Here is a 456325-nt window from a genome sequence, read left to right as displayed (position 1 = left end):
ACTTCGGCCGACACCGATCTGCGCGCCTGGGCCGCGCCTTCGGCCATCAACGAATGCATCGCCTGGGCGGTGCTGCCGCGCGAACGCGTGCTGCGCGACTACGCCCTGGAACTGGTGCACGTGCTGGCGCCGCAGGTTGATCGCCGCGATCTGCGTCGCGTGCTGGACGGCAATCAGGCGGCGGACTGGCCGGTGCCGCCGACCTGGGAATCGTTGACGCAGACGATCACCAGCTGAGTTGCGTCATCCATCTGCCGTTCTTCAAGGCGACGGCTTCCACTGCACGTCCTGCAACTTCGACCATGCTTTGCGCTCGCCTGTCCAAGCCATGCCCATCAGATTGCCATCGGCAATGCAGCTGACTCGTGCGAACAGATTCTTCCCTGCGGTCGTCGAGCAGCCATAGCCTTTGCTGCGGCTGTTGCTTGCATCGCAAATACTTTCGGTGACTGCATCGGTCGGAAGGTCCGGCGCAATGCTGCGTACGTGGGCCAGAAATTGGTCGCGCGCTGCGGCGACCAGCGTATTCATGTCGCCAGGACGGGTTTCGGTCCAGACCGGCGAATACCAGGCATCGCGTTTCGTATTGACCTCTGCAAAGCAATACATGGGTTCGGCGGACGTCGTTGGCATTGCGGCGTCGGTTGCGGCAGGTTGCGTCACGGCGGCGGCGACGGCCGACGGAATCGCCGTATCGGCTGCGGATCCGATTTCTACCGATAGCTCCAGCATCTTGCGCTCGCGCCACACCCGCAGCGGAGCTTTGAAACCAGGACGCAGCCGCGCGACGATGGCTGGCAGATCGGAAGCCTTTTCAACCGATTGCCCGGCAACCTCAAGTACCACGTCGAGCGGCTTCAGCCCCGACTTTTCCGCTGCGCCGCCTGGGATCACCTGCACCACCATCGCTCCCCGTGCGGATTGCAGGCCCAGGGCCAGCGCCAACGTGTCGGTGACGGTGTCTATCGCCACGCCAAGTCTGCCTTGAGCCGCAGGCGGTGTATCCGTCGCCACCGCCGCCGCAACTGTCGGCGGCGCGGGCTGCGGCGGTCCCGTTCCGGAAGGGCTCCATGGCAGATCGACGAAGCGCAGATTGAAACCGCTGAAGAGCCTGCGATATTCCTTGCGGCTCTTTTCGGCCTCGGCCAGCGTGTCCTTGAACACGCACATCGTTCCCTCATCCGACACGCCGTGACCGGGCAGGGCGGTGCGTTTGAATTCGTCGGTGTAGGCGTTTGTCTGGTTGTAGATGGCCATGGGGTCATCGCCACGCACCGGTTTCTCGAAGACCAGGCTGGCGACCGTTTTGCGTACGTCCGGCTCGACATCGGTGACATAGCAATAGAAATATTTGCTGGTGGAGGCGGCTTTCGCTACCACGGCTACGGGATTCCATGGCTTGGGCGTCCACGCGACTTCCTGCCATTTCGAGGCCCAGAGCATGATCCGCTTGGTCCAGTCTTTGCGCTGCTGAGCGCGGAGCGCCTCCAGTTCGGCGCGGCTTTCGGTGGCGGGAAAGCAACTCTTGTCGCCGGAACCGCCCATACCGCCGACCAATGTATGGAATTCGGTCGCCAGTTCCGCCGTGCGCGACATGCCGCCTCCATCATCGGCCCGATAACTGAATTCGAACACCGGTGACGCCCAGATCTTGGCCGTGCCCATGCCGCCGCCGGACATGTCGGTGACGGTGCAGAACGTAAAGGCGGTTCGTGCCTGCGCTGCTTGCGCAAAGGCATGCGCTGGCATCAGCGATGCGAGCGCACAGAAGACAACGGTTGCGATGCGCGTCATGGATCGGTTCCCCCAGGATGTGATGTTGCGTGTGATGTAGGCATGCCGCGATCGCGTACCTATTTGCGGACGTCCCCACGCCGCTTCCGCACACTAACCGGTATCGACAAGGCATGCCACCGGTTGGAAACCACCGGTTCGCGATAGTTGTGATGCCGAATCCGGCTCCCCCCCGGAGCGGATCGAAACTTTGGCCTCAGCGCATGGGCAGCGGAGGGCTGCCCGCTGGAAGTCGTGGTTTCATGGGCACGATTTGCGTCGTGTTCCGGGCGACAATCAGACGGCGGACTGACCGGTACCGCCGACGTGGGAATCGCCGACGCAGACGATCACCCGCTGATCGATCGTCTAATCCTTAATGTGCGCAGTCTCTTATTAGTTGGCGGGGACGGAGCGCGATAGAGGTGGGTGCAATTTTCTGAGATTGTAAACCCAAGCAACATCGGTTCGAATAAGTTCATTCATGAAATGGCGCGACTCACTCACGTCGGTAAGGAGGGAACAGCAATGGAAATTGCAAAGCGAACCGGCGCTCTGCTGGCGTGTGCGGCTGGATTGGATATTTCACTTTCCGTCTTGGCTCTATTCCACGCCAACACGCTTATTCAGCAGACAGCGGTTCAATGCGCTGCCCAGACCTCCGATATCTGCCGTCAATTTGTTCCTTGGTTATGGACTGGAATTGCGTTTGCCCTGATTGCGGCGGTCGCATCAATTGCGTGGTTTGCTCGGCGAAAGCGATTCGCGAGCTGGCTGGCACCGATTGTGTTTGCTGCTTCGCTGCTGCCGGTGGGGTATTCGACATGGTTATGGCTCCAACCCTCTGAGCAAGCTTCAACTCAGAAAGATGTCGGTCGCGCCAGACAAAGAGATGACGATCTTGCGAAACGGATTGAACAGGCAAGAGCGCAAGTCGAGCCAGAGTCTTTGCGACCGCGTGGGCACCATCCATTTCCCGATCTTCCTTTAAGTCGAGATGGTCTGCAGCTGGCTGATGATCCATTCATGGCAACAAGCAAGGCTGAGCAGTCATGGCTCGATAGAAACGGGTATCCAAACGCGAAGCAATGGGCTGCCTACGCACAGGCTTCTGATCAGCAGCTGCGAGAAGCCGCCGAACAGGGCGACAGAGGCGCGAAAGCGATACTTGATCATCGCCGTTTGATGGCCGGAGACGACGCCGCAGTTACTGATTTATTGACGGAGGGTGCAAAAGGATCTGGATTTGCACTAGATATGTTGGCCTCCTACCTGGCCAGTAATAGGGGAGGTGATAGACAAACCGCATATGCCGTCAGCCGTGTTTCAGAAATGCGCGGAAATTTTAGGATCGCTGCCGCACGCGATCTCATGTTTGATGTTCCGTTGACAAACTCCGAGCGCATGCAGGGGGATCTAGAAGCAATGGATATCTACAACAAGCTGTATGAGCTTCAGCGAAAGATCCGTGGACCGAGCTCACCACCCGTCGACCCGCGCCCAATCGACGGGTGAAAACAAGGGCATATATACCAACAAGGAGTGTTTATGAAGAGAAAATCCAGGGTCTTTCTGGCTGGTGGTTCCTTGGTGATTAGCGGTATTGCGATCGCCTGTGCGATGAAAGCAATGCCTTACCTCGGTCTTATAGAAGTTTCTGCATGGAATATCGCTGTAGCTGGGGCGCAGGGCTATCAGAATCCGGCCCGAGCAGCGGCAATGAAAAAGCTCGATGAGAAGGCCGTCGAGCTGCTTGGAGAGGCTGAGTGGAGGTCAAATAATTATCTTGGCCCGGTGTCGTATAAATTCGTTAACTCTGCAACGATAGTTACCGAAGACAAGCCGTGCAACAAATTGATGAAAGAAACGGCTCCTAAGTCGGGGAGCAATACTTCCGGCTCTAGTGGCGGCGGTGGTTCGGGCTCGTATTATTGGTCCGGCGGCCGTGTCTATGGGTCGGGTGGGTCATGTTTGTATGGATGCGGAGGAACAGTCACGGTAGGAGAATTGAAGGAGGCTTAGTCGCTGATTGTTGTACTTTCAGCACGGGGAGTAGTAGTTGCAGCGAATTCCTTGAAACGTTGAAGGCCTGGCAACGATCGGAAACTCAGGTCAAGGAACTTAAGGAAGAACTTATGTTTGGAAAGTTTGGTATTACCGTAATCGGGATGGCATTGCTGGCGGTTTCTGGAACTGCTCTTGCGTTCGGAAAGCCTGTCTCCAAGGAGAAGCTTCAGGACCGCACGGCATTCGCGCTTGGATTGGAGAACGATGACTTCACCCTTTCCGACATCAAGAAAGAAGGCTTCGAAACACGATATGTAGTCAAAACAAAGTCAGGCGCCGAGTATCGTTGCTACGTGGGGTCGTCCTTTTTATCAGGCGTTTCCGATGCGATTTGCAGCAAGAAGGGCGAGCCTGCCAAGAATCCTCTCCTTGAAGCTGCCGAGAGGCGGAAGAAGAAGTAGCCAGAACGATATTGGAGCGGACTTTCGAACTCCAGCACGAGTGCTGCCGAGGCCCCGCATGCGCGGGGCTTCGGTGTTTTGGCGTGAGTATTACCGATCCCGCTCGTAAGGCATAGACTCGCGGCCTGACCGATACGGCGCCGGAGGATAGCCATGCTTCAACTACGCCCCAGTTGCGAATGCTGCAACGTCGATCTTCCGCCCGATTCCACCGAGGCGCGGATCTGTTCCTTCGAATGCACGTTCTGCGCGTCGTGCGTCGATTCGGTGCTGCACGGAAAGTGTCCGAACTGCGGCGGCGATTTCACCGCGCGGCCAACACGGGCAACGCATCTGTTGGCGAAATATCCGGCATCGACCGAACGGGTATTCAAGCCAGAAGGTTGCGGGAAACCGGCGTAGGGTGACTCTAGCCCGCCCTTCTGAAAGCTCCGGCAGCCCCCGAGCTACGGAGACTTCGGCGAAAGCGTCCGCAACACGGATTTGTCCAGCTTGGCGGCCAGGCCGACGCTTCGCCCGGCCAGGTTGGCCACCACGTAATGCACCGAACTGCCCATCACCTGCGCGCATTCGGACACGGTGAGGCCGTAATCCTGCTGCAGCCACTGCACCATGCCCATCGTCGCCGAGCGCAACGCATCGTCCAGCGAGCCGGCCTGGCCCAGCACCATGATCTGCGTATCCGATTCCACGCGCGGTGCGAAGATGTTTTTCTTGTGCAGCACATCCACGCTGAATTCCACGTCCATCGACGTTTCCAACCCGTATTGCGACGTCTCCCCGTCGCCCTGCAAAGCATGTGCGTCGCCCAGGTACAGCAGCGCGCCGGGTTGCGATACCGGCAGGTAGACCGTGGCGCCTTCGCGGATCTCGTTGAAATCCATGTTGCCGCCGAACCGGCCGGTGTCGCCGGTCGAGATCGGTGCCGAACCGAATCCTGGCGCCACCGCCAAACCACCCAACATCGGGCGTAGCGGCACCGACAAATCCCGCAGCTGCGGCGACGGTGATTCCGGGCGCGCCACGCCGCGCTCGCGATCCAGTTTCCACCGCACCGGTTTGCCCAGCTCCGTCGCCTTTGCGGCAAGCGCGGGCGAAAGCGCACGGCCCACCACGCTGTCCAGACTGTCGGCATAGTCGCGATTCAAGCGCAGGCGCTTGATGCGGATAGCCAGCACATCGCCGGGCCCGGCGCCCATGACATAGAACGGGCCCGTTTGCGGGTTGCCGAAAAGCGCCTGCGTCTTGCCATGCTGGTCCACGCCGCCGGAGTCGAGCGTGGTCGTGTGGACGGTATCGCCCGGCCAGATCGTCAGCACAGGAGCGCGGTGGGGAGAAAATTCGTTCGAATAGTCGCTAGGAACGAACTCGTGCCGCTGCGGTGAGTCGTCCTTGCGCTGCGGAAGACGACGCGCGGAAAAAGCGTGCGCCGCGCGCTGGTCTTTGTTGTTGGTGTCCGGGTAGTCGGCGGTGCCGGCGATCCGCTCTTGCGTTTGCGTCCCGCTGAAACGGTAAACGGCGCCGTCGCTGCCGGTCACCGCGAATTCCAGGGTTTGGCCCTGGCGGGTTCCTTTCAGCGGATCGCCATCGAAGACGCCGGTCAACGGACCTTCGCCATCGGGAAGCTCCAGCAACTGGTAGGTGGCATTGCCCCACAGATCGGTAGTGACCAGCCATTGGCCTGTGGATTCGGCTGCCTTGCCGGTCGTCCACGCAGTCAAAAGGAAAAGCAGGAGGACGAGACGTTTCTTCATGGCAACCCAGTCTGACTACAATTGTAGTCACATTGTTGGGCCTAAGCTTCCGACGGTCAATCCCAGGCACGCAACTCAATTGCCGGGCCGCTGCTCCGGCTTGGGCTCGGTCACTTCCTTGCCCGGCTCCGCTTTGCCCGACATTTCCGCGCCCGCATCGGGCGCCAGCCGCAGCATCATCCACACCGAGCTGGCCGAGATCAGTCCCACGGTGAGGAAGGCGAAGCTGAAATTGATCACCGCCGTCATCGGTTCGCCGGTGGCAATGCTGGCCACGCTCAGCGCATAGCCGCCGATGGTGATGCCCATGGCCAGCGACACCTGCTGGGCCATCGCCGCAAGGCTGCTGGCCTGGGCCATGCGGGCGGGTTCCACGTCGGCGTAGACGATGGCGTTGAGACTGGTGAACTGTAGCGAGCGGAAGCAGCCGCTGACCAGCAGCACGCCGATGATCAGCGGGTAGGGCGTTTGCGCACGGAACAGGCCGAAGCAGCAAAGCAGCAACGAGGCGATCATCGCGTTGGTGATCATCACCTTGCGGAATCCCCAGCGGCGCAGGATGCGCCCGGCCAGGGTCTTCATGAACATGGCGCCGGCCGCGGAAGTGAAAGTGATCAATCCCGACTGCAGCGGATTGAGGCCGAAACCCAGCTGCAGCATCAGCGGCAGCAGGAACGGCGTGGCGCCGATACCGATGCGGAACAGCGAACCGCCCAGCACGCCGATGCGGAAGGTCGGCAGCTTCATCAGCCCCAGATCGATCAACGGGTGCGGATGGCGGTGCGAATGCATCACGTAAACCCCAAGCAATCCCGCGCCGGTGAACAGGCAGGCGGCGGCGATCGGCGTGCTGACCAGGTGCCGGCCCATGCTGGCGAATCCGAACATGGTCAGCGCCAGGCCCGTAGCCGACAGCGCGAATCCGCGCCAGTCCAGCGGACGCGCCCCGCCGCGCAGCATCGGGATATGCCGCCACGCGAGATAGATGCCCAGCAAGCCCATCGGCAAGTTGATCAGGAAGATCAGGCGCCAATTGCTGTAGGTGGTGATCAGGCCGCCGAGCGGCGGCCCCAGCATCGGCCCGAGCAGGGCGGGAATGGTCAGCCAACTGAGCGCCTGCACCAGCTGCGCCTTGGGCACGGTGCGCAACAACACCAGGCGGCCGACCGGCACCATCATCGCCCCGCCCATGCCTTGCAGGAATCGCGCGGCCACCAGCGCGCCCAGCGAATCGGACGCGGCGCAGCCGACGGAACCGAGCAGGAACACGCCGATGGCGGCCATGAAGGTAGGTCTGGCGCCGAAGCGGTCGGCGACCCAGCCGCTAATGGGAATGAACACCGCCAGCGCCAGCATGTAGGTGGTGAGGGCCAGCTTCAGCGCCACCGGCTCCACGCCCAGGTCGCCTGCGATCATCGGCAGCGAGGTCGTGATCGCGGTGGAATCCATGTTCTCGATGAACAGTGCGGTCGCGACGATGAGCGGGAGAAGACGTTCCTTTCTCACGAAGGCGAAGCGATCCGTTGGACAGTGTCGCTATTGTCGCTTACGCACGGTGAAGATGCCGAGGTAGGTCGGGGCTACGCCCCCGACGTACGGATCAGCGAGCGTCGGGGGCGTAGCCCCGACCTACCTGCCTAACCCTTCTCCCCTTGTGACAGAAGAGCCTGTCCCGTAGGGCGGATGAGGGGTGGAGCGAAGCAGAGGTCAATCAGAAGTAGGGAGCGTTGCAACGGCCGGCGTGAAGAATGTGGAGGGGGCATGATTCGCAGGATCATGCGACTCCGCTCGCCCCTCTCCCGCCGCGCGATGCGCGTCGACCTCTCCCACGAGGGGAGAGGTGGGTAGATCCGTGCGTCGGGGACGTAGCCCCGACCTACTCAGACCTCGACGTGTATCCCGCACTCCCGCTTCAACCCGAAGTAGCGTGTGTCTTCCGCGCTCATTCCCGGCTCCCAGCGCGAAGTGGTGTGGAAGTCGCCAATGGACACATAGCCCTCTTCCCACAGCGGGTGGTAGGGCAGGTCGTGCTTCTTCATGTAGACCCAGATGTCGCGGTCGGTCCAGTCGACGATGGGATTCACCTTCAGGCGTCCATCGCGTTGCTGCAGCACCGGGGTCTGGCTGCGGCTGCTGGACTGGCTGCGGCGCAGGCCGGTGAACCAGGTGCCCACCCCCAATTCCTTCAGCGCGCGCTTCATCGGTTCCACCTTGCGCAGACCGTTGTACTGGTCGATGCCGACCACGCCCTGTTCCCACAGACGGCCGTGGCGCGCTTCCATCCAGGCGCGGCTGACCAGCGGGCGGAATACCTGCAGGTTGAGCTTCAGCCGTTCCTGCAATTCGTCGGCGAACCGATAGGTCTCGGGGAACAGGTAGCCGGTGTCGATCAGGATCACCGGGATATCCGGCTTCTGCACGCTGAGCATGTGCAGCATCACCGAGGCCTGCGCGCCGAAGCTGGAGGAAAGCGCGGCATTGGCCGGGCCGTTCTCCAGCGCCCACGCCACGCGCTGTTCGGCGGTGCGCGTTTCCAACGACGCGTTGAGTTCTTCCAGCGACTCGGGTTCGTTGGCGGCGATATCGATGTTCAGGGCACTCATGCGTGCAGCTCCAGCGGAATCTGTCGGTGTGTGGGGTAAGGGGGCAGGGCGACCACGCCGCTGCGATGCAGGAAATCGCCGAAGCCTTCGTCCGTTTCGCGTTCGCCCGCATAGCGCGCGAACAGCGGATCCAGAGCGTCGAGGATTTCGCCTTCGGCGATGTTTTCGCGGTACAGCGTGTTGAGGCGCTGGCCGCGATGGTCGGCGCCCAGCATCAGGTTGTAGCGGCCGGGCGCTTTGCCTACCAGCGCGATCTCGCCCAGGTACGGGCGCGAGCAACCGTTCGGGCAACCGGAGATGCGTAACAGGATCGGCGCGTCACGTAGGCCGTGTTTGTCCAACAGCGGCTCCAGTTTGCCGGTGAAGTCGGGCAGGTAGCGTTCGGCTTCGGCCATCGCCAGTCCGCAGGTGGGCAAGGCCACGCAGGCCAGCGCCGCACGCGCCAGGGCGGTGCCGTTGCGCAGGCCGGCATCCAGCGCGTGGGAGTGCACCAGCGCGTCGATGCGCTTGCGTTCGCTATCAGGTACGCCGGCAATCACCAGGTTCTGGTTCGGCGTCATGCGGAAATGTTGATTTGAATCAGCGCCGCTCAACACGTTGGCGATCTCGCGCAGCCCAGTCAGGTGCGGCGCATTGGGACGGTCGGCGATGCGGCCGGCGGAAAGATTCAAGGTCAGGTGCCAGCGGCTGTCTTCCCCCTGCACCCAGCCATAGCGGTCGCCACTGTGCTCGAAGCGGAAAGCGCGCGCCGGGGCCAGCGCGAATCCGGCGCGGCCTTCGATCTCGGCGACGATGGCATCCAACCCATGGTCGTCGATGGTGTACTTGAAGCGCGCGCGCTTGCGCACCACGCGGTTGCCGCGGTCGCGCTGGGTGGTGACCACGGCGGTGGCGATGGCGATCACCTGGTCGGGAGTGATGAAGCCGATCACGTTGGCCACGCGCGGGTAGGTTTCCGCATCGCCGTGGGTGGCGCCCATGCCGCCGCCGATGCTGACGTTGAAGCCCGCCAGCGCTCCGTCCTCGATCACAGCGATGAAGCCAAGATCGTTGGCGAACACGTCCACGTCGTTGACCGGCGGCACGGCGAAAGCGACCTTGAACTTGCGCGGCAGATAGGTGCTGCCGTAGATCGGTTCTTCTTCCTCGCCGCTGCCGGCTACCAATTCCTCGTCCAGCCAGATCTCGTAATAGGCGCGCGAGTTGGGCAGGAAATGCTTGGACAGTTTCGCCGCCCAGTCCTGCACTTCGGCATGCGCCGCCGATTCCAGCGGATTGGCCGCGACCATCACATTGCGGTTGACGTCGCCGCAGGCGGCCAGGGTGTCGATCAGCGTTGCGTTGATCGCCTGCATGGTCGCTTTCAGTTCGCGCTTGATCACGCCGTGGAACTGGAACGCCTGACGGGTGGTGATGCGCAGCGAATGGTTGGAGTAGCGCGTGGCGATGGCATCCAGCTTCAGCCATTGCTGCGGGGTGACCACGCCGCCCGGAGTGCGCGTGCGGATCATGAACTGGTAGGCGGGTTCGAGCTTCTGCCGGCGGCGCTCGTCGCGCAGGTCGCGGTCGTCCTGCTGGTAGCTGCCGTGGTATTTGATGACGGTGGTGTCGTCCTCGCGCAGCGCGCCGGTCAGCGGATCGGCAAGGCTGTCCAGCAAGGCGCCGCGCAGGCGCTTGCTTTCGGATTTGATGTCTTCGACGGAATGGGCGGTCATGTTCGTATGTGCGTAGGAGCGACGTGAGTCGCGAAGGGTTTCGATCGAAGCGTCAAGTCGCGACTCACGTCGCTCCTACCAACGCCTGTTCAATACACGTCGCGGCTGTAGCGGCCCTCCGCTTGCAGTTTGCTCAGATATTCGGCGGCGGCTTCGGCATCGACGTCAGCCTGTTCGGCAACGATCTGCAGCAGCGCCGCGTGCACATCCTTACCCATGCCGATGGCGCCGCAGACATAGAAATGCGCGCCGTTTTGCAGCCAGTCGTAGACCTCGCGCCCGCGCTCGCGCAGCCGCTGCTGCACATAGATCTTCTCGGCCTGGTCGCGGGAGAACGCCACGTCCAGACGATGCAGTTCGCCGGTGCGCAGCGCGTCCTGCCACTCGGTCTGGTAGAGGAAATCGGTGTTGAAGTGGCGCGCGCCGAACAGCAGCCAGTTGCGGCCGCTGGCTCCGGTTTCTGCCCGCTCCTGCACGAAGCCGCGGAACGGCGCCACGCCAGTGCCGGGGCCGACCATGATGATGTCGCGGCTGGCATCGGTGGGAACGCGGAAGCGCTCGTTGGCCTCGATGTAGACCGGCGCATGGTCGCCTTCGCTCAGCGACGAAAGAAAACCGCTGGCCGCGCCGACATGCGCGTGGCCGAAGGCCTGGTAATCCAGCACGTCGACGGTGAGATGCACTTCCTCGCCCACCCGCTTGCGGCTGGAGGCAATGGAATACAGGCGCGGGGTCAGCGGACGCAACGCGGCGACCAGCTCCTGCGGCTCCCAATGCGCGGGCCAGCGGCGCAGTACATCGGCCAACTGGTGGGTGTTGAGCAGGGCGGCGAAGTCGGCGTTGCGCGCGGGGGCGAGCAGATCGTTGAGCTCTTCCGAACGCGACTGCGCAGCGTGGCTGGCCAGGAATGGACGGCTGAGCTTGGTCAGTTCGCGGCGTTCCGCCAGCCACTCGCGCAGCGGCAGCGATTCATCCTTGTCCTGCACCAGCGCGTCGCCATCCAGCTCCAGTGCCTGCAACACGCCATCCACCAATAGCGACGGATTGCGATGGCGGATGCCCAACGCATCGCCGGGTTCGTAATGAAGTCCCGAGCCCTGCAGCGAAAGCTCCAGATGGCGAACGTCCTTGCCGACGCCGCCGTACTTGAGGAAACCGACACCCTTGAATTCGCGTCCGCTGATGCGCTGATTGAGCAGCAGTTCGGCGGCGAAGGGCTTGTCGTGGGTCCAGACCGGTGCGCTGGGTGCCGGGCGCAATGGCGTGATAGTGGCCGAAGGCGCGGTCGTGGTCTTCAACAACGTCTTGGCGTGGCCCAGGGCCTGTTCGCGCCAGGGCAGGGCGACGGTGTCGATGTCCAGGTCGGCTTCGCCGGCGGGGAACAGACGGCTGGCGCCGAGTTCGGCCAGGCGCGCATCCAGGCGGCGGCCGATGCCGCAGAAATCGGCATAGCTGGAATCGCCCAGGCCGAGTACCGCGTATTTCAGTTCCGGCAATTTCGGCGCGCGCTTGCCGGCGATGAATTCCACCAGGCCGATGGCGTCGTCCGGCGGATCGCCTTCGCCCTGGGTGCTGATGACCACATAGAGTAGGCGTTCGTTGGCTAGTTCGCGCTGCGGGTAGGCGTCGGCACGGAGCAGGCGCACGTTCAGGCCGGCGGCTTCGGCTTCGCCCGCAAGGGCTTCAGCTACGCGCCGGGCGTTGCCGGTCTGGCTGCCGTAGACGATGGTCAGCCGCTGGCTGGCCTGGGCGGCACCGCCGGGAAGCACGGCCAGATGCGGGGCCGGATTGCCCTGGGCCAGGCCGGCGGCATAGCCGGACAGCCACCACAGGCTGGGTTGATCGAGTCCTTCCACGACTCGCGCCAGCAGCGCCTTGCGCTCCTCGGGCAAAGGGCTGGGGGTCAGCGCGGGCGGTGCAGCGGTCATGCTTTGACTCGCGGGGTATAGCGGTTAGGACTACCGATGTTAGGGACGGGTTAACCCATGCAGAAACGACATCTGGTTATGGGGTTATGCCCTGCGCTTATTTCTGCCGCGCCGGCTGCAAGCCGAATACTCGCCGGCCTCCTGTGGGGACATGCCTGCCTTCCGGGGCAGCTGATACTCTGCCGAACCGGTTCCCGCCCCTTCCACGTCCGCGAAATCCTTGATGAGTTCCGTTCCTTCCCTGTCCCACCTCGACCGCCTGGAAGCGGAGAGCATCCATATCCTCAGGGAGGTCGCGGCCGAATTCCGCAACCCGGTGCTGCTGTACTCGGTGGGCAAGGACAGCTCGGTGCTGCTGCACCTGCTGCTCAAGGCCTTCGCCCCCGCGCCGCCGCCGATCCCGCTGCTGCACGTGGACACGCGCTGGAAATTCCGCGAGATGATCGCTTTCCGCGACCGCCGCGTGGCCGAGACCGGCACCGAACTGCGCGTGCACATCAATCCCGACGGCATCGCCCAGGGCATCGGCCCCATCAGCCACGGCGCCACCGTGCACACTGACGTGATGAAGACCCAGGGCCTGAAGCAGGCGTTGGACCAGTACCGCTTCGACGCCGCCATAGGCGGCGCGCGGCGCGACGAAGAGAAGTCGCGGGCCAAGGAGCGCGTGTTCTCGTTCCGCAACGACAAGCATCGCTGGGATCCCAAGCGGCAGCGGCCCGAACTGTGGAATGTCTACAACGCGCGCATTGACAAGGGCGAGAGCGTGCGTGCGTTTCCGTTGTCCAACTGGACCGAACTGGATATCTGGCTCTACATCTATCGCGAGGGCATTCCGGTGGTGCCGCTCTATTTCGCTGCCGAGCGCCCGGTGGTGGAACGCGACGGTGCGCTGATCCTGGTGGACGACGAACGTCTGCCCTTGCGCGAAGGCGAAACGCCGCAGTGGAAGAAGGTGCGTTTCCGCACCCTGGGCTGCTATCCGCTGACCGGGGCGATCGAATCGGAAGCCGATACGCTGGAAGCGATCATCCAGGAGATGCTGGTGACCACCAGTTCCGAGCGACAGGGGCGGGTGATCGACCAGGATCCTACGGCTTCGATGGAGAAGAAGAAGCTGGAGGGGTATTTCTGATGGCGCTCTGCTCACTGACAAGCGTTTCGCGCTTTCGCGCGAGTCACTTTTCTTTGCTTGTGCAAAGAAAAGTAACCAAAAGAAAGCACACCCGGGCGGCGCGCCCTCCGCTGCGCTGCGGGTGCGCAAGCGCAACGGGAATTTCCGGAAGCAGCATCCTGCTGCTCCGGAAACGGCGCACATCCCTGTGCGCCGCCCTGCGGGTTTATCCCGTTGCGCTTGCCGCGCCTCACGGGACCCATAGAGCGCGGAGCAACAGCAGAATCAAAAGCACCGAGGCGGCGAGATGAACAACCCCACCGACATCGCCGGCTACCTCAAGCAACATGAAGAAAAGCCCCTGCTGCGCTTCATCACCTGCGGCAGCGTGGACGACGGCAAGAGCACCCTGATCGGCCGCTTGCTGTACGACAGCAAGCGCCTGTTCGACGACCAGCTGGCTGCGCTCAGTGCCGACAGCAAGCGCCATGGCACCCAGGGCGAGAATATCGACTATGCGCTGCTGCTCGACGGCCTGGCCGCAGAACGCGAGCAGGGCATCACCATCGACGTGGCCTACCGCTATTTCGACACCGAGCGCCGCAAGTTCATCGTCGCCGACTGCCCGGGCCACGAGCAGTACACCCGCAACATGGCCACCGGCGCTTCCACCGCCGATCTGGCGGTGGTGCTGGTGGATGCGCGCAAGGGTCTGCTGACGCAAACGCGCCGCCACAGCTACATCGTGTCGCTGCTGGGCATCCGTCACGTGGTGCTGGCCGTGAACAAAATGGATCTGGTGGGTTACGACCAGGCCGTGTTCGATGACATCGTCGCCGGTTACCGCGCCCTGGCGGCGCAGCTGGGCATCGAACGGGTCACTTTCATTCCGTTGTCGGCCTTGAATGGCGACAACCTGTCCACCCATTCCGATGCGATGCAGTGGTACCAGGGGCCGAGCCTGCTCGAGCATCTGGAAACCGTCGAGGTGCCGACCCACGAGGCGCACGGAAGCCTGCGCCTGCCGGTGCAGTTCGTCAGCCGCCCCCACCAGAACTTCCGCGGCTTCGCCGGCACCATCGCCGCGGGCGTCGCCAACCCCGGCGACGAAGTGGTGGCGCTGCCTTCCGGCCGCCGCTCGCGAATAGCCAGGATTTTCGTGGGCGACAGCGAAACTGGCAACGCGCGCGCCGGACAGGCGGTGACGTTGACGCTGGCCGACGAGATAGACATCAGCCGCGGTGACGTGATCGCCGCGGCCGGCGATCCGCCGCAAGTGGCCGACCAGTTCGCCGCGCACCTGTTGTGGATGGACGATGCCGCCTTGTTGCCGGGTCGTCCGTACTGGTTGAAGATCGGCGCACGCACCGTCGCGGCGACGGTCAGTGAGATCAAGCACCGCATTGACGTCAACACGCAGGAGCATTTGGCGGCCAAGCGGCTGGAATTGAACGAGGTCGCCTACGTCAACCTGAGCCTGGACGAACCGGTCGCCTTCGCGCCGTACGCCGAAAACCGCGCACTGGGCGGTTTCATCCTGATCGACCGCCATAGCAACGACACCGTCGCCGCCGGCACGCTGGATTTCGCCCTGCGCCGCGCCGGCAACGTGCACTGGCAGCACATGGACGTGGACAAGGCCGCGCGCGCGCGCATCAAGGGCCAGTCGCCGCGCGTGCTGTGGTTCACCGGTTTGTCCGGCGCGGGCAAGTCCACCATCGCCAACCTGGTGGACAAGCGCCTGCACGCGCTGGGTTACCACACGTTTCTGCTGGACGGCGACAACGTGCGCCATGGCCTGAACCGCGACCTGGGCTTCACCGACGAAGACCGCGTGGAGAACATCCGCCGCGTGGCGGAAGTGGCCAAGCTGATGACCGAAGCCGGCCTGATCGTGCTGGTCAGCTTCATCTCTCCGTTCCGCGCCGAACGCCAGATGGCGCGCGCGCGGTTCGAGGACGGCGAGTTCATCGAGATCTTCGTCGACGTGCCGCTGGCGCTGGCCGAACAGCGCGACGTGAAAGGCCTGTACCGCAAGGCGCGTGCGGGGCAGATTCCCAACTTCACCGGCATCGATTCGCCCTACGAAGTCCCCGAGCATGCCGAGCTGCGTCTGGATGCGGGCAGCGACAGCCCGGAAAAGCTCGCGGCGCAGGTGCTGGAGAAGCTGGGTTTGCAGTGACGCCGCCGCGCCGTGCCTGGCCGCAAGGGTCTTTAGTCATACCCCGGTCAACCCTTTATTGCCACAAGCGTTAACCGTGGACCGGTAAACTCCGGAAATAACCACGATTACGGAAAAGACATGCCGATCCGACCGGGCGCGCGCATTGTGCTGCTGCTGGCCATGATGGTTCCGCTGCTCGCTGCCTGCGGCAAGGACAAAGCCGCCGCGCGCGGCGACGCAGGAGCTTCCGCGCCGGTCCCGGTCACCACGGTGGTGCTGCAGCCCTCGGCCTGGACCGACACCCTGCAGGCCATCGGCACGATCAAGGCGCGTGAATCGGTCACGCTCACTTCCAAGGTCAGCGAAGCGGTGCAGGCGGTGCATTTCGAAAGCGGCCAGGAAGTGAAAGCCGGCGCGCCGCTGATCACCCTGCGCGGCGATTCGCAGCAGGCCGCGCTGGTCGCGGCGCAGGCGACTTTCGCCGAAGCCGACCAGCTGTACAAGCGGCAGGTTTCGCTGGCCAACCAGCAACTGGTGGCGCGCGCTTCGCTGGATACGCAGAAATCGATCCGCGACGCCGCCCTGGCCCGCGTGCAGCAGATGCGCTCGGACATCGGCGACCGCAATGTGCGTGCGCCATTCTCCGGCGTGCTGGGCATCCGCCAGGTCAGCCCCGGCGCCCTGATCACTCCGACCACGGTGATCGCCACGCTCGACGACATCTCGCGCGTCTACGTGGATTTCCCGGTGCCCGAAGCGCAACTGGCTACTTTGGCCATCGGCCAGTCGATCCGCGCGCGCAGCAACTCCTATCCGGACCGCGACTTCGAAGGAACGGTGAGCACCATCGATGCGCGCATCGACGCCGCTACCCGGGCGGTGACCGTGCGCGGCGACTTTCCCAATCCCGACCGCATGCTGCGTCCGGGCATGTTGATGCAGGTGCAACTGTCGCGGCCGCAACGCCAGGCGCTGGTGCTGCCGGAAATCGCCCTGGTGCAGGTGGGCCGCGATACTTTCGTGTTCCGGGTCAGGGCGGACGGCAGCGTCGAACAACCCAAGGTTGAAGTGGGCGCGCGTAGTTCGGGTAAGGCCGAGGTGCTGTCGGGACTCAAGGCGGGCGACCGCATCGTGATCGACGGAACCGGCAAGCTGCGGCCCGGCAGCAAGGTAGCGGAGGGCAAGGCCGACGCCGTCCCCGCAGCCGAAGCGCCGGCCCGCGCGCAAGGCTGATACGCCGATGAAGCTTTCCGATCTTTCGATCAAGCGCCCGGTGTTGGCCGTGGTGATGAGCCTGTTGCTGATCGTGCTGGGCGCGATGTCCTTCACCCGCCTGACCCTGCGCGAACTGCCGGCGATCGATCCGCCCATCGTGTCGGTGTCGGTGGACTACCGCGGCGCTTCGGCGGCAGTGGTGGAAACGCGCATCACCCAGGTGCTTGAGGACGCGCTGTCGGGCATCGAAGGCGTCAACACCATCGAATCGCGCAGCGCCAACGGCCGTTCCAACATCAGCATCGAATTCAACCTGTCGCGCGACATCGAGGCCGCCGCCAACGACGTGCGCGATGCGGTCAGCCGCGTTATCAGCCGCATGCCCGAGGAGGCCGAGCAGCCTGAGATCGCCAAGGTGGAAAGCGACGCCGATCCCATCATCTGGCTCAACATGAGCTCCAGCACGATGGACACGCTGCAGCTGAGCGATTACGCCGAGCGCTACATCACCGACCGGCTGTCCAGCATCGATGGCGTGGCGCAGGTGCGCATCGGCGGCCAGCAGCGCTACGCCATGCGCATCTGGCTGGACCGCGACCAGCTGGCCGCGCGCGGTCTGGCGGTCAGCGATGTGGAAGACGCGCTGGCGCGCGAAAACGTGGAGCCGCCGGCTGGCCGCATAGAATCGGCCGACCGCGACTTCACCCTGCGGGTGACGCGCAACTACCAGAAGCCCGAGGATTTCGCCCAGATCCCGCTCGGCAAGGGCGCCGACGGTTACGTGGTGCGGCTGGGCGATGTGGCCAAGGTGGAACTGGGTTCGGAAGAAAGGCGCGCCTATTTCCGCAGCAACGGCGTGCCCAATGTCGGTCTGGGCGTGGTCAAGACTTCCACCGCCAACAGTCTGGATGTCGCCCACGCGGTGCGCGAAGAAGCCGACAAGATCCGCACTTCGCTGCCCAAGGGCACCCAGATCTTCGTCGCCTTCGATACCACCACCTTCATCGATGCGGCGGTGGACCGCGTCTACGAAACCCTGCTGGAAGGCATCGTGCTGGTGTTGCTGGTGATCTGGCTATTCCTGGGCAGCGTGCGCGCGGCGCTGATTCCGGCGGTCACGGTGCCGGTGTGCCTGATCGCCGCCTTCATCGCGCTGTACGCCTTCGGCTTCTCGATCAATCTGCTGACCCTCCTGGCGCTGGTGCTCTGCATCGGCCTGGTGGTGGACGACGCCATCGTGGTGGTGGAGAACATCCAGCGCCGCGTGGACCTGGGCGAACCGCCGCTGGTGGCGGCCAAGCGCGGCACCGCGCAGGTGGCGTTCGCGGTGCTGGCCACTACGGCCGTGCTGATCGCGGTGTTCCTGCCGGTGGGTTTCCTGGAAGGCAATACCGGCCGACTGTTCCGTGAGCTGTCGGTGGCGCTGGCCGCGGCGGTGGCAATCTCCGCATTCGTGGCCCTGTCGCTGACGCCGATGATGTCGTCCAAGCTGCTCAAGCCACATGCGAAGGAGAAACCAAATCGCGTACACAGCTGGGTCAACCGCCAGTTCGACAAACTCAGCCGCGGCTACGGCCATGTGCTGCAGAAGACCGTGCACCGCAGCTGGATGTTCGGCGGCCTGATGGTCGTGGCGATGGTCTGCGCCGTGGTCCTGTTCCGTTTCATTCCTTCGGAACTGGCGCCCGCCGAAGACCGTGGCTCCTTCCAGGTCATGATCGATGGGCCGGAAGGCGCCGGTTTCGACTACACCGTCGGGCAGATGCAGCAGGTGGAGAAGATCCTGGCGCCAATGATCGGCGGTGACCAGCCCATCCAGCGCGCCAACCCGCGCGTGCCGGGAAGCTTCGGCGCCAGCGAGGAAATGCACACCGGTCGCGCCACCATCTTCCTGCAGGATTGGGACAAGCGCAGCGAGAGCACCGCCGAGGTGGCCGCCGACGTGCAGAAAAAACTGTCGGTGCTGACCGGCGTGCGCGCGCGTACCCAGGTCAGCGGCGGTCTGGTGCGCTCGCGCGGCCAGCCTTTCAACATCGTGCTGGGCGGGCCCGACTATGCGGAGATCGCGCAATGGCGCGACCTGTTGCTGCAACGCATGCAGGACAACCCGGGTTTCGTCGGTCCGGATTCGGATTACAAGGAAACGCGCCCGCAGATGCGGGTGAACATCGACCGCGCGCGCGCCTCCGACCTGGGCGTGTCGGTGACCGATATCGGCCGTGCGCTGGAAACCATGATGGGTTCGCGCCAGGTCACCACCTTCGTCGACAGCGGCGAGGAATACGACGTGCTGGTGCAGGCCGACCGCGCCGGCCGCGCCAGTCCCGCCGATCTGCAGGCGATCCAGGTGCGTTCGAGCAGCGGCGAACTGGTGCCGCTATCCAATCTGGTGACCTTGAGCGAACTGGCCGAACCCGGCACGCTCAACCGCTTCAACCGCCTGCGTGCGATCACCATTTCGGCCGGCCTGGCACCGGGCTATCCGCTGGGCGAGGCGATCGCCTGGACCCAGCAGGTCGTGGCCGAAGAACTGCCCGAGCATGCGCAGATCGACTGGAAAGGCGAGTCGCGTGAATTCCAGGAAGCCGGCGGCGCGGTGCTGTTCACTTTCGCGCTGGCGCTGCTGATCGTGTACCTGGCGCTGGCCGCGCAGTTCGAGAGTTTCATCCATCCGCTCGGCATCATGCTCACGGTGCCCTTGGGCGTACTGGGCGCGTTGCTGGGCCTGTGGATCACCGGCGGCACCATGAACCTGTTCAGCCAGATCGGCATCGTCATGCTGGTCGGGTTGGCGGCCAAGAACGGCATCCTGATCGTGGAATTCGCCAACCAGCTGCGCGACGAAGGACGCAGCGTGCACGACGCGATCCTGGAGTCGTGCTCGGTGCGCCTGCGGCCCATCCTGATGACTTCCATCGCCACCATCATGGGCGCCGTGCCGCTGGTGCTGGCCGGCGGGCCGGGCTCGGCCAGCCGCGCGACCATCGGCGTGGTGGTGATCTTCGGCGTCGCCTTCTCCACCGTTCTATCGCTGCTGGTGGTGCCGGCGGCCTATACGCTGCTGGCGCCGTTCACCAAGTCGCCCGAAGCCGTGGCGCATGAATTGGAGAAACTCGAGGGTCAGACTCCATCGGTGGGCGGGCATGGCTGAGACGATGCTGCGAGGGGAAGGTTTCGTCCTGCGTCCTTGGCGCGGTTCCGATCTGGACAGCCTGGTGCGGCATGCCGACGATGCGCAGGTATCGCGCGGCGTGAGCGACCGGTTTCCTTCGCCGTATACGCGCGAGGATGGCGAGGCGTTCCTGTCCGGGCGCGTGATCGACCTGGACGATCCGGTATTCGCCATCGAGATCGACGGCGAAGCCTGCGGCGGCATAGGCGCGCATCCCGGCAAGGGCGAACGCGTGCATTCGGCGGAGTTCGGCTATTGGCTGGGCCGCGCGCACTGGGGCAAGGGCACCATGACCCGCGTGGTCTCCGTATTCGCCCCCTGGGCGATGCGGGAATTGCAGCTGTACCGGCTGTACGCGACCGTGCTGGCGTTCAACATCGGTTCGGCGCAGGTGCTGCGCAGGAACGGGTTTCTGGAGGAAGGCGTGCAACGCGCAGCTGTATTCAAGCGCGGAGTGCTGCATGATCTGCGCGTGTTCGCCAAAGTGCGCAGGAATCTGGACGATGACCACTAAACCGCCTTCCCCCTGGGACAAGGCTTCCATCCGCACCGACGACGTGCGCAAACGCGAGAACACCGGCAGGCGCCAGGAAGCGACGCCGCCGCGCGAGCCACGTCCGGCGGTCAGGCACGAGGGCGGCAATAAGCAGGAGCTGCGCTACTACGGGCTCAATGCCGTGCAAGCGGTGTTCGCGCAACGTCCCGAAGCCATCCGCAAGCTCTATCTTTCCGAAGCGCGCATTCCGCAGCTGCAACCGCTGCTGTCCTGGTGCGTCAAGAACCGCATCGGCTATCGCGTGGTCGAGGAAACGGACCTGGGCAAGCTGGCCGCCAGTTCGCACCACGAGGGCGTGGTGGCCGATGTGCTGCGCGTCGAACCGTTGGCTCTGTCGACTTGGCTGCAAACCTTGCCGCAAGGTCCTGTCCTGGCACTGTGGCTGGACGGCGTGGGCAACCCGCACAACTTCGGCGCGATCCTGCGTTCGGCAGCGCATTTCGGCGTGGCTGCGATCCTGCAATCGCAGGATTCGACGCTTGCTGTTTCCGGCGCCGCCGCGCGGGTAGCCGAAGGCGGTGCGGAGCGAGTGCCCCTGGTGCGCATGCAGGATCGCCATGAGGCGCTGGCCGCGCTGCGTGCGGCCGGCTTCAAGCTGGCGGCCACGGTCGTGCGGGGCGGCGCCGATCTGTTCGCCGCCCAATTGCCGCAGCGACTTGTCTATGTAATGGGCGCGGAAGGCGAGGGCATGGACGACACTCTCGCCAGGGCCTGCGACTTGCAGCTGTCCATTCCCGGCACCGGTGCTGTGGAAAGCCTCAATGTCGCGGCGGCCACCGCGGTGTTTCTGGCGCAATGGCGGCGTTGACGTTGTAGAGCCGAGCTTGCTCGGCTGCTTTACCGTCCGAAGCACATTGCAACGAAAACTTGCAGGAACCAAAAAAGTCCGTCGTCATCCCAGCGAAAGCTGGGATCCATCTTGATCTTGCTTTGGCTCCTTGAAAGTCAAAAAGCAAAGTCAAAATGGATCCCAGCTTTCGCTGGGATGACGATAGAACGGTGATGCCTTACTCGTGGGAAGGCTCCGCGGCCTTCACCGCACTCCCAAAATCACCGTCCGCCTCCGCCGCCAAATAAGCAAACACCGCATAAGCCGCTACGTTCTGCGCCAACGCCTTCGGATCTATCTTGTCCAGCGTGTCGTCGGCGTTGTGGTGCAAATCGAAATAATCGCTGCCGTCCTGCGCCAACCAGGCCCAGGTAGCGCCTTTCTCCGCGATGGGGCCGATATCCGGGCCCGCGCCGCCCTTGTCCGGCGCGTATTCGATGCCCAGCGGCTTCAGCGCCTCGGCGATCTGGCGGGTCGCTGCCTTGGCGTGCTCCGGCGCACCGGTGTTGAAGGCATAGATGCGGCCTGCGCCGAAATCGCTCTCCGCGCCCAGCTGATGCTTGGCCGCATCCGCAGCATATTTGACCGCGTAGGCCTTGCCGCCATACAGCCCTTGTTCTTCGTTGGCGAAAGCGACCACGCGGATGGTGCGCTTGGGCGCCTGCTTCAGCTGGCCGATCAGGTGCCCGGCCGCCATGGTGATGGCCACGCCCGCGCCATCGTCGATCGCGCCGGTGCCCAGGTCCCACGAATCCAGGTGTCCGCCGATCAACACCACTTCCTGCGGCTTGCTGCGCCCGGTGATCTCGCCGATGACGTTGTACGAAGTCGCTTCTCCGTTCCAACCGCAATCCAGTGCGACGGACACGCGCACCGGACCCAGCGCCAGCAGCCGGGCCAGCTGGTTGGCGTCGGGAATGGCGAGCGCAGCCGATGGCACCGGAGTCAGTCCCTCATCGAAACGGGTGATGCCGGTGTGGGCGACGCGGTGGTGGTCGGTACCAGCCGAGCGCATCAGAAAGCCGATGGCGCCTTTGCGGATGGCCGCCGAAGGGCCCTTGGAACGGATCGCCCCGCCATTACGGTAGTCGCTGCCGTCGCGCGCCGACTGCATCTGGTAGTCGACGAAGGCGATCTTGCCGGCCAACGATCCTTCGGGCGCGGCTTCCAGCGCGGCCAGATCGCCGAAGCGGACCACCTCGGCCTGCAGTTTCCCGCCCGGGCTGCCGCCCAGCGCGGTGACCGTGAGCGGCTGCGTGTGCGTACCCAGAATCGCGGCGGTTTCGCTGCGGCGTTCCCATTTGGGGAAGGTCACCGCTTCGGTCCAGACCTTGTCGAAACCCAAGGCCTTGAACTTGGCCTGCGCCCAGGCCACTGCGCGCGCATCGGCTTCGCTGCCGGCCAGGCGCGGGCCCACTTCGGTGGTCAGCGATTCGACGGTCTTCCAGCCGGTGCCGTCGGCCAGTGCCTGCTCGCGCAAGGTCGCGGCCGTGGCCAGTGCGGATTCGGGAATGCGCGTTTCGCGTTCTGCGGCGGACGAGGTTGCTGAAATCAGGCTGATGGAAATGGAAAGGGCAAGCAGCAGGGGCACCAAGCGCATATCGTGGTCCGGAAAACCAAGGAAGCCGCGAGCTTAACAGCCCGCGGCTTCGGTGCACCGTGACGCAAGTTGGGTCGCTACTTTTTCAGCGAATCGCGGATCTCGCGCAGCAACAGCACGTCTTCGGGAGTCGCAGCGGGCGGCGCTTCCACCGGTTTGCGGACGCGGTTGTAGGCCTTCAGGATCAGGAAGATCACCAGCGCGATCAGCAGGAAATCGATCATGGTCTGGATGAAGGCGCCGTATCGGATCGCGACTTCGGCTACCTCTTTGCCCGCCGCGTCCACGGTCGCCGGGCTGAGTACGTATTTCCAGTCGCTGACGCTGACGCCGCCGGTCAGGAAGCCGATCACCGGCATGACGATGCCATCGACCATCGCGGTGACGATCTTGCCGAACGCCGCACCGATCACGACGGCCGTCGCAAGGTCCACGACGTTCCCGCGCGAAATGAATTCCTTGAATTCGCTGATCATGCCCATGGCTTCTCCTTGTGGATATAGGCGCCAACACGCCCGTGCGGGGGACTATAACGCGGCCGCCTTCACGCGGCGACGATGCGCCCGCGCAGTTCGGCGACGCCGTCCAGCGTAGCCACGAACGCGTCGCCCACCACCATCGGGCCGACCCCGGCCGGCGTGCCCATGAACACCAGGTCGCCCGCCTTCAGCGCGAACAATTTCGACAACTCGTGCAGGATGTCCGGCACGTCCCAGATCAGATCGGTCAAGGCGCCGTGCTGGCGCGTTTGGCCATTGATCTGCAGGTTAAGGCTGCGGGTTTCCAAAGCGGCGACTTCGCCGGCCGGCACCAGTTCGCTGATCGGCGCCGAATGATCGAAGCCCTTGCCGATATCCCAGGGCAGGCCCTTGGCCTTGGCCGCGCCTTGCAGATCGCGGCGGGTGAGGTCCAATCCCACGCCGTAAGCGAAGATCAGCGCGTCGGCGTCTTCGGCGGCCAGGACGCCCGCGGGCGCATCCTTGCCCAGCGCCACCACCAGTTCCACTTCGTGATGCAGATCCTGGGTGCCGGACGGATAGGGCACGTCGGCGCCGCCGGTCACCACGGCGTCGGCAGGCTTGAGGAAAAATACCGGCTGGCCACGCTCGGCTTTGGAAGCCGGCGCCACCGCGCCCATTTCACGGGCGTGATCGGCGAAATTGCGCCCCACGCAGTAGATGCGACGCACGGGAAAGGTGCCGCCGCCGCGGACGGGAACGCGCGCCTGCGCGGGCGTGGGGATAAGGTCGGTCATGAAGTTCGCGCCAAGGTTTTCGGACGCGACAGTTTAAGCGGAGCGCGTTGGGCGCGGAGCGTGCCGATCGCGGCACCTCAATGCGACAGCGGCAACACCGGTTTGCGGACCACGCGGAATTCGCCATCGACCACGTTCGCGTCGCGCACGGCGACGGGCTTGCCGCGCTGGCTCAACAGCTTCCAGGCTACGCCCGCCACGATCATCGCCGCGCCCACGAACACGCTGAAGAAGATCAGCAGACAAAGCAGGCCCAGCCCGACGATGCCGAACGCCAGGCGCAGCAAAGGATGGCGCGGCTTGCGCGGAGCGAAAGCGAAACGCAGGCGGGAGCTGTCGAAACGGAAACTCTTGGCGAACATCGGCGGTAGTCGTGACAGAATGCGGCGCAAGCCGGTGGCGCAGTATCGGATGACCGAAACATGACAGTGTGAGAACTTCGTTAAACCCATGCCTCTGATCGCACTGGATTCAATCGAGGACGGCGGATTCGCCGAAGTCGAAGCGTTGGTCGGCGGCGATGCCGAATCGCTGATCGTGCATCGTGTTGGTGCAAACGCGCGCGCGTGGCTTAACGTTTGTCCGCACGCGGGTCGGCGGCTGGACTGGGCGCCCGGTAAGTTCTTGAAAAGCAAGGAAGGACATCTGGTCTGCGCGGCGCACGGCGCTTCCTTCGAACTTGAACGCGGCGACTGCGTCGCTGGCCCCTGCCGTGGGGATTCCCTGCGTAGCGTCGCCGTGGAGGTGCGCGACGGTGAGGTGGTGTTGGGCGCGCCGCCCTTGTAGGTCGGGGTTACACCCCCGACACGCGTGGTGTCGGGGCTCTATGGCGCAAGCCGTAGGTCGGGGCTACGCCCCCGACGCGCGCGGTGCCGGGGGGCGTAGCCCCGACCCACCATCAGCGCGAGAGTTCGGTGTCGGGGGCATAGCCCCGACCTACCGTCAACCCACTTGCTACCAACGCCTGCAAGGTCGCTTCGAACGCGTGCTCCTTGACCAATACGTAATCGGTATCGAAAGTCGACAGCGCGAAGATGCCGATCTTCGCCTCGGCCAGCGGCTGCAATACCTGCAGCAGTATGCCCGTCTGGTCGAAGGCGAACGGTCCCTGCAGCATCAGGCAGCGCCAGCCGCGCTCGCATTGCACGGTTTCGGGTACCTGCGAATCGTGGCAGAGAATCGAGAGCTCATCGTCGGTCCAGGAAACCGTGGCGAACGGCCCCGGACGAAACCATTCCGGCAGCGCCGAACCGGCCGCCAGCCTGCACACCGCAAACGATCCGTCCACCGGTTTCAAACTCAACGGCATGCTCGATCAGCCTCCACGCGCACCCCACCAGAACATCAGATTGATCGTCAGCACCACCACGCAGGTGTAGATCAGCGACAGCGGGCCGCCGACGCGCCACAGCTGCCGGCTGGTGTAGTTGGCCGGTCCGGTGATCATCGAAATGACCGGGTTGGAGGCCGTCATCAGATTGTTGGAAGCCGACAGCGCCACGATCAGCGCGAACGCGGTGGGGTTGCCGCCCGCGGCCAGCGCCAGGTTGATCGCCAGCGGCACCATCACGATGGTCGCGCCGACATGGCTGATCACCAGCGAGAACGCCGTGGTCAATAGCGCGATCGCGATTTCCAGCATCCAGACCGGAATGCCTTCGGGCAGCCTTTCCACTGTATGCCCGGCCACCCACGCCGCCGCGCCGCTGCTGTCCATGGCCCAACCCAGCGGAATCAGGCCGGCCATCAGGAACACGGTCTTCCAGTTGATCGACGCGTAAGCCTCGTCCATGCGCAGCACGCCGGTGACCAGCATGCCGGCCACGCCGGTCATCAGGGTCAGGGAAACCGGCAGTTTCGACGTCAATGCGATCAGGATGGTGATGGCGAAGATGGTCATCGCGATCTTGAACTTGTGCGGACGCTGCTCGCCCTTGGGGTAGTCGGTCACCACCACGAAGTCGCGGCTTTCGGCGGCCACCGCCAGATCCTGCCAGATGCTGTGGAAGACCAGCAGATCGCCAGCGCGCAGGGCGACCTTGCGCACGTCCTCGCGCATGACCTTCTTGTCGCGGTTGATGGCCAGCAGGCTGATGCCCGATTGTTTGCGCAGACGCAGCTCGGCGGCGGTCTTGCCGATGTAGCGTGAAGTGGGCGGGATCACCGCTTCGGAAATGCCGGCGCGGCTGGGATTGAAAAGATCGCCGAAGTGGCGCAGCCGCGAGGACAGGCGCAGGAAATGGTTCTGCGCGAAATCGTGCACCGCCTGGCGCGCGCCCATCACGCCCAGCACGCTGCCCACCCAGATGCGCATGTCGGCCGGCGGCGAAAGGCGGGTGTCGCTGCCGGTCTGCAGGGCCAGCATGAGCGGTGCGTCATGCATCGCTTCGGCTTCGCCCAGCGACATGCCCACCAGCGGGCTTTCGGCGGTGACGGTCATTTCGAACACATCGCCCTCGATGCCGTAGGTGCTGGCGAAATAGCTTTCCGTGCGCGCCGGCGCCACGTTGGTTTCGGTTTCTTCGCGCAGCTTCTTGTCGCCGTAGAAACGGAAATACAGCAGGGAAGCGGCGATCAGGGCCACGCCGACCGGCAGCGGCGCGAACATGCGCAGCGGCTCCAGTGTGGCCATGCCCGAAGGCAGATTGTTGTTGGCCGACACCAGCAGGTCGTTGAGCAGGATCAGCGGCGAGTTGCCGACCATGGTCAGCGCACCACCCATCACGATGGCCGCGGCGATGGGCAGTAGCAGGCGCTGCAGCGACAGTCCGCTGCGCGAGGCCAGGCGCGAGGCGACCGGCAGGTACAGCGCCATCACCGAAGGGTTCTGCATGAAGGAAGAGTTGAGGCCGGCGATGCCGGTGGTCATCAGCAGCAACCGTTGCTCGATGCCGTGGCCGCGCCGCAGCAGCCATGAAGCGAGGCGGTTGAGCGCGCCGGTGCGGTCCAGGCCGGCACCCAGGATGGTGGTGGCGATGATGCTCATCACCGCGTTGCCGGAGAAGCCGCCGAACAGTTCTTCAGGCGCCACCAGCCCGGTCAGGCCCAGGATGACCAGCACGATCAGGGCGACCACATCGGCGCGGATGCGTTCGAACAGGAACATCGCCATGGTGAAGCCGACCAGCCCAAGCACGAGCTTCATGTCGTTGGTCAGCGTCAGGGCGGTGTCCATTACGGCCGGGATTCGGGATTAGGGATTCGGGATTCGCAAGAGCGCGCGTGCGGCGGGTGTGCATTGCTTGTCGCACCGGCAAGAAATTCAGGGTGGGCTTGGTTTGCGTTCAATCTCGAATCCCGAATCCCTAATCCCTGTCGTACACAAGATCCCACACCCCGTGACCGAGCTTCTGGCCGCGGGTCTCGAAATGGGTCTGCGGGCGCCAGTCCGGTCGCGGTACGTGCCCGCGCGGGCCGGCGCGGTTCTGCAGTCCTTCGGCGGCGTCCAGCACGTCCCACATCTGTTCGGCATAGTCCTGCCAGTCGGTGGCGGCATGCAAGCGGCCGCCCACGCGCAGGCGGGAAACCAGCAGGGCGGCGAATTCGGGCTGGATCAGGCGGCGCTTGTTGTGGCGCTTCTTGTGCCAGGGATCGGGGAAATAGATGCGTACTTCGTCCAGCGAAGCTTCCGCGACTTCGTTGCGCAACACTTCCACCGCATCGTGGTGGTACAGGCGCACGTGGGTCGCCGCGTCCGTGTCCAGCGCATTGAGCAGGCGGCCGACGCCGGGTGCGTGCACTTCGATGCCGATGTAGTCGCGCTCCGGGTCGCGGGCGGCGGCGAAGCGCAGCGCATCGCCATTGCCGAAGCCGATCTCCAGTACGCGCGGCGCCTGCCGCCCGAAGATCTGGTCGAAATCGCGCGGTGTGCCGGCGTAGTCCAACCCGAACCGCGGCCACAGTTCATCGAATGCGCGTTGCTGCGCCGGCGTGAAGCGGCCCTGGCGCAGCACGAAGCTGCGTACGGCGCGATGCCCGGTAGTGACCGTATAGGGTTTGGGAGGATTGGGCGCGGTGCCGGTCATCTCAGCCGATCAATCCGTCGACCGGTGAAGAAGCGCTGGCGTAGCGTTTGCGCGGGATGCGCCCGGCCAGAAACGCTTCGCGTCCGGCTTCGACCGCCTTTTTCATCGCGCCGGCCATCAGGATGGGGTCGCGCGCGCCGGCAATGGCGGTGTTCATCAGCACGCCGTCGCAGCCCAGTTCCATTGCGATGGCCGCGTCGGACGCGGTGCCCACGCCGGCATCGACCAGCACCGGTACTTTGGCGTTCTCGATGATTTCCAGCAGGTTGTACTTGTTCTGGATGCCCAGGCCCGAGCCGATCGGCGCGGCCAGCGGCATCACCGCCACGCAGCCGATTTCCTCCAGGCGCTTGGCCAGGATCGGATCGTCGCTGGTGTAGACCATCACCTGGAAACCGTCGGCCACCAATTGCTCGGCCGCCTTCAGCGTGCCGATCACGTCCGGAAACAGGGTGCGCTGGTCGCCCAGCACTTCCAGTTTGACCAGGGTATGGCCGTCCAGCAGCTCGCGCGCTAGCCGGCAGGTGCGCACGGCGTCTTCGGCGGTGTAGCAGCCGGCGGTGTTGGGCAGCAGGGTGTAGCGGTCAGGCGGCAGCACGTCGAGCAGGTTGGGCTCGTTGGGCGACTGGCCCAGGTTGGTGCGGCGGATCGCTACGGTGACGATCTCGGCGCCGGCGGCTTCCGTGGCGCGGCGGGTTTCGTCGAAATCCTTGAACTTGCCGGTGCCGGTGAGCAGGCGCGAACGATAGGTCTTGCCCGCGATGACGAGCGGGTCGTGAAGGCTGGGAGAATTCATCGAAAGATTATCGCCGATGTTGGCGGGTGCAGGGCGAGATTGTCGTCAGCTGCGCGCTGTCGGCTGCGTGCACCCCCTGCGACGAGACTACTCCAGTTGAATTCGCGGGAGCGGCGAATCCGTGGGAGCGGCGTCCCGCCGCGAGCTTCTGACTTTGCTCTACTAGTAGGAGCTCGCGGCGGGACGCCGCTCCCACTCCCACGCTCTGGCGCTCTACCCGCCTCCCAGCGCGTGCACGATCTCGATCCGGTCGCCTGCCTGCAGACGCTGCGAGGGGTGCAGTCCGCGGGGCACGATTTCGCCGTTCACTTCCACGGCTACCCGGCGTTCGGCCAGGCCTTCGGAGCGCAGCAGATCCGACAGGCTGCTGCCTGCCTCGATGGTCCTGTGCTGGCCGTTCAATTGGATTTCCATGCGCGCATTTTGCCGCAACGGCCGGTCTATGACGCAACGCAGCGTGAGCGACGGCGGGCGAAATGAAACCATGCGTGTCTGTACGCACCCGTACGTTCCGCCGTGCCCGCTGGGGTTGCGGATGAATTTGGCCTCCTGGAGAAACTAGATGCAGCCCTTCGCCCGTCCCGTCCGTTCCGTCCTTGCCGTGGCATTGGCCGTCGCCGCCTTGCCGGCACTCGCCCAGAACCATCCTTATTCGCAGACGGTGTTCATCGGCGACAGCCTCACCGATTCGGGCCATTTCCGCCCGGCGCTGATCCAGGCGGTGGGACCCAACGGAGCGCTGATCGGGCGCTTCACCACCAATCCGGGTCTGGTCTGGTCCGAGTACGTGGCCGACTTCTACGGGACCAGTGCGGTCAGCGACAACCAGGGCGGTACCAACTACGCCGTCGGCGGCGCCCGTAGCGGCACCAACACCAGCGGCGCGCTCGGCCCCATTCCTTCGCTGGCCACCCAGACCGCCAATTACCTGGCGAGCGCCGGCGGCCGCGCAGACCCCAATGCCCTCTACACCGTGTGGGGCGGGGCCAACGATCTGTTCGCCGTCGCGGGCGGCGCACCGGCCCAGGCCACCATCACCGCCGCGGTGACCGCGCAGGTGGGCGTGGTGGGGTCGCTGCAGACCGCCGGCGCCCGCTACATCCTGGTGCCTACCATTCCGGACCTGGGCGTGACTCCGCAGTTCCGTGCGGGCGGCGCTGCGCAACAGGCAGCCGGCACGCAGCTGTCCACGGCCTACAACACAGCCTTGTTCGGTGGCCTGTCGGCGGCGGGACTGCGAGTCATTCCACTCGACACCTTCCACCTGCTGCAGGAAATCGTCGCCAACCCGGCTCCCTACGGCATATCCAACGTCACCGGCACCGCGTGCAATCCCCAGATCACCGCTTCTTCGCTGACCTGCGGTCCGGCCAACTACGCCAGTGCCGATGCGCCCTATACCTATGCGTTCGCCGATGGCGTGCATCCTTCTTTGCGGGCGCACGAAATCCTCGCCGACTATGCGGTGTCCGTGCTTGAGGGCCCGCGCCAGATCGCGCTGCTGCCTTACACCGCTTCGGTGATCGGCCGCGCCCGCGCCGACCGCGTCGGCTTGCATGTCAACGGTAAGCCCGAAGCCGACGGCGTAAGCTGGTGGGGCGATCTGCGCGGCGATTCGCTGCGTTACGACCACGGCCATCTGTACGACGGCATCGGCCCGGCCGGCCTGTTCGGCGTGGACTGGGCACGCGGTTCCCTGGTGTTCGGCGCCTTCGGCGGTTACGGCCGCAGCGACTTCGATTTCGGCAGCCGCGCCGGCAGCTTCGACGAGTCCGACGCCACTTTGGGCGGCTTCGTCGGCTGGTATGGCGACCAGGCCTGGGTCAATGCGCAGCTCAGCTATACCTGGATCTCCTACGACGTGGACCGCACCGTGCAACTCGGCCCGGCCACGCGCACGCATAGCGGTTCGCCCGACGGCACCAACCTCAGCCTGGGCGTGCACGCCGGTTACGAATTCGGCCAGGACGTGTTCCGCCATGGTCCTGTGCTGAGCGTGCTGGCGCAGCGTATCGAACGCGATGGCTATGCTGAAAGCGATGCCAGTTCCACCGCACTGGCTTACCCGGACCAGGATTTCGATTCGCTGATCGGCAGCGCGGGCTGGCAGGTCAGCTACGCCATCAACGAGAACGTGCGCCCGTACGCGCGGCTGACTTACGACCGCGAATTCGAATCGCCCGACGAAGAGGCCTTCGCTTCGCTGCAGTCCATGCCGGGTCTGGCGCCTTATGCGGTGCCGGGCCTCAGCATGGATCGCGATTACGGCACGCTGACCTTCGGCGCGCGCAGCACGGTGTTCGGCCTGGCCGCCGACATCGGCCTGACCACTACGGTGGGACAGAAGGGCGGCACCAACGCAGGCGCGTTCGCGACGCTCAGCGGCAGCTTTTGATTCTTGATCCGACGCTGTCGATGCTCGGGCGCCCTGATCGGGCGCCCGTTTGCATGGGCGAGGCGCCGGAGCATAAACTCGCGGCCTTGCGGGTGTAGCTCAATGGTAGAGCTGTAGCTTCCCAAGCTACTGACGAGGGTTCGATTCCCTTCACCCGCTCCAGTTATTCGCAATAGAGCCGAGGCCACTCCGAGGGTTGGGCTTATCTGGCAGAGCCGGGACCATGTAGGGCGGGGTAATCGGTATAGCCGCGCTCACCACCCTGGTAAAAGGTAGAAGGATCCGGAGTGTTGAGTGGATCACCCTGACGGAATCGCTCGACCAAGTCAGGGTTGGCCAGAAAGCGGGTGCCAAAGGCGACCAAGTCTGCTCGCCCCGTCTCGATCGCGATTTCCGCGCGCTCGGCATCAAACCCGCCGTTCGCGATGTAGCTGCCACCAAAGCGACGCTTGAGCTCTTCGAAATCAAACGGCACCTCGCCCAGCTCCACCACGTGCAAATAGGCCAGGCCATATTGGCTAAGCACGTCCGCGGCGTGGCCGAACGTGGTTTGCGGTGTGCTGTCGCTCATGGAGAAGATATTGAGCGCTGGGGCCAGACGAACGCCCACACGATCAGCGCCGAACACCGGAATGACGGCCTCAACGATTTCTTTGAGGAAGCGGACGCGGTTCTCAACCGATCCGCCATAGGCATCGGTTCGGGTATTGGATCCATCGCGCAGGAACTGATCGATCAGATAGCCATTGGCACCGTGGAGCTCCACGCCGTCAAAACCTGCGGCCTTTGCGTTTTCGGCGCCTTGACGGAAATCCTCAATGACCCCTGGGATTTCGCCCAACTCCAACGCGCGGGGCACAACATAGGGCTGGGGCCCTTCAACGGTATAAATCTGTCCGTCCGCTTTGATTGCAGAAGGGGCCACCGGCAGCTGGCCATTGGGCTGCATGGACGGGTGAGACAAGCGCCCTACATGCCAAAGCTGCAAGAAGATGCGTCCGCCGGCAGCGTGCACGGCATCCGTTGTGGTCTTCCAGCCTGCAATTTGCTCCCTGGTGAAGATACCCGGAGTGCCTGGATAGCCTTTGCCTTGGGCAGAGATTTGCGAACCTTCGGAAATAATGAGCCCAGCGTCGGCACGCTGTTGGTAGTAACGAGCGGTCAACTCATTGGCCGCGTCGCCCACGCCTGCACGGCTGCGGGTCATCGGCGCCATGATCATCCGATTGGGTAGCTTCCATGGACCCAATTGGAAGGAAGACAGGAGTTGCTTGCGCGAGGGAATAGTCATTTGAAATTCTCTTTGAATTGGGGGGGATTTGAAAACGTGATTTAGCGGAGCCTGCCTTCACTGCGTAGCACTTCGCCGATCCGGCGGATCTCCGCTTCGCCTTGTGCCAGCGTTTCTTTGCTCGTGTGCACCGAGTAATAGCCGGTGACAAGTTCATGCGGATGCTTGGCGGCAGAGCCCAGCATGAAGATCGTGTCGCCATGCGCCACGACGTCGATTGCTTGGCCCGACTCATCGAAGATTGCCAATTCACCGGTGTCCACCAAACCACCGGCATCGACCATGCCTACGCCCACCGAAATCCAAGCGACGTCGTGGCTGGCCGGTGGCGTGTAGCGCCATTGCTCTCCATCTTTGAGCTCGACCACCAGGTAGTTCATGTTCCCGGGCGCTGGGATGGCACTCTGGGCTTGGCCGTATTTGCCAACCAACACGCGCGCCGGGCCGTCTTGCGGAATGTCCGAAGGCGCCAAATAGATGCTCTCGGCCGGCGCGTTTTCCTCGAAGGCCGGCAAGGCCACCCAGAGTTGAAAGCCCAAGCCCGGTTTAGCGGCAACGGGCACGCCCGTATGCCACACACCATTGCCCGCACGCATCCATTCAAAGCCACCACAAGGCAGGACACCTTGTTTGCCCGTGGTGTCTTCGTAGGTGGTCTCGCCTTGGATCAGGTAGGTGAGGGTTGCAATACCCGAATGCGGGTGCATGCCAAAGGCCGGTCCACCGGAGGGCGGGATCTTGAAAAAGTCCAGAAACACAAAGGGCTTGAGATATTCGCCCAAGTCGCCCGGGCTCACCAAGCGGGTAATCGGGCCGTGTGTGCTGCCGCGGGTGCGGTGGGCGATAGCGCGCACTTGGCTTGCCGCCGCCGCGGGCGCGTCTATCTCTAGACGCCCTGCAGACGAGATTGAAGATTGCAGGCTCATGGGAGTGTCCTCTTAGAACGCGCTGACGAGAGATTGGCGAACCGGACGCAACCGCCAGGCCACGAACGCCGAGAGCAGGCCCAAGACCAGCGCTGGCACCGGGCTGCCTCCAATAAGAAAGAGATGGGTGATGACTGCGCCAACCATCGTGGCGCTGAGCAGCAAACCGCCCCAGAAGCCCTTGGAGGGGATCAGGACCAGCACGGCGCCCATGACCTCGATAGCGCCGGTGACGTAGCGGAACCATTGGCCAAAGCCGATGGCATCGAAGATCTGGATCATCTGCGGCACGCCGGCCAGCTTGGCAGCGCCGGCCGCGCCGAAGGCCAGGGCAATGAGGATGCGAACGCCCCAGAGGATGCGGCGCTGGGCGGTGGACAGGGTGGTTGAAGTGGTCATGGTCAGAGCTCCTAAGGGTTTGGTGGGATGGGTTGAATGGCGCCTTGCGATGCCATGGAGGTAAGACTAGGATTGCCCCCATTGCGCCGGTAGTAGGCGCAATCGGATTAAACCCATCCATTTTTGTAAGGAATAGGGCAGATGCTGGATCTCAATGACGTAGCCCTGTTCGTCCAGGTCGCGCGAAGCGGCAGCTTTGCCGAGGCGGCGCGGCGCTTGGATATGCCCTCCAATACGGTCAGCCGCCGCGTCCAGCAGCTGGAGGAGCAGGTGGGGACGCGACTGCTACAGCGCTCTACGCGCAAGCTCACCTTGACCAGTGCAGGAGAGGCCTTCCACGAGCGGTGTGCGAGCTCTGTGGATGGGCTTATCGATGCCGGCCAGGAGCTGATGAGTGACACCAATGAAGCCAGCGGATTGGTCCGCGTGGCCGCGCCGGCCGACTTCTTCGACTTTTTCCAGATGGCGTGGCTAGCAAAGTTCCTCACCCAACATCCGCGCGTGCGCTTTGACTTTGTGCTCAGTGATGCAAGCACCGACCTGATCGCAGAGCGGATTGACGTAGCGTTTCGCGGCGGACCATTGCGGGACTCGGGCTATGTAGGCAGGCAGCTTCTTAGCGCGGGCAGCAATGGTCTGGTCGCTAGTCCTGCCTACCTGGAAATGCATGGGATGCCCGAACAGTTGGCTGATCTGGCTCACCATCACTGCATCGGTTTTGCCCATGCCGGGGGCTATGTAAAGTGGCGCCTTAAGGGACCGGATGGGCTTGAAGAAGAAGTGCGAGTCCAAGCCCGTATGAGTGCCAACACCGCCATATCGTTGCGAAAGGCGACCGCAGCGGGGCTGGGCATTGCCCTGCTGCCAAGCACCTTCGCCAGGATGGATCTGCGTGCCGGCCTGCTGGTGCCGGTGCTACCGCATTACACATGCGAAGGGCACGGCCTGAATGTGCTGTATCCCAGCCGACGCCACCTGCCTATGGCGGTGTCGGCTTTTATCGACTTGGTAATGGAGAACATCGTCGAGATAGGCGCCTCACCGGCCGTGGTGGAGTTCGGGAGAGCGAAATAAATCAACCGTTTATGCGCTTCATTGGAGAGCGCACTCGGTAGTCGTGTCCAACTCTCCGAATTCCTTCATCTCCATGTTGTGATAGCCACGCAGTCAGACACATTTGGACCTCGCTGGGATCATCCTTGATCCCGTAAGGCAGCGGATTATCGATATCCGAGGATGGGCACCAGTTTCTGGCCATTGGGGCTGGTCCAGTCGACCGCCAGTTCGGACACAATCATGTCAACCGTGGTGATGATGGCGCCTGCCTTTTCCATGCGTCGCAGGGCTAGGTCGTCGCCATACTTGGTGTATGACGCCGAGGCGTCCGCCGACACCTGCACCTCGTAGCCTTCTTCGAGCATCTGCAGCACGGGAAAGGTGATGCAGATCTCCGTGGTAACGCCGGCGACGAACAGCTTCTTGCGACCAAGAGCCTTCACCGCCTTGTTAAAACCTTCGTGGTGCATCGCATTGACGATGCCGGGCCGCTTGACGCGGTTGGCGAATACCTGCGGCAGGATCTCCTGCAGCTCGGAGATGATCGGCCCCTGCACCATGTCCTCCATGCTCGAGGTAATCACCGTAGGGATCTCAAGCGCCGCGGCGATGCGGGCAAGCTTCAGGGCATTGGCCTTAACCAGGTTGATGTCGTGCGAGTGGGTCCAGGCCATGGTGCCGACCTGATGGTCGATGAGAATCATGGCGGAGTTCTCAGGAGTAAAGACTGCTTTGTGCATAGTGCTTCTTCTCTTGGTTGTGGATAGGATGAAAGACGGACTAACTCAACGCATCTACGTAGGGATAGCGAAGCGGGCCGGAGCGCAGGTCGGGGGGAGAGACGACAACCTGCCGCGAGCCGTCCTGGAACTGTCCAAGTTCGTTTCCTGTGATGCCTTGGAACTGGACTTGCAATACGCGAGGCGCCGACCATTCACCGTTGGCGCCAAAGGTGATGTTTCCCATGACCGTGTTGAAAGTGGCCTGCCGCGCGTAGGCGGCGAGCTTGGCGTCATCCAAGCTGCCCGTGGCCTCCACCGCCTGGGTTAGAACCTGCAGCTGTGCATAGGCCAAGGGGGCCGTGTAGTGGCCAAGTAGATCCACGCCAGCCTCAGCAGCCTGTGCCTGGTAGTTCGCCAGGAACACATGCACGCCGGGAAACTTCATGGTGGGAACCGGCGCCCAGTAGTCATAGTTCACAACGCCGTTGAGCAACGGGCCTAGCGTGGTCTTTATCGCCGTGTTCTGCGGGCCAATCATTGCAGCGCCCACCATCTTGGGGCGGAAGGTGTGAGCGCGCAGCGCCCGCACCAAGCCCATTGAGTCTTCAAGATAGGAACATAGGAAGAGCAAGTCGCATTCGCTGCGAGCAATGGCCTCGATGACAGGGCTGAAGTCTGTTGTCGATAGGGGATAGGTGGCCTCGTGAACGATCTGAAACCCATACTTGGCGGCGTTGTCTTTTGCGCCCAGGATCGGATTGCGGGAGAACACTGCATCAGCGGAGAGGAGCGCTACGGTGGTAGGGCGGGGCTGTTGCTCGGAGGCCAGTGCGAAGAAGCCCTCGGTGAGCGCAGCGCTCGGATCGGGCCCGGTAGGGATCATCGCGAAATAGTTCGGGTAGCCCAGGGTAGTGTTAACGCCCAAGCCTTGAAGTCCTACAAAGAAACGCTGACGCTCCATGATCAGAGGCATTGCCGGCAGCAAGCTATTGGTTCCGTAGCCGCCGATCACCAGATCGACCTTGTCCTCATCTATGAGATGTCTATACAAGTCAGCGACCTTTGATGCATCGGCTTGGTCGTCATAGCAGATCAGTTCGACGGGCCGGCCCAAGAGGCCGCCCCGACGATTTACATCCTGCTGCCAAATGCGATGAGCAAGCCGGGCAGACTGTGTGTTTCCCGCCACTGGGCCTGTCAGCGACAGACAGTAGCCAATGCGAATAGGCGTGGTGGCGGTGGACACGCTTAGTGGCCCGATCCCGCGGCGGTGCCAAGAAGTTGGAGCTCCCAGGCCAAGGCAACCGCACCGCCGCCCCCATGCTCGAGCACGATGCCGGCTACGCCCGCCGCAGTGTCCAGGCGGGCCCAGTCGCGCTGCCATTCGCCCAGGACCGCCGTGGTGGTAATGGGGACGCAACCGGCCTGCACCATCCGGCGCACTGCCATGTCGTGCGCTTCAGCTGACACGCCGCCAGACGCATCCGTGACCACGAATACGTCATAGCCTTCCTCCAGCGCCTGGATGGCCGGCATGGCCAGACAGATCTCGGTGTAGAGCCCTGCCATCACCAGTTGCTTGCGGCCACTTTTCTTGACGATGTCGGTGACGCGTGGATCTTCCCAGGTATTGATGAAGGTCCGATCAATGGGCTTTTGTTCCGGGAATACCTCTTGGAGCCCTTTGATGATGTGCCCGCCACGATCCTCGACGACTGTCGTCAGCACCGTAGGCACATCGAACACCTTTGCCGTCTTGGCCAAAGCCACCACGTTGTTGATGATTAAGGTGGGCTCATGGCTGTGCAGATTGGCGAACTGGAAGGGCTGATGGTCAATCAGCACGAGAATGCTATCGGCCGGACGAAGTAATGCGTTAAGGCCAATCTTGGCGGAGCGGGCAGTGGTGGGCATTGAAAACTCCTTGGTAGGAATCGCGGATAGTTCAGGGGGAGGGTGGGTCAAGGAAAACAAAGAGGGAGTGGATGCGCCCCTGTCGGAAATGGACGACATCCATGCCCGTCACGGCCGGTGGTTGCCCTGGCGGACCCGCACTCCATCTCAAACGGCCGATACCGTGGTGGCCGATCGCGGGGCCCAAGGGGGCGAAAGAAAATTCGGGCGGGAGGCTGCTAAGCAATTCGGTGACGGCCTGACTGATCGCGGCACGTCCCCTGACCGAGGAGTGCGGCTCATTGAGCACTGCGTCCTCGGCATACAACTCGCCGATCACTTTGAGTCGACGCTCGGCATCTCGCTCGCCAAACACACTCGTCAGGTTGGCCTGCATCAACGCGTCATAGTTGATAGCCGCGCCGGTTTCTGAAATCGCCGTCTCATTGGTCGTCGCTTGCACCGAGGCTTCGTCGGGCGAGAACATAGCCACCCCGGATTTGCTGCCCTTCGGTAGAATCTCGTCTTGCAGAACGTCCCAATGCTCGGCGAGCTTGCCGTTCTCCACCCGGAAGATGTCGACCACCACTTGTGGATTGGGAGACCAGCCCTTGATGCGTCCATGGATCGCTACATAGGCTCCTTCGGCAATGATCAGGCCAGGCTCGTAGAACACGCCAGCCGGCAGCTGCGCAACCAGTTTGGCCAGTGCCTCGCGTCCTTGTGCAATGCCGGGATTGTGCTGGATATAGTCCGGGGTATACAGCCGTTCGACAGCGAGAGGATCTTTGCGCTGGAACAGCGTGGTCATAGCTTCGAGCACTAAGGCTCGATTGGCAGCGGTATCGATGCTCATGGAAACTTCTCCGAGTCAATGACGTGAATGGGCGCTTGCATGCGCAAGAAGGTTCCGTCCGGTAGCGTGGCGTGGGAGTAGATCACCGACGCAGCGAAGTCTTCGAGATGCACGACGGTCGCACCGCCCGCTTCTACCCAACTGACAAGGAAGAGACCAGGGCGGATTACGCTTGACGTAATCTTGACGGTCTCGGTGCGGGCGTAAGGTCCCTCTGCGATATCGAATCGCAGCTCACTATCAGAAAGGGTCGTCAGCCTGACTGAAAAGGCTTCGAAGGCCACATCAAAGCTGATACCAATCGGATACTCAGTCGCCTTGCCAATGGCTTCACCCACCGATGAATCGGATGCGCTCATGAAGATCCTTTTGGGGTTGGAGAAGCCGAAAAGGAGAAGGTGAGAGCGCATCCAATCCGCTCCACATGCCTATCCGGTAAAGCCAATATGATTGGCGAACAGGCAGAACACACTGTTCAAATTTGCGATTGCCCGTCTGTTTTTGCGTTGCGTCCTGCGGTTTCAGCCGAACACCCGCGGGCAAAGACCAGGCATCGAATACCGAACGGCGACTGTCTAATTAAGCTCTGTAATAGCGCTTACTCAGCCGGCGCAGGTTGTGCCTTGACGGGGCAGGCCGCCCCCCATTCAAGAAGAGAATTGAGTGTCGGGCACATCGCAAGACCCCACGCGGTGAGCGTGTATTCCACCTTCGGTGGCACCTCGGGATAGATGGTTCTATGCACTATCCCATCGCGTTCAAGCTCTCGCAGTTGCTGGATCAACATCTTCTGCGACACCTCGGGAATTGATCGATCGAGTTCGGAGAAACGCAGCACGCCTTGTCCAAACAGGTTAAAGACAATCAACAATTTCCATCTGCCTTCGATCAGTTGAATTGCCGCTCTGGCGCCGGCCGCCGCCATGGCGGGTGTGACATCTTCGAGCTTACCTGTAGGTGAGTAACTCACTTTTTTGTGTGTTCTAGACATGGCCCTAGCATAGACATATTTTGACTTGGATCAATGCAGATAGGACAAAAGACATGGCACTTAACCTTCCCCCCGCGGTTTACGAATACTTTTCCGCTGCCAACACCAATGACGCGGATCGCATCGCGGCTTGTTTTGCAACTGATGCCAAGGTCAACGATGAGAAGCGGGACTTCGTAGGCCGCGATGAGATCCGCCGATGGGCGAGTGATAGTCGCAAGAAATACAGCTTCCAGTCCGAACCGTTCGAGGTAGAGGGCCCAAGCCAGGCGCCAGTGGTGCGCGCACATGTGACAGGCGACTTTCCGGGCAATCCGGTCGATCTGACCTACCGGTTTACGCTAGTCAAAGATGAGATCGCGACGCTATCCATCGGTTGACCTAACTATTCGAACAGACAAGAGCCTCTGAGCTACGGAGGCAATGAAAGCCAGTTTGCAACACAAACCAAGATTGACATGATTGAAGAAAACGTAGGGAAACATATTCTCGTCACCGGCGGAACCAAGAGCATGGGCACTGCAGTAGTCAAGCGACTGCGAAGCGCCGGGGCTATGGTTTTCACAACCGCACGTTCCAAACCGGATGATCTGCAGGATGAGGAAGATTTCATCGCTGCCGACCTGGCCACCATGGCTGGAATAGAAACCGTTGCCGAAGCGGCGACGAGGCGATTGGGCAAGATCGATGCGATCGTCCATGTGGTAGGCGCGTCTACCACTCCTGCTGGTGGATTCGTGGCGGCTTCCCATCAAGACTGGGAAGATGCGTTTGCGGTCAATCTTTATCCGGCCGTCGGACTTGATCGCCTCTTGGTCCCAGCCATGATTGAGCGAGGTTCGGGCGTTGTCTTGCACATCACCTCCATACAACGCGCACTGCCGCTCCATGATGCGACCTTGCCCTACGCATCTGCCAAGGCCGCGCTCAGCACTTACAGCAAGGGTCTGTCGAAAGAGTTGGGACCCAAGGGCATACGGGTGGTTAGCGTTGCACCTGGCTTCGTTCGGACTGAATCAGCGGAAGGGCTGATCATGCGGATCGCCGCGACCTTGGGCGGCGATCGTGATGCGGCGCTGAAACAACTCATGGATTCACTGGGTGGGATCCCGCTTGGGCGCCCGGCAGAGCCGGAGGAGGTGGCTGAGCTGGTGTCCTTCCTCATCTCTGATCGCGCATCTTCGATCACAGGCACTGAGTTTGTGATCGATGGTGGCACTATTCCAACCACCTGAGAAACAAGTGGTCGGAATACTAGTTTTTCTTGGCCTTTCGCCAGGCCGCTGGGGTCGTTCCGACAATCTTTCGGAACGTTTTCCCAAAGTGCACCGCGTCAGCAAAGCCTAGGGCTTCAGCGACCTGTTCGAGCGTGGCTCGCGTGTCCAGGAGCAGCGATTGTGACCGCTTGATGCGCGCTTCAAGCTGCCATTGATAAGGTGCCAATCCAGTCGATGCTTTGAACGCCCGGCTGAAGTGCCATTGGGATAATCCTGACAAAGCCGCCAAGTCTGCGAGCGCCACGTGATCTGGCAGGCTTTGCTCCAGGTATTCCAGGACGCGCCGCAGCTGCCACGGCGCCAACTTCCCAGCCTCGGGTCCAACCTCCTTGGTTGCCATCACTAGGCGCGCGACAATAGCCGCGGTCAAACCGTCTCCGTAAAGACGCGCTGTCGGATCTTCGGATCCGACAGCATCGGCCAGCAGCTTGACCAGCCCCCAAAGCGGATCGTTGGAGAAGCGCAATCTAGGGGTATTCAGGCAGTCCAGCTGGACACCAAAGCGCTCTTCCAAGCGAGGTATGTCGAAGATCAGGGTAACGTCCTTGGCATACCGAATGTCCGCACAATACCCCCACAACTCCATGCCAGCGGGCGCCATATACAGGTGTCGGGGAGTGTAGCCCGTAGCACAGGGCAGGTGCTCGCGGTAGCGTGGTTCGCAGGGAGAATTGCTAACTTCCTCGAGCAGGACATTCAAACGAGTTTGGTCCTCATAGCAAAGCGGGTGGAGAACACGCCCCGCGCAGTGGGCCTCGGTGATGTCAACGCCAATGTCGTTCCATCTGCCCTGCCGGACCGAGAACGACAGTATGTTGTCGGGGAGGGGAACCAGTCGCTCTTGTCGAGTCATCATCTTCCATCTCTTCTCGGCATGCCCTACTTGGACATGCGTCTACCGGCCACCGTCGCCGCGAGGGCGCCAGGTGGTATACATTTGTGCCCTGAATTAAGGTAGTCCTGCTAGGCAGGGTGCGCAAGTAGGCACATCTCTGTAACCGGAGCCTTACCATGTCCATCCAGTTTCCTGACCCGAACGACCCCGAGTGCCGCGTCATCAGTTCGGTATTAGCCCGTGTGGGGGACAAATGGAGCATCCTGATCGTGGTGCTGCTGGCGCAAGGGTCCAAGCGCTTTAGCGACATCAAGCGATCTGTAGGCGGCATTTCACAACGCATGCTCACCCTGACGCTACGAGGCTTAGAACGAGACGGGCTGGTGAATAGGAAGGAGGTTTCTACTCTCCCGCTGCGCGTCGACTACAAGCTCACGCCGCTTGGGCACTCCTTAGGGGAGGCCGTCGAACCTCTTGCCACGTGGGCGCAAAACCATCTGCGTCAGATCTCCAAAGCACGCGATAAATTCGACGCGCGGGCGGACCAGTAGATCGCAATGGATGGCCATGGTTTCCAAGCCATAACACCGGCGCCTCAGCTCGCCAAGGTTGCTTATGCTGGATCGTAGTTTCGCAGCATTTCTGTTTGACATGGATGGAACCCTCTTAGACAGCATTACCGTGGCCAATCGCATCTGGACCCGGTGGGCCATCAGCCATGCATTGGATCCTGCCGAGGTGCTGGCCGCCATGCACGGGGTGCAGGTCGTCCAGACGATGCGGCGATTTGCACCTGTTGGGACGGATATCGATCGCGAAGCGCTTGCCCTGACACAAGCAGAAGTAGACGATGTTGAGGGCATCGTGGAAATTGCGGGTGCTCGCCGCTTTCTCGACTCACTGCCATCTCAGCGATGGGCCATCGTGACCTCCGCACCGCGCCGCCTGGCGATTGCTCGGCTTAATGCCGTAGGACTACCGCTGCCCGAAGTGCTAATCACTGCCGAAGATGTTGAGCTTGGTAAGCCGGCACCTGATTGCTATATCGCCGCGGCCCAGGCCCTGGGTGTAGAGATTTCAGACTGCCTGGTCTGGGAGGACGCGCCCGCCGGTATTCAGGCAGCAGAGGCCGCTGGCGCCACCGTGGTGATCGTGGCGGCCACTCATTCCAAACCTATCCAAAGCGACCATTTTCTGATCCAAAGCTATGAGGGCTTGTGCGCTGGTACAGAGACAGACGGTCAACTCAGCTTGGCAGGGCTGGCTTTTGCGGTCCGCTGCTGACGGGAATTCCCCGTCCCGCAGCTGTTAACTTTTGCTGTCGACAGTCCAATCCTGCGCTTCCGATGCGCCACATCGTTCCATCTGGTCTATCGGTTGGTCATCATGCCGCCTCACGAAGATATTTCTCCGTGTTAATCCATTCTTGTGGAGCGCCAATGTCAACTGCAGCAAGAGCAGCCGTGTTGCGTCAAGCCGGTGGGATATTTGAGATTAGCGACATAACCGTCGAAGATCCGCGTGAGAACGAGGTGCTCGTCCGCTTGGCTGCCACTGGTATTTGCGCGACCGACTCGCACGTTGTGCACCGGAAATTTCCCACGCCATTGCCCGTGGTGCTGGGACACGAAGGGGCCGGCGTGGTGGAGCGTGTGGGGAGCGCGGTCTCCGGCCTTGTTGTTGGGGACCATGTGGTGCTCTCGTATCATTCCTGCGGTGTCTGCAAGCCATGTCTTTCTGCCCATGCCGCCTACTGTGAGCGCATGTGGGACGCGAACTTTGCCGGGGCACGCCTAGACGGATCCAGTGCGATTAGCCTCCCTCATGGGGGTGCTCTGCATGGCCACTTCTTCGGTCAATCGTCTTTCTCGACCTTTGCACTCACGCATCAGCGCAACACCATCAAGATTCCCAAAGACGTCCCGTTAGAACTGATGGGGCCCTTGGGATGCGGTTTTCAAACCGGCGCAGGCGCAGTGCTCAAGGCACTTGAAGTGAAACCGGGCTCGGTGTTTGCCGTCTTTGGTGTAGGTGCAGTTGGGCTTGCAGCGGTAATGGCGGCCGCTGCCACCGGCGTGGGCGCAATCATTGCGGTAGATGTGGACCCGGCCAGGCTGGATGTGGCGAAGTCATTGGGTGCAACTCATGTGATCAATGCCAAAGACAGTGCGGATCTCGTGGCAGACCTGCGCGCTGTTTCTGCCAGGGGCGTTGATTACGTTCTAGATACCAGCGGGCGTAAAGAAAATCTTGAAGCCGGGGTAGGTGCACTGGCTGCGTTGGGGACTTTCGGTTTCGTTGCCTTTGTCAAAGGCGCTGGCGCAGTGATAGATGCTTCGCAACTGGCATTGGGTCAGTCGCTGAAAGGAATTATCCAAGGAGATGCCATCTCCCCATTATTCATCAAGGAGCTCATCGAGCTCTACCGCGCCGGCAAGTTTCCCATAGATCGATTGGTATCGTTCTACGAATTTTCCGATATCAATGAAGCGTTCGCCGACGTGACTGCGGGTAGGGCAGTGAAAGCCGTCCTGCGCTTCGATCAAGGACCACCTAAGGTCCTCTAGCGGCCGCACTGTCCTATTTCAGGGCTGGTCGCCTTACCGCTTTGCGTGGTGATTCAGGCCGAAATCCGCTGCCCTGTAGCTCACGGCTTTCAGCAAGGGTAGGATGTGGGTATCACTTCTAGTATCAATTGCCAGACGGGCCTTGGGGCCAGCACCCTTGCTTGATGGGCGGGGGGGAGGGTTCGATTCCCTTCACCCGCTCCAGTATTCGGATCCGGTCGTGATTTGCGCGACCCGCTTCAACGGGAAGCTTTCCTGCTCCTGGCCCCGGGCCGCTTGGCCGCCGCTTCGCCTTGCGCGCGCTGGGCTATCGTTTCTTCACCATGCAGCGTCATCAACGATTCCATCAGCTGCTCGTCCGAGCTTGAGCACACGCCCAGTAGAAGCACTTCGTCGCAGCCTTCGGCGGCAATGTAGGCGTGGCCCATATTGGAATCGATATATACCGATTGGCCGGCTTCCAGAACGATGGGATCGTAGAACTCGGTATGCACTTCCATCCGTCCCTCGAGGACGTGGATGTATTCCTCGCCGGAGTGGTGCACGAGTTCGCCGAATTCCTCGATGGTCTTGGCGCGCACGCGGGTCAGCACCGGGATCATGCGCTTGCGGCGCAGCTCCGGGCACAAGTAGTAATAGTCGTAGTTGGGCGTGTTGACGCGGATCGCGTCCTCGATGCGGCCGATGCTGCGGCGTGCGGTCACCGCCGGCTCGGGCGCATCGTCCTGCTCTGCGAACAGTTCGGACATGCGCAGGTTCAAGCGCTGGCTGAGCTGGAGCAGCTTGTCGTAGGTAAGAGTAAGGCGGTCGTGTTCCACCTTGGAAAGGGTGGACAGCGGAATGCCAGAATGCTGGCTCATCTGCTTGAGCGTCCAGCCCTTGCGCGCGCGCAGCGAGCGCAGCAGGCCGCCGATGGTGGGGTGTTGCGATGTCATCCTTGCCTGGTCTCCCGAGTGATATGCCCAACAATGGATGTCCTGGGCAGGATCATCATCGCCTCAGTAGGCGCTCTAGGGAAATAGCGGCAGTTGCTGGGCATACAAGGGTGAAAGGGTACTTCCGGCATGTTGACAATTCTCTGATTAGGATCATTATTGCCGAATCAGGATAAAGTCAATCCCATAGCCAAGCTGTTCGAGCTCCCCGAAACCTGGCTTGCCCTCTACCTCCGGAGACTATGCGATGCGCGTAATTCCGTTCACGTTGTGCGGCTGCCTGTTGGCCATGGGCTTGATCTCGACACTGACGGCGCAAGAGGCCGCCCTGACACCGGTCGCGATCCCACCCGCTACGGTGCCGGTGGACCCCTCCGCTTCCCAATTGCCCAAGATCCCCTCGCCCAGTGGTGCGCCCGAGCTGACCCGCGCTGATGCCGAGGCCTGGCTGGACGGCTACCTGCCCTACGCGCTGGATAACGGCGACATCGCCGGCGCGGTGGTGGTGGTGGTCAAGGATGGCCAGGTGCTGCTGCAAAAGGGCTATGGCTATTCGGATATCGAAAAGCGCACCCCGGTCGATCCCGCGGGAACGCTGTTCCGTCCCGGCTCGGTGTCCAAGCTGTTCACCTGGACCGCGGTCATGCAGCTGGTCGAGCAGGGCAAGCTGGATCTGGATGCGGACGTAAACCAGTACCTCGATTTCAAGATCCCGTCGCCCGACGGCAAGCCGATGACGTTGCGGCAGGTGATGACCCATACCACCGGTCTGGAAGAACAGATCCGCGGCCTGATCACATCGCGCAAGGAAGAAATCGTACCGCTGGGAGAGGCACTGAAGCGCTGGGTGCCCGAACGCATCCATGCGCCGGGCGCGACGCCCGCCTATTCCAACTACGCCACGGCATTGGCCGGCTATATCGTCCAGCGCGTGTCGGGCGAACCGTTCGACGCATACATCCAGCGCCATATCTTCCAGCCGTTGGGGATGGCCCATTCGAGCTTCAGCCAACCGCTGCCACCCGCCTTGCTGGCGAAGATGTCGAAGGGTTACACGAAGGCTTCCGACGGCAAGGCGAAGGATTACGAGTTCATCAGCCTGGCGCCGGCGGGCAGTCTTGCCTCCACGGGTGCGGACATGGGCCGCTTCATGTTGGCGCACCTGCAGGATGGCGCCTACGGCGATGCGCGCATCCTCAGCGCCGCAACCGCGCAGAAGATGCATGCCACGGGCCAGACTTCGGTCGGTCCGTTGAACCGGATGATGCTCGGTTTCTACGAAACCACCGTCAACGGCCATCGTGCGATCGCGCACGGCGGCGACACGATGTATTTCCACAGCGACCTGGAACTGTTTCTCGACGATGGCATCGGCATCTTCGTCTCCATGAACAGCAGCGGACGGGACGGCGCGACCGGGGTGATCCGCGGCGCCTTGGTTCGCGGTTTCGCCGATCGCTATCTGCCAGGTCCCAGAACACGCACGCCTGGCATCGACGCCGCACAGGCCAAGCTCCATGCGCAGCAGATGGTGGGCCACTACGACAGCAGCCGGCGTCCTCAAAGCAACCTGCTGTCGCTGGTGAACATGCTGGGCCAAGTCAAGGTGGTGGCGAACGAGGACGGCACCATCAGCGTGCCGCTGGCGATGGGCGCCAACGGCGTGCCGAAGAAGTGGCGCGAGATTTCGCCCTACCTTTGGCAGGACGTCGCCGGCAGCGATCGCCTGGCCGCCGATGTCGTCGATGGCAAGGTCATCCGTTTCAGCATGGAGCCCTACGCGCCGATCATGGTGTTCGAACGCCTCTCCACCTGGCGCGCGCTTTCGCTGCCGCTACTGGCGGCCAGTCTGGCGGTGTTGCTGTTGACCGTACTCGCATGGCCGGTGTCTGCGCTGATTCGCCGCTATTACGGTGTGCCGTACGCGTTGTCCGGAACCGATGCGCGTGCGCACCGTCTGGTCAGGCTCGCTGCGCTGGCCGTGCTGCTGTCGGTGGGCGGCGCGTTGGGCTTCGTGGTCGCGATGCTGGGCGATCTGGAGATGACCGGAGCCAGTTCCGATGTGTGGATCAACTTGCTGCGCCTGTTGGCAACGGTAGTGCTGCCTGTGGGCGCGGCAGTCGCCGTGTGGAACGCCTGGCACGTGCTGCGCGGACGCCGCCGCTGGCTGGCCAAGCTGTGGGCCTTGCTACTGGCGCTGTCCTGCCTGTTCCTGCTCTGGGTAGGCTTCGCCAACCATCTGATCGGTTACGGCGCGTACTACTGACCGAGGCCGGCCGGCTGCGTTTGCCGCCGGCCGCTTCCCCGATTCCCGACTGTTGAGGTGCGCGTGGCCGAAGCCGTGTCCGTCGAACTGGAACTGCACAACGAACCGCTGCCGATGTCGGCCCCGTTCCGTATCGCAGGACATGTGTTCGAAGCTATGCCCGCTACCGTGGTGACCCTGCGCGATGGTGCGCATGTCGGTCGTGGCGAAGCGGCGGGCGTGTATTACAACGACGATCATCCCGACAAGATGATCGCCACGCTCGAAGCGCTGCGTGCGCGCATAGAAGCAGGAATCGATCGGGATACTTTGCGCACGTTGTTGCCGGCAGGCGGTGCGCGCAACGCGCTCGATTGCGCCCTGTGGGAACTGGAATCGCAACGCAAAGGCGTCCCGGTCTGGAAACTGGCGGGCCTGGAGAAGGTAGACAGGCTGTTGACCACTTTCACCGTGGGCGCCGACGATCCGTCGGTAATGGCGGACCGCGCAGCGGGTTATCCGCAGGCGCGGGCATTGAAGCTGAAGCTGACCGGAGATCCGGAGCTGGACGGTGCGCGGGTACGCGCAGTGCGCGCACGTTGCCCGCAAGCGTGGATTGGCGTCGATGCCAACCAGGGCTACAACGCGGCTACCCTGCCGTCGCTGCTGCCGGTGTTGATCGAGGCGGGAGTGTCGCTGCTCGAGCAACCATGCGTGCGTGGGCGCGAACATATCCTGGATGGAATCGAGCGCCCCTTGCCGTTCGCAGCGGACGAAAGCATCCTGGATCTCGCCGAGCTGGAGGCGCGCCACCACCGGTTCGATGTCATCAACATCAAGCTCGACAAATGCGGCGGCCTTACCGAGGGTCTGCTCATGGCCAGGCGCGCGCGCGAACTGGGTAAGAAGGTCATGGTCGGCAACATGTGCGGCACCAGCCTGGCGGCCGCACCGGCGTTCGTGCTGGGCCAGTTCTGCGATATCGTCGATCTGGATGGGCCGATCTTCCTGGTGAAAGACCGCACGCCATCGGTCCGCTACGAAGACGGTTACATCACCTGCGGCGATGAAGTCTGGGGCCCGAAGACCCTCGCATGAGCGCAATGGCCGACAAGACCTGGTTCGGCCAGCCGCGCGGCCTCACGATCCTGTTCCTCACCAACATGTGGGAACTGTTCTCCTACTATGGAATGCGCACGCTGCTGGTCTATTACATGACCAAGGAGCTGCTGTTCGCGCAGGAGAAATCCTCCTTCATCTACGGCACCTATACGGCGATGGCGTACTTCACGCCGATCCTGGGCGGCGCCATCGCCGACCGCTGGCTGGGCAAGCGCAACGCGGTGGTCATCGGCGGCAGCGTGATGGCGCTGGGGCATTTCATGATGACTTTCGAACCACTGTTCTACATCGCGCTGGCCACCATCGCGCTGGGCAACGGCCTGTTCCTGCCCAGCCTTCCCAGCCAGATCAACGACCTGTACCACGCCGACGATCCGCGCCGCGGGCGCGCCTACAACGTGTACTACGTGGGCCTGAACATCGGCGGCTTCATGGCGCCGCTGATCTGCGGCACGCTGGGTGAAGTCTACGGTTGGCATTACGGTTTCGGGGCCGCCGGTATCGGCATGTTCGTCGGCCTGATCGTCTATGTGCTGGGCCGCGACTACCTTCCGCCGGAGAACCGCACGCGCGTGGCGCGAACGCCGTCCGCGGCAGGCGAGCGCGCAAGCGATCAGAGCCGGATCTGGCTGCTGCTGTTGGGCGTCGGACTTGCAGCGACGATCTTCCGCGGCGCTTACGAGCAGATCGGCAATACGCTGCCGTTGTGGACCGACATCGGCGTGGACCGCGCGTGGGGCGGGATGGTGATTCCGATGACCTGGTTCCAGGCCTTGAATCCGTTGCTGGTGATCAGCATGACGCCGCTGCTGCTGCTCCACTGGCGACGTCGCGCCGATGCGGGCCGCGAGACTTCGCCGGCTCGCAAGATGGCCATCGGCGCGATCATCGTTGCGCTGGCGTATCTGCTGCTGGCGGCGCTGGACCATTTCGCGGGCGGCGAGCGCGTCGGTTGGCCCTGGCTGCTGGCGTTCTTCGTCATCCTCACGCTGGGCGAGCTTTACATTCTGCCGACCGGGCTGGGCCTGTTCGCACGCCTGGCGCCACCGCGACTTGGCGCGACCACCGTGGCTGCCTGGTTCTTCGCGATCTTCACCGGCAGCCTGCTTGCCGGTGCGGTGGGCGCTTTGTGGTCGCGGACCAGCCACGCCGGATTCTTCGTATTGCTGTCGGGGCTGGCATTGTCGGCCGCGTGCGTTCTGTGGATGTTGGATCGTCCCATTCGCAATGTGGAGTCGGCCCGGCGTTCCCTGTCTGTCGAAACAAACGCTTCCGCCGATGCCGGCGGTCCGTTGGAAGAAGTCCGTAGTTGAAGCTTGCCGGTCACGGTGTTCTGCCGTGATCTCTGCCACCGTTGCGATATCCATGAGGAGCACACCGATGTATCGACTGAGCCTTTCCCTGCTGGCCTTGGCGCTCGCCGGCTGCGCGTCGGCGTCCGGCGCGCGCGCCGGCAGCGAACCGTACGACCTGCTGATACGCAATGGCGTGGTCTACGACGGCAGCGGCGCCGCTGGCCGGCGGGTCGACGTGGCGGTGCGCGGCGACCGCATCGCCGCACTGTTGCCCGCGGGAGGCGACGCGGTGGCTACCCATACTGTGGATGCGCACGGCCAAGCCGTCGCCCCGGGTTTCATCAATATGTTGAGCTGGGCACCCGAATCGCTGATCGCCGACGGGCGCGGCGTCAGCGATACCAAGCAGGGCGTGACCCTGGAGGTGTTCGGTGAAGGCTGGTCGATGGGGCCTTACAACGAAAAGATGAAGGCCGACGCGCTGAAGCAGCAAGGCGACATCCGTTACCCGATCGAATGGACCACGCTGGGCGAGTACCTGGAATATCTGGAGAAGCGCGGCGTCACTCCGAATGTCGCCTCCTTCGTCGGCGCCACGACTGTGCGCATCCATGAATTGGGGGAGGGCGACGTGAAGCCGGATGCCGCGCAGTTGGCGCGGATGCAGGATCTGGTGCGGCAAGCGATGGCCGAAGGCGCACTGGGCGTGGGCGGTTCGCTGATCTATCCGCCGGCCGCCTTCGCCGACAGCAGCGAACTGATCGCGCTTGCGCAGGCCGTGGCCGAATCCGGCGGCGGCTATGTCGCGCATATGCGCAGCGAAGCGGACCGGTTCCTGGAAGCGCTGGACGAAACCATCGGCATCGCCCGCGCCACCGGGCAGCGTGCCGAGGTTTACCACCTCAAAGCAGCGGGGGAAAGGAACTGGTCGAAGATGGCCCAGGCGATCGCCAACATAGAATCAGCCCGAAAGCAGGGCGCGTTGGTCAGCGCCAACATGTACACCTACACCGCCGGCGCCACCGGCCTGACCGCGGGTCTGCCGCCCTGGGTGCAGGCCGACGGTCATGAAGCCATGATCGCCCGGCTCAAGGATCCGGCTATCCGCAAGCGCGTGATCGCCGAGATGAAAGACCCCAATGTCGAGTGGGAAAACATCCGTCTGCTCTCCGGGTCGGATGATCGCGTGCTGCTGTTCGATTTCAAGAACGAAAAGCTGAAGCCGTTGATCGGAAAGACGCTGGCGGAAGTGGCCAGGGAGCGCGGGAAATCCGGCGAGGAAACCCTGATCGATCTGGTCGTCGAGGACGATTCGCGCGTGGTCGCCGCGTATTTCCTTATGAGCGAGGAAAACGTAGAGCTGGGTTTGAAGCAGCCTTGGACCAGCCTGGGGTCGGATGCGGAATCGTCGGCGCCGGAAGGCGTCTTCCTCAAGTCCAGCACGCATCCCCGCGCTTACGGAAACTTCGCCAAGTTCCTGGGCCATTACGTGCGCGACCGAAAACTGATGTCGTTGGAAGAAGGCATCCACCGTTTGACGGGCCTGCCGGCGACGAACTGGAAACTGCGCGACCGCGGTTGCCTCAATCCAGGTTGCTTTGCCGATGTCGTGGTGTTCGACCCGGCCCGGATCGCCGACCACGCCACCTACAAGTCGCCGCAGCAGTACGCCACCGGCGTCAGCGATGTTTTCGTCAATGGCGTGCAGGTGTTGCGCGACGGCGAACACACCGGGGCCAAGCCGGGACGGGTGGTGCGCGGGCCTGGCTGGCAGGCGCCCAAAAGCGACTGATCAGGGCCGCGACGAAAACCCGGAGGTCATTTTCCAAATATATTGACAATTCTCTGATTAGGATCATTATCCCTGATCAGGATACCGGCACATGTCGCCTTTGGCGCATCCAGCCCGGGCCGATCATCCGCACCACCCATTCGCCGTCCGGGGAGATCCAGAGATGAACGCGTTCCAGTCCAGCCGCCCGTGGTATCGCTCGCCCTTGTCCCTCGCCATCACCAGCGCTCTGGCGTGGGCGATCGCGGCTCCCGTTTCGGCGCAGGAGAGCTCCGAAGCCCAGGCACAGTCGGATACCAGCTCCGCAGAGCGCGCAGCCACGCTCGACCGGGTGGTGGTCACCGCCAACAAGCGCGTAGAGAACATTCGCGATGTCGCCGCGTCGATCAGCGTCATCGGCGAGCGCCAGCTCGAGAACCTCGGAGCCAGTTCGCTGGCCGACTACGCTTCCCTGATTCCCGGCATGCAGGTGCAGGACAACGGAAGCCCGGGACAGACCTCGGTGTCGCTGCGCGGCATCGCGGCGCTGTCCTCCGGCGCTTCGGTGGCGACTTACATCGACGAGGTGCCGGTAGGATCCAGCGGAATCTATCAAGGCGCCAATACCTTGATGCTGGACGTGCTGCCCTACGACATCAGCCGTGTGGAAGTGCTGCGCGGACCGCAAGGCACGCTCTACGGCGCCGGCGCCATCGGCGGACTGCTCAAATACGTGACGCGCGCGCCCGACGTAAGCGGGGATGAGTTCCGCCTCGGTTTCGGAATGCGCACGGTGAACGACGGCGGCGACGCCTGGAACACCCGCTTTGGCGCGAGCGTGCCGTTGAAAGAGGACCGTCTTGGCTTGCGCATGAGTTTCGCGCGCAACGGGTTGCCGGGTTACACCGACAACGTCGTCGATGGGCGCGAGGACATCAACGACAGCGAGCAAATGGGCGCGCGCGCGGCATTGTTCTGGGATGGCGACGCATTCGACCTCAATCTCTCTGTGCTGCAGCAACGCATCAGCGCCGACGACCGCGGCGGCACCGCGCTGGACCCCGAGACCATGGAGCCGCTGTTCGGCGATCTGGTCGACAGGACCTGGCAGCACCAGCCCTTTTCCAAAGAACTGACGCTGACGTCACTGAGCCTGGATTGGGACATGGGATGGGCCGACTTCGTGTCCGCCACCGGTTGGTCGCAGACCGACACGATGACCCAGATCGACTCGACCATCCAGTTCGGGGAAGTGGCCAACGCGCTGCTCGGCCTGCCCGAACCCGGCAGTTCCTTCGTGCGTTACGAGTTCGACCTGGACAAAGTCACCCAGGAATTCCGCCTGAGCTCGAAAAGCGGCGGCCGGTTCGAGTGGCTGGTGGGCATTTTCTACACCAAGGAAGATGCGCTGCAGACGCAGCTCGCATGGCTGGGCCAGTTGGATGGTTCTCCGCTGCCAGCGCCCTACGACGAGATGTTTTCGACGCTGACCTTCCTCGGCCTGCCCAGTACCTACAAAGAGCTTGCGGTTTTCGCCAACGGTTCCTGGCGCATCGGCGAGCGCTTCAAGCTAGACGCCGGTGTGCGCCAGGCGCGTAACGAACAACGGTTCAGCCAGAACGTGAGCGAGGGCATTCTGGTGCCGATCGGCAATACGCCAGGCGAGTCCGAGGAAGACGTCTTCACCTGGAGCATCAGTCCGCAGTTCAAGCTGGGCGAAGACGCCATGCTGTATGCACGCGCCGCGACCGGCTATCAACCCGGCGGGCCGAACGTGGCGATTGTCGGCATACCTCCCAAGGTGGATTCGTCGATGCTCTCCAGCTACGAGCTTGGGCTCAAAGCGCAGTTCGCCGAGCAGCGCGTGCAGTTGGATCTGGCTGTGTTCCGCATCGACTGGGAAGACATCCAAGTGGCCTCTTCGTTCAACGGCATCGGCGGTCTGGTCAATGGCGGCGAGGCGACCAGCGAAGGCGCCGAACTGTCCACCCTGTTCCGGGCCACTGATGCGCTGACCGTCGGTTTCAACGTCGCTTATACGAAAGCCGACATCAAGAACGATTTTGAGCCCACGGTGATCCCGCAGGACGGTTTCGACGTCATCCTCAACACCGGACTGGCAGGCGACCGGATGCCTTATGTGCCCAAGTTGTCGTGGGCGTTGACCGCCGAATATGCCTTCGCGGTAGGCGGTTTCAACGGCCAGGCGGGCGCCGCATTGCGTGGCGTGGGCAAGCGGTTGAACGATACGACCGAGCGCCAGCGGATAACCGCTCCGGGGGATCCCTCGACCGTGCTGGACGAGGAAATAACCGCACCTTTGGAACTGGATAGCTACCGTGCGCTCGATCTGTATGCGGGCATCGGCAAGGGCAATTGGGAACTGCGTATCTATGCCAACAACATAACCGATGAAGGCGCATGGTCCTCGCTCACGCCTATCAACAGCGCGATAACCGGCACCCACGTGCAAGTGGCGGCGGTGCCGATCCGCCCGCGTACCTTCGGCATCGAGTTCGATTACCGGTTCTAAAGCGCCGCCATCGCCATCGTCCGCTGCCGGTGTTCCGTACCGGCGGAACGTGACGCCTCTCGAACCTGTCTGGTGAAGAACCTCCAATGCTCCAACCCCGCCCGTTAGGTCCACAAGCATTGGAGGCGCTGCCGGGCCCCTATCTGCTGTTCCTTGGAGACACCACCGAGGCCGGCTACGCCAAGACCGCCTACGGTCTGCGCGATTGGGCGCCCAATCGTTGTCTTGGGGAGTTCGCTTGCGAAGGCGCGACAGTCACCACCGGGCTTCGCTTCATGACGCCTGCCGAGGCCGCCGCAAAAGGCGCGCGTTCCATGGTGATCGGAGTGGCCAATGCCGGCGGCGTCATTCCCGAAGCGTGGCTGGGTTCGCTGCTGCAAGCGATGGAAGCCGGCCTGGACATCATCAGCGGCATGCACGTGCGTCTTGGGGAAATCGCACGGCTGCGCAATGCCGCCGCCGGGTTGGGCCGCAGGCTGATCGACGTGCGCCAACCGCCGGCCGGCATCACCGTAGCCACGGGTCATGCCCGCAGCGGGAAACGCCTGCTGACCGTGGGCACCGACTGTGCTTTGGGGAAGAAGTACACGGCGCTCGCGCTGGCCCGCGCTTTCAGCCAGCATGGAGTGGATGCGCATTTCCGCGCCACGGGCCAGACAGGAATCATGATCGCAGGCAGCGGCATTCCCATGGACGCGGTGGTCGCCGATTTCGCCGCGGGCGCGGCCGAGATCCTTTCGCCCGACGCCGCGGACGAACACTGGGATGTGATCGAAGGGCAAGGTTCCCTGTTCCATCCGGCTTATGCCGGGGTGTCGCTGGCGTTGCTGCATGGCAGCCAGCCGAATGTCGTCGTGGTCTGCCATCACCCGGGACGCCAGCGCATGCTCGGTCACCCGGGCTATGCGCTCCCCAGCATCGAGGAAACCATCGCCTTGGCCCTGCAACTGGGAAGCCGCACGCAACCGGCCATCCGCTGCGGCGGCGTCAGCCTCAACACTGCGCATTTGGACGAAACCGCGGCCCTACGTTTGCTGGCTTCGGAAAGCGATCGGCTGGGTTGCGCGGTTGCCGATCCGATGCGCGGTGGCCCGGCCTTCGACCGCTTGGTGGAGGATTGCCTGGCATGAAACCCGATGGCCACTGCGCCGCCCTGGGTCGTGTCGCTGTGCGATCGTGCGCGCCATGACTGCGCGATCCACATGGTTCCAGCGCTACCTGCTGCCGGGGTTCGTCTTCCAGGCGGCGGTGATAGCGGGCGGCTACGCTACCGGGCGCGAGCTGGTGGAGTTCTTTCTGCCGGCAGGCCCGTGGGGCGGCTTGTTGGGCATGGCGGTCAGCATGCTGGTGTGGAGCATGGTGTTGATGGTCAGTTTCGAACTGGCCCGGGTCGCGCGCGCCTACGACTACCGTTCGTTCTTCAAGGTGTTGCTGGGCCGCGGCTGGTTCCTGTTCGAAATCGGCTACTTCGCGCTGATGATCGTCATCCTGGCGGTGATGGGCGCGGCAGCTGGCGAGATCGCGCACAGCCTGTTCGGACTGCCGAAGCTGGCCGGTTCGTTGGGGATGATCGCCGCCACCGGTCTGATGCTGGCCTACAGCAGCGCTGTGATCGAAAAGTTCCTGGCCTTGTCGGTGGCCTATCTCTACCTGGTCTACCTGGTGTTCCTGGTCTGGAGCGTGTTCGCCTTCGGCGACCGCATCGAGGCCAACTTCGCAGCCGTGCCGGCTGCCGACGGTTGGTTCACTGCTGGCATCACCTACGCCGGATACAACGTCGCCACCATTCCCGCGGTGCTGTTCTGCATCCGCCACCTGGGCAGCCGCCGCGAGGCGCTTGCCGCCGGCGCGCTCGCCGGACCGCTCGGCATGCTGCCTGGGGTGGTGTTCTACATCGCCATGATGGGCTACTACAACGAGATCGGCGCTGAAGCGCTGCCTTCGGCTTTTCTGCTGGGCAAGTTGCAGGCGCCGTGGTTCGAATGGGCGTTCCAGATCGCGGTGCTGCTGACCCTGGTGGACACCGGCGTGGCGCTGCTGCACGCCATCAACGAGCGGGTGGCCAAAGCCTTCGAAGAACGGCGGAAGCCGATGCCGCAGGCCTTGCGCCCGGCGCTCGCAGTCGGCGCGATGCTGCTGGCCGTGTACGCCGCCAGCGCCGTCGGTCTGGTCGATCTGATCGCCAAGGGCTACGGCACGCTGACCTGGTTGTTCCTGGCGGTGTACGTGCTGCCGCTGATGAGCTGGGGCGTCTGGCTGCTGTGGCGCCGTCCGCAACGCACCGATGCCGATTTCCGCTAGCAAACGTATCCGGGAGTTGATGATGTCCGTCATTTCGAAATGTCTGCGGGTCCTGATCATTGCCACGGGCCTTTCGTTGTCCGCTGCCGTATCGGCCGCGCCGCCGGCAGGCCTGGACGCGCGTATAGAGAAGGCGATCAAGGAACACGGCGTTCCCGGCATGGCCGTCGCCATCGTAGAGCAGGGTAAGATCGTGCATGCCAAGGGTTATGGCGTACGCAGGCTGGGCGGAAACGAAGCCGTCGATGCCGACACCATCTTCCCCACCGGTTCCACCGGCAAGGCCTTCACTGCCGCGGCGCTTGCGATCCTGGTGGACGAAGGCAAGCTGGGCTGGGACGACAGGGTCATCGACCACCTGCCCGACTTCCGCATGTACGACGCCTGGGTGACGCGCGAGATGACCGTTCGCGATCTGCTGGTTCATCGCAGCGGTTTGGGGCTCGGAGCGGGCGACCTGCTTTTCATTCCGCGCAGCTCGCGCAGCCGCGCCGACATCGTCCGCGCGCTGCGCAACCTGAAACCGGCCACCAGCTTCCGCAGCAACTACGCCTACGACAACATCCTCTACATCGTGGCCGGTGAGGTGATCGCCGCGGCCAGCGGACAGGACTGGGAAAGCTTCATGCGCGAACGGGTGTTCAAGCCTGCAGGCATGACCAGCTCGGTCAGCGACGAGAAAGACCGCTTCGCCAACCCGAACCGGATACAACCGCACGCGCGGCTCGATCCGCGCGTGCGCGGACTTGGTCCGCAGCAGGTGCTACCCGAGCGCGAGGGCCTGGGCCAGGTGGGGGCACCGGCCGGCGGCCTGTCGTCGAGCGCCAACGATCTCGCCCGCTGGCTGCAAATACAGCTGGCGCATGGCGTGCTGCCTGGCGACGACGGCAAGCGTCTTTACGGCGAAGCCTCCGCCCAGGCGATGTGGACACCGCAGGTGCCGGTGCCGATAACCGCGTATCCGGCGCCCATCGCCGACATCACGCCGCAGTTCTCCGGCTATGCGCTGGGGTGGAATGTGCAGGACTACCGCGGCGTCAAAGTAGTGCAGCATGGCGGCGCTGTTTTTGGCGTTCTGACCTTCATCGTGCTGGTGCCCGAGCGGAACCTGGGCATTTCGCTGCAGATAAATTCCGAGGACGTGGACGTAATGCGCGGTCTGGGCTACGAACTGCTGGACCACTACCTGGGTTTCAAGCCACGCGATTGGGTGGCGGACTTCGACAGCTGGTACAAGCAGCGCCTCGATGGCGGTTTGGCGGCGTTGCAGGCTGCCAGCAAGAACGCCCGCAAAGCGTCGCGCCCTTCGCTGCCCGCCAGCGGCTACACAGGCCGCTATGCCGATGCATGGTATGGGCCCATCGAAATCACCGAGCGCTCGGGCAAATTGCGCATCGACTTCCAACAGACTCCGAACATGGCCGGAATGCTCAGCCATTGGCAATACGACACCTTCCGCACGCAATGGGACGACAGTTCGATCGAGCCCGCGTACGTCACCTTCGCGTTGGACGCAGAAGGCAAGGTCGCGCGCATCAGCATGAAGCCGGTTTCGCCGCTGGCCGATTTCAGCTACGACTACCAGGACCTTATGTTCACTCCTTCGGCGGATGGACGGGTTGTTGCGCCTTAGCCCGTTCGCACGCAGGGGACGGCGTGCGCAGAGGAGCAGGGCGGGCCTGGTGATCACTCGTGCTGCGATCCACCGGCATGGTGGAACGGTCGTGATCAATAACCGGGCATCGGGTTCGGGCCTTGAAGCACGGTTGCAGTTGCCGAACAGTCTTCACAGGTCTTCTGTCCAAGCGTGATCGCGTGGGTCACGCGTGGTTCGAACGCCGGGACAGCTTGGCCGCATACAGCGCCGCCCCGTAGTGCGGCTCGTGTATCGGAGACCGCAGCTCGAATGTAGGACAGGCCAGGTGCAGCGCCTGCTTGAACGGGGCCAGCAGTAGTTCGCCGGCGCTGAAAGCGCCGCCCGAGTAGGAAAGCGGAACGGTTTCGCCGGCACCGAAGTCCAGCGCGCGACGCAGGGAGTCGGCGATCTGGGCCAGTTCGTCTCCGGCCTGCGTGTAGATGTTCATCGCGTTCGCGTCGCCCAGGTGCGCAGCCTTGGCCACCAGCAAGGAAAGTTTGGCGAAATCGCCGCGGCTCAGGGCCTGCTCGCCGTACACGCGGGCGCAGATATCCAGATCGTTGCCCAGGCCGAGTTCTTCGTTGAACACCGCATGCAACGGCCCTTTCGGCAGGCGGCCGTCGCTCATGCGCGAATAGGCGTTGAGGCCCTGCGCGGCGATCCAGTACGCCGAGCCCTCGTCCGAAAACGCCTCGCCCCAACCGCCCGCGCGCGCGGCGTAGCCCTGGCGCTGTCCGTAGCCGATGGAGCCGGTGCCGGCGACGATGTTGATGCCGTCCGCACAGGCCAGCGATCCTGCCCAGCCGCAGACCATGTCGTTGTCGCAGGCGTAGCGGTCGTGGCCAAGTAGGTCGCGCGGAATGGCCTGCAGCTTCGCCGTCGCCTCGCTGTCTTCGCCATAGGCGGGCAGGCCGAAGAACGCATAGCGGATGGCGTCGCCTTGCGCGCCCGCCCCCAGCAACACCTGTTCCATGCCCGAGCGGAGGATTTCGCGAACGCCGTCCAGTCCTATTTGTGGATGGTAAGTGGTGCCGTGCTGCGCCTGGGCAAGCAATCGGCCTTCACCGTCGATCAGCGCGAAGCGCGTCTTGGTGCCGCCGCCATCCACGCCAAGGAAGCAATCGGATGCGCTCATGGCGTGATCGAATGGATCCTGACGCCCTGCACGACGCGATTCACCGTGCCCTGCTTGTTGGGGCTGTCCGGCGACAGGCCCAGCGCGCGCGAGGCGTTGAAGGCGTAGATCTGCGCGACGGCCACATACGGCCACAGCAGGTCGATGTCGCTCGCTGCGGACATGCCGGGAACCAGCAGCGTGTCCGGCGCTTGCGGCTCGCGTCGTTGCGCGGCGACTTCGATGATCCGCGCTGCGCAGCCGTCCTGGCGGAGTTCCTCCAGCAGGTCGTGGTCGTACTGGCGCGTGAGCGGGTTATTGGAGACGAACACCATCACCAGGGTCTTGTCGGTGATGAAGGTCTTGGGCCCGTGCCGGAAGCCCAGCGGCGAATCGAAACAGGTGGCGACTGCGCCATTGGTCAGCTCGCCCAGCTTCAGCGCCGCTTCGCGGGCCAAACCCTGGAACAGACCGCTGCCCAGATAGACCACGCGGTCGAAGCCGTGCAGAGCAAGCTCCTGCAGCGACAGTCGAAACTCGTTGATCACCCGCTCGGTCGCCAATGCGATCGGTCCGATCCTGTCGTCCAGCGCCTGCGCACCGCTGAAGGCGAGCAGCGTGGCGTACAGCATGCAGCTGAAACTGGAGGTCATGGCGAAACTGGTGTCGTGCGTTTCTTCCGGCAGTAGCAGGGTCATCGACTCGCGCGCCGGAACGGTGTTGAGCGCGCCTTCGGCATTGCAGGTCACCACCAGATGCCGCACGTCCCGGACCAGCGACTCGGCCAGTTCCACCGCCGCCAGGCTTTCGGGGCTGTTGCCGGAGCGGCCGAACGACACCAGCAGCAAGGGTTGCGCGGGATCGAGATAGAGATAGGGAGCGCTGACCAGATCGGTGGTCGGTACCGCATCCACGCGTGCGGCCAGTTGGCGGTCGAGCAGCGGCGCCAGGCATTGGCCGATGTAGGACGAAGTGCCGGCACCGGTAAGGACGATACGGGCGGCGGGGTTGCCGGCGATGGGCGCGACGAAGGCTTGGATCCGGTCGCGCATGGCCGAGAGCAGCTCGTGAGTCTGCTGCAGCATGCGCGGCTGCTGTTCTATCTCGCGCGCGGTCCAGATCGCACCCGAGGCGATCAGGTCCGCCTCCGGCACGCCCAGATGTTCAGTGGTCTTGTTGGTCATGGCATGCATGGTAATAGTCGTCGAGTACGGCACCGATATGCGCCATGGTCAGGGACAGCGGATCGTTGCTGGCGGTCCCGGTACGTAGCGCGTGCAGTGCGTGGGGAAGGAACTGGCTGATCAGCGAGATCGGCGGCGGATTGGCCTGCAGGTTGGCGAACAGTCGCTGGCGCGCCTGTTCGATGGCCGGGTCGGGCCAGTAGTAGCGGATGCGGTCGCTCAGGCTGTACTGCAGATCGATGGACAGCGCATCGCCCTGGCTGTGGTAGTAGCGCCGCCAGTGGCCGGGTTGTTCGCGCATGCGTTCGATGGCGACCTGGCGCAGGTTGGCGCGTTGCGACGCATCAACCCATTCGCGTTCGATCGCATCCAATGCCCACAACGCCTCGCGCAAGGCGAAGGTCAGCCCGGGACCGACCTTGAGGATGGCGAAGTGGTCGCGTACGAGTGCGCTCAGCGCTTCGCGGGTCTGGTAGTCGGTCGAATGCGCTTCGAACACCGTGTTGGGCACGTCTTCGATGGCTTGACTCAGCGTGTGCGCGGCGTCGGACTGGTAATCGATCACGCTGTGATGGTCGAATTCCACGCCGGGCTGTACGACCGAGGCGATCACGCGTTGCCACGCCGCAGCCAATCCGGCGGCGGCGAAAGCTTCGCGATGCGCATCGATGGTGGCCAGCGCAGCCCGCGGCGTGGTGACCGCAAGGCCTTCTATCGATTCGGTCGCACCGCCCGGCACCGGTACTTCGGTGCCGATTACATACACCGGCGCTTCGCCGCCGACTTGCGCATGCGCGGTTTCGGCTGCGCGGCACAGGCGCACTGCGCGCCGCACGATCTCCGCTTCCTGCAGCGGCTCCGGATCGCCGCTGCAGGACATCGAACAATCCAGGTGGATTTTGCGGAAGCCGGCGGCGACATACGCAGCCACCATCGCTTCGGCCTTGTCCATCGCTGCCGCGGCATCCAATGCGGTCCACGGATTCGGGCCCAGGTGATCGCCGCCCAGCGCGATGCGCGTGCGGTCGAAGCCGACGCGGTCGGCGATGCCATGCACGAAGCGCACGAAATCCGCCGGAGTCATGCCGGTGTAGCCGCCGTCCTGGTTGACCTGGTTGCAGGTGGCTTCGAACAGTAAAAATTCCTGACCGGTGCGCTGCGCGTGGAACAAGCTGGCCTCGATGACGATGGGATGCGCCGAGCACAGCGAAGTCACGCCGATGGCGCTTCCCTGTTTGTGGCGGGCGATGAGGTCGAGCAGGACGTGCATGCGAAGGGAGATCCGGTCAGGTAAGGGGTGCGGCTGCGTCACGCTCTGGTTCGAGCACCAGCAGCAGCGAAGCGACAAGGGCCAGGACCAGGCCGACGATCTTCAACGGGCCCGGCACGACGCTGGCGAAGATCAGCGAGAGCACGGCGGTCACCAGCGGTGCGCCCGCATTGGTCAACGGCGCCACCACGATCGCCTTGCCGTGACGGAAGGCGTAGACCAGGGTCAGCGCGCCGATGGCGTTGAGCAGCTGTATTCCTGCAGTCACCCACGGCCCGTCCAGGCCCAGGTTGATGGGTTGGCTGAAGTCGGTCATCGCCCACGCTACCGGCGCCAGCAGCAGCGCGCCCACGGTCATGTAGAAGAAGATGCTTTCGGCGCTGACCGTATGGTTGGCCAGGCGCATGAAATAGGCCTGCACGCCCCAGGCCAGCATGATCAGCAGCGATTGCAGGAACCAGCCCAGGCCTTCGGTCGCGCTGCGGCCGAAGGACAGGTCCAGCAGCGGCAACGCCACCAGCGCCAGCACGATGCCCAGTGTGCCCAGCCAGCCCGTGCGTTCGCGCAGCAACAGAAACGACAGCGCGATGGTGACTACCGGCGACAGCGAGATGATCGGAAAAACGAAGTATGCAGGCCCGATGGTCAGCGTGTGGAACAGCAGCATCTGCCCACCCGCGCCAAGCAGGCCGATGGTCATGCCGTAGGCGACCGCACGCGGCGAACGCTCCAGCTTCCAGCCGTTGCGCCACAAGATGTACAACGCTGGCGGAATCATGGTCAGCGACCACACGCAGTACACCAGCGTGTCGGGAAATCCGTGCTGGGCCGACAGTCCGGCCAATGCGCCCCACACGCCCCACAAAACGACGGTGGCCAGGGCGAACACAAGCCAGGGGCGCTTGTGCGACAAGGAGGCGGTGCCGATCGAAGGGCCGCTCATGCGCGGGTTTCCATCGGCGTGGCCTGAAGCAGGATGAAGCGTTTGAACGTCACTTCCAGCGTATTGCTGCCCGCATCGACTTCGCCGACATCGGCTTCGTTGAACAGATCGCGCACGCGGTAGCGGCCTTGGCCCAGACCGCGCAGCTGTACCGGTCCGTTCCAATCGGCGGCATAGAAGCTGTAGTACATCGAGCCGTCCTTGCTGATGGCATGCGCCTCCGGCTTGTCGAAACCGATGTCGTACAACGCACCCAGGTATTCGCCCTTGGGCAGCATGTGCCGCTTGTACAGATCCACCCATTTGCGCCACAGCGCTTCTTTTTCCGCATTGAGCACGTACCCGCCCGGCGGCAGCGGAGCGGTGGGATGGTCGGTGTCCTTGGGCCAGGTGAATTTGGAAGAAATCACCGCGCCGATACCGACGCTGGAAGCGAAATCTTCGCGGCCGTCCGACAGTTCCACGTGATCGCCCGCATAGCTGCTGCGGTCGCCCATCAATGCCTTGACCGACTTGCCCTTGCTGCGCACCTGCCAGGAAGACAGCGGATCGGAAGACGGGTATTGATCGGTGGCCGGCAGGTTGTGGAAGGCGAACGCGGTGCCGCACGGGCACAACTCGACGACCGCTTCGGGGTTGGCCTGGTGGGCGGCGTCGTAGATCGCCTGCCAGAACTTGGCCAGGCCTTCGACCGAGTCGGTCGGATGCGCGTGCTTGTGCGCCGGGTTGTAGCAGGGCGCCACCGCATTCAAATGCTGGCCGTCCAGCTTGAGCCCTTCGAAGCCCCAGTCGCCAATGATCTTCTTCACCAGCGCCACGTAGAAATCGATGGTCGGCTGGTACGCCGGACACTGGGTAAGCGCGTTCCACCAGGTCACGGTCTGGAAGGCGCCGTACTGATCCAGCAGCAGCATGTCCGCATGCTCGTGCAGCACGTCGCTGCCGGGATCGGCCGCCAGTGGCGCCAGCCAAAGGCGCGGGCGCATGCCTTGCGCGCGGATCTTCTTCACGAAGTCGCGCATGTCCGCTTCCCCGCGCGGGAACTTGCGCTTGTCGATGCGCCAATCGCCTTCGTTGGTCTGCCAGCCGTCGTCCAGTACCGCCCATTCGAAACCCAGCTCGCGCGCCTTGGGCAGCGTGGCCAGGATCTGCTCGACATTGAAGTCGCGCTCATAACCCCATGCGCACCAGATCGGCGCGAAGGCGGACTCCGGCGGCTTTGGGCCCTGCAGACCCTCGGCCTGCATGAACTGCCGGTACTGCTGCAGCGGCGCGAAATGATCGCCGGTGTGCACGGCCAGCAAGGTGCGCTCGGTGACCAGCGTCTGTCCCGGTTCCAGCACCGAAGCCTGCGTCGATTCGACCGCGATACTGCCGCCGCGCGCAGTCTTGCGCACCGGCAGGTCCAGCATGCGCGCAACAGGTTCCACATGGCCCACGGCCAGACCGATATCGCGGCGCCACAGGTTGGCCACCGGAGTGCCGCCGCCGTAGTCGGAGGAATCCATGGACAAGGTGTTGCGCTGGTCGAAGCCTGCCTTCAGCGGCTGCACCCAGTCGCGGCGATCGGTGTGGGTGGCTCCGGAAAAACTCCAGAAGCCGCCGGGCGCCTCGGCCAGTTCATGGGCGCCGTTGCGCCAGCCAGCCACCTCGAGTTTGGCTACGCCATCGTTGCGGTAGCGGGTCTGCAGCACGGCCATGCCGGGCAGGCGGTCGAAGAAGGTCACTGCGACCCGTTTCTCGATGCCGCGCGAGGATCGGCCAGTGACGATGAGCTGGTGGCCAGCTCCGTGACGCGGGTCGTCCAGGGCAAGTTCATGCTGACCGGTCAGCGCGAAGTCTTCCACTGCACCGTCGGCCAGTAGCAGGCTCTCGCTGGCCTGGAAAGGAGTGAGGGATTTGCCGGCCGAGGCGAGCGACGTATGCAGGCGCGCATCGAAGGAAAGCGTCAGCGCCCGATCCTGCACGGTTGCCGCGGGGCGCTTGCCGCCAGCAATGGCCGCAGACTGGGCCCAGGGCAGGGTGGCCCAGGCGACTCCGCCGGCCACGCCGCCGGCCACGAACTTCAAGACGGTGCGTCGTCCAACAGGGGGCATGGCGGCATTCCGGTTGAGGTGGAGCGATTGTCCGTCATAGCTTCGGGTTGATGCAAGCGTTTTGTTGCGATATGGTGCTAATAAGTTTCGTTATATTACTTGAGGCGATGCAATGACCGCACTTCTGCGCAACGTGGCCTGGTTCCTGACTGCCTGTCTTGCCTCCTTATCGACTGCCGCGGCGGACCAGGCCATTGCCGGCGATGCCTATTCGATGGCCGACTTCGCAAAAGTGCGCAAGTACGACGCGCATGTGCATTCCAATTCGAAGAGTGAGGCCTTTCTCGAGCAGGCCCGCGCCGACGGCTTCGAGCTGATGTCGATCAATGTCGATTACCCGGCGTTCCCCAGTGTGGCCCTGCAGCGCGAAGCCGCGCTGGCGCTGCTCAAGGCCGATCCGCAGCGCTTCCACTGGGCCACCACCTTTTCCATGCGCGGGTTCGGCACGCCTGGCTGGACGCAGCAGGTGAACGCGGGGCTTGCCCGCGACGCCAAACTAGGCGCCCGCGCGGTCAAGATCTGGAAGAACGTGGGCATGGTGGAGAAGGACGTCGACGGCAAGCTGATCATGCTCGACGCGCCGGGTCTGTCGCCTGTGGCCGACAAGATCGGTGCGCTCGGCCTGGCCCTGATCGGCCACCAGGGCGAGCCTCACAACTGCTGGTTGCCGCTGGAGCAGATGACCACCGACAACGACCGCGAGTACTTCCGCAACCATCCCGAGTACCACATGTACCTGCATCCGGACCAGCCCGGCTACGAGGACCAGATCGCCGCGCGCGACCGTTTCGTCGCCGCGCATCCGCAGCTGCGTTTCGTCGGTGCGCACATGGGCAGCCTTGAATACGACGTGGATCGGCTGGCCGCGTTCCTGGACCGTTACCCCAACGCCAATGTGGACCTGGCCGCGCGCATGAGCCAGGTGCAATACCAGTCGATGCGCGATCGAGAAAAGGTCCGCGACTTCTTCATCCGCTACCAGGACCGCCTGTTGTACGGCACCGATCTGACCTTCGGCCCGGACGCCGATCCAGCTGAATTCAAGCGCGAAGCGCACGCGGTGTGGACCGCGGACTGGCGCTATCTGGCCACGGGCGAGCCCCAGCGGGTGGAAGTCCTGCACGCGGAAGTGCCGGGTTTGGCGCTGCCACGCGCAGTGATCGACAAGATCTACTATGCCAATGCGGTGCGCGAATTCGTGCCGGCGAAGGCGGGCGGCTAGACGAGCCGGGAACGCCGTCGTAGGAGCGACGTAAGTCGCGAAACCCCGCAAGATTGTTCGCGACTTACGTCGCTCCTACGTCCTGCGGGCCGTAGATAAAGGGAGCGCCCGGCCGCTCATGAGCTGGTTTTCAGGCCAGCAGCAGCTCGAAACCGAGTTGATGGCTGGCCTGGCGGATTTCTTCCGGCGCATTGGTGTCGGTGATCAGCACGTTGAGGTCGCTGACAGGAATGATCCGGTGCAGGCATATCTTGCCGAACTTGGAACTGTCGGAAATCGCGACCACCATGCGCGCGGCCTCGACCATCTTGCGGTTGAGCATGGCTTCGGGTTCGTAGTGGGTAGTGATGCCGCGCTCCAGGTCGAAGCCGTCCACGCCCAGGAACAGCATGTCCACGTGCAGCGCGCCCAGCGCTTCCACGGTCAGTCCGCCATAGAAAGCCATGTTCTTGCGCCGCAGTTCGCCGCCCAGCATGACGATGTTGATGTTGCTCTTCGAAGTCAGCGCGGTCAGCACGCCGAAATCGTTGGTGACCACCGTCACCTCGATGTTGGGCATCGCTTCGGCCAGCTGGATGGCGGTGGTGCCCGAATCGATGGCGATGGTATCGCCGGCCTTGACCAGGGCCGCGGCGCGCTGGCCGATGCGGCGCTTCTCGTCCAGGAACACCGTGCGTTTGGCTTCGTAGGGCGGCTCGGTTGGCGTGCCGCCGACCACGCCGCTGTCGATCGCCCCGCCATAGGCGCGGGCCATGACCCCGCGTTCGGTCAGGTAGCGCAGGTCCTTGCGCACGGTTTGCATGCTTACCCCGAAGCGCTGGGCCAGCGCAGCGACCTGCACGCTGCCATGCTGGCGCACCAGCTCGCTGATCTGCAAACGCCTCTGGCTGGTATCGCGGGTGGCGATCATGGGGAGCTCCTTGGGGGTGAATGGAATTATCTGATATTTCGTTACATTTCGCTATTGATGCGAAACGAAATATGCGCTAGGCTCGGTTTCGTTTTGTTGCGTATGCCACGCCGTCCCCATCCTGAGGAGAACCCAGTGAAGCTTATTCAACCGCATCGGAACACGCTCTTTTGTGGCATCGCGCTGGCCTTGCTGATGCCCCGGGTCGGCCTGGCGCAGGACAGCGCGGCCAGCGCCACCGATGCGCAACAAAGCACGGCGCCCAGCGCCGAAGAGGTCGACACACTGGAAACCGTGGTCGTCACCGGCGTGCGCGGCAGCCTGGCGCGCTCGGTCGAACTCAAGCGCGAATCCGGCACGGTCCAGGACTCGATCACCGCGCTGGAACTGGGCAAGTTCCCGGACGACAACGTGGCCGATTCGCTCAGCCACATCACCGGCGTGGCCATCTCCCGCACCGCCGGCGGCGAAGGCCAGAAGGTCAGCGTGCGCGGCCTGGGTCCGGAATACACGCTCACCACCTTCAACGGCCGCATCCTGGCCACCGACGGCGCCGGCCGCGATTTCGCCTACGACGTGTTGCCGGCCGATGTCATCAGCGGCGCCGACGTGATCAAGGGCGCGCAGGCCGCGCTGACCGAAGGTGGCGTCGGCGGACTGATCAATCTGCGTTCGGCCAGTCCTTTCGACGATCCAGGCCAACATGCGATCGTGCGCCTGGAAGGCGACCGCAACCAGATGTCGGAGCTGGACGGACAGAAATTTTCCGCCGCTTACAGCAACACCTTCGCCGACAACACTTTCGGCCTGCTGCTGGGCGTGGTCTACGCCAAACGCAAGGACCGCACCGACATCGCCGGCAACGACGGCGGCTGGACCCGCAACCCTGATCCCAGCGATGCTTCGTGGTGGGGCAACGCCTGGGGCGGCAATATCGATCTCGACGATGACGGCGTGCTGGATCCGGACGAAGAGGGCCTGATCGCACCGGGACAGTTCCGGGTCGGTTCCATCCTGGAAGAGAAGAAGCGCAAGGCGTTTTCGGCCAAGCTCGAATGGCGTCCCAGCGACAACGTGCGCGTCGTGGTGGACGGATTGAAGACGCGTCTGGATTCGCCGCAGGTTTCCTACCAGCAGTCCTACTATCCGTTGTTCGCGCCGGGCCGCTGGTCGGACATCGAAGTGCAGAACGGCATCGTCACCGGCTTCACCATGGACAACACGGACCCGGAACTGCGGCTCAACCCGGAACTGCTCAACCAGACCGAACACCGTGTGGTCGATACCGACCTGTACGGCGTCAACGGCGAATGGAAAGCCACCGACGACCTGACCCTCACCGCCGATCTGTACCGCTCCACTTCAAAGCGATATTCCGGTGGGCAAGACACTTACGTGGTCCTGCGTATGAACCAGCCCAATACTGCGCGCATCACCCTGGGCCCGAACGCGGTACCCAACGTCGCCGTCACCTTCGACGACGGCCGGGACCTGATCACCGGCCTGGCCAACGGCGAGTTCGGCGGTTCGGACTTCAACACCCATTACATGGAACTGCGCGGCGACAACATCGTGGACAAGATCACCGGCGGCACGCTGGCCGGCAAGCTGTTCGTGGGCAAATGGAACCTGGACGACCTGCACTTCGGCGTCACCCGCACCGAGCGCAGCAAATCGCGCGACCTGATCAACAACACTCTCAATGGCGGCGCCGATTACTATTCCGGCGACAACGCCATCAATGTGGGCGAACTGGGCAACGGGGTGATCTCCAGCACCTTGCACTTCCCGCACTTCATGGACGGCGTCGGAAGCAGCTTCCCACGCAGCTTCCTGGGCTTCGACGTGCCCAACTACCTGGCCCAGCTGGAGGCCTACAACGGCCATCTGCGTCCCGACGGCAGCGCCTACGACTTCTCCAATGCCGCGCCCGCATGGAATCCGCTGGAAAGCTATCGTGTCAGCGAGGACACCAACGCCTTCTACGTGCAGGCGGACTTCTCCGGAGACCGTTGGAGCGGCGACGTCGGTGTGCGGCTGGTCAAGACCCGTACCCATGCGCAGGCCTGGGACGCGGAGATCCTGAGCATCACCGAGAACGGCGCATTCAACTACACCGCCGACTACGCAGAGCCCACGCCCATCGTGCAGGACTCCGACTACACCTTTGCGCTGCCGTCGGCCAACTTCATCTGGCGCTTCACCGACGACCTGCAACTGCGCCTGGGCGCGGCCAAGACCATGGCGCGTCCGCCGGTGGACAAGCTGGCGCCGACCAACACCACCGCCAGCGTCTCGTGGGGCGAGTTCACCCAGATCTACGGCGGCAACGCCAATCTGAAACCGTACAGCGCCAAGCAGGGCGACGTTTCGCTGGAGTGGTATTTCTCCGAGCAGTCCATCATCAACATCGCCGCCTTCTACAAGCGCATCGAGAACCAGATCACCACCAGCTGGGAGCCGGGCCAGGATATTGGCGTCGGTCCCATCGTCGACGCCGACGGCAATCCGATCACTACCGGCCCGACCCTGTTCAACGTGATGCGCCCCATCAACGGCGACTACGCCAAGGTGCACGGACTGGAATTCGGCCTGCAGCACTTCTGGGACAACGGCTTCGGCGTACGCGCGCAGTACACCCGCAACTGGTCCAACAGCTGGGTGGGAGATGAGAAGCGTCCGCTGGAAGGCATTGCGCCGGCCACTTATTCGCTGGGCCTGATGTACGAAAAAGGCAAGTGGTCGCTGGGCGCCAATGCGGACCACACCGACGGCTTCGTCACCGCCATCAACGTACTGGGCGCCGGCTACAACGAACAGGCCGATGCCATCACCTGGCTCACTGCGCATGTGTCGTACAAGTTCAACGACAGGTTCAGCATCAGCGTGGAAGGCCAGAACCTGCTGGACGACGAACAGACCTACAGCATCAACGGCAATCCGCTGCTGTCGCAGGGTTATTACCGTTATGGCCGCTCGGTCAACCTGGGCGTCAGCTATCGGTTCTAGGCTGCGCTCGAAGGTGGCAGCCCAGCGCAACGACACGAAGGCTCCCTGCCAGGGGAGCCTTCATTTTTTCCGGATTCCTGCAGAGGCCAGAAAATGTTCCGAAAGATGCTGTCCGCAGCGATGGTGGCCGCGATCTCCGCGTCGTTCTCCGTCCACGCGCAAACCGCCCAGCTACAGCCCAGCGGAAAGTTCTCCGTGTACGGCGGCGAGGCGGCGGCCACTCCGCCGATGGGATGGAACCCATGGAACGCCTTCCGTACCGAAGTGGACGAGGGCAAGATCATGGCCAACGCCGACAAGATCAAGCGCTCCGGTCTGGCCGCCGCCGGTTACCGCTACATCAACCTAGACGATGGCTGGTGGCTGAAGCGCGGCGCCGATGGACGGATGATCATCCGCACTTCGATCTTTCCCAGCGCCGCCGTCGGCCCCGACGGCCAGACCAGCTTCCGGCCGTTGACCGATCGGCTGCATGCGATGGGTTTCAAGGCGGGCATCTATACCGATTCGGGCAAGAACAGCTGCTCGCAGCGCTGGGATCCGCAGAGCCCCAACCTGCCCGAGGGATCGGTGCCGGAGCGCGAGATCGGACTCGATGGCTACGAATACCAGGACCTGCGCCTGTACTTCCAGGAGTGGGGCTTCGACTACGCGAAGGTGGATGCCTGCGGACTGGCCGACTACGGACGCGACAACGAAACCGTGGCCGCCGGGCAGTACGAGGAATTCAAGCCGCAGTTCACCCGCGGGCAACCCGGCAGCTCCGACCTGGACGGCGTGGAAACGCGCTATGCCAGGATCGGCCGGCTGTTGAAGAAACTCAATCCGCACGCCGACCCGGTATTGGCCATCTGCGTTTGGGGCGAGGCCGATTCGCGCCGCTGGGGCGGCTTGCACGGCAATCTCTGGCGTACCAGCGCCGATATCGAGCCGAAGTGGGAAAGCCTGCTGCACAACTTCGACAGCGCCGCCAAACGCGAAATGTACGCGGGCCCCGGACGCTGGAACGATCCCGACATGCTGGCCATCGGCCTGGGCGAGTTCGACGGCAATCACCTGACCGAGGCGAAGACGCATTTCTCGCTGTGGTCGATCCTGTCGGCGCCGCTGCTGATGGGCTTCGATCTGAACAAGGCGCCGCAACCGATCCTCGAAATCCTGCTCAACCAGGAAGTGATCGCGGTCAATCAGGATCGTGCCGGCAATCAGGGCGCGATCGTGCACGACGACGGCAAAGTGCAGGTGCTGGTGAAAACCCTGGCCGGAAGCGGAGAACGGGCCGTGGCCGTTTTCAACCGGGGCACGAAAAAATCCGAAGTCGCGGTGACCTGGCGGCAATTGAAACTGGAGCCCGGGAGCCATGCCAGCGTGCGCGACCTATGGGCGCATGGCGATCTTGCGCCAGCAGTGGACGCGCTGCGGGTTTCCGTCGCTCCGCGCGAAACGCGCATGTTCAAGCTCGTCGGCAGGCCACTGGCGGGCAAAGGCGTTTTCCTTAGCGAGATGACCGGGCGCATCAACGCCGCCATCGACGGTACCCGCGCGGTCAACCCGGACGTGACTGCGGCCTCAGGCGGTCCACGCGCCGATCTCACGCCGCAAGGCAAGGCCATCAGCCTGGCGGGACAGCCGCAGCTTTACGGCATCGGCATCCAGGCGAACTCGCGGCTGGAGATCCTGGCACGGCGGCAGTTCACTCGCTTCACGGCGGTGGTGGGGGTGGACGATAGTTCTGCCGACGCCAACGGCGAGGTGGTGTTCCGCGTCTATGGAGACCGCAGGTTGCTGTTCGAAAGCGCGCCGCTGAAGCGTGGCGTTGCGCCGGCCGTTATCGATGTGGAGGTATCGGGCGTGGATATCCTGGAGCTGACCGCCGAAAGCGGCAAAAGCCAGGAGGGTTCCCTGGTGACGGCATGGGGCAGCGCGCGGTTCGATTGATGCCAGGACGTCGCCGACGGAGTTCGCAATCCGCATACGCGGCATTTCCGGGAAAACGTTTTCGGCGAGCTTCGCGGAAGTGACGGCCGTCATGTATTTCCGGACGTAATGGGGATTCCGTTCGTCGGTTGAAAGATGCCGATTATCTATTGTGAAACTAATAACAAATCAGCTGGGCCAGCCCTCACTCATGCGGCAACTTCACCTGGCTGAATGCTATAACCCATTGACATAGCTGGTTTTTCTTGAAAATTGCGAACTGCCGTCGGTATGGCGAGCATGCGTTTTCGTCTCACACTATGACGCAATGCGTCACTTTTATTGTGTGAGTCAGCAAACACCAAAACTGTGACCCAACTACCATTAACGCAAGCGCTACTTGCTGCAACCCCCGTGCCGTGCCGACAGGCGATGCCCCGCATCACCGGTCTTGGCTTTGGCCGATGGGGGCGAAAACCAGCTAGCGACCGAGATTGATTTCCGGGGGGTGGGGCACTGCGGTGTCCGGCGGCCGGCGATCAGAAACACAATGGATTAGGGGATTCACGTGGCTGACGCGTCTCGTTGCAATGCGCCTGGTTTCCGGCGCTCGTTCACTTTGTGCGTTTTCATGCTGGCAGGCGCGCTTCTTGGCGCTTCTCCGGCTTGGGCGCAGACGGTTACCAACACGGCCACGGTTACGCCGCCGAGCGGCGTGAGCTGCTCCGATGCGGCGACCAATCCGACCTGCGTGCGCAGCGCGAGCGATACCGACGATGTAGTCGAGCCGCTGATCAACGTCGCCAAGTCCGCCGTCGGGGTGTCGGGTCCGAACGCCCTGGGCGTCTACACGGTTTCCTACACGATCACGGTGACCAATTCCGGCGGCGCGGCCGGCACTTACGGCGCATTGACCGATACCCCGGTTTTTCCCGCCAACACCAACATCACCGGCATCGCCTGGACCACTTCCGGTGTCGGCGCTCCCGCCGGCGGCTCGTCGACGATCGACGGCCCTAACCAGTTGACCGGAACCGGCATAGCGATCGGCGCAGGCGTCACCCATACCTTCAACGTCAGCATCACCTACGTCTACACCAACGCTTCGGCCCCCACGACTTGCGCGGCCACTCCCACCCCGGGTAGCGGTCTGTACAACAACGCATCGCTGCCCACCGGTCAGGAAACGGACACCAGCGACAACGCCACGTGCGTGAATCCGCCCGCCGTGCCCACAGCCTCGCTGACCATCGACAAGACTGCCGGCACTCCTTCGGGCAGCACCGCGGGCAGCACCATCGCCTATACCTTCGTGATCACCAACACCGGCGCGGTGACGTTGAACGGAATCGCGGTGGTCGATGCGCAACTGGATGCGCCCGCTACCTGCGGCAGCACCACGCTGACTCCGTCCGCGCCCGGCAACACGACCACTTGCACCGGCGTCCACACCATCACCGCAGCGGAAGCCGCCACCAGATCGGTGAGCAACAGTGCGACCGCCACTGGTTCGACCAGTGGAGGAATCGTGGTGACCAGTCCGCCCGACACCACGCTCACCACGCTGGTGCCCAGCGTCAATTTCTGCGCCGTCGATTCTGTTTTCAACGTTACCCAGGTCTCCGGCCGCGGCGAGTTCTATCGCTACACGGTCGGCAGCGGGACGCCCGATGTCCTGGTGCCGGAGCTGACCTTGAATGTCGCCCCCAACCTCAATGCGATGATGGTGGATCCGGTGAACAACCGGTTGCTGTTCATCAGCTATAGCGGTGGCCAGTCGACGCTGTACGCCTACGATGCTGCGAACGGCGGTTGGTACGCCGCTGCCGGTCCGATCACTACGCCCGATTTCCCCCGCGCCGGCATGACCCAGGCGGGCGTGGGTTACCTGGTGGCCGGCAACGGGACCAATCCCGCGGTCTGGCGAGTGACGCCCTCGGGCGCCTTCAATTACACGCTGACTTCGTACGGCACCCTGACCTACGACTTCCAGCCCACCAATGCCAGCTCGGGCGATATCGCATTCGACAGCGCAGGCTATGGCTGGCTGACCGCTGGCGTGGATCTCTACAGGATAGATTTCAGCACGACCGCGGTATCGGCCACCCGTCAGCAGCGGCCGCTGCTCAACGGCGCGCCCAGCACCCTGCAATGGGCTGGCGTGGCCTATGGCAACGACGGTCTGCTGTACGTCGCCACCAACACGGCGCCAAGCAGTTATTACCGCATCGATCTGGGCACCGGCACGCTGGCGCCGGTAGCGGCTACTGCTGCGAACCAGGCGCGCGACCTTGCTTCGTGTTCGTTCCCCGCTGCGCCCACACCGGCACAGCTGCAGGTCGAAAAGACCTTGGCCCAGGTGAACGGTTCGGCCTACGTGGCAGGTGCGGCGGTTGCTGCCGGCGACACGCTCGCCTATCAGATCGAAGTCACGCATGTCGGCGGCAGCCTCGCGGCGACTCTGTTCGCGGGCGATGTGGTCGAAACCCTGCCGGCCAACACCACGGCGGTAGCCGCGGGCAACAACTTCACCTGCGCCGCGAGCAACTGCACCAACACCAATGCGGTGAACATTCCGGTCGGCGGCAGCGCCACGTTGAACTTCGTGGTGCAGGTCGTTGCTCCGTTCCCGACCGGCGCCACCGCTTCCATCGTCAACACGGTCGCCGTGGACGGGGTGAACTGCGCGGCTGTCGGTAACGACTGCGGCGAAACCACGCCGGTTGGATTGCCCGAGTTGACCATCGCCAAGACGGCCGGTACGGCGACTACGGCGCTGGGCGCCAGTCCGACGCTGACCGATGCCGGCGACACCATCGCCTACAGTTTCCTGGTGACCAACACCGGCAACACGCCGCTGACGGCAGTGCTGGTAAACGATGCGCAGCTCGACGCTGCGGCCACCTGCCCAGCGACGACGCTGGCGGTGGGTGCAAATATGACCTGCACCGGCACCCATACCATCACCCAGGCCGAAGTGAATGCCGGCGCGGTGAACAACAGCGCCACGGCGACCGGTACGCCGCCCTCGGGTCCGCCAGTGACCTCGCCGCCGTCTACCACGACGACGCCGATCACCACGACCTCGGCCCTGACTATCGCCAAGACGGCCGGTACGCCCACCACGGCGCTGGGTGCGAGCTCGACGTTGACCGACGCTGGCGACACGATCGCTTACAGCTTCCTGGTCAGCAACACTGGCAACACGCCGCTGACCGCGGTGGCGGTGATCGACGCGCAGCTCGACGCGGCAGCTACTTGTCCGTCGACCACGCTGGCGGTCGGCGCGAACATGACTTGCACCGGCACGCACACCATCACTCAGGCCGAAGTGAATGCCGGTACGGTGAACAACAGCGCCACGGCGACCGGTACGCCACCTTCGGGTCCGCCGGTGACTTCGCCGCCATCGACCACGACGACGCCGATCACCATGACCTCGGCCCTGACTATCGTCAAGACGGCGGGTACGCCCACCACGGCGCTGGGCGCGAGCCCGACGCTGACCGACGCCGGCGACACGATCGCTTACAGCTTCCTGGTGACCAACACCGGCAACACGCCGCTGACGGCGGTGCTGGTGAACGATGCGCAGCTCGATGCTGCGGCCACTTGTCCGGCAACGACGCTGGCGGTCGGCGCGAACATGACCTGCACTGGCATCCACACGATTACGCAGGCCGAAGTGAACGCGGGCGCGGTGAACAACAGCGCCACGGCGACCGGTACGCCGCCTTCGGGTCCACCGGTGACTTCGCCGCCATCCACCACGACGACGCCGATTACCACGGCGCCTGCGCTGACCATCGCCAAGACCGCGGGTACGGCGACCACGGCACAGGGTGCGAGCCCGACGCTGACCGATGCTGGCGATACCATCGCCTACAGCTTCGTGGTGACCAACACCGGCAACGTGACCTTGACCGGTATCACTGTGACCGATGCGATGCTTGATGCGTCTGCGGTATGCGACGTAACCACGTTGCTGCCCGGCGCTATCGCCAACTGCACCGGTACCCACACCATCACCCAGGCCGAGGTGAACGCAGGTACGGTGAACAACAGCGCCACGGCCACCGGTACGCCGCCCGTAGGTCCGCCAGTGACTTCACCACCGTCCACTACGACGACGCCGATCACCACCGCCTCGACCCTGACCATCGCCAAGACGGCGGGTACGCCCACCACGGCGCTGGGCGTGAGCCCGACGCTGACCGACGCCGGCGACACCATCGCTTACAGCTTCCTGGTGACCAACACCGGCAACACGCCGCTGACGGCGGTGCTGGTGAACGATGCACAGCTCGATGCTGCGGCCACTTGTCCGGCGACGACGTTGGCGGTCGGCGCGAACATGACCTGCACCGGCACGCACACCATTACGCAGGCCGAAGTGAACGCGGGCGTGGTGAACAACAGCGCCACGGCCACCGGGACTCCGCCCTCGGGTCCGCCGGTGACCTCGCCGCCGTCGACCACGACGACGCCGATCACTACGGCGCCTGCGCTAACCATCGTCAAGACTGCGGGCACGCTCTCGGGCAACACGGCCGGCAGCACGCTGGGCTACACCTTTGTCGTAACCAATACCGGCAATGTCACCCTCAGCGGCATCGTGATCAACGATGCGCAGCTGGATGCGCCGGCGGTATGCGACGTAACCACGCTGCTGCCGGGTGCTATCGCCACTTGCACCGGCACGCACACCATTACCCAGGCCGAAGTGAATGCCGGCACGGTGAACAACAGTGCCACGGCTACCGGGACTCCGCCTTCGGGTCCGCCGGTGACTTCGCCGCCATCGACAACGACGACGCCGATCACCACGGCGCCTGCGCTGACTATCGTCAAGACTGCAGGCCCGCCGTCGGGCAACACGGCCGGCAGCACGATCGGTTACAGCTTTGTGGTGACCAACACCGGCAACGTGACCTTGACCGGCATCGCCGTGACCGATGCAATGCTGGATGCTCCCGCGGTATGCGACGTAACCACGTTGCTGCCCGGCGCCATCGCCACCTGCACCGGCACGCATACCATCACCCAGGCCGAAGTTAATAACGGCGCGGTGAACAACAGCGCCACGGCTACCGGCACGCCGCCGGTGGGTCCGCCGGTGACCTCGCCGCCTTCGATCACCACGACGCCGATCACCCCGGCGCCTGCGTTGACCATCGTCAAGACTGCGGGCACGCCCTCGGGCAACACGGCTGGCAACACCCTCGGTTACACCTTCGTGGTGACCAACACCGGCAATGTCACTCTCAGTGGCATCGTGATCAACGATGCAATGTTGGATGCACCTGCAGTGTGCGACGTGACCACGTTGCTGCCGAACGCCATCGCCAACTGTACCGGCACCCACACCATCACCCAGGCCGAGGTGAACGCCGGTGCGGTGAACAACAGCGCCACGACTACCGGCACGCCGCCGGTGGGTCCGCCGGTGACTTCGCCGCCGTCCACCACGACCACTCCCATCGCCGCCAACCCGGCGCTGAGCCTGCTCAAGACTGCCGGTACGCCCTCCGGCAATACGGCCGGCAGCACGATCGGTTACACCTTCGTGGCGACCAATACCGGCAATGTCACTCTCAGCAGCATCGTAATCAACGATGCAATGCTGGATACGCCTGCGGTGTGTGACGTGACCACGTTGCTGCCGGGCGCCATCGCCACCTGCACCGGCACGCACACCATCACCCAGGCCGAAGTGAACGCGGGCGCAGCGAACAACAGCGCGACCGCCACCGGCACACCGCCGGTGGGTCCGCCGGTGACCTCGCCGCCGTCCACCACGACCACGCCTATCGCCGCCAACCCGGCGCTGAGCCTGCTCAAGACTGCCGGTGCGCCCTCGGGCAACATCGCCGGCAGCACGATCGGCTACACCTTAGTGGCGACCAACACCGGTAACGTGACCTTGACCGGCATCGTGATCGACGACGCACTGCTGGACGCGCCTGCGGTGTGCGACGTAACCACGTTGCTGCCGGGCGCCATCGCCACCTGCACCGGCACCCACACCATCACCCAGGCCGAAGTGGCCGCCGGTGTGGTGAACAACACCGCGACCGCCACTGGCACTCCGCCTGTGGGTCCGGCCGTGCCCAGCAATCCGTCTACCACCAGCACGCCATTGCTGGCAGTCACCGTTTCCAAGATCTCCAATCCGGCCAGCGGCGAAACCGTGCGACCGGGCGACACCATCAGCTACACGCTGGCGGTAGTCGTGGCCAACGCCGCCACTACCTCGACACTGACGTTGACCGACACCTTGAGTGGCGACCAGACGCTCACCGGTCCGCTTCCGGCGAACTGCGCCAGCGGCGCTGGCGGACTGGTGTGCACCCTGGCCGCCGGCACACAGCCGGGCAGCTATAGCTTCACCTACAGCACCACGGTGGATGCCGATGCGACCGGCAGGTTGGGCAACAACGTGGTGCCCACCGGTAACGACAACCCCACCTGCACCAACTGCAGCACCGAGCATCCGATTGCCGCTTCGGTGGTGACCGTGGCCAAGACGTCCAACCCCGCATCGGGTACGGAAGTGGCGCCTGGCGACATCGTGGCCTACACGCTGACCGTGACCGTGGCCAACTCCATCACCACCGGCGCGGTCACCTTGACCGACACGATCAGCGGCGACCAGACGCTTACCGGCGCACTGCCCGCCGGTTGCGCGGCCGGTGGCGGCGGACTGGTGTGCACGCTGGCGGCCGGTACGTTGCCGGGAAGCTACAGCTTCTCGTATTCCACGCTTGTCGCCGCAGATGCCACCGGCACCCTCGGCAATGTGGTTGTGCCCAGCGGCGACGACGGCCCGACCTGCGTCAGCTGCAGCACCACCCATCGGGTCGTGGCGACTGCGGTCACGGTGTCCAAGACGTCCAATCCGGCGTCGGGCACTTCGGTGTCGGCAGGCGACACGCTGGCTTACACGCTGACGGTGACCGTGGCCAATTCGGTCACCACCGATGCGGTGACCTTGACCGACACGATCAGCGGCGACCAGGCCCTCACCGGCGCGTTGCCGGCGGGTTGCGCGGCAACCGCGAACGGCCTGCTATGCACGCTGCCGGCCGGCACGCTGCCCGGCACCTACACCTTTGCCTACACCGCGCTGGTGGATACCGACGCGACCGGCACGGTCGGCAACGTAGTGGTGCCCACCGGTGCCGATTCGCCGACCTGCGCGCTGGCCTGCAGCACCGAGCATCCGGTGTTGTCCGATTACCAGTTGCGCATCCTCAAGACCACCGCTGTTCGCGAAGTGAAGATCGGCGATCTGGTTCGCTACACGCTGAGCGTGGAGAACGTGGGCAACGGCAGGTTGATCAACGGCAGCATCGTGGACACGCCGCCGCTCGGTTTCAGCTACGTGGAAGGTTCGCTGAGCGTGACCGACGGCGACAACCAGGCCACGGCCGTAGGCCAGAGCCCGCTGCGCTTCGAAGGCCTGGATATCGAACCCGGCCAGACCGCGACGCTGATGTATGCGATGCGCGTGGGCGCGGGCGTACGCCCGGGCGTGCAACGCAACCTGGCGCAGGCCTTCACCCAGAGCGGCGCGCCGATCTCCAACACCAGCACCGCCGCAGTCACCCTGGTGGCCGATGCGCTGGTCGACGACAGTCTGTTGATCGGCACCGTGTTCGACGATCGCGACGGCGATACCTGGCAGGACAGCGCGGCTCTGAGCGGTGTGCGCGTGCAGGGCGGTTTTGCGCCCGGCGCCTACGTGGCCAACTCGACCACCGTGGATCGCGGCACGGGTGCGCAACCGGAAGCCGACGCCAGTTCGCCGTTGCTGCACGGCATCGACGTGGGCGCCATCGCTGCGCGCCAGTCGATCGCCGATCCGGTCCAACACCACCAGGTCGTGATCCGCCAGCGTCTGAACCAGCCGGCCTTCACCAACGACTTCGTGCTGACCAGCGTGCAGGGCGTCACCGTGCGTATGGACGCCGCCGGCAACACCACCGTGGAGAAGAGCGGCGAAGCGGCCAAGGGCCTCAACGCGGCCGAGCCGAAAGTGGAACGCCGCGTCGCGCAGGGCGAGGGCGGTTACGTGGTGGATTACGTGATCAGCAACCTCGGTATCGACGAACGCGGCATTCCGGGCGTGCGTATCGCTTCGGTGGAAGGCCTGCTGATCGAGACCGACCAGTTCGGGCGCTACCACCTTGAAGGCATCGCCGGTGGCGACAGCGGCCGCGGCCGCAACTTCATCCTCAAGGTCGATCCATCGACATTGCCGGCCGGAACGGCGTTCACCACCGACAACCCGCTGGTCCGCCGCATCACTCCCGGACTTCCGGTGCGTTTCGACTTCGGCGTCAAGCTGCCGGTCGAGGAAGTGCAGGGCGGCGAACAGCAGGTGGAACTGGAATTGGGCGAAGTCATCTTCGCTCCGGGCAGCGCCAAGCTGCGCGACCAATACCTGCCGGTGATCGAACAAATCGCCGCCAAGGTGGTCGAGTATCGCGGCGGCGAAGTGCTGGTCAGCGCCAATGGCGATACCGAAAGCCTGGCCTTCGATCGTGCCACGGCGGTGAAGAGCGCACTGATGAGCCATGTGCCCGCCGACATCGCCAAGGCATTGACGGTCAGCGTGCGCACCGAGCTGGACGATCCGTCGTCTTTGCTCATCGGCATCGCCGAAGGCGGCCCGCTGCTGGGCACGGTGCTGTTCGATACCGACAAATCGACGGTCAAGCCGCAGTTCCTGCCGCTCCTGGACAAGGTGGCTGCCTATCTGGACGAAAAAGGGGGAGGAGCGATAGCGATCGTCGGCCATGCCGATCCGCGCGGTTCCGACGCCTACAACGTGGCGCTGGGCATGCGTCGCGCCAAGGCGGTCTACGAAGCGGTTGCGGCCAAGTTGAGTCCTGCAGTGCGCGCCAAGGTGCGTGTGGAGTCCAGTAACGATCCGGCAGCCCCTGCCGGTACCGGCAAGTAAGGGGGCTGGATCATGAAGATGAAGATGAAACTACTCGACTACACCCTGATCAGCTTGCTGGCGGGCATGACGCCGCTGGCGGTTGCGCAGCAGACTGCTCCGGCCGCGGCCGGCAAAACGGAAGGCGCCACGCAGACGCCGGAAGTCGATTGCACCGACGCCGGTTGCAGTTCGCAGGACGGCCTGCTGTTCCGGCTGCGCACGCGCGGCGAACGCAAGCCGGTGGTCGCCGCCGGCGACAATGCGTCGTCGGAAGCGCTGCAGCCCGATCGCCGCGTGACCGTGGCCATGGAACAACCCGGCAAGGCCGTGGCCAAGGGCAAGTTCTCCATCCAGCTGGCCAATGGCGGTGCGATCTGGGCCACCGAGGATCCCGCGCTTGGCCAGCCCGAGCTCTCGATCTCCGCACCGGGCATCGTGCCGTTCGACGGCACCGCCATCACCAAGCCGGTGCAGTTCTACACGCGCAGCAACTACTCCACGTTCGTGAAGCGCTACGAACTGACCATCTACCGCGCCAGCGACGCCGACCTGATCGATCCCCTGGTCACGCTGCCGATGGACGTGGGCAACATCGTATCGGCCGAATGGGACGGCGCATTGCCGTCGAAGTACCGTTTCCGCGCCGGCGACGAACTGGTCTACGTGCTGCGCGCCTTCGATGCCGAGGGAAATTTCGACGAAACCTATCCAAGCAAGCTGCAATTGGTCTCGCCGGAAGAAGCCGAGCGCGGCGGACAGGCCCTGCGCGATACCACCGAGAAGTATCTGGGCACCGCGCTGAGCATCGACCAGGCCCAGACCCAGAGCCTGATCGACGACGCGTTCGCCCAGAACGGGCTGCGCCAGCAGAACATCCCCATCTACGGTTCGCGCATCCGCATCCAGGGCCGCAACCTGCCCCAGGGCTATGCGCTGAAGATCAACGGCGACAACTATCCGGTCGATATGGAACGCAAGTTCACGGCCGAGTATCTGGTACCGGTCGGGCAGCATGCGTTCGACATCGAGATCCAGGGCGGCGCGCCGCGCCTGGATGGAGCGCCGGCGACCACATCGCAGAATTCGACCGCCCACCACACGCTCAACGTGGATGTCACCGGGCGCTATTTCTTCGGCGTCGGCCTGGCCGATGTGACCATCTCCCAGAACAAGATCGGCGGTTCGGCCGATCCGTCGCTGGTGGATCCGCGCTACGACGACGATGTGATCAGCGATGGCCGCCTGGCGTTCTACGGCAAGGCCAAGTTCAAGGGCAAGTACCTGCTGACCGCGCAGGCCGACACCACCGAACGCGACCTTGAACATCTGTTCGACGGTTTCACCAACGCCGACCCGCAGGACGTCTTCCGCCGCCTCGATCCGGATCTTTATTACCCGGTCTACGGCGACGACTCCACGACCTATCGCGACGTGGACACCATGGGTCGTTTCTACCTGCGCATGGATTGGGACAAGAACCAGGCGTTGTGGGGCAATTTCTATACCGGCTTCACCGGTACCGAATACGCGCAGTACGTGCGTTCGCTGTACGGCGCGGCGCTCAACTGGCGTTCGCGGGCGACCAATGCCTGGGGCGATCCGGGCACCGAAGTACGCGCGTTCGGCTCCGAGGCGCAGACCGCGCCGGGCCACAGTGAATTCATCGGCACCGGCGGCAGTCTGTACTACCTGAAGCATCAGGACGTGCTGCCGGGTTCGGACGTGGTGGTGCTGGAAATACGCGACCTGACCACCGGCCGCGTCGAGAACCGCATTCCCATGACCCGCGGCGCCGATTATGAAATCGACGAAATGCAGGGCCGTCTGCTGCTGACGCGCCCGCTGTTGCAGATCACCCGCGACAACATCCCCACCTTGACCCGCGACACGCCGCTGGATGGCTTCGAGCAGCGCCTGGTGGTGGATTACGAATGGGTGCCGTCGGGTTTCGATCCGGACGATGTCACCGCCGGCGTGCGCGCCAAGCACTGGTTCGGCGATCACCTTGGCGTGGGCGCCACTTACGTGGACGAAAACCGCGCGGGCGAGGACTACACCCTGGCCAGCGGCGACATCACCTTGCAAGCGGGCAAAGGCACCTACCTCAAGGCCGAGTACACCCAGACCGAATCGTTCAGCGCACCGGTGTTCTTCTCCGACAACGGCGGTTTCACCTTCACCCAGCTCAATCCGGTCGGGCCGCGCGAAGGCCAGGCCAAGTCGGTCGAAGCGCGCGTCAACTTCAAGGAACTCGGCTGGACCGAGCAGGATTGGAGCGCGGGCGCCTGGTGGCGCGATGTCGGCGCCGGCTATTCCATCAGCCGCTACGACAACGGCCTGGACATCACCGAAGTCGGCGCCGAAGTGCTGGGCCAGTTCACGCCAAATATCGGCCTCTACGCGCGCTTCAGCAAGGCAGAACGCGGCGATGAGACCCTGACCCAGGCGCAAGTCACCGCGGAATGGCGCATCAGCGACCACAGCACGCTGAGCGGTGAGGTCCGCCGGGTCGAGGAAGACCGCTTGCTCGGCGAGGTGGCCGGTACGCTCGGCGCGGTGAAGTACACCCATCGTTTCGGCACGTCGCTGGATGTCTATGGCACCGCGCAGGTGACGCTGGACGACGATGGCGGCCAGTATGCGGACAACGATGCCTTCACTTTGGGCGGCAAATATCTGTTCGGCGATCTGTCGTCGGTCGGCGCGGAAGTCAGCACCGGCGACCGCGGCGATGCGGCCACGGTCAATGCCGAGTACCGTCTGGCGCCGGAACATACGATCTACGGCGGCTACACCTATTCGACCGACACCACCGCCTACGACTCGCTGTTCAATCCGAACCGGCAGAACGGCTGGACGCTGGGCCAGCGCTGGCGCCTGTCGAACCAGGTCAATCTGTTCAACGAAAGCCAGTTCCTGAAAACCCCGAGCGAATCCGGCCTGGCCCACACCTTCGGCATGGATTTCTATCCGTCGCAGGGTTGGACCACCGGCTTCACCCTGCAGTCCGGCGAACTGACCGGCGCGCAAGGCGTGGTCGACCGTCGCGCGGTCAGCATCAACGGCGGACGCACTTCGCCGGACACCGACTGGAACAGCAAACTGGAATGGCGCAAGGACACCGGCGCCGAACAGCGCGAGCAGTGGGTCAGCACCAACCGCTTCACCCACAAGTTCAACGAAAGCTGGCGCATCGCCGCACGCCTGAACTATTCGGACACCGACGACGAATTGAACCCGCAAGCCGGCGCCAAGTTCATCGAAGGCAACGTGGGCTTCGCCTGGCGTCCGTGGAACAGCACGCGCTGGGGCGTGTTCGGCCGTTACACCTACCTCTACGATCTGTCCACGCTGGACCAGATCAACGGCGTCGATTACGACCAGCGCTCGCAGGTGTTCTCGCTGGAAGGCGTGTACAAGCTGGATACGCACTGGGAGTTCGCCGGCAAACTGGCGCGGCGCGAGGGTGAAGTGCGTTTCGGGCGCGGTGTCGGCGTATGGACAGACTCGGCCACCACCTTCGCCTCCGGGCAGATCCGTTACGAGCTGCGCACGCAGTGGCACGCGTTGGCCGAGTACCGCTGGCTGGACGTGAAAGACGGCGGCACGCGCAGCGGCTACCTGGTCGGCGTGGACCGCGACATCAACAAGAACTTCCGCGTGGGCGTGGGCTACAACTTCACCGACTTCAGCGATGACCTCACTGATTTCGATTACGACCACAAGGGTTTCTTCATCAACATCGTGGGTAGCTACTGATGAACCGGAATTCCGACAGCCGAACCGCCCGTCTGCGCAACGGACCGAAATCACACGGCCCGCTGTTCTGTGGGTTGTTGGGTCTCGTTCTGTTCTTCTCTGCGCCAGCCGATGCGCAGAATCTGATCGGAAATCCGGGTTTCGAAGCCAATCCGCCTCCGGCTTTCGGCAACAACATCGGCTACCCGATCACTCCGTGGACCCTTGGTGCGGGAAACAGCTCGAATGTGGTCAAGGTGGACGGAGGGTCTACCTTCAACTACGGCACCAGCGGCCCCAGGCTGGACGCGGACCCTGCGACCGGCGTTGGTGTGCGGCAGCACTATCTGGATATCGCCAGCGGGTCCAATGACTTCTATCAGTCTTTCACCGTGCCGGCCTGCGGAGGAACGCAGCCGGGCGTGACCAGGCAGGCGACTTTTTCCGGCTGGTTCTCCACCCGCGACAATCTGTCCGCGGCAACGGCCAGTATTTCCATCAGGCAGGGCGTGGGTACCGCCGGCGCGGTGCTGGCGACCGCAAGCGCGAGCCTGCCGGCACCGGTTTCACCGGTGACATCGGCCACCGCTCCCTGGGTGCAGGTATCGGGTGTCGTCAATATTCCTGCCGGAACCACGGTCTCTTATGTGGTGTCCATGGACAACAACGCGAACTTCGATGAGGCAGCCTTGAGCTTTTCGACCAACCAGTGCGTTCCTGCACAGTTGACGCTGGTAAAAACGTGGTCGAACGCATCGGCGGGCGACGACGCCACGGTGACCATTTCGCGCGCCGGCACCGTGATCGATACGCTGGTTTCCGATGCGGGCGCGGCGAACGAAACCGATACCGACAGCACTCCGGTAACGGTTTATGGCGGAGAAACGCTGGTTCTCGCCGAGACTTTGGCCGGTTCCAATACCGGTCTGTATAACGGTGTGCTGACCTGCACGGGCGACGGAGTGTTGAGCGGCAACACCTTGACGGTGGGTAGCAGCGGTGCCGCTGTCGTCTGCAGGTATACCAATACCCGCAGGCTTTCGGGCCTGCAGATCACCAAGACGAACACCCCGGGCGTGAACGGCGATATCGACCAGGCCTCGGACACGGTGACACGGGGCATATCCACCACCTACAGCATCGTTGCGGCCAACACCGGCCCCGACGCGGCCGATGGCGCCAGGTTGCGGGATCCCGCATCGACCGGCCTGACTTGCACCACAGCGACCTGCGCGGTGACTACGGGAACCGCGACCTGTCCTGCGGCAACCGGCGCGGCGCTGGTGACGGCATTGCAATCGGCAACCGGTGTGGCGATTCCCGCTTTGTCGGCCAACAGTTCGATCACGGTGACTCTGACCTGCACGGTGCAATAGCCGGGCCGGCCGGAAGACCGATGCGCCGAGCGCATCGCGTCTGCTCGCGCCCAGGTTGAGCAGTGCCCGGATCGGCAACCTTTGGCCTGGTGTGCACGGTCCGGCCGAGGGCTGCGCATTATCCCGCGACTGCGCATGTCGATGCGATAAACCGCCGGTTCCACCGTCATACACAGGTGCGGCCGGCGTGGCATGCTGTGGCCCCGATCGCCAGGCAGGCCGTGGATGAAACTCGCCATCCTCTCGCGCAACAGCAAGCTTTATTCCACCAGGCGTCTGGTGGAAGCGGCGCGCGCACGCGGCCACACCGTGCGCGTCCTCGATCCTCTTCGCTGTTACATGCGCATTGCCAGCGATGGTTTCAGCATGCATTACAAGGGCAAACCGATCGCCGGCTACGACGCGGTGATCCCGCGCATCGGCGCCTCCATCACACGCTACGGCACCGCCGTGTTGCGTCAGCTGGAGCTGATGGGCAGTTACACGCCCAATCCCTCCGATGCGATCCTGCGCGCGCGCGACAAGCTGCGCGCGCACCAGTTGCTGGCGGCCCAAGGCATCGGTATGCCGATCACCGTGTTCGGCGACAACCCGGACGACACCGTGGACCTGCTGTCCATGCTGGGTCCTCCGCCGCATGTCATCAAGCTCAACGAAGGCACCCAAGGGGCGGGGGTGATGCTGACCGAGAAACCCTCCGCCTCGCGCAGCGTGATCGAGGCGCTGCGTGGGCTGTACGCCAATTTCGTGGTCCAGGAATTCATAGGGGAAGCCCAGGGCGCCGATGTGCGTTGTTTCGTGGTGGGCGACCGGGTGGTGGCTTCGATGCGGCGGCAGGCGCCGGAAGGCGACTTCCGTTCCAACCTGCATCGGGGCGGCACCGCCGAGCCGGTCGAAGCGAGCCAGGCCGAAAAGGATGTTGCAGTCCGCGCGGCGCGCAGTCTGGGACTCAACGTGGCCGGTGTGGACCTGATCCGGGCGCAGCGCGGCCCGCTGGTGCTGGAGGTCAACTCGACCCCGGGGTTGGAGGGCATAGAGCAGGTATGCGGCCAGGACATTGCGGGCTTCATCATCGACCAAGTAAGGGTCGGCGCACGTAAAAAATAGATATAGATCAATATCTTATTTTAAATAGAATGCTCATGCGCGGTAGCCCTGGCAAGGCTTTAACAGGGCTTTAATCAGCCCCGGCGTAGCTTTGCCCGACCGCAGCTCTGTGCTTTCCGGGGACGTCAGCCCTGGGGGCCGAATTACGGTAATCGGGTAACCCTTTGGCCCAGCCGGACGCTGTCCGGCCGGGCCTTTTTACTGGTGGGTGCGACGAGGACAGGCTCCATTCCCTATGCCAGAATCAACCCGCTTCCGCGGGGGCGCGGGAGTCCTTCGGCCTGTCGAGACCGGGCATGAAAGGCTTAAGGAATTTCATCTAATTGTTGTTGGAGCGCACTCATGTTCAGATTGGCGTTTATATCCTTACTGCTGGCCATGGTCAGTGGCCCGGCATTCGCAGCGACGACGAGGGCGTCGGTGGACGTCGCCGAAGGCGCATTCGCAGAACAAAGGAAGGCCATTGAGGCCGACCTGGCGGATGGCGAAACGTATAGTGAGATCAGTACGGAAGACCGTGCTACCGTGAATCAGGCACTGGATCGGATCGCCGGTCTTTTTCAAACCTACGGCAGCGTCGAACGCCTTTCCTGGGAAGACAGGACCCAGATGTTCAACGACCAGGAGCAGATCAACAACATCCTGACCAAGGCCGGCGAGGACAGCAGACTGGTCTGCAGGCGCGAAAAGAAGGTCGGCTCGCACCGCGTCACGACCCAGTGCAGCACGGTCGCCAATCGCAGGCGCGCAATGGAAGACTCGCAGAATGTACTACGGGATAACCGCAGGATCATTCTACCCGCCGGCAATTGATTTGCTATTCGCCGGCAATTGATTTGGAGTAATTGATGCGAATTCTGGTTATCGAAGACAACAGCGACATCGCGGCGAACCTCGGGGATTACCTCGAGGACCGCGGCCACACCGTGGATTTCGCGGCCGACGGCGTGACCGGCCTGCACTTGGCGGTCGTGCATGACTTCGATGCGATCGTACTGGACCTCAATCTTCCGGGCATGGACGGCCTGGAAGTTTGCCGCAAGCTGCGCAACGAAGCACGCAAGCAGACGCCTATCCTCATGCTCACCGCGCGCGACACGCTGGACAACAAGCTGGCTGGTTTCGATTCGGGCGCCGACGACTATCTGATCAAGCCGTTCGCATTGCAGGAAGTCGAGGTCCGCCTGAATGCGCTATCGCGCCGCGGCAAGGGCGTGCAGACGCGGGTGCTGGAAGTGGGCGAGCTGGAGTACAACCTGGACACGCTGGAAGTGCGCCGCCAGGGCAAGCTGCTGCAGCTCAATCCGACCGCGCTGAAGATCCTGCAGGCGTTGATGGAAGCCTCGCCTGCGGTGGTCACCCGCCAGGAACTGGAAACCCGTGTGTGGGGCGAAGAGCTGCCCGATTCGGATTCGCTGCGCGTGCATATCCATGGGCTGCGCGCGGTGGTAGACAAGCCGTTCGATACGCCGTTTATTCAGACCCGTCATGGCATTGGTTACCGGATAGCTGCTCCGGATGCCTGAAACCGATAGCCCTCGGCGTAATCGGCGGCAGTTGCGTTTTCGGCGAAGACTCCGAACCCGAATCATCCTGTCGTTCTTTCTGCTCGGTACCGGGCTTACGGCGCTTTTCGCCTATCTGACCGATTACACCCGTCAACGGGTGGAGAATCAGCTCGTCGAAGACGTGATGAATCGCAATATCGACGAGTATGCAAGACGCTTCTACGCTAATCCTGCAAAAAACCCTGATTTGCCGGTACAGCAAATCAGGGCGTATGTCTTTACGCCGGACAAGTTCGATCGCGTCCGGGAGGAGCGTCCGGAATGGGTCAAACTGCCGAACGGAAACCACAATATTTCCGATGTTGACGAGAGTGGTGATCCACTTGTCTACAAACTGGCGGTACGCAAGACGCCAGAGGCATGGTTCTTCCTGGCCTACGACATTTCCGGGACGGCTTCAGGCCAGCGCCAATTCATGCGCGCCATTTACCTGTCCGTCCTGATTTTCAGTGCACTATCGTTGGTAGTCGGCTGGTGGGCAGCATCACGCGTGATGAGTCCGGTGTCGGAATTGGCGGCCCGGTTGCGTTCCTATCGCGGCAGTAGCAATCCCAAACCGTTGGCGACCCATTTCCCCGAAGATGAGGTGGGCGAACTGGCAAAGGCGTTGGACGACTATGCCGCCCGCCTTACAGAGGTGGTGCAGCGCGACCGTGAGTTCAACGCCGACGTCAGCCATGAGTTACGTACTCCGCTTGCTGTCATCAGAGGAGCGACCGAGTTGCTATTGGCCCGACCTGGGTTGGATGAAAAAGTCGAGCAGCGTCTTTTCCGAATCCAGCGTGCGGAACAACAATGCACCGACTTGATCGGATCGTTGCTGCTGCTGTCGCGCAACGAGCGTGGACAAGGCAACACGCTGGTGGCGCGGGTCGCAGAGCAATTGCTGGACGCTCATCGCGCGCAATTGGGAAACAAGCCCTTGATCCTGCGCATGGAAGGCGAAAGCGGGTTGACTGTGGATGCGCCGGAATCAGCGGTTTCGGTGGCGCTGGGCAACCTGATCGGCAATGCGGTGAAGTACACGCTGGAAGGCGATGTGGTCGTGCGATTGATGGCCGACAGTGTGGAGGTGATCGACTCGGGCCCAGGGCTCAGTCCTGAAGACGCCGCACGCTTGTTCGAACGTGGGTATCGCGGTACCCATGCCGGTCATTCGCAAGGCGGCGGCATCGGCCTCTCCATCGTCAGCCGCCTGTGCGAACTCTACGGTTGGCAAGTGGGCGTGCGGCCCGGCGAGACGCGCGGCGTCATCGCCACGCTGAAGTTCACCATCGACTAAGCAGATCGTAGAGCCGAGCTTGCTCGGCTGCTCTTTGCGGGACATGCAAAGCAGCCGATCAAACTGACGTACGGCCCGGCGGGCAAACCGATTCCACCAGCAAGAGATGCTGCTCGAAGTCGTGGGAGCGGCGTCCCGCCGCGAGCTTTGCTTTTGCGCAACCAAGGCAACGAGGCAAAAAGCTCGCGGCGGGACGCCGCTCCCACGAGGGCATTGTCCCGCGCTACCGCGGAGCGATCACAGGTAATCGAGCCAACCGTGCTTGTCCTCGGTCCGCCCCTCGAACAAACCGAAGAACAGGTCCTGAATCTTCTTGGTGACCGGCCCAGGCTTGCCGTCGCCCACCGGCTTGCCGTCGACCGAACGCAGCGGCGTGATTTCGGCCGCGGTGCCGCACATCAGCAGCTCGTCGCACAGGTACAGGTACTCGCGCGGGATGTCGCGTTCGATCACCTCGATGCCGTTGTCGCGCGCCAGGCGGATGATCGAATTGCGGGTGATACCCGCAAGCAAAGAAGCGCTGGCGGGCGTGGTGTGCAGCGCGCCTTCGAACACCAGGAACAGATTCTCACCCGCGCCCTCGCTGAGCAGACCGGTGGAAGCCAGCGCAATCCCTTCGCCATAACCATGCCGACGCGCCTCGCGCGTGACCAGCTGGCCGGAAAGATAATTGCCGCCGGCCTTCGCGCCCGCCGGCAGGGTGTTCGGCGCGAAGCGCTGCCAGCTGGAGACGCAGGCGTCGATGCCTTTCTCCATGCCGTCTTCGCCCAGGTAACGGCCGAACTCCATCGCCGCGATGGCCATGTCGATCGGTGTATCGGCCGCGATGCCCACGCCACCGTAACCGCGGAACACGATAGGACGCAGGTAGGCCTTGCTCAGGCCGTTGACGCGGATGATTTCCTTGCACGCCGCATTGATCTCATCGAGCGTGTAGGGAATCACAATGTCGTAGATCTTGGCCGACTGGAACAGCCGCTTGTTGTGGTCGTTGAGGCGGAACACCGCCGTGCCTTTCGGCGTCTCGTAGGCGCGGATGCCTTCGAATACCGAGGAACCGTAATGGATGGCATGCGCCATCACATGCGTGGTGGCTTCCGCCCAGGGCTTGATGACGCCGTTGTGCCAGATTTTGTCGGGGAATTTCATGGGGGGCTCCTGTTGACCCCTCCTATTCTGCCAGTTGCAGCCGCCCTTGTAGGAGCGGGCCCCGCCCGCGACGCTTTTGGGCATACATGGCATTGCGTCAAAAGCGTCGCGGGCAGGGCCCGCTCCTACAGGCTGATCCAGAAGCAGTTGTAGCTGCGGTGCAGGCCGAATACCGTGCGCGAGGGGGTGCTGCCGTTCTTCAAGGTCTGTTCCAGGCGCAGTCCAATCGGGCGCTGCGGCGCCGCCGTCTGCGGGTAGTAGCCATCGCTGTTGTCGTCGATCACTACTCCGTCTGCATCGACGATGGGTGGCGGTTGGGGGCGCACCGGTACGATGTCCACCAGCGGACGGTCGACGACGGCCTGCAGCTTGTCGAGAATGCTGTTGGCCGCCGCATTGGAAACGCCCGTCCATTGGTACACGCTGGCCAGGCGATTGACGTCCTTGTTCTCCACTGCCGAGGTGATCTGATAGACCAGATCGCTCAGCGTCCGTGAACAACCCGCACGGTAGATGCCTCCCGACCCGCTTGAGCTGCCAGGCGTGACCTGCGGCAACCGGTCCATGGCCCCGATGTCTTCGCAGCGCTTGTCGGTATAGACGGTTTCGCCGCTCATCGTGGTGCAGCGCTGTACTTTCTGCGCGAACGCCGGCGCCGCCGCGCCGTATAGGGCGGCGCTGGACAATAGGACCGTGAGCAAGAGCGGACGCATCATCGTGCAGCCTAACCCGTCGCCATCAGGCGAGGGAAGGACCGCGCTGCGCCGGTTCAGTCAAGCCGGCTCAATACCGATTGCGTGGGCTTGGCCAGGTTGAGCGTATAGAAATGCAGCGCCGGGGCGCCGCCTGCAATCAGGCGCTGGCACAGGCCGGCCACCACATCGGCGCCGAACTCGCGGATGCCGTCCGCATCGTCGCCCAACGCCTGCATGCGCTTGCCGATCCAGCGCGGGATCTCGGCGCCGCAGGCCTCGGAAAAGCGCTTGAGCTGGGTGTAGTTGGAGATGGGCATGATCCCGGGAATGATCGGAATCCGCACGCCCAGCTTGCGTACGGCATCGACGAAGTGGAAATACGCGTCGGCGTTGTAGAAATACTGGGTGATGGCGCCATCGGCGCCGGCATCGACCTTGGCCTTGAAGTGCTTCAGATCGGTCAGCGCGTCGTCGGACTGGGGGTGGGTTTCCGGATAGGCGCCCACTTCGATATGGAAAGCGTCGCCATGCTCGGCACGAATGAATTCGATGAGTTCGGAGGCGTAGCGCAAGTCGCCCGGATGGCCCATGCCCGAGGGCAGATCGCCACGCAGCGCGACGATGCGCTTGCAGCCCAGGGCGCGGTAGAGACGCAGCAGTTCGCGGATTTCCTCGCGGCTGCCGCCGACGCAGGAAAGATGCGGCGCAGCATCGAAACCGTGGGTCTGGTTGAGATGGCGGACGGTTTCCGAGGTGTAGCTGAGGGTCGAACCACCGGCGCCGAAGGTGCAGGAAACGTATTCCGGCGAATGCGCTTTGAGTTTTTCCGCAGTACGGTCCAGCTGTGAACGTTGTTCGTCGGTCTTGGGCGGATAGAACTCGAAGGAAACGGGTGTGCGCATTGGCTAGGTCCGCGTGCGTGCAGTCGGGAGTCGCTCCCAGAACGAATCGTCATCCCCGCGAAGGCGGGGACCCAGCGACTTTCGCATTTCGCCGAAGAGCAAAGTCCCTGGGTTCCCGCCTTCGCGGGAATGACGGCCGAAAAATTACGCTTGAACAAAAAGACGGCAAAAACAGGGCGGCGAACCGAAGAACGCCGCCCCTTCGATCAGTAGCGGTAATGCTCCGGCTTGTACGGTCCGTCCACATTCACGCCCAGATACGCGGCCTGTTCGGCGGTCAGCGTGGTCAGCTTCACGCCGATCTTCTCCAGGTGCAGGCGCGCCACTTCCTCGTCCAGCTTTTTGGGCAGGATGTACACGGTCGGCTCGTACTTGTCCTTGTTCGCCCACAGGTCGATCTGCGCCAGGGTCTGGTTGGAGAACGAGTTGGACATGACGAAGCTCGGGTGGCCGGTGGCGCAGCCCAGGTTGACCAGGCGGCCTTCGGCCAGCAGGAAGATCGCGCGGCCGTCGGGGAAGGTGTACTTGTCCACCTGCGGCTTGATGTTGAGCTTGACCACGTTCGGGAACTCATTCAGCGCATCGACCTGGATCTCGTTGTCGAAGTGGCCGATGTTGCAGACGATGGCCTGGTCCTTCATGTGGCTCAGGTGCTCGATGGTCAGCACGTCCTTGTTGCCGGTGGTGGTGACGTAGATGTCGCCGCGGCCCAGGGTGCTTTCCACGGTGTTGACTTCGAAGCCTTCCATCGACGCCTGCAGGGCGTTGATCGGATCGATCTCGGTGACCACCACACGGGCGCCGTAGGCACGCAGCGAGTGCGCCGAACCCTTGCCCACGTCGCCGTAACCGCAGACCACGGCGACCTTGCCGGCCAGCATCACGTCCATGGCGCGCTTGAGGCCGTCGGCCAGCGATTCGCGGCAGCCGTACAGGTTGTCGAACTTGGACTTGGTCACCGAGTCGTTGACGTTGATGGCCGGGACCAGCAGCGACTTGTTCTCGACCATCTGGTACAGACGGTGCACGCCGGTGGTGGTTTCTTCGGAAACGCCCTTCCAGTCCTTGACCACGGTATGCCAGAAGCCGGGACGCTCCTTGGCCACGCGCTTCAGCAGGTTCTTGATGACGCCCTCCTCGTGCGAAGAGGCGGGTTCGTCGACCCACTTGGAGCCGTTTTCCAGCTCATAGCCCTTGTGGATCAGCAGGGTGACGTCGCCGCCGTCATCGACCACCAGCTCCGGACCCTTGCCGCCGGGAAAGGTCAGCGCGTCGAGCGTGCAGTCCCAGTATTCCTCCAGCGACTCGCCCTTCCATGCGAACACCGGCGTGCCGGTGGCGGCGATGGCTGCGGCGGCGTGGTCCTGGGTGGAGAAGATGTTGCACGAGGCCCAGCGCACGTCGGCGCCGATGTCCTTCAGTGTTTCGATCAGCACCGCGGTCTGGATGGTCATGTGCAGCGAGCCGGTCACGCGCACGCCGGCCAGCGGCTTGCTGGACGAATACTTCTTGCGGATCGACATCAGGCCCGGCATCTCGTGCTCGGCGATATCCAGTTCCTTGCGGCCCCAATCGGCCAGGGTGATGTCGGCGACCTTGTAGTCGCCGTCGGTCGAGAATTTGCGTACTGCGTTCATGGCATTGCTCCGGGTAGCGCGGTCGAGGACCGCATGTTATCCGGGCGCCGTTGCAGGAACTGTTCACCGAGCCTGGCCGGACTCCAGTGGTCTCGGTCGCAGCGCCCCTCGGCGAAGGCTAGGCATTATATCTCTTATTCGCGATGAAAGGATATACGGGTGATGCGGCTGTGTCCGGCCACGACCCAGGGCGGTCGGCCCGGTCAGGTCAGCCCGGCGGACACGGTCACCGAATGGCAGGCTTCCGTAGAGACATTCGGGTGACTCGGAAGAGGCGCGCAAGCGCTCGTTCTGCTGTCTTGGGACAAGCGGCCGTCCCCGATGCCGCATTGCACAAAACGACCGCAGCTTCGGTTAGGCTTCGGCCTCCCACCTGCCTTGCGAGACGCAACTGCTGATGAACGATCCACGCAGCCTCGAATTCGCCGCTCCCGACCTGCCGCTGCGCGACGACGTGCGGCGCCTGGGCGCGCTGGTGGGCGGCATGCTGGCCGAACAGGTGTCTCCGGAATTCCTGCAGGAGGTGGAGAAGGTCCGTACTACCGCCATCGCCCGGCGTCAGGGCGACGAGCCGCCGGCTTCGCTGGCCGGCCTGCTGGCCGGGCTGGAACCGCATCGCGCCGAGTCGCTGATTCGCGCCTTCAGCGCCTATTTCCAGGTGGTCAACATCGCCGAGCGCGTGCATCGTATCCGCCGCCGCCGCGATTACCAGCGCGCCGGCAGCGCGCCGCAGCCCGATGGTCTGCACGATGCGCTGATCAAACTGAAAGCGCAGGGCGTGACCCTGGAGGAACTGGCCGAATGGCTGCCGCGCATCGATATCGAGCCGGTGTTCACCGCCCACCCGACCGAAGCCGTGCGCCGCGCGCTCTTGGAAAAAGAGCAGCTGATGGTGGCCAGTCTGGTCAACGATCTGGATGGTCAGCGCACGCCGGGCGAGCGCGCCACCGATATCGCGCGTTTCCGCATGGCGTTGACTTCGTCGTGGCAGACCGCCGATTCCTCGCCGGTGCGCCCGGGCGTGGAAGACGAGCGCGAACATGTCGGCTTCTATGTCACCAATGTTCTGTACCGGGTCATGCCGGTGCTGTACGAAACCCTGGAAACTTCGCTGGTCGAAACTTTCGGCAAAGCCATCGACGTGCCGCGATTGCTGCGCTTCGGTACCTGGGTGGGCGGAGACATGGATGGCAATCCCAATGTCGATGGGGGCACCATCGCCGCGACCCTGCGCGCGCAGCGTCGTTCCGTGCTGCAGCTGTACCTGAAGGAGCTGCGCCAGCTGACTACGCTCCTGAGCCAGTCCAAGGACATGGTCGGCGTATCGCCGGAAGTCGAGGCCCAGGTCGCGCGATATCGCGCGTTGCTGCCGCAAGCCGCGTCGCGTTCCAAGCCACGCCACGCCGACCAGCCTTACCGCCTGCTCAACGACCTGATGCGCGCGCGCCTGCAGGCGACCCTGGAGGATGCGCCCGAGGGTTATTCCACGCCGCGCGAGTTCGCAGACGACGTCGATCTGATCCTGCATAGCCTGGAACAGAACCGCGGCGTGCATGCGGGCTGGTTCGCGGTGCGCCGGCTGGCATGGCGGGTGCGCAGTTTCGGCTTCCACCTGGCGCGGCTGGACGTGCGCCAGGAATCCAGCGTGCATGCGCGCGCGGTCGCCGCCGCGTTGAAGGACGAAGGCTGGGAATCGCGCGACGCAGTGGAAAGAGGAACCCTGCTGGGACCGTATGCGAGCGGCGAAACGCCGTTGCCGCACAACGACGACGAGATCGGCCTGCGCATGGATGCGGTGTTCGCCGCGCTCGCCGAAGCGCGGCGGCTGCACGGCACCGATGCGCTGGGCGCCTATATCATCAGCATGGCCCACAACCGCGCCGACGTGCTGACGGTGCTCGCATTGGCGCGGCGCGGCGGGCTGGTGGACGAAAACGGGAACGTTCCGCTCGATATCGCTCCGCTGTTCGAAACGATCGACGACCTTCAGCATGGCCCGGATACGCTGCGCGACCTGCTTGCCGACCCGGTCTACCGCACCCACCTGGAAGCGCGCGACAACGTGCAGATGGTGATGCTGGGCTATTCCGACAGCGGCAAGGACGGCGGTATCGCCGCTTCGCGCTGGGGACTGCAGCGCGGACAGGTGGAGCTGCTGCAGGCGGCCAAAGAATTGGGCATCAAGCTGACCTTCTTCCACGGCCGCGGCGGTTCCATCAGCCGCGGCGGCGGCAAGACCACGCGCGCCGTGGACGCCTCGCCGCGCGGCAGCGTGGACGGCCGTTTGCGGGTGACCGAGCAGGGCGAAGTGATCCACCGCAAGTACGGCATCCGCGCGCTGGCGCTGCGCTCGCTGGAACAGGCGACCGGCGCGGTGCTGGTGTCCAGCCTGCGTCCGCGTCCGCTGGAACCGCGCGAAGGGAAGTGGCGCGAAGCGATGGATACGGTGGCCAGGGAAAGCACGCGCGCGTACCGCGGTTTCGTGGATGCGCCGAAGTTCATGGACTATTTCCGCAACGCCACGCCGATCGACGTGATCGAACGCATGACGCTTGGGTCGCGCCCTTCCCGGCGTCTGGGCGAAGACGCGGCGTTGACCAACCTGAGAGCGATTCCCTGGGTGTTCGCTTGGAGCCAGTCGCGCGCAGTGATTCCGGGCTGGTTCGGGGTAGGCAGCGGCTTGCAGGCGGTGATCAAGGCCGGCGGCGAGGAGACGCTGCGCGAGATGGCGCGCGACTGGCCGTTCTTCAAGACGTTCCTGGACGACATTTCCATGGTGCTGGCCAAGGGCGATCTGAGCATCGCGGCGATGTTCTCGCGCATGGCGGGGCCGTTGCACGACGAGTTTTTCCCTTTGATCGAACGCGAACTCGCGCTGACCAAGAAGTGGGTGCTGCGGCTCAACGACAACGAGTGGCTGCTGCAGAACGACCAGCGTCTGGCGCTGTCGATCCGTCTGCGCAATCCTTATGTCGATCCGATCAGCGTGCTGCAGGTCGACCTGCTGAAGCGCTGGCGCGAAAGCGGTCGCAACGACGATGCGTTGCTGCGCGTGCTGGTGGCCAGCGTGAATGGCGTGTCGCAGGGCGTGCAGAACACGGGGTAGTGCCGCTAGCTGGCATACGTCGCGTTCTGCCGTGCAGAACAGTATCGAGATACTTTCAGTCGTCATCCAAGCGCAGGCTGGAAGCGCTTTTCAACAGCCGAATGGCTGGTCATCCATCTTGCTCTTGCTCTTGCTCTTGCTTCTGCTTCTGCTTCTGTCTCCTCCCTCGCGCGCAGCGCAGGGGAGGATTGAGGAGGGGTGCTCTTGATCTTGCTTTTGCTCTTTACTCTTGCTTAGAAGCAAAAGCGTTGACCAGCCGTTCGGCTGTTGAAAGCCGCGCGTTGCGCGAGTCACTTTTCTTTGAGCGGCAAAGAAAAGTAACCAAAAGAAAGCCGCCCCCGTATCAAGTACGGGGCAGGCTCTACCGTCACGCCCGGCGATGAAGCCGCCGGGTCCGCAAGCCCGTCGGGAATTTCCGTAAGACACATCCCTGTATCAAGTACAGGGCAGGCTCTGTGTCTACGGAAGCGGCGCACATCCCTGTGCGCCGCCCCTGCGGGGTTTGCCCGACGGGCTTGCCGCGACTCACGGGGCTGAATGGCAAAGGCGAAGTCAAAACCAAGCAGAAGCAAAAAAAGCGGAAGCACGCTTCACTGTTCACCCGGTCTGTTTGTGGAGCCAAGTCACCATGTCTGCGACCACATTGCTGCGCGCAGGCTCCGCTTCGTTATAGATCTCGTGATACAGCTCCGCATAGTCATGGCTTTCTACTACGCCGGGTGGCGCGACCCTGGTGAACTCGCGGGCGCCGGAGGGATCGACCAGGCGGTCGCTGCCTGCGATCTGCAACAGGGTCGGGACCGGCCAGCGCGCGGCCGCCGCGATGACTTCCGGGCCTGCTTCGAAAATATATCGCGCCAGCCGCGCGCTGATCCGGTTGTGGTTGGCGGGATCGTCCAGGTAGGCGCGTTCGATGCCCGGCGCATGCGAAAGTTTGTCCGCCGGCAGGCCGTTGGCCACGGTGAAGTCGGGCGCGAGTCGCATCAGGGTCTTGCTGAGCAGGCGGTCGAACCCACCCGCATGCGATGCCAATGCGGGTGAAGAAGCGATCAGGCCACGCGGCCGCAAGCCGAGCTTGCCCACCGCATGCATGGCGACCAGCTCACCCATGCTGTGGCCGAACAGAAAGGGCGGGTCGCTGCCTTCTTCGGCATACGCCTGGAAGATTTCAACTACGTCGCTCGACAAGCAGTCAGACCTTTTCCCGACCACGCCGCGCCTGCCTTGCGACCGGCCATGCCCGCGATGGTCGAAGACGCGGACCGAGATGCCTTGCGCAGTGAGATCACGCGCCAGCGCTGCATAACGGCCGCCGTGTTCGCCCAGGCCATGTACCACCAACACGCGTGCCCGTGGTTGCGCGGTGGGCCAGTCGTTGACATGCAATGCAACGCCGTCGCTGGTCTGGAAAAGGGCGACGGAGGTTTGCATACGGTTCACCGGCGTAGGAGCGACGTAAGTCGCGAAGGATATACGACTCAAAGCGAGCTACGGTTTCGCGACTTACGTCGCTCCTACGGCGTCCGAGCGCCTAGCTGTATTCAGGCGTCCAGCTCGTTCCAGCGCTGGTAGGCGTGTTCCAGCTCGGCCTGCAACTTTGCGGAGGCTTCGTTGTAGGCGAGGATGGTAGCGCTGTCCTGTTGGTAGAACTTGGGTTCGTTCATGGCGTCGGCGCGCGCTGCGATCTCCGCTTCGAGCTTCTCGATACGCTCCGGCAACAGCTCCAACTCGCGCGCATCCTTGTAGCTCAATTTGCGCTTGGGCGCGGCGGCTGTGGCCGCCGCGGCGGTCTGCACCGGGCTGGGCGAGGCCTTCACTGGTGCGGCGGATTCGGCGTTGAATAGCGCGCTAGGACGCTGGCGCACCCAGTCGGTGTAGCCGCCCACGTAATCGGCCAGGCGGCCCTGGCCTTCCAGCACCAGCGTGCTGGTGACCACGTTGTCGATGAACTCGCGGTCGTGGCTGACCAGCAGCAGGGTGCCCTTGTATTCGCCCAGCAGCTCTTCCAGCAGCTCCAGCGTTTCCACGTCCAGGTCGTTGGTGGGTTCGTCCATCACCAGCAGGTTGGAGGGCTGGGCGAACAATTTGGCCAACAGCAGGCGGTTGCGCTCGCCGCCGGACAGGCGGGTGATCGGCGCACGCGCGCGTTCGGGTGAGAACAGGAAATCCTGCAGGTAGCCGATGATGTGCTTGCGGGTGCCGTTGATCTCGATGAAATCGCGGCCCTCGGCCACGTTCTCCAGCGCGTTGAGGCTGTCGTTGAGCTGGCTGCGGTGCTGGTCGAAGTAGGCGACCTGCAGACCGGTGCCCAATCGCACCTCGCCCTGCTGCGGCTGCAGTTCGCCCAGCATGATCTTCAGCAGCGTGGACTTGCCGGCGCCGTTGGGACCGATGATGCCCACGCGGTCGCCGCGCATGATGGTGGCCGAGACGTCGTTGAGCAGTACGCGGCCGTCGTAGGCCTGGGTGACGTGTTCAAACTCGATGACCTTCTTGCCGGAATTCTGCGCCGCCGAAACCTCCATCCGCACGTTGCCGCTGAGGTCGCGACGCTGCGAACGCTCGCGGCGTAACGCCTTCAGCGCGGTGACGCGGCCTTCGTTGCGGGTGCGGCGGGCCTTGATGCCCTGGCGGATCCAGATTTCTTCCTGCGCCAGCAGTTTGTCGAAACGCGCGTTCTCCTGCGCTTCGGCATGCAGGCGTTCTTCGCGGCGGCGCAGGTAGTTTTCGTAGTCGCCGGGCCAGCTGGTGACCTGGCCGCGGTCGATTTCCACGATGCGCGTGGCCAGCGCACGCAGGAAACTGCGGTCGTGGGTGACGAAGACGATGCTGCCTTCGAACTGCTTCAGGAACCCTTCCAGCCAGGCGATCGCATCGATGTCCAGATGGTTGGTGGGCTCGTCCAGCAACAGGATGTCGGGCTTGCGCACCAGCGCCTGGGCCAGCAGCACGCGGCGCTTCATGCCGCCGGAGAGCGCGGCGAAATCGGCGTCCTCGGGCAATTCCAGTTTGGTCAGCACCTGCTGCACGCGCAGGTCCAGGTCCCAGCCGTGCTGGGCCTCTATCTTTTCCTGCGCATCGCCCATCGCTTCCATGTCGCCGTCGTGCAGCGCATGGTGGTACAGCGCCAGCAGGTGGCCCAGATCGCCCAGGCCTTCCGCCACCACGTCGAACACGGTGCCGCTGGTGTCCTGCGGTACTTCCTGGGCCATGCGCGCGACCACCACGCCGTTCTGCAGGCGCACTTCGCCGTCGTCGGGAGTGATCTCGCCGGCCAGCAGCCGCATCAGGGTGGATTTGCCCGCGCCGTTGCGCCCCACGATGCAGACGCGCTCGTTGGGTTCCAGGGTAAGGTCGACGTGTTCGAGTAGGAGCGGTCCGCCGATGCTGAAATCGACGCGCTGCAGTTGCATTAGGGACATGGCGCCATTGTACAGCCCAGCTTATGCGCGAACTGTAGGAGCGGGCCCTGCCCGCGACGCCTTTTCCGTCCGAAGAGCGGTCGCGGGCGGGGCCCGCTCCTACAAAGAGGACAGCAGATCGCCAATACCTATTGGTAGAGGTAGCGCACCACGTGGAAGAACACCGGCGCGGCGTAGACCACCGAATCCAGCCGATCCAGGATGCCGCCGTGTCCTTCGATCATCTCGCCCCAGTCCTTGGCGCCCAGGCTGCGCTTGACCGCCGACAGCGCCAGCCCGCCCAGGAAACCGCACGCCACGATCAGCAGCGACAGCAACGCCGATTGCAGTGGCGTGAACGGGGTGATCCACCACAACGCCGCGCCCACGCCCGCCGCGGAAAGGCCGCCACCCACCAGCCCTTCCACCGTCTTGGAAGGACTCACCAGTGGGGCCAGCAGGTGCTTGCCGAACAGCTTGCCGAAGACGTACTGCAGCACATCGCTCAGCTGCACCACCAGCAGCAGATAGAACAGCAGCAACAGGTTCTGGCCCTCGTAGCCCGGGATGCGCAGCAGCATCAGCGCCGGCGCATGACTGAGGCAGTACACGGTCAGCATCAGGCCCCATTGGACCTTGGTGTTGCGTTCCAGGAAGTTCTCGGTGTCGCCGGACAACGCCGAAACCGCCGGCAGCAGCAGGAACCCGAACACGGGGATGCACATCACGAACAACCCGTACCAGTCGATGCCGATCAGCCAGTACTGTAGGGGGATGGCGACGTAGAAGCACAGGCACAGCGACCAGTGGTCGCCGCGCCGCGTCGGCGTGAGGGTCAGGAACTCGCGCAGCGCGAAGAACGAAAGCAGGGCGTACAGAACCAATGTGGCGGTTTTGCCCAATAGGAAGCAGGCCGCCAGCACGCCGACCATGACCCACCATGCGCGTACCCGCGCGTTGAGGTTGTCCACCACCGGTCCGGGCTTGCGTTTGGCCAGAATCCAGCCGACCAGGCTGGCCAGCAGCAGCACGCCGACTACGCCTGCGATCACCCACCAGAATTTCTGCGGTGCGCGGGCCAGAGCGGTTTGCAGGAAGCCGTCTAGGGACAGGTTTCCGGACGAAAGATCCGTAATCATGCCAGCGCCTCCACCGCGTTGCGTGCGCGCTGCAGGAAATCTTCCTTGCCCTCATCCGCCTTCAGCTGCGTCGCCGGGCCGAAGCGCACGGTGCAGATCAGCGGCACCGGCAACAGGCTGCCCTTGGGCATGCTGCGGCGGGCGTTGTCCAGATGGACCGGAATCAGTTCCACCTCGGGAAAGCGCGTGGCCAGATGGAATAGCCCCGACTTGAACGGCAGCAGCCGGGTTTCGCTGTTGCGGGTTCCCTCGGGAAACAGGATCAGCGATTCTCCGGCGGCCAGCGCGTCGTACAGCGGCTGCAGCGGGTCGCCTTCGCAGTGTTCGCGGTTGCGTTCGATCAGCACCGCGTTGAACCCGTTGCGGGCGACGAAATTCCGCAGGCCGCTGCCCCAGTAGTCGCGCGCGGCGACCGGGCGCGTACGTTTGCGCAGCCGTGGCGGCAGCGCGGACCACAACGCCACCGTGTCCACATGGCTGGAATGGTTGGCGAAGTAGATGCGTTGCTTGCGCGTGGGCTTGGAGCCGGCCCAGCGCGGATAGGCGCCGAGGAATATATGCACGAAGTAGACCAGTAGGCGGGAGAACACCGCCTCAGCCCTTCTGATGCAATTGGCCGGCGATCGCGCGGATGCGGGTGTAGCAGGTCAGCGCCGATCCGGCGGCGATGATGGCCGACGCCAGCAGCAAGCAATGGTGGGTTCCATTCCAGCGCCACTCCGCCGCGCCGGCCAGGCAGGCCACGGTCAGCACCGCCATACGGTGCGGCTTTGCCATCGGTCCGCGGAAATCCTGGGCCAGGCCCGAACTGCCGCCGAATACGCGGACATAAGCGGTGAGCGCGGCCAGCAGGGCGCCCAGCCAGCCCAGCCACGGCTGCAGTGCGGCGTAACCCAGCGCCACGATCAACAGGGAATCGGCGATGCGATCGGGGAATTCGTTGTAGAGCGCGCCCGTCGGCGACTGCTTGCCGCCTTCCACCGCGACCATGCCGTCCAGCAGGTTGCACAGCAGGCGCAGCTGCACGCAAACCGCTGCAAGCAACAGACCCGCCGGCGAAATTCCCCAGGTCAGCATCATCGCGCCGACGCATGCGAAGAAAATGCTGAGTATGGAGATCTGGTTCGGAGTGATGGAAGAGCGCGCCAGGGACGCACTAAGCGCACGCGCCCAGCTACTGGTTCGCGCGGCTATCGGCCTGCGGTTGTCGTCGTTCCCCATGCGCCTATGGTAGTGCAGAACCCGGGCGTGGACAGTCCTCGGGATCAGCGAACTGCACGCACCGTCACCAGACAGTCGGCCGGTAGACGTAGGTCGGGGCTACGCCACCGACCTCGGAGAGGCGGACGCATTCGGAAGCGCGCATCGATGCCATCGCTGCGCGCGTCGGCCACGTAGGGCCTGCCCGCACTTGATACGGGGACCGACCTAGGGCGGTGGTCAATGGGGGCACGCCAATGAAAAAGCCGCATCGACTTCATTACCGTGCGGGTCGGGGGCGTAGCCCCGACCTACGGCAAGCCATTTTTCTTGAGGAAGGCAGGCGGTGGAGCTACCAATCCGTCGGCCGGTAGTCCTTGAGGAACTGTCCCCAGACGTGTTCGCCGGTATTGATGCCATGGATGATCGGGTCGACGATGCGGGCAGCCCCATCGACGATGTCCAGCGGCGGGTGGAAGCGTTCCTGCACGGTCTTGCGGGCGGCCAGTTCCACCGGATCCTCGTCGGTCACCCAGCCGGTGTCGACGCTGTTCATGTGGATGCCGTCGCCGTGGTAATCGGCGGCGGCGGTGCGCGTCATCATGTTGAGCGCGGCCTTGGCCATGTTGGTGTGCGGGTGGCGGGTGGTCTTGAAGTTGCGGTAGAACTGGCCTTCGACGGCGGACACGTTGACGATGTGTTTGTCGCGCTCGGGTGTGCGCAGCATCAGCGGCTTGAGGCGCGCATTGATGAGGAAGGGGGCGATGGCGTTGACCAGCTGCACCTCCAGCAACTCGACCGACGGCACCTCGGCCATTTGCAGGCGCCACGAATTGCGGCCGCGTAGGTCCACTTGCTGCAAGTCCTGATCCAGCCGGCCCTCGGGGAACAGGTGCTTCTGCCCCAGCAGTTCTTCGGCCAGCAGCGGCACCTGCGAAAGTTCCGCGGCGTGGGTGAGGCCGGCGACTTCCGGAAAGCCTTGCTTGATCGCAACCTGCAAAGCCGAAGCTTCCGGCAGCAGGTCGTGACTGCGCAGGCCCTCGTAGCTGCCCAGCAGTTTGCGCACGTGTTCGGGCGTGTCGCGCAACGCGGCGGTCTCGGCTTCCATCATGTGCGCATAGAACTCGGGCGGGCGGCGCACGGTCTGGCAGGCGTTGTTGATGATGAAGTCCAGGCGCGGATACTTGGCCGACAGTTCGCGGCAGAACGCCTCCACGCTGGGCGTATGGCGCAGGTCCAGGCCGAACACTTCCAGCCTGTGGCCCCACTGTTCGAAATCCGGCTCCTGCGCGTACCGCGCCGCCGAATCGCGCGCGAAACGCGTGGTGACGATCAGATGCGCGCCGGCGCGCAGCAGCTTCAGCCCGGCCTGATAGCCGATCTTCACCCGTCCGCCGGTCAGCAGCGCCACGCGCCCGCTCAGGTCGGCCAGTTCGGTGCGCTTGGCGAAATTGAACTCCGCGCATTCGGGGCACATCTGGTCGTAGAAGTGATGCACCTGCGTGTACTTCTTCTTGCACACGTAGCAGTGCCGCAACTCGGGCGATTCCAATGGCTCGGGCCGCTCTTCCACGTTGTCTTGGGCGACGAAGCCGGCCGGCGGGAAGTAGTTGGGTGTGGTGAATACCGGTGCGCGGCGCAGGGCGCGGATGCCGGTCTGGTCCAGCAAGGCGTCGGCGCGGCGCAGCTTCTCGGCGTGGCGTTCGCGTTCCAGCTCTTTGGTTTTTTTCCTGCGCAGCTTGGGCTCGGGGTGGTAGATGGAAGCGATGGCCTTGTGCAGGCGCACGCGTTCTTCCTCCGGCCACATATCCAGCACGGTGCGGTCGGCAGCGATGGCCTCCAGCAGCTGTAGTGTCTGGTCCAGGTTGGGGTCGGCGGTCACGGGTATTCCAGTCGAGCGGTGATAGGCAGGGTTGCAAAAAGAATACGGGCCTTTGCAGGCCCGTATTCTCCAACCTTTGTCATCCCGAGCGTAGCGAGGGATCTGCTGTGCCGCTTGCTGCCAGCAGATCCCTTACTTGGTCCGGGGTGACATTGATTTTTACTTCAGGCCAGCAGCCTTGCGCAGCTCATCGGCCTTGTCGGCCTTCTCCCACGAGAACGAAGTGGCGGTGTGCTTCTTGCCCGTGCCGTCGGTGTAGGTGAATTCCTTGGGCTTGCGGCCGAAGTGGCCGTAGGCGGCGGTCTGCTGGTACATCGGGTGGATCAGGTCCAGCATCTGCAGGATGCCGTACGGACGCAGGTCGAAATACTTGCGGATCAGCTTCTCGATCTTCTCGTCGGAGATCTTGCCGGTGCCGAAAGTAGTGACCGAGATCGAAGTCGGGTGGGCCACGCCGATGGCGTAGCTGACCTGTACTTCGCAACGGTCGGCCAGGCCGGCCGCGACCACGTTCTTGGCGACATAGCGTGCAGCGTAGGCAGCGGAACGGTCGACCTTGGACGGGTCCTTGCCGGAGAACGCGCCGCCGCCGTGACGGGCCCAGCCGCCGTAGGTGTCGACGATGATCTTGCGGCCGGTCAGGCCGCAGTCGCCCACGGGGCCGCCGATCACGAACTTGCCGGTCGGGTTGATGTGGAACTGGGTGCCCTTGTGCAGCCACTTGGCCGGCAGCACCGGCTTGAGGATTTCCTCGCGCACGGCTTCCACCAGGTCCTTCTGCTTCACGTCCGGATCGTGCTGGGTGGACAGCACCACCGCATCGATGGCCACGGCCTTGCCGTTTTCGTAGCGCAGGGTGACCTGCGACTTGGCGTCCGGGCGCAGCCACGGCAACTTGGAATTCTTCTGCTTGCGGATCTTGGCCTGCTGCTCGACCAGGCGGTGCGACAAGTGGATCGCGGCCGGCATGTAGCTGTCGGTTTCGTTGGTGGCGTAGCCGAACATCAGGCCCTGGTCGCCAGCGCCTTGTTCTTCGGGCTTCTTGCGGTCCACGCCCTGGTTGATGTCCGGCGACTGTTTGCCGATCAGGTTCAGCACGCCGCAGGTGGCGCCGTCGAAGCCGACTTCGGAGCTGTCGTAGCCGATGTCCACGATCACCTTGCGGGTCAGCGCTTCCAGGTCGATCCAGGCGCTGGTGGTGATTTCGCCGGCGACGATGGCAACACCGGTCTTGACCATGGTTTCGCAGGCCACGCGCGCGCGCTTGTCCTGGGCCAGGATGGCGTCGAGCACGGCATCGGAAATCTGGTCGGCGACCTTGTCCGGATGGCCTTCGGAGACCGATTCGGAGGTGAAGAGGTAGTTGGACATTCGGCTTATATCCCTTGATCGAGATGAAAAGATGGGTGCGCATGATACACGCACCGGGTAGAACGCGCATTGTGCCGGGTTCAGGACGCGATTGGCGTTAAGGAATCCGGGCCGCCAGCCGCGTCGCCTGTCATCTGGCTGCCGCAAAACCGCAACCAGCCTGACGCCCGCCACGGGCAGGCTGCCGGCGAAACCCGCCGAGGGCGGGCTGCGGGACGAGGCTCATGAACACCCTGGAACGGCAACTGGCCGAACGCTATCCGCGCTGGTTCCGCGGTCGTCGCGCCGCCGTCGTGCGGCCATTGCTGCGCGGATTGGCGCAATGGTCGCGGCTGGAGCACGTCTACGGATTCCTGGAAAGCCACGCGCATCTGACCGGCTTCGCCCTGATCGAGGCCGCGCTCGGATTCCTCAATCTGCGCTACACCGTCGACCAGGTGGAACGCAGCCGCATCCCCGCTGCGGGGAGGCTGCTGATCGTCGCCAACCATCCTTCCGGCGCGCTGGATGCGCTGGCGCTGCTGCATCTGGTGGGCAGCGTGCGCACCGATGTGAAGATCGTGGCCAACGATCTGCTCAGCCAGGTGGAAGGCTTGCGCGAGCTGTTGCTGCCGGTGCGGATCCTGGGCGGAAAACCCGGCGCACAAAGCCTGGCGGCGATCGACGAAGCCCTGCGCGACGAGCAATGCGTGATCGTGTTTCCCGCCGGCGAAGTGTCGCGCCTGGGCGCCCGCGGCATCACCGACACGCGCTGGCGCCGGGGCTTCCTGCGTTTCGCCATGGACAACGACGCGCCGGTGTTGCCGGTGCGCATACAGGCGCGCAACTCGGCTTTGTTCTACGGCGCTTCGGCATTGTCCAAACCCATGGGGACGGCGCTGTTGGCGCGCGAGATGTTCAAGCGCAGCGGGCGGCGCATCGTCTTGCGCGTGGGTTCGGTAATGCGTATGGACCGCGCCGCCGAACCGGAAGCGGCCTTGGCGCAGGTGCGCCGCACGCTGTATGCGCTGGGCAGGAAAACCGAAGAGAACGCACCGCCGCCGCAACAGCCGCTCATAGCGCCTGTCGATCCGCACCTGCTGGCCCATGCCCTGCAGGCGCTGGAGATCCTGGGCGAAACCACCGACGGCAAGCGCATCCTGGTGGGTCGCCTGCAAACCGGTTCGCCGCTGCTGCGCGAAATCGGCCGCCTGCGCGAGACGACTTTCCGGGCGGTGGGCGAGGGTACCGGCAACGCCCTGGATGTCGATGCGTACGACGGCTACTACGAACACATCGTGCTATGGGACGCCGCCGCCATGAAGATCGCAGGTGCGTACCGCATAGCGCGCGGGGCGTCGATGCTGGCCGCGCATGGTTTGAAGAGCCTGTATACCGCTTCGCTGTTCCACTACGCGGACGATGTCGTGCCGCATCTGGCCCAAGGCATGGAACTGGGCCGCAGCTTCGTGGCGCCGGAGTACTGGGGAAGCCGCAGTATCGATTACCTGTGGCAGGGCATAGGCGCTTACCTGTGCCGGCACCCTAACGTGCGCTATCTGTTCGGCGCGGTGTCCCTCAGCGCCGCGTTGCCGCTGGCCGCGCGCGAGCAGATCGTCGCCTACTATGCCCGCTATCACGGCGATGCCGAAGGAAGGGCGGTGTCGCGGCATCCCTTCCAGTACCGCGATGCGCCGCCTTCGTTCGGCGAACTCGACGCCGAGACCGCATTCGGCGTGCTGAAATCGAACCTGGACAGCCTGGGCGCCACCATTCCCATGCTCTACAAACAGTACACCGAGCTGTGCGAACCGGGCGGCGCGCGTTTCCTGGCCTTCGGCGTGGATCCTGCTTTCAGCGATTCCATCGACGGCCTGATCGAGGTCGACCTGCAGCGCATCCGCCCGAAAAAACGCGCCCGCTACCTCGAACGGGCCGCACGGCAGGCGGAGGCGGCCGCATGAAGGCGGTGGCTACACCGCCGGTACGGCGCGCGGTGTTCGTTTCCGATGTGCACCTGGGTTCCAAGCACTGCCATGCGGCGGAATTCGCCGATTTCCTGGAAAACCTGCATTGCCGCCAGCTCTACCTGGTAGGCGACATCGTCGATCTGTGGTGGATGGCGCAGAAGCGCGCCGCCTGGAACCAGGCGCACAACCGCGTAGTCGAGGCGCTGCATGCGTTGCGCCGCCGCGGCACCGAGCTGATCTACATACCGGGTAACCACGACCGGCCCATACGCAGGTTCTGCGGGCTGGTGCTGCCGGCCATGCAGGTCCGCCGACGCGCCATCCACGTCACCGCCGACGGCCGCCGCCTGCTGGTCACCCATGGCGACGACTACGATGCGGTCACCCACTTCGGCGGCCTGCAGGAGCGCTTCGGCGACTGGCTGTATTACCGCATTCTGACCGGCAACAAGATCGTCAATGGGTTGCGCCGACGTTTCGGCCTGCGCTATTGGTCGCTGTCCGAATATCTGAAACGGCAGAGCGTCGCCGCCGAACGCTACATCAACCGCTTCGTGCAGGCGGGGCTGGACGATGCGCGCCGGCGCGGCCTGGACGGCATCATCTGCGGACACATCCACCGCGCAGCGCTGGTCCAGCGCGACGGGCTGATCTACGCCAACGATGGCGACTGGGTGGAAAGCCTGACTGCATTGAGCGAGGAAGCCGATGGCAGCCTGTGCCTGCTTTCGCACACCGGCGAGACCCTGGCGGCATTGCCGGCGCGGTTGCGGCTGGTGATGCAGGATCTGCCAAAAGCGGCGTGATATTTTTTCTCTCTGTAGGAGCTGCGTAAGCTGCGACCTTGGATTCAGCGGCTTACGGAAATCGGTTGGAAGTTTCGGTCGCAGCTTACGCAGCTCCTACAAGGGCGAGCTGTTAGCATCTGTGCATGGATTCCATTACCCACCTGTTCCTTGGCGGCGCCATCGCCGCTGCCATCGCTCCCGCCCAACACCGCCGCGCCGCGCTGCTGGCGGGCGCCGCGCTGAACACCTTGCCCGATCTCGATTCGCTGTTCATCGTTTTGTTTACCGACGACCCCGTATCGCTGATGACGGTGCACCGCAGCTTCAGCCATTCGCTGTTCGTGCTGCCGGTGCTGGGCTGGCTGATCTGGTGGCTGTGCGGGAAGCGGGGAAAGCGCGTGGCGGAATCGCCGTCCAGATGGTTCTGGGCCATCCAGCTGGCGTTGGTCACGCATCCGTTGCTGGATGCCTTCACCGTCTACGGCACGCAGTTGCTGTGGCCCCTGCACACGCCGCCGGTGATGGGCTCCAGCCTGTTCATCATCGATCCGCTGTATACGGTATGGCTGTTCGGGGGGTGCGTAGTCGCCTGGTTCGCGCGCGAGAAAGCGCAGGCGCAGCGCGCACTGCTTGCCGGCTTGGCACTGAGCACGGCATATCTGGGTTGGTCGCTGCTGGCCAAGGCGCGGATCGACGACGAAGCCGATCGGGCGCTGGCTGCCATGGGCCTGCAAGGCGCGCCGCGTTTTTCCGTGCCGATGCCGTTCAACACCCTGTTGTGGCGGGTGGTGGCCATGACCCCCGATGGCTACGTGATCGGCGATCGCTCGCTGGTGGCCGACCGTGGCGCCATGCGCTTCAAGGGCTACAAGTCGAACGCACAGGCGCTGGCCGAAGCCAAGGACATCCAGGCAGTGCAGGAGCTGGCCTGGTTCAACCACGGATTCATGCGCGCGCAGGTCCGCGGCGATGAGCTGGTGCTCAGCGACCTGCGCATGGGCCTGGAGCCGGACTACAACTTCAACTTCGCCGTCGCCGTTCGCGAAGGCGGGCAATGGCGTGCGATGCCGCCGCGGCAGCTGCAGGCGGCGTACCGCGCGCCGGTGGCGTCGGGCAAGTTGAAGGATGCGCTGGCCCAGCTGTGGCGCAGAATCTGGCATCAGCCGGAAGCGTGAGCCGCGCCTGCGGCCACGCAATCCAGTTCATCCGCTGCCGAGGCCGGCAGCGCGCTCCAATTCGATTTCTCTTGCCGGGTTACGGCCGCTGGATAGCGGAAGGCGCCCGGACACTGGCAACGCGGGCCGTACTCTGGTTGTACAGCTCGATCCTGCGACCGGCCATCAGATCGTTGTAGCGCTCCTCGCCCAGTGCGTTCCTGAATTGCTTCTGCACGCGGTCGAAGTTGACGCGGTATTCGCCGTAGCCGCTGCGCGCGCCGACTACCATGCGGACGCGTTGCGGGGTCAGGCCGGTTTCATCCGCCAGTTGCCTTACGGTGACCTGCTGCGTGTCGTCGGACGCGGCGGGAATGGGTGCCAGGGTCACGGTGGAATCCTGCGCAGCCGCAGGGGCGGCGATCGCAGCGAGCAGAGTCAGTGCCAGCAGATTTATTTTCATGATGTTCTCCTGAAACTTGGTTCGTCCGTGGAGAGGGGGAGTCCATGTCCGGTGGGGAGTCCGGCAGGATCATTTATGCGCCGGGGGCGCTGGAAAAACGAGTGCCGGAAAGCACCGTTACCTATGCCACGGTTGTCGTTTCGCGATGTCGTTCAATCGCATCGAACACCATAAAACAAGGCGTTTTTTTTTGCGCCCGCTTGCGGCGATATATTAACCATGTCCGGACAACTCTCTCGCCAAGCTCGGCAAAGCCGCTCAGTACACGGTCGCGCGCGCCTGCACGAACGAATAGAAGAACACCGCATCGGGATCGTTCTGCACCTGATGCATTTCACGGCGCACGCCCTCCACCACCTCCTCGGTGACCTTGCCTTCGGCCAGCAATTGATCGGCGGCCGAAAGCAGCAGCTCCTCCCAGAACGCGATCATGGTCTTGCGCCGGGCCGGCTCGCGATTGTCGAAGTGGAAGGTCTTGATCTGCGTGGTCACGTCGCGATAGCCGCCTGCCAGCAGCAGATTGCCCAGCTTGGCGCCCACGAACGGGTCGCCGCCGCTGTCGATCTGGAAATCGTTGAACGCCATCCAGTAGCGCCACACATTGGGCGAATACGGATCGAGCAGGAAGGAGGCGTTCATGACTTCGGTGATGTACACCGGCGAGCCCGGCGACAGCACACGGCGCACTTCGTTGAGCACGCGCGCCGGCGAGGGCACGTGTTCCAGCACCCAGCACAGGAAGGCGCAATCGAAGCTGCGCGGCGCGAACGGTAGATCGGTGGCGTCGGCCTGTTGCAACGCATAACGTCCTTCCAGCCAGGGCATCGCCGACAGCCGCCGGGAGGCGGCGCCCAGCTGCGCGGGGCTCAGATCCACACAGGTCGCATGCAGCGCGGGAAAGCGCCGCAGCAGGATCTCGGTCTGTGCGCCGACGCCGCTGCCCACTTCCAGCAGGCGGCTGGCGCCGGCGTAATCGATGTCGTGGAAGATGGTCGATTCGGCGATCTGGGCCTGCTTCACCAGGCGCGCCTGTTCCACTTCTGAAAAGCCGTGCAGGTATGGGAATTCGGTACTGCTGGATGGATCGCTCATGATGGTTCTCCGGGAAGCACCAGACAAACAAGGAGGCTCCAAGTAAATAATCCCGTTCGTGGTGAGCCTGTCGAACCACGCCCTTGGCGGATTCCTTCAAATGTTACTTATAGATCTTCTCGTGAACAGCGTGGTTCGACAGGCTCACCACGAGCGGAGTTCTTTATAGGACCGGTCCCGGCTTAATCCAGAGCCAGTCATGGTCGGGTTTTCTTCACGCCGCCACCGACAACTCGGGAACGACGCCGGCGATCAGCGCATCGAAGTAATCGCTGGTCAGGCGTATCTGCGCGTCTGCGCTTTCGGCCCGATTGACTACCGCACGGAAGGCCGCGTTCTCCGGCCGGTCTTTGGCGTACCAGCCCAGATGCTTGCGCGCGATGCGCACGCCTTGATGTTCGCCATAGAAATCGTGCAGCGCATGCAGATGGCCCAGCAGGATCTGGCGCACTTCGGGCAGGGTCGGCGCCGGCAACAGATCGCCGGTCCCCAGGAAATGGGCGATTTCGCGGAAGATCCACGGCCGGCCTTGCGCGGCGCGGCCGATCAACAACCCGTCGGCCCCCGTGGCTTGCAGCACGAAAGCCGCCTTGTGCGGGGAATCGATGTCGCCGTTGGCCATCACCGGAATGCGCAACGCGGATTTGATCTGGGCGATCGTGTCGTACTCCGCGACGCCTGTGTACTGCTGGTCGCGCGTGCGGCCGTGCACCGCCAGCGCGGCGATGCCGGCGCCCTCGGCGATGCGGGCGATGCGCAGGCCGTTGCGGTTGTCGGCGTTCCAGCCGGTGCGGATCTTCAAAGTGACCGGCACTTCCACCGCGCGCACCACTGCCTCCAGGATGCGCGCAACCAGCGCTTCGTCGCGCATCAACGCCGAACCGGCCCAGGCATTGCACACCTTCTTGGCGGGGCAGCCCATGTTGATGTCGATGATCTGCGCACCGTGATCGACATTGTGGCGCGCCGCATCGGCCAGCACCTGCGGCTCGGTGCCGGCGATCTGCACGCTGACCGGCGCCGGTTCGCCGATATGGTCCATGCGGTGCAGCGATTTGCGCGTATGCCAGAGCCGGGGGTTGCCGGTGGTCATTTCCGAGACCGCAAGCCCCGCGCCCAACCGCTTGCACAGCTGCCGGAACGGCTTGTCGGTGACCCCGGCCATGGGGGCCAGGATCAGTGCGGGAGTTATCGGATGCGGGCCGATGTGCATACCGGCATTGTAACGGGGCGCTTAAGGGCCGGAGTCGGCAATATCGAAGCGGGCCGCTACTTCGGCCAGGCGCGGCATGGACAGTGCGGCGCCGGCGCGCTCAGTGGACACCGCCGCATAGCGGTTGGCGAAACGCACGTGTTCGGCGAACGCCAGCCCCGCATCACCCGCCAGTGAAGCGGCGAGCGCTCCGTTGAAGGCGTCTCCGGCGCCGGTGGTGTCGACCACTTCGGCGGCCTCGGCGGCAAGGCGGTAATGGGGTTTGGCGTCCCCGCGCAGAGCGTCCTCGGGATGCGACACGAACACGCCTGCCGAACCCAGCGTCACCACCATCGTGCCGTGCGCCAGCAGCTCGCGGCAGAGCGCGTGCAGGCTGACGCCATCGGTGATGCCGACATCGTCCGGCTCGATCTTCTCGCCGATGTGGCGGGCGACCAGGGCGGCGAATTCGGTTTCGTTGGGGGTGAGGATGTCGGTGAGCGCCAGCAGTTCGATGCTGGTCGCAGAGTTGGCGGGTGCGGGATTCAACAGGGTCGCGACGCCATGCGCGCGCGCCAGTTCCAGCGCCGCGACGATGCTTTCGCCCGGCGATTCCAGCTGCACCAGCACCGCGCCCGCAGCGGCGATGGCATCGCCTTGCGAGCGCACGAACGCGGGCGTCAGTGACGCATTGGCGCCCGCGCCGATCACGATGCTGTTGCGCCCATGCGCATCCACATAGATGCCGGCGGTGCCGGTGGGCTGGTCCGATAGCAGATCGCGCAGGTCGACGCCGTCCGCGGTGGCCAGCGAACGCGCCAGCACACCGCCGGGGTCGTCGCCGAGCGCGCAGAGAAAGAGGGTGTCCGCACCTGCCCGTCTGGCGGCGATGGCCTGGTTGAAACCCTTGCCGCCCGGGCCGCTGGCATAACTGCCCGCAATGGTGGCGCCCGGCGCGGGCAATGCTTCGCATTGCCAGACGTGGTCGACATTGAAGGAACCCACTACCACTACCGAAGCCATACGTTTACCCGAAATGCGACAGAACGCCGGCGATGGTCGCAGTCATCAAAGTGGCGATGGTGCCGCCCAGCACTGCGCGCAGGCCGAAGCGCGCCAGGTCCGAACGCCGCTCGGGCGCCAGCCCGCCGATGCCGCCGATCTGGATGGCGATCGAGCTGAAATTGGCGAAACCGCACAGCGCATAGGTGGCGATCAGCTTGCCTTCCGCCGACAGGCTCACCCCTGCGACCTTACCGTTGACTATGTCGGCCAGCTGCAGATAAGCGACGAATTCGTTGATCACGATCTTCTGGCCGATCAGCGAACCCACGGTGGTGGCGTCCTGCCACGGCACGCCGATGACCCAGGCGATGGGCGCCAGTACGTAACCGAAAATCATCGCCAGGTCGGTGGGCTTGCCCAGCATCGCCTGCAGCCCGGTGACTTCGCCGATCCAGGTCAGCGGCCAGTTCACCAGCGCGATCAACGCGATGAAAGCCAGCAGCATCGCGCCGATGTTCAGGGCGAGCCTCAGGCCGTCGCCCGCACCGGCTGCGGCCGCATCGATGATGTTGCTGGAGGTCTTTTCCACTTCCATCTTCACCGTACCGCGGGTCAGCGGCGTGCCGGTTTCCGGGATCAGCAGCTTGGCCACCACCAGCGTCGCCGGTGCAGCCATGATCGAGGCGGCCAGCAGGTGCTTGGCATAGAACGCCTGCTGCGCAGGATCGCCGCCGCCCAGCATGCCGACGTAGGCGGCCAGCACGCCGCCGGCGATGTGGGCCATGCCGCCGATCATCATGGTGATCAGCTCCGATTCGGTCATCTTGGGGATGTACGGGCGCACGGTCAGTGGCGCCTCGGTCTGGCCGATGAACACACTGGCACAGACGCTGGTGGTTTCCGCCCCGGAAACGCGCATGACCTTGGTGATGGCCCAGGCCATCGCGCGCACCACCGCCTGCATCACGTTCAGGTGATACAGCACGCCCATCAGCGCGGCGAAGAAGATGATGGTCGGCAACACCTGGAAGGCGAAGATGAAGCCGTAGGTCTTCACGTCCATCAGGCTGCCGAAGATGAACGACGAGCCGGCATTGACGAAGCTGAGGATCTTGACGAACACCTGGCCCAGCCAGTCGAACACTTCGCGTCCCCCCGGCACCAGCAACACCAGTGCCGCGAACCCTATCTGCAGGGTGATGCCGGTGATCACCAGCTTCCAGTCCACGGCCTTCCGGTTGTTGGAAAACAGGAACACGATGCCGATCAGCACCGCCAACCCGAACAACCCGAATCCGATTCGCCCCAAACCTTCCAGCATGTGCAGCCCCGCCTAGTCCCCGAATCGAAGCAGACTAGAGCAGGGCAGCAGGCTGGGCAAGGCAAATAAGTCCGCGCTTCAGCTTATTCCGCGCACAGCTACCCACACGGCCAGGGCCAGGAACACCATTGCGGCCACGCTGCGGGCGAGTTTCAGCGGGAGGCGGTCGGCAAACCGATGGCCCAGCCAGACCACGGGCAGATTGGCGATCAGCATGCCCAGCGTAGTGCCGGCGATGACCTCCCAAAGGGGCGAATATTTGGTCGCCAACAGCACGGTCGCCACCTGGGTCTTGTCGCCGATTTCGGCCAGGAAGAAAGCGATGGTGGTGGCGATGAACGCACCGTGCGCCGGCAGCCGCTCGCCTTCGTCCAGCTTGTCGGGCTTGAGCGTCCACAAGGCCACGGCCAGGAAGCTGCCAGCGACGATCCAACGCAAGACTTCAGGCGACAGCCATTGCGACAACTCGGCGCCCAGCCAGGCCGAAATCGCGTGATTGATGAGCGTGGCCGCCAGGATGCCGAAGGCGATCGGCCACGGCTTGCGGAAGCGGGCCGCCAGCAGCAGCGCCAGCAACTGCGTCTTGTCGCCGATTTCGGCCAGCGCCACCGTTCCGGTGGAAACCAGCAGGGCTTGCAGGGTGGACATTCATGGACTCCGGGACCGGGCATTCGCGAAGGACGCGAAGGCAAACGCCGCGCAGCCCGGTCCGGGTGAGCGCAACGCCTGCCTACGGTCTTGCCCGACGACGAAGCGGAAGCTTCGGCCCTGCGCACCATGGCGAGGATTCCATCGGGAGATTCCCTCAAGAACACGGCCAAGTATGTTGATGCGCAGACCCCGCACGCGGCGGGTGGGCTACTCCCCGGAGGAGGAAAGTGCGGCGATTGTACAGATGCCTCGCTTGGCATGGGTAAACTCTTCTCATTCGCCAGAACGCTTTGGGAGCAACACGCATGCAATACCGACGCCTCGGTTCCTCCGGCCTGCAGCTTTCGGCGCTGTCCTTCGGCGCCTGGGTCACTTTCGGCGGCCAGATCGGACGCAGCGAAGCGCGCAACCTGATCGCGGCTGCGTACGACAACGGCATCAACTTCTTCGACAATGCCGAGGTCTACGCGAAAGGTGAAGCGGAGAAGGTCATGGGCGATGTGATCGCCGATCTGCGCCTGCCGCGCGATGGCTATTGCGTGTCCAGTAAAGTTTTTTTCGGTGCGGTGGAAGATCCGGGGCCGACCCAGCGCGGGTTGTCGCGCAAGCACGTATTCGAGGCTTGCCATGCGGCATTGCAGCGCCTGCGCGTGGATCATCTGGATCTGTATTTCTGCCATCGCCCCGATCCGGACACGCCGATCGAGGAAACCGTCTGGGCCATGGACGCGCTGATCCGACAGGGCAAGGTGATGTACTGGGGAACCTCGGAGTGGTCCGCCGCGCAGATCAAGGAAGCCGCGCGCATCGCGCGCGCCCATCACCTGCATGCGCCGACCATGGAGCAGCCGCAGTACAACCTGCTGCACCGCACGCGCGTGGAGCTCGAATACGCGCCGCTGTATTCCGAACTCGGACTGGGCACCACCATCTGGTCGCCGCTGGCCTCGGGCCTGCTGACTGGCAAGTACAACGAAGGGGTGGCAGCCGAATCCCGGCTGGGCCAGAAAGACAATGCATGGTTGCAGCGCATGGTGATCGGCGATGAAGGGAGCAGGCGCATCGACCGCGTCCGCCGCTTCACCGCCGTGGCGGCGGAGCTGGGCGAGAAGCCTTCGCAGCTGGCCATCGCCTGGTGCCTGCGCAATCCGCACGTGTCCACGGTGATGCTGGGCGCCAGCCGCACCTCGCAATTGCTGGAAAACCTGGGCGCACTGGAGCTGGCCGGCCGTTACGACGATGCGGTGTGGGCGCGGCTGGAAGTCGCCACGGCCGAATGAACCAAGGCGGCGGGGGTCTTGACGTAGTAATGAGAATCATTATCATCTAATCCTGTTCCCACAGGAGCTACCCCAGATGAGCGCCCAACCGGTCTTCTTTTCCCGCCCCGGACATTCCCATCCGGAAACCGGGGTTCCGCATGAACGCATCGTCTCCCAGCCGGTACGCGTGGAAGAAACCCTCAGCAGCGAACTTCTGCTGAACGGGCGGCGCGAAATCCTGATCAGCCATGGCGATCGCGTCTACCGCCTGCGCCACACCAGCAACGACAAGCTGATCCTGACCAAATAATCCTGCCTGACCCGATTCGCAGGACGTGCCACGCGGGGATCGTGGCGCGTGCCCCTGCACCACAAAACTAAAGCCTCTCTCCACCCGAGCGCCAGCCATCGGTTCGCCAGCTCACCGGGTCACACCTTGCACAGGACCCGTAGAACCGATGAACCGTCCCACCTTGCTTGTTTCCGCGCTATGGCTGGCGCTCGCCGCTACCGCGCATGCGGAAACCGCCGCTGACGCTTCCGCCGATGCAAACGCCGAGGCCAACGAACTCGAACGCATCCAGGTCACCGCCACGCGCAGCGAGCGCGCCATCGGCGACGTTCCCAATACCGTCGATGTGATCGACCGCGAACGCATGGAGACGCTGTTGGTGCGCGATCTGAAGGACCTGTTCCGCTACGAGCCCGGTATCAGCGTAGGCAGCAGTTTCGGCCGCTTCGGCCTGGGCGACATCCGCGTCCGTGGCCTGGGCGGCAACCGCGTGCGCATCCAGACCGACGGCATTCCCGTGTCGGATGCGTTTTCCATCGGCAGCTTTTCCAACGCCAACCGCAACTTCGTCGACCTGGACACCTTGAAGCGTGTGGAAGTCGTGCGCGGTCCCACCAGCTCCCTGTACGGCTCCGATGCGCTGGGCGGCGTGGTCTCTTTCATCACCAAGGATCCTTCGGATTATCTGGAGGAGGGCAAGGACGCCTACTTCGGTTTCAAGATCGGCTACGACAGCAGTTGGGACGGCCTGTTCGGCGGCGCTACCGCGGCGTTCGGCGGCGAGCGCTGGTCGGGCCTGGTGGCGGTGAGTCATCGCCAGGGCCAGGAAACCGAAAACCAGGGCGAAGTGGGCGGTACCGGCAGCGCGCGCACGCAGCCCAACCCGCAGGATCTGGACGGCCGCAGCGTGCTGGCCAAGCTTGTGCTGGAAACGAGCGAGAACCAGCGCTTCAAGCTGACCGTCGAAGGCAACGAAGACGACACCGACACCGACATGTTGACTTCGCGCGGCCGCCAGGCGCTCACCGGCGCGATCAACGATTCGGTCATCGCCCGCGACCACCAATCGCGCGCCCGTGTGTCCTTCGGTCACGAAATGGACGCGATCGACGCCGGCTTCGCCGACCGGCTGGATTGGCAGGTGTATCGACAGGACAGCCAGACCACCCAGTACACACGCGAGATCCGCAGCGGCCTTGCGCCGCCGACGCTGCGCGACATGCGCGAGCGCGAGTTCGATTTCGACCAGCGCGCTTACGGCTTGCAGGCCAATTTCGGCAAAGACTTCAGCACCGGCTCGGCACAGCACGCGTTGTCCTACGGACTGGACGTGTCGCGCACCGAAACCCGACAGAAGCGCGATGGCCTGCGCACCTTCCTGGTCACCGGCGCCACCACCCCGGTGATGTCGCCCGACGTATTTCCGGTACGCGATTTTCCGATCAGCAAGACCACCACGGCGGCGCTTTACGTGCAGGACGAAATAAGCTTCGCCGACGGCGCTTTCCGCCTGATTCCGGCGGTGCGCGTGGATCGTTACGAGCTCAAGCCCCAGGCCGACAACATCTTCACCGAGGACAATCCCGGCGTGGCGCTCAGCGACATCAGCGAAACCAGCGTGTCGCCCAAGCTGGGCGCGGTGTGGCATTTCAACGAAGACTGGTCGCTATTCGGCGGTTACTCCCGCGGGTTCCGCTCGCCGCCTTACAACGACGTGAACATCGGTTTCACCAACGCCGCCTTCGGCTACACCGCCATCGCCAATCCCGACCTGAAACCGGAAACCAGCGACGGCCTGGAAGCCGGACTGCGCTTCTCCAGCGCGGCCGCCTACGCCAGCCTGTCCGCGTACTACAACCGCTACGATGATTTCATCGAGTCGATGCGCTTCATCGGTTTCAACGACGACGGTCTGATGGTGTACCAGTCGCAGAACATCGCCGAAGCGAAAATCTACGGCCTGGAATGGAAGGCCGGGCTTGAGCTGGGCGCACTCTCGGACAAGTGGAACGGCTGGTCGTTGCGTGGCGCCGCAGCGTGGTCGCGCGGCGAGGGTCGTGGTCCGGAAGAAGTGGAGGTTTCGCCGGGCGTAGTCGAGGAGCGGCAGGTCACCCGCAACCTGGACACCGTGGATCCGCTGACCGCGACGCTGGGAATCGCCTACGACCGCGAGAACTGGGGCGCCGAGCTTGCGGGACGTTTCGTAGGCCGCAAGGATCGCGTCTCCGATTCCTCTCTGTACCAGCAAGCCGGTTATGGCGTGCTCGACCTGTATGCGCATTGGGCCTTCGCCCCCGGGGCCACCGTCAACATGGGCGTGTTCAATCTTGCCGACCGCAAGTATTCCGAAGCCGGCGACGTTCCCCTGGTCAACGGCACCAGCACGCTGCTCGACCGCTACACCAGCCCGGGCCGCAACTTCGCGGTCAGCCTGTCGGTGAACTGGTAGTCCATGGCGGCCGCGCTGCCCGGTTTGGCTTTGAGGCATGAAGCGGCCCCGGGTCTGCCGCGCGCCCAGCAACTGGCCGCGCTGGGCACGGTGCTATGCCTGTACCGTCCACAGCAGGGCGGCGAACTGTCGGGCTGGGCGCAAGCGGCGCGGGTGGAATCGCGTACCGGCGTGGACAGCGACGGCCTGCGCGAAAGCCTGCTGTTCTTCGATGCGGAAGGCCGTTGCTGTTGGCGCCTTTACTTGCTGCCCGACAGCGACTTCCTGGCCTGGGACCGACTGCTGGCGTCGCTGCCCTGCCGCGACGAAACCGAAGCGGCGATCGGAGTGGGCGAGCGTCTTTGGCGACGGTTGGCCGGGCGCCTGCGCGGCGAGCACTGGCAGGCGCGCATCCTGACGTTGCACGCCGTGCCCGCCGCGGTCGCCCCGCCCGTGCTGGCCGCCAGTCTGGCGGCAGTGTCGCCTTTGGGGGCGGCCACCGCCCAGCGCATCGCCCAGGCCGAAGGTGCCGACGGCGGCATCCATGCCGATGACTGCTGCTGCGCGCAGTCCTCGCAGGCGGCCATGCAAGGGGCCGCGAAATTCGAGTCGCAGGACGCCCATGCCCTGCCATTGGTCAGGTTCACTTCCAGGAAGACAACATGAAACACCTTCTCAGCATTGCCGCCGTGCTGCTTGCGGCGAACTCCTTCACTGCCGCGGCTCAGGATGCGCCGGCCGACCCGCGCGACCGCCAGTCGATCCTGGCCATGCAGGGCGAATACATCGTCGATTTCGCCTTCGACGAAACCGTATTGCTGCAGCCCGGCTACGAACGCGCCGCGGCGATGCGCAGCGGCGGCAACGAGACGGTGATCGTGGTCGAAGACACTCCCACCAAGATCGTGTTGCAACACATCCTGGTGGATGGCAAGAGCGGCCATGTGACCAAGCACTGGCGGCAGGACTGGGTCTACCAGGCGCCCAGCCGCTTCGAATTCAGCGCCGACCAGACCTGGCAGGTGCGCGCGATTCCCGCCGACAGGAACAAGGGCGCCTGGACCCAGTGCGTGTTCGAGGTCAGCGACGCGCCGCGCTATTGCGGCACGGGACGCTGGGACTACAGCAACGGCATCGCCACCTGGACCAGCGACCTGAGCTGGCGTCCGCTGCCGCGCCGCGAGTACACCAAGCGCAGCGATTACAACGCGGTGTCGGCAATCAACCGGCATACGATCACCCCGGGCGGCTGGACCCACGAACAGTTCAACACCAAGGTGCTGCGCAAGCCCGACGGCACCCAGGTGGAACTGGCGCGCGAGTTCGGCTTCAACGATTACCAGAAGACTACCGAGGTCGACTTCAAACCCGCTTACAAATACTGGAAAGCGACCGCGGATTTCTGGGGCAAGGTACGGATGCGCTGGGACGCGTTCCTGGCCAAGCCGCCGGGCGTGCACTTGAAGACCAAGATCGACGGCATGGCCATGATCATTCCCTTGTTCACCCAGGCTGGCGAGCTTGAGGAAGGCAAGCAGGTCGCCGACCAGGACATCGACAAGGTGTTCGCCGAGTGGGTGGAGCCCGCGCCGGTGAAGTAGGTCGGGGCTACGCCCCCGACGCACGGAACCCGTCGAAGGCGCCGCCCCGACCTACCGTCTATACTTCTCCCCTATCTAAGGAAAGGGGAGAAACGCATGTTCGAGACAGGTTTTCTGGCCATCGTGCTGCTGGTCGCTGGCGTCATCGTGCTGTTCAAGACGGTGCGCATGGTGCCGCAGGGCTTCGAATGGACGGTCGAGCGCTTCGGCAAGTACACCAGCACCATGTCGCCCGGGCTGCACTTCCTGGTTCCGGTGATGTACGGCGTCGGCCGCAAGGTCAACATGATGGAGCAGGTGTTCGAAGTTCCCTCCCAGGACGTCATCACCAAGGACAACGCCGTGGTGCGCGTGGACGGCGTGGTGTTTTTCCAGGTGCTGGACGCGGCCAAGGCCGCCTATGAAGTGTCCAACCTGGACCAGGCGATGATCGCCCTGGTGCAGACCAACATCCGCACCGTCATCGGTTCGATGGACCTGGACGAGTCGCTGAGCCAGCGCGAGACTATCAACGCCAAGTTGCTGGGCGTGGTCGACCACGCCACCAGCCCGTGGGGCGTGAAGGTCAACCGCATCGAGATCAAGGATATCCAGCCGCCGCAGAACCTGATCCAGTCCATGCAGCAGCAGAAGATGGCCGAACAGAACAAGCGCGCCGCCATTCTGGAAGCCGAAGGCGTGCGCCAGTCCGAGATCCTGCGCGCCGAAGGCGAGAAGCAGGGCGCCATCCTGCAGGCAGAAGGCAAGCGCGAAGCCGCCTACCGCGAAGCCGAGGCCCGCGAGCGTCTGGCCGAAGCCGAAGCCAAGGCGACGCAGATGGTCAGCGACGCGATCGCCAAGGGCGATGTGCAGGCGATCAATTACTTCGTCGCCCAGAAATACGTCGAGGCGTTCCGCGAACTGGCCACCGCACCCAATGCGAAGTTCGTAATGATGCCGATGGAGACCAGCGGCATCATCGGGTCGATAGCGGGCATCGCCGAGCTGGCGAAGGAGTCGCTTGAAAAGCAGCAGGCCAAGATCGCCGGCAAGCCGCCGGCCCTGCGCTGAGCCATCCGGGCCAAGGAGAACGCCATGCGTTGGGACGTAGTTAGCTGGGCAGCCATCGCGCTGCTGTTGTTCGCCGCCGAGGCGATGGCGCCGGGCGCGTTCATGCTGTGGATGGGCTTCGCTGCCACGGTGGTGTTCGTGGGCGTGCTGCTGATCCCGGGTGTGCCGGTGCTGGCGCAGGTGGCGGCCTTCGTCGTGCTGAGTTTCGTTTCCATCCAGATCTACCGCCGCTGGTTCCGCAAGAACGAGCCGCAGAGCGACCGGCCGCACCTCAACCAGCGCGCCAACACGCTGGTCGGGCATGTGGCCAAACTGGACCAGGCCATCGTCAACGGCCGCGGGCGGGTGCAGATCGCCGACGCGTTCTGGGTGGTGGAAGGCTCCGATCTTCCCGCCGGCACTCCCGTGCGGGTCGTCGCGGTGGACGGCATGGTTCTGAAGGTGCAGGAGGCCTGAGCCATGCCTGTCCGGGTCGCCTCGCTGGTGCTTGCGATGCTGCCGATGGCCGCCGGTGCGGTCGAGCTGATCGGCAAGACCATGCCGCCATATCCGCCGGGCTTGCGGGATATCGGTGGCTCATGTCTTTCCGATTCGGCCGATCCGGCGCACGTGTGCGATTTTTCCATCGGTCTGCTGGCCGACGCGGATACCGACCCCGACGCCGAACCCGTGCCGCGCTACGTTGTTGCCGGCCGCATGGCCGGCCGCGAAGGCCCACTGGCGTTATGGAAGATCACCGATGCGCAGACCTATCCCAAGGTGGAGAAGGGATATTTCTGGCAAGCCGGCAGCTGCCGCGTGGACAAGGTGGACGACGCCAAGATCATTGCGGTGGTCCGGCAGGGCACCGAAGAGGAATACCTGACCGACGTCGCCTGGGCCAGGCGCCTGGATCTGAAAAGCGGAAAGTTCTCCGTACTCGACCCCGCGCACGTCGATTGCGTCAACGAAGGCTACGGCGAGCCGTAATCGCGACGCAATGGTGGAGCGGCAGTGGGAGCAGTGGTGGGAGTGGCGGTGGCGGTGGGAGCGGCGTCGCGCCGCGAGCTCTTCGTTCCTGCGCTCTCTGCTTCGATGCCCCCAAGAGCAAAAGCTCGCGGCGGGACGCCGCTCCCACCGCCGCTCCCACTTGCCGCTCCCGTCGCCGCTTCGGTGCACCGCTCCTCGTGCCTGCCTCTTCTGGGATAATGGCGATCTTTCGCAAGGCGCCGGCCATGACCCAGAAGACCATCCTCAACGACACCCATCGCGCGCTCGGCGCCAAGATGGTCGACTTCGGCGGCTGGGACATGCCGATCCACTACGGTTCGCAGATCGACGAACACCACCTGGTGCGCAACGACGCCGGCATGTTCGACGTCAGCCACATGACCGTGGTCGATCTGCGCGGGCCGCGCACCCGGGAGTTCCTGCGCTACCTGGTCGCCAATTCGGTAGACAAGCTGAAGAAGCCGGGCAAGGCGCTGTATACCGCGATGCTGGACGAACGGGCCGGCGTCATCGACGACCTGATCGTCTATTTCATGGCCGAGGATTTCTTCCGCCTGGTGGTCAACGCCGCCACCCGCGACAAGGATCTGGCCTGGATCCAGAAGCAGGCCCAGGCCTTCCAGGTGCAAGTGCAGGAGCGCCCGGAGTTCGCCATGATCGCCGTGCAGGGACCGACCGCGCGTGCGCGCGTGATCGGCCTGCTGCGCGAGGCGGACCGTGCCGCCGCCGACAAGCTGGCCCGCTTCGCGGCGGTCGAGGCGCACACCACCGACGGCGTGCCGTTGTTCGTCGCACGCACCGGCTACACCGGCGAGGACGGGTACGAGATCGTGCTGCCGCAGGAACATGCGGTCGCCTTCTGGAATGCCCTGCTGGCTGCAGGAGTGAAACCGGCCGGCCTGGGCGCACGCGACACCTTGCGTCTGGAAGCGGGCATGAACCTGTATGGACAGGACATGGACGAGACCACCACGCCTTACGAAGCAGCGCTTGCATGGACCGTCGCGCTGGACCAGGGCGACGATTCGAAGCCGCGCGATTTCATCGGCCGTGCCGCGCTGGAGTCGCAAGCCGCCGCCGGCGCGCCACGCCAGCTGATCGGCCTGGTGATGGACGAGAAAGGCGTGCTGCGCCATGGCCAGAAAGTGCTGACCGCCGGCGGCGAAGGCGAAATCCTGTCGGGCACTTTCTCGCCGACGCTGGGCAAGGCCATCGCCTTCGCGCGCGTGCCGGCCGGCGACATTCCGCTGGGAGTGGGGGGCGCCGTGCGCGTGGACATCCGCGGCCGCGAGGTGCCGGTGCGGGTGGTGAAATTCCCGTTCGTCCGCGAAGGCCAGGCGCAACCCGGCGTGCTGGAATGAAGGCACGCGCTTGTTGTCCACTGACCGAATTCCTTCGCTAAACTAGCGCCACCCGCCCACCCTCAACCCGATCCCCCGGAGCAGCAACATGAGCGAGATCCCAGGCGACCTCAAATTCCTCAAGTCCCACGAGTGGGCACGCGTTGAAGGCAGCGGCCGCGTCACCGTTGGTATTTCGGACCATGCGCAAGGACTGCTCGGCGACCTGGTCTATGTCGAACTGCCGAACGTCGGCGACCGCGTAGAAGCCGGCAACGCCGCTGCGGTGGTGGAGTCGGTGAAGGCGGCCTCGGACGTCTACAGCCCGCTTACCGGTACGGTGGTCGAAGTGAATTCGGACCTGGCCGACAAGCCGGAGACGATCAATGAAGATGCCTACGGCGAAGGCTGGATCTACGTGCTGGAGATCGAAGAGCCCGACCAGTTGAACGACCTGTTGGCGCCCGACGACTACGCCGAACTGCTGGAGGACGAGGATCACTGATCCGGTCCCGCCCGCTTCCAGCACCCGCTACTGGCCGCCATGTGCGGCCGGTTTGCTTTTGGGGGATCCGTTATTTGCCGGGAGCGGAGACCCTCCATCGCGTGCCGACGAATGGCGTACGAGCGGTCGGCCGAGTTGTTCGTCACTCCGTTGCGGAACCGGAAGCGGGAGTTTTCCTGCGCTGGCAGGAATCGGAATCCGGCGATCGCGATGCGGATGCACGAACGTCGCCGGTCGTCTTCGAGGTCGCGGCCGCGACCTTCGACAGCCGAAAAAGTTTGCGCAAATCCGCGCATTTGGACTTCTGCGAGGCCCGAACGAGCGGTTCGCCGCAATGCCGCAGGCGCTTCCGTTTATTCCTCAGCAGGCGTCGCATCGACGCAATGGCGCGGCGTGGATCGCGAGCGCGTATCCGACGACGCGAAAGCGCTGCTGCAAAAAAACCGCATTAAACGCGGCGTTTTTGAATGCAGCGCGCTTGCGATGCGAAAGCCGGCGTGCTCGCGTCGGCGCGATGCGCGCAAGCTCTCGGTCCGGGCGGCGGGATCGCGGTCGGGGCGGGGGCGAAAATATTTTTGCAAAACTGTTGACACATCGAAAAAGCGTGATTAGGTTTCGCCCCAGCAGACGTTTCCTGCGGAAGCAAGTGAGCCGATCATCGCGACAATAAGCAAAACAAAACGGCCCCCCACCCGCGCCCTCGGCATGACGGACGCAGGCTTCGCTTCCCCGACGAAAACGCAGACCCCTTCCCGATACCGCACCCGCGCCGTATGCGACGCGGGTGTTTTTTCATCCGCGCCGACCGGCGCGAACAGGCACGGCCGTTCCCTGGCCGGGCTTGCCACCATCCGTTCCGACGCGCCTGGCGCGACGGCGGCTGCCTGCGGGTCCGACTCCCGCGGCGTTCCATTGCAACTGGGCTTTGTAAACGGATTCACCAATCCATAGTTCACTGACGAGGAGCCATAACATGGCAACGAAGAAAGCTGCTAAGAAAAAACCCGCCAAGAAAGCCGCCAAGAAATCGGCAGCCAAGAAGGCCGTGAAGAAGACCGTAAAGAAGGCCGCCAAGAAAGTAGCCAAGAAGCGTCCGGCTAAGAAGGCTGCCAAGAAAGTAGCGAAGAAGGCCGCCAAGAAAGTAGCCAAGAAGAAGCCGGCTAAGAAGGCAGCCAAGAAGACCGCTAAGAAAGCCGCCAAGAAAGTAGCCAAGAAAGTAGCCAAGAAAAAGCCAGCCAAAAAGGCCGCTAAAAAGGCTGCCAAGAAAGTAGCCAAGAAGCCAGCCAAAAAGGCCGCCAAGAAAGCTACCAAGAAGGCTGCCAAGAAGAAGCCTGCTAAGAAAGCCGCCAAGAAGCCTGCCAAAAAGGCAAAGAAAAAGGCTCCGGTAGCGCTGCCGCCAACCCCGGCTCCGCTGATCTAAAAAAAGAAATCCCGATTACCTGTAAACCATAGAACTCTCTCCCCGGCGCCCAGCGGGGAGGGAGTTTTTTTATGCGCCAGGGTGTAGCCTTCCTCTGAACCGAGGAGAGCGTGCATGAAAATCCTGAAGTGGCTTTTGTGGGCGGTGGTGGTGCTGGCGGTGCTGATCGGCGGAGGCGGGCTGCTCTTTCCGGCCACTTCCCACCTGGAGCGGTCGACCTTCATCCAGCGTCCTCCCGCAGAGGTATTCGCCACCCTCAATTCCTTTGGCCGCTTCAACGAGTGGTCGCCCTGGTTCGAAATCGACCCCACCGCCAAGTACACCTATAGCGGTCCGGCATCGGGCGTCGGCGCCAAGATGGCCTGGGTGGGAAACAGTTCGGTCGGCAGCGGCAGCCAGGAAATCATCGAGAGCGTGCCGGACGGCAGGATCGTCAATGCGCTGGACTTCGGCGGCAGCAAAGCCAAGGCGACCTTTCAGCTGACTCCGGACGGCAATGGAACCCAGGTGACCTGGTCGCTGGACAGCGAACATGGCTACAACCCGATCAATCGCCTGTTTGGCGCATTGCTGCTCGACCGCATGGTCGGCAAGGATTACGAAAAGGGACTGGCCAAACTGAAGGGCGTGCTGGAAAGCGGTCCGCGTTGAGGGGGGAGCCTTGTCCGCATCCGGCGATGCATGCCGGAGAGCGGATACCCGCTTACTGATGCCGCTTACTTGGGCGAAGCCGAAGCCTTGGTCGAAGAGCTGCCGCTTTCGTTGGCGGGGGTATCGGCCGATTCGGCCATCAGCAGGTCGTTGCCGATCGGCATATCCAGCCATTGCTGCGCAGGCAAACCCATCGCACGGTCCAGGATGGTGGGCAACAGTCCTGAGGGCACGCTGCTGTCGCTGTTCCACAGGATGGCGATGCCCAGGTCGCGTTCCGGCACCAACGCCACCAGGCCCCGGTAGCCCTGCACGGCGCCGGCATGGAATACCACCTGATGCCCGGCATAGTCGAACACGCGCCACCCCAGCGCATAGCTGGCCGAGTACACCCGTTCGCGACGCCAGCCGGCGCGCATTTCGCCCGGTGTGCTGATCAGCGGCGCATGCAAGGTCGCCAGCAACGGCGCGGGCAACACGTCGGGACGATGTCCCGTCTGCGCGATCAGCCATTGCGCCATGTCGCTTGCGCTGGCATTGACGCCGGCCGCCGGCGGAAGCTTGTAGTAAGTCGGCTTGGGCATAAGCGACACCCAGCCGTTGCGGCTGCGCACGTGCGGACGCGCCCAGCGCGGGCTGCTTTCGATCCCGGTCAGGCCGATGCTGGCGTCGTTCATACCTAGCGGTTTGAAGATGCGCCGATCCACCGCCTGGTCGTAGAAGCTGCCGGTAGCTGCGAACACCACATCGCCGATCAGGCTGAAGGCGACGTTCTGATAGGCATAGCATTGCCCCGGCGCGCAATCGAGCGGCGCGGAGGCCAGCTTGCGGGAGACGCCGTAATAGTCGGCGTTGGATTCGATGTCGCGGTCGAAGGCATTGTGGGCGTGCAGGCCGACGCGATGGCTGAGCAGGTCGGCCACGGTGACGCGCTGCGTCGCCAGCGGATCGCTGAGTTGGAAGTCGGGTACGTAATCGGTGACTTTGCTGTCCCAGCGCAGAGAGCCGTCGTTGACCAGCAGGCCGGTCATGGTGCCGGCGAAGGCCTTTGACAATGAGGCCAAGCGGAAAACGGTATGGCCATCCACTAGTTGCGGCTCGGTCACATCGGTCACACCATAGCCGCGCGCACTGAGCACGCGTCCGTTCTGCACGATGGCCATGGCAAGGCCGGGGACACGCTCGCCCACGGTCAGTGAGTTGGCCATGTTTTCGAATGCCGCCACATCGAAGCCCTGTGCCAGCGGCATCAAGCGCTGGCTGGCCAGGCTGGTGCGGTACGCCTGCGGTTGCGCGGGCGATCGATACTGCGGGGCGGCGACGGGGCTGGGGGTAGTGCTGGCAGTCTGGTTCCAGCGGAGCGGAGTCTGCGCGGTGGAGGAAAGCGTCAACGGCAGCAGCAGGCCCAGCAGTCCGATGCGGATGGACCTTGCAGGCCGCGAATTGCTGTTGTCTTTCATCGTGTGTCGCGCCTGCGTAAGCTGTCTCTGTCCCGGATAATAGCGCCGGTTTTTGCAATTGCACAAACGGGGAGAAGTTCGATGACCATCTTGTTCATATTGTTGGTGATTGTAGGCCTGGCAGTGGTGGTCGGCTTGTGGGGCGTTGGCATTTACAACGGGTTGGTCACTGCCCGCAACGCGTTCAAGAACGCGTTCGCGCAGATCGACGTTCAGCTTCAGCGCCGCTTCGATCTGATTCCCAACCTGGTGGAGACGGCCAAGGGCTATATGAGCCATGAGCGCGAGACGCTGGAAGCGGTCGTTGCCGCACGCTCCGCCGCGCAATCGGGTCTTTCGGCGGCCAAGGCCAATCCCGGCGATCCGGCGGCGATGGCGCAGTTGGCCGCGGCGCAGGGGCAGCTGAATGCGGGGCTGGGGCGGTTGCTGGCGGTGGCCGAGGCCTATCCGGATCTGAAGGCCAATCAGAACATGATGCAGCTCACCGAGGAGCTGACCACTACCGAGAACAAGGTGGCGTTCGCGCGACAGGCGTACAACGATTCTGTGATGGCGTTCAACAATAAGCGCGAGGTGTTTCCGTCCAGCTTGCTGGCGGGGATGTTCAATTTCGCGCCGGCGGCGCTGCTGGATATCCCGGCGGACAAGGCCGAAGTGCGCGAAGCGCCGAAGGTGCAGTTCTGAGTTCTTCGCGCTGACTTTAGTTTGCCAACCCTTCCCCCGTTTACGGGGGAAGGTGCCGAAGGCGGATGGGGGCGCTCTTGGCGCGGCGCATCCGATCAAAGGGAAAGCGTTTCGCGCCCAGGCGCAACCGTAGGAAATAAAGCAGTAGCCCTTCCCCTGCTTGCGGGGGAAGAGCCTGCCCCGTACTTGATACGGGGTGCCGAAGGCGGATGGGGGCGCTTTTGGCGCGGGCCATCCGATCAGAGCAAAAGCGTTTCGCGCGTTGCGCGAGTCACTTTTCTTTGAACGGCAAAGAAAAGTAACCAAAAGAAAGCCGCCCTAACGCCGCGCCCGGCGATGAAGCCGCCGGGTCCGCAAGTGGCGCAGGAATTTCCGTAAGGCGCATCCTGCGCCTCCGGAAACGGCGCACATCCTTGTGCGCCGCCCCTGCGGGGTTTACCTGCGCCACTTGCCGCTGCTCACGGGGATTGGGTCCAAAGCAAAGCAAAAAAGCGGAAAGCGGAAAGCGGAAAGCGGAAAGCCGAAAGCCGAAAGCGAAATCCGGCACCAATCGCGAACCAACAGGGCATCATTCCCTCTATGAACTTCTTCGAGCACCAGGCCAAGGCACGCAGCAGTTCCACCCGTATGGTGGTTCTGTTCGCGCTGGCGGCGGGCGGGATCGTGTTGGCGGTGGATCTGGCGGTGCTGGTGTTGTTGGGGACGCAAGTGGAGGGCGTTGGCGGCATTGCGGTGTTGTTGTTCATCGCCACGGTCGGTACGTTGCTGGTGATCGGTCTGGGTTCGATGTACCGCATGGCTTCGCTGCGCGGCGGTGGCGAATCGGTCGCGCTGCAGATGGGCGCCACCGAGGTGCCCGCCAACACCGCGGACTTCCAGCTGCGACGCCTGCGTAACGTAGTGGAGGAGATCGCCATCGCTTCCGGCGTGCCCGTGCCCAAGCTCTATGTGATGGAGCACGAGGCCGCCATCAATGCGTTCGCCGCCGGCTATTCGCCTTCGGACGCCGCCATCGCGGTCACCCGCGGTGCGTTGGATCGGCTCAACCGCAATGAGCTGCAGGGCGTGATCGCGCACGAGTTCAGCCACATCCTCAACGGCGACATGCGTCTCAACATCCGCCTGATGGGGACCTTGTTCGGCATCATGATGCTGAGCATCATCGGCCAGCGCGTGCTCATCTATGGCCGTGGCGGCGGCAAGAACGGCGGCGCGATCCTGGGCGTGGCGCTGGTCGCGCTGATCGTCGGCAGCATCGGCGCGTTCTTCGGGCGCATGATCAAGGCCGGGGTCAGCCGCCAGCGCGAATTGCTGGCCGACGCCTCGGCGGTGCAGTTCACGCGCCAGACCGAGGGGCTGGCGGGCGCGTTGAAGAAGATCGGCGGTCTGCACGAGGGTTCGCAACTCACCGACAAGGCCAAGGCCGAGGAAGTCAGCCACATGCTGTTCGGCGAGGGGCTGTCGATGTCCGGCCTGTTCGCCACCCATCCGCCGCTGGTGGAGCGCATCCGCCTGCTGGATCCGTCTTTCAACGAACAGCAATTGCAACAACTCGCGACGCGCTGGATGGCCGCGCCGCCCGACGGCATGCAGGAGGACCTGGCACTGGGTCTGGCCGCCGCCCCGCCGCCGCTGCCGCCGCTGGCACGGGAAATCAGCGTCACCCCGCCGATGATCGTCGCGCAGGTGGGCCTGCCTGCCGAGGATGACTACCGCCGCGCGGACAGCATCGCGCAATCGTTGGCGCCGGAGCTGCGCCAGTTGGCGGCGCAGCGCGAAGGCGTCATGCCGTTGCTGCTGGGCCTGTTGGTCGACGACAACCCCGCCATCGCCGCCAACCAGCGCATCGAGGTAGCCGCGCGGCTGGGCGAAGCGATCGCCACGCAAGCCTGGTCGCTGCGCACCCAGCAGCTAGCGTCCCTGCACCCGATGCTGCGGCTGCCGCTGGCGTCGCTGGCTTTTCCGGTCCTGCGTCTGCGCCCGCGGCTGGAACTCGACGCCTTCCTCGCCGCCGTTCATGCCATGGTGCATGCGGACGGCAAGGTCTCCTTGTTCGAATACTGCCTGGGCAAGCTGCTGGAAGTGCAGGTACGCGAATCGCTGGATCCCGCGCGTTATGCGCGCTTCGGCCGGCGCAAGCCCGGCAACGTAAAGCAGGAATTCGCGACCTTGCTGGCGGTGGTCGCGCAGTCCGGTAACGACGATCCCACCACTGCGCAACACGCTTACCTGAGCGGGCTGCAGCGGGTACTGCCGCGCGATCATCTTCCTTATGCGCCGCCACCCGAAGGCGTGCTGGCGCTGGAGAGCGTGTGGGAAGGACTGGATGCGCTGGACCCGCTGGCCAAACAAGTGATGGTGGAAGCCATCACCGCCGCGATCAGTCACGACGGCCGGGTCAGCGTGACCGAATCGGAACTGCTGCGCACGATCTGCGGCGTGCTGCATTGCCCGTTGCCGGCGATGCTCGAACGCGGATGAGACCAAACTCCGCGACCGACCAAAGTCGTGATGACTCGATGGCCGATGCGAACGATGATGCGCATCGGCGCATAGCGGATATCCAATGAGCAATTCCCCATCGGCCACCCGGAGCAGCAGCGGCCTGTCCGTGCTCGGAGTGGCGTTCGTCGTCGTCTGGTGCACCGGTTATATCGCCGGCAAGTTGATGCTGGACCATGCGGCACCCTTCACCGCACTGATATGGCGTTTCGGATTGGCCGGACTGGTGTTCGCCGTGTTCGCGCTCGTGGCGGGAGCTCGCGGCGGCGGTCGCGATGTGCTGCACAGCATGGTCGCCGGTATGCTGATGCTGTCCATGCAGTTCGGCGGCGTCTACCTGGCCATGGGCTGGGGCGCGAGCGCCGGGGTGACGGCACTGGTGATCGGCATCATGCCGCTGCTGGTGGCGTTCCTGGCCATGCTTGCGGGCAGCGAGCGGTTGGGTCCTGCGCAGTGGTGCGGCTTGCTGCTGGGCTTTGCCGGCGTGTTGCTGGTAGTGGCCGACCGCGTGGATGGCGTGACCCCTGTGCGGGCCTGGATCGCATTGGCGGTGGGCCTGGTGGGCATCAGCATGGGAACGCTGTACCAGAAGCGCTATTCGTCGAAGATCGATCTGCGCCTGGGCCTGGCTATACAGAACGGCGTGGCCACGCTGGCGTTGCTGCCCTTGGCCCTGGCCGAAGGGTTCCGCTACGAAGCCAGCATGGCGTTCTACCAACCATTGGCCTGGACGGTGCTGGTCAACTCGGTCGGCGGATTCGCATTGCTGTTCCTGCTGATCCGCCGCGATGCGGCGACCGGGGTGGCCGCATTGTTCTTCCTGATGCCGCCGGTCACCGCGGTGTTCGGGCATCTGCTGCTCGGAGAGCATCTGACGCTGCTGAAGATCGGCGGCTTCTTGTTGGCGACGGTGGGCGTGTGGCTGGCTACCCGGACTTCCAGCCCGGTGCCTTCGACCGGGTGAACCGGCCAAATGGGATCAACCCAGCACGGTTTTGCCCAGAATCAGATCCGAAGCACGCTCGGCGATCATGATGGTCGGCGCGTTGGTATTGCCGCCGATCAGCGACGGCATCACCGAGGCATCGACCACGCGCAGGCCTTCCACGCCGTTGACCCGCAACTGACTGTCGACCACGGCGGTCTCGTCGCTGCCCATGCGGCAGGTGCCGATCGGGTGGTAGACGGTTTCGGCCTTGGCGCGGATGAATGCCACCAGTTCGCTGTCGGTCAGGTCGTTGCGCGGCGGCTGGATCGGCGCGCCGCGGTAGGCGTCGAAGGCCTTCTGGGCGAACAGTTCGCGCGACAGCTTGGCGCACTCCAGCATCATCTTCAGGTCGAAGCCTTCCTCATCGCTCAGGTAATTCGCTTCGATGCGCGCGTCGGCACGTGGATCGGAGCTGTTGAGCGCGATGCGGCCGCGGCTGCGCGGACGCAGGAAACAGGCGTGCAGGGTGTAGCCGTCGCCCTTGAGGCGGTTGCGGCCGTGGTCGTCCAGCATCGCCGGGACGAAATGCAGCTGGATGTCGGCGCGGGCGTCTGGCGCCAGCGACGAACGCAGGAAGCCGCCGGCTTCGGCGATATTGCTGCTGCCCGGACCGCTGTGGTGCTTCAGGTAGTAGTGGTAGGCGATCGCCAGGTCACCCACGCGGTCGTAGGTCACGCGCTGGGTGGAATGTTGCAGCGTGCAGATGTCCAGGTGATCCTGCAGGTTGCGGCCGACGTAAGGCGAGTCCACGGCCACGGCGATGCCGTGTTGCTGCAGATGATCGGCCGGGCCGATGCCCGACAGCATCAGCAGTTGCGGCGAATTGATCGCGCCGCCGCTCAGCAGCACTTCGCGTTCGGCGCGCGCCTGGATTTCCTGACCGCCGCTGGCATAAGCCACGCCGACGGCGCGGCCGTTCTCCAGCAGGATGCGCCGCACCAGCGCGCCGGTCATCACGTCCAGGTTGGATCGGGACTTGGCCGGTTGCAGATACGCCACGGCCGACGAGCAGCGCGCGCCGTCCTTCTGGGTGACCTGGTACAGGCCCACGCCGGATTGCTCTGGGCCGTTGAAGTCGTGGTTGTGGCGGAAGCCCGCCTGCTGCCCTGCTTCGATGAACACTGACGATAGTGGGTTCGTATAGCGCAGGTCCGAAACGTACAACGGGCCGTCGCTGCCGTGCAGCGTGTCGCCGCCGCGCGAGTTGCGTTCGGAGCGCTTGAAGTAGGGCAGCGCGCTGTTCCAGTCCCAGCCTTCGGCGCCGCCGTTGGCCCAGTCGTCGTAGTCGCCGGCCACGCCGCGGATGTAGCACATGGCGTTGATCGAGCTGGAGCCGCCCAGCACCTTGCCGCGCGGCCACCACAGGCGGCGGTTGTCCAGGTACGGCTCGGGCGCGGTGTCGTAATTCCAGTTCACGCCTTTCTGCCCGACCAGCTTGGCCAAGCCGGCGGGCATGTGGATGAAGGGGTGCCAGTCGCGGGGGCCGGCTTCCAGCAGCAGCACTTTGACGGCGGGGTCTTCGGAAAGGCGGTTGGCCAGCACGCAGCCGGCGGAGCCGGCGCCAATGATGATGTAGTCGTACACGCGCAAGCCTGCTGCAGAAGTCCGGCGAAGCTAGCCGCCGGAGGTAGAGCAAATGCTCTGCGCGCGGCCATGGCGCCTAAGCGACTGAAAGCTGGTGGGGATAGGGCTTTCCAACGCTGGCGATGTTGCAGTGCATCGGATACCGTGCGCGCTGGCGTGGCGGTAAAGGACAGGAACGGGGTCATGCAGCCGAACCAGGGGCGCATCCACATGGGCGAATGGCGCGGCGTCGCTATTTCGTTCGTCTATTTCTTCTGCGTGCTGGCCGCCTATTACATGATCCGCCCGGTGCGGGAACAGCTGTCGTCCGCGGTCGGTTCGACCCAGTTGCCCTGGTTCTACGCCGCGACCTTCATCGCCACGCTGGTGTTGACGCCGGTGTTCGCCGCGCTGGCTTCGCGCTGGCCGCGCCGGGTGCTGGTGCCAGTGGTGTACGTATTCTTCATTGCCTGCCTGCTGGCCTTCATGCCGGCCTTCACCCACACCGGCCTGCTCAGCCCGCGCGTGCTGGGCATGGTGTTCTTCGTCTGGGTCAGCGTGTTCAACCTGATCGTGGTATCGGTGTTCTGGATTTTCATGTCCGACATCTGGAGCCTGGACCAGTCCAAGCGCCTGTTTCCCATCATCGCCGTCGCCGGCACGCTGGGTGCGCTCGCCGGGCCGGCGCTGACCCGCTCGCTGGTCAGCGTGATCGGCGTGGCGCCGTTGCTGCTGATATCGGCCAGCCTGCTGGGCATCGCCACGGTCTGCGTGATGCTGCTGAACCGCTGGGCGCGCGTGCACGGCGCGCGCCGGCATGAAGCCGGTCACGAGGACGCGGTAGGCGGCGGCATGTGGGATGGTCTGAAGCAGATCTTCGCCGACCCGTTCATACGCGGCATGGCCGTTCTGCTGCTGCTGGCCGACGGCATCGGCACGGTCAACTACGCGCTAATGATCGATTACTCCGGCGCGACCTTCGCCGACGCGGCGGCGCGCACGCGCTTCCACGCCGACGTGGATCTGGTCGCGAACCTGCTGACCGTGATCGTGCAGGTCACCTTGACCCGCTGGCTGTTGCCGTTGCGCGGTCCGGGCGCGGTGATCATGCTCTGGGCGCTGGTCAGCATCGCCGTGCTGCTGGTGGTGGTGTTCTCGCCGGATCCGCATGCGCCGCTGTTCACCCTGCCGTTGCTGCTCGGACCGGTGGCGCCGACCGTGCTGGCCCTGATCGTCAGTCGCGGCCTGGCCTACGGCATGGCCGAGCCGGCGCGGCACAGCCTGTACACCCGTGTGCCGCGCAACGTGCGCTACAAGGGCCAGGACGCGGTCGACACCGCGGTCTGGCGTTTCGGCGACTTGGCCATCGCGACCGGCATGAACGGTCTGAAGTCGCTGGGCATGACGGTCGGCGGCTTCGCGGGGCTGAGCGCGCTGGCTGCATTCGCCGCGGCGGGAGTCGGTTGGCGCTTGTGGAAGCGGGTGGAAAAGGTGGGGGAAACAGTGCCCGTGCAGGCAGAAGCTGGCAAATGATCCGTTCGTGGTGAGCCCCGGACCTGATCCGGAACTCACCACGAACTGGAATTTCTCCCGCGCAGTCTTCCGGTATGCTGGCCTGAACCGAATCACCAGGGGCCGACATGCTGATGCTTGCGCAAATCCTGACCGCGCTGGTCGCCTTGCTGCATGTGTATTTCCTGGTGCTGGAAATGTTCCTGTGGACCAAGCCGCTGGGCCTGAAGACGTTCCGCAACTCACCCGAGAAGGCCGAGACCACCCGCGTACTGGCCGCCAACCAGGGGCTCTACAACGGTTTCCTTGCCGCGGGTTTGCTCTGGTTCCTGTGCGCCGCGCAGTGGAACGTGGTGCTGTTCTTCCTGGGCTGCGTGCTGGTCGCCGCGCTGTACGGCGCCTACAGCGTCAGCAAGCGCATCTTTTTCGTCCAGGGTGTGCCAGCCATCGCCGCCATCATCGCCGTGTGGTGCCTGACCCGCGGTGTCTGATGCACGCGCACCGTGGGAGCGGCGTCCCGCCGCGAGCTCTTGATCCTGGCCATTCACTCATGCGCAAAAGCTCGCGGCGGGACGCCGCTCCCACGGTCGGTTCTAGCTGCGCGCGGGTTTGGGAGAAACCCACATCGAGATGCGCGCCTTGAATACCACATCGCTCTGCGGATCGGTCACCACGACGTTAACCGGCAACTCGTAACCTTCGGCTGACTCGTACGGCGGGAATTCCGGCGTAGCCACGCCGCGCTGTGCGCCGACGGCCTTCTTCAGGTATTCCACAGTCATCCCTTTCGGGATCCAGCGCATCGATGCGGGAATGCTGACGTCGGTCATCAGTCCGCCGGTGAATTCGGCCAGGTTGCACAAGGCGATGGCGTGCACGGTGCCCAGATGGTTGGTCACGCTGCGGCGATGGGCGATGGTGGCCTCGGCGCGGTTGGGCTCAAGCACGGTCATGCGCGGCTTGATGCTGCCGAAGTAGGGCGCCTTGAAACAGATCAGACGCGAGAACAGCCAGTGGCCGAATGGCTTGCGGGTGATGCGGTTGTACAGCTGAAGTACGGAAGCGCTCATGGCAAAGGCTCTGCTTGGCCCCCTCCCTTGCGCAGCCCCCCAAGGGGACTTCCTTCGGGGCGCAGGGGAGGGTTGGGGAGGGGTTGCTCTTGATCTTGCTGTTGCTTCCGGCGGCAATCTGAAAGTCAGCGCGAAGAGCACCCCCTCCCAGCCTCCCCCTGCGCCCCGAAGGAAGTCCCCTTGGGGGACTTCGCAAGGGGAGGGGCTAAGAGCTCAAGCCGCTTCGCGCGACTGCCGCGTCCCAGCGCCGTGCTTGTCGTAATAACCGGCCGACCGCAATTCATGCGCATCGAAATCGTCCACCGTGATGGTCTCCAGCGTGATCTCGCGCAGCTCTTCCAACTGCTTGCGTTCATCGGCCGTGATCCAGCCCTCGCGCACGCCTTCGTCCAGCTGCGAAGCGAAATCCAGCGCTTCGATGTCGCTGTTTTTCAGCGCCTTGATGAACTTGCGTTCCACCGGCTCGGCCAGGATGGCCTTGGCCAGGTAGCTGTTGATGCGGCCGCCGGGATTGTTCTCGCAGGGGGTGAGGAACACGCCCTCGCCCAAGCGGTCGCGCGCTTCGTTGGGCGTCATCAGCAACGCGGCTACGCGGTGGCCCAGGCGGTCGCTGGGAGCGACGGCGCGGCGGCCCCACGGAAAGATCAGCGGCCACAGCAGCCACACCACCGGGCGGATCGGGAAGTTGCGCAGCGCGGCCGACAGGGCGTGTTCGATCTTGTGCACGCTGTCGTGGAAGGCCCAGGCCAGCAGCGGCTGGTCGGTCACCGGTGCGCCTTCGTCGTGGTAACGCTTCAGCATGGCGCTGGTCATGTAGACATGGCTCAGCACATCGCCCAGCCGGCCGGACAGCGATTCCTTGAACTTCAGCTTGCCGCCCAGCAACAGCATCGACACATCGGCCATCAGCGCCAGGTTGGCGGAATAGCGGTCCAGCTTGCGGAAATAGCGTCGCGTGTAGTCGTCGCCCGGGGCCGAGCCGATCTTGGCGCCGGTCAGGCCGAACCAGAACGAGCGCACTGCGTTGGAAATGGCGAAGCCGATGTGGCCGAACAGATTGCGGTCGAACTCTTCCAGGCCGGCCTGATGATCCGGATTGCCGGCGGCCTTCATTTCCTTCATCACCCACGGATGGCACAGGATCGCGCCCTGGCCGAAGATCAGCAGGCTGCGGGTCATGATGTTGGCGCCTTCCACGGTGATGGCGATGGGCGATGCTTGCCACGCGCGGCCGGCGAAATTCCGCGGCCCCAGGATGATGCCCTTGCCGCCGATCACGTCCATCACGTCCTTGGACACTTCGCGGCCCATTTCCGTGCAGTGGTACTTGGCGATGGCCGACGGCACCGACGGCACGTCGCCGCGATCGACCGCAGCCGCGGTGGCCTGCGAAAGCGCGCTGATCGCATACGCCTTGCCGCCGATGCGCGCCAGCGCTTCTTCCACGCCTTCGAAACGGCCGACCGACAGGCCGAACTGCTTGCGGATGCGCGCATAGGCGCCAGTCACCAGCGCGCCGGCCTTGGCGCCACCGCTGCCGGTGGAAGGCAGGGTGATGGAACGGCCCACTGCCAGACATTCGTTGAGCATGTTCCAGCCCAGGCCGGCCTTGTCCACGCCGCCGATCAGCTGGCTGAGCGGGATGAAGACTTCCTTGCCGTGGATCGGGCCGTTCTGGAACGGCGAGTTGAGCGGGAAATGGCGACGGCCGATTTCCACGCCCTGGGTATCGCGCGGCAGCAGCGCCAGAGTGATGCCGATATCGCGCGTGTCGCCGATGAGTTTGTCAGGGTCGTACATGCGGAACGCAAGGCCGATCAGCGTGGCCACCGGTGCGAGCGTGATGTAGCGCTTGTCGAAGGTCAGCTTTACCCCCAGCACATTGGCGCCGTTCCACTCGCCTTTGCAGACGATGCCGAAGTCGGGAATGGAAGTGGCGTCGGAACCAGCGAACGGACCAGTCAGGCCGAAGCAGGGCACTTCCTCGCCCGCCGCCAGACGCGGCAGGTAGTAGTCCTTCTGTTCCTGGGTGCCGTAATGGTTAAGCAGCTCGCCCGGGCCCAGCGAATTGGGCACGCCGACGGTGGAACTGACCACGCTGGAGACCGAGGCGATCTTCTGGATGACCTTATGGTGGGCCAGCGCCGAGAAACCCAGGCCGCCGTATTCCTTGGGAATGATCATGCCGAAGAACTTGTTCTTCTTGATGAAAGCCCACAGTTCCGGCGGCAGGTCGGCGTAGACGTGGGTGATTTCCCAGTCGTTGGTCATCCGGCACAGCTCTTCCACCGGGCCGTCGAGGAAAGCCTGTTCTTCGGCCGACAGCTGCGGCTTGGGATAGTTGAGCAATTTGTTCCAGTCGGGATCGCCGGTGAACAGTTCGCCTTCGAAACCCACCGAACCGGTTTCCAGCGCGATGCGTTCGGTCTGCGACAGCGGCGGCAGCACCTTGCGGAAGAACTTCAGCAGCGGTGCGGTCACCAGCGGCTTGCGGATGCCAGGAATCAGCAGCGGCACCGCGATCAGCGCCACCAGCACGGCGGCGACGATGGTTGCGGTATGGTTGGCGCCCAGCAGCCAGCACGCCACCAGCAGAGTCGCAGTGATCGCGGCCCAGTAGGCCAGCCGGATACGGTGGTAGGCGGCGAACGCGCCAACCAGCAGGAAGGCGAGGAAGGGGGCGACGATGCTCATGGGACGGCTCCGGATACGGCGTTGGTGACGGCGGATTCGCCGGTGGCGTTGAATGCTGTTGCGTCTGCGCGGGCCGCGGGCAGGTCGGCCAAGTATTCCAGCACGGTGCTGGTAAACGCGTCGTTGTCGTCGCCGGCCAGCATGTGCGTGGCCTGCGGCAGATGCGCGTGGCGCGCATGCGGAACCAGCGTCTGGAATTCTTCCACGGTCTTGGCCGAAACCAGATCGCTGCGGCCGCCGCTGATCAGCAGCACCGGACAGCGGATCGTGCGCGCGGCATCGACGATATCGTCCTGGTGCTGCGCGCAATCGCGTACCAGATCGTCGATCAAACGCGCATCCCAGTGCCAGCGCCAGCGGCCGTCGCTGCCTTCGCGCAGGACTTCGCGCAGCTCCTGCGGCGTCTTGCGCGCACGGCGATGCGGCAGGTACGCGGCGATGATGTCGGCGGCATGATCCAGTGAATCGAAACCCTGCGGGAAAGCGGTGACGAAACCGAGGATGCGCTGCAGCCCGGCTTCTTCCCAGCGCGGGGTAATGTCGACCAGCACCATGGCGCGGAACAGGCCCGGCCAGCGCGCTTCGGAAATCATGCCGAACAGGCCGCCCATCGAAGCGCCGATCAGCACCGGCGGCTGCACGTGTTCGCCGGCGACGATGATCAGGTCGTCGGCCAATTGTTCGCCGGCGTAGGGCAGGTCGGCGGGATTGCGGGCCGACTCGCCATGGCCGCGCGCATCATAGGAAAGCCCGGCATAGCCTTCCGCGGCCAGCGCCGTGCCGCTGCGTTGCCAGGCTCCGCGGGTCTGGCCGAAGCCGTGCGCAAAAAGCAGCGTGTCGGAAGCCTGCAGGGACGAAGCGGTGGGGAAGGCGGTTGCGGCCAAGGCAAGACCGCCTGCGCCGGTCAGCGTCCGCAACTGCGCAGGCAGCTGATCAAGAGGAGGCTTGGAGGAAGTAGATACCATACGGGCTAGTATGGATCTCACAATTTAGAGTAGTCAATCGGTTTCGGCGCCGGCCGCTCGGATCCGTTGCTGCTGCAAGCCGCTGATTCCAGGGCGCTTCGACGCGATGCCGCAAAACGTACCGCAACAAACCTCGGCGTATGGTTAAATGTGAAATATGACTGCAAACACGTCCGAACCGGCTTCGGCCAACACCTCCCGACCCGCTCGCCTCAGCGCCGAGGATTGGGCGCAGGCAGCGCTGGATCTGGTCGCCGAGCAAGGGGTCGCCGCCGTGGCGGTGGAACCGCTCGCACGCCGCTTGGGCGTCACCAAGGGCAGCTTCTATTGGCATTTCCCCTCGCGCGATGCGCTTCTGCAGGCGGCACTGGAGCGTTGGGAGGCGATCGAGCAGGAAAGCGTGTTCGGCAGTCTGGAAGCCGTGCCGGATCCCCGGGCACGCCTACGCGAGCTGTTCCTGCTGGTCGCCCATGAGGTCAAACCACACGTTATCTATAGCGAGCTGCTGAAGGCGCTGGACCACCCGGCGGTGCAGCCGGTGATCAACCGGGTTTCGCAGCGGCGCCTGGAATACCTGGTTGCTTCCTTCCGCCAGGCCGGCCTGGGTCGCACCGAGGCCCAGCACCGTGCGCGCTTGGCGTATTCGGCCTATCTGGGCTTCCTGCAGCTGGCCCTGCAGCTGCAGCAGCCGCGCTTGCATCACGAGGAATTCGAGGCTTACGTCGAGCACGTGATCAGTACATTGATCCCTAACTGAGTTCGCTGCTCGTCATCCCCGCGAAGGCGGGGGCCCAGCGACTTTGGCTTCTTGCATTTGATCGTGGAGCAAGAGCGCTGACCAGCCGTTCGGCTGTTGAAAGCCGCGCGTTGCGCGAGTCACTTTCTTTGCTTGTGCAAAGAAAGTAACCAAAGAAACGCACCCTAACGCCGCGCCCAACGATGAAGCCCTTGGGTCCGCAAGCGGGCCGGGAATTTCCGTAAGGCGCCTCCTGCGCCTCCGGAAACGGCGCACATCCCTGTGCGCCGCCCCTGCGGGGTTGATCCCGGCCCGTTTGCCCCGCCTCACGGGGCCGCTAGAGCAGAGCCAAAGCAGGTCCAGAACCGTGAATACTAGTTTTCATTGATGGATCGTCTTAAACCTTACTGCCCATTGCCGCATCCCAATGTCTATGCTGACCGCTGCCATGAGCGAATCGATGACCGACACGACCACCGCCGAGGTGGCCGCCGCTACCGATGCCGCGCTGGCGCGATCGGCCGCGGCAGGCGATGCGGGCGCGTTCGAATCGATCTACCGCCGTCATGCCGGACGCGTGCATGGCGTCATCGTCAGGCTGGTCGGCGCGCATGGGGTGCGAGCCGAGGATCTGACCCAGGAGGCTTTCGTCCGCGCCTGGCAGGCATTGCCGAAATTCCGTTTCGAAAGCGCTGTCTCCACCTGGTTGCATCGGCTGGCGGTCACCACCGCACTGATGGAACTGCGCAGTCGGCGCGGCGGCCCGCGTTTCGACGAGGATGAAGACGCGCTCGATGGTTTGGGCGTCGCCGATTCGGCCGGCAACGGCACCGCGCTTTCGATGGATCTGGAACGCGCGGTCGCCACGTTGCCTCCGCGTGCCCGAGCGGTGTTGGTGCTGCACGATGTGGAAGGCTGGAAACACGAAGAAATCGCCAACGAACTGGGCATGGCGGTAGGCAGTTCGAAGGCGCAGTTGCACCGCGCGCGGCAGTTGCTGCGCGGACGTTTAGGAGGTGAGGCATGAACACACATAATGATGACGTGTACGACGATGGTGCGCAGACTGACGAAGCACTGCGTTGGCAACTGCGCGGGCTGCGCCGCGATCTGGAACCGCAGGCCGACCTGTGGCCGGGCATCGCCGCGCGTATCGCTGCCGTGCCCCGGCAAGCGGCGGCGACCGGCAAACCGCGGGCGCGTCGTTTCGCTCCCTGGGCCATGGCCGCTTCGGTGCTGCTGGCCGTCGGCGTGGTCTGGCAGATGATGCCTGCCGTAAAACCGCAAGCGCCGGCAGGCAATCCGATGATCCGCCAGCAGGCCGTCTCCATGGCGCTGGATTACGAGCGCGCGTTCGCCCGCTTGCAGCAGCAGGCCAATACCCACCCCGAGATGCATGGAGCCTTCGGCGAACTCGACCGTAGCGCCGCGCAGATACTCAGCGCGATCGACGACGACCCCAACGCGACGTTCCTGCTCGAACAACTTCGCCGCACCTACGCACGACGCCTGCAGTTGACGCAGCGCGCGGTCATGACCTGAGGATATTCCCATGCGCAACTTCGCTTCCGCCGCTTCATTGTTCTTCGTTCCGCTGCTGGCGCTTTCCGCAGCCGCCGGCGCCGCCACGCCCATCGACCAGACCCGCGCGCTGGATGCGCGGGGCCGCGTCGATATCGAAAACCTCAAGGGACGCATCCAGGTGCGCGCCTGGGAGCGCAACGAGGTGAAGATCTCCGGCACGCTCGGCGATGGGGTCGAGAAGCTAGTGGTGGAGGGCGACTCCGAGCATCTGATAGTCAAGGTGCAATACCCCAATAGCGGCGGCTGGGGCGGCAACAAATCCGGGCCTACCGATTTGCAGCTGATGGTTCCGGTGCGCGCGGACCTGGACATCGATGCGGTTTCCGCGGATGTGGATGTGTCTGGCGTCGCCTCTTCCAAACTATCCATCGACAATGTCAGCGGAGACGTGTTGCTTGCGGCAGCGCCCCGGGAAGTCGATGTGGAAAGCGTCAGCGGCAACCTGCGGCTGACCGTCAACAGCGGCGATGTCCAGGCGCAGACCGTCAGCGGCGGCATCGTCCTGCGCGGCCGCATGAATGGACAGATCAAGACCGAAACCGTATCGGGCGACATCGACGTCGCAGTCAACGGCGAACGCGTAAGCGAATTCTCGTCCAGCACCGTCAGCGGCAATGCCCAGGTGCGCACCGCGCTGGCGGCCAAGGGCGAGATCGGTATGGAAAGCGTCAGCGGCGATCTGCTCCTGGTGCTGCCCAAGAATTTGTCCGCGCAGGTCAGCGGGGAGAGTTTCAGCGGCGATCTCAAGGCGCCGGGCGCGAAGATCCAGAAGCCCGAACACGGCCCCGGTTCCAGCTTCAATACCCGTTACGGCACGGGCGAAGGCGAGATCAGGCTGGAGACATTCTCCGGCAATGCGGAGTTGAGGCTGGAATGAGGCCCGTCCGCGCTACGGTTTGTGCACGTCGCGATACAGCAGCATTTCGCGCAGGCGCAATTCGTTGGCCTCGTCGAAGCCGCAGGTCGCCTTGAATTCCTTCGGGTTCTCGTACGTGCCGAACAGCATGTCCCACCACACGATGTCGCCGTAGTTGTTCTTGTGCCTGCCGTATTGATGATGCACGCGGTGCATCTCCGGGCGCTGGAAGAAATAACCTATCCAGCGCGGCGTTCTGATATTGGTGTGGTAGAAGAACTCGCCTAGCGCGGTACAAGCGGTATAGGCCATGCCGCCCTCCATCGACAGGCCCAGCACGGTATAGACCAGCAGGCTGCCGATCAGGGAATTGACCACCATCTCGCCTGGATGTTTGTAGAACGAAGTGATCACCTCGATCCGCTGCGGACTGTGATGGATCTGGTGGAAGAACCGCCACAACGCATCCACTTCGTGGCGCCAGCGATGCCACCAGTAAAAGACGAAGGTTGCGATGAAGTAAGCGATGAGGCCGCCGGCAATGGGTGGAACATGCGCCGAAAGGTCGAAAAGAGAAAGGGAGGAGAACCATTTCTCCCAGGTCACGCCAGCCAGCAACACAACGCCCAACTGCAGGATGTTGATTGCGATCACCCGGACCGGCCATGTTCTTACCTTCGGCAAGCGCCAGCCAGGAAACAATCGCTCGAAAAGAAAGCAGAGTGCGGCGATGGCGAAGAGGGCGGGCAACATGCGGGGCTCCTTGGTGATCCTATCCGCGAGAGCTTCAGGCCGGCCCAATTACGGTCTGCAGCCACCCGTTGCGCCATTCGGTCTGGCGCAGGACATGGCCGGATTCTTCGAGGTAGCGGAAGATCGAGCGCACGGTGACGACCGGGTAGTCGCCCGACAAGCGGGTGCCAACGGAGTGGTCGGTGAAAATGATGTTGACGCCAAGTAATCCGCCCAGCACGCGCTTCGCGTAGGCGATATGGACGATGTCCGGCCTGAAGCCATCGCGTTGCGCCCACGCGTACGCAGCATGCCGGTCGTCCAGCTCTGGCATGGACGCAACCGCTGCGAGGGTTTCCAGCACCCAGGCGGTGGAGTTCTGGTATTCGCGACTTCCAGGACGCGCGATCAGGTTGTAGGCCTGTTCGTGCAAAGCATTGCGCGGAAGGGAGCGCAGGTGATCGGCAAGACGTTGCGCCAGAGCCGGCTGCAGCCAGACGATGCGGGCGTCCTGATTCACCAGATCGTCGGCGAAGAAATTCACCAGTCCCTGCGCATGCAGGGCCGACCGTGCGGTGCCGCATTCGTTGAGAAGGTGCAGCACCGTCCAGCGGCCATCGCTGTGATCGCGCAGCGCGAAACCGATATGGCTATAGACCAGGCCTTGCTTGGAAAGATCGGTGCCGACGCGCGCCACCAACACGACGGGCGCATCGATTTCTTCCAGTGCGGCCACTACGCGCATCGCGGTGACAGTCGCGTCGGCGAGCTTTTGCGGCGTAGCCGGCCGGATTTCGCACTGGTTCCCGGCAATGGCAGCCAGCGGCGAGGCAAGGCAGAGCGCCAGGAACCAAGCGGAAAGCTTCATGGATGGATCCGCCGGCTATGGATATGCGGTCGCGCGCTTGGGTCGGGGATGAAGGCGATCACCGCGCTGCCCACCATCAACAACAAACCTCCCGAGACCACCAATGCCGTTCCCACGCTGGTCTTGGGCGAGCCGGAAAGCAGGTTGTAATCGGGTTCGACCAAACCTGCCAGCAGAATGGAACCGAATGCAGGCGCCACCGAGATCGTCACCAGTGTCCCGCGTGCGCTGGCCTGTACTCCGGTGACGGTGAAGTGGGCGCCGGCCTTCAGTGCGTCGTAGAGCGCGATGGGAACTTCGACAGAGGCCTCCAGGCTGGCGGCCGAGGCATCGCTGAGATGATTGGATTGCGCACGGGCCGGGGCGTGGAAGGCGCCCAGCGACAAACCCAACGCCAGGATCGGGGAATAGCGGTGGAGACGCGGCATGGTCGATTCCGGATTCGGTTTGACCGGAGCTTGCGCATCCTTCGCACGAACTCAACATATTTCTACCAGGTGGCCGGATGTTGTGGGTTGGGTATACGATTCCTAAACCATGGCCCTATCAATCGAACTCGTCGACTCCCTGAAACGCTGCCTGCGCGCGCAAGGTCTGACCTATCGCGACCTGGCCGCGCGCTTGAAGCTGAGCGAGGCGGCGATCAAGCGGATGTTTTCGCAACGTGCCATGAGCCTGCAGCGGCTGGAGCAGATCTGCGATGCGCTGGATGTGGGTCTGGCCGAGCTCAGCGCCGAATCCGCGCGCGGGCGTCCCGCCATGGCCAACCTCAGCGAATCGCAGGAACAGGCGCTGGTGAGCGAGCCGGCGTTATTGCTCGCGCTGTTCCTGACCATCAACCGCTGGCGCCAGGAGGACGTGCTGGCGCAGTTCGACTTCAACATCGCGCAATGGACCGGGCTGCTGGTGAAGCTGGATCGCCTGGGCATCATCGAATTGATGCCGGGCAACCGCGGACGCCCGCTCACCGCGCGCAATTTCCGCTGGCGCGCCAATGGACCGATGGAGCGCTATTTCCGTCTGAACCTGCTCGGCGATTTCTTCGCCGATCCCTTCGACGGCGAACAGGACGCGCTGTTGCTGCTGAGCGGAAGCCTGAGCATCGAAGGCGTCAAGCAACTGCGCCTTCGATTGGAGGAACTGGCGCGCGAGTTCGATGCGCTGCTGGCCCGCGATGCGACCTTGAGCGCGCAGGAGCGGGTAGGCGTCAGTCTGGTGCTGGCGCAGAAGCCGTGGCTGCTGCAGTTGTTCCAACCGTACAGGCGTGCGCAGAACGGCTGATAACGTTTTCACAACCGTTTTCATGGGGATAGGGTCTGCGCTGCAGCAAGACCCCGCCTGCCGGCGCGAGTACCATTTAGTTGCATTCGCAACGATATGGTTGGCCTGGGAGGGCGCGCATGAACGCAGCGATTTCGTATTTCGACGACAAGAATCCGGCCGGCAGCCGGCTCGATGATTTGAATCGCTGGGTCGCCGAGACCGCCGCGCTGACCCAACCGGATTCGATCCACTGGTGCGACGGCAGCGACGACGAATACGCCGCGCTGCTGCGATTGATGCAGGAAGACGGCACGCTGCTGCCGCTCAATCCCGACACGCATCCGGGCAGCTGGCTGCACCGCTCCGACCCCAGCGATGTCGCGCGCGTCGAGCATCTGACCTTCGTCTGCAGCCGCGACCGCGACGATGCCGGCCCCAACAACCATTGGATGCCGCCGGCCGAGGGCCATCGGCGGATGGACGCCTTGTTCGCCGGCTGCATGCGCGGCCGCACGCTCTATGTGATTCCCTATTGCATGGGCCCGATCGATTCGCCGCTGGCGCGTTGCGGCGTCGAGATCACCGACTCGCCCTACGTGGTCGCCAATATGCGCCTGATGACCCGCATGGGCGCGCCGGCGCTGGCGCGCATCGAACGCGAGGGTTCGCTTGGGGATGGCACCTACGTCAAAGGCCTGCATTCCACCGGCGAGTTGGATCCGGATCGCCGCTTCATCATGCATTTCCCGGAAGAGCTGAGCATCAAGAGCTATGGTTCGGGCTATGGCGGCAATGCGCTGCTGGGCAAGAAATGTCACGCCCTGCGCATCGCTTCCTGGCAGGCGCGGCGGGAAGGCTGGCTGGCCGAGCACATGCTCATCGTCGGCATAGAGAATCCGCGCGGCGAGACCCACTACATCGCCGCGGCCTTTCCGTCTGCCTGCGGCAAGACCAACCTGGCCATGCTGATCCCACCGGAAAGCTATCGCCAAGCCGGCTGGAAGGTGTGGACGGTGGGCGACGACATCTGCTGGATGCGTCCCGGCGCCGACGGCCGTCTGTACGCCATCAATCCCGAAGCCGGTTTCTTCGGTGTTGCGCCGGGGACCTCGGAAAAATCCAATCCCAACGCGCTGGCCACCATCGGGCACGACACCATCTTCACCAATGTCGCGACGACCGCCGACGATCAGCCTTGGTGGGAAGGTCTGGACGCCCGGGTGCCGTCGAAGGATTGGCAAGGCCGCGATTTCGACCCGGCCAACGGTCCGGCCGCGCATCCCAACTCGCGTTTCACGGTTTCGGCCCGTCAGTGCCCCAGCTATTCGGCGCGCGCCGAAGATCCGCAGGGCGTGCCGATCTCGGCCATCGTCTTCGGTGGCCGCCGTGCCTCGCTGGTGCCGCTGGTGTTCGAAGCCCGCGACTGGACCCACGGCGTGCTGGTCGGCGCCAGCATGGGCTCGGAAACCACCGCCGCCGCTACCGGCGACGTCGGCGTGATGCGCCGCGATCCCATGGCCATGAAGCCGTTCTGCGGCTACAACTTCGCCGACTACTTCGCGCATTGGCTGTCGTTCGATGTGCCTGGCGCCCGCCTGCCCAAGATCTTCCACGTCAACTGGTTCCGGAAGGACGGGGATGGGAAGTTCCTGTGGCCCGGCTTCGGCGAGAACTTGCGGGTGCTGGAATGGATGATCGAACGGGTGGAAGGCCGGGTAGGGGCGATGGAGCTTCCGATAGGTCTGCAGCCGCAGCCGGCGGATCTCAACCTGCAAGGGGCCGGTGTTTCGTCCGAACAGCTAACTGAGCTCTTCTCCTTCGATAATTCGGCCTGGCAGGCTGAATTCGAACAGATCTGCGCTTATCTTGACGAATACGGCAAGAAAACCCCCGCTTCATTGGTCGCCGAGGCACATAGCGTACTTAGCACTTTGCAATGACCTCGGTGGGCGTCAGGGTTTAGCGGGTTTGGCATGCCATTCAGCTGAAATTGTGACTTGAAGTTTTTGAACAGGGGAAATGGAACTCGCATCACGAATTCATAACAATGTAAATTATTGTTTTACAACAATATTTGCACTGAATCGTGAGTTTTGGTTGCAGTTGTACCCATCGCCGTAAAAATTACGTTATCCTTCGGCCACCAGGCGTAGTCCCATTTGGCGTCTGTTTATTTGGCTTGGGTCCTTGCGACCTGGTCTTCAACTCGACCTTGAGAGAGAGCATCAAATGACCAACCTTAAGAAGCTGCCAGGCGCGATTAAGTTCGCGTTGTTCGCCAGCGCGGCGACGCTGGTTTCCGGCAACGTAGTTGCGCAGGAAGCTGCAACCGACGACGCCAAGACCCTTGACCGCATCGAAGTGACCGGCTCGCGCCTGAAGCGCGCCGATATCGAAGGCGCCGTTCCCGTAGTCGTTATCGACCGCGCACAGATCGACGCCAGCGGCGACGTGTCCGTGGCCGACGTGTTGCGCGATTCGACCTTTTCCTCGTTCGGTAACTTCCGTCCGCAGTCCGGCAGCTCCGCACAGGCTCTGGCCGACATCGACCTGCGTGGCCTGGGTTCAAGCCGTACCCTGGTGCTGATCGACGGTCGTCGTGCACCGAAGGCCCCGTTCTCCGGCCAGTCCGCCGACTTGAACGCGGTGCCGATCGCTGCCGTTGAGCGTATCGAAATCCTGTCCGACGGCGCTTCGGCCGTGTACGGCTCCGACGCCATCGGCGGCGTGGTCAACATCATCCTGCGCAAGGACTTCAACGGCGCCGAACTCCGCATCGGTACGGGCCAGACCAAGATCCAGGGCGGCGATACGCAAGAAGGTTCCGCGATCATGGGCGTCTCGAGCGACCGCGGCAGCTTGATCGCCGGCCTCTCGTACTCCAAGCGCGGCATGGTGTTCACCAAGGACCAGATTGGTGGCGGCACCCTGGGCGTTTCGTCCTTCGGCAACAACTACCGCACCGTCGTTCCGAATCCGGATCGTGCCGATCCGACCACGCCGCCGCGTCCGGACTTCGCTGCCGACTGGCGGGCTACGGGCGCCTTCATCCGTATGCCTGGCTTTGCTTGCGACACCAATGGTTTCTGGGTGACGCCGGGCAACACCTGCTCCTTCGACTTCAACTCCGTCGCGGCTAACGAAGCTTCGATCGAGAACAAGTCGCTGTTCGCCCGTGGCGACTACCAGATCAACGACGACTGGACCCTGTACATGACCGCCACGGCCAGCCGCGTGAACAGCTTCGGCCGTTACGCGCCGACGCCGGGCGAAGTGTTCATCCCGTCGGGCAGCCCGAACGATCCGACCCCGGCCGATGGCCTGCCGGCGTTCGTGCGCCATCGCTTCGCCGCGGCCGGCAATCGCGACACCAGCACCGATGCGACCGTTACCGACCTGTTGATCGGCTCGACCGGTCAGCTGACCGACAAGGTGTCGGTGGACTTCGGCCTGCGCCGTAACGAGTACCACTACAACGAGCTGGGCCGTGGCTTCATCGTCCGTCCGCTGGCCGAACAGGCCATCGCCAACGGTAGCTACAACCTGCTCGACCCGTTCGGCTCCGATCCCGCCGTGGTCAAGGGCTTCACTGCTACGATCGCCCGCGAGTCGACCTGGAAGACCGAAGAGCTGTACGGCACGGTGAACTTCGACCTGTTCGAGATGGGCGGTGGCGTTTCCAACGCCGTCGTCGGCGCCGAATACCGCAAGGAAGAGTACGCCGATATCTTCGATCCGCTCTCCGAAGCCGGCGTCATCGAAGGCTCGGCCGGCAACTCCGCCGGCGGCAGCCGCGACGTCTACTCGGCGTTCTTCGAGTGGCTGTTCCCGTTCACCAGCACCTTCGACGTCACCATCGCTGGCCGTTACGACAAATACAGCGACTACGGCAATGACTTCTCGCCGAAGATCGCCGCTCGCTGGCAGCCGCTGGACAACCTGACCTTCCGCGCTTCCTACGGCGAAGGCTTCCGCGCTCCGACGTTGGACATCCTGACCCAGCAGGCTGCGTTCTCGGCCGACCCGGTCACCGACTTCGACACCTGCGTCGTCTTCGGCGGCAATCCGGCCACCTGCGCGAACACCGAGATCCAGGTCGACGCAACGGTGATCGCCAACGGCGCGCTCAAGTCCGAGCAGTCCAAGCAGTACAGCATCGGCGTCGCCTACGATCCGTTCGACTGGTTGAACGTCACCCTCGACTACTACAACATCAAGGTCGAGGATCGCATCAACCAGTTCACCTCGCAGGAGCTGATCGACCGCTCCATCGACCCGAGCCTCGGTCCGATTCCGGCCGGTCTGGGCGTGCTGCGTGACCCGATCACCAATGCGATCATCCGCGTGACCCGCGGTTCGGCGAACGAAGGAACGCTGGAAACCGACGGCTTCGACTTCAACCTGCGCACCAATTTCGATCTCGGCGGCGCCGGCAAGTTGGAGAACGCCCTGCAGGTTTCGTACATCAACAAGTACGACATCATCTCGGTCGTTGGCGATGTGAGCAACCAGGCTGGAATCGTCGGTCAGCCCGACCTCCGCGCCGCGCTGCGCAACACCTGGTCGCTGGGCGACTTCACCGTGGGCTTCAGCACGAACTACATCGATGGCCAGTCGGACTCCACCGGCAATGTCGGCGGCTACGCGACCAACGATGTGTACGTGAACTACAAGACCCCGTGGAAGGCCGCCATCACCATCGGTGCCAACAACGTCGGCGATCGTTACCCGGAGCTGGTCGGTTTCAACGGCCGTCCGTGGAACTTCAGCCTGTACGATGCGTACGGCCGTACCGTGTACTTCCGTTACACGCAGTCGTTCTAAGCGGTTAAGCAGTCGAGCTGTACCGAAGGGCCCCGGAAACGGGGCCCTTTTTTTGGTCGGTTTTAAGTGGACAATACGGCGATGGATAACAGCGGACACGCGCGCAGCGAGGCTTGGTCGAACTACTGGAAGAGCGGTGCGCTGCACTCTTGCGTAGGCAGCTATGCAGGCAATTACGGTGGCGCGATCGCGGAGTTCTGGAATGCCGTTTTCGGCCGGCTGCACAAAGGCGACAATGTCCTGGACATCGCGACAGGCAATGGGGCCTTGCCCAAACTCCTTTTGGATGGTTTCCCGGCCAAGTTCGGGCGCGTGGATGCGGTCGACTATTCGACGGTAGCGCCCGCGTGGTACGACCCGGAGAGGATGGGGAAGATAGCGTTCCATCCGAACGTGGCGATGGAGCGGCTTCCTTTCGAGGATCGCAGATTCGATGCGGTCATCAGCCAGTACGGCCTGGAGTACGGCCGCAGGCAGGAATCCCTGGAGGAATGCCTGAGGGTCGCGAAGGAGTCGGCGATTTTCGCCTTCATCCTGCACCACGCCGATGGCGTCCTGGTGCGGGTGGCCGAGCAGGAAGTTGCGCACATCGACAGGCTGCTCGCCAGCGACGGTCTTGTGTCGGCCGCCATAGGGATCGTCCCATGGCTGGAGGCGACTCGAAAAGATCCATCGGTCGGTTCGGATGCCGAAGCGTTGAAATGCCGCGCTTTGTACAACGCATCGATGTCGCAGCTGGCGGAGGCGATCGGTGCCAGCGACGTGCCCGACCTGCTGCTGGAGAGCAGGGAGTGCGTGCATAAGCTGGTTGCATCGGCCGGCACCATCGAAGTGGAGACGGTGCTGGAAAAGCTGCGCGCGTACAGGGAAGCATTAGTGGGCGCCCGTTTGCGAAGCGCTGAGATGGTGAGCAGCGCACTGGACACCCAGCAAGCGCATGCTATCGAGGCTTATTTCAAGCGGGCGCGACCGGCGCTGCATACGCGGCTGGAGCCCATCAGCCACGGTGCCGAAGGCACGATCGGGTGGGGGTTCGTGGCTGCCGTGGGGCTGGAATGAAGCTGCAGTCCGACCAGCGGTCAGGGTTGGAATGAATGGGAATGAAAAAGAGACGATGCCTGCGCGGGACCAGCGCCCACTGATGCGCGTCCGTTAGAGGTCTTGCTCGTACCGCACGTAGGGCACAGTACCTTCGTCGCCGCTCTCGTCGCTTGGCGAGAAGGGGTTCTTGCCGCGGGTGATGACGTTTTCCGCGCCCACGGTCAGCTGGCCGCTCCATGGGGTACGCCAGGTCAGGCCCAGGCCAAGACCTTCCCATTTTCCCGGTTGGCCGGGGACATCGACCACGCGGCCGACGATATTGGCGCTGAAGGCGCCGTATCCGCCGCCGACGCTGAGGCTCTTGGTGTTCCAGCGGTCGGCGATGGTCGGTACGTCGGCGATCGGCACCAGGCGGGCGCGGGCTACCGCACCGCCGATCCGCACGTAGCCTTCGCGGCCGATGTTCTTCTGGCCGAATATGGCCAGATCGTTCTCTTCGACGCGTGCGCCGGCATTGGAGGACAGCCAGGCGGGGAGGGTGTCGCGGCCGCTGCCGGCGGACAATCCCAGCTTGCCGCCAGGACGGGTCAGGGAGGCGCCGGCGCTGAGGCGCTGGCTGCCGCCGTCATTGCCGTCGGTCAGTTCGGCAACCGCGCAATTGCTGATCAGGCTGCCGATGCTGCTGGCGCTCTGGCGGTTGCAGACCAGGCCAAGGGAGTCGCCGGCTTCCAGGCCGAAGGCCGCTCCCAGCGTGTTGCTGCCCAGGCGCCAGCTGGCGCCGGCGGAGGCTTCGCCCGTGGGCTCCAGCAGAAGCACGGCTTCGACCTTGCCGCTGGTGTTGTTCCAGACCGGAAGGACGGTGGCATCGCGTTTGGAGGCTTGCGGCTTCTTGGATTGCGCCTGCGCGCCAGCAGCCACGCCAAAGGCGAGCAACAGGGCAAACGGCAGGTGCAGAAGACGCGGGTTCATAGCTCGCTTAAGACTCCCAACTCCGCGGTGGAGTTCCCCTCCCAAGGGCATTGGATGCTATTCGATTTATGTTTCTTTAACAAGTCCCCAACAGGCCCCAGGGCTACTGAAGCCGTTCAGGGGCCTGTATTCCGACCGGCGGCAGGGCGAAAAGTTCGTCGATTTCGGGGGCGCTGAAAATATAGCGCTGGCCACAGAATTCGCAACGCACTTCGGCCAGGCCGTCGGCCAGGGCGGCATGGGCCTCTTCGGCGCCCAGGGATTGCAGCATGGTGGCCACCCGCTGCTGGGAGCACGAGCAGGCGAAGCGCAGAGGGTGTTCGGCCAGGACCACCGGCTCTTCCTGGTGGAACAGGCGGCGCAAAAGCTCCTCTGCGGGGAGGGCCAGCAGCTCGTCGGACTGCAAGGTGTCGAATAAAGCCCCTGCGCGGTTCCAGCCATCGTCGTCGCCCTCGTCGCTCGGCAACTTCTGCAGCATCAGCCCGGCAACCGCCCGGCCGTCGGCGGCCAGCAGCAGGCGGGTCGGCAATTGCTCGGATTGATGGAAGTAGTTCTCGAACGCCTCGGAAAGGTTGGGAGCTTGCAGGGAAACCAGGCTCTGGTAGCGCTGCGGCTCGCTCGGATCGAGGCCGGGGTTTTCGATGGTAATGGCCAGCAGCGCTTCCTGGCCTAGTTCGCGCAGGTCGTGCGGCGAGTCCTGGCCATCGGCCACCTTGGCGATACCGCGCAAGGTTCCTTGCGCGGTGCATTCGGCGAACAGCGTGCGCAACGCGTGTGGGCTGCGCAGTTGCAGGGACAGGCGGCCGTTGACCTTGGCGTGGCCGGTGAACAATGCAGAGGCGGCGCAGGCCTGACCCAGCAGATCGCGCGCCCGGTCGGGATAGGAAGCGTGGGACAGGATTTCCTGCCAGGTGTTTTCCAGGCGCACGCAGACGCCGCGCACGCCGGCTCTGGGCAGGAGGAAGCGTGTCTGGTTGTCGCCGGTGCTCACAGTTCTCCGAGATCGGCGTTGTCGCCGTAAAAAGTCATGATGCTCTCAACGGTATGGGCGACCAACTGCCGTTCAAGTGGCGTAAGCATGGGATGCCAGACGTCGAAGATCAGCACGACGCGAAGGCGGTCGCTGTAGTTCCATGCCTCATGGGTGATGGTGTCGTCGAACGCGACCACCTTCCCGGGCTGCCAGACATGGGTTTCGCCGCCCACGCGCAGGCCGCAGTCGGGCGGAACGATCAAGGGCAAATGCACCGTCAGGCGGGTATTGGTCGCCCCGTTGTGCGGGGGGATATGCGTGCCCGGCTGGAGCGCCGAAAAAAAAGCGACCGGCGCCCGGTTGGGAATGATGTTCTGCGGCGTCCGGCTTATGGCCGCTTCGGTGCGTGGGCATAGATCGGCGTTGGAATCGATGCGCGCGCCGTTCTTCCACAGGAAAAGCGCACCCCAGTCCAGGTTGCGATCGAGCGCGTCGAACTGCCCGGTAGGACTGCCGGCCTGCGTTTGCACGTACGGTACGAAAAGATCGGGCCGCTGCAGCAGCGACTCCAGTTCGCTCAGAATGTCGGGGAAAGCCGCTTCCATGGCCGGCACCCAATCGAAAGTGGAGGTGTCGAAAAAAGGAATGGCGGGAAGTCTTGGATAAGGCAACATCAGCGGCCGCGCCGTGACGAATTCACGACGTCCGGTCACGATGTCCAGGCAGTTCTCGAAGCGTTCCAGTTCGGGATGGCTTCCTTTGCCCATCAGGCCGTGCATGCGGTCCTGCAGGAATTCGCGCAGAGAATTCTGGTTGTCGCTTACGGCTTTTCTTGCTTGCGCGACGAGTTGCTGCAATTGCGCCGACTGCGCGGCCGATTCCGGCATGTAAGCCAGCGCTCTTCCCCATGAGGCCGCCGCTTCCCTGGGCCGACTCTTGGCTTCGAGCAACCGCGCCCGTTCCATGTGGGCGCCCCATGCCGTGGGATCGGCGATGATAGCCTGGTTGATCGAAGCCAGGGCGGCGTCGGTGTCGCCTTGCGCGCTGTGCAGTCGCGATAGGTTGGCATGCGCCATGGCGAATTTGGGGGCCGCGGCTACGGCCCGCAGCAGATAGTCGCGGGCCAGCGCGAAATCGCCCCGTGCCATGCTGTAGACGCCAATGAGATTGAGCGCCGGCGGGTAGTCGGGCTCTATGTCCAGGACCTGCTTCCACCGGCTGACGGCCGCCTCGGACTGGCCGCGCATAGACATTTGGTCGGCTTCCGTCATCAGGGCGGCTATCCGGTCTTGTTCTTGCATAGCCACCCTTCGATGCAGTCATCACGATGAGCGAAAGGTTAACATTGCGGCAAGAGTTCAAACCGCCAGGAACCTACGCCATCGACCCTCCTTTTCCCGGACGAACCCGATCCCGTCGCTGGCTGCGCTGGCTGCTGGCGTTGCCGTTCCTGTTCGCCGCGGCCAGCATCCTGCAAGTGGCCGTGCTGCGCTTCGTCGATCCGCCTTTCTCCGCATTCATGATGGCCCGCCAGTTCGAGGCGTGGGGCGCGGGCGAGATGGGCTTTCGGGTGGCCTACGATTGGCGCGATATCGATCGGATCTCACCCAGCCTGCCGGTCGCCATGGTGGCCGCGGAGGATCAGAATTTCGCCACCCACCGCGGTTTCGATTTCAAGGCGATAGAGAAAGCCCGCGCCAACAACGCCAAAGGTCGCAAGGTGCGCGGCGCGAGCACGGTCAGCCAGCAGGTCGCCAAGAACCTGTTCCTGTGGCAGGGCCGCAGCTGGGTGCGCAAAGGCATCGAAGCCTGGTACACGCTGCTGATCGAGCTGATGTGGCCGAAGACCCGCATCCTGGAGGTCTACGCCAACATCGCCGAGTTCGGCGACGGCATCTATGGCGCGCAAGCGGCGTCGCGCAGCTATTGGCGCAAGGACGCGAGCCGCTTGTCCCCGGCCGAAAGCGCCCGGCTGGCCGCGGTGCTGCCTGCCCCGAGACGCTACAGTGTTGCCCGCCCCGGACCCTTCGTGCAGCGACGCGCAAACTGGATCCAGCGGCAGGCGCGGCAAATCGGCGGCCCGGGCTACCTGCAGTCACTGGATTGAGAATGTCCCACGATCAGGATCGCCTCACCGTAGTGGTGGCCGCGCGCAACGAGGCCGAGGCGCTGCCTGTGCTGCACCCACGCATCGCCGCGGTGCTGCAACAGCTGGATGGCGTGGAGGGTCGGGTGCTGTACGTGGACGACGGCAGCACCGATGGCACCTGGGAAGCGATGCAGCGCCTGGCCTGGCACGATCCAAGCGTTTCCTTGTTGCGTCTGTCGCGGAATTTCGGCAAGGAACTGGCGCTGACCGCGGCCCTGGACCAGGTCGAAACTGGCGCGGTGCTCATCCTCGACGCTGACGGGCAGGATCCGCCGGAGCTGATTCCGCAGTTCGTTTCGAAGTGGCGCGAGGGTTACGATGATGTGCACGGTACGCGTATCCAGCGCGAGGGCGAGGGCTGGTTGAAGCGTGCCACCGCGGCCGGTTTCTACCGGGTGATCGGGCGCCTGTCCAAGACTCCCATTCCGGCCGATACCGGCGATTTCCGCCTGCTTTCGCCGCGGGCGCTGGCCGCCTTGCGGCAATTGCGCGAACGGCACCGTTTCATGAAGGGGCTGTTCGGCTGGGTGGGCTTCAACCAGATCGCCATTCCCTATCGCCGCGACGCGCGCCTTGCGGGACGCAGCAATTTCGGCCTCTGGAAATTGTGGAACTTCGCGCTGGAAGGAATCACCAGTTTCTCCACCGCGCCGTTGCGCGTAGCCACCTATTTCGGTCTGCTGACCGCGGCTTTCTCTTTCGTATTCGCGGTCTGGATCATGGTCAAGGCCGCCTTGTACGGCGACCGTGTGGCGGGTTGGCCCACGATGATGGTGGTGATCCTGTTCCTGGGCGGCATCCAGCTGATGGCGCTGGGATTGATAGGCGAATACCTGGGCCGGCTGTACGACGAAGCCAAGCAGCGGCCACTGTATCTGGTGGACATCTGGCAACCGGGCGCAGGAGGAGTATTCTCATCGCAGCAACCCGACACCAAAGGAGAGCTCGATGCACACGCTACGCCAACTGTTGGGAAACAAGACTCCTGAGGTCTTCGCGGTCGCGCCGGGCGATGCGGTGATCGACGCCATCCGCCTGATGGCCGAGAAGAGCGTGGGGGCGGTGCTGGTGATGGACGGCGCAAGACTGGCCGGCATCGTCTCCGAGCGTGACTACGCGCGCAAAGTGGTGCTGCACGGCCGTTCGTCGGCCGATACCTCGGTGCGCGACATCATGACCGCGGGCGTGATCACGGTCGGACCCAACCATACGGTCGAACACTGCATGCAGTTGGTGACCGATCACCGCATCCGCCATCTGCCCGTAATGGAGGACGGCGAGGTGATCGGGGTGATCTCGATCGGCGATCTGGTCAAGGCGGTGATCGAGGATCAGAAGGTTCAATTGGATCAGTTGCAGCGGTATATCGCTAGTTAGGCGCTTCTGGGCATGCCGATGATGGAGGGAGAGGCAAAATATGTTGCAGGGCTCTTCGTTTTGGGGTTGGCGCTGGGTATTGGCGCATACCTCTTTGGTGATGGCCTCTATTTCATAGTGGTTCTGGTACTTCTGCTCGCGGTGCTGGTTGAGTTGCTCCGTGTTGTAATCTTTGGCAAGGATCGCAAAAAGCTGCGCAAGTTTTGGACTGAGCTAAAAGATGCGTTCTGGAGCTTCTGATGAGCGTGTACACGGTTTGGTGCTGGCATGCGCCTAACAGTTCATTGGAGCCGAACCCGCATCAGCGGCGGCGTCTACGTGCGCGCCTTCGGTTATATCCACGCTCAGTTGTCGTCCTGACGCAAGTTGGCTTAGTTCAAGCGTTGAGCAGCGCCAGTTAGCACATTCTACTTGGCATACCTGCCGCCACAACTGCTGTCTTTCCCCGGCCCCAATTCCAACGTCGCCAGTAGAGCGGCCGGCGGGGCGATGCTGCCCAGCGTCACGGCCAGCGCGCCGCGTAGTCCCAGGCGTTTGAAATCCGGGCGGAACGACGGATCCTTGAACGTACCGCCGACTACCAGCGGCGAGCGCAGCGCCAGGATGCTGCGGTCCTTGGGTCGCGGCCGCAGTTCCAGGTCCAGCGTTTCGTCTTTCAAGCTGATATTGCCCTGGCCCACGATGATGGTGTCTTCGGTGTCGAAGGCCAGCGCCCGCGATTGCATCAGCCCGTCCTTCACCGCGAAATCGCCGAATGCGCAGCGAATGGGCACCAAGCGGTCCTTGGTGACCAGAAACTTGAGCGCTTCGGCGATATCGAGGCCGGCCAGTTCCATCAGCAGGTTGCTGATCTGTCCGTGGCCCATACCCAGCGCTATATCGCCGTCGGCGCTTCCGAGCATCGCGGCGATGGAATTGCCGGTGCCGGCGATGACGATATCGCCGCCTATCAGGCCCACCGCGTCTTGGGTCAACTTCGCATCGGGAAAGAGTTTGGACAATTTCAAGCGCCGCGCCGACACCTGCGCGCGCGTGCGTATCAGCGCTTCGCGCGCGTCCATGCGGATGTTGGAGCGGATATCGCCGCCGGCAACGCCGAAATTAAGAGGCGCTAGTTCCAGGATGCCGTCATTGAGCTTGAGATGCGCGTCCATGTCGTCCAGCGGCAGGCTGGGCGCGTTGATGCGGTGGGCGTTCAGGCGCACGTCCGCATCCATCGAACGCAGCTTGCCCAGATCGTACGGCTTGTCGGGCAGTACGCGGGTGTCGGCGGCAAGCTGCAGCGCTTGCGCCTCCAACTCCGGATTGGTGGTTTCATTGCCGCCGGCCTGTGGCGGAGCGCCCAGGAAGCCGGCCAGATCGTCCAGGTCCAATCGCTTGGAGATCAGGTCCGCTTCCAGCAACGGGCGCTTGCGGCCCAAGGTCACGTTGGCGGTGCCGCTCAGATCGCTGTCGCCTACCACGCCGGTGAAATCCTGGTAGCGCCAGTGGTCGGCCTTGCGTATCAGGCGGCCATCCAGCTTGTAGGGAGGAGTGGAGGGAGTGGCGATGCCGATCAGCGGATACAGATCTTCCATGTCGCGTCCGGCGAGGGTGAATTGCAGATTGAAGTAGCGAAGCTCGAATGGATTGAGCAGATTGCCGCGAGCGTGCGCCCGGGTCGGCCCGGCGTCCGCGCGCAGATCGATGCGATAAGGCTGCTCGCTGTTGCTCAGCTCCAGCGGCGATTCGGCGCGACCGGAAACAGTGAACGCGTTGCCGGTCCAGCGGCCCTTGCCCTTGATCTCGATGGGCGGCGCCGTGTTCTTTCCCTGTGCGCTCTTGCCCTGCGCTTGCACGCTGTTGACGGCGATATCGATGTCGGTTTTCTTTGGAGTATCGAAGAATTGCAAGCGGCCGTCTTCGATCCAGATGCGGCGGAACTGGACCGGTTTGCCATCGGGGTCTCCGCCGAACATCCAGTTGCCGATGCCTTGCGGGCCTGTCTCCAGGCGTAGCTTGGGCGCGGCAAGGCGTATCTCCGGAATTCGCGCCTCGCGTTTGAACAATAGCGGCCAGATTTCGAAGCCGACCTCCACGCGATCCGCGCTGGCCATGATCGGCTCCTTCGACCATTCCGCGTTGGCGAAGCTGATGCGGTCGGCCATCAGCCTGGTCACCCTGCCCAGATCCACGTCCAGGTCGCCGTCGATACGCAGTTGCCGTCCGGTGCTGGCTTGCACCGCCATTTCCAGAGGGCGCTTGAACCAGTTCCAGTCGAACAACACGATCAACAACACCAGCGTGGCGAGCAGCACGCCCAGTACGATCTGCGCACGACGCGACGGTCTGCGCTTGAAGAACGGACGCTTGAAGAACGGAGTTCGCTCGCGGACGGCGTTATCCATGTTTCCAATATAGGAAACGCTTGTTCAGATTCCGCGAAAACATGCGGTAATCGTTCATGTTGCGGCAGGCTAGAGCCGGGGCAGCAAGACCTGTGCGGTGACCGCCACGAAATGGCAGACGCTGCCGGCGATCACGAACATGTGCCAGATCGCATGCGAAAAGCGGATCGATTCGCGGTGGTAGAAGTAGGTGCCCAAGGTGTAGAAAAGACCGCCGGCAAGCAGCCAAGCCAAGGTCCAGCCGTCCAGCGCGGTGAGCATCGGCTTGATCGCCACCACGACCAGCCAGCCCATGGCGATATAGATCGCTGTAGACAGCAGCTTGAATCGGCCGGTGTAGAAAAGCTTGAACACCACGCCGGACACCGCCAGCGTCCATATAGCGATGAACAGACCCCAACCCCACGGACCGCGCAGGCCGATGAGCGTGAACGGCGTATAGGTGCCGGCGATCAGCAGATAGATCGCGCAATGGTCGAACACCTTCAATCGCGCCTTGGCGACCGGATGCTGGATGGAGTGGTACAGGGTGGAAGCTATGTAGAGCAGCAACAAGGTCGCGCCGAATACGATGGACGCGCCCAGTTGCCAAGCGTCTCCGTACAGCGCCGCCATCGTGATCAATACCGATCCGCCCGCCAATGCCGCGACCGCGCCCAGGCCATGGGTCAGGGCGCTGACGAGTTCGTCGCGCAGATCGATCTTTTCCTCGAACGGTGGCTTGCTCATGCGGTGCAAATTACCGCAACGCAGCAATCCTTGCATCCGTACGCCGTTCACGTTTCCAGAATGGCGCGATGGCGCTGCCGGTACGCAGCACATGTCGGAGCAGAAGCAAACTGACGATGCCGCAGGTCAGCACGGTCAGCACCGAGGCTTCAGCGCCGAAACCGCCGCCATCCAGCCAGTCCGGCCCTTGCAGCTGCGAATCGAGCAGACCATCGACCTTGATGCCTGAGACCGGGATTCCGAATACCGCGCCCTGTACGAAGTTCCAGCCGGCGTGCAGGCCTATGCACCACCAGAGCGAGCGCGTGACGTGGTACAGCAGGCCGAACAACAGGCCGGCTTCGATCGAGATGGCCACCGAACTCCATACGGTCGCACCGGGATTGAACGCATGCATGAAGCCGAAGAACAGCGCCGATACCGCCAATGCGATCCACGTCCCCAGCCCTTCTTCGGTGAGTCGGAACAGAACGCCGCGGCTGACGATCTCCTCGGTGATGCCGGGCGCTACTGCAGTGAGCAGGAACAAGACCCATAGCGGCGCATCGCCGTAACCGGTGATGCGATAAACGCCGGCCGCCCACAGTTGCGTGGTCAACAGGGCGAACAAGGCCAACGCGCCGAGCACGCCCCACAGCAACTGCGGCGATTTTCGCCACGACAGTTCGTCCACCTTGCGGTGCTCGATAAGACGCGCCAACACCCAGTAGGCCAGCACGCAGGGCAGCACAGTGAGCGCGGTGGAAGCCAGGTTGGCGTCCATGGTCTTTAGGCTGTTGGAAGGAATATGCAACGCGCTGCTCATGGCGCCGGCCAGCATCGAGAACGCAAGCAGCAGCACCGCGAAATGGACCATGCGCGCGAACGGCGTGCGCCACAGCCAGCCCGCGAACCGCTTGAACTTCCCCGTGTCCGCCGCCGGCATGTTCAATCCAGGCTCACGCTGTGCGCGTGCTCGCGCGTGGCCATGAACTGCACATCCGGCGCGCGCTCCTGCGCCAATTGCAGATTGACGCGCGTGGGCGCCAGGTAGACCAGTTCGCCTGCCGCATCCAGCGCCAGGTTCATCGCATTCTTGTCGCGGAACTCCTCTAGCTTCTTCGCATTGTCGCAGCGCACCCAGCGGGCGGTCACCACGCCGATCGGCTCGAAGCTGGCATCCACGCTGTATTCGTCCTTCAACCGGTAGGCGACCACATCGAACTGCAGCGTGCCCACCGCGCCCAGGATCAGGTCGTTGCTCATCAGCGGACGGAAGAACTGGGTGGCGCCTTCCTCGCTCAATTGCGCCAGGCCCTTCTGCAACTGCTTCAGTTTCAATGGGTCGCGCAAGCGTGCGCGCCGGAACAGTTCCGGAGCGAAGTTGGGTATGCCGGTGAAGCTGATCGCTTCGCCTTCGGTGAAGGTGTCGCCGATGGAAATGGTGCCGTGGTTGTGGATGCCGATCACATCGCCCGGCCACGCCTCCACCGCGATCTCGCGGTCGCTGGCCATGAACGTCAGCGCGTTGGCCAGTTTCATTTCCTTGCCGGTGCGCACGTGGAAGCTCTTCATGCCGGCGGTGAAGCGGCCCGAGCACACGCGCATGAACGCCACCCGGTCGCGATGCATCGGATCCATGTTGGCCTGGATCTTGAACACGAAGCCGCTGAGCTTGGTTTCGTCCGGCTTCACTTCGCGCGTGGTCGTCGCGTGCGCCTGCGGCGCGGGGGCGTGGTCGACGAAGAAGTCGAGGAGCGGTTGTACGCCGAAGTTGTTGACCGCCGAGCCGAAGAACACCGGGGTCTGCTTGCCGGCCCGGTAGGCGTCCAGGTCGAAGGCATGCGATGCGCCCTGCACCAGCTCCAACTCGTCGCGAAGCTCGGCCAGCAGGTTCTCGCCCAGCCGTGCGGCCAGTTGCGGGTCGTCCAGCGAGGCGAAGATGGTGGAATCCTGGCGGGTGAAGTTGCGGCCCTGTTCGTACAGATGCACTTCGCCGCTGACCAGGTGCACCACGCCCTTGAGGCGCGAGCCCATGCCGATCGGCCAGGTTACCGGCGCGCACTGGATGCCGAGCACGCTTTCCACTTCGTCCAGCAGTTCGATCGGGTCGCGGCCCTCGCGGTCGAGCTTGTTGATGAAGGTCATGATGGGCGTGTCGCGCAGGCGGCAGACTTCCATCAGTTTGATGGTGCGCTCTTCCACGCCCTTGGCCACGTCGATCACCATCAGCGCCGAGTCCACCGCGGTGAGCACACGGTAGGTGTCCTCGCCGAAATCGGCGTGTCCGGGCGTATCCAGCAGGTTGACCATGCGGCCTTCGTACGGGAACTGCATCACCGATGAGGTGACCGAGATGCCGCGTTCCTTCTCCAGCGCCATCCAGTCCGAGGTCGCATGGCGCGCGGCCTTGCGGCCCTTGACCGATCCGGCCATCTGGATGGCGCCGCCGAACAGCAGCAGCTTTTCCGTCAGCGTGGTCTTGCCCGCGTCGGGATGGGAAATGATGGCGAAGGTGCGGCGGCGCGCGGCTTCGGTTGCTACATCTGACATGAGGGAAGCGGACATGGCGATAGCGCCCGCGCGGGCGCGTTCATAAGGACAGGAAGGCGCGAATTATAGCGCCTGCGGCCCGCATCCTCGGGCGGGCTTACCGGCTGCTGGGGAATTTCAGCTCGCCCAATGGTCCGAACATGCGGAAGGGGATCGATTCCAGACGCATGCCGCGGTTGACCTGCAGCACGAAATGCAGGTGCGGCGCGGTGCTGAAGCCGGTGTTGCCGGACAGGCCGATGCGCTGGCCCAGGCGCACGCGCTGGCCTGTGCGCACCTGCACGCCTTCGGGCTGCAGGTGCGCATAGACGGCCATGCTGCCGTCGTCGTGCAGGATGCGGATGAAGTTGGCGCGGCCGCCGTACTTTTCGCGATTCAGGCCGGCCTTTTCGAAATCGGACTCCACCTGCATCACCACCCCTTCGCGCACCGCGACTATCGGCGTGCCCTCGGCCAGTGCGAAATCGATGGCGTAGCGGTTCTGCGGGTCGTTGTGGCTGAAACCGCCTCCCGGGCCCTGGTCCACGCGAACGCGGGCGTAATCGAAGGGCAGGCGGTAGTCGTAATCGACGGGCTTCGCTGCCGGGTTGCCGGGAAGACCGTCGAGCAACAGTTCGAAATCGCCTCCGCGGATCGGATCGGTGATGGTCAGCGTGGCGACCATCACGCTGCTGCGCGCCGGCACGGTGGCTTCGGCAGGCAGGGCAGGGCTGCCGACGACATTGTGGTCGTGCTTGAAGCGCAACATCACCTGCACGGGCCCGTGCAATAGGTTGTCCGCCCAGGCCTCGTAACGGCCGCGTTTGTTTTCCAGGCGCAGCCGCACCAGCGCGCCGGGCGGATTGCGGAAACGGGTCACATTGATGTCGCTGGCCGGAAGTTCGTCGGCTTCCGGCGGCTGGTCGCCGTATTGGGTCACGCCGTTGCGGTCCTTCCAGCGGTACAGGCGCGCGGCGTCGGCGTCGCCCGAGCTCACCAGCATCAGCGCCAATCCCAAGCTCCAGGCTGCGGTGACGCCTGCCGCTTTCATTGCATGCAGCGTTCCGACAACCCCAGCGCGTGCGCCACATCGCGCAGATCGAACGCGGCCACCGCCTTGTCGTCGTGCAGCGCGAACAGCGCGCCGGCCGGGAAGCGGGGCGTGCCGGCGGCATAAAGCACCTGGCCGTCGGTATTGGCGACCACCCGGCCGGAGAACGTCTTCAGAGGCTGCAGGCTGGTGCGGTCGAAGACGCGGAAGACGGTGGGCCGCACCTGATCCACGGCGATCCAGTAGCCTTCTCCGGAATCGCAGGCCCATAGCGCCACGCCTTCGGCATCGGCATCGAACAGCGGCAGGCTGTGGGCGCGGTACAGGCCTTCCAGGGTGTACTCGCGCAAGGTCGAACCCACCCGCCGATCCTCATCGGCGATCAACAGACGGTCGTTGACCGAGTCGCCGGCGATCGATTCCACCATGCGCAAGGCACCGGCTTCGCTGGTATCGCCGAACGCGCCCAGGTACTTCGATTGCAACTTGCCCTGGCCGTCCACCTGCACCTCGAAGCGCTTCACGCGCTGGTCCAGTTCGCCCATGGGCGGCAATTTGCCGGTCTTGAAATCGGCCATGAAACTGTCGGTGACGAACAGCTCCAGATCGTCCGGCCCTTTCTCGCGTACCCACAGGCCGTAGGGAACGCGCAGCACGTCCTGGCCGACGATGCCCAGCGGCGCGAAATCGGGCAGCTTGAACACCTGCACGCGGTGGTTGTCGCGTTCGGCCACGAACAGCAGGTCGCCGTAGACCGCAATGCCGTTGGGACGATTGAATTGGGAAATGCCTTCTCCGGGTTCGCCGACGCTGCGCAGGCGCTGGCCGGTTTCGGCGTCGTAGACCACCAAGCGGTGGCTGGACTTGGCAGTGGCGATCAGCCAGAGATGGCCGTCCTCGGTGGGCCAGACCGCCAGCGAATCGAGTTCGTCCTCCGGACTTTCCGTGGAAACCCAAGCCTCGGCAATCGTCGCATCCACCGCGGTCGTGGGTTTCGGAACCTGGGGCGCGGAGGTGTGCGGGCGCGGCGCGGTGGCACAGGCCGCCAGGAGCGCCAGACAGGCGCCCAGAAGAAGTCGGGAAGGTCTCATTTGATAATTATGCGTGAAGGGGTGGCGGGCTTGCGACCGAAATTGCGACTTTATCCATCGCTTTATCCGAATAAAGCGATTGACATACCGGAAAACGGCTGGCAAGCTGGCGCCACCATCGAGACCGGCAGAGGGACAGGCCCTTTGAAGCCGGGGCAGCCAGGCGACGCGCAAGCGGCGCCCAGGTGCCAAATCCTGCGGAGACCTCTGCGTCTACCGGAAGATGGTTCGACCTTGCCTCGCGCAGGGCGAACGCCGAGTTCCGCGAAGCTCGATGGTTGTAGTCCACGTTCCTCCACTGGATACCGCCATGAGCTTCGTCAACGCCGCCCTGCATGCCGTTCCTTCCCCGCATTCGTTGCCGGCCTACGAGCCATCGACGGAAACCGTACGCGAGCTGCGCGGCGAAATAAGCCTGCGCCTCGATCTGCGGCATGCGGGCGCCCGGCAGATCACCCTGCGCTACGAATTGCTCGGCGAAGCCGGCTTGCCGGTGGTGTTCGTGGCCGGTGGAATTTCGGCGCATCGCCACGTGGTGGCCAGCGAAACTTTTCCCGAGAACGGCTGGGCCAATGCGTTGGCGCAAGCCGGCCGCGCATTGGATCCCACGCGCCGTCGGCTGCTGGCCATCGATTACGTCGGCGCCGACGGCAAGCTGGATGTGCCGCTGGAAACCGCCGACCAGGCCGATGCCATCGTGCAGCTGCTGGATGCGTTGAAGATCGAGCGGCTGCACGCCTTCGTCGGTTATTCCTACGGCGCACTGGTCGGCTTGCAGCTTGCCGCACGCCATCCCGCGCGCCTGCGCAAGCTGATCGCGGTGAGCGGCGCCCACCGTGCGCATCCTTATGCGTCTGCGTGGCGCGCGCTACAGCGCAAAGCCGTGGCGCTGGGCCAGTTGCAATGCGCCGACGCGCAAGGGCTTTCGCTGGCGCGCCAGTTCGCGATGCTGAGCTACCGCACGCCGGAGGAATTCGACGAGCGCTTCGACGCCGCCCCCGAAATCATCAACGGCCGCGTGCGCTGCGCCGCCGAGGACTATCTGGACGCCGCCGGCGCGCAATACGTGGCGCGCACGCCGGTCACCGCCTATCTGCGCCTGTCCGAATCCATCGATCTGCACCGTCTCGATCCGGCACAGGTCGGCGTGCCGACCGTGGTGGTCGCCGTGGAAGGCGACCGCCTGGTGCCGCTGGCCGATTCGGTGGCGCTGGTCGAAGGCCTCGGTACGCACGGCCAGCTGCGCGTGCTGCGCTCGCCCTACGGCCACGACGCCTTCCTGAAAGAAACCGACCGCATCGACAGCATCCTGGTAGCCGCCCTGCGCGATGCCGACCGCAACGAAACCGGAGAAACCGCATGAGCCGCCATACCGACAGCAACGAAACTCCCTGTAGCTCGGCGACTTCCGCCGTACGCGCCGGCATCGACCGTGACACCGCCTACGGCGCGGTCACGCCGCCTATCGTGCTGTCGTCCAACTTCAGCTTCGACGGCTTCGGCAACAAGCGCCAGTACGACTACACGCGCAGCGGCAACCCCACCCGCGACCTGCTGGGCGAAGCGCTGGCCGAACTGGAAGGCGGCGCTGGCGCGGTGGTCACCGCCACCGGCATGGCCGCCATCACCCTGGTGCTGAACGCCCTGCTGGAACCGGGCGACCGCCTGGTGGTGCCGCACGATGCCTACGGCGGCAGCTGGCGTCTGTTCAACGCGTTGGCCAAGAAGGGCCATTTCGAACTGATCACCGCCGACCTGACCGATCCGCGCTCGTTCGCCGATGCATTGGCGCAGTCGCCGAAACTGGTGCTGATCGAAACGCCTTCCAACCCGCTGCTGCGCATCACCGATCTGCGTTTCGTCATCGATGCAGCCAAGAAGGCCGGTGCGATCACCGTGGTCGACAACACCTTCCTGTCGCCGGCATTGCAGAAGCCCATCGAGTTCGGCGCCGACGTAGTGCTGCATTCCACCACCAAGTACATCAACGGCCACAGCGACGTGGTGGGCGGCGCGGTCGTCGCGCGCGAAGCGGAAACCCATGAAAAACTGGTCTGGTGGGCCAACGCGCTGGGCTTGACCGGTTCGCCGTTCGACAGCTTTCTGACCCTGCGTGGGCTGCGTACGCTGGATGCCCGGCTGCGCGTGCACCAGGAAAACGCCACCGCCATCGCCACGTTGCTGGATGAGCATCCGGTGGTTTCCAAAGTGTATTTCCCGGGCCTGGCCTCGCATCCCGGTCATGCCGTCGCGGCACGCCAGCAGAAGGGTTTCGGCGCGATGCTGAGCGTGGAACTGCAGGGTGGCGAAGCGGCAGTGCGCGCGTTCGTCGACGGATTGCAGTACTTCACCCTGGCCGAATCGCTGGGCGGCGTGGAAAGCCTGATCGCGCATCCGGCGACGATGACCCACGCGGCGATGACCGCCGAAGCGCGGGCCAAGGCCGGTATTTCCGATGGGCTGCTGCGTTTGTCGGTGGGCATCGAATCCACCGACGATCTGGTCGCAGATCTGTCGCTGGCTTTGCTGCGCGCCGAACGCGCCATCGCCAGCCAGGCCGAAGACGAACGCATTCTCGTCGACGCATGAGCAGCGTCGTGCGTCTGGCGACTGCGTACCGCTCGGTCCCTGCGCCGAAACTGGCTCTGCTGGGTACCGGTGTAGTGGGCACGGCCTTCGTGGCGCGTTACCAGCGGTTGCAGCAGTCCGGTCATACCTTGCCCGCGTTCGCATGGCTGTCCAACTCGCGCGCGCTGCGGTATTGCGATGATTCTCCGGAGCGCGCGCTGGAAGAAGTCAGAACGTCCGCGCTGGAAGCCGGCGCACTGCCGCCTTGGGCCGAAACCGAAGCGCTGCGGCGCGGCGACGTACTGGTCGATGCGACGGCAAGCGAAAACGTTGCCGATTGGCACGCGGCCTGGCTGGCCCGCGGCGTGCACGTGGTCACCGCCAACAAGCTCGGCTATGGCGGCGCGCTTTCGCGTGCGAGTGCCATTGCAGAGGCGAAGCAGGAAGGCGACGCGCGCTACGGCGACAGCGCCACCGTCGGCGCGGGACTGCCGCTGCTGCGCAGCCTGCGCGAACTGGTGGCCGGCGGCGACCGCATCCATCGGGTCGAAGGCGTGCTGTCAGGCTCGCTCGCCTGGTTGTTCAATCATTACGACGGCATGCGTCCGTTTTCCGGCTTCGTGCGCCAGGCCCGCCAGCTCGGCTACACCGAACCGGATCCGCGCCTGGATCTTTCGGGCGAAGATGTGCGCCGCAAACTGCTGATCCTGGCGCGAGCGGCGGGATTGCCGCTGCATGCCGAGGCGGTGCAAGTGGAATCGCTGGTGCCGCAACGGCTGGCGGCGCTTCCGTTGCAGGAAATCGACGAAGGGCTGGAACTAATGGATGCGCCGCTGGCGGCGCGTTTCAAGGACGCCTACCGCAACGGCGCCAAGCTGCGCTTTCTGGGCCGTTTCGACGAGACTGGTGCGCATGTCGGCCTGCAGGCACTACCGGCCGACCACCCGCTCTGCGGCGGAGGCGGCGCCGACAACCGCGTCGCCATTTTCAGCGACCGCTACAGCGAGCAGCCGCTGGTGATCCAGGGACCGGGCGCGGGCGCGGAAGTGACGGCGGCGGCGCTGCTGGACGATGTGCTGAGCGTCGGCGCTTAAGTTTCCGGTACCGACGTCAGCTCCGCGGACACGCTTCCGCTAGAATGCCGGTGCAAGCCGCGGGGCGGCGATGAGTGATACCAGATGACCGCGTCTATCGATGCCGACCGTGCATTGCGCGTGGCGCTGCTGGAGGACGACCTCCTGCTGCGCGACCGCGTGCTGCTGCCGGGGCTGAGGGATTTCGGTTTCGAAGTCATCGGTCTGGAGACGGCGGCCGAGCTGCATGCGCACCTGAAGATCCAGCCCACCGATATCGTGGTGCTGGACGTGGGCTTGCCGGACCAGAGCGGGTTCATGGTGGCGCGCCAGTTGCGCAGCCAGTCGCCTTCCCTGGGCATCGTCATGCTGACCGGACGCGGAGAAACTCCGGACCGCGTGCGCGGACTGAGCGAAGGCGCCGACGCTTATCTGTCCAAGCCGGTCGAAATCGAGCTGCTGGCGGCCACCCTGCACAGTCTGGCGCGCCGCGTGCGCGGAAAAAACGATCCTGCCGCCGCCGCACAGGGCTGGCGGCTGGATGGCGGCGGCTGGTGCTTGGTCGCGCCCTCGGGCGGCAATGTGGCGTTGACCAAGAGCGAGCGCCGTCTGTTCCAGCGCTTGCTGGCTTCCTCTGGCGAGATCGTGACGCGTGAAGCGCTGATCGCCACGCTCACCGAAAACGTCTACGACTTCGATACCCATCGACTGGATTCGATGATCCATCGTCTGCGGCGCAAGGTCGCCGAGGCCTGCGGCGAGCGATTGCCGCTGATCGCGGTGCATGGCGAAGGCTATGTGCTGAACGCGCTCAGATAGATCCGGTGGTTTCCGGCGCGGTAGCGGGTGCCAGGGAAGCGTCGCCCTGGTTGGCCGCCGCCATCGGCAACAGTATGCGGAACAGGGTGCCGCTGCCCGGGGTACTGACTACTTCGACCGTGCCGCCCGCGTTTTCCGCCAGATCGCGCACCACCGACAAGCCCAAGCCGGTGCCGCTGTCGGCGGGCTTGGTGGTGTAGAACGGCTCGAAAGCGCGGCGCAGGACTTCTTCGCTCATGCCGTGGCCGGTGTCGGCCAGGCCTATCTCGATGCATTGGCCGCGTTTGGCGCTTTGCACGCGTCCGGCGCTGATGCTGAAGCGTCCGCCGCCGAGCATGGCGTCGCGCGCGTTGGCGGCGATGTTGAGCACCATCAGCTCGAACTGGCTGCGGTCCAGGCGCACCGGTAGCGGCGCCGGATCGATCCGGGTTTCCATCTGGATGTCGGCATCGAACAGCTGGCGCAGCATTGGCCGCAGTTCCTCCATCGCATGGCCGGCATCGAACGACTCGACCCGGGCCACGTCGTGTCGGCCGAAACGCAGCAGCTTGCGGCTGATCGCGGCACCGCGGCGGGCGGCGATTTCCACGCCTTCCAGCGACTCTTCCAGGCCGTCGGCGCGCGCGCGGTCGCCGATGCCGGGCTGGGCTTGGTGGCGCTGCGAGGCGAAACCCAGGATCACGCCGAGGATGTTGTTGAAATCGTGGGCGATGCCGCTGGCCAGGCGGCCGGTGGCTTCCATTTTCTGCGCATGGACCAGTTGCGATTGCGCGCGTTCGCGTTCGGCCATCTCGCGCTGCAATTCGTGGCTGCGCGTGATCGATTCGTCGAGGCTTTCGCGCAGGGCCTGGATCGTGCGGTCGAGGACTGCGGTGATCAACAGATGGCTGATGAGCACCGCCGGCACATTGAGCAGGGCGCTGCGGATGGCTGCCACATCGCTGCCGTCGGCCCTGATGTCGGTGACGAAACCGATGCCGAACACCAGCATCAGCAAACCGAACACGGCCCACAGCGCACCGCGGCCCAGCACCAGGCCGGCGATCACCAGCGGCAGGATGGTCGGCGCCGGGTCGATCACTCCGGGCTGGACGCCGAACTGGAAAAATACGATCCCCAGCGAGATCAGTTGCGGCGCCAGGAACAGCATGATCGCGGGCTGGAACCGGCCGCGCCGGATCATGGCGATGCTGACCCAGGCCAAGGCCGCGATGGCCACGTCCATCAACAGGATGATCATTCTGCCTTCGGTGGGAAGCGCACCGCGGGCCAGGATGCGCCAGACCCAGTTCAACGGCAGCAGCAGGCCGTAGCAAAGCAGCAGCAGCTGCATGACCGGTGCGTTGCGGCGATCCACCGGGTCGGTGATCGGCGCGCTGCGCAACCAGTTCTGTACGGGCTTCCACATCGGCGAAAAGGGCCTTCAGGGAGGATGCGGGGGCGGCGCTCCGGACACGCCCGTCGCCGGCTGCCGGAGCCGCCGAACGGGCGGTGAGAATGGCGTGAGTATCGAGTGAGAAGGCGCGCGTGACAACCGAAGCGCCGGGGCCGTACTTTCGACCACGGCCCAAGGCGGTGATCTTTCGGGGCACGCCACACGAAAGCCAGACAGTTGCCCAAGGCGGGGGCGGGTCTCAAAAAAACTGCAAACGATGCTGCGGCAACGTCCGGTTCGGTCCGGGCGTTCATGGCCGATGGGCGTCCTTTGCTCCTAAAAAACTATCTGGTGAGAGAGGGTTGGATGAACAAGGTATTCAGTCTGGTATGGAGCAGGTCCAAGCAAGCGCTGGTGGTCGCGTCCGAGCTGGCCTCGGCGCAGGGCAGGAAGGAGGGTCGGCCGCGTTTGCGTGATGCCACCCTGGGTGCGGTGCTGCTGGGCTGCGGCATCGCCATGGCGCTGCCGGCGGCCCACGCGCAGGAGCTCACCATCGAACGCGACGGCGATGTCTGCACCGCGCGTGTCGAGGGCCAGGCCGAGGGCCGGCAGATCGACTGCGCCTTGTTCGACCAGGCCAATGTCGGCATCAACGCAGTGGTTGGCAGCGGCTATTTCCTGGCCGATGGCGCTGGCGACGGCAGCGACGATCCCACGGTTTCCGGCGATGGCGCGCTGGCGGCCGGCCGCAACAGTTCTGCGTTGAACAACGCCACCACCGCAGTCGGCGCCGAAAGCGCCGCGGTCGGTCTGGGCGCCAGCGCGTTCGGCCAGGGCGCGATGGCGTTCGGCGACGCCAGTGTCGCGATCGGACAAAGCGCCTATGCCTCCGGCGATGGCCCGGTTATGGGTTTGGGCAATACCGCGATCGGCGCCTCGGCTTCGGCCGAAGCCGAGCAGGGCGGCACCGCGGTCGGTGCGCTCAGCCTAGCTGCCGGCACCGGTTCCACTGCCATCGGCGGCAATGCGCAGGCCTATGGCGATGGCAGCCTGGTGGGCGGCTTCGGCAGCGGCGCCAACGGCGAAGCCGGCGTGGCGTTGGGCGCCAACTCGCGCGCCCTGGGCGGCGACTTCGGCGTGGCCATCGGCGGCTCCAGCTACGCCATCGGCCAGGGCGCCACCAGCGTTGGCGGTCTGGCCTGGGCCGAAGGCAACTACTCGCTGGCATCGGGCTATTACTCCACTGCCGTGGGCGATGGCAGCATCGCGTTCGGCGGCGGCCTTGGCGTGGATCTCGATGGCGACGGCTTGATCGGTCCGGGCGAGGCCACTATCGCCGCTGGCTACCACGCGGTCGCGCTTGGCTATCAGGCTGCCGCACTCGGCGACGGCACGCTGGCGCTGGGCGATCAAGCCCAGGCCTTGCAGCTCAACGCCACCGCCGTAGGCACCATGAGCGTGGCGGCAGGCGAATCCAGCACCGCCACCGGCGCCAACAGCGTGGCCACCGGTGCGGAAAGCAGCGCCTATGGCGCCAACAGCTACGCCGACGCCGATTACTCGACCGCCATCGGCAGCGGCAGCCTGGCCTTGGGCAGTGGTTCGACCGCAATCGGCGCCGGCGCCAACGCGCTGGGTACCGAGAGCGTGGCCAGTGGCTACGGCAGTGTCGCCAGCGGCGAATACTCGATCGCACAAGGTAGCAGCAGCCAGGCGCTGGGCGAGGCCTCTATCGCTATCGGCGTGCAGAGCGTGGCCAGCGGCACCGATAGCATCGGCATTGGTGCGGGCAGCCAGGCGGGCGATTTCGGCACCGCCGTCGGCACGCTGAGCAACGCCACCGGTTACGGCGCCAGCGCCTTCGGCGATAACGCCTGGGCGACGAACGACTTCTCCCTGGCCATGGGCGCCAATTCCACTTCGCTGGGTATAGGCGGCATCGCCATTGGTACCGACAGCTACGTCGGCGCCGATGCCAGCCACGGCATCGCCATAGGCAACCTGGTGATGGCGAACGGCAAGAATTCGATCGCCATGGGTGGTCTGTGGACCACCGCAGGCGCCGATGGCGCAATCGCGATCGGCGGCACCAAGGCCTGCACCAGCTTCATGTGCATCGAGGAGAACACCTTGGCCTGGGGCATCAACAGCGTCGCGCTGGGTGCCGGCGCGACGACCCAAGCGGACGGCGCTACCGCCCTGGGCAGCGGTGCCCAGGCAGGCGGTATCGATTCGATTTCGATCGGCATGGATTCGAGGGCGGGGAGCGTCAACTCCGTCGGCATTGGTGCCCGCACATATGCACTTGGCGATAACTCGGTCGCGCTCGGCGCCGATTCGGTTACCTCGCGCGCCAACACGGTGACGGTGGGCAGCGAGTGGACCGGCATGACGCGCCAGATCACCGGCGTGGCCGATGGCACCGAGGCCAATGATGCGGTGAACCTCTCGCAGTTGAATGCGGTGGCTGACAGCGTCGGCGACGCCAACGACTATCTCTCCGTCAACGGCCTGGGCGACGGCACCGATGCGGCCATCGCCGAGGGCGAGAACGCCAGTGCGGCAGGCGCCAATGCGGTGGCCATCGGCATCGAGAGCAGCGCGCTCGGTTACCAGAGCAATGCCGTCGGCGACTACTCGACCGCGATAGGCGGCAGCAGTCTGGCGTTGGGCGCGGGCTCGTCGGCGCTTGGCACTGGCGCCAGCGCCATCGGCGACTACAGCAGCGCCAATGGCTATGGCGCGATCGCCGAAGGCTCCAACAGCAATGCGTTCGGCGCCAACGCAGCGGCGATCGGCAACTCCAGCTTCGCTGGCGGCGATAGCGCACAGGCCAATGGCGGCGGCAGCGTGGCCTTGGGGGCCAGCAGTATCGCTAACGGTTCCAACGGCGTTTCCGTCGGTGCGGGCGCCGAATCCAACGGCTTCTTCGCCGCCGCGATCGGCGGCTATGCGCTCGCCGACAGTCCGTTCTCGGTGGCGATCGGCGGATTCGCAACAGCCTCCGGCTGGCAGGCCACGGCGATCGGATCCGGCGCGTTCGCCAGCGGATTCAACGCCACGGCGACCGGCGCTGGCGCCATGGCGGGCGACGGTGGTGTGGCGATCGGCGCCGGCGCAGCGTCGGGCTACTGGTTCTACGACGAAACCACCGGCGAGAACACCTTCATCGGTTCGTCGGGCACGGCGGTGGGCCAGAACGCAGCCGCTACCGGCATGTTCAGTACCGCGCTGGGCGGCTTCTCGGATGGCTCGTTCGCTTCGGCGGGAGCGACCGGGATGTACAGCACGGCCTTGGGCGCGGGCGCGTACGCGGGTTCGCTGGACGGAGTAGTACCGGGCGATTACACCACTGCGGTGGGCGCCGAGAGCTGGGCGGTGGGCGACTCGGCGACGTCGTTAGGCTTCAATAGTTATGCGCAGTCGGCCAACAGCACCGTGGTCGGCGCGAACGCGTGGACTACGGTGGATGCGGACAACAGCGTCGCACTCGGTGAAGGCTCATTGGCGGACCGTGCCAATACCGTGTCGGTAGGCGCTGCGCAGGACTGGACCGATGCCGGCGGCAACGTGCATGCGGCCATCGACCGTCAGATCACCAATGTCGCCGCCGGCACCGAAGCCACCGATGCGGTGAACTTGGCGCAGTTGAACGAGGTGGCGGACAACCTGGGCGAGTTCACCCAGAACGCGGTCGCCTATGACGACGACAGCCACGACAAGTTGACTCTGGAGGGCGCGGGCGGCAGCACTATTTCCAACCTCGCCGCCGGTACCCAGGCCAGCGACGCGGTGAACGTGGAGCAGTTGAACTCGGTCGCCGCCGCTTTCGGCGGTGGTGCGAGCCTTGGCGCGAACGGCATGCTGGTCGCGCCGACCTATACGATCCAGGGCGGCGGCTACGCCAATGCCGGCGATGCGTTCGCTGCGGTCGACGGCATGCTCAGTGGATTGAACGGACGCCTGACCCAGATCGAACAGAATCTAGGCAACGGCGGTGGTATCGGCGGTCCGCCCACGGGCACCGGCGACGGTCTGGCCATCGGCACCGGCAGCAACGCGACCGACACCACCGACACTGCAGTGGGCAACGGCGCCAATGTCGGCGCCGACAACGGCACCGCGGTGGGCAACAACAGCAGCATTGCCGCCAGCGCCACCGACTCGGTGGCCATAGGCGCCGATGCCAGCGTAACCGCGGCTTCCGGTACCGCCATCGGCCAGGGCGCCACGGTGACCGGCGCAGGCTCGGTCGCTCTGGGCCAGGGTTCGGTGGCCGATCAGGCCAACACGGTCTCGGTGGGCAGCGCCGGCAACGAGCGTCGCGTCACCAACGTCGCTGCGGGCGTCGCCGCTACCGATGCGGCCAACGTGGGCCAGATGCAGGCCGGCGATGCGGCCACGCTGGCCTCGGCCAACGACTACACCGACGCTACCGCGACCGAAACGCTGTCGGCCGCCAACGCCTACACCGACAGCCGCTTGCAGACTTTCGACGACGACTTCACCGCGCTGCGCAACGATGTGGACCATCGTTTTAGCCAGCAGGATCGCCGCATCGACAAGATGGGCGCGATGAGCTCGGCGATGATGAACATGTCGATCAACGCCGCCGGCAGCCGCAGTCCGCGCGGCCGCATCGCGGTCGGCGCCGGTTGGCAGAACGGCGAGAGCGCGTTGTCGGTCGGTTATTCGAAACAGATCGGCACGCGCGCTTCCTTCAGCATCGGCGGCGCTTTCAGCAGCGATGAGAAATCGGCCGGCGTCGGTTTCGGCGTCGACCTCTGATTCCAGACTTCTTTCCTCGATCCCATGCACGGCGGGCCGTCGCCGACGACGCCCGCCCATCACCCTAATCTTTCGGAGAAGTACCCATGAAGAACAAGCGCAATCTCACCGCCAGCGTCCTCGCCGCTTCCGTCATCGCCGCCGTCACCGCCTATGCGGCCAGTAACAGCGGCACCATCGGCGTTGGCTTCGGCGCCGCCGCCAGCAGTTCGGCCGGCATTCCGTTGCGAGCCGCAACCGCACAAACCGGCAAGAAGAACCTGCTGTCCGCAGCGCCGGCGCAGACCGGCTTCGAACGATTCATCGTCAAGTACAAGGACGGCAGCGCCGCCAGGCTCAACCGCAATACGTTGATGGGCAACCTCAACGCCGCCGGTGCCAGGGCCGGTGCAATCGCCTCGTCGGCGAGCAGGGGCGCGCCCGCGGCCATGGGCTTCAGCCACGTGCGCACGCTGGGCATCGGCGCCGATCTGGTGCGCGCTTCGCGCCGCTTGACTCCGGCCGAGAGCACGGCGCTGCTGACCCAGCTGCGCGCCGACCCGAACGTGGTCTACGCGCAGCCCGATTACCTCAAGCAGCGCCTGGACTTCATTCCCGACGACACCCGTTTTGATCTGCAATGGGATTTCACCGATCCGACGGTCGGCATCGGCGCGCCCCAGGCCTGGGACACCTCCAGCGGTACGGGCGTGGTGGTGGCGGTGCTGGACACCGGTTACGTCGATCACGCCGATCTGGACGGCAACGTCGTGCCGGGCTACGACTTCATCATCGACACCACGGTCGCTGGCGATGGCGACGGCCGCGATGCCGATGCGCACGATCCCGGCGACTGGGAAGGCGGCGGCAGCAGTTCCTGGCACGGCACCCACGTCGCCGGCACGGTCGCGGCGGTGACCAACAACGCCAAGGGTGTGGCTGGCGTGGCCTTCGGCGCCAAGATGATGCCAGTGCGCGTGCTCGGCCATGGCGGCGGCTACACCTCCGACATCGCCGACGCCATCACCTGGGCTTCAGGCGGTACCGTCGCCGGGGTGACCAGCCTGGATCCGGCCGATGTGGCCGACGTGATCAATATGAGCCTAGGCGGTTACGGCGCGTGCAGCGGCGATCCGGTGACCCAGGCCGCGGTCGATGGCGCGATCAGCCGCGGCACCACGATAGTGGTCGCGGCCGGTAACGACAACGACGATGCCGCTTTCCATTCGCCGGCCAGTTGCAGGGGCGTGATTACGGTCGGCGCCAGCGGCGTCGACGGCGGCCGTTCCTACTTCTCCAACTACGGTCCGACCGTGGCCCTGTCGGCGCCGGGCGGCAACGCCACCAGCATGTCCGATCCGGACAACCGCTGGATCTGGTCGACCGGCAACAGCGGCACCACCACGCCGGTCGCCAGTCCGGCGGGCGATGTGCTGATGGGCTACATCGGCACCTCGCAGGCCAGCCCGCACGTGGCCGGCACGGTTGCGCTGATGCAGGCCGCACGCGTCGCTGCCGGCAAGGCGGCGCTGACTCCGGCCGAGGTGAAGACGATGCTGCGCAATACCGTCAAGCCGTTCACGGTGACGCCGCCGCTCGGCAAGCCGCAGGGCCCCGGCATCCTGGATGCGGCCGCAGCCGTCTATGCGGCGACCCAGGACATTCCGGCCGATACCAGCACCTTGCTGGCCAATCGCGTGGTGCTGTCGGGCCAAGGCGGCACGGCCGGCGAGGCGCTGGTGTACAAGATCGTGGTGCCGGCGGGCAGGACCAGCGTCAACCTGCGCACTTATGGCGGCACCGGCGATGTCTCGCTTTACGTGGCGCGCGACCGCATCCCGACCGCTTCCAACTACGACCGCAAGTCGGCCAAATCGGGTAACGCCGAAACCGTGGTGATCACCAGCCCGGCGGCCGGCACGTACTACATGACCGTGGTCGGCGAGACCGCGTTCGCCAACGTGTCGGTGCTGGGTTTGTACTGATGGAAATGCGCAAGGAACGGGAGCGATCCCGTTCCTTGCGATCCGATACGCGTCCGGGATATCCCGAACGCTTTTTTTTGCGGGCAGAAAATTCCGCTGCTCGCATCTTCTGTAGGAGCGACGCAAGTCGCGAAGCACGTCGCATCTGAGTGGCCGCGTGCTCCGCGACTTGCGTCGCTCCTACAACGACGCTGGTTGCATCAGCACTCGATGACGTTGACCGCCAGCCCGCCGCGGGAGGTTTCCTTGTACTTGTCCTGCATGTCGCGGCCGGTATCGCGCATGGTCTTGATCACCTTGTCCAGGCTGACCTTGTGCTTGCCGTCGCCGCGCGCGGCCATGCGGCTGGCGTTGATTGCCTTCACCGCGCCCATCGCGTTGCGTTCGATGCAGGGAATCTGCACCAGCCCGCCGATCGGGTCGCAGGTCAGGCCAAGATTGTGCTCCATGCCGATCTCGGCTGCGTTCTCTATCTGACTGCTGGTGCCGCCCAACGCGGCGACCAGGCCGCCAGCCGCCATCGAACACGCTACGCCTACCTCGCCCTGACAACCGACTTCGGCGCCGCTGATCGATGCGTTTTCCTTGTAGAGGATGCCGATCGCCGCGGCGGTCAGCATGAAGTTGAAGATGCCTTCTTCGTTCGCGCCCGGGCAGAAGCGGTCGTAGTAGTGCAGTACCGACGGAATGATGCCGGCCGCGCCGTTGGTGGGCGCGGTGACCACACGGCCACCGGCGGCGTTCTCTTCGTTCACCGCCAGCGCGTACAGATTCACCCAGTCCAGCGTGGTGAGCGGGTCGCGCATCGCCGCTTCCGGCTTGCTGGAGAGTTCGTTGAACAATGCCGGTGCGCGGCGGGTGACATGCAGGCCGCCGGGCAGGGTGCCTTCCTGGCGGATGCCGCGGGCCACGCAGCTTTGCATCGCGTTCCAGATTTCGCGCAGGCCGGCCTTGATCTCTTCCTCGCTGCGCCAGGATTTTTCGTTCTCGAACATCAGCTGGGCGATGCTCAGGCCGCTCGCGCGCGATTGCGCCAGCAGCTCGTCGCCGCTGTGGAACGGGTAAGGCAGCGGGGTTTCGTCGGCGACGATCCGGTCCGAAGCCGCATCGTCCTGGTTGACCACGAAACCGCCGCCGACCGAGTAGTAGTCGCGGGTGGCGATCACTTCGTCGTTGGCGTCGAAGGCGGTGAAGCGCATGCCGTTGGTGTGGAAGGGCAGCTTCTGCCGCTTGTTCATCACCAGGTCGCGCTTTTCGTCGAAGGCGACCGCGTGCCTACCCGACAACAGCAATTTCTTATCGCCGCGGATGCGCGCGAGCGCGGCCGGGATGACGTCCGGATCGATCAGGTTGGGCATATGGCCTTCCAGGCCCATCAACACGGCCTTGTCGGTGCCGTGGCCGCGTCCGGTCAGGGCCAGCGAGCCGAAGACCTCGGCCCTGATGCGCGCCACCTCGTCCAGCCGCCCAGGTTCCTCTATCCAGCGCGCAACGAAACGCGCCGCGGCCCGCATGGGGCCGACGGTGTGGGAGGAACTCGGCCCGATGCCGATCTTGAAAAGGTCGAAAGTGCTGACTGCCATGGGCGCTATTCTATGCCGTCCGTCCTACCGCGATGTCCTGCGTCGCAACACCGCTTCCATGGAACCGATTCCTTGTCCCTGATTCTGTACCAGCGCGACGACTGTCATTTATGCGACCTGGCCCTGGCCGAGCTAGCCGCGGCGCGCGTGCCCGACTTCGAAAGCGTCTTCATCGACGAAGACCAGGCGCTGGAGGCCGAATACGGAATCCGCGTGCCGGTTCTGCGGGACGGGAACACCGGGCGCGAACTGGATTGGCCTTTCGATGCGGAGGCGGTGATGCGTTGGCGCGGCGCCTAGCTGTCGGCCAGCGAAACGGCGGCATCGGGACGCAGTGGGAGAGGCCGCAATCCGGTTAGGCTCCGGTAATCGGTGCAAAGAACGGAAACCGGGATGAAAAGACTGGCCATGGGACTCGGATTGACGGCGCTCGTCGCTCTGCCGTTGTCGGCGCAGGCGCCTTCTCCTGTGTCCGTGGATCTGCGATCGGCGCTGCAGCGCATGCATGCCGACTATGTGGAAGCGTTCGTGGTGAGCGAGGGTTTCGGAGAAAGTCGGCTGACGCCGATGATGCGGTTGCGCTGGAATTACGACCCCGTCGGCGACAACAAGCTGAGGATCGGCGATGTGCAGTTGATAGGTATCGCCAGGCACGATCCGCCGGTGGTCTACAGCTCGGTGTTCAAGGGGTTCGAGCATGGCGAAAACGGTCCGAAGCTTGTCGACAAGTACGCGCGCGAAACGAATGCGGGAGAAGCGCAGGCGTTGCTTGCTTTGGCCCGCGGCGAAGAAATCGTATTCACCCCTGAAAGCGGAGGACTGCGCGTGATAGGGCCGATCCGCGCACGTTCCCACTGCCTGGGCTGCCACCGCGACAAGCAGGCGGGCGAGTTGCTGGGTGCGCTCAGCTACCGGCTTGCGCCGGCGCAACTGGAGGATGAGCCGCGGTGATCCCGGTGGACGTTGCACGGCCGGTGAGGTGGCGTTGCAGGAATCCGAGCACGCGGGCTTCGTAGCCTGCAGGATCGAGGTTCTGGAAATCCTGATGCGCGGCCTGCGGAAGCAGCCAGTATTCCTTGGGATATCGGGCGCTGGCGAATAGCGCCGCCGATTCGGTAGGCGTGGTGTGCTGGTCCCTGCCGCCGGCGATGATCATCACGGGCGCGCCGATCGCGCCGATGTGGTTTATGGGCCGCAGCCGATCCACCGAAATTCCCAGTCGCGGTTTGACTTGTACCTCCAGCAATTTGCTCAGCAACGGAGCGCCAGGCCCGAAACGCATCGCCATGCGGTTCCGCAGTGCCTGTCGCGCATCCGGATAGACGGCTTCCAGCACGACCGCATCGAATCCGCTCGGGGAAGGGCCCAGCAAGATCGATGCGCCGCCAAGCGATACGCCGATGGCGCCGATGGGTCCGCCCGGACGCCTGCCGCCTATCCATTCGCGTGCCGATTGCACGCCTGCCGATTCGCGCAAACCCAGGGTTATCGCGTCGCCAGAGCTCTCTCCATGCGCCTGCAGATCGATCAACAGCACTGAGTAGCCATGCTTGGCGAGCATCCTCGCGCGCCCGATCATCGCGGTGCGATTGGCGCGAATACCATGCAATAACAAAACCGACCCTTTATCGGCATCGCCCGTGATCCACCAGCCATGTATCGGCCTTGGCTTGCCATCGATCAGCACGGGTTCGGCGTGCAAGTCCGCAGGGGGTGGGCCGACGGTCGCAGGGCGCGGAGCCACCAGCTGGCCACCCACCCAGTAGCTGAAGGCAAGTCCGGACAATCCAAGCAAAACAAAAAACAATGCCGCCCCTTTGAGGACGGCATTGCGCTTGCGCGTGCCGTTCATGCGCCTGTTGTTTCGTCGGGCTTTACTTCGCAGGCTTGAACACGACCTTCGTACTCACCGCCACCTCGTTGGGAATGGTCTTGGTATCGGCCCAGTCGTCGCCGCCGCCCACGCCGAAGTCCAGGCGCTTGACCGTGGCCTTGCCGCTCAACACCGGTTGCGCGCCCGGGGTCCAGGTGAAGGTCAGCGTGACCGGTTTGCTGACCCCGCGCAGGCTCAGATTGCCGTCGGCCGCGTACTGGTTGCCGCCCAGCGAGCGGAACTTGGTGGCCGTGTACCGGGCTTGGGCGAACTTGGCGACGTTGAAGAAATCGGCGCCGGACAGCGTGGAATCGCGGTCGCCATTGCCGGTGCTGGTGCCGGCCAGCGGAATCACCACGTCCAGTTTCGAGGTCGCCAGCTTGGCCGGGTCGAAACTCAGCGTGGTGGTGAAGCTGGCGAACTTGCCGGTGAACACTTCGCCGTCGTACTTGCTGGCGAATACCAGGGTCGAGCCTGGCGCCTGCACGTAGTCGGCGGCGAACGCGGCGGGGGCGGCGACCATCGTGGCCACCAGCGCGGCGGCGGTCAGCGCGGGAGTACTGAAATTACGGGACATGCGGAGGTTCCTCGGGGAGATTGGCGACGGGAATGGCGGGAGCGGCGGGGGTGTTATCGACCATGCGGGGTGAACGCCGCGGCAACATGCGCAGCAGGGTGGCGTCGCGCTGGAAATAGTGGTGGTAGAAGGCTGCGCCGGCGTGCGCGGCGACCAGCGCCACCAGCACCCAGAACCCCAGTTCGTGCACTTCGTGGGAAAGATTGCGCAGCGTTTCGTCCGGCGGGCTCAGCTTGGGCATGTCGAACAGGCCGAACCAGCGGAACGGGCGCAGACCGCTGGCCGAGTCGTACAGCCAGCCCGAAATCGGCATGGCCAGGATCAGCGCGTACAGCAGCCAGTGGGTCACGTTGGCGATGCGCTTCTGCCAGGTCGGAGTGCCCGGCACCGGATCGGGCTTGCCCGCGTAAAGGAGCCAGGCCAAGCGCGCCAACACCAGCGCCAACACGGTGATGCCCGTCGATTTGTGCGCGGTGTAGACCCAAAAATACTTCGGCGTCTTCGGCAGTTCGCCCATGGTCAGGCCGACGATGGCCAGGCATAGGATCAGCAGCACGATCAGCCAGTGAAAGGCCTGGCTTACCGGACCCCAGCGGTCAGCGGTGTTCTTCATGGTCATGGCTTGGCTGGCTCCGTGGTCGGGGTGGGCGTGGCGGGCTGTTGTTCTTCGTTTTGCTGTTCTATGTCGCGCTGTTCTCCCTCGTGCTGGTCGCTGTCGTCGGCGTCTTTGCGTGTACGCGTGGCCTCCACTTCCAGGCGCAATTCCACACTGTCGCCGATGACCGACTTCCAGGCATCGACGCCGAATTCCGCGCGGCTGAGCGTGGCGGTGGCGGAAAATCCCGCCGTGCGCCGGAATGGCGGCAGCGGATGGCGCTTGAGCGCATTGAGGGTCACTTCCAGCTTCACTTCCTTGGCGACTCCATGCAGGGTCAGCGTGCCGTATACAGAGGCGTGCTGAGGGTCGATGGGTTCGATGCGGGTCGACACGAAGTTTGCGGTCGGGAATTGCCCCACGTCCAGCAGGTTGCGCGCCAGCACGGCCTGGTTCCACTTCTCATCGCCCAGGTCCAGCCGCTGCAAGGGAACGCTGACTTCAAGCTTGGCCGTGGTCCAGTCCTCCGGATCGAATTGCAGATGGCCGCTGCTGCCGGACACTGTGCCGATGGCCTTGGAAAAGCCGGCGTGTTCGACTGCGATCATGACCCGGGTATGTACCGGGTCCAGTTCGTACGCCGCGCTCGCTGCCTGCGCCGGCAAGGCGGTCAGCGGCATCAGCAAGAGGGCGAGGCCAAGGGGAAGGCTCGGGTTCATAGGCCCGGGATTCTAGGTGGGTGCCGCTGAAGATACGCCGCTTGCACATGCAACGGTCCGTTGCGATGCTGCCCGGACAGGGAAGCAGGTCAAATGGGGTAGGGAATGAGGCGGTGCGTCTGGTTGCTGGGACTGATCATGTTGTGCGCCGCCGCGCAGGCGGCCGTGCCAGAGATCCCGCGTTTCCGGTTGCTGAGCTCGGCCGACGGCCTGCCCGCCACCACCATCCCGGCGCTGGCGCGGGATCGCCAAGGCTATCTGTGGATCGCCACCTGGGACGGCCTGGCACGCTACGACGGGGTGGGTTTCCAAATATGGCGGCACGATCCCGAGGACCCTGCTTCGTTGCCCGGCAACCTCGTGCAGGCGCTGCACATCGACAGCGACGACCGCATTTGGGTGGCTACCGAAAACGGCGGCTTGAGCGTGATGGGAGCCGACCGCAAGGGTTTCCGCCATTACCGCATGGCCGACCATCCGGAAATGGGCAGCGACGATGTGTTCACCATCGCCAGCCAGGGTAAGGAGTTGTGGTTCGGTACCTTCGGCGGCGGCCTGCATCGGCTATCGCCGCAAGGAGTAATTACTGGTTTCCGCGCCGACGAGAACTCGCCCGACGGACTGCCGTCGGACACCGTGCTGTCGCTTTCCTTCGACCAGAACGGCGGCCTGTGGATAGGCACGATGAACGGATTGGCCCGTTTCGACGGCAAGGCCGTGCACCGGGTCGCGACGCCGGCCGGCGAAGACCTGATCGTCTATTCGGTTACCCGCATCGGCGACACGCAATGGGTCGGCACTTCCGAAGGCGTTTTCCAGTGGCGCGCCGACGGCCGCTGGCAGACGCCGGAGTGGTCGCCGATGTTCGCCCGCCCCAACGCGGTGATGACGATATTGAGCGACGGCAGCGGCGAATACTGGCTGGCCAGCCAGGGCGGCCTGTGGCGCACCGAAGGCAACGGCGCTCCCTCGCCGGTCGTCCACGACGATCTCGGCGCCGGCATCGGGCGCGTGGTGCAGACCGCACTGCTGCAGCCCGATGGGGGCATGTGGGTGCCCGTGCCGACCAAGGGGTTGGCTTATTTGCGTTCGGATTGGCGGCGCATCGCCGCTTTCTCGCGCGCGCAAGGGCTTGCCGGGGGCGTTTATCGCGGTCTTTCCGCCGCCGGCGCAGACCATATCTGGCTGGTCAGCACGATCGGCAAAGTGGAACGCCTCAACACCCGCACCGGCGAAATCACGCCGTTGGGGCTGTACGAAGAGCAGTTGAAGGACATCCGGCTCATTTCGGCGCTGGAAGACAGCAAGGGCCGCCTGTGGCTGGGCTACCGCAAGGGGTTGATGCGGATCGACCTGAAGACCCATGAAATGCGCAGCTGGGAGACCGACGCCGCGCACGACGCCCACCCCGACGAGAGCACGGTGGACTGGCTGGTGGAAGCGCCCGATGGACTGTGGCTGTCCACGCAGATGGGCAGCGTGCAGCGCCGCGACCTCTATACCGGCAAGGTGCTGGACACCATCCCGGTGGATGCGGACGGTTCGCCGCAGTCGGACGTGGAAGCGATGGCGCGCGCACCCGACGGCGCGATGTGGCTGGCGGGCGCGAAGGGCCTGCGGCGTTGGCAATCGACGCAACGCAGGTTCGTCGCTCTGCCTGCGTTCGGCGAACAGCGTGTGTTCGGTTTCGTGTTCGAGAATCCGGACCGTCTCTGGCTGCATCGCTTGTCCGGACTGGAGGCCTGGCATCGCGACGCTTCCGACGGCTGGACGTTGGCAAGGCGCGTCGCCAGTGCGGACGGTCTGCCGGCGCTGGAATCCACTGGTTTGCAGATCGATGCGCAAAAGCGGGTATGGCTGGCTACGCGGCGAGGACTTTTCCGTTTCGATCCACGGACCGGCCAGGTGCGCAATTACGGCGCGCGCGACGGTCTGCTCAGCCAGGAATTCAACGACCGCGCCCTGTTGATCACCCGCGACGGTGTGTTGGCGGGAAGCGCGGCCGACGGTTCGGTGATGCTGCTGGATACGCGCCTGCCCGACCCGGCGCCGGTCACTCCGCATCTGGTGCTGGATGCGTTGCAGGTCAGCCGCGACGACGGAGTCGTCGCGCTGCCGGTCGCGGGCGGGTTTGCTTTGCAGCCGGGCGATCACGAATTGCAGATCAGCGCACGGCTGCTTTCCTTCGACGACCCGCTGGTCAACCGCTATCGCTCGCTGCTGGAAGGCTTCGACAAGGATTGGGTGGACCAGGGCGCCAGCGGCGAGCGCGCGTTCTCCACTTTGTCGCCGGGCGACTACGTGTTGCGCATGCAGGCCTTCGACGATGCAGGCAACGCTTCGGCCGTACGCACGCTGCACTTCGAGGTATCGCCTCCCTGGTGGCGCAGCAAATGGGGAATCGCTTCGTTCGTAGTGCTGGGTCTGCTGTTGCTGGGCGTCGCCGGCGCGCTGTACCGGCGACGCCTGCGCCGACGCAACGCTTGGCAGCTGGCCGAGCACAAGCGCGACCTGGCCGAACAGGCATCGCTGGCCAAGACCCGCTTCCTGGCCACGCTGGGCCACGAGGTGCGCACGCCGATGACCGGCGTGCTGGGCATGAGCGAACTGCTGCTGGCCACGCCGCTGGACCAGAAACAGCGCGGCTACACCCATGCCATCCAAAATGCCGGCACGCATCTGTTGCGCCTGGTCAACGACGCGTTGGATATCGCGCGCATCGAGGCCGGCAAGCTGGAGTTGCAGCAGCAGGATTTCGACGTGCGCGCGCTGGTGGACGAAGTGGCGGGATTGACCGCGCCGCTGGCCGAGCAACACGGCCTCAGCTTTTCAGATGAAGTATCGGCCAGCGTGCCGGCGGCGCTGCAGGGCGATCCGATGCGGGTACGGCAGATCCTGCTCAACCTGCTGGGCAACGCGATCAAATTCACCGAGAAAGGCGGAGTGACTTTGCGCGTTTCGCCTTGCCTGCCGCAGGGGATACGTTTCGCGATCGGCGATACCGGTCCCGGCATCAGCGAGGAGCAACAAACCCGCCTGTTCCAGCGTTTCGAACAGGCCGAAGGCGCGCGCACCGCGGCGCGCTACGGCGGCAGCGGCCTGGGACTGGCTATCTGCCAGGAGCTCGCCGTAGCCATGGGCGGGCGCATCAGCGTGGAAAGCACGCCGGGGCAGGGCACTTGCTTCATCGTGGAATTGCCGCTGGCCACGGCCGCCGAACTGCCCCGACAGCCCCGCGCCGATCCTTCGGCGCCCCTGCCGTCGCTGCGCATCCTGCTGGTCGAGGACGATGCCACCGTGGCTGAAGTGATCGCCGGCCTGCTGCGCGCGCGCGGCCACCAGGTCAGCCATGCCGCGCACGGTCTGGCGGCGCTGACGCAAACGGTGGCGCAGGCGTTCGATGTCGCGCTGCTGGATCTGGACCTGCCGGGTTTGGACGGGCTGGCCCTCGCTCGCCAGTTGCGCGCCCAATCGTTCGATGCGCCGTTGATCGCAGTCACCGCACGCGCCGACGCGGAAGCCGAGCCCCTGGCGCAGGCGGCGGGTTTCGATGGCTTTCTGCGCAAGCCGGTGACCGGCGATCTGTTGGCCACCACCATCGAGCGCGCCATGTTGCAACCCCGCAACCGCGTCTGAGCCGTTCACGACCGTACCTGCCGAATTCGAGACCGCCCGCATGAGCTTCCCCTGCACACGATCTGGTTTGTTGCTGCTAATGGCGCTTGCCGCACCGATGGCCATGGCCCAGACGCCGGCGACGCCCGATGCCGGGAGCGCCCAGACGCAGACGCCTTTCCTAGGCGGATTCCTGAAAGAGACGCGCGTGATCTATCCGCTGCGGATCGCCGAATGGCAGGCCCAGGGCGAGCATCTCTACGAGCAGCAGGAATTGGGGGCCTCGGTGCGCTACATGCACAACCTGCAGAAGGATCGCTGGATGGATCTGTATTTCTATCCTGCGGGGATACTGACCAACGAACAGTTGGGCGAGGCGATGGAAAGCACGCTGGAAGGGCTGCGTCTTTCCGCTGGCTACAGCGCCGCCGACATCGATCCGATCGCGCCGGTCGTGTTCACCCAGGGCAGCGGTGCGCAGAAGCAGAAAATCACCGCGTACTCCACGTCGATGCGGCTGGTGCGCGAAGGCCAGACTTACCATTCGGCGATGGTGATGCTGGTCAGCGATCTGTACTTCATCAAAGGCCGGTTCAGCGTGGAGGAGAAGTCCCTTTCGCAGCGCGCCACGCAAAAGCAGTTGGAGAAGTTCATGGCTGCGGTGGTGCGCGAATCGACGCTGCGCAGTACCGGCGATTGCTGGATGCCGCCGCCCATCGTGGAGAAGGCTGCGCTGATCAAGGACGCGCCGGGCCAGTTGGCGGCAACGGACAAGGACGGCGTGCTGTCGGCCGTCGCCTATGCGGACCGGATCGAGGCGCTGGATGCGAAATCTTCGGAGGCTATCGTCATGCAATTCCTTTCCATGCCGATGAGCGGCCGCCTGGTTCCGGGCTGCGGTCCTGCCGAAGACATGAATCCCGAAGTGCCCAAGGACATGCGCGAAATCCGTCTGGAATTCGGCGCGCCGTCGGGCGAGAAGGGCAATCAATCCATGCCGCTGAGAACGCGCGCGACCGGTGTCTCTTGAGTAAGGAAGCGCATTGAACCTGGCCTTGTTCGATTTCGACGGCACCATCACCACCCGCGAAATGTTTCCCGATTTCATGCGTTTTGCGGTGACGCCGCGCAGGCTGGCATGCGGGAAGGTTTTGCTTGCGCCGCTCGTGGCCGGCTACCGGCTGGGCATGGTTCCCGGCAATGCGGTGAGGGCCGCCATCGTGGCTTTCGGTTTCCGCGGCGTTGCGGAGCAAGATATTCGACGTGCCGGCGAGGCATTCGCATCGGACATCATTGCCGGGGCATTGCGAGCCAACGCAATGGAAAAAATCCGCTGGCACCAGGCACAGGGAGATCGGGTCGTCGTCGTGTCGGGATCATTGGAGGCTTACCTTTCTCCCTGGTGCAGGCAACATGGCCTGGAACTGCTCTGTTCGCAGCTCGCCGCGGCCGACGGCGTATTGAACGGCCGCTACCTGGGCGCACAATGCGTCGGAAAGGAGAAGGCCAGGCTCATCCGCAAACGCTACGACCTGGACGAATACGCTGCGGTGTACGCCTACGGCGATACCCATGAAGACGATGAGATGCTGGCCATGGCCGACCATGGATATTTTCGCTGGCAGGCGATGACTGGCTCGCGCTGATCGGCTTGCATTGGCAAGAAGACAGCTGCCACAACGGAGCCGTTGTGCAACGGCTAGCCTCAGCCGGGCCAAGCCTGAGAAAGAAGCACCTTGAGCCTGGCCTTGTTCGATTTCGCAGGCCGATTTCGCAGACTGTTTGCCTGCTATGTAGTGAAATGGAAAGTAAGTAGTCGATGCCTTCCCATCGTTTAGGGAGGCATCGGATTCCTTGCTACGGCCGCTTCGCCTTTGATCGACGGTAGAAGTGGATGGCAAAGGAAATCAAAGATACTGCCGCAAATGCGGTCCCCGATGGAATTAATCTCGCCATAAACATAATCACAGCGATAAACACACACACGAGACCCCAGTAAAGGTAATGATCACGTGGGGTTTTTACTATGCCAAAGGTAGGCTTCATCATCTTGTCTCCCTATCTTCAGCCAGCTTACTGCAGAGTTTGCAATCCACCTTTTTCGAGCGCGACATTGTTGTCATCGCCACCGGCCGTGCCAGCGCCTCGATCCTAGCGGCTGTGGCAGGGCCTCATAGTGCTTATCTGCGAACCACTAGTTCGTGATTCGCGAACGGATGCAGTAAAAACAATCTTACGTTTACTCGTTATATATTGCTCAGGATAAAGCCACAAAAATAATTGGTTCATCAGTGTGTGCCGTGGCGATGCGCTTAATAACGTTCTCTTTAACACGCGTAGGCTAGCCACATCGGTCCTGCGAATTCTCATGGGTCAATACGATGACATGTCCGGACGGATTACTTGCGTCCACCTCAGTCGGACCAGGCCTCTGCATACACCGTGCGCTGAGGATCGTCCTGCTCCGGATGCACCCAGATGCCGCCAACTTCGCTGGCTTCCAAGTACAAGCCTTCCTCGCTTTCGGTCAGGGCGCAGTTGTTCTCCACCAGTTCGGTGGGGTTGTCCTGTCGCGCGAGGCAACGCGATTCGATGAAACGCTTCAGCGCCTCGCGCGTTTCCTGGTAGGGCCGCTGCAGGATGTACTGGTGGTCGCTCCACAAGTCCGAGTCCATCAGCCTCACTTCGGCCAAGGGCTGCCCGGCGAATTGCGCCATGCCTTCCCTCAGAAAGCCGGTGATGGTGGTGGCCACCATGTCGAAGCCGGCGTCATCGGCCTTCAGGTCTTCGCATTCCAGATGGATGCGGTCCATGCTGCGCTTCCATAACGGATCGAGTTCGTCGATGCGTTTGGCGCGAATCTGGTCGCAGGCCATCGGCAATTGATTGCCCGCGTCGTCGAATCTGGGCTGATGCACGCTGAGTTCGGGAAAATCGCCCCCGGACAATTGCAACACCGGATCGGGCGTTGCCGCCCAGCAGGGCCGCGCCAACGCGGACAGGCTCAAGAGCGCGGCAAGGGCGAAGCGGCGGCATTCCATGCGAGGCTCCAATGCGATCCGGAAAAGGAAACTCAGGCGGGATTGCGCGCAGACAGCGCATGCACGGCATCCACCAGCACGGCCACATGCTCGGGATCCATGTCCGGCGACATGCCATGCCCCAGGTTGAATACGTGTCCCGAGCCTTGGCCGTAGCTGGCCAGCACGTTGCCAACCTGCGTGCGGATCGCCTCGGGCGAGCCGTACAGCACTGCGGGATCCAGGTTGCCCTGCAAGGCGACTTTGCCGCCGGTGCGGCGGCGCGCTTCGGACAACTCCACCAGCCAGTCCACACCCAGCGCATCGGTGCCGCTTTCGGACAGCGCTTCAAGATGCGCGGCGTTGCCCTTGCCGAACAGGATCAAAGGAGTGAATTCCTCATTTGCGCCGCGGTCCAGTTCGCGCGCGATGCGAGTCAGGTAGGGCAGGGAGAATTCGCGGTACATCGCGGGACTGAGCACGCCGCCCCAGGTATCGAATACCTGCAGCGCCTGCGCGCCCGCCGCGCGCTGCGCGGACAGGTAGGCGATCACCGCGTCGGTGTTGACCGACAGCAATCCATGCAGGGTGGCCGGGTCGTTCAGCGCCATCGCCTTGATCCGCGCGAAATCCTTGCTGCCGCCGCCTTCGACCATGTAGCAGGCCAGCGTCCACGGGCTGCCGGAAAAACCGATCAGCGGCACCTGGCCGTCCAGTTCGCGGCGGATCACCCGCACCGCGTCCATCACGTAGCGCAGTTCGGTTTCCATGTCCGGCACGCCGAGCTTGGCCAGGTCGGCCGCGCTGCGCACCGTATTGCGGAACTTGGGGCCTTCGCCATCGACGAAATAAAGCTCCAGGCCCATCGCATCGGGAATGGTGAGGATGTCGGAGAACAGGATCGCCGCATCCAGGTCGAAACGCGCCAGCGGTTGCAGCGTGATTTCGCAGGCGATGTCCGGATTCTTGGCCATGGCCAGGAAGCTGCCGGCCTTGGCGCGCGTGGCGCGGTATTCGGGCAGATAACGCCCGGCCTGGCGCATCAGCCAGACGGGAGTGCAGTCCACGGGTTGGCGCTTGAGCGCGCGCAGCAGGCGGTCGTTCTTCAGAGCAGTCATGGTGGATCCGGAAAAAAGAAAAAGGGGGATCAGGTCGCGGGTGCGTTCATTTGGGCGCGTCGGCGCCGCGCACGAAGGTGACCTGATAGCCGCGTTTGATATGGCCGTCGCGCGCTTTTTCGAAAGCGGCAGTGGCCTCGTCCTGCAGCAGGTATTGCTCGCGCTTGAGCTGGGCGCGGCCGCCCAGCTGGCCGGTTTCGCGCAGCAGTTCCCAACCGCCGAACAGATCGGGCTGCAGGGTCAGCTGCACGTAGCGGGGCGATTCACCCGCGGTCGGGTGTTGCTGGAGGAACAGGCGCATGGCCCATTTTAGCCGGAGAGCACCGCCAGCACGCGGTTTTCATCCACATCGGGCACCACCTCGGCACGTCCGATCCCGCGCCAAAGCACCAGCCGCAGGCGGCCGGCCAGGTTTTTCTTGTCCAGACGCATGCGCGCCAGCAGCGCTTCGGGCGCAAGGCCTGGCGGGATCGAGGTGGGCAGGCCGCAGGCCCGCAGCAAGGCGATCAACCGGTCGGTGTCGGCGTTTTCCGCCAAGCCCAACATCGCCGACAGGCGTGCGGCCAGCACCATGCCGACCGCCACCGCCTCGCCGTGGTTGAGGTTGTCGTTGTGCGGGCTGCCGTAGCCCTGCTCGGTCTCGATGGCATGGCCGAAGGTGTGGCCGAGGTTGAGCAGGGCGCGCTCGCCGCGTTCCAGCGGATCGCGTTCCACGATCTCGGCCTTGTGCTCGCAGCTGCGCGCGATGGCCATGGCCAGGGCCGCGTCGTCGCCGGCCAGCAGCGCTTCGCGCTCGGTTTCCAGCCATTCCAGGAACAGCGGATCGCGGATGGCGCCGTATTTGATGACTTCGGCCAGCCCCGCCCGCAACTCGCGCGCCGGCAGCGTGCGCAGGGTGGAGGTGTCGGCGAACACCGCGCGCGGCGGGTGGAAGGCGCCGACCAGGTTCTTGCCCTGAACGATATCGACTGCGGTCTTGCCGCCGACCGAGGAGTCCACCATCGACAGCAAAGTGGTGGGAAGCTGCACGCAATCCACGCCGCGCATCCAGCAGGCCGCGGCGAAACCGGCCAGATCGCCCACCACGCCGCCGCCCAGGGCGAAGATGCAGGCGTCGCGGGTGGCTCCCAGGGTGGCCAGGGCCTCGATCGCCGCGCCGAAATTGGCCAGCGTCTTGGAAGCTTCGCCTGCGGGCAATACGAAGGTGCCCACCAGCAGGTCGGGGCGTGCTTCGTGCAGGGCTTCGCGCACCGTGGCGACATACAGCGGCGCCACCGTCGAATCGCTCACCAGCAGCACGTGCCGGCCGTGGACATGGCTCGCCAGGGCGGCTCCGTCGGCCAGCGCGCCAGGACCGATCACGATCCGATAAGGGAATTGGCCGCCCACTTCGACGGTGCGCGAAACGCCATTCATGCCGCACGCTCGCTGCGTTGCCATTGGGCGGCCAGCAATTGCGCCAGGGTGGAGGTCGCCCCACCTGGCGACAGGTCATCGGTATCCAGCATCAGGTCGGCCACTTCCATATAAAAAGGCTCGCGAACGGCGGTCAGATCGCGCAATACCTGCTCGCGGTCTCCGCGCTGCAGCAAGGGCCGGGCGCGGTCCCGTCCCAGGCGCTTGAGCTGCGCTTCGACTCCAACCCGCAAATAGACCACGAATCCGCGCCGCTGCATCAGCGACCGATTGTCGCAGTCCAGTACCGCGCCCCCGCCGGTGGAGACCATTTTCCCTTCCTGGGCCAGCAGTTGCGCCAAAGCGGCCTTTTCGCGCTCGCGGAAGCCCGCTTCGCCCACGTGTTCGAAGATGGTGTTGATGGTGGCGCCGCAGCGCTCGACCACCGCTTGGTCCACGTCGGCGAACTCCAGGCCGAAACGCTCGGCCAAGCGTCGGCCGATGGAGGTCTTGCCAGCCCCCATGGGGCCTACCAGGATCAGATTGGGGGCGGGATTCATGTCGAACAGATGCTATCACCGGCTCATGCCGCCGACATGCGGGTCGCCGGCATCGCTGGCGCCGCGTTAACGGCAGCGGGGCTACCTTCGTGGGCCCGGCGCAACCCGCCAAAACCAAGGATCACGCCATGTCGATCGCCAAGATCATCGAAGTCAACGCCGCCTCCAAGACCAGCATGGAAGACGCGGTCAAGAACGGCCTCAAGAAGACCTCGGAAACCGTCAAGGGCATCAAGGGCGCCTGGGTCAACGAAATCAAGGTGGTCACGGACGACAACGGCAACGTCACCGAATGGCGCGTCAACCTGCGTATCACCTTCGTGGTGCAATAAGGCCTACTGCGCGGAACGGCGCTGCGCGTCCAAAGACACGGTGCGCTCGGCGATCGCCGGCAGGGCACGCAGGGCCTGCCGGCTCACCCGTTCGAAGAACTGCACGAAGCGGCCGACTTGCGCGCGAGTCATCGCCGTGCGGTTTGGATCGGCGGTCTGTAGCGTCTGCTCCTGCTGCCAACGCCATTCCGGCACCACTTCGAACCCCGGTCCCTGCAGGAACCACAACGCATCGATGGTTCGCCACAGGCGGGGATAGTGGTCGGCCAGAGCCGCGTTGCACCAGCTGCGCCAACTTCCGTCGGGATCCTCGTCGCGTTCCAGTGCGTTGATCGGCTGTGTCAGGTCATCGGGGTTCTGCGGCGGCGTTTTCAGAAACCAACCTTCCAGCAGCACGAAATCGCAGCGTTGTTCCGCGGTCGGCCACTGCGCGACCGGCAAGCGGTCGTCGGCGAGCTTGTCGAAACGCGGCAGCCGCGTCGCGCGGCCCGCGCGCAGGCTCTGCATGGTTTCCAGCGCCAGGCCGAGGTCGTGGGTGCCGGGCGGCCCGCGCGTGGCGAGCAGGGGATGCACCTCGCGCGCCAGCCGTTGGCGCTGGTCCCGGCCCAGGTAGAAGTCGTCTATGGAAAGTACTGCAGTGCGGAGTCCTCGCGCATCGGCGAGGCCCGCAATCTGAGCCGCCAGAGTGGACTTTCCGCTGCCTTGCAGGCCTGCGATGGCGAAAACGGGCGTGGGCCGAGGGAGCGAGAGCGCGGCATCCAGCGCGGTGGAAACCAGGGATTCTTCGAATCCTTTGCCGGATGCGTGCGTGTCGGCGGTCATGGGGGGACAATAGCGCAAGGCCGAGGATTTAAAGACTCCGGCCATATTTTAATCGTCGTCCCCGCGAAGGCGGGGATCCAGCGACTTGCTGCGCAGAGCTTAAAGTCGCTGGGTTCCCGCCTTCGCGGGAATGACGGTCGGATTTTCAACGTGGGTCAGTGCCAGGACCGACGCAACACCAAGTGAAAAGCACCCGATGACAGACCTGTACGCAGAAGCACTCGCCACTTTCACGGCATTGTTCGCCGAGGCCAAAGCCAGCAGCGGCGAGATAGAACCCAACGCCATGACCGTGGCGACCGCGACCGCCGATGGGCGGCCTTCGGCACGAACCGTGCTGCTCAAGGCATTCGATGAACGCGGCTTCGTTTTCTATACCCACCTGCACAGCCACAAGGGCCGCGAGCTGGAAGAGAACCCGCGCGCCGCATTGCTGTTTCTATGGCGCAGCCTGCGGGCGGCGGGCATCCAGGTGCGAATCGAAGGCGTGGTGGAGGTGGTGGACGAAGCGGAAGCCGATGCGTATTTCGCTTCGCGTCCGCGCCCCAGCCAGGTGGGCGCATGGGCTTCGGCGCAGTCGGAAACCCTTGAATCGCGTGACGACTTCGACGACCGCATTGACCAGGTAGAAGCCGAATTCGAAGGGCGCGAGATTCCCAGGCCGGAAGGCTGGAGCGGATTCCGTGTCGTGCCGCAGGCTTTCGAGTTCTGGTACGGCGCCGAGTTCCGCCTGCATGAGCGCTGGCGCTATGAATGCGACGCCGATGGCGAATGGTCGAAGCGGATGCTGTATCCGTGACCCGGATGGCCCGCATCCGCAGGAGCGACCGTAGGACTGGCCGTAGGAGCGACGTAAGTCGCGAAAGCGGACACTCGGAAAAATTGGTTTCGCGACTCACGTCGCTCCTACCACGGGGCAAGCGGTGACTGGGCCTAAACGCATCGTCTGCCTTACCGAAGAGCCCACCGAAACGCTGTACGCGCTCGGCGAACAGCACCGCATCGTCGGCATCAGCGGCTTCACCGTGCGGCCGGCCATCGCGCGCAAGGAAAAACCGAAAGTCAGCGCGTTCACCAGCGCCAAGATCGGCGAAATACTCGGGCTCAAGCCCGATTTCGTGATCGGTTTTTCCGATATCCAGTCGGAGATCGCCGCAGAGTTGATCAAGCAGGGCGTCGAGGTCTGGATATCGAACCATCGCAGCGTCGAAGGAATCCTCGATTACATCCGTCGCCTGGGCGCACTGGTCGGCGCAGGCGACAAGGCCAACGCCTATGCCGATGAGCTACAGCATGGTTTGGAGCAGATCGAACGCGACTCCGCGACGTTGGCGCAGCGACCGCGGGTGTACTTCGAAGAATGGGACGAGCCGCCCATCACCGGCATCCGCTGGGTAGCCGAACTGATCCGCATCGCGGGCGGCGACGATGTGTTCCCCGAACGTTCGGTGGAATCGCTGGCCAAACACCGCATCCTGGCCGATGCCGGCGAAGTGGTGCGCCGTGCGCCCGACATCATCCTGGGCTCATGGTGCGGAAAGAAATTCCGGCCCGAGAAAGTCGCCGCGCGTCCGGGTTGGCAGGCGATACCCGCGGTGCGCGATGGCGAGCTGCACGAAATCAAATCGCCGCTCATTCTGCAGCCCGGTCCAGCCGCTTTGACCGACGGCGTGCGCGAGATCGCAGGAATCATCCAGGCTTGGTCGGCACGCCATCCCCCCCTGTAGGAGCGGGCCCTGCCCGCGACGCTTTTTTCGCAAAGCGAAATGGCAAGAGCGTCGCGGGCAGGGCCCGCTCCTACAGGTTCAGAAATTGCGCTGGAACTTCACTTTCTCTGAGCGGCCATCTGCCTTGACGGTGACCTCGAAGCGGTAACTGTCGCGCGCATGGATCGTGAAGACGCCGATGTGATCGGTGTATTGGCCGGTCTTCACCGCCGAGAATTCGATGTGCTGCCGCGCGCCCTGCAGGTCGAAAGCCTCCGCCGAAACCTCGCTCTCGGCACTGGTTTCCTCGCCGTTCTCCAGGCGCCTTACCGCGACCACCAGCATCGCCGAGCCTGCATCCCTGGCCACGCCGTATTCCCGCGCCACGGCATCGTTTAGGCTCAGGGTAGGCAGCGCGTTGTAGTGCACGCGCAAGTCACCGAAATCGGCGGAAGAGACCGCAGGCGGAACGAAGTCGGCAGCGCGCGGCTTTTCCGCCGCCGAACATGCAGTGAAGAACAGGATCGACAGACAGAGCGCAAAATATTTCATTGGAAGGTTCCCGTGGGTCTTCATGCCGGTTCAGTCGTTCGCCGCCGACAATTCCTTTCCGCGTTCGCTGGCCGCATGGATCGCCTTGCCGACCAGCTTGGCGAAGCCTCCTTCCTGGAACGTTTCGATCGCCGCCTGGGTGGTGCCGTTGGGCGAGGTCACCCGCTTGCGCAGTTCGGCCGGATCTTCGTCCGATTCGGTCAGCATGCGCGCAGCGCCCAGAATGGTCTGCAGCACCAGCGCGCGCGCGGCCTCGTCGTTCAGGCCTTCCTGTTTCGCCGCCGCCTCCATCGCTTCGGCAAGCAGGAACACATATGCCGGCCCACTGCCCGAAACCGCGGTCACCGCGTCCATCTTGGCTTCATCGTCGATCCAGACCGTCTTGCCCGCGCTCGAGAGCAGGGCTTCGGTGCGTTCGCGCCCGTCCGCGTCGACCTGCGGGGTGGCGAACAATCCGGTCACGCCGGCGCCCAGCAAAGCAGGGGTGTTGGGCATGGCGCGAACCACGGCGACGCCGTCGCCCAGCCATCGCTGCATCTGCCCGGCAGTGATGCCGGCGGCGATGGACACCACCAGCGCGCCGTGCTCCTGCGCCAGGGCGGACAGGCCTTGGCATACCGTGCGCATGACCTGCGGCTTCACCGCCAGCAGCCACAGGCTGGCGCCGGTAGCGGCTTCCAGCGCGGTGGCGAATACGGGCACGCCGAAATCCCTCGCCAGGGACTCCCTGAGGACCTCGACGGGTTCGGCAACCCGGATGCTTGCGGCGCTGGCACCGCGTGCGATCAAGCCGCCGATCAGGCTGCGCGCCATGTTGCCGCCGCCGATGAAGGCGATGGAGCCGGAAATAGGGAATGGAGAATGGGAAATGGGGGAAGGGGTCGTCATTCGGTCTTGATGCCTTTGCAAGGTGATCCACGGTGTTCGCTAATGAGTCGTGATGTGGGGATTAGGGCCTTTTTGCCGATCCCCCATTCTCCATTCCCTATTCCCGGCTTCTCGGGCCGAACAGGGCGGTGCCGATACGTACCATCGTCGCACCTTCGGCGATGGCCAGCGGGAAATCGTCGCTCATTCCCATGGAAAGCGTGTCGATCGATCCATATTGAGCGGCCAATGCGTTGAACAGGGCCGCCATGCTGCGGTAGGCAGGACGGCGTGCTTCCAGGTCGGCATGCGGTGTAGGGATCGCCATCAGTCCGCGCAGGGTCAGGCGCGGTTCCCGCTCGATGGCCGCCGCCAGCTCGGCAACCTGCTCCGGGGCGCAACCGTGTTTGCTGGCCTCGTCGTCGATATTGACCTGCACCAGCACGTTCAGCGGCGGGCGATGCGGCGGACGGGAGCGGGCGAGCGCGGCGACCAGTTTCAACCGGTCCACGGTCTGCACCCAGTCGAAGAGTTCCGCGGCCGTTTCGGCTTTGTTGGATTGCAGGTGGCCGATCAGATGCCACTCCAATCCCGCCTGCGCCAATGCGCCGATCTTGGCTTGAGCTTCCTGAACGTAGTTTTCCCCGAAAGCACGCTGTCCGGCGGCGGCCAGAGCCGCGACCGCCGTCGCAGTTTGGGTCTTGGAAACGGCCAGTAAGCGCGGCAATGGCCGATCGCTCGCAATCGCCGCGTTTTCAAGGCTTTGGAGTATCGCGCTGAGGCGTTGTGCGAGCATAATCCTTCAACCGTTGGATATCGCGGCAAGGTGGGTATACTGCCTCTCGGGGATGTATCGTTCCAGCTGTCGCAGCAATTTTGGGGAAAGCAGCGTATGGATATCGCCGAACTTCTGGCGTTCTCGGTCAAGAACAAAGCCTCCGACCTGCATCTGTCGGCCGGCTTGCCGCCGATGATCCGGGTGGACGGCGATGTGCGCCGCATCAACATTCCGGCGCTGGACCACAAGCAGGTGCATTCGCTGGTCTACGACATCATGTCGGACAAGCAGCGCCGCGACTACGAGGAATTCCTCGAGGTCGACTTCTCCTTCGAGATTCCCAGCCTGGCGCGCTTCCGCGTCAACGCGTTCAACCAGAACCGCGGCGCCGGCGCCGTGTTCCGCACTATTCCTTCGGAAGTGCTGACCCTGGAAGACCTGGGCTGCCCGCCGTTGTTCAAGCAGCTGATCGAACAGCCGCAGGGCCTGATCCTGGTCACCGGTCCTACCGGCTCGGGCAAGTCGACCACGCTGGCCGCGATGATCGACCACATCAACAAGAACGAGTACGGCCATATCCTCAGCGTCGAGGATCCGATCGAGTTCGTGCATACCTCGCAGAAGTGCCTGATCAACCAGCGCGAAGTGCACCGCGACACGCACGGCTTCAACGAGGCGCTGCGCTCGGCGTTGCGCGAAGATCCCGACATCATCCTGGTCGGCGAGTTGCGCGACCTGGAAACCATCCGCCTGGCGCTGACTGCCGCGGAAACCGGACACCTGGTGTTCGCCACCCTGCACACCAGCTCGGCGGCCAAGACCATCGACCGCATCATCGACGTGTTCCCGGCCGGCGAAAAGCCGATGGTGCGCTCGATGCTGTCCGAATCGCTGCGGGCGGTGATTTCGCAGGCGCTGTTGAAGAAGGTCGGCGGCGGCCGTACGGCGGCATGGGAAATCATGGTCGGCACCCCGGCCATCCGCAACCTGATCCGCGAGGACAAGGTGGCGCAGATGTACTCGGCCATCCAGACCGGCCAGCAGAGCGGCATGATGACCCTGGACCAGCATTTGCAGGATCTGGTGAAGCGTTCGCTGATCACGCGCCACCAGGCCAAGGAATACGCCAAGGACAAGCGCCTGTTCGAATAATCGAAAAGACGCGGGATTCGAGATTCGGGATTCGCAAAAAAGCCGGCAAAGGGACATGGGTGGGGTTCGCTGTAGTTGTTGCGAATCCCCAATCCCCAATCCCCAATCCCGGCTCCATAGGAGCCACCCATGAGCACCATCGATTTCACTTCGTTCCTCAAGCTGATGGCCCACCAGAAGGCCTCGGACCTGTTCATCACCTCCGGCATGCCGCCGTCGATCAAGGTGAACGGCAAGATCTCGCCGATCACGCAGACGCCGCTGACCTCGCAGCAGAGCCGCGACCTGGTGCTGAACGTGATGACGCCGGCCCAGCGCGAGGAATTCGAAAAGACCCACGAGTGCAATTTCGCCATCGGCGTGGCCGGCGTGGGCCGCTTCCGCGTCAGCTGCTTCTACCAGCGCAACCAGGTGGGCATGGTCCTGCGCCGCATCGAGGCGCGCATTCCCACCGTGGAAGAACTGAACCTGCCGCCGATCATCAAGACGCTGGCCATGACCAAGCGCGGCATCATCATCTTCGTCGGCGCCACCGGTACCGGTAAATCCACTTCGCTGGCGGCGATGATCGGCTACCGCAACCAGAATTCCACCGGCCACATCATCACCATCGAAGACCCGATCGAATTCGTGCACAAGCACGAGGGTTGCATCATCACCCAGCGCGAAGTGGGCATAGACACCGACAGCTGGGACAACGCGCTGAAGAACACCCTGCGCCAGGCGCCGGACGTGATCATGATCGGCGAGGTGCGCACCCGCGAGGGCATGGACCACGCCATTGCTTTCGCCGAAACCGGCCACCTGGTGCTGTGCACGCTGCACGCCAACAACGCCAACCAGGCCATGGACCGCGTGATCAACTTCTTCCCTGAAGACCGCCGCGGCCAGCTGCTGATGGATCTTTCGCTGAACCTGAAGGGCGTGGTCGCCCAGCAGCTCATCCCCACACCCGACGGCAAGGCGCGCCGGGTGGCGATGGAGATCATGCTGGGTACGCCGTTGATCCAGGATTACATCCGCGAGGGCGAAATCCACAAGCTCAAGGAAGTGATGAAGGAATCGACCAACCTGGGCATGAAGACCTTCGACCAGAGCCTGTTCGAGCTCTATCAGGCCGGCGAAATCAGCTACGAAGACGCCCTGCGCTTCGCCGACTCCCAGAACGAGGTGCGCCTGCGCATCAAGCTGGCCCAGGGCGGCGACGCGCGCACGCTGGCGCAGGGGCTGGACGGGGTGGAGATCGCCGAGGCGCGCTGATCCGCCGCTTCGGAATTGCGAACGAAGGGCGGGCGACCGCCCTTTTTTCATGGACAATCGGCGCATGATCGATCTGCACCCCGACAGCGGCGAGGCGGCCGCGAAACTGCGGCGCTGGCTGGACGGTTACCGGCACGTGTTCGTGCTGACCGGCGCCGGCTGCAGCACCGGCTCGGGCATTCCCGACTACCGCGACGCTCTGGGCGGATGGAAGCGCACGCCGCCGGTGAACTATAGGGATTTCGTCGAAGACCCCGCGGTCAACGCGCGCTATTGGGCGCGCAGTTTCATCGGTTGGCCGATCGTCTCGCGCGCCGAGCCCAATGCGGCGCATCGCGCGTTGGCGGGCGCGCAGTCCGCCGGCTGGATCTCGCGCCTGGTCACCCAGAATGTGGACGGCTTGCATGAGCGCGCCGGCAGCACTGAAGTCATCGACTTGCACGGACGCATCGACGAGGTCGTATGCCTGCATTGCGCCATTCGCTACGCACGCGCGCAGGTGCAGGAGCGGTTGGCGCGGGAAAATCCGCAATGGGCCGGACTGAGCGCCGAGGCCGCGCCCGACGGCGATGCCGACCTCGAAGGCCGCGATTTCGGCCACTTCCGCGTACCCGCCTGCGAAGCCTGCGGCGGCATGCTGAAGCCTGATGTGGTGTTCTTCGGCGAGAACGTGCCGAGAGCGCGCTACGAGCAGGCGCGCGCCGCGCTGGGGCAGTCCGATGCGCTGCTGGTGGTGGGGTCGTCGCTGATGGTCTATTCGGGATTTCGCTTTGCGCGGATGGCGCATGAGGCGGGGCAGCCCATCGCACTCCTCAATCAGGGCCGCACGCGCGCGGACGATTTGGCGTCGCTGAAGATCGAAGCGGATTGTGCGGCGACGTTGCACGGTGCTCTGAGTACCTAAGCGCAACGCAAAACAAGGAGCCCTTCTCCCGCTTGCGGGATCGAAGCCGCCTCAAGCGGTTGAGGGTGGCGCGTAGCGCCGGATGAGGGCAGCTTTGAGCTGGCTGGCTTCGGCGGCACCCTCACCCGCCTTCGGCACCCTCTCAGCCTTGCACACCCTTTGGGCGCCGCAAGCGGGAGGGGGGTTGACCACTTGTCGTATCGGATCAGAGTTATTTGATTTTCCGCATCCAGGCAGGTTTGTGCTTGGCCGCGCGCTTGAACGCGGGGCAGTCTTCCCGATGCGCGCCGGGCAAGTAGCCCAGACTCATCAGGAACTCCCCGGTGATCTCCCCGCCGGTGAAGCGGAAGGTCTTCTTGAACAGCTTCACCCATTCGGCCTTGGACAGCGGATGGTGCGCCTCCAGCCATTGCGAGAATCCGCCGTGGGACTTGCGCAGGCCGCGGATGACCTGCGCATTGTGGATGGCGGCATCGACCTTCAGCCGGTTGCGGATGATGCCGGCGTCGGCGAGCAGGCGGGCGCGGTCCTTTTCGCCGTAGCGGGCCACTTTGTCCACGTCGAAGCCGCTGTAGGCGGTTTGGAAACCCTGGCGTTTCTTCAGGATGGTTTCCCAGCTGAGGCCGGCCTGGTTGATTTCCAGGATCAGGCGTTCGAACAGGTCCGATTCCCCGGTTTGCGGGAAGCCGTATTCCCGGTCGTGGTAGGGGCCGTGGACCGGGTGGCTGGGCGCGAAATCGCAGTAAGTCGTCATGGCCACAGGTTAACCCGGAAGCGATACGAGGCTCTAGAATGGGCGCATGTCCGCGATTTCCGCCAAGTTCTCCAACCAGCTGCTGATCGCGCTGCCGGCGCTGAACGACCCGCATTTCGCGCGCAGCGTGGCGCTGATCTGCCAGCACGACGAAGAGGGCGCGATGGGCGTGGTGGTCAACCGCGCTTCGGAGTACACCCTGGGCGACGTACTGGCGCAGATGAACCTGGAAGCGCGCGATCCTGCGTTGGGCAACCAGATCGTGTTGAACGGCGGTCCGGTGCATCCGGAACGGGGATTCGTTTTGCACGACGGCGGCCGCCAGTGGGATTCCACCCTGGCGATCGGCGACGGACTGGCGCTGACTACTTCGCGCGACATCCTGGAAGCGATGGCCGAAGGCGCCGGCCCCGAGCATGTCGTGGTCGCGCTGGGCTGCGCCGGCTGGGGCGCCGGACAGCTGGAATACGAGTTGGGCGAGAACAGCTGGCTCACCGCGCCGGCCGACTACGAATTGCTGTTCGCGCTGCCTTTGGAGCAACGCTGGCACGCCGCGGGCGGACGCATCGGCGTGGACATCACCCGCGTGACCGACTACAGCGGGCACGCATGAGCGGGCGGCCATGAAGCTGGACGGCACGGTGCTGGGGTTCGACGTCGGCGCCAAGCGCATCGGCGTGGCGGTGGGCAGCGCTTTCGGCAACGGCGCGCGTGCGCTGGCCGTGATCGACGTGCACGGCAACGGTCCGGACTGGCAGGCGATCGACAAACTTCGCGCGGAATGGCGTCCGGACGGCCTGGTGGTGGGCGATCCGATGACCCTGGAAGGCGGCGACCAGCCCATCCGCCAGCGCGCCCACGCTTTCGCACGCGAACTGCAGGCGCGCTACCAATTGCCGGTGGTGCTGGTGGACGAACGCTCCAGTTCGGTGGAAGCCGCGCAACGTTTCGCGCTGGACCGTGCCGAAGGCCGCAAGCGCCGTCGCGATGCGGTGGCGCTGGATGCGGTGGCCGCTGCGGTGATCATCGAACGCTGGCTGGCGGCTCCGCACGATGCGACACGGATTTAGCTTCTTATCCTTCTCCCAGAGGGAGAAGGAACAATTGGCTTCACGACCTGGAACTGATGCATGACCCAACAACTCGATTCGGACGGACGCCTGCTCCACCTGCTGACACTGGAAGGATTGCCGAAAGAAACCTTGTGCCGGCTGCTCGATCGCGCCGGCCAGATCCGCGATGCCGCGCTGGGGCGCACGCAGAAGCGCAATTCGCTGTTCGGCACCACCATCTGTACGCTGTTCTTCGAGCCGTCCACGCGCACGCGCAGCTCCTTCCAGATCGCGGCGCAGCGGCTGGGCGCGGACGTGATCAACTTCGACGCATCGACTTCTTCCGCGCGCAAGGGCGAGACCGCGCTGGATACGCTCAAGAACCTGGAGGCGATGGGCGTGCGCGGCTTCGTCGTGCGCCACCCCGAGGACGGCGCGGCCGAAGCGCTGGCAGCGCAGGCGGGCGAGGGCACCACCATCATCAATGCCGGCGACGGACGTAGTGCGCATCCCACCCAGGGCCTGCTGGATGCGCTGACCCTGCGCCAGGCCAAGGGCGCCGATTTTTCGAAACTCAAGGTGCTTATCGTCGGCGACGTGAAGCATTCGCGGGTGGCGCGGTCTGACCTGCATGCATTGCGCACGCTGGGGGCCGGCGAGATCCGCGTGTGCGGACCGTCCTCGCTGCTGCCGGACGACGGCACGCTCGCCGGCTGCACCCAGGGCGAGGATTTCGACGCCATGCTCGAAGGCGTGGATGCGGTGATGATGCTGCGCCTGCAGCGCGAACGCATGGAAGAAGGGCTGGTGGCGTCGCTGGACGATTACCACGCCCATTACGGCCTGACCGCCGCGCGTCTGCGCCGTGCCGCTGCGGATGCGGTCGTTCTGCATCCGGGGCCGATCAACCGGGGCGTGGAAATCACGGACGAGGTCGCCGATGGACCGCAATCGTTGGTACTGCGCCAAGTGAGCAACGGCGTCGCTATCCGCATGGCCGTGCTGGAATCGTTGCTCGCCTAAGTGCCGGCGTAGGAGCGACGTGAGTCGCGAAACCGCGGATATTTCGGTCCGATATTCGCGACTCACGTCGCTCCTACGCCGGCCCCTGGGAAACGTCAGCGATCGCCCTTGCCGTGCAGGGCCAGCGCTTCTTCCACCAGCGCCAGCTGCTGTTGCGCTTCCGCATTGCCGTCGGCAGCCGCTTGCCGGACTTGATCGATGTCCGGGTGCGACACGATCAGCAAAGTGCTCTCGCAGGCCGGGCAGGCGTAGTCCGTCACTTCTTCGTGCAGCTCCATCCGCATCTTGGCGGAGTCGCCTTCCCATCCGCATACGCAGCTGATGCGGTCGGTCCGCCAACCCGGGGTGAAATAGTTGCGGATGATTTCCGCCATGGCCGGGTGCTGCCTCAATCCTTGCGCTGCGCGAACAGCCACTTCCACATGGCGTCGTGGCGGTAGGTAGCGTCCCAGGAGTTGTGGTTTTCGTCCGGGAATTCGGTGTATTGCACGTCGGCGCCAACCGCCTTGAGCGCGGCGAAGGTCTTGCGGTCGTCGTCCGGCAGCACCACGTCGTCCTTGGCGCCGTGGAAAATCCAGATCGGCACATGTTTCAGCCTGGAAGCCAGAGCGGCATAGGGGTCGGGCGCGTTGGCCACTTCGGTGACGTAAAGCGCCCGTCCGCCGCCGGGCGCCAGGATCGCGCCGCAGATCGGGACCAGCGCGGCGAATCGGTTCGGCGCCTTGAGCGCCGTTTCCCAGGTGCCGTAGCCGCCCATCGACAAGCCGGTGAGATAGGCGCGCTGGGGATCGCCGTTGAATTCCCTGGTCGCCGCTTCCAGGGCGGCCAATGCCATGTCGACGTTGGCGCCCATCCATTCCCCGTTCTCTTCGACCTGCGGGAAAACGACCAGGGCAGGGAAATCCTCCATATGCTGACGCACATACGGCCCCAGGCCGGCATCGAGCTGGATATTGTTGTCCGAGCCGCGCTCGCCGGAGCCATGCAGGAACAGGATTACCGGGAGCTTTCCGGATTCGCGCGCATGCGCGGCAGGCACGAACACCTGATAGCGATGCCGCACGCCGTCACTGACGATCTCCCGCTCGATAAATCGTGCGCCGACCGCGGGCTTGGGGATGGTTGTGCAACCAGCAAGGAAGGCGAGGGCCAGCATCAGTATCGATCCTGTCAGTGAACGGTTGCGCAAGGCGGGCATGCGGAAGTCCTTCATGGCGGTTCATGCGGAAGCGATAGTTTGCGCCAGCCGGAGGCCAGCGCATGAACCTGCGGTAATCCCGGGGTGGGGTCTTCGGTCCGCTATCTGGTGGTATCGCCTGCGATCGCGAGCCGGATCGCGGGCGATGCGCCGGAGATCAGGGCGCGACCACCGGCGCCTGGCCGGAGAATGCGCCGCCCACGAATAGCACGACGATGCCGATCACATACAGCAACAGCGGAATCTTGTTCTCGGCGAAATTCATGATGGCGAAGATCAATCCGACCAGAGGAATGATCAGGCTACCGAGGCCCCACCAGATGCTTTCCTTGAACGCATTCACCACGATCCACAAGCCACCGACGATGCAGAGCAGCGCGCCAATCCAGAACATATTCGAACTCCCCAGAGTAGCCTTCGGATGAAGGCTGGAACATTCTACCCAGTGCGGGAGCGGCCGATTGTGCTGGCGCAGCATCGCGGTGCTCGAGGCGTGGGGGAGCTCAGTGCAGCAGCACCGCCGTCGCCAGGCCCAGGAAACTCAGGAAACCCATCACGTCCGTGACCGTGGTCAGAATGACTCCACCGGCCAAGGCAGGATCGAAACCCAGGCGCTTGAGCGTCAGCGGCACCAGCACGCCGGCGGTCGCGGCCGACAGCAGATTGATGGTCAGCGCGCTGCCGATCACCAGCGAAAGCGGAAGGTCCTGGAACCACAGGAACACGATGACGCCCAGCACCAGGCCCAGGCTCAGGCCGTTCATCAGCGCCACCCGCAACTCCTTCCACAGCAAGACGCGCACGTTGGACGCGCCTACCTGTCCAAGTGCCAGGCCTCGCACCATCAGCGCCAGCACCTGGGTGCCGGCGTTGCCGCCCATGCCGGCCACTATCGGCATCAGCACGGCCAGCGCGACGATCTTCTCGATGGTGCCTTCGAAACGGCCGACCACCGAAGAGGCCAGGAACGCGGTGCCCAGGTTGATGCCCAACCAGGTCAGGCGGCGGCGGAACGCGCGTGCGACCGGGCTGAAGAGATCTTCATCCTCGTCCAGACCCGCGGCGCCCAGGGCCTGGTGTTCGGCCTGTTCGCGGATGATGTCGACCACGTCGTCGATGGTGATGCGGCCCAGCAGGATGTTGTTGTCGTCCACCACCGGGGCGGAGATCCAGTCGTGGTCGGTGAACTGGCGCGCCACCGCATCGGCGGAATCCTCCACCGCGATGGCCGGCTGCTCGTCGTCGATCAGGCGATTGATCGGGGTGCTGTCGTCGTGGGTGACCAGCGAGGCCAGCGACAGACGCCCCAGGTACTGGTGGCGGCGGCTGACCACGAACAGATGGTCGGTGTGGTCGGGCAGTTCGCCGCGCAGGCGCAGGTAGCGCAGCACTACGTCCACGTTGACGTCGGCGCGCACGGTGACCACGTCGGGATTCATCAAGCGGCCGGCGGTGTCTTCCGGGTAGGACAGGACCTGCTCGAGCCGCTCGCGGTTCTCGCGGTCCATCGACTTGAGGACTTCGTCGATGACCGTGTCCGGCAGGTCTTCCACCAGATCGGCCAGATCGTCGATGTCCAGGTCTTCGACCGCGGCGATGATCTCGTCCGGGTCCATGTCGGCCAGCAGGCTTTCGCGCACTTCGTCGCCGACGTGCACCAGCACTTCGCCGTCGTCCTCGGCGTCCACCAGTCCCCACACCACTTCGCGCTTGCCGGGCGGCAGCGATTCCAGCAGGTTGCCGATCTCCGCAGGGGCCAGGGTGTTGATCAGGCGCCGCACAGGGCCCAGCCGGCCGCTGTCCAGTGCGTCGGACAGCAGGCGCAGTTGGCGCGCGGTCTTGTCGTGGCGGACGGCTTCAGCCATGCGCGACTCCCGGTAGCGGTGAAGCCACTTCCGTGAGGGAGGCGGCAGGTCAGGTGTTCATGCGCGCATTATCCCCCGCTAGCAGGACAATGGACACCCTTTTGCGGATTGCCTGCGCATCGGCAGGCACGTAGGAGCTGCGTAAGCTGCGACCGTATGCAGCCAAGCCGATCACTGACTGCGGGTATTCAGTCGCAGCTTACGCAGCTCCTACGAAGAGGCGGCTTTGAGCCAGGCTTCGATGCCGGCGCGATCGCGCGCCTGCAGCAGCTTGTCGGTCCGGGACTTGAGTTCGCCAAGGTCGGAATCCCGGATGGCGCGGCGCACTTCCAGCAAGGTCGCCGGATGCAGGCTGAACTCGGTCAGGCCCAGCGCAAGCAGCAACGGCGCCAGCGCCGCGTCGCCTGCGATCTCGCCGCAGACCGCCACCGGCGTATCGTGTTCGTTGGCTACGTTGATGATGTGTTTGAGCAGGCGGACGACGCCGGGATTCAGCGGCGAATACAGTTCGCCCAGCGCATCGTTGTTGCGGTCGGCCGCCAGCAGGTACTGCACCAGGTCGTTGGTGCCGATGGAAATAAAATCCACGATGTCCACGAAGGCATACAGCGCGATCGCCGCGGCGGGCACTTCGATCATCGCGCCCAGCGGGATGTCGTCGGCCACTTCCGCGCCCTGCTTGCGCAGCTTGTCGGCGACGCGCTTCAAGCGCTTGCGCACGGCCAGCATCTCTTCGCGGTTGCTGACCATCGGCACCAGCACGCGTACGGGCCCGTAACCGGAGGCGCGCACGATGGCGCGCAACTGGGTGTCGAACAGTTCGCCATGAGTCAGCGACAGGCGCACGCCGCGCAGGCCCAGGGCCGGATTGTCCTCGTTGTCCAACGTCAGCCCGGTGCGGTCGGCTTTGTCGGCGCCCAGATCCAGCGTGCGGATGGTCACCGGCCGGCCGCTCATTCCCAGCACCACGTCGCGGTAGACGCGGAACTGTTCTTCTTCGTCGGGCAATTCGTTGCGTTGCAGGAACAGGAACTCGGTGCGGTACAGCCCCAGCCCGGAAGCGCCCAGGGAATGCGCCTGCGCCACGTCCTCGCCCGATTCGGCGTTGGCCAGCAGGACGATGTCCACGCCGTCCTGGGTGCGCGTGGGTTTGGAACGCAGGCGTCCTAGTTCCCGCTGTTCCTTGGCCAGTTCGCGCAGGCGCTGACGGTAGGCGCGAAGATCGTCGGGGCCGGGTTCGATAACCACCGTGCCGCTGGCGCCATCGACGATCAGTACATCGCCGTCGTTGATCTTCTGCAGGGCTTTGGTGGCGCCCACCACCAGCGGCATGTGCAGGCTGCGCGCCAGGATGGCGCTGTGCGAAAGCGTGCTGCCGGCCGCGGTGACGATGGCGACCACGCCCTGGGCCTGCAGCTGGGCCAGTTCCGACGGCGCCACGTTGTCGCTGATCAGGATGTCGCCGGCTACGCCCTTCGGTCCGCTGGAACGCTTGTGCAAATGCGCGTGGATGCGGCCGATCACATGGTCCAGATCGTCCATGCGGCTCTTCAGGTAGAGGTCGTCCATGCCGTCGAAAACAGCGGCCAGGCGGTCGCGTTGCAGGCGCAAGGCGTAGTCGGCGGTATAGCGGCCGGCGCGGATCAACTCGTCCAGGCCGTGCAGCAGTTCCGGATCGTCCAGCAGCAAGGCGTGCAAATCGAGGAACTCGCCGACTTCCTTGACCAGCGCGCCGTGGAGGCGTTCGCGCAGGGTGTGCATCTCGCCACGGGTGGAATCCACCGCATCATGCAGGCGCTGCAGTTCTTTCTCCACTGCGTTGGCGGCGATGCGCTGCTCGACCACTTCCAGCGCATGCGGCAACCTCACTCGGGCACGTCCCAGCGCGCTGCCGCGCGATGCGCCATGACCGGGGAGTTGCAGGCGCACCGGTCAGGTTTCCTCGTCGAATCGTCGCTCGAACAGCGCTGCCACGGCTTCCAGCGCCTCGGCCTCGCCCTCGCCATCCACGCGCACGGTCACCGGCGTGCCCTGGCCGGCGGCCAGCAGCATCACGCCCATGATGCTCTTGGCGTTGACCTCGCGCCCCTTGGCCGACAGCGTGGCGCTGCAGCGATAGGCCGACAGCACCTGCACCAGCTTGGCGGTGGCGCGGGCATGCAGCCCCAGGCGGTTGGAAACGGTGAGTTCGCGTTCAAGCATCGTCGACTATGGCTCCATTGCGTGTGCCGGCGGCGGCTGTCGCCGGCAGTTGATCCAATCCCTGTTCCGCATAATTCATCACCCGCAGCAGCATCGGCAAGCTCAGCGCGGAAACGCGCCTGACCGGCGTGCCCAACCGGGCCAGTTCGCCGGCCAGGTTGCTGGGGCTGGCGCCGTAGAGATCGGTCAGCACCAGCACGCCTTCGCCGCTGTCCACACGCCTCAACGCGGAAGATGCCTGAGGCAGCAAGGCTTCGAAATCGGCATCGAAGGGAACTTCGAAGGCCTCCGTCTTCAGCGGTAATTGCCGTAACAGACCGGTGGCGACCGCCAGCAGCGACGCGCCAATACCGGGATGGGTTACCAGGAGAATGCCACAGGCCATGCGGGAACGTTAGCAGAGGGACATGACGGGCTGGAAGCAGGAGCGATGGGACAACCCGTCCCACCGCGTAGTCACGCCTTGCGGACCACGTAGGTCCTGGCCAGCGAGTCGTGCCAGCCGCGGGCAGGATCGGTGAGCAATACCGAGAACGCTTCGAAAGGGATGAACCTGCAGATGGTGCGCAAGACGGCCTGCACGAAGGTCGGCTTCTCGCCGTTTTCATTCACTACCCGGGTACCGGTGATGAGTTTCCCCAGGGTGAAGCCGAAGGCCGCTTCCTGCGGGATGTAGTACGCCAGCATGATGGCCATGCCTAGCGCCTGTTCGCCCCAGAAGCCCAGGCTCTCGATCCAGGCGGCAGCAGGGTCGCCGCCGATGAGCACTGCCGCGAAGCCTACGGCCGCGGCGAGGAAGTAGTACGCGGCCGAATCCAGCAGCCAGTTGAAGAAGCGCCGCCATTTCCCTGCCGGGTCCAGACTGAGCCGCGGGCGGGACACGCCGCCGTAGAGCGGCGAATACGGGGCTTGGTAAGGGTTGCGGTCTTCCATGACGCGTCCATCGGCGGATTGGACGAACAGCGTAGTCAGTCCAGTTCCCGATGGAAAGTGGCCACCTCTTCCCAGCCTTGTTCGCGCGCGTGCGCGGCCAGGCGCTCAGCCAAGTACACGGAGCGGTGCTTGCCGCCGGTGCAGCCGAAGGCGATGGTCACGTAGCTGCGCGTTTCCCCGCGCAGGCGCGGCAGCCAGGTGTCGAGGAAGGCGTTGACCTGGCCGACGTATTCGCTGACTTCCGGTTGCGCATCCAGGTAGTCGCGTACGCCGGCGTCGCGCCCGGACAGCGGACGCAGCAGCGGATTCCAGTGCGGGTTGGGCAGTACGCGCGCATCGAACACGAAATCGGCGTCCGCCGGCACCCCGCGCTTGTAGGCGAAGGACTCGAACAACAGCGACAGCGAGGAGCCGTTGTTCAGCGCGAACTCGGCGATGATCCTGCGCCGCAGCTGGTGCACGTTGAGCGCGGTGGTGTCGATGATCACGTCGGCTTCGCTGCGCAGAGGCGCGGTGATCTCGCGTTCGCGGGAAATGGATTCCGGCAACGACAGGCCGAAGTGCGCCAGCGGGTGCTTGCGGCGGGTGTCGGAATAACGGCGCAGCAGCACTTCGTCGCTGGCGTCGAAGAACAGCAGTGTGCCGTGCAGCCCCAGTTCGGCCACACCGGCCCGCCATTGGGCCAGTTTCGACAGGTCGCTGTGGCGGTTGCGCACGTCGATGCCCACGGCGATCTTCTGCGGCAGCGCGTTGTCGCGCATCAGGCTGCGCACGAACGAGGGCAGCAGTTCCACCGGCAGATTGTCGACGCAGTAGTAGTCCAGATCCTCGAAGGTCTTCAGGGCGACCGACTTGCCCGAGCCGGACAACCCGCTGACGATCACCACGGTCGGCGCAGGACCGTCGGCCCGGGCGTCCACCTGATCTTCTTCGCGCGGTTGGCGCGATGGGTCCTCGCCAGGTTCGCTGCTCATGGCGTGCTGCGTTCCAGCAGATTGCTGTGGCGGGCGATGAACATCGCCGCCGGGTCGATGCCCTTGGTGCGCAGGATATGCAGGCGCGTGGCCGCCTCGGTGAGTACGGCCAGGTTGCGGCCGGGCATCACCGGCAAGGTGATCAGCGGCACGTCCAGGTCCAGCACGTGGCGGCTGCCGCTGTCGCCGGTCAGGCGTTCGTAGCCGTGCGGATTGGGTTCGGTCATGGGCCGGGTGAGGTGGACTATCAGGCGCAGGTATTTGTTCTTCTTCACGGCGGTGTCGCCGAACATGTCGCGTACGTTCAGTACGCCCAGGCCGCGGACTTCCAGCAGGTCCTGCAACAGCTCTGGGCAGGTGCCGTCGAGCACGTCCGGGGCGATCTGGGTGAATTCGGGCGCATCGTCGGCCACCAGGCGATGGCCGCGGCTGAGCAGTTCCAGCGCCAGTTCGCTTTTGCCCGATCCGGCTTCGCCGGTGATCAGCACGCCGATCGAATAGATTTCCATGAACACGCCGTGCAGCGTCACCCGCGGCGCCAGCGTGCGGGCCATGTGGTACGAAAGGTGATTGAGCAGTTCGTGGCCGCGCTTGGGCGAGATCCACAAGGGCGTTTCCGATTCCTCTGCCGCCGCGCGCAGATCTTCGGGGCAGGACTGGTTTTTGCTGATCACCAACGCCAGCGGGCGGTACTGCACGATCTTCTCGATGGTTTCCCAGCGTTGCCGCGAATCCAGCGAATCCAGCCAGGCCAGTTCCTCGCTGCCCAGGATCTGCACCTTGTTGGGATAGATGGCATTGAGATAGCCGGCCAGCGAGGGTCGGCGGGCGATGGTGTCCACCGCTTCCAGCATGCGCCACTCGCCAGCGGCCCCGGCCAGCCAGCGCAAGGCGAGCTTGTCTTTCTGCTGGTCGAACAATTCTCGGGCGGTGATGCTGGTAGTCATGCGGCGGCTTTGGGTGGTTGGGATGGGTCCAGCAACAGCTTACGCATCGATTGCGCATCGGGTGCGTCGCGCAGCGCGGCGCGGAAGTGCGCGTCGGAAAAGCGTTCGGCCAGTTCCGACAACAGTATGAGGTGCTGCTGGGTGTAATGATCGGGCACGGCCATCGCGAATACCAGATCGACGTCCTGGCCGTCGGCCGCGTGGAAATCGACCGCCGGTTGCAGCCGCAGCAGAACCCCTCGTGGCGCTTCCAGCGTAGCCGAGCGGCCGTGCGGGATGGCGATGCCATGGCCGATGCCGGTACTGCCCAGTTTTTCGCGCGCCTGCAGGCTGGCGCGAAGATCGTCGGCGCCGGCCTGGCGGCAGGCCAGCAGATCGGCGGCCACTTCCAGCACCGCCTCGCGGTCGGCCACGTTCAATAGGGAGGCGCGAACGTCCGCCAACTGGTCGGCAAGGGACATGCGGTAAGGTCAGGAAATACGGGAAATAACCGAAGGCGGAAAAGAGGCGGCGGCGATGGCCGCTGCCTCCTCTGCGCTTTTCATCCGCGTGCTGTTAATCGACATGCCGTCAATCGACGCGCTGTCAATCATCGTGCTGTCAGTCGGCCTGCCGTCGATCGGAGCGCTGTCAATCGGCATTTTCGCCGCGCGGCCCGCGTTCCTTGTCGATCTTCTTCTGCTTGTGCTTCAACAGCAGCCGGTCCAGCTTGTCGGCCAGGATATCGATGGCGGCGTACATGGTTTCCGCGCCGGCGTCGGCATGCAGAGTGCGGCCGGCCAGAGTGAGCGTGGCTTCGGCGAGGTAGTCGGGTTTGCGTATGCCCAGTTGGGCTCGGACTTCCAGTGGCTGGTCGAAATGCCGTTCAAGCCGCTTGAACTTGCTTTCAACGTACTCCCGCATCGCGGGGGTGACTTCGATCTGCTGGCCATGGGTCTCGATACGCATCGCTTACCTCCTTACGGTTCGATGGGCCGCGTTGTTCGCGGGTGACACTGCCTTGCCTGTGACCTCGGGTGATGGATGAAGTTCGGCCTCCTTGAGGGTTCGTAGTGGCGCTGAAAGGAATTCAGCGTTCCGGTTCATGATGAACCATGGCTCCTTATGGGAACGTTATCAACCGATGCGTACGCGCTCGTGCGACGAAAGTATCTCCATGGCTTCACGATACTTCGCCACGGTACGGCGCGCCACCGGTACGCCGGAGGTCTTGAGCAGGTCGGCCAGCTTGGCGTCGGACAGCGGTTTGCGCGGATTCTCGCTTTCGATCAGGCGACGGATCATCGACTGGATGGCGATGCTGGACGCTTCGCCGCCGCCCTCGGTACTGACGCCGGAGGCGAAGAACGCGCGCAACGGCAAGGTTCCACGCGGGGTACGCACGTACTTGCGGGCGATGGCGCGTGAAACCGTGGATTCGTGAAGGCCGACCTCGGTCGCCACTTCCCGCAGAGTCAGCGGCCGCAAGGCCTGCTCGCCGAATTCCAGGAAGCCGGCCTGCTGCCGCAACAGGCAGCGGGTGACCTTGAGCAGGGTGTCGCCGCGGGCCTCCAGACTCTTCAGCAGCCAGCGGGCTTCCTGCAGGTGGCCGCGCAGGTAGCCGGCGTCGTTCTCCCCGCATTTGCGGATCATCTGCTCGTAACCGCTATGGATGGTGATCCGGGGCAGGTTGTTGCCGGCCAGCGCCGCGCGCCAGATGCCGCGCTGGCGCCAGACCACGCAATCGGGGACCACGTAGGTATCGTGGGTGAGCTCGCCGATCTGCGCCCCCGGCTTGGGGTCGAGCGAGCGTAGCAGCTGTACTACTTCCTCCACTTCCTCTACCGGCCGCTTGAGTTCGGCCGCCAGCCCTGCGATGCCGCTTTTCGGCAGGCGTTCCAGCGACGCGCCATCGACAATCTGCAGGGCCAGCGTTCTGCCGGGCGTGTCCTCGCTCAACACCGCCAGTTGCAGGTGCAGGCATTCGCCCAGGGTGCGGGCGGCCACGCCGACCGGATCGAAGCGCTGCAGCTGGTGCAATACGGTGAGGATTTCGTCTTCGCCGGCGGTCGTTTCGGGAAGCAGCGTCTCGGCGATGCCCGACAGCGGTTCGCGCAGGTAGCCGTCGTCCTCCAGCGCGTCGATCAGCGCAGCGCCGATCCTGCGGTCGCGCGGCGACAAGTGCGAGAGATGGAGCTGCCAGAGCAGATGGTCTTGCAGGGTCTCGGTTTCGGCGACGCGTTCGGCCGCCGTGCCCTGATCGTCGTCGTCGTCGAAGGAGCCGCCGCTGCCGTGACTGACGCCATCCATGGACCAGGGCGCTTCGTCGGGCGACCAGTCGTCGCTGTCGTTGTCGCCGGGGGTTTCGCGCGGATCCTCGGGCGGGGTGTCGGCGGGCGCGGAATCGTCGCCGCTGGGAGCGCTGTCGTCCCAATCCAGCAGGGGGTTGGTTTCCACCGCTTCGGTGATCTCGATCTCGAGTTCGGCCGCGGACATCTGCAGCAAGCGGATGGCCTGACGCAGTTGCGGCGTCATGACCAGTTGCTGACCCAGCGATGTCTGGAGGCGTGGCTTCATTTCCGCAATCCGAAAGACAGTGTGCGCGGCATCAGGCCGCACGACGCGCATCAGAGGCGGAAAGTTTCCCCGAGGTACACGCGACGCACGTCCGGATTTGCCAGCAGCGTGTCCGGTGCCCCCTGCGCCAGTACGCTGCCTTCGTTGAGGATATACGCCCGGTCGCAGATTCCCAAGGTCTCGCGCACGTTGTGGTCGGTAATCAGCACGCCGATGCCGCGATTCTTGAGGTGCTTCACGATCCGCTGGATCTCGCCGACCGAGATGGGGTCGACGCCGGCGAAAGGTTCGTCCAGCAGCATCAGTCTGGGTTTGGCGGCCAGGGCGCGGGCGATCTCGCAGCGCCGGCGTTCGCCGCCGGAGAGGCTGGCGCCCAGTTGGTCGGCCACATGGCTGATCTGCAGTTCGTCCAGCAGCGAGGCCAGTTCCTTGTCCACGCCGGCCGAATCCAGGTCTTCGCGCAGCTCCAGCACCAGGCGGATGTTGTCCGACACGGTGAGCTTGCGGAATACCGAGGGTTCCTGCGGCAGATAACCCACGCCCAGTTTGGCGCGCTTGTACATGGGTTCGGCGGTGATATCGCGGCCGTCCAGTTCGATCTTGCCGGCGTCGGCGGCCACCAGGCCGACGATCATGTAGAAACAGGTCGTCTTGCCGGCCCCGTTGGGGCCCAGCAGGCCGACCACTTCGCCCGCGTCCAGGGTCAGGCCGAAATCGGCCACGACCTCGCGCTGTTTGTAGTGCTTGCGCAGGCCCTGGGCGGAAAGCATTACTTGGTGTCCTCGGGTTTTTTCGCGGCGCCGGCCGATTTCGGCTGGATCACGGTCTTCACGCGCGTGCCGTCCCCGCCGCTCTGCATGTTGCCGGTCTTGGTGTTGTAGACCATGCGCTGGCCGCTATTCGAACCGCGCGGGGACTTCACCGTGTAGTTCCCGATCAGGGTGATGGTTTCGGTGGACAAGTCGTACTCGATACGATTGGCCGTGGCGTCCATCCACGTGCCGTCGTCCTGTTGCTGCCTCAGCTTCACCGGGCTACCGGTAAAAACCGCCTTGGACGGGTCACCGTCGCGCTGGGTGAGTTCCGCGCGCTGGGCGGCTATGTCCAATGTCCCCTGCTTGAGCGTTACGTTGCCGGTCCAGACGTTGGTGCTGTTGCCATCCATTACGCCTTCCTGGTTATTGGAATCCAGGTAGATGGGCTGGTTGCGATCGGACGACTTCGCCCACGCCAGCGCCGGTATCGACAGGGCGATCATGGCAATGAGACTAGCGCGCAGACTTGGGTTCATATCGGGTCTTGACCTGGGACTTGAAGGTGTATTGCTTGGTTTTGGTGTTGGTTTCAAAACCTACACCGCTGAGTATAGAACCCGGACGGGTGATGGTGACCGCATCGTCGGTGGAAGCGAGGTTTTTGCGGGGGAATACGTTCAGTCGCTGGGTATCGAAGGTCGTGGGTATGGCGCTTTCCTTCGGGCTGGTTCCCTTCACGTCGCCCGATAACCGCATTTCGTCGCCCTTGGCGCTGATCCAGGCCGTTTTTGAACGCATTTCCCAGTGATGTCCTTCGCTGTCGGGAAGCAGGAACAGTGGCGTGGCGATAGTGAAAGTCTGGTCCCTGGGATTGCGCTGCATTTCCGGCGCACGCAGGGTGATCGATTCCTTGCCCTGATCGTCCAGGCCGATCACCTCGAAATCCCGCATGAGGTAGTCCGGGCGTTCGGAAGAGGGGGCATCGGGCTCGGCGACATCGCGCTGCTTCCACGCCGACCAGCCGCTAAGTATGGCGGCCGCCAGCAACACCAGGCCCAGCACCATGCGCCAGTTCATCGCGTCCACTCCGCCAGCAGCGCTTCGGTGCGGCCTTGCGCGTCCAGCAGCAGATCGCACAGCTCGCGTGCGGCGCCCTGGCCGCCGTGCGCGGCAGTGACCCAGTGCACGCGTTCGGCGATCCAGCGATGCGCGTTGCCGGGCGCCACGGCCAATCCTGCGGCGCACAGCGGCGCCAGATCGGGAAGGTCGTCGCCCATGAAAGCCACTTCGTCCAGGCCGATCCCGTGGCGCTCGCACAACGCCCGCACCTGGCCCAGTTTGTCCTTGGCCCCGGTGAACACCTCGACGCCGAGTTCGGCGGCGCGCCTCTCGGCGGCCTTGCTGTTGCGTGCGGTGATCAAGGCCACCGCAATGCCCGCTTTCTTCAGCAGCACCAGCCCTTGCCCGTCGAGGATGTGGAACGCCTTCGACTCGCCGCCTTGATCATCGTAGTAAAGACGCCCATCGGTCAGGGTGCCATCCACGTCGAAGCAGGCCAGCTTGATTCTGGCGGCGCGGGCAAGCAGTTCGGCGTTGATGTCGGTGAGAGGAGAGGCGGTCATGGGAATGGGGAATGGAAGATAGGGAATGGGAAGTTCGGAAGCCGAGCGGGAAAGGTTTCTTCGCTGCTGCGATTCCCCATTCCCTATTCTCCATTCCCGGCCTTTAGACCACGCGGGCGCGCAACAGGTCGTGAATATTGAGCGCGCCCACGGCGCGCCCGGCTTCGTCCACCACGATCAGGCCGCTGATCTTGTGGGTTTCCATCAGGCGCGCCGCTTCCACCGCAAGTTGGTCGGCGGCGATGGTCTTGGGGTCGCGCGTCATCACCTCGGCGATCATCGCAGTGCGCACGTCGAGCGTCGCATCGTCCAGCGTGCGGCGCAGATCGCCGTCGGTGAACAATCCGACCAGCTTGCCCGAGTCGTCGACCACGGCGGTCATGCCCAGGCGTTTGCGGCTCATTTCCATCAGCGCTTCGCTGAGGGTGGCGCCCAGGCCTACGCGCGGCACATCGTCGCCGGCATGCATCACGTCGGTGATGTGCAGCAGCAGGCGGCGGCCCAGGCTGCCGGCCGGATGCGAGCGGGCGAAGTCGTCGGCAGTGAACCCGCGCGCTTCCAGCAGCGCCACGGCCAGCGCGTCGCCCATGGCCAGGGTGGCGGTGGTGCTGGAAGTGGGCGCCAGATCCAGCGGGCAGGCTTCGGCGGGCACGCTTACATCCAGATGCACATCGGATTCGCGCGCCAGCGTCGATTGCGGCCTGCCGGTCATCGCGATGAGCGCATTGCCCTGGCGCTTGAGCACCGGCAACAGGGTCAGGACTTCGTCGGATTCGCCCGAATAGGACAGGGCCAGCACCACGTCCGCGTCGGTGATCATGCCCAGGTCGCCGTGGCCGGCTTCGCCCGGATGCACATAGAAAGCGGGAGTGCCGGTGGAGGCCAGGGTGGCGGCGATCTTGCGCGCGATATGTCCGGACTTGCCCATGCCGGTGGCGACTACGCGTCCCTTGGAAGCCAGGATCAGCTTGCAGGCCGCGGAGAACTCGCCGTCGATCCGGGTGGCCAGATGCTCCAGCGCCTGGGCTTCGATCTCGACCACGCGGCGACCGCTGGCGGCCAGGCTGGCGTCGGTCGGTTGGGCGGTCTGGGGAAGCAACTCGGGCATGCGGGCGCCGGGCGGAGGTTAGAATGACCGTTCATTTTATAAGGAAAGGCACGTTGGACGCCGAAACCATCCGTAAACTGATAGAAACCGGCCTGCCGGGGGCTGAAGTACAGGTGCAGGGCGATGACGGCGTGCATTTCGAGGCCAGCGTGGTCTCCGAGGCGTTCCGCGGCAAGCTGCCGCTGGCCCGCCACCGCCTGGTCTACGCCACCTTGGGCGAGCTGATGGGCGGTGCGATCCATGCCCTGGCCCTGAAGACCGTGACGCCCGAAGAAGCCGGCCAATCCCGCTGACACTGCTCCGGAAGAGCTGCGCTCTTCCCCCGCTTCCAACAGTCCCCATTCCAACAGTCCCCATTCCAGAGCCAACACGACCCATGCAGAAAATCGTAGTGACCGGCGGCAACCCGCTCAACGGTGAAGTCACCATCTCCGGCGCCAAGAACGCGGTGCTGCCCATCCTGTGCGCCACCTTGCTGGCCGATGCGCCGGTGGAAATCACCAACGTGCCGCATCTGCACGATGTGGTGACCACGGTGAAGCTGCTTGGCGAGCTGGGCGCCGGCATCAGCATCGACGAGGGCACACTGTCCAAGGGCAGCGCGATCACGGTGGATCCGCGCAGCGTCAACCAGCACGTGGCGCCCTACGAACTGGTCAAGACCATGCGCGCTTCGATCCTGGTGCTGGGGCCGTTGCTGGCCAAGTACGGCGCGGCGGAAGTCTCGCTGCCGGGCGGTTGCGCCATCGGTTCGCGCCCCGTCGACCAGCACATCAAGGGCCTGCAAGCGCTGGGTGCGGAGATTACGGTCGAGAACGGCTTCATCAAGGCCAGCGCCAAACGCCTTAAGGGCGCGCGTTACGTATTCGACATGGTAAGCGTCACCGGCACCGAGAACGTGCTGATGGCCGCCGCGCTCGCCGACGGCACCACCGTGCTGGAGAACGCGGCCATGGAACCGGAAGTCACCGACCTGGCCGACTGCCTGATCGCACTGGGCGCGGATATCGAAGGCGCGGGCACTTCGCGGATTGTCGTGCGTGGCGTGGAGCGTCTTTCCGGCGGCCGCCATGCGGTACTGCCGGACCGCATCGAAACCGGCACCTTCCTGGTGGCCGCGGCGATGACCGGCGGCAGGATCGTCGCCCGCCGCGCGCGCGGCGACACACTGGACGCGGTGCTGGACAAGCTGACCGAAGCCGGCGCTTCCATCGAAACCACCGCAGACACCATCACCCTGGACATGCACGGCAAGCGCCCGCGCGCGGTCAGCCTGACCACCGCGCCGTACCCGGCGTTCCCCACCGACATGCAGGCGCAATTCATGGCCATGAACTGCATCGCCGAAGGCGTGGGCGTGATCAACGAGACCATCTTCGAAAACCGTTTCATGCACGTCAACGAACTGCTGCGCCTGGGTGCGGATATCCGCGTCGAAGGGCATACGGCGATCATCCGCGGCGCCGAAAAGCTGAGCGGGGCGCCGGTGATGGCTACCGACCTGCGTGCTTCGGCTTCGTTGATCCTGGCCGGCCTGGTGGCGGAAGGGGATACCATCATCGACCGTATCTACCACCTCGATCGCGGCTACGAAAACATCGAGGAAAAGCTCAGCGCGCTGGGCGCCAAGATCCGCCGGATCTCTTGAGCATGATGACCCTGAGCAGGCCGATATGAACGCAAAACTCTCCAAACCGCGCAGCCGTTTCTCGACCCGCCGCAAGGCCTTGCTGGGCTTGGTGGTGATCGCCCTGGGCGTGGTCGGCTGGCTGCAGTACGTCGGCGCCGCGGGCATCAGCGGCATACCCACCAAGGACATGGACTGGAATGCCGATGGCGAGGTTACCCAGACGGAAATCATGCAGGCGTTCTATGCGGTCGGCGTAACCAAGACCAGCGAAGGGCAGCGCGAATGCAGCGAGTACTACTGGCGTCAAGACAAGCGCGGCATCCGCGTCGATTGCCGCACCACCATGGCGGCGGAGCCGGAGAAGAAATAAAGAAGCCCGGCGATGCCGGGCTTTTTTCTGCAGAGCGGTAGGGCGGGTACTGCCCGCCAGCCCTAGTACGGGGCTGGCTCTACAAGATTGCCTGGGCCATTACCCGTTACTGCCAGGCCTTGAGCTGCAGGTCGATGGAGTCCTGTCCGTCTTCGCGTTGCAGGATGCGCGCGGGCACCGGCATGTTGGGCACTACCCAGACGATGGTCTGCTTGTTGCCCGCGGTGCGCACGACCTTGGTGGCGTCGCGCGATTGTCCGCCGATGGTGATCTTTTCCTTGCCGGCCACCTGGTAGCTCATGGTCTTGGCGTTGCCGTTCTCGACCATGCGGTAGCTCAGCGGCTTGCCGGCGGCGACGTCGCGCACCAGGGCCAGATTGACCAGCAGCGCGTCCATGTCGCCGGGCTTCAGGGCGACCGGTCCGGCGCGTTCCGGTTTGACGTCGCCGGTCCACGTCGCCTGGCTCTTGCTCCAGTCGAAGTTCGCATTGACCGCTTTCTTCTTCACCAGCACCCGCGACAGGTCGGCGCTGGAGAGCGGACGCAGCCAGCCTTTCTGTTCGTCGAATACCGTCTTCTGGCTCAAGTCCACCAACTGGTTTTTGATGGTGAGGCTGTACTGCCAGCGGTTGCCGCCCTGCGAGGTGATCGACATCTGTCCGTCGCCCTGCATGCCCATCGCGCTGGCCTGGTATTGGGCCGAGAACGCTTCGACGGCAGCGGCCGGCAGACTCGCCGCTGCCAGCAGACCGGCGGCGATTACGGCAGTGGCAGCGACAGTGATCCTGATTTTCATGGCTTATTGCACTCCTTGGTATTCGACCAGGCGCAGGTCGATGGTGTCCTGTCCGTTCTCGCGGCGCAGGATCCGGACCGGGGTAGGGACGCCATTGGCGACCCAGAAGATGGTTTCGTCGTTGCCGCCATTGGTGCGGGCCACGCGCATGGCGTCGTAGCTCAGATCGTCCACGGCGACGATCTCGGTCTGTTCGGCGACAGCATACTGGTAGTCGCGGACGCGTCCGTCGTCGACCACGCGATAGTTGAGCGCCTTGCCGGGCTGCGCGTCGCGGATCACCGCAAGGTTCATCAGCAGCGAGCTCATGTCGCCGTCGTGCAGCGGCACCGGCGCGGCACGGGACTTCTTGACGTCGCCCTGCCAGCGCGCGCTCAACGCGTTCCAGTCGTAGGTGCCGGAAATCTTCTTGCCGGTGAACAGGGCATGTTTGACCGTAGCCTGGCTGAGCGGGCGGTAGGTATCGCCTACCGTGTCGAACAGGGTGCTTTGTTCGATGTTCAAGCCCACCAGGTGCGCAAAACCGCGGGTGCCGCGAATGCCCAGGTCCACGCGCCAACGGTTGCCGTCGTTCTGCACCACCTGCATCTTGGCGCTGCCGGCGAGCTTGCCTCCGTTATAGGCCTGGTAAGTGGCTACGAAAGGTTCGAGCGCGAACGCCGGCAAGCTGGCCAGGGCCAGCGCACCGGTCAGGAATGCGCGGGAGAACATTCCGCGTGAGAGCAGGGAGGTCATGGGGAGGGTGCGGCGTCCGGAGGCGTCAGATTACCGGCAGAATCTAGACGCAGGGGTCTAAATATGGGCTGACCATCGCAGAACGCCATGCCGTCGCGTTCAGCGAGCCTGCCGTCGGTGGCCAGCCGCAGGACCGCCGCCAGCAGCGCATGTTCCTGCGGAAGCAGCCGCTGGGCCAGGGTTTGCGCCGTATCCCCGGGCAGTATGGGAATACCAGCCTGGGCGATCACGCTGCCGGCATCCAGTTCAGGTATGACGAAGTGCACGCTGCCGCCATGGCGGTCGTCGCCGGCCTCCAGCGCGCGCGCGTGGGTATGCAGGCCACGGTATTTCGGCAGCAGGGAAGGGTGGATGTTGAGCAGACGCCCGCGGAAGCGCGCGATGAAATCGTCGCCCAGGATGCGCATGTAACCTGCGCACACCACCCAGTCGGGCCGGCAAGCGGCGACCGCTTCGCCCATTGCCCGGTCGAAAGCAGCGCGATCGGGAAACGAACGCGCATCGGCTGCCCAGCGCAGGGCTGCCGGAACGCGCTCCAACGCCGGCGCCTGTGGTTTGTCGGAGAACACGCCGACGATTTCCGCATTCAATCGCCCGGCCGCGATCGCCTCCAGCAGCGCCTGCAGATTGCTGCCGCGGCCGGAGACCAGAACGGCGATGCGCCCGCTCATGGCGTTGCGGCTTGCGCGGTTTGAATCGCGGGCGCATTGCTGCGCGGCCATGCGCTGAATGCGCCCAGCGTCGCCAGCAACATATCGGCATGCGCATCCCACATATCGCCCTGCTGGCCGTTGTACGACTCCGCGGCCTCGGGCGAGAGCGTCAGGGCGATGGCCCATTCCAGCCATTCGTACAGCAGGCTGCTGCACATGATCGCCATGACCGCGAGCACGAACGCCTGCCGCGCGGCGAGCGGCCAGCGCTGGCGCAGGTAGTGCACGACTGCGGGAGCGAAGCAGACGCCGTAGAGAAGATGGATCAGCCGATCCATGTTGTTGCGCTTCCAGCCGAATGCGTTTTGCGGCGACCATCCGGTCAGCGTCTGTATCCACTGGTCGTACGGCACGTTGGAGTACAGCCAGCGCGCGGCGACGCTGTGCACGCAGATGAAGGCGCAGATCAACACGAATTGCCAGGTGAGCAGGGGCCAGCGGCGGTCGTGCCGCCAAAGCCAGACCAATCCGACCACAGTGAGGCTGCTGTGCAAGGCCTGTTCCATGGGCCACAGCGGCGCGATCCAGCTCGCAGCGAATACGGCAAGCGTCAGCGCCAACGCGACTTTCTTTCCGGCCAGCATGGAAGGCCTCAGCCGATCTTCAAGCGTTCGTCGCCGTTGGCTTTCACCACTTCGCCGATCCGCCAGTGGGCCAGGCCCAGGCGTTGGATATCACCCTCCAGCGAGGCGGCTTGATCCTGCGCGACGATCAGCACGAAACCGATGCCGCAGTTGAAGGTGCGCCACATCTCGACATCGGCCACCGCGCCTTCGCGCTGCAGCCAGTCGAACACCGGCGGCAACGGCCACGCGCTGGGGTCGATCTCCAGGCCCAGCGCCTTGGGCACCACGCGAATGATTTTTTCCACCAGCGCGCCGCCGGTGACGTGGGCCATGGCGTGGATGTCGTGCCTGGCCAGCAGTTCCAACACCGGCTTCACATAAATGCGCGTGGGTTCCATCAGGGCGTCGGCCAACTTCACGCCGCCGATGTCTAGATCCAGCCCCCCGTTGTCGGAAGTGGCGCCGGTGCGCGCCAGGATCCTGCGGATCAGCGAATAGCCGTTGGAATGCGGGCCGCTGGAGGCGATACCGACCAGCACATCGCCTTCGCGCACGCGGCTGCCGTCGATCAGTCTGGCTTTTTCCACCGCGCCGACGGTGAAGCCGGCCAGGTCGTATTCGCCGGGCGGGTACATGTCGGGCATTTCCGCCGTTTCGCCGCCGATCAGGGCGCAACCGGCGATTTCGCAGCCCTTGGCGATGCCGCCCACCACGTCGACCGTGGTCGCCACGTCCAGCTTGCCGGTGGCGAAATAATCAAGAAAGAACAGCGGTTCTGCGCCTTGCACCAGCACGTCGTTGACGCACATGGCGACCAGGTCGATACCGATGGTGTCGTGGCGGTTCAACTGCTTGGCCAGGATCAGCTTGGTGCCCACGCCGTCGGTGCCGGAGACCAGCACCGGTTCCTTGTATTTGCCGGACAGGTCGAACAGACCGCCGAAACCGCCGATTCCGCCGCCCAGGACCTCCGGGCGCAGGGTGCGCCGGATGGCCGGCTTGATGCGTTCTACGACTTCATTGCCCGCATCGATATCGACCCCGGCATCGCGGTAAGTCATCGGGGTGGGGGTGGGCGGGACGGATTGAGTCACGTAAGAGCCACTGGCGAGGGCGGAAGAGCCGTTGATTTTAAGGGAATACGCAGGCCAATCGTCCGTCCTGAACGACCCAGATTGGCGCCCGGGGCGCATTCGGGCAACAATTCACCCTGTTCGCCAGGCAATCGCTGGCTACAAGGATGCTTTCTAGATGCGCCGGATTTCTGGATTTGCGTGGGTCGCGGTTCTTTCCTTGCTACTGGCCTCCACGGCCTGGGCGCAGAGCGGGCTGCGTACCGAAGGCGACCGCGCGGGCGCGCAGGGCGTGTACGACGCCGAGGTGCCCGTCAACGGCCAGGGAGAAGCCGAGCGCAACAGCGCTTTCGCCCGCGCGTTGAGCGTGGTGCTGGGCAAGCTCAGCGGCGATCGCAGCGCGGCCGGCCGCCCCGGCGTGGGCGCGGAGCTGCGCAATGCCAAGAACTACGTCGCCAGTTACGACTATCGCCAGGACCAGGGCACTTCGCCCACCGGCGCCCCCACTTTCCGCAGCACGCTGGTGGTGCGTTTCACACCTGCAGAAGTCGATTCGCTGATGGGCGCATTGGGTCTGCCGGTCTGGCCGCAGCCGCGGCCCAAGCCGGTGGTCTGGCTGGCCATCGACGATGGCAGCGGTCCGCGGCTGGTGGGCCTGTCGCAGACCAATGCGGCCCGGCCTTTGTTGAATCGCGCGGTCGAACGCGGCTACAAGCTCGGCCTGCCTGCCGGCAATGCCGCCGAACAGGCTCTGGTCGGCGCCATCTGGCGCCAGGACAGCGCTGCCGTGGCGCGTGCTTCGGCCAAATACAGTCCACCGATGCAACTGCTGGGCAAGCTTTACCGCGCCAAGGCCGGCGGCTGGGTGGCCGACTGGGTATTCGTGGACAACGGCAAGATCTTGTCGAAATGGACCAGCAAGAACGCCGATGCGCGCGCGGCCATGGCCGCAGGCGCGGACGGCGCGGCCGAAGCGTTGATGAAGCGCTACGGCAAGCGCGGCAGCGCGGGCGCGGCCGGCACCTATCGGGTGATCTTCACCGGCATCGATAGCGCCGACGACTACCTGCGCCTGTCGGCCGCACTGCAGGGCATCAGCGTGGTACGCAAGATCACTCCGGTGCGCGCCAGCGGCAGCACGCTGGAAGCCGATCTGGAGTTGCTGTCGGGGTTGTCGGGCTTCAAACGCATGCTGGGCGACGGTCCGTTGGAAGGCGGCGAAGGCGATCCTCCTGTCTACCACTTGAGGTGACCCCGGCATGACCGAAACTCCCGAATTCGAGATCGCGCGCTTCCTGCGTCGCCTGCAATGGGCGGCACTGGGCGTTGGTGCCTGCTGGCTGCTGTGGCTGCTGGCGCCCATCCTGACGCCGTTCGCGGTGGCCGCTTTGCTGGGCTGGCTGGGCGATCCGCTGGTGGACCGCCTGGAACTGGCCGGCCGCTCGCGCAATACCGCGGTGATCCTGGTGTTCACGGTGATGGCGCTGCTATTGGCGCTGGTGCTGATCATCCTGGTGCCGTTGATCGAAAGCCAGATCTCCACCCTGATCGAATCGCTGCCGCGTTACCGGCTGTGGTTCACCGGGGTGGCCATTCCCTGGATCGAAGGGCGTTTCGGCGTTCAGATCGCCACGTGGCTGGACCTGGATCACCTGATCGAACTGGTGCGCAGCAACTGGGAACGCGCCGGCGGCATGGCCGCCACGGTGCTGGGCTACGTCTCGCGCTCGGGCTTCGCGCTGATCGGCTGGATGGCCAACCTAGTGCTGATCCCGGTCATCACTTTCTTCTTCCTGCGCGATTGGGACCTGATCGTGGGCCGGGTGGCCTCGATGGTGCCGCGCGATCACATCGAAACCGTGACCCGGCTGGCGCGCGAATCCAGCGATGTGCTGGGCGGCTTCCTGCGCGGTCAGTTCCTGGTGATGATCATCCTGGGAATCATGTACGGCATCGGTCTGTGGGCGGTGGGTCTGGACCTGGGCATCCTGATCGGCATCATCGCCGGCCTGCTGACCTTCGTGCCTTATCTGGGGCCGACCAGCGGCGTGGTGCTCGGCGTGCTGGCCGCGCTGATGCAGTACGGGGACTGGAAACATATCGCCGGCGTGCTGGCGGTATTCGGCGTGGGCCAACTGATCGAAAGCTACTGGCTGACCCCCAAGCTGGTGGGCGACCGCATCGGCCTGCATCCGGTTGCGGTCGTGTTCGCGGTGCTGGCGGGCGGACAGCTGTTCGGGTTCCTCGGCATGCTGCTGGCGTTGCCGATGGCCGCGGTAGTCAATGTGCTGCTCCGCTACGCGCATGAGCGCTACACGCAGAGCACTCTCTATGCCGGCGGACATCCCACGATCATTCTGGACACCTATGTGGACAAGGATGTTGTGGGTAAGGACCTTGCGGACAAGGACATTATGGACAAGGGCAGTATCGCCGAAGCCCCGACCAAGGTCGCCGACGAGAAGTGAGCGTCCCGCAACTGCCGCTGGCGTTGCGCTATCCGCCCGACCAGCGCCTCGAAAATTTCATCGCCGCGCCGCAGGGCGCGATCGCGCAGCTGCGCGATCTTGCGCAAGCGCAGGGCGCGGACTGGCTATATCTGGCGGGCGCCAGCGGCACCGGCAAGACCCATCTGGCGCTGGCGCTGTGCGCAGCCGCCCAGCAGGCCGGTCGCCGTTCGGCCTATCTGCCGCTGATGGCGGCGAGCGGACGGCTGCGCGATGCGCTGGACGCGCTGGAAGGCAACGACGTGGTCGCACTGGATGGGCTGGAGGCCATCGCGGGCCATCGCGACGACGAGATAGCGCTGTTCGACTTCCATAACCGCGCGCGCAGCGTCGGATTGAATCTGCTTTATGCGGCGCGGGAAGTGCCCGATGCGCTGGATCTGGTCCTGCCCGACCTGCGTTCGCGGCTGTCCCAGAACGCACGCATCCTGCTGCATCCGCTCGACGACGCGTCCCGGGCCGAGGTATTGCGCGACCGCGCCCAGCGGCGCGGTCTGGTTCTGGAGGAAACGGCCATCGACTGGATGCTTTCCCGCACCGATCGCAACCTGGTCAGCCTGGTCGCTTTGCTGGACCGTCTGGATCGGGAATCGCTGGCCGCGCAACGAAGAATCACGGTGCCTTTCCTGCGCCAGGTAATGGACGCGCAAACTTAAGGCCTTGCTCAGGGGCACGCTTGCGGGACTTTCTCCCAGACCACCGGTTCCCAATAAGCGTTGTCGCGGATGCTTTGCGTATCCAGCTTGTCCTTCAGCAAGCGCGCACCGATGCGGTAGCCGATGCCGGGTTCCACGTCGATCACCAGCGGTTTATAGGCGCGCGCCAGCGCGAACTTCTTCATCTTGGCGATCTGCTGGAGTTGCGCCGAGCTTAGGCGTGCGGGGTCGATGAACTCGCGCACCACCAGAACATGCTTGCCTGTGTCGACCCGATGGCGGTTGGTGGGTTGCAGCGGTGTGCTGCGTCCGTCGATTTGGGTGATCTCGGCCTCGAATACGCCCTTGCTACGGGGAACGACGCCTGCCAGTGTGCTGACATAGCCGCAGGCTTGCGCGCCTTTCCGCGGCGCAGGATCGACGGCATCCGCGCGGCCAGAGAACGCTAGCGTTTTGCCGTTGCGCACGGCTTCCACCCGTAGCGCGCCGTCACCTTCTTGCAATGCGTTTTCGAGCGTGGACGAAGGTCTCGGCGTGTTGTCCAGGCGGCGTCCGTTGATCGCGCGCAATTGGTCCCCTGCCTGCAAACCCAGCCGGTCGGCCGCTCCGCCGGGAGTGATCGCAAGAATGCTCACGCCGTTGGCGCTGGCCCGCCGCACATCGACTACTGCGCCCAGCTCATAACGCACTTGAGCAGGGGCAATGCCGGCCTGCAACGCGCCGGCGGCAACCGATTCAACGGTTTGCCTGGCGCTGGCATGAGCTGCGAACAGCCATGCGCCGAGAAGCGTGCCGGCAAGGAGGGTGCGGAATGGCATGGTTATCGATCCTGAATCAGATTCGGCTGCGCCGGATAGCAGAGTTGCCGGACGGGATGCCGGTAAGCAGCGCATCCCGCGCCACCCACATTGGAGCGATCTCGGCATCGCTGGCGCCGCGGTCGTAGGCAGCCTGCAGCGCATGGTCGAGCGCGCGCAATTCCGCCTGTACATCGTGTTCTCCGCGCATGGGCGGGTGTGCGGCGATTTGTTCGCCTGGCGCTCTGTCGGCGCCGGCGAACATAGGCAACAGCAACGGGGCCGCCATCACTGCCGCCAGCGCCAGCGTGGCGATTCCGGCGCCAAGCTTGCGGCGCTGGAGTTTCTGCCTGCGTTTGGCGTCCACACGCCGCCATAGGGCGTCGGGCAGCGGAATTTCGGGAAGAGCGTGCAGTTGTTCGCGCACTTGAGTAGGTTCAATCATCGCCAACTCCTGTTTCCAAATCGTCGCGCAGTTTTGCCAATGCGCGCGAGACAATCGATTTCGACCAGCTTTGGCTGCGGCCAAAACGCTTCCCCAGTTCCGGGTGGGACCAGCCTTCCATTTCATGCAGCCAAACTACGGTACGCGCCAGTGGCGGCAGGCGTTGCAACATGCCCATGATTTCCATGTTCTCGGTAGGGTCGGCGCTGTCGTCGGGCCAGGCGTCGTGATCGGCCTCGGCCACCAAGCGTTGCTCGCGGCGCAATCTGTCGATAGCGGCGTTGGCCGCCACTCTTTTCAACCAGGGACGCAGCGGAGCGTCGTCGCGCAATCCCGAAAGGAAACCCAGCATTTTCAGGAAAGTGTCCTGGGTGATGTCCTCGGCCGCCGCGGCATTGCCGGTCAGGCGATAGGCCAATGCGTGAATGGCCTTCGCATGGTTCCGGTAGAGCTGCGCGAACGCTTCGTGGTCGCCCCAGCGCGCCTTGCGTACCAGCGCGGCTTCTTCAGGGTTGGCTTCTGGGGCGGAATGCATTGCACGAGGATACGGTCGGGAAGCGGTTTGCGTCGCAGACCGGATCGATAGGGGGCGATCAATCGGTCCGGGCCAGTTCCCGCTCCAGTTCGGCGAGCCGCTGCGGCGTGCCCACGTCGGTCCAGCGACCGGGGTGGTATTGGCCGCTGATCGTGCCGGACGGCATATGCGCGCGCAGCACCGGCGCCAGCCGGAAGCGCGGTGGTTCTTCATGCGCGCCGACGTCGGTGACGATATCGCGCCAACCCTGCAAGAGTTGCGGCCGATAGATGCCAAGCCCTGCATAGGTGAGCAGATGCGGGCCATCGGCGCGGACATGGCCGTTCTGGTCGAGGGCGAAGTCGCCATGGGTGGCTTGTACAGGGCGGTCCACCATTACCAGGTGCGCCAGTCCTTCCGGTTCGCGCGGCAGCTGCGCGAAGTCGCAGTCGGTCCAGATATCGCCGTTGACCAGCAGGAACGGCGCATCGCCAAGAAGGGGCAAGGCATGGAACAGACCGCCTCCGGTTTCCAGCGGCGTTTGGCCTTCGTAGGAGTAGGCGATACGCAAACCCCAGCGTTCGCCGTCGCCCAGCGTTTGCGGAAACTGCTCCGCCAGCCAGCTGGTATTGATCACCACTTCGCGCACGCCGATCGCAGCCAGTTTTTCCAGATGCCAGACGATCAACGGCTTGCCGCCTGCCTGCAGCAACGGCTTGGGCGTGCGGTCGGTCAACGGGCGCATGCGTTCGCCCAGGCCCGCTGCGAAGATCAAGGCTTTCATGCGGTGGCCTTCGAGCGCAGGGCCGGTTTGATTTTTGTTTCCAGCAGATCCGCGAGCGGCTGCAGTTCCCTATACCGCGGCAGCACTTCCTCCAGATAGACGATGAACCGCGGCACGTCCGGCAGGTATTTCGCCTTGCCGTCGCGATAGTGCAGGCGCGCGAAGATGCCCAGTATCTTGAGATGCCGCTGCACTCCCAGCCAGTCGGCATCGCGCTGGAATTGCGCCAGCGGCGGCACCGGCAATCCTATCGCCTGCGCGCGCCGGTGGTATTGCGCCAACCAGCCGTCCACGCGCGTCAACGGCCAGCTGAGGAAAGCGTCCTTGAACAGACTGATCGGGTCGTAGGCGACAGGGCCGCGCACGCAGTCCTGGAAATCCAGCACCGCAAGCGCCGGCTTGGTAGGCATCAGATTGCGCGGCATGAAGTCGCGGTGCGTCAACACCTGCGCTTGAGCCAGCGCATTGTCCATCAGCCGGCGCTGGACCAGCTGCAGTTTTTCCGCGTCCTCGCAATCCAGGGCCAGGCCCAGGTGACGACTCAAAAACCATTCCTCGAACAGCCCCGCGTCCCGTTGCAACAACGCCTCGCCGAATTCGCCCATTCCCGCAGGCGGAGCAATCGATTGCAGCTGCAGCAGCTGGCTGATCGCGGCCTCGAAATAATCTTCCGCATTGGTTGGGTCCAATACCTGGGCCAGCGTAGGTCCGCCCAGGTCTTCCAGCAACAGGAAACCGGCGTGCTCGTCGCGCGCCAATACCTGCGGCACCCGCACGCCGCCGTTCTCCAGAAGATCGTGCATGCGCAGCCACGGCCGCACATCCTCCAACCCGGGTGGGGAATCCATCACGATGCGGCACGGGCCCGCACCCGTGCTGCGCCAATAACTTCGATATCCCGCGTCTATCGAGGCGCGTTGCAATTCCGCTCCTGTATCGCCAAGCGCCCGTCGTGCCCAATCCAGGCGTGCCGATTCGCGCTCATCGTCATGTCGGAAGTCGAACGTCATTCGATTTTTCCAAGTCAAAAGGCTGTTAAGGTCCACAGGGTAAACTGCGTCGCACGTGACTAGCGAGAAAAATGCATGACTCTTCTGCAGCCGGTTTTGTTGTCTGGCGGTTCAGGCACGCGCCTATGGCCATTATCGCGCGAGGCTTACCCGAAACAGTTTTTGCCGCTGGTCGGCGACGACACCATGGTGCAAGCCACCTGGCGCCGGGTGGCGCCCTTGGCCAGTGCCGTCCCGATAGTAGTGGCGAATGAGGAGCACCGGTTCCTGGTGGCCGAACAATTGCGCCAGATTGGTGCGCCCGTACCGGCCATCATTCTTGAACCGGTGGGCCGCAACACTGCGCCGGCGATTGCGGCCGCTGCCTTGCAGGCGCTGGCCGGAGGCCAGGACCCATTGCTGCTGGTGCTGCCGTCCGATCACGTGGTGCGCGATCCGGATGCGTTCCGCAATGCGGTAGCGCAAGTCGCCGCAGTCGCCGAGGCAGGCGCGCTGGTGACCTTCGGCATCCTGCCGGACGCGCCGGAGACCGGTTTCGGCTACATCCAGTCCGAGCAGGGAACCGGCCCGCAGAAAGTGCTGCGCTTCGTGGAGAAGCCGGACCAGGCCACGGCGCAGTCGTACCTGGATGCGGGCAACTACTACTGGAACAGCGGCATGTTCCTGTTTCGCGCCAGCCGTTATCTGGAGGAGCTGCGCAAGTACCGGCCGGACATCGTGGAGGCGGTCACCCTTGCGTTCGACTCCGCCCAGCGCGACGGCGATTTCATCCGTCTGGACAAAGAAGCCTTCGCCGCCAGCCCGGCCGATTCCATCGACTACGCGGTGATGGAGAAGACCGCCGATGCCATGGTGCTGCCGGTGGATATCGGCTGGAACGACGTCGGCAGCTGGTCGGCCCTGTGGGACGTGGCCGAGCACGACGCCGACGGGAATTCCCACCATGGCGATGTGATCGCGGTGGATACCCGCAACAGTTATGCCTATGCGCAACGCCTGGTAGCGCTGGTGGGCGTGGACGATATCGTGGTGGTGGAAACCGACGATGCGGTGCTGGTGGCGCACAAGGACAAGGTGCAGGAAGTGAAACAAGTGGTCGCCCGGCTGAAAGAGGAACAGCGCAGCCAGGCGGTGCTTCATCGCGAAGTGCACCGTCCCTGGGGCAGCTACGATTCGGTGGACATGGGTACGCGCCATCAGGTCAAGCGGATCAAGGTCAAACCGGGCGCGCAGCTGTCGTTGCAGTCGCACAAGCACCGCGCCGAGCATTGGATCATCGTCAAGGGCATCGCAAGGGTGACCCGCGATAACGATGTGTTCGAACTTTTCGAAAACCAATCCACATACATTCCGATCGGCGCGAAGCATCGCCTGGAGAATCCGGGCACCGAATGGCTGGAGCTGGTAGAGGTGCAGTCCGGCGCCTACCTGGGCGAAGACGACATCGTCCGCTACTCCGATATCTACGGTCGCAGCAACTGATAGACCAGAATTAAAAAGCCGCCAAAACAGAACGCCCGCTTGCGCGGGCGTTCTGTTTTTTTTGCGAACGGGCAACGGTCAGCGCGGAGGCAGGCCACCGCGCTTCTTGCCGCGGAACAGGCCGACGACAAGCAGGATCACGATGGCGCCGATCAGCGCGCCGATGAATCCTGCCGCCTGTCCGGGCGCATACCAGCCCATCTGTTGGCCGATGAAGCTGGAGAGCACCGCGCCGGCGATGCCCAGCAGGATGGTCAGGATGATGCCCATGCCGTCGTTGCCGGGCTTGAGGAAACGCGCGAGCAGACCGACGATCAAGCCGATGAAGATGATGTAGAGCCAGCTACCGCTACCGAGCAGACCTTCCATTACGCACTCCCCTTTGGGTTAGGTGTGGCGGAGATTAGCAGCCCGCCACACCGCTGTCAGATTCAGCAGCAGCCGTGCTCGCCATGCTGGTCGCCGCCGGCCACCGCGGCCACGCCGGCGGTTTCGCCGCGCACGCTGGCGCCGTGATGGTCGGCGATGACCCTGGCCACGCAGGCGGTGACCCGCTTGCCCATGGGGATGTGCAGGAACTCATTGGGGCCGTGCGCATTGGAGTGCGGTCCCAGCACGCCGGTGATCATGAACTGGGCGCCGGGGAATTTTTCGCCCAGCATGCCCATGAACGGAATGGTGCCGCCTTCGCCCATGTACATCGCGGGCTTGCCGAACGCGGCCAGCGAGGCGGCATCGATGGCGTTGGACAGCCACGGCGAAAGCGCCGGCGCGTTCCAGCCGCTGGATGCTTTTTCGAGCGCCAGTTCGACTTGAGCGCCATACGGCGGATCGCGCAGCAGCAGTTCCTTCAGGATCTCGCCGCCGCGCTTGCCTTCCAATGTCGGCGGCAGGCGCAGCGACAGCTTGACCGCAGTCTGCGGGCGCAGCACATTGCCGGCAGAATCAAGCGGCGGCAAACCGTCGGCGCCGGTGATCGACAGGGCGGGGCGCCAGGTGCGGTTGAGCACCAGTTCGGTCAGGTCTTCGGACATCGGCCGCATGCCAGGCAGGAACGGGAATTTGTTGTAGACCTCCTCGCCCAGCACGCCGGCGACCTTGGCGGCCTGCTCACGGCGCTCCTGCGGAATGTCCACGAACAGGCCTTCGGGCTTTATCTTCCCGGTGGCTTCGTCCTCAAGGCGCGAAATCAATTCGCGCAGGATGCGGAAGCTGGACGGCACGATGCCCGAGGCATCGCCGGAATGCACGCCCTCGGACAGCACCTTGACCGAGAAATTGCCGCCGGCCATGCCACGCAGCGAAGTGGTGCACCACAGCTGGTCGTAGTTGCCGCAGCCCGAATCCAGGCACACCACCAGGGAAGGCTTGCCGATGCGTTCGGCCAGGTGGTCCACGTAGGCAGGCAGGTCGTAGCTGCCGGATTCCTCGCATGCCTCGATCAGGATCACGCAGCGCGCATGGGGCACGCCTTGTTCCTGCAGCGCCTGGATCGCGGCCAGCGACCCGAAGATCGCATAACCGTCGTCGGCGCCGCCGCGGCCGAACAGCTTGTCGTCCTTGAGCACCGGAATCCACGGCCCGAGCCCGCTGTCCCAGCCGGTCATCTCGGGCTGTTTGTCCAGATGTCCATACAGAAGCACGGTATCGGCGCCGGTTTCGGGGCCGCTAGCTGGGATCTCGATGAAAATCAGCGGGGTACGGCCTTCCAGCCGCACCACTTCCAGGATCATGCCGGGGATAGGCTGTTTGCGCGCCCAGGCCTCCATCAGCTTGACCGCATCGTCCATGTAGCCGTGGGCTACCCAGTCCTTGTCGAACATCGGCGACTTGTTGGGGATGCGGATGTATTCGACCAGCTGCGGAACGATTTCGTCGTCCCACAACCCGGAAACGAAACGGTCGATCTTAGCGGTATCCATGGAGTCTCCAGAGCCTTTGTAAGGGCGCCGATTCTACGCCCGTGCGTGTGGACGGCCGTTGAAGCGGAGCCAGGGGCAGAGCCAGGGGTAAGAATTTTCCTACGCCACGACAGGGCTTCCACCGGCATCGCCGGCAGCAGTAAGGCGATATTTTGGCCATGCGGTGGAGCGGAGACTGTTCACACCGGCGGACGGACAGGAATCCGGCCCCGGCGGAACCTAACCCAACGCCACAAGGAGAGTCGCCATGAAGTCGTTCGCCATCATTCTCAAATCCCTCGCCCTGTCGCTGCTGCTGGCCACCACCGCCTATGCCGCCGCCGACAAGGTCAATATCAACACCGCTGACGCGGCCGCCATCGACGCGGTGCTGCTCAATGTCGGTCCTGCCAAGGCACAGGCCATCGTCGATTACCGCAAGGCCAACGGTGCGTTCAAAAGCCTTGAAGAGTTGGCCATGGTCAAAGGCATCGGCCTGAAAACGGTGGAAAAGAACCGCGACCGCATCGAGTTGGGCCGCACGCCGCCGGCGCAGGGCAAGCCCGCCGCAGCCACGGCCGCCAAGGCCAAGCCGGTCGCGCGCCGCTGATCGAACATCCCCACGTCCGGGCCTGTGCAGGAAGCATTGCAGGGACGAAGGGGGCAGGAAGCCAGGGGGACTCGGCAAGGACGCCTACAGGGATGTACCTATAAGCAGACAACCGGCTTGGTTGTCCGCAAAGGAATGGGGCAGGAAGCCGCAGGTATCGGCAGGAAGCCTACAGGGAAGTCACCATCGCCCGGCCGCACACAGGATGTGCAGCCGGGCGATGTCTTTTGGGCCGGTTTAGACTTGTCCCGGACAGGAACGGGAAAGCACACGCATGTCGCACCAGTCGCGGGTCATCGCAGCCAACGAGTACCGGCGCGAAAGATGGAAGAACGGCACCGGCTGGACGCGCGAAATTATCCGTATGCCGGAAACAGGGGAGTGGGACTGGCGCCTTTCTATTGCGGAAATCGAACAGGACGGACCGTTTTCGGTATTTCCCGGCATCGACCGCGAGCTCGTACTGATACGCGGCAATGGCCTGCGTCTGCGTTTCTCGGATGGAGAAGTGCACGAGCTGGCGCCGCCGCATGCCCGGCTCCGTTTTGCGGGCGAGCGCGAAGTGCGTAGCGAACTGCTGGACGGTCCTACCCACGATTTCAATCTGATGTGGCGGCGCGAGGCCGTGGTCGCAGAGTTGCTGCATCGCCCGTTGGTGGGGCCGATGTTGTTCTTCACCGAGCCGGGAGTGACCTGGGCGATCCATCTGCTGGCGGGGCAGGCGCAATTCGACCAGGCCTCGGAACTGCCGCCCTTGTGGGCAGGAGATACCGCGTTGCTGGCGGATGGAGAGGGACGCGGGCGCTATGCGCTTGAAGGCGGCGGGGAGTTATTAGCAATCAAGCTCAGGCTTTTGTAGGAGCGGGCCATGCGCGCGAGCTCTTGCTTCTCCTCTCAAAAAGCTCGCGGGCATGGCCCGCTCCTACATGGGTGGGCTGACAGGTCCTCTGGGTGGTCAATATACGTCGCGGCGGTAGCGGCCTTCCGTCAGCATGCTTTCCACTGTCGCATCGCCCAGGACCTGTCGCAGCACGCCGTCCACGCCAGGCGCCATGCCGGCGAGGCTGCCACAGACGTAGACCGAGGCGCCTGCTTCGACCCATTCGCGCAAAGGATCGGCGGCGGCTAGCAGCTTTTGCTGCACGTAGACGGGTTCGGCCTGGTCGCGCGAGAACGCTAGGTCCAGGCGCTCGATATAGCCCCGATTTCGCCATTCCAGTATTTCATCGCCATAGAAGAAATCGCGATCGGAGTTGCGTTCGCCGAACAGCAGCCAGTTGCGCTGCGAACCGGCCGCGATGCGCTGCTTCAGATGCGCACGCAGCCCGGCGATGCCGGTGCCGTTGCCGATCAGGATCATCGGTTTGGCCGAGGCAGGCGCGTGGAAGTTGGGGTTGCTGCGGAGGCGCAATGCGATCTCGCCGCCGACGGGCGCGTAGTCGCACAGCCAGCCGCTGCCGATCCCGGGAGTGCCATCGGGACGCAGCAACCGGCGCAGAAGGATCTGCAGACTGCCATCGCCGGGCAGCGAGGCAATGGAGTATTCGCGGTGCGGCAACGGCTTCAGATCCTCGGCAATGGTCTGCGCGTCCTTGCCGCGGATTTCGTCGATGTCGGGCAGGTGCGAGCGGGCCAGCAGTTCGGCGAGCGTCTGCGACCTTCCGTCGATCACGACGGGCGCATCGGCGACAAGCCCGGCCTGATCCAGCAGAGCCGCAACCGTTTTGGAGGAGTGCTGCGGGCCTATCTCGGCGATGTCGCCGGCGACCCACGCGGGATTCGACTCCGTAGGCGGAGCGATCGCCAAGTGGAAGGCACCGCCGCCGACGCTGCCCGGATTGAGTTCGCGGCGTTCGAGCAGTTTCCATCGCTCGTAACTCGGCTGAGTCCAATCGGGAAGATCGGTTACGCCGCCCAGCTGGCCAAGATGATGCTGCCAATGGCGCAGTGCGCTTTCATCGGCATTGTCGACTTCGACGATATCGAAGAGAGGCTGCGCGCCGTGCTGCCGAAGCCAGCGATCCAACTGGTGTCCGAAGCCGCAGAAATGTTCGTATTCACGGTCGCCCAAGGCCAGCACTGCGTAGCGCAGATTCTCCAATGCCGCGGGCTGCGCCATCGCGCCACGCACGAAAGCCAATGCCTGATCGGGCGGGTCGCCTTCGCCGGTGGTGCTGGCGACAAAAAGCACGCGTCCGGCGTTGGCCAGCATGGCGCTGTCGACTTCGCCGATGGCCCGGAGTTTCACCGAAACTCCCGAGCTGCGCAGGTTCTCCGCGCTGCGTTCGGCCAGCTGCTGCGCGAAGCCGGTCTGGCTGGCATACACGACCAATACCGGCGAATCTCCGCTGGTGGCGCTGGAAGTATCGTCGCTGATCTTGCGAGTCCGAGACTGCCAGAGCAGTCCGGCACAGAACAGCGAATAAGCGCACAACGCAATCGCCGCGCCGATCCAGCGATCCGCGCGCGGCATTGCGGGCCACCAGTCGCCGCTCTGCAGCATGAAGAATCCGGCGGCGATCAGCGCCAGCAGCGCCAGCGATGCCGCATTTCCCCAGAACGCGCGCGAAGGCGAGGCCATGCCGCCGCTCACGCGGAAAGCCTCGTGCGGAAGGCATCGGTCGTGCTTTCGATCAATTCATGGTCGCTGCCGCGCACGACAAATCTTGCCGCGATGCTTCGTTGCTGCGCGAACCGGTAGCCGGCTTCGGCTCCCATCACCGTCAGCGCCGTCGCCCACGCGTCGGCGTGCATGGCATCGTCGGCGACGACGGTGACTGCCGCCGCGGCGGTTTCGACCGGCCTGCCGGTGCGCGGGTCCAGCGTGTGCGAATAGCGCGTTCCATTCTGTTCGAATGCGTGCCAGTGGTCGCCCGAGGTCGCCACCGCAATGCCGTCGAGCGCGATCACGCACGCCGCTTCTTCATCGGGCTCGGCGTCGGGCGCTGCTTCCACCAGTACTTGCCACTGTCCGCCGTCGGGCTTGCGGCCGTAGCCGTACAGTTCGCCGCCGACTTCGATCAACGCCGCCGCGATACCGGTATCGCGCAAATGCCGGGCGACCAGATCCACGCCGTAGCCCTTGGCGATGGCGGAGAGATCAAGTCGAACTCCGCCAGGCTGCAGTGCGCTCATGTCCTGCGGACGCAGAGAGACGCGCTGCCAGCCCAGGCCGGCCTGCGCCGACGCCAGCTCGCTTTCGTCGGGGACGCCGTAGCCGCCCTCCGCAGGGCCGAACCCCCATGCTTCCACCAGCGCTCCGATAGTTGGGTCGTAAGCGCCGTCGCTGTCACGCGCCGTTTCCATTGCGCAGGCGAGCACCGCGAAGAACTCCGGCGGCAGTCGTTGCCAGATGCCCGCAGCGGCCCGATTGAAGCGGCTGATGTCAGAACCTTCTTCCCAGGTGCTCATCTGCGCAACCACGCAATCCAGCCGCGTCTGTATTCCTGCGTGTATCGCATGCAGATCCGCGCGCGGCGATGCCACCAGCTTCACGCACCACGACGTGCCCATGGTTTGGCCATGCAACGTGTGGAGGGAAGCCGATGTTCGCGGGTAGTTTGCGGGGGCGATGGTCATCGAAAATCGCCGCCGCGCATCCTGCCTTTTTATCGGCAAGGCGAGGGCGGCGGTCTTTTTCCGGGATTACTGCGGCAGCACTTCCAGGGTGGCCACATAACTCAGGCGACGTTGCTTGGCCTGGGGCAGGGAGGTCTTGGTGTCTTCCGATGCGGTTTCCAGCCAGTACATACCCGCTTCCGGCCAGGTCACGCTGAACTCGCCGTTGGCGTCGGTCTTGACCTTGATCTCTTCCTGCGCATTCCGGTAACGGGTGCCGCCGCGCACGATCTCCAATTCCAAACCCGCTGCAGGCTTGCCGTCGATCTGCAGCTTGAACTTCGCCGCTTCGCCGGCAAACAAATCGTTGGGATGCGTCACCGGTACCAGCTCGATGCCTTCGCCGGTCGGCTTCAGCGCGGTGTCGTTGGGCGAACCGTTGGTGACGAAGGTTTCCACGCGGCCCACCGATTGTGTGACCTTCAGGTCCTTGGCGTCTTTCGGCACTTCACTGGCGAATTTTTCGGCAGTACCGCGCCAGCGCTTGGGTTTGCCGCCTTCGTCCCAGCTTGCGGACAGGCCGCTGTTGACCATCGCGATGCGATAGGTGCCTTGCTGCTTCAGCTGCACGTCGAACACGCTGCGGTATTGGCCGGTCGCCCCGTTCTGCGCATCGACCTTGCTGCCATCGGGCGCGGTGATGGCCAGGCGTTCCAGCGGCAGCGGCACGTGGTTGAAATAGAACAGGTCGTTGGAAACCGCGGCGTCCACAGTGACCCAGGGATCGGCACCGGCCAGTACGGTTTCGGAGGGCTGCAGCCAAGCCTTGTGCGCCATGGCGGTGAAGGGCATGACGGCAAGCGAAACAACCAGTGCGAGTGCGGTGCGTTTCATCGATGACTCCAACGTGGGAATGGGAACGTATTAGTGGAAGCAGGCGGAAATGCTTCCGTATCAGGGCTTGACGGCCAAAGTCACCGCACCGATCTCGCTGCTGCCCTGCGCCTTGCCGGATTGCGGCGCTTTGGCTGGCCAGGTGAAGGGAATCTTGACCAGTTCGCGGCCACCGACTTCGCGCGCGGCTTCCACCACCAGGGTGTAGTTGCCCGGCGCGAGCTTGGCCAGGGCAGGCTGCTTGTCGGTGAATTTCAATGCGTGTTTGCCTACGGGCCGGGTCGGTCCGGTCACGCCGTCCACCGGCACTTTCAAGCTGCGGCCGGACTTGCGCCACCACTGGCGCAGGTCGGGCAGCCACTTGGTGCCGTGGCCTTCCTTGGTGTCCTTCATCTGGTACCAGACGGACAGGTCGGCGGCGACTTTCTGGTCGGCGCCTTCCAGCCAGATCGCGACGTACGGGCGGTGATATTCGGCCACGTTCAATTGCGGTATTTCGACGCTGAGATTGAGTTCCGCGGCATAGGCCGGAAGCGCCAGCAAACCGCTCAGGGCGATGGTCAGCTTGGTGGTGACGTTGATCTTGGACATAGGATCGCTCGATGGGAAATCAGTGGATGAAGAGCAAGGCGAGCAGCAGCGGCACGATCAGCCCCAGGCCGACATACGGCCAGGTCATGCGCCGCTGTTTGGCGTGCATCTGCAGCAGGAACAAACCGGTGATGCAGAACACCAGGCAAGCGACGGCGAAGATATCCAGGAACCAGCTCCAAGCCGGTCCTGCGTTGCGGCCCTTGTGCAAATCGTTGAAATAGGAGATCCAGCCGCGTTCGGTGCGTTCGAACTCAACCGCGCCGCTCGTACGATCGATGCTGAGCCAGGCGTCCGCGCCGGGCGTCGGCAGGGACAGGTAGATTTCCTCTTCCGACCATTCCGCCTCGCGCGCGCCGATGGAAACTCCGAAGCGATCGCCCAACCAATCCGCAGCCGATTCCGGCAGCGGGGCGTTTCCTTCAGCGCGATCGCCCAGGCCCGACATCAGGGCAACGGGCAGCTGTGCGGTACGGTTGACGACCTGCGGTTTCGATTCGATCTTCGAGGCGTGGTTGAGGGTGATGCCGGTTGCGGCGAACAACAGCATCCCGATCAGGCACACCGCCGAGCTGATCCAGTGCCACTGGTGCAGCGTGCGCAGCCAGAAGCCGCGTCGCTGCTGGCTGCTGGAGATATCCGTAGAAGGAGCGCTGCGCGACAAGCGATGGTTCCGGCGGGTGGGAAGCAACCGCTATTACAACACAGATGAGAATCACTCTCAATTGATATAAGCGCTCTCCCGCCCGCGCCTCAGACCTCGCTCCATTGCCGCAGGAGGTTGTGGTAGACCCCGGTCAGCTGCACCAGGGCCGGGTGGTCGGGCAGTTCCTGGGTCAGCCGACGTATCGACACGTCCAGGTCGAACATCAGCCGGCGTTGCCCGTCGTCGCGGACCATGCTCTGGATCCAGAAGAACGAAGCGACCCGTGCGCCGCGCGTCACCGGAGTGACCTTGTGCAGGCTGGTACCCGGATACAGCACCAGATGGCCAGCGGGCAATTTGATGCTCTGTATGCCGTAGGTGTCTTCGATGATGAGTTCGCCGCCGTCGTAGTCCTCGGGCGCGGAAAGAAAAAGCGTAGCCGACAGATCGGTGCGTACCGCTTCAGGTGCGCCGCGGCTGCGGTCGTAGCGTACGGCGTTGTCCACGTGGAAACCGAACGATTGCCCGCTCGCATAACGGTTGAACAGCGGCGGGTAGACCCGCTTCGGCAGGGCGGCGGAGAAGAATGTGCTGTTGCGCGACAGTGCTTCGAGCACGGCCGAACCCAGTTCGCGCGCCACAACCGAATCTTCCGGCAACTGGGCGTTGTCCTTGGCCTTGGCCGACTGGTAGCCGGCGGTGATGCGGCCATCGGCCCAGTCGGCGGAATCCAGCCGCGCGCGGAAGGCCGCCACCTGTTCGGCATTGAGCACGTCGGGAATGTTCAGCAGCATCGGCAGTCGCCTCGACCATCAAAAAAGCCCCGCCCATTGTGCATGGGCGGGGCCGTGGTGTGTTGCATCAACCGCCGGTCAGAACTTGAAGGTGGCCGTCAGCACCGCCGAACGGCCTTCGCCGGGAATCGCCCAGCCGTTGCCGGCAGTGACGACGCCGCTGGAGTTAACGGTCAAGTTGTTTCGGATGCTGGTGTAGTACTCTTCGTCGAAAAGATTGTTGAGGTTGAGCTGTAGGGCGACGTTTGCGTTGACCCGGTAACCAACCATAGCGCGATGCACCCAGTACGCATCGGTCTTGCGATATACGGCCTCGGAGTTATTGTTGGGGTAGAACGCACCTTGATAGGTGGCGCCATATCCGAATGTCCAGTCGCCCAGCTCATAAGCAGTCCACAAGCCCGCCGAGTGCTTCGGCGTTTGGGTCAGCATCTTGCCCCTGACGGGATCGCTGGTAGCTTCGTCGGCCGCATTCTGCAGCACTTCGCTGTCGAGGAAGGTGTAGTTCGCGAAAATTGACCACTCACGGGTGATGTTTCCGGCAGCGCCCAACGCCAGACCGTCCACGCGCGCTTTCCCGTCAAGAACCTGCTCCGGCAGCAATGGGTCGGCGCTGGCTACTTTGTAGTTCTTGCGTTCGTTGCGGAACAGGGCCGCCGTCAACGCCAGACGGTTTTCGATGATGTCCCATTTGCTGCCGAGCTCGATGTTGACAGCCGTTTCCGGATCGACGTTGCAGGTCGTGGCGCTGCACGAAGCATTGACGGAGGATTTCGAAGGGGTTTTGGAGTTGGAATAGGAGAGGTAAACGCTGGCGTTGTCCACGGGCTTGTAGACGAGACCGGCACGATAGGAAAACAGGTCGTCTTCGTTGCGGAAAGGGTTGTCGGCAGCGACGCCGGTGACTGTGCCGGCGCTAGATACGGTGTAGTTTGTGGTGCTGCCTTCATTGTGCTCGTAGCGCGCACCCAGGTTCAGCATCCACTGCTCGCTGAACTTGAGGGTGTCGAACAGGTACACCGCCTGGTTGTTCACACTGCCCTTGCTGCGGCTGGTTCGGACGTAGTGGGTGGGGCCGGTCCAGATGTTGTAGGGATTGTCGAGGTTCTGCAGCGGATAGGCCGTATTGTCGTTGGGAAGCGCACTACCGTCGGCATTTCGGAAGGCGTTCCCGCCATCCAACTCGAAATCTTCCTTGCTGAAGGAGACGCCCGCGACTAGGTGATGTTCGACGGAACCGGTGTTGAAGATCGCAGTGAGGTCGGTTTGGCTGTGAGCTATGAAATTTTCGGTGTCGCGCACATTGCCGCGCGGGCCACCAGTAGGCGACCAGGTTCCCGCGGGTTGCCCGTTTGCGCAGGCTTGCCCGGTGAATGGATCGGTGCCGTCGAAAAGGCACCAAGAACCTTGAAGAGCCGTTACATTCAGAGATTGTTCGACGCGCTGCAAACGGCCCAGACTGCGAAGGGTCAGCTTGTCGCTCAGGTCCATCTCGAACACGCCGGTAAGCATGTCTACTTCGATTTCCTGGCGCGAAGTATTCCTGTAGCCGAAGTAGGTTTCCCTGTCCACGCCAGGAAGCGGGCCATCATTGAATGGGCCGAGCGAATACGGGACTCCGTATTGCGGCATGTTGTCGTCTTCTTGGTGCAGGTAGCTGAGGGTGAAGCGTGTATCCGATCCGAGGCCAAAGGCGATAGACGGCGCGAAACCCCAGCGGTGCTTGAACTCTTCGTCACGGCCAGGTACATCCTGGATGTGGCCCATAGCGTTCAGGCGTACTGCAACGCCGTTGTCCAGATCGAAATTGCTGTCGGCGGTGACACGGCCGTAGCCGTCCGTGCCGGCACCCAGCGTAAAGACGTTCGAATCGCCCAGCTGGGCAGCCTTGCTGACCAAGTTGATGTTGCCTCCAACCGAACCGGCGCCGGAGTACACCGAGTTGGCGCCGTTCACCAGCTCGATCGATTCCAGGTTGAAGTTGTCGGTGCGGCTGTATTGCGCACTGTCGCGCACGCCGTCGGTGGTGATGTCGCTGTTGGCGGTGAAGCCGCGCAGGTTGATGCTGTCGCCGTAGCCGCCGCCGCCTTCGCCCGCGCCGAAGGTGATGCCGGGCAGGGTGCTGAGCACGTCGCGCAGGCCGATCAGGCCCTGCTGGTCCATCGTCGCCTTGTTGACCACGGTGATGGTCTGGGGAGTATCGAGAAGCGCCTCGGTGTATTTCGGCGAAGAGGGTTTGTCGATCTTGCTTCCCTGGACCTCGACGGCATCCAGCTGCGTGGCGGTCTTGTCGGGCGCCAGATCGGCGAGGGCCGGGGCGGAAATCACCAGCAACAGGGCGGCAGAAAGGGGGGAGAGGCGCAGCGTGGGGTTCATTCTCGGCTCAATGTAGTGGGGCTTTGCCCCGGTCAAGCGACAATGTTAATGAGAATGATTCGCGCTTACAACTATTTCTTCACAATTGGATGCTTTGCTGGCCCCTCAATCGCGGTCGTCGCGGGTCCAGAGGGCGTCATGCTCCTGCTTGACCGGGAACTTGGGCACGCCCGTGTAGGCCGGCGCGCACAGCGGCATGCCGTTGCGGACGTCGAAGCGCGCACCATGAAGCACGCACTCGATGGTGGCTTCCTCCGGATCGAAGCTGCCCGCCGAAAGTTCGAAATCCTCGTGGCTGCACTTGTCCTCGAGCGCGTAATACTCGCCGTCGTAGTTGAACACCACGATCGGCACCGAGGTCACTTCGTCCCAGGCGGTCTTCATTTCACCCGGAAGCAGCTCGCTGACGGCGCAGACGAAGGTCCAGGTCTCGCTCACGCTCCTTCTCCGCCGAAAACCTTCTCTAGTATTTCGAAGCGCAGGTCGTCGCGTTTGGGAATGCCAAAACGCTCGTCGCCGTAAGGGAAGGGCTTGGTGATGCCGGTGCGGCGGTAGCCGCGGCGCTCGTAGAAGGCTATCAGCTCATCGCGGATATCGATCACGGTCATGCGCATCGCCGGCAGCCGCCACTCGTCGCGCGCGATGCGTTCGGTCTCGGCCAGCAGCAACTTGCCCACGCCACCGCCCTGCAGGCCGGGCTGGACCGAGAACATGCCGAAGTAGCCGGCGCCGTTTTCCTCGGCCACATGCGCGCAGGCCAGCAATTGCGCTTCGCGCTCGGCGATGATGATCAGGCTGCGCTCGCGTTCGATGTCCTTGCGCAGCACGGTGGGGTCGATGCGCTGCCCATCCAGCATGTCGGCTTCGGTGGTCCAGCCCTGCTTGCTGGCGTCGCCCCGGTAGGCGGAAGTCACCAGTACGACCAGGGCGTCTATGTCCGCGAGCGTCGCGGGGCGGAAGGTAAATTCGGTCATGGCGGAATTTTATCCGCTTTCCGATACGGCGTAGGAGCGGTCAGGCCAGCAGGCTGCGTGCTTTCTTCAGCGCGGCCACAAACCGCTCGATCTCATCGTGCGTGTTGTAGAACGCCAGCGAGGCGCGGCAAGTGGCGGCCACGCCCAGGGATTGCAGCAGGGGATGCGCGCAATGCTGGCCGGAACGGATGGCGACGCCTTCCAGGTCCAGCAGGGTGGCCAGGTCGTGCGCGTGCGCGCCTTCGATCAGGAACGAGATCACCGCAGCCTTGCCTGGCGCACGCCCGAAGATGCGCAGGCCGTCGACCTTCAGCAGCTCCTCGGTCGCGTGGGCGAGCAATTCGCCTTCCCGCGCCTCGATATGCGCCATGCCGACCGATTGCAGGTAGTCCACTGCGGCGCCCAGGCCGATGAAGCCGGCGATGTTGGGCGTGCCGGCCTCGAACTTGTGCGGGGCATCGTTGAACACGGTGCCTTCGAAGCTGACTTCGCGGATCATTTCGCCGCCGCCGATGAACGGAGGCATCGTTTGCAGATGCTCGCGCCTGGCCCACAGAGCGCCGGTGCCGGTGGGGCCGCACATCTTGTGGCCGGTGATGGCGTAGAAATCGCAACCGATCGCGGCCACGTCCAGGGTGCGGTGGGGGGCGGCCTGGGAGCCGTCGATGACGGTCACGATGCCGCGCTTGCGGGCCTCGCGGCAGATTTCGCGAACCGGGTTCACCGTGCCCAGCACATTGGAGACGTGCGCCAGCGCCAGCAGTTTCACGTCGGCGGTCATCGCCGCATACAGTGCCGGCAAATCCAGACTTCCGTCCGCGGTCAATTCGGCGACCTTGATGCTGGCGCCGGTCCGTTCGGCGACGAGTTGCCACGGCACGATGTTGGCGTGATGTTCCATGCGCGACACCAGAATGGTGTCTCCGGCCTTCAGCCGCGGCAACGCCCATGAATAAGCCACCAGGTTGATCGCGAAGGTGGTTCCGCTGCACAGCACCAGCTCGTCGGGGCGCACGTTGAGGAAGCGCGCCAGTTTGCCGCGCGCGCCTTCGTAGGCGTCGGTCGCTTCGGTGCCCAGGGTATGCACGGCCCGGCTGACGTTGGCGTTGTGGCGGCGATAGAAATCGTCCACTGTCTCTATGACCGAAGCCGGTTTCTGGCCGGTGTTGGCGCTGTCCAGGTAGATCAGCGGTTTGCCATGGACTTCGCGCGCGAGCAGCGGGAAGTCGGAGCGGATACCTTCCCAATCGGGGAGAGAGGCCGTTGCCGTAGCGGTATGCGGGGCGTTCATGGCTCAGGCCACTCCAGCGGTGGTCAAGGCGTGGTCCAGCTGCGCGGTCAGCAGCGCCGCGACCGTAGCATCGGAGATCTGCATCAGTGGTTCGCGGCAGAACGCGGCGGTGAGCAGCTGTTGCGCCAGATCTTCCGGCAGGCCGCGCGAACGCAGATAGAACAGGGCGTTGGCATCCAGGCGACCCACCGTGGCGCCGTGTGCGGCCTTGACTTCATCGGCGTGGATTTCCAGCACCGGCTGGGTATCTATTTCCGCGCCTTCGGACAACAGCAGGTTCTTGTTGGAAAGCATGGCGTCGCTGCCGTCGGCGCCTTCGCGGATCAATATGCCGCCATGGAAAACGGCGCGGCCTCGGCCGGCGCCCAAACCGCGCCAGGTCAGCTCGCAGGACGTGTCGCGGGCGATGTGCTCGATGCCCAGGCGCGTGTCGACATGGCGTTTGCCGCCCGCCAGCAGTACGCCATTGGCGGTCAGCCGCGCATTGTCGCCTTCCAGGCGCACGTTGAGCTCGTGACGGGAAAGCGCGGCGCCCAGTTCGAGGTCGGTGCGCCGGTATTGGGTGTCGCGGCCGAGCACGGCATCGGTACGCAGGAACGAAGTGGCGCGCTCGCTCTCGTGCTGGATGCGTGCGTGGTCGAGTGCGGCGCCGCGCGCCAGATGCACGTGGGTCAGCGAATTGGCGAAATGCGCGTGCGCGCCGCTGGCCAGGTGGTGTTCGACCAGCGATAGCTTCGCCTCTTCGCGCAGCTCGATCAGATTGCGCAGGTGCCAGGCGCGGTCGGTGCCGTCGTCGGCGCCGATGAAGACCAGATGCAAGGGCTTTGCGGTGTCGACGCCGGCCTCGGCGCGGAGCAACACGCCTTCGCTGGCCAATGCGGCATTGAGGCGCGCGAAGATCTCGTCGTGGCGTTCAAAGCGGCGGGCCAGGAACCGGGCGGTATCGGTGCCCGCGGCGAGTACTTCGGACAGCAGTTGCAGACTGACGCCGTGGGGCAGGCCGTCGGTCGCCGACAGGACCGGCGAGTACAGGCCGTTGACGAAGGCGATGCGTGGCGACGGTATGCCAGCCAGCAATTCGATGTCGATTTCCGGCGCCGACTCCACCATGGCGAAACCGCGCCGCTCCAATGCGCGCAGCGAGGTGTACTTCCACGCCTCGCTGCGGGGGCCGGGCAGGCCGTCGCGCAGGATTTCGTCAAGCACGGCGCGACGGGATTCGTCGCCGTTGAAGCCGCTTGCGAGAGAATCAAGGAGCGCAGTCATGATTGCACACGAAAAGAAGAAATCGTCATTCCCGCGAAGGCGGGAACCCAGTGCCTTCGCTTTGTGCTCTTGTCGCTTGAAGGAGCCAAAGTCGCTGGGTTCCCGCCTTCGCGGGAATGACGATTTTGGGTATGGATGAAAGTGGCAACGGTCACGCTGCCTTCTCCGGTGTAACCCGATCCTTCAGCCACGCATAACCATGCGCTTCCAGTTCCAGCGCCAGTTCCGGTCCGCCGCTTTCGACGATACGGCCATCGGACAGTACGTGGACCACGTCCGGCTTGATGTAGTCGAGCAGCCGCTGGTAGTGGGTGATGACCAGGAAGGCGCGATCCGGCGAGCGCAGCGCGTTGACGCCCTCGGCGACGTTCTTCAGCGCGTCGATGTCCAGGCCGCTGTCGGTTTCGTCCAGGATCGCCAGTTTCGGCTCCAAAACGGCCAGCTGGAAGATCTCGTTGCGCTTCTTCTCGCCGCCGCTGAAGCCTTCGTTGACGCCGCGGTGCAGCAGTTCGTCCTTCAGGTGCAGCACGGCCAGTTTCTCGCGCACCAGCTTGAGGAACTGCATCGAATCCAGCTCGCTTTCGCCACGGGCCTTGCGTTGGGCGTTGAGCGCGGCGCGCAGGAAGTAGGTGTTGTTGACGCCGGGAATCTCGACCGGGTACTGGAAGGCCAGGAACACGCCCGCGGCGGCGCGTTGTTCCGGCGCCAGATCCAGCAGGTCGTTTCCTTGGTAGGTCACCGAGCCTTCGGTGACTTCATAGCCTTCGCGCCCGGCCAGGATATTGCCCAGCGTGGACTTGCCTGCGCCGTTGGGTCCCATCAGCGCGTGCACTTGGCCGGGCTTCACTTCCAGCGAGAGGCCCTTGAGGATTTCCTTGCCGGCGACGCGGGCATGGAGGTTTTCGATTTTCAGCATTTCGGTTTCCAGGGTTCTTGTTCTTTGTAGGAGCGTCTCCTGGGCGCGAGCTTTTGATCTTCGAGCAAGAGCTCGCGCCCAGGAGGCGCTCCTACAGGGTTATCCGACGGAGCCTTCCAGGCTGACTTCAAGCAGCTTCTTGGCCTCTACCGCAAACTCCATCGGCAGTTCGCGGAACACCTGCTTGCAGAAGCCATCCACGATCAGCGAAACCGCGTCTTCCTGGCTGATGCCGCGTGCACGGCAATAGAACATCTGGTCGTCGGAGATCTTGGAAGTGGTCGCTTCGTGTTCGACGATGGCGTCGGGGTGCTTCACTTCGATGTAGGGGAAGGTGTGGGCGCCGCACTTCTTGCCGATCAGCAGGCTGTCGCACTGGGTGTAGTTGCGCGCGCCGGCGGCGGATTTCTCCACCTTGACCAGGCCGCGGTAGCTGTTCTGTCCGCGGCCGGCGCTGATGCCCTTGCTGACGATCTTCGACTTGGTGTTTTTGCCGATGTGGATCATCTTGGTGCCGGTGTCGGCCTGCTGGCGGTGATGGGTGAGGGCGACGGAATGGAATTCGCCGGTCGAGTCGTCTCCCAGCAGCACGCAGCTGGGGTATTTCCAGGTGATGGCCGAACCGGTTTCCACCTGCGTCCAGCTGACCTTGCTGCGCGCGCCGCGGCATTCTGCGCGCTTGGTGACGAAGTTGTAGATGCCGCCCTTGCCGTTCTCGTCGCCGGGGTACCAGTTCTGCACGGTGGAGTATTTGATCTCCGCATCTTCCAGCGCCACCAGTTCCACCACCGCGGCGTGCAGCTGGTTCTCATCGCGCATGGGCGCGGTGCAGCCTTCCAGGTAGGACACGTACGATTTGTCCTCGGCGATGATCAGGGTGCGCTCGAACTGGCCGGTGTGGCCGGAGTTGATGCGGAAGTAGGTGCTCAGTTCCATCGGGCAGCGCACGCCCTTGGGGATGAACACGAAGCTGCCGTCGGAGAACACCGCGGCGTTGAGTGCTGCGAAGTAGTTGTCGCCGGTCGGCACTACGCTGCCCAGGTACTGTTTCACCAGTTCCGGATGTTCGCGCACCGCTTCGCTCATGGAGCAGAAGATGATGCCCTTCTCGGCCAGTTCCTTGCGGAAGGTGGTGCCGACGGAGACCGAATCGAATACCGCATCCACCGCCACGCCCGCCAGCTTGGCGCGCTCGTGCAGCGGCACGCCCAGTTTGTCGTAGGTGTCCAGCAGTTCCTGCGGCACTTCGTCCAGCGAGGCGTATTTGGCCTTGGGCGCGGAGTAGTAACTGACCGACTGCAGATCGATCGGGGCGATATTCAACTTCGCCCAATGCGGCACCGGCATGGTCAGCCAGTGGCGGTAGGCGGCCAGCCGCCAATCGGTCATCCACTGCGGCTCCTGTTTCTTCGCCGACAAGGCACGCACTACGTCTTCACTGAGCCCGGGTTCGAAACTGTCGGACTCGATATCGGTGATGAAGCCGGCGTCGTAGCGACGGCCCAGTTGTTCGACGATTTCGGCGTTCTTGGCCGGGATCGACATGGTCGGGATTGCTTCGGTGGCCACGGGGCTGCCTACATATTTAGCTGGTGGCGACGTGCACGGCGATGGAGCGTCGCGTAGCGTCGGTGGAAGAGGAAGAGAGCGGTTTCAGCATCTGCGCCAGGGTCACGCCGCGCAGGGCGTCGGCGACCACGTCGTTGATCAACCGCCAGTTGGCGCGCACGCCGCACTGGTGGGCGATGCCGCAATGGCTGTCGTGCTGGCTGCATTCGGTCATCGCCAGCGGTCCTTCCATGGCCTCGACGATCTCGATCAGGGTGATTTCGGCGGCATCGCGGCTGAGGCGGTAGCCACCGTGTACGCCACGCAAGCTGGTAACCAGCCCGGCCTGGGCCAGGGGCTTGAGCAGCTTGCTGACGGTAGGGGCTTCCAGGCCGGCGGTTTCGGCCAGATCGGCCGCGCTCAGCACGTCATCCGGACGTGCGGCGAGCACGGTCAGTACGACGGTGGCGTAATCGGTGAGCTTGGTGACGCGGAGCATGGCGAGGACGGATTCCAAAAGCGTACCGAAATTGTACGCTTTATGGTCCGCCCGGCCAAGCCGGGGTTGTTCAGGGAAGCGAAGCGGTCTTGGCGGCCTGTGCGTCGGGCTTGGCGCTTTCGGCCGGAGCCGCGGGCAACACCAGCTGAAAGTAGGGCGGCGGGGGTTGCTGGCCAGGCGGCAGATAGGCCGGCGCGGCCTGCCCGGCCTGACCTAGAGAAGCGATGAAGCGGTACAGGGCGCGACGGTCTTGTTCGGACAGCTCACGGACCGTGAAGTCGGGCATGGGCGGACGGGTGTGGAAGGTGCCGCTGTAAACCAGCCATTGGGCCTCGCTCATCTTCGACAGGCTCAGGCGCAAATTGCTGGCGTAGGTGGTGCCCCAAGGGCCCATGAACCCCTGGTTCGAGCCGGTCAGCCATTGCTCCTTCGGCAATTTGCCGCCGCTGGGCGCATAGCCGGGCGTGTGGCAGTCGTTGCATCCACCCACCTTCACCAGGTATTCGCCCTTGGCCAGCAGATCGACTGCGGGCTCGGCGACGCTCTTGGGGGCGGCGGCGGGCTGGCAAGCCGTCAGCAAGGGAAAAAGGAAAACCAATAGGGAAATACCGGCTCGCATGATGCGTGACTCTGTTCGGGGAATGCCATCAGAACGCAGCGACCGGCCCGCACAGGACAACCTCCCCGCGCCCATGCATGGCGATCAAGCGCCGCGCAGGCGACAATGGGTGCAACCCACGTTGGAACTACCCATGCCCCGCAAGATCGAAGCCCGCCAGTCCGACATCCATGGCAACGGCGTTTTCGCCATCGCCAATATCAAGAAGGGCGAACAAGTCGTCGAATACAAAGGCAAGCGCCGCACCCATGCCGAAGTGGACAAGGACGATACCGGCGACGTCGAATCCGGCCATACCTTCCTTTTCACGCTCAACGACGACTACGTCATCGACGCCAACCACAAGGGCAACAAGGCGCGCTGGATCAACCACAGCTGCGACCCCAACTGCGAGGCGGTGATCGACGAGCACGAAGGCAAGAACCGCAAGAAGGACCGCGTGCTGATCGAGGCGATCCGCAACATCAAGCCGGGCGAAGAGCTGACCTACAACTACGGCATCACCCTGGACGAGCCGCATACCGCGCGCCTGAAAAAGATCTGGGAATGCAAGTGCGGGTCGAAGAAATGCACGGGGACAATGCTGCAACCGAAGGGCAAGGCCAAGGCTGCCGGCAAATAAACGCAATGGACACAAGTACGATGTTGTAACGCGCCGATTGCGACACTATGGCGGTCACCCCCACACCTCCAGGAGTCGATACATGGGTTCCCCGATAGAAAGCAAGGTCGCTGTTGTCACCGGCGCGGCCAGCGGCATAGGCAAGGAAATCGCGCATACGCTGGCCAGGGCCGGCGCCAAGATCGCCATCGCCGACCTCAATCTGGCCGGCGCGCAGGCCGTCGCCGACGAGATCATCCTGGCCGGCGGTACGGCGATGGGCGTGGCGATGGACGTCACCGACGAGGCCGCGGTCAACGCAGGCATCGCCCATGCGGTCGAACAGCTGGGCCCGGTGGACATCCTGATTTCCAACGCCGGCATCCAGATCATCAATGCGATCGAGGATTACGCCTACTCCGATTGGAAGAAGATGCTGGCCATCCACCTGGACGGCGCCTTCCTGACCACCAAGGCAGTTTTACCGCACATGTACAAAGATGACCGCGGTGGCGTGGTGATCTACATGGGCTCAGTGCACTCGCACGAAGCCTCGCCGCTGAAGTCGGCTTACGTCACCGCCAAGCATGGGCTGCTGGGGCTGGCGCGGGTGCTGGCGAAGGAAGGCGGCAAGCACGGCGTGCGCGCCAACGTGGTCTGCCCCGGTTTCGTGCGCACCCCATTAGTGGAGAAACAAATTCCCGAGCAGGCCAAGACCCTGGGCATCAGCGAAGAAGACGTGGTCAAGAAGGTGATGCTGGGCCAGACCGTCGACGGCATCTTCACCACGGTGGAGGATGTGGCGCAGACGGTGAAGTTCCTGTGCGAATTCCCCAGCAATGCGCTGACCGGGCAGAGTGTGGTGGTCAGCCACGGCTGGTACATGCAGTGAGCCGGGAAGTCTCCGCTCTGTTTTTCAGACAATAAAGCTTTATGGATCTCCGTTCGTGGTGAGCCTGTCGAACCACGCTTTTCGAGCGGAAAATCAGTTGTCGTGAACTGAAGGATCTCGCCAAGAGCGTGGTTCGACAAGCTCACCACGAACGGGATCTTCGACAAGCTCACCACGAACGGGATATTGGAGTACGGGTATGGCAACTCGAGGTGCGAAGACTGCGACCAGACGGGTAGCCGGGGAGCCGCAGAAAGCGAATATCAAGCCCGCGGCAGCGCGCGTGCGCGGTAAGAAAACAGGCGCTGCTCCGCCGCAGAACGTCGCCCTGGTCCTGCAGGGCGGCGGTGCGCTGGGCGCCTATCAGGTGGGCGTTTACCAGGGCCTGCATGAAGCGGGAATCGTGCCGAACTGGATCGCCGGCATCTCCATTGGCGCCTTCAACACCGCATTGATCGCCGGCAATCCGCCGGAGCGGCGCATGGATGCGTTGCGCGAATTCTGGGAGACCATTTCCCAGCCATACCTGCTGCCGGCAACGACACTGGGGCAGGAAGCGCGCTTCGTGGAAATCGATGAGGATTCGCGAGCTTGGCTGGATGCCTGGGAAGCTTGGCGCGCGATGGTGGAGGGTCAGCGTGGTTTCTACCAGCCGCGCAGCTGGTTCGGCGAGGATCCCTTTACCGCGCCCGGTCCCACCCGCGCCAGCTTCTATACGACGCAGCCGATGGTGGAGACGTTGGAGCGCATGGTGGATTTCGACCGGCTCAACGATGGCGGCATCCGGGTCTCGGTAGGCGCGGTGGACGTGGCCAGCGGCAACCTGGAATATTTCGACAACGCGCACATGCGCCTGGACGCGCGGCACATCCTGGCCTCGGGCGCGCTGCCGCCGGCTTTTCCTGCGGTCGAGATAGACGGGCGGTATTTCTGGGACGGCGGGCTGGTTTCCAACACGCCGCTGTCGCAGGTGTTCGATTCGGAACCGCGCCGCGATTCCCTGATTTTCCAGGTGGATCTGTGGAACGCGCGCGGCGAGTTGCCGCAGAACCTGCTGGACGTGGCCGAGCGCGAGAAGGAGATCCAGTATTCCAGCCGTACCCGCACCATCACCGACATGCAGCGCGTCGGCCAGCATTACCGGCGGCTGCTGCGCGAACTGCTGGAAGAAATCCCCGCCGAAGTGCGCAAGAACAATCCATGGTGCCAGCGCGCCGAGCAATTGGCCTGCAACCGCCGCTACAGCCTCATCCACCTCATCTACCGCGACCGCGCGCGCTTCGGCCATTTCAAGGACTACCAGTTCGGCCGGGTGGCCATGCGCGAGCATTGGCAATCCGGACTGGCCGACATCGGCCGCGCGCTCGCGCATCCCGAATGGCTGGAGCTGCCCAAGGGCGAGAACGCCTTCGTCACTCACGACGCCACGGCCTGACCCTCTTCTCCTGCGTGATGCGGGAAGAGGCGAAAAGGTTGCAATGACTAACGGGAGAGGCACGCCATTGGCGGCCCCTCTAACCTGCGCGCCTCGACGGGAGGAATCGATGCGCAGATTAGTGGCCTTGGGGTTGTTGGCATGGGCGATGCCAGCCACGGCAGTGGAGATCGATGGCCGGATCGACCCGCAGGAGTGGGGCGGGGCCCAGCATGTGGATGATTTCCGAATGACCCAGCCGCTGACCCGCACGCCGGGATCGCAACCGACCGAAGCCTGGATCCTGGCCACGCCGGAAGGGCTGGCGATCGGCTTCCGCAATACGCAGCCGGCCGGCGTGCCGCGTACCCGCCAGCGCGTGCAGCGCGACTTCGACGAACAGGTGGATCGGGTCAACCTGATGGTGGATTTCGACGGCGACGGCCGCACCGGCTACAACTTCACGGTGTCCTCGACCGGCGGCATCGCCGATGCGGTGATCAGCAACGAAAACAGCTTCAACGACGATTGGGACGGCAACTGGCGGCACGCGGTCGGCGAAGACGCCGACAGCTGGTCCGTGGAGATGCTGATCCCCTGGTATATCGCACCGATGCGCAAGGCCAACGGCGATAAACGCACGGTGAAGATCTACCTGGATCGCGTGATCGGCTCCACCGGCGAGCGTTCGGCGTGGCCCGCGGCCAGCTTCGAGGTTCCGCGTTTCATGTCGGATTTCGTCGCGGTGGAGATGGCGCAATACAGTCAGTCGCTGCTGACGGTCACTCCCTACGTGTCCGGCCTGTACGACAATGTGCGCGGGGGCAGCGACTTCGACGGCGGCGCCGATATCTTCTGGAAGCCGAACGGCCAGTTCCAGATGACGGCTACGATCAATCCCGATTTCGGCCAGGTGGAAAGCGACGACCTAGTGGTCAATTTCGGCGCCACCGAGACCTTCGTCAGCGACAAGCGGCCGTTCTTCACCGAAAACCAGGGCCTGTTCGAATACACCACGCCTTCGGATTTCAGCCAGTTGCTCTATACGCGTCGTGTCGGCGGCCCGGCCGACGATGGCAACGGCTCCGGCGACATCACCGCCGCGGTCAAGGTCAACGGCAGCCTGGGCGCCACCAAGTACGGCGTGTTTTTCGCCGATGAGGCGGACGAAGTCGGGCGCTCGTTCGGCGCCCTGCGCCTGGTGCGCGATTTCGGGAGCCAGAACCTGGGCATGATGCTGACCCGGGTGGACCGGCCGTATCTGGACCGCGAAGCCACCGTGCTCGGCGTGGACCACAACTGGCGACCCAACCGGCGTTGGAACGTGCAGACCCGCGTGTTCGGCAGCCAGATCGAAGAGTCGGGCCAAGCCACGCGCGATCTGGGCGGCACGCTGTGGGCCGATTACCAAATGGACCATGGCTGGCGCCAGCAGTGGATCGCGATGCATTTCGGCAGCGATCTGCAGATCAACGACGCCGGCTACCTGTCGCGCAACAGCACCAATTACCTGCACTGGGAAGTGCGCAAGCGTTTCGCCGAGCAACCGGAAAGCTCGCGCTATTCGTCCAAGGAATGGCGCTGGCGAGCCAGCAGCAGCCACAACGATCATGGCGAAAAGCTCAACGACCAGTTCCGCGTCAGCCGCGAGGGACGGTTGCGCAACGGCAGCTACGAATACGCGCAGATCAACATCAATGGCGCCGGCGTGGACGACCTGATCACCCGCGGCCATGGTTCGGTCAAACGGCCGAACAACTTCAATGCCTTCTTCGAGTACGAGCGGCCGCGCAAGGGCAACTGGGGGCACGATCTGGAAATGGAACTGTATTCCGGAGGACTGGCCGGAAATTCCAAGATCGGCTACAGCCTGCAGTACGAGCCTACCTATTTTATCAGCGACGCTTTCCGCCTGACCGCGGGAATCTACGCCGACCACACGCCCGACTGGCTGGTGTGGAACCGCGACAGCAATCTACTGGGCAGCTACGACGGCCGGGAGGTCCATCTCAATGCCGGGCTCGACTGGACCATCGGCAACAAGCAGGAATTGCGGGTCAAGCTGCAGGCGATCGCGCTGGATGCGAACGTGCGCCAGACCTATCTCGTGGATGGGGTCGGGAACGCCATCGTCAGTGCCGAGAAGGTGGAAGACTTCAGCGTGAAGAACCTGGGTTTCCAGATCCGCTACCGCTACGAGTTGGCGCCGTTGTCCTACCTGTACGTCGTCTACGGTCGGGGCGGGTATCGCCAGGACGGGTATTCGGAAGATACGGGCGAGTTGCTGGGAGACAGTTTCGATCTGCGCGACGACGAACAGCTGTTGGTGAAATTGTCGTACCGTTTCGAAATATGAAGCGGAGCGGCGAACCATCGAAGATCGACTTCGCCAAGAACCTTTGAACAATTCGGATGGCAGGAACGGGTCGTTCGGACCTTCGCTAGCCAGTCACTGCGTTATGCGTTGCATCTCGGCCGAAGCCAGATGCCAGCGCTTCTGCTCCTGACCGGCACCATCGGCGACCACGGCGCGGAGAGTGAAGCGGCCGCGGTAACGGCGTTCGCTGCCATCGCGCTGAAGCGCGCTCAGTTCCACCGGCACCTGGATATAGCGCGAACCGGCAGCGCCTTCCTCGTCGGTGGGTTCGCCCACAAGGGCGCGCACGGACTTGGTGTTGGCGTAGCCGCCGCTGAAGTGTTCGAAAGTCTGCCCGCTGGCCGCACCGCCGTCGCTCCAGAGCGCATAGGCTTTCGCATAGTCGCCGGCATCGATGGCGGCGTAATAGTCCACGACTGCTTGCCGGGCCGCGGCGGGCGTGGCCGCATCGCCGGATTCTACCGCCATCGCAGGAGTCGTTTCAGTCGCAGGTGCCGGGGAGGGCGCTGCTGTTTCCTGTTGCGCAGGCATCGGCGCGGGCATCGGCGTGGGAGCAGCCTGCTCGGTTCGCGCGCACGCCGTCACGCACGCGCACAGCGCCAGCGCGAGGGAAAGCGCATCAGTCCTGCGCATCGCTCAAGTCCGGCATGCCTACGGGTTGGTTGAAACGCACCACGATGTGGCCGTTCTCGATGCGCGCCGATTCTACTTTTACGGTGCCGAAATTCGCGAGCAAGGCAGGATCGAGCTTGTAGAGAGGTTCTTTCCTGGCGTAATCGGCCAGCCACAGGTTGAGCAGCACGCGGGTTTGCTCGTCCACGCGCTGGCCCGGCGAAGCGGGTCGCACATCGTCGACGGTGGGCTGGTCCAGGTACAGCGCATAGCCCTGCGGGTCGTAGCGCAGGCCGCTGCTCATCTCGATGCGTCCTACCGGCGTATCGCCGCCGCCTGCCGACGAAGCGCTGGCCGAGAACGCCATCAGCAGGCGCTCCCCCGATGCGGGAATGGTGAGCTTGGGGTCGCGGGCGGTCAGGGTGAACAAGCCGCCCAAGGCTTCGTATTCGCGTGGGAAAGCGCTGTCCAGGTATTGCTGCACCTGGGGCGCGGCGACGGTTATTTCGTTGCTTGGCGTTTGCGCCATTGCCGGCGCGCTGGCCAGCAAGAGCGCCAGCCAGGCCGCCTTGAAGTAGGTGCCAAGGGGGAAGGTCATTGCGGGTTTTCCTGAAGCGGGCGATGGACAGTACGCACCATAGCCTCGCCGAGTGAACGCAGCTTCAATCCAGCGACGGGCGCATGGATGCGGAGGTGATTTCCCAGCCGTCGTCGCCAATCTTGCGGCGTAACCGGTACCAGCCTTTGATTTCGTGGATGCCATCGCTTTTGCGCACGCGAAGGACGACGGGTATCTCCACCGCACGGGTCGGCATTTCTTCGTCCAGCGGCTTGGGTGCTTCGTTGTTGATGCGCATGGAGCCGAGGTCCTGCAGGCTGCGCACGCTGTAGTCGTCCGGTTGCGGAGGAGGCTTGCCTCCTACCCAATAGGCATCGGCCTTGTTCCAGTCCTTGCCGGCTGCGGCAGCCAGGTAGGCGTGCACGGTGGAGGCCGCCAGCGAAAGCGCTGCCACATTGCTCGCCTGCGCCTGCGCCTGCGCCGCTTGCGCCGTCGCTGCTTGGTTTGCAATGGCTACCGGATCCTGTGCGGGCGCCGCCTGGCCTGATGCAGCGGCGCCGGTCGCGGGCGCGTCGTCGGGTTGCCGGCTGCATGAGCACCCGCCAAGCAGCAAAACAGTCACCATCAGTAGCGATCCGCGCATTGTCTTTGCCTGCTGTATGTGTAGTCGGTCTATATGCCGGGGTGGCGTTGTTTGCGTTCTGCAGTGTAGTGCCACCAGGGACGGGCGGGCTCGCCTTGCATGAAGCGCACCGCGCTGATGAAAGTGTCCAGCACGCAAGGATCGTGGCGCGTCCCGGTGATTCTGCACAAACGCTGGTACAGGGCGAAAGGATCGGCGCCGGCCAATTGGGCCGGCCGGGCGATGCCCAGGACCTTGAAGTCCTCGACCATCGCCGGGCCGATGTTGGGTATGTGCAGCAGCTTGACGGCTTCGGAAGCGACTTTTGCTTTCATCGGCGGATGCCCCGGTGTGCTGCGGCGATCAGTTTGCGCCCAATAGCAACTTGCAGCCATAGATCGCTTGCTGCGCCTTGGGAATATCGGCGATGCGGTGGTACCGATAGCCGCCTTTGACCATCCCCATGGTGATTTCCTGTTCCACGTAGGCGATCTCGCCCGCTGCGACATTCACTTCCAGCGATTCGGGGCATTTCTTGTCGCCGCTGAGAAGGTGCGTGCCCGGTTCCACTTCCAGCCGATAGAAACGGAGCCCGCGGGTCTGGCCCACCGGCTTTCCGTCCAGCACCACGTTCAGGCCGACCAGCAGTCCCACCAGTTGTTTGCGGTACACATAGATGACGCCCTTGCCCGGCGATGGAGCGAACTGCAGCGCGGCCTGTTTCTGCGCCTGGCTGGCGACGTGGGTCGACTTGTTCTTGAAGGCCAGCAGCCAGACCACATAGGCCAGGAACGCCAGCAGGATCGCAATGCATCCGATCATCAGCCAGCGTTCGCTTGCCGACCCGCGCGCCATGAAAATAAGTACGAAGCCGCCCACAGCGCCGATCAGCGACAGTGCGAGGTATTTGGGTAGAGAGGCGCGCCCCAGATTCATAGCTGATCCTTGCCGTGGTTGTAGGCGGCAAGGATATAGGACGCGGCGCGGGCCGGGCTAGGCGGCGGTGTTTGGCTGCTTCAGGCCTTTGATGAACTCGCCCATATGCGGCCGCAGCGGCGCGAACACATCGACGGCGTCGTTGCGGTGATTGAGCATCAAGCCGCTGAGCAGCTTGGTGCCCACGATCAGGGCGGCGCGTTCGTCGCCGCTGAAGCCGCGTTGCTGCTGCATCGTTTCGAGAATGCGCATCCAGTCGTCATGGCAGCTGTGTTCGAACTCGATCGTGCAGCGGCCCAGGCATTGCAGGCCGTCGCTTTCGACGGGGGTGACGGTGATGCGGTAGCGGTGGGAGTTGTTGGCCATGGCACGGACTTCGGTAGCGCGGAAATGCCCAGACAAGATAGGTGCGCCGGAGCGGCGCAACGAGTCCCCCGACCGCGATGGACTGTTCTACCGGACCGCCCTGCGGTTTAGCGGGCATAGGCCTTCAGCAGGGGCAGCGGGTCGTGGGCGCCGTCTTTTCCATACACGCCGTAGTGCAGATGCGGCGGCGTGCCGCGTGCGTTGCCGGTGGTGCCCACCTTGCCCAGAGGGTCGCCCGGCGCGACCAGATCGCCGGTTTCCAATCCTTCCCGCCAATCGTCAAGGTGCGCGTAGTAATGCCGTTCGCCCCCGGGGCCGAACACCCAGACCTGTTTGCCGCCCAGTCCTCCTTCCCGCACCGACACTACGATGCCCCGCGTCGCGCTGAGCACCGGCGTGCCGCGGGGAGCGAAGATGTCCACGCCGGCATGGGTGCGGTCGCGTCCGCGCGGCGCACCGAAGGTGTCGGCGATGCGCGAGGCGCGCACGCCCTGGACGGGCGGCGCCAGTGCGGTCGGCGGAGGCATCCGCGACAGTTCCCATAGCGCGCGCGGTTTGGCCATGAAGGGTTGTTGCCACGACCAGATTGCGGTCCAGACCGCGAGCAGGATAAAAGCACTCCATGCGAGCAGTCGCTTGGCCGCACGTGCCGGATGGCGGGTCGCTTGCGATGCAGCCATGGCGGTTTCAGGCCTGCCTGATCTGCTGTTCCAGTCTCAGCTTCAACGCGTCGTCCAATTTCAGCTGCCGCGCCAGCTCATCCAGGTAGGCGCGTTCCATGAAATTCTGTTCGTCGGCGGCCATCAGACTGGCGAGGTACATTTCCGAAGCGATTTCCGGAGTGCTGGCGGCGCGCGCGACTTCGGCCGGGTCCAGCGGCTTCTCCAGCTCCGCGTGCAGCCACTGCTGCAATTCGGCGTCCTGATTGATGCGGGTGAACTCGCCCTCGATCACCTGGCGTTCGCGCGCATCGATATGGCCGTCGGCCTTGGCGGCGGCCACCAGCGCCTTGAGGATCGCTTGGCTGTGCAGTTCGACCTGCGGCGGCGGCAGGCGGTCGACCGTCTGCGGTTCGGCTGCGGCGCCGCCTTGTTGCTGCTTGTAGTCGCCGTAAGCCTTGTAGGCCATCACGCCGATCGCCGCCAGTCCGCCATAAGTGGCCAGCTTGCGCGTGGTCTTGTTCTTGCCCAGCAGCAGGCCCAGCGCGCCGCCGGCCAGGGCGCCTTTGCCGAAATCGGCATTGAGCATGCCGCCCAGGCCGCCCTGTGCGGGCGCCGCATCGGTTGCGTTGCCGCCGCCTTGCGCGGATTTGAGCAGGTGGTCCAGAAAGCCCTGGATCTTCATTTTTTGCGGTTCCTGAGTAGGGGTTGACCTTTATAACTGCGGCCGCATTTGCCGATCGTCAAGCGTGACCAATGGCATGGAGTTGTCGGCGCGAATTCGGAAGGCTCTATGTGGCCGACGTGCAGTGGGGCAGTCGGGGGCGTAGCCCCGACCTACGCTGCGGATTTTTCGTGCGCCAGAAACGACTCGGGACGGCAATGCCGTCCCGAGTGGGTACTGCGTGGAGCGCTGCAATCAGGCAGCGGCGTCCTTCAGCTTCTTCAGCGGGCGAACCTTCACCTTCACCGAAGCAGGCTTGGCGGCGAACCACTGCTCTTCCTTGGTGAACGGGTTGATGCCCTTGCGCTTCGGCTTGGCCGGCACGTTGACGGCGGTGATCTTCAGCAGGCCGGGCAGGGTGAACGAACCTGCGCCCTTCTTGCTGATCGAACCGGCGACCGCATGTTCCAGCGACGCCAGGATGGCGCGGACGTCCTTCGCAGCGACGCTAGCGGCTTCGGCGAGGTGTGCTACCAGACCGGACTTGCTCAGAGCTTCCTTGATGGGCTTGGGTGCTGCCGGCTTAGCGGCGGCTTTCTTCGGGGCGGCCTTCTTGGGCGCAGCTTTTTTCTTGCTCGTTGCCATAAATGTCCTGTTTTACAGTCAATAGGTGGGTAATCGGGCCGACCACGTCGGCATGGGCAATGTAGGGCAATTATTCGGCTACGCCAATACCAAAAGCATAAAAAACACCCTTTTTCATGTATTTTTTTGCGATGAACTGATAACCGGCCGGCTTCGGCGGCAAGTTTTGTGTGAGAGACGGCAAGTATGCGGTTGCAGCATTGCGGGTATTGACGATGGAATCGAAGTCGCTCTGAGCGCCTACAGGGCCTCGACTCAGCTCTGGGAACAGTCGGGCAGATAGCGCTTGAGGTCGGGATCGCCGGAAGTCCTGCATTGCCAACGTACCTGATAGGTGTCGGAATCGGCCTGGGGAATGAGCTGGAACAGCGCGCCTTCGGCGAAGTTGCCATCGAAGGTAACCGTGATGGTTCCATGGTCGCCGACGGAAATGTTGCGTATGGCACCCCCCACCTTCTCGTTGACCTGCTGCAGGCCAGCATCGGATGCCTTGGTGGGCCATTTACCATTGCTCATGAAGGATTCGGTCAACGCCACCTTGTATATCTGGGTCTGCGCGATGGCTTCGGCCGCCATACGGCGCTTGTTCTGGTCCGCAGCCTGCGCCTCGAACGCCTGCTGGGCGCTGTCGATGCTTTGCTTGACCGAGGCATCGACGCTGGCCGTGATTTTCTTCGCTTGCTCGGCCGCCTGTGAAAAATTCACAGTGGCTGCCTCGGCGCGCCTGGCTTCGCGGGGCTGGACTATGAAGTGGTCGTACAGGAACAGGGCCAGGCCTATGCCGAGAAGCGTGCCGAACAGGGAGATCGCCAACTGCTTCATGGAAAGCCTTCGGAGCGAGGAAGGTTTAAAGCTATCAGAATTTCAATCACTGGTAGCCCGAGTGGAGCGCAGCGATGCACGGGTCTTTTCCTCGCCATCGCAGAGCCCCCGGGTATCGCTGCGCTCCACCCGGGCTACGCTTCTTAGGCTGTCAAGAAGCGGGCGCTTCAGTCCTCCTCGTGCTTCGGCTTATAGGATTCCACCAGTTTCTGCTGCACATTCCCCGGTACCGGCTCGTAGTGGCTGAAATCCAGGCGGTAGCGGCCCTTGCCGGCGGTTACGGATTTCAGTTCCGCCGCATAACCTTCCAGCTCCGACAGCGGCACTTGCGCTTTCACCACGATCTCCCCGCGCGCCGTGTCGGTGCCGTTGATGCGCGCGCGCTTGGAAGAGAGGCCGCCGGTGATATCGCCGACCTGGGCTTCGGGCGCGCTGACCTCCAGATCCACGATGGGTTCCAGCACTTGCGGCCGCGCCTTGCCGATGGCATCCAGAAACGCCTTTTTGCCGGCGGCGACGAAGGCGATTTCCTTGCTGTCCACCGCATGGTGCTTGCCGTCGTAGACGGTTACGCGCACGTCCTGGATCGGATAGCCGGCAAGGGCGCCGCCCTGCAGCACCTGGCGCACGCCTTTTTCGACCGCCGGCAAGTACTGGCCGGGGATGGTTCCGCCTTTGACCGCATCGACGAACTCGAAGCCGCCGCCACGCGGCAGCGGTTCGATGCGCAGGAAGACTTCGCCGAACTGGCCCGCGCCGCCGGTCTGTTTCTTGTGCCGGTGATGGCCTTCGGCCGCTATTCCTATCGTTTCGCGGTAGGCGATGCGCGGCGGCCGCGAAGTGACTTCCACGCCATGCCGCTCCTTCAGCCGGTCCAGGTTGACGCGAAGATGCAGGTCCGACAGGCCGCGGATCACGGTTTCGTTGGTTTCCGATTCGTGTTCCACGCGGAAACACGGGTCTTCCTCCGCGAGCCGGTGCAGGGCGGTGGCGAGCTTCTGTTCCTGGCCCTTGCGGGTCGCTTCGATGGCCAGCCCGAACATCGGTTTGGGAAAAGCCAGCGGGGCCAGGCGGATCTCGTCCTCGTCGTGGCTGTCGTGCAGCACTGCGTCGAAATGCAGATCCTCGATCTTGGCCACAGCGGCGATGTCGCCGGGGATGGCTTCGTCGATTTCCACGTGATCCTTGCCCTTGATCTTGTACAGGTGCGCGACCTTGAACGGTTTGCGGCCGTCATCGACGAACAGCTGAGTGTCTTTCCGCACCGTGCCTTGGTACACACGGAAGATACCGAGTTTGCCCACGAAAGGATCGTTGACGATCTTGAACACGTCGGCGATCACATGTGCATCGGGGTCGGGCTTGGCCTCGATCGGCGCCGCATTGTCGCCACTGCCTTTGACGAACGGCGGCGGATTGCCCTCGCCGGGGTGCGGAAACAGTTTCTCGGCGATATCCAGCAGTTCCCTGACACCGACGCCGCTGCGCGCCGACACGAAGCACACCGGCACCAGATGCCCTTCGCGCAGGCACTGCTCGAAGGCATCGTGCAGCTCCTCGCCCTTCAATCCGGATTCGCCCTGGTCCAGATAGCGGTCCATCACCGTCTCGTTCACTTCGACCACCTGGTCGATGATTTTCTGGTGCCAGGCGGCGACCGGGCCCAGGTTGCTGTCGCCGGTGGGTTTCCAGAAACAGTCGACTACGCGCTTGCCGCCTTCGGCCGGGAGATTGAGCGGCAGCACCTCGGGACCGAAGGTCTCGCGCAGGTTGTCGAGCAGGGCCCCGAGCTTGGCGCCCGGGTGATCGATCTTGTTGATCAGGATGACGCGGCACAGGTTGCGCGCCTTGGCGTGTTCCATCATGCGGCGCGTGCCGTAGCCGACGCCGGTGTCGGCATCCACCACTATCGCCACGGTTTCCACCGCAGCCAATGCCGACAGGGTGGGGCCGCGGAAATCCGGGTAGCCGGGGGTATCGATCAGATTGACATGTATGTCCGAGTGATCCGTGCTGGCGATGGCGCTGTCCATGGAGTGGCCACGGTCTTTTTCCATCGGGTCGTGATCGGACACGGTACTGCCGCGTTCGATCGTGCCTGCCGTCTGCAGGGCGCCGCCGGCATGCAGCAGGGCTTCGAACAAGGTGGTTTTGCCGGCGCCGGGGTGGCCTGCCAAGGCCACGTTGCGGATTTGCGCTGTCGAATAAGGCATGAGGCCGTTCCTCCCAAGGTATGGAGTAAAGGGCCGTCATGGCAGTCCGGGCCGAGCGTCCTGGACGAGTGAGGAGCGTGACGCCCGGCGGGCGGTCATGGCGGGCGGCCAGCATTGCGGCAGCGCGCGGGGCGGTCAAGTCGCACTGCGGTACGGCCCGTAAACAGGGCCGGGTGTAAGCTTCGCGCTCCCCCAACCCAGGAGTACGAAATGGCAGCCTTGAAACGATTCGCCGACGCGGCATGGAGCGGCGACCTGATGTCCGGCAAAGGCAACCTGAGCACGCCGCAGAGCGGATTGTTCGCCGCACAGAATTATTCCTTCAAGACGCGCTTCGGCGACGAGAAGGGCACCAACCCGGAAGAATTGCTGGCCGCCGCGCATGCGGGCTGCTTCACCATGGCGCTCTCGGCGGTGCTGGGAAAGGAAGGCTTCATCGCCGACAGCATCAACACGCGCGCCGAAGTGTCGATGGAACCCGGTGCCGATCCGGGCCCGACCGTGACCGGAGTGAAGCTGGTCATGTCGGCCAAGGTGCCGGGCATCGACGCCGCCAAATTCGACGAGATCGCGCATGCGGCAAAGGCCGGTTGCGTCATTTCCCGTGCGCTGGCCGTGCCGGTGACCCTGGAAGCGACTTTGGTTGAGTGACTGGAATGCTTTGCTGATCCACGGCGCCGGCGGCGGCGCCTGGGAATGGAACCGGTGGCACGGCGTGCTGGAGGCGCACGCCATTGCGGCGCAGGTTTTGGAACTACAGCCCGCTGCGCAGGGATTGGGCGCCACCGCGCTGCAAGACTACGCGGCGCAGGTACGGGCGGCGCTGCAGGCTTTGCAGCGCCCGCGCGTGTTGGTGGGCGCCAGCCTGGGCGGATTGCTGGCCGCGATGTGCGCGGGCGAAGCGGATGCCTTGGTGCTGGTCAATCCGCTGCCGCCTGCGCCATGGCACCGGCGATTGCCTGCGCGCTCATGGGAGCCGGTGGTTCCCTGGCAACGGAATGCGCGGCTGCATTCCACATGTCAGGCGATGCAGGACGCGGACGATGCGAGTGCCCTGTGGGCTTTTCGCCACTGGCGCGACGAATCGGGACAGGCGCTGAGCCAGGCGCATGCGGGCGTGGAAGTCGCAAAACCCGATTGCCCTGCGCTGTTCGTGGTTTCCAGGCAGGATGAGGACGTGCCGCCGGAGATTATTTTCGAGTGGGTGCAGGTCTGGCGGGCGGATCGACTGGAAACGCTTGCAAACAGCCATGTCGGGCCTTTGCTGGGTCGCCAGGCGCCAGCGATCGCCACCCAAGCTGTCGCATGGCTAAACCGACTTGGACATGTCGGCTGAGTTCAGACTTGTTTAACCCGTGTGATTCGACGATGCGTCTGCGCCACTTCGGCGTTGGGAGCCTGCTCAGATGAAACGCCTTTCCGCCGGCCTGCTAGTCGCAGGCTTTGCCTTCACCGGTACCGCCTTTGCGCAGTCGTCCGGTTACTACGGGCAAGACGATCGCTACGACGGTTCCGACCCGTACACGTCCGACTCCTACCAGGGACAGGGCGCGACCTACGATTACGCGCGGGTGCTGCGCGTGGACCCGGTCATCGGCTCCGGCTATCGCAACCGCACCTCGCAGCAGTCGAGCCAGTGTTATTACCGCCAGGCCGATGACGTCTACACGGGCAACGACGGCTACTACAATCGGGACGACCGCTACGATCGCGACAACGGCTACTACGGCCGCGACGATGGCTACCGCGGCAACGGAAACGAAACCAGCCGCACGGTGGCGACGGTGATCGGCGGCATCGCGGGCGCGGTGTTGGGCAGCAAGGTCGGCGATGGCAGCGGGCGTTATGTCGGTACGGCAGTGGGTTCCATGGTCGGCGGCATGGCCGGCCGGTCCATCTACGACAGCTCGCAGCGCAATCGCCAATACCAGCGCCGCGGCACAGTGCGGGTCTGCGATCCGGTGCCGGTCACCAGCCGCGATGGCTATTACGGTGACGGCTACGGCGACGACGAGAGCCTCAATGGCTACGACGTGACCTACGAATACGCCAACCGCACCTACCACACGCGCACCAATTACCATCCCGGCGACCGTATCCGGGTACGGGTGGATGTGCAGGCGGAATGAGGCTTTTGCTCGGAGTAAAAAGAAAAAGGAGCCGAAAGGCTCCTTTTTTTGGCCGTCATCCTATGCGGCTGTCTGCGGGTTTTTCTGATCACCAATCGATTCGGCCAGTCACCACATTGCAGATGCGCCCGCCTGACCAAACTTCGCCTTCTCCATCTACATGCAACTCGATGATCGCGTCATAGCCCACTTCGCGTCCTTGGCTGATCCGGTAGCGGCCATCGTTGCCGGGCAGCGCGTTTTGCGAAGCCAGCCACGCAGCCAGCGTCGCATTGGCCGCGCCCGAGGCCGCATCCTCGAATTGCGCCGGAGCGCCTACCCAGGCGCGCACCGCCAGGAAGTAAACCGGATCGTCGCTGCGCGCAAACACGCACATGCCCATGCTTTCGGTTTCATGCGCCAGCTTGCCGATCGCTTCCCAGGGCGGGGTCGCCGAGCGCAGTGCGGCTTCATCGCGCAGTTCCGCCAGCCACCAGCGGCGGCCGCCGTCCATCAAGGCGGGCGGCAGATCGCCCAACGGCAGGCTGCCAAGCACATCGCGCAACCGCGCATCCTCCGGCGAAGCGATTTCCATCACCTTCGCGCGGGGCGTGCGTACGGCGATGGTGCGGGTGGCGCCGGAGCCGATCACGCGCAGGGGAAGCAGTCCGGCGATGCCGTCCTGCACCAGCAGGCCGTCGCGCGGCGTCGCCAGTCCCGCTTCCAGAACCGCATGCGCAGTGCCGACGCTGGGGTGGCCGGCGAAGGGAACTTCGCGGCGTGGGCTGAAGATGCGGATGCCGTAGCTGGCTTCCGGTTTCGTCGCCGGGAATACGAAAGTCGTTTCCGGCAACCGCGTCCAGCGCGCGATCGCCTGCATGGTGACGTCGTCCAACCCTTCTGCATCCAGAACCACGGCGAGCGGATTGCCTGCGCCCGGACGATCGGCGAAGACATCGAGTTGCACGTAACGGCGTGAAGTCATGGGAGAGTGGGGTGGTGGGGGCCGTGCAGCTTACCAATCCACGCTGCCGCGGATAACCGCCTGTACGCGGCCGCCGATCCAGACCTCGTTTTCGCTATCCACCTGCACTTCCACCCGGCCATCGCGGCCCAGTTCGCGACCCTGGCTGGCGATATAGCGTCCCTCCGCACCGGGCAATGCACCGGCATGGTGCAGCAGCGCGGCGATGCTGGCGTTGGCGCTGCCGGTCACCGGGTCTTCCGGTATGCCGTCGGCGGGGCAGTACGCACGCACGGCCAGATCGTGATCCGAGCCGTTGGCCCGCCCGAATACCACAAGCCCAACCGCGTCGCTGGCGATGCTGAGCGTGGCGATGGCGGGCAGATCGGCTCGCATCGCGCGCACTGCGGCCGCATCGGCCAGTTCCACCAGCCACCAGTTCGGACCGTTGTTCCACAGTGCGGGAGCGAGCTTGCCGCGCGGCAGGCCTTGCAAGGCGGGAGCCAGCGCTTCGGCATGGAGGCTTCCTGTTTCCACCTCCCGGGCCTGCGGCGCGCGGACATGGATCAAACGCGTGGCATCGCGTTGTTCGACTCTTATCGGAAGCAGACCCGCCGCGCATTCCTGCACCAGGCGGCCATCCTTCGCCTGCGCCAGACCCGAGTCCAGCGCTGCCCAGGCCGCACCCACGCTGGGGTGGCCCGCAAAAGGCAGTTCCTGGCGCGGGGTGAAGATGCGCACCCGATAGTCGGCTTCCGCCGAGGTGGGAGGCAGGAAGAAGATGGTTTCGGACAGGTTCGCCCAGGCGGCATAAGCCTGCATCGTGTCCGCTTCCATATCGGAGGCGTCGAACACCACGCCCAGCGGATTGCCGGCCCCCGGCCGGTCGGCGAAGACATCGAGTTGCAGGTAGCGGCGCACGGTCATGCGGGTCGGCCTTGTTCGGTGGGTTGGTCTGGAAACATTCGCTTAGGGCATTCGTTCAGGCCATTCGTTTAGGCCATTCGTTTAGGCCATTCGTTTAGAATCGGCGGTTCACGCCCGAATGGTCGGGCAGTCCCCCTCTTCTGTCCATGTCTCCTGTCTCGCCTGCGTCTGATCGCTGGATCGTCCTCAAGTTCGGCGGCACCTCGGTGTCGCGTCGTCATCGCTGGGACACGATAGGCCGGCTGGCCAAACGCAGGGCCGAAGAGAACGATGCGCGCGTACTGGTGGTGGTGTCGGCGCTTTCCGGCGTAACCAACGAACTGACCGCGATCGCCGACGGGGCGGCGGACAGCATCGAGCGCGTCGGCAAACTGGAACAACGCCACCGCGAATTCCTGGCTGAACTCGAGCTGGATGCCGATGAAGTGCTCGGCGAACGCCTGTCGATCCTGCGCGCGCTGGCGACCGATCCGCGCGCGGCCGAACGCACGCTGCCATGGCAAGCCGAAGTGCTGGGGCAGGGCGAACTGATGTCGTCCACGCTCGGCGCCGCCTATCTGCGCGCTAGCGGCCTGGATTTCGGCTGGATGGACGCGCGCGACTGGCTGCAGGCGGCGGTACTGCCCAACCAGAACGCCTGGTCGCAGCGCCTGTCGGTGTCGTGCAGTCCGCTGGCCAGTGCGGAGTGGGGCGAAGGTTTCCGCCGGCAACCGGCGCGCATGCTGCTGACGCAGGGTTTCATCGCCCGGCACCGGGACGGCGACACCGCCATCCTGGGCCGCGGCGGCTCCGATACTTCGGCCGCTTATTTCGGCGCCTTGCTCGGCGCGCAGCGGGTCGAAATCTGGACCGACGTGCCCGGCATGTTCAGCGCCAATCCGCGCGAGGTGCCCGATGCGCGGCTGCTGACGCGGCTGGATTATGCGGAAGCGCAGGAAATCGCCACCACCGGCGCCAAAGTGCTGCATCCCCGCTCCATCAAGCCGTGCCGCGATGCCGGCGTGCCGATGGCCATCCTGGATACCGAGCGGCCCGAACTGCCCGGTACCAGTATCGACGGCGATGCCATCACCGTGCCCGGCGTCAAGGCGATCAGCCGCCGCAACGGCATCGTGCTGGTGGCGATGGAGTCGGTGGGCATGTGGCAGCAGGTCGGCTTTCTGGCCGACGTGTTCGAGCGATTCAAGCGCCATGGCTTGTCGGTGGACCTGATCGGTTCGTCGGAAACCAACGTCACCGTGTCGCTGGATCCCAGCGAGAACCTGGTCACCACCAACGTGCTGGCCGCGCTCTCGGCCGATTTGACCGAGATATGCCGGGTGAAAGTGATCGCGCCGTGTTCGGCGATCACGCTGGTGGGTCGGGGCATGCGCTCGCTGCTGCACAAGCTGTCGGATGTGTGGGCCACCTTCGGCCGCGAACGCGTGCACATGATTTCGCAGTCGTCCAACGACCTCAACCTGACCTTCGTCATCGACGAGTCCGATGCCGACGGGCTGCTGCCCGTCCTGCATGCCGCGCTGATCGACAGCGGCGCGATGCCGGTGGAAGAGACCAGCGTGTTCGGTCCGCGCTGGCGCGAAATCGCCAATGGCATCCGCAAGCGCGAAACGCCGTGGTGGCACGGCGAACGCGAACGGCTTCTGGCCATGGCCGAAGCCGGCACTCCGCGCTATGCCTATCACCTGCCGACCGTGCGGGCCCGCGCGCAGGCGTTGAATGCGCTCGCGCCCATCGACCAGCGCTATTACGCGATCAAGGCCAATTCGCATCCGGCCATCCTGTCTGCGCTGGTGGAGGAAGGTTTCGGATTGGAGTGCGTGTCGCTGGGCGAATTGCAGCGCGTGTTCGAAGTTGTTCCCGAACTGTCGCCGCGCCGGGTGCTGTTCACGCCCAGTTTCGCGCCGCGCGCGGAGTACGAAGCGGCGTACGGACTCGGCGTCACCGTCACCCTGGACAATATCGAAGCGCTGCAGCGCTGGCCGGAAGTCTTCCGCGGCCGCGACCTGTGGTTGCGCGTGGACCTGGGCCGTGGCGATGGGCATCACCAGAAGGTGCGCACCGGCGGCAAGGATTCGAAATTCGGACTGCCCGTCGCCAAAGTAGACGCTTTCGTCGCGCTTGCCCGTGGTTTGGGCGCCAGCGTGGTGGGGTTGCATGCGCATCTGGGCAGCGGGGTGGAGACGCCGCAGCACTGGAAACAGATATGCGACGAACTGGGCGGCATCGCCGAACGCATCGGCAGCATCGAGGTGATCGATATCGGTGGCGGCCTGCCCATTCCGTATACCGAGGATGACGAGCCGTTCGACCTGGAAACTTGGGGTGCAGGCTTGAGCGAAATAAAAGCGGCCTATCCCGGCTACCGTCTGGCCATCGAACCGGGCCGCTATCTGGTAGCCGAAGCGGGCGTTCTGCTGTTGACGACGACCCAGGTCATCGAGAAAGAGGGCATCCGCCGCGTCGGCCTGGATGCGGGAATGAATGCGCTGATCCGTCCGGCGCTTTACGACGCCTGGCACGACATCCTCAATCTCAGCCGGCTGGAGCAGGCGGCGGACGGCGTGTTCGACGTGGTCGGCCCGATCTGCGAGTCCAGCGACGTGTTCGGCAGGCGCCGGCGGCTTGCCGGGGCCACTTCGGAAGGCGATGTGGTGCTGGTCGCCGATGCGGGCGCTTACGGATTCACCATGGCCAACGCCTACAACCTGCGGGCGTTGCCGAAAGAAGAGGTGCTGGATGTCTGATTTCAAATTCCAGCGCGATGAAGTCGCCGCATTCCGTTTCGTGCGTTGCGGGCTGGATGCGCAAAACGGCGTTGCACAGCTCGTCTACGCCTTCGACGACGGCCCGGAGCTGATCGAAACGGTCACCTTTCCCGGCGCTCCTTTCGCGCTGGAAGGTTCGCGCGCGGCGGCGGTAGAACAGGCCCTGCGCTTGCTGCACCTGATCGCGGGCGTCAGTTATTACAAAGCGGCGGTGCCGCCGGAAATCCGCATCGAGGGTTATTCGATAGACGCGGAAACGGCGGCCTTGCTGGAGACCATCTACGTCAACGGTCTGGGCGAGTTCGCCTATCGCAATGGTTTGAATTTGCATGGACGCATCAAGTTTCCATATGCGCTCCCCTCTCCCGCCGGGAGAGGGGTCGGGGGTGAGGGTCCGGAATATCCGGATGTTGGCGCCCGCGTCGAACCCTCAGCCCAACCCTCAGCCGCTGGAGGCGGCTTCGATTCCCAATGGGAGAGGGGCTCGAAGCTGGGGCTGCGTCATCACGCCCTGGTCGCCATTGGCGGCGGCAAGGATTCTCTGGTTTCTATCGAAGCGCTGCGTTCTGCGGGCGTGGATCAGACCGTTACCTGGATCGGCAACTCGCAGCTGATCGCCGCCTGCGCCGCGCGCACCGAATTGCCCACGCTCAACCTGGGCCGCGCGCTGGCCTCGGGGTTGTTCGACTTGAACCGGCAGGGCGCCTACAACGGCCATATCCCGGTCACCGCGGTGAACTCGGCCATTCTCGTTCTCGCTGCGGTCCTGCAGGGTGTGGACCAAGTGGTGTTCTCCAATGAGCGTTCGGCGAGCTACGGCAGCATCATTCCGGGCACCGGCGAGGTGAACCATCAGTGGTCCAAGGGCTGGCAGTTCGAGCAGGCCTTCGGTGAATACGTGCAGCGTCGCGTCGCTGCCGATCTTCGTTACTATTCGCTGCTGCGTCCGCTCAGCGAACTTGCCGTGGCCCGGCAATTCGCCAAGACCGATCGCTACGACGCGCATTTCTCCAGTTGCAACCGCAACTTCCACATCCTGGGCGAGCGTCCGGTGAATCGTTGGTGCGGGGTATGCCCGAAGTGCCACTTCGTATTCCTGGCGCTGGCGCCGTTCATGCCCAAGCCGCGGCTGGTGGGCATCTTCGGACGCAACCTGCTGGATGACGCAGCGCAGGCGGGCGGCTTCGACGCACTGCTCGAATTCCAGGACCACAAGCCGTTCGAGTGCGTAGGCGAAGGGCAGGAGTCGCGCGCGGCCATGGCCGCGTTGGCATCGCGGCCGGAGTGGAAGGAGGATGCGTTGGTCGCCCGTTTCATCCGCGAGATCCAGCCACAACTGGCCGCCTCCGAACTGGAGATCGCGCCGCTGCTGGACATCGGCGGCGAACATCGCGTTCCGGCCGCGCTGTGGGAGCAGCTGCGTGCGAATTTCGCAGCTTGATGGCAAACGCGTAGCGCTGTGGGGCTGGGGCCGCGAAGGCCGCGCGGCGTACCGCGCGATCCGTTCGCGATTGCCGGCGCTGCCGCTCACTTTGTACTGCAACGACGAGGAAGCGGCCGAAGCCGAATCGCTTGCCGATTCTTTGCTGACGGTGCTACGGGAAGCGTCAGCCGAATCGCTGGCCACGCAGCAGATAGTCGTCAAATCACCCGGAATCAGCCCGAATCTGGAAGCCGCGCGTTCCGCTTCTCGGAGCGGCACGGCCTTCATTGGCGGCAGCACGCTATGGTTCGACGAACATGCCGGACCCGATGCGATAGCGCCGCACACGGTCTGCGTGACCGGCACCAAGGGCAAGAGCACCACCACCGCCCTGCTCGCGCATTTGCTGCGCGCCGGCGGCCATCGCACCGGATTGATCGGCAACATCGGCATGCCGTTGCTGGAAGTGTTGGATCCCCAACCTGCGCCCGAGTTCTGGGCCATCGAGCTTTCCAGTTACCAGACCCTCGACGTCGCAGCGGCCCAGGCGCGGCCCGAAGTGGCGGTGGTGCTGAATATTTTTCCGGAACACTTGGACTGGCATGGCGGCGAGGCGCGCTATGTCGCCGACAAGCTGGCGTTGGTGACCCAGGCCAAACCGAAGATCGCGGTATTGAATGCCGCCGACAAGCAGCTCGCGGCGCTGCGGCTCCCGGACAGTGAAGTGCATTGGTTCAATCATGCGCAGGGTTGGCACCTGCGTGGAGATGACGTCTATCGCGGCGATGCGTTCGTGTTCGACGCCGCGCGCACGCCGCTACCGGGTCGCCACAATCGCGGCAATCTATGCGCCGTACTCGCCACCCTCGAGGCGCTGGGTTTGGATGCAACCGCATTGGCCGCTCATGCCGAGAACTTCCGTCCCTTGCCCAACCGGTTGCAGTCCTTGGGCGAGCGCGAGGGAATCCTCTACGTCAACGATTCGATCAGCACTACGCCGCACGCCACGCTGGCGGCGCTGGACTGTTTCCGCGGGCGGCCGGTCGCGGTGCTGGTTGGCGGGCATGACCGCGGGGTGGACTGGTCCGATTTCGCAGAGGCCATGAAGCATGACGCGCCCGTGGCCATTATCACCATGGGCGCAAACGGTCCGCGCATTCACCAACTGCTTGCGCCCTTGGCTGCCGAAGGCAAGTTCAAACTCGAAGCGGCTGGCGATCTGGAATCGGCGGTGAGCCGGGCCCGGCGTTTGCTCGGCGGCACCGGCGTGGTGCTGCTGTCGCCGGGCGCGCCCAGCTTCGGCGTCTACAAGGACTACGTGGCCCGCGGCCGCCATTTCGCGGCCATCGCCGGTTTCGACCCGGATACGATTTCCGCCATTCCCGGTATCGGTATCGCTTAGCGGAGGCGCGTAGGAGCGACGTAAGTCGCGAAACCTTCGTCGATGCCCGATCAGGAGGCATGGCCGGTTGTCGTTTCGCGACTCACGTCGCTCCTACGAGGCTGGACACTGCGTCAACATTATTGGATATCCCGGCACCAATCCCCCTCGACAAGGAGAGTTCCATGCGCAAGATTTCAATGGTTTGGCTGGTCCTGGCCGCATTGTGGGCCAGCCCGCTACTGGCGGCTCCCGTCGCCAAGCCGATCAACTGGAAGGTCGGCAAACAGACTTTCAGCGGTTTTGTGGTCTATGACGACGCCAGCAAGGAAACCCGTCCGGGCCTGTTGATGGTGCCGGATTGGCTGGGCGTGACCCCGGCGGCGGTGGACAAAGCCAAGCAGATCGCCAGCGACGATTACGTGGTGCTGGTGGTGGACATGTACGGCAAGGGCGTACGCCCCAAGAATCCGACCCAGGCAATGGCCCAGGTCAAGAAGATGTATGCCGACAGGCCGGCCATGCGCGCGCGCATGAACAAAGCGCTGGAAGTGTTGCGCACCAAGGCCGGCAAGGCGCCCGTGGACACGGCGAAGATCGCGGCGTTGGGTTTCTGCTTTGGCGGTTCGTCGGTGCTGGAACTGGCGCGCAGCGGCGCCGATGTCGCCGGTGTGGTCACTTTTCATGGCGGCCTGGAGACGACGATGCCGGCGGCGGAGGGTGCGGTGAAGGCGCCGCTGCTGATACTCAATGGCGCGGACGATCAGGGCGTGGCGCCCAACATCGCCGGATTCGAGAAGGAAATGAACGCGGCCGGCGCCGATTGGCAGTTCGTCAATTTCAGCGGCGCGGTGCATTGCTTCGCCCTGGAAACCGCCAACAGCCCGCCCGGTTGCGTGTACAACGAGCGTGCTGCCAAGCGCGCCTACAAGATGATGGGCAGCTTCTTCGACGAAGTATTCGCTCAGTAACCGCGGAAATTCCCGTAGGAGCGACGTAAGTCGCGAATCCTAGATTGCGATCGGACCAGATCCTTCCGATCCTCATGTTCGCGACTTACGTCGCTCCTACGGACTTCCGGCTCAGTGCTTGCGTTCCACGGCGTACTGCGCCAGTCCGCGCAACGCGGCAATAGCCTCGTTCTCATCCAAACCGTCGAGCGCGCCTTCGGCCGCTCGCGCGTATTCCGCCGCTCGTCGCTGGCTGTATTCCAGTCCGCCGGTGGCATGGATCGCCTTCAGCACTTCCGGCATGGCATCGCCGTTGCCGTTCTCCACGATGGCGCGCAGGCGTGTGCGCGTCGCTTCGTCCGAATGCGCAATGGCATGGATCAGCGGCAAGGTCGCTTTGCCCTCAGCTAGATCATCGCCCAGATTCTTGCCCAGGTCGGCCGCATCGGCGGTGTAGTCCAGCACGTCGTCGGCGATCTGGAAGGCGTAGCCCAGGTTCATGCCGTAGTCGTAGAGTTTTTGCTGGACGATGGCGTCGGCACCGGAGGCCAGCGCACCCAATTGGGTACCGGCGGCGAACAGCACCGCGGTCTTGCGTTCGATCACGCGCAGGTAAGCGGCTTCGTCGGTGTCGGGGTTGTGCACGTGCAACAGTTGCAGCACTTCGCCTTCGGCGATGCGGTTGGTGGTGTCGGCCAGGATACGCATCACTTCCATGCGGTCCAGTTCCACCATCAGCTGGAAGCTGCGCGAATACAGGAAATCGCCGACCAGCACGCTGGGCGCATTGCCCCATAGCGCATTGGCGGTGCTGCGGCCGCGGCGCAGGTCCGATTCGTCCACCACATCGTCGTGCAGCAGGGTGGAGGTATGGATGAACTCGATTATCGCCGCCAGTTGATGGTGATCGGGCGACATGGCGCCGCAGGCGCGCCCGGCCAGCACCACCAGCATCGGCCGCAAGCGCTTGCCGCCAGCCGAGACGATGTGGTCGGCAATCTGATTGATCAACACCACGTCCGAAGCCAAGCGGGCACGTATCAACGCATCCACCGCGCCCATATCGGGAGAGGCCAGGGTCTGGATCTGGGGCAGGGCCAGTGCAGGCCTGGCGGTGGTCTCGGTGGAAATCATGTGCAGGGCGTGAGCGAAGTTGCTGAATTATAAGGGAAGAAGGGTCAGCCAAAGCTTACATGCCGACGCGGCGTATACGGACTAGTCTGTAGGCCACGGGTATACTTCACTGGACTGCGCCCGCAACCGGCGGGCATCACCCGACGGAAGACGATATGGCACGCGGCATCAACAAAGTGATCCTGGTGGGCAATCTGGGCAACGACCCGGACACCAAGTACACCCAGGGCGGCATGGCGATCACCCGGATCAGCCTGGCCACCACCAGCGTCCGCAAGGACAAGGATGGCAACCAGCAGGAACGCACCGAATGGCACCGCGTGGTGTTCTTCGGCAAGCTGGGCGAGATCGCCGGCGAATACCTGCGCAAGGGCAGCTCGGTCTATGTGGAAGGCTCGCTGCGCTACGACAAGTACACCGGACAGGATGGCGTGGAGAAATATTCCACCGATATCATCGCCGACGAGATGCAGATGCTCGGCGGCAGGGGCGAGGGTGGCGGCGGTGGTGGCGATCGCCCACAGCGTAGCGCGCCGGCGCAACGCCAGGACGCTTCGGGACCGCGCCGTCAGCAGCCCGCCGCTCAGCAGGCTCCGATGGACGACTTCGCGGACGACGACATTCCGTTCTGAGGATCGTCGTTTAGCTCATCTTGTAGAACATTCGATTTCTGGAGGCAGATGTGCCGACTTGGCTCGTAACTGGTGGCGCAGGCTTCATCGGTGGCAATTTCGTATTGGAAGCGGTGGCTAAGGGCATTCGCGTCATCAATCTGGATGCGCTGACCTACGCAGGAAACCTGGACACGTTGTCTTCCCTGGAGGGCGATCCCAACCACGTTTTCGTCCACGGCAACATCGGCGACCAGTCCCTGGTATCGCGATTGCTGGCCGAACACCAGCCCGATGCGGTGGTGAATTTCGCCGCCGAGAGCCATGTCGATCGATCTATCGATGGTCCTGGGGCATTCGTGCAGACCAATGTGGTCGGCACGCTCGCTCTGTTGGAGTCGGTACGGGATTACTGGCGTGCGCTGGAGGGCGCCAAACGCGACGCGTTCCGGTTACTGCATGTTTCCACCGACGAGGTCTATGGCTCGCTGGGCGACACCGGCAAGTTCACCGAAAGCACGCCATTCGCGCCCAATTCGCCGTATTCCGCTTCCAAGGCGGCATCCGACCACCTGGTGCGGGCGTTCCATCACACCTACGGCTTGCCGGTGCTGACCACCAATTGCTCGAATAACTATGGGCCGTACCATTTCCCTGAAAAACTCATTCCGCTGATCATCGCGCGCGCGCTGGCGGGCGAGCCCTTACCGGTCTATGGCGACGGCAAGAACGTCCGCGACTGGCTGTATGTGAGCGACCATTGCTCGGCCATCCGTACCGTTCTGGAAAAGGGGCGGCCTGGCGAAACGTATAACGTCGGTGGCGACGCGGAGCGGCAGAACATCGAGGTGGTGGAAGCCATCTGCAAGTTGCTGGACGAGCGGCGTCCCCGTGCAGACGGCGAGCCGCGTGCCAGCCAGATCACCTATGTCACCGACCGCCCCGGCCACGACCGCAGATATGCGATAGACGCGTCGAAATTGCAGGGCGAGCTGGGCTGGAAGCCCCAATACACCTTCGAGAAAGGCATCGCGCAGACCGTCGACTGGTATCTCGAGAATCAGGCCTGGGTGAAACGGGTTTTGGACGGCAGCTATCGCTTGGAAAGAATCGGCGCCGCCGCCTGACGCAAAGGAAGCAAGAAATGACGCAACGCAAAGGCATCATCCTGGCTGGCGGTTCCGGCACGCGCCTGTATCCGATCACCCAGACCGTCAGCAAACAGCTGCTGCCCGTCTACGACAAGCCGATGATCTATTACCCGCTCAGCGTGCTGATGCTGGCGGGGATACGCGAAGTGCTGGTGATCAACACGCCGCACGAGCAGGCACTGTTCAAGCAGCTGCTCGGGGATGGTTCGCAATGGGGCATGCGCATCGAATACGCGCCGCAGCCAAGCCCGGACGGACTGGCGCAAGCCTATCTGATCGGCAAGGATTTTGTTGCGGGCCAGCCGAGCTGCCTGGTGCTGGGCGACAACATTTTTCATGGGCATGGCTTGACCGAAACGCTCAAACGCGCCGACACGCGCGAGCAAGGCGCGACGGTGTTCGGTTATTGGGTCAGCGATCCGGAAAGATACGGGGTCGCCGAGTTCGACGAAGGCGGCAGGGTGGTAGGGCTGGAAGAAAAACCTACAAAGCCGCGCTCCAATTATGCGGTCACAGGCTTGTATTTCTACGATGGGCGCGCCAGCGACTATGCGGCTTCATTGAAGCCCTCGGCACGCGGAGAGCTGGAGATCACCGATCTCAACCGTTGCTATCTGGATGACGGCTCGTTGCATCTGGAGCCGCTGGGACGCGGCTTCGCATGGCTGGATACCGGCACGCATCAATCCTTGCTGGAGGCCTCCAACTTCATCGAAACGATCGAGGCCAGGCAAGGGCTGCGAGTCTGCTGCCCGGAAGAAATCGCGTTCGGAAACGGATGGATCGATGTCACACAGCTTGAGAAACTGGCCGCCCCGCTGGCCAAGAATGGTTACGGACAATATTTGCTTTCGCTTGTAACCCGCGGGATTGTGCGATGAAGGTCATCGAAACCGACCTTGCCGGTTGCGTCGTGATCGAGCCGGCGGTCTTCGGCGATGATCGCGGTTTCTTCTTCGAGACCTGGAATGCGGACCGTTACGGACAGCTCGGGCTCCCCGACAAGTTCGTGCAGAGCAACGTTTCTTCTTCCGCGCGCGGCGTATTGCGTGGGCTGCATTACCAGTGGCCCAACCCGCAAGGCAAGCTGGTGAGCGTGCTGGAAGGCGAGGTTTACGACGTCGCGGTGGATATCCGCCGGGGCTCTCCCACTTTCGGGCGCTGGGCCGCCATGATCCTCAGCGCGGAGAACAAGCGACAATTCTGGATTCCGGAAGGCTTTGCTCATGGCTTCGCCGTGCTTTCCGAGCGCGCGATCCTCAGCTATCTGTGCACCGCCCAATACGACAAGTCCGCCGATGCCGGCGTTCGCTGGGACGATGCGGCGATCGGCATTGACTGGCCGATCGATGCGCCGTTGCTTTCGGACAAGGATGGCAAAGCACCATTCCTGGCGGAAGTGGCCGAAGACCGCTTGCCGATTTACGGTGCATGAGAATCTTGTTGCTTGGAGCCAACGGGCAGGTGGGCCATGAGCTCATGCGCAGTCTCAATCCGTTGGGCGATATCGTCGCGACCACACGGAGCGGCACGCTGAATGGCGAAGAATGCGAGATAGCAGACTTCGACCAACCCGATTCTCTTCCCGCACTGTTTAGTCGTGTTTCGCCGGATGTCGTCGTGAATGCCGCCGCCTACACTGCGGTCGATCGTGCCGAAAGCGAACCTGAAGCCGCATTTCGCGCCAATGCCGAGGCCCCGGGGAAATTGGCGGAAGCTTGCGCCGCAAGCGACGCCATGCTGGTGCATTACTCCACCGATTATGTCTTCGACGGTCAGGGCACCCGCCCATACCGTGAGGAGGACCCCACCGCCCCGCTGGGCGTTTATGGCGTCAGCAAACTGGCCGGCGAGCGGGCTATAGAAGCGTCGGGCTGCAGGCGATTCGTCTTCCGTACCGCATGGGTATACGGCAATCACGGAGCCAATTTCATGCGCACCATGCTGCGGCTCGGTGCCGAACGCGAGGAACTTCGCGTAGTCGCTGACCAGATCGGCACACCCACACCGGCGGCTTTGATCGCCGACGTGACCACGCGGATCATCGAGGGGGCGTCCCAGGCTTACGGGACGTTTCACTTGACGGCCCGCGGACAGGCGAGTTGGCACGCTTTCGCCGCCGAAATTTTCGAAAGCGCCCAACGGCGAGGCCTGTTGGCCAAGGTCCCGCGTGTATTGCCCATCACCACGGCAGAGTATCCGACTCCTGCCAAGCGTCCAGCCTACTCGTGCCTGGATACGTCAGCGCTGCAGAATACCTTCGGTATCGCATTGCCGGATTGGAAGCTGGGCCTCGAGCAGGTATTTGCGGCGGGTTCCGCGCAAGATTGAATTCGCGCAGGACTGAGTCGGTCGCATCTACGATCAAACTAAGGATTGCGCCATAGGCGGGAATGGGCGGAACGGCTGCGCGCCATCGCCAAGGCGGGTAACATCCGTCATGCGCAGGGGGCTGCGCATGGGAAGGCCTCTTTCTGGCCTGTGTTGGATTGACAGGGAGCAACACGCAAATGAAGTACGCAATACTTGCGGCGATCCTCGCCTTGGGCGCGGTTACGCCTGCGCGTGCGCAGGTGGACCTGGACAGTTACATAAAGAAAAACCAGTTCAACGACATCAAGATATCGCCGGATGGACAGTACCTTGCTGCCACGGTTCCGTTGGAAGACCGTACCGGCTTTGCGGTGCTGCGTCGCACCGATTCGAAGGTCATGACCTCTATCGCGCTGGGTAAGAACAACCACGTGGCCAGCTTCTTCTGGGTCAACAAGGAGCGTTTGCTGCTTACCGTATCGCAGAAGTTCGGGATGCTGGAGCAGCCGCAGCCTACTGGCGAGATCTTGGCTCTCAATTTCGACGACAAGGGGCCCGAGGCACTGGTCGGATACCGCGCAGCGGGCGTGCAGGCCGGAACGCATATCCAGACCAAGAACAACGAACGCGTGGCCGCGATCGACGTAGACAGCATACCGGGCGACGACCGCAACGTGATCGTGACGGTCACGCCCTATAGCGAAGACGAGATGTGGTACCGCGCGGATCGGATGGATGTCTACACCGGACGCCGCACCATCGTTGCGCGCGCGCCGGTCAAGGGCGCGTCGTTCCATATCGACAATAAAGGCGTTGTCCGTTTCGCCATGGGCGCCGAGTACGACAACGCCAGCAAACTCTACTATCGCGAAAGCGATACAGCGGACTGGAAACTGGTCAACGACGAGAACTCAAGCGGACGCGTCGAGTCGCCGGTGGGATTCTCCGCCGACGATCGCATCGCCTATCTGCAGGTGGAGCAGGCAAGCGGGCCAGACTCCATCGTGGCCTACGACACCATAAGCGGTGAACGCAAGGAACTGCTCCGCGACAAGTTCTCCGATCCTACGACGATCATCGGCGAGTTCGGCCCCTCGCGTGTGCCGGTGGGCGTCATGTACATGGATGGGCGTCCGCATACCAGCTTCTTCGACCCGAAGGGCACCGAGGCGCGCATCTACCGAATGTTAGAAGCGGCATTTCCGAATGATGCGGTAATGGTGACGTCAACCACCGATGATGGAAAGACGGCCCTGGTTAGCACCTATTCCGACCGCGATCCCGGCAGCTTCTATCTGTTCGATACCGAGACCAAGAAGGCCTCCTATGTACTTAGCCGGCGCAGATGGATCGACCCCAAACAGATGGCCGCCGTGAAGCCGGTCGAGCTGAAGGCGCGCGATGGTGTAGTCATGCGTGGGTATCTGACGCTGCCGCAAGGCAAAGGCGAGCGCAGCTTGCCGCTCGTGATCTACCCGCACGGAGGGCCGTTCGGTATCTACGACCTGTGGGGGTTCGATACCGATCCGCAGATACTGGCGGCGGCAGGTTATGCAGTGCTTCAGGTCAACTATCGCGGATCGGGAAACTACGGCCGTAGTTTCCGTCAATCGGGTGCTTTGCAATGGGGCCTGACCATGCAGGACGATCTGACCGACGCGACGCGCTGGGCGATCGAACAGGGCATCGCCGACCGCAATCGCATCTGCATGTACGGCGCCAGCTACGGCGCCTACGCGTCGCTGATGGGTGTGGCCAAGGAGCCAGGGCTGTATCAATGCGCGGCAGGTTACGTGGGGGTCTACGATCTGGTTGTGCTTAGTGCGCAAGAAAGCCGCGAAAGCAAGCGGTCGAGCACTTGGACTGCAGAGTGGATGGGCAAGGGTGAAAGCCTGGCGCCGGTGTCGCCCAACCGCATCGCGGACCGCATCAAGGTTCCGGTATTCCTGGCGGCCGGCGGCGAGGATCTGACCGCGCCCATCGCGCAGAGCGAGAAAATGGAGAGCGCCTTGAAAAAGGTCGGTGTGCCTGTGGAGACGCTTTACTACCGTACCGAAGGCCACGGCTTCTACACCGTCGAGCATCAGCGCGAGTACTACGGCAAGCTGCTTGCATTCCTGGATCGCCATATCGGTGCGGCCAAGCAAAGCACGGCAACAGAATAAAAAGAGCGTCGCCACTTCCGGTGGCGACGCCACCTGCAAGCAGAGATACAGAGATAGCGTACCGCCTGGATTATTTCACTCCGTGCATCATCCGCTTCAACAGTGGCGCCAGCAGGAAAGCGACCACCGCGCAGCCCAGACCCACCCACATCAGCAGCCAGAACAGGTCAGCGTACTTTCCCGCGGCTTCGACCATATCCATGGTTTCGCCTTCGGGTATCTCGATCGCGGCAAGCTTGCCGAATTGCGCGGCCAACGTTTCCGAAAAGGCGGTCGCCAAAAACCACGTGCCCATCATCAGGCTGACCACCCGCGGCATCGACAGCTGGGTCACGGCGGAAAGTCCGACCGGCGCCAGGCACATCTCGCCGATTTCCAGAATCAGGTAGGCCAATACGAGCCACCACACACTAGCCATCTGGCCGGTTTCGCCGACCTGCTGCGCGGCCCAGGCCAGCGGAATGAAAGACAGGCCAGCGAACATCAGGCCCAGTGCGGATTTGAACGGCTTGGAAGGATCGCGCCCGCGCCGGCCCAGCCATGCCCACAGCGCCGCGAATACCGGCGCCAGCACCACCAGGAAGAAGGCGCCCAGATAGGTCAGCGAGCCTGCCGTCTGCGGCAGAACCACGCAATCGCGCACCAGGCAGACCAGCATGACCGCGCTCACCGCTATGAACAGCAGACGCGGCGTGGTGGATTCCGGCGTGCGGTCCGACAGTCGCGCAGCGAGCATGAACGAGAGCGGCGCCAGCAACAGGGAATAGGTGGACCACGGCGCGGTCCGCACGAACAGCGAGAGGTTGGTAGCCCAGTCCGTGGTCCATTCGAAAGGCTGCAGAGGCGCGACCAGCGAAGGTGCGATGTCCTTGGTCAGCAGGCGATCGGTGAAGGTCACCCAGGAGCCGTAGGTCTGCTCGTACAGGGTGAAGAACACCAGGCACATGAAGATCATCGCCATCAACGCGAGCATCTGCTGCCGTTGCACCGGCGTGCACTGGGAAAGGACGAACCAGCCGAACCAGACCAGCACGATAGCCAGCACCACCAGCATCAGCATCAGCGCCAACGGTACTTCTCCGCCCAGGGCGAAGGCGCCGTTGCCCGATGCCCACATCAGCCAGGCGATCGGCAATATTCCGGCGACGGCGGCGGCGTAGATCAGCCATTCGCGCGGTAGGCCCAGCACGCGTTCGCGCAGCAAGGCGGGCTCGCGCGGTTCGGCATGGCCGTGCAGGTATTTCTGTCCCCACAGGAACAGCACCAGGCCCAGCAGCATGCCGATGCCCGCCGCGCCGAAGCCGTACTTCCAGCCCAGCGTCTCGCCCAGGTAGCCGCAGACCAGCGAAGCGAACAGCGCGCCCAGGTTGATGCCCGCGTAGAAAAGCGAGAAGCCCGAATCGCGGCGCGGATCGTTTTCTTCGTACAACTTGCCGACGATGGTGGAGATGTTGGGTTTGAGGAAACCCACGCCCATGATGATCAGCGCCAGCGACAGATAGGTATAGCGCAGCGAACTTTCGTCGCGCATGACCTGGCCGCCTACATTGACCGCGGCATTGCCCTCGAAGGCCATGCCCGCATGCCCCAGCACCAGCAGCAGGCCGCCGAACACCACCGCCTTGCGCATGCCCAGCCAGCGGTCGGCCATCAGCCCGCCGATCACCGGGATGCAGTACACCAGGCCTCCGTAGGCGCCCAGCAGGTCGTAGCCGGCCTTGTCCGGGAACAAGTGGTATTTGGTCAGGTAAAGCAACAGCAGCGCCTTCATGCCGTAGAAGGAGAAGCGCTCCCACATTTCGGTGAAGAAGCAGACGTAGACGCCTTTGGGATGGCCGAGGAAGTCCTCGCGCGCCGGGAGGGCTGGCAGGGTGGAAGCGGACAAGGGCAGGCCCCGCGCGGAAAGCCGGAGTATAGCCGCGCCTGGCCAGCTCCCTGTGCTGGACTTGCCGGTGGCTTCCTTATAGCTTGTCGGCTCCTCGAAGCTCAGGGATTCGCATGAACAGCGCGCAGACGCCGCAACTTACCCTCCGTGCCGTGCTGCTGGCGGTCGTATTGGCCATGATCCTGTCGGCCGCCAATGCCTATCTTGGCCTGTTTGCGGGGCTGACCATCGCCACCGCCATCCCCGCTGCGGTGGTGTCGATGGGCGTGCTGCGCCTGCTCGGCGGCGGCACCATTCTGGAGAACAACATCGTTCAGACCGGCGCCTCGGCAGGTTCGTCGATAGCGGCCGGCGTCATCTTCACTATCCCGGCGCTGATCATCCTGGGCTACTGGCAGGACTTCCGTTATTCGTGGGTGCTGGCCATCGCCGGCCTGGGCGGCCTGCTGGGCGTGTTGTTCTCGGTACCGCTGCGCCGCACCATGATCGTGGAAGATCCGCTTCCGTTCCCGGAAGGGAAGGCGGCTGCCGAAGTGCTGAAGGCCGGCGAGAATCCCGGTCCGGGTTTGAAGATCCTGGCCATGTCGGCAGCTATCGGCGCGCTGGTGAAGCTGGCCGCCGCCAGCGGCCTGCGCATGATCCCCGACAGCTGGGCGCAGGCGGGCTTCTTCGTCAACAACAAAGTACTGGCCTACCTGGGCACCAATCTTTCGCCCGCATTGCTGGGCGTGGGCTACATCGTCGGCCTGAACATCGGCATCGTCGTGCTGTCGGGTGCGGTGCTTTCCTGGCACATCGCCATACCGATCTACAATGCCTTCTTCCTCAACAACGATCCGGCCCTGGCGACACAGATAGCCGGCGCCGGCGCGGTCGACACGGCCTTCGCCATCTGGTCCAACAAGGTCCGCTATCTGGGCGTGGGCACCATGCTCATCGGTGGCATGTGGACGCTATTCTCGTTGCGCAAGTCGCTGGCGTCCGGCATCCGCAGCGGGTTCGCCGCCGCGCGCAAGGCCAAGGGCGAAGCGGTGGCCGAAACCGACCGCGATCTGCCGATGAAATGGATGCTGATCGCGTTGGTGGTATTCGTGGTTCCGTTGGCGCTGCTGTACCAGGCCATCGTGGGGCAGTGGACGGTCAGCATTCCGATGACCATCATCATGATCGTGGCAGGCTTCCTGTTCGTCTCGGTGTCGGCTTATCTGGCCGGCCTGGTCGGTTCTTCCAACAATCCGGTTTCCGGCATCACCATCGCCACCATCCTGTTCGCGTCGGTGGTTCTGGTGTTCCTGCTGGGGCGGAATTCGCCGATCGGCGCGGTGGCTGCGATCATGATTGGCGCGGTGGTGTGCTGCGCTGCGGCGGTGGGCGGCGACAATCTGCAGGATCTGAAGGCCGGCTACATCGTCGGTGCCACGCCGTGGAAACAGCAGTTGATGCTGGCCATCGGCGCTTTCTCGTGCGCATTGATCATGGCGCCGGTGCTGAACTTGCTGGCCGCCGCCTATGGCATCGGTGCGCCGACTCCGGAACATCCCAATTCGCTCTCCGCACCGCAGGCTACCCTGATGGCGTCCGTGGCCAAAGGCATGTTTGGTGGCGTGTTGCCGTGGGGCATGATCGCCATCGGCGCCGGCATCGGCGCGCTCATCATCGCGCTCGACGAATGGCTGAAATCGCGCAGCGCGAAATTCCGCGTGCCCGTGCTGGCCGCGGCCATCGGCATCTATCTGCCGCTGGAATTGATGGTGCCCATTTTCCTTGGCGGCCTGCTCTCGCACTTCGTGCAGCGCAAGCACAAGGTCGACGATGACAATGAAGAAGAGAAGGACCGCATCCATCGTCCGGGCACATTGTTCTCCGCGGGCCTGATCACCGGCGAAGCGTTGATGGGCATCGCGATAGCGGTTCCGATCGTGGTTTCGGGAAGCGCGGATGTACTGGCTTTGCCGGAAGCCTGGCGTTTCAACCAGTGGATCGGGCTGGTGGTGCTTGCTGTGGTGGGCTGGCTGCTTTATCGCAGCGGCAGCAAATCGCGTCCGCAACACGAATCGCCGGTGAAATAGCGCCTTAGGATGCGCAAAGGCATGACTTCATGCCTTTGCGCATGGCCGGCATTACGGCCTAACATCGGGGTTTTCCTGTTGCTGGAGCCCCGGATGAAGCTGCGAACCGCCCTGTTGCCCCTTTGCCTGCTGGCCGCATTGCCGGCCATGGCCGCTACGCGCGGATTCGACGTGCGCGACATGGTGGCGCTGGACCGCGTGTCCTCGCCCGTGCTGTCGCCCGACGGCGCGGTGGTCGTTTTCGCCCAGCGGCAGATGGACAAGGAAGTCGTCAAGGCCACGACAGGGCTGTGGGTGCGCAACCTGCTGACCCGCGACATGGCGCCGCCCAAGCGCTTGACCCCGGAAGGCTGGAACGTGAACTCGCCTTCGTTCTCGCCCGACGGCAAAACCGTGTATTTCCTCAGCGGGAAATCCGGCACCCAGCAGCTGTATTCAATCGCCTCCGGTGGCGGCACGCCGAAACAGCTCACCGCTTTCGCATTGGACATCGGCAGCTACAAGTTGTCGCCGGATGGCACTCGCGTCGCGTTCAGCGCGGATACTTTCGCCGACTGCAAGGCCGACTTCGCCTGCACGCAGAAGAAGCTCGACGACACCAAGGCCAAGAAAAGCACCGGCGTAATTTATGAAGAGCTGTTCGTGCGCCATTGGGACACCTGGAGCGATGGCCGCCGTAGCCGGCTGTTCGTAAGCGATTTGCCCGTGGGCAAGGCCAAGGCGGCCACTGCCGCCACCGCGTTGACCGATTCGCTGGATGGCGATGCGCCTTCCAAGCCTTTCGGCGACGCCAGCGAGTACACCTGGTCGCCCGACGGGAAAACACTGGTGGCCGGCATCCGCGTGGCCGGAAAATCCGAAGCCTGGTCCACCAACTTCGACCTCTACCGCATGAATGCCGACGGTACCGGCGCGCCGGTCAACCTGACCGCGGCCAACAAGGCCTGGGATGCGGGCCCGGTATTCAGCGCCGACGGCAAGACGCTGTTTTATCGCGCGATGAAACGTCCCGGCTTCGAGGCCGACCGCTTCGCGCTGATGAGCATGGACGTGGGCAGCGGGCAGGTCCGCGAAATCGCCGCGCATTGGGACCGTTCCGCCGACAACATCGTATTGTCGCAGGATGGCGGCACCATCTTCACCACCGCGCAGGACACCGGTCAGCATCCTTTGTTCGCCGTCGAGATCGCCACCGGCAAGACGGAGCAGATCGTCGGCGACGGCACCATCGGCGACTTCCAGGTCGCGGGCCAGACCTTGGCGTTCACGCGCAATACGCTCAAGACCGGCGATCAGTTGTTCACCACCACCACTGCAGCGGGCGCTCCGTTGCGCGCGATCACACAGAGCACGCAAGAGCGGCTCAAGGACGTGGCTTTCGGCGATTTCGAGCAGTTCGACTTCAAGGGTGCCGGCGGCGATACCGTGCACGGTTACGTGGTCAAGCCATGGAACTACGTGGAAGGGAAGAAATACCCGGTCGCGTTCCTGATCCATGGCGGCCCGCAGGGCAGTTTCGGCAACGGCTGGAGTTACCGCTGGAACCCGCAGACCTACGCGGGGCAGGGCTATGCCGTGGTGATGATCGATTTCCACGGCTCCACCGGTTATGGCCAGGCCTTCACCGATGCCATCAGCCAGGACTGGGGCGGCAAGCCGCTGGAAGACCTGCAGAAGGGCTGGGCGGCGGCGCAGAAGGAATACGCTTTCCTCGATGGCGCCAACGCCTGCGCGCTCGGCGCGAGCTACGGCGGCTACATGATCAACTGGATCGCCGGCAACTGGCATACGCCCGCTTCCGGGGCATGGAAATGCCTGGTGAACCACGACGGCGTATTCGACACGCGCTCGATGGGTTACGTGACCGAGGAGCTGTGGTTCAGCGAGTGGGAGAACGGCGGAACGCCGTATGAAAAACCCAGGAACTACGAGAAGTTCAACCCGGTCAACCATATCGCCGAATGGCGCGTGCCCACGCTGGTGGTGCAGGGCGAGAAAGACTACCGCGTGCCTCTCGACCAGGGTCTGTCCGCGTTCACCGCTTTGCAGCGCAAGGGCATCGAATCCAAGTTGCTGTACTTCCCCGATGAAAACCATTGGGTGCTCAAGCCGCAGAACAGCGTGCTGTGGCATGACACGGTCAATGGCTGGCTCAAGCAGCACCTGACCCCCTAATCCACCGCAGACCCGCGCTTCCGGCTTCGCCGGCGGCGCGGGTTCGCATCGCGTCAGGAGAGTCGGATCCGATGGCCATCGAAACCGCAGCGCCTTCCACCGCGCTGATCACCAACGATATCGTGCTGTTCGGTCTGATCGCAGGCACGCTGGGTGCGGTGTTCTGGACGGCCTCGCGCGAGACCGGCATGTGGAAGAAGTTCTACACCTACGTGCCGGCGTTGCTGCTCTGCTATTTCATTCCCGGCATCTACAACAGCGTGGGCCTGATCGACGGCAACGCCAGCAAGCTGTACAACCCCATCGCCAGCCGCGTGCTGCTGCCTGCGGCGCTGGTGCTGCTGACCCTCACCATCGATCTGAAGGGCGTGCTGCGGCTGGGGCCGAAACTGCTGCTGATGTACATAGGCGCCTCGGTCACGGTGATGATCGGCGCATTCTTCGCCTTCTGGTTGATGGGTTTGCTGCATCCGGAAACGGTGGCCGGCGATACCTGGGCCGGCATGGCCACGCTGGCCGGCAGCTGGATCGGCGGCGGCGCCAACATGGTGGCGATGAAGGAGGTGTTCGCGGTCGACGAAACCACTTTCGGCCAGTTCGTGGTCGTCGATGTCGGCGTCGGTTATGTGTGGATGGCGGTGCTGATCTTCCTGGCCGGTCGCGCCGAGGCGATCGATGCACGCAGCGGCGCCGACACGCGGGCCATCGAGGATCTCAAGCAGCGTCTGGCCAGCTACCAGCAACAGCACGAGCGCGTGGCCTCGCTGTCGGATCTCATGGTGATCCTGGGCATCGCCTTCGGCGCGGTCGGCCTGGCCCATGCGGTGGCGGGTCCGGCATCGGCCTGGTTCGGCGCCAACGTCTCGTGGGCGCGGCAGGTCAGCCTGCACGAACCGTTCGTATGGGTGGTGGTGCTGTCCACGCTGGTCGGCTTGGGATTGAGCTTCACCCGTGCGCGCACGCTGGACGGCGCCGGAGCTTCCAAGATCGGCGCATTGCTGCTGTACATCCTCATCGCCTGCATCGGCATGCAGATGGACATCAAGGCGCTGGCCGACCGGCCGTGGCTGTTCGCGCTGGGCCTGATCTGGATTTCCGTGCACATCGTTTTGCTGTGGCTGCTGGGCAGGGCGTTGAAGGTGCCGTTCTTCTATTTCGCGATGGGCTCGCAGAGCAATATCGGCGGACCCGCATCGGCGCCGGTGGTGGCGTCGGTGTTCCATCCGTCGCTTGCGCCGGTGGGCGCTTTGCTCGGCGCGCTGGGTTATGCGACCGGTACGGTGTTGGCCTATATCGTCGGCATCACGTTGAAGGCGATGGCCGGGGCTTGAGCCTGAGCCTGAGCTTCTAAGGAACTTCGAACCAGTCTGCATCAATGTCAAAGACACTGTGGATTCCGTTCATGGTGAACTTGTCCTATAAACCGTTCGTGGTGAGCCTGTCGAACCACGCTTTTCGAGGGAAGGCCGGCTTGCTATTACTGAAATTTCTCGCCAAGAGCGTGGTTCGACAGGCTCACCACGAACGGATTCCCGACAGGCTCACCACGAACGGGATTACTTAATTCAGAGATTCCCTATTTAGAGATCGGATTCCTTAGAGCTGGACTGCACGCTGTTGGCGTTGCTCCACTTGCTGAGTCTGGCTTTGCTGCTGATCCTGCTCGCGTAGTTGCGCTGCGCTGAGCCGCGCGGGAATTTGGCTGGCCTGTTCCACATCGATACGGCTGCGCTGGTGAGCGGGGTCGTGCACTGCGCCCTGTACCGAGAACAGGTTGTCGCCGCGCTCGGAAGCCAGCACGTGGTCGATCCGCTTCAAACCGTCCGAGCCAGCGCGCGCCGCAGTGCTGGCCGCGACATTGAAGAAACGCTCGTCTTCGGAAAGGCCCAACTGCTGGCGTTGCCCGGACAGACCATCGACCGCATTCCTGAGCAGCCGGTTGGAGGTGCTGCTGGCGTCGCCGATGGTATCGGGCCCGGCGCCGGGGTTACGCTGGCGCACCTGCAGTTGCGCCAGGTCCTGCGCTTCCATGACCGCTTCGATGTAGTGCAGGTCCAGGCGGTGCAGCAGCATCTTGCCGGGCACCAGGCGCTCGAAGAAGGTCAGAGGATCGGGATCCGGCAGTTCGATCTTGTGCCCCGGCGCGTCCGGCATCGCCCATTTCAGCGGGATGCTGTCTTCCTGCAGATGAGTGAGCAGTTCGTTCTTGACGCGGTAGCTGCGGATCAGGCCCTGCTCGGCTTCCTGTTTGAGCACGTCGGCGTCGAAACCGTAGCGTTCCAGGGTCTTGTCGTGCACGCCGGCGGCGTTGAAGGTGACCGCGGGGACTTCGCCGACCATGCTCGCCGCGGCCGCCAGGCCGCCGCCGAGCGATTGCCCGGTCAGGACCACGTTGTTGCCGAAGGCCTGTTTGGCCTGTCGCGCCAGGGCGATGGCCTGGTCGTACTGCGCGTCCTCGAATCCAAGGCCCTGGCGGAAGTTGTGGCGCCAGTCTTTGCCTTCGTCGGTACCGGCGTAGGCCACCACCACGGCTCCGCTGGCATCCCGGTACAGCGAGGCGTCGAAGCCGCTCTTGCCGTCGTGCAGCAGGCTGGGGTCGATGCCTGCGGCGCGCACTGCGGCATCGTCCATGCGTTGCCAGGTCCCAGGCAGGACCGGTGCGGACGACGACTCGCCGCGGCGTGCGTCGGCGACGGCATAGTTGTCCTGGATCAGCGTCGACAACTCGCGATCCACCGCGTGCGGCTGCTGCCCCGCCACATCGTTCGCAAAACCATTGCCGGTTGGAGTCGAGGTAGCGGGCATCCCTGTGGAAACATTCATGCGCGATTCCTTTGCGTGTGCGTGCCTTGGCGTATGGAGTTGGCGACGCTTGCCGGCGCCGCGCGTTCCAGTGGGTTACTGCGTGGCGATGCCGTTGGCCGCGAGCCAGTCGCGCACCTTCTGTCGCGATTGCCTGCCTTCGGCGTTGAGGCGCGCGTCCGAACCGGAGAACAACGCAGCCTGGAAGGTGTTGCCGCGACTGTCGGTGGCATTGGGGTCCACGCCCAGTTGCAACAGCTGCAGCACGCGCCCGGCATCGTTGACCTGTGCGGCCACGTGCAGCAGCGAGTTGCCCATCGAGTCGGTGCGGTGGAGATCGGCGCCGGCTTTCACCAGCAGGTCGAACTGCGCGCCGCGGCGGCTCTGCACCGCGCGGAAGATCGGGGTCCGGCCGGCACGGGCGCTGACCACGTCCACCGGGGCGCCATGTGCGACCAGCACCTGCAGATACTGCGGATCGTCGGCCATGGCGGCCATGTGCGCCACGGTCTCGCTGTCCATGCCCGGCTGGGCGGCGTTGGCGCCGGCTTCGAGCAGTGCCGAGAGCGAAGCGGGCTTCTGGTTCCAGACCGCCCATTCGAGGAGAGTGACCTGATCATCGCCGCGCGCGGTCAAATTGGCCGGCGATGCGAGGGTGCGGATACCGGATACGTCCCCCTCGGCGACCGCATTGGCCAGCGGCACGACCGCAGGGTCGTGGAAAGGCATGGCGGAGGTGGGGCTGAGCGCTGCGGACATGCTGGTTTGCTCCTTTGCACCGGCCGGATCGGCGGCGCATGAAACCATCAGGATGGAAGTTGCGAGTGCCGCCAGGGCGGGGACCTGCTTGCGCATTTGCGGTTTCCTTTCCGGCTGCGTGTCTGCGTCGCTGAATGTGGTGTTGCTCCGATGCGACGAGCCGATCCTAGCACCGCTTTTGCAGAACGGATGTTTCGATTTCGTTATCCGCAAAGATTATGCGAGCCCGGGTGGCTGGGTGAATCCGGGGGGCCGGAGCCAGGCATTGCACCCGGCTCACTTGTGGCTACGTCAGCAGCAGCGGAATCCGTTCTTGCCGCCAAAGCGCGCTTCCTGCCGTTCGCGGAAGAAGGTCTTGTAGTCCATCACTTCGCGCTCAGGGTGCTTTTCCATCATGTGGCGCACGTAGTTGTCGTAGTCGGGCACGCCGCAGCACAGCCGCGCGGTCTGCACCAGGCGCCGCCATACGCGGCGGTGCGCCTGGTACTGGCCGGCGGGAACCAGTTCGGTTCCCATCAGTGTGCTCCTATCGGTCGCGCGCTCATCGGCATGCTTCGCTCACAGCCGTGCCGCCAACGCCGGATCGACCGCCACGTACGGCGTTTCGCGGTCGCTGCGTTGCGGATTGGCGCGTGCCTTGCGGACGGCGCCGATTGCGTAGAACAGCACGCTGAACACCACGAACAGGAACAACGCGGTCAAGCCGGTGTTGATGTAGCTGTTGAACGCGATCTGCTGCATCTGCTCGATGCTCTTGGCCGGGGCCACGATCTCGCCAGCGGCGATGCCGGTGCGGTATTTCGCGGCCTGCGCAAGGAAACCGACCGCAGGATTGGAATCGAAGATCTTGATGAAGCCCGCGGTAACCGTGCAGACCAGTAGCCATGCGGCCGGCAGGATGGTCACCCACGCGTAGCGGTCGCGCTTCATCTTGAACAGCACCACCGTGCACATCATCAGCGCGATGCCGGCCAGCATCTGGTTGGCAATGCCGAACAGCGGCCACAAGGTGTTGATGCCGCCCAACGGATCGACCACGCCCTGGTAGAGGAAATAACCCCACAACGCCACGCAGCCGGCGGTGGCTATTACATTCGCGCCCCAGGACTCCGTGCGGCGTAGCCCCGAATGGAAGGTGCCCAGCAGGTCCTGCAGCATGAAGCGGCCCGCGCGCGTGCCGGCATCGACTGCGGTGAGAATGAACAGCGCTTCAAACAGGATGGCGAAGTGGTACCAGAACGCCATGGTGTTCTCGCCCGGCAGTACGTTGTGCAGGATGTGGGCGATACCCACGGCCAGCGTCGGTGCGCCGCCGGCGCGCGAAAGGATGGTCTTTTCGCCGATGTCCGTCGCTGTAGCAGTCAGCATGTCCGGAGTCACGGTGAAACCCCATTCGCTGATCTTGGCAGCGGCGGAAATCGCGTCGGTGCCGATGGCGGCGGCCGGGCTGTTCATGGCGAAATACACGCCCGGTTCGATCACCGAGGCGGCCACCAAAGCCATGATCGCCACGAACGATTCCATCAGCATGCCGCCATAGCCGATGTAGCGCATGTGGCCTTCGCTGGCCAGCAGCTTGGGTGTAGTGCCGGAGGAAATCAGCGCATGGAAGCCAGAAACCGCGCCGCAGGCGATGGTGATGAAGAGGAACGGGAACAGGCCGCCTTTCCACACCGGACCGGTGCCGTCGGTGAACTGGGTCAGCGCCGGCATCTTCAATTCCGGCATCACGATCACGATGCCGATGGCCAGGGCGATGATGGTGCCGATCTTGAGGAAGGTGGATAGGTAATCGCGCGGCGCCAGGATCAGCCAGACCGGCAATACCGCGGCGACGAAGCCGTAGCCGACCAGCATCCAGGTGATCTGCGTGCCGGTGAAGGTGAACGCCGGGCCCCAGGTCGGATGCGCGCCGACTTTGCCGCCCAACCAGATCGAGAACAGCAGCAGTGCGATGCCGACGATGGAGATTTCGCCGATCTTGCCTGGACGGATGTAGCGCATATAGACGCCCATCAGCACCGCGATGGGAATGGTGGCCATCACAGTGAACATGCCCCACGGGCTTTCCGCCAGCGCCTTCACCACGATCATCGCCAGCACCGCCAGGATGATGATCATGATCAGGAAGGCGCCGAACAGCGCGATGGTGCCGGGGATCTTCCCCATTTCCTCGCGCACCAGATCGCCGAGCGAGCGCGCATCGCGCCGGCTGGAGATGAACAGCACCATGAAGTCCTGCACCGCGCCGGCCAGGACCACGCCGGTGATCAGCCAGAGCATGCCGGGCAGGTAGCCCATCTGCGCGGCCAGCACCGGTCCGACCAATGGCCCCGCACCGGCGATGGCGGCGAAGTGGTGGCCGAACAGGACGTGTTTATTGGTGGGTACGAAATCCAGCCCGTCGTTGCGCAGTACCGCGGGCGTGGCCCGAGTGGGATCCAGCCCCATCACTTTGTTGGCGATGAACAGGCTGTAGTAGCGATAGGCGACCAGGTAGATGGAAACCGCCGCTACTACTATCCACAGTGCATTGATCTGCTCGCCGCGGCGCAGGGCGATGGTGCCCAGACAGAATGCGCCAAGCAGCGCCAGTGCACCCCAGGCCAGTTTCGAGAAACCCTTCATGCGAACCCCTCCGTGAACTTCGGGGTAGGGTCCTCCCATGCGGGGAAGGGGTCAATGCGTAACTGCGGATTCAGCCTGCGACTTTGGTCTTAATGCGCGCGTCGCAAGATTGTGCAACGCGTCAACCGATGTCGTGCCGGAATGCAGGTCGCTGTAGGAGCGCGCCCTGCCCGCGACAGGCTTTATCGGTAGAGCTTGTCGCGGGCAGGGCCCGCTCCTACAACGCCGATGGGAATCACAGCCATTTGGCGCGCTTGAACAGCCAGTACAGGCCGCCGCAGATTACCGCGACTCCGCCGATCAACACCGGATAGGCGTAGGTGTCATCGAGTTCGGGCATGTGGGTGAAATTCATTCCGTACCAGCTCGCTACCAAGGTCGGCGCCGCCAGCAGCGCCGCCCACGCGCCCAGGCGCTTCACCACTTCGCCCTGGCCCAGCGTGACCAGCGACAGATTCACGCTCAGCGCGGTGGTCAGCATCTCGCGCAAGGTGTCCAGCGACTCGTTGACGCGCAAGGCATGGTCGTAGACGTCGCGGAAGTAGAGCCTGACTTCTTCGGGAATCAGAGCGCTCTGGGTACGGCTGAGCTGCGCCAGCACGTCCTGCAATGGGCCGACCGCCAGCCGCATCTTGCTGAGCTCGCGTTTCAGTTCGTACAGCCGCACCACGGTGTCGCGGCTATAAGTATCAGCGAAGATCGCCTGTTCCAGCGATTCTGCGGTGTCGCGGAACTCGTCGATGATGGGGCGGTAGTTGTCGACGATGAAATCCATCACCGCATACAGGCCGTACGAGGGACCCAGCACCAGCAGCTCGGGTTCGCGTTCGACGCGCTCGCGCACCGGCGCGTAGGAAAGCGACGCGCCATGGCGCACGGTGACCAGGTAGCGCGGGCCGATGAAGATGTGCGTCTCGCCGTAGACGATCTTTTCATCCACTACCTGTGCGGTGTGGGTAACGGCGAACATGGAGTTGCCGTAAGCCTCCAGCTTGGGGCGCTGGTGCGCATGCTGCGCGTCTTCCACGGCCAGGTCGTGCAGGCAGAATTCTTCCTGCAGCTTCTCCAGGATGACGTCGGCAGGCTCGTACAGGCCTACCCAGACGAAACTGCCGTCGTCCTGGGCCAACGCGTCGCTGATCGCATCCAGGGTGATGTCGTGACGCTTGCCGTCCTTGTCGTAGACGACGCAGTTGATGACGCAAGAGGGCAAGGAGGGCTTGTTGATGTCATTCATGGTGCGAATCGTGCGCCACCCAGAGCGGCGCGGCAAGCGCGTAGGAGCGACGTGAGCCGCGATGAAGCGTTCCAGGAACGTCCTTCGCGACTCACGTCGCTCCTACCGCACGCATGACTACTGGGCGACGAAGCGGATCGCCTGCCCACCACCTGGGGCCAGCCGCAAGGTCAGCGTATCGGCACTGGTGACGGCGCGTTCCTCGATCACGATGTCCTGCGGCGCGCGCTTCCAATCCGCGTTCTCGCCGTCGCGGTAGATCTGCGCGGTGTATTTGCGGCCTGTGTCCAGAAACGAAAGCGGGGCCTTCAGTTCGCGACCTTCCTCATCGGATATGGCGCCCAGGTACCAATTGTCAGAATTGCGGTCCTTGCGCACGATGGTCACGTAGTCGCCGACCTCGCCGTTCAGCACGCGCGTGTCGTCCCAGTCCACCGGCACGTCTTCGATGAACTTGAACGGCTTGGGATTGGCTTCGTAGTTCTCCAGCAGATCCGCGGCCATCTGGATGGGGCTGTAGATCACCACGTAGAGCGCCAATTGCTTGGCCCAGGTGGTAGCGACGCCATCGGGCGCGCGCGTCTTCATGCCGAAGATACCCGGCGTGTAGTCCATGGGGCCGGCCAGCAGGCGGGTGAACACCAGGTTGGCTTCGTGCTCGGGCGGATTGCCGGGTTCGCCCCAGGCGCTGAACTCCATGCCGCGTGCGCCTTCGCGGGAGATCCAGTTGGGATAGGTGCGGCGCAGGCCGGTGTCCTTGATGGGTTCGTGCGCATTGACGGCGATATGGCGCTTGGCCGCTTCGGTCACAACCTTCAGGTGATGCCGCGCCATGTCCTGGCCTTCGTGCCAGGCGTAATGCAGTTTGCCGTCGGCGCCGATGACCTTGGCCTGACCGGCGTCTGCGACGTAGCCGGTCTTGACCGCATCGATGCCCAAACGCTGGTACAGATCGAAACCCGCGCCCATCTGCGATTCGTAATGGGCCGCGTTGCCCGAGGTTTCGTGGTGGCCGATCAGGCGAACGTTCTTGGATTTGGCGTAGGCGGCCAGTTTTTCGATATCGAAATCCGGATACGGCTGGGTGAAGCTGAAATCCTCGCCGTTGCCGAACCAGTCGCCGTCCCAGCCCACGTTCCAGCCCTCGACCAGCACGCCGCCCAGGTGGTGCTTGGCCGCGAAGTCGATGTGCTTCATCACGTTCTCGTTGTTGGCGCCGTGCTTGGGACCGGAGGCCCAGGTCTTCTTGTCCAGATGCATTTCCCACCACACGCCCACGTATTTCATCGGCTGGATCCAGGAAACGTCGCCGAGCTTGTTGGGCTCGTTAAGGTTGAGGATGAGGCTCGAAGTCACCAGACCGCCGGCGTCGTCGGACAGTTGCACGGTGCGCCACGGCGTGTTGAACGGCGCGGTGCGCACCACCTTGCCGTCGCCGATGCCGTCAGTGAGCGTGGCGCGCAGCTTGCGGTTCTCCACCCGGGTCAGGTTCATGCCCGAATAGTCCACCAGCGCCGCTTCATGGATGGAGATGTGCAGGCCGTTGTCGGTGCGCAGGGTGATGGGCGTCTGCGCCTGGCCGACTTCCTGCAGCGGAGTGCGGTGGTACAGGTATTCCTCGCGGTTCCACTCGCCTGCGGGAATCCACCAGGCGGTGGCGTTTTCGGCGATGTTGAATTCGGTCAGTTCCTCGCCGATCCGTACTTGTTTCAGTGCGGGCTGGTCGGGCAATTCGTAACGGAAGCCCAGTCCGTCGTCGTAAACCCGGAACAGCACGTCGAAACTGCGCTTGGGCGCGACCTTCTCGGTCAGGGTCACGCGCAGTTCGTTGTAGTGGTTGCGGATGCTGCGGCGCTCGCCCCAAGGTTGTTCCCAGGTTTCATCGAAGCTGCTGGTCTTGTGCGCGGCGATTGCGAGGTTGCGTTCGAACTTGGGCGAGTCCAGGAAGATGAACCCCAGCCGCGACGGGGAAACCACCGCCTTGCCTTCGCGCAGCACGGAATAGCTGGGGCGTCCGTCCTTGTCGGTGGTCACTTCCACCGACAGGTTGCCGTCGGGCGATGCGATGCCCACCTTGGGCAGCGCCGCAGCCGGTGGCGGCGTGGTGACTTGCGCGCTGACGATGGCGGAGGCGGCGAGGAGCGTGGTCATTGCGAACAGGCGAAGGAGCATGCGGGCTTCCGGATGGCGGACAACAGGCCGCATCCTGCGCCAGCCACGTCAGCGCAACAAGCTGCGTTGCGGGAAGAATACGTATGCAAGAGCCGCATGCACCGGCAGCAGCAGCGCCACCCAGCTCTGGTTGTACTGCAACGCCAGCGGCAACCAATGCAGGATCCACGCGATGGCGGCAAGGCCGGCGACGATCGCCAGCAGCCAGCGGAACCACGCCGCAGGCGCGCGTTTGCGCAACAGCGGAATCGCACCGACCAGCAACAGCAGGCACAGCGGATTGAACAGCAACAGGTTGCGGTTCGCCCACGCAGCCTGGTGCTCGGTGAAGCCCCACAGGAATACCAGCACCGCGCCGACGATTCCGCACACCAGCCACAACGGCAAGGCGAGCGCGGCGATCAGACGCGGCTTGCGCGGTGCGACCAGCACAATGGCGGCGGCCGCGCACAGGCCTATCAGCAGCCAGGGCCACCAGCGGCGCGGCCGCTCGGGCGGTTCCGGTGCGATGCGATGCGGCAGCAGCACCTGTTCGCTCTGCACCAAGGGCCGCCCGGCGGCATTCTTCGCCTCACGCAGGCTGTCGGCCAGGCGCATGGGCACATAGGCTTCTTCCCAACGCGACATCGGCACGTCAGCGTAGGGCCCCAGGCCGATGTCGAAGCCCAGCCACATCCACGGCACCGGCGAGACCAGCCGCACCGCTTCGCTGCGGAAGGTATTGCCGCGCGAACGTCCCACCATCTGCGGTTTCAGCGCGCCGCCCATGGCCTTGTCCAGCGCGTCGCGGACCTGGGTGGAACAATTGGAAACGAAATAATCGTAGCGGTAGCGCGCGTTCTCGGGCTTGGCCCGCTCGGCCAGCGTGTCGGCCAGCGATTGCGCCTGTTCCGGAGTCAGGTCCAGCCATTGCAGCTTCACTCCGCGTCCGACTTCGCGGTAGTAGGACAGGTCCTGCTGCAGCGGCAGGGCGACCAGGTAGTACCGCATGTCGCCATGGGCGAAGCGGCCGACGAAATCCGGCTCGCTCATGTCGAAGAAACCGAAGTTGTACGAGGTCGCTTCGCCCGTCCGCGTATCCAGCACTACGATGGCGTCGTGGCCGAAGCGCTCGAAGAAGATTTCGCCGGGCTGCATGGTCATTACGCCGATGCGGGGGGCAGCAGCCCATGCCGAAGCCGCCAGCATCGACAGCAGGCATAGCAGAACGAAGCGGGCGAACATCCTAGCTATCGGAAAGCACACCGACATGGAACGCATGCACCCGGCGCGCATCGGCCTTGGCCACGCGGAATTCGAAACGCCCCAAGGTCAGTTCCTCGTCGGTATCCGGCAAATGGCCGATGGCCGCGGTGACCAGGCCGCCGACGGTGTCGTATTCGTCGTCGGGAAAATCGGCGCCGAAGCGTTCGTTGAAATCGGAAATCGGGGTCAGCGCATCGACCACGTAGCGGCCATCGGCATGGGCGGCGATCTGGTCGGCGCCTTCTTCGGCATCGTCGTGCTCGTCGTCGATCTCGCCGACGATCTGTTCCAGCACGTCCTCGATCGTCACCAGACCGGCGACGCCGCCGTATTCGTCCACCACGATTGCCATATGGTTGCGCGACAGGCGGAACTCCTTCAACAGCAGGTTGAGTTTCTTGGATTCGGGAATCAGCACCGCAGGGCGCAGCAGCTCGCGCACGTTGCCGGGGCCGTTATCGGCCACCACGCCGCGCAGCAGATCCTTGGCCAGCAGGATGCCCAGGATCTCGTCCTTGTTCTCGCCGTGCACGGGGAATCGCGAATGCCCGGATTCCACCACTTCCTTCATCAGGTCGAGGAACCGGGAGGCGATGGGTAAGGACACCATCTGCGAGCGCGAAACCATGACGTCGCCGACGGTCAGATCGGCCACCGCAATGGCGCCTTCCATCATGCGCAGGGTGTCGCTGGCGATCAGCCCGTCGCTCTGCGCATCGCGCAGCAGCGCGACCAGGTCGTCGCGTGAGGAGGGTTCGCCGGAGAACGCAGAACTGATGCGGTCCAGCCAGGAGCGCCGTTTCTCCGGTTTTTCGGAGGCTTCCGGCGCGGGAATACTGTCGTCTTCTGACATTGGTGGGTAGCAGGCAGCCCTGGAAAGGGCGACGGCGGCAGTCTATCAGGATGACAGGGACAGGTTTTCATGCCCAGCCGGGAGAGCGTCTGTGGAAGCGCCCGTGGGAGCGCCGTCCCGGCGCGAGCTTTGCTTTTGAATCCATGGCGAAAAGCTCGCGCCGGGACGGCGCTCCCACGGGCTTCCCGGTATTGTCAGGGGACTATGGTGTCCGCTGCAGGCATGGGCTCCGGATCTTCCGCTCGATCAAGGCTGTAGCTGCAGCCCACCAGGGTCTTGCCCGGGTGCGAGGCGACGTTGGAGACGTTGAGAACCGCCGATTTGATGTAGACCGTGCCGGTGGCCTGGTCGTGTTCTTCGGTGCTGCTCACTTCCTTGCCGAACATGGCCTTGGCGGGCGTATCGATGGCGGTTTCCAGCTCCAGCTGCTTGGCCAGCGGACGCGGATCCGGCAGGTCCAACAGGGCGATGATGCTGTCGCCGGCGAAGGCGATGTGGTCGGTACTGTGGCCGAACACGCTGACCGGCTTGTTCAACACGAATTCGGTCATGAACAGATTGGCCTGTGGCAGAGGCCGCCAACCCAGCGCCACGGCTTGTAGCGGGTCGGCCAGTGCCGGCGCCAGATAATGGAAGTCGGCCAGGGTCTGCCTGCATTCGATCAGTGCGGCGAGATCCATGCGGGAGGCGTCCAGTTTTTCTTCGCTGCCTGCGACCTGGGCCAGCAGCGGTAGCGGCAGCATCAGCGCCAGGGAAAACAACAAACAGCGCATGCTAATCCTCGAATGCGTAAGGGTCGTCGATGCCGAGTTCGGCCAGGATTTGGCGTTCCAGCTGTTCCATAGCTTCGGCCTCGCGGTCGTCTTCGTGGTTCCAGCCCAGCAAATGCAACGCACCGTGCACGGTCAGATGTGCGTAGTGCGCGGCCAGCGGTTTTTTCTGCTCTTTCGCTTCGCGCGCCACCACCGGGGCGCAGATCACCAGATCGCCCAGCAGCGGCATTTTCACGCCCTTGGGCATTTTCACGCCCTCGGCGATCTCGGCCGGGAAGCTGAGCACGTTGGTGGCGTAGTCCTTGCCGCGGTAATGGCGGTTGAGCGCGCGGCCTTCCTTGGTGTCGACGATGCGCACGGCCAGGTCGGCTTCGCGGATGCGGCCGTGCAGCGCCGCGGCGACCCAGCGGCGGAAACTGACCGACGAGGGCAGCCCGGCGCGGGGCAGGGCGTAGCTGACGGAGACTTCGAGGATGACGGGGCCCTGGGTCATTTCTTTGCCGTCATGACCAGCCATTCGGCTGTTGAAAACCCAGCGAACGCTGGAACCCATTTTGATTTTGATCTTTGCATCGCTGATCGTCCGGCCTGGTGAAAGTCAAAATGGATCCCAGCGTTCGCTGGGATGGCATCGCCTGGGGATGCCACAGGAGAATCACGCCGCTCCCGTCTCCGCATCCTTGCCGTCGCGCTCATCGTAAGCCCGCACGATCTTGGCGACCAGTGGATGCCGCACCACGTCGCGCGCGGTAAAGAAAGTGAAACTGATGCCGTCCACGCCGCGCAGCACTTCCAGGCCGTCCTTCAGCCCGGATTTCACGTGCTTGGGCAGGTCGATCTGGGTCAGGTCGCCGGTGACCACGGCGGTGCTGCCGTAGCCGATGCGGGTCAGGAACATCTTCATCTGCTCGATGGTGGTGTTCTGCGCTTCGTCCAGGATCACGAAGGCGTCGTTGAGCGTGCGTCCGCGCATGTAGGCCAGCGGCGCGATCTCGATGACGTTCTTTTCCAGCAGCTTGATCACTTTCTCCACGCCCAGCATTTCGTACAGCGCGTCGTACAGCGGCCGCAGGTAGGGATCGACCTTCTGCGACAGATCGCCGGGCAGGAAGCCGAGCTTCTCGCCAGCCTCGACCGCCGGCCGCACCAGGATCAGCCGTTGCACACGCGATTCGTTGAGCGCTTCCACGGCGCTGGCCACCGCCAGGAAAGTCTTGCCGGTGCCGGCCGGACCGATGCCGAAGTTGATGTCGTGGGTGGCGATGGCATGCAGATAGCCGGCCTGGTTTGGGCCGCGGCCGCGCACCGTGCCGCGCTTGACCTTGATCGCCACTTCCTGCGGTTCGTATCCGCCCGCTGCCACGTGGTCGACATTGGCTTCGTTGAGGCGCAGGTGGATGGATTCGCTGTCGAAGGTTTCCTCCGCCGCTTCCAGATAAAGCGCGCGCAGCAGTTTTTCGGTCGCCTTCACTTCCGCCGCCGGCCCGGTGACCTTGAAGATATTGCCGCGGTTGGCGATCTCCACCCCCAGTCGCAACTCGATCTGGCGCAAGTGGGCATCGAACGGACCGGCCAGGTTGGCCAGTCGTTCGGCATTGCCGGGCTCAAGGACGAATTCGCGTTTTTCGGAAGCGGTCATGGATGGGTTCAATGCCTGGTCTGGTCGTCGGCGTCTTCGACGCGCCATTGGTGGAATACGTAGGCCTCGTCGTCGATGAGCGCCTGGTCGAAATGTTCGGTTTCCGGCGCTTCCTCGCGCTCGATCAATCGGGGCTCTTCCTGCACGCCCGTCACCTGCCAGCCGGCCCCGCGCAGGAACTCGCTGGCGTGGCGGACCGGGTCTTCAGCCAGCCCCGGCATCTGGTAGCAGAGCACGAAAGCGCCACCGAATTCCTGGAATTCCGGCGCATCGGGCAACGGAACGGCTTCGAGCACGAAGACCCACAAGTTGGGGGCGTTCTGGGGGATGGCAAGTAGGCCACGGCTGGGCGGTGCAGGGTATCGCGGCCTTGTGGCGACGGCCAGACGGCGACCGTTCGTCGGTTCGGTGTTGCAGTTAATTAATTGATCAATTAAATTAAATCTATGGACAAGATAAAGCCCTCTTCCAGCACCAAGCCGCGGCCCGTCAAGCGGGCCTCCAAATCGACCGGCAAGCCGGCAACCAAGAAGCGCGCCCCGGGGCGCCCGGCGGCCGATTCGCCCGATCTGCGCGACCGATTGATGGGCGCGGCGTTGGCCTGTTTCGTACGCAAGGGCATCGCCGCTACTTCGCTGCGCGATATCGCGACCGAAGCGGGGGTAACCCCGGCCCTGTTGCACTACTACTTCGGCGACAAGGACCAGCTGCAGGCGGAAGTGATCGCGCAGAAAATCATTCCCATCTTCATCGGCCTGCGTGAGCCCCTTCTGCAAGCCGGCGACGACATAGCCGCATTGATCGCGGGTTTCGTCAGCGGCATCGGCAGGATCGTGGCCGAACACCCGTGGCTGCCGCCGCTATGGGTGCGCGAAGTGCTGTGCGAGGGCGGGGCGCTGCGCGATCTGCTATTCGACCGCATCGGCCCGCAGCTCCCGCAGATGATGGCCGCGCGGTTCGCCGAGGCCCAGGCCAAAGGGCGCATCAATCCCGACCTGGACCCGCGCCTGCTGATGGTGTCGCTGGTGGGCCTGACTTTGTTCCCGGCTGCCGGCGCGCCGATCTGGCGGCGCTTGTTCAACGCCGAAGACCTCAATTTCGACATCGTGCGCCTGCATACGCTTGCGTTGCTGGACCGCGGACTGGAGCTGGACCATGCCGAATAAAAAAACCTTCTTTCTGATCCTGGCCGGCGCGCTAACGCTCTCTTCCTGCAGCGACGCGCCGCCGCAGGCGCTGGGTACGCTGGAATGGGACCGCGTGTCGTTGCCATCGCCGGTCGCCGAAAAAATCGTTCGCATCGACGTGCGCGAGGGCCAGCAGGTCGCCGCTGGTGCGGCGCTGATGCAACTCGAACTCACCCGCACCCAGTCGCAACTGGCCGCAGTGCAGGCCCAGGCGCAGCAGAGCAGGGAAGCGTTGTCGGAACTGGAAGCAGGGCCGCGCAGCGAGGACATCGCCCAGGCCCAGGCCAACCTGGCCGCCGCGCAATCGCAGGCAGTCGATGCACGCGCGTACTACAACCGCTTGCAACCTCTTGGCAGGCAGAAACTGGTAGCTGCTTCCGACGTGGATCGTGCCCGCGCGGCCGCCGGCAATGCCGAAGCGCAGGTGGGCGCCGCGCAAGCCGCATTGCTGGAATTGGAGCGCGGCACGCGCAGCGAACAGGTCGCGCAGGGCCGCGCCGCGCTCGCCGCCGCCGAAGCGCAGGCGGCAACCCAGAGCGTGTCGCTGGACAAGTTGAACGTAGTCGCGCCGCGCGCGGGGCGCGTGGACAGTCTTCCTTACAAGCTTGGCGACCAGGCGCCAGTGGGTTCGCCGCTGGCGATCCTATTGGTAGGCGAAGCGCCCTATGCGCGCGTCTACGTGCCCGAACCGATCCGCACCCAGGTCAAAGTAGGCCAGTCGGCACGCGTATTCGTTGATGGCCGCGACAGCGCGATTGTCGGCCGCGTGCGCATGATCCGCAGTGAGCCCAGCTTCACGCCGTACTACGCGTTGTCGGGTCGCGATGCGCAGCGCCTGAGCTATCTGGCGGAGATCACGCTGGACAAGGCCGGCGCCGACTTGCCGGCGGGCGTGCCGGTGCGGGTGGAGTTCGAGGGGAATGCGGATGGAAAATAACCGCGCACCAGCACCTAACCGCCGTCATTCCAGCAAAAGCTGGAATGCGTCCTGCTCCGGCTCTTGCTCCTGCTTCCGCTCGTTTGCGCGCAAGGAAGGTGCAACGGCAAAGTCGAAATGGATTCCAGCTTTCGCTGGAATGACGAGCTATGGGGCTGGAGCACTGCCATGATTCCGCAGGACTACTCTCCCGCCATCCGCGCCCGCGGCCTCAGCAAACGCTTCGGCCACCTGCAGGCCGTGGACGGCGTCGACCTGACCGTGCCGCGCGCCAGCGTGTACGGATTTTTGGGGCCCAACGGTTCGGGCAAATCGACCACCATCCGCATGCTGTGCGGCCTGCTCATTCCCAGCGCCGGCGAAATCGAAGTGCTTGGCTTGAAGATTCCAGAGCAAGCAGAAGAGTTGCGCAAACGCATCGGCTACATGACCCAGAAGTTCTCCCTGTACGAAGACCTCACCGTGCGCGAGAACCTGGAGTTCCTGGCCACCGTGCAAGGGCTGTCGCGCGAGACAAGGCGCACGCGCATCGAGGAACTGCTGGCCGCCTACAACCTGGCCGATCGCGCCAAGCAACTGGCCGGCACCATGAGCGGCGGACAGAAGCAGCGTTTGGCGCTGGCGGGCGCCACGGTGCACAAGCCCGAGCTGCTGTTCCTGGACGAACCCACCAGCGCGGTCGATCCGGAATCGCGCCGTGACTTCTGGGAAAAACTTTTCGACCTGGCCGACCTTGGCACCACCATCCTGGTCTCCACGCACTACATGGACGAAGCCGAGCGCTGCCACCGCATCGCCATCCTCGACACCGGCCGTCTGGTCGCCGACGGCACCCCCGGCGAATTGACCCGTGCGTTGGCCGGGCAGACCGTCGGCGTGCGCGCCAGCGAGCCGCGCAAGGCGCAGGCGGCGCTGCATGGCGCTACGGGTGTGATCAGCGTGGCCCAGGTGGGCAACGAACTGCGCGTGCTGACCGCGGCAGGGACCGATGCGCAATCGGGATTGCAGGCCTTCCTGCGCCAGCAGGGCATCCAAGCCGAAGTCGCGCCGATCGAGCCCAACCTGGAAGACGTATTCGTTTCGGCCACCCATCCCCAGGCCGTGGAGCGTGCGGCATGAAGGCGCGGCAGATCTTCGCGGTGATGGTGAAGGAGCTGCGGCAGATGGCGCGCGACCGCATGACCGTGGCCATGATGCTGGGCATTCCCACCCTGCAACTCTTGTTGTTCGGTTACGCCATCAATCTGGACGTGCGCAACCTGCCGGCGGCGGTCGCCGACATGGCCGACAGCGGCGGTTCGCGCGCGCTGGTGCAGGACCTGTTCGCCACCGGCGTGATCCAGCCGGTGGCCGGCGCACGCACGCCGCAGGAACTGCAGACCCTGTTGCGCAGCGGCCAGATCAAGATCGGCATCCTGATTCCACCGGATTACGAGCGCCGCCGCATCGACGGGCGCGAGGCCATGCAGGTCATCGTCGACGGCAGCGATACCTCGGTGCAGGCGACCGCGCGCCAGCTGGCGCAGATGCCATTGGACGGCCGCAGCTTGCCGCAGGGACAGATCAGCGTGTTGCCGCTGTACAACCCGGAACGCCGTTCGGCGGTCAACGTGGTGCCGGGATTGATCGGCGTGATCCTGACCATGACCCTGGTGATGTTCACCGCCATGGCCATCGTGCGCGAACGCGAGCGCGGCAACCTCGAATTGCTGATCACCACGCCGGTATCCAGCGGCGAACTGATGGTCGGCAAGGTGCTTCCCTACATCGGCGTGGGCCTGGTGCAGACCACGGTGGTGCTGCTGCTGGGCGTATGGCTGTTCAAGGTGCCGATCAATGGCAGTCTCTGGGGTGTTTACGGCGCAGCGATGCTGCTGATTGTGGCCAACCTGACCCTGGGCCTGCTGGTGTCCACCGCCGCGAAGACCCAATTCCAGGCCATGCAGATGGCTTTCTTCCTGTTCCTGCCGTCGATCCTGCTGTCGGGCTTCATGTTCCCGTTCGACGGCATGCCCAAGGCTGCGCAATGGATCGCCGAAGTGCTGCCGCTGACCCATTTCGTGCGCCTGATCCGCGGCGTGATCCTGCGCGGAGCAAATCTGTTCGAGCTCTGGCCCGACGTGCTCGCGCTGCTCGCCTTTACCGTGGTGGTGATGTCGCTGGCGATCCTGCGCTTTCGCAAGCGGTTGGATTGATGCTCGCGAAACAATCTCGCGTAGGAGCGACGTAAGTCGCGAAACCTGGCTCTCCAGGCGTCCCTTCGCGACTTACGTCGCTCCTACGCCGCCCCTACGCGGCTTCTACGTCAGGCGACTTTGAGTTGTCCGCGCAGCGAGTTGGCCATCACTTCGGTGATCTCGACGTCCACGAATTGCCCGATCAGCCGCGCATTGCCGGGGAAGTTCACGTAGCGCATGTTCTCGGTGCGTCCGGTGAGTTCGGATGCATCTCGGGTGCTGTGCCGTTCCACCAGCACCCGCTGCACGCTGCCGAGCATGGCTTGCGAGATGCGCGTCGAGTTCGCGTTGATCGTGGCTTGCAACCGCGCCAGGCGCTCGTGCTTCACCGCTTCCGGTGTGTCGTCTTCCAGATCGGCCGCCGGCGTGCCGGGCCGTCGCGAGTAGATGAAGGAATACGACTGGTCGAAGCCCACGTCCTCGATCAGCTTCATGGTCTTCTCGAAATCGGCTTCGGTCTCGCCGGGAAAGCCGACGATGAAATCCGAAGAGATGGAAATATCCGACCGCACCGCGCGCAGTTTGCGGATCTTCTGCTTGAACTCAAGCGTGGTATAGCCGCGCTTCATCGCCGCCAGGATGCGGTCGCTGCCGGCCTGTACGGGCAGGTGCAGGTAATTGGCGAGCTGCGGCACGTCGCGATAGGCCTCGATCAGCGAATCGGAGAACTCCAGCGGATGCGAAGTGGTGAATCGGATCCGGTCCACGCCCTCGATCTCGGCCATGGTGCGGATCAGCAGGCCCAGGTCGGCATATTGCACACTCTCGCTCGGGCCAAGGCCCTCGCACGCGCCTTCGCCATAAGGCCCGCGATAGGCGTTGACGTTCTGGCCCAGCAGATTGATTTCCCGCACGCCCTGTGAAGCCAGTTGCGCGATTTCCACCAGCACATCCTCGAACGGCCGGCTGACTTCTTCGCCGCGCGTATACGGCACAACGCAGAAGCTGCAGTACTTGCTGCAGCCTTCCATGATGGAGACGAACGCGCTGGGGCCTTCGGCGCGCGGTTCGGGCAGGCGGTCGAACTTCTCGATCTCGGGGAAGCTGATGTCCACCTGCGGCTTACCGCTTGAGCGGCGCTCGCGGATCAGTTCCGGCAGCCGGTGCAGGGTCTGCGGTCCGAACACCAAGTCCACGTAGGGCGCGCGCTTGACGATGGCCGCGCCCTCCTGCGAGGCCACGCAGCCGCCCACGCCGATCAGCACCGGCTTGCCGTCCTTCTTCAGCGACTTCCAGCGGCCCAGCTGGCTGAACACCTTTTCCTGCGCCTTTTCGCGGATCGAGCAGGTGTTGATCAGGATGACGTCGGCTTCTTCCGGGTTGTCGGTCAGCTCCAGGCCATCGGAGTCGGCCAGCACGTCGGCCATCTTGGACGAGTCGTACTCGTTCATCTGGCAGCCGTGGGTCTTGATGAACAGCTTTCCGCGCACGGGCAGGACGGCAGTGGGCTGGCCATGAGCCGATGGGGAAAGGGGCAGGGCGGTGCCGTCCGCAGTGGACGCAGGAGGATTGGCGATCCCGGGCATGGTGGGTAATCCAGGCGGGTTGGCGAAAGAGGCGCACAGTTTAACGGAGCGGTGCCTGCAGAGCCGACTAACCCGTGGGAGCGGCGTCCCGCCGCGAGCTTTTCCTCCAGGCCAAGCCAAGCCGGTCCGCGACTTGCAGCTAGAAGCTCGCGGCGGGACGCCGCTCCCACGGGTTTGGTGGGATTAGGCGGCCGGAACTGCCAAGGATCGGCGTTCTATTGGGAAACCGCTGTGGCCAATCCTGGCCCAGCAGTGAGAAGTGGGTCACCCTCCGCTTCATGGAGAAATCCTTTTGTCGGACAAGGACTTGGCAACCGGTGATGAAGTTGGGACACTCCCGGGCATGAAGGGGGCTTCTCACAGATTTGCGCTGCCGTTGCTGGCGGCCCTGATCGCGTCGACCGCGTTGCCGGCCAGCGCGGGCACTCTATACAAGTGCACCGGCGCCGATGGCGTGCCCAACTACGTCAGCAAGCGGGTCGGCGGCGCGAGCTGCGAAGTGATCAGCCGCTACACGCCGGACCGCGCCAGCAGCGCGTCGGTGTCGCGGCCGGCCAGCAGTGTGTCGGTGCCGGCCACGCCGGCGACCGCGTTGGGCGCGGCAAGCTCCGGCGCCTTGATCGCCCAGCCCGAATCGGCCGTCGCCGGCGCTATTGTTCCGGCCGCCATGCCCGCGGTTTCCAAACCTGCTGCTTCGGCTCCCGCTTCCGGCAACACCCGGCGCGTGGTCAGTGGGCAGGTGTATTCCTACATCAAGGACGGCGTGCGCCACTACACCAGCGCAAGGCCCAAGGGCGTCGGTGCGGTAGCCAGCGTGCGCACCATCAAATACAGCTTCATCGAAACCTGTTTCGCCTGCGCGGCCAATCCCGGGGTCAACTTCGGCACCCTGCGCCTGAACACCGCCGCCTACGACGCCGAGATCAAGGCCGCCGCCCGCGACTACGGCGTGGACGAAGCCATCGTGCGCGCCATCATCCATGCCGAGTCTTCGTTCAACCCCATGGCGCTGTCGCATGCCGGCGCGCAGGGACTGATGCAGCTGATGCCGGCCACCGCACGCCGCTTCGGCGTCACCAATGCCTACGATGCCGGCCAGAACATCCGCGGCGGCGTGCAATACCTGGCCTGGCTGCTGAAACGCTTCAACGGCAACCTGACCCTGGCCGCCGCCGGCTACAACGCTGGCGAAGGCGCTGTCGACCGCCACGGCGGCGTGCCGCCGTACCAGGAAACCCAGCGCTACGTGGCGCGCGTGGGCGTGCTGGCCGACCGTTATCGCGGCGCTGTCGGCGCACGTTGAACCGCCGCAGGTCCTGCGGCGCTTTCAAGTCATTGATTTACCGGCCAACGTTGTCGGCCTATTAAGGCTTCCGTTACAATTTCCCGTCTTTTGCGGCCGCGCCGGGGTTATGGCGTCGGCTTTGGCAGCCTTACGCTACCTATTTGAAAGTTTCGGAGTGCCGGATGGCCAATGATGGGGTCAATGAGCCTGTAAATACGGGCCGACGCCGGTTCCTGACCGCGACCACGGCTGTGGTGGGTGCGGTGGGGGCCGGGTTTGTAGCAGTACCGTTCATCAAGTCGTGGAACCCGAGCGCGCAGGCCAAGCTGGCCGGCGCCCCGGTGACCGCCGACCTGACCGGCTTGCAGGAAGGGCAGCGCCTGGTCCTGGAATGGCGCGGCCAGCCGATCTGGATCGTCAAGCGCTCCAAGGCGATCCTGGACGCGCTGCCGACCCTCGACAGCCGCCTGCGCGATCCCGAGTCGGCCAACAAGGACCAGCAGCCCGAGTACGTGCTGAAGGGCAACCCCGAGTTCCGTTCGGTTAAGCCCGAGATTTCCGTGCTGGTCGGCCTGTGCACGCACCTGGGCTGTTCGCCGGAAATGGCCGCCGAGATCAAACCCGAGCCCTACGATCCCGACTGGAAGGGCGGCTATTTCTGCCCCTGCCACAAGTCGCGTTTCGACATGTCCGGACGCGTCTTCCAGGGCGTTCCCGCACCGATCAACCTGCTGGTGCCGCCGCACTACTATCAGGACGACAACACCATCGTGGTCGGCCTGGATCCGAAGGGGACTGCGTAAGCCATGTCGAAGAACATTCTCCTCCGCACCGCCGACGGCGTCTGGGACTGGTTCACCGCGCGCGCGCCGGGCTTCATGCCCGTGTACCGCAAGCACATGACCGAGTACTACGCGCCGAAGAACTTCAACTTCTGGTACTACATGGGCTCGCTGGCCCTGCTGGTGCTGGTCAACCAGATCGTCACCGGCATCTTCCTGACGATGCACTTCAAGCCGTCCGCGGCCGAGGCGTTCTCGTCGGTCGAGTACATCATGCGCGACGTCGAGTGGGGCTGGCTGATCCGCTACATGCACAGCACCGGCGCTTCGCTGTTCTTCATCGTGGTCTACCTGCACATGTTCCGCGGCCTGATCTACGGCAGCTACCAGAAGCCGCGCGAGCTGGTGTGGATCCTGGGCATGCTGATCTATCTGGTGCTGATGGCCGAAGCCTTCATGGGCTACGTGTTGCCGTGGGGCCAGATGTCGTTCTGGGGCGCGAAGGTCATCATCTCGCTGTTCGGCGCCATTCCGGTGATCGGCAACGGCCTGACCGAGTGGATCATGGGCGACTACCTGCCCGGCGACGCCACCCTCAACCGCTTCTTCGCGTTGCACGTGATCGCCATGCCGCTGGTGCTGCTGCTGCTGGTGGTGCTGCACCTGGGCGCGCTGCATGAGGTGGGTTCCAACAACCCCGACGGCGTGGACATCAAGTACGGTCCCAAGGGCAACCGCTGGGATGCGACCAAGCCGGCCGACGGCATTCCGTTCCACCCGTACTACACGGTCAAGGACCTGGTGGGCGTGGGCTTCCTGCTGATCATCGCCGCGTTCATCATCTTCTTCGCGCCGGCCTTCGGCGGCTGGTTCCTGGAACACGACAACTTCACCGAGGCCAACCGCCTGGTGACGCCGGCGCACATCAAGCCGGTCTGGTACTACACCCCGTACTACGCGATGTTGCGGGTCATTCCCCACAAGTTGAGCGGCGTCCTGGTGATGTTCTCGGCGATCGCCATCCTGTTCCTGGTGCCGTGGTTGGACAAGGCCAAGGTGAAGTCGGTGCGCTACCGCGGCTGGATCTCCAAGGTCGCGCTGGGCGTGCTGGCCATCAGCTTCGTCTGGCTGGGCAAGATCGGCGCCGGTCCGGGTACCGATCCGGTCGAAACCATCATCGGCCGCGTGCTGACCTTCCTCTACTTCGCTTTCTTCATCACCATGCCGCTATGGACCAAGCTAGACAAAACCAAGCCGGTGCCGGAACGGGTGACGACGCATGACTAAGAATTTCCTTTCGCGTCTGGCGGTATTCGCCGGCGGCATGCTGCTGTCGCTTTCGGTGTCCGCGGCCGAAGGCGGCGACACCCTGCAGGCCGGCAACGACCTCAGCGACCGCGCCTCGCTGCAACGCGGCGCGCAGCTGTACATGAACTATTGCTCCGGTTGCCACTCGCTCAAGTACCTGCGCTATTCGCGCATGGCCGAGGACCTGGGCCTGAGCGAAGAAGAGGTGATGACCAACCTCAACTTCACCGGCGCCAAGTTCGGCGAGCAGATCCAGGTGTCGATGCCGCACGACCCGGCCACCAAGTGGTTCGGCAAGATGCCGCCCGATCTGAGCCTGATCGCGCGCGTGCGCGGCAGCGACTGGATCTATACCTATCTGAAGTCGTTCTACCTGGACGAAAGCCGTCCGCTGGGCTGGAACAACAAGCTGTTCCCGAACGCGTCCATGCCCAATCCGCTGTGGCAGATGCAAGGTCTGCAGCATGCCGAATTGAGCAAGCCGGACGCCGCCGGCGAGCGCCATGTCGAGGCTTTGAAGGTGACGCAGCCGGGTACGCAGACCCCGGCCCAGTTCGACCAGACCGCGCGAGACATCACCAACTTCCTCGAGTACGCCGGCGAACCTGCCGCCCTCAAGCGCCAGAGCATGGGCGTGTGGGTGGTCCTGTTCCTGGTGGCGCTCACCTTCCTGGCCTTCCTGCTCAAGCAGGAATACTGGAAAGACGTGCACTAAGCGTAGCTTTCCGCCGGCCCGCGCTTGCGCGGGTCACGAGGCAGGCCGGAGAGCAGGCCTGGTGGAGAGATACGTACTCGGGGCCGTGGCGACCGTCAGCAGAGGGCTGGCGGCGTCGATGCGATCGGCGGTTCCGGTCGTCGGAGAGCCTGATGGCTGCGAGTCCGCGTATGCGAAATACCTTGACGTTGTTTTCTTCCACCGATGACGTGTTGTGCCACCGCGTACGGCTGGTGCTCGCCGCCAAGGGCGTGACCTACGATCTGGTGCCGGTGGATGCGCAGAACCCGCCCGAAGACCTGATCGATCTCAACCCCTACCATTCAGTGCCCACCCTGGTGGAGCGCGATCTGGTGCTGTACGCCGCTTCGGTGGTCAGCGAATACCTGGACGAGCGCTACCCGCATCCGCCGCTGATGCCGGTGGACCCGCTTTCCCGCGCGCGCCTGCGCCTGGCCATGCTGCGTATCGAGCACGACTGGGTGCCGCAGGTGCAGGCCATCCAACTGGGCAACAAGGCCCAGGCCGAAGCCGGCCGCAAGCGCCTGAAGGAACTGCTCACCGCCTCGGTGCCGCTGTTCAAGGCCAGCAAGTTTTTCCTCAATCCGGAAATGAGTCTGGCCGACTGCGCCATGGCGCCGATCATCTGGCGCCTGCCGTCGCTGGATATTCCGCTGCCCAAGGACGGCAAATCCATCGAGGATTACGGCAACCGCATCTTCCGCAATCCGGGGTTCCTGCGCAGCCTGACCGACCAGGAAAAGCGCCTGCGCGAGATTCCGGCGTAATGTCGTTCCCTTCTCCCTTCGGGAGAAGGTGGCGCGAAGCGCCGGATGAGGGTTCGGAGAAGTCAGAGTGCTCGTACTCGCCTCGAATCAACCAAGATCAAGGTGCTCGCTGAAGCGTCGTCGCAATTCAGATTTTGCCGACTTCGCTGTACCCTCACCCCAACCCCTCTCCCGGCGGGAGAGGGGATCAGAGCGCTAGAGTATTCGAATGACCGACGAAACGCCGCGCATGACCAGCCATCGCCCGTACCTGCTGCGGGCGCTGTCGCAGTGGATCGCGGACAACGACATGACCCCGCATCTGCTGGTCGATGCGACCCAGCCGGGCGTGCAGGTTCCTCCCAGCGCGGTCAAGGAAGGCAAGGTGGTGCTGAACATCGCCGAACGCGCAGTGGTGCGGCTGCAGATAGACAACCACGCGGTCAGTTTCAGCGCGCGCTTCGGCGGCGTCAGTTATCCGGTGCTGGTGCCCATTTCGGCGGTGCTGGCGATCTATGCACGGGAAACCGGGCAGGGCATGGCTTTGCCGGACGATATCGCAGGGGCGACAGGACCGGAAGGCGACGATGAGCCGCCTTCTCCCGCCACGCCGTCCGAAGACGCGCCAGCTGGAAAGCGCCCCCATCTGCGAGTAGTGAAGTAACCGAAGTTGTAGGAGCTGCGTAAGCTGCGACCTGGCCAATGATGCGGCTTCAAAACCTGTAGGCAGCGGATGCTTTCCGGTCGCAGCTTACGCAGCTCCTACACGGCGTGGTCAATGCAGATTGATCGGCGAGACCGAGGGTCTTGCGGGTCCGATGAACGACACCAGCTTCTCGCCGCGCAACACCATTCTTCCCACATGGCGGTCGACGCCGTCGTAGGAATATTCGAAGCGGAAGCTGCGCTCGAAACCCAGGCGTCCGTCCTCGTTGCGGCGCACTCTGATTCCCGATGCGTGTACGGATTCGTCCAGCCACATGACTTGCGCAGCCGTGCAGGCGTCGCGGCCCAGCTGCTTGGCGTGTTCGGCGGCGGCGCGTGCCGCGTTCCAATAGGCGAACACGGCGGCGCCGGCGATCATCAGCAGAATGAGCGAAGGCATGTCGAGCATTACGGGGCAGGACCGAGTTTCAACGACAGGTCGATGGCATGCACGTGCTTGGTCAGGCCGCCGACGGAAATGCAGTCAACGCCGTCCTCGGCGATGCTTCGCACCGTTTCCAGACTGACGCCGCCGGAGACCTCCAGCGGAATCCTGCCGTCGGCGATGCGCACCGCTTCACGGCGCGTGGCGGCATCGAAGTCGTCGATGAGGATGCGGTCGCAGCCCGCTTCCAGCGCTTCTTGCAGCTGCGCCAGGGTTTCGACTTCCACCACCAGCGGCAGCCCCGGTTGCGCCGTGCGCGCGGCGCGCACTGCCGCAGTCAGCGAGCCGGCCGCGCGGATGTGGTTTTCCTTCAACATCACCGTGTCGAACAGGCCGATGCGGTGGTTGCTGCCGCCCCCGCAACGCACCGCGTATTTTTGCGCCAGGCGCAGGCCGGGGAGCGTCTTGCGGGTATCCAGGATCTTTGCGCGGGTGCCGCGCACTGCCTCCACATAAGCCGCCGTCGTAGTGGCCGTACCTGAAAGGGTCTGCATGAAATTCAGACTCGCCCGCTCGCCGCTGACCAAGGCGCGTGCGCGGCCCGACAATGTGGCCAGTACGGTGCCGGCAGGCACGCGGTCGCCTTCCTGCACGCGCCAGTCGATCGCCACTGCCGGGTCCAGCGCGCGATGGCAGGCGTCGAACCAGGGCCGTCCGGCGACCACCGCGTCTTCCTTGCACAGCAGGTAGGCGATGTCGGCCACATCCGGCAACAATGCGGCGGTCACATCGCCGCTGCCCAGGTCTTCGGCTAGCGCGTGCGCTACGTCTTGGGCGATGACCTCCGCCGGCGGCGGCGAGAAATCGCGCGGCATCAGGCGGGGAAGCCTTCGATCTGCGCGGTGGCGATGGCTTCTTCGGCCAGCAGCACCGGAATGCCGTCGTCGACGCGGTAGACCGTCTTGCGGTCGCGGGTCAGCAGGGCTTCGCGCAGCGGTTCGGCCTGCACGGTGTCGTCGGCGCGCTTGACGCCGCCCGCGCCGATGGCGCGGTTCAACGCATCCAGGCCTTGTGGGTCGAGCAGGGCCAGCGATTGGCGCGTGGTGGGGCAGCACAGGATATCGAGCAATTTGCGGTCCATTCGTCCGTAGTCGAGCGGGAAGATGCCCTAGAATAAGCCTTTGCGACCGCAGGCAGTGAGCGCCTGCTCCACTTCTGAGAGGACGGCATGACCGCCACAGTTCCCAGCCCGTTGGTCGGCATCGTGATGGGCTCCCGTTCCGACTGGGAAACCATGCAGCATGCCGCGCAGAAACTCGATGCGCTGGGCGTGCCTTACGAAGTGAAGGTGGTTTCCGCGCACCGCACCCCCGACGTGCTGTTTTCGTATGCCGAAACAGCGGCGGCGCGCGGTCTGCGCGCGATCGTCGCCGGCGCGGGCGGCGCCGCGCACCTGCCGGGCATGCTGGCGGCCAAGACCGCGGTGCCGGTATTGGGCGTGCCGGTGCAGTCGAAAGCGCTCAACGGTTTGGACTCGCTGCTGTCGATCGTGCAGATGCCGGCCGGCATTCCCGTGGCCACCTTCGCGATCGGCAATGCCGGGGCCTCCAACGCGGCTTTGTTCGCTGCCGCCTTGCTTGCGCCGCAATACGCCGACATCGCCACTGCGCTGGAGGCATTCCGCAGCAGGCAAAGCGACGAGGTGTCGACCAACGACGATCCGCGGTTGCCCGTATCCGCCGGCTCCGGACAGCCGTAATGACCACCGTCGGGATATTGGGAGGCGGGCAACTGGCCCGCATGCTGGCGCTTTCCGGCGCTCCGCTGGGCCTGCGCTTTCTGGTCATGGACACCGAAGCCGATGCCTGCGCGGGCCAGTTCGCGCCGCTGCTGGTGGGCGACTACCGCGATGAAGCGGCGCTGGCCGAGTTCGCCTCCAAGGTGGACGTGGCCACTTTCGATTTCGAGAACGTGCCGGCCGAAAGCGCCGAGTGGCTGGCGGCGCGGGTGCCGGTATTCCCCAGCCCGCGCGCTCTGTCCGTGGCGCAGGACCGGCTGGTGGAAAAGAATCTGTTCCGCAGTCTGGGCATTCCGGTCGGCGAGTACGCCGCGGTGTCCACGCGTGAGGGACTGGAGGCCGAAGTCGCGCGCATCGGCGGCCCCTGCATCCTGAAGACGCGGCGTCTGGGCTACGACGGCAAAGGCCAGTTCCGCATCAGATCGGCCGCCGACATCGAAGCGGCGTGGCAGGCGCTGGGCGCGCAGGCGGAAACGGTGGGATTGATCGTCGAAGCCTTCATTCCCTTTCAGCGCGAATTGTCGGTGATCGCCGTGCGCGGCCGCGACGGCGAGTTCCGCACGTGGCCGTTGACCGAGAACTGGCATGTGGACGGGGTGCTGTCCGCCAGTGTGGCGCCGGCCACCCTCGACGACGGGCTGGCGCAGCTTGCCTACGGCTATGCGAACCAACTCGCCGAAGCGTTGGACTACGTGGGCGTGTTCGCGCTCGAGTTGTTCTGCAAGGACGGCCAGTGGTTGGCCAACGAAATGGCGCCGCGCGTCCACAATTCCGGGCATTGGACCATCGAAGGCGCGGAGACCTCGCAGTTCGAGAACCATCTGCGCGCCGTGCTCGGCTTGCCGCTGGGCGACACGCGGATGCTGGGCCACGTCTGCATGCTCAACTGGATCGGCGAGCTGCCCGAACGCACCAGCGTGCTGGGCGAACCTGCCGGCCACTGGCACGACTACGGAAAACTGCCGCGCGCCGGACGCAAGGTCGGGCATGCGACTTTGCGCGAAGACTCCGCAGTTGCACTGGCCGACGCCTTGCAGCGCGTCGGCGCAGCGCTGGCACGCGAATCGCAGGTCGCTTCACCCATCGGCCGACTCGCCGACTAGGTAAAGCCCCTCTCCCATCGGCGCCCGAAGGGTGTGCACCACTGAGAGGGGTTGGGGTGAGGGTACGGCGAAGTCCGGATAATTCCGATCTAAAAATACCGCCACCCCGTAGGTTGGGGCCACGTAGGGCCGACCTACGATAGGTTGGTGCGTAAGCCACCGCTCGTAGGCGTCATTCGCTTACCGGCAACGACCGAACCGATCCGGCGAAGCCCCCGGCCCACCACGCCAGCCCGGCGGATTTTCCCAGTTGGTGCCGCGCCCGCCGATGGGCCCAGGCGGATTGTTGTCGAAGTCCAGCCAGCAACGGCGCGCCTGGTTCCACAAGCCGTATCGCGGATGCCAATAGCCATAGCCGGCGTTGTAGTAGTAACCGTTCTTGAAGGTGAACTTGTAGCGCTTGCCGTTGTGGCGGTAGTAGCGGTAATCGGGCGAAGCGCCGGGGCCGCCTTTCCATCCCGGGGGATTTTCCCAGTTGGTCCCGTGTCCGCCGGCTGGGCCAGGCGGGTTGTTGTCGCGGTCGCGCCTGCCTGCGAAGGCGTCGCCGGTGAAAACGGCAGCGGCCATCAGCGCGGAAACCATCAGCCATTTCGAAGCTTTCATCTCGCTCTCCTGTTCGTGGGAACCACGACCGGATAAACCGATGGGCATCGCTCGCGTTGACGGCCGGTCTTGCTGTGTTTGGCTCCCGTTCGGTTCGCGATCCAGCAACCGTTCACATGCCAAAAGAAAAAGGCCGGGACATGCCCGGCCTTCGCGTTTTGCAGAGGACTTGGCTCAGCGCAGGTTGGCCGCCACGAAATCCCAGTTAACCAGCGCCCAGAACGACTCGACGTACTTCGGCCGCGCGTTGCGGTAGTCGATGTAGTAGGCGTGTTCCCACACATCGATGGTCAGCAGCGGAGTGTCGTCGCCGGTCAGCGGAGTGGTGGCGTTGGAAGTGCTGACCAGCGCCAGCGAACCATCCGAGCGCTGCACCAGCCAGCCCCAACCCGAACCGAAGGTGCCGATGGCGGTCTTGGTGAACTCTTCCTTGAACTTGGCGAAATCGCCGAAGGCCTGGTTGATCAGTTCGGCCACTTTGCCGGTCGGCTCACCGCCGCCGCCTTCCGAGGCCGGCTTCAGGCCGTTCCAGTAGAAGGTGTGGTTCCAGATCTGCGCGGCGTTGTTGAACATGCCGCCCTGCGATTTGCGGATGATGTCCTCCAGCGGCAGGCTGGCGAATTCGGTGCCCTCGATCAGCTTGTTGAGGTTGTCCACGTAGGTCTTGTGGTGCTTGCCGTAGTGGAAGTCGATGGTCTCGCCGGAGATATGCGGCTCGAGCGCGGTGCGGTCGTAGGGGAGCGGGGGGAGTTCGATAGCCATGGCTTTTCCTTTGCTGTGCTAGGCGGGCGGAGCGGGTGGGTCGGCGCAACGGCGGGGCCGTGCGAAGGCTTACAATAGGAGTTTACCCGACCACGGTTTGCAGGCCGTCAACGCAGGAGAAAACACCATGCCGGTGATGGAACGCATCCAGGCCGAAGTCGAGGCCCACCCCATCGTCCTTTTCATGAAAGGCACGCCGCAGTTCCCCATGTGCGGCTTCTCCAGCCGCGCGATGCATGCTCTCAGGAGCGCTGGCGCCGGGGATGTGCATACGATCAACGTACTGGAAGAGCCAGAGATCCGTGCCAACCTGCCGCGCTTCTCCAATTGGCCTACTTTTCCCCAGCTCTTCATCCATGGCGAGCTGATCGGCGGTTGCGACATCACCTTGGAGTTGTTCGAATCCGGCGAGTTGCAACGTATCGTCTCGGAGGCCATGGCGCAGTGAGCCTGCTCGCTCTTCCCACTCGCCAAACAGGCGCACTGCAAGGGCGCGTAGTGCTGGTCAGCGGCGCGCAGGGCGGCCTGGGCAGCGCCGCGGCGCAGGCGTGCGCGGCCGCCGGGGCCACGGTAGTGCTGCTGGGGCGCAAGCCGCCCAAATTGAACCGCGTCTACGATGCCTGCGCGAAGCTGGGACCCGAGCCTTTGCTTTATCCGCTGGATCTCGAAGGCGCCGCTCCGGACGACTATGCCGAAATGGCGGACCGCCTGCACCGCGAACTGGGCCGGCTGGACGGCTTGTTGCATTGCGCCGCCGAATTCCGCGGGCTCACCCCGCTGGAACACACCGACCCGGCCAATTTCGCCCGCGCCATACACGTCAACCTCACCGCGCCTTGGTGGCTGTCGCAGGCCTGCCTGCCGTTGCTCAAGCAGGCACCGGACGCCGCGCTGGTGTTCGCGCTGGACGACATGAGCCGGGTAGGGCAAGCGTACTGGGGCGGCTACGGGCTGGCCCAGCACGGCCTGGGGGCCATGGTGGGCATGCTGCATGCGGAGCTGGGCAACTCCAGCGTCAGGGTCTCGGCCCTGCAGCCCGGTCCCATGCGCACCTCTCTGCGGGCCAAAGCCTATGCCGAGGACGAAGACGCGCAGGCGCGCGATCCGGCCGACTATGCCGACGCCTGTGTCACCTTGCTGTCATCTGCCGGCGCGGCCCATCGCGGCGAAATCTGGAGCGTTCGCGCGTGACCATCCTTTCGGCCGCGCTGCTTCTGTTCCTTATCCTGGATCCGCTGGGCAATATCCCGGTTTTCCTGAGCGTGCTCAAACCCCTGGCGCCCAAGCGCCAGCGCGTCGTGCTGGCGCGCGAGCTGTTGATCGCCCTGGTGGTCCTGATGGGGTTCCTCTGGGGCGGAAAATACGCGCTGGAATTGATGCATCTGCGTCAGGAGTCGGTGCAGATCGCCGGCGGCATAGTCCTGTTCCTGATCGGCATCCGCATGATCTTCCCGCGGCCGGAAGGGCTGATGGGCGAACTGCCTGGCGGGGAGCCTTTTATCGTGCCCCTGGCCATTCCGCTGGTGGCCGGTCCTTCGGGCATGGCCGCAGTGATGCTGATGGGCAGCAACGAACCCGGCCGGCTCTGGGACTGGAGCCTGGCTCTGATGATCGCCTGGGGCGCTACCGCAGCCATCCTGTTTTCCGCGACCCTGCTTTACAAATGGCTGGGCCGCAGCGCCCTGATTGCTCTGGAAAGGCTCATGGGCATGTTGCTGGTGGCCATCTCGGTGCAAATGTTCCTAGACGGGATAGGGACTTACCTGAAACTCTCGCCGCCCAACATTTAATCGCTTCAGCAAGCGGCGATTCACCGCCATGGTGCGGTGCAAGAAGTTGTCATAACACGGTAATAACCGCTCTCTATCGTGTTAATCTGTTGTTAACCAAGTGACGCAGTTCACTGGGTCAGGGGCTTCATCCAGCGCGAATGATTCCACTTGGGGTCGCGCCAGCTTTTGCTTTTTACCGCCATCGCCTAACTCGTATCCGAGGCTTATCAAATGAATCAATCCCGTTTCCGGATGTCCAAGATCGCTCTTGGTCTCATGGTCGCGCTCGCCGCGGCGCCTTCTTTCGCGCAGAGCACCTCGTCGGGTGTCGGCGGTTTGGTGACCGGTACTGATGGCGCTCCTGTCGCGGGTGCCGAAGTGACCATCACCCACGTGGAATCGGGAACGGTCAGCCGCGCCACCACCGATGCGAGCGGCCGCTACAACGCGCGCGGTCTGCGCGTCGGCGGCCCCTACACGATCAGCGTGGTCAAGGCCGGTGCGGGCGCCGATACGGAAGAGAACATCTACCTCACCCTGAACCAGATCAGCACCGTCGACGCCACCCTGGCCAGCGGCGATGTGGCCACGCTGGAAACCGTCACCGCAGTCGGCATCGCCGGCGGCTCGGAAGTGTTCAGCGCGACCAAGATGGGTTCGGGCACCAGCGTCGACAGGGTGACCATCGAGGCGCTGCCCTCGATGAACGGCAACATCCAGGACTACATGCGCCTCGATCCGCGCGTGGCCTTCACCGACCGCGCCTCGGGCAGCATCAGTGCCGGCGGCCAGAACCCGCGCTTCAACAAGATCACCATCGACGGCGTGTCCGCCAGCGACAGCTTCGGTCTGGAAGGCAACAACATGCCGACCATGCGCCAGCCTGTGTCGATGGAGGCCATCGAAGCCATCGACATCAATCTGTCCAACTACGACGTGACCATGTCCGGCGCGGCCGGCGCCAACGTCAATGCGGTGACCAAGTCCGGTACCAACGAGTTCCACGGTTCGGTCTACGGCACCTACCGCGATGGCGACTGGTTCGGCGACTACCCGGCCCGCATCGCTGGCAGCTCGCTGAACGTTACCGGCCTGCCGTTCGATGAGTACGACGACGAGAAGACCTGGGGCGTGACTTTCGGCGGTCCGCTGGTCAAGGACAAGCTGTTCTTCTTCGCCAACTACGAGAAGTTCAAGCAGACCAACATCGGCCCGGCCGGCAAGAGCCAGGGCACCAACCCGCTGGCCTCGGGCGGCGCCGACTTCGACGCCGCGGATCTGGCCGAAGTGCAGCGCATCGCGCGCGAAACCTGGGGCTTCGAGCCCGGCAGTCTGACCGGCGGCGGCGACACCGAGCTGGAAGAGTACGCACTGAAGCTGGACTGGAACATCAGCGAAGCCCACCGCGCCAGCCTGCGCTACAGCAAGCTCGAGCAGACCCGCGTGCGTCCGGAAGCCTCGACCGCCAGCGTACTGTCGCTGAGCTCGAACTGGTTCAATCACGCCAAGACCGTGGAGAGCTACGTCGGCCAGCTGTTCAGCGACTGGACCGATACGTTCTCCACCGAGTTCAAGGTGTCCTATCGCGACTACTCGGCCGTCCGCGTCAATCCGACCACCGCGCCCACCATCCAGGTCTATTTCGACGACGGCGTGAACGGTAACGGCAACGACAATCCGATCGGCACCAACAACAACAGCTTCAGCAATCTGGACGCCATCCGTCTGGGTACCGAGCGCAGCTCGATGGGCAACAGCCTGCTGACCGAGACCTGGAACTACTTCGGCGCGGCCACCTGGACCGTGGGTGACCACGACATCAAGTTCGGCGCCGAGTACAGCGAGAACGAGATCTACAACTTCTTCCTGCAGGATGCCTGGGGCAACTACAGTTTCTACGTGCCCACCGTGAACGGCGTGTCGGATTTCAGCAGGCTGCTGAGCGGCCAGTACTTCGATTACGATCTGCAGGCCAACCCGACCGATCCGAGCCTCATCGCGGCCCAATACAAGAACAAGAGTCTGGGCCTGTTCGTGCAGGACACCTGGTATGTCACCCCTAATCTGACGCTGACCTTGGGCGTGCGTGCGGACCGGCCCGAAGCCAGCCCCAGCCCGCCGTTCAACCAATGCTTCGCTGCTGCCCCGGGTACGGCAAACGCGGCGTGCGGCGCCGGCTATACCGGCGGCTTCGGCATCGACAACACCTATACCTATAGCGACGATTTCATCATCCAGCCGCGCTTCGGCTTCAACTACACCTTCGATTGGGCACGTCCGGCGCAGTTGCGCGGCGGCATCGGCCTGTTCCAGGGCGACGCACCGCAGGTGTGGGTGGGCAATGCCTACAGCAGCACCGGCATGAACTACGTTTCGTACCAGAACATCACTACCCCGGCGACAGTGCCCTTCACCGCGGACGGCCTGAATCCGTCGATCCCGGCTGGCGGCACGGGCGTGCGCAACGTCAATGTGATCAGCAACGATTTCGATCTGCCGTCGGTATGGAAGGCCAACCTGGCGATCGACGTGGAGACGCCGTGGAACGGCATCGTCGCCTCGGCCGAGGTGTTGCTGACGGACGTCAAGAACGGCTTGTTCTATCGCACCCTCAACGTGGGTCCGGGCTACATCGGCCCTGATGGCCGCGTGCTGTACTGGAACCCCAACAGCCCCAGGCCGTTCGGCAACACCGCCACCACCAACGGAATTCAGGCCAATGGTGCGCGCTTCGGCCGCAACGCCTATTTCGGCGACGTCTTCCTGCTGGAGAACACCAACAAGGGCAAGGGCCAGCAGCTGACGGTCTCGCTGACCAAGCCGTTCTCCACCGAGAGCGATTGGTCCTGGAGCCTGGGCTACACCCGCACCAACGCCGAGGAAGTGTCCGCGCTGACCAGCTCGACCGCCGGTTCGGGCTACGGTTCGCAGCTTGGCTTCAGCATCAACGAACCCACCAGCTCCACCGCCCGCTACGAGATCAAGGACCGCTTCAGCGGTTCGTTGAACTGGTCGCACAAGTTCTTCGGCGACCACGCAACCCAGGTCGGCCTGTTCTACGAAGGCCGCAGCGGCCGTCCGTACAGCTACATCTTCGCGGGCGACGCCAATGGCGACAACCGCACGTTCAACGACTTGTTCTACGTGCCTTCGGGCCCGGGCGACGTGCTGTTCGGCAGCCTGAGCGCGACCGGCGCGTTCACTGCGAACCCGGCGATGGAGCAGGCGTTCTGGAACTGGTTGGGAACTCAGGAAGACCTGAGCCGCTACAAGGGCAGGTATGCGCCCGAGAACGGCTTCACCTCCAGCTTCGTCAATACCTTCGACATTCGCATCAGCCAGGAGCTTCCGGGCTTCATGAAGGGCCACAAGTCCAAGATCTGGCTCGATATCCAGAACGTCGGCAATCTGCTCAACAAGGATTGGGGACATATCATCGATTACGGCTTCAACGCCAATAATGCGGTCGCTAGCTTGGTCGGTATCTGCCAAGTCAACTGCCCCGCGGGTATGGCAGGAAGGTACGTCTACGGGTACCGCAGCGGCACGGAGTTCGGCCAGGCCACCGCGCTGGGCATCCCGACCAACTCCGATAGCCAGACCAACGGCATTTCGCAGTGGTCGGCTCAGGTGAGCTTCAAGTACGAGTTCTGATTGTCAGCTTGTTTGTTGGGAAAACGGCCGGCTTATCCGGCCGTTTTCTTTTGTGGGGCCGACTGCGCTACAGTTCTGGCCCTATAAAAAGACAAGCATGGATACGAATATGAGCGAAACGGCACCGAGGGCGTTGCCGGTACAGGACGCGCGGATCTATCCGCGCGGCGGCCTGGATGTGCTGTCCCGCGTGGAAGTGGCGCGGCTGCGCGATGCCTCCAGCGGCGGCATGCACGAACTGCTGCGCCGCTGCGCGCTGGCGGTGCTGACCAGCGGCAGCGCGTCGGACGATCCGCGCGCGGCCCGCGATTTGTATCCGGATTTCGACATCCAGGTGCTGCAGCAGGACCGGGGCGTGCGCATCGATCTGGTCAATGCGCCGGCCATGGCGTTCGTGGATGGCGAGATCATCCGCGGCGTGGCCGAACTGTTGTTCGCGGTCGTGCGCGACCTGGCCTATACCGCCATCGAGCTGGGCCCGGAACACGAAGCGGAACTGGAATCTTCCGTCGGCATCACCAACGCCGTATTCGGTCTGCTGCGCAACGCGCGCATCCTGAAGCCGGCCGACCCCAATCTGGTGGTGTGCTGGGGCGGCCATTCCATTTCACGCGATGAGTACATCTACACCAAGCAGGTGGGTTACGAATTGGGCCTGCGCGGGCTGGATATCTGCACCGGTTGCGGCCCGGGCGCGATGAAGGGTCCGATGAAAGGCGCCACCATCGCCCATGCCAAGCAGCGCAAGCGCACCACGCGCTACATCGGCATCACCGAGCCGGGCATCATCGCCGCCGAATCGCCCAACCCCATCGTCAACCACCTTGTCATCATGCCGGACATCGAGAAGCGGCTCGAGGCCTTCGTGCGGGTCGGCCACGGCATCCTGGTGTTCCCCGGCGGCGTCGGCACGGCCGAGGAGATCCTGTACCTGCTGGGCATCCTCCTGCGCGAGGAAAACGCCGGCTTGCCGTTCCCGCTGATCCTCACCGGCCCCACCATCGCAGCGCCGTATTTCGAGCAGATCGACAAGTTCATCCGACTGACCTTGGGCGAGGCCGCCGCGGCGCGCTACGAGATCATCACCGGCGATCCGGTCGCCGTCGCCAAGAAGATGACCGCCGGCATCAAGCGCGTGCGCGAGAACCGCATCGCGCATAAAGACTCGTTCTTTTTCAACTGGGCCATCGACGTGCCGCTGGAATACCAGCAGCCTTTCGTCCCCTCGCACGAAGCCATGGCCGCATTGGACTTGCACCATGGCCGCCCGGCGCACGCGCTGGCCGCCGATCTGCGTCGCGCCTTTTCGGGCATCGTCGCCGGCAACGTGAAGGAAGACGGCATGCGCCGCATCGAGCAATTCGGGCCTTTCGAGATCCACGGCGACCCCGACATGATGCATGCGCTGGACGCATTGCTGCGCGCGTTCGTCGAGCAGCGGCGCATGAAGATCGCGGGGGAGTACCGGCCTTGCTATCGGGTTCTTTCGTGACCTTGGCGCCAACCGAATAACGCTGCGGCTGGCAGGAATGAGGTTGCCGGGCGTGACGATTCGGGCAGTCCGGTTGCAACGCGATTGCTTTCTCTGAGAGAGGTGTGCGGTGTTGGAAACGGTGGTTCCCTGGTTGCCTGATTTCTGCCGGCGAGCCCGCATCATGGTCATGCTGGGCATGGCGGAGATGGTGGTAGTGGTTGTTGCGTTATGGCCTGGCGAAGCGAATAGGCTTCCGTTCGCGCACTTCTTGTCCGCGAGCGCATTCGCCCTGTGGATCGCCATTGCCGTGTCGGTCATGCTTTGCATGTCGCGTCAGGTATTGTCGCGGTTCACTCCCGTCCTTGGCGTAACTGCGTCGCTGGGTCTATCTGCGGCGATTTCGGTGGCGGCTGCGGGCATCGTATATGCATTGTTTACCGCGCTGGGAAAGCCGCCGGTGGACGTGAGTTTCTGGCGTTTCGTTTCGGCCAGCGCGGCGATCGCGGTACTTATCACTGCGTCCGCTATGCGTTATTTCTATGTCAGCGACCGTTGGACATTGCAACTCAACGCCAATGCCAGGGCCGAGGCCGACGCTTTGCAGGCACGTATCCGCCCACACTTCCTGTTCAACAGCATGAACCTGATAGCCAGCCTGGTCAGGACCGATCCGGTCGTGGCGGAGCGCGCGGTCCTGGACTTGTCGGATTTGTTCCGCGCCGCTTTGGGCGTCGGCGAAGGCGAATCGACCCTCGCCCAGGAGGTGGAACTGGCCCGGCGCTACCTTTCCATCGAGTCGTTGCGGCTTGGCGAGCGATTGCAGGTGCGGTGGAGGATGGAAGAGCCTCTGCCTTGGGAGCAGAGATTGCCGCACCTGGTTTTGCAGCCGCTGGTAGAGAATGCGGTTCTGCACGGGATTTCGCGAATTCCCGAAGGCGGGTTATTGGAAATAGACTTGTCGGTGAATGCCGATATTTTGTCGGTCACCATCATCAATCCCGCGCTGCCGCCGGACTCCCCAGTGCTTCGTTTACAGCAGGGATCCGGTCACGCCCAGCGCAACATCGCTTATCGTCTCCTGTACGCATTCAATTCACGGGCTAAACTCACGAGCGGATGGAAAGAAGGTGTTTACACCTGTGTGATGGCCGTGCCGACTCGGTGATATCCGAATAGGGTTCCGGGGTTCCTTATAGCGGGTGCTGAGTTCGACAGGCGAGGGTTCGGGAGCTCTTGGAACTGAACGCGGTTCACATTCGGTCTGCGGCAGTCTTGGCACGTAGGGCCGCCCTGGGGACGCCCGTCCGCCCATCGGGACCGTCCATCCTGAACAGGCTTGCCAGTCCGGCGGTCTCCTATAACGTGTAAGGCCATCGCTGGGGAGCGGCTACTGATGCCAAGACGCCAAAATAATGGGTTCAGCCTTATCGAGCTAATGGTGGTCATCGCGATCGTCGCGGTTTTGCTTACCATAGGGTTGCCCAGCTTCCAAAGCTCTTTGCGCTCCAATCGGATAGCGACCAGCAGCAATGAGTTACTGGCATCGCTGGCTTTGGCACGCAGCGAAGCGGTTCGTAGTACCCGCGGTGGTGGGGTGTGCTCGAGTGCCAACGGCACGGCGTGTGGCGGCAACTGGAATAACGGTTGGCTCGTCTGGACGGAAACGGACGGCAACGGTGTTCTAGGGGCAGGGGAAACGGTTGTCCGTTATATCCAAAGCAAGCCCAAGCTGACTTTGGCCGGCAGTGCGAACACTATCGCTTTCGACAGCCGTGGCCGGGCCATCGGTGGCGCCCAATCCATCCAACTCAGTCCCGAGGGTGCAGCCACGCCCATTCGTTGTCTACAGATCGGAATAACAGGCCAGACCCGTGTGGATCCAGGTGCATGCCCATGAAATCGAAATCGACGCGCCGTTTGCTTTCTCTATCCCGGGGTCGCACCTCGGGTTTCACCATGATCGAGGTGCTGATCGCGATCCTGGTTTTGGCGTTTGGATTGCTCGGGTTCGCCTTGTTGCAGACGATGAACGTTCGATTCACCAAAAGCGCGCAGCAACGTACTGTTGCCACCAATTTGGCTTATGAACTGGTAGACCTGATGCGCATTCAGCGTTCTCTCGGTTCCTATTACAACGCCATCAATCCTGGCAGCTTCAGCGGCGTGACCGTTCCAACAACAGGGTGCGCACGCGCGGTGGCCGCTCCGCCTACCGTCAATATCGATCGCTGGAAGTGCGAAGTGCGCGCAGCTTTGCCAGACGGTGAAGCAGACGTTGAATTGGCCGCCGACGGCAATGTCGTAGTGTATGTCCAATGGGGAGATACGGGTTCAATCAATAGCAGAGTCACGGTAAGGAGTCGTCTGTGAAGACCGCTTATAAAGGACCACGCGTCTCCACAGGTCTATCGCTCATAGAATTGATGATCGCTTTGTTGATCGGTACGATTCTTGTGTTGGGGCTTGTGCAAGTATTTTCGGCCTCGCGCACCGCATATCAGCTATCGCAGGGCATAGCCCGCAACCAGGAAAGTTCGCGTTTCGCTGTCGACTTCCTGACTCGCGATCTGCGCATGGCTGGCCACGCCGGGTGCGTGAACGATCAGTCGCTGCTTTCGACCGACGGCACTACCATCACTGGCGGCAATATCCGTTCCTTGTTCTTGAACGGAGCCAATCGAAATGCCAACAATGTCGCCGCGCTGCTATTTCCTCTGCGGTTCGATGTGTCCATTCAAGGCTACGAGGCCAATGGCACCGCGCCCGGTAACACCCGTCAGATCCCAGCCGCCCTCGTCGCCGGTGCTGCCGCTGATTGGTCGCCTGTGCTGCCGGCGGATATAAGTGGGCTGAATCCAGCGCCCATACGCGGCAGCGACATCGTAGTGCTGCGTTTTCTTTCGGCGGAAGAGGCGCCGATCACCACGTTCAATGCGACCGGGACGCCGGCGGTGGTGTATCCGGCCGCCAGCGGCGCCTTGGCCACCGGCGGAAGCGGTCTGTTTGCGATCGCCGATTGCCGCGGTGCATCGGTATTCCAGGCCAGCGCTGCACCCACCGCTACCAGCATGAATGTGACCCAGACTGGATTGAATGCCTCGGACCTCACGTTCATTTCGACACATGACAGTTCGCTTGCCTACAAGGCCGGCAGCGCATCTTTGTATCGCGCCGAGTCGATGGCTTACTACGTCGCGTTCAGCCCGCAGGCTCAGGCTCCAGCGCTCTATCGTGTTCGTTGGATTTCGACACCAGGAAACGGTGCTTTGACGGCTGTCACCGAGGAAATGGTGGATGGGGTCGAATCCATGCAGCTGCTTTTCGGCCGGGATTCGGCGCCGCTGACTTCTCCGCCATCGGGGTATATCTCGTCCATGGTGCCGGCAAGCACGATTGGCGATGAAACCAATGCGGCTGCATGGCGGCGCGTCGGAGCAGTACAACTGGGACTGATGGTGCGGAACTCCGGCAATCGGGAAGGAGCCGCCGCAACTCAGTCGCTGATCCCGCTTAGCGTTCTTGAAGTGCAGATGCCGGTGCAAACGCCGGATGGAAACTACAGATCCGTCTACGAAACTACGGTGGCGCTACGCAACCGACTGTACGGAAATTGAACCGATGAACCGATTCCAGCGATCAAGTTTTTCCATCTCTGCACGCAAGCAACGCGGCGCGGTTCTTTATGTCGCCTTGATCATGCTGATTCTGCTGGCGCTGATCGGCATAGTGGGCATGCAAGTGGCGACCCTGCAGGAACGCATGTCCGCCAACTATGTGGCCGCTAATGTTGCGTTTCAGAATGCTGAAAGCGAAGTCCGTACTCGCGAAGTCGATATTACCGAAGGCGATTTTTTCGAAAATGAAGATTGCGCAACGCCTTTCGACTCAAAGGCTTGGGCTAATGGTGTGACCACAGCATCCGAAGTACGGACGCGCAATATCGGGATATGCACTGGCGAGTGCAGCGCAGCTGTGGGCGGAGACAGCTCCGAAAGCCTATGCAATTTGTACAGGACCACGGGTTTCAGCCGTGACCAGAATTCAGTAGCCGCATCGTCGTCTCTCGCGGCTATCGACACCATCTTCATCAAGCCCTGACAGAGCATCGCCATGAAACTCAAGCATTGGACACTCCTGGGCCTGATAGTCATCTCAAGCCTGGCGATCGGGCAAGCGGTGGTAGTGCCTCCACCGCTGCTGAATATCGCGCAATCACCTTTATTCGCGCGCGCCTCGTTGCCGCCGCTGAACATGTTGGTGATGGGTAAGGATCACAAGATTTACTATGAAGCCTACAACGACGCTTCCGATCTCGACGGCGATGGCGTGCCGGATGTCGGGTATCAGGGCTGGCAGACGAAGGTTGTCGACGGGCAGACCAAGTTCAAGATCGATTATTTCGGCTATTTCAATTCTTTTGCTTGCTATACATGGGATGGTGCCAAGTTCAATCCCGTTTCCGCGGCGCCCAACAAGACGTGCAGCGGGCAGTGGAGCGGCGACTTTCTCAACTACCTGACCACTTCCCGCATGGACGCGCTGCGGCGCGTGCTGTACGGCGGCTGGCGACAGGTGGATTCCACCACTGAAACGATATTGCAAGGTTCGTTCTTTCCTCAGGATGCGCACAGTTGGGGAAAGGAATACCAAAGCGTCGCGCGCGATGGTTACAACATCAGCAACTATGCGCCCCTCACGGCGCCAACCGCGGGAAATTACCACCTTTTCGCCGTTACTACGGTTACCGACAATTCTGCGCCGCTGTTCCGCGTTATGCAGAACTCGCCGTACAGAATCTGGAACTGGCTTTCGATCGAAGGACCGGTAGCGGGCAATAAGTGCTTCACATCCGGCAATTCGCGAGTGGACTGCCTTAGCGGGTCGGGTAGTTGGGGTTTGGTACCGACTGGTACCCTGACCGGTTTGTCGATATCGACGTGGAGGCGCGCAACGGGCGCCGCCAATCCTACTACGCTCGCCGCCATGAACACGCTGTTCACTTCCAACGCCGTGGCGGGGAATCGGTGCGGCACAGGTACGGTCACCAGTATCAATAAAACGGCTGACGGAAATCCGTTCACCGGAAACGGGTGTACCAATGATAATTACATGACCCGTATAAGCGGCACCTTGAATATCGCTACTGCGGGCACTTACCGTTTTGCCGTCGATGGCGACGATGCCGTTGACCTGACCATTGATGGCACCACCGTCGTTGGTTGGTACGGTGGTCACGGCAATGATCGCAGCGATGCCGGTCTTAGTTCGCATTCGGCAAACGTCACTCTGTCGGCCGGAACGCATACCATCGTGTTCAGGCATGAAGAAGGGGGCGGTGGAGACAACTGGGGTTTGTTCTGGGAAAGCACTGCAGGAGCCAATCGTCGCGACGATTATTCCGTTCGCGTATCCGTATGTCCGGACACCGAAGCCCTGCGTGATACGACGTGCAAAGCCTATCCAAACGGGCATTACAAGCCCACGGGCATTTTGCATGATTACGGCGAAAGCGAGCGGATGTATTTCGGCCTGATCACTGGCTCGCAGCAGAATAACCTGCAGGGCGGGAAGCTCAGGAGCAACGTCGGCAATTTCTCCAACGAGATCACCGCCAACACCGGCCAGTTCCGCACCGACGTGAACGGCATCGCTCGTTCCATCGACAAGCTGCGCATGATCGGGGGCGCCTACAACAGTGGCAGCAACAACCTCAATGCCGACAGCAACTGGAACTGGGGCAACAGCAATGGTAACTGCGCCGGCACCGGCGATGTCATCACCAACGGCAATTGCCGCATGTGGGGCAATCCGGTGGCCGAGATGATGTATGAAACCATGCGCTATTTTTCGGGTGCGGAATCGGCTACTCCCGAATTTTCCAGCGGTGGATCAACCAATGGCGTCAGCGAGGAAACCGCAATGGGGCTTACCACGGACACGTGGAAGGACCCCTACAAGACCGCAGCCGCAGGTGGCCTGGGTTATCCAACTTGCGCCAAGCCTTATCAAACGGTGATCAGCGACATCAACCCAAGCTACGACGGCGACCTGCCGGGAAGCGCTTTCGCCGGAGCCATCGCAACCACAGGAACGACTCCAACCAATATCTCTGGCTTCAGCGCTTCCGGACAGGGTCAGGCCATCTGGAGCCATGAGTTTACCGGCGCGCGCGATGTGTTCATCGGTGAAGTGGGTGGAGTTTCCGACGGGGCGCCCACAGCCAAATCGGCGTCAAGTTTCGGCAATATCCGTGGCCTAGCCCCAGAGGAGCCGACCAAGTCCGGTACGTACTACTCTGCTAGCGTTGCCCGCTTTGGTCATGTGACCGATCTCAACGCGGCGCTCAATGACCAGAAACTTTCTACTTATTCGATCGCACTAGCCTCTCCATTGCCTCGGATCGAAGTGCCGGTCGGAACGGCAGGCCGGAAGATCACTCTGGTTCCGTTCGCTAAGACGGTCAGCGGCACCTTCGGCGGAGGCACGCGTAAGCCGACCAATACCATCGTCGACTTTTATATCCAGCAGCTGACCAACTTCCCCGGCCAGGTGGTCGATAACACGGTCAATGGCGGTCGCGCGAAGGCGGTCTTCCGCATCAACTACGAGGATGTGGAGCAAGGCAACGACCACGACATGGACACCATCGCGCGTTACGAGGTGAGCGCGAAGGCGGACGGTACGGTGGATGTGCAGGTGATTTCCGAGTATGCGGCCGGCAGCGCGAACCAATACATGGGTTATGTGCTGTCGGGCAGTAATCACGATGGCATTTACCTGGAAATATGCGACCTGAGGGATGGCATAGGCAATCCGGGCAATAGCACCGACAAGAGCCTGTGCGCATCCACTAACACGGTCTATCGCTTCAACACGCCGCCTGGACGGAATCCGGGCTATTGCGACAGCGGCGCGCCGCCAGCCGATTGCGCGGGTTTGCCGCCGACGTCCAACGTCCGCAACTTCAGCGCTGGCACGAGTTCTGCTACGCAGCTGATGGATCCGTTGTGGTATGCCGCCAAGTACGGCGGTTTCACCGATGCAAACAGCAACAACTTGCCCGATGGCACCGAATGGGATGCGGACAGCGATGGCGTGCCGGACAATTACTTCCTGGTCACCAATCCGCTGAATTTGCGTAGCCAGCTCACCAAGGCGTTCGACGCAATCCAGGCCCAGACCGGAACCAGCGGTACGCTCAGCGTGGCAGGTGCTCGTGTCAGCGCCACTTCCTTCGCTGTGTTGCCTTCCTACAGCAGTCTTGCTGGCGGACACGATTGGATCGGCGATCTGACCGCGCAGAATATCGGAACCGATGGGCGACTGGGCACGGTGCGGTGGACAGCGGCGTCCCATATGCCGACAGATGCGGCCGGCGTTGGGGCCCGGAAGATATTCACGGCGCTTAGCAATGTCAATGCAACCAACCGTACGACAGCCGTGCAGCCTTTCCTCGCGACGAACCTGGGCAGTACCAACGTCGAGATATTCAATAGATTGGGCTCGGTGAATCCATTTGGCGACTTCGGCAGCATTACACCGAACCAGATGGTCAACTATCTGCGCGGCGAGCGCAGTATGGAAGGAGTCATCAAGACCACGGCGCCCTTCCGTCGACGTACCAGCATTCTGGGCGACATCATAAATTCGACGCCGGTAATCGCCTCCAAACGCGCCAACTACGGCTGGTCCTTTGCCTCGGGCCTTACCGCAGCGCAGAGAACTGCCTACTCGGCTTATGTGACGGCCAAGGCTGCCCAGAACGAATACGTGTACGTAGGCGCCAACGACGGCATGCTGCATGCGTTCGACGACACCGGCAATGAGACATTCGCGTACGTGCCCAATGGCGTCCTTTCCAACATGGCGTGGCTGGCGAATCCGAACTACACCCACCGCTACTATGTGGATGGCGGCATGACGCTATCCGATGTGCTTATCAACGGCGGCTGGCAATCGGTGCTGGTCGGTGCGACAGGTGCGGGTGGAAGGTCGGTATTTGCGATCAACACGACCAACCCTTCGTCGTTCAGCGCCAACGACGTGCTGTGGGAAGTCAACAGCCAGACCGACGCCGATATGGGCTATCTGCTGGGCAAGCCGTTGATCGTACCAACTGATAACGGTCGATGGGTAGCGATCTTCGGCAATGGTTACAACAGCCAGAACGGCGATCCGGTTCTGTTCGTCGTAGACATCCAGACGGGTGCCGTGATCCGCAAGCTGGCTCCGAACGACTTGGACACGGTCACGCCCAATGGCTTGGGAAACATTTCAGCCATTGATACCACTGGCGATGGGCTGGTCGACACCGTCTACGGCGGGGACTTGCTGGGCAATGTCTGGAAGTTCGACCTTCGTGCTGCGGCCGAGGCTACGTGGAACGTTGCGCTGAGCGGGCAGCCGCTATTCGTGGCCACCGATTCGGCGGGCGCCAGGCAGCCGATCACCGGCTCGTTCGAGATCGCGGTGGGTCCGGGCACGGGCCACATGCTCTACTTCGGTACCGGCCGGTACTTTGTATCGGGCGATAATAATGCGAGTCTCGGCCAGCAGGTCCAGAGCTTGTATGGCGTATGGGATAACGGAACCACCGTTGCAACCAATTGGCGGACCGCGGGATTGCTGGTAGCGCAACAGATGACGACCGGTGGGACTACCCCGGAAACCCGGAACATCAGCCGCAACCCGGTGAGTTACCTGACCAAACGAGGTTTCTATCTCGATCTGCTTGTGGATGGCAGCAACACTGGCGAGCGTTTCATCGCAAGGCCGAGAATTCAGAGCGGAAAGGTCTATTTGCCGACCTATCAGCCGGGGTTCGCTTCCGATTGCGCGCCAGGCGGGAAAAACTGGTTGTACGCGCTTGACCCGCTTTCCGGCGGTGCGGCCTTCGGTCAGATCACGCTGCCGCCGAATGGCGTTGTAGGCGGCGGTACCACGGGCGGCATCACGACCGGCGATGGAGCGCCAAGCCGCGATGTAGGCGTGACTCAGCCGTTGCCGCTGATTCCGGTCTACTGCGATCCGAGCGCTACCGGTTGCGTGCCCGGCGACCCAAGCAATCCGCCGAATACCAAGTGCAGCGAAGTGATAATAGATGCGTCTGACCCGACCAAGTCGATGATCGTGCAGCGTGCGTGCGGCAGACAGTCTTGGCGTCAATTGCTATGAGGACGAGGCTAAAACAGATGGAAAAGAATCAGTTGGGTGAGAGCTTGCTTGGAGGCCGTACGTCAAGACCTGAGCAAGCGCTGGGATTTACTCTGATCGAGCTCATGATCGTGGTGGCGGTAGTCGCTGTGCTGGTGGCAATCGCCTACCCGTCCTACCAAGATGCGTTGCGCAAGTCCCGTCGTGCGCAGGCCAAAGCCGATTTGATCGAGTACGCTGCACTGGCGGAGCGGTTCCGTACGGTTAACAACACTTATGTTGGCTTCACTTTGCCGGTCACTGTTTCTCCGCGCGAGGCTGGGGCTGTTGCGAGATACAACCTGACCCCAGCGGCGGCTTTTGCGGCAGCAAATTCTTTTACGATCACAGCAACCGCGGCCGGCGATCAAGCCAATGACCGCTGCGGCAACCTGACGCTCAGCAATACGGGCGTCAAGGGCAACAGTGCCGGTGCGCTTGCGGACTGTTGGTGAGGTGTGGCTAGTTAACAAAAAAGCCGCCATTTCTGGCGGCTTTTTTGCTTTATCTGGCGCCCGAAGTTGGACTCGAACCAACGACCCCCTGATTAACAGTCAAGTGCTCTAACCGGCTGAGCTATTCGGGCGGGGCGGTCATTGTAGGGTGGAGGAATCGGTCAGGCAAGGCTGAGCTGGGGCCGAAAGCCGATTTGCCTGACTGGAAAGGCGCGCAGACGCCTGATTTCAGGGCATGCATGGTTTGGACCCCGAAGCCTTTTCGCTGCGCACCCTGCCCACGTTATTGACGATGACCTGTCCCAGGAGGACGTCGTCCCGGCATAGACGCACGCTGATATTGCTGCCGGCGCTGCGACCGTCGGGCAGGTAGCGCAGCTGGGGGCGGCCGGACGAGGAAACCAGGCGCAGGGAGGGGTGAAGGGGAGCATTTTCGTCCCGCAATATGTCTTCCCGCGCATCCGGCTGCCTGTTGCCGTCGGCATCGAAGAACATCAGCCAGCCCTGGCTCCAGTCGCCGTCCATGCGGCAGCCGCCGCCCCGGTTGGAGGGGCAGACCACGGTAGGAATGCGGTAGCTGATGGCCGTGCTGCGTGCCGAAGCCATGTAGGCGGTCAGCAGGTGCATGGTCGAGCTCGCGCGCTGGTTTTCGATCATGCTGCGATAGGAGGGCACGCCTATCGCCAGTCCGATGGCCGAAATGGCCATAACGACGAGCGCCTCGAGCAGGCTGAAGCCTCCTGGGCCGTGGAAGCGGCTTTGAGAGCCTCTGGTGTGTTTTGCGGAGGTGGTTGCGGGCATCCGATGCATTGGCTTTCTCCAGTCAGCCCTGTCCGGGCATGGCCAGATTCCTCTTCTTGCCGGGGCGCGGACATCGGCAAGGCGCGCGAGGATATGTAAGGAATTTCCTGACACAGCCGTAATCCCGGCCGCCGCTATACTGGACAATCGCCGCAGAATCCCCGCCATGACCGATCGTTTCGAACTCGTTTCCTCCTATTCCCCCGCCGGCGATCAGCCGCAGGCGATCGCCAAGCTGATCGAGGGCTTCGAGTCCGGCCTGGCCAAGCAGACCCTGCTGGGCGTCACTGGTTCGGGCAAGACCTACACCATCGCCAACGTAGTGCAAGCGGTGCAGAAGCCGACCCTGGTGATGGCTCCCAACAAGACCTTGGCCGCCCAGCTGTACGGCGAATTCAAGTCGTTCTTCCCGAATAACTCGGTCGAGTATTTCGTCAGCTATTACGACTATTACCAGCCGGAAGCCTACGTGCCGTCGTCGGACACCTTCATCGAGAAGGACAGTTCGATCAACGAGCACATCGAACAGATGCGCCTGGCCGCCACCAAGGCGCTGCTATCCCGCCGCGACACGATAGTGGTTGCCACGGTGTCGGCCATCTATGGCCTGGGCGCACCGGAGGACTACTTGTCGCTGCGTCTCATCCTGTCGCGCGGCGAGCATATCGATCAGCGCCAGCTGATCCGGCATTTGAGCGACCTGCAGTACACGCGCAACGAATACGAACTGCATCGCGGCACGTTCCGGGTGAAGGGCGAAGTCATCGATGTGTTCCCGGCCGAATCCGATATCGAAGCCTTGCGCATCGAATTGTTCGACGGCGAGATAGAGAACCTGACCCTGTTCGATCCGCTAACCGGCGAAACCCTGCGCAGGCTGCCGCGCTACACCATCTATCCCAAGACCCACTACGCGACCACGCGCGACCGGGTGCTGGCGGCCATCGACACGATCAAGGCCGAACTGAAAGAGCGGCTGGAGCAGCTGTATTCGCAGAACAAGCTGGTGGAAGCGCAGCGCCTGGCGCAGCGCACCCAGTTCGACGTGGAGATGATGGCCGAGGTAGGTTTCTGCAACGGCATCGAGAACTACTCCCGCCACCTGACCGGCAAGGCGCCGGGCGAGCCGCCGCCGACGCTGTTCGATTACCTGCCTCCCGACGCTTTATTGGTCTGCGATGAGTCGCACGTGACCATTCCGCAGATCGGCGCCATGTACAAGGGCGACCGCTCGCGCAAGGAAACGCTGGTGGAGTTCGGTTTCCGGCTGCCGTCGGCGCTGGACAACCGGCCGTTGAAGTTCGAGGAATGGGAAGCGCGTTCGCCGCGCAGCATTTACGTGTCGGCAACGCCGGGCCCCTACGAACTGCGGGAATCGGGCGGAGAAGTAGTTGAGCTGGTGGTACGGCCGACCGGCCTGGTGGATCCACCCGTGGAAATCCGTCCGGTGGCTTCGCAGGTCGACGACGTGCTGTCGGAAATCAATCTGCGGGTGGCGATGGGTGATCGCGTGCTGATCACCACCCTGACCAAGCGCATGGCCGAAAACCTGACCGAATACCTGGGCGAACACGGGGTCAAGGTGCGCTATCTGCATTCGGACGTGGATACGGTGGAGCGTGTGGAAATTATCCGCGACCTGCGCCTGGGCAAATTCGACGTGCTGGTGGGCATCAACCTGTTGCGCGAAGGCCTGGACATGCCGGAGGTCTCGCTGGTGGCGATCCTGGACGCGGACAAGGAGGGCTTCCTGCGTTCGCGCGGATCGCTGATCCAGACCATCGGCCGGGCCGCCCGCAATCTGCGCGGCAAGGCGATCCTGTACGCCGACAAGATCACCAATTCCATGCAGGCCGCCATCGACGAGACCAACCGCCGCCGCGAGAAGCAGGTGGAGTACAACGCCGAGCATGGCATCACCCCGATCTCGGTCGCCAAACCCATCGTGGACATCCTGGAAGGCGCGCGTAGCGACGCGGCCAATGAGGGAGGCCAAGGCGGCAAAGGCGGTCGCGGCAAGGGCCGCCGTGTGGCCGAGGAGGCGCCGGACTACGCCTCCTTCAGCCCGGCCCAGATCGCCGCACGGCTCAAGACGCTGGAGCAGCAGATGTACCAGCACGCCCGCGACCTGGAATTCGAGGACGCCGCGCGCCTGCGCGACGAGATCCACAAGCTGAAAGACGCCAGTTTGGTCATCTGACACGGTTCGGGGACGGTTGTAGGTCGGGGCTACGCCCCCGACGCACGGAAACCGTGGGCCGGCCGATTCCGTACCGCCTGCATGGATGTTATGATGCGCGCCCCTGAAAGCGTCCCTTCGGGGCATACCGGGCGGTTAGCTCAGCGGTAGAGCACTACCTTGACATGGTAGGGGTCACAGGTTCGAACCCTGTACCGCCCACCACGCTCCAGAGCGTGGCTTCGGCAACGGCAATAATCCAGAGGTGGCGGCGACCGGCCGTCGAGCGTGCGACATGAGCACTACCAACTTCCCCTGCTGACTTCCTTGCCCGCCTCCTCCGTTGGTGTACCGAAGGCGCGCAGCGCCTTTTTTCGTATCTGGTAACGACTGAATGATCACGATCACGCTCCCCGACGGCAGCCGCCGCGAATTCGAAAACCCCGTCACGGTCATGGAAGTGGCCCAGTCCATCGGCGCCGGCCTGGCCAAGGCCACCGTAGCCGGCGCGGTCGACGGCAAGCTGATCGACGCCAGCGACCGCATCGACCACGATGCCTCGCTGCGCATCATCACGCCGAAGGACGAGGAAGGCCTGGAAATCATCCGCCACTCCAGCGCCCACCTGGTCGGCCACGCGGTGAAGCAGCTGTTCCCCGAAGCCAAGATGGTGATCGGTCCGGTCATCGCCGAAGGCTTCTACTACGACATCTGGAACGAACGTCCGTTCACGCCGGAAGATCTGGCCGCGATCGAACAGCGCATGCGCGAACTGATCGAACAGGACTACGACGTGGTCAAGAAAGTCACCCCGCGCGCGGAAGTGATCGAGGTGTTCAAAGCCCGGGGCGAGGACTACAAGCTGCGCCTGATCGACGACATGCCCGACGAAACCACGATGGGCCTGTACTACCACCAGGAATACGTGGACATGTGCCGCGGCCCGCACGTGCCCAATACGCGCTTCCTGAAGTCGTTCAAGCTCACCCGCATTTCCGGCGCCTACTGGCGCGGCGACGCCAAGAACGAGCAGCTGCAGCGCATCTACGGCACCGCCTGGGCCGACAAGAAGCAGCTCGAGGCCTACATCACGCGGATCGAGGAAGCCGACAAGCGCGACCACCGCAAGATCGCCAAGCAGCAGGAGCTTTTCCACCTGCAGGAAGAGGCGCCGGGCCTGGTGTTCTGGCATCCCAAGGGCTGGGCCATCTGGCAGGTGGTCGAGCAGTACATGCGCAAGGTCTACCGCGACACCGGCTATGGCGAAGTACGTTGCCCGCAGATCCTGGATGTGTCGCTGTGGCAGAAATCTGGCCACTGGGACAATTACCAGGACAACATGTTCTTCACCGAATCGGAGAAGCGCACCTACGCGCTGAAGCCGATGAACTGCCCCGGCCACGTCCAGGTGTTCAACCAGGGCCTGCACAGCTACCGCGACCTGCCGATCCGCTACGGCGAGTTCGGCGCCTGCCACCGCAACGAGCCTTCGGGCGCGCTGCACGGCATCTTGCGCGTGCGCGGCTTCACCCAGGACGACGGCCACATCTTCTGCACCGAGGACCAGATCGAATCCGAAGTCACCGCTTTCCACCAGCAGGCGCTGGCCGTCTACAAGGCGTTCGGCTTCCAAGAGATCCAGATCAAGATCGCCCTGCGCCCGGAAGCGCGCCTGGGCGACGACGCCACCTGGGACAAGGCCGAAGGCGCGCTGCGCTCAGCCCTGGCCGTGTGCGGAGTGGAGTGGCAGGAGCTGCCGGGCGAGGGCGCCTTCTACGGCCCCAAGATCGAATACCACCTCAAGGACGCCATCGGCCGCACCTGGCAGCTGGGCACCATGCAGGTCGATTTCATGATGCCTGAGCGCCTGGGGGCCGAGTACGTGGACGAACATTCCGCGCGCCGGCACCCGGTAATGCTGCACAGGGCCATCGTCGGCTCCATGGAGCGCTTCATCGGCATTCTGATCGAGCACCATGCCGGGGCCTTCCCGGCCTGGCTGGCGCCCCGCCAGGCGGTGGTCATGAACATCACCGACGCCCAGGCCGATTACGTGGCCGAAGTCCAAAAAAACCTTGCGAATCAAGGGTTCAGGGTGGTTTCGGATTTGCGGAACGAGAAAATCGGCTATAAGATCCGCGAACACACCCTGCAGCGCGTGCCGTACCTGCTGGTGGCCGGGGATCGGGAAAAAGAGAACGGGGCCATCGCCGTGCGCACACGTTCGGGCGAAGATTTAGGCACAATGAGCATCGCGGCTTTCGTCGAGCGCCTGCGCGCCGAGCAAACCGCGTGAGAAATGTCCCGGTCCCCTGTGGGGCCGGCATGGATGTATCCCTTGGGAGATTGCAACAATCAGTACCCCCGACAACAAGCAAAACCGCAAGAATCAGGAGATCCGCGTACCCAGCGTGCGCGTGATCGGCGCAGATGGCGAAATGGTGGGCGTGCTTTCGCGCGACGCCGCGCTGGCGCTGGCCGAGGAATCGGGCATGGATCTGGTGGAAATCCAGCCCCAGGCCGATCCGCCCGTCTGCCGCATCATGGACTTCGGCAAGTTCAAGTTCGAAGCCCAGAAAAAGGCCAACGCCGCCAAGAAGAAGCAGAAGCAGGTCGAGATCAAGGAACTCAAGTTCCGGCCGGTCACCGATGAAGGCGACTACCAGATCAAGATGCGCAACATCCGCCGCTTCCTGGAAGAAGGCGACAAGGTCAAGATCAACATCCGCTTCCGTGGCCGCGAAATGAGCCACCAGGAACTGGGCCGCGAAATGGCCACGCGCATCGAAACCGAGCTGGGCGACGACATCGTGATCGAATCGCGCCCGCGCCTGGAAGGCCGACAGATGGTCATGATGATCGCGCCGAAGAAGAAGTAGGGGTTTTTCCTTACTCCCACCGAGAGGGAGCAAAACCCTGATTTGCAAGGAATTCCCGCTCCGGGCATAATATGCGGCCCGGTCAAACGGGCGGCCGCCTGCAGGGTATGGGGCAGCCACAGGACCTGTCGTTATTTTCGTAATAGATTCAACGACTTACAAGCCGACATTGGGCATGGATGGAAAGCGTGGCCGCTTCATGACGAAGCATCCAAGGCCGCCGCCCGGGTCAGTTACAGAAACCAACAAGGATTACCGCAATGCCCAAGATCAAGACCCATCGGGCGGCGGCCAAGCGTTTCCGGAAGACCGCTTCCGGCAAATACAAGGCTGGCCACGCCAACAAGAGCCACATCCTCACCAAGAAGTCGACCAAGCGTAAGCGTGGCCTTCGTGCGACGAACATCGTCCGCGCCGAAGACTCCAAGCGTCTGGATCGTATGCTTCCGTATCTCTGAGGACTGAACAATGGCACGAGTCAAACGTGGTGTAACGGCGCGCCGCCGTCACAAGAAAATCCTGAAGCTCGCTAAGGGCTACTACAACGCCCGCCGCAAGGTCTTCCGCGTCGCCAACCAGGCCGTCATCAAGGCCGGTCAGTACGCGTATATCGGCCGCAAGCAGAAGAAGCGCAATTTCCGTTCGCTGTGGATCACCCGCATCAACGCGGCTGCCCGCCTGAACGGCTTGAGCTACAGCCGTTTCATGAACGGCATGCTGAAGGCCGGCATCACCCTGGACCGCAAGGTGCTGGCGGATATCGCCGTGCACGATTCGGTGGGTTTTGCGGCCTTGGCCGAAAAAGCCAAGAGCGCACTCGCGGCGTAAGCCGGCGATCTCCACCGTACAAAGCGACACTGGCAATCCATCGCCGAACACGTGGGGAAGGGCGCAAGTCCTTCCCCATTGTTTTTTACGACGTCATTCCAGTTTTTAACGCCGTCATGACCAGCGATTCGGCTGTTGAAAACCCAGCGCAAGCCGGAATCCATTTTGACTTTGCTCTGGCTCTGCACTGTTGTAAGGCAAGATCAAGATGGATCCCAGCGTTCGCTGGGATGACGACAACGTTTTTCCCGGGGTTGTGAACGAATGAGCGATATCGAATCCCTGTCCACGCAAGCGCTGTCCGACATCGCTTCGGCGCAGACGCCCGATGCGCTGGAATCGCTGCGCGTGGCTTTGCTGGGCAAGAGCGGCAGCATCACCGCGCAACTCAAGCAGCTGGGCACGCTTCCGGGCGACCAGCGCAAGGCGGCCGGCGAAGCGATCAACGTCGCCCGCGACGCCATCGCAAGCGCATTGTCGGCGCGCAAGGTGCTGCTGGAAGACGCCGCGCTGGATGCGCGGCTGGGCGGCGAAAGCATCGACGTCACCTTGCCGGGCCGCAACGCCGAACGCGGCGGATTGCACCCCATCAGCCGCACGCTGGAGCGCATCGCCGACATTTTCGGCCGGCTGGGTTACGAACTGGCCGACGGCCCGGAAATCGAGGACGACTGGCACAACTTCGAGGCGCTGAACTTCCCGCCGCACCATCCGGCGCGCGCCATGCACGACACCTTCTACTTCGGCGACGGCCGCCTGCTGCGCACCCACACCTCCGGTGTGCAAGTGCGCTACATGGGTGAGCACGCGCCGCCGCTGCGCATGATCGCGGCCGGCAAGGTCTACCGCAGCGACAGCGACCAGACCCATTCGCCGATGTTCCACCAGGTCGAAGGCCTGCTGGTCGACGAGCATTCCACGTTCGCCGACCTCAAGGGCACCCTGGCGGAATTCGTGCGCGCGTTCTTCGAGCGCGATTTCGAAATGCGCTTCCGCCCCAGTTATTTCCCGTTCGTCGAACCCGGCGCCGAAGTCGATATCGCCTGGCAGCAGCCCGACGGCAGCACCCGCTGGCTGGAAGTGCTGGGCTGCGGCATGGTCCATCCGAACGTGCTCAGGAGCTGCGGCATAGATCCTGAGCGCTACACCGGCTTCGCCTTCGGCATGGGCGTGGAGCGGTTCGCGATGCTGCGCTACGGCGTCAACGACCTGCGCGCGTTCTTCGATAACGATGTGCGGTTCCTACGGCAATTCGCTTGAAAACCGAGAATGGGGAATCGGGAATGGCGAATCGGCAAAGCCGGCCGCTGGCTCCTGATTTTTCCATTCCCTATTCCCCATTCCTTATTCCCGGCTCCACCCCATGAAATTTTCCGAAAATTGGCTGCGCAGCCACGTACCCGTCCATGCCTCGCGCGAAGAACTCGCCGCGACGCTGACCGCCATCGGTTTGGAGGTCGAGGAAGTCGTCGCGCTGGGCGAATCACTGGCAGGCGTCGTGGTCGCTCGCATCGTCGAATGCGCCAAGCATCCGGAAGCCGATCGCCTGCAGGTCTGCAAGGTCGATGCTGGGCAGGGCGAACTGCTGCAGATCGTCTGCGGCGCGCCGAATGCGCGTCCGGGACTCGTTGCGCCGCTTGCGACGGTCGGCACTACGGTAGGCGAGATCGTGATCAAGGCGGCCAAGCTGCGCGGCGTGGATTCCAACGGCATGCTGTGCTCGGCCAAAGAGCTGGGCATCGATGCCGATGCGTCCGGCCTGCTGGAATTGCCCGATGACGCGCCGGTCGGCGCGCCCATCGCCGAATACCTCTCGCTGCCCGACGCCAGCATCGAGATCAAGCTCACCCCCAACCGCGCCGATTGCTTCAGCGTACGCGGCATCGCCTTCGACGTGGCCGCGGCCTGCGGCAGCGAAGTGGTGGCCTTCGACGCCACGCCGATGCCTGCGCTCATCGACAGCACGCTTGCCGTCGAGCTGGACGCCGGAGCCAAGGTGCCGCGTTTCGTCGGGCGCGTGATCGAGGGCCTGGACGCTACCGTCGCCACCCCGGTGTGGATGGCCGAACGCTTGCGCCGCAGCGGCGTGCGACCGATCAGCCTGCTGGTCGACGTGACCCAGTACGTGATGCTGGAACTGGGGCAGCCGATGCACGCCTTCGACCGCGACACGCTGGCAGGGCCCATCGTGGTTCGCCATGCCCGCGAGGGCGAAGAAATCAAGTTGCTGGACGGCCGCACCGTATCGCTCGGCGACGATTTCCTGGTCGTCGCCGACAGCAGCGCCGGCGGCAATGGCGGCCGCACCGTCGCGCTGGGCGGCATCATGGGCGGCTACGACACGCGCGTGACCGATGCGACGCGCAATGTCTTCCTGGAAGCCGCGCATTGGATTCCTGCCGCGATCATCGGCCGCGGGCGCAAGCTCGGCTTGCACACCGACGCGGGCCACCGTTTCGAGCGTGGCGTGGACCCCGAACTGCCGCGCCAAGCCGTCGAAGTGGCCACGCGTCTGCTGGTGGAACTGGCCGGTGGTTCGCCGGGTCCGGTGATCGAAGCGGTTCTGCCCGAACACCTTCCCAAGCCAGCCTCCATCGCCTTGCGCCGCGCGCGTATCGCACGCCTGCTGGGTATCGAAATCGCCGATGCGGACGTGGAGCGGATCCTGCGGGCGCTGGGCATGCAATTGACCGCCAACGACGCGGGCTGGGATGTCCTGCCGCCGAGCCGCCGCTTCGACATCGCCATCGAGGAAGACTTGATCGAGGAACTGGCGCGTATCCACGGCTATGAGCGCATTCCGACCACGCTGCCCGGCGGCGCCACCCGCATCGCGGCGCCGACGGAAACGCAGCTGGAGGCTTCCAGCGTGCGCCGCCATCTGGCCGCGCGCGATTACCTGGAGACGGTCAACTACGCCTTCGTGGACGCCGCGCTGCTTGAGCGGTGGAGCGCGACCGAGCGCGCCGTTCCCCTGGCCAATCCGCTCAGCGCCGAGCTCGGCGTGATGCGCACGCGTCTGCTGCCTGGGCTGGTCTCGGCATTGCAGCGCAACGTCGCGAGGCAAGCTGGGCGGGTACGTCTGTTCGAGCTGGGCAACGTGTTCGTCGCCTCCCTGGAAAGCGGCGATGCGGCGCCTATCGAGACGCAGCGCATCGCCGCCGCCATCCATGGGGATGCCGGACCGGAACAATGGGGTGAGAAGGCGCGCAAGGCCGATTTCCACGACCTGAAGGGCGATCTGGACAGTCTGGCCGCCGCCTCCGGAGCGGTGCTGGAATACCGCCCGACGCAGGCCCGCTTCGGCCACCCCGGCCGCTCGGCCGATGTGTTCCGCGACGGCCATCGCATCGGCTGGATCGGGCAGTTGCATCCACGCCTGCAACGCGCGCTGGACCTGGATGGCGAGGTGATCGGGTTCGAGCTGGATATGGCGCCGTTGACCCAGCGCGCATTGCCGAAGGCGGCCGAGCTTTCGCGCTTTCCGTCCGTCCGCCGGGATCTAGCGTTCGTCGTCGCCGACGAAGTGCCGTGGCAGGCCATTTCCGCCACCGTACGCGCCTCGGTAGGCCCGCTGTTGCGGGATCTGGTGCTGTTCGACCGTTATGTCGGCGCAGGGGTCGAATCAGGTCAAAAGAGCTTGGCTATGGGCTTGATTTTGCAGGACAACTCACGCACTCTGACCGACCGCGATGTGGAAGGCGTCGTGTCCGGGGTGGTCGCCGCGATAGAGCGCGATCACGGCGCAAGGATCCGCGGATGACGGGCAAGGGGAGCGATACATGGCACTGACGAAAGCGGAGATGTCCGAACGCCTGTTCGACGAAGTCGGGCTGAACAAGCGCGAGGCGAAGGAATTCGTCGATGCGTATTTCGACGTGCTGCGCGAGGCGCTGGAGCAGGGCCGCCAGGTCAAGCTTTCCGGTTTCGGCAACTTCGATCTGCGCCGCAAGAACCAGCGTCCGGGCCGCAATCCCAAGACCGGCGAGGAAATCCCGATTTCCGCGCGCACCGTGGTGACTTTCCGTCCCGGCCAGAAGCTGAAGGAACGCGTGGAAGCCTACGCCGGAGCCGACCATGCTTGATCCGGGAAGCAACCGCGAGCTACCGCCGATCCCGGCCAAGCGCTATTTCACCATCGGTGAAGTAAGCGAGCTGTGCGACGTAAAACCCCATGTCCTGCGCTACTGGGAAACCGAGTTCCCCAGCCTGGAACCGGTCAAGCGCCGCGGCAACCGCCGCTACTACCAGCGCCACGACGTGCTGATGGTGCGCCAGATCCGCGGTCTGCTGTACGAACAGGGCTACACCATCGGCGGCGCGCGCCTGCGTCTGGAGGGCGAGGGCGCCAAGCAGGAATCGGCGCTCAGCAACCAGATCGTCAAGCAGGTGCGCATGGAGCTGGAAGAAATACTGCAGCTGCTGCGTCGCTGATTTTCCCTTCTCCCCAGAGGGAGAAGGGACAGAGAAATACGGCTATAATTGCCGCCCCGCCGCCAAGGCGGGGGATTCGCATCAGTTCGGGGCGTAGCGCAGCCTGGTAGCGCATCTGCCTGGGGGGCAGAGGGTCGTCGGTTCAAATCCGGCCGTCCCGACCAACGCGAAAGCACCAAAGAAAGACCCGCATCCCATTGCGGGTTTTTTATTGCGCGATACTTTGCCTTATGCATCCGCGCGCGCTCGAACTGATCGGCTCACTGGATTTGTCGCCGCATCCCGAAGGCGGCTACTACAAGCGCGTCTACGAATCCAGCAAACAGGTGCTGGCGAACGGCGTGCTTCGGCCCGCCATCACCTCCATCCATTTCCTGCTCACCAAAGGCGTGGGCAGCCGCTGGCATCGCGTCGATGCGGCGGAGGTATGGGACTGGCAGGAGGGCGATGCGGTGGAGTTGTTGATGTACGACGCCGATGCCCGCGCGCTCAGCCGGGCGCAGCTGGATACTTCCGCGCGCGGCGGGCAATTGCTGCAGGTGGTTCCTGCCGGCATCTGGCAGAGCGCAAAAACCCATGGCGATTATTCGCTGGTGAATTGCTCGGTGTCGCCGGGCTTCGTCTGGAGCGGGCTGGAAATGCTGGATGAGTCGAGCGAACTCGCCCATCAGATCCGTGCAGCAGGCGGGTTGGCTTCGTAGCGTAAGGTTGGCTGAACCAATTCGTGTCGGACCGCCTTCCGGCACTTGAGCGCACTCGACCATTCGCTAGTCTGGCCGCCATCTCCGATGATGAGTACTGCGATGCGTTCGATGCTGTGGTGCCTTCTTTTCGTATCCATGCCGCTGCTCGCGCAGGATGTTCCGTTGGCGAACTCGCAAACTGCGATGGATCCCGAGGTTCGGGACATGGATGCGGTCGTCGTGACCGGCGTACAGCCAGGTCCGGGTATGTGGAAGGTCAGCAAGGGCGATCACGTGCTCTGGATCATGGGCACATTGACGCCGTTGCCCAAAGGCATGACCTGGCTGTCACGCGATGTGGAAGCCGTGCTGGCGCAGGCCGATGAAGTGATCGAACCGCCCAGCGCGAACTTCGATTCGGATGTGGGCATGTTCCGGGGAATGCTGATGATTCCCTCGCTGCTGAAGGCCCGCAAGAACCCCGATGGCAAAACCTTGCGCGAAGTCCTGCCGTCGCCGATCTATGCCAGGTGGTCCCTGCTCAAGGCGAAATATCTGGGCCGCGATGAGGGCGTGGAGAAGTGGCGTCCGGTGTTCGCGTCGCAAGAGCTTTACCAGGCCGCGATCAAGAAATCCGGCCTGACCCAGTCCGGGGTGGTGGGCCCGGTGGTGGAAAAGCTGGCGAAGGCGGGCAAGATCAAGCGCACGCCGGCGGTGGTCAAGGTGACGATAGAAAACCCCAAGCAAGTGATCAAGGAATTCTCGGCGTCGTCGCTGGCCGACATCGATTGCTTCGACAAGACGCTGAAGCGTCTGGAGTCGGACCTGCCGATCATGTCCGCGCGCGCCAATGCGTGGTCCATCGGTGATATCCAGGCGCTGCGTATGCTTCCATATGAGGATCAGAACCGCAGCTGCATGAATGCGTTCCTGGAAACCAGCCTGGCGCAGAAGAGCGGCATGGCCGGTGTGCCGCAACGGGTGGAAGCGATGTGGCTGGCCAAGGCCGAAGCGGCGCTGGCAACCAATAAAGTGACCTTCTCCACCCTGCCGATTGGAACCCTGCTGAGTTCCAATGGCTATCTGTCCAAGCTGCGCGCCAAGGGTTATCTGATCGAAGAACCCTGAGCACATCTACTTTGTAGAGCCGAGCTTGCTCGGCTGCTTTCTGTTCTGCAGGAAAGAGCAGCCGAGCAAGCCCGGCTCTACACAAAAAGGATCAGCCTGCGGCGCTGATCGGCGCGGCGGACAATGCCAGCTGCGGCCAGCGCGCCAGCACCGCTTCGCGGATGCCGTTGGCGTCGATGCCGGCTTCGGCCAGCAGTTGCTCGCGGCTGGCGTGGTGCTGGAACTCATCCGGCAGACCCAGCTGCAAAACCGGAAGCTGCAGATTTTCGGCGTGCAGCAGTTCGGCCACGCCGGAACCGGCGCCGCCCATCACCACGTTGTCCTCGACGGTAACGAAACCTTCGTGGGTCGAGGCCAGTTCGAGGATCAATGCGCGGTCCAGCGGTTTGACGAAGCGCATGTTGACCACGGTAAGACCCAGCTCCCTGCCGACCTGTTCGGCCGCCGGCACCGTGGCCCCGAATGCCAACAGAGCGATGCGCGAACCATGTGCGCGCACTTCCGCCTTGCCGATCGGCAAGGTCTCCAGGCCCGCATCGATGGCCACGCCCGGGCCGGTGCCGCGCGGGTAACGTACTGCCGCCGGTCCCTGGTACTGGAAGCCGGTGCTCAGCATCCTGCGGCACTCGTCCTCGTCGGCCGGCGCCATCACCACCATGTGCGGCACGCAGCGCAGGTAGCTCAAATCCAGATTGCCGGCGTGGGTGGCGCCGTCCGGGCCGACCACGCCGCCGCGGTCGATGGCGAACAGCACATCCAGTTTCTGGATGGCCACGTCGTGCACCAGCTGGTCGTAGCCGCGCTGCAGGAAAGTGGAATAGATGGCGACCACCGGCTTGGCGCCTTCGCAGGCCATGCCTGCCGCCAGCGTCACCGCGTGCTGTTCGGCGATGGCCACGTCGAAATAGCGCTGCGGATATTCCTTGCTGAAACGCACCAGGCCCGAGCCTTCGCGCATCGCCGGCGTGATGGCCAGCAGCGTGGGATCGGCCGCGGCCATGTCGCACAGCCAGTCGCCGAAAATGTCCGTGTAGGTCGGCTTCTTCGCGCCGCCCTTGCTGATCAAGCCCTTCTCGGGATCGAACGGACCGACCGCGTGATAGCCGATCTGATCGCCTTCGGCCAGTTCGTAGCCTTTGCCCTTGGTGGTGATGATGTGCAGCAGCTGCGGACCTTTTAGTGTCTGTAGCGTCTTCAGCGCGCTGACCAGCGCGGGTACGTTATGGCCGTCGATGGGGCCGGTGTAGTGGAAGCCCATTTCCTCGAACAGCGTGGACGGCACGAACATGCCCTTCCAGTGCTCTTCCCACCGGCGCATGAAGCGCGCCGGCGGCTTGCGCTTGTCGCCCAGCAGTTTCTTGCCGCCTTCGCGCAGCGCGTTGAGGGTGCGGCTGCTGCTGATGCGGCCGAGCATCTTGGTCAGGCCGCCGACGTTTTCCGAAATCGACATCTGGTTGTCGTTGAGCACCACCAGCAGGTTCGGTTCCGGATCTTCCATGCCGCCCGCGTGGTTCAGCGCCTCGAAGGCCATGCCGGCGGTCATCGCGCCGTCGCCGATCACCGCCACCACCCTGCGTTCGTTGCCGGCCTGCGCATTGGCGATGGCCATGCCCAACGCGGCGGAGATCGAAGTGGAGGAGTGACCGACGCCGAAGGTGTCGTACTCGCTCTCTTCGCGCTTGGGGAAAGGGGCCACGCCATCAGCCTGCTTAACCGTGTGGATGCGGTCGCGGCGTCCGGTCAGGATCTTGTGCGGGTAGGTCTGGTGGCCGACATCCCACACCAGCCGGTCGTCCGGCGTGTTGTAGAGGTAGTGCAGGGCGACCGTGAGTTCGATCACGCCCAGGCCGGCGCCGAAATGGCCGCCGCTCTTGCCCACCGATTCGATCAGATAGGCGCGCAGTTCGTCGGCGATGGCGGTCAGTTCGGATTCGTCGAACTGGCGCAAATCGGCGGGGAGGTCGATGCGGGAAAGACGGGGGTAGCGGGTGGGGTCGATCATTCGCCGCATTTTCCTCCCCATCCGGGGGAGGGGCAAGCAAATGCCTGAACACCTCGCCCATCGGTGCCCGCAGGGTGTGCAACGCTGAGAGGTGCATAGCGCCGAGTAAGGGGCGCGAAGTCCGGATGCCTGATACGCCTTAACCTTCGTTGCCCCTCGCCCCAACCCCTCTCCCGGCGGGAGAGGGACTCAAGGTCAGGCCGAGAGCTTGGAACGCTTGGGCAGTTGCGCCTTCAGGAAGGCCATCTGGTCGGCCAGGATGTTGCGGTTGGAAAGGATCAGGTGCTCGATCCAGCTGGGGCGGTACGGAACCGCCAGCAACGGCATATTGGCCTGTTGCGGGGTGCGGTTGGCCTTGCGGGAATTGCAGTGGAAACAGGCGGTGACCACGTTTTCCCAAATATCACGCCCGCCTTTGGACAACGGCAGCACGTGGTCGCGGGTCAGGCTGGGGCGCGAGTATTCGTGGCCGCAATACAGGCAAAGCTGGGCGTCGCGGGCGAACAGGGCGGTGTTGGTCAGGGTAGGCGTGGGCGACAGCGCATGCGAGCGCGCATGGCCGCGCGAGGCGACGATGGGGTGCAGCTCGATGATGCTCTGTTCGCCGGTCATGCGGCTGGTGCCGCCATGCACGCGCAGGCAGGGGTCACCCAGGGTCCAGGCGACGGCGTCGCGTGCGTACAGGCAGGTGGCGTCCTGCCAGTTGATCCAGTCCAGCACGCGGCCATGCGCATCCAGCGACAGCAGGCGCACGGTACTGGAGCGGGAGGCGGGGTGCAGCGCGGAAAGGACCGGGATCTCGGAGGATCTGGCGCCGATACGGTGAAGCTGAGCTGGGTCTGCTTCCATCGGGGAAACAGGTTATACCTAAATGTTGATGATTTGTGTACAGCCCAGTCTCGGTTCTGTAGGAGCGGGCCCTGCCCGCGACGCTTTTCCCGGCCGGAAAGCGTCGCGGGCAGGGCCCGCTCCTACAAGGGGCTATGCGCCGAAGCGTTCGGCGTCCATGGCCATCAGCGGCGCGGCGCCGGATTCGATGGCAGCGGCATGGGTCAGGGTGCGCGGCAGGATGCGGGCGAAGTAGAAACGGGCGGTCTCGCGCTTGGATTGCTTGAACGCATCGCTATGCGTCGAAGCCTCCGCTGCGGCCACGCTGCGCGTCCACCAATAGGCCAGCGCGACGTAGCCGGAATAGAACAGGTAGTCGGTGCTGGCCGCGCCGATCTCTTCCGGGTCCGCCGATGCGCGCTGCAGGATGCCTTGCGTCAGAGCAGCCCACTCCGTGGCTTTCTGGCGCAGAGGCGCGATGAATTCGGCCAGCGACGCATCGCCTTCGTGCTGCTTGGCGAACGCCTCTATCTGCGCGAGGAACAGCTTGAGGCCGGCGGCCTTGGTCGAAGCGGTCTTGCGCCCCATCAGGTCCAGCGCCTGGATGCCGGTAGTGCCCTCGTAGAGCGTGGTGATGCGCGCGTCGCGCGCCAGCTGCTCCATGCCGTGTTCATGGATGTAGCCGTGCCCGCCGAAGCATTGCAGGGCGTGGTAGGTGTTCTCGATGGCCCATTCGGTCTGGCAGGCCTTGGAGATCGGGGTCAGGAAGCTGACCAGCACATCGGCCTGTTCGCGCTCGGCTGCGTCTTGCGCGTGATGGGCGACGTCGATCAAGGTGCCCGCGTGCAGGGCGAGCAGGCGGCTGCCTTCGACCAGCGATTTCACGGTCAGCAGCATGCGCCGCACATCGGGATGCACGATGATCGGATCGGCGGGTTTGTCCGGAAATTTCGGGCCGCTCAGCGAGCGCGTCTGCAAGCGGTCCAGGGAATAGCGCAGTGCGTTCTGGTAAGCGCGTTCGGACAGGCCGATGCCTTGCAGGCCCACGCCCAGGCGTGCGGTGTTCATCATCGTAAACATCGCCAGCAGGCCTTTGTGCGGCTGGCCCACCAGATAGCCTTCGGCGCCGTCGAAATTCATCACGCAGGTGACCGAGCCCTTGATGCCCATCTTGTGTTCGATGGAGCCGCAGCGCAGTGCATTGCGCTCGCCCATGCTGCCGTCGCGCGCGACCTTGAACTTGGGCACGACGAACAGCGAAATGCCTTTGGCGCCGGGCGGGGCGTCCGGCAGTTTCGCCAGCACCAGGTGCACGATGTTCTCGGTCAGGTCGTGTTCGCCGGCAGTGATGAAAATCTTGGTGCCGCTGATGGCGTAGCTGCCGTCGGTGTTGGGCTCGGCACGGGTCTTCAGCAGGCCCAGGTCGGTGCCGCAATGCGGTTCGGTGAGGCACATGGTGCCGGTCCAGCGGCCGTCGACGATGGGTTTGAGGAAGGCTTCACGCTGCCAGTCTTCGCCGTGCTGTTTCAATGCCTCCACTGCGCCGTGCGACAGCAGCGGGAAATTGCCCCATGCCAGGTTGGCGGCGTTGATCATTTCGTTGAGCGGTACGCCCATGACATGCGGCAAGCCTTGGCCGCCATGTTCCGGCGCCGCGGTCAGGCCGGTCCAGCCGCCTTCGATGAACTGGCTGTACGCCTGCTGGAAGCCGGGTGGGGTGGTCACATCGCCGGTGGCCTTGTCGAAGCTGCAGCCGATCTCATCGCCCACGCTGTTGAGCGGGGCCAGCACGGTTTCGGTGAAGCGCGCGGCTTCGTCCAGCACGGCATCCAGGACGTCGCGCGTGGCATCGCCATAGCCCAATTTCGCGAACAGCGCCTCCGCGCCCAGCACGTCGTAGAGGGCGAAACGGATATCGGTCAGCGGGGCTTTGTAGGTGCTCATAGGCTCGGGAATGGGGAATGGGTTGTCGGGAATCGGGAATGGGTTGTCGGGAATCGGGAGTCGGGAGTCGGGAGTCGGGAGTCGGGAGTCGGGAGTCAAGCATTCCGCTTTCGCCTCCCCCTTTGAAAAAGGGGGATTGAGGGGGATTTGTTTTTGCTTTTGCTGTTGCTCGTCTTAAAGCAAGAAGATCAAGAGCAAATCCCCCGTAGCCCCCTTTTCCAAAGGGGGCAAAGCAAATCCTTCCCGATTCCCGATTCCCGATTCCACAAGTCAGCGCAACACGCCGTCCAGGCCCGGCACCGGATTGAGCGTATTGCGCGAATCGATGTCGAAGGAGCGGGACTTTTTCTCGTCCGGCACTGCCTGCAGCTTGCCTTTCAGGGTGTAGCCCAGCGAATGCCGGCCGGCCAGGGCATCGGCCACCGCCATGCGCGCTTCCGCGGTCGGCTTGAAGGGTAGGGTGACCACGTCGGCCGATTCGGGTCCGATGGAAATGCCCGGCGTGGCCCGCAAACTGCCGGCGCTCTGGTCGCCGACGGTGATGGCAAGATCGGCGCTGTCGAAGCGCATGGGGATGCTGCTGTAGTTCTGCAGACGCAGATCAAGCGACCAGCTGCCGTCGGCATTGACGGTCAGCTGCTGGATGCTGGCGGCCGGCTCTGAAACGCGCCGCACCAGACCGCCGCCGCACGCGGCCAGGAAAACCGAAATCGACAGCAGACAAACCCAACGCGCGACAGCCTTCATGCCCATCCTCCGATCAGCGATGGGCAAGGATACTACGGCGTATGGGGTGAACCTCTACCGCAATGGCGCGGCCATGATCAGCGGGCCCAGGTCGTAGCCCATGGCAGCGGCGCGGGCCTTGATCTGTTCGAACAGATCGCGGTCCATGGCCGGCTCCCGCGACAATATCCACAGATAGTCGCGGTCCGGCTCGCCCACCACGGCCCAGGTATAGCCGGGGTCCAGGTCTATGACCCAGTAATCGGCCCAGACGAAAGGCAGCCAGGACAACCAGTTGGGAGCGAAGCGCACCTCCAGCCGTCCAGGGTGGCCTTCCACCAACCGCGCCAGGCCTTCGGCGACGCTCGTTTCCCCATCGGCGTTGCGGCAGGCGTTACGGACGCCGATCAGCTCGTCTTCGCGCAGGGTATAGGCGGCGGTGATGTCCCCTGTGCACTTGTCCTGGAAGGACATCGGCAAGTGGGCGATTTCATACCACTGGCCCGCATAGCGCGAGATATCCAGTGCAGGCACCGAGGTGACGGGGTTGGCGGCCTGGGCGCCGGGGGCGACGCAGGCCAGCAGCAACAGCACGGCGGTCAGGCTACGCATGCGACAGGCTCCGCAATCGGAAGCACAGCTTAAGTTGCCCGCAACACGCGATGTGTAAAGTTGTTGTTGGCCGGATCCGCGACTTCCGGGATAGCTCAAGCGGTTGATTGGGATCGTTTTTTCGTAAGGTTGCGTCGTCACGCCTTGCCCGGGGGTCTATCCGGCGGCTTAGCCGTAGGTGCTGACCCGCTCGGGTGGCTTCCCTTCGCTCTCCACTTCCACGCCGGTGGGCCTGTTGGAGAAGGTATGCCGGGCCTCGGCGATGGTGTTGGCGACCGCCAGGGCGGCCGACTTTTCGGGGAACCAGAAGACGGGCTTGCCGTCGTCCATCAGTTTCCAGCCTTCATAGGAAGGGCGGAGCATCAGCAGGGAACGGGTCATGGCCAGGTATCCGGTCGGTTCCAGCAAAGCATGGCGGCTTCGGCTGCGGGTTGAACGCGGCACTCTGTTCCTTGTGCGTAACGGCGATTCCATCGCCGGCACAGAATGCCCATGCCGCAAACGTACCGCAGTCGGGCGAGGGCGCGGCATTGGGTAGGAAAAGTCTGACTGCGCGCGAAAATCCCCCTGGCGATAGCTCGGGATCGACCGACAGCGCAACGCGTCTAGATATCGCTGGCCAGCTGCGACGGACGCGCTTTGCGCACCGTTGATGAACGAACCCGCGCCGCCCGTTTTTTCGCCCAGATGAGTACGCCGGTCAGCGACAGCATGGCCACCAGAAGACCCATCAGCGAAACCAATATCCGGCCAGGTATTCCAATGATCCGGCCCGAATGCAGCGGGAACTGCGCCTGCATGAAGATGTCGCCGGCCGAACCGGTGCCCGGTACCTCCGCGCCTGCCGGTTGCCCGGTGTTCGCGTCGAAGTAGAGCCAGGGATTACCGAGTCCGCCATCGCCATGATCCTGCCCCGGCGCGAAGAAGCCGACGCCGTACACGCCGTACATGGACGAATAGAACACCGCACCGGCCGGCGCCTGCCAGCCGCGCATGCGGCCGGCGGCGATGCCAAGTTCTACGCTGCGCTCGCGGGTGATGGAGGGCTCTATCGGTTTCTCCAGCGGGGCGGGAGCGCGCGTATCGAAAGGCGAGGGCGTCAACGTCGAGAACATCGACACCAGCGGCCGCATCACCTGCTGCCCCAGGTTCATCGACACAGAGGTGATCGCCAGCGTCAGCAACAACAGCCATACCCATACGCCGCCGGAGCGATGCAGATCGAAGTTGAGTTTGTAGCCGCGCTCGCGCCAGCGGAAGGCGAACGATTTGCGCCAGGCGCGCAGGTTGGGGAACGAAAGCCACAGCGCGATGCCGCTGTCGATTGCCCAGACGATGCCGACGATGCCCATGAACAGCACGCCGATCTCCATGCCCCAGCCGTCGGGGATATGCATGCTGTAGTGCAGTTTGTACAGGAACGGCAGCAGGTTTTCGCGCGACAGGGACACCGCTCCCCACATGCGCTTGCCCTGGATCTTGCCGCTTGCCGGATCGAGTGCGACCTCGTTGTAGTCGACGTCGTACAACTGGCCGCTGGCGGGGTCGACGCGCGGTTCGACGGACAGGTTGAGCGCATGTCCGGGTTCCACCGCCAAAGGCGCATAGGTCACGCGTATGCGCGGATCGGCCGCTTCCACCTGCGCCGCCAAGGCGAGCGTGGATTGCGGCTGGCCCGTGCTGGAGGCGTGATAGAACTGGGGATTGAGCCACTCGTCCAACTCGTGGTCCCAGGAGATGACCGCACCGGTCAATCCCGATACGAACAGGAAGACGGCGATGAACAGGCCGAACCAGCGATGCAGTAGGACGAAGGACTGGCGCATCCGTTTTCCTCAGCCTTGCGACACGAACGGCACGCGGTTCACCAGCGGTATCCGATCGTCATGATCGCCTTGCGCTTGGTGCCGAACCAGCAATCGCCGCGATCCAGGCAGGTGGCGATATAGGTTTTGTCGGTCGCATTGGCGACGTTCAACGCCAGTCGCCACGGGCCGGTTTCGTAGGAGAGCATAAGATCCAGCAGCGTGCTCGAAGGGGTGGTGGTCACGTCGATGCCATCGCTGGTCTTGCCCACGTAGCGCACGCCGGCGCCGGCCTTCAGTCCTTGCAGGCCGTAGCCGTCGAACTTGTGTAGCGCCCACACTGCGGCCGAGTGCTTCGGGATGCCGCTCAACTGCTTGTCCAGATAGGCGAGAGAATCCTCCCCGACACTGGTCTGGCGCGCGTCCATGTAGGTGTAGTTGGCGATCAAATCCCAGGCGGTCAGGTTGGCCGCTACTTCCAGTTCAACTCCTTTCACGGTGACTTCGCCGCGCTGGACGGATTCGTTAGCGTGTGCGGGATCGGCGCTGAGTCGGTTCTTTTCTTTCAACTGATAGATCGCGGCGGCGGCGGTGATGCGACCGTCCTCCGGCGACCACTTCACGCCGGCCTCGGCCTGTTTGCCGCGTTTCGGCTTGAACGCGTTGCCGGAGAAGTCGGTGCCGGCCACAGGCTCGAACGATTCGGAATAGCTCACGTAAGGCGACCAGCCGCCGTCGGCAAGGTAGACCAGGCCCAGGTTTTTGCTGGTCGCCGAATCTTCGGTACGCGAAGGAGTTTGCTCGCCTTCGTAAGTGACCAGGGTATCGGTCTTGGCCCGGTCATGGCGCAATCCGGCCACCAGTACCCAGCGATCGTCGAACTTGATCTGATCCTGGACTAGAAAGCCGACGTTGCGGACCCGCGTCAAAGTGTCGGTGGCCGGCGTGTCGGTGTATGCAGGCAGCGGGAAGGTACCGTAGACCGGGTTGTAAACATCCAAGGGCGTGGCGTAGTAGTCGCCCCAGGAAACCTGGCGCATGCGCGAGTTCATGGCATCCACGCCGAACAGCAAAGTGTGCTGGGTGCGGCCGAACGCCAGTTTTCCTTCGAACAGCAGATCCGCGTTGTTGATGCGTGCGGTGTCGTCGGTGAAATACCACAGGCGATTCAGGTAAGTGCCATCCGGATCCGGTGCGCCGGTGGTATCGACGAAGCCTTCCCACCAGGCCGCGTACATGGTGCGCATCTTGCCGTCGATGTCGTCGTGGCGCAGATGATGGCGCAGAGTCCAGTTGTCGCCCAGCTTCTGCTCGAACTCGTAGCCGGCGCGCTTGCGGGTGCCGCCGTAGTAATCCCAGTCGGGCTCGCTGATGAAAGTGTCGTACGGGATCTTGCCGTTAGGCGCCGACGTGAGCGTGCCTGCGATGGGAAAGAAGGCGTTGGTGTTGCCGGTCTCGTCCTTCTGGTATTCGGCATAGGCCGTGAGTGTGGTGTCGGCGTTGGGTTTCCAGGTCAGCGACGGGGCGATGAAGGTGCGCTTGTCGTCGGCGTGGTCGACCTGGGTGCCGCTGTCTTTGCCCAGCGCGACCAGACGGTACAGCAGCGTGCCGTCGTTGTTCAAAGGACCGGTGAGATCCAGGGCGATCTGCTTGTGGCTGTCGTTGCCCACCTGCACGCTGATCTCGCGCTGCGCCGTTTCCTGCGGCCGTTTGGACACCAGATTGACCACGCCGCCGGGGCCGTTCTGCCCCGCGATCACCGAGGCTGGGCCGCGCAGCACTTCGATGCGCTCGAAGGCGTAGGGTTCGTTGCGCACCACGCCGTACCAGCCGGTGAGCGGCACGCGCAGGCCGTCGAGCAGTACCGAGCCTTCGCTGCCGCCGCGCAGGGTGAACCAGTCGCCGCGGTTGTCCAGCCCATACATCTCCGAACGCACGCCGGCGGTGTAGCGCAGCACTTCCTGCATGGTCTGCGCGTTCTGGTCGCGGATCTGCTCCTTGCTGATGACCGTGATCGATTGCGGGATTTCGTTGAGCGGCGCATCCGTCTTCATGACGCCGCTGTGCCCGGCGACATAGCCCTCATTCGCTTCTCCCTGGACTTCCACGGCGTCCAAGGTCTTGGCGTCGGCGGTTCCTGGCATGTCCTGGGCAAGGACGGTTGTCGGTGCGAATAAGGCAACCGCCATGCACCGAGACAACAAAGCTCGCCGCAAGGCGGCAACGGGGTAGGAAGGCGATGGAAGGGTCTGGATGGGAGCGGGCCGCATGGATATTCCGGAGAGGAGGATTAAGATAATGAGAATCATTATCTATTGAGAACGAATCGTATTTCAACCGCTGCGCATCCAGCCGTTCTGTATGGATTGAAGGAGTTGGTCCCGGATGGCGTACGCGCATGACGGCAAGGCCATGCGTGGTCCGAGCTATTGGAGATGTGGTTCGCAGCCCAAATACCGCCTGGTATGCGTCGGACACAGCCTGCCGGAGCCCAAAAACAAAGAAGGGCTCCCATCGCTGGAAACCCTTCGATAACTATCAATTTTGGTCCACCAAAATGGTGGCCGGGGAGGGAATCGAACCCCCGACACAGGGATTTTCAATCCCTTGCTCTACCGACTGAGCTACCCGGCCGCTGCACCCGCGGCCAAGCCGAAGTGAGGGGCGGCATGATACGGGGACGGGGCCCGCGCGGCAAGCCGCCTGTGCGCTGAACATGCGATGGAGTGGTGGGTTTTGCTTCAACCGGGTGAGCGCATTATTGATGCAAATTCCCTCCACAACGCGGAGCAAAGCATGAAAAGCACGCTCTTATTGCTGGCCCTGACGCTGTCGCTCGGGGCTTGCAGCACGACCCGGATGACCGACGCCGAAACCCTGGCCCTGTACCAGACCCATGCCGGCGAACCGGTCAAGAACTTCCAATACCTGGGCCATCTCAGCGGCTGGACCCCGCTGGGCGACACCGCGCTGGCGGTCTGGACCAAACCGACCCAGGCCTATCTGCTGGAACTCTACGGCCCTTGCAACGACCTGGAATTCGCCCCGGCGATCAGCCTGAGCAGCATCGCCAACAGCGTCTCGGCGCGGTTCGACAATGTCTACGTGCACGGAGGCGGTGCGCCCAGCATGCGGCTTCCCTGCAGAATCGAAACCATTCGTCCGCTGGATGTGAAAGCGCTCAGACAGGCGCAGAAGGATCTGCGCGAGGCCCAGCTGGTGGAGCGGGAAGCAGCGAGCAGTTGATTCAAGCCCCTCTCCCATCGGCGCCCGCAGGGTGTGCAAGGCTGAGAGGGGTTGGGGTGAGGGTACGGCGGAGTCCAGTAAGTCTGTACTACATGGACTCCGCCGTACCCTCACACCCCAAGAGTGCTTGCTACGCGGCGTCCGCCCTACGGGCACCCTGTATCAAGTACGGGGCAGGCTCTTCTCCCGGCGGGAGAAGGGTTCTATTCCTCCGGCACATACCCCGCAGGCTTTTCCGCATCACCCGAAAACAGGAATTTCTCCAACTCCGCCTCCAGGAACGCGCGGTGCTTGGGATCGCGCGGCGATAGGCGGTTCTCATTGATCAGCATGGTCTGGTGCGCCAGCCCTGCTGCCCAGGCAGACTTGCCGATGTGCGCATAGATGCGCTGGCCCAGTTCGCCGGGATAGGGAACGAAATCCAGGCCCTCGGCCTCGCGTTTTTCGTATTCGCAGAAAATGGTTCTGGGCATCGCCGTTCCTCTTATTTGCTGAGCGAGCCGCCGGGCAATCCGCCGAGCAGCTTTCGAATAGGCGCCGGCAGTCCCAGCGAGACCAGCTCGGCGCGCGCCACCCAGCGCAGATCGTCATTGTCGCGCACCTCATCGCGCGCAGCGAGCGTGCGCCAGTGCAGCGGATGCATGCGCAGACGGTAGTGGGTGAAGGTGTGCGGAATTTCCGCCAGCGCCTCGGCGCCATTGTAATCGCCCTGCAGATGCGCCGAGAACCAGACGCGCGCCTGCTCATGAGTTTCCGCCTCCGGCAACGACCAGAGCGAAGCCCAGATGCCGGTCGGCGGGCGACGCTGCAGCAGGATTTCGCCCGCCGCATTCTCCGCCAGCAGTACCAGCGCCGTGCGTTCGGGCAGCGGCTTGCCGGGACGGGAAGTGGGAAGCTCTTCGACGCGGCCTTCGTTCAACGCGACGCAATCGCTGCTCAATACGCACAGCATGCAGGCCGGGTTCTGGCGCGTGCACAGGGTGGCGCCGAAATCCATCTGCGCCTGGGTGTAATCGGCCATGCGCGAATGCGGAAGGTGCGCCTGCGCCAAGGCCCACAATTGCTTTTCCACCGCTGGCGCGTTCGGCCAACCGGCGATGCCGTGGTAGCGGGTGAGCACGCGCTTGACGTTGCCGTCCAAGATCGCGAAGCGATCGCCCCAGGCCTGCGCAAGGATCGCACCGGCGGTGCTGCGGCCGATGCCCGGCAGCGCGACCAGCGCGTCGAAATCGCGCGGCAGATCGCCGTCGTGCAGTTCCACGCAGCGGCGCGCGGCCACATGCAGGTTGCGCGCGCGGGCGTAATAGCCAAGCCCGGACCATTGCGCCAATACTTCGTCCAGCGATGCCGCGGCCAGGTCCGGCAGGGTGGGAAACACGCCGACGAAACGTTCGAAGTACGGCATCACCGTCTTCACTTGCGTCTGCTGCAGCATGATTTCCGCCAGCCATACGCGGTATGGCGTGCGTGGATGCTGCCAAGGCAAATCATGGCGGCCTGAATGATCGAACCATTCCAGCAAGCGCTGCGCGAAGGTCTCTGGAACGGCGCTCATTCCGATGCCTGGTTCGCGGGAATGGCGGGATCTTCCAGCTGTAGCTCGACGCCTTCCAGCACCGCGCCCGATACCTCCAGTCTGGGCGTCGTCAACGTACCGCTGAGGGGCGGAAGCAGGGAGCCTTTGGCGCCGGCCGCACTCCAGTCCATGACTTCGAACAAACGGAAGCGACCGTCGAAGGCTGTCTGGTCGCGTCGCAGCGACAGTGCGGCGATGTCCGATAGATCGCTGGCGCCGTTGTAAACCAGTGCGAAGGGAAGCGGCGAAGCGGATTGCCCCAGCGGCGGCGGCAGTGCCGGCCAAGCCGAAGGCCAACCAGCGAGGCGGCCGTCCAGTTGCAAGTGCAGCTTGTCGGCGGATTTAAAACCGCCCGAGGCGTCCAGAGTGGGCATCACGTCCCCGCCGCGCAGCGATACGCCTACGGGCTGCAGAGTGATGGCCCTGTCGCCGAGCAGCAGCGGTCCGGCAAGGCCCAACGCGAACGGCAGCGAAGCGTCCCCGGAGACATAGCGCGACTGTGCGCTTAGTACGGCGTTGTCCAGGCCGATGCCCTGCTTGCCGCGCAGTTTCGCCGACAGATTGATCCGCGAAGGCAGTCGCCACTGTGCGCCTTCGAGCGTGATCTGGCCTACGACTCCAACGCCTGCGCCTACTTCTGGCTTGGTCAAACTTGCATAGACATCGACCGGCGCCCGCAGATCGCCGCCTGCATAGCGCCCGCGCAGATGCATGCGCAAGGGTCGCCCCGGCGTTAGCGACGGCAACTCGGCATCCAGTGCTTCGACCTTCCAGTCGCTGCCCAGGATTTTCCCGCGCACGATGCCGATTCCACGCGACAGTGTGGGCATTGGAGTGTCGCTGGGTGGCCGTTTGGCCTGCCAGCGTTGGAATGCGGCCATGTCCAGCACCGGCGCATCCAGCTCCAGTCGGTTTGCGGTCAGGTCGCTGCCGCGTGCGCGCAAGGTGGACCACGGCACCGAAATGAAAATGCGTTCGGAGCGAAGGATCACCGCATCGCCGTCCGCGTCGCGGGCCACGACATTGCGCGCCACTAGTTGCGGCGTGCCGCGCAGGCGGTAGTCGCTTGCGCCTTCGGCGGTGATCCGCATTCCCAGCACATCGCCGGCCATCGACAGTATCCGCGGCACCAGCCATGCCGGATCCAATAGCCAGCGCAATACGACCGCGCCAGACAGGACCACGACCGCCAACGCCAGCAGCGCGATCTTACGGCGCCGAGTCAAGCGGACGTGCTCGGGTATTTGATCACCTGATGGCATTCATTCTGTCGCAACCCATGAACGGATTTTAAGTACACGACGATGGCATCCAGAATGCCCGACGGCCTGTCTCACCCGCCAAGCGCTTCCGGCAACAACGCATCGACGAAGGCCTCTGCGTCGAACACGCGCAGATCCTCCGAACGCTCGCCGATGCCGGCATAACGGATCGGGATGCCGAACTCGCGCGCCAGTGCGAACACCACGCCGCCCTTGGCGGTGCCGTCCAGCTTGGTCACCACCAGTCCGGTGACGCCGACGGCGGCATGGAACTGGCGCAGCTGCGACAGCGCGTTCTGTCCGGTGGTGCCGTCGATGACCATCAGCACTTCATGCGGCGCCGTGGCATCCAGCTTGCCCAGCACGCGGCGGATCTTGCCCAGCTCAGCCATCAATCCCTGCTGCGTATGCAGGCGCCCGGCGGTGTCGGCGATCAGCACTTCAATGCCGCGCGCCTTGGCGGCCTGCAACGCATCGAAGGCCACCGACGCCGCATCGGCGTCCTGGCCCTGGGCGATCACCGGTACGCCGTTGCGTTCGCCCCAGGTCTGCAGCTGCGCCACCGCGGCGGCGCGAAAGGTGTCGCCGGCGGCCAGCATCAGGCTGTGGCCCTGTCCTTTGAAGCGGCGCGCCAGCTTGCCGATGGTGGTGGTTTTGCCCACGCCGTTGACGCCGACGGTGAGCACGACGAAGGGCTTGCTTGCACGGTCGATCTGCAGCGGCAGCGCCACCGGGGCCAGCATCGCGATCAGTTCCGCGCGCAGGGCCTTGAGCAGGGCCTGGGCGTCGCTGAATTCGCGCGCCTTCATGCGTTTGCGCAGGCCTTCGACCAGGGCCGTGGTTGCGGACACGCCGACATCGGCAGTGAGCAGGGCCGTTTCGATCTCGTCCAGCAGATCGTCGTCCAGCTTGGGGTTGCGGGAAAACAGTCCGCCCAGACCGCGCGCGAAACCGCTGCCGCGCAGGCGTTCGCGCCACCCGGGTTTTCCGGCCGGTGCGGGGGCGGGCAGGGTGGCTTCGGTCGGCGGTGCCTCGGCGACGGTTTCGGCGGCCACCACCGGATCGGCGGATGCGCTTTCCCCGCTGGTTTCGGGGAATGCGGCGGCCAGCTCTTCCGTACTGTAACGGCGTGTGGCGTCGCTCTCAGGCGAAGTTTCGGGACCGGAGGCGGGCTTCTTGCGACGGAAAAAACTGACCATTGCTCGGGGATATCGGAGAATACGCACATGCTAGCACCGGCACCCCGATGGCCCCGATGAAACCTGTCCCGCATGCCGAGGCCGGCAAGATCCGCATCATCGGCGGACGCTGGCGCGGCACCCGTCTGTCCGTGCCGGCCAGCCCGGGCCTGCGTCCCAGCAGCGACCGAGCGCGCGAGACGTTGTTCAACTGGCTGATGCCGGCGTTGCCGGGCGCGCGGGTGGTCGACGCATTCGCCGGCACCGGCGCGCTGGGCCTGGAAGCGGTGTCCCGAGGCGCGGTCAGCGCGGTGCTGGTGGAACGCGACGCGGCCCTGGCCCAGGCCCTGCGCGCGACGGTCGCGCGTCTGTCGGCGCAGCCGTCGGTGGAAGTGGTGCAGAGCGATGCGCTGGCCTGGCTGGCGCGGCAGGCGCCGGCTTCCTTCGATCTGGCCTTCGTCGATCCGCCTTTCGGCGCCGGCCTCTGGCAGGCGACGCTTGACGTCCTGCTGCCGACTTTGGCGCCGGATGCGTGGTTGTACATCGAATCTCCGCCCGACCAGGCGCCGGCGTTGCCGCCGCAATGGAGCCTGCACCGCGAAGGCCGCACCCGCGAAGTGCGTTTCGCCCTCTACCGCGCACCCGACCGGCGCGGCGCTGATACACTGAACGGCAACATTTCCGTGGCGGTTCCTGAATGACTGTGGCACGCACCCGCATCGCGGTTTATCCCGGCACATTCGACCCTATCACCAACGGCCACATCGACCTGATCGATCGTGCCGCCCCCTTGTTCGAACGTTTGATCATCGGCGTTGCCGAGAGCCCGGGAAAAGGCCCGGCGCTGCCGCTGGACCTGCGGGTAAGGCTGGCGCGCGGGGCCGTGGCCCACCACCCGCACGTGGAAGTGCGCGGCTTCAATTCGCTGCTCGCGCATTTCGTCAAGGAAGTCGGCGGCGGCGTGCTGCTGCGGGGCCTGCGCGCGGTTTCCGATTTCGAATACGAGTTCCAGCTGGCCAGCATGAACCGCCACCTGATTCCCGAAGTGGAAACCCTGTTCCTGACCCCGGCCGAGCAATATGGCTTCATTTCCTCCTCGCTGGTGCGCGAAATCTCGCGCCTTGGCGGGGATGTTTCCGGTTTCGTGCCGCAGGCCGTGGCCGTCGCGCTGCAGGAACAATGGCGGCTCAAGGCAGGGGGCTGATCCATGCCGTACCATTCACCGCAAGACCTACAGGAGGGGAAGAACCCATGAAGATAGCTACACGATTGTTGCTCGCCGCTTGCCTAGTACTGCCGTTCGCCGCCTGCAAGAAGCAGGAAGCCGCCGCGCCGGTGGAAACCGCCCCGCTGACCGCGCCGGCCAGCAACGACGACGCTGCGTGGAAGGCGTACCTGCAGGACGTGGTCACCCGCAACATGGGCGACATCACCAACAGCCCGTTCGTCTACTACCTCACCAGCCAGAGCAACCCCAAGTTCGAAGGCGACTACAAGGGCCAGCTGGACCAGGTCCGCAACGCCCTGGCGCGCGGCATCGTCGGCGGCAACCTGATCGCGTTCGGTTCGCCCGAATCGGCCAAGATGGCCGACATCGCCGTGGCCGGATTCAAGGATGTGCCGCCGGATACCATGAAGAAGGTCAAGATCATCTTCATCGGTCAGGCCGCCGACAGCGAACGGGTCAAGGCCGCGGTCACCGCCACCGGCGCCGACTACGTCTTCGTCGAAGCCAAATGATCTGCGCGGGCGTGGCCGCGATGCGGCCACGCCTTGCGGACCAGTAACTCCGGAACCAGAAAAGCAACGCTCTTGAGCCTTCAACCGAAATGTCACTGAAGATCAACGAGCTGTGCGTGAACTGCGACGTGTGCGAACCCGCCTGTCCCAACCAGGCCATCGCCATGGGCGAAACCATCTACGTCATCGACCCGGCCCGATGCACGGAGTGCGTCGGCCACTACGACGAACCCCAATGCGTGGTCGTCTGCCCGGTGGAATGCATCGACCCCGACCCGGCATTTCCCGAAACAGAGCAGGACCTGCTGGCGAAACTGCGCCGGTTGCAACAGGAGCAAGCATGAAACCGCGCAAGCGTTTGGCTGGATTCCTATTCGCATGCACGGTGGCGCTGCTGCCTGCGACCGCCCTGGCGCTTTCACCGCAGACGCGGCCCGCTCCCGCTTCGCTCTCTGCGCATCCGCCGGGCGCGGCCATCGCCTCGGGCCATCACCTGGCCACCGATGCCGGGCTGCAGGTGCTCGCCGAAGGCGGCAATGCTTTCGATGCGGCCGTGGCGGTGTCCTCGACCCTGTCGGTGGTGGAGCCGATCAGCTCCGGCCTGGGCGGCGGCGGATTGTTCCTGCTGCATGACGCCCGCAGCGGCAAGGACGTGATGCTGGATGCGCGCGAGTACGCGCCGGAATCGGCCACGCCCGAGCAATTCCTGGACAAGAAAGGCGAGTTGGACCGGGACCGCTCGATGAACGGCCCGTGGTCGGCCGGCATCCCGGGCTTGCCGGCGGCGCTGGTGGAACTGGCCGGCAAGCACGGCCGTCTGCCGTTGCGGCAATCGCTGGCGCCCGCCATCCGTATCGCCCGCGAAGGTTTTCCGGTGTACGCGCGCATGGCCAAGGGCTACGCGTCGCGTCGCGAAATCATGGACCGCTATCCGGGTACGCGTGAGGTCTATCTGCGCAACGGCAAGCCGATCGCGGAAGGCGACATCTTCCGTCAGCCCGAATTGGCGCACACGCTGGAGCTGCTGGCGGCCGAGGGTTTCGACGGTTTCTACCGCGGCGAAACCGCACGTAAACTGATCAAGGGCGTGAACCAGGCCGGCGGCCGTTGGACGGCGCGGGAACTGGCCGCCTATCAGGTGAAACAGCGCGCGCCTATCAGCTTCGACTACCGGGGCTGGAAAGTGACCACCGCGCCGCCGCCGTCTTCCGGCGGCATCGCGCTGGCCGAGATGCTGCAGATCCTGGAACCCTGGGACCTGCAGAAACTGGATGAAGCGCACCGCATCCATCTGGTGACTGAAGCCATGCGCCGCGCCTATCGCGACCGCACTTTTTTCCTGGGCGATCCGGATTTCGTGGAGATCCCGCAGAAGGTGCTGACCAGCCGCGATTACGCACAAGGCCTGCGCGCCACCATCCATCCGGACAAGGCCACGCCCAGCGATCTGCTCTCGGGCAAGCCGACGCCGCTGGAAGACGATGAAACCACCCACTTCTCCATCATCGACGCCGAAGGCAACCGGGTCGGCGGTACGCAGACGGTGAACCTGCTGTACGGGTCGGGCCTGATACCGTCCGGCACCGGCGTGCTGCTCAACGACGAGATGGACGATTTCGCGCTCAAGCCCGGCACGCCCAACGCCTTCGGGGTGATGGGCTACGAGGCCAATGCGCCCAAGCCGGGCAAGCGCATGCTCAGTTCCATGACGCCCACCTTCATGGAGTCTGCCGACAAGGTCGTGGTGTTAGGCACGCCCGGCGGCAGCCGCATCATCACCATGGTGTTGCTGGGCATCCTGGGCTACGACGCCGGGCTGTCCGCGCAACAGGTCGTCGCGTTGCCGCGCTACCACCACCAGTGGTTGCCGGACGTGATTTCCGCCGAAAGCGGTGCGTTCTCACCAGAAGTTGCCAAGGCCCTGGAAGCGATGGGTCACGAAGTCGATCTGCCTGGCGAGGAAGCGAGCGGCGGCCGCGGTTCCAGCCATGTCTGGGGCAACCTGCAGACCGTGGCGTGGGACCGGGCAAGCGACGTATTGTCCGCGGGCAGCGACCCGCGCAGTCCGGTCGGTGGGGCCAAAGTGGTGATCGCAGCCGACCCGCCCAAACCCTGAGCGATTTCGTTCGCCACCAACGGCGATAGAATCCGCCTGCTATCTCTTCACTCTCATAGGCAGGACCGCGTGGCGGACAACGAAAAAAAGCCGGTCATCACCCATATGCCCGCCATCCTTACCGGCAGCGCGGCGCTGATCGCCGCGTTGACCACGGTCTACGTCAACATCCGCAACGACATCAAGGACGAGGCGCCGCCGGCCGTGGTAGCCACGGCCAAGCCCGCCGAGGCGAAGCCGGCCGCACCCGCCGGGCCGCAGGAACTGCGCCTGCAGTTGCAGCGCGTGGCCGTGCAGCAGGATGGCGCGGTAGGCAATGCCGACTGGCGCTTCGCCATCGAGGCCGACGGCCAGCCGCTGTTCGCTTTCGAGCAGGAATCCATGACTTCCGAAGGCGGCCGCAACATCGTGGTGGTGGGCGAAGACCGCAATGCCCGCGCCAACCTCGAACTGGCGCCAGGCAAGCGCATCCCCATCACCATCAAGGGCTGGCGCAGCGGCTGGTTCAAGAACAGCGACCAACCGGCGGCCAGCGGGCAAGGCTGGGTGACCTCGGCCGGCGCGCTGGCGCCTATCGCGGTGAAAGCCGCTGACGAGAGCAAGGGCGCATTCACCTTTTATTTCTCGGCCGTGCCCGAAAAAGAATAGGCCGTACGGCAGGGCGCGTCGTAGAGCTGTCGTAGGAGCGACGTGAGTCGCGAAGGCCAATGCCATTGGTTTCGCGACTCACGTCGCTCCTGCGAGTTCCTACGAGTTCCTACAAAAGGCGGGAGTACAATCGGGTCATGAAACTCTGGTCACTGCTAGGCAATTCGCAAAAACTCGACGGCGGCGCGATGTTCGGCAATGCGCCGCGCGCGATGTGGGAGAAGTGGTCGCCGCCGGACCAGGAAAACCGCATCGCGCTGGCATGCCGCGCCTTGCTGGCCAGTCCGCTCAACGGCAAGACCGTGCTGTTCGAAACCGGCATCGGCGCGTTCTTCGAACCGAAACTGCGCGAACGCTACGGCGTGCAGGAGCCGCAGCATGTATTGCTGGAGTCGCTGGCCGCCGCTGGTTTCAGCCATGAGGAAGTGGATGTCGTCGTACTGAGCCATCTGCACTTCGACCATGCCGGCGGTCTGCTGGCGCCATGGGCCGAGGGCAGGGCGCCCGAGCTGCTTTTCCCCAACGCGACCTACGTGGTCGGCGCGCAGCACTGGCAACGCGCACTGCATCCGCATCCGCGCGACCGCGCCAGTTTCATTCCCGAGCTGCCGGGCTTGCTGCAGGCCAGCGGGCGGCTTGAGATCGTCGAAGGCGAGCATTCACAGGCATTGGGCGACAGCGTGCGTTTCAGCTACAGCGACGGCCACACACCGGGGCTGATGCTGGCGGAAATCGTCGGCCCCGAAATCGTCGATGGCCAGGCGCACGGCGGCGTGGTGTTCTGCGCCGATCTGATTCCGGGACGTTCCTGGGTGCATGTGCCCATCACCATGGGCTACGACCGCAATGCGGAACTGCTGATCGACGAGAAGCGCGCGTTTCTGGAAGACAAGCTGGCGCGCAACGTGCATCTGTTCTTCACCCACGACACGCAATGCGCGTTGGCGCAGGTGACGCGGGATGAGAAGGGCCGCTTCGGCACCACGCACGAAGTGGCTGAGTTGCACGCGCGGTCGCTGGCGGCTTGATCGTTTTTAGCCCCTCTCCAACGGGAGAGGGGTTGGGGCGAGGGTACGGCGGAGTCCATGATGTTTGAACCATATGGACTCCGCCGTACCCTCATCCGTCGCTTCGCGCCACCTTCTCAGCCCTGCACACCCTTCGGGCGCCGGAGGGAGAAGGGAGAATCTCATCCGATCCGCGTCCCGAAAATCCGATCGCCTGCATCGCCCAACCCGGGTAGGATGTAACCGCGTTCATTGAGCCGCTCGTCGATGGCGGCCGTATATATCTCCACATCGGGATGCGCTTTCTCCAAAGCCGCCAGCCCTTCCGGCGCGGCGACCAGGAAAATGCCCTTAATCCGCCGGCAGCCCGCACGCTTGAGCATGTCGATGGTGGCGATGAGCGTGCCGCCGGTGGCCAGCATCGGGTCCAGGATCAGCGCATCGCGTTCCTCCAAACGGCCGGTCAGCCGTTCGAAATAGGGCACCGGTTGCAGGGTTTCCTCATCGCGTTGCAGGCCGACCACGCTGACCCGCGCGGTCGGAATCAGCGCCAGCACACCGGGCAACATGCCCAATCCCGCGCGCAGGATCGGCACCAGGGTGATCTTGGCGCCGGCGATCTTCTGCACCTGCACCTGGCCGGCCCATCCGGCCATGGTTTCGGGTTCGGTTTCCAGATCGGTGGTGGCCTCGTAAGCCAGCAGAGTGCCCAGCTCGGTCACCAGCTCGCGGAAATCCTTGGTGTTGAGGCTGGCGTTGCGCAGTAGGCCGATCTTGTGACGGACCAGCGGATGGCGGACTTCGACGATTTTCATGGAGGAGGTTATCGGCAAGGATGACAAGTCCCAGTCTGCCTCAAGCCTGACGCACTGTCGAAATCGGACGTGGGAGCGCCGTCCCGGCGCTCCCACGGCTAGCTAATCAGAACGCCCAGCGCATGACCAGCTGATAGCTTGGGCCTGCCTCTTCGGATTCCAGTTCGTATTCGTCGTAGTCGCGGTCGATCTGGTCGGCCTCGTTGTCGAACTTGTGGAAGTATTCGTCCTTCGACGCATCCAGCAGGTTGGCCGCGCTCAGCCGTACCGAGAGCGTCTTGCCGAAGCGCTTTTCCACGAATACTTCCAGATCGTCGCCGTACTTGACCGTCACCTCCTCGGCCAGGATGCGGCTGAAGGCGTCGCCCTGCTTGCGGTAGGTCGCGCCGAAGCTGGCCGCCCACGACGGCAGATCCTGGATGAAGCCGATGTTGTAGACGCTTCTGGCCTGGTCGTTGAAGCGGCGCTCGCCGATGAAGTCGGTGACCTTGCTATTGAGGTAGGAGTAGTTCAGGAACACGCCGGTGTTCGGCATGCCCAGCGCGGTCAGTGGCGTGGAAAGATCGAACTCGACGCCGTAGACCTTGCCGTCGCCGACGTTGGCCGAGGTGAACAGCCAGCTTTCCGGGTCGAATTCGAAATCGTCCTCGGTCGAGCCGGGATTCTCCTCGAGGAATTCTTCCAGCTCTTCCTCGTAGGTGTCCTGCGCGTCTTCGCTCAACTCGCCGGTGTTGACCAGTTCGATCAGATTCTTCACGTCGCGATAGAAGAAGTTCACGCCGATCACGCCGTGCTTGCCGAGGCGGTGTTCGAAGCCCAGGTCGATGCCGTTAGCGGTTTCCGGGTCCAGCAGCGGATTGCCGATGTAGTCGTTGTCGCCGAATTCGCCGTCCAGCACGGCCGGGATCAGCTCGTTGAAGTTCGGCCGCTTGACGCTCTTGGCCAGCGACAGGCTGATGCGATCGGCATCGGTCAGGTCCCACTTCAGGTGCAGCGACGGCAGCAGTTCGTTGTAGTCGTTGCTGGCGGCGCCTTCCACTTCGTCGTCCTCGCTGTAGCGGATGTCGGACTTGGTGGTTTCGTAGCGCAGGCCGGCTTCCCACGAGAACACCTCGCCCTTGCCGGTCAGCATGACATAGGGATCGACGCGGGTTTCCTCGATCAGCGAGCCGACGGTGCCATCGAGTTCGTACACGACCGGGTCGCCTTCTTCTTCGGCTTCCCACTCGTAGTTGGTGTATACGACGTCGCGTTTCTTCTTGCGGTAGTCCACGCCGAACTCGAGCTCGGTGCCGCCGACCGGGCGCTTGTGCGCGATCTTGAAGCTGGTTTCGGTGTCGTCGGCTTGCACGGCCGAAGCCTCGGCTTCGGAGGCGTCCCACTCGCCGTTGACGTACTCGTGCGACTCCTCGCGCTCGGCGCTGTTGTCCTCGAACTTGGCGTAATCCAGGTCGAACTCGGTGGTGCCGCCGGCCATATCGACGCGGTACTCGGCGCCGATGCCCCAGTTCTTCTGGTCGATGGGATTGAAGCCCGGCACGTTGGCTTCGATCACGTCCTCGTCGTCGAACTCGACCTCGTGCGAGACCTCTTCAACATCGCGGTCGGTCTTGACGTAGAAGCCATCGACGCTGAAGCGTCCGGTTTCGCCGACGTCGGCGGTATAGGAAACGTTGGCCGAGTAGTCGCGGCCGTCCTTCACTTCGGTCTGGTCCTCGAAGCTGACCAGTTCTTCCATCGACGGGTCGCCGAAGCGGTCCGAACGCTTGATCTTGGCGCGGTAGCGGTCCTGCACGTTGATGCCGGCGAGAAGGCGCCCGCCCAGGGCTTCGCCGCTGGTCACCGCGCCGAAGGTCGGATTCACTTCGCCGTCGTACCAGCGGTTCAGGCCCAGGCGCAGGTAGCTGCCGTCGAACGCGTAGGCATCGCGCAGTACGATGTTGATCGCGCCGGCGATGGCGTCGCCGCTGCGGTTGGCGCTGGTGCTGCGCAGGATTTCGATGTGGTCGACCATTTCCGCCGGGATACGGTCCACCCAGAACGAGCGGTCGTCGCCGGCGCCCGGCATCTTCTTGCCGTTGATCAGCACCTGCGTGTAGCCGGCAGCCATGCCGCGCATCATCACGCCGTCGAATTCCATGATGTCGGAGCCGACGAAGGTCACGCCGGGCAGGCGCTTGAGCATGTCGCCGACGGTGGACGGCTCGAAGCGCTGGAAATATTCCAGGTCGTAGGACAGCACCGGAGCCGTGTCGTCGGTGCGGTTGCGGTAGGTGATTTCGCCCTGCACCACGATGGTGTCCAGTTGTTTGGCCTCGCTGGCGCCGTCTGGCGTTTGCGTTGCCGTCTGCGCCAGTGCGACTGCCGGGCACGACGCGAACGCCGCGCAGGCCAAGGCATGCGACAGGCCTGCCGCCAGTAGGTTTTTCTTCATTGCCACGCTTCCCCGTGAAGTTAATCCGCATGTTCTACGGGAGGGTTGTGGCGGAAATATGACGCGCGTGGAGAGCGGCGCGGTTCGGGTTTCAATTTTGTTTCCGGTTCGCGCAATCCGCGGCAATGGCGTCCCGATCACGCAACTGACATGCGGGGTTCATATTGTGGACGTAGAAGTCCCCGATTCGATGCGCAGACGATTCGGCCCGTCAGGTCCGCCCATGCGGAGAACGCATCGCGGAATCGCTTCAATGTTTCGCCAGGCAGCTTTGCAAAGCCAAAGCGAGAGAAGGAAGTGCAATTGTAGGAGCGGGCCCTGCCCGCGACGCTTTTCCATCGAAGAGCGTCGCGGGCAGGGCCCGCTCCTACAGTTGAGTGCGGTTGCGCCGGCTCTTAGGCGGCTGCCGCCTGAGACAGGCGTGGACCTTCGCGCAGCGCCTGCCCGACCATGCCGACCAGCAGGTCCAACTCATCGGCCGTCATCGCGAAGTGCGGGGTGAAGCGCAGCGAGTTGGCGCCGCCGTGGATGACGTTGAGGCCGCGTTCGCGCAGCCATTCTTCAGTGGAGCCGGCGCCGTAGCACTTGAACTGCGGGGCGAGTTCGCACGAGAACAGCAGGCCGGTGCCCTGTACCTTGGTGATCAGGCCGCCCAGTTCGGATTTCAGCTTCTCGAGCTTCTCGATGGCTTCGGCGCCGCGTTTGCGGATGTTCTCGCGCAATTGCGGGGTCAGCAGGTTCAGCACCGCACAGGCCACGTCCAGCGCGCGCGGGTTGCTGGTCATGGTGTTGCCGTACACGCCCTTGCGGTACAGGCCGGCGGCGCGTTCGTTCACGGCGAGCACGGACAGCGGGTACTGCGCGGCGTTGAGCGCCTTCGAATAGGTTTCCATATCCGGCGCATCCAGGCCTTCGAAGCCGGGATAGTCCACGATGGACAGTACGCCGTGCGCGCGCAGGCCGGCCTGGATGGAATCGACCAGCAGCAGGCTGCCGTGGCTGCGGGTCAGTTCGCGCGCGACCGCATAGAAAGCCGGCGGCAACGAGCGGCCAGGGTCGCCTTCGCCCATCACCGGCTCAAGGAATACGGCTTCGACGAACCAGCCCTTGCTATCGGCGTCGGCGAACACGCGCTTCAACGCTTCGGCGTCGTAGGGATCGACCGCGATCACCGAATCTTCGTTGCGGTAGCTGGCCAGGTACTGCTGATAGGCCTTGCGCGAGGAATCCGAATACAGCGCCGGGCGTTCGGTGCGACCGTGGAAGCTGCCTTTCACCACCACGCGCTTGATCGTCCGGCCGGCGTACTTGGCGCCGGCATCGGTCTGCAGCTTGGTGTTGATGTCGGCGATGCGTGCTGCCAGGCCGACCGATTCGGAGCCGGAATTCAGGCACAGGAACTTGGCGAACGGACAACCGCCGCGGGTGTGGCCGATCTCCTTGCGCAACGCGCGGTCGAAGCGCAGCTGCGACAGGCTGGGGGTCATGATGTTGGCCATCACCTGCGGGCGCGCCATCGCTTCCATCACCGCCTCGGGCGTGTGCCCGAAACCGATCATGCCGTAGCCGCCGGCGTCGTACAGCACAGCGCCGTTGATGGTGACCACCCATGGGCCGCGCGCGGCCAGGGCGACGTAGGGGTTGACCGCGTCTTCGGCGTAGAAGTTGATGTAGCCGCCCTGCACGGCGCGCAGCTGCGCGTCCTCGTCCAGGGCGAACAGATCGGCGAATTCATCGCGCAGGTTTTCGTGTTCGGCGGCCGCGGCTGCGACTGCCGCTTCCAGATCGGGGTGCGACTTGGCCAGGCGCAGCAGGGTGGCGTCGTCCAGACCGGTGGTCATGCGTTTGCCCGCATGAGCGCGCAGCGGGGCGAGTTTTTCGATCAGGGTCATGGCGCTCTCCATATTATTTGGCGGCAAGCGGACCATTATCGGGATAATTTCGTCGTTTGATAGTGATGATTCGACTGTTTCATGGTAATTTTCGTCTAATCGACGAAAATTAAGCCCATGACGAAGATCACCCCTGCAGACCAGTTGCTGCTTTCCCTGCTGCGCGAGAATGCCCGCGCCTCCACCGCAGACATCGCTCGTCGGCTCGGGCTCTCGCGCACCACCGTGCAAAGCCGGATCGACCGTCTGGAGCGCCAGGGTGTGATCAGCGGCTATGCGGTGCGCCTGGCCGACGAATACGAACACGGCCAGATCCGCGGCCACATCATGATCGCGGTGCAGCCCAAGCAGATGGTGGCGGTGACCAAGGCGCTGCGGGCCATGCCGGAGCTGCGCCTGCTGCACTCGGTGACCGGCTCCTACGACCTGATCGCCCTGGGCGTGGTGCCCACCATGGCCGAAATGGATGTGCTGACCGATCGCATCGGCGAAATCGACGGTGTCGAACGCACCACCTCGGCGTTGATCCTTTCCACCAAGTTCGAGCGCTAGCCTCACGTACAATGCGCGGCCTTCCAGGGCCCATCACGTTGAAGAAATCCGATTTCCACTACGAACTGCCGCCCGAGCTGATTGCGCAGCAGCCGTTGGCCGAGCGTTCCGCCAGTCGCCTGCTGGTGGTGCCGCCGGGCGACGCGCCGTTTGCGGATCGGCAAGTACGCGATTTTCCGCAATTGCTGCGCAAGGGCGATCTGCTGGTGTTCAACGACACACGCGTGATTCCGGCGCGGCTGTTCGGGCAGAAGGAAAGCGGCGGACGGGTGGAAATCCTGATCGAGCGCCTGCTGCCGGACAACCGGGCGCGGGTGCAGATCGGCGCCAGCAAATCGCCCAAGCCGGGCGGACGCATCGCCCTGGATGCGGGCGGCGAAGCGGAGGTGTTGGGACGCGACGGCGAGTTCTACCAGCTGCGTTTCCACGTCGACGGCGCGTTGGAAAGCTGGTTACTGAAGGCGGGCCGTTTGCCGCTGCCGCCGTACATCCATCGCGATCCAGGCATCGACGACGATGAGCGTTACCAGACCGTGTTCGCGCGCGAACTGGGTGCAGTGGCCGCGCCGACCGCCGGTCTGCACTTCGACGATGCGCTGCTGGAAACCCTGCGCGCGCAAGGCATCGAGTTCGGCCACGTCACCCTGCATGTAGGTGCGGGCACCTTCCAGCCGGTGCGCGTGGACGATGTGCGCGAACACCGCATGCATAGCGAGTGGCTGAACGTAGGCGCTGCGCTGGTGGAGCAGGTGCGCGCCACCCGCGCCCGCGGCGGACGGGTGATCGCGGTGGGTACGACGGTGGTGCGTGCGTTGGAATCGGCGCTGCGCAATGGCGAACTGCAGCCGTTCGCTGGCGAAACGCAGATCTTCATTTTCCCGGGTTACCGCATCCGCAGCGTCGATGCGATGCTGACCAACTTCCATTTGCCGGAAAGCACGCTGCTGATGCTGGTGTCCGCGTTCGCGGGCAAGGACCGTGTGTTTTCGGCTTATGAGCACGCGGTACGGGAGAAATACCGGTTCTTTTCCTATGGGGATGCGATGTTGCTGTTTCCGGAGCACAGGCAATGAAGTGCAACGAGTGTTCGGGTCGTCATCCCCGCGAAGGCGGGGACCCAGCGACTTTGCATTTCATGAAGTCCAAAACCAAGTCACTGGGTTCCCGCCTTCGCGGGAATGACGAACTCAAGGTCCCCGCATGAGCCGCATGTCCTTCGAACTGCTGGGTACCGACGGCGTAGCCCGCCGCGGGCGTTTGACCTTTCCGCGCGGCACCGTGGAAACGCCGGCGTTCATGCCGGTGGGTACCTATGGTTCGGTGAAAGGCATCCTGCCAGAGCACATCAAGGAACTGGGCGCCGAGATCATCCTCGGCAACACGTTCCATCTGTATTTGCGGCCCGGCCTGGACGTCATCGCCAAGCACGAAGGCCTGCACGGTTTCGCGCGCTGGGATAAACCCATCCTGACCGACTCCGGCGGATTCCAGGTGTTCTCGCTGGCGCACCAGCGCAAGATCACCGAGCAGGGCGTCACCTTCAATTCGCCGGTGGACGGCAGCAAGGTGTTCCTGGGTCCGGAAGAAAGCATGCGCATCCAGAAAACGCTGGATTCGGACATCGTGATGATCTTCGACGAATGCACGCCGTATCCGGCGACGCAAGAAGTCGCCTCGCGTTCGATGGAGCTGAGCCTGCGCTGGGCGCTGCGCAGCAAGAACGCGCACGAAGGCAACGATGCGGCGCTGTTCGGCATCGTGCAGGGCGGAGTGCATCCGGATCTGCGCACGCGATCGGCCGAAGGCCTGCAGGAAATCGGCTTCGACGGCTACGCCATCGGCGGCCTGGCGGTCGGCGAGCCGGAACACGAGCGCAACGCCATGCTGGAACACATGCACCCGCTGCTGCCCACCGACCGGCCGCGTTACCTGATGGGCGTAGGCCGGCCCGAGGATCTGGTGGAGGCGGTGGCGCGGGGCGTGGACATGTTCGACTGCGTCATGCCCACCCGCAATGCGCGCAACGGCCATTACTTCACCTCCACCGGCACGGTGCGCATCCGCAACGCCAAGTACGAGCAGGATCTGGACCCCATCGAGCCCGGCTGCGGCTGCTACGCCTGCCGCAACGGCTTCACCCGGTCCTATCTGCGCCACCTGGACCGCTGCAACGAGATGCTGGCGCCCATGCTGGGCACCCTGCACAACCTCTGGTACTACCAGCGGCTGATGGCAGGTATGCGCGAAGCGATCGGGCAGGGGCGGTTCGAGAAGTTCAGGGCGGATTTCTATGCGGCCAGGGAGTAGAGCGGCGTTGGGACTCGGATTCCTGTGGCATCGCGGGGCGTCGGCCGCGTAGGGCCGACCTACGGCCAGGGTGGGAGGTGGAACCTTTGCGCGAATCGAAGGTCTTTTCCTTGCCGTTGGGGGATTTTCGGTGGATTTGAGGCAATTTCCCTGCTTGCGGGGACGCCGGGCCGCCCCCATGGCATAATTCCCGGCTGTTTTCGGCCCTATCGGATGACCTGATGAACCTGCTCGATTTCCTGATTCCCACCGCCCATGCCCAGGCCGCTGGCGCTGCTCCCGCCGGTGGTGGATTCGGCATGCTGCTGTTCCCGATCATTCTGATCGCGGTGATGTACTTCCTGATGATCCGTCCGCAGATGAAGCGCGCCAAGGAACACCGCGGCATGCTGGACAAGCTGTCCAAGGGCGACGAAGTGATCACCTCGGGCGGCATCGCCGGCACCGTGACCGACATCGGCGACAACTTCGTCACCGTCGAAGTGGCCGACAACGTGCGCGTGCGCGTGCAGAAGGCCGCAGTCGGCAACGTGCTGCCCAAGGGCACGCTCAAGTCCGCTTGATCACGCTGCGATGAGCCGGACTGCCCGCAAGGAGCGTCCGGTCTTCGCGGTATCCAACCTCCCGGCCGGCGTTGCGCCTGCCTGGGTAAAGTTCGACCTGGAACTCTCCGATGCTTGAATTCCCACGCTGGAAATACGTCGCCATCCTGCTGGTAGTGGTGCTGAGCGGGCTTTATGCGCTGCCCAACCTCTATCCCTCCGACAGTTCCGTTCAGATCACTCCCAGCCGCGGTTTCGCCGTGGACCAGGCCTTGCGCCAACGGGTGGAAGCCGGACTGAAGAAGGTCGGCGTGGTGCCGAAAGCGATCGACCTGGAGTCGGACCACCTGTTGGTGAGGCTTGCCAGTGCGGACGTCCAAACCAAGGCGGCCGACACGCTGCGGCCCGAACTGGGCGACGACTATTCGGTCGCTTTGAATCTTGCTTCGACCGTGCCTGCGTGGCTGGAAGCGCTGCATGCCAGGCCCATGTCGCTGGGCCTGGATCTCCAGGGTGGCGTGCATTTCTTGATGCAGGTCGACCAGAAGGCTGCCTTGGCGAAAACGATCGAGTCCTACCTCGACAGCATCCGGGTGATTCTCCGCGACAACAAGGTCGGCTACACCGCCGTCAACAAGCTGGACGATTCCCACATCGCAGTGACCCTGGTATCGGAAAACGACGCCGCCAAGGCGCGCCAGCTGATCTCCGAGAATCTGACCGGCACCAGCGACGGCGGAGTTGCGGTGCCTGGTTTGTCCGCCGGCTTTTCCTACACGACCGAAGGCAAGCAGGTGATGGTGACTTTGCCTGCGGCCGAGCTGGGACGCATCGCTTCCAATGCGATCGAGCAGAACCGCACGGTGATCGCGAACCGCGTCAACGCCATCGGCGTCGCCGAACCGGTGTTGCAGCGGCAGGGCGATGATCGGCTGGTCGTAGAGCTGCCGGGCCTGCAGGACACCGCGCGCGCCAAGGACATCATCGGCGCGACCGCCACCCTGGAATTCAGGGCCGTTACCGGCGACGAAGCCGCGGCCGCCGCCGCTTTGCGCGATGGCAATATTCCCGGCGATTCGCGCATCTATTACGACCAGAACAAGCAGGCGCTCCTGCTGTCCAAGCGTTTGCTCGTATCCGGCGACCAGCTGGTCAACGCCGCGCCCCAGACCGATTCGCAGACCGGATCGCCGTCGGTGCTGATCACGCTCAACGGCGCCGGCGGCAAGCGCATGTTCGACCACACCATCGACAACGTGGGCAAGCGCATCGGCATCGTCTACGTCGAACGCGTTCCGACTCTCAGCGTCGTGGATGGCAAGGAAGTCAGGTCTTCGCGCGTCGATGAGTACGTAATCAGCTCCGCCACGACGAAGGAACCGCTGGGCAAGACCTTCCAGACCACCGGTTTGGGCAAGGAGGAAGCCAATAAGCTCGCCGAGCAGTTGAAGGCCGGCGCGTTGGCCGCGCCGATGGATTTCATCGAAGAACGCGTGGTCGGCCCGAGCCTGGGTGCGGAGAACGTCGAGCGCGGCACCAAAGCGGTGATGTTCTCGTTCCTGTTCGCGCTGGCGTTCTTTCTTGTCTATTACCGCATGTTCGGCTTGATCACGTGCGTGGCGCTGTTGCTCAACCTGGTGATGGTGGTCGCGGTGATGTCGATGTTCGGCGCCACCATGACCTTGCCCGGTTTCGCCGGTTTGGCGCTGACCATCGGCATGTCGGTGGACGCCAACGTGCTGATCAACGAGCGAATACGCGAAGAGCTGCGCGCCGGGGTGCCGCCTCTGGCGGCCATCGCCACCGGTTACGACAAGGCTTCGGGCACTATTTTCGATTCGAACATGACCGCTCTGCTGGCAGGCGTGGCGCTGTACGCCTTCGGCACCGGGCCGCTGAAAGGCTTTGCGGTGACCATGATCATCGGCATTCTGACCTCCGTATTCACTGCCGTCACCGTATCGCGCGGCATCGCCACCTTGATCTACGGCCGCCGCCGCAAGCTCAAGTCACTGGCCATCTAACGGGACACACCGACCATGAAACTTTTCCCGTTGCATCTCATACCCAACGACACCAACTTCAACTTCATGCGGTTGCGCTGGGTGTCGCTGGCCGTGGCGCTGTTGCTGGCGGTCGTCGCTGTCGGCGCGATCGCATTCAAGAACTTCAACTACGCGCTGGATTTCACCGGCGGCACCGTGGTCGAACTGCGTTTCGACAAAGCGCCGGAAGTGGATGGAGTGCGCGAACGACTTGCCGCGGCCGGCTACACCAGCGCCCAGGTACAGACTTTCGGCACCGGTAGCGACCTGCTCATCCGTCTGCAGCCCCGCGAAGGGCAGAGCAGCTCCGGCAGCGACAACACTACCGTCAAGGAAGTAGTGGCGGCCGCCTCTACGCCGGACAACGTCGCCAAGATGCTGCGCAACGAGTTCGTCGGACCACAGGTCGGAAACGAGCTGGCTGAGAGAGCCCTTTACGCGCTTATCTTCGTGGTGGTCGGCTTTCTGATCTACATCTCGTTCCGCTTCGAGTGGAAGTTCGCGGTGGCGGCCATCCTCACCACCTTGCACGACGTGCTGATCGTGGCCGGCTTCTTCGCCCTGACCGGGCGCGAGTTCGACTTGACCGTGCTGGCCGGCCTGTTGTCGGTGATGGGTTTCTCGATCAACGACACCATCGTGGTGTTCGACCGCGTGCGCGAGAATTTCCGCAGTCTGCGCGCCGAACCGGTGGAGATCCTCAACCGTTCGGTCAACCAGACCCTGTCGCGCACCATCATCACTTCGTTCGTGGCCTTCCTCACTGTGCTGGCGCTGTACCTGTACGGCGGCGGTTCGCTGGAAGGCATGGCGATCTCGCAGATGCTGGGCATCGTGATCGGCACCATCTCCTCGATCTTCGTGGCCTGTCCGTTGCTGACCATCTGGTTCCTGAAGGTCACCAAGCAGGATCTGCTGCCGAAGGCGCGGGAAGAAGCGGCGCTGGCCCGCCGGCCATAAAAGCCTGCCGACACCGCAATAAAAAGGCCGCGAAATTCGCGGCCTTTTTTCATGCTGGGGTCCTTGTAGGAGCTGCGTAAGCTGCGACCGGCATCCAAAACATGCCACGAATCCGGCTTGCTCTGACCCCGGCTGAGTCGCAGCTTACGCAGCTCCTACAGAAGCCGCGCGCGGTCAGTTGAAGCTGGCGGCGTAGCCCGAAGTCACGATAACCTTCTGCAGCGCCTCGCAGACCTTGATGTTGCCGGCCACGACCTGGTGGTCCTTGGCGCCCTGGAAATCCATTCGCGCCAGGTTGGCGCCGCGGTAGTCGCAGACCTTGCCGCCGGCCTCGCGCACCAGCAGCACGCCGGCGGCGATGTCCCAGGCTTTCACGCCGGCTTCGAAATAGGCATCGCTGCGGCCGCAGGCCACATAGGCCAGATCCAGCGCGGCAGAACCGGTGCGGCGCACGTCCTCGGCCTGCACCAGCAGTTCGCGCACGCATTCCAACTGCGGGCCGGCGCGGGCGCGTTCGCGCGGGGCGAAGCCGGTGGCGATGGTGGCGCCAGCCAGGTCTTTGCGGTCGGTGACGCGGATGCGGCGTTCGTTGAGCTGGGCGCCGCTACCGCGACTGGCGGTGAACAGCTCGTTGCGCAGCGGGTCGAAGATCACCGCGTCGGTGGGTTCGCCGTTATCGACCAGGGCGATGGAAACGCAGTAGTGCGGGAAGCCCCGCAGGTAGTTGCTGGTGCCATCCAGCGGGTCGATGACCCAGGTGTAGCGCCCGTTCTTGCCGGCCTGGCCGCCGCTTTCCTCGCCCAGCACCGAATAGTCCGGGTAGGCGCGCTTGAGTTCCTTGATGACGGCCTTTTCGGCGTCCGCATCCACTTCGCTGGCGTAGTCCAGGCGTCCCTTTTCCACCACGCTCAGGGCGTCGAGCTTGTTGATGTTGCGCAACAGGACGTTGCCCCCCTGGCGCGCGGCCTTGACCATGATGGTGATGACAGGATTCAGCATGGGCGACAGACCTCGGGCGGACAGGCAGACGGGTGGGACGGAACGAGTGGTTAAAGAGCGGCACGGCGCGTAGACCGGCGCGCGCAGTTTAACATCTGTGCCCACGAACACTCCTCTACGCCCATGAACATTCCCGCCGAATCGCAAGAATCGCTCCCGGCAACCGCCGCCAGCCGTATCCGCATCGTGCTGGTCGGCACCCAGCACCCCGGCAATATCGGTGCGGCGGCGCGCGCGCTGAAGACCATGGGGCTTTCGAAACTGGTGCTGGTGGCGCCGGAGCAGTACCCGGCGGACGAGGCTTTTCGCCGGGCCGCCGGTGCCGACGATCTGCTGGCCTCGGCCAGCGTGGTGGCGACCCTGGCCGAAGCGGTGGCCGACTGCACCTTCGTGCTGGGCTGCACGGCGCGCAGCCGGCGGGTGGCGCTGGAGGAATTGCACCCCCGGGTGGCGGGCGAACGTGTAGCGGCATTGGCCCGCCGGGCCGAGACGGCGCTGGTGTTCGGCCGCGAGCGCACCGGACTGAGCAACGAGGAGCTGCAGCTCTGCCACGCCTCGGTGCATATTCCAGCCAATCCCGAATACAGCTCGCTCAACCTGGCTGCGGCCGTGCAGGTGCTGGCCTACGAACTGCGGGTGGCCTTGCTCGCCGCGGGAGAGGCGGCGCCCCTTGCGGCCGAGGAAAACCACGAGACGCCGGCCAATCACGCGCAGCTGGAGGGTTTTTTCGCACAGCTGGGGGAAACCCTGGACGATATCGATTTCCACAAGGGCCGGGCCCCGGAATCGGCCATGCGCAAGCTGCGGCGGCTGTTCCTGCGCTCCAATCTGAACGAGCAGGAGGTCCGGTTATTGCGCGGCATCCTGGCCGACGCGCAGCGCATGGCGCGGCTGGCCGGAGAGAGTCGGAGCTGAATCGCTACCCGTGAAGGGAGCTTTCGGCTAGTCTCGTACCTGTCGTTGATGCGAGCCCTGACGTTGCGTACAGCCTGGTTTGGTCTTGCCCTCCTGCTGCTGCAGGCGCCCATGACGGTAGTGTCGGCAGCGCCGGCATCGCCGCCCCCTTCCGACAGCGGCAACGTGCTGGTCATCGGCCGCATAAGCGACGATCCCAAGGCCCACTACGAGCAGCTCAAACCGCTGCTGGACTATGTAGTGCCGCGCATGCGCGATGTAGGCATCACCGGAGGCCGTATCCTGATGGCGCGCGACGCCCAGCAGATGACCAGCTACCTGCGCCGCGGGCGCGTGGACTGGGTCACCGAAACCGCCGGTACCGCCATGCAATTGCAAAAGCGCGCCGGTGCCAAACCGCTGCTGCTGACCGAGCGCGGCGGGGTGAGCCGCTACCACTCGGTGTTCTTCGCGCGCAAGGACAGCGGCATCGATTCGCTGGCCGACCTGAAGGGCCGCAGCATCGCCTTCCAGAGCACCGCTTCCACCAGTTCCTATATCGTTCCCGCATCGACCTTGGTGGAGCACGGTCTGCACATGGAGATCCTGCTGTCGCCGATGGACAGGCCCACGCCGGATTCGGTGGGCTACGTTTTCGCGCGCTCGGAGCTCAACATCGCGGCTTGGGTGCATAAACGCCTTGTCGATGCCGGCGTATTCAGCAGCCTGGATTGGGAAGACGACCGGCGGATGCCAGCGGCGTTCCGCTCCGACATGAAGGTCATCTACCAGACCCCGGACTATCCGCGCGCGCTGGAGATGGTGCGCGGCGACCTGGATCCCAAAGTGGAGGCGCGCCTGCGCGAAGTGTTGCTGCAGGCGGCCAACGATCCGGACGCGCGCGAAGCCATGGCGCTGTTCTTCCGCACCACGCGCTTCATGCCGGTCGACGCGGTCTCGCAGCAAGGTCTCGATCGCCTGCTCGACGGCGCCGTTCGTGTGCGCGAGCAAGTCGAGTGAGTCTGCGTTTCGGGTTGCAGGCGCGGTTCCTGGTGGCCATGGGCATCACCCTGGCGGTGGTGTTCGCATTGATCGCGGTGCTGCTGCAGCGGCAGGCGATGATGCAGCGGGAAGTGGACGTGCTAGGTCGCGAAGCCATGCAGAGCATGGCCGCCGACGCGCTCAACCGCCGCGGCGAAGCCATGGTGGAGCAATTGGCCGATTCCTTGACCAACCCGCTGTATTTTTCCGACCTGGATGCTATCGGCACCACGGTGCGCGCGGCTGCCCGCCAGCCCGATGTGGCTTATGTGCTGGTGTACGACGCGCGCGGCAACATCGTCCACGACGGCTCCTACGATATCTCCGCCTACGGGCAGCCGATGACCGATCCACTGGCCCATGCGGCGGTTTCTTCCGATCGCCTGCTGACCCAATGGTCGCGGCAGGTGGTGGATGTGTCCGAAGGCATCAGCATCGGCAATGAGCGCCTGGGAGGCGTGCGGGTGGGCTATTCGCTGGCCGAAATACGCGCCAGCGAAGAACGCGCGGCCAACAATCTCAACAGCCGCCTGGTCGAGTTGGGCCGCCGGCATATGGGTTGGATCGTATTGCTGCTGGCGGCGTTGGCCGCGGTCTGCGTGGGGATCGCCTGGTATGCGCAGCGCACGCTGGTCAAACCGATCAGGCAGCTGGCCGAAGCCGCGCACGCCATCGGCGTGGGCAACTACGATGCGGAACGGTTGTCCAGCGATCGCAAGGACGAGGTCGGCGAGCTGGTGCGCGCTTTCAGCAGCATGAACGACAGCATCGCCCGCCACGACCGCGATGTGCGCCGCATGGCCTATACCGATGCGTTGACCGGGCTGACCAACCGTCTCGCATTCCGGGAAAGCCTGGACCATCGCCTGATGATGTTGCGCGGCGCCGGCCGCCAGCTGGCGTTGCTGTTCGCCGATATCGACGACTTCAAGCGCGTCAACGACACCCTGGGGCACGAAGCGGGAGACGATGTGCTGGTGCAATTCGCCAACCGCATCCGCGACGCGGTGGAACGCATGGGCGGCGACGATTCGCTGCTGGCGCGCTTCGGCGGCGACGAATTCGTGATCCTGATCCAGAACGGCGACGTGCGTGCTTCGGCCACGCAGTTGGCAGAGGCGCTGGTGAAAGAACTCGGACAGCCGTTGGTGGTGGAAGGCCGGCAGGTTTTCCTGGGCACGTCCATCGGCATCACTCTGTTCCCCGAAGATGCTTCCGGCGCCACTTCGCTGATGAAGAACGGCGACATCGCCATGTACCAGGCCAAGGTCGCCGGCAAGAACTGCTACCGCTTCTACAGCCGGGCCATGGATCAGGCGGTGGAGCGCCGCGTGCACATGGAGCAGGAGCTGCGGGGCGCGTGGGAGCGCGGCGAACTGAGCTTGGTCTATCAGCCGATCTACCGTTTGATGGACCACCGCATCGTCGGCGCCGAGGCGCTGCTGCGCTGGCAGCATCCGGAGATGGGAGCGGTCGCCCCTTCGGTCTTCATCGATGTGGCCGAGCAAAGCGGGTTGATCGAAACCATCGGTCCGCGCGTGCTGCGCGCCGCCTGCGCCGCCGCTGCGCATTGGAACGCGCATAGCGATTCGGAGGAGGCACCGTTCGTGGCGGTCAACGTCTCTCCGCGGCAGCTGCGCAGCGGCGATCTGCCGGAGGAGGTCGCCTCATCCCTGCGCGATACCGGCCTGCCGGCCTCGCGCCTGCACCTGGAATTGACCGAAACCGCAGTGATCGGCGACGAGGCCCATGCCAGCGCCTTGCTGGCGAAGCTGCACCGCACCGGGGTGAAGGTGTGGCTGGACGATTTCGGCACCGGTTTCTCCGGGCTCAGCCACCTGCGCCGCGTACCGGTGGACGGGGTGAAGATCGATCGCAGCTTCATCGCCGACATGCAGCGCGATCCCGACGATCTGGCGCTGACCACGGCCATCATCGCCATGGCGCATTCGCTGGGCATCACGGTGGTGGCCGAAGGGGTGGAGAAGGAAGCGCAGTTCGACATCCTGCGCGACCGCGGTTGCGATCTGGCGCAGGGTTACTGGCTGGGCCATCCGATGAGCGCCGCCGAGTTCGCGCATCTCCTGATCTGACGTAGGTCGGGGCTACGTCCCCGACCCTCGGCACAACGAAGCGAAGACGGATCCGCATATGGCAAGCATTGCGAGTGTCGGGGACGTAGCCCCGACCTACGTCAGAACCAACCGTCGACCAGGGTGATCAGCATCTGCACCAGATTGCCGGACACGAAACCGAATATCACCACCGCGATGGCCCCGGCCAGCCAGGCGACCAGCATCAAGGCGCCGTCGCGTTCCAGCAACGCGAACACGAATAGCAACAGCAGCACGCCGAACACGTAGTTGGTGAAGGGAATCGGTAAAGCCAGCAGCAGGCCCAGCAGCACCAGCAGCAGGCCGGTGAAAGCGCTGGCGATCGGGTGGTCCAACACGCTTTCCATGCGCGGACGCACCACTTTTTCCAGCCAGCCCAGCCAGCGCGCCATCCTGTCGCGGAAGCGCACCATCGAGCGCCGGTAGGGACCACGCCTGGCCAGGAAACCGGGAAGCCACGGCTTGCGCAGGCAGAACAGCAGCTGCGCGCCGATCAGCACGACCAATGGACCGCTGATGGCGCCGGCCACGCCGGGAATGGGGATGAAGGCGGGCAGCACCGCCACGAACAGCAGCATGCCGAAGGCGGTTTGCCGCAATCCCGAAAGAAGGTCGCCCAGCCTCAGGTGGTCGTCGGGATCGCCGGATGCGAATTCGTCCAGCACCGCACGCGTGCTGACATGCGCATTGTCGCCCGTTGCCGGCGCAGGGCCGGAATCAGGCGCTGGTTTGGTCATCGTCTTGTTCCGGCAGCTTCTGCACCAGCAGCTTGTCGATGCGCGCGCCGTCCAGATCCACGACTTCGATGCGCCAGCCGGCCCAATCCAGATATTCGCCGACGTGCGGGATGCGCCCGAACTGTTCGATCACCAGGCCGGCGATGGTGTTGTAGTCGGCCTCGTCGCCATCGGGCAGCGCCACGCCGCCCAGCAGCTCGCGCAAATCGTCGTTGGGCAGCGAGCCGTCGACCAGCAGCGAGCCGTCGCTGCGGGTGACCACCAGCGCGTCTTCGTCGCTGTTCTCCGAGGCCTGCAGGCGGCCGACCACCGCGCCCATCAGGTCGCTCAGCGTGACCAGACCCTGGATCTCGCCGTATTCGTCCACTACCAGGGCCAGCGACTGCTGTTCTTCGCGCAGTATTTCCAGCAGCTTCATCGCGTGGGTGGATTCGGATACGAACAGCGGTTCGCGCAGGTTCTGGAAGATTTCCGGAGAACGCTCAGCGAAACGGTCGAGCAGCGTTTTCACTTCCAGGATCCCGACCACGTCCTGGTCGTTGCCGCGGTACACCGGGAAGCGCGAGAACTGCGACTGGCGCATGGTGTCGATATTGCTGTCGTAGGAAGCGGCCTGGTCCAGCCACACGATCTTCTTGCGCGGCGTCATCAGGCTGTCGGCGGTACGGTCGCCCAGGCGCAACACGCGATTGACCATGTTGCGCTCGTCCACGTCGATCACGCCCTGGGCGTGGCCTTCGCTGACCAGCAGGCGGATTTCTTCTTCGCTGACCGCGTTGCGGTCGCCGTCGCGGATGCCGAGCATGCGCAATACCAGACGGTTGATGGCACCCAGCACGAACACGACGGGTCGGGCGATGCGCGACAGCCAATCCAGCGGGATGGCCACTACCGCGGCGATGGCCTCGGCATTGGTCAAAGCCAGGCGCTTGGGAATCAGTTCGCCGAAGATGACCGAGCTGGCGGTGATCAGGGTCACGGCCGTGCCGATGCCGATCGGGGCCGCATACTCGTGGGCATTGGGCCACATTCCGACCAGCCAGCTGGCGATGATCGCGCCGATGGCGTCGCCGCCGAAAACGCCGGCCAGCACGCCGATGCCGGTAATGCCTATCTGCACCGTCGACAACAGGTTGTCGGGATGCTCGGCCAAGGCCAGAGCCACCCGCGCACCGCGGCTTTCCTGCGCCATCTGCTTGAGACGCAGTTTGCGCGAGGTCATCAGCGCCATCTCCGACAGGGCGAAGAAGGCGTTGAGGATGATCAGGGCGACGACGATCAGCAGTTCAAGCACGCGGGCGGTCCTCGCCTGGGCTGGCTTGTGCGGGGCCGCCCAAGGCCGGGATACGGCCTGCGCGAATGGGGGAGGTAGGGTCGTCTTCCATAAAGTGCGCCTGGGCGCGGGGCGGATTCTAGCAAACCCGCCCAGGTGGCTGCGGTAATGGGTCTTCACCGGGTTGCATCGCACCGTTCCGGTGCTGCCGGACCGCCACAGACGGTCATGAAACGGTCATAATTCGCGCCGGTTGCCGTCCCTCCCGTGACGGCGGGGTGCGCTACCGATGTTTTCGCTGCAGACCATTTTCGGCTCCGGCCAGCAGTTCTATACCCTGCTGGACGACTCGGCGCAGGCCGCCTACGACAGTACCAAGGCCCTGCACAGCATGATGAAGACTGCCGACCGGCAGCCGGCGCTGGACGCCTTCAAGCTGGCCCGCCAGCGCGAGCGCGCGGCTTCGGACAAGATCGGCAAGGCGCTGGTGGACAGCTTCATCACCCCGATCGAGCGCGAGGACATCGAAGCGCTGGGGTCGGCGCTGTACAAGATTCCCAAGCAGGTCGAGAAATTCGCCGACCGCTATTCCCTGGCGACCAAGCACCTGGAAGGCATCGATTTCGCGCCGCGCGCGGCGATGCTGGAGCAGGCCGCCTCGGTGGTGGTGGAAATGGTCCATGACCTGCAGAAGATGAACATCGACCGCATGACCGCGCTCAACGAGAAACTGCGCGCGCTGGAGAACGAGGCCGACCGGCTGATGCTGGAGCTGTACCGCGACATCTATTCGGGCCGTCTGGACAACCTGCAGATGTTCCTGCTGAAAGAGTTCTTCGAGATCCTGGAGAAGGCCATCGACCGCTGCCGGGAAGCCGGCGTGGCGGCGTACCAGATCGTGCTGAAGAACAGCTAGGACCGCGCCCGATGCTGACCCTGGTCCTGGTCGTGATCCTGACTGCGCTCGTCTTCGAGTTCATCAACGGCTTCCACGACACCGCCAACTCCATCGCCACGGTGGTGGCCACCAAGGTGCTGACGCCGGGCCAGGCCATCATCCTGGCCGCCAGCACCAATCTCATCGGCGCGTTCATGGGCACCGCGGTCGCCAAGACCATCGCCTCGGGTCTGGTCGACACCGATGTGGTCCACGTGACCTCGCAGGTGCTCATCTGCACGCTGCTCGGCGCGATCATCTGGAACCTGATCACCTGGTGGCGCGGATTGCCGTCTTCTTCTTCGCACGCGCTGATAGGCGGACTGTGCGGCGCCGCACTGGCCGCTTCGCAGAACAATTGGGCCGCGCTCATCTGGTCCAAGGCGGGCGATGGTGACTGGAGCAGCAACAAGGGTCTGCTGTGGAAAGTGGTGTTCCCCATGGTCACCTCGCCGCTGGCTGGATTCCTGCTAGGCGTGGCCATCATCTCCCTGCTGTATCTGATCGTTGCGGGAATGATGAAAGCGGGCGGCCCGCTTGCGCGCATGGCCAAACCCCGCTGGGTCAACGCTTTTTTCGGCAAGGCGCAGTTGGTATCGGCCGCCTACATGGGTTTCGCCCACGGCCGCCAGGACGCGCAGAAGACGATGGGCATCATCGCGCTGTCGATCTTCGGCGCCCAGGCTTCCGGCATCCTGGACGACCTGCCTACGTGGCTGGCGTTCCTGCATCCGGACGGGGGCAAGGACGACATCGATAGCTGGGTGATCGCTACCTGCGCCCTGGTCATGGCCGCGGGCACCGCCGCCGGCGGCTGGCGCATCATCAAGACGCTGGGCCACAAGATGGTCAAGCTGCAGACCATCGACGGTTTCGCGGCCGAGACCGCCTCGGCGACGATCCTGGTCACGGCCGCGCACTTCGGCATGCCGGTCTCCACTACGCACAGCATTTCGACCGCCATCATGGGCGTGGGTTTCGCCAAGAACCCGCGCAAGCTCAAGCTCGGCGTGATCGAGCGCATCGTATGGGCCTGGATACTCACCATTCCGGCGGCCGGCGGCATCGCCTATGGCTTGTTCAAGCTGGTCGAGTCGGTGGGCTGGGCCTGACAGTTTTCCCTTCTCCCTTTGGGAGAAGGAAAATCTCTACAGCAAATCGCCTTCCGCCGACAGCGCGCGTTCCATGCTGTCGCCCAGGCCGCCGATCTCCAGCACCATGCGGTCCACTTCGGCGGGGCTGAGGCCTTCGTAGGGGCGGTTCTCGCACAGTTGCAGATAGGGCACGCCGTCCAGATCGCCGATGGCCAGGTAACCCACGCTGCTCTGCCAGTTGAAACCCAGTGCGCGCCGCGCATCCACGCCGGTGATCGGCGCGATCACGGTGCTGACGCGCAGGTAGCCGCGCTCGTCGTCGTTGCCCAGTTCCGAAACGAAGATCGCCTGGTGGCGGTTGCCGTTGTCCAGCGACAGCTCCACGCAGGCCACGTACGGCTCGTGCATGGTGACCTTGTAGCCGGACTTGGTCAGATGGCTGCGGATCTGCTCGAAATTCTGCATGTCGTGCTCCTTTGCATCGCGGCGGCTATGCTAAAGCCTCATGGCCGACAAGTCTCCCGTCGAACGCATCCTCGCCGCCATCCGCGCGATTCCGCGCGGGCAGGTGGCCGGCTATGGCGAGGTCGCGCATCGCGCCGGATTGCCGGGTCGGGCGCGTCTTGCCGCGAAGGTGCTCAGCGAGAACACGGACCCGAAGCTTCCCTGGCACCGCGTATTGCGGTCGGATGGACGGATCGCATTGCCGGAAGGTTCGCAAGGGTACCGGGAACAATGCCAGCGCCTTCGTGCCGAAGGCGTGATGGTGGTCAAGGGACGCGTGCGCGGGCTCAAGGCGGCGCGCACGATGGACGAGCAGGTGTGGGGTCCGCCCGGCTGACAGGAAACCCCTTCGAAGCGTTCGTGGTGAGCCTGTCGAACCGCACTCTTGGTGGAATACTTCCGAGCCCCGCTCCTGAATTTCAATGCAAAAGGCGTGGTTCGACAGGCTCACCACGAACGGGTTTTTTCCCTGACAAATCATCGTTATCCGGCGCGTTTGCGTAGCCACGCCGCCACGCTCAAGCGTTCGCGGGTCGCAGGCAGTACTTCGTGCTCGATGCCGCTCAGGAAGGCCACGCTGGTGCCCGCATGCGGCAATACGTCGATGGTTCCCTGCGGCAGGTACAAACGAAGCGCGCCGCCGTGCTCGGGCAGCCAGTCGTCGTTGAGATAGCTGACCATCGACAACACCCGCGTATCGCTGTCCTGGAACTGGTCGCTATGGCGATGGTAGGAAGCGCCGGCCGGATAGCAGGCGAATTGCGCTTCCTCTTCTTCCATGCCCAGAAACAGACGCCGGTTCATCGCCACGCGCAAGCTGCGCAGCGCAGAGAGATAAGCCGTGGCCGCAGCGCCCGAGTCGGCGTCCATCCATCGCGTGTCGTCCCCACGGATGGCGATGCGCAGTTGGTGGCTGCGGCCGTGCCCCACTTCCGCTGCGCGCAGATTGCCGTCCGCCTGGAGCAACCTCAACGCGCTGCGCAGGGCCAAGGTGGCCGATGCGTTGGGAAACCCCAACAGCAGGCAAGCGCCGTGTTGGTCCAGGCCCTCGGCGAGCGCGGCCGGGTCGCGCAGGACCGCCGCGGGCAGGGAAGGCATGCCGGTATGATACGCGCCAGGCACTCCGAGAAACGTCATGTTCCCCAGAATTCCCCCGGTTACGCAGGCGCTGATCATCGCCAACGTCGTGGTATTCCTGTTGCAGCAGTTTTTGGGCGATCAAGCTCTGGCTTCGATGATGCTGTGGCCGATAGGCCCCAATGGCCTGGATCTTTTCTCGGCCGCTTACGAATTCAAACCCTGGCAGTTGCTGACCTATGGCTTCATGCATGGCGGGTTTCCGCATCTGCTTTTCAACATGCTGGCGCTGTACATGTTCGGCGCGCCGCTGGAATACACCTGGGGCAACCGGCGTTTCCTGACCTATTTCCTGGTGTGCGTCGCCGGAGCAGGCGTGCTGCAGCTGATAGTGGGCTGGTGGACGGTTTCTCAGGGCGGCGTTCCGTATCCCACGGTCGGCGCATCGGGCGGGGTATTCGGCGTGCTGTTGGCCTATGGCATGTTGTTCCCCAACCAGCGTGTCATGCTGCTGTTCCCGCCGATTCCCATGAAGGCGCGCACCCTGGTGATCGTGTACGGCGCCATCGAACTGATGTTGGGGTTCACCGGATGGCAGCCTGGGGTGGCGCACTTCGCGCACCTGGGCGGCATGCTGTTCGGCTGGCTGCTGATCCGCTATTGGCGCGGGCAGCCGCCGTTCAATAAACGCCGGCCTCCGGGGCCGCGGATCGTGCGCTGATCGGAACCGTAGGGTGGGTATTGCCCGCCTTACAGGTGATCTGTGCCGCTAGCCATAGGCGTTGAAGCGGCACGGGCCCGCCGTCCAGACAATCCATTCGCGTATCCGGTAGGCTAACGACGTCGCTACTGGACTGCGTCGTGCACCCCCATGCCCGATTTCGAGATCAATGGCCTGCTCGACACCGGCATCGTCGCGGTGAAGGACGTGCATTGTTCGGGCGTCTGCCGCCATCGCAGCGCGGAGGAATGCGCTGCCGCGACCCATCTGGTGTTCCCGTACCGCGGCGTCTACATGCGTCATGTCGGCAGCGACCAATCGGTGGCCGATGCCAACCATGTGCTGTTCTTCAACGCCACCGAGGGCTATCAGGTCAGCCATCCGGTGACCGGCGGCGACGACAGTCTGGTGCTGGCGGTGTCGCAGCCGCTGCTGCGCGAACTTGCGCCGGCCACATTGGCCGCCAAGGACGACGAATTCAAGTTCCGCGGGCAATCGCTGCGCATCGATCCACGTGCGCAGGCGCTGGTCGCTTTGCTGCGGCACAGCCTGAGCAAGGGCAGCATCGAACCGTTGGAAGCCGAGAGCCTGGCGCTGACCCTGGTCTGCCGCAGCCTGGGGCCGCGCACGACGCGCTCCACCGGAGCAACGCACGCGCGGCAACGCTTGGTCGACAGGGCCAAGGTGCTGCTGGCGAGCGACCTGACCCGGCGCTGGAGCCTTGCCGAAATCGCCGCCGAGATCGGCGGCTCCGCGGTTTACCTGACCCAGGCTTTCCAGCAGGTCGAGGGCGTGCCGCTGTACCGCTACCACCTGCGTTTGCGCCTGGCGCGCGCGCTGGACCGGGTCATGGATTACCAGGATATGTCGGCCCTGGCCCAGGACCTGGGTTTTTCCAGCCACAGCCACTTCGCCGCCGCGTTCAAGCAGGCCTACGGCCGCTCGCCGACCGAGTTCAAACACGCGGCCTCCACCAAGAGCGCCTAGGCGCCCCGTTGGCCGACGGATCGGCGAATCCGCTGTCGCCGGCAAACAGCTAAAGATTTCGACAGCCCGCTTTGCGCCCCGGTGGTCTCCTACGCATGCCCGATTGGCGGGCGTGCATTGGAGAGTGTCATGAGCGAGAAAACCTGCGCCGCTTGCGATTGCGAGCTGGACGAGAATGCCATCACCGTCACCATCGGCGGCCGCGCCGTCGAGGTGTGCTGCGAGGAGTGCGCCGAGAAGCTGCGCGACGCCGGGGCGCGGGCGTGATGGACGGCAAGAGTTATTTCAAGGCGCGCAAGTCGGCCGTCACGCCCTCCGGACGCATCAGTTACGTCGAACAGGGCAGTGGTCCGGTGGCCCTGTTCGTACATGGCGTGTTGCTCAATGGATACCTGTGGCGCCAGCAACTGGCGGAACTGAGCGACGTGCGCCGCTGCATCGCGCCGGACCTGCTTGCACACGGACATACGCAGATCGATGCCGGCCAGGACGTCTCGGTGACGGCGAATGCGCACATGCTGGCGCAGTTCCTGGATGCGCTGGGCATCGACCAGGTCGATCTGGTCGGCAACGACAGCGGCGGCGGCATCTGCCAGATCTTCGCGGCCCTGTATCCGTCGCGCCTGCGCAGCCTGGTGCTGAGCAATTGCGATGCCCACGACAACTGGCCGCCCGATGCCTTCAAGCCGTTCGTGGAGATGGTGGCGGCGGGCGGACTGGCGGACACGCTCAAGGCGATGCTCGACGACAAGGCGGTGTACCGCTCCGAACAGGCGCTCGGCCCGGCTTACGAACATCCGGAGAGAGTATCGGACGACACCATCGAAACCTATCTGCGGCCATTCCTGGCCTCGCCGCAACGGACGCGCGATCTGGAGCGTTTCGTCAACGCATTCGATTGCCGTCATACGCTCGCTATCGAAGACAAGCTGCGGCAGGTACGGGCGCCGACCTTCATCGCCTGGGGCACCGACGACATCTACTTTCCCGTGGAGTGGTCGCACTGGTTGGCCCAAGCCATTCCCGGGACCAAATGGCGCGTGGAATTCGAGGGTGCGCGCATCTTCTTTCCCGAAGAACGCTGGCGGGATTTCAATCGCGACGTGCGTGCGCACTGGGACGCGAATCCGGCATCGCAGACGGACCTGCGCGAACCACTGGCAAGGGAAGCTTGAACATGGACCGCAGAAGCTTCCTCGCCGCATCCGCGGGAGTGGCCGTCTCGGGCATGCTGGCTGGATGCGCCTCGCGAATGGCCAGTGAGGTCGCGCCGGGAGGCGCCGCATTGGACGCGGCCGCTTTCCATCGCGCGCGACGCTATGCGGCGACCCGGTTCGGGAACATCGCTTATGTCGAACGCAGCTCCGGGCCGGCCGCCTTGTTTCTGCACGGATTTCCGCTCAACGGTTTCCAATGGCGCGGAGCTCTGGATCGCCTGTCGCCGTACCGGCGTTGCATCGCGCCGGATTTCCTCGGTATGGGCTATACGCAGGTAGCCGAGGGTCAGAGTTGCGTGCCCGAAGCCCAGGTCGAGATGTTGCTGGCCTTGCTGGATGCGTTGTCGGTGTCCAGTGTCGATGTGGTCGCCAACGACAGCGGCGGCGCGGTTGCGCAACTGTTGGCGGCGCGGCACCGCGACCGCGTGCGCACGCTCTTGCTGACCAACTGCGACACCGAATACGACAGCCCGCCGCCGGCGCTGTTGCCGGTGATCGAGTTGGCCAAGGAAGGCAAATTCGTGAGCGAATGGCTAGGCCGGTGGCATGCCGACAGAGCGCTGGCGCGTTCGTCCGAGGGCATTGGCGGAATGTGTTATGCCGACCCCACGCAGCCCACCGATGAGGCGATCGATACCTATTTCGGACCGCTGCTCAGCACACAGCAGCGTACCGACAATGCGCATGCCTATGCTGTCGCGCTGGAGGGCAACGCGCTGGCCGGCATCGGTCCGGACCTCAGGCGCTGCAAGGTGCCGACGCGGATCGTCTGGGGCATGGGCGACACGATTTTCTCGGCGGAAAGTCCCAGGCGGCTCGACCATGACTTCGGCCATTCGCGCGGAGTGAGGTTGCTCAAAGGCAGCAAACTATTTTGGCCGGAAGAACGTCCGGACGTGATTGCCGAGGAAGCACGGCAGCTATGGAACGCCTGGGTGCCCACTAACGGAAGAGGTTCGCGATGAGCACTGATCGTACTGTCGTGGTGTACGGCGCATATGGGCATACCGGACGTTTCGTCGTGGCGGAGTTGCTTGAGCGCGGCTGGATTCCGGTCCTGTCCGGCCGCGATGCAGGCAAGCTGGCCGCTCTGGGCGACGCGTTTCCCGGTCTGGAAAGACGACTGGCATCGGTCGAAGATCCGGCTTCGCTGGATCGAGCGCTCGCTGGCGCGATGGGAGTCATCAATTGCGCCGGACCCTTCCTGGACTCAGGGACGCCGATGATCGAAGCCGCGTTGCGTGCGCGCATCCACTATCTGGATGTGAGTGCAGAGCAACAGGCCGTTCTGGAGGTCTTCGAGCGCTTTTCCGGTGCGGCGAAGACAGCGGCAGTGACCGTCATTCCCGCAATGGCGTTCTACGGCGGTCTGGCCGATCTGCTGGCGACCGCTGCGCTGGGCGACTGGCCGGATGCGGAGGCCATAGAGACCGCGGTCGCATTGGACAGTTGGCATCCTACCGCCGGCACCCGTCTGACCGGCGCGCGCAACCATTATCGGCGCCTGGTGGTCGCCGGCGGAAAGCTGGAGCCGCTGGCCGATCCGCCGCCATCGAGGCAATGGACGTTCCCGGCGCCATTCGGTACGCAGGACATGATCGCGTTGCCGTTCTCCGAGATCGTCACTCTCTCGCGCCACGTGCGCAGCGCCGAAGTGCATTCGTACCTGAATCTCGCTCCGCTGAAAGATCTGCGCGATCCGCACACGCCGCCGCCAGCGCCTGCCGATGCGCATGGACGCTCGGCGCAGACCTTCGCGATCGAAACGAGAGTGCGCAGAGGCGGCCAGACGCGTCGCGCGCTGGCGCTCGGGCGCGATATTTATGCGATCACCGCGCCGCTGGTGGTGGAGGCGATACAGCGCATCGGCGATGGACGCGGCAAAGCCAACGGAGTCGTTGCGCCCGGTGAGGCCTTCGATGCGCGGGACTTCCTCGAATCGCTGCCGGCATTGCGTCTCGCATTTGCGGACGGATGACCGCTGTTCGCCGCCACACAAAAAAGGCGCGGATATCTGCGCCTTTTTCCTTGTGCGATTGACAATCCTTCAACGCCAGATCTTGATCTGCTCCGCTTCGCTACGGCGCATCGGCTGACCGGCTTTGCAGCTGAAGGTTTCGCCGAACGCCAGTTGGTTGACCAGCGGTCCGTTGCTGCGCCATTGGCCGGGCGCATGCACGTCGGTGGCAATGCGCTGCGCTGCTTCGGTAGGCGAAATGCGCTGCGCCCACAGTTCCGACCAGCTGCGGAACAGGGTCTGCTTGGCGCCCAGATTCGGCGCAAGCTGGGCGTCGGTGAACGCGTCCCAGGCCAGTTCCACGCCGGCCAGGTCGGCCAGATTCTCGTCCAGGGTCAGGGTGCCGTTGACCTTGCCGTTGGCCACGTCCGGATACGCATAGCCGTTGTATTGCGCCGCCACGCGTGCGCCGATCGCATTCCACGCGGTCACGTCGGCGGGCGTCCACCAGTCGCGCAGTTCGCCGCCGGCGTCGACCATGCGGCCGCGGATATCGAAGCCGCGGCTGAGTTCGTGCCCGACCAGCGCGCCGTAGGATCCGAACAGCGCCGAATCGCCGCGGTTCACATCGAAAACAGGAGGTTGCAGCACCGCCGCCGTCACGATCAGGCGATTCTGGGCCAGGTCGTAGGCCAGCGCCGGCTGCTGCGGCAGCACGTCCCAGCGGCGGTCGGCGTTGCCCTTGCCGATGCGCTTCATTTCTTCGCGGTGGCGCCAGGTGGAAGCGATGAGGATATTGCCGCCGAAACTGCCGCGGCCCATCGGCTGCACGCTGTAGTCCAGATCGCGGCGCGGGGTGCCGATCTCGATCTTCAATTTATCGATCTTGGATTTGGCCTCGGCTTTTGCCGATGCGCTCATCCATGCGTTGCGTTCGATGCCGCGGGCCAACGCGTCGCGCACGTTCTGGGCGATCGCTTCGGCCTTGCTCTTGCTGGCGGCGGGTAGATAGCGGCCGGCGTATTCGCGGCCCAGCATCGGACCGGCGGCGGTGTTGATGGCATCCAACACCTGCTGCCAGCGCGGCGCGGGCGCCGCCTCTCCCTTCAACACGCGGCCGCGGAATTCAAAGCTGGCGTCCCGGTAAGACTTGGCCAGGTAGGGCGCCATGGCGTTGCCGACCTGGAAGCGCAGGTAGGTCTTCCATTGGTCGGGTTTGAGCGTGCCGACCAGGGTGTTGAGTTCGGCGAACAATGCCGGGTTGACCATCGATACGGTGTCGTCGCTGACCCCCTGCGCCTTGAGGAAGGCATCCAGCTGCAGGTTGCGATAGCGCTTGCCCAGATCCTTGGTGGGCGTGGGCAGGTAGTTGGACAGCGGGTTGCGCAGTTCCTGCAGCGGTTTGGACACGCGCGCGATACGCGTTTCCAGGTCGATCACGGCATTGGCTTCGGCATCCAGCTTGTCGGCCTTGGTCCCGGTCAGGGCTAGGATCTGCTTCACGTAGTTCTTGTAGCGGCCCAGCAGTTCGCGGGTTTCCGCATCGCTGCGGGTGTAGTAGGCCGGGTCGGGCAGGCCCAGGCCGCCTTGCGAGAAATAGCCGATGTGGCGGTCCAATGCCTTCAGGTCCACATCCGGACTGAAGTTGAAGGCCACCGGGATGCCGATCTGGTGCAGTGCTGCAATGGCCGCGGGCACGTCCTTGGACTTCTTGATGCCGTTGATGCGGTCCAGCAGCGGGGCGATGGGTTTAGCGCCGTCGGCTTCCACGGCCGCCTCATCCAGGCCGCTGGCCCAGAAATCGCCCAGCAGCTTCTGCACATTGCCCTGCGGCGACTGCATCGAGGCATCCAGCAGCTGGCGCTGCTGCAGCTGGCTGCGTTCGATCAACTGTCCCAACGCGGTCAGCGAGGCGGTCCCTGCAGGCAGCGGATTGGCCTTGAGCCAGGCCGCATTCGCGCTGGCGTAGAAGTCGGTGCATTCGGCGCTCACGGCCGGCGCCCTGGGCGCTTTCTTCTTCTTGGCCGCCTGGGCTTCGTTGGCGCCGAGCGCCAGGATCAGGGCAAGGGCGAGCAGGGTGGGCTTGCTGAGGGCGTCGCGCAGTGGCTGCATCAGGGATTTCCGTGTCGGTGAATGCCGGGGATTCTAGCAAGCGCCGGCGCCGTGCCCATGAACAACCCCCGCAAAAACGAAGGCCCGGACTATGCCGGGCCTTCGGGTCTTGCGTGGAGCGGTGGTACTTACCAGATAACGACCTTCTGATCGTCCGCACGTACCATCGGGTCGCCGGCCTTGCACGAGAACGCAGCGGCGAACGCGGGCATGTTGGACGGGGCGCCGATGGCGCGGAAGTTGGCCGGCGCATGCGGGTCGGTCTTCAGGCGCACGGTCAGTTCTTCCGGGGTGAAGTTGCGGCGCCACACGGTGGCCCAGTTCAGGAAGAAGCGCTGATCGCGGGTCAGCCCGTCGGTTTTAGGATCCGGCGTGCCGTCGGTGGCCTTCTTCATCGCGTCGTAGGCCGTGGCGATGCCGCCCAGGTCGGCGATGTTCTCGCCCAGAGTCAGCTTGCCGTTGACCTTGGTGCCGCCAGCGTCGTAACCATTGAACTGGTTGACGAGTTTGTCGGTCAGGCCCGAAAAGCCCTTGGCGTCGGCGTCGGACCACCAGTTCTCGAAATTGCCGGTCGGCCCGAAACGCGCGCCCTGATCGTCGTAACCGTGGGTCATTTCGTGGCCGATCACCGCGCCGATGCCACCGTAGTTCATTTCATCGGTCGCGTTGGCGTCGAAGAACGGCGGCTGCAGGATGGCGGCGGGGAACACGATCTCGTTCTGCAGCGGGTTGTAGTAGGCGTTGACCGTTTGCGGGCTCATGCCCCATTCGGTTTTATCCACCGGCTTGCCGATCTTGCTCAAGTTCCATTTGTAGTTGAACTCGGTGGCGGCGATTACGTTGCCGATATAGCTGTCGCGATTGGTCGACAGGCCGGTCCATTCGCGCCATTTGTCGGGGTAGCCGATCTTGGGTGTGAAGGTTTCCCACTTGGCGATGGCCTTCTTCTTGGTTTCGTCGCTCATCCAGGTCAGGTTTTCGATGCGCGCCTTCAATGCGGTGCGCAGATTGGCCACCAGCGTCTCCATCTTGGCCTTGGATTCGGCGGGGAAGGCGACCTTGACATACATCTGGCCCAGCGCTTCGCCGGCCTGGCTTTCGATGGTGTCGAGCACGCGCTTCCAGCGTTGCTTGATTTCCTTCTGGCCGCGCAATGTCTTGGCGTAGAAATCGAAGTTCTCGTTGGCGAAGGCGTCGCTCAGGTACGGCGAGGCGCTGTCGATGGTGTGGAAGCGCAGGTAATTGCGCCACGTCGCCGGCGCGGTATCGCCTAGCATCTTGCTGACTTCCTGATGGAAAGCCGGAATGGCCAGCGAGAATTTCTCCTGCGGCGCCACGCCCTGCGATTCGAAGAATTTGCTCCAGGAGAAATTCGGGGTCAACTTGTCGGCATCGGCCAGGGTGACCGGGTTGTAGTACAGCGAGACGTCGCGCGACAGCTCTTCGCTGGACTTGGAGGCTTTGGCCAGACGCGTTTCGAATGCGATCACGGTCTTGGCCTGGGCCGCCGCATCGGCCGCGGGTATGCCGGACAACTCCAGCACCTTGGCGATGTGGCGCTCGTAAGCCTGCAGTTTGTCCTTGTTGCTGGCCGCGATGTAGTACTCCTTGTCCGGCAAGCCCAGGCCGCCTTGCGAGGCGTAGGCCATGTTGACCGCGGAGTTCTTGAAATCGGCTTCGGCGCCGAAGCCGAACAGGCCGTTCTGGCCCTTGGCTGCGTTGCTCTGGATGTAGGCGACGATCGCGTCCTTGTCGTTGAGGGCGTCGATGGCGGCCAACTCGCCCTTGATCGGATCGATGCCCTGGGCGTTGGCTTTGGCTTCGTCCATGCCGGTCGACCACAGGTCGCCGACGATCTTCTCCACACCGGTGGCGTTCTTGTCGGCGGCGGCTTGCTCAGCCAACTGGTGCTGCACGCCGGTGGAGCGCTCATCCAGCATCTCGAACGCGCCCCAACTGGTGCGGTCGCCCGGAATGGCGTTGGCGGCGAGCCATTTGCCGTTCACGTAGCCGCCAAAGTCGGCACAGGCATTCTTGGTGGTATCCAGGTCGCTGACCAGGAAACGGTTGACCGGTGGCAGCTTGGATTCGTCCAGCTTCAGCGCCACCGGTTCGGTGGTCGTGGCCGGGGTGGTGCCGGCGGCCGGGGTGGCGGCTTCTTCTTTCTTGCCGCAGGCGGCCAAGGCCACGCTCACGGCCAGGGACAACAACAGGATCTGGGGTTTACGAATCACAGACTACTCCGGCCCCGAGGGGCATAGATAAGGAAAAACCCCCTGCGTGGGGGCGTGCGCGGACTCTACGCCTGCCGCCGTCGCACTGAGGGTGTCGAAGGTCATGCAGCCGTCATAATTATTCCTTCACATCAAGGGTTTACCCAGTGCGTGCTAGGGTTCGGGCGGCACGAAAAGCGTGCCTGACCCGGAGCGGGCAATGCAGGTCGAATTCCATGGCGCCGCAGGCGAGGTCACCGGCTCCATGCATCTGGTGGTGGCCGCCGGCAAGCGCATCCTGCTGGACTGCGGAATGATGCAGGGCAGCCGCGAGGCCGAGGCGCGCAACGCGGATCCTTTTCCGTTCGAGCCGGCGCGGCTGGACGCGCTGGTGATCAGCCACGCGCATATCGACCATATCGGCCGCGTGCCGCTGCTGGTCAAGCGCGGTTTCGCAGGGCCGATCTTCATCCAGCAAGCCGGCGGCGAGCTGATGCCGGTGATGCTCCTGGATTCGGCGTCGCTGGCCGAATCCGATGCCGAACGCGCCAACCGCAAGCTGCGTCCCGGCGAGGCCGAAGTGGTGCCGTTGTATGCGCGCGCCGACGTGGAGCAGGCCATGCGCCAGGTGCAGGCGATGCCCTACGGCGCCCGCCGCGAGATCCTGCCGGGCGTTGAGATAACGTTCCGGGATGCGGGGCATATCCTGGGTTCTTCCATCACCGAACTGTGGGCGGACGGCAGGAAACTTGTGTTCTCCGGCGATCTTGGCCCGAACGGCACGCCGATCCTGCGCGATCCCGAGATCATCGGGCAGGCCGACATGGTGCTGATGGAATCCACTTACGGCGACCGCAACCATCGCGACCGACTGGATACCATCCATGAATTGGGCGAAATATTCGCCCAGGCCTGGCAAGAGGGCGGCAACGTGCTGATCCCCGCGTTCGCGGTGGGCCGCAGCCAGGAGCTGCTGTACTGGTTCGCCCGGCATTGGGAGGAATGGCAGCTATCGCGCTGGAAGATCTTCCTGGACAGTCCGATGGCGGCGAAAGTCGTTTCGGTCTACGACCGTCATTCCGATCTGTTCGACGCCGATGCGCAAGCGGTGTGGAAACAGAAGCTCAACCCGTTCCAACTGCCCAACCTGCACATCGCCGAAAGCGCGCAGGATTCGATGGCCATCAACGAGGTGCAAGGTGGTGCGATCGTCATCGCCGGTTCCGGCATGGCCAATGGCGGACGCATCCTCCACCATCTCAAGCACAATCTGGGCCGCGACAGTACGCATCTGGTATTCGTCGGCTACCAGGCCGAAGGCACGCTGGGAAGGCGTCTGGTCGACGGCGCCCAATGGGCGCGTATCCATGGCCGCGACTATCGGGTGCATGCCAAGCGGCACACCATCGGCGGACTGTCCGCGCATACCGACCAGCGCGGCCTGATGGCCTGGTACGGCGGCTTTACCGCGCATCCGCCCTTGGTGCTGGTGCATGGGGAAGACAAGGCGCGCGAGGCTTTGGCGGGCGAGATCGGCGAACGCGATGGTATCCAGGTGCGGTTGGCGCGGCCGGGCATGGTGTTGCCGGTCTAACGTTCGCTGATGCCTCAGCTCGGCGCGCAACCCCGTTCGCCGGTATGGCTGAAGCTGCGGTTGCGGCCGGCTTGCTTGGCCTGGTAGAGCGCGTTGTCGGCAAGCTCGAACACGTACGCCGCGGTTTCTTCTTCGCTCTGGGTGGTGTGGATGCCGATGCTGGCCGTGAACGGCGGCAAAGGCATATGGTTGCCGGTGCGCGAGGACAGGTTGGCCAGATCCACGTGGATGGTGGTCGCGATGGCGGCGGCGGCCTGCGGCGTGGTTTCGGGCAGCAGTACGGCGAACTCGTCGCCGCCCAACCGTGCCACCAGATCGCGTGGACGGCGCGCGCGGCCGCGCAGGATAGTGGACAGCGCGCGCAAGACTTCGTCGCCAGCGGGGTGGCCCAAGCCGTCGTTCAAGCGCTTGAAGTGGTCCACGTCCAACAACAGCAGCGAAAGCGGCTGGCCGGTGCGTCGCGATGAGCGCAGTTCCTGCTCGAGTTCTTCATTGAACTTGATGCGGTTGGCCAGACCGGTAAGCGGATCGGACTGGGCCTGCAACCGCGTCCGCCGCAGTGTGCGCAAAACCAGCAACACGGCGCCCAAGCCCAATACCGCCAGCGCGGGAACGGGTGGGTACCACGCATGCCCGAATCGCAGCAGCAGCCAGGACAGCAACGGTACGGCGAGCAACGCGACCAGCACCGGCCGCCAGGTCCGTTGCAGGCCGGGAAGCCCGAGCAGCAGCAGCGGCAGGATCACCATCAGGATCGACAGGCCGATCTGCCAGGTTATCGACAGTGGCACCACCGCATCGTCGCGTACCAGCATGTTCAGCGCGTTGGCCTGGTAGTCGACCCCCGACATGCGCGGTTGCGTGGCGTGCCAACCCGGCGCAGCCAGTTCATCGCCCATGCCTGCGGCCGTCACGCCCACCAGTATCCAGCGCCCGCGCAGCAGCGAGGTCGGCACGTTTCCTTTCAGTACGTCCACGTACGAGACGCTTTGGAAGCCGTCGGGTGGATCCGTGTACGGAATCAACACCTGGTAATCGCGCACCCAGCGGTGCGGCGACGCGTCCTGCAGATCGGCTACGCGCAGTCCCGGCAGTTCGGCTGTGGGGTTGGGCTGGTTTCCGATCTGGCTCAGGGCCAAGGCCAGCGAAGGCCAGTGCGGCGAGCCCAGACCGGCGCGCAGGAACATGCTGCGCGCCATGCCATCGCCGTCCAGCACCATGTCGACATGGCCCAGCGAAGCGGCAGCGGCGGCGAACTCCGGAATGGGCATGAGTTCCACCGAAGGGCCGTTGAGGTGTTCGGCTTCGGCGTATACCGGCAGCACCACCTTGCCGCTCCGGTTCAGCGCCTGCGCCAGCAGCGCGTCGCCTTCGGGGTCGAACAGGGCAGGTTCCGAAAGCAGGATATTCAGGGCCACGCCGCGTACGCCGGCATCGCCAAGGCGTTCCAGCAGTTCGGCGTGCGTGCGCCGCGACCATGGCCAGCGCCCGAGCTCGGTCAGGCTTTTTTCGTCGATCGCCACGATCACGATGCGGTCGTCGGCGGCGTGGGAAGAGGCTTGGGTCAACGTGTCGTATATCCACGCATCCGCACGCCAGGTCACCGCGAACAAATGCAGCAGGGTCACGAGCGAGGCCGCAGCCAGCGCGGTGAGCAGGCGCGATCTGCTTCGGATGGCGCGTGGCCCGTTCATAGCGCCAGCAGGATCCACAGCATGCCGCCCGCTGCGACGCCCTTGCAGATGCCGCACGGCACGTTCACGCGTTGCGCCGGCGGGAAGGGCGCCTCATAACCGTCGCTGCCGATGGCCTGCGCGCGCAGGTACCAGGTGCCTGCACGAAGTCTGGGCAGCGTGATCTGCGATTGGTCCACTACCTGGTCGATGCGCGCGTGCTTGAAGTCGGGCGAGCGCGACAGTTGGAAGCGATAGCGCTGACCCGGTTCCCCGGCGCGCCAGCGGAAGGTCACGCTGCGCGAGTCGCCGGTTTCGTCCTCGATTTCGCCCGCTTCCGGCAAAGGCTGCACGGTGAACGCGATGGAGTCGCTATACGGGCCTTGACGGCCGTTGCTGGCATCGCTGGCGATGCGCCAGTAGTAGCGGCCGGGCGCCAAGGCCTGCGGTGCGCGCGTGCGGGTGCTCTTTTCCTGGAAGGAAAGCGGGCGTTCGAAGCCGGCATTGTCGGCCAGCTCGAAACGGTAGCCCGCCGCGTCGGCGACGTCCGCCCAGTGGAACTCGGGCTGGACTTCGCGAACCAGACTGTCGGCGATGGGCGCGATCGCGAAAGGAGGTTCGGGCAGCGTTTCGGCGACGAAACGGGTAGTGGCGTCGTAGCCTTCCAGTCCCTGCGCGTCGATGGCACGCACGCGCAGGAAATACACCCCATCCTGCAGCAAGGGCAGGTTGGCCAGTGGGCCGGTGGTTTCCAGGTCCGCCAGCAGCGTATCGAACGTGGCCGTATTGCTGGCTTGCACGCGATAACGCCGCGCTTGCTCCAGCGCACGCCATTTCACTTCGGCGCGCGCGCCGTTCAACGTAGCGGGAACGCTTGAAAGGTCTGGCGCGGGCAACAACGGCACGGCCCGGATCGGCGTCGCCTGTCCGACGGCCACTACCGCGCCATAACCATGCCTTACCAGCGAATTGCGGGATCCCGCGCCGACCGCGACGCTGCCTTCGGTCACTTCGGTTTGGGTGCGCGATTCTTCCGCGTTCACCCGGAAGCGCGTACCGCGCACCGCCGAGGTGGCGTTGGGCGTGTCCACGATGAAGGCAGGGGAAGCGCCATTGCTGGGAGTCACGCTGTTGGTGATGCGGCCGCGTTGCAAGCGCAAGCGGGTATCGACCATGCCGCTCTTGCCGTACTGGCTGAGGCGGTCCAGGCGAAGTTCGCTTCCGCCTTGCAGCAGCAGGCGCGTGTGGTCGGCGAATTCAAGAGTCAACGTCGCGTCCCGCGCCGTGCGCAAGAGGGCGCCGACGCCCAACTGCATGCCTTCGGTCGCCGCAACGGCCTTGCCGTTTCCGATACCGTCGACCAGGGTCTGCCCGCGTACGGCGATCACCCGCGCCCGCGCCGGTTGCAGGTGCAACCAGGCAAGCGGAAAGCGCACGGTGGAGCCGGGGGGAAGCTGATAGGGGTTGGAGATGCCGTTGTGCGCCTGCAGCCGCTGCCAGGGGATGCCGGGCTTGAGGTACTCGCCCGCCAAGTCCCAGATCGTGTCGCCAGGGCGGATGCGGTAGCTCCAGTCTTCGGCCGAAGCCAGGGGACTGCACGCAAGCAACAGCAACAGCACGCAGCGTCCGCCCAGCAGGCCAGCACGGCGCCGCATGGAATAGCCGATATCGAAACTGACCCGCATGCCCATCATGTCGCCGATGCCCCACTTCCACAATTATAAGTGAACCAGTTGGCATTAAGTGGCCTGATCGCGTAGGAACCTGCGTTATGCGGGCCGTTTTCAGGGGATGATTCCTGTCGGCCGGCTATTCCAAGCCGGGGAGGGTGGGGATGTCCAAGATGCCGGGTAAATGCGACGTTTTGCTGGTCGGTGGTGGCCACAATGGCCTGGTCTGCGCGGCGTATCTCGCCAAGGCCGGGTTGAAGGTCACCGTGCTGGAACGCAGGCAAGTGGTCGGCGGCGCGGCTGTGACCGAGGAATTCCACCCCGGTTTCCGCAATTCGGTAGCCTCCTACACGGTGTCGCTGCTGCAGCCCAAGGTCATCGCCGACCTGGACCTCCATGGGCACGGGCTGGAGATCGTGCAGCGCAAACGCAGCAATTTCCTGCCGTTGCCCGACGGCCGTTACCTGCTGACCGGAGGCGGCGAGACGCTCGAGCAGGTAGCCAAGTTCTCACGTCGCGACGCCGAGCGCCTGCCCGAATACGAACGCCGCCTGGACGCCATCGCCGATGTGCTGCGGGCGCTGGCCCTGCAGCCGCCGCCGAACGTGACCGATGGCGGCTGGTGGAAAGCGCTTCCCGAACTGATGCGCGCCGGGCGTCTGGGAAAACGGTTACATGCGCTGGACGAAACTCTGCGCCAGGAATTGCTGGACCTGTTCACCGTCTCGGCAGGCGAGTACCTGGACCGCTGGTTCGAGAGCACGCCGATCAAGGCCGTGCTGGGCTTCGACGGTATCGTCGGCAACTACGCCAGCCCGTATACGCCGGGTTCGGCTTACGTGCTGCTGCATCACGTGTTCGGCGAAGTGAACGGAGTCAAGGGCGCGTGGGGTCACGCGATCGGCGGCATGGGCGCGATCACCCAGGCGATGGCGAAGGCGGCCGTCGCCGCCGGCGTGGAAATCCGCACCGATGCGGGCGTGCGCGAAGTGCTGGTCGAGCACGGACGTGCCGTAGGCGTGCTCACCGAGTCCGGTGAAACCCTGCATGCGCGTGCGGTGGTCGCCAACGTCAATCCGAAACTGCTGTACGAGCGTTTGATGTCGCCGGCCGCAGTGCCCGCGCCCACCCGCGAGCGCATGGCCAACTGGCGTTGCGGTTCCGGCACGTTGCGCATGAACGTGGCCCTGTCGCGGCTGCCCGATTTCACCGCGTTGCCTGGCGAAGGCGATCACCTCACCGCCGGCATCATCATGGCGCCGGATCTGGATTACATGGATCGCGCTTATCTGGATGCCCGCGCCAATGGCTGGTCGAAGGAACCGATCGTCGAGATGCTGATTCCGTCCACGCTGGACGGCACGCTGGCGCCTTCCGGACATCACGTTGCCAGCCTGTTCTGCCAGCAGGTGCAGCCCGAACTGTCCAACGGCCGCAGCTGGGACGATCATCGCGACGAAGTCGCTGACCTGATGATCTCCACGGTCGACAGATACGCGCCGGGCTTCGCTGCCTCGGTGTTGGGAAGGCAAGTGCTGACGCCGATGGATCTCGAACGCACTTTCGGTCTGATCGGCGGCGATATTTTCCATGGCGCGCTGTCGCTCAATCAGCTTTTCAGCGCGCGGCCCATGGTGGGGCAGGCGGATTATCGCGGTGCCGTCTCCGGCTTGTATCTATGCGGAGCCGGTACGCATCCGGGTGGTGGAGTCACCGGAGCGCCTGGACATAACGCAGCCAAGGTGGTTATCGCGGATCTGCGTTGATACGCGATGCGCCGTAGGAGCGACGTGAGTCGCGAGGTTGGCGGATTGTCCGATACTCGCTAGTTTCGCGACTTACGTCGCTCCTACGGGAATGTGCGGGCCATGCGGCGATGGATGCGTCCATCGCCGCGGATTCATCAGCCCTTCTTGCCCGCGATCCAGCGGTCTATCTTCGCTTCCAGCACGTCCAGCGGCACCGAGCCGTCCTTCAGCACTTCGGCGTGGAATTCGCGCACGTCGAACTTGCTTCCCAGTTCTTTCTCAGACTTGGTCCGCAGCTGCTGGATCTTGAGCTCGCCGATCTTGTAGGCCAGCGCCTGCGCCGGCCAGGCGATGTAGCGTTCGGCTTCGGCGGTGGATTGCGTTTCGCTCTCGGCGGAATTGTCCAGCATGTACTTGATCACCTGTTCGCGGGTCCAGCCTTTGCTGTGCAGGCCGGTGTCGGTGACCAGGCGGATCGCGCGCCAGAGTTCGTTCTGCAGGTAGCCGAAGTAATCGTACGGAGTCTCGTAGACGCCCAGCGACTTGCCCAGCGATTCGGAGTACAGGCCCCAGCCTTCGATGAAGGCGGTTTCGCCGCCGAAGCGACGGAACGCCGGCACTCCGCTGAGTTCCTGCTGCAGGGCCAACTGGAAGTGATGGCCCGGGATCGCTTCGTGCAGATACAGGTCTTCCGCATCCCAGGTCTTGCGGGTGGGCAGGTCGTAGGTGTTGACGTAGAAGATGCCGGGACGGCTGCCGTCTTCGCTGGGACTCTGGTATTCGCCGCCGGCCGCGGACTTGGCGCGGAATTCCTCCACCGGGCGGATCTCGAACGGGGCTTTGGGCGTCAGCGAGAATTGCTCGGGGATGCGCTTGTTGATCCGTGCTTCCAGCGCGCGGTAGTACGCCAGCAACGCGGGCTCGTCCTTGAAGCTGAAACGCGGATCGTTCTGCATGAACTTGAAGAAATCCTGCAGCGAGCCCTTGAAGCCGGTCTCGGCCATCAGCTCGCGGATCTCGCCGTGGATGCGCGCTACTTCGCTAAGGCCGAGTTGATGGATGGCGTCGGGGCTCATGTCGGTAGTGGTGGAATTGCGCGCGTTGTAGGCGTACCAGGCCAGCCCGTCGGGCAGTTTGTCCAAGCCAACGCTGTCGCGCGTGGCAGGCAGGTATTGATCGTTGATGAAGGCGCGCAGCTTGCGATAGGCCGGCAGCAGCTGTTCGCCGATCATCTTGCGGTAATCGGCAGTGAGGCGCTGCTTGTCGGCGGCGCTGAAATCGGCGGGCAGGTTCTTGATCGGGCCCCAGAACAGGGTGTCTTCCGGCTTGTCCTTGATCAGCGCATCCAGTTGCGGGATGACCTTGACCATCAGGGCGCGCGGCTGCACCACGCCGGCCTTGATGCCTTCGCGCATGTTGGCGATGTCGGTGTCGAACAGGACCGGCAGCCTGTTGCCGCGCGCCAGCCAGTTGTCGTAGTCCTTTACCGTCTTGAACGGCTGCGCACTGGTGCCCGCGCCCAGCATCACCGCATAGCTGGCGATGCTGGCCATCTGGTTGACAGGCATCATCCAGTCGGGGAATTTTTCGCCTTCCAGCGAGTTCTCCGCATCGCGCACGAAGATCTCATAGCTCAGCAGATCCTGGCCCTGCAGTCCCGTGCTGCCGACATCCCTGATGGTCTTCAGCCAGCGCACGGTGAAGTCGTGCTGCTGTTTGCGGTACTCGGCCGAACCGAAGTCGGGCAGCAGGTCGTTGTAGCGGTTGTCGCCCTGGAAAGTGGCCTGGACAGGATTGAGTTTGAGCACCTCTTCCCAGTATTCGGCATAGAGCTTGGTCAGCCGCGCGCCCTTGTCCTCTGCGACCTGGGCGGTTTCGGCAGTTTTCTTCTTCGCGGCTTCGGCTTGCGGAACCGCGGTCATCAGGACGGCGGCGGTGGCTAGGGCAAGCAGGCTGGGCAGCAGACGGGTCATCGCGAGGCTCCGGAGGGCGGTAGCCAGCGAGAGTGCCGCATGCAAGCGTTCGAGGCCAGCGACAAAAGTCACGGATGCGTTCGTTGTAGGAGCGGGCCCTGCCCGCGACGCTTTTCCTAAACATGGGGATGAAAGCGTCGCGGGCAGGGCCCGCTCCTACAGTCAATCGGTTGCGGCTTCCTCGCGCAACTCCTGCTCTCGCACGCTGCCCAGGTAGGCGCGTATGCCGCGCCGCATCAGGTACAGCAGCGGGATCAGCGCGATCGCCGCCAGCATCTTGTAGGCGTAGTTGACCGTACTGACCGCCAGGAACAACGAGGTCGGCCACTTCTGCGGCCCCAGCACGAAAGCGATGTACAGCACCACGAAACTGTCGACCAGCTGCGAGACCGCGGTGGAACCGGTGGCGCGCAGCCACACATGCTTTTCGCCGGTGGCGTTGCGGATGCGGTGGAATACGGCGACATCGATCAATTGCCCCAACAGGAAGGCGACGATGGAGCCGGCGATCGTCCACATGCCCTGGCCGAAGATCGCCGCGAAAGCCTTCTGGTAGTCGGGCACGCCCTGCGTCTGCGCGGCCGTCACCCACCAGCCGGCCGGGGCCAGCGCGATGGCGGCGAAGGCGAACAGGAAGCCGTAGACGATCAGCGCCACCGCCACCCACGAGATGAACTTCACGCCCCGGCGGCCGAAGAATTCGTTGATGGTATCGGTGAGGATGAACACCATCGGCCACAGCAGCGTGCCCGCGGTGAAACTCAACGAACCCTTCTGCCCGAACAGGTTCCATTCGAACGGCGCGATGCCCAAGGTGTCTTCCAGCGCGAAGATCTTGACCCCGATGAACTCGGCCAGCACCGCATTGACGCAAAAGAACGCGGCCAGCGCGAGGAACAGCCTTACCGCACGATCGTCGAGCGTGCGCGGCTTATTCATTCGGGCTCCCTCGGGTACCAGCCTTGCGCATTGCGCGCCGGCAGCGGGATCGCTTTCAGTTGCATATGGTTTTCGAAGGCTTCTTCATCCGCTGGCGCCCATCCGCCATGGCTTCCCTGGAAACAGCTCTTGCAAACGGTCAGATCGTAGCCGGGTATCCGCTGGTAGCCGTGCACGCCCGCACCTGCCTTGCACCGGATGCCGCAGATATCGCAGGGAAAGGTAGGTGCTTGTGCCTGGCGCATTTACTAACCTCTCAGCGGCAACGAAGTGCTGCAAATCAAGTGGTGGGCGGCGTGACGATTCCCGCTTCGGTCGCCGAGACCTTCGCCCTGTCCGCATCGCGGGTGAAAGGTACGCTTTCCGGCGACACCGCGCCGCCGGAGATGATGAAGCTCATCGCCTGGTCCACGGTCCAGTCGGTCGGCGTCAGCAGCTCGATGGGGACGATTTCAAGATAGCCGGAAGTCGGGTTGGGCGTGGTCGGCACGTAGACGGCGGCCAGTTCGCGGCCGGTGCCTTCCTCTTTGAGAATGCGCGTCACCAGGCCGACCGATTTCATTTCCTTGTGCGGGAAATCCACCAGTACCACGCGCTGGGTGTTGCCCGGCTTGGTCTGCAGGATGTCCAGCAACTGCCGCGCGCTGGTGTAGATGGTGCTGGCCAGGGGAATGCGCAGTATCAACAGTTCGAACCAGCTCAACAGGCGTTGCCCGATCACGCGCCGGGTCAGCACGCCGACGGCCAGGATCACGAACAGCGTGGCGATCAGCGCGATGCCGGCCTGCACCCATTGCGCGTTGAACCAGCCCATGGAATCGGGGAAAGAAGCGGCGATCTGGTGCGAGAGCGGTTCGACCAGCGGACGGCTGATATCCGACAGCAGCACGAACACGAACTTGACCACGACCCAGGTCAGCCAGATCGGCAGCAGGGTCAGCAGGCCGGTCAGGAAGAGTTTCTGCAGGGAAGGGCGGTGGGCGGGGGAGTCGTTGTGCATGACGCATTGTAGCGGCGCAAGGGAGCGCGCGAAGGCGAGATTTCGACCCTTCAGCACAATCCCTTGATCGTCATTCCCGCGAAGGCGGGAACCCAGCGACTTGGCTTTGGGCTTTCAAGTGGATGCCATGCAAGAGCAAAGTCGCTGGGTTCCCGCCGTCGCGGGAATGACGATTGATTTCCTCCGCGATAGCCAAGTATGTCAGCGCTCCCTGCACCCCCTAACGGTGCCTCGGCTTCAACCGCACATAGATCTGCTTGCGTACCCGCGCCACCACATCGCCCTGCGCATCGATCACCTCGACCGGGAACCATTTCAGGTATTTTTCTCCGCCCGCGGTCGCAGCACGGATTTCTTCCAGCGCACTGTCTTCCACATTGAACTCGGCGTGCACCGTGCCCTTGCCGGGTTTGACGAACTCGATCTCGGCTGCCTTGTCCCAGACCAGGTAGTCGTTGCCCAGGCATTCCTTGATCGGAATCATCCAGAACGGGTCGGTCATGGCGAACAGGTTGCCGCCGAAGTGGGTGCCGACGTAGTTGCGGTTCCACGGGCGCATGCGCATTTCCACGCGGACATGCCGCCAGTCTGGCGAGAAGCGGGTGACGTGGATGCCGCTGGCCACGAACGGCGGCCAGAGATTGAAGATCAGGCGCAGGGTGGAGGGTTTCACGGGACGGCTCATTGGGGGACTGGCCGGAACACTACCATACGATTGGGTATGGAAGCTCTGGGGCCCTCAGGTCAAGTGTTTTAGGGCGGTTATCTAGAAGCCGTCCTCCCACCCTTAGAGACCAGGGAGTCATCCGCCGAAGAGCATCATTCCTTGAAGAACGTCATCCCGGCGAAAGCCGGGACCCAACCATCACCCCTCGCACAGTTGGGTCCCGGCTTTCGCCGGGATGACGGTCGTTTTTTTGCTGGGCTGGGCGTTACTTGCGCGGTGTCGCTAGAACAACAACGAAGACATCTTCCGCCGGTACTGCCCCACCAGATTCTGGTCTTCGGCCACACGAAAGGCATCGATCAACAACTTCTTGGGCGTTCCGTCTTCATAACCGCGGTCGCGTCGCAGCATTTCCAGGAACTGCTCCAGTGCAACTTCTTCCTTTCCGCCCAGCAACTGCTGCACGCCTAGCAGGCGACGCGCCCGCAGGTCGTCCGGATTGGAGGCGATAGCGGCCTCCAGCACTTCCACTGGCGGCGCGTCCTTCAGCAGCGCGACGAAGCTCAGCCGCGACCGGGCGCGGATCGCGCGGTCGTCGGCGGCCAGATTGGCGGGCAAGGCGTCGAGCAGCGTTTCGGCTTCGGCGGCTGCGCCGATCTTGAGCAAGGCCAGGGCAAGGTCGAGCTTGAGTTCGGCCTTGTCCGGCTCGGTTTCGATCGCCTTGCGCAGGGTCAGGACTTCCGCATGCGGATCCAGCGGGGCGGCTTGTTCCGCAACGGGTTCTTCATTGGCGGTGGAGCCCGGTTCTATCCCGTGCTGCTTCAGGAACTCGCGCAACTGGCCTTCCGGCACCGCGCCGGGAAAACCATCGACGATCTGTCCGCCCTTGACCAGGAATACGGTCGGGACCGAACGGATCTGGAAGGCCGCGGCGATCTCCTGCTGCTGGTCCACATCGACCTTGGCCAGGCGGAACGCGCCGTTGTACTCGCCGGCCAGCTTTTCCAGGATCGGTCCCAGGGTCTTGCAGGGCCCGCACCAGGTCGCCCAGAAGTCGACCAGCACAGGGGTCTGCAGGGATTTTTGCAGGACTTCGGCTTCGAAGGTTTCGGTGGTGGCGTCGAAGACGTGGAGTTGGTCGGACATGGCGGAGCTCGTTCGGAAAATCAGGGGGAGAAGTGGTGCCATCTCGATCAGGATACAAGCTGGTGTAAAAAGAACTTGACATCATTTTTGCTAAATGTAATGTATGAGTTACATTATGTTTGATGAGGGTGACATTATGCTGCGACGTTTGGGTTGGTACGGTTTGCCGTTGGCGGCGGTAATGGCGTTGTGGCTACTGTTCGCGGAGCCGCCTGGCCGCGTGATGGGTTTGGATATGGGGCAGTTAGGCATGGTGCTGCTGGTCGGCGTGGCTTGCATGGCGCTGTATGCCACCGATCGGGCGTTGCGCAATGGGTTCGAAAGCGCCGCTTCACCCGGGGAATGGAAAGCGCGCAACGGATTCGTGTTCATCCTTGGCGCTGTTCTCTTTTCCCTGATCAGTCTGGAGACTTTGGGGCAAAGCTTTGCCGTCGTGTTCGGCCCGGATACACGTGCTGTCGGCCGCAACCTGGTGATGCTGCTTGGCGCCTGGATACTGCTGTCCCGCGTCGCACGCGCGCGCTGGAAGCACGAAGTGCAAGAGGACGAACGCGACCGCGAGATCACGGCGCGCGCCAGTCGTTGGGGGCATGGCGGGCTGGTGTTCTGCGTCATAGCCATGGTGGTGACACTGAATTTCTCGCCTTCGGAGAGGTTGATCTGGGCGACGCCGGTGGCGATCGCCAATCTGCTGATCTTCGCGCTGATGTTGGGCAGCCTGCTGGAATACGGCGCGGCGGCCACCTATTACTGGCGCGATCGCCGATGACCGGCACTCCCATCGCCAATGACATCCGCCGCTGGCGTTTCGAGCGCGGCGAAATGACCCAGGAAGCGCTAGCGCAGGCCTGCGGAGTGACCAGGCAGACCATCATCGCGCTGGAGGCGGGCAAGTATTCTCCGTCGCTGGAACTGGCGTTCCGCATCGCGCGCGCGTTCGGCGTGGGCGTGGAGGAGGTGTTTCGATGGAAGACCGAATGAAGTCATTGCCGGGTAATGCCGGCTGGATCGCCGCCGTTCTGTTTCTGGTATCGGTGGGCGGTTTCGGTACGGCATTGGACGGTTATTCGCAGCTGCGGATGCCGGTCGCGCTGCTTGGCGCGAAAGGTTTCCCGAATGCGTTGGCCTTCAATCTGCTGGCGTTCGTGGTGCCGGGAATGCTGGCAGGAGTCGTGGCGATGGTGCTGCGTCGCCGGTTGCCGGCAGGCGCCGGCTGGTCTCTTCGCATCGGCGCGCAGCTGGTGTTCCTGTCGGCATTGGCTTTCATCGCCATGGGTCTGTTGCCGCTGGACCCCAGGGATTTGGAGAACGAAAGCAGCCGGCTGCACGGCACAGCCTGGATGCTGTGGACGGTGGCGTTCGTCCCCGCTGCGGTGCTGATGGGCGTCGGACTGTTGGCTTATCCGAACGCACGCCGATTCGCCTGGCTGTGCCTGCTGATTGCCGCTGGCGTGATGCTGGCCGGATTCGTATTCACCGACTTCATGCCTGCAGGATTGGCGCAGCGCATCGCATTCGGTTTGTGGCTGCTGTGGGTGGTGGTGGCAGGCCGCTTCGGTATTCGTGCGTCGGGGGCGTAGCCCCTAAGCGTAGGTAGGTCGGGGCTACGTCCCCGACACGCGGACTTAATACGAGGGCCGACCTACGTATTTTTCGCAACCGCACGAACGCCAAAAATATGCACCGCAACGATCCACGAGGACGACTCGTCTGTGATCGATAGAACATTTATCGTTGCGGACGTCATTTCTCTTGTGAGCGCAAACATTCCGTTGTTAGCATCGAGTTGCAGCAGGACAGATTCCTGCTGCGGTCACTCTTCCCCGCACGACATGATTCATGGAGTCGAATGGGGTCACAAGGAAAAATGGAGCAATGGATATTATGAAGATGCTGATTCTGGGAACGATCGCGGTATTGGGCATGTCTGGCGCGGTACGGGCGAACAACGTGGCGGAGTTGTCGTTGCCGCAGGAAACGAACTACTCCGCCGGCCTCCGTCCCGTCTGCCAGCCAGGCCAAACCAAGGAGTACATCTATAACGCTCAGGGCCAGGTGGTGGGTTGGAAATGCGTCTGGTAATGCCGCTGATTCACGGCGTATTTTTCAAGCATCTGTATCGCCACCCCTGATAGGGTCGTCATCAGTGCGTTGAAATCTAAGGGGCGGCAGTTTGATACGTCGCAGAGGAGGCGATTTGCGAGCGGCTGCATGGTGAAACACATGCGAACAAGGCATCCGATGAAATGTAGAACAATTGCGATTTCATGTATTGCGCTGCTACTGCTCGTAGCATGCAAGCCTAAAGACCATCAGCCGCTCCGTAATTCGGCAATTTCAGCGGCCATTCCCTTCTCTATAAATAAGGCCGGAAATGTAGCCAAGATTGACTTTCAGGCTCAGCCTGGGGCTGTGGATCTCAAAAAAACATACATGGTCAAACTGACATTTGACCGAGCCCAGAATCGCGACCCTTTGAGCTTGTTGGAGGGGCGGCCACCTCGGACTTTGCTGCCCATAAAAGCGAAAGTAACGCGAATTGATGGCAATTCCATGGAAGCCGTCACCATCATGGATAATTCTCAGTTTCTTGGAAATATTGATATTGAAAAATATCCGGGAACTACGCCAGAAAATCCAAGGGAAGACGTGGTCTATGCGTTTCTTTATGGTTCAACGGGTACTCAAGGCGATATATGTATTGCCAGGTTTAACTTGAGCTCCTATGGGCATTACCAGGTGGAGATAGAGACAGTCCAGGACCAGCCAATCTTCGATAACGTGAAGTCCTCTTTGACGATCGAAGAGCGGTTCAATCTAGGGGAGTAGAAGGAAGCATCCTGAGTAACGAAAAGCGGCTCTAGTGGCCGCTTTTTTTTTATGCACGCGACAGGGGATCTTCAGGCCGTAGGTCGGGGCTACGTCCCCGACTCGCGCGCGAACTGACTTGCAAGAGCGTCGGCCACGTAGGGCCGACCTACCATCATTCGATGGCGGGTTGGCGATGGACCACGCCATCCTTCATCACGAAGTCCACCTTCATCACGTTGTCGATCTCGGCCACCGGGTCGCCTGGCATGGCGATTATGTCGGCGCGCTTGCCGGTTTCGATCACGCCCTGGTCGTCCACGCCCAGCACGGTGGCGGCGTGCACGGTGGCTGCCTGCAACGCGTAGGAGGCGGGAATTCCTGCTTCGACCATGTACAGGAACTCGCGCGCGTTGTCGCCATGAGGACCCACGCCCATGTCGGTGCCGAAGGCCAGTTTCACTCCGTTCTTGTAGGCGCGGCCCGCGGTCTGCTGGATCTGCGAACCGATGCGGATCGCCTTGGGCCGCACTATCGCCGGAAAATAACCATCGATCCTGGCCTTGTCGGCTACGAAGCGTCCGGCATAGATGGTCGGCACGTACCAGGTACCTTTCTGTTTCATCAGCGACATGACCTCATCGGTCATCTCGGTGCCGTGTTCGATGCTGGTTACGCCACCCAGCACCGCACGCTTCATGCCCTCGGCGCCGTGCGCGTGCGCGGCCACCTTGTAGCCGTAGTCGTCGGCGGTCTCGACGATGGCGCGAACCTCCTCCACCGTGAACTGCGGCGCGTCGGCCGATTTCGCGTAGCTCAGCACGCCGCCGGTAGCGGTGATCTTGATCACGTCGCTGCCGTCCTTGTAGCGCTGGCGCACGGCTTGGCGTGCGTCATCGATGGAATTGATCACGCCTTCGGTGGGGCCGGGCGGTCCCAGCAGGTGCTCCAGCTCACTGTTGAAGCCGTTGGTGGGGTCGGCATGGCCGCCGGTAGTGGCGATGGACTTGCCGGCGGCGAAAATGCGCGGCCCCTTCACCAGCCCCTGGTTCACGGCGTCGCGCAGATGCGGGCTGACGCCGCCGCCCAGATCGCGCACGCTGGTGAAACCGGCCATCAGGGTCTTCTCGGCGTAACCGACCGACCGGAACGCGTAATCGGTGGGATCCAGCCGGAAACCTTCGGAATAGCTCTGTGGATTGGACTGCTGTCCCAGGTGGACATGCAGGTCGGTCCAGCCGGGCATGCAGGTGCGGCCCGTCAGCACGATGGATTGGGTGCCGTCGGCCAGCTTGGCGCGGCCCGGCAGCACCGAGGCGATCTTGCCCTCGCGGACCACGATGGTGTGTTCGCCCAGCATTTTTCCGCTGCGGGCGTCGAACAGGCGCTCGCAATGCAAGGCTTGGGCGGGGCTGGGCGTGGTTTCGGGGGTAGGGGAGGATTCGGCGGCGACGGCGGCCTGGCTGGCCAGCAGGATGAGAACGACGGGCTTCAAGCGCATGGGCGGCTCCGGGACAGATCCGCCATCATAGCCATTGCCATGGCGGTGCTTGGTGCACTGCGGTACGCTTCGCAGCTTGATTTCAGCACCGAAGTCCGCCCACGCATGTCAGTTTCCGCCGAACCCGCCGTCCACGATCCCAAGTCCGTCGAAACCGCCGCCCAGTCCTTTTGGGACCGGAACCGTGCCTTCGAGGTCGACGAAACCTCCGACAAGCCCAAGTTCTACTGCCTGTCGATGCTGCCGTACCCGTCCGGCGCGCTGCACATGGGCCACGTGCGCAACTACACCATCGGCGATGTGATCAGCCGCTACCAGCGCATGACCGGCAAGAACGTGCTGCAGCCGATGGGCTGGGACGCTTTCGGTCTGCCGGCGGAAAACGCCGCGATCAAGAACCACACCGCGCCGGCCAAGTGGACCTACGCCAACATCGAACACATGCGCAGCCAGCTGAAAGCGCTGGGCTATGCGATCGACTGGTCGCGCGAGTTCGCCACCTGCCGCCCCGACTACTACGTGCACGAGCAGCGCATGTTCGTGCGTCTGCTGCGCAAGGGCATCGCCTACCGCAAGAATTCGGTGGTCAACTGGGACCCGGTGGATCAAACAGTGCTGGCCAACGAGCAGGTCATCGACGGCCGCGGCTGGCGCTCGGGCGCGGTGGTGGAAAAGCGCGAGATTCCGCAATGGTTCCTGCGCATCACCGACTATGCGCAGGAGCTGCTGGACGGGCTGGACGAGCTGCCGGGCTGGCCGGACTCGGTCAAGACCATGCAGCGCAACTGGATCGGCCGGTCGGAAGGGCTGGAAATCAAGTTCGCGGTAGAAGGGCACGAGTCGCTGACAGTGTTCACCACGCGCCCCGACACGCTGATGGGCGTGACTTTCGTGTCCATCGCCGGCGAACATCCGTTGGCGTTGAAGGCGGCCGCTTCCAATCCGCAGTTGGCCGCGTTCCTGGACGAGTTGAAGCACGGCGGCGTATCGGAAGCCGAACTGGAAACCCAGGAAAAGCGCGGCATGGACACCGGCCTGCGCGCGGTCCATCCGGTCACCGGCGACAAGGTGCCGGTGTGGGTCGCCAACTTCGTGTTGATGGGCTACGGCACGGGCGCGGTGATGGCGGTGCCGGGGCACGACCAACGCGATTTCGAGTTCGCCCACAAATATGGCTTGCCGATCCAGCAGGTGATCGCGCTGAAGTCGCCCAAGAGCGAAGACGAACAGAACTACGACCCCGATACCTGGCACGACTGGTATGCCGACAAGACCCGCGCCGACCTGGAGCTGGTGAACTCCGGCGAATTCGACGGCCTGGGCTTTCGCGGGGCCTTCGAAGCGCTAGCCGAACGCTTCGAACGCCAGGGCCGGGGCCAGCGCCGCATCAACTACCGCCTGCGCGATTGGGGCGTCTCGCGCCAGCGCTACTGGGGCTGCCCGATTCCCGTCATTTACTGCGCGGCTTGCGGCGCGGTGCCGGTGCCGGAATCGCAGTTGCCGGTGGTGTTGCCGGAAAACGTCATCCTGGATGGAGTGAAATCCCCGATCAAGGCCGATCCGGAGTGGCGCAAGACCACTTGTCCGGAATGCGGTGGCGCCGCCGAGCGCGAAACCGACACTTTCGACACCTTCATGGAGTCCAGCTGGTACTACGCGCGCTACACCTCGCCCGGTGCCAAGGACATGGTCGATAAGCGCGGCAACTACTGGCTGCCCGTCGATCAGTACATCGGCGGCATCGAGCACGCGATCCTGCACCTGATGTATTTCCGTTTCTATCACAAGCTGTTGCGCGACGCGCGGCTGGTGGACAGCGACGAACCGGCCGCCAACCTGCTGTGCCAGGGCATGGTGATCGCGGATACCTATTACCGCGAAACCGCGAACGGCAACAAGGAATGGATCAATCCCGCCGACGTGGAAGTGCAGCGCGATGAGCGCGGCCGCATCGTCGGCGCCACGCTGATCGCCGATGGAAAGCCGGTGTCGATCGGCGGCAGCGAGAAGATGTCCAAGTCCAAGAACAACGGCGTCGATCCGCAGGCGATGGTGGACAAGTACGGCGCCGACACGGTGCGTTTGTTCTCCATGTTCGCCGCGCCGCCTGAGCAATCGCTGGAGTGGAACGAAGCCGGCGTGGAAGGCATGTCGCGTTTTCTGCGCCGTTTGTGGGCGCAGGTGCAGAAACACGCGGCATCGGGCGCGGCGCCGGCGGTGGATCCGTCGGTCCTGTCGGCCGAACAGAAGGCGTTGCGCCGCAAGACCCATGAAACCATCGACAAAGTCGCCGGCGACTACGGCCGGCGCCACAGTTTCAACACCGCCATCGCGGCGGTGATGGAGCTGTCCAATGCGTTGAACAAGTTCGATCCTTCGACAGGATCAGGACCCAGCGCAAATGATCGCGCCGTTCGCCAGGAAGCGCTGGAGGCGGCGGTACTGCTGCTCAACCCCATCACTCCCCATACCAGCCATGCGCTGTGGCAGGTCCTGGGACATGCGGAGACGCTGCTGGAGAACCTGCCGTTCCCGCAGGTCGACAGCTCGGCGCTGGTGCGCGACCAGCTGACGCTGGCGGTACAGGTCAACGGCAAGCTGCGCGGCACCATCGAAGTGGCAGTGGACCTGCCGCGCGACCAGATCGAAGTGCTGGCCAAGGCCGAACCCAACACCGCCAAATTCATGCAGGGCATGGAAGTGCGCAAGGTGATCATCGTGCCGGGCAAGATCGTCAATATCGTGGCGGCGTGAGCGCGGACGGGGATATTCACCTGCCATCCGGGTTGGCTATTGCCGCCCATGGCCGGCTCGTCCAGACTTCGCCCATGATCAGAAGCTCCGCGTTACCCGTTCTGCGCCTGCTGGCGGCCTGCGTGCTGGCCCTCGCCCTTTCCGCCTGCGGCTTCCATCTGCGCAACAAGATCGCGTTGCCGGCCGATCTGGGCCCGGTGCGGGTCACCTCGACCACGCAGTACAGCCCGCTGGCCGAAGCCGTAGCCACCGGGCTGAGGCACGCCGGAGCGGTGGCCGCCGAAGCCGACGCCACCAACGTAGCGAGCCTGGAAATCCTTTCCGAGCGTTGGGGCGATCTGCCCATCGCCATGGACGACCGCGGCCGGGCGCAGGAATTCAGCCTGCGCTACGCCGCGGTATTCGTGTTCCGCCGCGCAGATGGCTCCGAGCTGGTGCCCCAGCAGGTGGTCGAACTGTCCCGCGACTATGTCGCGCCTCCGGAAAACGTCACCGGCACCACGACCGAACGCGAAATCCTGGCCGACGAGCTGCGCCGCGAGATGGCCGCTTCGATCCTGCGCCGCGTCGATGGCGTGATCCAGGGCGGGGCGCAGGGCCGGAAACCCGCACCTTAAGCCCTGATGGAACTGACCCCGGAACGCCTGGTCGCGCTGCCCGATGACGCTGCGCTGTACCCGGTCTACCTGATCGCCGGTCCGGAAATGCTGCGCGTGCTGGAAGCGGCCGATGCGGTGCGCCGGCAGGCGCGCGCCCAGGGCATAGGCGAGCGCGAAGTGTTCGATGCCGATGGCCGCGACTTCGACTGGGCCACGCTGGAAGCCACGTTCAACGCACCCAGCCTGTTCAGCGCGCGCCGTCTGGTGGAAGTGCGCCTGCCCACCGGCAAACCCGGCAAGGACGGCGCCGAAGCCATCGCCGCGTTCTGCGCGAATCCGCCGCCCGATGTAGTGCTGCTGATCACGGCCGGCGAGTGGAGCAAGGCCCATCATGGCAAATGGACCGATGCGATCTCCAAGATCGGAGCGCTCGCCATCGCCTGGGCGATAAAGCCGCACGAGCTGGCCGGCTGGGTCGAAAGCCGATTGCGCGCCAAAGGATTGCGCGCCGACCGCGATGCGGTGCAGGTCCTGGTCGAGCGTGTGGAAGGCAATCTGCTGGCCGCCGCGCAGGAAATAGACAAGCTGGTCCTGCTGGCAGACGGCGATACCCTGGACGCGGAAAAGATGGAATCGCTGGTCGCCGATGCCGCGCGTTACGACGTGTTCCGCCTGACCGACGCCGTGTTGGGCGGGCAGGGGTCGCAGGTGTCGCGCATGCTCGCGGGCCTGCGCGCCGAAGGCGACGTGGTCGCCGGGCTGATGCCCATGGTGGTCAAGGAACTGCTGCGCACCGCTGCGCTGGCGCGTGCGCAGGCGCGCGGCACCAGTCTGGCTTCGGAAATGAAAGCGCAAGGGATCTGGGAGACCAAGCAGGCGCCGTTCAAGCGCGCCTTGCAGCGCCATCCCAATCCGGCGCGCTGGGATCGCTTCGCCGCCGAAGCCTCGCGCATCGACCGTATCGCCAAGGGCCGCGCCGATGGCGACGCCTGGGTGGCGCTGGAGCGGTTGCTGCTGGCCATTGCCGAAGCCAAGGCGGTGCGGCTGCTGGTGGCGTGAGTGGTTGCCGCGAACGACGCACGCAATAGTCTCCGCGTCCTCGGCAGCTTTACATACTCCGTAGCACTACGATCGTCATCCCAGCGAAAGCTGGGATCCATTTTGACTTTGCTTCTGCTCTGAAGTCTCACGATAAGAGGCAAGATCAAGGTGGATCCCAGCTTTCGCTGGGATGACGATCGGAAGGATTTAAAGGTCCCTTGGCAACGCATACTCCGAAAACTCACGCCCAATGCTGAAACTCTTCTACGGCGGCACCTTCGACCCCGTGCACAACGGCCATATCGCCATCGCGTGCGCCGCACGCGACGAACTCGGCTGCCGGGTGCGGCTGATGCCTGCCGCCGATCCGCCGCATCGCGCGCCGCCCGGCGCCGATGCGGGACAGCGCGCGGAGATGCTGGACCTAGCGGTGGCCGATCAGCCGGGGTTGCGGGTCGACCGGCGCGAGCTGCTACGCCAGGGCCGCTCCTACAGCATCGATACCCTGCGCGAATTGCGGATGGAATTCGGCCCGGACATGCCCATCGCCCTGCTGGTCGGCGCCGACAGTTTCGTCGGCCTGCCGACCTGGCGCGAATGGGGGGCATTGTTCGATTTCGCCCATTTCGTGGTGGCGCCGCGCCCGGGCAGCCCATTGGACGGCGATTTATCCCCCGAGCTGACGGCTGCGGTGGCGGGGCGCTGGGCGGATTCGCCCCAAATCCTCAAAACCACGCCGGCCGGCCGGTTGTTCCTGCTGGACCAGCCGCTGCACCCCGAATCGGCCAGCGATATACGTCGCCGGATCGCCCACAACGAGCCCTGGCAAGGCCTGGTATCGCCTGCAGTGGCGGGTTTCATCGCCCGCAATGGCCTGTATTCACAGCCGGCCCCTGGACCCAGTCCGCTATAATCCGCGCCAACCCCAAGAGCTCCAAGCCTTTGTCCAGCCAAGCACAAGTCATCAAGACCCGTCTGCCCAACCCGCCACCCTCGGTGCCCGTCTTGCTAGCCAACGTCCATGCGGCGCTCGAGGAACTCAAGGCCAAGGATATCGTCGAGATCGACGTGCGCGGCAAGTCCAGCGTCGCCGACTACCTGGTGATCGCCTCGGGCACCTCCACCCGTCACGTCAAATCCAGCGCCGACGAAGTGGTCAAGTTCGCCAAGAAGCTGGACGTGATGCCGCTGGGCGTGGAAGGCGAGCGCGAAGCCGAATGGGTGCTGGTGGATCTGGGCGATGTGATCGTTCACGTCATGCTGCCGCGCGTGCGCGAGTTCTACGCGCTGGAGCGCCTGTGGACGGTCGGCGACAATCCGCCGGACGACCATGAAACCGCGGACTACGAGCGGCGCTAAGCGCGCGACGCGGACCATGCGATGAAGGCGCGCCTGATCGCCACCGGCGAACGCGCGCCCGCTTGGGTGGCGCAGGGGTTTGCCGAATACCAGAAGCGGCTTTCGCACTGGCTGCCGCTCGATCTGGTTGAAATCGAGCCCGGCTTACGCGGCAAGGGCCGCGATGCGCAACGCGCGATCGACGACGAAGGGCGGCGGGTATTGGCTGCGATCCCGAAGAATTCCCACGTCATCGCGCTTGAAGTCACTGGCAAGGCGCACTCTTCGGAACAACTTGCCCAGCGCATGGAGCATTGGCGCGGACAGGGCCGCGACCTTGTGTTCTTGATTGGTGGGCCCGAAGGGCATGCAGTGGATGTGCTGTCGGCCGCCAATGAAACCTGGTCGCTGGGCCCGCTGACCCTGCCGCATATGCTTGCGCGCTTGTTGGTCGCTGAGCAGCTGTATCGAGCTGCGGCTATGCTGGCCAATCATCCTTACCATCGGGCCTGAGACGCCCTCTTCCGCGTGCGCGGAAGAGGAGCTTGATATCCGTTCGTGGCGAGCCTGTCGAACCACGCTCTTGGCGAGGTCCATCAGCAGACTTTTCCCGAGGTTCGCTGCGAAAGGCGTGGTTCGACAGGCTCACCACGAACGGGACCTTTCGACAGGCTCACCACGAATAACGCGTAGCGTTTACTGCATGGAAAACACCACCGGTACCTTGCCGTAGGCCTGCACGGCCTTGCCGTCGCGCATCGCCGGCTGGAACAGCCAGCTCTTCAGTACATGTTCGCGCGCACTGCGGTCCAGGGATTTGTTGCCGCTGCTTTCCAACACCACGACTTCGAGCGGGCGGCCATCGACATCGACGAGCACTTTCAGTAATACCGTTCCGCCGATACCGGCACGCGCTTCGACGCGCGGGTAAGGTGGTGGGGTGGCTTTGATATAGCCCAGATTGCCCACTGAAATCGGACCCGTGACCGCCGTGGCGTCTATCACCGGTCCGGGATCGGTGACCGCGGATTCTTCGGCGGCGAGCGTCCCCTGGTCGACTATCACCGGGGTATCGTTGATCTTGGGTTGAGCGTGCTCTGTGGGTCGCGTGATAGTCGGCTTCGGCCTGACCGGATCGGGCTTGGCCTTTTCCATCGGCACTTCAACAATCTTGTCCTTGGGCGGCAGGAAGATTACGTCGGGCTTGCTGTCCACCAAGGCTTGCAGTGGAGGGGCGGCCATTGGAATCAAAAGCAGCAGGAACGCGAACGCGTGCACCGCGATCGCGGCCGCAATGGCCAGGATGCGCGGCAGTTCGGGACGGGTTTCGGAATTCAACGGCAGTGTACGAACCATGATCCACCTCCATATCGGGTATGCGAGAGGAACAACGCCTGGGCACGGGCCGTGGGGTTAAACCGGTCTGCCGTGCCTCAGCCCGACAATGCGCCGGCTTCGCGCGGCTGGCAAGAGGGCTTAGACCATAGACGTAGGTCGGGGCTACGCCCCCGACACTCGGGGATTGGAAACCCCTTCTTTAAAATTCCGGAATGCTGGTAGCTCGCGCGTCGGGGACGTAGCCCCGACCTACGAAAAACGGCGCCGTGAGGCGCCGTTTCCGGGTCCGATCGTTGCAGGTTTACTTGCCCAGTTCGAACACCACATCCAGGTTGACCGATAAAGTCGTTTCGCCCGGCGAAACCTGGGTATCCATCTCGGCCTTGGCGCGGCCCATGGCCGCCATCATCGGCACGGGCTGGAAGCCGCCGCCACCGCCTTCGCTGATGCTGACGATGCGGCGCACCTTCAGACCAAGCGACTTGGCATAGGTTTCGGCGCGGGCCTGGGCCTTCTTCAACGCGGCCAGGCGGGCTTCGTCGTAGACCGGCTCGGGCTGGTCGATCTCGAAGCTGGGGCCATTGATCTGGTTGCTGCCCTGTGCGGCCAGCGCGTCCAGCACCTTGCCCAGCTTGGCGATGTCGCGGACTTTGAGGTTGACCGTATTGCTGGCCTGGAAGCCGGTGATCTTCGGCGCCTCGTTCTCCACATAGCGGTACTGCGGGCTGAGGTTGATGCCGCTAGTCTGGATGTCTTTTTCGGCGATGCCCGCCGCCTTGATGGCGGCCATGACCTTGGCCATCTGCTCGGCGTTCTGGCGCATGGCGGCGTTGCCATCCACCGCCTGGGTCACCACCCCGGCGGAAATGGTGGCCACGTCCGGCACGCGCGAGGCTTCGGCATTGGCCGAGACCGAGAGCAGGGTGCCGTCGGTGGGGACCGCGTAGCCGGCGGCGTTCTGGGCATGGGCGGTCATGGCGGTGGCTCCGAGGGCGAGGGACAGGGCGAGCAGCAGGGGACGTAACGAACGGATGCGCATTGAATTCTCCTTGAGGTATGCGGTTGTTGCCTAAGCCATGCAAAAGCGCGGGCTAGGGTGTTCGGGTAAGCATGAACGCGTTGTGAGCCGCGTCGGGGTTCCGCATGGCCCACCTGCTTGAGCGGCCATTCAGTCAGCATGCGCAGGGTATCCTGCCCCTATGTTGTATCTCGCATCGAAATCGCCCCGCCGGGCAGAGCTGCTGGCCCGCCTGGGGGTGGATTTCGGCGTTCTGGATCTGGATATCCCCGAACACCGCCAGCCCAACGAACCGGCCGAGGAATACGTGCGCCGTGTCGCCCGGGAGAAAGCCGGCGCCGGCTTGCTGACGGTCATGTCGGTGCCCAATGCCCTGGTACTGGGGGCCGACACCGAGGTGATCCTGGACGACGAGGTGTTCGGCAAGCCCCGCGATGCGGCCGATGCAGCCGCCATGCTGCGGCGTCTTTCCGGCCGCACCCATCTGGCGGTGACGGCGGTTTCGCTGGTCAGCGCCAGCCGCGAGGCGCAGGCGGTGTCGGTATCGGAAGTATCCTTCGCCGAACTGGGAGAGGACGAAATCGCCGCCTATGTCGCTACCGGCCAAGCCGAGGGCAAGGCCGGCGCTTACGGCATCCAGGGCGCGGCCGAGCGGTTCGTGCGCCACCTGTCCGGCAGCTACTCGGGGGTGATGGGTTTGCCCTTGTTCGAGACATCGCGGTTGTTGAAGTCGTTCGGGGTGCAGTGATGTCCGAGGAAATACTGGTCAACGTTACTCCGCGCGAGACCCGCGTGGCCGTGGTAGAGAACGGCATGCTGCAGGAACTGCACATAGAGCGCGGTTGGCGCCGCGGCGTGGTCGGCAACATCTACAAGGGCAAGGTGCAGCGGGTGATGCCCGGCATGCAGGCCGCGTTCGTCGAAGTGGGCCTGGACCGGGCCGCTTTTCTGCACGCCAACGACGTCGTCCGCGCGGTGCCGGCCACCAGCGGCGACGAAGTCGAAGTGTCGCCGGCGCCGGCCACCGCTACGCCTATCGTGGAGCTTCTGCGCGACGGGCAGGACATCGTGGTGCAGGTGGTCAAGGATCCCATCGGCAGCAAGGGCGCGCGCCTGACCACGCAGATCAGCATTCCCTCGCGCTACATGGTGCTGCTGCCGCAGTCGAAAGTGATAGGCGTGTCGGCGCGCATCGAAGACGAAGCAGAGCGCTTGCGCCTGAAGACGCTGGTCGGCGAACTGGCGGCCGCCCATGGCGGGCACGGTTACATCGTGCGCACCAATGCCGAGGGCCAGACGCAAGAAGCGCTGGCCGAGGACATCGCCTACCTGTCGCGGGTCTGGGCGCTGGTGGAGCAACGCAGCCGAGAGGCGGCGATGGGCGCCTGCATCTATGAGGACCTGACCCTGCCGCTGCGCGCGGTGCGCGATCTGATGCGCCGCGATGTGGAGAAAGTGAAGGTGGATTCGCGCGAAACCTGCGATCGCCTGCAGGCCTTCGCCGCCAAGTACATGCCGGTATTGGCCGAACGCATCGAGCACTACGCCGGCGAGCGCCCCATCTTCGACCTGTACGGGGTGGAAGACGAGATCGGCCGCGCGCTGGAGAAGCAGGTGCCGCTGAAATCCGGCGGCTACCTGGTGATCGACCAGACCGAGGCGATGACCACCATCGACGTCAACACCGGTTCCTTCCTGGGCCAGCGCAATCTGGAGGAAACCGTCTACCGCACCAATCTGGAAGCCGCGCAATCGGTGGCGCGCCAGCTGCGCCTGCGCAACCTGGGCGGCATCATCATCATCGACTTCATCGACATGGACGATCCGGAGCATCGCCGTCAGGTGCTGCGTACGCTGGAGAAGGCGCTGTCGCGCGACCACGCCAAGACCACGGTGTACGAGTTCTCGCCGCTGGGCCTGGTGGAGATGACGCGCAAGCGCACCATCGAAAGCCTGGAGCGCCAGTTGTCCGAGTCCTGCCACGAATGCGGCGGACGCGGCACGGTGAAGACGGCCGAGACCGTCACCTACGAAATCTTCCGCGAGATCACCCGCGCCGTACGCCAGTTCGAAGCGGCGCGGCTGCTGGTGATCGCTTCGCCGAAAGTAGTCGCCCGCATCACCGAAGAAGAATCGCCGGCGGTGGCGGAGTTGGAGGAATTCCTGGGCAAGTCGATCCGCTTCCAGGCCGATGAGCAATACCTGCAGGAGCAGTTCGATGTGGTGCTGCTCTGAGATGAGCCGCCGCCAAGTATCGTCATTCCCGCAAAGGCGGGACGAACCTTTCGCGCTCGCGCGCGAGTCACTTTTCTTTGCTTGTGCAAAGAAAAGTAACCAAAAGAAAGCACACCCCGGCGGCGCGCCCTCCGCGCTGCGCGCTGCGAGCCTGCTTGCCGCACCTAAGGGGCCCCATAGTCGCAACAGCGACAGCAATCGAATGCTTCAAGGTGCTAAGGGTCTTCCACGCCCCATTTCCCATTTCCCATCCCTGGTTTCCGGCTTGTAATGCCTACTCCGCTGCGCCGTCGTTTACGCATGGCCCGTCGTGGCGTCTGGTACGTCGTGGCCGGCACGCTGGTGTGCATGGCGCTGGTGCTGGGCATCGCCAGCCAGGTGCTGCCGCTTGCGGAAAGCCATCCGCAGAAGATCGCCGACTGGTTGAGCGCGCGTGCGGGCCGGCCGGTGGCGTTCGACCATGTGACCACCGAGTGGACGCGCCGCGGTCCCTTGTTGCGGCTGGATGGCTTGCGGCTGGGCGAAGGCGATGAAGTGGTGCGCATCGGCGAAGCGGAAGTGCTGGTGTCGATGTACGCGGGTCTGCTGCCGGGACGTTCCTTCACCGAGCTGCGCTTGCGCGGATTGTCGCTGACCTTGCAGCGCGCCGACGACGGCACCTGGTCGGTGCTCGGATTGCCGGGGCAGAAAACCGCTGGCGATCCGTTGAAGAATCTCGAAGGCCTGGGCGAGCTGCAGGTCATCGACGGCAAGCTGTCGGTGCTGGCGCCGGCGCTGGGCTGGAATCTGCAGGTGCCGAAGATCGATCTGCGCTTGCGCGTGGATGGCGACCGCGTACGTGTCGGTACCCGTGCATGGATACGCAAGGAGGGCGCGCCGGTGCAGGTCGCGTTCGACTTCGACCGCAGCAGCGGCGATGGCCGTGCCTACCTGGATGCGCAGGCGATGGACATGGCGGGGTGGGCGTCCTTGTTGCGTTATGCCGGCGTGACCGCCGAATCCGGCGCGGGGCGTGTGCAGGGATGGGTCGAGTTGCGCAAGCGACGCGTGGTCCTGGCCACTTCGGAATTGAAGTTGCGGGACGTGGGTCTGCGTGGCGCCGCTCTGACGGGCAATGGCGGCGTGCCGCGCGTGCGCTTCGATCGGGTGGAAGGACGGGTGCGCTGGCGCCTGAGCAGCAACGGTTGGCGCTTCGATGCGCCGCAACTGTTGGTGGGCGATCGGCAGACGCCGCAAAAGCTGGATGGACTGGTGCTCGCTGGCGGACGCCAATACGCCTTGCTGGCCAACCAGATCGATGCCGCACCATTGTTCTCGGTGATGGGCTTGAGCGACCGTGTCGATCCCGGTCTGCGCCGATGGCTGTCGCAGGCCAAACCCGGTGCACGCCTGGCCCGGGTGACCCTGATCGGAAGCCGCGCAGCAGGCATGCGCGCGCAAGGGCGGCTGGAAGGCATCAGTTTCCTGGCGGTGGGCCATTCGCCGGGCCTCAACGGACTGGTGGGCGAGTTCGTCGGCGATGAACAGGGGTTCGTATTGAAGCTGGATCCCAGGACCGCGTTCCGCTTCGACTGGCCTACCGGTTTCGGCGTGGTGCATGAAGCGAAGCTGGAAGGTTCCCTGGCAGGTTGGCGCGAAGGCGCGGGTTGGCGGGTGGGCACTTCGGCGTTGCGGATCCGGGGCAAGGATTTCGGCGCGCAGGCGCGCGGCGGATTGTGGTTCCAGGGCGACGGCACGCGGCCGTGGATCGACATCGCCGCCGACATCGACGAAACGCCGGTGTTCGCCGCGAAAGGATTCTGGATACACGACAAGATGTCCAAGGCCGCGGTGGACTGGCTCAATCGCGCGCTGGTCGGCGGCAAGGTGCGCAATGGGCGCGCGATCGTCTCCGGCGATCTCGACGACTGGCCTTTCACCCGCAACAACGGACGCTTCGAGGCGGTAGCGCGGATCGAAGGCGGGCAGTTCAAATTCCAGCCCGACTGGCCGGCGATGGATCAGGTGAGCGCGGATATCGCATTCATCGGCAATGGCTTCTCCATCGAGGGGCAGGGTGCGTTGGCCGGCGTGCGCATAGACGAATTCAAGGCGGGCATTCCCGAATTCTCCAAGGCGGAGCTGTCGGTCAGCGCGCGCGGCGGTTCCGATGCGGCGCAGATGCTGGCGATGTTGCGGCAGTCGCCGTTGCAGAAAAAGTACGGCGAAACGCTGACCAACCTGACCGCCAGCGGTCCCGCGCGCGCCACCTACGAGATGTTGCTGCCCCTGCATGCGCAGAGCAAGGCGGCAAGAAAGACCCGAGGTACGGTCGAATTGTCCGGCGCGCGTCTGGCCGAAAAGCGCTGGAACCTGGCCTTCGAGAATGTGCGCGGCACTGCCGATTTCGACGACGACGGCTTCACTGCCGAGAAGCTCGCGGTCAGCCAGAAAACGCAATCGGGCACGGCCCAGCCCGGTCAGCTTTCCCTGCGCGCCGGCAGTGGCGTGCGCGACAAGCAGCATGCTTTCGAAGCCGATTTGGCGGCCAATCTATCGGCATCGGAGTTGCTGGATCGCGCGCCCGAAATCGCCTGGCTCAAACCCTATGTGGAGGGGCGTTCGCAATGGACGGTCGGGGTGACCATACCGCGGGGCGAGGCCTCCAGCACGCCCAGCAGGTTGAGCCTGCGTTCGGATCTGGTGGGCACCACGCTCAAGCTGCCCGCGCCGCTGGACAAGCCGGCTTTCCTGGCGCTGCCGACCACCGTGCAGACCTCGATGCCGACGGGTGCTGGCAATGTCGATGTTTCCTTCGGGAAGCTGCTGGCCTTGCGCGCGCGCGGCGGCGAAGGCCGGCCGAGCGGCGTGCGCGTGGTTCTGGGCAGCAGCGCGGTGACCGAGGCAGCGCCTGCTTCAGGCCTTATTGCCAGCGGCCGAACCGCCTCTCTGGATGCGATCGAATGGATCGCGCTGGCCAGGAGCGGTAGCGGCGACGGCAACGGCATGCCTCTGCGCCGCATAGACGTCACCGCTGATCGCCTGTTGCTGCTGGGCTCTGCGTTTCCCAGCACGCGTCTGCAAGTCGTACCCTCCGGCAATGGGCTGGCGGTAACGCTGGCTGGTCCGGCATTGGCAGGGTCGGTGCAGGTGCCCGACGCAAAGGGTGCGACGATCACAGGCAAGTTCTCGCGTCTGTATTGGCGTTCTGCGACGCCGGGCAAACCCGGTGCTGCCAATGCGGCCGCCGTCAGCGATCCCTTCGATCCCGCCTCCATTCCCCCGCAGAGTCTGGATATCGACGATCTGCGCTTCGGCGACGCCCGCCTGGGCAGCGCGCAATTGCGCACGCAGCAAACCGCCGCCGGCATGCGCGTGCAGCAGCTGGCGTTGCGGTCGCCCAAGCAGAAGATCGACATCCAGGGCGATTGGCTTGGGCGCGGCGCGGCCGCGCGCACGCAGCTGAGCGCCGACATCGACAGTCAGGACCTGGGCGGTTTGCTGGACGACCTGGGAATCAAGGGCCGGCTGGGCGGCGGTTCGGGCAAGGTGAAATTCGATGCGAGCTGGTCGGGCAGTCCTAACGCGTTTTCGTTGTCGACGATGCAGGGCAATCTGCACATCGCCGCGCGCAACGGCCAGCTGCTCGAAGTAGAGCCCGGCGCCGGTCGGGTGCTCGGCTTGCTAAGCCTGACCCAGTTGCCAAGGCGGATGATGCTGGATTTCCGCGACTTCTTCTCCAAGGGTTTCGCGTTCAACCGCATCGACGGCAACGTGCGTTTCGGCGCCGGCGTCGCGCGCAGCGAGGACATGGTGATGGATGGCCCCGCCGCGCAGATCAATATCCGCGGCAGCACCGATTTGCGCGCGCAACGCTTCGACCAGACCATCGAGGTGCTGCCCAAGTCCGGCAATCTGCTGACCGTAGTGGGTGCAGTGGCGGGCGGCCCGCTGGGTGCTGCGATCGGCGCGGCCGCCAATGCCGTATTGAAGAAACCGCTGGGTGAGATCGGCGCCAAGACCTACCGCGTGACCGGGCCGTGGAAAGACCCCAAGGTGGAAGTCATCGGACGCGAGCAGTCGCGGGCCGAGGCGGCCGGGACGGCTAATGCAGCCGGGACGCTTTGAGATATTTCCTTCTCCCACCGGGAGAAGAGCCTGCCCCGTACTTGATAGGGGGTGCCCGTAGGGCGGATGAGGGAATGAAAAATCAGCTTGTAACGAAACAAACCGGCGAGTTGTTCTCCTTCCCTCATCCGTCGCTTCGCGCCACCTTCTCCCGGAGGGAGAAGGAAAAGCCTAGCTTGCCTTTACTTCATTCGACCCCAAACTAAGCCTCTATGACCAATTCCTCGCTGGCTCTAGCCGAAACCCGCCTCCTCCTCCCCGCCGGACTCGACCAGCAAGGCCTGCATCGCGCCTTCGGCACTTTGCTTGGCCCCGGCATCGATTTCGGCGATCTGTATTTCCAGCATTCCCGGCGCGAGAGCTGGACGGTGGAGGACGGCATCGTTAAGGACGGCGCGCATTCCATCGACCAGGGCGTGGGCGTGCGCGCGATCTCCGGCGAGAAGACCGGCTTCGCCTATTCCGACGATATCAATCCGCAGGCGCTGTTGAGCGCGGCCGGTTCGGCGCGCGCCATCGCCCGCGATGGCAGTTCGCATGCGCCGCATGCGCTGGTGCGCGGTGGCGGCCGCTCGCTGTACTCCAGCGACGATCCCATCGACGCGCTGGACAACGACGCCAAGGTGGAAACCCTGCGCGTAGTCGACAAACTGCTGCGCGCGGCCGATCCGCGCGTGCAACAGGTCACCGTCAGCCTGGCGGGCGGCGTGGACACGGTGCTGGTGGCGCGCAGCGACGGCGTGCTGGCCGCCGATGTGCGTCCGCTGGTGCGCATGAACATCCAGGTGATCGTGGAGCAGAACGGCCGCCGCGAGTCCGGTTATGCCGGTTTCGGCGGGCGCTACTCGTATGCGGAATTGTTCGGCGACGGCAAACCGGAGCAGTTCGCGCGCGAAGCCTTGCGCCAGGCGCTGGTGAATCTGGAAGCCGTGGACGCGCCGGCCGGGATGATGCCGGTGGTGCTGGGTTCCGGCTGGCCGGGCGTGTTGCTGCACGAAGCCGTGGGCCATGGCTTGGAAGGCGACTTCAACCGCAAGGGCACCTCGACGTATGCCGGCCGCATGGGCCAGCGCGTCGCCTCGCCGGGCGTCACCATCGTCGATGACGGCACCCTGCCGGGCCGCCGCGGTTCGTTGAATATCGATGACGAAGGCACCCAGACCAATTGCACGACGTTGATCGAGGACGGCGTGCTGGTCGGCTACATGCAGGACACGCTCAATGCGCGCCTGATGGGCGTTGCGCCCACCGGCAACGGCCGCCGCGAATCCTTCGCCCATCTGCCGATGCCGCGCATGACCAACACCTACATGCTTGCGGGCCAGCACGACCCGCAGGAGATGATCCGTTCGGTGAAGAAGGGCTTGTATGCGGTGAATTTCGGTGGCGGCCAGGTCGATATCACCAGCGGCAAGTACGTGTTTTCGGCTACCGAGGCTTATCTGATCGAAGACGGAAAGATCACCGCGCCGGTGAAGGGCGCCACCTTGATCGGCAACGGTCCGGAAACCATGCAGAAAGTGAAGATGATAGGCCACGATCTGGCGCTGGATGCCGGCGTAGGCGTGTGCGGCAAGGATGGGCAGAGCGTGCCGGTGGGCGTGGGGCAGCCTTCGTTGCTGATCGAAGGCATTACCGTGGGCGGGACGCGGGCTTGAGAAGCCTTGGGTTCTTTAAGACGGCGTGGACGTCTCGGCCTTCACGGACGTCATCCCAGCGAAAGCTGGGATCCATCTTGATTTTGCCTTTCACTGCCGAAGCAAGAGCAACGTCAAAATGGATCCCGGCTTTCGCTGGGATGACGGCTTCTTCAAGCCTCGTCCTGGTCTTCGTCGGTGCCGGCTTCGCTCTCCGCCAACAACTCACGCAACTCGCGGAACAGTTCGCGGTACGCATGCGGCGGCTTGTTCTTTTTGCGTTCTTCGCCCGCGTTGCGGACCAGTTGGCGCAAGTGCTGGCGGTCTGCCGACGGAAACTCGGACAACAGCTCGGCCAGGGCCGCGTCGCCGTCTTCCAGCAGGCGCGAACGCCAGGTTTCCACCGTGTGCAGGATCGCCGTTTCGCGTCGCTTGGCGTCGCCGCCCACTTCCATCGCATCGCGGATCGCATCCAGGGTCTCGTCGCTTTCCCGCCGCATCTGCTTGGCAAGGAACTGCAACTGCCGCTTGTGCGCGATGTGCGAAGTGATGCGCTGGGTCTCGTAGATATGTTCCAGCAAGCCTTCGGGTATCGGCAACTTCGCCAAATGGGCCGGAGCCAGCGCAACCAGTTTTTCTCCCAGGCTGCGGATGTCCAGCGCCTCGCGCCGCTGCTCGCTGCGGCTGGGCCCCAGGTATTCCCCGGTTTCCGGGTCGATTCCACGCATTTCCGCTCTCCAGAACTTTGTTACAGGATAAGCCATTGAACGCAATCGCCGATTTGTCAGCCGACGACAGCCTGCAGCGCCTGGACGCACTGGAGAGCCTTTCCCGGCGTCTGCTGGACCGCGCCCGCGCCTCCGGCGCCAGCCAGGCCGAGGTCAGCTGCAGCGAGGACCGTGGCCTCAGCGTCAACGTGCGCATGGGCGCGGTGGAAACCGTGGAATCCACCCGCGACCGCAGCATCGGCGTCACCGTGTATTTCGGCCAGCGCAAGGGCAGCGCCAGCACCGCCGATCTGCGCGAGGAAAGCCTGGACGCCACCGTGGCGCAGGCCTGCGCCATCGCGCGCTACACCGAGCACGATGAAGCCGCCGGCCTGGCCGATGCGGCGCTGATGGCTACCGACTTCCCGGATCTGGACGCCTGGCATCCCTGGGCGCTGGAGGCTGACCGCGCCATCGACCTGGCCCTGGCCTGCGAATCGGCCGGACGCGAGTTCGATTCCCGCATCGCCAATTCGGACGGTACCTCCGTAGGTAGCGGCGAAAGCATTTCCGTCTACGCCAATTCGCACGGATTCTTCGGCCGCGACCGCAGTACCCAGCACTCCATCGGCTGCGCATTGATCGCCGGACAAGGCGAAGACATGCAGCGCGATGGGTGGTACAGCAGCGCGTTGTCGCATGAAGGCTTGGAACCGCCTGTGGCGATAGGCCGGCATGCGGCCGAGCGCACGCTGGCGCGACTGTCGCCGCGATCGGTAGCCACCGGGCAGTATCCGGTGCTGTTCGCGTCTGAAGTGGCGCGCTCGCTGATCGGACATCTGTTGGGTGCGGTTTCCGGCGGAGCCTTGTACCGGCGCGCCAGTTTCCTGCTGGACCATGCCGGCAAGCGGATATTTCCGGATTGGTTCGCCATCGACGAGTTGCCGCTATTGCGCGGCGGCCTGCGCTCGGCGGCCTTCGATGCCGAAGGCGTGGCGACCCGCGAAGCGCCGCTGGTGAGCCGGGGAGTACTGCAGCGCTATGTGCTGGGCAGCTATTCGGCCCGCAAGCTGGGTTTGCAGACCACGGCCAATGCGGGTGGCGTGCATAACCTCAAGGTCGCCGCCAATGCGGGCGGTTTCGAGGAAATGGTGGGTGGCCTGTCCAACGGACTGCTGGTCACCGAACTGATGGGGCAGGGTGTGAACCCGGTCACAGGCGACTACTCGCGTGGCGCGGCCGGATTCTGGGTGGAGAACGGCGCCATCGCCTATCCGGTGGATGGCATCACCGTCGCCGGCAACTTGAAGGACGTATTCGCCGGTATCGAAGCGGTGGGCCGCGATGTGGACCCGCGGTCCCACATCGGCTGCGGTTCGATCCTGGTGGGCAGGATGACCGTCGCCGGCGGGGATTAACGTTTTTCTGGACATGGGGTGTCGTGCGGCTGTAGTGTCGCCCCGGTTAGCCTGCAGCACCACTATCCACCATTCTAAAGGGAACAAGAAATGAGTGAATTCGATAACGTGACCGCAACACCGCCGGCGCCCTCGGGCAGCGCACCGCAGGAAGACAGGACCATCGGACTGCTGACGCACCTGTCCGGCATCATCGCCGGTTTCATCGTTCCGCTGATCATCTGGCTGATCAACAAGGACAAGCCGGAAAAATCCTGGCTGACCGACCAGTCCAAGGAAGCGCTCAATTTCCAGATCACGTTGCTGATCGTGTACGTGATCGGCATCATCCTTTCGGTGATCCTGATCGGCGCGCTGATCAACCTGATCGCCTGGATCGCCTGTATCGTCTTCAGCATCATCGGCGGCCTGGCCGCCAACAAGGGCGAAGCCTACCGCTATCCGTTCGCGCTGCGTCTGATCAAGTAAACCGGAAACACGAGTTCCGCACGAAGGCCCGGCTTGTCCGGGCCTTCGTCGTTTATGGGAGCAATGCCGGAAAGACTTTCTTCGTCAACGCAAAGAGCGGTGGGGCGTTAGTCCTGTTGTTCATCCCGCCGCGGAGCCAGCACATGTCTTCAACGGAAGCCGTCAGCGCCGTCAACCGTTTCGGCCTGGGCGCCAGACCAGGAGAGCTCGCAGGCATCGGCGACGCCCGCGCCTGGCTGGATGCGCAGCTGCGCAGCGACGCATCGCAAGCCATGTTCTCGAACCTGCCTTCCAGTCTGGATTACCTGCGTCGCGAAACCGAATACATGGAGCAGCGCCGCCAAAGCAAGCGGTCGGGCGAAGACGCCCAGGCCAAGCAGATGAAGATCGGCCAGCTGTACCGCCAGTCCCTGATGAAGGAGCTGGGGCGGCGCTACCAGGTCGCCGTCGCCAGCGAGAACGGTTTCGTCGAACGCCTGGTGCGGTTCTGGTCCAACCATTTCGCCATTTCCGTGGACAAGCGCCAGGCCGCGCTGTATGCCGCGCCGATGGAGCGCGAGGCGATCCGCCCGAACGTGCTGGGGAGCTTTTCCGATCTGCTGCTTGCGGTGGAAACGCATCCGGGGATGCTGCGCTACCTGGACAACGTGCGTTCGGTCGGTACCGATTCCAGGTATGCCGAGCGCATGCGCAAACGCGCAGCGAAGCAAGCAAACGGCAAACCGAAACGCGAGCCGGGTCTGAACGAAAACCTGGCGCGGGAAATTCTGGAATTGCATACCCTGGGCGTGGACGGCGGCTACACCCAGGGCGACGTCACCGAGCTTGCACGCGCAATCACCGGATGGGGCGTGCCCCTGCCGCAGGACTGGAAGCGCGGCACGCCGCGTTCTTCCTTCGTCTTCCGTGCTGCTGCGCACGAAGAAGGTACGCGCGAGCTGCTGGGGAAGCGCTACCTGGGAAGCGGAGAAGCGCAAGGCCGCGCGATTCTGTCCGACTTGTCTCTGCATCCGGCGACTGCGCACCATCTGGCGTACAAACTGGCGCGGCATTTCGTCAACGACGATCCTCCCACTGCCCTGGTGGAGCGTCTGGCTGACGCATGGCGGCGCAGCGAGGGCGATCTGCCCACGGTTTATCGCACCCTGATAGAAAGCCCGGAAGCGTGGTCGCCTGCAGCGCGCAAATTCAAGACCCCCGACGATTTCCTGGTATCGGCGCTGCGCGCCCTGGACATGCCGCCGACGGACAATCCACGCATGTCGATGGGATTGCTGACACGCATGGGGCAACCCCCGTTCACGCCGCGATCGCCGGCGGGTTTCGCCGACGACACCGCGCAATGGAGCGGACCGGACGCGTTGTGGAAGCGTGTGCAAGCGGCCAGCAGCATCGCCGACGCGGCGCCCGCCGAACGCGCCGATCCGCTGGAAATGGCGCGGGAAGTATTCGCCGGCAGCCTGGATGGCGAGACCATGACGGCATTGCGGCGCGCGGAATCGCCGCGCGATGGACTGGCGTTGCTGATCGCCAGCCCCGCTTTCCAATGGAGGACTTGACATGAGCCTGACCCGACGTGGGTTCATCGGCGCTGCGGGCGCACTGACCAGCCTGACCCTGTGGCCGAATCTGGGCATAGCCGCTGCGAACGACACCCGCATGCTGGTAGTGCTGTTGCGCGGCGGCGTGGACGGGCTGCACGTGGTGGTGCCGCGCAACGACCCTGCCTATGCCCGTCTGCGCGGCAGCCTGGTGCCTGCCGATGCGCGCGCAGTGGATGCGGACTTCTCGCTGCACCCATCGCTTTCCTTCGCCCACGAACTCTACGGCCGCAAGCAATTGCTGCCGGTGGTCGCGATCGCTCCTCCGTATCGCCAGCGCTCCCACTTCGAAGCCCAGGACTGTCTGGAAAACGGCACCGCGCGGCCGGGCGGCATCTCCACCGGTTGGCTCAATCGCTGCGTCTCGGCCATGGCCGGTAGCGAAGCCTTGTCGCTCACCACGGTGATGCCGTTGATCATGCGCGGGCCGGGCGATGCGACCACCTGGTCGCCGCCCTTGCCAGAGGAAGTCAATCCGGTGCTGCTGCAGCGGCTGCAGACCTTGTACGCGGCCGATCCGAAACTCGCCGGCTCTTTCGCGCGCGCGGTCGAAAGCCAGGACATGGAAATGAGCGGCGGCAAGGGTGGACGGCTGCCTCAGGCACTGGCTTCGGCGGCCGCTTTCATGGCCAAGACGGACGGACCGCGCATCGCCTTCGTCGAGGATTCTGGCTGGGACACGCACAGCAACCAGGCTGCGGTGCTGACGCGCAAGCTAAAGGAACTGGATGCGGGACTGCGTGCCTTCCATGACGGTATGACGCCTTTCTGGAGCAGGACCGTCGTGGTCGTGCTCAGCGAATTCGGCCGCACCGCGGCCGCGAACGGCACCGGCGGCACCGATCACGGCACCGGCGGCATTGCGTTGCTCGCCGGTGGTGCGGTGAAAGGCGGGCGCATCGCCGGCGATTGGCCGGGATTGGCGCAAGGCGCCTTGAACGAAGGCCGCGATCTGCGCGCGACCAGCGACACTCGCGCGCTGCTCAAAGGAGTGCTGGCGTCGCATCTGCGCGTACCGGAATCGGCGCTGGAGACGAAAGTGTTTCCCGATAGTCGCGACGTGCGTGCGATCGAAGGGCTGCTCTTGTAGGAGCGGGCCCTGCCCGCGACGAAGCATTACCGGTAACGCCCGGTCGCGGTCAGGGCCCGCTCCTACAAAGACGGTGCTTTAGTGCGTACGGTGGATGGCCAGTTTGCCCAGCGCCCACAGCGCAGTGGCGTGTTCGCGGAAAGGCGCCAGCGCATCGTGCATGGCTCTGTCCAGCTCGACCAGTTTCGCTTTCGCGCCGTCCATGCCCAGCAGGGCCGGATAGGTGGACTTGGCCTGCGCCGCATCCTTGCCCACGGTCTTGCCTAGCTGCTGGGAATTCGATTCCACATCCAGGATGTCGTCTCGCACCTGGAAGGCAAGACCCAGCGCGTCGGCGAAAGTATCCAGAAGCTTGAGCGTGCCCTCATCGATGCTGCCGCCCATCGCCCCCATGCGCACCGAGGCCCGGATCAGCGCGCCGGTCTTGAGGCGGTGCATGCGCTCCAGATCCGCGAGCGTCTGCACCTGGCCGGTGGCGTCGATATCCAGCGCCTGGCCGCCGCACATGCCGCCAGCGCCGGCGGCCAAGCTCAATGCACGCAACCAGGACACGCGCAATTCGGAGGCGACTGGCGCTTCTGCCAGTATTTCGAAAGCCAGCGACTGCAGCGCATCGCCGGCCAGGATCGCGGTGGCTTCGTCGAAGGCGACATGCACGGTAGGCCGGCCGCGCCGCAAGGCATCGTCGTCCATCGCCGGCAGGTCGTCGTGCACCAGCGAATAGGCGTGGATCAGTTCCACCGCCGCCGCGGGCGCGTCCAGCCAGCGCTCGTCGGTGCCGAATACCGCGCCCGTGGCGTAGACCAGCAGGGGGCGTATGCGCTTGCCGCCGCCGAGCACCGCGTGGCGCATGGCCGCATGCAGCCGCTGCGGAGGAATCGAGGCCGAGGGCAGGGCGTTGCCGAGTGCGGTTTCGACGCGTTGGGCCCAGCGCAGGAACGGGGCTTCAGTTTCCATCGGGCAGCGGCGCAAAAGGTTCGGCCGCGTCGGGCTGTTCCGGATCGCTGAGCAGGCGCACGCGCAGCTCGGCCTGTTCCAATGCGGCCTGGCAACGCCGGTACAGGCCCACGCCACGTTCGTAGGCGGCCAGCGACTCTTCCAGGCTCATCTCGCCCTGTTCCATTTTCTCGACCAGCAGCTCCAGTTCGTCCAGCGATTGCTCGAAATGGGCGACGGGGGAAGCATCGGGGGCAGGTTTGCGTGGCATGGGGCAAGTTTGGGGATGCAGGGGGAATAGGTCAATGCAGGCCGTTCATGGCTGGCGCGCCCAATGCAGGCGCGCGCCCGCCTCGCGCAGCCATGCGTCGAAACCGGCGGAATAAGCCAGGTCCGCGATCGCCACCAGCTCGCCCGTGCCGTTGGAGAGCAAGGGCAGGACCTCGCGCTCCCAAGGGGGTACGCCGAGTTCCTGCAGCACGTTCTTGAGCGTATGCGAATGCGCGCGGCCGGGCAGGGCGATGCGCTCACCACCCTGGCGCGCGAAAACACGCACGGGAGAGGGGAACGATTCCGCGCCCTGCAGCCGTAGCAGATCTCCGCCCGGCAGCGGCAGCGGCTCGCGCCCGTTCCATTCCGTGTTCCACTCGGTCGGCAACGGCTCGCGCCGCCATTGCGCATGCAGCAGATCGCGCCAGCGTTCGATCACTCCGTCGCGCCATTCGAAACGGGCGCGAGCATCGGCCCGCGCCGGCAGTAAATCGGTTTCGATCTGCACGACGCCTTCGCCGGGCAGTGGCGGAAGGCCGAGCTCTTCGATCCATCGACGCAACACGCGCGCGCGCCGCGTCGCCGGCAGTTCCAGCAGCGCCGTTACCGAGAGCGCACATGGATCGGCGGTGCGAGCCATCGCCAGCGCCAGGGCATCTTCGCGCTGTAAGAGCTCGACAGCATCGGCACTCAACACCGCGCTGCGCGTGAAAGCGGCATCGGCCTGCGGCCAGCGTTCGCGCAGCAATGGCAGGATGCGCTGGCGCAGGAAATTGCGGTCGTGGTGGAGGTCTTCATTGCTGGGGTCTTCCAGCCAGGCCAGGCCGTGCTGGTTCGCGTAAGCGAGCAGTTCGCTTCGTGGCGTGTCCAGCAGGGGGCGCCAGTGCTTTGCCGCAGCGAATTTCCGCCATGGCCGCATCGCCGCCAGTCCATCCGGCCCGGATCCGCGCAGCGCGCGCAACACGAAAGTTTCGGCCTGGTCGTCGCGATGATGGGCGGTGACCAGCGTTTCGCCTTCCCTCAGTACGCTTTCGAATGCCGCGTACCGCGCCTTGCGCGCCGCGGCCTCCAATCCTTCGCCGCTGTCGCGGTCCACGACGACTTTGAGCACGGTCAACGGCACGTTGATCGAACCGCAAAATTCGGCGCAATGGTTGGCCCAGTCCTCGGCCAGCGGTTGCAGGCCGTGGTGCACGTGCACGGCACGCAGGCCCTGTGCGCGGACCTGCGGGTCTTCCGACAACGCATGCAGCAGTACGGTGGAATCCAGGCCGCCGCTCAGCCCCACCAGCAAGCGCGAATGCCCGTCTCGATGCAGGGCGCGATACAGGACGGTGGCAGGGTCGGCAGCGGTCATGTACGCATCCTAGCCGCTGCGTCCACGACATGCGCAGGATCCGTCAGCTCGCAGCCGGCGGACGCGGAAATCTGTAGGAGCGACGCGAGTCGCGAAGCTCTGAACGCCGGAATCGTCATCGGCTTCGCGACTCGCGTCGCTCCTACAGAGCCATGGAGACGCGCGAACGATCAGTTCAGCGCCGCCAGCTCGCGTTTGGCCGCATCGATCCACTCGCGCTGCTCGCGCTGATAGTACTTGGGCGAAGCGGCGGAGCGGGTCAGTATCTCGTTGAAGATTTCCTTCGCCTTGCCGGTGTCGCCACTACGCGCCAGCAGCGATCCATAGCGTGCCCGGGCTTCTTCTCCCGGATATCCCTGCACGACATTTTCGTATTCGTGCAGTGCGGCAGGCATGTCGCCGCTGGCTTCCACGGTGCGCGCGTAAAGCAGATGCCCGTCCTTCGATCGGTAATTGGGATTGGCCGCGATCAAGGCATCCAGCGTCTGCCGCGCCTGTTGCGGCTGGCCCAGCCCGAACTGCGCCTTGGCCAACCCCAGCATCGTCTCCGGATCGGTTTCGTACAGGCCCTTGAGCGCCCCCTGGTACAGCTCGGCCGCCTGCTGGAAGTCGCCGCTCGCCAGGCTTTCCTCGGCTAGGCGACGCCGGTTGGCCTGCGTGTCGGAAAGTCCGAACTGGCGGCTGGCGTGGCGTTTCTCGCGTTCGGGGTCGATCTTCGCGGCGACCTTGCGCACCACGCGCCGGGCGCCCGGATCGTTGCGCATTCCAGGCAGGATCTCGGCGAAGAAATAGATCGCCACCGCGATGTACGAGAACACCAGCAGGATGAAGATCCAGTACATCGGCCGGCCGGTGCGGATCACGTGCACGCAGCAGGCGATTTGGAGGACGATGGAGAGGAGGAGGATGGGGCTCATGGGTCGGTCAGATGTGATGAGGTATGCGCCGATTGTATTTTACGGTGCGAGCACGCGCCGTACCCGAAATCCCTCCACGAATGGCAATCCAACCGTAGGAGCGACGTAAGTCGCGACTGAAGGGTTTTGCGCTGGCGACAGGATTTCTTCGTGACTTATGTCGCTCCTACGGCGGAGCGGTGAGGTCGCAAGGCAGCTGCCGATGTGGGAGCGGCGTCCCGCCGCGAGTTTTTGCTCCTTCTTGGAAAACGCAAAGCAGACAATTGCGCATCGGCATGAAGCTCGCGGCGGGACGCCGCTCCCACCGATGTGATTGTTACGCTTGTGATGAAGCTGGATTCAGGCCGCTTCGTACGCGCCGTAACCACGCAACCGCTGGTACCGCTGCTTCAGCAACTCATCCATCGGCAATTGCTCCAACGCATCCAGCTCGTTGAGCAGCACGGCCTTCAGGCGCGTGGCCATCTGCCGCGGATTGCGGTGCGCGCCGCCGATGGGTTCGCGCACCACCTTGTCCACCAGGCCCAGCGAGAGCAGGCGTTTGGCGGTGATGCCCAGTTGTTCGGCGGCGTCCTTGGCCTTGTCGGCGGACTTCCACAGGATCGACGCGCAGCCTTCCGGCGAGATCACCGAATAGGTGCCGTATTCCAGCATCAGCGTGCGGTCGCCGACGCCGATGGCCAATGCGCCGCCCGAGCCGCCTTCGCCGATTACCGTGCAGACGATGGGCACGCGCAGTTCGGCCATTTCCATGAGGTTGCGGGCGATGGCCTCGGACTGGCCGCGCTCTTCCGCGCCCACGCCGGGGTAGGCGCCAGGAGTGTCGATGAAAGTCAGCAGCGGCAGCTTGAAGCGCTCGGCCAGCTTCATCAGGCGCAATGCCTTGCGGTAACCCTCGGGCCGCGGCATGCCGAAGTTGCGCGCGATCTTGCTCTTGGTGTCGCGGCCTTTCTGGTGGCCGATGATGACCACGCTGCGGCCGTCGATGCGGCCCAGGCCGCCGACGATGGCGGCGTCGTCGGCGTAAGCGCGGTCGCCGGCCAGTTCCTGGAACTCGTCGCAGAACACACGGATGTAGTCCAGCGTGTACGGCCGCGCCGGATGCCGCGCCAGCTGCGAGACCTGCCAGGGGGTGAGGTCGCGGAAGATCTGCGCGGTGCGCACGCGCAGCTTGTCCTGCAGCGCGTGTACTTCGGCGTCGATATTGACCGCCGGGCCGGTGCTGGCGCTGCGCAAGTCCTGGATCTTGGATTCCAGGTCGGCGATGGGCTGTTCGAAATCCAGGTAATTCGGGTTCATTTACGGACTGCGGACCGGAAAGGAGGGGAGTTTAGCCGAAGCGGGACGAGGAACCCGTACGGGTGGGTAGGGCGACGGCTTTTCCTTCTCCCCCTGGGAGAAGGAAAAGCTCAATTCGCCCAAGGCCTTGAAATAGCGACCTTGACCGTCCTCACCCCCGGATGCGCCCTCAGTGCGTCCAGCAGCTCCGTGTCCACGCGTACCGACTTGGGGCCGTTCAAATCCAGCACGCCGGCCACGCCGCGCTCACCGGATTTCAGCAGCAGGTCCAGGCGCAGGGGGGTGGCCCCCGGGCGGTGTTTGGCCAGCAGGGCGTCGATGCGGTCCCAAAGCCCAGGCACGCGCATGTCCAGCCGCAGCGACAGGCGCTGGGCATGGCTGGAGCAGAGTTGCGCGTAGTCCCAGCACTGGCGCACGCGCAAGCTGAAGCCACCGCTGAACTCATCCTCGCGCAGGCCGCCCTGCACGATCAGGATGCGGTCGCGGGTCAGCAGCGGCGCCATCTGGGTGTAGGCCTCGGCGAACACGCTGCACTCGATGCGTCCGCGCCCATCCTCCAACTGCACGAACACCTGGCTGTCGCCCTTGCGGCGCAAGGCGACCACCTGCCCGGCGATGACCACGCCCACTTCGGGACGCCAGCCTTTTTTCTCGGCCTGCGGCGCGCCGCTCCACAGCTTGTCCAGCTCGCCCAGATCAGTGCCGACCAGCGAACGCAGATCGTCGCGGTAAGGATCCAGCGGATGGCCGCTCAGGTAGTGGCCCAGGGTCTCGCGTTCGCCCGTCAGTTTCTGCGACAGAGGCCATTCGTCCACTTCGGTCAGCAGCACTTCAAGCGCAGGCGCCGCATCGCCGCCGCCGAACAAGGAAACCTGGCCGGCCTCGCGTTCTCTGGCCAACTGGTCGGTGGCTTTCACCACTTCCGGAAGCTGCAGCATCAGCGAAGCGCGATTCTTGCCCAGCGCGTCCAGCGCGCCCGCATTGACCAAGGCTTCCAGCGCGCGGCGATTGAGTTTGGACGAGTCCACGCGCTTGCAGAAATCCAGCAAGTCGCGGAAAGCGCCGCCGCTGGCGCGTTCGGCGGAAATGGCCTCGCAAGCGCCGCGCCCCACGCCCTTGATCGCGCCCAGTCCGTAGCGCACGGTGCGCGCGTCGGTGGCCACGAACATGTATTCAGAGGCGTTTGCTTCCGGCGGCAGCACTTCGAGCTTCAGCGTGCGGCATTCGTCCAGGAAGCCCACCACCTTGTCGGTGTTGTCCATGTCCGAAGACAGCACCGCGGCCATGAACTCGGCCGGGTAGTGCGTCTTCAGCCAGGCGGTCTGGTAGGACACCAGCGCGTAGGCGGCGGCGTGCGACTTGTTGAAGCCGTAGCCGGCGAACTTCTCCATCAGGTCGAAGATGGAATCGGCCTTGCGCGCGTCGATGTCGTTGTTGCCGGCGCCTTCGCGGAAGATCTCGCGGTGCTTGGCCATTTCCGCCGGGTTCTTCTTGCCCATCGCGCGGCGCAGCAGGTCGGCGCCGCCCAGCGAATAGCCGCCGACGATCTGCGCCATCTGCATGACCTGCTCCTGGTACACCATGATGCCGTAGGTGTCGCGCAGTACGGGCTCCACGCGCGCATCCGGATACTCCACCGGTTCGCGCCCGTGCTTGCGTTCGATGAAGGACGGAATCAGGTCCATCGGGCCCGGACGGTACAGCGAGACCAGGGCGATCAGATCTTCGAAACGGTCTGGCTTGGCGCGCTTGAGCAACTCGCGCATGCCGCGCGATTCGAACTGGAACACCGCGCCGGTGTCGCCGGTGGAGAACACGCGTTCGTAGGTGGCCGCGTCGTCCAGCGGGATCGCGGAGATGTCGATGGGGCCGGGATTGGGGATTGGGGATTCGGGATTCGTAGAAGCAAGAGCGGATTCCCGCTTTTGCTTTTGCTCTTGCGAATCCCCAATCCCCAATCCCCAATCCCGGCGGTTGATCGCCTTCACCGCCCAATCGATGATGGTCAGCGTGCGCAGGCCCAGGAAGTCGAACTTCACCAAGCCCACCGCTTCCACGTCGTCCTTGTCGAACTGGGTCACCGGCGATTTGCCGCGTCCCTCGGCGTCGTGTTCGGCGAACAGCGGGCAGAAATCCGACAGCGGCGAAGGCGCGATCACCACGCCGCCGGCGTGCTTGCCGGCGTTGCGGGTCAGGTCTTCCAGTTGCCGCGCCAGATCCATCAGGTCGCGCACGTCGTCTTCGTCGCGGTAACGGTCGATCAGTTCCTGCGACACCATGCTGCTGTCGCCTTCGCCCATCGCATCCTTCAGGGTCACGCCCAGGATATTGGGAATGAGCTTGGCGATACCGTCCACCAGGCCGTACGGGAAACCCAGCACGCGGCCGGTGTCGCGCACCACCGCCTTGGCCGCCATGGTGCCGTAGGTGATGATCTGGCTGACCCGGTCGCGGCCGTATTTGCGCGCGACGTAGTCGATGACCTCATCGCGGCGGTCCATGCAGAAGTCGATGTCGAAGTCGGGCATCGACACGCGTTCGGGGTTGAGGAAGCGCTCGAACAGCAGGCCGTAGGGCAGCGGATCCAGGTCGGTGATGCCCAGCGCCCACGCCACCAGCGAGCCGGCACCGGAGCCGCGGCCGGGACCCACCGGAATGCCGTGCTGCTTGGCCCAGTTGATGAAGTCGGCCACGATCAGGAAGTAACCGGGAAACCCCATGCGCACGATGACGTCGACTTCCAGGTCCAGGCGCGCACGGTAGTCGTCGGCGCTGTGACCTTCGGCTAACGGGTTCCTGAGAAGGCGCTGCTCCAGGCCCTCGTGCGACTGGCTGCGGATCCAGCTGTCCAGGGTCTCGTTGCTGGGCACCGGATACGCCGGCAGGGCGTATTGGCCCAGGGTCAGTTCCAGATTGCAGCGCTGCGCCAGCGCGTAGGTGTTGTCGATCGCATCGGGCACGTCCGCGAACAGCGCGGCCATTTCGTCCGGCGATTTCAGGTACTGCTCGGGGCTGTATTCGCGCGGGCGCTTGGGGTCGTCCAGCACGCGGCCGGTGGAAATGCATACGCGCGCTTCGTGCGCGTCGTAGCCTTCGCGGTCCAGAAACCGCACATCGTTGCTGGCGATGACCGGAAGTCCGCGCGCGGCGGCGGCATGCAGGGCGAAGGCGTTGAACGCGTCTTCGCCTTCGCGCTGGGTGCGGGTGATTTCAAGATGCAGGTTTTCGCCGAAGCTGCGCTGCAGGTCGGCCAGGTGCTGTTCGGCGTGTTCGTGGCGCCCGCCTGCGGCCAGCCGCCCCGCGTAGCTGTGGCGGCCGGCGATGGCGAACAGACCTTCGCAATCCTCGCGCAGCCATTCCGGTGCGATGGCCACGCCGTCGGTGTGGTGGCCTTCCATCCAGGCACGCGTCAGCAGGCGCGACAGCGACAGGTAGCCGGTGTGGTCGCGGCACAGCAGGGTCAGCTGCCAGGGGCTTTCCTTGCCGTCGACGATGCTCAGGTCGGCGCCGGCGATGGGTTTGATGCCCACCGACTCGGCGGCTTTATAGAACTTGACCAGCGCGAACAGGTTGTTGCGGTCGGTCACCGCCAGCGCCGGCAGCCTCATTTCCACCGCGCGGCTCAGCAGATTGGGCCGTTTGGCCTTGTCCGGGCGCGCCTCGTCCGGCTTTTCGGGCACGCGGATGGTCGAATCCGCGAGCGAGAATTCGGTGTGCAGATGGAGGTGAATGAAGCGGGAGGACATACCGCTAGCAGGGTAGCGGGAGGGGTGGGGTCGAACAAGGCTTGACAGGCCGGCGGCGACGCCTGGGCCTTGGTATATCAGGCTCCAAGGCGCCTGGTGGTCGCGGGCCTTTGTTCGCGGCCGGAGCGTTGCCACTCCAGTTGCGCGACTTCCCGCAGACCGGTCCGGCGGTAGAGCAGGTAACGCGCGATTTCTTCGGCCAGCGTCATCCAGGCGCATTCGCTGGCGCGACCCTTGCCAGCGGCGCTGGCCAGTATCTGCAGCAGTTGGCCCCTTGCTACCGGCGTGCACGACCAGTGGCGATCGGCGAGCATCGACCTCAGCAGTTGCAGGCGATCATCGTTCTGGTCCTGGACTGGCGCGAGCCGATGCGCGGGTCTGCGTGTATCGGCCGGCAGGTATGCGATGGACATGACGAACCCTCTCTGTTTGATTCCGCTGGCCGCCCGCCCTTGCGGGCGGCCAGGAACGGTAATTCCGAGCGCCGTATTGCTTGCTCAGTGGACGCGGAACAGCCCGGCGGCCTCCGGCACATAGCTGCTGCCGCGCACGCGGCGCTGGTGTTCGCGCAGCCCTGCCTCGGCGCGGCGTGCGACTTCCCAGTCCTTCCGGTCGAAGCGGAACGTCTTTATCTCCTGCTGGTGCAGGCGCGCTTCTATCAGCCGCAGACGGCAGAAGTCCTGATAGCTCAGCACTTCGCCCGCCAGCCGTGGCCAGGCCGCTTCGACGACGATGGCGTCGTCCAGCCGGCCTACCTGCGGGATCCAGTCGGGGATGAGGTCGTTGTGCCCGTTGAGGTAGTCCAGCACGGCGCCGGCCGGTGTAACCACTTCGTTGGCGGGTTGCCAGCCGTGGTCGGCGAGCATGCTCGACAGCGAGCCGGCCTGTTCCAGCCGCTGGCGGATGCAGGTCGGGGTGGACTGCGAGCCGCAGGAATCGGCGAGCAGGCGCGCAGCGGTCACTACCTGGTCGCAATCCAGCGGGGTTCTGTCGCCGGCCAGGGCGGAAAGCAGTTGGTTGAAGCGTTCCATGTCCAGGCTGCTGAGACGGAAGCTGCCGATCCGGCGGCGGCGGCTGGGGCGGTTGGGATTGGTTGCGGGCAAAAGCACCTGTGGCAGGGATTCGATGTGATTGGCGTTGGTGGACATGATGGGTCTCCGGTAATGGATGCTGGGAAAGGCACCCGGTCGGGTGCGTGACCAGCTTCCGTCGGGCCGGTGGATGGGTCATGATGCGGACGCGAAGCTTCCGCCAGCTTTTCAGCTGGATTGCGAGGTTTCCATGAGGAATTGCAGTGGAGTCCGATTCGGGCACTAACGCAGGTACTCAGGGGGCAGAGCGATATCGCTTCGGCGACATCGTCGTGGATGCGGTCGCGTACACGATCAGCCGCAACGGCCAACCGGTGGCGGTGGAACCGAAGGCCTTTTCCGTATTGCTGGCGTTGCTGCGCCGCGCGGGCCAACTGATTCCCCGCGACGATTTGCTGGATGCGGTCTGGGGCCACCGCCATGTCACTCCCGGCGTACTGACCCGGGCCATCGCCCAATTGCGTACCGCGCTGGGCGACCGCGCCGAGCCGCACTACATCCAGACCCAGCATGCGGTGGGCTACCGGTTCATCGGAGTTCTGCAACCGGATGAAGCGGTTCCGGCCACGGCGCCGCCCAATGCCGAAGAGCTGGTCCAGGAAGCGTCGGTCTCGTCGGTGCATGTGCCGGCCGCGGGCGAAAACACGTCCGATCCGGTTCCGGTTTCCGAAGAAGCGCGTTCGCCGGAACCAGCTTATGCGGGCAGCGAACGGCGCGGAGCGCATCGATTCTGGCGCTGGCAGTGGACCGCATTTGCCGTGCTGATGCTGGCGTTGGTTATCTGGGCCTGGCAGCACCGCCCGACGCAAGTGCGCGTATCGGAACCGTCCATCGCCGTGCTGCCATTCACCAATCTCAGCGAGAACCGTGACAACGACTACTTCGCAGAAGGGCTGGCGGCGGAGATGCACGATGCATTGGCGGGAGTGCAAGGCTTGAAGGTCGCCGCGCAAGTGTCGCCGGCGACGGTGCTGAAACAGGGCGGCGACGTCAAGGCGCTGGGCGTGCTGCTGGGAGTCGCTACGGTTCTCGATGCCAGCGTGCGGCGCGAAGGCCAGCGGGTGCGCATCAATGCGCGGCTATCCGACTGCGCGACGGGCTACATCTTGTGGACGCGCAGCTACGACCGCCAACTCTCCGAGGTGTTCGACACGCAAGTCGAGATCGCCGACGAAGCCGTGCGATCGCTGATCGCAGTGCTGCCGAAACAGAGCGAAGCGATGGCCAGACGGCTTACCCCGACCCGCAACGCCGCCGCATTCGACGCCTACTTGCGGGGATTGCAGCAACTGCTTGCCGGAGGCGAAGGAAGCGAGGCCAAGGCGGTCGGTTTCTTCGACAGCGCGCTGAAAGCCGATAGCGGATTCGCGCGGGCGCAGGCTGGGATCTGCCGTTCGGAAGTGGCTGCCTTCCGGCATCGACATGATGCGTCCGCATTCGAGCGTGCTCGCGACGCCTGCACGCGCGCCGGGAAGATGGACGAAGGATTGGGCGAGGTCAGCGTTGCGTTGGGCGACCTTTACCAGGCGCACGGAGAATCGGGGAAAGCGGTCGAGGCCTATACGCGCGCCGAATCCGATCCGGTGTCGCGCCCTTCGGCCTACATGGGCCTGGCCATGGTGCATGCCGAGCAGGGCGACCACGAACGCGCGCTGGCGTTGAGCCGCGCTGCGCTCGCGCTGCGCCCTGCCGACGCCAGGATCTTCGCCTACAGCGGCTACTACAGCTACCTGGCCGGGCGCTCGCAAGAGGCGATCGCGGCCTATCGCAAGGCCGTCGAACTGAAACCGGACGATGCGATCTACTGGAACACGTTGGCGGCGTTGTACGTAGGCGCCGGCGACAACGCGGCGGGGATGCGCGCGCTGGAGCGTTCCATCGCCATCGAGCCCGGTTCCGAAGCGCTGACCAATCTTGGCGAGCTCAAATACCAGGCAGGCGATTACGCAGCCGCAGTGGATCTGCACACGCGTGCCACCACGCTGGCGCCGGCCGACTACCTGCCCTGGGGCAACCTGGGCAACGCATTGCTGGCCGATCCGGCGACCGCGGACAAGGCAGGCGCCGCATTCCAGCAGGCGGCGAAGCTTGCGCAGGGCTACATCGCAACACGCCCGGCAGATGGAACGGCGCTGGCCGCGCAGGGCTGGTTCCTGGCCAACCTCGGACGCGCCGGCGAGGCGCGGGAAATGCTGATGCGTTCCGAACAGCTCAAGGGCGAGCAAGCCGAGATCGCTCTGTACAACGCGCAAACCTTCGCCCTGCTGGGAGACACCGAAGCCGCGCGAGCACGGCTACAGGCAGCCCGGGCCGCGGGCCTGCCGGAAACGCGGGTCGTCTCCAACACCGTATTGCGCCGCGCCGGACTGGTGCCCGATCGCACGCGCGCGGACGCGGTTCAAAACACGGTTCCATCCACCCCCGGAAAATCCTGACCGGGGCCACCCGAGGAGGTCACATGCCACGCGATCGAAAAAACCGCAAGCCAACGCCCAAAGAAGCCAGCGCGATCAGATCGCGAATCAAGAATCTGGTCGGCCGCGAAATCGGCGAGGCCACGATCATCAAGGATATGTTGAAGGAGCGCGAATTCGATTTCGTCTATCCGATCGACGAATTACGCAGCCTGGCGTTCAAGATCACGGTCACTCCGCTGATGAGCAAATCGCTGGGTGCCATTGCGCATCTGTCGGTCAATCCGGGCAAGCCACCGTGAGCGGACCGGGCATGCGCCTCGGACTTTGACCAGAGGCGCCCATCGCATCACGCACCGGCGCGAAACTTCGCCGGTGTAGCGGGCAGGGACCATGCTCGGCCAAGGCAGCCAGATGCGAAGGCGTGGCATAGCCTTTGTGCACCGCGAAGCCGTAGGCGGGGAATTCATCGTGCATAGCGACCATCAAGCGGTCCCGGGTGACCTTGGCCAGGATCGAAGCGGCCATGATCGAGCGATCCAGGCGGTCCCCGCCCACCAGGGCTTCGGCGCGGCACGGCAATCCTTTCGGCAACGCGTTGCCGTCGATGCGCGCCAGTTCTGCGACATGGGCTACGCCCTCCACCGCGAGCCGCATCCCCAGCATCGTGGCCTGGTAGATGTTCAGACGGTCGATCTCATCCGCTTCCACCAGCACCACGCGCCAGGCCAGCGCGCGTTCGATGATCCGCGAATACAGCGCTTCGCGCCGCGCGGCATTGAGTTGCTTGGAATCGTCCAGCCCATTGATGCGCGGACGGGCAGGGTCGAAGACCACCGCCGCGACCGCCACCGGCCCGGCAAGCGGCCCCCGGCCCGCTTCGTCCACGCCCGCGACAAGCAAGGGGACGGCCACGTTGGACGCCGAAGGAAAATCGAGCGCACGCTGGTTCATGGTCTGGCATCCTTCGGCAGCAGCCCCGCGATGGCATCGGCAGCGCGTGCCGAGGCATCCTGGCGCAACGTCTCATGCAACTCGCGGTAACGCGGTTGCAGCGCGCCGGTGATTTCCGGATGCTGGAACTGGTTCAGCACGGCCGCGGCCAGATTCTCAGGCGTGCATTCGTCCTGCATCAGTTCCGGCGCCACATCGCTTCCGGCCAGCACGTTGGGAAGCGCGTAGCGCTCCACTTTCAGCATGCCGAACGCCTTGACGATGCGGTAGGTCAGCGGGGCCACCTTGTAGCCGACCACCATCGCGCGCTTGGCCAGCATCGCCTCGAGCGTGGCGGTGCCAGACGCCAGCAGCACCACGTCTGCAGCCACCATCGCCTCGCGTGCGCGGCCATCGGTCAGCATCGGCGGTGCGGCGAATCCGGTTTCGGCTATCAACGGCCGCAGAGCATCCGCGCAGGCGGAATTCGCCGCGGGCACCACGATCTGCAAGTAGGGAACGGATTCGGAAACGATCCGCGCCGCTTCCAGAAAAATCTTGCCGAGCCGTCCGATTTCTCCCAGCCTGCTGCCCGGCAGCACTGCCAGGACCGGCGTATAGGCGTGCAGGCCGAGTGCGGCGCGTGCGGCGGCCTTGTCCGGTTCCACCGGCATCTCGTCGGCCATCGGATGACCCACGAAGCGCGCGTCGATGCCGTGCCGGGCGTAGATCGGCGGTTCCATCGGGAACAGACAAAGGACCATGTCCGCGCTGGTTCCGATCTTCTGCGCGCGTTTCTCGCGCCAAGCCCATACCGAAGGGCTCACGTAATGCACGGTGCGGACGTCGCGACGCTTGAGCCAGCGCTCCACGCCCAGGTTGAAGTCGGGGGCATCGATGCCGATGAAGACATCCGGCTTCCATGCGAGCACGCGCTCGCGGAACTCGCGGCGCAGTTTCAGCAGGCGTGGCAGATGGCTGAGGACTTCGGACAGGCCCATCACCGCCAGCTCGCCCGAGTCGTACCAGGTTTCGCAGCCGCTCTGGCGCATCGCCTTGCCGCCGATGCCGGCGAATTCCGCTTCGGGGAAACGCTTGCGCAGCTCTGCGATCAGGCCGGCGCCCAATGCATCGCCCGAAGCCTCGCCAGCGACCAGGGCAATGCGTTTTGCACGCTCGTGCAGCATTCCCGGGCGTGCGGCCAAATCCAACAACGTCGGCGCCGCATCGTCGCTGCCGGTTGCCGTGCCGCGCCGCCAGCCGCTCATCGCAGCAGGGGCCGTTCGCCGCTTTCGATGAAATCCAGCAGCGCGCGCACATCGGCGCTGTCGCGCGCCTGTTCGGCCAGTTGCTGCTTGGCTTCGGCCAACGGCAGGCCGGCGACGTACAAGGTGCGGTAAGCGCGTTTGATGGCGCTGATGCGGTCGGCGTCGAAACCCCGGCGTTTGAGACCTTCGCTATTGATGCCGCGCGGGCGGCCCTGGGCCTCGGTCGCCACCATGGTGTAGGGCGGCACGTCGCCGCTGACCAGCACGCCCATGCCGAGGAACGCATGCGCGCCGACGCGGCAGAACTGATGCACGCCGGCGAAGCCGCTCATGATCACCCAGTCGCCGATCTGCACGTGGCCGGCCAAGGTGGAGTTGTTGGAGAACACGCAGAAGTTGCCGACGTTGCAGTCGTGCGCGACGTGCGTGTAGGCCAGCAGCCAGTTGTCGTCGCCGATGCGGGTGATCCCGCCGCCGTCGCCGGTGCCGCGGTTGATGGTGACGAATTCCCGGATGGTGTTGCGGTCGCCGATGACCAGCTCCGTGCGCTCGCCCTTGAATTTCTTGTCTTGCGGATCGCCGCCTATCGCTGCGTGGCCGACGATGTGGTTGTCGCGCCCGATACGGGTGGGGCCGGTGATGCTGCAATGCGGCCCGATGACGCTGCCGTCGCCTATTTCCACATCGGCGCCGATGCTGGTGAACGCGCCGACGCGCACATCCGCCCCTAGCCTGGCGGCCGGATCGATCGAAGCGCTGGGATGGATCGCAGGCGCCGGGCTCATGCGTTACTCCTTCTCCGTTTCAGCGCACAGCACGTCGGCGCAGGCCACTTCCTCGCCGCCGACGCGCGCCACGCAGGTATAAAAGGTCATGGTGCGGATGATGCGCTTGATCTGCACGTGCAGTTCCAGCACATCGCCGGGCACCACCATGCGCGAAAAACGCGCATTGTCTATCTTGACCAGGTAGAACAGCTTGTTGTCGGCGACCGTGCCGCGCGAGAGCTGGGTCAATACGCCGCCGGCCTGCGCCAGCGCTTCGATCACCAGCACTCCCGGCATCACCGGGTGCCCGCTGAAATGGCCCTGGAAGAACGGCTCGTTGATGCTGACGTTCTTCAACGCGACGATGCTCTTGTGGGCCTCGAACTCGACTACGCGGTCCACCAGCAGGAACGGGTAGCGGTGCGGCAGCAATTGCTGGATGCGGGTCACGTCGATGGGCAGTTTCACGGGTTCGTTCACTCTTCCTCCTTGCGCACGCCTGGGATGCGTCGCGCCAATGAATCCAGCTGTTTGAAGCGGGCCGCGTTTTTGCGCCAGCTGCGGTTGTCGGTCAGCGGCGTGCCCGAGGAGTACTCCCCGGGTTCGCGGATCGAATGGGTTACCAGCGACATCGCGGTGATGGTCACCTTGTCGCATATTTCCAGATGGCCCAGCACGCCTGCGGCGCCGCCGATCAGGCAGTAGCGGCCGATCTTGGCGCTGCCGGCCGCCGCGCTGCAGCCGGCCATCGCCGTATGCGCGCCGATGTGCACGTTGTGTCCGATCTGGATCTGGTTGTCCAGGCGCACGTCCTCTTCCAGCACGGTGTCGCCCAGCGCGCCGCGGTCGATGCAGGTATTGGCGCCGATCTCGCAGTCGTCCCCGACCGTCACGCCGCCCAGCTGCGGCACTTTGATCCAGTGGCCGGCATCCATGGCCAGGCCGAAACCATCCGCGCCCAGCACCGCGCCGGGATGGATGCGCACCCGCCGCCCCAGGCGTACCCGGGTCACCAGGGTCACCCGCGCGATCAGCTCGCTGCCTGCACCGATTTCGCAATCTTCGCCGATCACGCAACCCGGTCCGATCACGCAGCCCTCGCCGACGGCGCTATTGGCTCCGATCACCACGAAAGGCCCGATATGCACGCCGTCGGCGATGCGCGCGGCGGGATCGATCACCGCCGAGGGGTGGATGCCGGCATCGCGAACCGGCTGCCGGTCGAACAGCGCGGCGATTTTGGCGAAGGTGGTGTACGGATCGCGGGCGATCAGCACGGTGCCGGGGGCTTCCGCGGCGTCTTGCTCGCGGAGCACCACAATGGAGGCGCTGCTGGCCGACAACTGGTTGCGGTAACGTGGATTGGCCAGAAAAGTCAGCTGGCCTTCGCCCGCACCGGAAAGGGTGCCCACGCCACGTATGCGCAGGCTGCCGTCGCCACGCAACACCAGGGCGTAGCGTTCGGCAATCTCGTCGGCGGTGATGCTGAAAGTGTCCACTGGGCGCAGTTTAACGTCTTGGGATGGCCGCGTAGAAGAAAGGCCCGGGGTTGCCCGGGCCTTGAAGGGACATCATTGAGGGGGCATGGCGCCTGCGCGGCGATCCTCAGAACGCGCCGCCGAAGGTGAACTGCAGGCGCTCGACCTCGTCTTCGTCTTCCTTGCGCAGCGGGAACGCATAGCTGATCGAGATGGGTCCGACCGGCGCGCGCCACAGCAGCGAGATGCCGGTGGAGGCGCGCAATTCGCCCGCGTCGAAGCTGTCGGTATCGGCGTAGACGTTGCCGAAATCCACGAACGCCGAAACACGGGCGGCCTTGGAGTCGAACAGCTTGGGAAAATACATTTCCAGCGAACCGGTGGTCTTTAGCGACCCGCCCAGCGGCTGCCCGCGAATGCCGCCGATCTCCTCCGAGCGGGGGCCCAGCGTGTTGTCGCGGAAACCACGCACCGAGCGCACGCCGCCGGCATAGAAATTCTCGAAGAAGGGCAGGCCTGTGGCAGTAAGCACGCCGGCTTCGACGGTGCCTGGCGCGCACTGCGCCGCCGCCTTGGTTTGCGGATCGCTGGGATTGACCCGGCACAGGCGCCGCGAAAAATCGCTGCCGTAACTGTCGCCGTATCCCACTTCGGCGCGCGTATTGAGCACCAGCGACTGACTGAGCGGCCAGTACTTGGAGAACTCGTAGTTGAGTTTGAAATACTCGACCGTGGAGCCGGGCAGGGTGATTTCGGTGGAGACGCGCTGGTAGGTGCCGCGAGTCGGCATGAAGTAGTCGTTGCGGGTGTCGCGCGCCCAGCCCAGCTCGGTGCGCCAGGCGTGGAAGGTGCGCGTTCCGACGGCATCGATGTAGTCGATGATCGAGGCGGGCGTGGAGCCGCGGAAGGTCAGGATTTCGTTGGTGTCGATGCCGAACAGCAGCGAGACAGTGTCGTTTTCGGTGATCGGCAGGCCCAGTACGCCCTGTGCGGCGGCGCTGGTGGTCGAGTACTGCGCGGTGTTGAAGCTGGAATAGTCGAACTCGCGCCACCACAGGTTGTAGCCCAGCGACATGCCTTCGTCGGTGAAGAACGG

The 456325-nt window shown here is 64.0% G+C and carries 407 protein-coding genes, 5 tRNA genes, 6 pseudogenes and 2 riboswitches (2 of these 420 only partly in view); of the genes and pseudogenes, 206 read left to right on the top strand and 212 right to left on the bottom strand.

Annotated features, from left to right (window positions below; genetic code table 11):
* On the top strand, positions 1 to 237 hold the 3' portion of the coding sequence (locus BLR66_RS08065; RefSeq protein ID WP_093282949.1) for a LysR family transcriptional regulator. It extends 747 nt beyond the left edge of the window; only the last 237 of its 984 coding nucleotides appear in the window; its start codon lies off the left edge, out of view; it ends in the stop codon at positions 235 to 237.
* A gap of 24 nt (positions 238 to 261) precedes the next feature.
* Here the strand turns inward: BLR66_RS08065 and BLR66_RS08060 are convergent, their stop codons facing one another.
* The gene (locus BLR66_RS08060; RefSeq protein ID WP_093282944.1) at positions 262 to 1794 is read right to left on the bottom strand and encodes a S1C family serine protease; all 1533 of its coding nucleotides are present in this window, start codon (positions 1792 to 1794) and stop codon (positions 262 to 264) included.
* Between the two features lie 408 nt (positions 1795 to 2202).
* Between BLR66_RS08060 and BLR66_RS18855 the strand changes: the two genes are divergently transcribed.
* From BLR66_RS18855 to BLR66_RS08050, 4 genes are all read left to right on the top strand, one after another.
* On the top strand, positions 2203 to 3288 hold the full coding sequence (locus BLR66_RS18855) for a hypothetical protein (RefSeq protein WP_143014585.1): 1086 nt from the start codon (positions 2203 to 2205) through the stop codon (positions 3286 to 3288).
* 33 nt (positions 3289 to 3321) lie between these two features.
* Positions 3322 to 3795, top strand: coding sequence for a hypothetical protein (locus BLR66_RS18850; protein WP_143014584.1), 474 nt, complete (start codon positions 3322 to 3324; stop codon positions 3793 to 3795).
* A gap of 59 nt (positions 3796 to 3854) precedes the next feature.
* Positions 3855 to 4241: a hypothetical protein gene (locus tag BLR66_RS08055; RefSeq protein ID WP_143014583.1), complete on the top strand. Its 387-nt coding sequence runs from the start codon at positions 3855 to 3857 to the stop codon at positions 4239 to 4241.
* 153 nt (positions 4242 to 4394) lie between these two features.
* Positions 4395 to 4643, top strand: a complete 249-nt coding sequence (locus BLR66_RS08050; RefSeq protein WP_093282935.1) for a DUF1272 domain-containing protein — start codon at positions 4395 to 4397, stop codon at positions 4641 to 4643.
* Positions 4644 to 4687: 44 nt separating this feature from the next.
* Here the strand turns inward: BLR66_RS08050 and BLR66_RS08045 are convergent, their stop codons facing one another.
* The 5 genes from BLR66_RS08045 to BLR66_RS08025 all read right to left on the bottom strand — a co-directional run bounded on the left by BLR66_RS08045 (position 4688) and on the right by BLR66_RS08025 (position 12241).
* The gene (locus tag BLR66_RS08045) at positions 4688 to 5995 is read right to left on the bottom strand and encodes an acetamidase/formamidase family protein (RefSeq protein ID WP_093282930.1); all 1308 of its coding nucleotides are present in this window, start codon (positions 5993 to 5995) and stop codon (positions 4688 to 4690) included.
* A 75-nt stretch (positions 5996 to 6070) separates the two neighbouring features.
* Positions 6071 to 7501, bottom strand: a complete 1431-nt coding sequence (locus tag BLR66_RS08040; protein WP_093282926.1) for an MFS transporter — start codon at positions 7499 to 7501, stop codon at positions 6071 to 6073.
* A 374-nt stretch (positions 7502 to 7875) separates the two neighbouring features.
* On the bottom strand, positions 7876 to 8598 hold the full coding sequence (locus tag BLR66_RS08035) for a phosphoadenylyl-sulfate reductase (RefSeq protein ID WP_093282922.1): 723 nt from the start codon (positions 8596 to 8598) through the stop codon (positions 7876 to 7878).
* On the bottom strand, positions 8595 to 10313 hold the full coding sequence (gene cysI / locus BLR66_RS08030; protein ID WP_093282917.1) for an assimilatory sulfite reductase (NADPH) hemoprotein subunit: 1719 nt from the start codon (positions 10311 to 10313) through the stop codon (positions 8595 to 8597). Before cysI ends, BLR66_RS08035 begins: the two co-directional genes overlap by 4 nt.
* 89 nt (positions 10314 to 10402) lie before the next feature.
* The gene (locus tag BLR66_RS08025) at positions 10403 to 12241 is read right to left on the bottom strand and encodes an assimilatory sulfite reductase (NADPH) flavoprotein subunit (protein ID WP_093282912.1); all 1839 of its coding nucleotides are present in this window, start codon (positions 12239 to 12241) and stop codon (positions 10403 to 10405) included.
* 178 nt (positions 12242 to 12419) lie between these two features.
* Between BLR66_RS08025 and cysD the strand changes: the two are divergent.
* The 6 genes and pseudogenes from cysD to BLR66_RS07995 all read left to right on the top strand — a co-directional run.
* A pseudogene (cysD, locus tag BLR66_RS08020) lies at positions 12420 to 13376 on the top strand (sulfate adenylyltransferase subunit CysD); the annotation flags it as partial.
* A 286-nt stretch (positions 13377 to 13662) separates the two neighbouring features.
* Positions 13663 to 15537, top strand: a complete 1875-nt coding sequence (gene cysN / locus BLR66_RS08015; RefSeq protein WP_093282902.1) for a sulfate adenylyltransferase subunit CysN — start codon at positions 13663 to 13665, stop codon at positions 15535 to 15537.
* A gap of 120 nt (positions 15538 to 15657) precedes the next feature.
* Complete coding sequence (locus BLR66_RS08010) at positions 15658 to 16752, top strand: efflux RND transporter periplasmic adaptor subunit (protein ID WP_093282899.1); 1095 nt, start codon at positions 15658 to 15660, stop codon at positions 16750 to 16752.
* Between the two features lie 7 nt (positions 16753 to 16759).
* Positions 16760 to 19885: an efflux RND transporter permease subunit gene (locus BLR66_RS08005; protein WP_093282896.1), complete on the top strand. Its 3126-nt coding sequence runs from the start codon at positions 16760 to 16762 to the stop codon at positions 19883 to 19885.
* Positions 19878 to 20420, top strand: coding sequence for a GNAT family N-acetyltransferase (locus BLR66_RS08000; RefSeq protein WP_093282893.1), 543 nt, complete (start codon positions 19878 to 19880; stop codon positions 20418 to 20420). The genes BLR66_RS08005 and BLR66_RS08000 overlap by 8 nt, the downstream gene beginning before the upstream one ends.
* 124 nt (positions 20421 to 20544) lie before the next feature.
* Positions 20545 to 21270 (top strand): annotated as a pseudogene (locus BLR66_RS07995) (TrmH family RNA methyltransferase); the annotation flags it as partial.
* Between the two features lie 199 nt (positions 21271 to 21469).
* On the opposite strand, the gene BLR66_RS07990 reads toward BLR66_RS07995, so the two are convergent.
* The 4 genes from BLR66_RS07990 to BLR66_RS07975 all read right to left on the bottom strand — a co-directional run bounded on the left by BLR66_RS07990 (position 21470) and on the right by BLR66_RS07975 (position 24508).
* Entirely contained in the window at positions 21470 to 22891 is a 1422-nt protein-coding gene (locus BLR66_RS07990) for a M28 family peptidase (protein ID WP_093282884.1), read from the bottom strand.
* A gap of 77 nt (positions 22892 to 22968) precedes the next feature.
* Positions 22969 to 23373 (bottom strand): large-conductance mechanosensitive channel protein MscL, encoded by a 405-nt coding sequence (mscL, locus tag BLR66_RS07985; protein WP_093282880.1) that lies wholly within the window; start codon positions 23371 to 23373, stop codon positions 22969 to 22971.
* 62 nt (positions 23374 to 23435) lie between these two features.
* On the bottom strand, positions 23436 to 24146 hold the full coding sequence (locus BLR66_RS07980; RefSeq protein ID WP_093282875.1) for a fumarylacetoacetate hydrolase family protein: 711 nt from the start codon (positions 24144 to 24146) through the stop codon (positions 23436 to 23438).
* Between the two features lie 77 nt (positions 24147 to 24223).
* Entirely contained in the window at positions 24224 to 24508 is a 285-nt protein-coding gene (locus tag BLR66_RS07975; RefSeq protein WP_093282869.1) for a hypothetical protein, read from the bottom strand.
* 88 nt (positions 24509 to 24596) lie between these two features.
* On the opposite strand from BLR66_RS07975, the gene BLR66_RS07970 reads away from it, so the two are divergent.
* On the top strand, positions 24597 to 24932 hold the full coding sequence (locus BLR66_RS07970; RefSeq protein WP_093282865.1) for a Rieske (2Fe-2S) protein: 336 nt from the start codon (positions 24597 to 24599) through the stop codon (positions 24930 to 24932).
* Between the two features lie 112 nt (positions 24933 to 25044).
* Here the strand turns inward: BLR66_RS07970 and BLR66_RS07965 are convergent, their stop codons facing one another.
* The 5 genes from BLR66_RS07965 to thiS all read right to left on the bottom strand — a co-directional run bounded on the left by BLR66_RS07965 (position 25045) and on the right by thiS (position 29381).
* A complete protein-coding gene (locus BLR66_RS07965) occupies positions 25045 to 25455 on the bottom strand; it encodes an ACT domain-containing protein (RefSeq protein ID WP_093282860.1) in 411 nt (136 codons plus the stop codon).
* A gap of 6 nt (positions 25456 to 25461) precedes the next feature.
* Positions 25462 to 27321 (bottom strand): SLC13 family permease, encoded by a 1860-nt coding sequence (locus BLR66_RS07960; protein WP_093282855.1) that lies wholly within the window; start codon positions 27319 to 27321, stop codon positions 25462 to 25464.
* Between the two features lie 130 nt (positions 27322 to 27451).
* On the bottom strand, positions 27452 to 28171 hold the full coding sequence (gene trmB, locus BLR66_RS07955) for a tRNA (guanosine(46)-N7)-methyltransferase TrmB (protein ID WP_093282850.1): 720 nt from the start codon (positions 28169 to 28171) through the stop codon (positions 27452 to 27454).
* 1 nt (position 28172) lies between these two features.
* Positions 28173 to 28967, bottom strand: coding sequence for a thiazole synthase (locus tag BLR66_RS07950; RefSeq protein WP_093282841.1), 795 nt, complete (start codon positions 28965 to 28967; stop codon positions 28173 to 28175).
* Positions 28968 to 29180: 213 nt separating this feature from the next.
* On the bottom strand, positions 29181 to 29381 hold the full coding sequence (thiS, locus tag BLR66_RS07945) for a sulfur carrier protein ThiS (RefSeq protein ID WP_093282836.1): 201 nt from the start codon (positions 29379 to 29381) through the stop codon (positions 29181 to 29183).
* A gap of 148 nt (positions 29382 to 29529) precedes the next feature.
* Between thiS and BLR66_RS07940 the strand changes: the two genes are divergently transcribed.
* Both BLR66_RS07940 and BLR66_RS07935 read left to right on the top strand, forming a co-directional pair.
* Positions 29530 to 31362 carry an autotransporter domain-containing protein gene (locus BLR66_RS07940; RefSeq protein ID WP_093282831.1) on the top strand — a complete coding sequence of 611 codons (1833 nt, stop codon included), beginning with the start codon at positions 29530 to 29532 and terminating at the stop codon, positions 31360 to 31362.
* Between the two features lie 88 nt (positions 31363 to 31450).
* Positions 31451 to 31524 (top strand) — tRNA-Gly (locus BLR66_RS07935).
* A gap of 40 nt (positions 31525 to 31564) precedes the next feature.
* Here BLR66_RS07935 and BLR66_RS07930 read toward each other — a convergent pair.
* The 3 genes from BLR66_RS07930 to BLR66_RS07920 are packed head-to-tail and all read right to left on the bottom strand — an operon-like array spanning position 31565 to position 33978.
* On the bottom strand, positions 31565 to 32653 hold the full coding sequence (locus BLR66_RS07930) for an alkene reductase (protein ID WP_093282826.1): 1089 nt from the start codon (positions 32651 to 32653) through the stop codon (positions 31565 to 31567).
* A gap of 41 nt (positions 32654 to 32694) precedes the next feature.
* Positions 32695 to 33579 (bottom strand): pirin family protein, encoded by an 885-nt coding sequence (locus BLR66_RS07925; RefSeq protein WP_093282821.1) that lies wholly within the window; start codon positions 33577 to 33579, stop codon positions 32695 to 32697.
* 12 nt (positions 33580 to 33591) lie between these two features.
* The gene (locus tag BLR66_RS07920) at positions 33592 to 33978 is read right to left on the bottom strand and encodes a DoxX family protein (RefSeq protein ID WP_093282816.1); all 387 of its coding nucleotides are present in this window, start codon (positions 33976 to 33978) and stop codon (positions 33592 to 33594) included.
* A gap of 141 nt (positions 33979 to 34119) precedes the next feature.
* On the opposite strand from BLR66_RS07920, the gene BLR66_RS07915 reads away from it, so the two are divergent.
* Positions 34120 to 35052, top strand: a complete 933-nt coding sequence (locus BLR66_RS07915; protein ID WP_093282812.1) for a LysR family transcriptional regulator — start codon at positions 34120 to 34122, stop codon at positions 35050 to 35052.
* A gap of 146 nt (positions 35053 to 35198) precedes the next feature.
* On the opposite strand, the gene BLR66_RS07910 is transcribed toward BLR66_RS07915, so the two are convergent.
* The 6 genes from BLR66_RS07910 to BLR66_RS07885 all read right to left on the bottom strand — a co-directional run bounded on the left by BLR66_RS07910 (position 35199) and on the right by BLR66_RS07885 (position 39430).
* Positions 35199 to 35738: an isochorismatase family protein gene (locus tag BLR66_RS07910; RefSeq protein ID WP_218119605.1), complete on the bottom strand. Its 540-nt coding sequence runs from the start codon at positions 35736 to 35738 to the stop codon at positions 35199 to 35201.
* 76 nt (positions 35739 to 35814) lie between these two features.
* Entirely contained in the window at positions 35815 to 37002 is a 1188-nt protein-coding gene (locus tag BLR66_RS07905) for an amino acid ABC transporter substrate-binding protein (RefSeq protein ID WP_093282803.1), read from the bottom strand.
* A 2-nt stretch (positions 37003 to 37004) separates the two neighbouring features.
* Complete coding sequence (locus BLR66_RS07900; RefSeq protein ID WP_093282798.1) at positions 37005 to 37670, bottom strand: hydrolase; 666 nt, start codon at positions 37668 to 37670, stop codon at positions 37005 to 37007.
* 31 nt (positions 37671 to 37701) lie between these two features.
* Positions 37702 to 38505 carry a nuclear transport factor 2 family protein gene (locus tag BLR66_RS19305; RefSeq protein ID WP_218119604.1) on the bottom strand — a complete coding sequence of 268 codons (804 nt, stop codon included), beginning with the start codon at positions 38503 to 38505 and terminating at the stop codon, positions 37702 to 37704.
* The gene (locus tag BLR66_RS07890) at positions 38502 to 38864 is read right to left on the bottom strand and encodes a MoaF-related domain-containing protein (RefSeq protein WP_143014582.1); all 363 of its coding nucleotides are present in this window, start codon (positions 38862 to 38864) and stop codon (positions 38502 to 38504) included. Before BLR66_RS07890 ends, BLR66_RS19305 begins: the two co-directional genes overlap by 4 nt.
* 239 nt (positions 38865 to 39103) lie before the next feature.
* Entirely contained in the window at positions 39104 to 39430 is a 327-nt protein-coding gene (locus tag BLR66_RS07885) for a winged helix-turn-helix transcriptional regulator (RefSeq protein ID WP_218119616.1), read from the bottom strand.
* Between the two features lie 119 nt (positions 39431 to 39549).
* On the opposite strand from BLR66_RS07885, the gene BLR66_RS07880 reads away from it, so the two are divergent.
* Both BLR66_RS07880 and BLR66_RS07875 read left to right on the top strand, forming a co-directional pair.
* Positions 39550 to 39876, top strand: a complete 327-nt coding sequence (locus BLR66_RS07880) for a YybH family protein (protein WP_093282785.1) — start codon at positions 39550 to 39552, stop codon at positions 39874 to 39876.
* 78 nt (positions 39877 to 39954) lie between these two features.
* Positions 39955 to 40731 carry an SDR family oxidoreductase gene (locus BLR66_RS07875; protein WP_093282779.1) on the top strand — a complete coding sequence of 259 codons (777 nt, stop codon included), beginning with the start codon at positions 39955 to 39957 and terminating at the stop codon, positions 40729 to 40731.
* Positions 40732 to 40750: 19 nt separating this feature from the next.
* Here the strand turns inward: BLR66_RS07875 and BLR66_RS07870 are convergent, their stop codons facing one another.
* A complete protein-coding gene (locus BLR66_RS07870; protein WP_093282774.1) occupies positions 40751 to 41629 on the bottom strand; it encodes a helix-turn-helix domain-containing protein in 879 nt (292 codons plus the stop codon).
* Between the two features lie 155 nt (positions 41630 to 41784).
* Here BLR66_RS07870 and BLR66_RS07865 point away from each other — a divergent pair, with 155 nt between their 5' ends.
* The 3 genes from BLR66_RS07865 (at position 41785) to BLR66_RS07855 (ending at position 44175) form a co-directional block, all read left to right on the top strand.
* Entirely contained in the window at positions 41785 to 42159 is a 375-nt protein-coding gene (locus tag BLR66_RS07865) for a winged helix-turn-helix transcriptional regulator (protein ID WP_093282769.1), read from the top strand.
* 64 nt (positions 42160 to 42223) lie between these two features.
* A complete protein-coding gene (locus BLR66_RS07860) occupies positions 42224 to 42892 on the top strand; it encodes an HAD family hydrolase (protein WP_093282764.1) in 669 nt (222 codons plus the stop codon).
* A gap of 155 nt (positions 42893 to 43047) precedes the next feature.
* Entirely contained in the window at positions 43048 to 44175 is a 1128-nt protein-coding gene (locus BLR66_RS07855) for an NAD(P)-dependent alcohol dehydrogenase (protein ID WP_093282760.1), read from the top strand.
* 239 nt (positions 44176 to 44414) lie between these two features.
* Here the strand turns inward: BLR66_RS07855 and BLR66_RS07850 are convergent, their stop codons facing one another.
* Entirely contained in the window at positions 44415 to 45110 is a 696-nt protein-coding gene (locus BLR66_RS07850) for a helix-turn-helix domain-containing protein (RefSeq protein ID WP_093282757.1), read from the bottom strand.
* A gap of 247 nt (positions 45111 to 45357) precedes the next feature.
* Here BLR66_RS07850 and BLR66_RS07845 point away from each other — a divergent pair, with 247 nt between their 5' ends.
* From BLR66_RS07845 to BLR66_RS07810, 8 genes are all read left to right on the top strand, one after another.
* Positions 45358 to 47376 carry a serine hydrolase domain-containing protein gene (locus BLR66_RS07845; protein WP_218119603.1) on the top strand — a complete coding sequence of 673 codons (2019 nt, stop codon included), beginning with the start codon at positions 45358 to 45360 and terminating at the stop codon, positions 47374 to 47376.
* Between the two features lie 63 nt (positions 47377 to 47439).
* Positions 47440 to 48453 (top strand): dipeptide epimerase, encoded by a 1014-nt coding sequence (locus tag BLR66_RS07840; RefSeq protein WP_255402341.1) that lies wholly within the window; start codon positions 47440 to 47442, stop codon positions 48451 to 48453.
* Positions 48450 to 49790: a peptide MFS transporter gene (locus tag BLR66_RS07835; RefSeq protein ID WP_093282752.1), complete on the top strand. Its 1341-nt coding sequence runs from the start codon at positions 48450 to 48452 to the stop codon at positions 49788 to 49790. Before BLR66_RS07840 ends, BLR66_RS07835 begins: the two co-directional genes overlap by 4 nt.
* A gap of 67 nt (positions 49791 to 49857) precedes the next feature.
* The gene (locus tag BLR66_RS07830; protein ID WP_093282747.1) at positions 49858 to 51564 is read left to right on the top strand and encodes an N-acyl-D-amino-acid deacylase family protein; all 1707 of its coding nucleotides are present in this window, start codon (positions 49858 to 49860) and stop codon (positions 51562 to 51564) included.
* A 163-nt stretch (positions 51565 to 51727) separates the two neighbouring features.
* Complete coding sequence (locus tag BLR66_RS07825) at positions 51728 to 54076, top strand: TonB-dependent receptor (RefSeq protein ID WP_176943793.1); 2349 nt, start codon at positions 51728 to 51730, stop codon at positions 54074 to 54076.
* Between the two features lie 86 nt (positions 54077 to 54162).
* A complete protein-coding gene (locus BLR66_RS07820) occupies positions 54163 to 55206 on the top strand; it encodes a DUF1611 domain-containing protein (protein ID WP_093282737.1) in 1044 nt (347 codons plus the stop codon).
* Between the two features lie 55 nt (positions 55207 to 55261).
* Positions 55262 to 56377 carry a YkvI family membrane protein gene (locus BLR66_RS07815; protein ID WP_093282732.1) on the top strand — a complete coding sequence of 372 codons (1116 nt, stop codon included), beginning with the start codon at positions 55262 to 55264 and terminating at the stop codon, positions 56375 to 56377.
* Between the two features lie 22 nt (positions 56378 to 56399).
* A complete protein-coding gene (locus tag BLR66_RS07810; protein WP_093282728.1) occupies positions 56400 to 58010 on the top strand; it encodes a serine hydrolase in 1611 nt (536 codons plus the stop codon).
* Between the two features lie 187 nt (positions 58011 to 58197).
* Here BLR66_RS07810 and BLR66_RS07805 read toward each other — a convergent pair whose 3' ends face one another.
* From BLR66_RS07805 to BLR66_RS07785, 5 genes are read right to left on the bottom strand one after another with little or no spacing between them, the layout of a single operon-like run.
* The gene (locus BLR66_RS07805; RefSeq protein WP_093282723.1) at positions 58198 to 59148 is read right to left on the bottom strand and encodes an N-acetylglucosamine kinase; all 951 of its coding nucleotides are present in this window, start codon (positions 59146 to 59148) and stop codon (positions 58198 to 58200) included.
* On the bottom strand, positions 59145 to 60311 hold the full coding sequence (locus BLR66_RS07800) for an SIS domain-containing protein (RefSeq protein ID WP_093284547.1): 1167 nt from the start codon (positions 60309 to 60311) through the stop codon (positions 59145 to 59147). Before BLR66_RS07800 ends, BLR66_RS07805 begins: the two co-directional genes overlap by 4 nt.
* Complete coding sequence (locus BLR66_RS07795) at positions 60292 to 61581, bottom strand: D-tagatose-bisphosphate aldolase, class II, non-catalytic subunit (RefSeq protein WP_093282719.1); 1290 nt, start codon at positions 61579 to 61581, stop codon at positions 60292 to 60294. The genes BLR66_RS07800 and BLR66_RS07795 overlap by 20 nt, the downstream gene beginning before the upstream one ends.
* A 16-nt stretch (positions 61582 to 61597) precedes the next feature.
* Positions 61598 to 62524, bottom strand: coding sequence for a DMT family transporter (locus tag BLR66_RS07790; RefSeq protein WP_093282714.1), 927 nt, complete (start codon positions 62522 to 62524; stop codon positions 61598 to 61600).
* Positions 62521 to 64620: a glycoside hydrolase family 36 protein gene (locus BLR66_RS07785; RefSeq protein WP_093282709.1), complete on the bottom strand. Its 2100-nt coding sequence runs from the start codon at positions 64618 to 64620 to the stop codon at positions 62521 to 62523. The genes BLR66_RS07790 and BLR66_RS07785 overlap by 4 nt, the downstream gene beginning before the upstream one ends.
* 112 nt (positions 64621 to 64732) lie before the next feature.
* On the opposite strand from BLR66_RS07785, the gene BLR66_RS07780 reads away from it, so the two are divergent.
* Positions 64733 to 65842, top strand: a complete 1110-nt coding sequence (locus tag BLR66_RS07780; protein WP_093282705.1) for an amidohydrolase family protein — start codon at positions 64733 to 64735, stop codon at positions 65840 to 65842.
* Positions 65843 to 65972: 130 nt separating this feature from the next.
* On the opposite strand, the gene BLR66_RS07775 is transcribed toward BLR66_RS07780, so the two are convergent.
* The gene (locus BLR66_RS07775; protein WP_093282699.1) at positions 65973 to 66752 is read right to left on the bottom strand and encodes a DeoR/GlpR family DNA-binding transcription regulator; all 780 of its coding nucleotides are present in this window, start codon (positions 66750 to 66752) and stop codon (positions 65973 to 65975) included.
* Between the two features lie 135 nt (positions 66753 to 66887).
* Here BLR66_RS07775 and BLR66_RS07770 point away from each other — a divergent pair, with 135 nt between their 5' ends.
* The 9 genes from BLR66_RS07770 (at position 66888) to BLR66_RS07730 (ending at position 89696) form a co-directional block, all read left to right on the top strand.
* Complete coding sequence (locus BLR66_RS07770; RefSeq protein WP_255402338.1) at positions 66888 to 69761, top strand: TonB-dependent receptor; 2874 nt, start codon at positions 66888 to 66890, stop codon at positions 69759 to 69761.
* Positions 69762 to 69854: 93 nt separating this feature from the next.
* Positions 69855 to 71699 carry an NPCBM/NEW2 domain-containing protein gene (locus BLR66_RS07765; protein ID WP_093282691.1) on the top strand — a complete coding sequence of 615 codons (1845 nt, stop codon included), beginning with the start codon at positions 69855 to 69857 and terminating at the stop codon, positions 71697 to 71699.
* A gap of 547 nt (positions 71700 to 72246) precedes the next feature.
* On the top strand, positions 72247 to 80643 hold the full coding sequence (locus BLR66_RS07760) for a DUF7507 domain-containing protein (RefSeq protein ID WP_143014581.1): 8397 nt from the start codon (positions 72247 to 72249) through the stop codon (positions 80641 to 80643).
* Between the two features lie 18 nt (positions 80644 to 80661).
* Positions 80662 to 84384, top strand: coding sequence for a hypothetical protein (locus BLR66_RS07755; RefSeq protein ID WP_218119602.1), 3723 nt, complete (start codon positions 80662 to 80664; stop codon positions 84382 to 84384).
* The gene (locus BLR66_RS07750) at positions 84384 to 85739 is read left to right on the top strand and encodes a hypothetical protein (RefSeq protein WP_143014580.1); all 1356 of its coding nucleotides are present in this window, start codon (positions 84384 to 84386) and stop codon (positions 85737 to 85739) included. The genes BLR66_RS07755 and BLR66_RS07750 overlap by 1 nt, the downstream gene beginning before the upstream one ends.
* A 225-nt stretch (positions 85740 to 85964) precedes the next feature.
* Complete coding sequence (gene rimK / locus BLR66_RS07745; protein WP_093282677.1) at positions 85965 to 86846, top strand: 30S ribosomal protein S6--L-glutamate ligase; 882 nt, start codon at positions 85965 to 85967, stop codon at positions 86844 to 86846.
* A gap of 342 nt (positions 86847 to 87188) precedes the next feature.
* The gene (locus BLR66_RS07740) at positions 87189 to 87659 is read left to right on the top strand and encodes a hypothetical protein (protein ID WP_255402337.1); all 471 of its coding nucleotides are present in this window, start codon (positions 87189 to 87191) and stop codon (positions 87657 to 87659) included.
* A 35-nt stretch (positions 87660 to 87694) separates the two neighbouring features.
* Positions 87695 to 88372, top strand: a complete 678-nt coding sequence (locus BLR66_RS07735) for a response regulator transcription factor (RefSeq protein ID WP_093282672.1) — start codon at positions 87695 to 87697, stop codon at positions 88370 to 88372.
* Positions 88365 to 89696 (top strand): sensor histidine kinase, encoded by a 1332-nt coding sequence (locus BLR66_RS07730; protein WP_093282667.1) that lies wholly within the window; start codon positions 88365 to 88367, stop codon positions 89694 to 89696. The genes BLR66_RS07735 and BLR66_RS07730 overlap by 8 nt, the downstream gene beginning before the upstream one ends.
* Positions 89697 to 89933: 237 nt before the next feature.
* On the opposite strand, the gene BLR66_RS07725 is transcribed toward BLR66_RS07730, so the two are convergent.
* From BLR66_RS07725 to ahcY, 4 genes are all read right to left on the bottom strand, one after another.
* Positions 89934 to 90845 (bottom strand): branched-chain amino acid transaminase, encoded by a 912-nt coding sequence (locus BLR66_RS07725; RefSeq protein ID WP_093282657.1) that lies wholly within the window; start codon positions 90843 to 90845, stop codon positions 89934 to 89936.
* A gap of 125 nt (positions 90846 to 90970) precedes the next feature.
* Positions 90971 to 91561, bottom strand: a complete 591-nt coding sequence (locus tag BLR66_RS07720; protein WP_255402336.1) for a hypothetical protein — start codon at positions 91559 to 91561, stop codon at positions 90971 to 90973.
* A gap of 53 nt (positions 91562 to 91614) precedes the next feature.
* The gene (metF, locus tag BLR66_RS07715) at positions 91615 to 92442 is read right to left on the bottom strand and encodes a methylenetetrahydrofolate reductase [NAD(P)H] (protein ID WP_093282652.1); all 828 of its coding nucleotides are present in this window, start codon (positions 92440 to 92442) and stop codon (positions 91615 to 91617) included.
* Positions 92443 to 92648: 206 nt separating this feature from the next.
* Complete coding sequence (gene ahcY, locus BLR66_RS07710) at positions 92649 to 94079, bottom strand: adenosylhomocysteinase (RefSeq protein WP_093282648.1); 1431 nt, start codon at positions 94077 to 94079, stop codon at positions 92649 to 92651.
* A 35-nt stretch (positions 94080 to 94114) separates the two neighbouring features.
* Positions 94115 to 94195: riboswitch (S-adenosyl-L-homocysteine riboswitch) on the bottom strand.
* A gap of 281 nt (positions 94196 to 94476) precedes the next feature.
* On the opposite strand from ahcY, the gene ppc reads away from it, so the two are divergent.
* Positions 94477 to 97185 carry a phosphoenolpyruvate carboxylase gene (gene ppc / locus BLR66_RS07705; protein ID WP_093282643.1) on the top strand — a complete coding sequence of 903 codons (2709 nt, stop codon included), beginning with the start codon at positions 94477 to 94479 and terminating at the stop codon, positions 97183 to 97185.
* 597 nt (positions 97186 to 97782) lie between these two features.
* Here ppc and BLR66_RS07700 read toward each other — a convergent pair.
* From BLR66_RS07700 to metK, 7 genes and pseudogenes are all read right to left on the bottom strand, one after another.
* Complete coding sequence (locus BLR66_RS07700) at positions 97783 to 98616, bottom strand: alpha/beta hydrolase (RefSeq protein WP_093282638.1); 834 nt, start codon at positions 98614 to 98616, stop codon at positions 97783 to 97785.
* Positions 98617 to 98726: 110 nt separating this feature from the next.
* Positions 98727 to 100607: an ATP-binding cassette domain-containing protein gene (locus BLR66_RS07695; protein WP_093282634.1), complete on the bottom strand. Its 1881-nt coding sequence runs from the start codon at positions 100605 to 100607 to the stop codon at positions 98727 to 98729.
* 128 nt (positions 100608 to 100735) lie between these two features.
* A complete protein-coding gene (locus tag BLR66_RS07690) occupies positions 100736 to 101725 on the bottom strand; it encodes a phosphatidate cytidylyltransferase (RefSeq protein WP_093282629.1) in 990 nt (329 codons plus the stop codon).
* Positions 101722 to 102315, bottom strand: a complete 594-nt coding sequence (locus BLR66_RS07685) for a lysophospholipid acyltransferase family protein (RefSeq protein WP_093282624.1) — start codon at positions 102313 to 102315, stop codon at positions 101722 to 101724. Before BLR66_RS07685 ends, BLR66_RS07690 begins: the two co-directional genes overlap by 4 nt.
* A gap of 4 nt (positions 102316 to 102319) precedes the next feature.
* Positions 102320 to 102946: a CDP-alcohol phosphatidyltransferase family protein gene (locus BLR66_RS07680; protein ID WP_093282620.1), complete on the bottom strand. Its 627-nt coding sequence runs from the start codon at positions 102944 to 102946 to the stop codon at positions 102320 to 102322.
* 331 nt (positions 102947 to 103277) lie between these two features.
* Positions 103278 to 104777 (bottom strand): annotated as a pseudogene (locus tag BLR66_RS07675) (SDR family oxidoreductase); the annotation flags it as partial.
* Between the two features lie 189 nt (positions 104778 to 104966).
* A complete protein-coding gene (gene metK / locus BLR66_RS07670) occupies positions 104967 to 106178 on the bottom strand; it encodes a methionine adenosyltransferase (protein ID WP_093282615.1) in 1212 nt (403 codons plus the stop codon).
* A gap of 224 nt (positions 106179 to 106402) precedes the next feature.
* Between metK and BLR66_RS07665 the strand changes: the two genes are divergently transcribed.
* The 3 genes from BLR66_RS07665 to BLR66_RS07655 all read left to right on the top strand — a co-directional run bounded on the left by BLR66_RS07665 (position 106403) and on the right by BLR66_RS07655 (position 110090).
* Positions 106403 to 108121, top strand: coding sequence for a bifunctional ornithine lipid synthase OlsF (locus BLR66_RS07665; protein WP_176943792.1), 1719 nt, complete (start codon positions 106403 to 106405; stop codon positions 108119 to 108121).
* Entirely contained in the window at positions 108118 to 108933 is an 816-nt protein-coding gene (locus tag BLR66_RS07660; RefSeq protein ID WP_093282610.1) for a UDP-2,3-diacylglucosamine diphosphatase, read from the top strand. Before BLR66_RS07665 ends, BLR66_RS07660 begins: the two co-directional genes overlap by 4 nt.
* A 125-nt stretch (positions 108934 to 109058) precedes the next feature.
* Positions 109059 to 110090, top strand: a complete 1032-nt coding sequence (locus BLR66_RS07655) for a metal-dependent hydrolase (RefSeq protein WP_093282605.1) — start codon at positions 109059 to 109061, stop codon at positions 110088 to 110090.
* Positions 110091 to 110169: 79 nt separating this feature from the next.
* Here BLR66_RS07655 and BLR66_RS07650 read toward each other — a convergent pair whose 3' ends face one another.
* The 6 genes from BLR66_RS07650 to BLR66_RS07625 all read right to left on the bottom strand — a co-directional run bounded on the left by BLR66_RS07650 (position 110170) and on the right by BLR66_RS07625 (position 115790).
* Entirely contained in the window at positions 110170 to 110532 is a 363-nt protein-coding gene (locus BLR66_RS07650) for a hypothetical protein (protein WP_093282601.1), read from the bottom strand.
* 258 nt (positions 110533 to 110790) lie between these two features.
* Positions 110791 to 111624 carry a class I SAM-dependent methyltransferase gene (locus BLR66_RS07645; protein ID WP_093282597.1) on the bottom strand — a complete coding sequence of 278 codons (834 nt, stop codon included), beginning with the start codon at positions 111622 to 111624 and terminating at the stop codon, positions 110791 to 110793.
* Positions 111625 to 111838: 214 nt separating this feature from the next.
* Entirely contained in the window at positions 111839 to 112837 is a 999-nt protein-coding gene (gene dusB, locus BLR66_RS07640; RefSeq protein ID WP_093282593.1) for a tRNA dihydrouridine synthase DusB, read from the bottom strand.
* 21 nt (positions 112838 to 112858) lie between these two features.
* A complete protein-coding gene (locus BLR66_RS07635) occupies positions 112859 to 113839 on the bottom strand; it encodes a ribokinase (RefSeq protein WP_093282589.1) in 981 nt (326 codons plus the stop codon).
* Between the two features lie 4 nt (positions 113840 to 113843).
* Entirely contained in the window at positions 113844 to 115142 is a 1299-nt protein-coding gene (locus BLR66_RS07630) for a NupC/NupG family nucleoside CNT transporter (RefSeq protein ID WP_093282585.1), read from the bottom strand.
* Positions 115143 to 115220: 78 nt separating this feature from the next.
* Positions 115221 to 115790, bottom strand: coding sequence for a TMEM165/GDT1 family protein (locus tag BLR66_RS07625; RefSeq protein ID WP_218119601.1), 570 nt, complete (start codon positions 115788 to 115790; stop codon positions 115221 to 115223).
* A 308-nt stretch (positions 115791 to 116098) separates the two neighbouring features.
* Here BLR66_RS07625 and BLR66_RS07620 point away from each other — a divergent pair, with 308 nt between their 5' ends.
* From BLR66_RS07620 to BLR66_RS07565, 12 genes are all read left to right on the top strand, one after another.
* The gene (locus BLR66_RS07620) at positions 116099 to 117073 is read left to right on the top strand and encodes a potassium channel beta subunit family protein (RefSeq protein ID WP_093282580.1); all 975 of its coding nucleotides are present in this window, start codon (positions 116099 to 116101) and stop codon (positions 117071 to 117073) included.
* Positions 117074 to 117149: 76 nt separating this feature from the next.
* On the top strand, positions 117150 to 117365 hold the full coding sequence (locus BLR66_RS07615) for a hemin uptake protein HemP (RefSeq protein ID WP_093282575.1): 216 nt from the start codon (positions 117150 to 117152) through the stop codon (positions 117363 to 117365).
* Positions 117366 to 117513: 148 nt separating this feature from the next.
* Positions 117514 to 119796 (top strand): TonB-dependent hemoglobin/transferrin/lactoferrin family receptor, encoded by a 2283-nt coding sequence (locus tag BLR66_RS07610; RefSeq protein ID WP_093282570.1) that lies wholly within the window; start codon positions 117514 to 117516, stop codon positions 119794 to 119796.
* A gap of 3 nt (positions 119797 to 119799) precedes the next feature.
* Positions 119800 to 120441 carry a ChuX/HutX family heme-like substrate-binding protein gene (locus BLR66_RS07605; RefSeq protein ID WP_143014579.1) on the top strand — a complete coding sequence of 214 codons (642 nt, stop codon included), beginning with the start codon at positions 119800 to 119802 and terminating at the stop codon, positions 120439 to 120441.
* Positions 120438 to 121376, top strand: coding sequence for a DUF6607 family protein (locus tag BLR66_RS07600; protein ID WP_093282565.1), 939 nt, complete (start codon positions 120438 to 120440; stop codon positions 121374 to 121376). The genes BLR66_RS07605 and BLR66_RS07600 overlap by 4 nt, the downstream gene beginning before the upstream one ends.
* A 96-nt stretch (positions 121377 to 121472) precedes the next feature.
* The gene (locus BLR66_RS07595; protein ID WP_093282560.1) at positions 121473 to 122426 is read left to right on the top strand and encodes an SPFH domain-containing protein; all 954 of its coding nucleotides are present in this window, start codon (positions 121473 to 121475) and stop codon (positions 122424 to 122426) included.
* 24 nt (positions 122427 to 122450) lie between these two features.
* The gene (locus BLR66_RS07590; RefSeq protein WP_093282557.1) at positions 122451 to 122882 is read left to right on the top strand and encodes an NfeD family protein; all 432 of its coding nucleotides are present in this window, start codon (positions 122451 to 122453) and stop codon (positions 122880 to 122882) included.
* A 3-nt stretch (positions 122883 to 122885) separates the two neighbouring features.
* On the top strand, positions 122886 to 123395 hold the full coding sequence (locus tag BLR66_RS07585) for a hypothetical protein (protein ID WP_093282552.1): 510 nt from the start codon (positions 122886 to 122888) through the stop codon (positions 123393 to 123395).
* A gap of 245 nt (positions 123396 to 123640) precedes the next feature.
* Complete coding sequence (gcvT, locus tag BLR66_RS07580) at positions 123641 to 124777, top strand: glycine cleavage system aminomethyltransferase GcvT (protein ID WP_093282542.1); 1137 nt, start codon at positions 123641 to 123643, stop codon at positions 124775 to 124777.
* An 88-nt stretch (positions 124778 to 124865) separates the two neighbouring features.
* Positions 124866 to 125261, top strand: a complete 396-nt coding sequence (gene gcvH, locus BLR66_RS07575; RefSeq protein ID WP_093282538.1) for a glycine cleavage system protein GcvH — start codon at positions 124866 to 124868, stop codon at positions 125259 to 125261.
* A 973-nt stretch (positions 125262 to 126234) separates the two neighbouring features.
* Complete coding sequence (locus BLR66_RS07570; RefSeq protein WP_093282533.1) at positions 126235 to 126681, top strand: hypothetical protein; 447 nt, start codon at positions 126235 to 126237, stop codon at positions 126679 to 126681.
* 114 nt (positions 126682 to 126795) lie between these two features.
* The gene (locus BLR66_RS07565; RefSeq protein WP_093282528.1) at positions 126796 to 127332 is read left to right on the top strand and encodes an SRPBCC family protein; all 537 of its coding nucleotides are present in this window, start codon (positions 126796 to 126798) and stop codon (positions 127330 to 127332) included.
* Positions 127333 to 127397: 65 nt separating this feature from the next.
* On the opposite strand, the gene BLR66_RS07560 is transcribed toward BLR66_RS07565, so the two are convergent.
* A complete protein-coding gene (locus BLR66_RS07560) occupies positions 127398 to 128792 on the bottom strand; it encodes a serine hydrolase domain-containing protein (RefSeq protein WP_093282523.1) in 1395 nt (464 codons plus the stop codon).
* Positions 128793 to 128873: 81 nt separating this feature from the next.
* Between BLR66_RS07560 and BLR66_RS07555 the strand changes: the two genes are divergently transcribed.
* From BLR66_RS07555 to BLR66_RS07545, 3 genes are all read left to right on the top strand, one after another.
* Positions 128874 to 129476: a LemA family protein gene (locus BLR66_RS07555; RefSeq protein WP_093282518.1), complete on the top strand. Its 603-nt coding sequence runs from the start codon at positions 128874 to 128876 to the stop codon at positions 129474 to 129476.
* 579 nt (positions 129477 to 130055) lie between these two features.
* Positions 130056 to 131957, top strand: coding sequence for a M48 family metallopeptidase (locus tag BLR66_RS07550; RefSeq protein ID WP_093282513.1), 1902 nt, complete (start codon positions 130056 to 130058; stop codon positions 131955 to 131957).
* Positions 131958 to 132042: 85 nt separating this feature from the next.
* Complete coding sequence (locus tag BLR66_RS07545) at positions 132043 to 132942, top strand: DMT family transporter (RefSeq protein WP_093282508.1); 900 nt, start codon at positions 132043 to 132045, stop codon at positions 132940 to 132942.
* A 15-nt stretch (positions 132943 to 132957) separates the two neighbouring features.
* Here the strand turns inward: BLR66_RS07545 and BLR66_RS07540 are convergent, their stop codons facing one another.
* Positions 132958 to 134550: a GMC family oxidoreductase gene (locus BLR66_RS07540; protein ID WP_093284520.1), complete on the bottom strand. Its 1593-nt coding sequence runs from the start codon at positions 134548 to 134550 to the stop codon at positions 132958 to 132960.
* A 183-nt stretch (positions 134551 to 134733) separates the two neighbouring features.
* Between BLR66_RS07540 and BLR66_RS07535 the strand changes: the two genes are divergently transcribed.
* Both BLR66_RS07535 and BLR66_RS07530 read left to right on the top strand, forming a co-directional pair.
* A complete protein-coding gene (locus tag BLR66_RS07535) occupies positions 134734 to 136062 on the top strand; it encodes an NTP/NDP exchange transporter (RefSeq protein ID WP_093282504.1) in 1329 nt (442 codons plus the stop codon).
* Between the two features lie 107 nt (positions 136063 to 136169).
* Complete coding sequence (locus BLR66_RS07530) at positions 136170 to 136532, top strand: DUF1304 domain-containing protein (RefSeq protein ID WP_093282500.1); 363 nt, start codon at positions 136170 to 136172, stop codon at positions 136530 to 136532.
* 102 nt (positions 136533 to 136634) lie between these two features.
* On the opposite strand, the gene BLR66_RS07525 is transcribed toward BLR66_RS07530, so the two are convergent.
* The 3 genes from BLR66_RS07525 to BLR66_RS07515 all read right to left on the bottom strand — a co-directional run bounded on the left by BLR66_RS07525 (position 136635) and on the right by BLR66_RS07515 (position 140770).
* Positions 136635 to 137111 (bottom strand): hotdog fold domain-containing protein, encoded by a 477-nt coding sequence (locus BLR66_RS07525; protein WP_093282495.1) that lies wholly within the window; start codon positions 137109 to 137111, stop codon positions 136635 to 136637.
* A gap of 213 nt (positions 137112 to 137324) precedes the next feature.
* Positions 137325 to 139805: an acyl-CoA dehydrogenase gene (locus BLR66_RS07520; RefSeq protein ID WP_093282490.1), complete on the bottom strand. Its 2481-nt coding sequence runs from the start codon at positions 139803 to 139805 to the stop codon at positions 137325 to 137327.
* On the bottom strand, positions 139802 to 140770 hold the full coding sequence (locus BLR66_RS07515) for an alpha/beta fold hydrolase (RefSeq protein WP_093282485.1): 969 nt from the start codon (positions 140768 to 140770) through the stop codon (positions 139802 to 139804). Before BLR66_RS07515 ends, BLR66_RS07520 begins: the two co-directional genes overlap by 4 nt.
* A 157-nt stretch (positions 140771 to 140927) precedes the next feature.
* On the opposite strand from BLR66_RS07515, the gene BLR66_RS07510 reads away from it, so the two are divergent.
* The 4 genes from BLR66_RS07510 (at position 140928) to BLR66_RS07495 (ending at position 143967) form a co-directional block, all read left to right on the top strand.
* Positions 140928 to 141527: a TetR/AcrR family transcriptional regulator gene (locus BLR66_RS07510; protein ID WP_093282481.1), complete on the top strand. Its 600-nt coding sequence runs from the start codon at positions 140928 to 140930 to the stop codon at positions 141525 to 141527.
* Between the two features lie 439 nt (positions 141528 to 141966).
* Positions 141967 to 142533, top strand: a complete 567-nt coding sequence (locus BLR66_RS07505) for an RNA polymerase sigma factor (RefSeq protein ID WP_093284516.1) — start codon at positions 141967 to 141969, stop codon at positions 142531 to 142533.
* Positions 142530 to 143048 (top strand): hypothetical protein, encoded by a 519-nt coding sequence (locus BLR66_RS07500; RefSeq protein WP_093282477.1) that lies wholly within the window; start codon positions 142530 to 142532, stop codon positions 143046 to 143048. Before BLR66_RS07505 ends, BLR66_RS07500 begins: the two co-directional genes overlap by 4 nt.
* Before the next feature lie 10 nt (positions 143049 to 143058).
* The gene (locus tag BLR66_RS07495) at positions 143059 to 143967 is read left to right on the top strand and encodes a DUF4097 family beta strand repeat-containing protein (RefSeq protein ID WP_093282474.1); all 909 of its coding nucleotides are present in this window, start codon (positions 143059 to 143061) and stop codon (positions 143965 to 143967) included.
* 12 nt (positions 143968 to 143979) lie between these two features.
* On the opposite strand, the gene BLR66_RS07490 is transcribed toward BLR66_RS07495, so the two are convergent.
* The 3 genes from BLR66_RS07490 to BLR66_RS07480 are packed head-to-tail and all read right to left on the bottom strand — an operon-like array spanning position 143980 to position 145974.
* Positions 143980 to 144699: a sterol desaturase family protein gene (locus BLR66_RS07490; RefSeq protein ID WP_093282470.1), complete on the bottom strand. Its 720-nt coding sequence runs from the start codon at positions 144697 to 144699 to the stop codon at positions 143980 to 143982.
* Positions 144700 to 144733: 34 nt separating this feature from the next.
* Positions 144734 to 145546 (bottom strand): DUF2145 domain-containing protein, encoded by an 813-nt coding sequence (locus tag BLR66_RS07485; protein ID WP_093282466.1) that lies wholly within the window; start codon positions 145544 to 145546, stop codon positions 144734 to 144736.
* Positions 145543 to 145974, bottom strand: coding sequence for a hypothetical protein (locus BLR66_RS07480; protein ID WP_093282461.1), 432 nt, complete (start codon positions 145972 to 145974; stop codon positions 145543 to 145545). Before BLR66_RS07480 ends, BLR66_RS07485 begins: the two co-directional genes overlap by 4 nt.
* Positions 145975 to 146083: 109 nt before the next feature.
* Here BLR66_RS07480 and BLR66_RS07475 point away from each other — a divergent pair, with 109 nt between their 5' ends.
* The 4 genes from BLR66_RS07475 (at position 146084) to BLR66_RS07460 (ending at position 152692) form a co-directional block, all read left to right on the top strand.
* On the top strand, positions 146084 to 146827 hold the full coding sequence (locus BLR66_RS07475; protein ID WP_093282457.1) for a helix-turn-helix domain-containing protein: 744 nt from the start codon (positions 146084 to 146086) through the stop codon (positions 146825 to 146827).
* Positions 146828 to 146946: 119 nt separating this feature from the next.
* Entirely contained in the window at positions 146947 to 148749 is a 1803-nt protein-coding gene (locus BLR66_RS07470) for a phosphoenolpyruvate carboxykinase (GTP) (RefSeq protein ID WP_093282452.1), read from the top strand.
* Positions 148750 to 149038: 289 nt separating this feature from the next.
* Positions 149039 to 151633, top strand: a complete 2595-nt coding sequence (locus BLR66_RS07465; protein WP_093282449.1) for a TonB-dependent receptor plug domain-containing protein — start codon at positions 149039 to 149041, stop codon at positions 151631 to 151633.
* Between the two features lie 81 nt (positions 151634 to 151714).
* The gene (locus BLR66_RS07460; protein ID WP_143014578.1) at positions 151715 to 152692 is read left to right on the top strand and encodes a class I SAM-dependent methyltransferase; all 978 of its coding nucleotides are present in this window, start codon (positions 151715 to 151717) and stop codon (positions 152690 to 152692) included.
* Between the two features lie 93 nt (positions 152693 to 152785).
* Here the strand turns inward: BLR66_RS07460 and BLR66_RS07455 are convergent, their stop codons facing one another.
* The 3 genes from BLR66_RS07455 to BLR66_RS07445 form a co-directional block, all read right to left on the bottom strand.
* Positions 152786 to 153643 carry an XOO1806 family protein gene (locus BLR66_RS07455; protein WP_093282441.1) on the bottom strand — a complete coding sequence of 286 codons (858 nt, stop codon included), beginning with the start codon at positions 153641 to 153643 and terminating at the stop codon, positions 152786 to 152788.
* Positions 153644 to 153746: 103 nt separating this feature from the next.
* Positions 153747 to 154634, bottom strand: coding sequence for an Hsp33 family molecular chaperone HslO (locus BLR66_RS07450; protein WP_093282437.1), 888 nt, complete (start codon positions 154632 to 154634; stop codon positions 153747 to 153749).
* Positions 154631 to 155869 carry an aspartyl/asparaginyl beta-hydroxylase domain-containing protein gene (locus BLR66_RS07445; protein WP_176943791.1) on the bottom strand — a complete coding sequence of 413 codons (1239 nt, stop codon included), beginning with the start codon at positions 155867 to 155869 and terminating at the stop codon, positions 154631 to 154633. Before BLR66_RS07445 ends, BLR66_RS07450 begins: the two co-directional genes overlap by 4 nt.
* Positions 155870 to 155943: 74 nt before the next feature.
* Here BLR66_RS07445 and mtgA point away from each other — a divergent pair, with 74 nt between their 5' ends.
* From mtgA to BLR66_RS07425, 4 genes are read left to right on the top strand one after another with little or no spacing between them, the layout of a single operon-like run.
* Entirely contained in the window at positions 155944 to 156723 is a 780-nt protein-coding gene (gene mtgA / locus BLR66_RS07440) for a monofunctional biosynthetic peptidoglycan transglycosylase (RefSeq protein ID WP_093282428.1), read from the top strand.
* 2 nt (positions 156724 to 156725) lie between these two features.
* Positions 156726 to 157754, top strand: a complete 1029-nt coding sequence (locus BLR66_RS07435; protein WP_093282424.1) for a glycosyltransferase family 2 protein — start codon at positions 156726 to 156728, stop codon at positions 157752 to 157754.
* Positions 157714 to 158142, top strand: a complete 429-nt coding sequence (locus tag BLR66_RS07430; protein WP_093282419.1) for a CBS domain-containing protein — start codon at positions 157714 to 157716, stop codon at positions 158140 to 158142. The genes BLR66_RS07435 and BLR66_RS07430 overlap by 41 nt, the downstream gene beginning before the upstream one ends.
* A gap of 12 nt (positions 158143 to 158154) precedes the next feature.
* Entirely contained in the window at positions 158155 to 158382 is a 228-nt protein-coding gene (locus tag BLR66_RS07425) for a hypothetical protein (protein ID WP_143014577.1), read from the top strand.
* Between the two features lie 167 nt (positions 158383 to 158549).
* Here the strand turns inward: BLR66_RS07425 and BLR66_RS07420 are convergent, their stop codons facing one another.
* The 6 genes from BLR66_RS07420 to BLR66_RS07395 form a co-directional block, all read right to left on the bottom strand.
* Positions 158550 to 160529 (bottom strand): AsmA family protein, encoded by a 1980-nt coding sequence (locus BLR66_RS07420; protein ID WP_093282410.1) that lies wholly within the window; start codon positions 160527 to 160529, stop codon positions 158550 to 158552.
* Positions 160530 to 160598: 69 nt separating this feature from the next.
* On the bottom strand, positions 160599 to 161258 hold the full coding sequence (locus BLR66_RS07415; RefSeq protein ID WP_093282405.1) for a PAQR family membrane homeostasis protein TrhA: 660 nt from the start codon (positions 161256 to 161258) through the stop codon (positions 160599 to 160601).
* Positions 161259 to 161268: 10 nt separating this feature from the next.
* The gene (locus BLR66_RS07410) at positions 161269 to 162183 is read right to left on the bottom strand and encodes a CPBP family intramembrane glutamic endopeptidase (protein ID WP_093282401.1); all 915 of its coding nucleotides are present in this window, start codon (positions 162181 to 162183) and stop codon (positions 161269 to 161271) included.
* A gap of 2 nt (positions 162184 to 162185) precedes the next feature.
* The gene (locus BLR66_RS07405) at positions 162186 to 163790 is read right to left on the bottom strand and encodes a peptide chain release factor 3 (RefSeq protein WP_093282397.1); all 1605 of its coding nucleotides are present in this window, start codon (positions 163788 to 163790) and stop codon (positions 162186 to 162188) included.
* A gap of 97 nt (positions 163791 to 163887) precedes the next feature.
* On the bottom strand, positions 163888 to 164820 hold the full coding sequence (locus tag BLR66_RS07400; RefSeq protein WP_255402334.1) for a M23 family metallopeptidase: 933 nt from the start codon (positions 164818 to 164820) through the stop codon (positions 163888 to 163890).
* Positions 164817 to 165911: an NHL repeat-containing protein gene (locus BLR66_RS07395; RefSeq protein ID WP_093282393.1), complete on the bottom strand. Its 1095-nt coding sequence runs from the start codon at positions 165909 to 165911 to the stop codon at positions 164817 to 164819. The genes BLR66_RS07400 and BLR66_RS07395 overlap by 4 nt, the downstream gene beginning before the upstream one ends.
* A 112-nt stretch (positions 165912 to 166023) precedes the next feature.
* Positions 166024 to 166141, top strand: a riboswitch (SAM riboswitch).
* Positions 166142 to 166221: 80 nt separating this feature from the next.
* Here BLR66_RS07395 and BLR66_RS07390 point away from each other — a divergent pair.
* The 4 genes from BLR66_RS07390 (at position 166222) to BLR66_RS07375 (ending at position 170371) form a co-directional block, all read left to right on the top strand.
* Positions 166222 to 167274, top strand: coding sequence for a homoserine O-succinyltransferase MetX (locus tag BLR66_RS07390; RefSeq protein ID WP_093282388.1), 1053 nt, complete (start codon positions 166222 to 166224; stop codon positions 167272 to 167274).
* Positions 167271 to 168500 carry an O-succinylhomoserine (thiol)-lyase gene (locus BLR66_RS07385; protein ID WP_093282384.1) on the top strand — a complete coding sequence of 410 codons (1230 nt, stop codon included), beginning with the start codon at positions 167271 to 167273 and terminating at the stop codon, positions 168498 to 168500. The genes BLR66_RS07390 and BLR66_RS07385 overlap by 4 nt, the downstream gene beginning before the upstream one ends.
* Entirely contained in the window at positions 168497 to 169573 is a 1077-nt protein-coding gene (locus BLR66_RS07380; protein ID WP_093282380.1) for a homoserine dehydrogenase family protein, read from the top strand. The genes BLR66_RS07385 and BLR66_RS07380 overlap by 4 nt, the downstream gene beginning before the upstream one ends.
* 84 nt (positions 169574 to 169657) lie before the next feature.
* Positions 169658 to 170371, top strand: coding sequence for a response regulator transcription factor (locus BLR66_RS07375; protein WP_093282375.1), 714 nt, complete (start codon positions 169658 to 169660; stop codon positions 170369 to 170371).
* Here BLR66_RS07375 and BLR66_RS07370 read toward each other — a convergent pair.
* Positions 170364 to 171779 (bottom strand): sensor histidine kinase, encoded by a 1416-nt coding sequence (locus BLR66_RS07370; RefSeq protein WP_093282371.1) that lies wholly within the window; start codon positions 171777 to 171779, stop codon positions 170364 to 170366. The two genes, BLR66_RS07375 and BLR66_RS07370, sit on opposite strands and share 8 nt — an antisense overlap.
* A gap of 333 nt (positions 171780 to 172112) precedes the next feature.
* Between BLR66_RS07370 and BLR66_RS07365 the strand changes: the two genes are divergently transcribed.
* Both BLR66_RS07365 and BLR66_RS07360 read left to right on the top strand, forming a co-directional pair.
* Entirely contained in the window at positions 172113 to 176534 is a 4422-nt protein-coding gene (locus BLR66_RS07365; protein WP_176943790.1) for an ESPR-type extended signal peptide-containing protein, read from the top strand.
* 86 nt (positions 176535 to 176620) lie between these two features.
* Positions 176621 to 178498, top strand: coding sequence for a S8 family peptidase (locus tag BLR66_RS07360; protein ID WP_093282361.1), 1878 nt, complete (start codon positions 176621 to 176623; stop codon positions 178496 to 178498).
* A 200-nt stretch (positions 178499 to 178698) separates the two neighbouring features.
* On the opposite strand, the gene BLR66_RS07355 is transcribed toward BLR66_RS07360, so the two are convergent.
* The gene (locus BLR66_RS07355; RefSeq protein WP_093282357.1) at positions 178699 to 180081 is read right to left on the bottom strand and encodes an L-serine ammonia-lyase; all 1383 of its coding nucleotides are present in this window, start codon (positions 180079 to 180081) and stop codon (positions 178699 to 178701) included.
* 72 nt (positions 180082 to 180153) lie between these two features.
* On the opposite strand from BLR66_RS07355, the gene BLR66_RS07350 reads away from it, so the two are divergent.
* Together BLR66_RS07350 and BLR66_RS07345 are read left to right on the top strand one after the other, a co-directional pair.
* On the top strand, positions 180154 to 180381 hold the full coding sequence (locus tag BLR66_RS07350) for a glutaredoxin family protein (RefSeq protein WP_255402333.1): 228 nt from the start codon (positions 180154 to 180156) through the stop codon (positions 180379 to 180381).
* Positions 180382 to 180474: 93 nt separating this feature from the next.
* A complete protein-coding gene (locus tag BLR66_RS07345) occupies positions 180475 to 181032 on the top strand; it encodes a hypothetical protein (protein ID WP_093282349.1) in 558 nt (185 codons plus the stop codon).
* Here the strand turns inward: BLR66_RS07345 and BLR66_RS07340 are convergent.
* The 4 genes and pseudogenes from BLR66_RS07340 to BLR66_RS07325 all read right to left on the bottom strand — a co-directional run.
* Positions 180986 to 181933 (bottom strand): alpha/beta hydrolase, encoded by a 948-nt coding sequence (locus BLR66_RS07340; protein ID WP_093282345.1) that lies wholly within the window; start codon positions 181931 to 181933, stop codon positions 180986 to 180988. The two genes, BLR66_RS07345 and BLR66_RS07340, sit on opposite strands and share 47 nt — an antisense overlap.
* Positions 181934 to 181955: 22 nt before the next feature.
* Complete coding sequence (locus BLR66_RS07335; RefSeq protein ID WP_093282342.1) at positions 181956 to 182531, bottom strand: YceI family protein; 576 nt, start codon at positions 182529 to 182531, stop codon at positions 181956 to 181958.
* Between the two features lie 76 nt (positions 182532 to 182607).
* Positions 182608 to 183150 (bottom strand): annotated as a pseudogene (locus tag BLR66_RS07330) (cytochrome b); the annotation flags it as partial.
* A 122-nt stretch (positions 183151 to 183272) separates the two neighbouring features.
* Positions 183273 to 183806: pseudogene (locus tag BLR66_RS07325) on the bottom strand (YceI family protein); the annotation flags it as partial.
* Positions 183807 to 183950: 144 nt separating this feature from the next.
* Here BLR66_RS07325 and BLR66_RS07320 point away from each other — a divergent pair.
* From BLR66_RS07320 to BLR66_RS07310, 3 genes are all read left to right on the top strand, one after another.
* Positions 183951 to 187481: a hybrid sensor histidine kinase/response regulator gene (locus tag BLR66_RS07320; RefSeq protein WP_093282328.1), complete on the top strand. Its 3531-nt coding sequence runs from the start codon at positions 183951 to 183953 to the stop codon at positions 187479 to 187481.
* A 79-nt stretch (positions 187482 to 187560) separates the two neighbouring features.
* On the top strand, positions 187561 to 188490 hold the full coding sequence (locus tag BLR66_RS07315; RefSeq protein WP_093282324.1) for a hypothetical protein: 930 nt from the start codon (positions 187561 to 187563) through the stop codon (positions 188488 to 188490).
* A gap of 25 nt (positions 188491 to 188515) precedes the next feature.
* A complete protein-coding gene (locus BLR66_RS07310) occupies positions 188516 to 189106 on the top strand; it encodes an HAD family hydrolase (RefSeq protein WP_255402332.1) in 591 nt (196 codons plus the stop codon).
* Positions 189107 to 189874: 768 nt separating this feature from the next.
* On the opposite strand, the gene BLR66_RS07305 is transcribed toward BLR66_RS07310, so the two are convergent.
* Genes BLR66_RS07305 through BLR66_RS07285 form a run of 5 tightly spaced genes read right to left on the bottom strand, consistent with a single transcriptional unit; the run spans position 189875 to position 193553 of the window.
* Positions 189875 to 190501 (bottom strand): hypothetical protein, encoded by a 627-nt coding sequence (locus BLR66_RS07305; protein WP_093282314.1) that lies wholly within the window; start codon positions 190499 to 190501, stop codon positions 189875 to 189877.
* 32 nt (positions 190502 to 190533) lie between these two features.
* Positions 190534 to 191598 (bottom strand): uroporphyrinogen decarboxylase, encoded by a 1065-nt coding sequence (gene hemE / locus BLR66_RS07300; protein ID WP_093282310.1) that lies wholly within the window; start codon positions 191596 to 191598, stop codon positions 190534 to 190536.
* A gap of 46 nt (positions 191599 to 191644) precedes the next feature.
* Positions 191645 to 191899, bottom strand: a complete 255-nt coding sequence (locus tag BLR66_RS07295; RefSeq protein ID WP_093282307.1) for a WGR domain-containing protein — start codon at positions 191897 to 191899, stop codon at positions 191645 to 191647.
* 8 nt (positions 191900 to 191907) lie between these two features.
* A complete protein-coding gene (gene aroB / locus BLR66_RS07290; protein ID WP_093282303.1) occupies positions 191908 to 193014 on the bottom strand; it encodes a 3-dehydroquinate synthase in 1107 nt (368 codons plus the stop codon).
* Positions 193011 to 193553 (bottom strand): shikimate kinase, encoded by a 543-nt coding sequence (locus tag BLR66_RS07285; protein WP_093282299.1) that lies wholly within the window; start codon positions 193551 to 193553, stop codon positions 193011 to 193013. Before BLR66_RS07285 ends, aroB begins: the two co-directional genes overlap by 4 nt.
* A 128-nt stretch (positions 193554 to 193681) precedes the next feature.
* Here BLR66_RS07285 and BLR66_RS07280 point away from each other — a divergent pair, with 128 nt between their 5' ends.
* Positions 193682 to 193885, top strand: coding sequence for a dodecin family protein (locus tag BLR66_RS07280; RefSeq protein WP_093284507.1), 204 nt, complete (start codon positions 193682 to 193684; stop codon positions 193883 to 193885).
* 3 nt (positions 193886 to 193888) lie between these two features.
* Here BLR66_RS07280 and BLR66_RS07275 read toward each other — a convergent pair whose 3' ends face one another.
* Positions 193889 to 194707 (bottom strand): kinase, encoded by an 819-nt coding sequence (locus BLR66_RS07275; protein ID WP_176943789.1) that lies wholly within the window; start codon positions 194705 to 194707, stop codon positions 193889 to 193891.
* Positions 194708 to 194903: 196 nt separating this feature from the next.
* Between BLR66_RS07275 and pdxH the strand changes: the two genes are divergently transcribed.
* Both pdxH and BLR66_RS07265 read left to right on the top strand, forming a co-directional pair.
* Positions 194904 to 195506, top strand: coding sequence for a pyridoxamine 5'-phosphate oxidase (gene pdxH, locus BLR66_RS07270; protein ID WP_093282295.1), 603 nt, complete (start codon positions 194904 to 194906; stop codon positions 195504 to 195506).
* A gap of 124 nt (positions 195507 to 195630) precedes the next feature.
* Positions 195631 to 196434 (top strand): cobalamin-binding protein, encoded by an 804-nt coding sequence (locus BLR66_RS07265; RefSeq protein WP_093282291.1) that lies wholly within the window; start codon positions 195631 to 195633, stop codon positions 196432 to 196434.
* Positions 196435 to 196512: 78 nt separating this feature from the next.
* Here BLR66_RS07265 and BLR66_RS07260 read toward each other — a convergent pair whose 3' ends face one another.
* From BLR66_RS07260 to BLR66_RS07250, 3 genes are all read right to left on the bottom strand, one after another.
* The gene (locus tag BLR66_RS07260; RefSeq protein WP_176943788.1) at positions 196513 to 196965 is read right to left on the bottom strand and encodes a DUF4426 domain-containing protein; all 453 of its coding nucleotides are present in this window, start codon (positions 196963 to 196965) and stop codon (positions 196513 to 196515) included.
* A gap of 30 nt (positions 196966 to 196995) precedes the next feature.
* Positions 196996 to 197853, bottom strand: coding sequence for a pyrroline-5-carboxylate reductase (gene proC / locus BLR66_RS07255; protein ID WP_093282282.1), 858 nt, complete (start codon positions 197851 to 197853; stop codon positions 196996 to 196998).
* A 97-nt stretch (positions 197854 to 197950) separates the two neighbouring features.
* Positions 197951 to 198628 carry a YggS family pyridoxal phosphate-dependent enzyme gene (locus BLR66_RS07250; protein ID WP_093282279.1) on the bottom strand — a complete coding sequence of 226 codons (678 nt, stop codon included), beginning with the start codon at positions 198626 to 198628 and terminating at the stop codon, positions 197951 to 197953.
* Positions 198629 to 198724: 96 nt separating this feature from the next.
* Here BLR66_RS07250 and BLR66_RS07245 point away from each other — a divergent pair, with 96 nt between their 5' ends.
* The 3 genes from BLR66_RS07245 to BLR66_RS07235 all read left to right on the top strand — a co-directional run bounded on the left by BLR66_RS07245 (position 198725) and on the right by BLR66_RS07235 (position 201926).
* Positions 198725 to 199762, top strand: coding sequence for a type IV pilus twitching motility protein PilT (locus BLR66_RS07245; protein ID WP_093282275.1), 1038 nt, complete (start codon positions 198725 to 198727; stop codon positions 199760 to 199762).
* Between the two features lie 129 nt (positions 199763 to 199891).
* Entirely contained in the window at positions 199892 to 201022 is a 1131-nt protein-coding gene (locus tag BLR66_RS07240; protein WP_093282270.1) for a PilT/PilU family type 4a pilus ATPase, read from the top strand.
* 64 nt (positions 201023 to 201086) lie between these two features.
* Entirely contained in the window at positions 201087 to 201926 is an 840-nt protein-coding gene (locus tag BLR66_RS07235) for an NAD-dependent protein deacetylase (RefSeq protein ID WP_255402331.1), read from the top strand.
* Between the two features lie 211 nt (positions 201927 to 202137).
* On the opposite strand, the gene BLR66_RS07230 is transcribed toward BLR66_RS07235, so the two are convergent.
* On the bottom strand, positions 202138 to 202680 hold the full coding sequence (locus BLR66_RS07230; protein WP_093282262.1) for a DNA-3-methyladenine glycosylase I: 543 nt from the start codon (positions 202678 to 202680) through the stop codon (positions 202138 to 202140).
* Between the two features lie 46 nt (positions 202681 to 202726).
* Between BLR66_RS07230 and BLR66_RS07225 the strand changes: the two genes are divergently transcribed.
* From BLR66_RS07225 to BLR66_RS07215, 3 genes are read left to right on the top strand one after another with little or no spacing between them, the layout of a single operon-like run.
* The gene (locus tag BLR66_RS07225; protein WP_093282258.1) at positions 202727 to 203293 is read left to right on the top strand and encodes a YqgE/AlgH family protein; all 567 of its coding nucleotides are present in this window, start codon (positions 202727 to 202729) and stop codon (positions 203291 to 203293) included.
* Positions 203294 to 203303: 10 nt separating this feature from the next.
* Positions 203304 to 203750: a Holliday junction resolvase RuvX gene (gene ruvX, locus BLR66_RS07220; protein WP_093282253.1), complete on the top strand. Its 447-nt coding sequence runs from the start codon at positions 203304 to 203306 to the stop codon at positions 203748 to 203750.
* A 60-nt stretch (positions 203751 to 203810) separates the two neighbouring features.
* A complete protein-coding gene (locus tag BLR66_RS07215) occupies positions 203811 to 204755 on the top strand; it encodes an aspartate carbamoyltransferase catalytic subunit (RefSeq protein ID WP_093282247.1) in 945 nt (314 codons plus the stop codon).
* Positions 204756 to 204850: 95 nt separating this feature from the next.
* On the opposite strand, the gene BLR66_RS07210 is transcribed toward BLR66_RS07215, so the two are convergent.
* The 19 genes from BLR66_RS07210 to BLR66_RS07125 all read right to left on the bottom strand — a co-directional run bounded on the left by BLR66_RS07210 (position 204851) and on the right by BLR66_RS07125 (position 218915).
* Positions 204851 to 205129 carry a hypothetical protein gene (locus tag BLR66_RS07210; RefSeq protein ID WP_093282242.1) on the bottom strand — a complete coding sequence of 93 codons (279 nt, stop codon included), beginning with the start codon at positions 205127 to 205129 and terminating at the stop codon, positions 204851 to 204853.
* Between the two features lie 14 nt (positions 205130 to 205143).
* Positions 205144 to 205968: a carboxylesterase family protein gene (locus BLR66_RS07205; protein WP_255402329.1), complete on the bottom strand. Its 825-nt coding sequence runs from the start codon at positions 205966 to 205968 to the stop codon at positions 205144 to 205146.
* 142 nt (positions 205969 to 206110) lie between these two features.
* Positions 206111 to 206347 carry a hypothetical protein gene (locus BLR66_RS07200; protein ID WP_093282236.1) on the bottom strand — a complete coding sequence of 79 codons (237 nt, stop codon included), beginning with the start codon at positions 206345 to 206347 and terminating at the stop codon, positions 206111 to 206113.
* A gap of 109 nt (positions 206348 to 206456) precedes the next feature.
* Complete coding sequence (gene mgtE / locus BLR66_RS07195; protein WP_093282232.1) at positions 206457 to 207818, bottom strand: magnesium transporter; 1362 nt, start codon at positions 207816 to 207818, stop codon at positions 206457 to 206459.
* Between the two features lie 210 nt (positions 207819 to 208028).
* On the bottom strand, positions 208029 to 209747 hold the full coding sequence (ptsP, locus tag BLR66_RS07190; RefSeq protein WP_093282228.1) for a phosphoenolpyruvate--protein phosphotransferase: 1719 nt from the start codon (positions 209745 to 209747) through the stop codon (positions 208029 to 208031).
* Positions 209748 to 209750: 3 nt separating this feature from the next.
* On the bottom strand, positions 209751 to 210020 hold the full coding sequence (locus tag BLR66_RS07185; protein ID WP_093282223.1) for an HPr family phosphocarrier protein: 270 nt from the start codon (positions 210018 to 210020) through the stop codon (positions 209751 to 209753).
* On the bottom strand, positions 210013 to 210405 hold the full coding sequence (locus BLR66_RS07180) for a PTS sugar transporter subunit IIA (RefSeq protein ID WP_093282217.1): 393 nt from the start codon (positions 210403 to 210405) through the stop codon (positions 210013 to 210015). Before BLR66_RS07180 ends, BLR66_RS07185 begins: the two co-directional genes overlap by 8 nt.
* A 71-nt stretch (positions 210406 to 210476) precedes the next feature.
* Complete coding sequence (locus tag BLR66_RS07175; protein ID WP_093282212.1) at positions 210477 to 210953, bottom strand: RDD family protein; 477 nt, start codon at positions 210951 to 210953, stop codon at positions 210477 to 210479.
* Positions 210954 to 210988: 35 nt separating this feature from the next.
* A complete protein-coding gene (gene rapZ / locus BLR66_RS07170; RefSeq protein WP_176943787.1) occupies positions 210989 to 211927 on the bottom strand; it encodes an RNase adapter RapZ in 939 nt (312 codons plus the stop codon).
* Complete coding sequence (hprK, locus tag BLR66_RS07165) at positions 211924 to 212874, bottom strand: HPr(Ser) kinase/phosphatase (protein ID WP_093282208.1); 951 nt, start codon at positions 212872 to 212874, stop codon at positions 211924 to 211926. The genes rapZ and hprK overlap by 4 nt, the downstream gene beginning before the upstream one ends.
* Entirely contained in the window at positions 212871 to 213335 is a 465-nt protein-coding gene (locus tag BLR66_RS07160; protein ID WP_093282204.1) for a PTS sugar transporter subunit IIA, read from the bottom strand. The genes hprK and BLR66_RS07160 overlap by 4 nt, the downstream gene beginning before the upstream one ends.
* 9 nt (positions 213336 to 213344) lie before the next feature.
* Positions 213345 to 213515 carry a hypothetical protein gene (locus BLR66_RS19180; protein ID WP_176943786.1) on the bottom strand — a complete coding sequence of 57 codons (171 nt, stop codon included), beginning with the start codon at positions 213513 to 213515 and terminating at the stop codon, positions 213345 to 213347.
* The gene (raiA, locus tag BLR66_RS07155) at positions 213505 to 213822 is read right to left on the bottom strand and encodes a ribosome hibernation-promoting factor, HPF/YfiA family (protein ID WP_093282200.1); all 318 of its coding nucleotides are present in this window, start codon (positions 213820 to 213822) and stop codon (positions 213505 to 213507) included. Before raiA ends, BLR66_RS19180 begins: the two co-directional genes overlap by 11 nt.
* 168 nt (positions 213823 to 213990) lie before the next feature.
* The gene (locus BLR66_RS07150) at positions 213991 to 215430 is read right to left on the bottom strand and encodes an RNA polymerase factor sigma-54 (RefSeq protein ID WP_093282196.1); all 1440 of its coding nucleotides are present in this window, start codon (positions 215428 to 215430) and stop codon (positions 213991 to 213993) included.
* A 50-nt stretch (positions 215431 to 215480) separates the two neighbouring features.
* Positions 215481 to 216200, bottom strand: coding sequence for an LPS export ABC transporter ATP-binding protein (gene lptB, locus BLR66_RS07145; protein ID WP_093282191.1), 720 nt, complete (start codon positions 216198 to 216200; stop codon positions 215481 to 215483).
* Complete coding sequence (gene lptA, locus BLR66_RS07140) at positions 216200 to 216688, bottom strand: lipopolysaccharide transport periplasmic protein LptA (RefSeq protein WP_255402328.1); 489 nt, start codon at positions 216686 to 216688, stop codon at positions 216200 to 216202. Before lptA ends, lptB begins: the two co-directional genes overlap by 1 nt.
* Positions 216689 to 216698: 10 nt before the next feature.
* A complete protein-coding gene (gene lptC, locus BLR66_RS07135) occupies positions 216699 to 217262 on the bottom strand; it encodes an LPS export ABC transporter periplasmic protein LptC (protein ID WP_093282185.1) in 564 nt (187 codons plus the stop codon).
* Positions 217259 to 217807 (bottom strand): KdsC family phosphatase, encoded by a 549-nt coding sequence (locus BLR66_RS07130; RefSeq protein ID WP_093282181.1) that lies wholly within the window; start codon positions 217805 to 217807, stop codon positions 217259 to 217261. The genes lptC and BLR66_RS07130 overlap by 4 nt, the downstream gene beginning before the upstream one ends.
* A gap of 103 nt (positions 217808 to 217910) precedes the next feature.
* A complete protein-coding gene (locus tag BLR66_RS07125) occupies positions 217911 to 218915 on the bottom strand; it encodes a KpsF/GutQ family sugar-phosphate isomerase (RefSeq protein ID WP_093282176.1) in 1005 nt (334 codons plus the stop codon).
* A 53-nt stretch (positions 218916 to 218968) separates the two neighbouring features.
* Here BLR66_RS07125 and BLR66_RS07120 point away from each other — a divergent pair, with 53 nt between their 5' ends.
* The 3 genes from BLR66_RS07120 to BLR66_RS07110 all read left to right on the top strand — a co-directional run bounded on the left by BLR66_RS07120 (position 218969) and on the right by BLR66_RS07110 (position 220915).
* Positions 218969 to 219208 (top strand): BolA family protein, encoded by a 240-nt coding sequence (locus BLR66_RS07120; protein WP_093282171.1) that lies wholly within the window; start codon positions 218969 to 218971, stop codon positions 219206 to 219208.
* An 83-nt stretch (positions 219209 to 219291) separates the two neighbouring features.
* Positions 219292 to 220563, top strand: a complete 1272-nt coding sequence (murA, locus tag BLR66_RS07115) for a UDP-N-acetylglucosamine 1-carboxyvinyltransferase (RefSeq protein ID WP_093282166.1) — start codon at positions 219292 to 219294, stop codon at positions 220561 to 220563.
* A 25-nt stretch (positions 220564 to 220588) separates the two neighbouring features.
* Positions 220589 to 220915 carry a hypothetical protein gene (locus BLR66_RS07110; protein ID WP_093282162.1) on the top strand — a complete coding sequence of 109 codons (327 nt, stop codon included), beginning with the start codon at positions 220589 to 220591 and terminating at the stop codon, positions 220913 to 220915.
* A 106-nt stretch (positions 220916 to 221021) separates the two neighbouring features.
* On the opposite strand, the gene BLR66_RS07105 is transcribed toward BLR66_RS07110, so the two are convergent.
* The 5 genes from BLR66_RS07105 to purM are packed head-to-tail and all read right to left on the bottom strand — an operon-like array spanning position 221022 to position 224786.
* Complete coding sequence (locus BLR66_RS07105) at positions 221022 to 221711, bottom strand: DUF3108 domain-containing protein (protein ID WP_093282157.1); 690 nt, start codon at positions 221709 to 221711, stop codon at positions 221022 to 221024.
* A gap of 3 nt (positions 221712 to 221714) precedes the next feature.
* A complete protein-coding gene (locus tag BLR66_RS07100; RefSeq protein WP_255402386.1) occupies positions 221715 to 222422 on the bottom strand; it encodes a DUF3108 domain-containing protein in 708 nt (235 codons plus the stop codon).
* A 20-nt stretch (positions 222423 to 222442) separates the two neighbouring features.
* Positions 222443 to 223117 (bottom strand): phosphoribosylglycinamide formyltransferase, encoded by a 675-nt coding sequence (gene purN / locus BLR66_RS07095; RefSeq protein WP_093282148.1) that lies wholly within the window; start codon positions 223115 to 223117, stop codon positions 222443 to 222445.
* Positions 223114 to 223743, bottom strand: a complete 630-nt coding sequence (locus tag BLR66_RS07090) for a DUF2238 domain-containing protein (protein ID WP_093282145.1) — start codon at positions 223741 to 223743, stop codon at positions 223114 to 223116. Before BLR66_RS07090 ends, purN begins: the two co-directional genes overlap by 4 nt.
* A gap of 8 nt (positions 223744 to 223751) precedes the next feature.
* Complete coding sequence (purM, locus tag BLR66_RS07085) at positions 223752 to 224786, bottom strand: phosphoribosylformylglycinamidine cyclo-ligase (RefSeq protein ID WP_093282140.1); 1035 nt, start codon at positions 224784 to 224786, stop codon at positions 223752 to 223754.
* Positions 224787 to 224976: 190 nt separating this feature from the next.
* On the opposite strand from purM, the gene BLR66_RS07080 reads away from it, so the two are divergent.
* The 3 genes from BLR66_RS07080 to hda are packed head-to-tail and all read left to right on the top strand — an operon-like array spanning position 224977 to position 227961.
* Positions 224977 to 226050 carry a DUF2066 domain-containing protein gene (locus BLR66_RS07080; RefSeq protein ID WP_093282137.1) on the top strand — a complete coding sequence of 358 codons (1074 nt, stop codon included), beginning with the start codon at positions 224977 to 224979 and terminating at the stop codon, positions 226048 to 226050.
* 7 nt (positions 226051 to 226057) lie between these two features.
* A complete protein-coding gene (locus BLR66_RS07075) occupies positions 226058 to 227266 on the top strand; it encodes an AI-2E family transporter (RefSeq protein ID WP_093282133.1) in 1209 nt (402 codons plus the stop codon).
* Positions 227263 to 227961, top strand: coding sequence for a DnaA regulatory inactivator Hda (gene hda / locus BLR66_RS07070; RefSeq protein WP_093282129.1), 699 nt, complete (start codon positions 227263 to 227265; stop codon positions 227959 to 227961). The genes BLR66_RS07075 and hda overlap by 4 nt, the downstream gene beginning before the upstream one ends.
* Before the next feature lie 8 nt (positions 227962 to 227969).
* On the opposite strand, the gene BLR66_RS07065 is transcribed toward hda, so the two are convergent.
* Genes BLR66_RS07065 through BLR66_RS07045 form a run of 5 tightly spaced genes read right to left on the bottom strand, consistent with a single transcriptional unit; the run spans position 227970 to position 231511 of the window.
* Complete coding sequence (locus BLR66_RS07065; RefSeq protein WP_093282125.1) at positions 227970 to 228779, bottom strand: PDZ domain-containing protein; 810 nt, start codon at positions 228777 to 228779, stop codon at positions 227970 to 227972.
* Between the two features lie 16 nt (positions 228780 to 228795).
* The gene (locus BLR66_RS19175; RefSeq protein ID WP_176943785.1) at positions 228796 to 229203 is read right to left on the bottom strand and encodes a hypothetical protein; all 408 of its coding nucleotides are present in this window, start codon (positions 229201 to 229203) and stop codon (positions 228796 to 228798) included.
* The gene (locus BLR66_RS07055) at positions 229196 to 229738 is read right to left on the bottom strand and encodes an RNA polymerase sigma factor (RefSeq protein ID WP_093282117.1); all 543 of its coding nucleotides are present in this window, start codon (positions 229736 to 229738) and stop codon (positions 229196 to 229198) included. Before BLR66_RS07055 ends, BLR66_RS19175 begins: the two co-directional genes overlap by 8 nt.
* 58 nt (positions 229739 to 229796) lie before the next feature.
* Entirely contained in the window at positions 229797 to 230501 is a 705-nt protein-coding gene (gene murU / locus BLR66_RS07050; protein ID WP_093282112.1) for an N-acetylmuramate alpha-1-phosphate uridylyltransferase MurU, read from the bottom strand.
* Complete coding sequence (locus tag BLR66_RS07045; RefSeq protein ID WP_093282109.1) at positions 230498 to 231511, bottom strand: aminoglycoside phosphotransferase family protein; 1014 nt, start codon at positions 231509 to 231511, stop codon at positions 230498 to 230500. Before BLR66_RS07045 ends, murU begins: the two co-directional genes overlap by 4 nt.
* A 75-nt stretch (positions 231512 to 231586) precedes the next feature.
* Between BLR66_RS07045 and BLR66_RS07040 the strand changes: the two genes are divergently transcribed.
* Positions 231587 to 232993, top strand: a complete 1407-nt coding sequence (locus BLR66_RS07040) for a mannose-1-phosphate guanylyltransferase/mannose-6-phosphate isomerase (RefSeq protein ID WP_093282105.1) — start codon at positions 231587 to 231589, stop codon at positions 232991 to 232993.
* A gap of 78 nt (positions 232994 to 233071) precedes the next feature.
* Here the strand turns inward: BLR66_RS07040 and BLR66_RS07035 are convergent, their stop codons facing one another.
* Together BLR66_RS07035 and BLR66_RS07030 are read right to left on the bottom strand one after the other, a co-directional pair.
* Positions 233072 to 233362 carry a GlsB/YeaQ/YmgE family stress response membrane protein gene (locus BLR66_RS07035; RefSeq protein ID WP_093282101.1) on the bottom strand — a complete coding sequence of 97 codons (291 nt, stop codon included), beginning with the start codon at positions 233360 to 233362 and terminating at the stop codon, positions 233072 to 233074.
* 62 nt (positions 233363 to 233424) lie between these two features.
* Entirely contained in the window at positions 233425 to 234915 is a 1491-nt protein-coding gene (locus BLR66_RS07030) for a M20 family metallopeptidase (protein ID WP_093282097.1), read from the bottom strand.
* A gap of 247 nt (positions 234916 to 235162) precedes the next feature.
* Between BLR66_RS07030 and BLR66_RS07025 the strand changes: the two genes are divergently transcribed.
* Both BLR66_RS07025 and BLR66_RS07020 read left to right on the top strand, forming a co-directional pair.
* Positions 235163 to 235504 (top strand): ComEA family DNA-binding protein, encoded by a 342-nt coding sequence (locus tag BLR66_RS07025; RefSeq protein ID WP_093282094.1) that lies wholly within the window; start codon positions 235163 to 235165, stop codon positions 235502 to 235504.
* 274 nt (positions 235505 to 235778) lie between these two features.
* Complete coding sequence (locus BLR66_RS07020) at positions 235779 to 236363, top strand: HutD/Ves family protein (RefSeq protein WP_093282089.1); 585 nt, start codon at positions 235779 to 235781, stop codon at positions 236361 to 236363.
* 96 nt (positions 236364 to 236459) lie between these two features.
* Here the strand turns inward: BLR66_RS07020 and BLR66_RS07015 are convergent, their stop codons facing one another.
* The 15 genes from BLR66_RS07015 to BLR66_RS06945 all read right to left on the bottom strand — a co-directional run bounded on the left by BLR66_RS07015 (position 236460) and on the right by BLR66_RS06945 (position 251476).
* Positions 236460 to 238097: a flavodoxin domain-containing protein gene (locus tag BLR66_RS07015; protein WP_255402327.1), complete on the bottom strand. Its 1638-nt coding sequence runs from the start codon at positions 238095 to 238097 to the stop codon at positions 236460 to 236462.
* Positions 238094 to 239083 carry an FAD:protein FMN transferase gene (locus BLR66_RS07010; protein WP_176943784.1) on the bottom strand — a complete coding sequence of 330 codons (990 nt, stop codon included), beginning with the start codon at positions 239081 to 239083 and terminating at the stop codon, positions 238094 to 238096. Before BLR66_RS07010 ends, BLR66_RS07015 begins: the two co-directional genes overlap by 4 nt.
* A 66-nt stretch (positions 239084 to 239149) precedes the next feature.
* Positions 239150 to 239956 (bottom strand): DUF4198 domain-containing protein, encoded by an 807-nt coding sequence (locus tag BLR66_RS07005; RefSeq protein WP_093282080.1) that lies wholly within the window; start codon positions 239954 to 239956, stop codon positions 239150 to 239152.
* A 60-nt stretch (positions 239957 to 240016) separates the two neighbouring features.
* Positions 240017 to 240547 (bottom strand): DUF2271 domain-containing protein, encoded by a 531-nt coding sequence (locus BLR66_RS07000; RefSeq protein WP_093282075.1) that lies wholly within the window; start codon positions 240545 to 240547, stop codon positions 240017 to 240019.
* Between the two features lie 19 nt (positions 240548 to 240566).
* Positions 240567 to 241211: a PepSY-associated TM helix domain-containing protein gene (locus BLR66_RS06995; RefSeq protein ID WP_093282070.1), complete on the bottom strand. Its 645-nt coding sequence runs from the start codon at positions 241209 to 241211 to the stop codon at positions 240567 to 240569.
* 89 nt (positions 241212 to 241300) lie between these two features.
* Complete coding sequence (locus tag BLR66_RS06990) at positions 241301 to 241987, bottom strand: Fe2+-dependent dioxygenase (protein WP_093282067.1); 687 nt, start codon at positions 241985 to 241987, stop codon at positions 241301 to 241303.
* Positions 241988 to 242065: 78 nt separating this feature from the next.
* Positions 242066 to 244363, bottom strand: coding sequence for a TonB-dependent receptor (locus tag BLR66_RS06985; RefSeq protein ID WP_093282062.1), 2298 nt, complete (start codon positions 244361 to 244363; stop codon positions 242066 to 242068).
* Between the two features lie 105 nt (positions 244364 to 244468).
* Positions 244469 to 244801 carry a non-heme iron oxygenase ferredoxin subunit gene (locus BLR66_RS06980; RefSeq protein WP_093282058.1) on the bottom strand — a complete coding sequence of 111 codons (333 nt, stop codon included), beginning with the start codon at positions 244799 to 244801 and terminating at the stop codon, positions 244469 to 244471.
* Complete coding sequence (locus tag BLR66_RS06975; RefSeq protein WP_093282053.1) at positions 244798 to 245337, bottom strand: GNAT family N-acetyltransferase; 540 nt, start codon at positions 245335 to 245337, stop codon at positions 244798 to 244800. The genes BLR66_RS06980 and BLR66_RS06975 overlap by 4 nt, the downstream gene beginning before the upstream one ends.
* Before the next feature lie 40 nt (positions 245338 to 245377).
* Positions 245378 to 246628: a cysteine desulfurase gene (locus BLR66_RS06970; RefSeq protein ID WP_093282048.1), complete on the bottom strand. Its 1251-nt coding sequence runs from the start codon at positions 246626 to 246628 to the stop codon at positions 245378 to 245380.
* 3 nt (positions 246629 to 246631) lie between these two features.
* The gene (sufD, locus tag BLR66_RS06965) at positions 246632 to 247894 is read right to left on the bottom strand and encodes a Fe-S cluster assembly protein SufD (protein ID WP_093282045.1); all 1263 of its coding nucleotides are present in this window, start codon (positions 247892 to 247894) and stop codon (positions 246632 to 246634) included.
* Between the two features lie 151 nt (positions 247895 to 248045).
* On the bottom strand, positions 248046 to 248810 hold the full coding sequence (gene sufC / locus BLR66_RS06960) for a Fe-S cluster assembly ATPase SufC (RefSeq protein WP_093282040.1): 765 nt from the start codon (positions 248808 to 248810) through the stop codon (positions 248046 to 248048).
* Positions 248811 to 248909: 99 nt separating this feature from the next.
* Complete coding sequence (gene sufB, locus BLR66_RS06955) at positions 248910 to 250355, bottom strand: Fe-S cluster assembly protein SufB (RefSeq protein WP_093282036.1); 1446 nt, start codon at positions 250353 to 250355, stop codon at positions 248910 to 248912.
* A gap of 40 nt (positions 250356 to 250395) precedes the next feature.
* The gene (locus BLR66_RS06950) at positions 250396 to 250857 is read right to left on the bottom strand and encodes an SUF system Fe-S cluster assembly regulator (RefSeq protein ID WP_093282031.1); all 462 of its coding nucleotides are present in this window, start codon (positions 250855 to 250857) and stop codon (positions 250396 to 250398) included.
* A 70-nt stretch (positions 250858 to 250927) separates the two neighbouring features.
* Positions 250928 to 251476: a c-type cytochrome gene (locus BLR66_RS06945; RefSeq protein WP_093282028.1), complete on the bottom strand. Its 549-nt coding sequence runs from the start codon at positions 251474 to 251476 to the stop codon at positions 250928 to 250930.
* A 133-nt stretch (positions 251477 to 251609) separates the two neighbouring features.
* Between BLR66_RS06945 and BLR66_RS06940 the strand changes: the two genes are divergently transcribed.
* The 4 genes from BLR66_RS06940 to BLR66_RS06925 all read left to right on the top strand — a co-directional run bounded on the left by BLR66_RS06940 (position 251610) and on the right by BLR66_RS06925 (position 256739).
* A complete protein-coding gene (locus BLR66_RS06940; protein ID WP_093282023.1) occupies positions 251610 to 252098 on the top strand; it encodes an SET domain-containing protein in 489 nt (162 codons plus the stop codon).
* A gap of 82 nt (positions 252099 to 252180) precedes the next feature.
* Positions 252181 to 252969, top strand: a complete 789-nt coding sequence (locus BLR66_RS06935; RefSeq protein WP_093282018.1) for a 3-hydroxybutyrate dehydrogenase — start codon at positions 252181 to 252183, stop codon at positions 252967 to 252969.
* Positions 252970 to 253252: 283 nt separating this feature from the next.
* Positions 253253 to 254404, top strand: a complete 1152-nt coding sequence (locus tag BLR66_RS06930; protein WP_255402326.1) for a DUF3734 domain-containing protein — start codon at positions 253253 to 253255, stop codon at positions 254402 to 254404.
* Positions 254405 to 254513: 109 nt separating this feature from the next.
* Positions 254514 to 256739 carry a DUF5916 domain-containing protein gene (locus BLR66_RS06925; protein ID WP_093282009.1) on the top strand — a complete coding sequence of 742 codons (2226 nt, stop codon included), beginning with the start codon at positions 254514 to 254516 and terminating at the stop codon, positions 256737 to 256739.
* Between the two features lie 93 nt (positions 256740 to 256832).
* On the opposite strand, the gene BLR66_RS06920 is transcribed toward BLR66_RS06925, so the two are convergent.
* The 11 genes from BLR66_RS06920 to fusA all read right to left on the bottom strand — a co-directional run bounded on the left by BLR66_RS06920 (position 256833) and on the right by fusA (position 264858).
* A complete protein-coding gene (locus tag BLR66_RS06920) occupies positions 256833 to 257393 on the bottom strand; it encodes a hypothetical protein (RefSeq protein ID WP_143014575.1) in 561 nt (186 codons plus the stop codon).
* Positions 257380 to 257970: a DUF1439 domain-containing protein gene (locus tag BLR66_RS06915; RefSeq protein WP_093282001.1), complete on the bottom strand. Its 591-nt coding sequence runs from the start codon at positions 257968 to 257970 to the stop codon at positions 257380 to 257382. Before BLR66_RS06915 ends, BLR66_RS06920 begins: the two co-directional genes overlap by 14 nt.
* A 64-nt stretch (positions 257971 to 258034) precedes the next feature.
* Positions 258035 to 258574 (bottom strand): hypothetical protein, encoded by a 540-nt coding sequence (locus BLR66_RS06910; protein WP_093281995.1) that lies wholly within the window; start codon positions 258572 to 258574, stop codon positions 258035 to 258037.
* A 29-nt stretch (positions 258575 to 258603) separates the two neighbouring features.
* Positions 258604 to 258888, bottom strand: a complete 285-nt coding sequence (locus tag BLR66_RS06905) for a helix-hairpin-helix domain-containing protein (protein ID WP_093281990.1) — start codon at positions 258886 to 258888, stop codon at positions 258604 to 258606.
* 28 nt (positions 258889 to 258916) lie between these two features.
* Entirely contained in the window at positions 258917 to 259489 is a 573-nt protein-coding gene (locus tag BLR66_RS06900) for a DUF2846 domain-containing protein (protein ID WP_093281985.1), read from the bottom strand.
* Between the two features lie 57 nt (positions 259490 to 259546).
* Entirely contained in the window at positions 259547 to 259855 is a 309-nt protein-coding gene (locus BLR66_RS06895) for a DUF3861 domain-containing protein (protein WP_093281980.1), read from the bottom strand.
* 107 nt (positions 259856 to 259962) lie between these two features.
* Positions 259963 to 260535: a M23 family metallopeptidase gene (locus tag BLR66_RS06890; RefSeq protein WP_093281974.1), complete on the bottom strand. Its 573-nt coding sequence runs from the start codon at positions 260533 to 260535 to the stop codon at positions 259963 to 259965.
* Positions 260536 to 260542: 7 nt separating this feature from the next.
* Positions 260543 to 261199, bottom strand: coding sequence for a tellurite resistance TerB family protein (locus tag BLR66_RS06885; RefSeq protein WP_093281970.1), 657 nt, complete (start codon positions 261197 to 261199; stop codon positions 260543 to 260545).
* A 234-nt stretch (positions 261200 to 261433) separates the two neighbouring features.
* The gene (locus BLR66_RS06880) at positions 261434 to 261823 is read right to left on the bottom strand and encodes an HU family DNA-binding protein (protein ID WP_093281965.1); all 390 of its coding nucleotides are present in this window, start codon (positions 261821 to 261823) and stop codon (positions 261434 to 261436) included.
* A 255-nt stretch (positions 261824 to 262078) separates the two neighbouring features.
* Entirely contained in the window at positions 262079 to 262645 is a 567-nt protein-coding gene (locus tag BLR66_RS06875; protein ID WP_093281962.1) for a pilin, read from the bottom strand.
* Positions 262646 to 262812: 167 nt separating this feature from the next.
* Positions 262813 to 264858 (bottom strand): elongation factor G, encoded by a 2046-nt coding sequence (gene fusA, locus BLR66_RS06870; protein ID WP_093281958.1) that lies wholly within the window; start codon positions 264856 to 264858, stop codon positions 262813 to 262815.
* Between the two features lie 210 nt (positions 264859 to 265068).
* On the opposite strand from fusA, the gene BLR66_RS06865 reads away from it, so the two are divergent.
* The 3 genes from BLR66_RS06865 (at position 265069) to BLR66_RS06855 (ending at position 266987) form a co-directional block, all read left to right on the top strand.
* A complete protein-coding gene (locus BLR66_RS06865) occupies positions 265069 to 265509 on the top strand; it encodes an OsmC family protein (RefSeq protein WP_093281953.1) in 441 nt (146 codons plus the stop codon).
* On the top strand, positions 265502 to 266194 hold the full coding sequence (locus tag BLR66_RS06860; RefSeq protein WP_093281948.1) for an alpha/beta hydrolase: 693 nt from the start codon (positions 265502 to 265504) through the stop codon (positions 266192 to 266194). Before BLR66_RS06865 ends, BLR66_RS06860 begins: the two co-directional genes overlap by 8 nt.
* A gap of 70 nt (positions 266195 to 266264) precedes the next feature.
* Positions 266265 to 266987, top strand: coding sequence for a glycine zipper 2TM domain-containing protein (locus tag BLR66_RS06855; RefSeq protein WP_093281940.1), 723 nt, complete (start codon positions 266265 to 266267; stop codon positions 266985 to 266987).
* 88 nt (positions 266988 to 267075) lie between these two features.
* Here the strand turns inward: BLR66_RS06855 and BLR66_RS06850 are convergent, their stop codons facing one another.
* Both BLR66_RS06850 and BLR66_RS06845 read right to left on the bottom strand, forming a co-directional pair.
* Positions 267076 to 267951 carry a PhzF family phenazine biosynthesis protein gene (locus BLR66_RS06850; protein ID WP_093281931.1) on the bottom strand — a complete coding sequence of 292 codons (876 nt, stop codon included), beginning with the start codon at positions 267949 to 267951 and terminating at the stop codon, positions 267076 to 267078.
* Between the two features lie 30 nt (positions 267952 to 267981).
* Positions 267982 to 268857: a PhzF family phenazine biosynthesis protein gene (locus tag BLR66_RS06845; RefSeq protein ID WP_093281926.1), complete on the bottom strand. Its 876-nt coding sequence runs from the start codon at positions 268855 to 268857 to the stop codon at positions 267982 to 267984.
* A 146-nt stretch (positions 268858 to 269003) separates the two neighbouring features.
* On the opposite strand from BLR66_RS06845, the gene BLR66_RS06840 reads away from it, so the two are divergent.
* The 4 genes from BLR66_RS06840 to BLR66_RS06825 all read left to right on the top strand — a co-directional run bounded on the left by BLR66_RS06840 (position 269004) and on the right by BLR66_RS06825 (position 275400).
* Positions 269004 to 271604: a bifunctional aspartate kinase/diaminopimelate decarboxylase gene (locus BLR66_RS06840; RefSeq protein ID WP_093281921.1), complete on the top strand. Its 2601-nt coding sequence runs from the start codon at positions 269004 to 269006 to the stop codon at positions 271602 to 271604.
* Entirely contained in the window at positions 271597 to 273066 is a 1470-nt protein-coding gene (gene murL, locus BLR66_RS06835) for a UDP-N-acetyl-alpha-D-muramoyl-L-alanyl-L-glutamate epimerase (protein WP_093281917.1), read from the top strand. The genes BLR66_RS06840 and murL overlap by 8 nt, the downstream gene beginning before the upstream one ends.
* Entirely contained in the window at positions 273047 to 274450 is a 1404-nt protein-coding gene (murD, locus tag BLR66_RS06830) for a UDP-N-acetylmuramoyl-L-alanine--D-glutamate ligase (protein WP_093281913.1), read from the top strand. Before murL ends, murD begins: the two co-directional genes overlap by 20 nt.
* Positions 274451 to 274614: 164 nt before the next feature.
* Positions 274615 to 275400 carry a dienelactone hydrolase family protein gene (locus BLR66_RS06825; protein WP_255402325.1) on the top strand — a complete coding sequence of 262 codons (786 nt, stop codon included), beginning with the start codon at positions 274615 to 274617 and terminating at the stop codon, positions 275398 to 275400.
* 111 nt (positions 275401 to 275511) lie between these two features.
* Here the strand turns inward: BLR66_RS06825 and BLR66_RS06820 are convergent, their stop codons facing one another.
* The gene (locus BLR66_RS06820) at positions 275512 to 276513 is read right to left on the bottom strand and encodes a polyprenyl synthetase family protein (RefSeq protein ID WP_093281909.1); all 1002 of its coding nucleotides are present in this window, start codon (positions 276511 to 276513) and stop codon (positions 275512 to 275514) included.
* A 155-nt stretch (positions 276514 to 276668) separates the two neighbouring features.
* Here BLR66_RS06820 and BLR66_RS06815 point away from each other — a divergent pair, with 155 nt between their 5' ends.
* The 6 genes from BLR66_RS06815 (at position 276669) to BLR66_RS06790 (ending at position 282753) form a co-directional block, all read left to right on the top strand.
* Positions 276669 to 277145, top strand: a complete 477-nt coding sequence (locus BLR66_RS06815) for a single-stranded DNA-binding protein (protein ID WP_093281905.1) — start codon at positions 276669 to 276671, stop codon at positions 277143 to 277145.
* Positions 277146 to 277195: 50 nt separating this feature from the next.
* Positions 277196 to 278251: a dTDP-glucose 4,6-dehydratase gene (gene rfbB / locus BLR66_RS06810; protein ID WP_093281901.1), complete on the top strand. Its 1056-nt coding sequence runs from the start codon at positions 277196 to 277198 to the stop codon at positions 278249 to 278251.
* Between the two features lie 17 nt (positions 278252 to 278268).
* Positions 278269 to 279156 carry a glucose-1-phosphate thymidylyltransferase RfbA gene (gene rfbA, locus BLR66_RS06805; RefSeq protein ID WP_093281898.1) on the top strand — a complete coding sequence of 296 codons (888 nt, stop codon included), beginning with the start codon at positions 278269 to 278271 and terminating at the stop codon, positions 279154 to 279156.
* Positions 279153 to 279710 carry a dTDP-4-dehydrorhamnose 3,5-epimerase gene (gene rfbC, locus BLR66_RS06800; protein ID WP_093281893.1) on the top strand — a complete coding sequence of 186 codons (558 nt, stop codon included), beginning with the start codon at positions 279153 to 279155 and terminating at the stop codon, positions 279708 to 279710. The genes rfbA and rfbC overlap by 4 nt, the downstream gene beginning before the upstream one ends.
* The gene (gene rfbD, locus BLR66_RS06795) at positions 279707 to 280606 is read left to right on the top strand and encodes a dTDP-4-dehydrorhamnose reductase (RefSeq protein WP_093281889.1); all 900 of its coding nucleotides are present in this window, start codon (positions 279707 to 279709) and stop codon (positions 280604 to 280606) included. The genes rfbC and rfbD overlap by 4 nt, the downstream gene beginning before the upstream one ends.
* A gap of 179 nt (positions 280607 to 280785) precedes the next feature.
* Positions 280786 to 282753, top strand: a complete 1968-nt coding sequence (locus BLR66_RS06790) for an alpha/beta hydrolase family protein (RefSeq protein ID WP_093281884.1) — start codon at positions 280786 to 280788, stop codon at positions 282751 to 282753.
* Positions 282754 to 282823: 70 nt separating this feature from the next.
* On the opposite strand, the gene BLR66_RS06785 is transcribed toward BLR66_RS06790, so the two are convergent.
* On the bottom strand, positions 282824 to 284638 hold the full coding sequence (locus tag BLR66_RS06785) for a peptide MFS transporter (protein ID WP_093281880.1): 1815 nt from the start codon (positions 284636 to 284638) through the stop codon (positions 282824 to 282826).
* Positions 284639 to 284751: 113 nt separating this feature from the next.
* Between BLR66_RS06785 and BLR66_RS06780 the strand changes: the two genes are divergently transcribed.
* The 3 genes from BLR66_RS06780 (at position 284752) to BLR66_RS06770 (ending at position 290213) form a co-directional block, all read left to right on the top strand.
* Positions 284752 to 286707: an OPT family oligopeptide transporter gene (locus BLR66_RS06780; protein ID WP_093281875.1), complete on the top strand. Its 1956-nt coding sequence runs from the start codon at positions 284752 to 284754 to the stop codon at positions 286705 to 286707.
* A gap of 93 nt (positions 286708 to 286800) precedes the next feature.
* On the top strand, positions 286801 to 288882 hold the full coding sequence (locus tag BLR66_RS06775; protein ID WP_093281871.1) for an alpha/beta hydrolase family protein: 2082 nt from the start codon (positions 286801 to 286803) through the stop codon (positions 288880 to 288882).
* Positions 288883 to 288953: 71 nt separating this feature from the next.
* Complete coding sequence (locus tag BLR66_RS06770) at positions 288954 to 290213, top strand: DUF819 family protein (protein WP_093281867.1); 1260 nt, start codon at positions 288954 to 288956, stop codon at positions 290211 to 290213.
* Between the two features lie 265 nt (positions 290214 to 290478).
* Here BLR66_RS06770 and BLR66_RS06765 read toward each other — a convergent pair whose 3' ends face one another.
* The 12 genes from BLR66_RS06765 to BLR66_RS06710 form a co-directional block, all read right to left on the bottom strand.
* Positions 290479 to 291687, bottom strand: a complete 1209-nt coding sequence (locus tag BLR66_RS06765; protein WP_093281862.1) for a Tle-like phospholipase domain-containing protein — start codon at positions 291685 to 291687, stop codon at positions 290479 to 290481.
* A 93-nt stretch (positions 291688 to 291780) separates the two neighbouring features.
* Positions 291781 to 292539: an ankyrin repeat domain-containing protein gene (locus BLR66_RS06760; RefSeq protein WP_093281859.1), complete on the bottom strand. Its 759-nt coding sequence runs from the start codon at positions 292537 to 292539 to the stop codon at positions 291781 to 291783.
* Between the two features lie 195 nt (positions 292540 to 292734).
* Entirely contained in the window at positions 292735 to 292959 is a 225-nt protein-coding gene (locus BLR66_RS06755; protein WP_093281855.1) for a YbdD/YjiX family protein, read from the bottom strand.
* Positions 292960 to 293001: 42 nt separating this feature from the next.
* Entirely contained in the window at positions 293002 to 295071 is a 2070-nt protein-coding gene (locus tag BLR66_RS06750) for a carbon starvation CstA family protein (protein ID WP_093281851.1), read from the bottom strand.
* Between the two features lie 235 nt (positions 295072 to 295306).
* Positions 295307 to 296308: a magnesium/cobalt transporter CorA gene (corA, locus tag BLR66_RS06745; RefSeq protein ID WP_093281848.1), complete on the bottom strand. Its 1002-nt coding sequence runs from the start codon at positions 296306 to 296308 to the stop codon at positions 295307 to 295309.
* A 117-nt stretch (positions 296309 to 296425) separates the two neighbouring features.
* A complete protein-coding gene (locus BLR66_RS06740) occupies positions 296426 to 298480 on the bottom strand; it encodes a glycoside hydrolase family 97 protein (RefSeq protein ID WP_176943783.1) in 2055 nt (684 codons plus the stop codon).
* 48 nt (positions 298481 to 298528) lie between these two features.
* A complete protein-coding gene (locus tag BLR66_RS06735) occupies positions 298529 to 299668 on the bottom strand; it encodes a lipoprotein N-acyltransferase Lnb domain-containing protein (protein WP_255402385.1) in 1140 nt (379 codons plus the stop codon).
* Between the two features lie 37 nt (positions 299669 to 299705).
* On the bottom strand, positions 299706 to 300578 hold the full coding sequence (locus tag BLR66_RS06730) for an HlyC/CorC family transporter (RefSeq protein WP_093281840.1): 873 nt from the start codon (positions 300576 to 300578) through the stop codon (positions 299706 to 299708).
* A gap of 194 nt (positions 300579 to 300772) precedes the next feature.
* The gene (locus BLR66_RS06725) at positions 300773 to 301321 is read right to left on the bottom strand and encodes a hypothetical protein (RefSeq protein WP_255402384.1); all 549 of its coding nucleotides are present in this window, start codon (positions 301319 to 301321) and stop codon (positions 300773 to 300775) included.
* A 31-nt stretch (positions 301322 to 301352) separates the two neighbouring features.
* Entirely contained in the window at positions 301353 to 301844 is a 492-nt protein-coding gene (gene ybeY, locus BLR66_RS06720) for an rRNA maturation RNase YbeY (protein ID WP_093281834.1), read from the bottom strand.
* 162 nt (positions 301845 to 302006) lie between these two features.
* Positions 302007 to 302990 carry a PhoH family protein gene (locus tag BLR66_RS06715; protein WP_093281831.1) on the bottom strand — a complete coding sequence of 328 codons (984 nt, stop codon included), beginning with the start codon at positions 302988 to 302990 and terminating at the stop codon, positions 302007 to 302009.
* Positions 302991 to 302998: 8 nt separating this feature from the next.
* On the bottom strand, positions 302999 to 303286 hold the full coding sequence (locus BLR66_RS06710) for a hypothetical protein (protein WP_143014573.1): 288 nt from the start codon (positions 303284 to 303286) through the stop codon (positions 302999 to 303001).
* Positions 303287 to 303436: 150 nt separating this feature from the next.
* Here BLR66_RS06710 and BLR66_RS06705 point away from each other — a divergent pair, with 150 nt between their 5' ends.
* The 4 genes from BLR66_RS06705 to BLR66_RS06690 all read left to right on the top strand — a co-directional run bounded on the left by BLR66_RS06705 (position 303437) and on the right by BLR66_RS06690 (position 307309).
* On the top strand, positions 303437 to 304156 hold the full coding sequence (locus BLR66_RS06705; RefSeq protein WP_093281823.1) for a TetR/AcrR family transcriptional regulator: 720 nt from the start codon (positions 303437 to 303439) through the stop codon (positions 304154 to 304156).
* Complete coding sequence (locus BLR66_RS06700) at positions 304146 to 305114, top strand: HlyD family secretion protein (protein ID WP_093281817.1); 969 nt, start codon at positions 304146 to 304148, stop codon at positions 305112 to 305114. Before BLR66_RS06705 ends, BLR66_RS06700 begins: the two co-directional genes overlap by 11 nt.
* Before the next feature lie 195 nt (positions 305115 to 305309).
* Positions 305310 to 306233 (top strand): ABC transporter ATP-binding protein, encoded by a 924-nt coding sequence (locus tag BLR66_RS06695; RefSeq protein WP_093284473.1) that lies wholly within the window; start codon positions 305310 to 305312, stop codon positions 306231 to 306233.
* A complete protein-coding gene (locus tag BLR66_RS06690; RefSeq protein WP_093281813.1) occupies positions 306230 to 307309 on the top strand; it encodes an ABC transporter permease in 1080 nt (359 codons plus the stop codon). The genes BLR66_RS06695 and BLR66_RS06690 overlap by 4 nt, the downstream gene beginning before the upstream one ends.
* A 110-nt stretch (positions 307310 to 307419) precedes the next feature.
* Here BLR66_RS06690 and miaB read toward each other — a convergent pair whose 3' ends face one another.
* Positions 307420 to 308877, bottom strand: a complete 1458-nt coding sequence (gene miaB / locus BLR66_RS06685; RefSeq protein ID WP_093281810.1) for a tRNA (N6-isopentenyl adenosine(37)-C2)-methylthiotransferase MiaB — start codon at positions 308875 to 308877, stop codon at positions 307420 to 307422.
* Between the two features lie 343 nt (positions 308878 to 309220).
* Between miaB and BLR66_RS06680 the strand changes: the two genes are divergently transcribed.
* The 6 genes from BLR66_RS06680 to BLR66_RS06655 all read left to right on the top strand — a co-directional run bounded on the left by BLR66_RS06680 (position 309221) and on the right by BLR66_RS06655 (position 314398).
* Positions 309221 to 310180 (top strand): lytic transglycosylase domain-containing protein, encoded by a 960-nt coding sequence (locus tag BLR66_RS06680; RefSeq protein WP_093281805.1) that lies wholly within the window; start codon positions 309221 to 309223, stop codon positions 310178 to 310180.
* 164 nt (positions 310181 to 310344) lie between these two features.
* The gene (gene petA, locus BLR66_RS06675; protein WP_093281795.1) at positions 310345 to 310965 is read left to right on the top strand and encodes a ubiquinol-cytochrome c reductase iron-sulfur subunit; all 621 of its coding nucleotides are present in this window, start codon (positions 310345 to 310347) and stop codon (positions 310963 to 310965) included.
* Between the two features lie 3 nt (positions 310966 to 310968).
* A complete protein-coding gene (locus tag BLR66_RS06670) occupies positions 310969 to 312231 on the top strand; it encodes a cytochrome b (protein WP_093281791.1) in 1263 nt (420 codons plus the stop codon).
* Complete coding sequence (locus BLR66_RS06665) at positions 312224 to 312967, top strand: cytochrome c1 (protein WP_093281787.1); 744 nt, start codon at positions 312224 to 312226, stop codon at positions 312965 to 312967. The genes BLR66_RS06670 and BLR66_RS06665 overlap by 8 nt, the downstream gene beginning before the upstream one ends.
* Positions 312968 to 313119: 152 nt before the next feature.
* The gene (locus BLR66_RS06660; protein WP_093281783.1) at positions 313120 to 313755 is read left to right on the top strand and encodes a glutathione S-transferase N-terminal domain-containing protein; all 636 of its coding nucleotides are present in this window, start codon (positions 313120 to 313122) and stop codon (positions 313753 to 313755) included.
* A 208-nt stretch (positions 313756 to 313963) separates the two neighbouring features.
* Entirely contained in the window at positions 313964 to 314398 is a 435-nt protein-coding gene (locus BLR66_RS06655) for a ClpXP protease specificity-enhancing factor (RefSeq protein WP_093281779.1), read from the top strand.
* 111 nt (positions 314399 to 314509) lie between these two features.
* On the opposite strand, the gene BLR66_RS06650 is transcribed toward BLR66_RS06655, so the two are convergent.
* Genes BLR66_RS06650 through BLR66_RS06640 form a run of 3 tightly spaced genes read right to left on the bottom strand, consistent with a single transcriptional unit; the run spans position 314510 to position 315965 of the window.
* Complete coding sequence (locus BLR66_RS06650; RefSeq protein WP_093284462.1) at positions 314510 to 314839, bottom strand: DUF3301 domain-containing protein; 330 nt, start codon at positions 314837 to 314839, stop codon at positions 314510 to 314512.
* Between the two features lie 8 nt (positions 314840 to 314847).
* Positions 314848 to 315699 carry a carboxylating nicotinate-nucleotide diphosphorylase gene (gene nadC / locus BLR66_RS06645; RefSeq protein ID WP_093281774.1) on the bottom strand — a complete coding sequence of 284 codons (852 nt, stop codon included), beginning with the start codon at positions 315697 to 315699 and terminating at the stop codon, positions 314848 to 314850.
* On the bottom strand, positions 315699 to 315965 hold the full coding sequence (locus BLR66_RS06640) for a Trm112 family protein (RefSeq protein WP_093281770.1): 267 nt from the start codon (positions 315963 to 315965) through the stop codon (positions 315699 to 315701). Before BLR66_RS06640 ends, nadC begins: the two co-directional genes overlap by 1 nt.
* An 87-nt stretch (positions 315966 to 316052) precedes the next feature.
* On the opposite strand from BLR66_RS06640, the gene purE reads away from it, so the two are divergent.
* Positions 316053 to 316583 carry a 5-(carboxyamino)imidazole ribonucleotide mutase gene (gene purE / locus BLR66_RS06635; protein ID WP_093281766.1) on the top strand — a complete coding sequence of 177 codons (531 nt, stop codon included), beginning with the start codon at positions 316053 to 316055 and terminating at the stop codon, positions 316581 to 316583.
* Positions 316583 to 317725: a 5-(carboxyamino)imidazole ribonucleotide synthase gene (locus tag BLR66_RS06630; protein ID WP_093281761.1), complete on the top strand. Its 1143-nt coding sequence runs from the start codon at positions 316583 to 316585 to the stop codon at positions 317723 to 317725. Before purE ends, BLR66_RS06630 begins: the two co-directional genes overlap by 1 nt.
* Before the next feature lie 180 nt (positions 317726 to 317905).
* Here BLR66_RS06630 and BLR66_RS06625 read toward each other — a convergent pair whose 3' ends face one another.
* Both BLR66_RS06625 and BLR66_RS06620 read right to left on the bottom strand, forming a co-directional pair.
* Positions 317906 to 318328: a hypothetical protein gene (locus BLR66_RS06625; protein WP_093281757.1), complete on the bottom strand. Its 423-nt coding sequence runs from the start codon at positions 318326 to 318328 to the stop codon at positions 317906 to 317908.
* A 174-nt stretch (positions 318329 to 318502) separates the two neighbouring features.
* Positions 318503 to 319090 (bottom strand): superoxide dismutase, encoded by a 588-nt coding sequence (locus BLR66_RS06620; RefSeq protein WP_093281752.1) that lies wholly within the window; start codon positions 319088 to 319090, stop codon positions 318503 to 318505.
* Between the two features lie 127 nt (positions 319091 to 319217).
* On the opposite strand from BLR66_RS06620, the gene grxD reads away from it, so the two are divergent.
* From grxD to BLR66_RS06560, 12 genes are all read left to right on the top strand, one after another.
* Positions 319218 to 319538: a Grx4 family monothiol glutaredoxin gene (gene grxD, locus BLR66_RS06615; RefSeq protein WP_093281747.1), complete on the top strand. Its 321-nt coding sequence runs from the start codon at positions 319218 to 319220 to the stop codon at positions 319536 to 319538.
* Positions 319535 to 320281 carry an SDR family NAD(P)-dependent oxidoreductase gene (locus BLR66_RS06610; protein WP_093281743.1) on the top strand — a complete coding sequence of 249 codons (747 nt, stop codon included), beginning with the start codon at positions 319535 to 319537 and terminating at the stop codon, positions 320279 to 320281. Before grxD ends, BLR66_RS06610 begins: the two co-directional genes overlap by 4 nt.
* On the top strand, positions 320278 to 320880 hold the full coding sequence (locus BLR66_RS06605; protein WP_093281738.1) for a YhgN family NAAT transporter: 603 nt from the start codon (positions 320278 to 320280) through the stop codon (positions 320878 to 320880). The genes BLR66_RS06610 and BLR66_RS06605 overlap by 4 nt, the downstream gene beginning before the upstream one ends.
* A 213-nt stretch (positions 320881 to 321093) precedes the next feature.
* Complete coding sequence (locus BLR66_RS06600) at positions 321094 to 324516, top strand: TonB-dependent receptor (RefSeq protein WP_255402323.1); 3423 nt, start codon at positions 321094 to 321096, stop codon at positions 324514 to 324516.
* A 97-nt stretch (positions 324517 to 324613) separates the two neighbouring features.
* A complete protein-coding gene (gene ppnN / locus BLR66_RS06595) occupies positions 324614 to 326008 on the top strand; it encodes a nucleotide 5'-monophosphate nucleosidase PpnN (protein WP_176943782.1) in 1395 nt (464 codons plus the stop codon).
* Between the two features lie 163 nt (positions 326009 to 326171).
* On the top strand, positions 326172 to 327155 hold the full coding sequence (locus BLR66_RS06590; RefSeq protein ID WP_093281726.1) for a sensor histidine kinase: 984 nt from the start codon (positions 326172 to 326174) through the stop codon (positions 327153 to 327155).
* Between the two features lie 228 nt (positions 327156 to 327383).
* The gene (locus tag BLR66_RS06585) at positions 327384 to 327887 is read left to right on the top strand and encodes a GspH/FimT family pseudopilin (RefSeq protein WP_093281721.1); all 504 of its coding nucleotides are present in this window, start codon (positions 327384 to 327386) and stop codon (positions 327885 to 327887) included.
* The gene (gene pilV, locus BLR66_RS06580; protein WP_093284457.1) at positions 327884 to 328360 is read left to right on the top strand and encodes a type IV pilus modification protein PilV; all 477 of its coding nucleotides are present in this window, start codon (positions 327884 to 327886) and stop codon (positions 328358 to 328360) included. The genes BLR66_RS06585 and pilV overlap by 4 nt, the downstream gene beginning before the upstream one ends.
* Positions 328361 to 328413: 53 nt before the next feature.
* Positions 328414 to 329604: a PilW family protein gene (locus tag BLR66_RS06575; RefSeq protein ID WP_093281717.1), complete on the top strand. Its 1191-nt coding sequence runs from the start codon at positions 328414 to 328416 to the stop codon at positions 329602 to 329604.
* Between the two features lie 4 nt (positions 329605 to 329608).
* Positions 329609 to 330088, top strand: a complete 480-nt coding sequence (locus BLR66_RS06570; RefSeq protein ID WP_093281712.1) for a pilus assembly PilX family protein — start codon at positions 329609 to 329611, stop codon at positions 330086 to 330088.
* A 12-nt stretch (positions 330089 to 330100) separates the two neighbouring features.
* Positions 330101 to 335164, top strand: a complete 5064-nt coding sequence (locus BLR66_RS06565; RefSeq protein ID WP_093281708.1) for a PilC/PilY family type IV pilus protein — start codon at positions 330101 to 330103, stop codon at positions 335162 to 335164.
* Between the two features lie 17 nt (positions 335165 to 335181).
* Positions 335182 to 335637 (top strand): type IV pilin protein, encoded by a 456-nt coding sequence (locus BLR66_RS06560; RefSeq protein ID WP_093284452.1) that lies wholly within the window; start codon positions 335182 to 335184, stop codon positions 335635 to 335637.
* Between the two features lie 54 nt (positions 335638 to 335691).
* Here the strand turns inward: BLR66_RS06560 and BLR66_RS06555 are convergent.
* Positions 335692 to 335768 (bottom strand) — tRNA-Asn (locus tag BLR66_RS06555).
* 97 nt (positions 335769 to 335865) lie between these two features.
* Positions 335866 to 336438 (bottom strand): GspH/FimT family pseudopilin, encoded by a 573-nt coding sequence (locus tag BLR66_RS19300; RefSeq protein ID WP_255402383.1) that lies wholly within the window; start codon positions 336436 to 336438, stop codon positions 335866 to 335868.
* Positions 336439 to 336604: 166 nt separating this feature from the next.
* On the opposite strand from BLR66_RS19300, the gene uvrB reads away from it, so the two are divergent.
* The 13 genes from uvrB (at position 336605) to BLR66_RS06485 (ending at position 348569) form a co-directional block, all read left to right on the top strand.
* A complete protein-coding gene (gene uvrB, locus BLR66_RS06545) occupies positions 336605 to 338638 on the top strand; it encodes an excinuclease ABC subunit UvrB (protein ID WP_093281701.1) in 2034 nt (677 codons plus the stop codon).
* Between the two features lie 129 nt (positions 338639 to 338767).
* Positions 338768 to 338842: transfer RNA gene (locus tag BLR66_RS06540), tRNA-Val, on the top strand.
* Between the two features lie 169 nt (positions 338843 to 339011).
* Positions 339012 to 340913 carry a threonine--tRNA ligase gene (thrS, locus tag BLR66_RS06535; RefSeq protein WP_093281697.1) on the top strand — a complete coding sequence of 634 codons (1902 nt, stop codon included), beginning with the start codon at positions 339012 to 339014 and terminating at the stop codon, positions 340911 to 340913.
* A 58-nt stretch (positions 340914 to 340971) separates the two neighbouring features.
* The gene (infC, locus tag BLR66_RS06530; protein ID WP_211840790.1) at positions 340972 to 341496 is read left to right on the top strand and encodes a translation initiation factor IF-3; all 525 of its coding nucleotides are present in this window, start codon (positions 340972 to 340974) and stop codon (positions 341494 to 341496) included.
* Between the two features lie 260 nt (positions 341497 to 341756).
* Positions 341757 to 341954 (top strand): 50S ribosomal protein L35, encoded by a 198-nt coding sequence (gene rpmI / locus BLR66_RS06525; RefSeq protein ID WP_093281688.1) that lies wholly within the window; start codon positions 341757 to 341759, stop codon positions 341952 to 341954.
* Between the two features lie 10 nt (positions 341955 to 341964).
* A complete protein-coding gene (gene rplT, locus BLR66_RS06520) occupies positions 341965 to 342324 on the top strand; it encodes a 50S ribosomal protein L20 (RefSeq protein ID WP_093281686.1) in 360 nt (119 codons plus the stop codon).
* A gap of 264 nt (positions 342325 to 342588) precedes the next feature.
* The gene (locus BLR66_RS06515) at positions 342589 to 343584 is read left to right on the top strand and encodes a phenylalanine--tRNA ligase subunit alpha (RefSeq protein WP_093281683.1); all 996 of its coding nucleotides are present in this window, start codon (positions 342589 to 342591) and stop codon (positions 343582 to 343584) included.
* 103 nt (positions 343585 to 343687) lie between these two features.
* Positions 343688 to 346087, top strand: a complete 2400-nt coding sequence (gene pheT, locus BLR66_RS06510) for a phenylalanine--tRNA ligase subunit beta (RefSeq protein ID WP_093281679.1) — start codon at positions 343688 to 343690, stop codon at positions 346085 to 346087.
* A 19-nt stretch (positions 346088 to 346106) separates the two neighbouring features.
* Complete coding sequence (locus BLR66_RS06505) at positions 346107 to 346409, top strand: integration host factor subunit alpha (RefSeq protein ID WP_093281676.1); 303 nt, start codon at positions 346107 to 346109, stop codon at positions 346407 to 346409.
* A complete protein-coding gene (locus BLR66_RS06500) occupies positions 346402 to 346758 on the top strand; it encodes a MerR family transcriptional regulator (RefSeq protein WP_093281672.1) in 357 nt (118 codons plus the stop codon). The genes BLR66_RS06505 and BLR66_RS06500 overlap by 8 nt, the downstream gene beginning before the upstream one ends.
* 87 nt (positions 346759 to 346845) lie before the next feature.
* Positions 346846 to 346922, top strand: a tRNA-Pro gene (locus BLR66_RS06495).
* Positions 346923 to 346988: 66 nt separating this feature from the next.
* Positions 346989 to 347459 carry a cupin domain-containing protein gene (locus BLR66_RS06490; protein WP_093281666.1) on the top strand — a complete coding sequence of 157 codons (471 nt, stop codon included), beginning with the start codon at positions 346989 to 346991 and terminating at the stop codon, positions 347457 to 347459.
* A gap of 207 nt (positions 347460 to 347666) precedes the next feature.
* Positions 347667 to 348569 carry a TraB/GumN family protein gene (locus BLR66_RS06485; protein ID WP_176943781.1) on the top strand — a complete coding sequence of 301 codons (903 nt, stop codon included), beginning with the start codon at positions 347667 to 347669 and terminating at the stop codon, positions 348567 to 348569.
* Positions 348570 to 348660: 91 nt separating this feature from the next.
* Here BLR66_RS06485 and dxs read toward each other — a convergent pair whose 3' ends face one another.
* The 9 genes from dxs to BLR66_RS06440 all read right to left on the bottom strand — a co-directional run bounded on the left by dxs (position 348661) and on the right by BLR66_RS06440 (position 359120).
* Complete coding sequence (gene dxs / locus BLR66_RS06480) at positions 348661 to 350571, bottom strand: 1-deoxy-D-xylulose-5-phosphate synthase (protein ID WP_093281650.1); 1911 nt, start codon at positions 350569 to 350571, stop codon at positions 348661 to 348663.
* A 195-nt stretch (positions 350572 to 350766) separates the two neighbouring features.
* On the bottom strand, positions 350767 to 351420 hold the full coding sequence (locus tag BLR66_RS06475) for an HNH endonuclease (protein WP_093281645.1): 654 nt from the start codon (positions 351418 to 351420) through the stop codon (positions 350767 to 350769).
* Between the two features lie 132 nt (positions 351421 to 351552).
* Positions 351553 to 353343 carry an acyl-CoA dehydrogenase C-terminal domain-containing protein gene (locus tag BLR66_RS06470; RefSeq protein WP_093281640.1) on the bottom strand — a complete coding sequence of 597 codons (1791 nt, stop codon included), beginning with the start codon at positions 353341 to 353343 and terminating at the stop codon, positions 351553 to 351555.
* A gap of 270 nt (positions 353344 to 353613) precedes the next feature.
* A complete protein-coding gene (locus BLR66_RS06465; protein WP_093281636.1) occupies positions 353614 to 354090 on the bottom strand; it encodes an LEA/WHy family protein in 477 nt (158 codons plus the stop codon).
* 54 nt (positions 354091 to 354144) lie between these two features.
* Complete coding sequence (locus BLR66_RS06460; RefSeq protein ID WP_093281632.1) at positions 354145 to 354681, bottom strand: lipocalin family protein; 537 nt, start codon at positions 354679 to 354681, stop codon at positions 354145 to 354147.
* A 168-nt stretch (positions 354682 to 354849) separates the two neighbouring features.
* A complete protein-coding gene (locus tag BLR66_RS06455) occupies positions 354850 to 355062 on the bottom strand; it encodes a hypothetical protein (RefSeq protein WP_143014570.1) in 213 nt (70 codons plus the stop codon).
* Between the two features lie 224 nt (positions 355063 to 355286).
* Positions 355287 to 356507, bottom strand: coding sequence for a PepSY-associated TM helix domain-containing protein (locus BLR66_RS06450; protein ID WP_093281622.1), 1221 nt, complete (start codon positions 356505 to 356507; stop codon positions 355287 to 355289).
* A 38-nt stretch (positions 356508 to 356545) separates the two neighbouring features.
* On the bottom strand, positions 356546 to 358630 hold the full coding sequence (locus BLR66_RS06445) for a TonB-dependent siderophore receptor (RefSeq protein ID WP_218119600.1): 2085 nt from the start codon (positions 358628 to 358630) through the stop codon (positions 356546 to 356548).
* A gap of 414 nt (positions 358631 to 359044) precedes the next feature.
* Positions 359045 to 359120 (bottom strand) — tRNA-Phe (locus tag BLR66_RS06440).
* Positions 359121 to 359282: 162 nt separating this feature from the next.
* On the opposite strand from BLR66_RS06440, the gene BLR66_RS06435 reads away from it, so the two are divergent.
* Positions 359283 to 359732: a DUF6491 family protein gene (locus tag BLR66_RS06435; RefSeq protein WP_093281610.1), complete on the top strand. Its 450-nt coding sequence runs from the start codon at positions 359283 to 359285 to the stop codon at positions 359730 to 359732.
* 203 nt (positions 359733 to 359935) lie between these two features.
* On the opposite strand, the gene BLR66_RS06430 is transcribed toward BLR66_RS06435, so the two are convergent.
* The 4 genes from BLR66_RS06430 to ftsY form a co-directional block, all read right to left on the bottom strand.
* Positions 359936 to 360205, bottom strand: a complete 270-nt coding sequence (locus BLR66_RS06430; RefSeq protein WP_093281606.1) for an oxidative damage protection protein — start codon at positions 360203 to 360205, stop codon at positions 359936 to 359938.
* A gap of 11 nt (positions 360206 to 360216) precedes the next feature.
* A complete protein-coding gene (gene mutY / locus BLR66_RS06425; RefSeq protein ID WP_093281601.1) occupies positions 360217 to 361287 on the bottom strand; it encodes an A/G-specific adenine glycosylase in 1071 nt (356 codons plus the stop codon).
* Positions 361284 to 362534 carry an AsmA family protein gene (locus tag BLR66_RS06420; protein ID WP_093281596.1) on the bottom strand — a complete coding sequence of 417 codons (1251 nt, stop codon included), beginning with the start codon at positions 362532 to 362534 and terminating at the stop codon, positions 361284 to 361286. Before BLR66_RS06420 ends, mutY begins: the two co-directional genes overlap by 4 nt.
* 107 nt (positions 362535 to 362641) lie before the next feature.
* Positions 362642 to 363769, bottom strand: coding sequence for a signal recognition particle-docking protein FtsY (ftsY, locus tag BLR66_RS06415; protein WP_176943780.1), 1128 nt, complete (start codon positions 363767 to 363769; stop codon positions 362642 to 362644).
* A 56-nt stretch (positions 363770 to 363825) separates the two neighbouring features.
* Between ftsY and rsmD the strand changes: the two genes are divergently transcribed.
* From rsmD to BLR66_RS06380, 7 genes and pseudogenes are all read left to right on the top strand, one after another.
* On the top strand, positions 363826 to 364449 hold the full coding sequence (rsmD, locus tag BLR66_RS06410; RefSeq protein WP_093284447.1) for a 16S rRNA (guanine(966)-N(2))-methyltransferase RsmD: 624 nt from the start codon (positions 363826 to 363828) through the stop codon (positions 364447 to 364449).
* Positions 364446 to 364952: a pantetheine-phosphate adenylyltransferase gene (gene coaD / locus BLR66_RS06405; RefSeq protein WP_093281591.1), complete on the top strand. Its 507-nt coding sequence runs from the start codon at positions 364446 to 364448 to the stop codon at positions 364950 to 364952. The genes rsmD and coaD overlap by 4 nt, the downstream gene beginning before the upstream one ends.
* 47 nt (positions 364953 to 364999) lie before the next feature.
* On the top strand, positions 365000 to 365488 hold the full coding sequence (locus BLR66_RS06400) for a hypothetical protein (protein ID WP_093281587.1): 489 nt from the start codon (positions 365000 to 365002) through the stop codon (positions 365486 to 365488).
* Between the two features lie 89 nt (positions 365489 to 365577).
* Positions 365578 to 365832 (top strand): YfhL family 4Fe-4S dicluster ferredoxin, encoded by a 255-nt coding sequence (locus BLR66_RS06395; protein ID WP_093281583.1) that lies wholly within the window; start codon positions 365578 to 365580, stop codon positions 365830 to 365832.
* A gap of 98 nt (positions 365833 to 365930) precedes the next feature.
* Positions 365931 to 367604: pseudogene (gene ggt, locus BLR66_RS06390) on the top strand (gamma-glutamyltransferase); the annotation flags it as partial.
* Between the two features lie 69 nt (positions 367605 to 367673).
* Positions 367674 to 368252, top strand: a complete 579-nt coding sequence (locus BLR66_RS06385; RefSeq protein ID WP_093281575.1) for a hypothetical protein — start codon at positions 367674 to 367676, stop codon at positions 368250 to 368252.
* A gap of 137 nt (positions 368253 to 368389) precedes the next feature.
* Entirely contained in the window at positions 368390 to 369280 is an 891-nt protein-coding gene (locus tag BLR66_RS06380) for an MBL fold metallo-hydrolase (RefSeq protein WP_093281570.1), read from the top strand.
* 161 nt (positions 369281 to 369441) lie between these two features.
* On the opposite strand, the gene upp is transcribed toward BLR66_RS06380, so the two are convergent.
* The 3 genes from upp to BLR66_RS06365 form a co-directional block, all read right to left on the bottom strand.
* Positions 369442 to 370074, bottom strand: coding sequence for a uracil phosphoribosyltransferase (gene upp / locus BLR66_RS06375; RefSeq protein WP_093281566.1), 633 nt, complete (start codon positions 370072 to 370074; stop codon positions 369442 to 369444).
* Positions 370075 to 370180: 106 nt separating this feature from the next.
* Positions 370181 to 372508 carry a TonB-dependent receptor plug domain-containing protein gene (locus tag BLR66_RS06370; RefSeq protein ID WP_093281562.1) on the bottom strand — a complete coding sequence of 776 codons (2328 nt, stop codon included), beginning with the start codon at positions 372506 to 372508 and terminating at the stop codon, positions 370181 to 370183.
* Between the two features lie 395 nt (positions 372509 to 372903).
* Positions 372904 to 374400 carry an aminotransferase class III-fold pyridoxal phosphate-dependent enzyme gene (locus tag BLR66_RS06365; RefSeq protein ID WP_093281558.1) on the bottom strand — a complete coding sequence of 499 codons (1497 nt, stop codon included), beginning with the start codon at positions 374398 to 374400 and terminating at the stop codon, positions 372904 to 372906.
* Between the two features lie 117 nt (positions 374401 to 374517).
* On the opposite strand from BLR66_RS06365, the gene BLR66_RS06360 reads away from it, so the two are divergent.
* The 6 genes from BLR66_RS06360 (at position 374518) to secF (ending at position 380806) form a co-directional block, all read left to right on the top strand.
* On the top strand, positions 374518 to 374952 hold the full coding sequence (locus tag BLR66_RS06360) for an Lrp/AsnC family transcriptional regulator (protein ID WP_093281553.1): 435 nt from the start codon (positions 374518 to 374520) through the stop codon (positions 374950 to 374952).
* A gap of 11 nt (positions 374953 to 374963) precedes the next feature.
* A complete protein-coding gene (gene queA / locus BLR66_RS06355) occupies positions 374964 to 376025 on the top strand; it encodes a tRNA preQ1(34) S-adenosylmethionine ribosyltransferase-isomerase QueA (protein WP_093281549.1) in 1062 nt (353 codons plus the stop codon).
* Positions 376026 to 376152: 127 nt separating this feature from the next.
* Positions 376153 to 377259: a tRNA guanosine(34) transglycosylase Tgt gene (gene tgt / locus BLR66_RS06350; RefSeq protein WP_093281544.1), complete on the top strand. Its 1107-nt coding sequence runs from the start codon at positions 376153 to 376155 to the stop codon at positions 377257 to 377259.
* Positions 377260 to 377480: 221 nt separating this feature from the next.
* The gene (gene yajC, locus BLR66_RS06345; RefSeq protein ID WP_093281540.1) at positions 377481 to 377822 is read left to right on the top strand and encodes a preprotein translocase subunit YajC; all 342 of its coding nucleotides are present in this window, start codon (positions 377481 to 377483) and stop codon (positions 377820 to 377822) included.
* A gap of 110 nt (positions 377823 to 377932) precedes the next feature.
* Complete coding sequence (gene secD / locus BLR66_RS06340) at positions 377933 to 379825, top strand: protein translocase subunit SecD (protein ID WP_093281535.1); 1893 nt, start codon at positions 377933 to 377935, stop codon at positions 379823 to 379825.
* A gap of 15 nt (positions 379826 to 379840) precedes the next feature.
* Positions 379841 to 380806, top strand: a complete 966-nt coding sequence (gene secF, locus BLR66_RS06335) for a protein translocase subunit SecF (protein ID WP_093281530.1) — start codon at positions 379841 to 379843, stop codon at positions 380804 to 380806.
* Between the two features lie 174 nt (positions 380807 to 380980).
* On the opposite strand, the gene BLR66_RS06330 is transcribed toward secF, so the two are convergent.
* Positions 380981 to 381805, bottom strand: coding sequence for an inositol monophosphatase family protein (locus BLR66_RS06330; protein WP_093281526.1), 825 nt, complete (start codon positions 381803 to 381805; stop codon positions 380981 to 380983).
* A gap of 123 nt (positions 381806 to 381928) precedes the next feature.
* On the opposite strand from BLR66_RS06330, the gene BLR66_RS06325 reads away from it, so the two are divergent.
* The 3 genes from BLR66_RS06325 to BLR66_RS06315 all read left to right on the top strand — a co-directional run bounded on the left by BLR66_RS06325 (position 381929) and on the right by BLR66_RS06315 (position 385833).
* On the top strand, positions 381929 to 382720 hold the full coding sequence (locus BLR66_RS06325; protein ID WP_093281523.1) for an RNA methyltransferase: 792 nt from the start codon (positions 381929 to 381931) through the stop codon (positions 382718 to 382720).
* Positions 382721 to 382831: 111 nt separating this feature from the next.
* Complete coding sequence (locus BLR66_RS06320) at positions 382832 to 383719, top strand: phosphate/phosphite/phosphonate ABC transporter substrate-binding protein (RefSeq protein WP_093281516.1); 888 nt, start codon at positions 382832 to 382834, stop codon at positions 383717 to 383719.
* A gap of 38 nt (positions 383720 to 383757) precedes the next feature.
* Positions 383758 to 385833: a putative bifunctional diguanylate cyclase/phosphodiesterase gene (locus BLR66_RS06315; protein WP_093284443.1), complete on the top strand. Its 2076-nt coding sequence runs from the start codon at positions 383758 to 383760 to the stop codon at positions 385831 to 385833.
* A gap of 101 nt (positions 385834 to 385934) precedes the next feature.
* Here BLR66_RS06315 and BLR66_RS06310 read toward each other — a convergent pair whose 3' ends face one another.
* Both BLR66_RS06310 and BLR66_RS06305 read right to left on the bottom strand, forming a co-directional pair.
* Positions 385935 to 386591: an exopolysaccharide biosynthesis protein gene (locus BLR66_RS06310; protein WP_093281506.1), complete on the bottom strand. Its 657-nt coding sequence runs from the start codon at positions 386589 to 386591 to the stop codon at positions 385935 to 385937.
* Positions 386572 to 387885, bottom strand: a complete 1314-nt coding sequence (locus tag BLR66_RS06305) for a hemolysin family protein (protein ID WP_093281501.1) — start codon at positions 387883 to 387885, stop codon at positions 386572 to 386574. Before BLR66_RS06305 ends, BLR66_RS06310 begins: the two co-directional genes overlap by 20 nt.
* A gap of 268 nt (positions 387886 to 388153) precedes the next feature.
* On the opposite strand from BLR66_RS06305, the gene BLR66_RS06300 reads away from it, so the two are divergent.
* Entirely contained in the window at positions 388154 to 388780 is a 627-nt protein-coding gene (locus BLR66_RS06300) for a DUF47 domain-containing protein (RefSeq protein WP_093281496.1), read from the top strand.
* An 11-nt stretch (positions 388781 to 388791) separates the two neighbouring features.
* Complete coding sequence (locus BLR66_RS06295; RefSeq protein WP_093281489.1) at positions 388792 to 389913, top strand: inorganic phosphate transporter; 1122 nt, start codon at positions 388792 to 388794, stop codon at positions 389911 to 389913.
* A 36-nt stretch (positions 389914 to 389949) separates the two neighbouring features.
* Here the strand turns inward: BLR66_RS06295 and BLR66_RS06290 are convergent, their stop codons facing one another.
* Complete coding sequence (locus BLR66_RS06290; RefSeq protein ID WP_093281480.1) at positions 389950 to 390360, bottom strand: type III secretion system chaperone family protein; 411 nt, start codon at positions 390358 to 390360, stop codon at positions 389950 to 389952.
* A gap of 40 nt (positions 390361 to 390400) precedes the next feature.
* Here BLR66_RS06290 and BLR66_RS06285 point away from each other — a divergent pair, with 40 nt between their 5' ends.
* On the top strand, positions 390401 to 390736 hold the full coding sequence (locus BLR66_RS06285; RefSeq protein ID WP_093281477.1) for an MGMT family protein: 336 nt from the start codon (positions 390401 to 390403) through the stop codon (positions 390734 to 390736).
* A 146-nt stretch (positions 390737 to 390882) separates the two neighbouring features.
* On the opposite strand, the gene BLR66_RS06280 is transcribed toward BLR66_RS06285, so the two are convergent.
* Positions 390883 to 391497 (bottom strand): 2OG-Fe(II) oxygenase, encoded by a 615-nt coding sequence (locus tag BLR66_RS06280; RefSeq protein WP_176943779.1) that lies wholly within the window; start codon positions 391495 to 391497, stop codon positions 390883 to 390885.
* Between the two features lie 37 nt (positions 391498 to 391534).
* Between BLR66_RS06280 and BLR66_RS06275 the strand changes: the two genes are divergently transcribed.
* The 6 genes from BLR66_RS06275 to BLR66_RS06255 all read left to right on the top strand — a co-directional run bounded on the left by BLR66_RS06275 (position 391535) and on the right by BLR66_RS06255 (position 396379).
* Positions 391535 to 392197, top strand: a complete 663-nt coding sequence (locus BLR66_RS06275; protein ID WP_093281470.1) for a rhomboid family intramembrane serine protease — start codon at positions 391535 to 391537, stop codon at positions 392195 to 392197.
* Between the two features lie 150 nt (positions 392198 to 392347).
* Positions 392348 to 393184, top strand: a complete 837-nt coding sequence (locus BLR66_RS06270; protein ID WP_093281466.1) for a helix-turn-helix transcriptional regulator — start codon at positions 392348 to 392350, stop codon at positions 393182 to 393184.
* A 129-nt stretch (positions 393185 to 393313) separates the two neighbouring features.
* On the top strand, positions 393314 to 393451 hold the full coding sequence (locus tag BLR66_RS19165) for a hypothetical protein (protein WP_176943778.1): 138 nt from the start codon (positions 393314 to 393316) through the stop codon (positions 393449 to 393451).
* Positions 393451 to 394359 carry an alpha/beta fold hydrolase gene (locus BLR66_RS06265; protein WP_093281462.1) on the top strand — a complete coding sequence of 303 codons (909 nt, stop codon included), beginning with the start codon at positions 393451 to 393453 and terminating at the stop codon, positions 394357 to 394359. The genes BLR66_RS19165 and BLR66_RS06265 overlap by 1 nt, the downstream gene beginning before the upstream one ends.
* Positions 394360 to 394361: 2 nt before the next feature.
* The gene (locus BLR66_RS06260) at positions 394362 to 395366 is read left to right on the top strand and encodes an alpha/beta fold hydrolase (RefSeq protein ID WP_093281458.1); all 1005 of its coding nucleotides are present in this window, start codon (positions 394362 to 394364) and stop codon (positions 395364 to 395366) included.
* A complete protein-coding gene (locus BLR66_RS06255) occupies positions 395363 to 396379 on the top strand; it encodes a saccharopine dehydrogenase family protein (RefSeq protein WP_093281455.1) in 1017 nt (338 codons plus the stop codon). The genes BLR66_RS06260 and BLR66_RS06255 overlap by 4 nt, the downstream gene beginning before the upstream one ends.
* A 69-nt stretch (positions 396380 to 396448) precedes the next feature.
* Here BLR66_RS06255 and BLR66_RS06250 read toward each other — a convergent pair whose 3' ends face one another.
* Both BLR66_RS06250 and BLR66_RS06245 read right to left on the bottom strand, forming a co-directional pair.
* Positions 396449 to 398470: a M13 family metallopeptidase gene (locus BLR66_RS06250; RefSeq protein WP_093281452.1), complete on the bottom strand. Its 2022-nt coding sequence runs from the start codon at positions 398468 to 398470 to the stop codon at positions 396449 to 396451.
* 128 nt (positions 398471 to 398598) lie between these two features.
* Positions 398599 to 400683: a M13 family metallopeptidase gene (locus BLR66_RS06245; RefSeq protein WP_093284439.1), complete on the bottom strand. Its 2085-nt coding sequence runs from the start codon at positions 400681 to 400683 to the stop codon at positions 398599 to 398601.
* 220 nt (positions 400684 to 400903) lie between these two features.
* Here BLR66_RS06245 and BLR66_RS06240 point away from each other — a divergent pair, with 220 nt between their 5' ends.
* A complete protein-coding gene (locus BLR66_RS06240) occupies positions 400904 to 402277 on the top strand; it encodes an MBL fold metallo-hydrolase (RefSeq protein WP_093281448.1) in 1374 nt (457 codons plus the stop codon).
* Between the two features lie 14 nt (positions 402278 to 402291).
* Here BLR66_RS06240 and BLR66_RS06235 read toward each other — a convergent pair whose 3' ends face one another.
* Entirely contained in the window at positions 402292 to 403971 is a 1680-nt protein-coding gene (locus BLR66_RS06235) for a CHASE2 domain-containing protein (protein WP_093281443.1), read from the bottom strand.
* Entirely contained in the window at positions 403968 to 405668 is a 1701-nt protein-coding gene (locus BLR66_RS06230) for a FecR domain-containing protein (protein ID WP_143014569.1), read from the bottom strand. Before BLR66_RS06230 ends, BLR66_RS06235 begins: the two co-directional genes overlap by 4 nt.
* A gap of 116 nt (positions 405669 to 405784) precedes the next feature.
* Between BLR66_RS06230 and BLR66_RS06225 the strand changes: the two genes are divergently transcribed.
* Complete coding sequence (locus BLR66_RS06225) at positions 405785 to 407386, top strand: phytoene desaturase family protein (RefSeq protein WP_176943777.1); 1602 nt, start codon at positions 405785 to 405787, stop codon at positions 407384 to 407386.
* Positions 407387 to 407523: 137 nt separating this feature from the next.
* Here the strand turns inward: BLR66_RS06225 and BLR66_RS06220 are convergent, their stop codons facing one another.
* The 6 genes from BLR66_RS06220 to trxA form a co-directional block, all read right to left on the bottom strand.
* Positions 407524 to 409341 (bottom strand): DUF885 domain-containing protein, encoded by a 1818-nt coding sequence (locus tag BLR66_RS06220; RefSeq protein ID WP_093281435.1) that lies wholly within the window; start codon positions 409339 to 409341, stop codon positions 407524 to 407526.
* Positions 409342 to 409503: 162 nt separating this feature from the next.
* Positions 409504 to 410280, bottom strand: a complete 777-nt coding sequence (locus BLR66_RS06215; protein WP_093281432.1) for a queuosine precursor transporter — start codon at positions 410278 to 410280, stop codon at positions 409504 to 409506.
* A complete protein-coding gene (locus tag BLR66_RS06210) occupies positions 410277 to 410525 on the bottom strand; it encodes a hypothetical protein (RefSeq protein WP_093281428.1) in 249 nt (82 codons plus the stop codon). Before BLR66_RS06210 ends, BLR66_RS06215 begins: the two co-directional genes overlap by 4 nt.
* 35 nt (positions 410526 to 410560) lie before the next feature.
* Positions 410561 to 411280: a DUF502 domain-containing protein gene (locus BLR66_RS06205; RefSeq protein ID WP_093281425.1), complete on the bottom strand. Its 720-nt coding sequence runs from the start codon at positions 411278 to 411280 to the stop codon at positions 410561 to 410563.
* Between the two features lie 220 nt (positions 411281 to 411500).
* Positions 411501 to 411953: a DUF4442 domain-containing protein gene (locus tag BLR66_RS06200; RefSeq protein WP_255402321.1), complete on the bottom strand. Its 453-nt coding sequence runs from the start codon at positions 411951 to 411953 to the stop codon at positions 411501 to 411503.
* 276 nt (positions 411954 to 412229) lie between these two features.
* A complete protein-coding gene (gene trxA / locus BLR66_RS06195) occupies positions 412230 to 413093 on the bottom strand; it encodes a thioredoxin (protein ID WP_093281416.1) in 864 nt (287 codons plus the stop codon).
* 136 nt (positions 413094 to 413229) lie between these two features.
* Between trxA and BLR66_RS06190 the strand changes: the two genes are divergently transcribed.
* The 5 genes from BLR66_RS06190 to BLR66_RS18840 all read left to right on the top strand — a co-directional run bounded on the left by BLR66_RS06190 (position 413230) and on the right by BLR66_RS18840 (position 415922).
* The gene (locus BLR66_RS06190) at positions 413230 to 413862 is read left to right on the top strand and encodes a DUF2178 domain-containing protein (protein ID WP_093281412.1); all 633 of its coding nucleotides are present in this window, start codon (positions 413230 to 413232) and stop codon (positions 413860 to 413862) included.
* Positions 413859 to 414074, top strand: coding sequence for a helix-turn-helix transcriptional regulator (locus BLR66_RS06185; RefSeq protein ID WP_093281408.1), 216 nt, complete (start codon positions 413859 to 413861; stop codon positions 414072 to 414074). The genes BLR66_RS06190 and BLR66_RS06185 overlap by 4 nt, the downstream gene beginning before the upstream one ends.
* Positions 414071 to 414673: a DUF998 domain-containing protein gene (locus BLR66_RS06180; RefSeq protein ID WP_093281403.1), complete on the top strand. Its 603-nt coding sequence runs from the start codon at positions 414071 to 414073 to the stop codon at positions 414671 to 414673. The genes BLR66_RS06185 and BLR66_RS06180 overlap by 4 nt, the downstream gene beginning before the upstream one ends.
* A gap of 295 nt (positions 414674 to 414968) precedes the next feature.
* Positions 414969 to 415175, top strand: coding sequence for a hypothetical protein (locus tag BLR66_RS06175; protein ID WP_093281399.1), 207 nt, complete (start codon positions 414969 to 414971; stop codon positions 415173 to 415175).
* Between the two features lie 159 nt (positions 415176 to 415334).
* On the top strand, positions 415335 to 415922 hold the full coding sequence (locus BLR66_RS18840; RefSeq protein WP_143014568.1) for a DUF5625 family protein: 588 nt from the start codon (positions 415335 to 415337) through the stop codon (positions 415920 to 415922).
* Positions 415923 to 416076: 154 nt separating this feature from the next.
* Here the strand turns inward: BLR66_RS18840 and BLR66_RS06165 are convergent, their stop codons facing one another.
* On the bottom strand, positions 416077 to 417402 hold the full coding sequence (locus tag BLR66_RS06165) for a metal-dependent hydrolase family protein (protein ID WP_093281391.1): 1326 nt from the start codon (positions 417400 to 417402) through the stop codon (positions 416077 to 416079).
* A gap of 105 nt (positions 417403 to 417507) precedes the next feature.
* Here BLR66_RS06165 and leuS point away from each other — a divergent pair, with 105 nt between their 5' ends.
* The 6 genes from leuS to rlmH all read left to right on the top strand — a co-directional run bounded on the left by leuS (position 417508) and on the right by rlmH (position 423647).
* Positions 417508 to 420156 carry a leucine--tRNA ligase gene (leuS, locus tag BLR66_RS06160; protein ID WP_093284429.1) on the top strand — a complete coding sequence of 883 codons (2649 nt, stop codon included), beginning with the start codon at positions 417508 to 417510 and terminating at the stop codon, positions 420154 to 420156.
* A 74-nt stretch (positions 420157 to 420230) separates the two neighbouring features.
* Positions 420231 to 420773 carry an LPS-assembly lipoprotein LptE gene (gene lptE, locus BLR66_RS06155; RefSeq protein WP_093281386.1) on the top strand — a complete coding sequence of 181 codons (543 nt, stop codon included), beginning with the start codon at positions 420231 to 420233 and terminating at the stop codon, positions 420771 to 420773.
* Between the two features lie 6 nt (positions 420774 to 420779).
* Positions 420780 to 421814, top strand: a complete 1035-nt coding sequence (holA, locus tag BLR66_RS06150) for a DNA polymerase III subunit delta (protein WP_093281381.1) — start codon at positions 420780 to 420782, stop codon at positions 421812 to 421814.
* A 232-nt stretch (positions 421815 to 422046) separates the two neighbouring features.
* Positions 422047 to 422709 carry a nicotinate-nucleotide adenylyltransferase gene (nadD, locus tag BLR66_RS06145; protein ID WP_093281377.1) on the top strand — a complete coding sequence of 221 codons (663 nt, stop codon included), beginning with the start codon at positions 422047 to 422049 and terminating at the stop codon, positions 422707 to 422709.
* A 29-nt stretch (positions 422710 to 422738) separates the two neighbouring features.
* On the top strand, positions 422739 to 423155 hold the full coding sequence (gene rsfS, locus BLR66_RS06140; RefSeq protein ID WP_093281373.1) for a ribosome silencing factor: 417 nt from the start codon (positions 422739 to 422741) through the stop codon (positions 423153 to 423155).
* A 21-nt stretch (positions 423156 to 423176) separates the two neighbouring features.
* On the top strand, positions 423177 to 423647 hold the full coding sequence (rlmH, locus tag BLR66_RS06135; RefSeq protein ID WP_093281369.1) for a 23S rRNA (pseudouridine(1915)-N(3))-methyltransferase RlmH: 471 nt from the start codon (positions 423177 to 423179) through the stop codon (positions 423645 to 423647).
* 183 nt (positions 423648 to 423830) lie between these two features.
* Here the strand turns inward: rlmH and BLR66_RS06130 are convergent, their stop codons facing one another.
* Together BLR66_RS06130 and BLR66_RS06125 are read right to left on the bottom strand one after the other, a co-directional pair.
* Positions 423831 to 424490, bottom strand: a complete 660-nt coding sequence (locus BLR66_RS06130; RefSeq protein WP_093281364.1) for an energy transducer TonB — start codon at positions 424488 to 424490, stop codon at positions 423831 to 423833.
* Between the two features lie 283 nt (positions 424491 to 424773).
* A complete protein-coding gene (locus tag BLR66_RS06125; protein ID WP_093281358.1) occupies positions 424774 to 425511 on the bottom strand; it encodes an SIMPL domain-containing protein in 738 nt (245 codons plus the stop codon).
* 160 nt (positions 425512 to 425671) lie between these two features.
* Here BLR66_RS06125 and BLR66_RS06120 point away from each other — a divergent pair, with 160 nt between their 5' ends.
* The 4 genes from BLR66_RS06120 (at position 425672) to tldD (ending at position 433490) form a co-directional block, all read left to right on the top strand.
* Entirely contained in the window at positions 425672 to 426238 is a 567-nt protein-coding gene (locus BLR66_RS06120) for a Maf family protein (RefSeq protein WP_093281353.1), read from the top strand.
* Positions 426238 to 427725 carry a ribonuclease G gene (rng, locus tag BLR66_RS06115; RefSeq protein WP_093281347.1) on the top strand — a complete coding sequence of 496 codons (1488 nt, stop codon included), beginning with the start codon at positions 426238 to 426240 and terminating at the stop codon, positions 427723 to 427725. The genes BLR66_RS06120 and rng overlap by 1 nt, the downstream gene beginning before the upstream one ends.
* Positions 427726 to 428025: 300 nt before the next feature.
* The gene (locus tag BLR66_RS06110; RefSeq protein WP_255402320.1) at positions 428026 to 431832 is read left to right on the top strand and encodes a YhdP family protein; all 3807 of its coding nucleotides are present in this window, start codon (positions 428026 to 428028) and stop codon (positions 431830 to 431832) included.
* Between the two features lie 212 nt (positions 431833 to 432044).
* Complete coding sequence (gene tldD / locus BLR66_RS06105; protein ID WP_093281341.1) at positions 432045 to 433490, top strand: metalloprotease TldD; 1446 nt, start codon at positions 432045 to 432047, stop codon at positions 433488 to 433490.
* 152 nt (positions 433491 to 433642) lie between these two features.
* Here the strand turns inward: tldD and yjgA are convergent, their stop codons facing one another.
* On the bottom strand, positions 433643 to 434197 hold the full coding sequence (yjgA, locus tag BLR66_RS06100; protein ID WP_093281336.1) for a ribosome biogenesis factor YjgA: 555 nt from the start codon (positions 434195 to 434197) through the stop codon (positions 433643 to 433645).
* A gap of 35 nt (positions 434198 to 434232) precedes the next feature.
* Here yjgA and pmbA point away from each other — a divergent pair, with 35 nt between their 5' ends.
* The 4 genes from pmbA to BLR66_RS06080 all read left to right on the top strand — a co-directional run bounded on the left by pmbA (position 434233) and on the right by BLR66_RS06080 (position 438753).
* The gene (gene pmbA, locus BLR66_RS06095; protein WP_093281333.1) at positions 434233 to 435594 is read left to right on the top strand and encodes a metalloprotease PmbA; all 1362 of its coding nucleotides are present in this window, start codon (positions 434233 to 434235) and stop codon (positions 435592 to 435594) included.
* A 90-nt stretch (positions 435595 to 435684) separates the two neighbouring features.
* Positions 435685 to 436062, top strand: coding sequence for a DUF4870 domain-containing protein (locus tag BLR66_RS06090; RefSeq protein WP_093281329.1), 378 nt, complete (start codon positions 435685 to 435687; stop codon positions 436060 to 436062).
* A gap of 143 nt (positions 436063 to 436205) precedes the next feature.
* Positions 436206 to 437621, top strand: a complete 1416-nt coding sequence (locus BLR66_RS06085) for a DUF1800 domain-containing protein (RefSeq protein ID WP_093281325.1) — start codon at positions 436206 to 436208, stop codon at positions 437619 to 437621.
* Position 437622: 1 nt separating this feature from the next.
* Positions 437623 to 438753, top strand: a complete 1131-nt coding sequence (locus tag BLR66_RS06080) for a DUF1501 domain-containing protein (protein ID WP_093281321.1) — start codon at positions 437623 to 437625, stop codon at positions 438751 to 438753.
* 78 nt (positions 438754 to 438831) lie between these two features.
* On the opposite strand, the gene BLR66_RS06075 is transcribed toward BLR66_RS06080, so the two are convergent.
* The 8 genes from BLR66_RS06075 to BLR66_RS06040 all read right to left on the bottom strand — a co-directional run bounded on the left by BLR66_RS06075 (position 438832) and on the right by BLR66_RS06040 (position 448426).
* Positions 438832 to 439710, bottom strand: a complete 879-nt coding sequence (locus tag BLR66_RS06075) for a polyprenyl synthetase family protein (RefSeq protein ID WP_093281316.1) — start codon at positions 439708 to 439710, stop codon at positions 438832 to 438834.
* The gene (locus BLR66_RS06070) at positions 439700 to 439960 is read right to left on the bottom strand and encodes an exodeoxyribonuclease VII small subunit (RefSeq protein ID WP_093281312.1); all 261 of its coding nucleotides are present in this window, start codon (positions 439958 to 439960) and stop codon (positions 439700 to 439702) included. Before BLR66_RS06070 ends, BLR66_RS06075 begins: the two co-directional genes overlap by 11 nt.
* Before the next feature lie 45 nt (positions 439961 to 440005).
* The gene (gene tilS, locus BLR66_RS06065) at positions 440006 to 441316 is read right to left on the bottom strand and encodes a tRNA lysidine(34) synthetase TilS (protein ID WP_093281308.1); all 1311 of its coding nucleotides are present in this window, start codon (positions 441314 to 441316) and stop codon (positions 440006 to 440008) included.
* 170 nt (positions 441317 to 441486) lie between these two features.
* Positions 441487 to 442233, bottom strand: coding sequence for a tetratricopeptide repeat protein (locus BLR66_RS06060; RefSeq protein ID WP_093281304.1), 747 nt, complete (start codon positions 442231 to 442233; stop codon positions 441487 to 441489).
* Between the two features lie 339 nt (positions 442234 to 442572).
* Positions 442573 to 443532 carry an acetyl-CoA carboxylase carboxyltransferase subunit alpha gene (locus tag BLR66_RS06055; RefSeq protein WP_093281301.1) on the bottom strand — a complete coding sequence of 320 codons (960 nt, stop codon included), beginning with the start codon at positions 443530 to 443532 and terminating at the stop codon, positions 442573 to 442575.
* A 110-nt stretch (positions 443533 to 443642) separates the two neighbouring features.
* Positions 443643 to 447278 carry a DNA polymerase III subunit alpha gene (gene dnaE / locus BLR66_RS06050; RefSeq protein ID WP_093281298.1) on the bottom strand — a complete coding sequence of 1212 codons (3636 nt, stop codon included), beginning with the start codon at positions 447276 to 447278 and terminating at the stop codon, positions 443643 to 443645.
* Between the two features lie 77 nt (positions 447279 to 447355).
* Positions 447356 to 447691 carry a hypothetical protein gene (locus BLR66_RS06045; protein WP_093281295.1) on the bottom strand — a complete coding sequence of 112 codons (336 nt, stop codon included), beginning with the start codon at positions 447689 to 447691 and terminating at the stop codon, positions 447356 to 447358.
* A gap of 84 nt (positions 447692 to 447775) precedes the next feature.
* On the bottom strand, positions 447776 to 448426 hold the full coding sequence (locus tag BLR66_RS06040; RefSeq protein ID WP_093281292.1) for a DUF1232 domain-containing protein: 651 nt from the start codon (positions 448424 to 448426) through the stop codon (positions 447776 to 447778).
* A gap of 146 nt (positions 448427 to 448572) precedes the next feature.
* On the opposite strand from BLR66_RS06040, the gene BLR66_RS06035 reads away from it, so the two are divergent.
* Positions 448573 to 450804, top strand: a complete 2232-nt coding sequence (locus tag BLR66_RS06035; RefSeq protein ID WP_093281288.1) for a winged helix-turn-helix domain-containing protein — start codon at positions 448573 to 448575, stop codon at positions 450802 to 450804.
* Positions 450805 to 450827: 23 nt separating this feature from the next.
* Positions 450828 to 451085, top strand: a complete 258-nt coding sequence (locus BLR66_RS06030) for a hypothetical protein (RefSeq protein WP_093281285.1) — start codon at positions 450828 to 450830, stop codon at positions 451083 to 451085.
* Here BLR66_RS06030 and BLR66_RS06025 read toward each other — a convergent pair.
* The 6 genes from BLR66_RS06025 to bamA all read right to left on the bottom strand — a co-directional run.
* Entirely contained in the window at positions 451063 to 451737 is a 675-nt protein-coding gene (locus BLR66_RS06025) for a ribonuclease HII (RefSeq protein WP_093281282.1), read from the bottom strand. The genes BLR66_RS06030 and BLR66_RS06025 overlap by 23 nt on opposite strands.
* Complete coding sequence (gene lpxB / locus BLR66_RS06020) at positions 451734 to 452984, bottom strand: lipid-A-disaccharide synthase (protein WP_093281279.1); 1251 nt, start codon at positions 452982 to 452984, stop codon at positions 451734 to 451736. The genes BLR66_RS06025 and lpxB overlap by 4 nt, the downstream gene beginning before the upstream one ends.
* Positions 452981 to 453769 (bottom strand): acyl-ACP--UDP-N-acetylglucosamine O-acyltransferase, encoded by a 789-nt coding sequence (gene lpxA, locus BLR66_RS06015; RefSeq protein ID WP_093281276.1) that lies wholly within the window; start codon positions 453767 to 453769, stop codon positions 452981 to 452983. The genes lpxB and lpxA overlap by 4 nt, the downstream gene beginning before the upstream one ends.
* Positions 453770 to 453772: 3 nt before the next feature.
* Positions 453773 to 454231 carry a 3-hydroxyacyl-ACP dehydratase FabZ gene (gene fabZ / locus BLR66_RS06010; protein WP_093281273.1) on the bottom strand — a complete coding sequence of 153 codons (459 nt, stop codon included), beginning with the start codon at positions 454229 to 454231 and terminating at the stop codon, positions 453773 to 453775.
* The gene (lpxD, locus tag BLR66_RS06005) at positions 454228 to 455250 is read right to left on the bottom strand and encodes a UDP-3-O-(3-hydroxymyristoyl)glucosamine N-acyltransferase (RefSeq protein WP_093281270.1); all 1023 of its coding nucleotides are present in this window, start codon (positions 455248 to 455250) and stop codon (positions 454228 to 454230) included. The genes fabZ and lpxD overlap by 4 nt, the downstream gene beginning before the upstream one ends.
* A gap of 106 nt (positions 455251 to 455356) precedes the next feature.
* A protein-coding gene (gene bamA, locus BLR66_RS06000; RefSeq protein ID WP_093284425.1) for an outer membrane protein assembly factor BamA crosses the window boundary here: on the bottom strand, positions 455357 to 456325 show its final stretch. The gene runs 1473 nt beyond the window's last position; only the last 969 of its 2442 coding nucleotides appear in the window; the start codon falls outside the window, past its right edge; its stop codon occupies positions 455357 to 455359.

It is taken from the genome of Pseudoxanthomonas sp. CF125, from assembly GCF_900104085.1.
GTDB lineage: Bacteria > Pseudomonadota > Gammaproteobacteria > Xanthomonadales > Xanthomonadaceae > Pseudoxanthomonas_A.
Note: the sequence above shows the minus strand (reverse complement) of the source record. Positions and strands in the feature narration are given on the sequence as shown.

Excerpts from the sequence above, each read along its gene's own strand:
- BLR66_RS08060 (WP_093282944.1), bottom strand. The coding sequence starts at position 1,794 with ATGACGCGCATCGCAACCGTTGTCTTCTGTGCGCTCGCATCGCTGATG.
- BLR66_RS18850 (WP_143014584.1), top strand. The coding sequence starts at position 3,322 with ATGAAGAGAAAATCCAGGGTCTTTCTGGCTGGTGGTTCCTTGGTGATT.
- BLR66_RS08050 (WP_093282935.1), top strand. The coding sequence starts at position 4,395 with ATGCTTCAACTACGCCCCAGTTGCGAATGCTGCAACGTCGATCTTCCG.
- BLR66_RS08045 (WP_093282930.1), bottom strand. The coding sequence starts at position 5,995 with ATGAAGAAACGTCTCGTCCTCCTGCTTTTCCTTTTGACTGCGTGGACG.
- BLR66_RS08035 (WP_093282922.1), bottom strand. The coding sequence starts at position 8,598 with ATGAGTGCCCTGAACATCGATATCGCCGCCAACGAACCCGAGTCGCTG.
- cysI (WP_093282917.1), bottom strand. The coding sequence starts at position 10,313 with ATGACCGCCCATTCCGTCGAAGACATCAAATCCGAAAGCAAGCGCCTG.
- BLR66_RS08025 (WP_093282912.1), bottom strand. The coding sequence starts at position 12,241 with ATGACCGCTGCACCGCCCGCGCTGACCCCCAGCCCTTTGCCCGAGGAG.
- cysN (WP_093282902.1), top strand. The coding sequence starts at position 13,663 with ATGAACAACCCCACCGACATCGCCGGCTACCTCAAGCAACATGAAGAA.
- BLR66_RS08010 (WP_093282899.1), top strand. The coding sequence starts at position 15,658 with ATGCCGATCCGACCGGGCGCGCGCATTGTGCTGCTGCTGGCCATGATG.
- BLR66_RS08005 (WP_093282896.1), top strand. The coding sequence starts at position 16,760 with ATGAAGCTTTCCGATCTTTCGATCAAGCGCCCGGTGTTGGCCGTGGTG.
- BLR66_RS08000 (WP_093282893.1), top strand. The coding sequence starts at position 19,878 with ATGGCTGAGACGATGCTGCGAGGGGAAGGTTTCGTCCTGCGTCCTTGG.
- BLR66_RS07990 (WP_093282884.1), bottom strand. The coding sequence starts at position 22,891 with ATGCGCTTGGTGCCCCTGCTGCTTGCCCTTTCCATTTCCATCAGCCTG.
- mscL (WP_093282880.1), bottom strand. The coding sequence starts at position 23,373 with ATGGGCATGATCAGCGAATTCAAGGAATTCATTTCGCGCGGGAACGTC.
- BLR66_RS07980 (WP_093282875.1), bottom strand. The coding sequence starts at position 24,146 with ATGACCGACCTTATCCCCACGCCCGCGCAGGCGCGCGTTCCCGTCCGC.
- BLR66_RS07975 (WP_093282869.1), bottom strand. The coding sequence starts at position 24,508 with ATGTTCGCCAAGAGTTTCCGTTTCGACAGCTCCCGCCTGCGTTTCGCT.
- BLR66_RS07970 (WP_093282865.1), top strand. The coding sequence starts at position 24,597 with ATGCCTCTGATCGCACTGGATTCAATCGAGGACGGCGGATTCGCCGAA.
- BLR66_RS07965 (WP_093282860.1), bottom strand. The coding sequence starts at position 25,455 with ATGCCGTTGAGTTTGAAACCGGTGGACGGATCGTTTGCGGTGTGCAGG.
- BLR66_RS07960 (WP_093282855.1), bottom strand. The coding sequence starts at position 27,321 with ATGGACACCGCCCTGACGCTGACCAACGACATGAAGCTCGTGCTTGGG.
- trmB (WP_093282850.1), bottom strand. The coding sequence starts at position 28,171 with ATGACCGGCACCGCGCCCAATCCTCCCAAACCCTATACGGTCACTACC.
- BLR66_RS07950 (WP_093282841.1), bottom strand. The coding sequence starts at position 28,967 with ATGAATTCTCCCAGCCTTCACGACCCGCTCGTCATCGCGGGCAAGACC.
- thiS (WP_093282836.1), bottom strand. The coding sequence starts at position 29,381 with ATGGAAATCCAATTGAACGGCCAGCACAGGACCATCGAGGCAGGCAGC.
- BLR66_RS07940 (WP_093282831.1), top strand. The coding sequence starts at position 29,530 with ATGCAGCCCTTCGCCCGTCCCGTCCGTTCCGTCCTTGCCGTGGCATTG.
- BLR66_RS07930 (WP_093282826.1), bottom strand. The coding sequence starts at position 32,653 with ATGACTATTCCCTCGCGCAAGCAACTCCTGTCTTCCTTCCAATTGGGT.
- BLR66_RS07925 (WP_093282821.1), bottom strand. The coding sequence starts at position 33,579 with ATGAGCCTGCAATCTTCAATCTCGTCTGCAGGGCGTCTAGAGATAGAC.
- BLR66_RS07920 (WP_093282816.1), bottom strand. The coding sequence starts at position 33,978 with ATGACCACTTCAACCACCCTGTCCACCGCCCAGCGCCGCATCCTCTGG.
- BLR66_RS07915 (WP_093282812.1), top strand. The coding sequence starts at position 34,120 with ATGCTGGATCTCAATGACGTAGCCCTGTTCGTCCAGGTCGCGCGAAGC.
- BLR66_RS07910 (WP_218119605.1), bottom strand. The coding sequence starts at position 35,738 with ATGATTCTCATCGACCATCAGGTCGGCACCATGGCCTGGACCCACTCG.
- BLR66_RS07900 (WP_093282798.1), bottom strand. The coding sequence starts at position 37,670 with ATGCCCACCACTGCCCGCTCCGCCAAGATTGGCCTTAACGCATTACTT.
- BLR66_RS19305 (WP_218119604.1), bottom strand. The coding sequence starts at position 38,505 with ATGAGCATCGATACCGCTGCCAATCGAGCCTTAGTGCTCGAAGCTATG.
- BLR66_RS07890 (WP_143014582.1), bottom strand. The coding sequence starts at position 38,864 with ATGAGCGCATCCGATTCATCGGTGGGTGAAGCCATTGGCAAGGCGACT.
- BLR66_RS07885 (WP_218119616.1), bottom strand. The coding sequence starts at position 39,430 with ATGGCGGCGGCCGGCGCCAGAGCGGCAATTCAACTGATCGAAGGCAGA.
- BLR66_RS07880 (WP_093282785.1), top strand. The coding sequence starts at position 39,550 with ATGGCACTTAACCTTCCCCCCGCGGTTTACGAATACTTTTCCGCTGCC.
- BLR66_RS07875 (WP_093282779.1), top strand. The coding sequence starts at position 39,955 with ATGATTGAAGAAAACGTAGGGAAACATATTCTCGTCACCGGCGGAACC.
- BLR66_RS07870 (WP_093282774.1), bottom strand. The coding sequence starts at position 41,629 with ATGATGACTCGACAAGAGCGACTGGTTCCCCTCCCCGACAACATACTG.
- BLR66_RS07865 (WP_093282769.1), top strand. The coding sequence starts at position 41,785 with ATGTCCATCCAGTTTCCTGACCCGAACGACCCCGAGTGCCGCGTCATC.
- BLR66_RS07860 (WP_093282764.1), top strand. The coding sequence starts at position 42,224 with ATGCTGGATCGTAGTTTCGCAGCATTTCTGTTTGACATGGATGGAACC.
- BLR66_RS07855 (WP_093282760.1), top strand. The coding sequence starts at position 43,048 with ATGTCAACTGCAGCAAGAGCAGCCGTGTTGCGTCAAGCCGGTGGGATA.
- BLR66_RS07850 (WP_093282757.1), bottom strand. The coding sequence starts at position 45,110 with ATGACATCGCAACACCCCACCATCGGCGGCCTGCTGCGCTCGCTGCGC.
- BLR66_RS07845 (WP_218119603.1), top strand. The coding sequence starts at position 45,358 with ATGCGCGTAATTCCGTTCACGTTGTGCGGCTGCCTGTTGGCCATGGGC.
- BLR66_RS07835 (WP_093282752.1), top strand. The coding sequence starts at position 48,450 with ATGAGCGCAATGGCCGACAAGACCTGGTTCGGCCAGCCGCGCGGCCTC.
- BLR66_RS07830 (WP_093282747.1), top strand. The coding sequence starts at position 49,858 with ATGTATCGACTGAGCCTTTCCCTGCTGGCCTTGGCGCTCGCCGGCTGC.
- BLR66_RS07825 (WP_176943793.1), top strand. The coding sequence starts at position 51,728 with ATGAACGCGTTCCAGTCCAGCCGCCCGTGGTATCGCTCGCCCTTGTCC.
- BLR66_RS07820 (WP_093282737.1), top strand. The coding sequence starts at position 54,163 with ATGCTCCAACCCCGCCCGTTAGGTCCACAAGCATTGGAGGCGCTGCCG.
- BLR66_RS07815 (WP_093282732.1), top strand. The coding sequence starts at position 55,262 with ATGACTGCGCGATCCACATGGTTCCAGCGCTACCTGCTGCCGGGGTTC.
- BLR66_RS07810 (WP_093282728.1), top strand. The coding sequence starts at position 56,400 with ATGTCCGTCATTTCGAAATGTCTGCGGGTCCTGATCATTGCCACGGGC.
- BLR66_RS07805 (WP_093282723.1), bottom strand. The coding sequence starts at position 59,148 with ATGAGCGCATCCGATTGCTTCCTTGGCGTGGATGGCGGCGGCACCAAG.
- BLR66_RS07800 (WP_093284547.1), bottom strand. The coding sequence starts at position 60,311 with ATGACCAACAAGACCACTGAACATCTGGGCGTGCCGGAGGCGGACCTG.
- BLR66_RS07795 (WP_093282719.1), bottom strand. The coding sequence starts at position 61,581 with ATGCACGTCCTGCTCGACCTCATCGCCCGCCACAAACAGGGAAGCGCC.
- BLR66_RS07790 (WP_093282714.1), bottom strand. The coding sequence starts at position 62,524 with ATGAGCGGCCCTTCGATCGGCACCGCCTCCTTGTCGCACAAGCGCCCC.
- BLR66_RS07785 (WP_093282709.1), bottom strand. The coding sequence starts at position 64,620 with ATGCCCCCTGTTGGACGACGCACCGTCTTGAAGTTCGTGGCCGGCGGC.
- BLR66_RS07780 (WP_093282705.1), top strand. The coding sequence starts at position 64,733 with ATGACCGCACTTCTGCGCAACGTGGCCTGGTTCCTGACTGCCTGTCTT.
- BLR66_RS07775 (WP_093282699.1), bottom strand. The coding sequence starts at position 66,752 with ATGATCGCCACCCGCGATACCAGCCAGAGGCGTTTGCAGATCAGCGAG.
- BLR66_RS07765 (WP_093282691.1), top strand. The coding sequence starts at position 69,855 with ATGTTCCGAAAGATGCTGTCCGCAGCGATGGTGGCCGCGATCTCCGCG.
- BLR66_RS07755 (WP_218119602.1), top strand. The coding sequence starts at position 80,662 with ATGAAGATGAAACTACTCGACTACACCCTGATCAGCTTGCTGGCGGGC.
- BLR66_RS07750 (WP_143014580.1), top strand. The coding sequence starts at position 84,384 with ATGAACCGGAATTCCGACAGCCGAACCGCCCGTCTGCGCAACGGACCG.
- rimK (WP_093282677.1), top strand. The coding sequence starts at position 85,965 with ATGAAACTCGCCATCCTCTCGCGCAACAGCAAGCTTTATTCCACCAGG.
- BLR66_RS07740 (WP_255402337.1), top strand. The coding sequence starts at position 87,189 with ATGTTCAGATTGGCGTTTATATCCTTACTGCTGGCCATGGTCAGTGGC.
- BLR66_RS07735 (WP_093282672.1), top strand. The coding sequence starts at position 87,695 with ATGCGAATTCTGGTTATCGAAGACAACAGCGACATCGCGGCGAACCTC.
- BLR66_RS07730 (WP_093282667.1), top strand. The coding sequence starts at position 88,365 with ATGCCTGAAACCGATAGCCCTCGGCGTAATCGGCGGCAGTTGCGTTTT.
- BLR66_RS07725 (WP_093282657.1), bottom strand. The coding sequence starts at position 90,845 with ATGAAATTCCCCGACAAAATCTGGCACAACGGCGTCATCAAGCCCTGG.
- BLR66_RS07720 (WP_255402336.1), bottom strand. The coding sequence starts at position 91,561 with ATGATGCGTCCGCTCTTGCTCACGGTCCTATTGTCCAGCGCCGCCCTA.
- metF (WP_093282652.1), bottom strand. The coding sequence starts at position 92,442 with ATGCGCACACCCGTTTCCTTCGAGTTCTATCCGCCCAAGACCGACGAA.
- ahcY (WP_093282648.1), bottom strand. The coding sequence starts at position 94,079 with ATGAACGCAGTACGCAAATTCTCGACCGACGGCGACTACAAGGTCGCC.
- ppc (WP_093282643.1), top strand. The coding sequence starts at position 94,477 with ATGAACGATCCACGCAGCCTCGAATTCGCCGCTCCCGACCTGCCGCTG.
- BLR66_RS07700 (WP_093282638.1), bottom strand. The coding sequence starts at position 98,616 with ATGCAAACCTCCGTCGCCCTTTTCCAGACCAGCGACGGCGTTGCATTG.
- BLR66_RS07695 (WP_093282634.1), bottom strand. The coding sequence starts at position 100,607 with ATGTCCCTAATGCAACTGCAGCGCGTCGATTTCAGCATCGGCGGACCG.
- BLR66_RS07690 (WP_093282629.1), bottom strand. The coding sequence starts at position 101,725 with ATGATTACGGATCTTTCGTCCGGAAACCTGTCCCTAGACGGCTTCCTG.
- BLR66_RS07680 (WP_093282620.1), bottom strand. The coding sequence starts at position 102,946 with ATGGGGAACGACGACAACCGCAGGCCGATAGCCGCGCGAACCAGTAGC.
- metK (WP_093282615.1), bottom strand. The coding sequence starts at position 106,178 with ATGTCCAACTACCTCTTCACCTCCGAATCGGTCTCCGAAGGCCATCCG.
- BLR66_RS07665 (WP_176943792.1), top strand. The coding sequence starts at position 106,403 with ATGAACACCCTGGAACGGCAACTGGCCGAACGCTATCCGCGCTGGTTC.
- BLR66_RS07660 (WP_093282610.1), top strand. The coding sequence starts at position 108,118 with ATGAAGGCGGTGGCTACACCGCCGGTACGGCGCGCGGTGTTCGTTTCC.
- BLR66_RS07655 (WP_093282605.1), top strand. The coding sequence starts at position 109,059 with ATGGATTCCATTACCCACCTGTTCCTTGGCGGCGCCATCGCCGCTGCC.
- BLR66_RS07650 (WP_093282601.1), bottom strand. The coding sequence starts at position 110,532 with ATGAAAATAAATCTGCTGGCACTGACTCTGCTCGCTGCGATCGCCGCC.
- BLR66_RS07645 (WP_093282597.1), bottom strand. The coding sequence starts at position 111,624 with ATGAGCGATCCATCCAGCAGTACCGAATTCCCATACCTGCACGGCTTT.
- dusB (WP_093282593.1), bottom strand. The coding sequence starts at position 112,837 with ATGCACATCGGCCCGCATCCGATAACTCCCGCACTGATCCTGGCCCCC.
- BLR66_RS07635 (WP_093282589.1), bottom strand. The coding sequence starts at position 113,839 with ATGGCTTCGGTAGTGGTAGTGGGTTCCTTCAATGTCGACCACGTCTGG.
- BLR66_RS07630 (WP_093282585.1), bottom strand. The coding sequence starts at position 115,142 with ATGCTGGAAGGTTTGGGGCGAATCGGATTCGGGTTGTTCGGGTTGGCG.
- BLR66_RS07625 (WP_218119601.1), bottom strand. The coding sequence starts at position 115,790 with ATGTCCACCCTGCAAGCCCTGCTGGTTTCCACCGGAACGGTGGCGCTG.
- BLR66_RS07620 (WP_093282580.1), top strand. The coding sequence starts at position 116,099 with ATGCAATACCGACGCCTCGGTTCCTCCGGCCTGCAGCTTTCGGCGCTG.
- BLR66_RS07615 (WP_093282575.1), top strand. The coding sequence starts at position 117,150 with ATGAGCGCCCAACCGGTCTTCTTTTCCCGCCCCGGACATTCCCATCCG.
- BLR66_RS07610 (WP_093282570.1), top strand. The coding sequence starts at position 117,514 with ATGAACCGTCCCACCTTGCTTGTTTCCGCGCTATGGCTGGCGCTCGCC.
- BLR66_RS07605 (WP_143014579.1), top strand. The coding sequence starts at position 119,800 with ATGGCGGCCGCGCTGCCCGGTTTGGCTTTGAGGCATGAAGCGGCCCCG.
- BLR66_RS07600 (WP_093282565.1), top strand. The coding sequence starts at position 120,438 with ATGAAACACCTTCTCAGCATTGCCGCCGTGCTGCTTGCGGCGAACTCC.
- BLR66_RS07595 (WP_093282560.1), top strand. The coding sequence starts at position 121,473 with ATGTTCGAGACAGGTTTTCTGGCCATCGTGCTGCTGGTCGCTGGCGTC.
- BLR66_RS07590 (WP_093282557.1), top strand. The coding sequence starts at position 122,451 with ATGCGTTGGGACGTAGTTAGCTGGGCAGCCATCGCGCTGCTGTTGTTC.
- BLR66_RS07585 (WP_093282552.1), top strand. The coding sequence starts at position 122,886 with ATGCCTGTCCGGGTCGCCTCGCTGGTGCTTGCGATGCTGCCGATGGCC.
- gcvT (WP_093282542.1), top strand. The coding sequence starts at position 123,641 with ATGACCCAGAAGACCATCCTCAACGACACCCATCGCGCGCTCGGCGCC.
- gcvH (WP_093282538.1), top strand. The coding sequence starts at position 124,866 with ATGAGCGAGATCCCAGGCGACCTCAAATTCCTCAAGTCCCACGAGTGG.
- BLR66_RS07570 (WP_093282533.1), top strand. The coding sequence starts at position 126,235 with ATGGCAACGAAGAAAGCTGCTAAGAAAAAACCCGCCAAGAAAGCCGCC.
- BLR66_RS07565 (WP_093282528.1), top strand. The coding sequence starts at position 126,796 with ATGAAAATCCTGAAGTGGCTTTTGTGGGCGGTGGTGGTGCTGGCGGTG.
- BLR66_RS07560 (WP_093282523.1), bottom strand. The coding sequence starts at position 128,792 with ATGAAAGACAACAGCAATTCGCGGCCTGCAAGGTCCATCCGCATCGGA.
- BLR66_RS07555 (WP_093282518.1), top strand. The coding sequence starts at position 128,874 with ATGACCATCTTGTTCATATTGTTGGTGATTGTAGGCCTGGCAGTGGTG.
- BLR66_RS07550 (WP_093282513.1), top strand. The coding sequence starts at position 130,056 with ATGAACTTCTTCGAGCACCAGGCCAAGGCACGCAGCAGTTCCACCCGT.
- BLR66_RS07545 (WP_093282508.1), top strand. The coding sequence starts at position 132,043 with ATGAGCAATTCCCCATCGGCCACCCGGAGCAGCAGCGGCCTGTCCGTG.
- BLR66_RS07535 (WP_093282504.1), top strand. The coding sequence starts at position 134,734 with ATGCAGCCGAACCAGGGGCGCATCCACATGGGCGAATGGCGCGGCGTC.
- BLR66_RS07530 (WP_093282500.1), top strand. The coding sequence starts at position 136,170 with ATGCTGATGCTTGCGCAAATCCTGACCGCGCTGGTCGCCTTGCTGCAT.
- BLR66_RS07525 (WP_093282495.1), bottom strand. The coding sequence starts at position 137,111 with ATGAGCGCTTCCGTACTTCAGCTGTACAACCGCATCACCCGCAAGCCA.
- BLR66_RS07520 (WP_093282490.1), bottom strand. The coding sequence starts at position 139,805 with ATGAGCATCGTCGCCCCCTTCCTCGCCTTCCTGCTGGTTGGCGCGTTC.
- BLR66_RS07515 (WP_093282485.1), bottom strand. The coding sequence starts at position 140,770 with ATGGTATCTACTTCCTCCAAGCCTCCTCTTGATCAGCTGCCTGCGCAG.
- BLR66_RS07510 (WP_093282481.1), top strand. The coding sequence starts at position 140,928 with ATGACTGCAAACACGTCCGAACCGGCTTCGGCCAACACCTCCCGACCC.
- BLR66_RS07505 (WP_093284516.1), top strand. The coding sequence starts at position 141,967 with ATGACCGACACGACCACCGCCGAGGTGGCCGCCGCTACCGATGCCGCG.
- BLR66_RS07500 (WP_093282477.1), top strand. The coding sequence starts at position 142,530 with ATGAACACACATAATGATGACGTGTACGACGATGGTGCGCAGACTGAC.
- BLR66_RS07495 (WP_093282474.1), top strand. The coding sequence starts at position 143,059 with ATGCGCAACTTCGCTTCCGCCGCTTCATTGTTCTTCGTTCCGCTGCTG.
- BLR66_RS07490 (WP_093282470.1), bottom strand. The coding sequence starts at position 144,699 with ATGTTGCCCGCCCTCTTCGCCATCGCCGCACTCTGCTTTCTTTTCGAG.
- BLR66_RS07485 (WP_093282466.1), bottom strand. The coding sequence starts at position 145,546 with ATGAAGCTTTCCGCTTGGTTCCTGGCGCTCTGCCTTGCCTCGCCGCTG.
- BLR66_RS07480 (WP_093282461.1), bottom strand. The coding sequence starts at position 145,974 with ATGCCGCGTCTCCACCGCTATTCCCCGATCCTGGCGTTGGGTTTGTCG.
- BLR66_RS07475 (WP_093282457.1), top strand. The coding sequence starts at position 146,084 with ATGGCCCTATCAATCGAACTCGTCGACTCCCTGAAACGCTGCCTGCGC.
- BLR66_RS07470 (WP_093282452.1), top strand. The coding sequence starts at position 146,947 with ATGAACGCAGCGATTTCGTATTTCGACGACAAGAATCCGGCCGGCAGC.
- BLR66_RS07465 (WP_093282449.1), top strand. The coding sequence starts at position 149,039 with ATGACCAACCTTAAGAAGCTGCCAGGCGCGATTAAGTTCGCGTTGTTC.
- BLR66_RS07460 (WP_143014578.1), top strand. The coding sequence starts at position 151,715 with ATGGATAACAGCGGACACGCGCGCAGCGAGGCTTGGTCGAACTACTGG.
- BLR66_RS07455 (WP_093282441.1), bottom strand. The coding sequence starts at position 153,643 with ATGAACCCGCGTCTTCTGCACCTGCCGTTTGCCCTGTTGCTCGCCTTT.
- BLR66_RS07445 (WP_176943791.1), bottom strand. The coding sequence starts at position 155,869 with ATGTCTATGCGCGGCCAGTCCGAGGCGGCCGTCAGCCGGTGGAAGCAG.
- mtgA (WP_093282428.1), top strand. The coding sequence starts at position 155,944 with ATGAGCGAAAGGTTAACATTGCGGCAAGAGTTCAAACCGCCAGGAACC.
- BLR66_RS07435 (WP_093282424.1), top strand. The coding sequence starts at position 156,726 with ATGTCCCACGATCAGGATCGCCTCACCGTAGTGGTGGCCGCGCGCAAC.
- BLR66_RS07430 (WP_093282419.1), top strand. The coding sequence starts at position 157,714 with ATGCACACGCTACGCCAACTGTTGGGAAACAAGACTCCTGAGGTCTTC.
- BLR66_RS07425 (WP_143014577.1), top strand. The coding sequence starts at position 158,155 with ATGCCGATGATGGAGGGAGAGGCAAAATATGTTGCAGGGCTCTTCGTT.
- BLR66_RS07420 (WP_093282410.1), bottom strand. The coding sequence starts at position 160,529 with ATGGATAACGCCGTCCGCGAGCGAACTCCGTTCTTCAAGCGTCCGTTC.
- BLR66_RS07415 (WP_093282405.1), bottom strand. The coding sequence starts at position 161,258 with ATGAGCAAGCCACCGTTCGAGGAAAAGATCGATCTGCGCGACGAACTC.
- BLR66_RS07410 (WP_093282401.1), bottom strand. The coding sequence starts at position 162,183 with ATGCCGGCGGCGGACACGGGGAAGTTCAAGCGGTTCGCGGGCTGGCTG.
- BLR66_RS07405 (WP_093282397.1), bottom strand. The coding sequence starts at position 163,790 with ATGTCAGATGTAGCAACCGAAGCCGCGCGCCGCCGCACCTTCGCCATC.
- BLR66_RS07400 (WP_255402334.1), bottom strand. The coding sequence starts at position 164,820 with ATGAAAGCGGCAGGCGTCACCGCAGCCTGGAGCTTGGGATTGGCGCTG.
- BLR66_RS07395 (WP_093282393.1), bottom strand. The coding sequence starts at position 165,911 with ATGAGACCTTCCCGACTTCTTCTGGGCGCCTGTCTGGCGCTCCTGGCG.
- BLR66_RS07390 (WP_093282388.1), top strand. The coding sequence starts at position 166,222 with ATGAGCTTCGTCAACGCCGCCCTGCATGCCGTTCCTTCCCCGCATTCG.
- BLR66_RS07385 (WP_093282384.1), top strand. The coding sequence starts at position 167,271 with ATGAGCCGCCATACCGACAGCAACGAAACTCCCTGTAGCTCGGCGACT.
- BLR66_RS07380 (WP_093282380.1), top strand. The coding sequence starts at position 168,497 with ATGAGCAGCGTCGTGCGTCTGGCGACTGCGTACCGCTCGGTCCCTGCG.
- BLR66_RS07375 (WP_093282375.1), top strand. The coding sequence starts at position 169,658 with ATGACCGCGTCTATCGATGCCGACCGTGCATTGCGCGTGGCGCTGCTG.
- BLR66_RS07370 (WP_093282371.1), bottom strand. The coding sequence starts at position 171,779 with ATGTGGAAGCCCGTACAGAACTGGTTGCGCAGCGCGCCGATCACCGAC.
- BLR66_RS07365 (WP_176943790.1), top strand. The coding sequence starts at position 172,113 with ATGAACAAGGTATTCAGTCTGGTATGGAGCAGGTCCAAGCAAGCGCTG.
- BLR66_RS07360 (WP_093282361.1), top strand. The coding sequence starts at position 176,621 with ATGAAGAACAAGCGCAATCTCACCGCCAGCGTCCTCGCCGCTTCCGTC.
- BLR66_RS07355 (WP_093282357.1), bottom strand. The coding sequence starts at position 180,081 with ATGGCAGTCAGCACTTTCGACCTTTTCAAGATCGGCATCGGGCCGAGT.
- BLR66_RS07345 (WP_093282349.1), top strand. The coding sequence starts at position 180,475 with ATGAAAAGACTGGCCATGGGACTCGGATTGACGGCGCTCGTCGCTCTG.
- BLR66_RS07340 (WP_093282345.1), bottom strand. The coding sequence starts at position 181,933 with ATGAACGGCACGCGCAAGCGCAATGCCGTCCTCAAAGGGGCGGCATTG.
- BLR66_RS07335 (WP_093282342.1), bottom strand. The coding sequence starts at position 182,531 with ATGTCCCGTAATTTCAGTACTCCCGCGCTGACCGCCGCCGCGCTGGTG.
- BLR66_RS07320 (WP_093282328.1), top strand. The coding sequence starts at position 183,951 with ATGAGGCGGTGCGTCTGGTTGCTGGGACTGATCATGTTGTGCGCCGCC.
- BLR66_RS07315 (WP_093282324.1), top strand. The coding sequence starts at position 187,561 with ATGGCGCTTGCCGCACCGATGGCCATGGCCCAGACGCCGGCGACGCCC.
- BLR66_RS07305 (WP_093282314.1), bottom strand. The coding sequence starts at position 190,501 with ATGGAATGCCGCCGCTTCGCCCTTGCCGCGCTCTTGAGCCTGTCCGCG.
- hemE (WP_093282310.1), bottom strand. The coding sequence starts at position 191,598 with ATGACTGCTCTGAAGAACGACCGCCTGCTGCGCGCGCTCAAGCGCCAA.
- BLR66_RS07295 (WP_093282307.1), bottom strand. The coding sequence starts at position 191,899 with ATGCGCCTGTTCCTCCAGCAACACCCGACCGCGGGTGAATCGCCCCGC.
- aroB (WP_093282303.1), bottom strand. The coding sequence starts at position 193,014 with ATGAATGGCGTTTCGCGCACCGTCGAAGTGGGCGGCCAATTCCCTTAT.
- BLR66_RS07285 (WP_093282299.1), bottom strand. The coding sequence starts at position 193,553 with ATGAATCCCGCCCCCAATCTGATCCTGGTAGGCCCCATGGGGGCTGGC.
- BLR66_RS07280 (WP_093284507.1), top strand. The coding sequence starts at position 193,682 with ATGTCGATCGCCAAGATCATCGAAGTCAACGCCGCCTCCAAGACCAGC.
- BLR66_RS07275 (WP_176943789.1), bottom strand. The coding sequence starts at position 194,707 with ATGACCGCCGACACGCACGCATCCGGCAAAGGATTCGAAGAATCCCTG.
- pdxH (WP_093282295.1), top strand. The coding sequence starts at position 194,904 with ATGACAGACCTGTACGCAGAAGCACTCGCCACTTTCACGGCATTGTTC.
- BLR66_RS07260 (WP_176943788.1), bottom strand. The coding sequence starts at position 196,965 with ATGAAATATTTTGCGCTCTGTCTGTCGATCCTGTTCTTCACTGCATGT.
- proC (WP_093282282.1), bottom strand. The coding sequence starts at position 197,853 with ATGACGACCCCTTCCCCCATTTCCCATTCTCCATTCCCTATTTCCGGC.
- BLR66_RS07250 (WP_093282279.1), bottom strand. The coding sequence starts at position 198,628 with ATGCTCGCACAACGCCTCAGCGCGATACTCCAAAGCCTTGAAAACGCG.
- BLR66_RS07245 (WP_093282275.1), top strand. The coding sequence starts at position 198,725 with ATGGATATCGCCGAACTTCTGGCGTTCTCGGTCAAGAACAAAGCCTCC.
- BLR66_RS07240 (WP_093282270.1), top strand. The coding sequence starts at position 199,892 with ATGAGCACCATCGATTTCACTTCGTTCCTCAAGCTGATGGCCCACCAG.
- BLR66_RS07235 (WP_255402331.1), top strand. The coding sequence starts at position 201,087 with ATGATCGATCTGCACCCCGACAGCGGCGAGGCGGCCGCGAAACTGCGG.
- BLR66_RS07230 (WP_093282262.1), bottom strand. The coding sequence starts at position 202,680 with ATGACGACTTACTGCGATTTCGCGCCCAGCCACCCGGTCCACGGCCCC.
- BLR66_RS07225 (WP_093282258.1), top strand. The coding sequence starts at position 202,727 with ATGTCCGCGATTTCCGCCAAGTTCTCCAACCAGCTGCTGATCGCGCTG.
- ruvX (WP_093282253.1), top strand. The coding sequence starts at position 203,304 with ATGAAGCTGGACGGCACGGTGCTGGGGTTCGACGTCGGCGCCAAGCGC.
- BLR66_RS07215 (WP_093282247.1), top strand. The coding sequence starts at position 203,811 with ATGACCCAACAACTCGATTCGGACGGACGCCTGCTCCACCTGCTGACA.
- BLR66_RS07210 (WP_093282242.1), bottom strand. The coding sequence starts at position 205,129 with ATGGCGGAAATCATCCGCAACTATTTCACCCCGGGTTGGCGGACCGAC.
- BLR66_RS07205 (WP_255402329.1), bottom strand. The coding sequence starts at position 205,968 with ATGAAGGACTTCCGCATGCCCGCCTTGCGCAACCGTTCACTGACAGGA.
- BLR66_RS07200 (WP_093282236.1), bottom strand. The coding sequence starts at position 206,347 with ATGTTCTGGATTGGCGCGCTGCTCTGCATCGTCGGTGGCTTGTGGATC.
- mgtE (WP_093282232.1), bottom strand. The coding sequence starts at position 207,818 with ATGGCTGAAGCCGTCCGCCACGACAAGACCGCGCGCCAACTGCGCCTG.
- BLR66_RS07185 (WP_093282223.1), bottom strand. The coding sequence starts at position 210,020 with ATGCTTGAACGCGAACTCACCGTTTCCAACCGCCTGGGGCTGCATGCC.
- BLR66_RS07180 (WP_093282217.1), bottom strand. The coding sequence starts at position 210,405 with ATGGCCTGTGGCATTCTCCTGGTAACCCATCCCGGTATTGGCGCGTCG.
- BLR66_RS07175 (WP_093282212.1), bottom strand. The coding sequence starts at position 210,953 with ATGGAAGACCGCAACCCTTACCAAGCCCCGTATTCGCCGCTCTACGGC.
- rapZ (WP_176943787.1), bottom strand. The coding sequence starts at position 211,927 with ATGAGCAGCGAACCTGGCGAGGACCCATCGCGCCAACCGCGCGAAGAA.
- hprK (WP_093282208.1), bottom strand. The coding sequence starts at position 212,874 with ATGACTACCAGCATCACCGCCCGAGAATTGTTCGACCAGCAGAAAGAC.
- BLR66_RS07160 (WP_093282204.1), bottom strand. The coding sequence starts at position 213,335 with ATGTCCCTTGCCGACCAGTTGGCGGACGTTCGCGCCTCCCTATTGAAC.
- BLR66_RS19180 (WP_176943786.1), bottom strand. The coding sequence starts at position 213,515 with ATGCCGATTGACAGCGCTCCGATCGACGGCAGGCCGACTGACAGCACG.
- raiA (WP_093282200.1), bottom strand. The coding sequence starts at position 213,822 with ATGCGTATCGAGACCCATGGCCAGCAGATCGAAGTCACCCCCGCGATG.
- BLR66_RS07150 (WP_093282196.1), bottom strand. The coding sequence starts at position 215,430 with ATGAAGCCACGCCTCCAGACATCGCTGGGTCAGCAACTGGTCATGACG.
- lptB (WP_093282191.1), bottom strand. The coding sequence starts at position 216,200 with ATGCTTTCCGCCCAGGGCCTGCGCAAGCACTACAAACAGCGCGAGGTC.
- lptA (WP_255402328.1), bottom strand. The coding sequence starts at position 216,688 with ATGATCGCCCTGTCGATACCGGCGCTGGCGTGGGCGAAGTCGTCCGAT.
- lptC (WP_093282185.1), bottom strand. The coding sequence starts at position 217,262 with ATGAACTGGCGCATGGTGCTGGGCCTGGTGTTGCTGGCGGCCGCCATA.
- BLR66_RS07130 (WP_093282181.1), bottom strand. The coding sequence starts at position 217,807 with ATGACCGCCTCTCCTCTCACCGACATCAACGCCGAACTGCTTGCCCGC.
- BLR66_RS07125 (WP_093282176.1), bottom strand. The coding sequence starts at position 218,915 with ATGCCCGAGTTGCTTCCCCAGACCGCCCAACCGACCGACGCCAGCCTG.
- murA (WP_093282166.1), top strand. The coding sequence starts at position 219,292 with ATGCAGAAAATCGTAGTGACCGGCGGCAACCCGCTCAACGGTGAAGTC.
- BLR66_RS07110 (WP_093282162.1), top strand. The coding sequence starts at position 220,589 with ATGAACGCAAAACTCTCCAAACCGCGCAGCCGTTTCTCGACCCGCCGC.
- BLR66_RS07105 (WP_093282157.1), bottom strand. The coding sequence starts at position 221,711 with ATGAAAATCAGGATCACTGTCGCTGCCACTGCCGTAATCGCCGCCGGT.
- BLR66_RS07100 (WP_255402386.1), bottom strand. The coding sequence starts at position 222,422 with ATGTTCTCCCGCGCATTCCTGACCGGTGCGCTGGCCCTGGCCAGCTTG.
- purN (WP_093282148.1), bottom strand. The coding sequence starts at position 223,117 with ATGAGCGGGCGCATCGCCGTTCTGGTCTCCGGCCGCGGCAGCAATCTG.
- BLR66_RS07090 (WP_093282145.1), bottom strand. The coding sequence starts at position 223,743 with ATGCTGGCCGGAAAGAAAGTCGCGTTGGCGCTGACGCTTGCCGTATTC.
- purM (WP_093282140.1), bottom strand. The coding sequence starts at position 224,786 with ATGACTTACCGCGATGCCGGGGTCGATATCGATGCGGGCAATGAAGTC.
- BLR66_RS07080 (WP_093282137.1), top strand. The coding sequence starts at position 224,977 with ATGCGCCGGATTTCTGGATTTGCGTGGGTCGCGGTTCTTTCCTTGCTA.
- BLR66_RS07075 (WP_093282133.1), top strand. The coding sequence starts at position 226,058 with ATGACCGAAACTCCCGAATTCGAGATCGCGCGCTTCCTGCGTCGCCTG.
- BLR66_RS07065 (WP_093282125.1), bottom strand. The coding sequence starts at position 228,779 with ATGCCATTCCGCACCCTCCTTGCCGGCACGCTTCTCGGCGCATGGCTG.
- BLR66_RS19175 (WP_176943785.1), bottom strand. The coding sequence starts at position 229,203 with ATGATTGAACCTACTCAAGTGCGCGAACAACTGCACGCTCTTCCCGAA.
- BLR66_RS07055 (WP_093282117.1), bottom strand. The coding sequence starts at position 229,738 with ATGCATTCCGCCCCAGAAGCCAACCCTGAAGAAGCCGCGCTGGTACGC.
- murU (WP_093282112.1), bottom strand. The coding sequence starts at position 230,501 with ATGAAAGCCTTGATCTTCGCAGCGGGCCTGGGCGAACGCATGCGCCCG.
- BLR66_RS07045 (WP_093282109.1), bottom strand. The coding sequence starts at position 231,511 with ATGACGTTCGACTTCCGACATGACGATGAGCGCGAATCGGCACGCCTG.
- BLR66_RS07040 (WP_093282105.1), top strand. The coding sequence starts at position 231,587 with ATGACTCTTCTGCAGCCGGTTTTGTTGTCTGGCGGTTCAGGCACGCGC.
- BLR66_RS07035 (WP_093282101.1), bottom strand. The coding sequence starts at position 233,362 with ATGGAAGGTCTGCTCGGTAGCGGTAGCTGGCTCTACATCATCTTCATC.
- BLR66_RS07030 (WP_093282097.1), bottom strand. The coding sequence starts at position 234,915 with ATGGATACCGCTAAGATCGACCGTTTCGTTTCCGGGTTGTGGGACGAC.
- BLR66_RS07025 (WP_093282094.1), top strand. The coding sequence starts at position 235,163 with ATGAAGTCGTTCGCCATCATTCTCAAATCCCTCGCCCTGTCGCTGCTG.
- BLR66_RS07020 (WP_093282089.1), top strand. The coding sequence starts at position 235,779 with ATGTCGCACCAGTCGCGGGTCATCGCAGCCAACGAGTACCGGCGCGAA.
- BLR66_RS07010 (WP_176943784.1), bottom strand. The coding sequence starts at position 239,083 with ATGACCATCGCCCCCGCAAACTACCCGCGAACATCGGCTTCCCTCCAC.
- BLR66_RS07005 (WP_093282080.1), bottom strand. The coding sequence starts at position 239,956 with ATGAAACGCACCGCACTCGCACTGGTTGTTTCGCTTGCCGTCATGCCC.
- BLR66_RS07000 (WP_093282075.1), bottom strand. The coding sequence starts at position 240,547 with ATGTCCAAGATCAACGTCACCACCAAGCTGACCATCGCCCTGAGCGGT.
- BLR66_RS06990 (WP_093282067.1), bottom strand. The coding sequence starts at position 241,987 with ATGCTGCTGAACATTCCCGACGTGCTCAATGCCGAACAGGTGGCGGCC.
- BLR66_RS06985 (WP_093282062.1), bottom strand. The coding sequence starts at position 244,363 with ATGAACCCCACGCTGCGCCTCTCCCCCCTTTCTGCCGCCCTGTTGCTG.
- BLR66_RS06975 (WP_093282053.1), bottom strand. The coding sequence starts at position 245,337 with ATGACCGAATTTACCTTCCGCCCCGCGACGCTCGCGGACATAGACGCC.
- BLR66_RS06970 (WP_093282048.1), bottom strand. The coding sequence starts at position 246,628 with ATGAACGCCCCGCATACCGCTACGGCAACGGCCTCTCTCCCCGATTGG.
- sufD (WP_093282045.1), bottom strand. The coding sequence starts at position 247,894 with ATGACTGCGCTCCTTGATTCTCTCGCAAGCGGCTTCAACGGCGACGAA.
- sufC (WP_093282040.1), bottom strand. The coding sequence starts at position 248,810 with ATGCTGAAAATCGAAAACCTCCATGCCCGCGTCGCCGGCAAGGAAATC.
- sufB (WP_093282036.1), bottom strand. The coding sequence starts at position 250,355 with ATGTCGATCCCGGCCAAGAACGCCGAAATCGTCGAACAACTGGGCCGT.
- BLR66_RS06950 (WP_093282031.1), bottom strand. The coding sequence starts at position 250,857 with ATGCTCCGCGTCACCAAGCTCACCGATTACGCCACCGTCGTACTGACC.
- BLR66_RS06945 (WP_093282028.1), bottom strand. The coding sequence starts at position 251,476 with ATGCGAGCCGGTATTTCCCTATTGGTTTTCCTTTTTCCCTTGCTGACG.
- BLR66_RS06940 (WP_093282023.1), top strand. The coding sequence starts at position 251,610 with ATGCCCCGCAAGATCGAAGCCCGCCAGTCCGACATCCATGGCAACGGC.
- BLR66_RS06935 (WP_093282018.1), top strand. The coding sequence starts at position 252,181 with ATGGGTTCCCCGATAGAAAGCAAGGTCGCTGTTGTCACCGGCGCGGCC.
- BLR66_RS06925 (WP_093282009.1), top strand. The coding sequence starts at position 254,514 with ATGCGCAGATTAGTGGCCTTGGGGTTGTTGGCATGGGCGATGCCAGCC.
- BLR66_RS06920 (WP_143014575.1), bottom strand. The coding sequence starts at position 257,393 with ATGCGCAGGACTGATGCGCTTTCCCTCGCGCTGGCGCTGTGCGCGTGC.
- BLR66_RS06915 (WP_093282001.1), bottom strand. The coding sequence starts at position 257,970 with ATGACCTTCCCCCTTGGCACCTACTTCAAGGCGGCCTGGCTGGCGCTC.
- BLR66_RS06910 (WP_093281995.1), bottom strand. The coding sequence starts at position 258,574 with ATGCGCGGATCGCTACTGATGGTGACTGTTTTGCTGCTTGGCGGGTGC.
- BLR66_RS06905 (WP_093281990.1), bottom strand. The coding sequence starts at position 258,888 with ATGAAAGCAAAAGTCGCTTCCGAAGCCGTCAAGCTGCTGCACATACCC.
- BLR66_RS06900 (WP_093281985.1), bottom strand. The coding sequence starts at position 259,489 with ATGAATCTGGGGCGCGCCTCTCTACCCAAATACCTCGCACTGTCGCTG.
- BLR66_RS06895 (WP_093281980.1), bottom strand. The coding sequence starts at position 259,855 with ATGGCCAACAACTCCCACCGCTACCGCATCACCGTCACCCCCGTCGAA.
- BLR66_RS06890 (WP_093281974.1), bottom strand. The coding sequence starts at position 260,535 with ATGGCTGCATCGCAAGCGACCCGCCATCCGGCACGTGCGGCCAAGCGA.
- BLR66_RS06885 (WP_093281970.1), bottom strand. The coding sequence starts at position 261,199 with ATGAAGATCCAGGGCTTTCTGGACCACCTGCTCAAATCCGCGCAAGGC.
- BLR66_RS06880 (WP_093281965.1), bottom strand. The coding sequence starts at position 261,823 with ATGGCAACGAGCAAGAAAAAAGCTGCGCCCAAGAAGGCCGCCCCGAAG.
- BLR66_RS06875 (WP_093281962.1), bottom strand. The coding sequence starts at position 262,645 with ATGAAGCAGTTGGCGATCTCCCTGTTCGGCACGCTTCTCGGCATAGGC.
- fusA (WP_093281958.1), bottom strand. The coding sequence starts at position 264,858 with ATGCCTTATTCGACAGCGCAAATCCGCAACGTGGCCTTGGCAGGCCAC.
- BLR66_RS06865 (WP_093281953.1), top strand. The coding sequence starts at position 265,069 with ATGGCAGCCTTGAAACGATTCGCCGACGCGGCATGGAGCGGCGACCTG.
- BLR66_RS06855 (WP_093281940.1), top strand. The coding sequence starts at position 266,265 with ATGAAACGCCTTTCCGCCGGCCTGCTAGTCGCAGGCTTTGCCTTCACC.
- BLR66_RS06850 (WP_093281931.1), bottom strand. The coding sequence starts at position 267,951 with ATGACTTCACGCCGTTACGTGCAACTCGATGTCTTCGCCGATCGTCCG.
- BLR66_RS06845 (WP_093281926.1), bottom strand. The coding sequence starts at position 268,857 with ATGACCGTGCGCCGCTACCTGCAACTCGATGTCTTCGCCGACCGGCCG.
- BLR66_RS06840 (WP_093281921.1), top strand. The coding sequence starts at position 269,004 with ATGTCTCCTGTCTCGCCTGCGTCTGATCGCTGGATCGTCCTCAAGTTC.
- murL (WP_093281917.1), top strand. The coding sequence starts at position 271,597 with ATGTCTGATTTCAAATTCCAGCGCGATGAAGTCGCCGCATTCCGTTTC.
- BLR66_RS06825 (WP_255402325.1), top strand. The coding sequence starts at position 274,615 with ATGCGCAAGATTTCAATGGTTTGGCTGGTCCTGGCCGCATTGTGGGCC.
- BLR66_RS06820 (WP_093281909.1), bottom strand. The coding sequence starts at position 276,513 with ATGATTTCCACCGAGACCACCGCCAGGCCTGCACTGGCCCTGCCCCAG.
- BLR66_RS06815 (WP_093281905.1), top strand. The coding sequence starts at position 276,669 with ATGGCACGCGGCATCAACAAAGTGATCCTGGTGGGCAATCTGGGCAAC.
- rfbA (WP_093281898.1), top strand. The coding sequence starts at position 278,269 with ATGACGCAACGCAAAGGCATCATCCTGGCTGGCGGTTCCGGCACGCGC.
- rfbC (WP_093281893.1), top strand. The coding sequence starts at position 279,153 with ATGAAGGTCATCGAAACCGACCTTGCCGGTTGCGTCGTGATCGAGCCG.
- rfbD (WP_093281889.1), top strand. The coding sequence starts at position 279,707 with ATGAGAATCTTGTTGCTTGGAGCCAACGGGCAGGTGGGCCATGAGCTC.
- BLR66_RS06790 (WP_093281884.1), top strand. The coding sequence starts at position 280,786 with ATGAAGTACGCAATACTTGCGGCGATCCTCGCCTTGGGCGCGGTTACG.
- BLR66_RS06780 (WP_093281875.1), top strand. The coding sequence starts at position 284,752 with ATGAACAGCGCGCAGACGCCGCAACTTACCCTCCGTGCCGTGCTGCTG.
- BLR66_RS06775 (WP_093281871.1), top strand. The coding sequence starts at position 286,801 with ATGAAGCTGCGAACCGCCCTGTTGCCCCTTTGCCTGCTGGCCGCATTG.
- BLR66_RS06770 (WP_093281867.1), top strand. The coding sequence starts at position 288,954 with ATGGCCATCGAAACCGCAGCGCCTTCCACCGCGCTGATCACCAACGAT.
- BLR66_RS06765 (WP_093281862.1), bottom strand. The coding sequence starts at position 291,687 with ATGCCCGCTACCTCGACTCCAACCGGCAATGGTTTTGCGAACGATGTG.
- BLR66_RS06760 (WP_093281859.1), bottom strand. The coding sequence starts at position 292,539 with ATGCGCAAGCAGGTCCCCGCCCTGGCGGCACTCGCAACTTCCATCCTG.
- BLR66_RS06755 (WP_093281855.1), bottom strand. The coding sequence starts at position 292,959 with ATGGGAACCGAACTGGTTCCCGCCGGCCAGTACCAGGCGCACCGCCGC.
- BLR66_RS06750 (WP_093281851.1), bottom strand. The coding sequence starts at position 295,071 with ATGAAGGGTTTCTCGAAACTGGCCTGGGGTGCACTGGCGCTGCTTGGC.
- corA (WP_093281848.1), bottom strand. The coding sequence starts at position 296,308 with ATGAATGACATCAACAAGCCCTCCTTGCCCTCTTGCGTCATCAACTGC.
- BLR66_RS06740 (WP_176943783.1), bottom strand. The coding sequence starts at position 298,480 with ATGCTCCTTCGCCTGTTCGCAATGACCACGCTCCTCGCCGCCTCCGCC.
- BLR66_RS06735 (WP_255402385.1), bottom strand. The coding sequence starts at position 299,668 with ATGCTGGCGGCTTCGGCATGGGCTGCTGCCCCCCGCATCGGCGTAATG.
- BLR66_RS06730 (WP_093281840.1), bottom strand. The coding sequence starts at position 300,578 with ATGTCAGAAGACGACAGTATTCCCGCGCCGGAAGCCTCCGAAAAACCG.
- BLR66_RS06725 (WP_255402384.1), bottom strand. The coding sequence starts at position 301,321 with ATGCTGCCGCTACCGCTGCTGGCCCAGGTCGCAGGCAGCGAAGAAAAA.
- ybeY (WP_093281834.1), bottom strand. The coding sequence starts at position 301,844 with ATGACCCAGGGCCCCGTCATCCTCGAAGTCTCCGTCAGCTACGCCCTG.
- BLR66_RS06715 (WP_093281831.1), bottom strand. The coding sequence starts at position 302,990 with ATGACCGCTTCCGAAAAACGCGAATTCGTCCTTGAGCCCGGCAATGCC.
- BLR66_RS06705 (WP_093281823.1), top strand. The coding sequence starts at position 303,437 with ATGGACAAGATAAAGCCCTCTTCCAGCACCAAGCCGCGGCCCGTCAAG.
- BLR66_RS06700 (WP_093281817.1), top strand. The coding sequence starts at position 304,146 with ATGCCGAATAAAAAAACCTTCTTTCTGATCCTGGCCGGCGCGCTAACG.
- BLR66_RS06690 (WP_093281813.1), top strand. The coding sequence starts at position 306,230 with ATGAAGGCGCGGCAGATCTTCGCGGTGATGGTGAAGGAGCTGCGGCAG.
- miaB (WP_093281810.1), bottom strand. The coding sequence starts at position 308,877 with ATGCCCGGGATCGCCAATCCTCCTGCGTCCACTGCGGACGGCACCGCC.
- BLR66_RS06680 (WP_093281805.1), top strand. The coding sequence starts at position 309,221 with ATGAAGGGGGCTTCTCACAGATTTGCGCTGCCGTTGCTGGCGGCCCTG.
- petA (WP_093281795.1), top strand. The coding sequence starts at position 310,345 with ATGGCCAATGATGGGGTCAATGAGCCTGTAAATACGGGCCGACGCCGG.
- BLR66_RS06670 (WP_093281791.1), top strand. The coding sequence starts at position 310,969 with ATGTCGAAGAACATTCTCCTCCGCACCGCCGACGGCGTCTGGGACTGG.
- BLR66_RS06665 (WP_093281787.1), top strand. The coding sequence starts at position 312,224 with ATGACTAAGAATTTCCTTTCGCGTCTGGCGGTATTCGCCGGCGGCATG.
- BLR66_RS06660 (WP_093281783.1), top strand. The coding sequence starts at position 313,120 with ATGGCTGCGAGTCCGCGTATGCGAAATACCTTGACGTTGTTTTCTTCC.
- BLR66_RS06655 (WP_093281779.1), top strand. The coding sequence starts at position 313,964 with ATGACCGACGAAACGCCGCGCATGACCAGCCATCGCCCGTACCTGCTG.
- BLR66_RS06650 (WP_093284462.1), bottom strand. The coding sequence starts at position 314,839 with ATGCCTTCGCTCATTCTGCTGATGATCGCCGGCGCCGCCGTGTTCGCC.
- nadC (WP_093281774.1), bottom strand. The coding sequence starts at position 315,699 with ATGCCGCGCGATTTCTCGCCGCCGCCGGCGGAGGTCATCGCCCAAGAC.
- BLR66_RS06640 (WP_093281770.1), bottom strand. The coding sequence starts at position 315,965 with ATGGACCGCAAATTGCTCGATATCCTGTGCTGCCCCACCACGCGCCAA.
- purE (WP_093281766.1), top strand. The coding sequence starts at position 316,053 with ATGACCGCCACAGTTCCCAGCCCGTTGGTCGGCATCGTGATGGGCTCC.
- BLR66_RS06630 (WP_093281761.1), top strand. The coding sequence starts at position 316,583 with ATGACCACCGTCGGGATATTGGGAGGCGGGCAACTGGCCCGCATGCTG.
- BLR66_RS06625 (WP_093281757.1), bottom strand. The coding sequence starts at position 318,328 with ATGAAAGCTTCGAAATGGCTGATGGTTTCCGCGCTGATGGCCGCTGCC.
- BLR66_RS06620 (WP_093281752.1), bottom strand. The coding sequence starts at position 319,090 with ATGGCTATCGAACTCCCCCCGCTCCCCTACGACCGCACCGCGCTCGAG.
- grxD (WP_093281747.1), top strand. The coding sequence starts at position 319,218 with ATGCCGGTGATGGAACGCATCCAGGCCGAAGTCGAGGCCCACCCCATC.
- BLR66_RS06600 (WP_255402323.1), top strand. The coding sequence starts at position 321,094 with ATGAATCAATCCCGTTTCCGGATGTCCAAGATCGCTCTTGGTCTCATG.
- ppnN (WP_176943782.1), top strand. The coding sequence starts at position 324,614 with ATGGATACGAATATGAGCGAAACGGCACCGAGGGCGTTGCCGGTACAG.
- BLR66_RS06590 (WP_093281726.1), top strand. The coding sequence starts at position 326,172 with ATGGTCATGCTGGGCATGGCGGAGATGGTGGTAGTGGTTGTTGCGTTA.
- BLR66_RS06585 (WP_093281721.1), top strand. The coding sequence starts at position 327,384 with ATGCCAAGACGCCAAAATAATGGGTTCAGCCTTATCGAGCTAATGGTG.
- pilV (WP_093284457.1), top strand. The coding sequence starts at position 327,884 with ATGAAATCGAAATCGACGCGCCGTTTGCTTTCTCTATCCCGGGGTCGC.
- BLR66_RS06575 (WP_093281717.1), top strand. The coding sequence starts at position 328,414 with ATGATCGCTTTGTTGATCGGTACGATTCTTGTGTTGGGGCTTGTGCAA.
- BLR66_RS06570 (WP_093281712.1), top strand. The coding sequence starts at position 329,609 with ATGAACCGATTCCAGCGATCAAGTTTTTCCATCTCTGCACGCAAGCAA.
- BLR66_RS06565 (WP_093281708.1), top strand. The coding sequence starts at position 330,101 with ATGAAACTCAAGCATTGGACACTCCTGGGCCTGATAGTCATCTCAAGC.
- BLR66_RS06560 (WP_093284452.1), top strand. The coding sequence starts at position 335,182 with ATGGAAAAGAATCAGTTGGGTGAGAGCTTGCTTGGAGGCCGTACGTCA.
- BLR66_RS19300 (WP_255402383.1), bottom strand. The coding sequence starts at position 336,438 with ATGCCCGCAACCACCTCCGCAAAACACACCAGAGGCTCTCAAAGCCGC.
- uvrB (WP_093281701.1), top strand. The coding sequence starts at position 336,605 with ATGACCGATCGTTTCGAACTCGTTTCCTCCTATTCCCCCGCCGGCGAT.
- thrS (WP_093281697.1), top strand. The coding sequence starts at position 339,012 with ATGATCACGATCACGCTCCCCGACGGCAGCCGCCGCGAATTCGAAAAC.
- rpmI (WP_093281688.1), top strand. The coding sequence starts at position 341,757 with ATGCCCAAGATCAAGACCCATCGGGCGGCGGCCAAGCGTTTCCGGAAG.
- rplT (WP_093281686.1), top strand. The coding sequence starts at position 341,965 with ATGGCACGAGTCAAACGTGGTGTAACGGCGCGCCGCCGTCACAAGAAA.
- BLR66_RS06515 (WP_093281683.1), top strand. The coding sequence starts at position 342,589 with ATGAGCGATATCGAATCCCTGTCCACGCAAGCGCTGTCCGACATCGCT.
- pheT (WP_093281679.1), top strand. The coding sequence starts at position 343,688 with ATGAAATTTTCCGAAAATTGGCTGCGCAGCCACGTACCCGTCCATGCC.
- BLR66_RS06505 (WP_093281676.1), top strand. The coding sequence starts at position 346,107 with ATGGCACTGACGAAAGCGGAGATGTCCGAACGCCTGTTCGACGAAGTC.
- BLR66_RS06500 (WP_093281672.1), top strand. The coding sequence starts at position 346,402 with ATGCTTGATCCGGGAAGCAACCGCGAGCTACCGCCGATCCCGGCCAAG.
- BLR66_RS06490 (WP_093281666.1), top strand. The coding sequence starts at position 346,989 with ATGCATCCGCGCGCGCTCGAACTGATCGGCTCACTGGATTTGTCGCCG.
- BLR66_RS06485 (WP_176943781.1), top strand. The coding sequence starts at position 347,667 with ATGGATGCGGTCGTCGTGACCGGCGTACAGCCAGGTCCGGGTATGTGG.
- dxs (WP_093281650.1), bottom strand. The coding sequence starts at position 350,571 with ATGATCGACCCCACCCGCTACCCCCGTCTTTCCCGCATCGACCTCCCC.
- BLR66_RS06475 (WP_093281645.1), bottom strand. The coding sequence starts at position 351,420 with ATGGAAGCAGACCCAGCTCAGCTTCACCGTATCGGCGCCAGATCCTCC.
- BLR66_RS06470 (WP_093281640.1), bottom strand. The coding sequence starts at position 353,343 with ATGAGCACCTACAAAGCCCCGCTGACCGATATCCGTTTCGCCCTCTAC.
- BLR66_RS06465 (WP_093281636.1), bottom strand. The coding sequence starts at position 354,090 with ATGAAGGCTGTCGCGCGTTGGGTTTGTCTGCTGTCGATTTCGGTTTTC.
- BLR66_RS06460 (WP_093281632.1), bottom strand. The coding sequence starts at position 354,681 with ATGCGTAGCCTGACCGCCGTGCTGTTGCTGCTGGCCTGCGTCGCCCCC.
- BLR66_RS06455 (WP_143014570.1), bottom strand. The coding sequence starts at position 355,062 with ATGACCCGTTCCCTGCTGATGCTCCGCCCTTCCTATGAAGGCTGGAAA.
- BLR66_RS06450 (WP_093281622.1), bottom strand. The coding sequence starts at position 356,507 with ATGCGCCAGTCCTTCGTCCTACTGCATCGCTGGTTCGGCCTGTTCATC.
- BLR66_RS06445 (WP_218119600.1), bottom strand. The coding sequence starts at position 358,630 with ATGCCAGGAACCGCCGACGCCAAGACCTTGGACGCCGTGGAAGTCCAG.
- BLR66_RS06435 (WP_093281610.1), top strand. The coding sequence starts at position 359,283 with ATGAAAAGCACGCTCTTATTGCTGGCCCTGACGCTGTCGCTCGGGGCT.
- BLR66_RS06430 (WP_093281606.1), bottom strand. The coding sequence starts at position 360,205 with ATGCCCAGAACCATTTTCTGCGAATACGAAAAACGCGAGGCCGAGGGC.
- mutY (WP_093281601.1), bottom strand. The coding sequence starts at position 361,287 with ATGAGCGCCGTTCCAGAGACCTTCGCGCAGCGCTTGCTGGAATGGTTC.
- ftsY (WP_176943780.1), bottom strand. The coding sequence starts at position 363,769 with ATGGTCAGTTTTTTCCGTCGCAAGAAGCCCGCCTCCGGTCCCGAAACT.
- rsmD (WP_093284447.1), top strand. The coding sequence starts at position 363,826 with ATGAAACCTGTCCCGCATGCCGAGGCCGGCAAGATCCGCATCATCGGC.
- coaD (WP_093281591.1), top strand. The coding sequence starts at position 364,446 with ATGACTGTGGCACGCACCCGCATCGCGGTTTATCCCGGCACATTCGAC.
- BLR66_RS06400 (WP_093281587.1), top strand. The coding sequence starts at position 365,000 with ATGAAGATAGCTACACGATTGTTGCTCGCCGCTTGCCTAGTACTGCCG.
- BLR66_RS06395 (WP_093281583.1), top strand. The coding sequence starts at position 365,578 with ATGTCACTGAAGATCAACGAGCTGTGCGTGAACTGCGACGTGTGCGAA.
- BLR66_RS06380 (WP_093281570.1), top strand. The coding sequence starts at position 368,390 with ATGAAACTCTGGTCACTGCTAGGCAATTCGCAAAAACTCGACGGCGGC.
- upp (WP_093281566.1), bottom strand. The coding sequence starts at position 370,074 with ATGAAAATCGTCGAAGTCCGCCATCCGCTGGTCCGTCACAAGATCGGC.
- BLR66_RS06370 (WP_093281562.1), bottom strand. The coding sequence starts at position 372,508 with ATGAAGAAAAACCTACTGGCGGCAGGCCTGTCGCATGCCTTGGCCTGC.
- BLR66_RS06365 (WP_093281558.1), bottom strand. The coding sequence starts at position 374,400 with ATGACCCTGATCGAAAAACTCGCCCCGCTGCGCGCTCATGCGGGCAAA.
- BLR66_RS06360 (WP_093281553.1), top strand. The coding sequence starts at position 374,518 with ATGACGAAGATCACCCCTGCAGACCAGTTGCTGCTTTCCCTGCTGCGC.
- queA (WP_093281549.1), top strand. The coding sequence starts at position 374,964 with ATGCGCGGCCTTCCAGGGCCCATCACGTTGAAGAAATCCGATTTCCAC.
- tgt (WP_093281544.1), top strand. The coding sequence starts at position 376,153 with ATGAGCCGCATGTCCTTCGAACTGCTGGGTACCGACGGCGTAGCCCGC.
- yajC (WP_093281540.1), top strand. The coding sequence starts at position 377,481 with ATGAACCTGCTCGATTTCCTGATTCCCACCGCCCATGCCCAGGCCGCT.
- secD (WP_093281535.1), top strand. The coding sequence starts at position 377,933 with ATGCTTGAATTCCCACGCTGGAAATACGTCGCCATCCTGCTGGTAGTG.
- secF (WP_093281530.1), top strand. The coding sequence starts at position 379,841 with ATGAAACTTTTCCCGTTGCATCTCATACCCAACGACACCAACTTCAAC.
- BLR66_RS06330 (WP_093281526.1), bottom strand. The coding sequence starts at position 381,805 with ATGCTGAATCCTGTCATCACCATCATGGTCAAGGCCGCGCGCCAGGGG.
- BLR66_RS06325 (WP_093281523.1), top strand. The coding sequence starts at position 381,929 with ATGAACATTCCCGCCGAATCGCAAGAATCGCTCCCGGCAACCGCCGCC.
- BLR66_RS06320 (WP_093281516.1), top strand. The coding sequence starts at position 382,832 with ATGACGGTAGTGTCGGCAGCGCCGGCATCGCCGCCCCCTTCCGACAGC.
- BLR66_RS06315 (WP_093284443.1), top strand. The coding sequence starts at position 383,758 with ATGGGCATCACCCTGGCGGTGGTGTTCGCATTGATCGCGGTGCTGCTG.
- BLR66_RS06310 (WP_093281506.1), bottom strand. The coding sequence starts at position 386,591 with ATGACCAAACCAGCGCCTGATTCCGGCCCTGCGCCGGCAACGGGCGAC.
- BLR66_RS06300 (WP_093281496.1), top strand. The coding sequence starts at position 388,154 with ATGTTTTCGCTGCAGACCATTTTCGGCTCCGGCCAGCAGTTCTATACC.
- BLR66_RS06295 (WP_093281489.1), top strand. The coding sequence starts at position 388,792 with ATGCTGACCCTGGTCCTGGTCGTGATCCTGACTGCGCTCGTCTTCGAG.
- BLR66_RS06290 (WP_093281480.1), bottom strand. The coding sequence starts at position 390,360 with ATGCAGAATTTCGAGCAGATCCGCAGCCATCTGACCAAGTCCGGCTAC.
- BLR66_RS06285 (WP_093281477.1), top strand. The coding sequence starts at position 390,401 with ATGGCCGACAAGTCTCCCGTCGAACGCATCCTCGCCGCCATCCGCGCG.
- BLR66_RS06280 (WP_176943779.1), bottom strand. The coding sequence starts at position 391,497 with ATGCCTTCCCTGCCCGCGGCGGTCCTGCGCGACCCGGCCGCGCTCGCC.
- BLR66_RS06275 (WP_093281470.1), top strand. The coding sequence starts at position 391,535 with ATGTTCCCCAGAATTCCCCCGGTTACGCAGGCGCTGATCATCGCCAAC.
- BLR66_RS06270 (WP_093281466.1), top strand. The coding sequence starts at position 392,348 with ATGCCCGATTTCGAGATCAATGGCCTGCTCGACACCGGCATCGTCGCG.
- BLR66_RS19165 (WP_176943778.1), top strand. The coding sequence starts at position 393,314 with ATGAGCGAGAAAACCTGCGCCGCTTGCGATTGCGAGCTGGACGAGAAT.
- BLR66_RS06265 (WP_093281462.1), top strand. The coding sequence starts at position 393,451 with ATGGACGGCAAGAGTTATTTCAAGGCGCGCAAGTCGGCCGTCACGCCC.
- BLR66_RS06260 (WP_093281458.1), top strand. The coding sequence starts at position 394,362 with ATGGACCGCAGAAGCTTCCTCGCCGCATCCGCGGGAGTGGCCGTCTCG.
- BLR66_RS06255 (WP_093281455.1), top strand. The coding sequence starts at position 395,363 with ATGAGCACTGATCGTACTGTCGTGGTGTACGGCGCATATGGGCATACC.
- BLR66_RS06250 (WP_093281452.1), bottom strand. The coding sequence starts at position 398,470 with ATGCAGCCACTGCGCGACGCCCTCAGCAAGCCCACCCTGCTCGCCCTT.
- BLR66_RS06240 (WP_093281448.1), top strand. The coding sequence starts at position 400,904 with ATGCAGGTCGAATTCCATGGCGCCGCAGGCGAGGTCACCGGCTCCATG.
- BLR66_RS06235 (WP_093281443.1), bottom strand. The coding sequence starts at position 403,971 with ATGAACGGGCCACGCGCCATCCGAAGCAGATCGCGCCTGCTCACCGCG.
- BLR66_RS06225 (WP_176943777.1), top strand. The coding sequence starts at position 405,785 with ATGTCCAAGATGCCGGGTAAATGCGACGTTTTGCTGGTCGGTGGTGGC.
- BLR66_RS06220 (WP_093281435.1), bottom strand. The coding sequence starts at position 409,341 with ATGACCCGTCTGCTGCCCAGCCTGCTTGCCCTAGCCACCGCCGCCGTC.
- BLR66_RS06215 (WP_093281432.1), bottom strand. The coding sequence starts at position 410,280 with ATGAATAAGCCGCGCACGCTCGACGATCGTGCGGTAAGGCTGTTCCTC.
- BLR66_RS06210 (WP_093281428.1), bottom strand. The coding sequence starts at position 410,525 with ATGCGCCAGGCACAAGCACCTACCTTTCCCTGCGATATCTGCGGCATC.
- BLR66_RS06205 (WP_093281425.1), bottom strand. The coding sequence starts at position 411,280 with ATGCACAACGACTCCCCCGCCCACCGCCCTTCCCTGCAGAAACTCTTC.
- trxA (WP_093281416.1), bottom strand. The coding sequence starts at position 413,093 with ATGTCCGACCAACTCCACGTCTTCGACGCCACCACCGAAACCTTCGAA.
- BLR66_RS06190 (WP_093281412.1), top strand. The coding sequence starts at position 413,230 with ATGCTGCGACGTTTGGGTTGGTACGGTTTGCCGTTGGCGGCGGTAATG.
- BLR66_RS06185 (WP_093281408.1), top strand. The coding sequence starts at position 413,859 with ATGACCGGCACTCCCATCGCCAATGACATCCGCCGCTGGCGTTTCGAG.
- BLR66_RS06180 (WP_093281403.1), top strand. The coding sequence starts at position 414,071 with ATGAAGTCATTGCCGGGTAATGCCGGCTGGATCGCCGCCGTTCTGTTT.
- BLR66_RS06175 (WP_093281399.1), top strand. The coding sequence starts at position 414,969 with ATGGATATTATGAAGATGCTGATTCTGGGAACGATCGCGGTATTGGGC.
- BLR66_RS18840 (WP_143014568.1), top strand. The coding sequence starts at position 415,335 with ATGAAATGTAGAACAATTGCGATTTCATGTATTGCGCTGCTACTGCTC.
- BLR66_RS06165 (WP_093281391.1), bottom strand. The coding sequence starts at position 417,402 with ATGCGCTTGAAGCCCGTCGTTCTCATCCTGCTGGCCAGCCAGGCCGCC.
- leuS (WP_093284429.1), top strand. The coding sequence starts at position 417,508 with ATGTCAGTTTCCGCCGAACCCGCCGTCCACGATCCCAAGTCCGTCGAA.
- lptE (WP_093281386.1), top strand. The coding sequence starts at position 420,231 with ATGATCAGAAGCTCCGCGTTACCCGTTCTGCGCCTGCTGGCGGCCTGC.
- holA (WP_093281381.1), top strand. The coding sequence starts at position 420,780 with ATGGAACTGACCCCGGAACGCCTGGTCGCGCTGCCCGATGACGCTGCG.
- nadD (WP_093281377.1), top strand. The coding sequence starts at position 422,047 with ATGCTGAAACTCTTCTACGGCGGCACCTTCGACCCCGTGCACAACGGC.
- rlmH (WP_093281369.1), top strand. The coding sequence starts at position 423,177 with ATGAAGGCGCGCCTGATCGCCACCGGCGAACGCGCGCCCGCTTGGGTG.
- BLR66_RS06130 (WP_093281364.1), bottom strand. The coding sequence starts at position 424,490 with ATGGTTCGTACACTGCCGTTGAATTCCGAAACCCGTCCCGAACTGCCG.
- BLR66_RS06125 (WP_093281358.1), bottom strand. The coding sequence starts at position 425,511 with ATGCGCATCCGTTCGTTACGTCCCCTGCTGCTCGCCCTGTCCCTCGCC.
- BLR66_RS06120 (WP_093281353.1), top strand. The coding sequence starts at position 425,672 with ATGTTGTATCTCGCATCGAAATCGCCCCGCCGGGCAGAGCTGCTGGCC.
- rng (WP_093281347.1), top strand. The coding sequence starts at position 426,238 with ATGTCCGAGGAAATACTGGTCAACGTTACTCCGCGCGAGACCCGCGTG.
- BLR66_RS06110 (WP_255402320.1), top strand. The coding sequence starts at position 428,026 with ATGGCCCGTCGTGGCGTCTGGTACGTCGTGGCCGGCACGCTGGTGTGC.
- tldD (WP_093281341.1), top strand. The coding sequence starts at position 432,045 with ATGACCAATTCCTCGCTGGCTCTAGCCGAAACCCGCCTCCTCCTCCCC.
- yjgA (WP_093281336.1), bottom strand. The coding sequence starts at position 434,197 with ATGCGTGGAATCGACCCGGAAACCGGGGAATACCTGGGGCCCAGCCGC.
- BLR66_RS06090 (WP_093281329.1), top strand. The coding sequence starts at position 435,685 with ATGAGTGAATTCGATAACGTGACCGCAACACCGCCGGCGCCCTCGGGC.
- BLR66_RS06085 (WP_093281325.1), top strand. The coding sequence starts at position 436,206 with ATGTCTTCAACGGAAGCCGTCAGCGCCGTCAACCGTTTCGGCCTGGGC.
- BLR66_RS06080 (WP_093281321.1), top strand. The coding sequence starts at position 437,623 with ATGAGCCTGACCCGACGTGGGTTCATCGGCGCTGCGGGCGCACTGACC.
- BLR66_RS06075 (WP_093281316.1), bottom strand. The coding sequence starts at position 439,710 with ATGGAAACTGAAGCCCCGTTCCTGCGCTGGGCCCAACGCGTCGAAACC.
- BLR66_RS06070 (WP_093281312.1), bottom strand. The coding sequence starts at position 439,960 with ATGCCACGCAAACCTGCCCCCGATGCTTCCCCCGTCGCCCATTTCGAG.
- tilS (WP_093281308.1), bottom strand. The coding sequence starts at position 441,316 with ATGACCGCTGCCGACCCTGCCACCGTCCTGTATCGCGCCCTGCATCGA.
- BLR66_RS06060 (WP_093281304.1), bottom strand. The coding sequence starts at position 442,233 with ATGAGCCCCATCCTCCTCCTCTCCATCGTCCTCCAAATCGCCTGCTGC.
- BLR66_RS06055 (WP_093281301.1), bottom strand. The coding sequence starts at position 443,532 with ATGAACCCGAATTACCTGGATTTCGAACAGCCCATCGCCGACCTGGAA.
- dnaE (WP_093281298.1), bottom strand. The coding sequence starts at position 447,278 with ATGTCCTCCCGCTTCATTCACCTCCATCTGCACACCGAATTCTCGCTC.
- BLR66_RS06045 (WP_093281295.1), bottom strand. The coding sequence starts at position 447,691 with ATGTCCATCGCATACCTGCCGGCCGATACACGCAGACCCGCGCATCGG.
- BLR66_RS06040 (WP_093281292.1), bottom strand. The coding sequence starts at position 448,426 with ATGTCCACCAACGCCAATCACATCGAATCCCTGCCACAGGTGCTTTTG.
- BLR66_RS06030 (WP_093281285.1), top strand. The coding sequence starts at position 450,828 with ATGCCACGCGATCGAAAAAACCGCAAGCCAACGCCCAAAGAAGCCAGC.
- BLR66_RS06025 (WP_093281282.1), bottom strand. The coding sequence starts at position 451,737 with ATGAACCAGCGTGCGCTCGATTTTCCTTCGGCGTCCAACGTGGCCGTC.
- lpxB (WP_093281279.1), bottom strand. The coding sequence starts at position 452,984 with ATGAGCGGCTGGCGGCGCGGCACGGCAACCGGCAGCGACGATGCGGCG.
- lpxA (WP_093281276.1), bottom strand. The coding sequence starts at position 453,769 with ATGAGCCCGGCGCCTGCGATCCATCCCAGCGCTTCGATCGATCCGGCC.